Raw genomic sequence first — 441,765 nt, 5'->3', positions numbered from 1 at the left:
TATATAATGCTTGAATTGAAAACATATCAATAATATAACTACAATTTGTTCCATCGGGTGTTTGTAAGAATTCGCAATTATTATCTTTTTCACTATCACTAACTGGTGTTTGTGCATCAATTGCTTTGGTTTGTTCATTAATTAAATAAACTCGGTTAGTTTTAGGATTTAATTGTTTTAAATTATAAGTTGAATAAACTAATTCTTCGGTTGGTTTACCATCATTAGTTAAAACAGTCCCTTTAAATTTATCAGTTAATAAAGTAGTAAAACTAAAACTAGTAGCATTAGCACCAATCATAGCACCAATTTTATCATTTCCTTGTTCTCTAAATATTTCAAATGGTAAATAACCTTTACCAGCAGACTTATCACCTCAAAAGGCATCGTTATAAAAACTATAAACATTAGCACTCATAAAACCATTAAGTCATGGAAAATTAGGTCATTTATCATCTTGGGTAATTGTTAAATTTCCAATTCAGTCCCAAGGAATACCAAAAGAAACAAAGTTTAAAAACTTTCCAATAGCAGGTATAGTAAAAGGATTAAAGACTAATTTTTGCGTATAGTTTAAAGGTAATACGGTAATTTGGCGATTAATAAAATTATTCATATTTAAAATGTCTCAAACATTACACGAACCCATTTTATTATATTCAATTTGAACACTTCCAATAGTATTACCAAATTCATCTTTTCTTCTAAAATATGATGACGCTTGGGTACTAATAATATTATTAACAGTTCCACTATTTACTTTTACTTGATTTGGTGGAGTAATCATTCAACTTTTAGACCAATAAGGTTTAGAATTTGAATTTTCTTCCTTAATAGTTGTTCCAACAGTCGGATTGGTTGCTGTTGAACTTGCTTTATCTGTTATTACCATACCCTCATTATTTTTTTCAATTCAAAAATCAGACATTGATTGAATATGTTCTTTTCAATCTTTATATCCAGTAATAATAGTTGGTTGAATCCCTTGAATGTTATATCAACTTACTTCGGGTGATGCATAAGTATTTATTTTATCAGGTGGGGCAGGATACATGTTATACATTAATAAATCTCTTGAATTCATAACTTTTTTATTAAATTCACCTTTAATAATTGGTCGACCAATAACAGGCATATCAAAAAAGATAGGATTACCATAAAATTTAACTGCCATTGCTCTAACACCTGGGTCTTTTAATAAAACTTCATCTAATTCAACAATACCTTTATTTAGTTTTTCATCATAAGTTATTTTAGGAAAACAATAACCTTCACCTGGTGCTGATGTTTGAATAAATTGTCGTACTGCCAAACCACTATTACTAATTTTGTCATTAATACTTGAAAAGGTAATTTCTTGTCATAAAAAACTACCATCATAAGGTGAATAATAATTAATAACATTTGATGGATATAATCATTGTCTATCTTGGGGTGCAGAATTAATATCACCACCACCAATATTTAAACCACGGTCATTAAATACAGTATAAAAATTATAATAATCATTAATATTTAATTTATCTGCATCTTCATCTAAAATTAATAAAGTATATTTTCTTTCAGTTGATTGTTGTGTAAATACTTGTTCAAATTTGGCTTCACCAAATTGAATTGAACTTCTATCATCAATCATATAAGCATCTCAATATTTACCAACTTTAACTTCTTTTGTATAAAAGTTATCTGCTTTATTATCATTATTCATAAAATAACTTAATTTATATTGCTTTAAGTATTCTAGCATTCTATTAATATCATAAATGTTTTCACCATCAATTAATTTTCAATAAACATTATTATTTTCATCTTTTAATTTTATCGCAAAAGGTGTTTCATTATTTGCTCATATAGTTGAATTAATTGGTTGTTTATTAAAATCATCAATCGTTAATATATTAATTTCTTCACCTTTATATTTTTGCACTATTTTTAAACTATCTTGTCATTGTGCAATAGTACTTTCCATATTATCAAATATGCGTGAATAACTACCATAATCACTTGGTTTAGCATTATTAGGTTTTCAACCTGTTTCAGTATCAGGAATATATGAACTATAAACATTAAAAGGAAATACCATTCAATGGCGATTGTCTTTTATGTTTTCTCTAATATCTATTAAAGTATCATGGGCTTGTCTTCGTAATTCTTCGATAACCCCTGGGTTAATTCTACTCATTTTTTAATTCTCCTTAATTTCTGTTCTACCTTGTAAGGCATTTTGATTATTACCAGTTTCATCATATTCCATTAATTTATTATTATGTTCTATTTCTTTGGCTTGCATTTTATCTTGTCATGCTTCTATTTTTTCTAAATATTTTGCTGCTTCTAATTCATCAATATTTTCATATTCAGTAATTGCTCTTATTGGTTCCATTGTGCCATTATCTAATCTAGCAGTAATTAATTCATTTTGTCGCATTTGATCTACTAAACTAGCACTAACAAAATCAAAACCATAAGGTCTTTCACCAGTACCATCTCATAAACCGTAATATTTTAAAACGGTATCAAACACTTTTGTATAATATTGCTTACGATATGCTTGTAAATATGCTTGTTTTTCTAAATCTTTGGTTTTAGTTAATAAAGATTGTGTTTTATTTTGGTCATTATCTGATTTATCACCAAAAGGACTAGAAAAATGACATGCTAAATATACTTGTTCAATAATTGCTTTTTGGTCTTCCGTATATGTTTCTAAGGTTGGTGTTCCTTGTACTACTTGTAAAGATTGAGATAATTGACCATCTACGGCTGATTGACCTGATTGAATAAAAATATCATCAAAAGCATCTTGTAATACTTTTTTATTACCTTTGTTATAAGCAGTCATTAAATCATCATCTAATATTCCATATCAATGAGTACGATTTGCTCATCTTTCTTTTGATTTAATATTAAAACTATCTTCTAAATCAAATTGTAATTTATAACAATTTGCCATTGTAGGTAATGGGTTTAATGTAGTTGATGTTGATAAAAATAACGGATTAGGTTCATTAATCATTTCTCAAAAAGGAACTACGCCTAATTTATTTTTAAATTCTTGTACTAAAACAGGTTTAACATCATCTTTAATTTGTGTTTTACTTTGTCCAACAACTACTTCATTATTTTTAGGTCAACCTTTAATAACTATTTTATCTTTGGTACAAATTAAATTTAAAATAAAACCACTATCTGATTGATGATAATTTAATCAAATATCAGCACCTTGTTCAATTTCGTTTATTTTACTTACACGAGATGTAAAGTTAAAAGGATTAATTCATAAATCAATATTGCCATCTGATGTTTCTAATAAACCAAAAATAGTTTTGCCCATTAAACTTGCTGTTAATTCATTTTTATCTAATTTTTCTTTTATTTTATAAGTTTCATATCATCAATTTAATTTTTCTAAAATGTCTTTACGATGAGACTTAAATAAAATATCTTTACCATTAACTAATCGCATTTGATGACGAGCAATAATATTGGCTAAATTAATAGTTCAATCATAATTATAAAATTTTAAAACACTATTAATATCATTTAAGTTTGTTAAACTATGGAAAGTATTATTCATTGTTATTTTGCTCCTTTAATTTTAAAATAAGTGCATAATTAATAATATTTACTGTTAATAAACTAGGTTCATTTGCTAAAACTTGTACACATACTTTAACTTTTTGATATTTCTTAATATATTCGTTATATAAATTTAATTTACATATTGCGATATTATCTTTTTTTAATTCTTGACAAAGTCTTTTTTTAACTTGTCCACAAACAGACATATATGGTCTTTTTGCATTAATTACCCTTTCATCGTGTATTACATAAATATCTTTTTTCATTAAGTTATTCACTCCCTTTGTTGTCATAATTTATAATCTGCTGAACTATTATGTTTAACCATTGGTATTAATTCAAAGTGTAAAGCATAAAAATCACTATCAAATGTGTCATCATATAAATCTAACATTCGTTCTTCTCTTGCATCGGGCTTATCTTCTCATTGAATTAATTCATATTGGGTTTTACTTACAGGACATTTTTCTCATAATCATTTTAATTGATTAGTATTTATTAACATGGTAAATGCTTCAATACGATGTTTTATTTTAAACTTCTGCTTTTGTGCTGGTTTAAAATGCATATATTGACCAAAAGAATAATTATATTTTTCTCTATTTAAACTTTCTAATGTTGCATAAGCACTATCATCAACATTAATTGATATACCTTGCTGGATTAAATTAAAATATTGATTTAATTGATTGTTGTAAAAATCTAATATATCTTTTACTTGTTCTAATGGTCCCTTAAATTGTTGAGTAGCATTTGAGTGTGTATATTCAGCAACTTTATAGGCTTTTTTATCAAATGAATTATATATTCAAAAACTCGCTGCTGTTGTATGTCCTTTTGGACTAGTAGAGTTTGCTAAGTCAACACCACATAATAACTTAGTTGGTTGAATAATATCTGTTGCTTGCATAATATCAAGATATCTTGCAAAGATTGACCCACTAGTATTACCAGGCAATCCTCAACTTCATACTCTTGCTCTTTCAATATCTAATTGTTCTAATCTTAATTGTTCATTAACCTTATCTTGTGGTAATTCATAATTAAGTCTTCAACTAGAATAATGAATAATAATCTTCATATTTCATTTTTCAATATAGTTAATTTGTTCATATTTACTACGCATTATTTCTTCATTAAAAGGCATTAATTCATTACAATAACCAACAATATATCTTTTTAAACTTTCAGGGTTACATGTATTAATTGTTATTTTATTTTGATACCCACGAATAGCAAATTCTAAATCACTTAAATCTTTTTGTTGAAATTGGTCACATTCTTCTCTTCAATCAATTACTAATTTATATTTATTCAAATCAGCAAAAGCTTTTAATTTTTCTTTCCGGCTTGGTGAATGTAAACCTTTACAATATATTTTGCTACCATTTGATAAAGTAAAAGTAAAATTTGATAAGTTAATAGTATAAGGAATATGATTTTCATCTAACATATTTCAGATATTTTGAAATACACTATCTTTTAAATCCTTACTTCAATACATACTAGCAATGATACAAATTGGTTCTTTAATTAATAAACTAATTTTTAATAATTCACCAAACATTTTAATATTTGAAATAGTCTTACCACTATATCGTGTTCCAATTTGATTAATTTCATTAACTAATTCATATTTTTTAGCAAAGGGATATTTATTACCAATACTACTATTTTGTAATAATCAATAAGGAGTTTCTAACAAATAAGTAAAATGATTAAGCATTATTATCACTTTCTTTTTTAATATCTCTAATATCCGTTTGTAAATTAACAATTATTGGTTGTTGATTATTTAAGTTTAATTCTTGTTCTAACTGTTTTTCTTGCAGTGAATATTTATAATTAAATGCTCGTTGTCAATATAATTTAGCACCATCAGGTGATTTCATCATAAAGTTAATTATTTCACTTTCAATTCTATCAACTTGTTTTTCAAGTAAAGGAACTATCTTTTCGCTCTTGTAAGTTTCGTGCTTTCATCTGTTAGAAAGATTGAATTCATTGGTTAAATCATTCAAAGTATATGGTTTATTGGGTGATTTATTTTCTCAAAATTGCTCTATTTTACGATAAAAAGTTGCCAAACTTGCTTTATTTGGATTAAATTCTTTCATTTTTTACTCCTTTTTGCATATTAAAATTGCTATTATTTAATGAATATGATTAAATAAAAGAGTAAATAAAAACTATGAAAGAACCATCGCGGTTCTTTTTATTATTTATATTTTACATCAAAATAAAAAAAAGTAAATTACTTTACTTTTTATTTTAGTATACAAGCATATAGAGATAAATTGGAGCTTGTTACAATATAATTATATAATTAATAATATATTTGTCAATAATTTTAATTTAAAAAAATGTGAAAATTTATCTTTTTTATAAATTTAATGTATAACTATTTTTATAAAAGAATTGGAGGAAATATAGAGTAATGAAAGATTATACACATGTAAAATATGATGAACGAAGATTTTTTAAGGATTTATTTTTATCTGATAGTTGCAAAAAGAAAAATGGCACACTTAATTTATCTGAAATATCAAGACAAACAGGAAGAGATATTAATACTGTTAAAAGAGAAATTAATAGATTTACAAATATAGAAGATTATAATGCCCGTGAGGCACATGATGATTATTATAAAAAACGACAAAAGTGTATTAAAAAAATACCTACATTTACAGAAGAACAACAAGAATTTTTAAATTTACGATTTAATATTTTGGGTGATTCACCAGCAGAAATTATTCAGCGATTTTTAATAAAATTTGGTATCAAATTTCCTGCCTGTCTTAAAACATTTTATAAATGAATTTTTTTAGGTCTTTTGGGTTTGTTAAAGAAAAATTTATTAAATGGTGGTAGAAGAAATAGAACAAAGAAAAGACCTGATAATCGTGGGAAATTAGATGAAAGATTTAAATCAATATGAGATATTGAAAATAAAGAAAAAGATGTTGGTTGATTTGAAATGGATACCGTAGTTGGAAAAGAACATCAATCTAGTTGTTTAGTTTTGACAGAGAAATCAAGTAAAAAATACTTTGCTATGAAATTAGAAGAACATACTGCTAATGAAGTTTTAGAAAAACTTAAACATATAGTTAGAATTAATGGTTTAGTTGGAAAAATTAAAGGAATAATAACCGATAGAGGAAAAGAATTTAGTAAGTTTGAAGAAATGGAAAAGATTACTGGTTCTAATGTTTATTTTTGTGACCCTGCTTCGCCTAATCAAAAACCATTAATTGAAAGACTAAACCGTGAATTTAGAAAACGATATGGTAGGGGGACAGATTTTAATCTTGTTACGCAACAAGAAATAGATTTAGTAGTCGATATTATAAATGAAAAATTAAGGCCCGTTCTTAATTGAAGAACTTCAAAAGAAGTATTTTTAGAGAATTTTAGATAAGTTTATTTGAAGTAATTTAATAAATTATTTTTCAGTGTGTTTAAATATGCCAAAAATAGGGTAAATTTAAAAATAATTTATTTTTTTAAAAAAATAGTTGCACTTCTTTTAAAAAGTGTTATTATTAAAATAACAAGAGATAAATTTGGAGCTTAGATTTACATAATACGTCTCGTATAATGTACGATGAAGCTCCAAAAAACAACTCTTGTTAGGGTTGTTTTTTTATTTGAAATAAAAAATCCCTAAAAGGAGGTAATGATAATTAAACAACAAAAAATATGTGATGTTAATGATTGCTATAAAGCAGTATCATTCATTACCGAAGAATTTTTATCAAATAAAGTTTTATGAACTTGTGAAAAACATAAATATTTATTAAATAAAATAAAAGATAAAACACAAAAACAGTTTTATCAAAAACTAGAAAATTCAAAAATTATCTTTGATGATAAAACTGGTTCTTTTAAACTTTGATTTTATAAAACAACTTAATGCAGGGTGGAACAGTTATTTTAAATAACTAAGTGTTTTTTTCCACATAGGCGGTCTAGCCCAGCGGTAATCAGTCCGTAAATAATAGACGCTTTAACAAGCGATAGTCGTGATAAGTGCGGGGTCAACATCAAACGACAATAAATATTGAGATGGCCACTTTATAAATAAATTTGCGATAGATATTATCCCATTAGAGGATGACAGAGGTTTTAAAAACCACAAAGTCAGCATTAGGCTCTTCAAGGTGCAAGTGAATTTATTTTAAAAACTGAACGCTTTGACCTGAAATGGTGCGGATGAAGAGAGAGAATTCTCTGGCATTATCTTATAAAAACAACTGTCGATTATTAAACATTAAACAATAAAACATACCGCCACCGCTCACCCGCAGTGAAGCGGATGGCGTAGTAAATAAATAGATAAATACTTAATTATATAACTAACTCTCGCTTTGGCACTTTCACTTGGGAGTGAGTGCCAGCGAGTTAAAAATAGGAGGTAAATATGACAATCAAAAATCTAATATCAATATATATGTACAATGATTTTTGTATTAATATATTTGATAATAAAACAGGGCAAAAAGAAAATATTAATGATGATATTAATTTAATTAAAAATGAAGAAGCACATTTATTAAATCAAGAAATAACTTATTTTGATATTAAAGAACAAAAAGGAAGAAAATTAATAGAAATATTAATAGCAAAGAACGAGGTAAATTAGTATGTGAAAAGATGAAAATGGTTATGTTTATACTGAAGAAGATTTATTTAATATGGCATTAGAAGAATGTCATTCAGAAGAAAGTGCTTATGAATATATTGATAATTTAATTAATGAAATGGAATTAGAGGAAATTTAATTATGGCAGATTTAAAATTAAATAATGAAGTTAAAAATATTACGTATCCATTTTATTTAAAAGGAAATAATTTTAAAGAATTAAGTTTAAAAGCATTAACAATTAAAAAATGAATTGATGAAAATGGACAAGAATTAGCAGAATTTATATATCGACAACAAGCTTGATTAATAAATGGAGAATATAAATCACAATCACTAAAAGATTTAAAATTAGTAGTTTCAAAAATTGATTATATTTTTAGAGAACCATTAGAATTAATAAAATCTTTTAAAGATGAATTAAATTTTATTAGAAAAGATATTTTGAATTTAGAAAATAATATTAAGAATAATCATGATTCTTTAAAAAATAATGTTATTAATATTCAATTTCAAAAACAAAATGAAATTATTGAAACTCATAAAAAAGAACAATTTTTAGAAATTAAAAGTGTAGCAAAACAAGAGCAAGAATTAAAAATTATTACTAGTAATTTTCGGAAAGAAAAATTATTAATTAAAGATATTGAGGTTATTGGTATTAATGATGATTTTTTACAAAATGCTGATAAATTAGAACTTATTAATCTTATTAAAAATTATTTAGTTGTTGATGAACAAATTGTTAAAAATGAAATTAAAGATCAGTGAGATAGTAATAAAGATATTAATTTAATTGGGGTTAAAGGTATTAATTTTAAAATAAATAAAGGAGAAAAATAATATGGCAAATATTGTTGAATTTTTAAGAACAGATAAAGCAACAGAATGAATAAAAAGTAAATTTTCTAATGAAAATGAAATTGCAAGATTTAAAAGTAATATAGTTGCAATATCAAATAGTAATGAATTATTACAAAAAGCAGATCCAAAAACAATTATGACTGCTTGTTATCAAGGAGTTTTATTAAATTTACCAATGGAAAAACAATTTGGTTATGCTTATGTAGTTCCATATAATACTAAAATAACAAGAATTATTAACGGTCGCGAAATCCAAGAATGAATTAATCAAGCTCAATTTCAAATGGGTTATAAAGGTTATATTCAATTAGCACAAAGAAGTGGTCAATATTTAGATATGTCAGTATCAGATGTTAGAGAAAATGAATTAGTAAATTATGATCGTTTAAAAGGAACTAGTTTTAATTGAATTCAAAATGAAGATGAAAGAGAAAAATTACCAATTATTGGTTATGTAGCATATTTTAAAATGGTTAATGGTTTTGAAAAAACTTTATATATGACAAAAGAACAAATGGAAAATCATTTTATGAAATATTCTAAAACTTATGCTAAAAATAAATCATTTTATATTGCTAGTTTTGATGAAATGGCCCTTAAAACCGTATTAACATCATTATTAAGAAAATGAGGTATTATGTCAGTTGAATTACAACAAGCATATAAATCAGATCAAGCAGTTATTACAACTAATGATGAAAAGATTTATATTGATAATGATGCTACTTTCACCCAAAATAAGAGGCATATTAACGATGAAACTTTATCAAATAATATAAATTATAATACCCCACCTAATGATGAAATAGTGGAAATAAACGATAATGTAGTTAAAGAAGAAGATATTTCAAATTTAGTAAAAGCAGTTAATAATAATAACGATGAGGAATGAGCCACTTGATAAAAATAGGTATTGACCCATCAGGAACTGGTACTACTGCTATTGTTATATATGAAAATAATAAATTAATTAAACAAAATGAATTTACTAGTAAATATTGAAAAGAACATTATAAATTTATTGATGAATTTATAGATGAATATTTATATTCAGATTATTATGTAAAAAATAAAGGTGAACTTTTTCCAAAAGGATTAAATATTGAAGATTGTTTATATACATCTGCTAATGCTAGTAAAGATAGAGATGATTTATTAAGATTACTGGGTGCGATTGAAAATACTTGAGTTAGTTATAATTGGGTATCACCTAAACATACTAAATCAGTTGTTAAAAATATGGAAAATTTAAGTAAATATAATGATAGTTGTATATGAAAATTTGATAAAGATACTAATTTAACTTATCAATATGGTAAAGGTTGAAAATATAATAATGAAAAAATAAGTAATCATTTACGAGATGCCATTATTATTGCTAATTATGAAAGTTAATATTATGAAACATTCATATAATCAAAAAACTGGAAAATATTATTCTTGCAAAATTAGGAATGTTAATATTTACTTAAATAAAAACGAAGAAAAAGTTTGAAATGAATTAAATTTTAGTACTTATTCTCAAAAAATAGAATATCTTATTAACTTTTATATAACAAATGATAAAGGAAATAAAGAACATGAATAATTATATTTTATGTTATCGCTCTGAACAAGGTAATCGCCCTTGTAAAAACCCTCGTGGTGAATATATAATTGGGATTGATAAACAAGATGTAGATATTAATTCAACTGAATACTGAGAATATTATAAAAATAATTATGGAAAAAATAATTTAGTTATTTGTAAAGTTAAAAATTTAGACTTAATATTAGAAAATAAAAAATAACCAATTAAGGTTATTTTTTTAAATACTATTTGTTAGTTTTTTAATAGCATCTTTTTGTGCTTGTTTTTTGTCATTTACTTTAACTTGTTTTTTAACATTTTTAATTTGACCTGTTTTTAATGCTAATTCTGTTGCATAATCAGGTCCTCGTAAATGTTTTTCGTGAGCAATAACAGCAGTTCTTAATTCTCTAATTTCTGCTTTATATTTTTTAATTTTTTTAGCAGATAACCCTAGAATACCAAGACTACCCATTCCTCCTGCGCCAGCTAACACAAGTAAAGCAATTACTATTTCATTACTAATTTCCATTTTTATATTTCCTTTCTTATTCTTACTAAAACAGTGGCCATCCATTCTTTCAGAACAAAATAATTTATAAATTAAACTATATAACCACCCAAAAATATCAACCGCCCCTATATATAGTTTATTTTAAATTTAATTCTTTGTTATTTTCTTCTTGTTTTTTAGTATATTCATCTTGCATATTTTTAAATATTTCTTCTGTTATACCATCCAAATTATTTCATTGTTTTGCTATTCTTGGTTGAATAACACGCGGATTAATACGGCAGTTCAAACAATGTCTTAAATGGTCTTTTTTTCATTTTGATTTATCAATTCAAATAATAATTAAAGAAATTATTAAAGTAATTAAAGGTAAAATTGTAAATACTAATCCCATTTTAGATATTTTTAATCGTGGAATATCAATTTTCATATCTACTTTTGGTTTACTACTAGCAACAAATATACCTTGAATTCCATATGTAAATAAAGGTGTTAGTAAAATAGCAATTCCATTACCTCAATATTGTCCATAATTATATCAATTAATATTATCTTTTATTGCATTAATCATGCCATATTCTAATCAACAATTTAATGCTAAAAATATCAATGTATAAAAACTAACTACTCAACTACGAATTTTATATTTTCTTTCTCATTCTCTAATATCTTTATGATTTCAATTATAAGTTGGAATAGGGTCTTTTTTAAATCAATTTCAAGGTAAGGCACCCTTTAATCAAGTTGTTTTATCTTGTTTCATTAATTAAAAATCCTTTCTAAATTAATTTTCTTTTAATTGTTAAATCTTTAATAACAATATTATTTGTATCATTTGAAATTGAGCCATCTTGCTTAATTGTTATTCTTTTATAAGAATTATCTGCTAAAAATGAAAATATTGATTTTTGTGATATTGTTTCAAAATAATATGTTATAAATTTATTAGCAGATGCATAATCTGTTATTGAAATTGATATTTTATAAAAATATTTTGTTAAATCATAATCTGGAATTTTAAATGTTAATTTTTCGTTTGCTTCTGGATAATTAATTAATTCTCAATCATTACCAGTATTAATAGATATATCACCATTCCCCAATAATGAATTACCATTAATAGTTTTAATATTTGTACCACTTATTAATTTATCTTGTTTTAAATCTGAAACTTCAATCTCATCATTATCATTTTTAATGATAGTTTTATTATCAATTTTTATATCAGTACCACTACTTTGTTTTGCTTTTCAGACATTATTTTCATAATAAATCGTATTATTATCAAAGGGAACTATTAATTTAATATACTCATTATAATCAATTTTAGAAAAATCATTAATAGTAGGATAAGTAATATTTATTGAATTATCAGTTTGTAATCGTTCTTTTAATCAAAATAATAATGTTGGATAAAAAGTTTTTTTACTAATATGCTTATATTCTTCTTCTCATGGATGAGCATAATTATCTAAACTATAATTATAAGGTCTAGATACTGTTTTACTAGATATAATATCAATAATTTCACCTGCTAATTTTAAAGCATTTTTAACATCACGAGTAATATTTTCATTTGCTTCTGGGTCATTAGTTTGTGAATAAGCAACTCCACCTTGTGAAAATGAAGCACTACCAGTTAAATCATTAACTCCTTTTGGTAAATATCAATTTATAACTGCTAATAAACAAGCAGATTGAATATAACTTAATCATTTATCATATTCAATTAAACCAGTATTATCTTTTTTTACTCAAGGAAACAAATCTTTTTTATTAATTTTATCTGAAATTGTTCCACCTGATAATCTATCCATTCATAAACTAGTTTTTAAAATAGCATTATAAATTAAATTATCATTATAAGCAGATTGTTTACGATCATTAATAGGTTGTCAAAGTTTACTTGCTTTAACATCTTCAACTGTTATAAATAACAAATTACTTAAATTATTTTCCATATAAAACACCCCTTAATTGATTACGATATTTATTTTTTAAATTATTTGGTTTATAACTATTAACCTTTCTTTTGGTTTTATTAATTGCTTTAATAGATTTATTAACCTGATAAAATTTATTTTTAACTGGTGTTTTATATAAATTCTTAATATTTTTAACATCACTTCGGCGTTCTCGATATCATTTTTTATTATTAATTTCACCAGCAAAATTAAAATTAAAATGTCCAATCTTTAAATTATTAATAAACTTTTTAATTTGTTGTAATTTTTGAACTGTTGGTAATGTTAATTTAGTAGTTCCTTTGGGATATTTTTCTTTTAATGCTTGTGGTAATCGTTTTTTAATATAATTTCTTAAATGACTAGGTAATCATTTTCTTAATCAATAACGCCAAAATAAAGTCCCTGCATTAGAAACAGCATTACTTAATAATTTTCATATTTCAACTGGAACACTAGGATAAACATATGGACCATAAAATTTTGGATGTTTTGCTGTTTTTGTATATATTAAAATAGTTAAATTACCTGTTAAAGTTAACTTATTTGTAATATTAAACATACCACTATCAAGTCAACTACTATTTAAAGGCTGTCAATTAGTATTTAGATAATTTTCATTTTTAAATTGTTCTCTATTTTGAATATTATTATCTTTTTCTAATTGACTTAATATTTGTTGTATTTCTTTTTTATGACCTTTTTTAATTAAATCTAAATAAGTAAAAGGATTTAATCATTGATAAATATCTTCAACTTTACTTGTAATTTTATTATATTTATCAGTAATATAATTAATTGGTTTTAATATTTTATTTTGAACTTGATTAACTCTATTAATTAAATTTACAAATTTACTTATTAAAGGTTTATTTTCTAAATTAGATACTAATAAAGTTAAAACGCGTAATATTAGTAAATTCATTGTTTATTAAGAATTTTTAATTACAACATCAATGGGGTTTGTTTGACCAGTAGCATTGTTTTTACCTTCAATTTGAACTTCAACAGTTTTGTCATTTTTAATATTAATTGGTCAATCTTCACCCTTAGCTTCAATAAAGTAATCATAATCATTTTCTGTTAAAAAATTATTTACCGCTTTTACTGATTTTAAAACAACATCTTTAAATTGTGGTTTTAATTGTTCTGCTGTTGTTTGAGTTGGATCGTCAACATGAATAGTTGGTTTATCTAATTTATTAATCCCACTAATATCAATTTTATTTGATGATGGAATTACATAATCAACAGGAACTCTAAATGTTTTATTAAGATTACTTTTAGCAGTATTAATTTCATCTTGGGTTGGCGCTTTTTCTAAAATAATTTTACATGTTTTTGGATATAAAATTGTTGGTGTTGCATATTGTACTTTACCAATTCATTTAGGGTTAGCAGTATCATTATCTAAAACTTGTTGAATAGTATCCATATTAATTGGATAAGCTCATACTTGTTTATTAATAATTAAACCATTTACATTAGTAAAATTATAACCTTTATCACGGTTAACTTGTCCTTTTGTATATGTTTTTTCTAAATGAAAACTTTTAGATACAGGAATACCCATTGCGGTATTTTCATATAATTCACCATTAACCATTGCTTTTAATTGGGCTTGTGAACCAATCACTTTTAAATACGCAGGTGTTAATCCTAAATAGGCTCTACGACCTAAAACCATAAACATTTTATCAGTTGGCAATCCAAAATATAAATTACTAATTTGATTTGTTAATTCAATCAAAGTTTCATTTAATGTAAAGAATGCCTTATTTGCATCATCAGCATTTTCTGCTGTATAACTACGAAATGGAATTACTTCATATTGACCATCTGCTAAACAATAATCATAAATAGCCTGAATTAATTCACATTCTAAATTAACAAATTTATTTTGTACAACACTAGAAATAGCATCAGCAATAACACCATTTTTAATATTTTGTTCTATTAATGCTAAGTCAAAAGCCTCATTCATTAATTTTAAATTAAATCTCTTATCAATCGGAACTGGAATTCTTGTTAATCCCATTGTTTGAGTTGCCCCACCATTTGGTAATGAATAATCATCTTGTCATACCACACGATGAGTTAAATTATATAGTGCTTGTCCTGCATTAGGTAATCAAGCAACTTGTTCTGCGGTTGCAGTAGCATACTGCATAATACTTGCATATTCATTATATAAAGGTCCACGCAATAAAGCATTAACCATATCAACATAGGCTTTTTGACCTGTTGTGTTACCTTGTAATGTAAAAGGTACTTGTGGCAAATTAATTGTTGCCATAATTTCACTCCCTTATTATCTAAGGTTTTTAAGTGTATAATCAGTTAATTTTTTAATTTCTTCTGGAGTATATGCTCCTTTTTCTTTAATAGTTTCAATTTCATCATTTTTATTTTCAACCGATTTTTCAATCATATCTTTAATAAAATTAGTTGGTGAAACTGATGGTTGTTCTTCAACAAACAAATCAGGTTTTAATTCTTTTAAAGTTTGCATTTTTTCAGATAAAGAACTACCACTAACTTTTTCTAAATTAATTTTAATATCTTCAATTTTAGTCGATGGAACATCTTTAAAAGCTTTTAATTCATCTAATTCATTAGATAATTTAATAAAGTCTTCTTTGGATATAACATCTTCGCGTTTTTGCACACTTTCTCTAATTTGCTTTGCTTCATTATTAAACTGATTTAAGATATTTTCTGCAATCTCTTCACTTAAACCTTGTTCTATTAATTGTTCTTTTGTAAGTGCCATTTTATAAACTCCTCTTTTTTTATTCTTGTTCGATTAACAAGTCAGCATAAACTCTTTTTTATGGAAAAAGATTAAAACGTAATTTAATTATATACCAATAGTTTATAAATACAATATATTTTGTATATATAAATCTAAACTTAATATCTTTGTTTGCTAATTTAGACCTTAAAACGCGTAATAAGAGGTATTTAACAAGATAAAATTTTAAATAATTAGTTAATTTTGATTGCATATATATATATATATATATATACTGAAAGTAGATCTTGATAAAAAGTTTCAAGATTAAGAAAAGGAGAAATACAAGTAATGAAAAAATTACTAAGTTTATTAAGTGTATTAACAATTAGTGGAACTGCTGTACCAACAACAATTGCCGCTAGTCCTTATCAAAATCATGAACAAAAAAGTAATGACGTATTTGAAAAATGATATAAATTTTTAGAGCATGATGAATTAAAATTAAAATTATCATCAGATACTGCTTTTAAAATTATTTATCAATTTGAACCAGATAGCAAAGCAGATTTTTTAAGTCAAACTATGGTATTAATATCTAATTTACCAAAATCAGATCATAGCGGAGCTGGCGGTTCTATAAATAAAGAAGATATAAAAATAATGGCAAATTTCATTTGAGAACATTTTTCTCAATTTCATGAAATTTGAAAAAATTTAAAACAAGAACAATCAATTATTATTAAAACAAATACTATTGTATATTGAGATAGTGAAAGTCCAAATAATAGTATTTATCTTAATTAAAGAAAGAAGGTTATAAATATGAAAAAATTAATAAGTATTTTAGGAGCAGTTACAATCACAAGTAGTGCTATACCAACTGTAATTGCTGCTGCACCATATCAATCAGAAGAAAAAGTATTAAAACGTAATAAAAGATGAGGCGAAGTTCAATGAATTCAAATTGCACAACAATGACGTAATGCTGAACTAGCATATCAAAGAGCGGGTGAAGATTTTCAAAGAAATCAAAATCATACAGCCTTTAGTCAAGCTCAACAACGTTTCTTACAAGCTCAACAATCATTTAATAATTCAAAAAATGAATGACAACAGGGTTTAACACAATGAGTAAATCAACTGGCACAAGAACGTAATCAACAATGATGAAATAATATTAAATCAGAACAAGCAACTCAATCTGAAATACAGTGAGTTACTAATAAAACAATGGCCTTAGCATTAAAATTAGGTACAAGTAATGTAAATAAAAATAAAATAGGTGAAATTATTCGAAAAAAAAATAATTGTAATTCTGAAGTATCAAAAGCAGCTATAAATGGTGCTGTTGGTGGAGCAGTTGGAGGTGCGATTACATCATCTCCTTCAGCCGTAACTGTTGGAGCTTCTTCAGCAGTTGCAGGGGCTCTTGCAGGAAGTGTTATTCCAGGTATTGGTACTATAGCTGGTGCTATTTTTGGAGGTATAGTTGGATTTTTTGGAACTATTTTTGGTGGAGCTGCTTCTGGAGCAGCAGTAGGTGCAATTAGTGGAGCTGCCGGCGCTGCAGCTGCTGAATGTTCATAAAAATAAAAAATTAGATTTATAAAAATAAATAGAAATAAATTATTTATTTCTATTTTTAATTAAATTAACAAATTTTTCAAAAAATAGGAGAAATAAATATGAAAAAAATATTAAGTATAATAGGTACAATATCATTAATTGGAACAAGTACAACAAGTTTAGTTGCTTGTAATAAACCACAAGAATATACAAAAGAGCAATTAGAACAATTAAAAAAAGAAAACCAAATAAATACAACAAATGAAACTATTAAAAACAATTTAGAATGAATAGCACCACAAGAAAAACCATTTAATGAGGTTGATAATAAATGATATTATGTAGTATGGCGTGTTGATAAAAATGAAAAATGATATGTAAGTAAATTTAATAATAATACAAAATTAGAGGGTGGAAAAGAAAAAAATATTGATAAATTAAATAATTTTTTCTTATCTTTATATTTTTATATTGGTGCTAGTTTTCCAGTTTTAACAACATGTATTTCTTCAAAAGATATAAAAATTCCCTGAGGTAGTAAAAATAATTATATTAAATCAGTTTATCGTTGAAATGGTGAAGAACAAAATTTACCCAACTTAATTGCCGGTAATAACGGTAATGTAAAAATTAATGGAGAATAAAAAAACAAAGTGCATTGAGCACTTTTTCTATTTATCTTGGATTTATTGTAATTTTAACAGGACTATTACTATCATTTCTAATATCTAAAACATTTTGATTATTAATATTTATTGTAATATTTTTATTATTACCTGCATAACTTAAATTAATTTGAGCCAACAATCATAACTGAGCAAATAATACTTTTGAAAATCTAATTTTTAATTTAACATCATTAGTATAATATGCTTGTAAATATGTTTCTTTAATTTTATCATTATCATTATTAGATAATTTTGTTGTTTGAAGTAAAAAATTAATTGCTCCACTTTTTTCTGTATAATAAATGCTTTTATAATTTCCACTAGATAAACCATTAGTATAGGCAGTAGCGAATTTTTGAATAACATTTGCTTTTATATTATCAGTATATAAAGTTATTGTATTATCAAAATTAATATTATCAGTTTGTGATAATCCTTCTCTTTTTAAAGTTATATTAGACAATAAACCACTATTAAAATCGCAACCATAACGACCACCCAATAGATTAATATCTCTATTAGGAATAAAATTTTCTATATTTGGTGGAGAACATTCAACTTGTAAATTACTTAGATTACTTATTTCAATAGTTTTATAAACACTAATAAATTTATCTATACTTTGAATTGTTGGGTCAATTTGTTTTAAATCAATTTCAGTTTCATAATAACCCTCATTAAATTCATCAGAAAATAAATTAACAGGAATTCCATAATTTTGTGCTTTCTTACATTGTACTGGTGCTGTAATTTTGGTTTTTAATGGTAGTACTGCATCAGAAGGCATAATATCTTTTGTATAAGGTTTATAGTTATATGGTACTGGTGGAAGAACATATTCTGGATAATTAAATGTTGGTATTTCATAATCGTGTGGGAGTAAGAAGCTAGTTTTATAATTAGTTGTCATATCGCGTAAATAATTATTTAATGTACTTTTTGTTTTACCTCTAAAACTTCATACTGATAAGCGTAAATAATCTTCTTCATTATTTGTATATGGGTTGTCAGCATAAAAGATAATTTCAAAATTACCTTTATATAATGCTTGAATTGAAAACATATCAATAATATAACTACAATTTGTTCCATCGGGTGTTTGTAAGAATTCGCAATTATTATCTTTTTCACTATCACTAACTGGTGTTTGTGCATCAATTGCTTTGGTTTGTTCATTAATTAAATAAACTCGGTTAGTTTTAGGATTTAATTGTTTTAAATTATAAGTTGAATAAACTAATTCTTCGGTTGGTTTACCATCATTAGTTAAAACAGTCCCTTTAAATTTATCAGTTAATAAAGTAGTAAAACTAAAACTAGTAGCATTAGCACCAATCATAGCACCAATTTTATCATTTCCTTGTTCTCTAAATATTTCAAATGGTAAATAACCTTTACCAGCAGACTTATCACCTCAAAAGGCATCGTTATAAAAACTATAAACATTAGCACTCATAAAACCATTAAGTCATGGAAAATTAGGTCATTTATCATCTTGGGTAATTGTTAAATTTCCAATTCAGTCCCAAGGAATACCAAAAGAAACAAAGTTTAAAAACTTTCCAATAGCAGGTATAGTAAAAGGATTAAAGACTAATTTTTGCGTATAGTTTAAAGGTAATACGGTAATTTGGCGATTAATAAAATTATTCATATTTAAAATGTCTCAAACATTACACGAACCCATTTTATTATATTCAATTTGAACACTTCCAATAGTATTACCAAATTCATCTTTTCTTCTAAAATATGATGACGCTTGGGTACTAATAATATTATTAACAGTTCCACTATTTACTTTTACTTGATTTGGTGGAGTAATCATTCAACTTTTAGACCAATAAGGTTTAGAATTTGAATTTTCTTCCTTAATAGTTGTTCCAACAGTCGGATTGGTTGCTGTTGAACTTGCTTTATCTGTTATTACCATACCCTCATTATTTTTTTCAATTCAAAAATCAGACATTGATTGAATATGTTCTTTTCAATCTTTATATCCAGTAATAATAGTTGGTTGAATCCCTTGAATGTTATATCAACTTACTTCGGGTGATGCATAAGTATTTATTTTATCAGGTGGGGCAGGATACATGTTATACATTAATAAATCTCTTGAATTCATAACTTTTTTATTAAATTCACCTTTAATAATTGGTCGACCAATAACAGGCATATCAAAAAAGATAGGATTACCATAAAATTTAACTGCCATTGCTCTAACACCTGGGTCTTTTAATAAAACTTCATCTAATTCAACAATACCTTTATTTAGTTTTTCATCATAAGTTATTTTAGGAAAACAATAACCTTCACCTGGTGCTGATGTTTGAATAAATTGTCGTACTGCCAAACCACTATTACTAATTTTGTCATTAATACTTGAAAAGGTAATTTCTTGTCATAAAAAACTACCATCATAAGGTGAATAATAATTAATAACATTTGATGGATATAATCATTGTCTATCTTGGGGTGCAGAATTAATATCACCACCACCAATATTTAAACCACGGTCATTAAATACAGTATAAAAATTATAATAATCATTAATATTTAATTTATCTGCATCTTCATCTAAAATTAATAAAGTATATTTTCTTTCAGTTGATTGTTGTGTAAATACTTGTTCAAATTTGGCTTCACCAAATTGAATTGAACTTCTATCATCAATCATATAAGCATCTCAATATTTACCAACTTTAACTTCTTTTGTATAAAAGTTATCTGCTTTATTATCATTATTCATAAAATAACTTAATTTATATTGCTTTAAGTATTCTAGCATTCTATTAATATCATAAATGTTTTCACCATCAATTAATTTTCAATAAACATTATTATTTTCATCTTTTAATTTTATCGCAAAAGGTGTTTCATTATTTGCTCATATAGTTGAATTAATTGGTTGTTTATTAAAATCATCAATCGTTAATATATTAATTTCTTCACCTTTATATTTTTGCACTATTTTTAAACTATCTTGTCATTGTGCAATAGTACTTTCCATATTATCAAATATGCGTGAATAACTACCATAATCACTTGGTTTAGCATTATTAGGTTTTCAACAACCTGTTTTCAGTATCAGGAATATATGAACTATAAACATTAAAAGGAAATACCATTCAATGGCGATTGTCTTTTATGTTTTCTCTAATATCTATTAAAGTATCATGGGCTTGTCTTCGTAATTCTTCGATAACCCCTGGGTTAATTCTACTCATTTTTTAATTCTCCTTAATTTCTGTTCTACCTTGTAAGGCATTTTGATTATTACCAGTTTCATCATATTCCATTAATTTATTATTATGTTCTATTTCTTTGGCTTGCATTTTATCTTGTCATGCTTCTATTTTTTCTAAATATTTTGCTGCTTCTAATTCATCAATATTTTCATATTCAGTAATTGCTCTTATTGGTTCCATTGTGCCATTATCTAATCTAGCAGTAATTAATTCATTTTGTCGCATTTGATCTACTAAACTAGCACTAACAAAATCAAAACCATAAGGTCTTTCACCAGTACCATCTCATAAACCGTAATATTTTAAAACGGTATCAAACACTTTTGTATAATATTGCTTACGATATGCTTGTAAATATGCTTGTTTTTCTAAATCTTTGGTTTTAGTTAATAAAGATTGTGTTTTATTTTGGTCATTATCTGATTTATCACCAAAAGGACTAGAAAAATGACATGCTAAATATACTTGTTCAATAATTGCTTTTTGGTCTTCCGTATATGTTTCTAAGGTTGGTGTTCCTTGTACTACTTGTAAAGATTGAGATAATTGACCATCTACGGCTGATTGACCTGATTGAATAAAAATATCATCAAAAGCATCTTGTAATACTTTTTTATTACCTTTGTTATAAGCAGTCATTAAATCATCATCTAATATTCCATATCAATGAGTACGATTTGCTCATCTTTCTTTTGATTTAATATTAAAACTATCTTCTAAATCAAATTGTAATTTATAACAATTTGCCATTGTAGGTAATGGGTTTAATGTAGTTGATGTTGATAAAAATAACGGATTAGGTTCATTAATCATTTCTCAAAAAGGAACTACGCCTAATTTATTTTTAAATTCTTGTACTAAAACAGGTTTAACATCATCTTTAATTTGTGTTTTACTTTGTCCAACAACTACTTCATTATTTTTAGGTCAACCTTTAATAACTATTTTATCTTTGGTACAAATTAAATTTAAAATAAAACCACTATCTGATTGATGATAATTTAATCAAATATCAGCACCTTGTTCAATTTCGTTTATTTTACTTACACGAGATGTAAAGTTAAAAGGATTAATTCATAAATCAATATTGCCATCTGATGTTTCTAATAAACCAAAAATAGTTTTGCCCATTAAACTTGCTGTTAATTCATTTTTATCTAATTTTTCTTTTATTTTATAAGTTTCATATCATCAATTTAATTTTTCTAAAATGTCTTTACGATGAGACTTAAATAAAATATCTTTACCATTAACTAATCGCATTTGATGACGAGCAATAATATTGGCTAAATTAATAGTTCAATCATAATTATAAAATTTTAAAACACTATTAATATCATTTAAGTTTGTTAAACTAGGAAAAGTATTATTCATTGTTATTTTGCTCCTTTAATTTTAAAATAAGTGCATAATTAATAATATTTACTGTTAATAAACTAGGTTCATTTGCTAAAACTTGTACACATACTTTAACTTTTTGATATTTCTTAATATATTCGTTATATAAATTTAATTTACATATTGCGATATTATCTTTATTTAATTCTTGACAAAGTCTTTTTTTAACTTGTCCACAAACAGACATATATGGTCTTTTTGCATTAATTACTCTTTCATCGTGTATTACATAAATATCTTTTTTCATTAAGTTATTCACTCCCTTTGTTGTCATAATTTATAATCTGCTGAACTATTATGTTTAACCATTGGTACTAATTCAAAGTGTAAAGCATAAAAATCACTATCAAATGTGTCATCATATAAATCTAACATTCGTTCTTCTCTTGCATCGGGCTTATCTTCTCATTGAATTAATTCATATTGGGTTTTACTTACAGGACATTTTTCTCATAATCATTTTAATTGATTAGTATTTATTAACATTGTAAATGCCTCAATACGATGTTTTATTTTAAACTTCTGCTTTTGTGCTGGTTTAAAATTTATGTATTGACCAAAAGTATAATTATATTTCTCTCGGTTTAAACTTTCTAATGTTGCATAAGCACTGTCATCAACATTAATTGATATTCCTTGTTGTATTAAATTAAAGTATTGGTTTAATTGATTGTTGTAAAACTCTAAAATATCTTTAACTTGTTCTAATGGTCCTTTAAATTGTTGCGTAGCATTTGAGTGTGCATATTCTGCTACTTTATAGGCTTTTTTATCAAATGAATTATATATTCAAAAACTCGCTGCTGTTGTATGCCCTTTGGGGCTAGTAGAGTTTGCTAAGTCAACACCACCTAATAACTTAGTTGGTTGAATAATATCTGTTGCTTGCATAATATCAAGATATCTTGCAAAGATTGACCCACTAGTATTACCAGGCAATCCTCAACTCCATACTCTTGCTCTTTCAATATCTAATTGTTCTAATCTTAATTGTTCATTAACTTTATTTTGTGGTAATTCATAATTAAGTCTTCAACTAGAATAATGAATAATAATTTTCATATTTCATTTTTCGATATAATTAATTTGTTCATATTTACTACGCATTATTTCTTCATTAAAAGGCATTAATTCATTACAATAACCAACAATATATCTTTTTAAACTTTCAGGGTTACATGTATTAATTGTTATTTTATTTTGATACCCACGAATAGCAAATTCTAAATCACTTAAATCTTTTTGTTGAAATTGGTCACATTCTTCTCTTCAATCAATTACTAATTTATATTTATTCAAATCAGCAAAAGCTTTTAATTTTTCTTTCCGGCTTGGTGAATGTAAACCTTTACAATATATTTTGCTACCATTTGATAAAGTAAAAGTAAAATTTGATAAGTTAATAGTATAAGGAATATGATTTTCATCTAACATATTTCAGATATTTTGAAATACACTATCTTTTAAATCCTTACTTCAATACATACTAGCAATGATACAAATTGGTTCTTTAATTAATAAACTAATTTTTAATAATTCACCAAACATTTTAATATTTGAAATAGTCTTACCACTATATCGTGTTCCAATTTGATTAATTTCATTAACTAACTTATATTTTTTAGCAAAGGGATATTTATTACCAATACTACTATTTTGTAATAATCAATAAGGAGTTTCTAACAAATAAGTAAAATGATTAAGCATTATTATCACTTTCTTTTTTAATATCTCTAATATCAGTTTGTAAATTAACAATTATTGGTTGCTGATTATTTAAGTTTAATTCTTTTTCAAGTTCTTTTTCTTGCAGTGAATATTTATAATTAAATGCACGCTGTCAATATAATTTAGCACCATCAGGTGTTTTCATCATAAAATTAATTATTTCACTTTCAATTCTATCAACTTGTTTTTCAAGTAAAGGAACTATCTTTTCGCTCTTGTAATTTTCGTGCTTTCATCTGTTAGAAAGATTGAATTCATTGGTTAAATCATTCAAAGTATATGGTTTATTGGGTGATTTATTTTCTCAAAATTGCTCTATTTTACGATAAAAAGTTGCCAAACTTGCTTTATTTGGATTAAATTCTTTCATTTTTTACTCCTTTTTGCATACTAAAATTGCTATTATTTAATGAATATGATTAAATAAAAGAGTAAATAAAAACTATGAAAGAACCATCGCGGTTCTTTTTATTATTTATATTTTACATCAAAATAAAAAAAAGTAAATTACTTTACTTTTTATTTTAGTATACAAGCATATAGAGATAAATTGGAGCTTGTTACAATATAATTATATAATTAATAATATATTTGTCAATAATTTTAATTTAAAAAAATGTGAAAATTTATCTTTTTTATAAATTTAATGTATAACTATTTTTATAAAAGAATTGGAGGAAATATAGAGTAATGAAAGATTATACACATGTAAAATATGATGAACGAAGATTTTTTAAGGATTTATTTTTATCTGATAGTTGCAAAAAGAAAAATGGCACACTTAATTTATCTGAAATATCAAGACAAACAGGAAGAGATATTAATACTGTTAAAAGAGAAATTAATAGATTTACAAATATAGAAGATTATAATGCCCGTGAGGCACATGATGATTATTATAAAAAACGACAAAAGTGTATTAAAAAAATACCTACATTTACAGAAGAACAACAAGAATTTTTAAATTTACGATTTAATATTTTGGGTGATTCACCAGCAGAAATTATTCAGCGATTTTTAATAAAATTTGGTATCAAATTTCCTGCCTGTCTTAAAACATTTTATAAATGAATTTTTTTAGGTCTTTTGGGTTTGTTAAAGAAAAATTTATTAAATGGTGGTAGAAGAAATAGAACAAAGAAAAGACCTGATAATCGTGGGAAATTAGATGAAAGATTTAAATCAATATGAGATATTGAAAATAAAGAAAAAGATGTTGGTTGATTTGAAATGGATACCGTAGTTGGAAAAGAACATCAATCTAGTTGTTTAGTTTTGACAGAGAAATCAAGTAAAAAATACTTTGCTATGAAATTAGAAGAACATACTGCTAATGAAGTTTTAGAAAAACTTAAACATATAGTTAGAATTAATGGTTTAGTTGGAAAAATTAAAGGAATAATAACCGATAGAGGAAAAGAATTTAGTAAGTTTGAAGAAATGGAAAAGATTACTGGTTCTAATGTTTATTTTTGTGACCCTGCTTCGCCTAATCAAAAACCATTAATTGAAAGACTAAACCGTGAATTTAGAAAACGATATGGTAGGGGGACAGATTTTAATCTTGTTACGCAACAAGAAATAGATTTAGTAGTCGATATTATAAATGAAAAATTAAGGCCCGTTCTTAATTGAAGAACTTCAAAAGAAGTATTTTTAGAGAATTTTAGATAAGTTTATTTGAAAAATTTAATAAATTATTTTTCAGTGTGTTTAAATATGCCAAAAATAGGGTAAATTTAAAAATAATTTATTTTTTTAAAAAAATAGTTGCACTTCTTTTAAAAAGTGTTATTATTAAAATAACAAGAGATAAATTTGGAGCTTAGATTTACATAATACGAAGCGTATAATGTACGATGAAGCTCCAAAAAACAACTCTTGTTAGGGTTGTTTTTTTATTTGAAATAAAAAATCCCTAAAAGGAGGTAATGATAATTAAAAAACAAAAAATATGTGATGTTAATGATTGCTATAAAGCAGTATCATTCATTACCGAAGAATTTTTATCAAATAAAGTTTTATGAACTTGTGAAAAACATAAATATTTATTAAATAAAATAAAAGATAAAACACAAAAACAGTTTTATCAAAAACTAGAAAATTCAAAAATTATCTTTGATGATAAAACTGGTTCTTTTAAACTTTGATTTTATAAAACAACTTAATGCAGGGTGGAACAGTTATTTTAAATAACTAAGTGTTTTTTTCCACATAGGCGGTCTAGCCCAGCGGTAATCAGTCCGTAAATAATAGACGCTTTAACAAGCGATAGTCGTGATAAGTGCGGGGTCAACATCAAACGACAATAAATATTGAGATGGCCACTTTATAAATAAATTTGCGATAGATATTATCCCATTAGAGGATGACAGAGGTTTTAAAAACCACAAAGTCAGCATTAGGCTCTTCAAGGTGCAAGTGAATTTATTTTAAAAACTGAACGCTTTGACCTGAAATGGTGCGGATGAAGAGAGAGAATTCTCTGGCATTATCTTATAAAAACAACTGTCGATTATTAAACATTAAACAATAAAACATACCGCCACCGCTCACCCGCAGTGAAGCGGATGGCGTAGTAAATAAATAGATAAATACTTAATTATATAACTAACTCTCGCTTTGGCACTTTCACTTGGGAGTGAGTGCCAGCGAGTTAAAAATAGGAGGTAAATATGACAATCAAAAATCTAATATCAATATATATGTACAATGATTTTTGTATTAATATATTTGATAATAAAACAGGGCAAAAAGAAAATATTAATGATGATATTAATTTAATTAAAAATGAAGAAGCACATTTATTAAATCAAGAAATAACTTATTTTGATATTAAAGAACAAAAAGGAAGAAAATTAATAGAAATATTAATAGCAAAGAACGAGGTAAATTAGTATGTGAAAAGATGAAAATGGTTATGTTTATACTGAAGAAGATTTATTTAATATGGCATTAGAAGAATGTCATTCAGAAGAAAGTGCTTATGAATATATTGATAATTTAATTAATGAAATGGAATTAGAGGAAATTTAATTATGGCAGATTTAAAATTAAATAATGAAGTTAAAAATATTACGTATCCATTTTATTTAAAAGGAAATAATTTTAAAGAATTAAGTTTAAAAGCATTAACAATTAAAAAATGAATTGATGAAAATGGACAAGAATTAGCAGAATTTATATATCGACAACAAGCTTGATTAATAAATGGAGAATATAAATCACAATCACTAAAAGATTTAAAATTAGTAGTTTCAAAAATTGATTATATTTTTAGAGAACCATTAGAATTAATAAAATCTTTTAAAGATGAATTAAATTTTATTAGAAAAGATATTTTGAATTTAGAAAATAATATTAAGAATAATCATGATTCTTTAAAAAATAATGTTATTAATATTCAATTTCAAAAACAAAATGAAATTATTGAAACTCATAAAAAAGAACAATTTTTAGAAATTAAAAGTGTAGCAAAACAAGAGCAAGAATTAAAAATTATTACTAGTAATTTTCGGAAAGAAAAATTATTAATTAAAGATATTGAGGTTATTGGTATTAATGATGATTTTTTACAAAATGCTGATAAATTAGAACTTATTAATCTTATTAAAAATTATTTAGTTGTTGATGAACAAATTGTTAAAAATGAAATTAAAGATCAGTGAGATAGTAATAAAGATATTAATTTAATTGGGGTTAAAGGTATTAATTTTAAAATAAATAAAGGAGAAAAATAATATGGCAAATATTGTTGAATTTTTAAGAACAGATAAAGCAACAGAATGAATAAAAAGTAAATTTTCTAATGAAAATGAAATTGCAAGATTTAAAAGTAATATAGTTGCAATATCAAATAGTAATGAATTATTACAAAAAGCAGATCCAAAAACAATTATGACTGCTTGTTATCAAGGAGTTTTATTAAATTTACCAATGGAAAAACAATTTGGTTATGCTTATGTAGTTCCATATAATACTAAAATAACAAGAATTATTAACGGTCGCGAAATCCAAGAATGAATTAATCAAGCTCAATTTCAAATAGGTTATAAAGGTTATATTCAATTAGCACAAAGAAGTGGTCAATATTTAGATATGTCAGTATCAGATGTTAGAGAAAATGAATTAGTAAATTATGATCGTTTAAAAGGAACTAGTTTTAATTGAATTCAAAATGAAGATGAAAGAGAAAAATTACCAATTATTGGTTATGTAGCATACTTTAAAATGGTTAATGGTTTTGGAAAAACTTTATATATGACCAAAGAACAAATGGAAAATCATTTTATGAAATATTCTAAAACTTATGCTAAAAATAAATCATTTTATATTGCTAGTTTTGATGAAATGGCATTAAAAACAGTATTAACATCTTTATTAAGAAAATGAGGTATTATGTCTGTTGAATTACAACAAGCTTATAAATCAGATCAGGCAGTTATTACAACTAATGATGAAAAGATTTATATTGATAATGATAGCAATATAAGCATAAATAAGGGTCAAATTAGTAATGAAAATATATCAAGTGAAGAAGTGACAGATAATAATTTAGTTAAAGAAGAAGATATATCAAATGTAGTGCCAACAATTAATAATAACAACGATGAGGAATGAGCCACTTGATAAAAATAGGTATTGACCCATCAGGAACAGGTACTACTGCTATTGTTATTTATGAAGATAATAAATTAATTGAAAAATTAGAATTTACAAATAAAAATTGAAAAGAACAATATGAATTTATTAATGATAAATTGTTTGATTATGAAGAAAAAATTAATATTGAAGATTGTTTATATACATCTGCTAATGCTAGTAAAGATAGAGATGATTTATTAAGATTATTAGGAGCATTATCTGTTTATAAATATTTTATTAATTGAGTATCACCAAAAAATACTAAATCAGTTGTTAAAAATATGGAAAATTTAAGTAAATATAATGATAGTTGTATATGAAAATTTGATAAAGATACTAATTTAACTTATCAATATGGTAAAGGTTGATTTTATAATAATGAAAAAATAAGTAATCATTTACGAGATGCAATTATTATTGCTAATTATGAAAGTTAATATTATGAAACATTCATATAATCAAAAAACAGGAAAGTATTATTCTTGTCAAATTCGTAATGTTAATATTTACTTAAATAAAAATGAAGAAAAAGTTTGAAATGAATTTAATAACTTTACTTATTCGCAACGAATTGAATATCTTATTAACTTTTATATAACACATTATAAAGGAAATAAAGAATATGAATAATTATATTTTATGTTATCGATCTGAACAAGGTAATCGCCCTTGTAAAAACCCTCGTGGTGAATATATAATTGGGATTGATAAACAAGATGTAGATATTAATTCAACTGAATACTGAGAATATTATAAAAATAATTATGGAAAAAATAATTTAGTTATTTGTAAAGTTAAAAATTTAGACTTAATATTAGAAAATAAAAAATAACCAATTAAGGTTATTTTTTTTAAATACTATTTGTTAGTTTTTTAATAGCATCTTTTTGTGCTTGTTTTTTGTCATTTACTTTAACTTGTTTTTTAACATTTTTAATTTGACCTGTTTTTAATGCTAATTCTGTTGCATAATCAGGTCCTCGTAAATGTTTTTCGTGAGCAATAACAGCAGTTCTTAATTCTCTAATTTCTGCTTTATATTTTTTAATTTTTTTAGCAGATAACCCTAGAATACCAAGACTACCCATTCCTCCTGCGCCAGCTAACACAAGTAAAGCAATTACTATTTCATTACTAATTTCCATTTTTATATTTCCTTTCTTATTCTTACTAAAACAGTGGCCATCCATTCTTTCAGAACAAAATAATTTATAAATTAAACTATATAACCACCCAAAAATATCAACCGCCCCTATATATAGTTTATTTTAAATTTAATTCTTTGTTATTTTCTTCTTGTTTTTTAGTATATTCATCTTGCATATTTTTAAATATTTCTTCTGTTATACCATCCAAATTATTTCATTGTTTTGCTATTCTTGGTTGAATAACACGCGGATTAATACGGCAGTTCAAACAATGTCTTAAATGGTCTTTTTTTCATTTTGATTTATCAATTCAAATAATAATTAAAGAAATTATTAAAGTAATTAAAGGTAAAATTGTAAATACTAATCCCATTTTAGATATTTTTAATCGTGGAATATCAATTTTCATATCTACTTTTGGTTTACTACTAGCAACAAATATACCTTGAATTCCATATGTAAATAAAGGTGTTAGTAAAATAGCAATTCCATTACCTCAATATTGTCCATAATTATATCAATTAATATTATCTTTTATTGCATTAATCATGCCATATTCTAATCAACAATTTAATGCTAAAAATATCAATGTATAAAAACTAACTACTCAACTACGAATTTTATATTTTCTTTCTCATTCTCTAATATCTTTATGATTTCAATTATAAGTTGGAATAGGGTCTTTTTTAAATCAATTTCAAGGTAAGGCACCCTTTAATCAAGTTGTTTTATTTTGTTTCATTAATTAAAAATCCTTTCTAAATTAATTTTCTTTTAATTGTTAAATCTTTAATAACAATATTATTTGTATCATTTGAAATTGAGCCATCTTGCTTAATTGTTATTCTTTTATAAGAATTATCTGCTAAAAATGAAAATATTGATTTTTGTGATATTGTTTCAAAATAATATGTTACAAATTTATTAGCAGATGCATAATCTGTTATTGAAATTGATATTTTATAGTAATATTTTATTAAATCATAATCTGGAATTTTAAATGTTAATTTTTCGTTTGCTTCTGGATAATTAATTAATTCTCAATCATTACCAGTATTAATAGATATATCACCATTCCCCAATAATGAATTACCATTAATAGTTTTAATATTTGTACCACTTATTAATTTATCTTGTTTTAAATCTGAAACTTCAATCTCATCATTATCATTTTTAATGATAGTTTTATTATCAATTTTTATATCAGTACCACTACTTTGTTTTGCTTTTCAGACATTATTTTCATAATAAATCGTATTATTATCAAAGGGAACTATTAATTTAATACACTCATTATAATCAATTTTAGAAAAATCATTAATAGTAGGATAAGTAATATTTATTGAATTATCAGTTTGTAATCGTTCTTTTAATCAAAATAATAATGTTGGATAAAAAGTTTTTTTACTAATATGCTTATATTCTTCTTCTCATGGATGAGCATAATTATCTAAACTATAATTATAAGGTCTAGATACTGTTTTACTAGATATAATATCAATAATTTCACCCGCTAATTTTAAAGCATTTTTAACATCACGAGTAATATTTTCATTTGCTTCTGGGTCATTAGTTTGTGAATAAGCAACTCCACCTTGTGAAAATGAAGCACTACCAGTTAAATCATTAACTCCTTTTGGTAAATATCAATTTATAACTGCTAATAAACAAGCAGATTGAATATAACTTAATCATTTATCATATTCAATTAAACCAGTATTATCTTTTTTTACTCAAGGAAACAAATCTTTTTTATTAATTTTATCTGAAATTGTTCCACCTGATAATCTATCCATTCATAAACTAGTTTTTAAAATAGCATTATAAATTAAATTATCATTATAAGCAGATTGTTTACGATCATTAATAGGTTGTCAAAGTTTACTTGCTTTAACATCTTCAACTGTTATAAATAACAAATTACTTAAATTATTTTCCATATAAAACACCCCTTAATTGATTACGATATTTATTTTTTAAATTATTTGGTTTATAACTATTAACCTTTCTTTTGGTTTTATTAATTGCTTTAATAGATTTATTAACCTGATAAAATTTATTTTTAACTGGTGTTTTATATAAATTCTTAATATTTTTAACATCACTTCGGCGTTCTCGATATCATTTTTTATTATTAATTTCACCAGCAAAATTAAAATTAAAATGTCCAATCTTTAAATTATTAATAAACTTTTTAATTTGTTGTAATTTTTGAACTGTTGGTAATGTTAATTTAGTAGTTCCTTTGGGATATTTTTCTTTTAATGCTTGTGGTAATCGTTTTTTAATATAATTTCTTAAATGACTAGGTAATCATTTTCTTAATCAATAACGCCAAAATAAAGTCCCTGCATTAGAAACAGCATTACTTAATAATTTTCATATTTCAACTGGAACACTAGGATAAACATATGGACCATAAAATTTTGGATGTTTTGCTGTTTTTGTATATATTAAAATAGTTAAATTACCTGTTAAAGTTAACTTATTTGTAATATTAAACATACCACTATCAAGTCAACTACTATTTAAAGGCTGTCAATTAGTATTTAGATAATTTTCATTTTTAAATTGTTCTCTATTTTGAATATTATTATCTTTTTCTAATTGACTTAATATTTGTTGTATTTCTTTTTTATGACCTTTTTTAATTAAATCTAAATAAGTAAAAGGATTTAATCATTGATAAATATCTTCAACTTTACTTGTAATTTTATTATATTTATCAGTAATATAATTAATTGGTTTTAATATTTTATTTTGAACTTGATTAACTCTATTAATTAAATTTACAAATTTACTTATTAAAGGTTTATTTTCTAAATTAGATACTAATAAAGTTAAAACGCGTAATATTAGTAAATTCATTGTTTATTAAGAATTTTTAATTACAACATCAATGGGGTTTGTTTGACCAGTAGCATTGTTTTTACCTTCAATTTGAACTTCAACAGTTTTGTCATTTTTAATATTAATTGGTCAATCTTCACCCCTAGCTTCAATAAAGTAATCATAATCATTTTCTGTTAAAAAATTATTTACCGCTTTTACTGATTTTAAAACAACATCTTTAAATTGTGGTTTTAATTGTTCTGCTGTTGTTTGAGTTGGATCGTCAACATGAATAGTTGGTTTATCTAATTTATTAATCCCACTAATATCAATTTTATTTGATGATGGAATTACATAATCAACAGGAACTCTAAATGTTTTATTAAGATTACTTTTAGCAGTATTAATTTCATCTTGGGTTGGCGCTTTTTCTAAAATAATTTTACATGTTTTTGGATATAAAATTGTTGGTGTTGCATATTGTACTTTACCAATTCATTTAGGGTTAGCAGTATCATTATCTAAAACTTGTTGAATAGTATCCATATTAATTGGATAAGCTCATACTTGTTTATTAATAATTAAACCATTTACATTAGTAAAATTATAACCTTTATCACGGTTAACTTGTCCTTTTGTATATGTTTTTTCTAAATGAAAACTTTTAGATACAGGAATACCCATTGCGGTATTTTCATATAATTCACCATTAACCATTGCTTTTAATTGGGCTTGTGAACCAATCACTTTTAAATACGCAGGTGTTAATCCTAAATAGGCTCTACGACCTAAAACCATAAACATTTTATCAGTTGGCAATCCAAAATATAAATTACTAATTTGATTTGTTAATTCAATCAAAGTTTCATTTAATGTAAAGAATGCCTTATTTGCATCATCAGCATTTTCTGCTGTATAACTACGAAATGGAATTACTTCATATTGACCATCTGCTAAACAATAATCATAAATAGCCTGAATTAATTCACATTCTAAATTAACAAATTTATTTTGTACAACACTAGAAATAGCATCAGCAATAACACCATTTTTAATATTTTGTTCTATTAATGCTAAGTCAAAAGCCTCATTCATTAATTTTAAATTAAATCTCTTATCAATCGGAACTGGAATTCTTGTTAATCCCATTGTTTGAGTTGCCCCACCATTTGGTAATGAATAATCATCTTGTCATACCACACGATGAGTTAAATTATATAGTGCTTGTCCTGCATTAGGTAATCAAGCAACTTGTTCTGCGGTTGCAGTAGCATACTGCATAATACTTGCATATTCATTATATAAAGGTCCACGCAATAAAGCATTAACCATATCAACATAGGCTTTTTGACCTGTTGTGTTACCTTGTAATGTAAAAGGTACTTGTGGCAAATTAATTGTTGCCATAATTTCACTCCCTTATTATCTAAGGTTTTTAAGTGTATAATCAGTTAATTTTTTAATTTCTTCTGGAGTATATGCTCCTTTTTCTTTAATAGTTTCAATTTCATCATTTTTATTTTCAACCGATTTTTCAATCATTTCTTTAATTAAATTAGTTGGTGAAACTGATGGTTGTTCTTCAACAAACAAATCAGGTTTTAATTCTTTTAAAGTTTGCATTTTTTCAGATAAAGAACTACCACTAACTTTTTCTAAATTAATTTCTTTAATTTTGTCGAAAACTCTTGATATTTATAAAATATACCTAAAATTAGGTATATTTTTAATATATAGAGGTAAATAAATGATGAAAAAAATAATTACAGAATTAATAAATAGCTTAACAGATGATCAATTTTTAGAATTTTATGAAAAAATAAAACAACAAGCAGACTTAATTAAAAAACAAAAACGTTTAAATGAAATTGATCAAAAATTTAGAGATAAAGGCATTATATGTCCTAATTGCAAATCTTTTCATTGTGTTAAAAATGGTCATAATTCCGAAGGAAAACAAAAATATTTATGTAAAAAATGTCGTGCTAGTTTTGATGCATTTCGTCATCATTTTACTTATTGAAGTCATTTAAATTATGAACAGTGAAATTTATTAATTCAAATTTCATTGTTAGGACAATCTAGTAAAATAATTTCTCGTTTTATTAAAACAACCCCAAAAACCGCTTGATATAATCGACAAAAATTAATGCAATCAAAACAATTAGAAAATACACAGTTAAAATTTAAAAAATTAAATGTTCAAATCCAAATGGATGAAACATTTATTAAAGAAATTCATAAAGGCAATTTTAAAGATAAATTTGATAAACGAAAAACTCATCTCGATCCATTTTCAACTGATACCAAATGCTGTATTCAAATGGCAGTTGATAGCAATAATAATATTTTTGTTCAATCCACCAATACCAAAAGATTACAAAAACAATGGATTATTGAAAATATGAATAAGCAACTAATTAAAGAAAAATCAATAATTATTTCTGATATGCAACCACTATATTTATTAGTAGCAAAACAAACAAATTCTACTCTATATTCCACCAAAACTAGTACAAACCCTGATACTAGTTATCAAAAGTTAAATAAGATTAGTAAATTACAATCCAGTCTTAAAGAAGCCTTAATTCATTATCATGGTTTGGGTTTCACTAATATTCAAAATTATTTAAAGCTCTGAAAATGAAAATACCAACACAAAGGTTTAACACCAAACCAACAATCAACGGTATTATATTTTAACGTTTAAAAAATTTAAAGCAAAATCATAATCTTACACAAAATTAGTTTTCAAATTGTCATATTGATGATTTTTTTTATTTCATCAAGAGTTTTCGACAAAATTAAAGATTTGGATTAAATTCTTTCATTTTTTACTCCTTTTTGCATATTAAAATTGCTATTATTTAATGAATATGATTAAATAAAAGAGTAAATAAAAACTATGAAAGAACCATCGCGGTTCTTTTTATTATTTATATTTTACATCAAAATAAAAAAAAGTAAATTACTTTACTTTTTATTTTAGTATACAAGCATATAGAGATAAATTGGAGCTTGTTACAATATAATTATATAATTAATAATATATTTGTCAATAATTTTAATTTAAAAAAATGTGAAAATTTATCTTTTTTATAAATTTAATGTATAACTATTTTTATAAAAGAATTGGAGGAAATATAGAGTAATGAAAGATTATACACATGTAAAATATGATGAACGAAGATTTTTTAAGGATTTATTTTTATCTGATAGTTGCAAAAAGAAAAATGGCACACTTAATTTATCTGAAATATCAAGACAAACAGGAAGAGATATTAATACTGTTAAAAGAGAAATTAATAGATTTACAAATATAGAAGATTATAATGCCCGTGAGGCACATGATGATTATTATAAAAAACGACAAAAGTGTATTAAAAAAATACCTACATTTACAGAAGAACAACAAGAATTTTTAAATTTACGATTTAATATTTTGGGTGATTCACCAGCAGAAATTATTCAGCGATTTTTAATAAAATTTGGTATCAAATTTCCTGCCTGTCTTAAAACATTTTATAAATGAATTTTTTTAGGTCTTTTGGGTTTGTTAAAGAAAAATTTATTAAATGGTGGTAGAAGAAATAGAACAAAGAAAAGACCTGATAATCGTGGGAAATTAGATGAAAGATTTAAATCAATATGAGATATTGAAAATAAAGAAAAAGATGTTGGTTGATTTGAAATGGATACCGTAGTTGGAAAAGAACATCAATCTAGTTGTTTAGTTTTGACAGAGAAATCAAGTAAAAAATACTTTGCTATGAAATTAGAAGAACATACTGCTAATGAAGTTTTAGAAAAACTTAAACATATAGTTAGAATTAATGGTTTAGTTGGAAAAATTAAAGGAATAATAACCGATAGAGGAAAAGAATTTAGTAAGTTTGAAGAAATGGAAAAGATTACTGGTTCTAATGTTTATTTTTGTGACCCTGCTTCGCCTAATCAAAAACCATTAATTGAAAGACTAAACCGTGAATTTAGAAAACGATATGGTAGGGGGACAGATTTTAATCTTGTTACGCAACAAGAAATAGATTTAGTAGTCGATATTATAAATGAAAAATTAAGGCCCGTTCTTAATTGAAGAACTTCAAAAGAAGTATTTTTAGAGAATTTTAGATAAGTTTATTTGAAGTAATTTAATAAATTATTTTTCAGTGTGTTTAAATATGCCAAAAATAGGGTAAATTTAAAAATAATTTATTTTTTTAAAAAAATAGTTGCACTTCTTTTAAAAAGTGTTATTATTAAAATAACAAGAGATAAATTTGGAGCTTAGATTTACATAATACGTCTCGTATAATGTACGATGAAGCTCCAAAAAACAACTCTTGTTAGGGTTGTTTTTTTATTTGAAATAAAAAATCCCTAAAAGGAGGTAATGATAATTAAAAAACAAAAAATATGTGATGTTAATGATTGCTATAAAGCAGTATCATTCATTACCGAAGAATTTTTATCAAATAAAGTTTTATGAACTTGTGAAAAACATAAATATTTATTAAATAAAATAAAAGATAAAACACAAAAACAGTTTTATCAAAAACTAGAAAATTCAAAAATTATCTTTGATGATAAAACTGGTTCTTTTAAACTTTGATTTTATAAAACAACTTAATGCAGGGTGGAACAGTTATTTTAAATAACTAAGTGTTTTTTTCCACATAGGCGGTCTAGCCCAGCGGTAATCAGTCCGTAAATAATAGACGCTTTAACAAGCGATAGTCGTGATAAGTGCGGGGTCAACATCAAACGACAATAAATATTGAGATGGCCACTTTATAAATAAATTTGCGATAGATATTATCCCATTAGAGGATGACAGAGGTTTTAAAAACCACAAAGTCAGCATTAGGCTCTTCAAGGTGCAAGTGAATTTATTTTAAAAACTGAACGCTTTGACCTGAAATGGTGCGGATGAAGAGAGAGAATTCTCTGGCATTATCTTATAAAAACAACTGTCGATTATTAAACATTAAACAATAAAACATACCGCCACCGCTCACCCGCAGTGAAGCGGATGGCGTAGTAAATAAATAGATAAATACTTAATTATATAACTAACTCTCGCTTTGGCACTTTCACTTGGGAGTGAGTGCCAGCGAGTTAAAAATAGGAGGTAAATATGACAATCAAAAATCTAATATCAATATATATGTACAATGATTTTTGTATTAATATATTTGATAATAAAACAGGGCAAAAAGAAAATATTAATGATGATATTAATTTAATTAAAAATGAAGAAGCACATTTATTAAATCAAGAAATAACTTATTTTGATATTAAAGAACAAAAAGGAAGAAAATTAATAGAAATATTAATAGCAAAGAACGAGGTAAATTAGTATGTGAAAAGATGAAAATGGTTATGTTTATACTGAAGAAGATTTATTTAATATGGCATTAGAAGAATGTCATTCAGAAGAAAGTGCTTATGAATATATTGATAATTTAATTAATGAAATGGAATTAGAGGAAATTTAATTATGGCAGATTTAAAATTAAATAATGAAGTTAAAAATATTACGTATCCATTTTATTTAAAAGGAAATAATTTTAAAGAATTAAGTTTAAAAGCATTAACAATTAAAAAATGAATTGATGAAAATGGACAAGAATTAGCAGAATTTATATATCGACAACAAGCTTGATTAATAAATGGAGAATATAAATCACAATCACTAAAAGATTTAAAATTAGTAGTTTCAAAAATTGATTATATTTTTAGAGAACCATTAGAATTAATAAAATCTTTTAAAGATGAATTAAATTTTATTAGAAAAGATATTTTGAATTTAGAAAATAATATTAAGAATAATCATGATTCTTTAAAAAATAATGTTATTAATATTCAATTTCAAAAACAAAATGAAATTATTGAAACTCATAAAAAAGAACAATTTTTAGAAATTAAAAGTGTAGCAAAACAAGAGCAAGAATTAAAAATTATTACTAGTAATTTTCGGAAAGAAAAATTATTAATTAAAGATATTGAGGTTATTGGTATTAATGATGATTTTTTACAAAATGCTGATAAATTAGAACTTATTAATCTTATTAAAAATTATTTAGTTGTTGATGAACAAATTGTTAAAAATGAAATTAAAGATCAGTGAGATAGTAATAAAGATATTAATTTAATTGGGGTTAAAGGTATTAATTTTAAAATAAATAAAGGAGAAAAATAATATGGCAAATATTGTTGAATTTTTAAGAACAGATAAAGCAACAGAATGAATAAAAAGTAAATTTTCTAATGAAAATGAAATTGCAAGATTTAAAAGTAATATAGTTGCAATATCAAATAGTAATGAATTATTACAAAAAGCAGATCCAAAAACAATTATGACTGCTTGTTATCAAGGAGTTTTATTAAATTTACCAATGGAAAAACAATTTGGTTATGCTTATGTAGTTCCATATAATACTAAAATAACAAGAATTATTAACGGTCGCGAAATCCAAGAATGAATTAATCAAGCTCAATTTCAAATAGGTTATAAAGGTTATATTCAATTAGCACAAAGAAGTGGTCAATATTTAGATATGTCAGTATCAGATGTTAGAGAAAATGAATTAGTAAATTATGATCGTTTAAAAGGAACTAGTTTTAATTGAATTCAAAATGAAGATGAAAGAGAAAAATTACCAATTATTGGTTATGTAGCATACTTTAAAATGGTTAATGGTTTTGGAAAAACTTTATATATGACCAAAGAACAAATGGAAAATCATTTTATGAAATATTCTAAAACTTATGCTAAAAATAAATCATTTTATATTGCTAGTTTTGATGAAATGGCATTAAAAACAGTATTAACATCTTTATTAAGAAAATGAGGTATTATGTCTGTTGAATTACAACAAGCTTATAAATCAGATCAGGCAGTTATTACAACTAATGATGAAAAGATTTATATTGATAATGATAGCAATATAAGCATAAATAAGGGTCAAATTAGTAATGAAAATATATCAAGTGAAGAAGTGACAGATAATAATTTAGTTAAAGAAGAAGATATATCAAATGTAGTGCCAACAATTAATAATAACAACGATGAGGAATGAGCCACTTGATAAAAATAGGTATTGACCCATCAGGAACAGGTACTACTGCTATTGTTATTTATGAAGATAATAAATTAATTGAAAAATTAGAATTTACAAATAAAAATTGAAAAGAACAATATGAATTTATTAATGATAAATTGTTTGATTATGAAGAAAAAATTAATATTGAAGATTGTTTATATACATCTGCTAATGCTAGTAAAGATAGAGATGATTTATTAAGATTATTAGGAGCATTATCTGTTTATAAATATTTTATTAATTGAGTATCACCAAAAAATACTAAATCAGTTGTTAAAAATATGGAAAATTTAAGTAAATATAATGATAGTTGTATATGAAAATTTGATAAAGATACTAATTTAACTTATCAATATGGTAAAGGTTGATTTTATAATAATGAAAAAATAAGTAATCATTTACGAGATGCAATTATTATTGCTAATTATGAAAGTTAATATTATGAAACATTCATATAATCAAAAAACAGGAAAGTATTATTCTTGTCAAATTCGTAATGTTAATATTTACTTAAATAAAAATGAAGAAAAAGTTTGAAATGAATTTAATAACTTTACTTATTCGCAACGAATTGAATATCTTATTAACTTTTATATAACACATTATAAAGGAAATAAAGAATATGAATAATTATATTTTATGTTATCGATCTGAACAAGGTAATCGCCCTTGTAAAAACCCTCGTGGTGAATATATAATTGGGATTGATAAACAAGATGTAGATATTAATTCAACTGAATACTGAGAATATTATAAAAATAATTATGGAAAAAATAATTTAGTTATTTGTAAAGTTAAAAATTTAGACTTAATATTAGAAAATAAAAAATAACCAATTAAGGTTATTTTTTTTAAATACTATTTGTTAGTTTTTTAATAGCATCTTTTTGTGCTTGTTTTTTGTCATTTACTTTAACTTGTTTTTTAACATTTTTAATTTGACCTGTTTTTAATGCTAATTCTGTTGCATAATCAGGTCCTCGTAAATGTTTTTCGTGAGCAATAACAGCAGTTCTTAATTCTCTAATTTCTGCTTTATATTTTTTAATTTTTTTAGCAGATAATCCAAGAATACCAAGACTACCCATTCCACCAGCACCCGCTAATACAAGTAAAGCAATTACTATTTCATTACTAATTTCCATTTCTTTATTTCCTTTCTTATCCTTACTCAAACAGTGGCCACCCATTCTTTCAGAACAAAATAATTTATAAATTAAACTATATAACCACCCAAAAATATCAACCGCCCCTATATATAGTTTATTTTAAATTTAATTCTTTGTTATTTTCTTCTTGTTTTTTAGTATATTCATCTTGCATATTTTTAAATATTTCTTCTGTTATACCATCCAAATTATTTCATTGTTTTGATATTCTTGGTTGAATAACACGCGGATTAATACGGCAGTTCAAACAATGTCTTAAATGGTCTTTTTTTCATTTTGATTTATCAATTCAAATAATAATTAAAGAAATTATTAAAGTAATTAAAGGTAAAATTGTAAATACTAATCCCATTTTAGATATTTTTAATCGTGGAATATCAATTTTCATATCTACTTTTGGTTTACTACTAGCAACAAATATACCTTGAATTCCATATGTAAATAAAGGTGTTAGTAAAATAGCAATTCCATTACCTCAATATTGTCCATAATTATATCAATTAATATTATCTTTTATTGCATTAATCATGCCATATTCTAATCAACAATTTAATGCTAAAAATATCAATGTATAAAAACTAACTACTCAACTACGAATTTTATATTTTCTTTCTCATTCTCTAATATCTTTATGATTTCAATTATAAGTTGGAATAGGGTCTTTTTTAAATCAATTTCAAGGTAAGGCACCCTTTAATCAAGTTGTTTTATTTTGTTTCATTAATTAAAAATCCTTTCTAAATTAATTTTCTTTTAATTGTTAAATCTTTAATAACAATATTATTTGTATCATTTGAAATTGAGCCATCTTGCTTAATTGTTATTCTTTTATAAGAATTATCTGCTAAAAATGAAAATATTGATTTTTGTGATATTGTTTCAAAATAATATGTTACAAATTTATTAGCAGATGCATAATCTGTTATTGAAATTGATATTTTATAGTAATATTTTATTAAATCATAATCTGGAATTTTAAATGTTAATTTTTCGTTTGCTTCTGGATAATTAATTAATTCTCAATCATTACCAGTATTAATAGATATATCACCATTCCCCAATAATGAATTACCATTAATAGTTTTAATATTTGTACCACTTATTAATTTATCTTGTTTTAAATCTGAAACTTCAATCTCATCATTATCATTTTTAATGATAGTTTTATTATCAATTTTTATATCAGTACCACTACTTTGTTTTGCTTTTCAGACATTATTTTCATAATAAATCGTATTATTATCAAAGGGAACTATTAATTTAATACACTCATTATAATCAATTTTAGAAAAATCATTAATAGTAGGATAAGTAATATTTATTGAATTATCAGTTTGTAATCGTTCTTTTAATCAAAATAATAATGTTGGATAAAAAGTTTTTTTACTAATATGCTTATATTCTTCTTCTCATGGATGAGCATAATTATCTAAACTATAATTATAAGGTCTAGATACTGTTTTACTAGATATAATATCAATAATTTCACCCGCTAATTTTAAAGCATTTTTAACATCACGAGTAATATTTTCATTTGCTTCTGGGTCATTAGTTTGTGAATAAGCAACTCCACCTTGTGAAAATGAAGCACTACCAGTTAAATCATTAACTCCTTTTGGTAAATATCAATTTATAACTGCTAATAAACAAGCAGATTGAATATAACTTAATCATTTATCATATTCAATTAAACCAGTATTATCTTTTTTTACTCAAGGAAACAAATCTTTTTTATTAATTTTATCTGAAATTGTTCCACCTGATAATCTATCCATTCATAAACTAGTTTTTAAAATAGCATTATAAATTAAATTATCATTATAAGCAGATTGTTTACGATCATTAATAGGTTGTCAAAGTTTACTTGCTTTAACATCTTCAACTGTTATAAATAACAAATTACTTAAATTATTTTCCATATAAAACACCCCTTAATTGATTACGATATTTATTTTTTAAATTATTTGGTTTATAACTATTAACCTTTCTTTTGGTTTTATTAATTGCTTTAATAGATTTATTAACCTGATAAAATTTATTTTTAACTGGTGTTTTATATAAATTCTTAATATTTTTAACATCACTTCGGCGTTCTCGATATCATTTTTTATTATTAATTTCACCAGCAAAATTAAAATTAAAATGTCCAATCTTTAAATTATTAATAAACTTTTTAATTTGTTGTAATTTTTGAACTGTTGGTAATGTTAATTTAGTAGTTCCTTTGGGATATTTTTCTTTTAATGCTTGTGGTAATCGTTTTTTAATATAATTTCTTAAATGACTAGGTAATCATTTTCTTAATCAATAACGCCAAAATAAAGTCCCTGCATTAGAAACAGCATTACTTAATAATTTTCATATTTCAACTGGAACACTAGGATAAACATATGGACCATAAAATTTTGGATGTTTTGCTGTTTTTGTATATATTAAAATAGTTAAATTACCTGTTAAAGTTAACTTATTTGTAATATTAAACATACCACTATCAAGTCAACTACTATTTAAAGGCTGTCAATTAGTATTTAGATAATTTTCATTTTTAAATTGTTCTCTATTTTGAATATTATTATCTTTTTCTAATTGACTTAATATTTGTTGTATTTCTTTTTTATGACCTTTTTTAATTAAATCTAAATAAGTAAAAGGATTTAATCATTGATAAATATCTTCAACTTTACTTGTAATTTTATTATATTTATCAGTAATATAATTAATTGGTTTTAATATTTTATTTTGAACTTGATTAACTCTATTAATTAAATTTACAAATTTACTTATTAAAGGTTTATTTTCTAAATTAGATACTAATAAAGTTAAAACGCGTAATATTAGTAAATTCATTGTTTATTAAGAATTTTTAATTACAACATCAATGGGGTTTGTTTGACCAGTAGCATTGTTTTTACCTTCAATTTGAACTTCAACAGTTTTGTCATTTTTAATATTAATTGGTCAATCTTCACCCCTAGCTTCAATAAAGTAATCATAATCATTTTCTGTTAAAAAATTATTTACCGCTTTTACTGATTTTAAAACAACATCTTTAAATTGTGGTTTTAATTGTTCTGCTGTTGTTTGAGTTGGATCGTCAACATGAATAGTTGGTTTATCTAATTTATTAATCCCACTAATATCAATTTTATTTGATGATGGAATTACATAATCAACAGGAACTCTAAATGTTTTATTAAGATTACTTTTAGCAGTATTAATTTCATCTTGGGTTGGCGCTTTTTCTAAAATAATTTTACATGTTTTTGGATATAAAATTGTTGGTGTTGCATATTGTACTTTACCAATTCATTTAGGGTTAGCAGTATCATTATCTAAAACTTGTTGAATAGTATCCATATTAATTGGATAAGCTCATACTTGTTTATTAATAATTAAACCATTTACATTAGTAAAATTATAACCTTTATCACGGTTAACTTGTCCTTTTGTATATGTTTTTTCTAAATGAAAACTTTTAGATACAGGAATACCCATTGCGGTATTTTCATATAATTCACCATTAACCATTGCTTTTAATTGGGCTTGTGAACCAATCACTTTTAAATACGCAGGTGTTAATCCTAAATAGGCTCTACGACCTAAAACCATAAACATTTTATCAGTTGGCAATCCAAAATATAAATTACTAATTTGATTTGTTAATTCAATCAAAGTTTCATTTAATGTAAAGAATGCCTTATTTGCATCATCAGCATTTTCTGCTGTATAACTACGAAATGGAATTACTTCATATTGACCATCTGCTAAACAATAATCATAAATAGCCTGAATTAATTCACATTCTAAATTAACAAATTTATTTTGTACAACACTAGAAATAGCATCAGCAATAACACCATTTTTAATATTTTGTTCTATTAATGCTAAGTCAAAAGCCTCATTCATTAATTTTAAATTAAATCTCTTATCAATCGGAACTGGAATTCTTGTTAATCCCATTGTTTGAGTTGCCCCACCATTTGGTAATGAATAATCATCTTGTCATACCACACGATGAGTTAAATTATATAGTGCTTGTCCTGCATTAGGTAATCAAGCAACTTGTTCTGCGGTTGCAGTAGCATACTGCATAATACTTGCATATTCATTATATAAAGGTCCACGCAATAAAGCATTAACCATATCAACATAGGCTTTTTGACCTGTTGTGTTACCTTGTAATGTAAAAGGTACTTGTGGCAAATTAATTGTTGCCATAATTTCACTCCCTTATTATCTAAGGTTTTTAAGTGTATAATCAGTTAATTTTTTAATTTCTTCTGGAGTATATGCTCCTTTTTCTTTAATAGTTTCAATTTCATCATTTTTATTTTCAACCGATTTTTCAATCATTTCTTTAATTAAATTAGTTGGTGAAACTGATGGTTGTTCTTCAACAAACAAATCAGGTTTTAATTCTTTTAAAGTTTGCATTTTTTCAGATAAAGAACTACCACTAACTTTTTCTAAATTAATTTCTTTAATTTTGTCGAAAACTCTTGATATTTATAAAATATACCTAAAATTAGGTATATTTTTAATATATAGAGGTAAATAAATGATGAAAAAAATAATTACAGAATTAATAAATAGCTTAACAGATGATCAATTTTTAGAATTTTATGAAAAAATAAAACAACAAGCAGACTTAATTAAAAAACAAAAACGTTTAAATGAAATTGATCAAAAATTTAGAGATAAAGGCATTATATGTCCTAATTGCAAATCTTTTCATTGTGTTAAAAATGGTCATAATTCCGAAGGAAAACAAAAATATTTATGTAAAAAATGTCGTGCTAGTTTTGATGCATTTCGTCATCATTTTACTTATTGAAGTCATTTAAATTATGAACAGTGAAATTTATTAATTCAAATTTCATTGTTAGGACAATCTAGTAAAATAATTTCTCGTTTTATTAAAACAACCCCAAAAACCGCTTGATATAATCGACAAAAATTAATGCAATCAAAACAATTAGAAAATACACAGTTAAAATTTAAAAAATTAAATGTTCAAATCCAAATGGATGAAACATTTATTAAAGAAATTCATAAAGGCAATTTTAAAGATAAATTTGATAAACGAAAAACTCATCTCGATCCATTTTCAACTGATACCAAATGCTGTATTCAAATGGCAGTTGATAGCAATAATAATATTTTTGTTCAATCCACCAATACCAAAAGATTACAAAAACAATGGATTATTGAAAATATGAATAAGCAACTAATTAAAGAAAAATCAATAATTATTTCTGATATGCAACCACTATATTTATTAGTAGCAAAACAAACAAATTCTACTCTATATTCCACCAAAACTAGTACAAACCCTGATACTAGTTATCAAAAGTTAAATAAGATTAGTAAATTACAATCCAGTCTTAAAGAAGCCTTAATTCATTATCATGGTTTGGGTTTCACTAATATTCAAAATTATTTAAAGCTCTGAAAATGAAAATACCAACACAAAGGTTTAACACCAAACCAACAATCAACGGTATTATATTTTAACGTTTAAAAAATTTAAAGCAAAATCATAATCTTACACAAAATTAGTTTTCAAATTGTCATATTGATGATTTTTTTTATTTCATCAAGAGTTTTCGACAAAATTAAAGATTAATTTTAATATCTTCAATTTTAGTAGATGGAACATCTTTAAATGCTTTTAATTCATCTAATTCATTAGATAATTTAATAAAGTCTTCTTTTGATATAACATCTTCGCGTTTTTGCACACTTTCTCTAATTTGTTTTGCTTCATTATTAAACTGATTTAAGATATTTTCAGCAATCTCTTCACTTAAACCTTGTTCTATTAATTGTTCTTTTGTAAGTGCCATTTTATAAACTCCTCTTTTTTTATTCTTGTTCGATTAACAAGTCAGCATAAACTCTTTTTTGATACAAAAAGATTAAAACTTATATTAATTATATACTTATAGTTTATAAATACAATACTTTTTATAAACAAATACTAAACATAATTTATTATGTTGTTAATTTAACCCTTAAAACAATTAATAATAACTATTTTTCAAGATAAAATTTTAAAATAATTTCTAATTTTGCTTGCATATATATATATATATATATATACTGAAGGTAAATCTTGATAAAGAATTTCAATAAATAGTTTCAAGATAAGAAAAGGAGAAATACAGTAATGAAAAAATTACTTAGTTTATTAAGTGTATTAACTATTAGTGGAACTGCTGTACCAACAACAATTGCCGCTAGTCCTTATGAAAAAGAAAAACAATTAAATAGCGATATTAATTATTCAGAAACAAATAATTTAGAAAATTTAATTAGAGTTAAAAGACAATATGATAATATACAACGTATAGAACCAAATAACGGGACCCCATTATCATCTATTCAAGGTTTGGTCCTAAATTTAGGAAGAATAAGAATATATGACAATCGCGATGCTGTAGAAGGAGACCGGGCAATTTTAAATGCTTTTATTAACATTAATAGAAATATTTTATCTAGAGAAGTAAGAGATATTAACAATCTTTATGTTAGCGGAAGATCATATGGATCATACTCAGATACTTCAAGAGATTCTTGAGCACATATCTCATTGTTTGGTCAACAAGATACTCCAGTTTTGGTAACTTTTAATTTTCCCACAATAAGACATACCGAATCTAATATACAAATAATTCCGCCAAGACGCCAACAACAACCAATTAGTGAACCTGGATACAATTGAACTAGTAGATTAAACTTATCTACAACATATGTAAATAGAAATTTAGGTAATATTATTGATACAAACGAAAGAACTATTATAGAATCTTTTTTATTTAATAATCAAAATTTTCCCACTGAATTAATAAATATTTTAAGAGTTTCAAATGTATCAAGAAGTAGTGCAACAATTTATGTTCCAGAAGGAAATTTGAGATATGAAGGAAATTTAATTGTTTTTTTTAGTACAAATCAAAATTCTTATTATGGTCATTTTGGTGACTTATAATAATTTAATAAAGTTAAATGGAAATAAATTAATGTTTTATTTCCATTTTTAATTAATTTAATAGACCTTAAAAGAAAGGAATTAAAAAATGAAAAAAATATTAAGCCTTTTAGGAACAATCACTTTAATTGCAACAAGTACAACAAGTTTAGTTTCTTGTAACACATCACAATATACTTATTCTGAAAAAGAATTAGCAGAATTAAAAGAAGAAAAAAATATAAATATAAAAACAAGTAATGGTGAAGATGGTGTTTTAGAATGAATGGCACCACAAGAAAAACCATTTAATAAGGTTGATAATAAATGATATTATGTAGTATATCGTGCCAATAAAAATATTAATTGACAAATTAAAAAAGTAAAAAATACTGAGAAAGGAAAAAATGAAATATTATTTAAAGATAAAGTAGGTATTTTATATCCTGCTAAAATTTTATCAGTTGAAAATTATGATAGTAAATATATGAAAAAATATTTTAAATCAGTATATCGTTGAAATTTAGATATTAACGAACCTGACTTAATAGTTAATAATAATGGTAATGTAAAAGTTAAAGATGAATAAAAAAGTGCATTTAGCACTTTTTTATTTTTATCTTGGTTTAATTGTAATTTTAATAGGATTATCACTGTTATTTACCATATTTAAAACACCCAAAGCGTTAAGGTCTATTTTTATATCTTTATTATTACCTCAATATTTTCAAACCCCTCAGTGTTCCATTTTATAGTTAAGTTCTTCTATTAAATATGCTGTTATTATTTTTGTAAATCTAATTTTTAATTTTACATCATTTGTATAATATGCTTGTAAATAAGTTTCAACTATTTTTTTATTATTTGGTAATGACACATCATAATCAGATAATTTTGTTGTTTGAAGCAAAAAATAAATATTTTCTTCATCTTTTGATGGACTATATTTATTAAAATAATTATTACCGGGCAAACCATTAGTATAAGCAGTAGAAAATGTTTGAATATAATTATTTATATTGTCAGTATATAAAATTATTATATTTTCAAAATTAACATTATCAGTTTGTGAAATACCCTTTTTTTGTAAAGTTATATTATTTAATGAACCTAAATCATAATTACAAGTAGTTTCACCAGCAGATAAATTAACATTTCTATCACGAATAAAATGTTCTATATCGGGTTTTAGACAGTTAACTTGTAAATTAGCCAGATTACTTATTTCTATTGTTTTATAAGAACTAATAAATTTATCTATACTTTGAATAGTTGGATCAATTTGTCTTAAATCAATTTCTAATTCATAATAACCATAGTTATAATTATCATTAAAAAGATTAGCACCATAACCAGTGCTTCCATTTTTAAAAGTTCCTTTTTTACATTGTGCTGGTGCTATAATTTTAGTTATTAATGCTTGTCCTGTTTTACCATCTCAAATATCTTGTGTATAAGGTTGATAGTTATATGGAACTGGTGGCAGAACATATTGTGGGTAATTAAATGTTGGTATTTCAAAGTCGTGTGGTAGTAAGAAACTAGTTTTATAATTAGTTGTCATATCGCGTAAATAATTATTTAAAGTACTTTTTGTTTTACCTCTAAAACTTCATACTGATAAGCGTAAATAATCTTCTTCATTATTAGTATATGGGTTATCAGCATAAAAGATAATTTCAAAATTACCTTTATATAATGCTTGGATTGAAAACATATCAATTATATAACTACAATTTGTACCATCTGGTGTTTGTAAGAATTCGCAATCATTATCTTTTTCACTATCACTAACTGGTGTTTGTGCATCAATTGCTTTGGTTTGTTCATTAATTAAATAAACTCGGTTAGTTTTAGGATTTAATTGTTTTAAATTATAAGTTGAATAAACTAATTCTTCGGTTGGTTTACCATCATTAGTTAAAACAGTCCCTTTAAATTTATCAGTTAATAAAGTAGTAAAACTAAAACTAGTAGCATTAGCACCAATCATAGCACCAATTTTATCATTTCCTTGTTCTCTAAATATTTCAAATGGTAAATAACCTTTACCAGCAGACTTATCACCTCAAAAGGCATCGTTATAAAAACTATAAACATTAGCACTCATAAAACCATTAAGTCATGGAAAATTAGGTCATTTATCATCTTGGGTAATTGTTAAATTTCCAATTCAGTCCCAAGGAATACCAAAAGAAACAAAGTTTAAAAACTTTCCAATAGCAGGTATAGTAAAAGGATTAAAGACTAATTTTTGCGTATAGTTTAAAGGTAATACGGTAATTTGGCGATTAATAAAATTATTCATATTTAAAATGTCTCAAACATTACACGAACCCATTTTATTATATTCAATTTGAACACTTCCAATAGTATTACCAAATTCATCTTTTCTTCTAAAATATGATGACGCTTGGGTACTAATAATATTATTAACAGTTCCACTATTTACTTTTACTTGATTTGGTGGAGTAATCATTCAACTTTTAGACCAATAAGGTTTAGAATTTGAATTTTCTTCCTTAATAGTTGTTCCAACAGTCGGATTGGTTGCTGTTGAACTTGCTTTATCTGTTATTACCATACCCTCATTATTTTTTTCAATTCAAAAATCAGACATTGATTGAATATGTTCTTTTCAATCTTTATATCCAGTAATAATAGTTGGTTGAATCCCTTGAATGTTATATCAACTTACTTCGGGTGATGCATAAGTATTTATTTTATCAGGTGGGGCAGGATACATGTTATACATTAATAAATCTCTTGAATTCATAACTTTTTTATTAAATTCACCTTTAATAATTGGTCGACCAATAACAGGCATATCAAAAAAGATAGGATTACCATAAAATTTAACTGCCATTGCTCTAACACCTGGGTCTTTTAATAAAACTTCATCTAATTCAACAATACCTTTATTTAGTTTTTCATCATAAGTTATTTTAGGAAAACAATAACCTTCACCTGGTGCTGATGTTTGAATAAATTGTCGTACTGCCAAACCACTATTACTAATTTTGTCATTAATACTTGAAAAGGTAATTTCTTGTCATAAAAAACTACCATCATAAGGTGAATAATAATTAATAACATTTGATGGATATAATCATTGTCTATCTTGGGGTGCAGAATTAATATCACCACCACCAATATTTAAACCACGGTCATTAAATACAGTATAAAAATTATAATAATCATTAATATTTAATTTATCTGCATCTTCATCTAAAATTAATAAAGTATATTTTCTTTCAGTTGATTGTTGTGTAAATACTTGTTCAAATTTGGCTTCACCAAATTGAATTGAACTTCTATCATCAATCATATAAGCATCTCAATATTTACCAACTTTAACTTCTTTTGTATAAAAGTTATCTGCTTTATTATCATTATTCATAAAATAACTTAATTTATATTGCTTTAAGTATTCTAGCATTCTATTAATATCATAAATGTTTTCACCATCAATTAATTTTCAATAAACATTATTATTTTCATCTTTTAATTTTATCGCAAAAGGTGTTTCATTATTTGCTCATATAGTTGAATTAATTGGTTGTTTATTAAAATCATCAATCGTTAATATATTAATTTCTTCACCTTTATATTTTTGCACTATTTTTAAACTATCTTGTCATTGTGCAATAGTACTTTCCATATTATCAAATATGCGTGAATAACTACCATAATCACTTGGTTTAGCATTATTAGGTTTTCAACCTGTTTCAGTATCAGGAATATATGAACTATAAACATTAAAAGGAAATACCATTCAATGGCGATTGTCTTTTATGTTTTCTCTAATATCTATTAAAGTATCATGGGCTTGTCTTCGTAATTCTTCGATAACCCCTGGGTTAATTCTACTCATTTTTTAATTCTCCTTAATTTCTGTTCTACCTTGTAAGGCATTTTGATTATTACCAGTTTCATCATATTCCATTAATTTATTATTATGTTCTATTTCTTTGGCTTGCATTTTATCTTGTCATGCTTCTATTTTTTCTAAATATTTTGCTGCTTCTAATTCATCAATATTTTCATATTCAGTAATTGCTCTTATTGGTTCCATTGTGCCATTATCTAATCTAGCAGTAATTAATTCATTTTGTCGCATTTGATCTACTAAACTAGCACTAACAAAATCAAAACCATAAGGTCTTTCACCAGTACCATCTCATAAACCGTAATATTTTAAAACGGTATCAAACACTTTTGTATAATATTGCTTACGATATGCTTGTAAATATGCTTGTTTTTCTAAATCTTTGGTTTTAGTTAATAAAGATTGTGTTTTATTTTGGTCATTATCTGATTTATCACCAAAAGGACTAGAAAAATGACATGCTAAATATACTTGTTCAATAATTGCTTTTTGGTCTTCCGTATATGTTTCTAAGGTTGGTGTTCCTTGTACTACTTGTAAAGATTGAGATAATTGACCATCTACGGCTGATTGACCTGATTGAATAAAAATATCATCAAAAGCATCTTGTAATACTTTTTTATTACCTTTGTTATAAGCAGTCATTAAATCATCATCTAATATTCCATATCAATGAGTACGATTTGCTCATCTTTCTTTTGATTTAATATTAAAACTATCTTCTAAATCAAATTGTAATTTATAACAATTTGCCATTGTAGGTAATGGGTTTAATGTAGTTGATGTTGATAAAAATAACGGATTAGGTTCATTAATCATTTCTCAAAAAGGAACTACGCCTAATTTATTTTTAAATTCTTGTACTAAAACAGGTTTAACATCATCTTTAATTTGTGTTTTACTTTGTCCAACAACTACTTCATTATTTTTAGGTCAACCTTTAATAACTATTTTATCTTTGGTACAAATTAAATTTAAAATAAAACCACTATCTGATTGATGATAATTTAATCAAATATCAGCACCTTGTTCAATTTCGTTTATTTTACTTACACGAGATGTAAAGTTAAAAGGATTAATTCATAAATCAATATTGCCATCTGATGTTTCTAATAAACCAAAAATAGTTTTGCCCATTAAACTTGCTGTTAATTCATTTTTATCTAATTTTTCTTTTATTTTATAAGTTTCATATCATCAATTTAATTTTTCTAAAATGTCTTTACGATGAGACTTAAATAAAATATCTTTACCATTAACTAATCGCATTTGATGACGAGCAATAATATTGGCTAAATTAATAGTTCAATCATAATTATAAAATTTTAAAACACTATTAATATCATTTAAGTTTGTTAAACTATGGAAAGTATTATTCATTGTTATTTTGCTCCTTTAATTTTAAAATAAGTGCATAATTAATAATATTTACTGTTAATAAACTAGGTTCATTTGCTAAAACTTGTACACATACTTTAACTTTTTGATATTTCTTAATATATTCGTTATATAAATTTAATTTACATATTGCGATATTATCTTTTTTTAATTCTTGACAAAGTCTTTTTTTAACTTGTCCACAAACAGACATATATGGTCTTTTTGCATTAATTACCCTTTCATCGTGTATTACATAAATATCTTTTTTCATTAAGTTATTCACTCCCTTTGTTGTCATAATTTATAATCTGCTGAACTATTATGTTTAACCATTGGTATTAATTCAAAGTGTAAAGCATAAAAATCACTATCAAATGTATCATCATATAAGTCTAACATTCGTTCTTCTCTTACATCAGGTTTATCTTCTCATTGAATTAATTCATATTGGGTTTTACTTACAGGACATTTTTCTCATAATCATTTTAATTGATTAGTATTTATTAACATGGTAAATGCTTCAATACGATGTTTTATTTTAAACTTCTGCTTTTGTGCTGGTTTAAAATGCATATATTGACCAAAAGAATAATTATATTTTTCTCTATTTAAACTTTCTAATGTTGCATAAGCACTATCATCAACATTAATTGATATACCTTGCTGGATTAAATTAAAATATTGATTTAATTGATTGTTGTAAAAATCTAATATATCTTTTACTTGTTCTAATGGTCCCTTAAATTGTTGAGTAGCATTTGAGTGTGTATATTCAGCAACTTTATAGGCTTTTTTATCAAATGAATTATATATTCAAAAACTCGCTGCTGTTGTATGTCCTTTTGGACTAGTAGAGTTTGCTAAGTCAACACCACATAATAACTTAGTTGGTTGAATAATATCTGTTGCTTGCATAATATCAAGATATCTTGCAAAGATTGACCCACTAGTATTACCAGGCAATCCTCAACTTCATACTCTTGCTCTTTCAATATCTAATTGTTCTAATCTTAATTGTTCATTAACCTTATCTTGTGGTAATTCATAATTAAGTCTTCAACTAGAATAATGAATAATAATCTTCATATTTCATTTTTCAATATAGTTAATTTGTTCATATTTACTACGCATTATTTCTTCATTAAAAGGCATTAATTCATTACAATAACCAACAATATATCTTTTTAAACTTTCAGGGTTACATGTATTAATTGTTATTTTATTTTGATACCCACGAATAGCAAATTCTAAATCACTTAAATCTTTTTGTTGAAATTGGTCACATTCTTCTCTTCAATCAATTACTAATTTATATTTATTCAAATCAGCAAAAGCTTTTAATTTTTCTTTCCGGCTTGGTGAATGTAAACCTTTACAATATATTTTGCTACCATTTGATAAAGTAAAAGTAAAATTTGATAAGTTAATAGTATAAGGAATATGATTTTCATCTAACATATTTCAGATATTTTGAAATACACTATCTTTTAAATCCTTACTTCAATACATACTAGCAATGATACAAATTGGTTCTTTAATTAATAAACTAATTTTTAATAATTCACCAAACATTTTAATATTTGAAATAGTCTTACCACTATATCGTGTTCCAATTTGATTAATTTCATTAACTAACTTATATTTTTTAGCAAAGGGATATTTATTACCAATACTACTATTTTGTAATAATCAATAAGGAGTTTCTAACAAATAAGTAAAATGATTAAGCATTATTATCACTTTCTTTTTTAATATCTCTAATATCCGTTTGTAAATTAACAATTATTGGTTGTTGATTATTTAAGTTTAATTCTTGTTCTAACTGTTTTTCTTGCAGTGAATATTTATAATTAAATGCTCGTTGTCAATATAATTTAGCACCATCAGGTGATTTCATCATAAAGTTAATTATTTCACTTTCAATTCTATCAACTTGTTTTTCAAGTAAAGGAACTATCTTTTCGCTCTTGTAAGTTTCGTGCTTTCATCTGTTAGAAAGATTGAATTCATTGGTTAAATCATTCAAAGTATATGGTTTATTGGGTGATTTATTTTCTCAAAATTGCTCTATTTTACGATAAAAAGTTGCCAAACTTGCTTTATTTGGATCTTTAATTTTGTCGAAAACTCTTGATATTTATAAAATATACCTAAAATTAGGTATATTTTTAATATATGGAGGTAAATAAATGATGAAAAAAATAATTACAGAATTAATAAATAGCTTAACAGATGATCAATTTTTAGAATTTTATGAAAAAATAAAACAACAAGCAGACTTAATTAAAAAACAAAAACGTTTAAATGAAATTGATCAAAAATTTAGAGATAAAGGCATTATATGTCCTAATTGCAAATCTTTTCATTGTGTTAAAAATGGTCATAATTCCGAAGGAAAACAAAAATATTTATGTAAAAAATGTCGTGCTAGTTTTGATGCATTTCGTCATCATTTTACTTATTGAAGTCATTTAAATTATGAACAGTGAAATTTATTAATTCAAATTTCATTGTTAGGACAATCTAGTAAAATAATTTCTCGTTTTATTAAAACAACCCCAAAAACCGCTTGATATAATCGACAAAAATTAATGCAATCAAAACAATTAGAAAATACACAGTTAAAATTTAAAAAATTAAATGGTCAAATCCAAATGGATGAAACATTTATTAAAGAAATTCATAAAGGCAATTTTAAAGATAAATTTGATAAACGAAAAACTCATCTCGATCCATTTTCAACTGATACCAAATGCTGTATTCAAATGGCAGTTGATAGCAATAATAATATTTTTGTTCAATCCACCAATACCAAAAGATTACAAAAACAATGGATTATTGAAAATATGAATAAGCAACTAATTAAAGAAAAATCAATAATTATTTCTGATATGCAACCACTATATTTATTAGTAGCAAAACAAACAAATTCTACTCTATATTCCACCAAAACTAGTACAAACCCTGATACTAGTTATCAAAAGTTAAATAAGATTAGTAAATTACAATCCAGTCTTAAAGAAGCCTTAATTCATTATCATGGTTTGGGTTTCACTAATATTCAAAATTATTTAAAGCTCTGAAAATGAAAATACCAACACAAAGGTTTAACACCAAACCAACAATCAACGGTATTATATTTTAACGTTTAAAAAATTTAAAGCAAAATCATAATCTTACACAAAATTAGTTTTCAAATTGTCATATTGATGATTTTTTTTATTTCATCAAGAGTTTTCGACAAAATTAAAGATTTGGATTAAATTCTTTCATTTTTTACTCCTTTTTGCATATTAAAATTGCTATTATTTAATGAATATGATTAAATAAAAGAGTAAATAAAAACTATGAAAGAACCATCGCGGTTCTTTTTATTATTTATATTTTACATCAAAATAAAAAAAAGTAAATTACTTTACTTTTTATTTTAGTATACAAGCATATAGAGATAAATTGGAGCTTGTTACAATATAATTATATAATTAATAATATATTTGTCAATAATTTTAATTTAAAAAAATGTGAAAATTTATCTTTTTTATAAATTTAATGTATAACTATTTTTATAAAAGAATTGGAGGAAATATAGAGTAATGAAAGATTATACACATGTAAAATATGATGAACGAAGATTTTTTAAGGATTTATTTTTATCTGATAGTTGCAAAAAGAAAAATGGCACACTTAATTTATCTGAAATATCAAGACAAACAGGAAGAGATATTAATACTGTTAAAAGAGAAATTAATAGATTTACAAATATAGAAGATTATAATGCCCGTGAGGCACATGATGATTATTATAAAAAACGACAAAAGTGTATTAAAAAAATACCTACATTTACAGAAGAACAACAAGAATTTTTAAATTTACGATTTAATATTTTGGGTGATTCACCAGCAGAAATTATTCAGCGATTTTTAATAAAATTTGGTATCAAATTTCCTGCCTGTCTTAAAACATTTTATAAATGAATTTTTTTAGGTCTTTTGGGTTTGTTAAAGAAAAATTTATTAAATGGTGGTAGAAGAAATAGAACAAAGAAAAGACCTGATAATCGTGGGAAATTAGATGAAAGATTTAAATCAATATGAGATATTGAAAATAAAGAAAAAGATGTTGGTTGATTTGAAATGGATACCGTAGTTGGAAAAGAACATCAATCTAGTTGTTTAGTTTTGACAGAGAAATCAAGTAAAAAATACTTTGCTATGAAATTAGAAGAACATACTGCTAATGAAGTTTTAGAAAAACTTAAACATATAGTTAGAATTAATGGTTTAGTTGGAAAAATTAAAGGAATAATAACCGATAGAGGAAAAGAATTTAGTAAGTTTGAAGAAATGGAAAAGATTACTGGTTCTAATGTTTATTTTTGTGACCCTGCTTCGCCTAATCAAAAACCATTAATTGAAAGACTAAACCGTGAATTTAGAAAACGATATGGTAGGGGGACAGATTTTAATCTTGTTACGCAACAAGAAATAGATTTAGTAGTCGATATTATAAATGAAAAATTAAGGCCCGTTCTTAATTGAAGAACTTCAAAAGAAGTATTTTTAGAGAATTTTAGATAAGTTTATTTGAAGTAATTTAATAAATTATTTTTCAGTGTGTTTAAATATGCCAAAAATAGGGTAAATTTAAAAATAATTTATTTTTTTAAAAAAATAGTTGCACTTCTTTTAAAAAGTGTTATTATTAAAATAACAAGAGATAAATTTGGAGCTTAGATTTACATAATACGTCTAATAGAAATTGATTTAAAAATAGAAAAATTAAATAATTCAATAAATAATTTAAAGTAGTACTACAACAAAAGTTGCTAGTCAAATAACTAAATATATTCCTCATTTTGGGGAAATTTTAAGTGAAGTATTTGGAGTAATGTCTGTTTTGTGTCAAGTTTAAAAAGATTTAGTTTACTTAGGTTTATCGTTTACAATTTGTTATACAGAGTAATAAGTATAGTTTGATATTAAATAAAATAAATGTTTAGTATAAATGCATTTTTTAAAAAGACTGATTAGAACTCAGTCTTTTTAAATGATAAAAATAGTTTTAATTACGGGGTATTTTTTTCAAGTTAAAATTGTAGTATAATATATAAGTAAAAACATATGGGGGTTTTAATAATGGGGGATATGAAAAAAGTCATTGATTATTGAGATGATTATGATCCAAATGAATTTGATCCAGCAAAACGTCTAACTTCAATTGTTAAAACAAATGCTGATGAAATTCGTTTGGAACGAAACATTGTTAACAATGTTGAGACCACGGATGACTATGAAACATTTTCATATTATAATAATAAATTTAATGTTAATCAAAACCAGGATGATGAGGTTTTTAATGAAAGTGGTAGTTATGATGAATTAGCAACCGATGAGGAACTTGAAAGTTTATCAAATCGATCAGAAAAAATAGTTGAAATTGATCAATCAGAAGAACTAAATGATTTAGATGAATTAAATTTAAATAATGAAAACCGTTTTGTCCCTCTTAACGAAAACGATACCCTTGAACCAGTTTTAAATGTTAACCAAATTTATGATCGTTGACAAAAATCAAAAACTAATTTGGTTACACGAAAATTAGATGTTCTTCGTAATCGAGTACAAAAGCCGCGTGTTGAAGGCCGTCGAAAATATAGTTTTCTTGTTCCTGAGACATTAGAAGAATTACTTAATAAACCAGCAAAAGTTGTGTTGGATGCAACACCTCGTGCTGGTGGGGATGAAATTTATTCGGAAAAAAAATACTTTAATAATGCTGATTTATTGTTAAAAGTGCAAGGAGAAGATGCTGTTAAACCAAAAGGTAATGATTTAGGAACTAATCCAAATCATGAAAATTTAACTTTTACAGAAGAAAATATCACAACTATTCTTGATGAAAATGCAATAAATCATAATCCTGCGTTGAGTGATATCTTAAAGAATGCAAAGAAAAACATTGCAATTAGTAAAGAAGAAGCAATTTTTATTGATGAAAATGATGTTTTAGACCCTGACCATTTAAGTTATGAACAACGATTACGATTATTAAAATTAGCAGCTGATCCAAATAATGATGAACGAAAAAAACGGTTACAAATGAAGCTAAACAACGGTAGTTTAAGTTCATTATCAGAAATTGTTAAAAAGCGACTACAAAGAATTAATGCAGGTGAAATTGAATTAACCGAAGAAAAAAACCAAAAGTAAAGCTGATGGGCAAAATAACCCTTGATCGCCTAGACAAATCAGTTTTTATTTTATGAAAAAAACTAATTTTTATTAATAGACTCTATTAATGTTGTTATTTTCAAGTTATAATAGGATAAATGAGTACAAGCAAAGGATGATTGAAATGATGTTAGGAAATAGTGAAATTGCCTTTATTTTAATTGGATTTTTTGTTGCAATTAATATTATTGTGATAATTTTTTTAATTGTTTCTTATCGAAATATTTTAGTACCAATTCCAAATTTAAATAATACTCCTAGTCAAACAATGACATCTTTAGAAGTAATTGATCGTTATTTAACCAAAAAGAAAATTAGTGGGTTAAAAGTAGTACGAAAACCACATCAAGTGTTAATTACTAATTCTTATAAAAAGAAAACGTTTTATATTAATGATTTACAATTATTTAATCAGTCTTATTTTTTATCAGGGATGGGGTTAGATTATGTTTTAGGACGTACTTTTTTTGCTACACAGTTACACTTAAAAAATCGTCATATACGAACAATGAATTTTTTATTATATGTGGCACCGCCATTATTATTGTTTTTATTTTTAATATTATCAATTCTTATTATTATTTTTTATGTTTTAATAAAAGTGGATCCAAGTTTACTAGATTTTAATTTTTTTTATTTCATTGAACATTATGGCATTTTAAATTCAATCTTAATTTTTATTATTGCAGTTTATTTAATTTTATTAGGTTTTAATGGCCATTTTAAACAAAACTTAGAAAATTTGTATGAAACAGAAATGCGTCCATTTGTTAAGAAAGAATTTCCCGAATTATATGATGATTGAATTATTGCTCGTAGTTATGCTCGTGGAATTCAATTTACCTATTTATTTGGTTATAATTTTATTTTTAAACGGATTTATAAATATACTGGTCCATTTGGTTTATAAGAAGAGGGTAGGGGAGTTTTGTTATGAAAGTTATTTTTCATATTGATATGAATAGTTTTTTTTGCTAGTTGTCACCAAGCATTAGATCCCCAGCGGGAATTAAAACCATTAGTGGTATCTTCACCCTCACGAAGAGCGATTGTGACAACAGCAAATTATGCGGCACGAAAATTAGGAATTAATAGTCCAATGCCCCTTTATAAGGCAAAAGAAATTTATCCTAATTTAGAAGTTGTTAATCATGATTTTGGGTTATATGTTGAATTTGCCCAAAAATTATTTGATTTTATTAGTTCGCATTATACTAATCAAATTGAAGTTGCTTCAATTGATGAATGTTATATTGATGTAACAGATATTTATTTAAAGTATGGTTCAGCAATGCAATTAGCAGTTGACATGCAACAAAATGTTTTTCAACAGTTAAGGTTATCAAATAGTATTGGTATCTCATATAATAAATCTTTAGCAAAAATTGCTAGTGATTTAAAAAAACCAATGGGAATTACGTTAATTCGTCCAGAAGATGTTCCAAATCTTGTTCATCCGTTACCGGTTAATATAAACTATTTGGAATTGGTCAACAAACAACAAAACGGTTAAATGCGCTTGGAATTATGACAATTAAAGATTTAGCAGAGTTTCCTGATTTTGCCTTATTAGAGACAATCTTGGGTAAACCGGCAAGTAGGTTTGTAGAACGAGCAAAGGGTGGGGGAAGTGATGAATTATTATTGGAGCATAATCAGTTAAAACAAATTGGCAATGAAACAACGGTAGAATATTATTTGGTTAACTTTGAAGAAATTAAAAATAAAATTTATTTATTAGCAAAGCATGTAAGTCAACGTGCACAAAAAAGAACAATGGTTGGTATGTTGTTTATGTTACTTTAAAAAATAGTAATCGAAAACGTTTTACCAAGCAGCAAAGAATCCAAAACTATACTAATCTGCTAGATGAGATTTATTCAACCGCTATTTAGATTGTTTGACCAATTTTGAACAGGTGAACCAATTCGATTAATTGGGGTTGGGTTACGAGGAATTATTAGTAAATATGATATTAAAGAGCAAATTTCTCTTGATGCATTACCTAACTTGCAAGTTGAAAGTTCAACAGTTAAGTTAATTAAAGAAATTAATAAAAAATATCGCAAAGATATTTTATTAACTGGTCAAAAATTAGAGGAATTAAAGTATGTTTTACAGGCACAAACAAAATATATTCAAGCAGATCAACGAATTTTAGATGAAACACAAAGGTAAGGAACAAGGATAATTAGTAAGAAAGCTATGATAATTCCACCAACCAGTAAGAAAAACCCTAAAATTAGTGGTTTCTATTTAATTAAAAATTATATTACTAATCCAAATATTGAAATTGGTGATTATACTTATTATCATTGTGATCAAGAACAAGAAGCAATTGAATTTCAAAATAAAAACATTTTATATCATTTTCCATATTTAAATGATCAAATTATTATTGGGAAGTTTTGTTCAATTGCTAAAAATGTTAAATTTCTAATGAATGGTGCTAATCATAATTACCAGAATTTTTTAAGTTATCCATTAGCATTTTTAACTGATGATCAAAATTTAATTACAACGCTTCGGGAAAATACCCCACAAAAAGGAAATACAGTTATTGGTTATGATGTTTGAATTGGCTATAATGCCATTATTTTACCTGGTATTAAAGGCGATAATTTGGGCCAAATGAACCTTTGATTAATATTCGTAGTAGATTAAAAAATGTTTTATATATATTAAATACAACAATACGACCTTGTTTAGGGAATTTTACATCAAGACAACATTTTAAAAAAATATTTGTTCATTAATTAGTTAATGTATATAATAAAAATAATAAAATCTATTAATTATTTTTGTGTTTAACAAATTATTTTCAGCACTTTAATAATATAATTAGAGGTTTAGTAAAGGAGAAAAAAATATTATGTATGATAAAAATAACAAAATTATTGTAAAAATAACAAATATTACTCCCTATGGTGCTTTTTGTAGAGCAGGAAAGGCTGATGGTTTAATCCATATTAGTGAAGTTTCAGATTATTTTGTTAAAGATATTAAAGATTTTTTTGATATTGGTGATGAAATTGAAGTTGAGGTGCTTGATTTTAATACAGTTAGAAAACATCTTAAATTAAGTTATAAAAATTGTCACCCTGAATTATTAAAAAATGATGATAAAGAAATTCAGGAAATAAAAACAGCATTCCAAAACTTAAATAAAAAACAAGATAAAACAGACAGTTTACAATAATATAAAAGTTAATATATGTTTCAATAACTAACTTTTTTTGTTATTAATTTCTTCTCTATTAATAATTAAATAAGAATACTTCATGTCTTTTGTGAGATAAGGTGGTTCTTCATAAAATTTCATTTCAAACTTAATTAACATTGTCCCTTCTTTTAAGGGTTCTCTTCCATTAAATTCAACAAAAAAGATTTTTCCTTCTTGTAAATCGTCTTTAGTTGCAGTAGTTACTTTATCTGCTGTTAAAATTCTGCCAATGACTAAATTAGAATCAATGGCTCATTCAGGACTAATTGAACTTTTTAAAATATTAGCAATTCATTCTTCATTATTTAAATAATAATTTCATTTTTGTTTAATTAATTTTACATCTAATTTTTGATTTATGTCCTGTTTACTATAATAATGAAAGGTCATATTAAAATTACTTGTTTGATTAAGTGCTATTTCTATTTCAGAAACATCAAGTTGAATTTTTTGCAGTTTTTCAAGTTTAAATCCAACAGGAACGGTTCCTGTTAAACGACCAATACCATTAATTTTGGCAAAAAAAGTTCCTCCTGTATGGAAATCTTCTTTAGTTGCAATAGTTACTTTATCCGCTGTTAAAATTTTACTCATTTCAAAATCAGTAACATCATATCTTATTTCTCGACCAATCACATCGCTGATTATTCGTTTATAAGCATAATAGAAATTTTCTACATTAATTTAGTTACTAATGTATTACATAGTATTTTCATAATAATAAATACTCCTATTATTAACAGCAATGTATTGTCAGAAACCTTCATCAATTTCATCTTAAGCTAAAGAAATACCATTAAAATTTTTTACTGCCTTTTCTTCCTCATTTTTATTTTCTTCGTTATTTTTATCCTTCTTATCAATAACATTATCTTTACAAGCGGTAACACCGCTTGTCCCTACACCAGTTAAAGTTACTACACTTAAAATATTTAATAGTTTTTTCATATATGTTATTTTCCTTTCTAAATAATTTATATAGTACGTGTGAAATATTTTTCAATATAATGTATTTAAAACAAAAATTATAAAAAATCAATAATTAGATTGTTCTATAATCTATGTTTTTAATTCTAACAAAAAGAAAAATATATATAAAAAGAATTCAATAAATATGTTTTATCAAATAATTTGCAAATTATTTGATAAAACATACAAAAAATTATTTTTTTTAGAACAATATTTTAATTTAACCTTGAAAAACTTAATTTAGTTTAATCATCATTTAATTGTCTCAGCATCTTTAATTCTTTTTCCCATTATATTGTATTTTATCTTGCTTGCATTTACAATCTAGAAAAACAAAAAACAGGTTTAAGTTATAATAAACTTAAACCTGTTTTAATTATTAAGCATCTTCTTTATAATATTTATTTCATGAAGCAATATCATCACTATCTTCTTTTTTAGTTCCTTCTAATGCTGCTTCACTTTCGCGATCAAGATTTTTTTCTTCAACAGTTTCTTTAGTGCGGTCAACAATGAAATCATTTTCTGGTGCAGTTCGATTTTGTAATGATGAAATCTGCATTCTCATTCGTGACATTGTTAGATTATTATATTTAAATTCAATAATTCATTGAATTGGCAATGTTAATGGATCAATTTTTTCCGAATTACGAATCAACATTAATAACATATTAATGAACTTTCCAAAACCTTCTTCACCAACTCAATGATCCATTTCTAATGGATCATGTACTAATTGGTTTTTAACTAAATTATAATTTGAAGCATGTACTTCAGTAATTCTTTCAGCTCACTCTGATTCCGAAATTAAATAAAAGTTAGTTAATAAACTACAATTAAATAAATGTTGTTGATTTTTAAATAATGAAAAATTAAATTTATCAACAATAATGGCACTAATACTAATTGTTAGACCTGACAAATCAATTACATCATTCATTCAACGAAAAATTGCTTGAACATAACGAAGAATAAATTTTAATTTTCCCGATGAATAAAGAACTGTTTTTCAACTTTCATAATCAAATTGATATTCTGCATCATGACGGACCTTGCGAATGTTTTCATCAGGTTCTAAGTCCAAGAACTCTTCAGCTGATAAAATTATCATATCTTTTTTCATATGACTACTCCCCTATAAAGATAACCCATCTATTTAATTTAACTTACTAATGAATTATACCATAAACTTAGGAATAAAACCATCTGTTAACCGATAAAGTTTTAGATGGTTGGAATAAAGTAAGTGTTTGTTCAATAGACATAAATTTAATGCTTTTATACCAAAAAGCATTAACAAGACTTTGTCTTTTTAAGTTACTCTAATTAAACTATGAATATTTATAATCTGCAACAGCAAAAATGCAAATTATCAAAATTTGCTTTAAATTATTATCTAATTAGTTTTTTGAAGTAAGGATTTTTCGTATCAATTTTGTAATTCCTCTATCTTTTGATTTTAAGATTGGAACTGAACCTTGTTTTGGTTCATAATCATAATTTTCATTTGTGGGATGCAATCACATATTTTGACGATAATATTCTGTTGCTTCTTTAACTTCATCAATATGTTCTTTAATAATGAGTTGAATTGGATCCCATTGATTAACCTTTGCCATTCGCATCGATAACATATTACGAAAGACAATCTCACTATATGCTTTTGCCCCGTAGGATTTTAATGCTTTAACATTATGGGAAATTTGTGATTCAGTTTGACACCCAATATAATACTCATTCTTATAATTTCTAATACCATTAGTATTTGTAGTCACATATTGAATTAATTTTTTAACTTTGTCTTTTTTGTCTTTTAAAAATGGATATACTTCTTGCATTTCTTTTGTTAAAAATGGTTTTAAATAATCTAAGATATAATCAATTTCTCCTTTTCGAATAAAAGCAGATAAATCTTGATAAATTGCTTTTTTCTGTTTTTCTTCTATTGTTAGCACTTTTTTTGATTCATTACTTAATCGACGAAAATTAAAGCAACGACGAACTTTAGTCATTAAATGAAACTCATCTAAGATATAGTCTGATTTAAAATATTCTGCTATTTTTTTAATCCATTCAGCGCCACCACCCATTACTATTAATTGTTTATCTGTTAGGTCATAATTATTGTTAATAAATTCCTTTAATAATTGACGATATTCTTTCATTTTAAGATTTACATTTTTTGACATCACTGTTAATAATCGCTTATTTTGTAAAAAATGTCGTTTCTTACTAGATTTTTGTCAATCAATTCCAGTATGTAAATATGCCAAACGAACCATATTCTTATCAATCTTTTTATATTTTTTAAAAATTTTAGTAAAAGTATCATCTAATCCCAAATAAATGTATTTATTGTCGGACTTTATTTTATTATGAAGGACAGTATGTTTAAAGTTTTCATTAATTTCCGCCAAATCAACGCTCCGAAAAATATTTGAAACAGTCATCGGAGTAATTTTTGAATCTTTATATTTATCAATGATGTCTTGGTAACGTTTCCCAGAATCCAATTCCTTAAGAACTTTTATATACAAGTCAAAATGAATTCGCTGATATGGTTTTCGCCCCATTTCAGCGTCTAACAAAAAAACGAATCGATTACTACCATGTTTACCATCCTCGTTCAATTTATTTGGATCATAATGTTTAAATAATGTTCGTTGATAAGTAACGTGTCCTCATTCTGTAATTGTTGTTATTTTTCTTTTGCCATAAAGTTTATACTTGTTATATCCACCCGAATATTTATCCCGCAGTTTTTGATCTCATTCTTCATAGTAACATTTTATTTCATTGCACATTCGCTTACTAAAAGCATCTTTAATTTTAGCTAGATCGTCAATTTGCTTAGTTACCATATTAAAACTGCTATTTTCTGACAGTAAAAAATCATTAAAATTAATATCACTCATTTTGTATGCCTCATTCTGATTTTGATTAGTTTTTAATAATTGATACGATTCTTTACATATATTATACCATGAGAAAAGAAAAACTGGATTTCAGGTTCCAGTTCTAATCATAGATATGTAAGACTTCACTTCTTGTCATTAATGTAAATCATTTACTAACATAAAAATCTTTTCACTTTTTAGTTAGTTTTACTTCATCTAACCGAAGTTCTTTTTCAATATTAGACTTTAATTTGCCTTCATTATTAAAATAAAATGTAACATAATGTTTATCATTATCTACTATTTTAAATTCAATACTTGTAATAATTCCATTATCTTCATAAATCGTAAACGGAATAATTGCTGCATTTAATTCAGCCAACAGTTGGCATAAGATATCTTGATCAGGTGTTAACTTAAAATCTGATAAGTAATATTCACCAGATTTGACTTCTTTATCATTCTTATAAAAATTAACTGAATCATTAAAAAATTGTTGTATTCTAATTCATTCATCATAACAGAGCCGAAGCCGGAACCAGAACTACCACCAGAAAATAGTAGTTGAAAAATAGTTAATAATAAATATATTCCGAGAGATAACGGATGATATATTGTGATTTATCAACAATTTGATATATTACGAATAGATAAAATTGATAGTACAAAACAATGGGGTACTGAGGGAGCAATGGGAAAATCATTAGATATTCTTTATCATTGAACAAAAACAAATGAACCTGAAACACCAGAAATAAATTCTAAAACAGGTAAGTTTAAATGATATGATGAATATTAAGAAAATGTTCGTACTTTTTTGCTTAAATATATTGATGTTATTGTACAAGAAAATATCCGAATTCAGCAAGGTGGAAATCCAAACTATGATGATCCGAATTTGGGCAGTGAAAGAATAATTTTTGATTTTGAAATTATCAATAATTTAGATAAGTCTGATACCGGTACAATTTTAACTAAAAAATCAATTTATCGAATGATTTTAACAATTGATGAAAAGAAAAATATTATTGCTGGTAGTTTATAATTAACACATTTTAAACAATATTGGGATGGTAATAATGCAAATAGTTATCGGTATACTGATGATTTAGGTTTTTTGTTTACTTTTATGAAAGAAAAAGAAGATACTTTTAATTTTAGTGCTGAAACATATAATTATAATCAAGGTAATACTCCCAATACTGGTAAAATTGTTTTTGAACAGATGAAAGGTCAAATTGATATTAATAAATTTTTAAAAGCTTTTTTTGCGCATGCTTTGGTACCTGTATTTTAAAATCGCAGTAATTTTATTGAAAGTGGATATATTGATAATTTACAATACAACACTGTTTTAATTAATTTTTTTGGTTTAAAATTGATTAATTTTAGAGATGTTTTAATTGATGAAACTAATACTAATAAAAATCAATTTGAAAAACTATTAAATAGTATGTTCACGGTTTCGCAAAACTTTTATAAAGATTATTTACGCACCATTTTTGATTTAGAAAATAATACTTATGTGCAAGGATATAATAAAAAATATGGTTTATTAGCAAATAATGGTTTTAAAATTTACCCACGATATTTTTATTTTTCTGATAAATACAAGCAATTAGATATTAAATTGTATTCAGCATTTAAAAATCGGTTTTATAATACAAATTATGGTAATGTATTTAATTATGATTTTTCAGTTGCAAATAATTATAATATTAATCAAAATGAAGGTTATATTTTTGAAGGTGTTTTAAAAGATAAATATGGTTTAAAATATAAAAAAATTGAAGAACAAAAAATTGGTTATAATGTTTTTGAATTACAAGCCCAAAAAGAAAATGATATGTACCGTTATTATGATTTTAATTTTGGGATTTACAACTGACAAGAAATAAACAACGGTGGATTATTCCCTGATGGGCAATGATGACAAGCCCAATATGAAAGTTGTAGTTGATATAATTTAGCGTGTCATATAAAAAATGCCGCAATTTGAGTTGTAAATAATATTCCCGGTGTTAAACAAGTAAATGAATTAGCAAGCGGTGTTGGTAAAATATTTCAAACAATATATAGTTTTTTTAATCGAACATTTGAGGTATGAAAATTTAGTCCAGCATTATATAGTACAATAACAAATATATTTTTATTAATTATCTTTATGAAATTTGTTCGATTAATATAAAAAGGACTTATTAGTCCTTTTGTTCTTTTCAATCAGTAATTTTAACTGTTTTAGAATCTATTTCTGGTGTTTCAGGTTCATTTGTTTTTGTTCAATGATAAAGAATATCTAATGATTTTCCCATTGCTCCCTCAGTACCCCATTGTTTTGTACTATCAATTTTATCTATTTGTCATATATCAAATTGTTGATAAATCACAATATATCATCCGTTATCTCTCGGAATATATTTATTATTAATTTTTTCTCAATCTTGAAACTTTAAATTAACTTGTTGCAAATTATCAACACTTTTTTCTAATTTGTTTATAATTTCAACTGTATTAAAATACTTTGCAAAAGAATAAGAAAAATTAGTTAATTCTTTTAAAAATTGTTTTTTATCAACATCATAGAACTTATAAATATTATATTGTTTAGCATAAATATCTCAATTTTTATATAAATCCATAAACTCATCACTAGGCTTATCAAATGAAATTCCGGTAGAATAACTATCTTTTAAAAAATCTAAGTATCATTTATCATTATAAGTTAATGATTGTGAAGTTTTTAAATTTGGATTAATAAAGTAATTTGTTTCTGACCAATTTTCAAAAAAACTACTACGTAAAAACATTGTATTAATAAAGTCTGTTTCATTTATTCCTGTTGCTTGCTGTTCAATGTTATAAGTTTGTTGGTTCGAAGGTTTAAATGCCGTTAAAGTAATAAATGGAATAATTAAACCTAAAATACCTAAAATAGATATGGCAAATAAAGATAATGATTTTTTCATATTTATAATTCAACCCCTAACTATACAATGTTTTTGAAACAATAAACCCAACAATATATAAACTTGAAATTGTTAACATTAATGGGTGAGAAAATAAGATTGCCATTTTTCCAAACAACGAAAGTAACCAGGTATCTGAATTATATAAGTCCATAATAATATTTTTTGCTGATGTTAATTGATTTATAATAACTGTTATAAAACCAGTACCAAAAATAGCAATTGCAGCAACTAATAAAACTAATCTAATCATTATTTATTCACTATTCTATATCCTTGTTCTCTTGATTTTGCTTGTTTTGCTAAACTTGATAATTGTTGTTTATCACGATTAATTTTAAACTGTTTACGCTCTTTAATATGTTTTTGTATACCTTGCTTAGTATCTGATACTCCACGAGCTGTTGTTGAATATATTTGTGATGTACTATTTTGAACAGTTGAACCTAACTCATTATATTGTGTAGAAGTACCATGTATTGCATAAATTGATAATTTAATAACCATAAAAAAGATTATAAAATAAGCAATCGTTGTATTTGTCATTGGTAATTTAGTATTTCAAATCACATCAAAAATAAATAAAAATATATCAAAAATAAAACTAAAAATCTTATCTCAATTACTATTATTTTCAGTTAATAAATTAATCATCTTTACCACTTCCTTTTTCTTTTTTAGGTTTTAAATTCTTTTTCAAAATATCAATATCTAATAAATCTAAACGTTCTTTTATTGTTAAATCTTTAAGTTGAGTTCAATAGTATTCTTTAGTAACTGGAACATCATCATTTTTTAAATCACGAACAAATGATAATCATTTACTTTCATACTTTTGAGCGATTTCTAATGGAATAATTATTTTAAAAAACCGAATTCCTAATCCAACATCCGACTTATGTTTTGCTCGTTTACCTTCGGCTGTTAGTTCTACTGATTTTGTTTTTCAAATTTCATAATCAGTAATATCTTGGAAAATACCAATTCGCATAATAAAGAAACGATTAAAAAAATTTAATCCTTTTTAGCAGTAGGTTTTTTCAGTGAAATTGGAATAATAATACCACTTGCTAATTTCCGAATATTGTTTCAAAGCATACCTTCGCGTTGAGCTGTAAATAAAGCACGATTACCAAAATGTCTTGCTAATACAATTCACGGAATTTTACCACTATGAACTTTTTTCTCATCGTGGGGACTAGTTCCATCAATATATAAATAACTTTCATCAAATAAAATAACACTATCATCTGGGGGAACTGGTTTTGTTATATCTGTAAAATCTAAATTTTTAAACGTTAGAACTTTAACTTTGTCATCTTCTAATGGATAGTTACTATAAATTTTATCCGTTAATAATTTCATTGTTTCTGACAAATAAGTTAAAAGTAATGTTTTACCAGTTCCTAACTTACCAATAATTACCGATAACGGATTATCTCAAACAAAATTTACTAAACGAAAAGCATTTAACTGATAAAAAATATTTTTCCATAATCATCAAACAAAATAAACACACTGCAAAGCAAATAATAATCAGAATACTAAACCAGTATAATTTAATGAAATTATTCAAAGTAATAAATCAATTAAACTAAACAAAAGCATCGAGCCACTGATATAACAATAATTTTTTAAGAAAAATATAAACTTTTTCATTATTTAAAACAACAATCATAAGAGTTAAATATTCATTTTGAGTCAAATTCCAAGTTGTAATACTTTCAACGTTAGATTTGTCAATAAACAAAAATACATGAATAAAAAACTCTTTTAATTTTTCTCAATCATTTTGCATTTTTAAAAGCTTCACATTTTTTGAATGATTTTAAAAAACATACCAAAAAATAAAATGATAAATAACACAAACGATATAACATATAAAAATTCAGGTGCATTTGAGCCAATAATATAACTAACAAATTGAACTCAATAATTATATAAACTCATTATCTAATTCTTCTAAATCGCGAATTAATTGTTCTACTTTTTCATCATTTCAATTTATTAAATTATTATTGTTATTTGTTTTTACTTTTTTAGGTTCATTTTGAAATAATGTTTTATGCATACGCGTAAAATAGTTTTGTTTATATTGATTATACAAATTGATTAGTTCTGCTCCAGTTAAAAATTTTCAATCATGTTGTTTCAAATTTTCATCATATTTCAAAATAGGATAAGAATTATCATAAATCAAACTAATAGCTACTTGATCAGAATGTTTTTCACTAAAGTAAACAAACTTATTACTTAATCAAAAACCAATATGTTTATTGTGATTAGGCAAATTTATAAATGAAGCTTTATCAGTTTGAAAAAATATAAATTCTCTTCGAATAAAATAATTTTCTAAATTAATATTCTTCTTATAAAAACTCATAAAAACACCTTACTTTCACACATATAACTCATTTTTTCTAGTATCAATACTTGCAAATCATTTACTTTCAATTATTTTGCGAAAAGATTGAAAACCATTAAAATTTATAAATCACTCAATATTGATTACTTTAATAATATTAAACAGATTTGGACTTTTATTATAATTTGGTTTCTGATACATTACTCAAATCAACTCGCTTTCTATTACACTGCTAACTTAAAATATAAACTACCAATAAATTTTCTATTCAAAATAGAATGACAAATTTGACATTTACGCTTAATAAAAAATATTCAAATTCCTAACATAATTAATCACACCACTTATCCAAATCCAATAGTGTAATATGTTTACTATTATTTGAGAGAAATTTATCAATAAATTCTAATGCTTTATTTCGTTGTTCTACAGTATCAAAAATAAAGAAATTTGCTAAACGGTTTCCAATCATAAATATAATTGCTTTATTATTGTCAAATGTAGTGTGTTGTTTTATTATTGTTTTTTGTTGGGATTGGAATTGGTGGATGACAATTATATTTATATTTGCATCAAAGAACACAACCAGTTATTTTTAATTTAAATCAAATTACAAAAATTAACAGTCCAGCAATGATTAATACAAAAAATGTTTATCAAGTTGAAGAAAGTGAAATTAAAGATAGTTTAAAATATTTAATTCTTCAAGAAGTTATTAGTTATTCACGCGGAGCAACTTTTCTTGATTATGATTATCACCTTTTTTCTGATAATAAGGATGCTGTTTTTCAACCGGTTAATTTAGCAACAATTACAGTTAAAATTTGAGTAATGATTTCAGCAACACCTAATAATAAGTTTCTAGTAAATAATACAAATTATTTGGCAGTAACATTGCCAATGTTAGGTGAAAAAAAATTAAGTATTGCTGAAATTAAAACATTAGATGGTCCAGAATTATTGGCCGTGCCAAAGCCTAGTCGTGTAGTAGAAAGTGATATTAGAAATGTTTATGATTCTGTTATTCCACAAGCGGTTAAAAGAATTAATGACAAAGTACAGTTAAATGTTGATTATAGTTATTATATTTATCGTAATGAAAATGAGGAACGATATCAACCCGTTAATTTAACTAGCAATAGGGTTGATATTTGAATTGTTATTACAGCACAATCAACAAGTAAATTAATTACGGGATATAGTAATTTAATTCAAGTTACTTTACAAAATCATAAACAATTTATTAGTTTTGATAAGGGGGTGTATGCGTTTGCTTTTGGACCGGATGGTGTTGTCTATGTTGCTAGTGGTAATACAATTTATCAGGAGGATATGAAGGGTGGCGGTCGTACTATATTTACTTATTTGTCTCCGAGTTATACAATATTGGCATTCGTTGTTGACTCTTATGCTAATGTTATTCTTGTCCCATCACCCCCCGATACTCCACAAAAGGTTTGAATTATAGGTCTAGATATGAAGAGTAAGAAGACTTTATTCTCTAGGGGTCTATCAAATATTGCACTTGATCACAAGGTGCTTGCTACTGGGTTGGATGGTGCTATCTATGTTGTTAGTGGTAATACGGTTTATAAGTGGTTTATACACGGAGGATTTGGTCACGCTATGCTTGTTAGTTTTCCTAAGAAAATATCTGCATTGGTTGTTGGACCCGATGGTTTTTTATATGCCCTTACTAATAAAACTAATATTTGAAAAATAGCAATTTACAGAGTAAATAATGGATAAATCTAATTATTTTGATAATAAAAATAATAATTATCTTGACTAAATTATATAAAAAACATATAATTATCCTTGGAAAATGTTAAAGTAGCTAATGTTCACCCGTGCCCTTTAGTGTGGTTAATAGGTTTTACAAGATTAAATTAGATTTGTAACGATTAATTATTAATCGTTTAATAAATAATTCTTGTTAATTAAAGCGCTACTTTTGAGCGTTTTTTTTTAATTAATTACAATGGAGGGATTGGATGAGTCAACCTACTAAAAACAATAAGAATATTGATCAAGTGAATTATGATATTAGAGCACGAGAAGTTTTAATTATTATGGATGATGGTAATAAAATTGGACCATTAGGACGTAATGAAGCAATTTGTTTTGCGGAAGAAAAAGGCTTTGATTTATTACTAGTATCAACAGTTTCAGATCCACCAGTAGCAAAGCTAGTTGATTATGGAAAATATAAATATGAGCAAAAAAAGAAAGAAAAAGAAAATAAGAAAAATCAACATATAACTGAAAATAAAGAGATACGATTACGTACTGGAATTGGTGATCATGATTTAGAATTTAAAACAAAAAAAGTACGTGAATTTTTAAAGGATGGTAATCGTGTTAAGATTTCATTAAAGTTTCGTGGTCGTGAAGTTGCGCGCCCCGAATTTGGAAAAAAAACATTAGATAACTTCTTTAGTCGTATTGAAGAATTTGCAAAAGTGGAAAAAGAACCCCAATTAAATGGTTTGTTTTTAGATATGTATGTTGTGCCAAAAAAATAATTAATTAAAATAAGAATAGGAGGAAAATTTATGCCAAAAATGAAAACAAAGAAATCTTTAGCAAAACGAGTAAAAGTAACTGGAACCGGAAAATGAAAGATTGCCCATGCTTATACTTCACATTTAGCTCAAAATAAATCAACAAAACAAAAACGGCACTTACGTAAAGCTGGCGTAATGGATCATACTGATCAAAGTAGATTAAAACAATTATTACAAGATTAATTTAAACAAGAAGGGAGTATTAAAAAATGGCAAGAGTTAAAGGCGGACCAACAACAAGAAAACGTCGTAAAAAAATTATTAAACAAGCAAAAGGATATTTTGGGACAAAATCAACCCATTACAAAAAAGCAAAAGAACAAGTAATGAAATCATTGGCATATGCCTTTCGTGATCGTAAACAACGTAAAAGGGATTTTCGTTCATTATGAATTCAGAGAATTAATGCCGCTGTGCGTGAACATGATATGTCATATTCACAATTTATGAATGGATTAAATAAAGCTAATGTCGAAATTAATCGTAATATGTTATCGGAATTAGCAATTCATAATCCTACTGAATTTAAAATGTTAGTGGATGAATCAAAAAAAGCGTTAAAAAATTAACAAAACTATTTTTAAAAAGTAGTTTTTTTTTGACAATTTATTCTTAGTTGCTAATTATTACAATTAAGCATAAAATATTAATATATTTAAGGGGAAAACACAAAATATGGCAACAAAGTTATCATTAAAAGAACAAGTTGAAATTTTACCATCAAAACCAGGGTGTTATTTATTTTTTAATAGTTATAATCAAGTGTTATATGTTGGAAAAGCAAAAAATTTACTTAGCCGGGTTAGTTCATACTTTAATAAGGTTTATAATTACAAAACAACACGGTTGGTGCAAGAAATCACGCGGTTAGAAACAATTATTACTAAAACAGAAAAAGAAGCGTTAATTTTAGAACATAATTTAATTAAACAATATAAACCAAAATATAATATTTTATTAAATGATGATAAACATTATCCATACATTGTAATTACTAAGGAACAAGATTCCCAATATTTATATGTTCGTAATGTTCATAAAAAATATGCTCGTTGTTATGGTCCGTTTCCAGAAGGAAGTCATGCTCGGGAGATTATTAAAGTTTTAGAACGATTATATCCGTTGCGGCGTTGTAAAGGAAACCTTGGTAAACCCTGCTTATATTATCATATTAACCAATGTTCTGGCGCTTGTTTTAAAACCGTGTCAAAAGAATATTATACAGCAATGATCAAAAAGGTTCATGCTTTTTTTAAAGGAAATTTTAACGAGACAAAAGAGTTGTTAGAAAAACGAATGTTACAAGCAGCAAATAATTTACAATTTGAAGAGGCCCAAAAGCTAAAATTATTAATTCGTAATTTAGATTGGACTTTATCATCCCAAACAGTTGAAATGTTAAATCAAAATTATGATTTAGATGTAATTAGTTTATACCAAATTGAGCATAATTTAGTATTAACAACTTTGTTTTATCGGGCTGGAAAATTAAGTTATAAAGATTATGAATATTATCAAGTCACAATTGAAGATGATTTTCAAGAACTTTATCGGTTATATTTGCAAAATATTTATCAAAAGAATATTTTACCGACTAAAATTATTGTTAATAAAGCGATTGCTTTACCAGAATTAAATTTATTATTTGATAATCGTGTTTTTCATCCCCAAACCCGAGCAGAAGAAACAATTATGAAACTAGCAACTGACAATAGTTATGAATCTTATTTACAAACGCAATCAACAGCACAGCGTCAGCTAAATAATGTTGAAGTTTTACAAGAATTACAAAATCTTTTACATTTAAATGAATTACCTTATTTAATTGAAATGATTGATATTGCAAATATTAATGATGAATTTGTTACTGGTGGGGTAATCGTTTATAAAAATGGGCGACCATCACGAAATGATTATCGTAAATATAATCTGGCAATTGCGCAACAAGATGATGCCCATCGAATTGCGGCTGTTGTTGCTCGCCGTTATCAAAAAGCGCTTGAAACTGACCAGCCATTACCAAACTTAATTATGATGGATGGGGGAATTCAACAAGTTAACGCTTGTTTAAATGAATTAAAAAAATTAAATTTAATAATCCCTGTTATTGGGTTAGTTAAAAACAATCAACATAAAACTGACCACCTTCTTAACTTAGCAAAAGAAAAGGTCTATCTTGATAAAACCAGTCGCTTATTTTTATTTTTAACAAAAATGCAAGACGATGTTCATCATTTTGCAATTAGTAGTTTTCGCCGTCGGCAAACAAAGGCGTTAACAACAAGTATTTTAGAAGTAGTTCCGGGGTTAGGGGCACAACGGATTAAGGCTTTAAATCTTCATTTTGATAGTATTGGGGCAATGCAAAAGGCAAGTGGTGAAGAATTATATCAAGTTTTACGTAATTGAAAACTTGTTGAAAATTTGCGAAAGTTTCTGGAAAATTTTAGCGGATAAAGTTTTTTTAGTTATAATTATAATGGACAAAGTTAAATATATAAAAAGGAGTAAAGAATATTATGCATAGAGTCCAAAGAAAAGACTTATTATTAGAATATCTATGCCAAAAACCTTTCCACGAAATGAATCATGTTCTTGAGTATGTTGCAAAATTCGATATTTCTGCGACAACCGCACGTCGTGATTTAAAAGAACTTGAAAATGAAAGTATTATTACAATGTCTTATGGTGGGATTAATTTTTTAGGGGTTCACAATAAGTTGTGCAGTATTGATGTTCGTGCAAGTAGCATTAACTTTGATAAAAAAATGATTATTGCGAAAAAACTTTTAAATCTTTTAGAAAAAAATGATGTTATATTTGTTGGTGCTGGGTCAACTTGTGAAGTTTTTGTAACTTTAATTGATAAACCAGTTAAAATTGTTACTAATTCATTTCGAATTTTACAATTGGCAAAAGACAATTCTAATGTTCAATATAATGTTTTAATTGGTGGTAAATTACGAGAAAAATCACAAGCGTTTTATGGCTCACTTTGTGAAGAAAGTTTATCATTAATTCAATTTTCAAAGGTTATTTTTTCGGCAAATAAAATTGATCAAACGGGCGCAGTTTATAAAAGTAACTAAGAAGAGGCTCGGGTTGAATTAGCAGCCTTAGCACTAGTACAAACAAAAATTCTATTGGCAGATAGTACTAAATTTGATAAGCTGGGGTTTTTTAAATTTTATGAAACAAAAGATGTTTCGTATTTAGTAACCGATAAACCAGAAGTTGCTAAACAATATGATTTAAATTTTAGTATTATTTAAGACTTTGTCTTAGGACAAAGTTTTTTCTTTGCAAGGAAAAAGGTTTTGTGACTGGTAATTTTGTGCTTGAAAGGAGGTTAAAATGGAATTAAATAATGTCTAGTATGTATGTAACCAAATTGAAAAGTTTGAATTTGAAGAATTATTCACCGTTCTAGCAAAAATTGAAGCAGTTGTAAAGGACCGAACAGACGGCGTCGATTAGGAAAATATTTTCAATAAACTCTCAAATTTTTTTCATTCCAAGTTTATTATAATCACAATTGAAAGTTGAGGAATTAAAACATGGAATGATTGGGTGGGGAACATGCAATTGAGAACTAATATTCTTGAGAAGTTAGAAGAAATTATTAACCGTAATGATGATACTGTTAATGGTATCATTGCACAAACTATTTTAAATTTTGCTAAAGTACCAAACGAAACTTTTATTATTAATGATGTTGCAGAAACATCACATACAAGTGTCTCATCGGTAACGAAGTTTTGTAATATGCTAGGTTTTACTGGTTGAAAAGAATTTTATATTTTCTTTCGTTATGAATTAGATAATTTGAGAAAACTTAATCAATTACACCGTATTAACCCTTTAGAAAACACAATTAAGGATTTAGTAACAAATCACACTGTTATGATGACAAAACTATTAAATGAAAATTTAGAATCAATTTTAGAATTAAAAACAATGTTAAAAACAACCAATAAAATTTATTTAATTGGTGAACACACACATTTAGATTTATTAATTAATTTTTATCATCAATTATTAGGACTTGGGTTTGACACAAGTATGACAACCCATGATTTTATTGCCAAAAAGTTTTTAGAAAAACTAACCAAAGATGATCTTGTCCTTTGAATTATTATTGATACTAACCAAACGTATTTATTTAATGTTTTAAAACATAGTGATAAGACATTACCTTGTGATAATATTAAATTTATTTTAAAAGAAAATTCACCGATTTTAGAGACAAATTTAACAACAAGAGGGCCAATCATTATTAATGATCGCCGCAAAATGTATACCCACCAAATAATTTATAATCATTTATTTATTATCTTTAATGCAATTCTGACAATGCTTAATTAAAAAATACCCAGACAATTAATCTGAGTATTTTTTATTTTTCTTTATTATGATCAGTATCTCAATCTTCTAAAACCATATGTTTAATAAAACGTTGCATTCATAGTTTAGGATTTGGCCCTGTTTCTAAATTACCAATTTCACCAGTTTCAAAACCAACATAATTACCATTTTTAACATAAATATAAGTTGGTGTTCCATTTAATCCTAATGATTCAGCGGTAATGCTTTTATCAATTTCACCGTTAATTTTATGGGCATTACGTTCTTGCGTTACAATTCAATCCGCAATGTTTTTTGCTCATTTTTGTTGTCAAACGTTATTGTAATCTTTAACATCACTTGTAACAATTAAACGGGTTTTTTTAATTTTTGCTTGTTCTTCAGCACTAATATGGTAACTATTTAAAGCATATTGTGAACCACGTTTTCCTGTTAAGTAATCATCATATTTTTGATTGCCATGCCCATTAGTATATAAATCAGCAATTGTTGTGTCGTGGGTATTTTGACAGTGAATACAATTTTGTGCTGATACCATAAAAATAAAGTTTTCCTTGTTCTTAACCCCGTCCATAAATTGGGTGTAATATACCATATTTTTATCTGAACAAGCAATTACAGTCGTTGCGATTGTTGATACAATTGTTAGGGCTGCCATTGTGCTTAGCAGTTTTCTCATTTTTATTCCTCCTAAGAATTAGTTATAATGTTGTCTATTTATAACTATACATTATTTTTTTAATTTTTGACATAAAATAGTTAAATATTTTGTTCGATTGCGGGTAGAAAATTATGGTGAAAAGGATATAATATATATAATATATAAATACCATAAAAACTTATAAAGGGGTGTAAAACTGATGATGGATACGGCTACCGCGCTTGCTGTATTGCTTCCAATAATGATTATTTTGTTAATTTTTTCAAGTTTTTTTCTGCATCAGAAACAGCAATTAAGTCAATTAATGTGATCCGTTTGAAACAAATAGCGAAAAATAATGTTAGCAAGCGTAAAAACAAGACCACAAATAAAAATATTCGAAAAGCAAAACGTGTTTATAAATTAGTAAAAGATTATGATCGAACTTTAGCAACAATTTTGATTTCTAACACGTTAATTAATACTGCTTTAGCAACGATTGGAACCTTGTTTTTTGCAACTTTAATTAGCAATGCGGAAACAGCAACTTGAATTTCAACGATTGTAATTGGTTTTACGGTGTTAATTTTTGGTGAATTAGTGTCCAAAACAATTGCTAAGAGTTTTCCCGAAAAGTTTTCAATTTTTTCAGCTTACATTTTATGAATTTGAAAAATTTTATTTTATCCATTTATATGGATGTTAATTTTACGAAAACGAAAAGATGGTGTTTCAACAACAGAAAATGAATTATTAGAATTGATTTCAACGATTGAATCAGAAGGGGTTCTAGAAAAGAACGAAAAGGAGTTAATTGAATCAGCAATTACCTTTGATGATAAAACAATTGGTTCAATTATGCGACCAAAAGAAAAAGTTAAAGCAATTTATACTAATACAACATGACGCGAACTACAACGGATTTATAAAGAAGAACGTTTTACAAGAATGCCAGTTTTAGCCCCGGACACAGAAAAAGTAATTGGAATTTTAAACATTAAAGATGTTTTTATTGCTGTTATTGATCATCAAGAAGTTGAAATTAAAAAGTTAGTTTCAGAACCAATCTTTTTTTCCCGTTATTTAAAATTAGATGATGCCTTAGAACTGTTTCAACAAGAACAGTTACATATGGCAATTGTTAGTACTAATGCGGATAGTAATGGTTTTCTTGGCGTTGTTACAATGGAAGATATTTTAGAAGAACTTGTGGGAGAAATTTATGATGAAGATGATGAAACTGGGCAAGTGGAATTATGTAAAATGAAGTGCAACAAATCTTATTAGTCAAATAATACAATAAAAATCATAAAAAATCAATTATAAATTTTTAAAAATCAAAATATTTATAGTTTTTATTTTATTTTAAGGAAAATTAAGCACACTAAAAAATAATTTATTAAATTACTTCAAATAAACCTATTTAAAATTATCTGAAAATACCTCTTTTGCTGTTTTTCAATTAAGAACAGGCCTTAATTTATCATTTATAACATTAACTACTCAATTTATTTTTTGTTGACTAACATTATTAAAATCAGTTCCCTTAGGAAATCATTGTCTAAGTTCAGAATTCATATATTCAATTAATGGTTTTTGTTGTGGTTTACCGGGGTCACAAAAATAAACTTGTGTTTCAGCAAATATTTCTAATTCTCTTCATTTACTAAATTCTTTTCCTCTATCAGTTATTATTCCTTTAATTTTCCCAAATAAATTATTACTTATAACAATATCTTTAAACTTTTCCACAACTTCATTAGCAGTATGATTTTTTAATTTCATAACAAAATAACTTTTACTATTTTGTTCAACTAAAACCAAATTACTAGATTGATGCTCTTTTCCAACTATGGTATCCATTTCAAATCAACCAACAGCAGTCTCTTTATTCTCAATATCTCATATTGATTTAAAATTAATTAATTTACCACTATTATCAAATTTTCCTTTTGTTTTATATTTTTTACCACGATGACGTAAATTCTGTTTTAAAAAACCATAAAAACCCAAACGAATTCATTTATACAATGTTTTAACACAAACAGGAAATTTAATACCAAACTTTAGAAAATAACGATGAATAAGTTGTGATGGAGAATCACGATAAACATTAAATCTTATATTAATAAAATTTAATTGTTCTTCTGTAAACTTATATCTTTTATTATTCTTTTTTCTTTTCTCATAATACATTTTATCTGACTTATAAGCACTATATTCATCAATAGTTTTAAAACGCTTAATTTCTCGCAAAATAGTACTACGATTTCTGTTCAAACATTTAGCAATCTGTGCAATATTTATTTCACCATTCTTTTTTAAAAATAATTTTGATAATAATAATTTTTCCAATTTAACCTTATCAATAAAACTTAAATGACTATACATAACATTTATATACCTTTCATTAATTTATAAATTTAATATTAAAATTATTTAATACATTATTGATATATGATAAAATCAATTATGGCATTCAAGTAATTTTAATAAAGGAGAAGTAAAATATGAAAAAGTTACTAAGTATTTTAGGAGTAATCGGATTAACAGCAACAAGTACAACAACATTAATTAGTTGTGAAAAACCAAATAATAATGAAAACGGGGGGGGGTAATAAACCTACACCAGAACCACAACAACTACCAGAAAATAGCAAATGAACTAATATTCCTAGAACACAGGCGCCTAATAAAGAATTTTTAACTGCTACTAATAAATGATATTTTTATATAAATAAATATGAAAATAATTATATAACGACAAAATTTTATTTTGATAATAATTTTATTAATAATCAAAACACTTGATGACAACACTTAAAAAATGATTCAGATTTTATTTGAAACTATAATTTAGTATATCGTTGAAATAAAAACAATGAACCACAAATACCAGAAATTAATAAAGACACAGGACTAATAATTGATTGAAAAGAATAAAAGGACTAACAAGTCCTTTTTTAAATTAATCGAACAAACTTCATAAAGATAATTAATAGGAATATATTTGTTATTGTATTATATAATGCTGGACTAAATTTTCATACCTCAAATGTTTGACTAAAAAAACTATATATTGTTTGAAATATTTTACCAACACCGCTTGCTAATTCGTTTACTTGTTTAACACCGGGAATATTATTTACAATTCAAATTGCAGCATTTTTTATATGACACGCTAAATTATATCAACTACAACTTTCATATTGGGCTTGTCATCATTGTCCATCAGGAAACAACCCGCCATTATTTATTTCTTGTCAGTTGTAAATCCCAAAATTAAAATCATAATAACGGTACATATCATTTTCTTTTTGGGCTTGTAATTCAAAAACATTATAACCGATTTTTTGTTCTTCAATTTTTTTGTATTTTAAACCGTATTTATCTTTTAAAGCACCTTCAAAAACATAACCTTCATTTTGATTAATATTATAATTATTTGCAACTGAAAAATCATAATTAAATACATTACCATAATTTGTATTATAAAACCGATTTTTAAATGCTGAATACAATTTAATGTCTAATTGATTGTATTTATCAGAAAAATAAAAATAACGAGGATAAATTTTAAAACCATTATTTGCTAATAAACCATATTTTTTATTATATTCTTGTACATAAGTATCATTTTCTAAATCAAAAATGGTACGTAAATAATCTTTATAAAAATTTTGGGAAACCGTAAACATACTATTTAATAGTTTTTCAAATTGATTTTTATTAGTATTAGTTTCATCAATTAAAACATCTCTAAAATTAATCAATTTTAAACCAAAAAAATCTTTAATTTTGTCGAAAACTCTTGATGAAATAAAAAAAAATCATCAATATGACAATTTGAAAACTAATTTTGTGTAAGATTATGATTTTGCTTTAAATTTTTTAAACGTTAAAATATAATACCGTTGATTGTTGGTTTGGTGTTAAACCTTTGTGTTGGTATTTTCATTTTCAGAGCTTTAAATAATTTTGAATATTAGTGAAACCCAAACCATGATAATGAATTAAGGCTTCTTTAAGACTGGATTGTAATTTACTAATCTTATTTAACTTTTGATAACTAGTATCAGGGTTTGTACTAGTTTTGGTGGAATATAGAGTAGAATTTGTTTGTTTTGCTACTAATAAATATAGTGGTTGCATATCAGAAATAATTATTGATTTTTCTTTAATTAGTTGCTTATTCATATTTTCAATAATCCATTGTTTTTGTAATCTTTTGGTATTGGTGGATTGAACAAAAATATTATTATTGCTATCAACTGCCATTTGAATACAGCATTTGGTATCAGTTGAAAATGGATCGAGATGAGTTTTTCGTTTATCAAATTTATCTTTAAAATTGCCTTTATGAATTTCTTTAATAAATGTTTCATCCATTTGGATTTGACCATTTAATTTTTTAAATTTTAACTGTGTATTTTCTAATTGTTTTGATTGCATTAATTTTTGTCGATTATATCAAGCGGTTTTTGGGGTTGTTTTAATAAAACGAGAAATTATTTTACTAGATTGTCCTAACAATGAAATTTGAATTAATAAATTTCACTGTTCATAATTTAAATGACTTCAATAAGTAAAATGATGACGAAATGCATCAAAACTAGCACGACATTTTTTACATAAATATTTTTGTTTTCCTTCGGAATTATGACCATTTTTAACACAATGAAAAGATTTGCAATTAGGACATATAATGCCTTTATCTCTAAATTTTTGATCAATTTCATTTAAACGTTTTTGTTTTTTAATTAAGTCTGCTTGTTGTTTTATTTTTTCATAAAATTCTAAAAATTGATCATCTGTTAAGCTATTTATTAATTCTGTAATTATTTTTTTCATCATTTATTTACCTCTATATATTAAAAATATACCTAATTTTAGGTATATTTTATAAATATCAAGAGTTTTCGACAAAATTAAAGAAAAAAATTAATTAAAACAGTATCATACTGTAAATTATCAATATAACCACTTTCAATAAAATTACTGCGATTTTGAAATACAGGTACCAAAGCATGGTTAAAAAAGGCTTTTAAAAATTTATTAATATCAATTTGACCTTTCATCTGTTCAAAAATATCTTTACCAGTATTAGGAGTATTATCTTGATTATAATTATATGTTTCAACACTAAAATTAAAGATACTATCTTTTTCTTTCATAAAAGTAAACAAAAAACCTAAATCATCAGTATACCAATAACTATTTGCATTATTACCATCCCAATATTGTTTAAAATGTGTTAATTCTAAACTACCAGCAATAATATTTTTATTTTCATCAATTGTTAAAATCATCCGATAAATTGATTTTCTAGTTAAAATAACATCAGGTTTTAAATCTAATTTTTCCATATTATTAATAATTTCAAAATCAAAAATTATTCTTTCACTACCCAAATTTGGGTCATCATAGTTTGGATTACCACCTTGCTGAATTCGGATATTTTCTTGTACAATAACATCAATATATTTAAGCAAAAAAGAACGAACATTTTGATAATATTCAGTATATCATTTTAATTTGCCATCATTATCAACAACGGGTAATTCTGGTTCACCGTTTCCATCTCAACGATATACTAAATTATAGTTTCAAATAAAATCTGAATCATTTTTTAAGTGTTGTCATCAAGTGTTTTGATTTTTAATAAAATTATTATCAAAATAAAATTTTGTAAGCAAATATTGACCATTTCTTTTTTCTCCATAAAAATATCATTTATTATTAGCAGTTAAAAATTCTTTATTAGGTGCCTGTGTTCTAGGAATTTGTATTCAAAACTCATTAATCATTTTAACTAATTGTAAATTATCAATACCTCTTTCTAATTTATTAATAACTTCCACAGTATTAAAATACTTAGCAAAAGAATAAGAAAAATTAGTTAATTCTTTTAAAAATTGTTTTTTATCAACATCATAGAATTTATCAATATTATATTGTTAGCATAAGTATCTCAATTTTTATATAAATCCATAAACCCATCACCAGGCTTATCAAATGAAATTCCCGTTGAATAACTACCCTTTAAAAAGTCTAAATATCATTTATCATTATAAGTTAATGTTTGTGATGTTTTTAGAGTTGGATTAATAAAGTAATTTGTTTCAGACCAGTTTTCAAAAAAACTACTGCGTAAAAACATTGTATTAATAAAATCAGTTTCATTCATTCCCATTGTTTGTTAATTAACAGTATAATTCTGCTGATTTAAGGGTTTAAATGCTGTTAAAGTAATAAAAGTAATCACTAAACCTAAAATACCTAAAATAGATATGGCAAATAAAGATAATGATTTTTTCATATTTATAATTCAACCCCTAACTATATAATGTTTTTGAAACAATAAACCCAACAATATATAAACTTGATATTGTTAACATTAACGGATGACTAAACAAAATTGCCATCTTACCAAATAAAGAAAGTAAAAAAGTATCTGAGTTATATAAATCCATAATAATATTTTTTGCTGATGTTAATTGATTAATAATAACTGTAATAAAACCAGTACCAAATATAGCAATTGCCGCAACCAATAAAACTAGTCTAATCATTATTTATGCACTCTCCGATATCCTTGTTCTCTTGTTTTTGCTTGTTTTGCTAAACTTGATAATTGTTGTTTATTACGATTAATTTTAAACTGTTTACGCTCTGTAATATGTTTTTGCATACCTTGTTTAGTATCTGAAACTCCACGAGCAGTCGCAGAATAAATATTTGATACCCCCGTTTGTACTATTGAACCTAATTCGTTATATTGTGTTCTTGTGCCGTGAATTGCATAAATTGATAACTTAACAACCATAAAAAAAATAATAAAATAAGCAATTGTTGTATTTGTCATTGGTAATTTAGTATTTCAAATTACATCAAAAATAAACAAAAAAACATCAAAAATAAAACTAAAAATCTTATCTCAATTACTACTTTCTGACAACAAATTAATCATTTTTATCACTTCCTTTTTCTTTTTTAGGTTTTAAATTCTTTTTCAAAATATCAATATCAAACAATTCTAACCGCTCTTTAACACTCAATTTAGTAATTTCTGACCAATAGTATTCTTTGTTATTAATTATTTCATCATTTTTTAAATCACGAACAAACTTTAATCATTGACTATCATATTTCTGTGCAAATTCTAACGGAATAATTATTTTAAAAAACCGAATTCCTAAACCAACATCTGACTTATGTTTTACTCGTTTACCTTCTGCTGTTCGTTCTACTGATTTTGTTTTTCAAATTTCATAATCCGTAATATCTTGAAAAATACCAATTCGCATAATAAAGAAACGATTAAAAAAATTAAATCCTTTTTTAGCAATCGGTTTTTTAAGTGAAATTGGAATAATAATACCACTTGCTAATTGTCGGATATTATTTCAAATCATACCCTCACGCTGTGCTGTAAACAAAGCACGATTACCAAAATGTCTTGCTAAAACAATTCACGGAATTTTACCACTATGGACTTTTTTCTCATCGTGAGGACTAGTTCCATCAATATATAAATAACTTTCATCAAATAAAATAACACTATCATCAGGGGGAACTGGTTTTGTTCTATCTGTAAAATCTAAATTTTTAAATGTTAAAACTTTAACTTTCTCATCTTCTAACGGATAATTACTATAAATTTTATCTGTTAATAATTTCATAGTTTGTGATAAATAAGTTAAAAGTAAAGTTTTTCCGGTTCCTAATTTACCAATAATAACTGATAACGGATTATCTCAAACAAAACTTACTAACCGAAAAGCATTTAACTGATAAAATATGTTTTTTCAAACTCATCATACAAAATAAACACATTGCAAAGCAAATAATAATCAAAATACTAAACCAGTATAATTTAATGAAATTATTCAAAATAACAAATCAATTAAACTAAACAAAATCATTGAACTACTAATATAACAATAATTTTTTAAGAAAAATACAAACTTTTTCATTATTTAAAATACCCAACTATTTTAAAAATCATTCATAACAAAAACCAAGTTAAAAATAAAATAACAATTCAAACACCAACCATCAAAGTTAAATATTCATTCTGTGTCAAAGTCCAAGTTGTAATACTTTCAACATTTGTTTTATTTATAAACAAAAAGACATGAATAAAAAACTCTTTTAATTTTTCTCAATCATTTTGCATTTTTAAAAACTCCACATTTTTTGAATAAGTTTAAAAAACATCCCCAAAAATAAAACGATAAATAATACAAACGATATAACATATAAAAATTCAGGGGCATTTGAACCAAAAATATAACTAACAAATTGAACTCAATAGTCATATAAACTCATTTAATTTAAACTTTCTAAATCATTAATTAATTCTTGCTCTTTTTCAACACTTCAATTTGTTAAATTATTATTGTTATTATTTACTTTTACTTTTTTAGGTTCATTTGAAAATAATGCTTTGTGCATACGATTAAAATAATTTTGTTTATATTGATTATACAAATTAATTAATTCTGTTCCAGTTAAATACTTTCAAATATGACGTTTTAAATTTTCATCATATTTTACAATAGGATAAGAATTATCATAAATCAAACCAATTGCTACTTGTTCTGAATGTTTTTCACTCGGATAAATAAATTTATTACTCAACCAAAAACCAATATGACGATTATGATTAGGTAAATTTATAAAACTTGCTTTTTCTGTTTCAAAAACTATCAACTCTTTACGAATAAAATAATTTTCTATATTTTGATTTTTCTTAACAAAATTACTCAATTTCTTTAATTTTGTCGAAAACTCTTGATATTTATAAAATATACCTAAAATTAGGTATATTTTTAATATATAGAGGTAAATAAATGATGAAAAAAATAATTACAGAATTAATAAATAGCTTAACAGATGATCAATTTTTAGAATTTTATGAAAAAATAAAACAACAAGCAGACTTAATTAAAAAACAAAAACGTTTAAATGAAATTGATCAAAAATTTAGAGATAAAGGCATTATATGTCCTAATTGCAAATCTTTTCATTGTGTTAAAAATGGTCATAATTCCGAAGGAAAACAAAAATATTTATGTAAAAAATGTCGTGCTAGTTTTGATGCATTTCGTCATCATTTTACTTATTGAAGTCATTTAAATTATGAACAGTGAAATTTATTAATTCAAATTTCATTGTTAGGACAATCTAGTAAAATAATTTCTCGTTTTATTAAAACAACCCCAAAAACCGCTTGATATAATCGACAAAAATTAATGCAATCAAAACAATTAGAAAATACACAGTTAAAATTTAAAAAATTAAATGGTCAAATCCAAATGGATGAAACATTTATTAAAGAAATTCATAAAGGCAATTTTAAAGATAAATTTGATAAACGAAAAACTCATCTCGATCCATTTTCAACTGATACCAAATGCTGTATTCAAATGGCAGTTGATAGCAATAATAATATTTTTGTTCAATCCACCAATACCAAAAGATTACAAAAACAATGGATTATTGAAAATATGAATAAGCAACTAATTAAAGAAAAATCAATAATTATTTCTGATATGCAACCACTATATTTATTAGTAGCAAAACAAACAAATTCTACTCTATATTCCACCAAAACTAGTACAAACCCTGATACTAGTTATCAAAAGTTAAATAAGATTAGTAAATTACAATCCAGTCTTAAAGAAGCCTTAATTCATTATCATGGTTTGGGTTTCACTAATATTCAAAATTATTTAAAGCTCTGAAAATGAAAATACCAACACAAAGGTTTAACACCAAACCAACAATCAACGGTATTATATTTTAACGTTTAAAAAATTTAAAGCAAAATCATAATCTTACACAAAATTAGTTTTCAAATTGTCATATTGATGATTTTTTTTATTTCATCAAGAGTTTTCGACAAAATTAAAGATAATAGTTATTAAAATATAAAATTAATCATTTATAATTAAATTGATATTTTTGCACTACATACTGCCTACAAATTTTAAAAAGAAAGTAGATATATTTATAAAGAATATTATAAAAATTTATATTCCAAAACTACTATTAATATGACCCCTAATAAAAATATTCTTATTTTTATTAAATCCTACTTTAAAACAATTATTTCATTACTAATAATTTCAATAATAACTTATAGACAGTGTGTAATACAAAAATAAACAACAAAATTATTTAATCAACTCACATAAAAGCTAGTGTGCCATAGCTAAGATATATGATCAATAATAATAAATATTAAAATCCTTTAACCATAACACGGAAAAAGTTTAAAATCTTAATGATAACAAAAATACCAAATGGAATTAAAATAATTCACGCATCACCTAAAAAGGTCATTAATTGTGGTAATACAGCATAAATTGCTTCTTTAACTTTCATCATAGCTTGTCCTAAACCACTTCAAATAGAACCCATTCCATCTGAAATAGTAGGCTTATCACCAACTGCTAAAAAATTAATTGCTGTTGTTAAATACATACATAACACTATTTATTTTCCTCCTTATTTTTAATTTCTTTTTTATCTTTTTTCTTTCCTTGAATTTGACGAATTTTTTGATAAATTGATAAACCAATTCAAGCAAAAATACCTAATATAATAACAACACTAAAAATTGTCGTTAATCAAACTGGCATAACTTATTCCTCCTAAAAATCTAATTTTCGCGGCACGCTTCGCGTGTTCGCTACGCTCAAAATAAACTATATTGAATAAATTACCGCTAATAAATTACGCGGATAATTTATTCATCTTCTTTTTCATTATTAATTACAATATTATTTACCGTATTAATAACATTATCTTTTCCATACTTAGTTACTAAGGACCGTAAAATAAAATAATGTTTTCTTTCCATTAAAAAATCAACTCATTTCTGAGTTGATTTGTTGCACTTCACTTACACGATGCCAATTTTAAATGGAATTCGAACAGGACAATGATTAGAAGCTTTAATCTTGGCTTTTTCTGTTGCAGTTGGTTTGACTCCTGAGTTATTGCCAGTAATTGTTGCGGTAAATTTAACGCGGGGAAGTAAAAACTTAGCAAAAGAAAAAGTTGTTATTAAACAACTTGATGCTGTGCAAAACTTAGGGGCAATTGATATCTTGTGTACCGATAAGACAGGAACTTTAACCGAAGATAAAATTGAATTACAAAATTATTATAATATTAATAAAATTAATGACCCAAAGGTTTTATCATATGGTTATTTGAACAGTTATTTTCAATTAGGAATGAAAAACCAAATTGATGAAGCTATTATTGGATATCAAAAAGTTAACTATACAAAGAAATTAGCATCAAATTACCAGTTATTAGATGAATTACCATTTGATTTTATGCGTCGTCGTGTTTCGGTTTTATTAACGGAAAAACCAGAAACAGAACAAATAATTATTACGAAAGGTGCTGCGGGTGCTACGGAAGAAATGCTAGATCTTTGCTATCAATATGAAGTTGATCAAAAAGTTTTCCCGCTTGATAAAACAGCAAAATTAAAAATTATTGAAAACTTGTTGTTATTAAATCAACAAGGGGTTCGTTTAATTGCCATTGCTTATAAACCAATTAACAAAAATCAAATAAGTTTAGAAGATGAAAATAACTTAATTTTTCTTGGTTTTTTATCATTTACTGATGTTATCAAAAAAGATGTCCAATGTACTTTAAAATTAATTAATAAATATGGTGTCACAATGAAAATTTTAACAGGTGATGCACCGCAAACAACATTAACTGTTTGTAATAAAATTAATTTAAAATCACGCGGTGTTTTGGTTGGTGAAGAAGTTGAAAATATGACACCTGAACAATTAGCGGTTGCTGTTGAAAACCATGATATTTTTGCAAAATTAACGCCGTTACAAAAAGCGCGGATTATTGAAGCGTTACAAAGAAATAAACATAAAGTTGGTTATATGGGTGATGGGATTAATGGTGCCTTAGCATTACGAAAAAGTGATGTTGCAATTTCTGTTAATAATGCCACTGATATTGCCAAAGAGGCATCGGATATTATTTTATTAGAAAAGTCATTATTAGTCTTAGAACAAGGAATAATTGAAGGACGGAGCATTTTTGCTAATATTATTAAATATTTAAAAGTAACAGTTGCTGCTAATTTTGGATTAATGTTAAGTTTATTAATTGCTTCAGCCTGATTATCATTTGCCCCAATGGCGCCAATTCAGATTTTATTTCAAAACTTATTATTTGATTTTTCACAAGTTGCTGTTGTGTTTGATAATGTTAATCCTGAATATATTAAAAAACCACGGAGTTGAGATACAAAAGGAATTTTATCCTTTACCTTATGAAATGTCCCATCAGTTACCTTAATGAGTATTTTAAACTTTGTTGTAATGGGAATTATGTTAACATCGTTAGCTTTAACATGAAGTGTTGATACAAGTCAAGGCAATAATGCCCAATTAATTTCGCAGTTTCAAACAACAATGTTTACGGAGGGGGCCGTTATTACATATGCTAATGATTTTCTTTATGCGTACTGATAAATTAGCATTTTGAAAAGATCGTCCACCCTTACAGTTAGTTCTACCGATTTTATTTATTTTAATGCTAGTGTTTGCCTTGCCGTATATTCCTAATGTTCATATGTGATTGCAATTATCACCGCCACCACCAATTTGATATGCTTTTTTAGGGGGTGGAGTGCTATTGTTTGCCCTTTTAAGTGTTGTTTTAAAAGCTGGCTATCGTAAAGTTTATCATTGTTGATTATAATTTCAAACAGGAAAATCCCGCTTTTTTGGTTAAAAATAACTAGAAAAAGAGGTGTTTTTTATGTGGTATCCTTTTGTAAAACAAGAACAAAGTGATGATTGTGGTTATGCTTGTTTAACAATGTTAATTGAGTATTATCATCACCAAAAATTAACAATTAATGAAATAAAACATCATTTTCAAAATTATCAAGGAGCGTTAAGTGTTTATAGTTTAAGTCAAATTGCAAATGAATATAACTTAGTTTTAACCGCTTTTGAAATTAATAAACAAGAATTATTAACCTTAAATTTTGAACAACCCTTAATTGCTTATGTTTTAAATGAAACTGGTTATTATCATTATGTTGTTATTTATCATCGTCGGGGAAACCGCTTTTTTGTTGCTGATCCTAGTGCTGAGAAAGGACGATGAGTTTTAATTAATGATTTTATGATGAAATTTCAAGCAGTAATTATTTTCACGAAGAAAAGAAAAAAGTTTACTTATAAAACAAAAACCTTTTATTTAATTTTTCTTTTTTTAAAAGAACAAACGGGATTTTTATGCTGAACTGTGTTTTTTAGTGTTGTTGTAAATTTTTTAATATTATTTGGTAAAAGTTTTATTAAAGTTTATTTTGATCGGTTAACAACAACTTTTCATCAAGAAGTAGTGATTTTCTTTGTAATTTTTTTAATTATTTATTGTTTTCGAGTTCTTTTTAGCTATTTTTTTCAAAAAATTCTTGCACAGTTTCAACAAAAAATAACAAAACGAATATATTATTATTTTAGCAACTTTTTTAGGAACAACTTTTCCACAACTGCTTTTTAGTTTTCTAATGTTAATTATTGGGGTTATTTTTTTACTTAATTTAAATGCTTTAATTTTAGCAATTGTTTTATTAGAAAATGTTATTATTTTTCTTTAATTTTGTCGAAAACTCTTGATGAAATAAAAAAAATCATCAATATGACAATTTGAAAACTAATTTTGTGTAAGATTATGATTTTGCTTTAAATTTTTTAAACGTTAAAATATAATACCGTTGATTGTTGGTTTGGTGTTAAACCTTTGTGTTGGTATTTTCATTTTCAGAGCTTTAAATAATTTTGAATATTAGTGAAACCCAAACCATGATAATGAATTAAGGCTTCTTTAAGACTGGATTGTAATTTACTAATCTTATTTAACTTTTGATAACTAGTATCAGGGTTTGTACTAGTTTTGGTGGAATATAGAGTAGAATTTGTTTGTTTTGCTACTAATAAATATAGTGGTTGCATATCAGAAATAATTATTGATTTTTCTTTAATTAGTTGCTTATTCATATTTTCAATAATCCATTGTTTTTGTAATCTTTTGGTATTGGTGGATTGAACAAAAATATTATTATTGCTATCAACTGCCATTTGAATACAGCATTTGGTATCAGTTGAAAATGGATCGAGATGAGTTTTTCGTTTATCAAATTTATCTTTAAAATTGCCTTTATGAATTTCTTTAATAAATGTTTCATCCATTTGGATTTGACCATTTAATTTTTTAAATTTTAACTGTGTATTTTCTAATTGTTTTGATTGCATTAATTTTTGTCGATTATATCAAGCGGTTTTTGGGGTTGTTTTAATAAAACGAGAAATTATTTTACTAGATTGTCCTAACAATGAAATTTGAATTAATAAATTTCACTGTTCATAATTTAAATGACTTCAATAAGTAAAATGATGACGAAATGCATCAAAACTAGCACGACATTTTTTACATAAATATTTTTGTTTTCCTTCGGAATTATGACCATTTTTAACACAATGAAAAGATTTGCAATTAGGACATATAATGCCTTTATCTCTAAATTTTTGATCAATTTCATTTAAACGTTTTTGTTTTTTAATTAAGTCTGCTTGTTGTTTTATTTTTTCATAAAATTCTAAAAATTGATCATCTGTTAAGCTATTTATTAATTCTGTAATTATTTTTTTCATCATTTATTTACCTCTATATATTAAAAATATACCTAATTTTAGGTATATTTTATAAATATCAAGAGTTTTCGACAAAATTAAAGTTATTTTTTTCTATCATTTTTATTTTTACAAATTAATAAGTTTTGATACCACCGATGGTATCAACAGGGATTAAATTTTGAAAATGTTACTTTAGAGTTATATCAAAGTTTTAAATTTCAGAAGAGTCGTCATTTGGAAGGATATTTTAATTATCAATGAACAAAAAAACTTACAACTTTTTTAATAGAAACTTATGGTCTTCAAAAAAATAATATTATTCAAAGGTTGATTTTAGCCTTTATTTCACAGCTTGCTACCTTTTTAATTTTCTATTTAGCAGTTAGTTTTATTACAAAACAAGGTTTAACAATTGGTAATTTAATGTTTTATAGTGCCTTAACTAGTTTTATTAATGATTTTACAACGCAATTGTCTGGGTTAATTGTTGAAAAAGGAAAATTAGAAAAGGCTTTTCAACAAACAGTATGTTTATTATTTCCAGAACAAAAACAAAAACAAAAGCAGTTAACTTTACCAGCAATCAAATCTTTTACCATTACAGACTTAAATTATCTTCTTAATGATACTTTTATTTTAAAAAAAATAACATTAACTTTACAAAATCATTACTTCCCCACCTGAAACTGGTCGTAATTTTGCTAAGATTTCTAACAAAGTTGTCTTCCCAGAGCCACTACGTCCTTTAATAAAAAAATGCTTAATGGTCAGTTTGATTTAACGATGCTTAGTGAAGAAGCAATCCGAACAAAAATATTATTGTTTCATCAAAATGATTTTTTATTTACTGGTAGTGTTTATGATAACATTATTAATTTTCAGCAGAATTGTAACTATCAAGTTTTAGCATTGTTACAATCGTGTGATGTTTATCTTATTGATGAAGTTTTGAGCAATGTTGATTATGAAAGTAAAATGATTTTATTAAAATTATTATTTACTTTAAAATCTGAACAAATGATTATTTACGCTGGTCATGATCATCTTGTTGAACAATTTTTTGTAAATGTGATTGATTTAACTAAACTTAATTTAATAGGGGCTGATAATTAATAAAAAAGTTATTATTTTAATGTTAACTTGTTGTTGCTTTTTGATTTCTTTTTTTGTTTTACTTGCTTATTATCCCCTTCAACTGTATTATGATGGTTATTTAACAATTTTAAAAAGCAGTACGGAAGAATTAAATTATGTTTTTGTGCCAAAAGAAATATCACGAGTTGAAAAGGCAATTAAAGAAGTTAAATTAGAATATTTTGTTCAAAATTATTGGCAAGAAATGATTGTCCAAATTAAATGAGAGAATAACTACTATTTAATTTTAGACCAAACCGATTTTAATGTTGATTTTTGATATTTACCAGCGAAAATTTATTTGGGCCAACAAACAACATTAGATTATTTACTGAAGATAATCATTTAATTTGTTATAATAAAACAAGAAAGTGTTAGGGGTCAAGATATGGTAATGAAAGATGATTTTGCAATTTATAATGAAACAAAATTTGATATTAAACCATATCAAACTGATTTTATGGCAATTTTTCAGAAAATTAAAACAATATCAAATATTACTGATCCATTGGAATTATCATTGATTATTGTTGATGCAAAAGAACAATTAGCGTTAAATCAAAAATATCGCCAAAAAGATTATGTTGCAGATGTTATTACATTTGCTTTAGAGGAAGAAAATAGTGTTGATTTGTTGCAATTAACAGGATTACGTAGTTTGGGAGATGTTTTTATTTGTTATGAAAAAGCGTTAGAACAAGCACAAACATATAATCATTCAGCGCGCCGTGAATTTGCCTTTTTATTTACTCACGGAATGCTCCATATTTTAGGCTATGATCATCAAACACCAGCTGAAGAAGAAACAATGTTTAATTTACAACGAAAAGTTCTAAATGATTTACAAATTCACCGAATTCCAATAGAATAAGAAGAGGAACAGAAAGGGATAGAAACAATGGCAAAAGGATCACCAGCAAAGAAAAAGATATTTTTTAAACTACGTAACAAGTTTTCAAATGCTTTTCGTGGAATTTATACCGCAATTAAAGAAGAGTCAAGTTTAATCATTCATATTATTGTATCATTGGTTGTGATTGGGTTAGGAATTTGATTACAAAAAATGGTTCCGCATGAGTTTAGTTATGTACAATGAGCAATCTTATTATTAACAATTGGGATTGTAATTGGGTTTGAATTAATTAATACAATGGTTGAAAACTTTGTTGATTTATTATCATTTGAATATAATATTAAAGCTAAAAAAATTAAAGATATTTGTGCAGCAGCAACCTTAATTAATTCAATTTTAGCAATTGCAATTGGACTATTAATTATGTTACCACCACTGGTTGATGTTATTAAATTATATTTAAAAATTAGTTAAAAGGAGTTAGAAAAATGGCAAATTATTTTGAAAAATTAAAATCATTAAGTACAAAAGCGTATGCTCCATATTCCAACTTTCATGTTAGTGCAATTTGTGTTTTAAAAGATGGAACAGAAGTAAATGGTGTTAATATTGAAAATGCTGCTTATTCGGTGGTACTGTGTGCAGAACGAACATGTTTAGCACAAGTTTATACTTTAGGTTATCGAAAAGCAGACATTAAGAAACTCTTTTTATATACCGATAGTAACCAAAAAGGTTCACCATGTGGAATGTGTCGACAATTTTTATGAGAATTAATTGACCATGATGTTCCGCTAGAAATTTATAATAAAAAGGGAGGATCATATGTTGTAACAATTGGTGATTTATTACCATATGGCTTTACAAAAGAGGATTTGCAATAAGATTATGGCGAAAAAATATGATGAAGAATTAGATTTATATGATTTAGCCCGTGGTCGTGAATTAATTACGGACCATAGTTATCGCATCGTTGATGATGAACATTTAAAAGATTATATGAGTAATAATGCCCTTTATATTAAATTATTTTATGCTTTTCATGATAAACGAATTTTATTAACACATCAAACTTGATGAAAGAAAACTAATGATTTAGAAGCATATTGTAAAAAATATATTACTGATTTAACAAAACGATTACGAATTGAGGAAATGGCATTAACCCCAGCTGAATTAGAACAAAAATGAGATTTACAAGAATATGACATTCATGGTTATGAAGATGTTCTTTTAAAGGCGATTAGCATTCGGTCATGAGTAAAAAATGATAATAATAAAAAATGAGTGGTGGTCGTACATGGCCTTAATTCACATAAATTTCGGGCAATCTTTTTTGGTTTAATCTATTTACGCCCAGGTTATAATATTCTTGTTTTTGATCAACGAAATCATGGTGAATCAACAACAAAAATAACAACAATGGGATATTATGAAAAACATGATTTAGCAGCCGTTGTTAATTTCTTGCAAACAACGATTGACCCAAAATTAAAAGAACTTAACTTTCATGGCTGGTCAATGGGAACTTTTGTAATTATGGAATATTTAAAATTAGCATTTGTTAAAAACAAGTTAATTAAAAGTACAATTTTAGATTCAACAATTAGTAATTTAAATGCTTTATATCGTTATTATATGTTAAAGATTAAGGTTAATTACTATGAGCATTATTATGCTATTCGGCGTTATGCGATTGATACGCGGGGTTATGATCCTGAACAAATTAATCCTGGCGAAAATTTAGAACAGTTAGCAAAATTACCAGTTTTATATCTATTAAATAAAAAAGACCACGCAACCCCCTATGTAATGGGGCGCGAAGCTTATCAAAACAAACGAAGCTATGAACGCAAAAAAATTAGTAGTCGGGTTGTTTTCAATTGTGATCATGTGCGGGGCATTTATTATAATACGCCACACTATTTAGCAACCATAACAGAATTTATTACTAATGCAAAACGAAAATAGTGATAAATAACTAAAATGTTATTTATCACTATTTTGTTTCTTGTCTATGTTTTTTATTTGGCATTTTTGTTTAATATTTTGATAAATTCTTTCATATCATAAGGTTTGGCTTTGATATTTATTAAATACGCGGTACATCCCATTGTTGAAACTTTGCAAGGCAACATGGAAAGCGGTAAAGACCACTGTGAAAAGAAAAATAATAAAAAATGTAGCTTGCACTTTGGTTAATCAAGTAATAATTGGATTATCAATATCTAAAAAAGGATAGGGATAAGCTCAAATCGTATCCCCATCACGATTTCAAGCAGCAGCACGAATTAAAACATACATTAAATAAAAAATAGGGTAACTTAAACTAATTCATCAATCTTTTGTTAAAAATTCTTTTTTTCAACTAAGACGATGATCACCAAATGATAATGGGGTATAAACAAAAAATAAAATGGGCATAATAAAATGGGTTACAACGGTACAACTAATTTGTGCCTTAGTGTAGTCAGCAATAGTTACTTCACCATTCTTATAACCAATAACAATTCCAATTCAAAAAATAAAGAACATTAATAAGTTTCAATTTAAAATGCTTAACTTAAAGTTTGTTGAAAAGAACCAACTTTTTTGTTCACGATGATGGTTAAAAATAGCTAACAATAATCAAGCAATCGTAATAATATTAACCTGGACTGAATAAAAACTTAATAATATATCATAATTTTGTAAACTAGATCGATAAGCATTTTTATTGACATATCAAAATTCTTTGAAGATATCAGCATAAAAACCATAAGCTAAAAATGCAAAAGCTAAACTGGCAATTATTACTTTATAATATCAAAGATAATCCTTATATCAAATTCGATAAGATCAACGCTTCATAATTCCTCCTTGATAATCTTTTAAATATTATCATAAGAATACTTTGTTAAAAAGATAATTTTTATAATTTTATAACTTTTGTTAGAGCAAAATAAAAAAAAATTTCCAAATTATCGCTTTAATTTTGTCGAAAACTCTTGATATTTATAAAATATACCTAAAATTAGGTATATTTTTAATATATAGAGGTAAATAAATGATGAAAAAAATAATTACAGAATTAATAAATAGCTTAACAGATGATCAATTTTTAGAATTTTATGAAAAAATAAAACAACAAGCAGACTTAATTAAAAAACAAAAACGTTTAAATGAAATTGATCAAAAATTTAGAGATAAAGGCATTATATGTCCTAATTGCAAATCTTTTCATTGTGTTAAAAATGGTCATAATTCCGAAGGAAAACAAAAATATTTATGTAAAAAATGTCGTGCTAGTTTTGATGCATTTCGTCATCATTTTACTTATTGAAGTCATTTAAATTATGAACAGTGAAATTTATTAATTCAAATTTCATTGTTAGGACAATCTAGTAAAATAATTTCTCGTTTTATTAAAACAACCCCAAAAACCGCTTGATATAATCGACAAAAATTAATGCAATCAAAACAATTAGAAAATACACAGTTAAAATTTAAAAAATTAAATGGTCAAATCCAAATGGATGAAACATTTATTAAAGAAATTCATAAAGGCAATTTTAAAGATAAATTTGATAAACGAAAAACTCATCTCGATCCATTTTCAACTGATACCAAATGCTGTATTCAAATGGCGGTTGATAGCAATAATAATATTTTTGTTCAATCCACCAATACCAAAAGATTACAAAAACAATGGATTATTGAAAATATGAATAAGCAACTAATTAAAGAAAAATCAATAATTATTTCTGATATGCAACCACTATATTTATTAGTAGCAAAACAAACAAATTCTACTCTATATTCCACCAAAACTAGTACAAACCCTGATACTAGTTATCAAAAGTTAAATAAGATTAGTAAATTACAATCCAGTCTTAAAGAAGCCTTAATTCATTATCATGGTTTGGGTTTCACTAATATTCAAAATTATTTAAAGCTCTGAAAATGAAAATACCAACACAAAGGTTTAACACCAAACCAACAATCAACGGTATTATATTTTAACGTTTAAAAAATTTAAAGCAAAATCATAATCTTACACAAAATTAGTTTTCAAATTGTCATATTGATGATTTTTTTTATTTCATCAAGAGTTTTCGACAAAATTAAAGAATTATCGCTTTAATTTTGTCGAAAACTCTTGATATTTATAAAATATACCTAAAATTAGGTATATTTTTAATATATAGAGGTAAATAAATGATGAAAAAAATAATTACAGAATTAATAAATAGCTTAACAGATGATCAATTTTTAGAATTTTATGAAAAAATAAAACAACAAGCAGACTTAATTAAAAAACAAAAACGTTTAAATGAAATTGATCAAAAATTTAGAGATAAAGGCATTATATGTCCTAATTGCAAATCTTTTCATTGTGTTAAAAATGGTCATAATTCCGAAGGAAAACAAAAATATTTATGTAAAAAATGTCGTGCTAGTTTTGATGCATTTCGTCATCATTTTACTTATTGAAGTCATTTAAATTATGAACAGTGAAATTTATTAATTCAAATTTCATTGTTAGGACAATCTAGTAAAATAATTTCTCGTTTTATTAAAACAACCCCAAAAACCGCTTGATATAATCGACAAAAATTAATGCAATCAAAACAATTAGAAAATACACAGTTAAAATTTAAAAAATTAAATGGTCAAATCCAAATGGATGAAACATTTATTAAAGAAATTCATAAAGGCAATTTTAAAGATAAATTTGATAAACGAAAAACTCATCTCGATCCATTTTCAACTGATACCAAATGCTGTATTCAAATGGCGGTTGATAGCAATAATAATATTTTTGTTCAATCCACCAATACCAAAAGATTACAAAAACAATGGATTATTGAAAATATGAATAAGCAACTAATTAAAGAAAAATCAATAATTATTTCTGATATGCAACCACTATATTTATTAGTAGCAAAACAAACAAATTCTACTCTATATTCCACCAAAACTAGTACAAACCCTGATACTAGTTATCAAAAGTTAAATAAGATTAGTAAATTACAATCCAGTCTTAAAGAAGCCTTAATTCATTATCATGGTTTGGGTTTCACTAATATTCAAAATTATTTAAAGCTCTGAAAATGAAAATACCAACACAAAGGTTTAACACCAAACCAACAATCAACGGTATTATATTTTAACGTTTAAAAAATTTAAAGCAAAATCATAATCTTACACAAAATTAGTTTTCAAATTGTCATATTGATGATTTTTTTTATTTCATCAAGAGTTTTCGACAAAATTAAAGAATTATCGTGATGTTATTTTATTTTTTTAGTGTTATAATAAAAAGTGAGTTGCAATAACTCACTAATTTAAAAATATATATGTGAGAGCATACTCAAGATCGCTAAACCACAACTATGCTATGCTCTCATAAATAATTATAGCATTTTGCTATAAATTTACTTTAATTTTGTCGAAAACTCTTGATATTTATAAAATATACCTAAAATTAGGTATATTTTTAATATATAGAGGTAAATAAATGATGAAAAAAATAATTACAGAATTAATAAATAGCTTAACAGATGATCAATTTTTAGAATTTTATGAAAAAATAAAACAACAAGCAGACTTAATTAAAAAACAAAAACGTTTAAATGAAATTGATCAAAAATTTAGAGATAAAGGCATTATATGTCCTAATTGCAAATCTTTTCATTGTGTTAAAAATGGTCATAATTCCGAAGGAAAACAAAAATATTTATGTAAAAAATGTCGTGCTAGTTTTGATGCATTTCGTCATCATTTTACTTATTGAAGTCATTTAAATTATGAACAGTGAAATTTATTAATTCAAATTTCATTGTTAGGACAATCTAGTAAAATAATTTCTCGTTTTATTAAAACAACCCCAAAAACCGCTTGATATAATCGACAAAAATTAATGCAATCAAAACAATTAGAAAATACACAGTTAAAATTTAAAAAATTAAATGGTCAAATCCAAATGGATGAAACATTTATTAAAGAAATTCATAAAGGCAATTTTAAAGATAAATTTGATAAACGAAAAACTCATCTCGATCCATTTTCAACTGATACCAAATGCTGTATTCAAATGGCGGTTGATAGCAATAATAATATTTTTGTTCAATCCACCAATACCAAAAGATTACAAAAACAATGGATTATTGAAAATATGAATAAGCAACTAATTAAAGAAAAATCAATAATTATTTCTGATATGCAACCACTATATTTATTAGTAGCAAAACAAACAAATTCTACTCTATATTCCACCAAAACTAGTACAAACCCTGATACTAGTTATCAAAAGTTAAATAAGATTAGTAAATTACAATCCAGTCTTAAAGAAGCCTTAATTCATTATCATGGTTTGGGTTTCACTAATATTCAAAATTATTTAAAGCTCTGAAAATGAAAATACCAACACAAAGGTTTAACACCAAACCAACAATCAACGGTATTATATTTTAACGTTTAAAAAATTTAAAGCAAAATCATAATCTTACACAAAATTAGTTTTCAAATTGTCATATTGATGATTTTTTTTATTTCATCAAGAGTTTTCGACAAAATTAAAGTAAATTTATGAGAGTTTTAGTTTTAAAATTCTCATTTTTTTGTAAAAATTTTAAAATTATCCCTATTTTTATTGTTTTGAACTCCCTATACCTTGAGGACGCATCGCATATATATTTTATTTATAGCTGTAAAAAATGGAAAAATAATTTTTAAAAAATGTAATTTTACGTATAATGTACGATGAAGCTCCAAAAAACAACTCTTGTTAGGGTTGTTTTTTTATTTGAAATAAAAAATCCCTAAAAGGAGGTAATGATAATTAAACAACAAAAAATATGTGATGTTAATGATTGCTATAAAGCAGTATCATTCATTACCGAAGAATTTTTATCAAATAAAGTTTTATGAACTTGTGAAAAACATAAATATTTATTAAATAAAATAAAAGATAAAACACAAAAACAGTTTTATCAAAAACTAGAAAATTCAAAAATTATCTTTGATGATAAAACTGGTTCTTTTAAACTTTGATTTTATAAAACAACTTAATGCAGGGTGGAACAGTTATTTTAAATAACTAAGTGTTTTTTTCCACATAGGCGGTCTAGCCCAGCGGTAATCAGTCCGTAAATAATAGACGCTTTAACAAGCGATAGTCGTGATAAGTGCGGGGTCAACATCAAACGACAATAAATATTGAGATGGCCACTTTATAAATAAATTTGCGATAGATATTATCCCATTAGAGGATGACAGAGGTTTTAAAAACCACAAAGTCAGCATTAGGCTCTTCAAGGTGCAAGTGAATTTATTTTAAAAACTGAACGCTTTGACCTGAAATGGTGCGGATGAAGAGAGAGAATTCTCTGGCATTATCTTATAAAAACAACTGTCGATTATTAAACATTAAACAATAAAACATACCGCCACCGCTCACCCGCAGTGAAGCGGATGGCGTAGTAAATAAATAGATAAATACTTAATTATATAACTAACTCTCGCTTTGGCACTTTCACTTGGGAGTGAGTGCCAGCGAGTTAAAAATAGGAGGTAAATATGACAATCAAAAATCTAATATCAATATATATGTACAATGATTTTTGTATTAATATATTTGATAATAAAACAGGGCAAAAAGAAAATATTAATGATGATATTAATTTAATTAAAAATGAAGAAGCACATTTATTAAATCAAGAAATAACTTATTTTGATATTAAAGAACAAAAAGGAAGAAAATTAATAGAAATATTAATAGCAAAGAACGAGGTAAATTAGTATGTGAAAAGATGAAAATGGTTATGTTTATACTGAAGAAGATTTATTTAATATGGCATTAGAAGAATGTCATTCAGAAGAAAGTGCTTATGAATATATTGATAATTTAATTAATGAAATGGAATTAGAGGAAATTTAATTATGGCAGATTTAAAATTAAATAATGAAGTTAAAAATATTACGTATCCATTTTATTTAAAAGGAAATAATTTTAAAGAATTAAGTTTAAAAGCATTAACAATTAAAAAATGAATTGATGAAAATGGACAAGAATTAGCAGAATTTATATATCGACAACAAGCTTGATTAATAAATGGAGAATATAAATCACAATCACTAAAAGATTTAAAATTAGTAGTTTCAAAAATTGATTATATTTTTAGAGAACCATTAGAATTAATAAAATCTTTTAAAGATGAATTAAATTTTATTAGAAAAGATATTTTGAATTTAGAAAATAATATTAAGAATAATCATGATTCTTTAAAAAATAATGTTATTAATATTCAATTTCAAAAACAAAATGAAATTATTGAAACTCATAAAAAAGAACAATTTTTAGAAATTAAAAGTGTAGCAAAACAAGAGCAAGAATTAAAAATTATTACTAGTAATTTTCGGAAAGAAAAATTATTAATTAAAGATATTGAGGTTATTGGTATTAATGATGATTTTTTACAAAATGCTGATAAATTAGAACTTATTAATCTTATTAAAAATTATTTAGTTGTTGATGAACAAATTGTTAAAAATGAAATTAAAGATCAGTGAGATAGTAATAAAGATATTAATTTAATTGGGGTTAAAGGTATTAATTTTAAAATAAATAAAGGAGAAAAATAATATGGCAAATATTGTTGAATTTTTAAGAACAGATAAAGCAACAGAATGAATAAAAAGTAAATTTTCTAATGAAAATGAAATTGCAAGATTTAAAAGTAATATAGTTGCAATATCAAATAGTAATGAATTATTACAAAAAGCAGATCCAAAAACAATTATGACTGCTTGTTATCAAGGAGTTTTATTAAATTTACCAATGGAAAAACAATTTGGTTATGCTTATGTAGTTCCATATAATACTAAAATAACAAGAATTATTAACGGTCGCGAAATCCAAGAATGAATTAATCAAGCTCAATTTCAAATGGGTTATAAAGGTTATATTCAATTAGCACAAAGAAGTGGTCAATATTTAGATATGTCAGTATCAGATGTTAGAGAAAATGAATTAGTAAATTATGATCGTTTAAAAGGAACTAGTTTTAATTGAATTCAAAATGAAGATGAAAGAGAAAAATTACCAATTATTGGTTATGTAGCATATTTTAAAATGGTTAATGGTTTTGAAAAAACTTTATATATGACAAAAGAACAAATGGAAAATCATTTTATGAAATATTCTAAAACTTATGCTAAAAATAAATCATTTTATATTGCTAGTTTTGATGAAATGGCCCTTAAAACCGTATTAACATCATTATTAAGAAAATGAGGTATTATGTCAGTTGAATTACAACAAGCATATAAATCAGATCAAGCAGTTATTACAACTAATGATGAAAAGATTTATATTGATAATGATGCTACTTTCACCCAAAATAAGAGGCATATTAACGATGAAACTTTATCAAATAATATAAATTATAATACCCCACCTAATGATGAAATAGTGGAAATAAACGATAATGTAGTTAAAGAAGAAGATATTTCAAATTTAGTAAAAGCAGTTAATAATAATAACGATGAGGAATGAGCCACTTGATAAAAATAGGTATTGACCCATCAGGAACTGGTACTACTGCTATTGTTATATATGAAAATAATAAATTAATTAAACAAAATGAATTTACTAGTAAATATTGAAAAGAACATTATAAATTTATTGATGAATTTATAGATGAATATTTATATTCAGATTATTATGTAAAAAATAAAGGTGAACTTTTTCCAAAAGGATTAAATATTGAAGATTGTTTATATACATCTGCTAATGCTAGTAAAGATAGAGATGATTTATTAAGATTACTGGGTGCGATTGAAAATACTTGAGTTAGTTATAATTGGGTATCACCTAAACATACTAAATCAGTTGTTAAAAATATGGAAAATTTAAGTAAATATAATGATAGTTGTATATGAAAATTTGATAAAGATACTAATTTAACTTATCAATATGGTAAAGGTTGAAAATATAATAATGAAAAAATAAGTAATCATTTACGAGATGCCATTATTATTGCTAATTATGAAAGTTAATATTATGAAACATTCATATAATCAAAAAACTGGAAAATATTATTCTTGCAAAATTAGGAATGTTAATATTTACTTAAATAAAAACGAAGAAAAAGTTTGAAATGAATTAAATTTTAGTACTTATTCTCAAAAAATAGAATATCTTATTAACTTTTATATAACAAATGATAAAGGAAATAAAGAACATGAATAATTATATTTTATGTTATCGCTCTGAACAAGGTAATCGCCCTTGTAAAAACCCTCGTGGTGAATATATAATTGGGATTGATAAACAAGATGTAGATATTAATTCAACTGAATACTGAGAATATTATAAAAATAATTATGGAAAAAATAATTTAGTTATTTGTAAAGTTAAAAATTTAGACTTAATATTAGAAAATAAAAAATAACCAATTAAGGTTATTTTTTTAAATACTATTTGTTAGTTTTTTAATAGCATCTTTTTGTGCTTGTTTTTTGTCATTTACTTTAACTTGTTTTTTAACATTTTTAATTTGACCTGTTTTTAATGCTAATTCTGTTGCATAATCAGGTCCTCGTAAATGTTTTTCGTGAGCAATAACAGCAGTTCTTAATTCTCTAATTTCTGCTTTATATTTTTTAATTTTTTTAGCAGATAACCCTAGAATACCAAGACTACCCATTCCTCCTGCGCCAGCTAACACAAGTAAAGCAATTACTATTTCATTACTAATTTCCATTTTTATATTTCCTTTCTTATTCTTACTAAAACAGTGGCCATCCATTCTTTCAGAACAAAATAATTTATAAATTAAACTATATAACCACCCAAAAATATCAACCGCCCCTATATATAGTTTATTTTAAATTTAATTCTTTGTTATTTTCTTCTTGTTTTTTAGTATATTCATCTTGCATATTTTTAAATATTTCTTCTGTTATACCATCCAAATTATTTCATTGTTTTGCTATTCTTGGTTGAATAACACGCGGATTAATACGGCAGTTCAAACAATGTCTTAAATGGTCTTTTTTTCATTTTGATTTATCAATTCAAATAATAATTAAAGAAATTATTAAAGTAATTAAAGGTAAAATTGTAAATACTAATCCCATTTTAGATATTTTTAATCGTGGAATATCAATTTTCATATCTACTTTTGGTTTACTACTAGCAACAAATATACCTTGAATTCCATATGTAAATAAAGGTGTTAGTAAAATAGCAATTCCATTACCTCAATATTGTCCATAATTATATCAATTAATATTATCTTTTATTGCATTAATCATGCCATATTCTAATCAACAATTTAATGCTAAAAATATCAATGTATAAAAACTAACTACTCAACTACGAATTTTATATTTTCTTTCTCATTCTCTAATATCTTTATGATTTCAATTATAAGTTGGAATAGGGTCTTTTTTAAATCAATTTCAAGGTAAGGCACCCTTTAATCAAGTTGTTTTATCTTGTTTCATTAATTAAAAATCCTTTCTAAATTAATTTTCTTTTAATTGTTAAATCTTTAATAACAATATTATTTGTATCATTTGAAATTGAGCCATCTTGCTTAATTGTTATTCTTTTATAAGAATTATCTGCTAAAAATGAAAATATTGATTTTTGTGATATTGTTTCAAAATAATATGTTATAAATTTATTAGCAGATGCATAATCTGTTATTGAAATTGATATTTTATAAAAATATTTTGTTAAATCATAATCTGGAATTTTAAATGTTAATTTTTCGTTTGCTTCTGGATAATTAATTAATTCTCAATCATTACCAGTATTAATAGATATATCACCATTCCCCAATAATGAATTACCATTAATAGTTTTAATATTTGTACCACTTATTAATTTATCTTGTTTTAAATCTGAAACTTCAATCTCATCATTATCATTTTTAATGATAGTTTTATTATCAATTTTTATATCAGTACCACTACTTTGTTTTGCTTTTCAGACATTATTTTCATAATAAATCGTATTATTATCAAAGGGAACTATTAATTTAATATACTCATTATAATCAATTTTAGAAAAATCATTAATAGTAGGATAAGTAATATTTATTGAATTATCAGTTTGTAATCGTTCTTTTAATCAAAATAATAATGTTGGATAAAAAGTTTTTTTACTAATATGCTTATATTCTTCTTCTCATGGATGAGCATAATTATCTAAACTATAATTATAAGGTCTAGATACTGTTTTACTAGATATAATATCAATAATTTCACCTGCTAATTTTAAAGCATTTTTAACATCACGAGTAATATTTTCATTTGCTTCTGGGTCATTAGTTTGTGAATAAGCAACTCCACCTTGTGAAAATGAAGCACTACCAGTTAAATCATTAACTCCTTTTGGTAAATATCAATTTATAACTGCTAATAAACAAGCAGATTGAATATAACTTAATCATTTATCATATTCAATTAAACCAGTATTATCTTTTTTTACTCAAGGAAACAAATCTTTTTTATTAATTTTATCTGAAATTGTTCCACCTGATAATCTATCCATTCATAAACTAGTTTTTAAAATAGCATTATAAATTAAATTATCATTATAAGCAGATTGTTTACGATCATTAATAGGTTGTCAAAGTTTACTTGCTTTAACATCTTCAACTGTTATAAATAACAAATTACTTAAATTATTTTCCATATAAAACACCCCTTAATTGATTACGATATTTATTTTTTAAATTATTTGGTTTATAACTATTAACCTTTCTTTTGGTTTTATTAATTGCTTTAATAGATTTATTAACCTGATAAAATTTATTTTTAACTGGTGTTTTATATAAATTCTTAATATTTTTAACATCACTTCGGCGTTCTCGATATCATTTTTTATTATTAATTTCACCAGCAAAATTAAAATTAAAATGTCCAATCTTTAAATTATTAATAAACTTTTTAATTTGTTGTAATTTTTGAACTGTTGGTAATGTTAATTTAGTAGTTCCTTTGGGATATTTTTCTTTTAATGCTTGTGGTAATCGTTTTTTAATATAATTTCTTAAATGACTAGGTAATCATTTTCTTAATCAATAACGCCAAAATAAAGTCCCTGCATTAGAAACAGCATTACTTAATAATTTTCATATTTCAACTGGAACACTAGGATAAACATATGGACCATAAAATTTTGGATGTTTTGCTGTTTTTGTATATATTAAAATAGTTAAATTACCTGTTAAAGTTAACTTATTTGTAATATTAAACATACCACTATCAAGTCAACTACTATTTAAAGGCTGTCAATTAGTATTTAGATAATTTTCATTTTTAAATTGTTCTCTATTTTGAATATTATTATCTTTTTCTAATTGACTTAATATTTGTTGTATTTCTTTTTTATGACCTTTTTTAATTAAATCTAAATAAGTAAAAGGATTTAATCATTGATAAATATCTTCAACTTTACTTGTAATTTTATTATATTTATCAGTAATATAATTAATTGGTTTTAATATTTTATTTTGAACTTGATTAACTCTATTAATTAAATTTACAAATTTACTTATTAAAGGTTTATTTTCTAAATTAGATACTAATAAAGTTAAAACGCGTAATATTAGTAAATTCATTGTTTATTAAGAATTTTTAATTACAACATCAATGGGGTTTGTTTGACCAGTAGCATTGTTTTTACCTTCAATTTGAACTTCAACAGTTTTGTCATTTTTAATATTAATTGGTCAATCTTCACCCTTAGCTTCAATAAAGTAATCATAATCATTTTCTGTTAAAAAATTATTTACCGCTTTTACTGATTTTAAAACAACATCTTTAAATTGTGGTTTTAATTGTTCTGCTGTTGTTTGAGTTGGATCGTCAACATGAATAGTTGGTTTATCTAATTTATTAATCCCACTAATATCAATTTTATTTGATGATGGAATTACATAATCAACAGGAACTCTAAATGTTTTATTAAGATTACTTTTAGCAGTATTAATTTCATCTTGGGTTGGCGCTTTTTCTAAAATAATTTTACATGTTTTTGGATATAAAATTGTTGGTGTTGCATATTGTACTTTACCAATTCATTTAGGGTTAGCAGTATCATTATCTAAAACTTGTTGAATAGTATCCATATTAATTGGATAAGCTCATACTTGTTTATTAATAATTAAACCATTTACATTAGTAAAATTATAACCTTTATCACGGTTAACTTGTCCTTTTGTATATGTTTTTTCTAAATGAAAACTTTTAGATACAGGAATACCCATTGCGGTATTTTCATATAATTCACCATTAACCATTGCTTTTAATTGGGCTTGTGAACCAATCACTTTTAAATACGCAGGTGTTAATCCTAAATAGGCTCTACGACCTAAAACCATAAACATTTTATCAGTTGGCAATCCAAAATATAAATTACTAATTTGATTTGTTAATTCAATCAAAGTTTCATTTAATGTAAAGAATGCCTTATTTGCATCATCAGCATTTTCTGCTGTATAACTACGAAATGGAATTACTTCATATTGACCATCTGCTAAACAATAATCATAAATAGCCTGAATTAATTCACATTCTAAATTAACAAATTTATTTTGTACAACACTAGAAATAGCATCAGCAATAACACCATTTTTAATATTTTGTTCTATTAATGCTAAGTCAAAAGCCTCATTCATTAATTTTAAATTAAATCTCTTATCAATCGGAACTGGAATTCTTGTTAATCCCATTGTTTGAGTTGCCCCACCATTTGGTAATGAATAATCATCTTGTCATACCACACGATGAGTTAAATTATATAGTGCTTGTCCTGCATTAGGTAATCAAGCAACTTGTTCTGCGGTTGCAGTAGCATACTGCATAATACTTGCATATTCATTATATAAAGGTCCACGCAATAAAGCATTAACCATATCAACATAGGCTTTTTGACCTGTTGTGTTACCTTGTAATGTAAAAGGTACTTGTGGCAAATTAATTGTTGCCATAATTTCACTCCCTTATTATCTAAGGTTTTTAAGTGTATAATCAGTTAATTTTTTAATTTCTTCTGGAGTATATGCTCCTTTTTCTTTAATAGTTTCAATTTCATCATTTTTATTTTCAACCGATTTTTCAATCATATCTTTAATAAAATTAGTTGGTGAAACTGATGGTTGTTCTTCAACAAACAAATCAGGTTTTAATTCTTTTAAAGTTTGCATTTTTTCAGATAAAGAACTACCACTAACTTTTTCTAAATTAATTTTAATATCTTCAATTTTAGTCGATGGAACATCTTTAAAAGCTTTTAATTCATCTAATTCATTAGATAATTTAATAAAGTCTTCTTTGGATATAACATCTTCGCGTTTTTGCACACTTTCTCTAATTTGCTTTGCTTCATTATTAAACTGATTTAAGATATTTTCTGCAATCTCTTCACTTAAACCTTGTTCTATTAATTGTTCTTTTGTAAGTGCCATTTTATAAACTCCTCTTTTTTTATTCTTGTTCGATTAACAAGTCAGCATAAACTCTTTTTTATGGAAAAAGATTAAAACGTAATTTAATTATATACCAATAGTTTATAAATACAATATATTTTGTATATATAAATCTAAACTTAATATCTTTGTTTGCTAATTTAGACCTTAAAACGCGTAATAAGAGGTATTTAACAAGATAAAATTTTAAATAATTAGTTAATTTTGATTGCATATATATATATATATATATATACTGAAAGTAGATCTTGATAAAAAGTTTCAAGATTAAGAAAAGGAGAAATACAAGTAATGAAAAAATTACTAAGTTTATTAAGTGTATTAACAATTAGTGGAACTGCTGTACCAACAACAATTGCCGCTAGTCCTTATCAAAATCATGAACAAAAAAGTAATGACGTATTTGAAAAATGATATAAATTTTTAGAGCATGATGAATTAAAATTAAAATTATCATCAGATACTGCTTTTAAAATTATTTATCAATTTGAACCAGATAGCAAAGCAGATTTTTTAAGTCAAACTATGGTATTAATATCTAATTTACCAAAATCAGATCATAGCGGAGCTGGCGGTTCTATAAATAAAGAAGATATAAAAATAATGGCAAATTTCATTTGAGAACATTTTTCTCAATTTCATGAAATTTGAAAAAATTTAAAACAAGAACAATCAATTATTATTAAAACAAATACTATTGTATATTGAGATAGTGAAAGTCCAAATAATAGTATTTATCTTAATTAAAGAAAGAAGGTTATAAATATGAAAAAATTAATAAGTATTTTAGGAGCAGTTACAATCACAAGTAGTGCTATACCAACTGTAATTGCTGCTGCACCATATCAATCAGAAGAAAAAGTATTAAAACGTAATAAAAGATGAGGCGAAGTTCAATGAATTCAAATTGCACAACAATGACGTAATGCTGAACTAGCATATCAAAGAGCGGGTGAAGATTTTCAAAGAAATCAAAATCATACAGCCTTTAGTCAAGCTCAACAACGTTTCTTACAAGCTCAACAATCATTTAATAATTCAAAAAATGAATGACAACAGGGTTTAACACAATGAGTAAATCAACTGGCACAAGAACGTAATCAACAATGATGAAATAATATTAAATCAGAACAAGCAACTCAATCTGAAATACAGTGAGTTACTAATAAAACAATGGCCTTAGCATTAAAATTAGGTACAAGTAATGTAAATAAAAATAAAATAGGTGAAATTATTCGAAAAAAAAATAATTGTAATTCTGAAGTATCAAAAGCAGCTATAAATGGTGCTGTTGGTGGAGCAGTTGGAGGTGCGATTACATCATCTCCTTCAGCCGTAACTGTTGGAGCTTCTTCAGCAGTTGCAGGGGCTCTTGCAGGAAGTGTTATTCCAGGTATTGGTACTATAGCTGGTGCTATTTTTGGAGGTATAGTTGGATTTTTTGGAACTATTTTTGGTGGAGCTGCTTCTGGAGCAGCAGTAGGTGCAATTAGTGGAGCTGCCGGCGCTGCAGCTGCTGAATGTTCATAAAAATAAAAAATTAGATTTATAAAAATAAATAGAAATAAATTATTTATTTCTATTTTTAATTAAATTAACAAATTTTTCAAAAAATAGGAGAAATAAATATGAAAAAAATATTAAGTATAATAGGTACAATATCATTAATTGGAACAAGTACAACAAGTTTAGTTGCTTGTAATAAACCACAAGAATATACAAAAGAGCAATTAGAACAATTAAAAAAAGAAAACCAAATAAATACAACAAATGAAACTATTAAAAACAATTTAGAATGAATAGCACCACAAGAAAAACCATTTAATGAGGTTGATAATAAATGATATTATGTCGTATGGCGTGGTGACAAAAATGATAAATGAAAAATTGTTAAATTTAAGCATTCTGATTACTTACATAATACTAAATATATTGAAAATAATATAAGTTTAAAAATAGGAAAAAGGGGGGTAAGTGAAAGTATATCAATTTTTCCATATGATTTAGTTGTTTTTAAACCAGCTTTTTATTACTATTGATTAGAAGATAATGGCACTTATTTTAAATCAGTTTATCGTTGAAGTGGTGAAGAACATAAATTACCTAATTTAAATATTGATGAAGATGGTAATGTAAAAGTTAAAGAATAATATAAAAAGAGATTTTTAAAAATCTCTTTTTTATTTTTATCTTGGTTTAAATGTAATTTTAACAGCACTATTACTATTATTTCTAATACCCAATACATTTGGATTATTAATATCTAATGTAATATCTTTATCATTACCAAAATATTTTGGTTTTCTATAAGCATCCATATAATAAAACTGTAAAAGTGGCAATATTACTTTTGTAAATCTAATTTTTAATTTCATATTATTTGTATAATACGCCTGTAAATATGTTTCCCTGATTTTATTATTAACTCCATATTTAGGTAAAAATGTTGTTTGTAATAAAAATTTTACACTATTAATAGTTGATGTTTCATATATGGTGGAATACCCTTTAAAAGGTAACCCATTAGTATAAGCAGTAGTATATATTGTTTTGGTATCATTTATTTTTATATTATCAGTATATAAACTTATTGTATTATCAAAATTAATTTTATCAGTTTGTGATAAACCAATGTTTTTTAAAGTTATATTTTTTAATGAAAATAAATTATTGCTACAATCATCAGTTCCGCCAAATATATTAATATTTCTATTAGGAATAAAATTTTCTATATTTGGTAATCCACATTCAACTTGTAAATTACTTAGATTACTTATTTCAATAGTTTTATAAGCATCTTGGAATTTACTTATACTTTGAATTGTTGGGTCAATTTGTTTTAAATCAATTTCAGTTTCATAATAACCTGTATATTCTTCTGTATCATCAAATATATTAACCATAAACATAGTTGCTATTTGAGTATCAGTTATTTTACATTGTGGTTGCGCAGTAATTTTTGTTAATAATGGTAGTACTACATCGGAAGGCATAATATCTTTTGTATAAGTTTTATAGTTGTATGGAACTGGGGGTAATACATACTCAGGATAATTAAATGTCGGTATTTCATAGTCATGTGGTAATAAGAAACTAGTTTTATAATTAGTTGTCATATCACGTAAATAATTATTTAACACACTTTTTGTTTTACCACGAAAACTTCATACTGATAAGCGTAAATAATCTTCTTCATTATTAGTATATGGGTTATCAGCATAAAAGATAATTTCAAAATTACCTTTATATAATGCTTGAATTGAAAACATATCAATTATATAACTACAATTTGTACCATCTGGTGTTTGTAAGAATTCTAAATCATTATCTAACTCACTATTACTTACTGGTGTTTGGGCATCTACTGCTTTGGTTTGTTCATTAATTAAATAAACTCGGTTAGTTTTTTCATTTAATTGTTTTAAATTATATGTTGAATAAACTAATTCACTTGTTTTTTTACCATCTTTAGTTAAAACTGTACCTTTTAATTTGTCTGTTAATAAAGTAGTAAAACCCAAACTAGTAGCATTTGCTCCAAAAATAGCACCAACTTTATCATTTCCTTGTTCTCTAAATATTTCAAATGGTAAATAACCTTTACCTTTTGATTTTTCAGACCAAAAGGCATCATTATAAAAACTATAAATATATTAGCACTCATAAAACCATTAAGTCATTGAAAATTAGGTCAAGTTTTTTCATCTTGGTTAATTACTCACCCTCATGGAATACCAAATGAAATAAAGTTTAAGAATTTACCAACTCCACCCGGTATCGTAAAAGGGTTAAAAACTAATTTTTGCGTATAGTTTAAAGGTAATACTGTAATTTGGCGATTAATAAAATTATTCATATTTAAAATATCTCAAACATTACAAGAACCCATTTTATTATATTAAATTTGAACTTGACCAACAGTATTACCAAATTCATCTTTTCTTCTAAAATATGATGAGGCTTGGGTACTAATTATATTATTAACATCTTCATTATTTACTTTTATTTTATCTGGTGGAGTAATCATTCAATTTTTAGACCAATAAAATTTAGAGTCATTATTTTCTTTATGAATAGTTGTTCCAACACTAGGATTTGTTGCAGTTGAACTTGCTTTATCAGTTATTACAATTCCTTCACTATTTTTTTGATTTCAAAAGTCATATCTACTTTCCATATCTTTTTTTCAATCTTCATAACCAGTTATCATAGTTGGTTGAATCCCTTGAATGTTATATCAACTTACTTCAGGTGATGCATAAGTATTTATTTTATCAGGTGGTGCAGGATACATGTTATACATTAATAAGTCTCTTGAATTCATTACTTTTTTATTAAATTGACCTTTAATAATTGGTCGCCCAATTACTGGCATATCAAAAAAGATAGGATTACCATAAAATTTAACTGCCATTGCTCTAACCCCTGGGTCTTTTAATAAAACTTCATCTAATTCAATAGTGTATGTATTTGTTTTTTCATTATAAGTTATTTTAGGAAAACAATAACCCTCGCCCGGGGCGCTGGTCTGAATAAATTGTCTTACTGATAAACCACTATTACTAATTTTGTCATTAATACTTGAAAAGGTAATTTCTTGTCATAAAAAACTACCATCATAAGGTGAATAATAATTAATAACATTTGATGGATATAATCATTGTCTATCTTGTGGTGCAGAATTAATATCACCACCACCAATATTTAAACCACGATCATTAAATACAGTATAAAAATTATAATAATCATTAATATTTAATTTATTTACATCTTCATCTAAAATTAATAAAGTATATTGTCTTTCAGTTGATTGTTGAGTAAATACTTGTTCAAATTTAGCCTCACCAAATTGAATTGAACTTCTATCATCAATCATATAAGCATCTCAATATTTACCAACCTTAACTTCTTTTGTATAAAAATTATCGGCTTTATTATCATTATTAATAAAATAACTTAATTTATATTGATTTAAGTATGCCAGCATTCTATTAATATCATAAATATTTTCACCATCAATTAATTTTCAATAAATATTATTATTTTCATCTTTTAATTTTATAGCAAAAGGTGTTTCATTATTTGCTCATATTGTTGAATTAACTGGTTGTTTATTAAAATCATCAACTGTTAAAATATTAATTTCTTCACCTTTATATTTTTGGACTATTTTTAAACTATCTTGTCATTGTGCAATAGTACTTTCCATATTATCAAATATGCGTGAATAACTACCATAATCACTTGGTTTAGCATTATTAGGTTTTCAACCTGTTTCAGTATCAGGAATATATGAACTATAAACATTAAAAGGAAATACCATTCAATGGCGATTGTCTTTTATGTTTTCTCTAATATCTATTAAAGTATCATGGGCTTGTCTTCGTAATTCTTCGATAACCCCTGGGTTAATTCTACTCATTTTTTAATTCTCCTTAATTTCTGTTCTACCTTGTAAGGCATTTTGATTATTACCAGTTTCATCATATTCCATTAATTTATTATTATGTTCTATTTCTTTGGCTTGCATTTTATCTTGTCATGCTTCTATTTTTTCTAAATATTTTGCTGCTTCTAATTCATCAATATTTTCATATTCAGTAATTGCTCTTATTGGTTCCATTGTGCCATTATCTAATCTAGCAGTAATTAATTCATTTTGTCGCATTTGATCTACTAAACTAGCACTAACAAAATCAAAACCATAAGGTCTTTCACCAGTACCATCTCATAAACCGTAATATTTTAAAACGGTATCAAACACTTTTGTATAATATTGCTTACGATATGCTTGTAAATATGCTTGTTTTTCTAAATCTTTGGTTTTAGTTAATAAAGATTGTGTTTTATTTTGGTCATTATCTGATTTATCACCAAAAGGACTAGAAAAATGACATGCTAAATATACTTGTTCAATAATTGCTTTTTGGTCTTCCGTATATGTTTCTAAGGTTGGTGTTCCTTGTACTACTTGTAAAGATTGAGATAATTGACCATCTACGGCTGATTGACCTGATTGAATAAAAATATCATCAAAAGCATCTTGTAATACTTTTTTATTACCTTTGTTATAAGCAGTCATTAAATCATCATCTAATATTCCATATCAATGAGTACGATTTGCTCATCTTTCTTTTGATTTAATATTAAAACTATCTTCTAAATCAAATTGTAATTTATAACAATTTGCCATTGTAGGTCATAGGTTTAATGTAGTTGATGTAGATAAAAATAAGGGGTTAGGTTCATTAATCATTTCTCAAAAAGGAACTATGCCTAATTTATTTTTAAATTCTTGTACTAAAACAGGTTTAACATCATCTTTAATTTGTGTTTTACTTTGTCCAACAACTACTTCATTATTTTTAGGTCAACCTTTTATAACTATTTTATCTTTGGTACAAATTAAATTTAAAATAAAACCACTATCTGATTGATGATAATTTAATCAAATATCAGCACCTTGTTCAATTTCGTTTATTTTACTTACACGAGATGTAAAGTTAAAAGGGTTAATTCATAAATCAATATTGCCGTCATTAGTCTCTAATAAACCAAAGATAGTTTTACCCATTAAACTTGCTGTTAATTCATTTTTATCTAATTTTTCTTTTATTTTATAAGTTTCATATCATCAATTTAATTTTTCTAAAATGTCTTTACGATGAGACTTAAATAAAATATCTTTACCATTAACTAATCGCATTTGATGGCGAGCAATAATATTGGCTAAATTAATAGTTCAATCATAATTATAAAATTTTAAAACACTATTAATATCATTTAAGTTTGGTAAACTAGGAAAAGTATTATTCATTGTTATTTTGCTCCTTTAATTTTAAAATAAGTGCATAATTAATAATATTTACTGTTAATAAACTAGGTTCATTTGCTAAAACTTGTACACATACTTTAACTTTTTGATATTTCTTAATATATTCGTTATATAAATTTAATTTACATATTGCGATATTATCTTTATTTAATTCTTGACAAAGTCTTTTTTTAACTTGTCCACAAACAGACATATATGGTCTTTTTGCATTAATTACTCTTTCATCGTGTATTACATAAATATCTTTTTTCATTAAGTTATTCACTCCCTTTGTTGTCATAATTTATAATCTGCTGAACTATTATGTTTAACCATTGGTACTAATTCAAAGTGTAAAGCATAAAAATCACTATCAAATGTGTCATCATATAAATCTAACATTCGTTCTTCTCTTGCATCGGGCTTATCTTCTCATTGAATTAATTCATATTGGGTTTTACTTACAGGACATTTTTCTCATAATCATTTTAATTGATTAGTATTTATTAACATTGTAAATGCCTCAATACGATGTTTTATTTTAAACTTCTGCTTTTGTGCTGGTTTAAAATTTATGTATTGACCAAAAGTATAATTATATTTCTCTCGGTTTAAACTTTCTAATGTTGCATAAGCACTGTCATCAACATTAATTGATATTCCTTGTTGTATTAAATTAAAGTATTGGTTTAATTGATTGTTGTAAAACTCTAAAATATCTTTAACTTGTTCTAATGGTCCTTTAAATTGTTGCGTAGCATTTGAGTGTGCATATTCTGCTACTTTATAGGCTTTTTTATCAAATGAATTATATATTCAAAAACTCGCTGCTGTTGTATGCCCTTTGGGGCTAGTAGAGTTTGCTAAGTCAACACCACCTAATAATTTAGTTGGTTGAATAATATCTGTTGCTTGCATAATATCAATATATCTTGCAAAAATTGAACCACTAGTATTACCAGGCAATCCTCAACTCCATACTCTTGCTCTTTCAATATCTAATTGTTCTAATCTTAATTGTTCATTAACTTTATTTTGTGGTAATTCATAATTAAGTCTTCAACTAGAATAATGAATAATAATTTTCATATTTCATTTTTCGATATAATTAATTTGTTCATATTTACTACGCATTATTTCTTCATTAAAAGGCATTAATTCATTACAATAACCAACAATATATCTTTTTAAACTTTCAGGGTTACATGTATTAATTGTTATTTTATTTTGATACCCACGAATAGCAAATTCTAAATCACTTAAATCTTTTTGTTGAAATTGGTCACATTCTTCTCTTCAATCAATTACTAATTTATATTTATTCAAATCAGCAAAAGCTTTTAATTTTTCTTTCCGGCTTGGTGAATGTAAACCTTTACAATATATTTTGCTACCATTTGATAAAGTAAAAGTAAAATTTGATAAGTTAATAGTATAAGGAATATGATTTTCATCTAACATATTTCAGATATTTTGAAATACACTATCTTTTAAATCCTTACTTCAATACATACTAGCAATGATACAAATTGGTTCTTTAATTAATAAACTAATTTTTAATAATTCACCAAACATTTTAATATTTGAAATAGTCTTACCACTATATCGTGTTCCAATTTGATTAATTTCATTAACTAATTCATATTTTTTAGCAAAGGGATATTTATTACCAATACTACTATTTTGTAATAATCAATAAGGAGTTTCTAACAAATAAGTAAAATGATTAAGCATTATTATCACTTTCTTTTTTAATATCTCTAATATCCGTTTGTAAATTAACAATTATTGGTTGTTGATTATTTAAGTTTAATTCTTGTTCTAACTGTTTTTCTTGCAGTGAATATTTATAATTAAATGCTCGTTGTCAATATAATTTAGCACCATCAGGTGATTTCATCATAAAGTTAATTATTTCACTTTCAATTCTATCAACTTGTTTTTCAAGTAAAGGAACTATCTTTTCGCTCTTGTAAGTTTCGTGCTTTCATCTGTTAGAAAGATTGAATTCATTGGTTAAATCATTCAAAGTATATGGTTTATTGGGTGATTTATTTTCTCAAAATTGCTCTATTTTACGATAAAAAGTTGCCAAACTTGCTTTATTTGGATTAAATTCTTTCATTTTTTACTCCTTTTTGCATATTAAAATTGCTATTATTTAATGAATATGATTAAATAAAAGAGTAAATAAAAACTATGAAAGAACCATCGCGGTTCTTTTTATTATTTATATTTTACATCAAAATAAAAAAAAGTAAATTACTTCTTTAATTTTGTCGAAAACTCTTGATGAAATAAAAAAAATCATCAATATGACAATTTGAAAACTAATTTTGTGTAAGATTATGATTTTGCTTTAAATTTTTTAAACGTTAAAATATAATACCGTTGATTGTTGGTTTGGTGTTAAACCTTTGTGTTGGTATTTTCATTTTCAGAGCTTTAAATAATTTTGAATATTAGTGAAACCCAAACCATGATAATGAATTAAGGCTTCTTTAAGACTGGATTGTAATTTACTAATCTTATTTAACTTTTGATAACTAGTATCAGGGTTTGTACTAGTTTTGGTGGAATATAGAGTAGAATTTGTTTGTTTTGCTACTAATAAATATAGTGGTTGCATATCAGAAATAATTATTGATTTTTCTTTAATTAGTTGCTTATTCATATTTTCAATAATCCATTGTTTTTGTAATCTTTTGGTATTGGTGGATTGAACAAAAATATTATTATTGCTATCAACTGCCATTTGAATACAGCATTTGGTATCAGTTGAAAATGGATCGAGATGAGTTTTTCGTTTATCAAATTTATCTTTAAAATTGCCTTTATGAATTTCTTTAATAAATGTTTCATCCATTTGGATTTGACCATTTAATTTTTTAAATTTTAACTGTGTATTTTCTAATTGTTTTGATTGCATTAATTTTTGTCGATTATATCAAGCGGTTTTTGGGGTTGTTTTAATAAAACGAGAAATTATTTTACTAGATTGTCCTAACAATGAAATTTGAATTAATAAATTTCACTGTTCATAATTTAAATGACTTCAATAAGTAAAATGATGACGAAATGCATCAAAACTAGCACGACATTTTTTACATAAATATTTTTGTTTTCCTTCGGAATTATGACCATTTTTAACACAATGAAAAGATTTGCAATTAGGACATATAATGCCTTTATCTCTAAATTTTTGATCAATTTCATTTAAACGTTTTTGTTTTTTAATTAAGTCTGCTTGTTGTTTTATTTTTTCATAAAATTCTAAAAATTGATCATCTGTTAAGCTATTTATTAATTCTGTAATTATTTTTTTCATCATTTATTTACCTCTATATATTAAAAATATACCTAATTTTAGGTATATTTTATAAATATCAAGAGTTTTCGACAAAATTAAAGAATTACTTTACTTTTTATTTTAGTATACAAGCATATAGAGATAAATTGGAGCTTGTTACAATATAATTATATAATTAATAATATATTTGTCAATAATTTTAATTTAAAAAAATGTGAAAATTTATCTTTTTTATAAATTTAATGTATAACTATTTTTATAAAAGAATTGGAGGAAATATAGAGTAATGAAAGATTATACACATGTAAAATATGATGAACGAAGATTTTTTAAGGATTTATTTTTATCTGATAGTTGCAAAAAGAAAAATGGCACACTTAATTTATCTGAAATATCAAGACAAACAGGAAGAGATATTAATACTGTTAAAAGAGAAATTAATAGATTTACAAATATAGAAGATTATAATGCCCGTGAGGCACATGATGATTATTATAAAAAACGACAAAAGTGTATTAAAAAAATACCTACATTTACAGAAGAACAACAAGAATTTTTAAATTTACGATTTAATATTTTGGGTGATTCACCAGCAGAAATTATTCAGCGATTTTTAATAAAATTTGGTATCAAATTTCCTGCCTGTCTTAAAACATTTTATAAATGAATTTTTTTAGGTCTTTTGGGTTTGTTAAAGAAAAATTTATTAAATGGTGGTAGAAGAAATAGAACAAAGAAAAGACCTGATAATCGTGGGAAATTAGATGAAAGATTTAAATCAATATGAGATATTGAAAATAAAGAAACAGATGTTGGTTGATTTGAAATGGATACCGTAGTTGGAAAAGAACATCAATCTAGTTGTTTAGTTTTGACAGAGAAATCAAGTAAAAAATACTTTGCTATGAAATTAGAAGAACATACTGCTAATGAAGTTTTAGAAAAACTTAAACATATAGTTAGAATTAATGGTTTAGTTGGAAAAATTAAAGGAATAATAACCGATAGAGGAAAAGAATTTAGTAAGTTTGAAGAAATGGAAAAGATTACTGGTTCTAATGTTTATTTTTGTGACCCTGCTTCGCCTAATCAAAAACCATTAATTGAAAGACTAAACCGTGAATTTAGAAAACGATATGGTAGGGGGACAGATTTTAATCTTGTTACGCAACAAGAAATAGATTTAGTAGTCGATATTATAAATGAAAAATTAAGGCCTGTTCTTAATTGAAGAACTTCAAAAGAAGTATTTTTAGAGAATTTTAGATAAGTTTATTTGAAAAATTTAATAAATTATTTTTCAGTGTGTTTAAATATGCCAAAAATAGGGTAAATTTAAAAATAATTTATTTTTTTAAAAAAATAGTTGCACTTCTTTTAAAAAGTGTTATTATTAAAATAACAAGAGATAAATTTGGAGCTTAGATTTACATAATACGTTATTAAAAATTAAAGACTTAGAAATTATTAAAAAACAAAAAGAACACAATATTAAAATTTTAGTTTTTTACAAATAGGTTCAAACATTATGGCTGGTCCGAAAAATGACTACGAGTTTCGTTAGATGCTGCTTTAAAAAAATAAACATTGGGCAAAATTGAAAAATATATTAATTAAATACAGAATAGCTTAAAAGTATTCGCTTTATTAAAATGCTTTGTTATAATGTTAATAAAGTTAGAAATAAGGTGATATATATGGCAAATAAAATTAAAATTGAAAAAATGCAATCGTTGATTGCCCGTGATTTAACACTTATTATGCAACGAGAAATTCGTGATGAAATTTTAAATACTTTATCAATTAATGCTGTTAAATTATCAAATGATTTAGGTCATGCTAAAGTTTATTATTCTTCATTATTATCAAAACCAGAATTAGAACTTACTAATGTTGTGCAAGAATATAAAAATGAGATTCGTAGTAAATTAGCACATAAATTAGAAATTTATTGTTGTCCAGATTTAGAATTTATTTATGATCATTCATTAGATAATGCAAATAATATTGAAACAATTTTGCAAAAACTAAAATAAAAATATCCTCGTAATTATTGAATTAGTTTTCTTTTTTAAAGTAGAAAATTAAAATAAATAATTATGAGGATTTTTATATTATAAATTATTATTTTGATAATAAAGATATAAGATATTTTCTAATAGAGCAGCAATTGTCATCGGTCCAACACCGCCAGGAACAGGGGTTATCATTTTAACTTTTGGTAGAACATTTTCAAAATCAACATCACCACATAGTTTATTATCATGATCTCGATTAATTCCAACATCAATAATGATAGCGTTTTCTTTGATCATTTCAGAAGTTATTATTTTTGGTTGTCCAACCGCTGAAATTAAAATATCCGATTGTTTTGTAAAAAAACTTAAATTTTTTGTTTTTGAATGACAAACCGTAACGGTGGCTGAAGCGTTAATTAATAAGTTAGCAAGAGGTTTACCAACAATATTACTACGACCAATTATAACAACATGTTGTCCTGCTAAGTCAATTTGATAATGCTTTAATAGTAACATAATTCCTTTTGGTGTTCCGGGTAATAAATCATAATGGCCAAGCATTAGATTGCCCAATATTTCAGGGGTAAAACCATCAACATCTTTTTTTGTTATAATACGATGAATAATTTTTTCGCTATTAATATGAATGGGTAACGGTAGTTGAACAAGAATAGCATCAATGGTTGAATCATGGTTTAATTGATTAATAAGATTAAGAAGTTCTTCTTCAGTCATTGTTACAGGATATGTTAGGACATTACAAATAATTCCCACGTTTTCACAAGCAATCTTTTTATTTTTAATATAAGTACTGCTTGCTTTATTATCCCCAATTTGAATAATTGTTAAACTAGGAGCACGGTGATGCTTTTTTTGAATTTTAATAACTTCTGCTGCGACTTTTGTCTTAATTAATTCACTAACCATTTTTCCATCAATTATTTGGGTTTTATCCATTAATGTTTCACTCTTTTCTATGTTAAAATGTTTTTATATAAGTATTGTATCTGAAAGGACCATAAAATTAAATGCAAAATACCATCATTTTTAAAAGTGCAAAAGGAACTAATAATTCAATTTATACTGATGCTCTTATAATTAGAAAAGTTGTCTTTGTTGATGAACAACATGTCCCTTTAGCAGAAGAAGTTGATCAGTATGATCAAACTGCTAATCATCTTGTTGGATATTATGATAACAAACCAGTATGTTGTGCTCGTATTTTGCAACAAGATGAAAATTGGTTTTTAGGACGGATTGCTGTTCTTAAAAGTTATCGTCATCACCAAGTGGGAACGGTATTATTACAAACTTTATTAAATTATGTTCAAACTAACCATCAACCTACTGCTGTTCATTTATTTGCTCAAAGTCAAGTTGTTGGTTTTTATGAAAAATTAGGTTTTATTAAAAATGGGGAAAGTTTTATTGATGCAGATATTGTCCATTTTCCGATGGTTTATTATTATAATAGTTAAAAGGAGTTGATAAGAATGGAAAAAATCACAACAATTGGTACCAAAATTGGTTTAACAACAGATGATTTAATTAAATATGGTGATTATATTGCAAAAGTAAAAGCATTTAATTTTAGTCATTTACCAAAAAAAGCAAAGTTTATTTTAGTAACAGCAATTAATCCAACTAAAGCAGGAGAAGGAAAGACAACCTGTTCAATTGGTATTGCTGATATGTTAAATCATTTAGGTTATCAAACAACCTTAGCATTACGAGAACCATCATTGGGGCCAGTTTTTGGCTTAAAAGGATCAGCGACAGGTGGGGGCGAATGTGTCATGCAACCAGAAAATGAAATCAATTTACATTATACTGGTGATTTTCATGCAATTACAACGGCAAATAATATGGTTAGTGCCATTATTGATAATATTCTTTATTGAGGTAATGCCTTACAAATCGATCCGGCAAAAGTCGTTTGACAACGTTGTTTAGATGTTAATGATCGTGCTTTACGAAATGTTAAAATTAAAATCAATGATAAAATTCATCGAAATGAGCATTTTCAAATTACAGCGGCCAGTGAAATTATGGCTATTTTAGGACTAAGTAAAGATTTTAATGATTTACGGCGCCGTTTAGATCAAGCAATTGTGGCCTATAATTTTAAAAACGAACCAGTTTATTTACAACAACTACAAATTACAGGTTCATTATTGGCTTTGTTAAAAGATGCTGTATTACCAAATTTAGTTCAAACAAAATATGGAACCCCATTGTTCGTACATTGTGGTCCTTTTGCAAATATTTCACACGGTGCCAATTCGTTAATTGCCACTGATTTAGCGTTAAAATTAAGTGATTATGTTGTTATTGAAGTTGGTTTTGGTAGTGATTTAGGGTTCGAAAAGTTTAATGATATCATTAACTTAAAAAAAGAATACACTCTTGACTGTACAGTGTTAGTAGCAACCATTCGGGCTTTGAAATTACATGGTGGTGCTGATAAAACAAAATTAGCAACAGTTGATCTTGTTAGTTTAAAAAAGGGGTTAGTTCATTTAGAACATTATATTAAAATTATCCAAAATTATCGGTTAAACTTTGTTGTTTGTTTAAATCAATTCGCAACGGATGGTAGTGAAGAAATTACGTTAGTAACAAATTGATTAACAGAACAAAAAATCCCATTTGGAATTAATAACACTTATCATCTTGGAATTAAAGATAATCCATTATTAGCTAAAACAATTATTGAACAAACAACACGGCCACAACAATATCAATTATTGTTTAATCCAGGTACAACTTCATTAACAGATAAAATTAAAATTATTTGTGAAAAAATCTATCAAACAACAAAAGTTACTTTTAGTGCTGTCGCTCAAGAAAAAATTGCATTTTATCAGCAAGATGATAAATATAAAACTTGACCTGTTTGTATGGCAAAAAATCATCAAACAATTTTTGGTAATAAAGATCCTAATGATGATCACATTACCATTCGTGATCTTAAAATTAATTCAGGAGCAGAATATTTTATTGCATATTTAGCGGATATTATTACAATGCCTGGTTTAAATAAAAAACCTAATGCACTTGAGATTGAAGTTGTTAATGATCAGATTATAAATATTAAATAATTTTGTTATAATTATATTGGACTAAAAATAGGGGCGAATTTAATGCAAAAAAAAGCAAAATTTTTAGAATTAAATAGTATTGTTAGCAAACAACTTAATTTAGCGAGTAATGTTCGTAAAATAATGCATGAAATCTTCACTACTTATAAAAAAAGTTTTCAAAAAATTGGTTATCAAACAATTGCCATTGGTGAATATGGCTTTAAAACTTTAACCAAATACGATAAACTTGAATTGGAATTGGCAGTTGTTAAATATGCTCCTAAAAGTAGTAATGGGTTACGAGAACGAATGTTTCAAGCTGTTCTTGGTGAAATGCGTAAAAATGTTAAAAAATGAACAGTTATTAAAGATACTCAGAATGAAGGATATCTAGAATATCAAATAAATGATGAAATAAATCTGATTGTTCGTATTATTCCCTTTTGTTATAAAAAGAACGCCGAAGGAGAATTAACATATATTTTTTGACGAAATGGAATTGAAAAAAATGATAATGTAATTCAAGTAGTACGAGGTTTTAACAAAGCTAATAAAATTTCAAATAATTTATTACGAACACTAATGAAAATGGTTAAATATGTCCTTAAAACCGATTTTACTTATTATTATATTTTGTATACATTAACATTGCGGTGATTTTATGAGTATTTTGTCAAAAAATATGATCATTACTTGCAAAAAATTGATGCAAGTAAACGGATTGAAAAAGAGGACTTAATAAAATATCGGAATATTAATTTTCAAAAAATTTGATTTTTAAATAATATTGATGGTGAGGAATTAATTTTTTATATTTTAGAACGTTATTGAAAAACAGAAACTTATTATTTCCGTGAATTTGAATTTATTGAAGAAGAAATTTTTGAGTCAATTTCGCGGTATAGTTGATATACTAATAATTGTTTTTTGACACCATATGATTATTATGTTGATTTTAAAATTTATAACATTAAAGAATTTAATGATTTAAATTATGTTCAAGCAGAATTAAAGCACGCTGATTTTTCCCGAATTCAATATGATTATTGTCGCAATCATGATTTGGGAATTTATGTAACACCGGTTAAAATTAGTGGTGTGGTTGGATTCGTTGCTTATGCAATTAATTTTAAGAAAAAAGCGACAACATTGTTCAAAAAATTAGATCCAGCCAAACGAAAAGATGCGATGAGCGTTAATCAACGCGAAATTATGGAAGAGTTAAATTTAATTGCTCATAAGTGATTAACAACATATCGTAAAAAACTAACCTATATTAAAGTTTATTTTGATAAAAAATATCCAATTATTTCTTCATCAAACTATTATATGCGGTTACAAGCAATTATGACTTCGGTTGATAGTTTAAAAAATGATGATTATATTGCTGGAAATGATAATTAACCCGTGGTCTTTCTTTCTTAACTAATCAGTTTTATGGATATTTTTCTTTAATTTTGTCGAAAACTCTTGATATTTATAAAATATACCTAAAATTAGGTATATTTTTAATATATAGAGGTAAATAAATGATGAAAAAAATAATTACAGAATTAATAAATAGCTTAACAGATGATCAATTTTTAGAATTTTATGAAAAAATAAAACAACAAGCAGACTTAATTAAAAAACAAAAACGTTTAAATGAAATTGATCAAAAATTTAGAGATAAAGGCATTATATGTCCTAATTGCAAATCTTTTCATTGTGTTAAAAATGGTCATAATTCCGAAGGAAAACAAAAATATTTATGTAAAAAATGTCGTGCTAGTTTTGATGCATTTCGTCATCATTTTACTTATTGAAGTCATTTAAATTATGAACAGTGAAATTTATTAATTCAAATTTCATTGTTAGGACAATCTAGTAAAATAATTTCTCGTTTTATTAAAACAACCCCAAAAACCGCTTGATATAATCGACAAAAATTAATGCAATCAAAACAATTAGAAAATACACAGTTAAAATTTAAAAAATTAAATGGTCAAATCCAAATGGATGAAACATTTATTAAAGAAATTCATAAAGGCAATTTTAAAGATAAATTTGATAAACGAAAAACTCATCTCGATCCATTTTCAACTGATACCAAATGCTGTATTCAAATGGCGGTTGATAGCAATAATAATATTTTTGTTCAATCCACCAATACCAAAAGATTACAAAAACAATGGATTATTGAAAATATGAATAAGCAACTAATTAAAGAAAAATCAATAATTATTTCTGATATGCAACCACTATATTTATTAGTAGCAAAACAAACAAATTCTACTCTATATTCCACCAAAACTAGTACAAACCCTGATACTAGTTATCAAAAGTTAAATAAGATTAGTAAATTACAATCCAGTCTTAAAGAAGCCTTAATTCATTATCATGGTTTGGGTTTCACTAATATTCAAAATTATTTAAAGCTCTGAAAATGAAAATACCAACACAAAGGTTTAACACCAAACCAACAATCAACGGTATTATATTTTAACGTTTAAAAAATTTAAAGCAAAATCATAATCTTACACAAAATTAGTTTTCAAATTGTCATATTGATGATTTTTTTTATTTCATCAAGAGTTTTCGACAAAATTAAAGATATTTTTTTATCAAAAAGTATTAAATATAAGGTATAATATATAAGTATAATAATATACAACAGCCACTTAGAGAATGTTTCTTATAAGGATTAAAAAGTTATTTATACGGGGTGAAAAAAGTGTCAGTATCAGTGTTAGGAAGCAATAATTGCAGTCAGTTCTATGATAATGTAATCCGGGAGTTATCATTGATTGTAAATAATGAAAAAATTATTTCACATAATAATCCTGTTTTGGCATTAGAAATTAAACTATATTATATTATGAAAAGTGCAAAGTATAATGCGGCGCAAAAAGATCAAATATTAAAACAAATGATTCTTGAGCGAACAAAAACATTAGAATTTAAAGTTACTGAGTTAATTAAAGAATATGCTCAAGTTTATCAAAAAATTTATCAAAAACCATTAGATTTACAATATGCATATATTTCAATTTTGAAAAAAGCAAAATATTTTGTGCAAGAACGTTATGGTTAACGTTTATACATTATTCGTAATTTTTATTGTCGATATTTAGAACAAGGGCAATGACTTGAATTGGTTGATGCGAATTATTGCAGAGTCACAACGAAGAATGCAAGCTGCTTTTTTTACGAAAAAAGAGCAGTAAGATAGTAATAAGGAACATCGATATATTAATATTTTAATATATCGTTTTTTATTTGTATAATTAATAAGAAGATAAAGAGGCATCGTGTAAGTGAAGTGCAACAAATCAACTCAGAAAGGAGTTGATTTTTTAATGGAAAGAAAACATTATTTTATTTTACGGTCCTTAGTAACTAAGTATGGAAAAGATAATGTTATTAATACGGTAAATAATATTGTAATTAATAATGAAAAAGAAGATGAATAAATTATCCGCGTAATTTATTAGCGGTAATTTATTCAATATAGTTTATTTTGAGCGTAGCGAACACGCGAAGCGTGCCGCGAAAATTAGATTTTTAGGAGGAATAAGTTATGCCAGTTTGATTAACGACAATTTTTAGTGTTGTTATTATATTAGGTATTTTTGCTTGAATTGGTTTATCAATTTATCAAAAAATTCGTCAAATTCAAGGAAAGAAAAAAGATAAAAAAGAAATTAAAAATAAGGAGGAAAATAAATAGTGTTATGTATGTATTTAACAACAGCAATTAATTTTTTAGCAGTTGGTTATAAGCCTACTATTTCAGATGGAATGGGTTCTATTTGAAGTGGTTTAGGACAAGCTATGATGAAAGTTAAAGAAGCAATTTATGCTGTATTACCACAATTAATGACCTTTTTAGGTGATGCGTGAATTATTTTAATTCCATTTGGTATTTTTGTTATCATTAAGATTTTAAACTTTTTCCGTGTTATGGTTAAAGGATTTTAATATTTATTATTATTGATCATATATCTTAGCTATGGCACACTAGCTTTTATGTGAGTTGATTAAATAATTTTGTTGTTTATTTTTGTATTACACACTGTCTATAAGTTATTATTGAAATTATTAGTAATGAAATAATTGTTTTAAAGTAGGATTTAATAAAAATAAGAATATTTTTATTGGGGGTCATATTAATAGTAGTTTTGGAATATAAATTTTTATAATATTCTTTATAAATATATCTACTTTCTTTTTAAAATTTGTAGGCAGTATGTAGTGCAAAAATATCAATTTAATTATAAATGATTAATTTTATATTTTAATAACTATTATCTTTAATTTTGTCGAAAACTCTTGATGAAATAAAAAAAATCATCAATATGACAATTTGAAAACTAATTTTGTGTAAGATTATGATTTTGCTTTAAATTTTTTAAACGTTAAAATATAATACCGTTGATTGTTGGTTTGGTGTTAAACCTTTGTGTTGGTATTTTCATTTTCAGAGCTTTAAATAATTTTGAATATTAGTGAAACCCAAACCATGATAATGAATTAAGGCTTCTTTAAGACTGGATTGTAATTTACTAATCTTATTTAACTTTTGATAACTAGTATCAGGGTTTGTACTAGTTTTGGTGGAATATAGAGTAGAATTTGTTTGTTTTGCTACTAATAAATATAGTGGTTGCATATCAGAAATAATTATTGATTTTTCTTTAATTAGTTGCTTATTCATATTTTCAATAATCCATTGTTTTTGTAATCTTTTGGTATTGGTGGATTGAACAAAAATATTATTATTGCTATCAACTGCCATTTGAATACAGCATTTGGTATCAGTTGAAAATGGATCGAGATGAGTTTTTCGTTTATCAAATTTATCTTTAAAATTGCCTTTATGAATTTCTTTAATAAATGTTTCATCCATTTGGATTTGACCATTTAATTTTTTAAATTTTAACTGTGTATTTTCTAATTGTTTTGATTGCATTAATTTTTGTCGATTATATCAAGCGGTTTTTGGGGTTGTTTTAATAAAACGAGAAATTATTTTACTAGATTGTCCTAACAATGAAATTTGAATTAATAAATTTCACTGTTCATAATTTAAATGACTTCAATAAGTAAAATGATGACGAAATGCATCAAAACTAGCACGACATTTTTTACATAAATATTTTTGTTTTCCTTCGGAATTATGACCATTTTTAACACAATGAAAAGATTTGCAATTAGGACATATAATGCCTTTATCTCTAAATTTTTGATCAATTTCATTTAAACGTTTTTGTTTTTTAATTAAGTCTGCTTGTTGTTTTATTTTTTCATAAAATTCTAAAAATTGATCATCTGTTAAGCTATTTATTAATTCTGTAATTATTTTTTTCATCATTTATTTACCTCTATATATTAAAAATATACCTAATTTTAGGTATATTTTATAAATATCAAGAGTTTTCGACAAAATTAAAGACTATTATTAAAAATTAAATAGTATTTTTCAGTGTGTCAATTTTTATTATTTTATATATTTAACATTGTTAATAACATTGTTTATTAAACATTAAATAAACAATATATAGCATTATTTATAACATTGTTAATAATCAGTGTTTTTATCAATAAGTAAACAATATATAAACATTAAATATAACATTGTTTATTAAATAAATATTTAGTTAGGAGTTGATAAAATTGAGTAATTTTGTTAAGAAAAATCAAAATATAGAAAATTATTTTATTCGTAAAGAGTTGATAGTTTTTGAAACAGAAAAAGCAAGTTTTATAAATTTACCTAATCATAATCGTCATATTGGTTTTTGGTTGAGTAATAAATTTATTTATCCTGGTGAAAAACACTCAGATTTATTATGCGAATTGGTATTTTTCAAGATATTACAGATTATGAAATTTGAAAAACAAAATCAGTAGAAAGAACAGCCGAAGGTAAACGAGCAAAACATAAGTCGGATGTTGGGTTAGGAATTCGGTTTTTTAAAATAATTATTCCATTAGAATTTGCACAGAAATATGATAGTCAATGATTAAAGTTTGTTCGTGATTTAAAAAATGATGAAATAGTTAATTATAAAGAATATTATTGGTCAGAAATTACTAAATTAAGTGTTAAAGAACGTTTAGCATTGTTTGATATTGATATTTTGAAAAAGAATTTAAAACCTAAAAAAGAAAAAGGAAGTGGTAAAGATGATTAATTTATTATCAGAAAGCAGTAATTGAGATAAGATTTTTAGTTTTATTTTTGATGTATTTTTGTTTATTTTTGATGTAATTTGAAATACTAAATTACCGATGACAAATACAACAATTGCTTATTTTATTATCTTTTTTATGGTTGTTAAGTTGTCTATTTATGCAATTCACGGAACAAGAACGCAATATAACGAATTAGGTTCAACTGTTAAAAACAGTACATCAAAATTGTATGCTTCAACAGTACGTGGTGTTAAAAAAGCACATAAGGCTAATAAAAATGGTCGGTGAAAGGAAACAGATTAATGATTAGATTAGTTTTATTAGTTGCTGCAATTGCTATTTTTGGTACTAGTTTTATTACGGTGATTATAAATCAATTAACATCAGCAAAAAATATCATTATGGATTTATATAACTCAGATACTTTTTTACTTTCTTTGTTTGGTAAAATGGCAATTTTGTTTAGTCATCCATTAATGTTAACAATATCAAGTTTATATATTGTTGGGTTTATTGTTTCAAAAACATTGTATAGTTAGGGGTTGAATTATAAATATGAAAAAATCATTATCTTTATTTGCCATATCTATTTTAGGTATTTTAGGTTTAATTATTCCATTTATTACTTTAACAGCATTTAAACCCTTAAATCAGCAGAATTATACTGTTAATTAACAAACAATGGGAATGAATGAAACTGATTTTATTAATACAATGTTTTTACGCAGTAGTTTTTTTGAAAACTGGTCTGAAACAAATTACTTTATTAATCCAACTCTAAAAACATCACAAACATTAACTTATAATGATAAATGATATTTAGACTTTTTAAAGAATAGTTATTCAACGGGAATTTCATTTGATAAGCCTAGTGATGAGTTTATGGATTTATATAAAAATTGAGATACTTATGCTAAACAATATAATATTGATAAATTCTATGATGTTGATAAAAAACAATTTTTAAAAGAATTAACTAATTTTTCTTATTATTTTGCTAAGTATTTTAATACTGTGGAAGTTATTAATAAATTAGAAAGAGGTATTGATAATTTACAATTAGTTAAAATGATTAATGAGTTTTGAATACAAATTCCTAGAACACAGGCACCTAATAAAGAATTTTTAACTGCTACTAATAAATGATATTTTTATGGAGAAAAAAGAAATGGTCAATATTTGCTTACAAAATTTTATTTTGATAATAATTTTATTAAAAATCAAAACACTTGATGACAACACTTAAAAAATGATTCAGATTTTATTTGAAACTATAATTTAGTATATCGTTGAGATGGAAACGGTGAACCAGAATTACCCGTTGTTGATAATGATGGCAAATTAAAATGATATACTGAATATTATCAAAATGTTCGTTCTTTTTTGCTTAAATATATTGATGTTATTGTACAAGAAAATATCCGAATTCAGCAAGGTGGTAATCCAAACTATGATGACCCAAATTTGGGTAGTGAAAGAATAATTTTTGATTTTGAAATTATTAATAATATGGAAAAATTAGATTGAAAACCTGATGTTATTTTAACTAGAAAATCAATTTATCGGATGATTTTAACAATTGATGAAAATAAAAATATTGTTGCTGGTAGTTTAGAATTAACACATTTTAAACAATATTGGGATGGTAATAATGCAAATAGTTATCGGTATACTGATGATTTAGGTTTTTTATTTTCTTTCATAAAAGAAAAAGAAGATACTTTTAATTTTAGTGCTGAAACTTATAATTATTATCAAGGTAATTCTCCTAATATTGGTAAAATGGTTTTTGAACAGATGAAAGGTCAAATTGATATTAATAAATTTTTAAAAGCCTTTTTTACCCATTCTTTGGTACCTGTATTTCAAAATCGCAGTAATTTTATTGAAAGTGGTTATATTGATAATTTACAGTATGATACTGTTTTAATTAATTTTTTTGGTTTAAAATTGATTAATTTTAGAGATGTTTTAATTGATGAAACTAATACTAATAAAAATCAATTTGAAAAACTATTAAATAGTATGTTTACGGTTTCCCAAAATTTTTATAAAGATTATTTACGAACAATTTTTTATTTAGAAAATGATACTTATGTACAAGGATATAATAAAAAATATGGTTTATTAGCAAATAATGGTTTTAAAATTTATCCTCGTTATTTTTATTTTTCTGATAAATACAATCAATTAGACATTAAATTGTATTCAGCATTTAAAAATCGCGTTTTTATAACACAAATTATGGAGATGTATTTAATTATGATTTTTCTGTATCAAATGATTATAATATTAATCAAAATGAGGGTTATGTTTTTGAAGGTGCTTTAAAAGATAAATACGGTTTAAAATACAAAAAAAATTGAAGAACAAAAAATCTGTTATAATGTCTTTGAATTACAAGCACAAAAAGAAAATGATATGTATCGTTATTATGATTTTAATTTTGGGATTTATAACTGACAAGAAATTAATAATGGTGGATTATTTCCCGATAGTCAATGATGACAAGCACAATATGAAAGTTGTAGTTGATATAATTTAGCGTGTCATATAAAAAATGCTGCAATTTGAATTGTAAATAATATTCCCGGTGTTAAACAAGTAAACGAATTAGCAAGCGGTGTTGGTAAAATATTTCAAACAATATATAGTTTTTTTAGTCAAACATTTGAGGTATGAAAATTTAGTCCAGCATTATATAATACAATAACAAATATATTCCTATTAATTATCTTTATGAAGTTTGTTCGATTAATTTAAAAAAGGACTTGTTAGTCCTTTTATTATTTTCAATCAATTATTAGTCCTGTGTCTTTATTAATTTCTGGTATTTGTGGTTCATTGTTTTTATTTCAACGATATACTAAATTATAGTTTCAAATAAAATCTGAATCATTTTTTAAGTGTTGTCATCAAGTGTTTTGATTATTAATAAAATTATTATCAAAATAAAATTTTGTCGTTATATAATTATTTTCATATTTATTTATATAAAAATATCATTTATTAGTAGCAGTTAAAAACTCTTTATTAGGCGCCTGTGTTCTAGGAATATTAGTTCATTTGCTATTTTCTGGTAGTTGTTGTGGTTCTGGTGTAGGTTTATTACCCCCCCCCCGTTTTCATTATTATTTGGTTTTTCACAACTAATTAATGTTGTTGTACTTGTTGCTGTTAATCCGATTACTCCTAAAATACTTAGTAACTTTTTCATATTTTACTTCTCCTTTATTAAAATTACTTGAATGCTATAATTGATTTTATCATATATCAATAATGTATTAAATAATTTTAATATTAAATTTATAAATTAATGAAAGGTATATAAATGTTATGTATAGTCATTTAAGTTTTATTGATAGGGTTAAATTGGAAAAATTATTATTATCAAAATTATTTTTAAAAAAGAATGGTGAAATAAATATTGCACAGATTGCTAAATGTTTGAACAGAAATCGTAGTACTATTTTGCGAGAAATTAAGCGTTTTAAAACTATTGATGAATATAGTGCTTATAAGTCAGATAAAATGTATTATGAGAAAAGAAAAAAGAATAATAAAAGATATAAGTTTACAGAAGAACAATTAAATTTTATTAATATAAGATTTAATGTTTATCGTGATTCTCCATCACAACTTATTCATCGTTATTTTCTAAAGTTTGGTATTAAATTTCCTGTTTGTGTTAAAACATTGTATAAATGAATTCGTTTGGGTTTTTATGGTTTTTTAAAACAGAATTTACGTCATCGTGGTAAAAAATATAAAACAAAAGGAAAATTTGATAATCGTGGTAAATTAATTAATTTTAAATCAATATTAGATATTGATAATAAAGAGACTGGTGTTGGTTGATTTGAAATGGATACGGTAGTTGGAAAAGAGCATCAATCTAGTAATTTGGTTTTAGTTGAACAAAATAGTAAAAGTTATTTTGTTATGAAATTAAAAAATCATACTGCTAATGAAGTTGTGGAAAAGTTTAAAGATATTGTTATAAGTAATAATTTATTTGGGAAAATTAAAGGAATAATAACTGATGTAGGAAAAGAATTTAGTAAATGAAGAGAATTAGAAATATTTGCTGAAACACAAGTTTATTTTTGTGACCCCGGTAAACCACAACAAAAACCATTAATTGAATATATGAATTCTGAACTTAGACAATGATTTCCTAAGGGAACTGATTTTAATAATGTTAGTCAACAAAAAATAAATTGAGTAGTTAATGTTATAAATGATAAATTAAGGCCTGTTCTTAATTGAAGAACAGCAAAAGAGGTATTTTCAGATAATTTTAAATAGGTTTATTTGAAGTAATTTAATAAATTATTTTTTAGTGTGCTTAATTTTCCTTAAAATAAAATAAAAACTATAAATATTTTGATTTTTAAAAATTTATAATTGATTTTTTATGATTTTTATTGTATTATTTGACTAATAAGATTTGTTGCACTTCATTTTACATAATTCCAAATAAATTAAATGCTAGTATGATGGGATTAAAAAATAAAATTAATTTATTTAATAGTAATGAACAACTGCTAGAAGAAAATAAATTTAATTATTCAGTTAATAATTTTGTAAATAATAATTTACAAAAAAACTTATATTTTTATTAGTTTTATCTAAGAAATTAAATAACTTTAATAAAAATGTATTTTTGTCGTGGATAAATTTAAAAAAATAGAAAAATGTATTGACAATAAAATTAAAAGTAATACAATGTAAATAAGTAAGTGGTACATTATTCCACAATTTCTAAGATATTAATTTAAGACCCTTAAATAATTTATACGACCAATAATTGTTGCTCAAGCAATTGTAACAGCAATTAGTGAAATTATAGAAGAGAGAGATAAATAACAATGAAATTATTAGTAGATATTGGTAATACAGCAATTAAATTTGCAATTCTTAATTCATCCCAAGAAATTACATCTTTTTTAACGATTTCTAGTCGCGAATTAATCGCAGAAAAGAATTTTCGTCAAAAAATTATAACAGCCTTAGATAAAATAAAATTAACTTTAACAGATTTAACGTTACTATGTTTATCGTCAGTTCGTCCAATGTGAGATGATTTATTTTACCAATTAGCCCTTGATTTACAAATTCCGTTTTATCAAGTTAAAAAAAATTTAGCAATTGAACGATTAGCAATTGATATTCCTAATCCACGAAATCTTGGGGCTGATTTGATTGTTGGTTCATATGCAACATTGGATTTATATCCAAACCAAGATGTTATTTTAGTTAATATGGGAACAGCCACTACAATTTCATTACTAAAACAAGGGACCTTATTAGGAACAATTATTATGCCGGGGTTAGAAGCTGCTGCTGAAGCACTGTTTAATCGAGCACAGTTACTACAGACATTTGATTATTCTTATGAAGATGCAATTTTAGGAAAAAATACTAAACAAGCAATCAACATCGGATTAGTAAACGGTCATTTATTAACAATAACAGCTTTTGTTGAAAAACTTACAACTCAAGCAACCACACCAAAAGTAATGCTAACAGGTGGGAATGCAAGTTATATTACAACATTAGTGCCATATCAATATGATAAGAATCTTCTTTTTAAAGGATTTGTGGCCATTTTACAAGATAATAAATTAATATAAAAAAATAGGACAAATGTCCTATTTTTTTAATTTTTGAGATATTTTAATACTTTAAAGTCCATTTAGGTATTTATACATTTTTTTGTTCGTTCCTTTATTTTATTTAAAATAAAGATTACCTAGCATATCCAATTTTTTCTTTGATTTACTTATTTGTCTACTTAAGACAAATTAATAATAGCATGGATTTCAAAAATTACAACAATTCTTTAATTTTGTCGAAAACTCTTGATATTTATAAAATATACCTAAAATTAGGTATATTTTTAATATATAGAGGTAAATAAATGATGAAAAAAATAATTACAGAATTAATAAATAGCTTAACAGATGATCAATTTTTAGAATTTTATGAAAAAATAAAACAACAAGCAGACTTAATTAAAAAACAAAAACGTTTAAATGAAATTGATCAAAAATTTAGAGATAAAGGCATTATATGTCCTAATTGCAAATCTTTTCATTGTGTTAAAAATGGTCATAATTCCGAAGGAAAACAAAAATATTTATGTAAAAAATGTCGTGCTAGTTTTGATGCATTTCGTCATCATTTTACTTATTGAAGTCATTTAAATTATGAACAGTGAAATTTATTAATTCAAATTTCATTGTTAGGACAATCTAGTAAAATAATTTCTCGTTTTATTAAAACAACCCCAAAAACCGCTTGATATAATCGACAAAAATTAATGCAATCAAAACAATTAGAAAATACACAGTTAAAATTTAAAAAATTAAATGGTCAAATCCAAATGGATGAAACATTTATTAAAGAAATTCATAAAGGCAATTTTAAAGATAAATTTGATAAACGAAAAACTCATCTCGATCCATTTTCAACTGATACCAAATGCTGTATTCAAATGGCGGTTGATAGCAATAATAATATTTTTGTTCAATCCACCAATACCAAAAGATTACAAAAACAATGGATTATTGAAAATATGAATAAGCAACTAATTAAAGAAAAATCAATAATTATTTCTGATATGCAACCACTATATTTATTAGTAGCAAAACAAACAAATTCTACTCTATATTCCACCAAAACTAGTACAAACCCTGATACTAGTTATCAAAAGTTAAATAAGATTAGTAAATTACAATCCAGTCTTAAAGAAGCCTTAATTCATTATCATGGTTTGGGTTTCACTAATATTCAAAATTATTTAAAGCTCTGAAAATGAAAATACCAACACAAAGGTTTAACACCAAACCAACAATCAACGGTATTATATTTTAACGTTTAAAAAATTTAAAGCAAAATCATAATCTTACACAAAATTAGTTTTCAAATTGTCATATTGATGATTTTTTTTATTTCATCAAGAGTTTTCGACAAAATTAAAGCAACAATTTTAAATAAAATTTCTTGCTTTTTTGCGTACTTTTCTGCTATTTTTTCAAAAAAAAATTAATTGAAGAAAAATGAACAGCCTATAAGAAACTTCAATTAATTTTTGTAAATGTATGAAAAAAAACTTTTAAGATTATTTTATATTTAAATATTGCCACAAAATACAAATTTTAACACAAAAGGAAAGGCTATAATAATTTAAGAAAGATATAAATGTAACAATATTTATTTTTCATACATAAATATCTTAAACTATATTTATTTAATAATCAATTACTTTTGTCAAAAAATGTTCTAAAAAGGGTTAAAACTGATCTTAATCAATGTTGGGAATAATCTAAAAAATGATATAATGAATCAAGAAGTGGGTGATTTTAACATATGCATGATGGTATTTTTTTAATTAATAAACCGGCTGGGAAAACAAGTCATCAAATTATTCAAGATATTAAAAAAACCTTGATGATTAAAAAAGTTGGCCATGCTGGAACTTTAGACCCTTTAGCAACAGGTCTTTTAGTGGTATTAGTGAATAATGCTACGAAAATGAGTGAATATTTGTTAACAGCAGATAAAGCTTATGATGTCGAAATGAAATTATTTGTTGAAACAGATACTGGTGATATTACTGGTAATGTTATTAAGAAAGAAACTCCCTTTAAACTGCGCAAAAAACAATTGAAAAAAATTTTTAGTGAATTTAATGGGTTTATGTATGAGCAATATCCGCCTAAATATTCTGCTATTAAAGTTAATGGGAAGAAACTCTATGAATATGCTCGGCGCGATGAAGAAGTTGAAATTAAACCACGAACAGTTACGATTAAGGAAATTAAGTTGAAAAAATATAATCATCATGACCACACCATCACCTTTAGTGTATTATGTACCAAAGGAACATATATTCGTAGTTTAGTTATTGATCTTGCTGCAAAATTAAATACAATTGCAACGGTTAAGAGTTTATGTCGAACACAATCAGGAAATTTTTTGTTATCGAAAGCAATTGCTCCAGAAGAAGTAAATTTTAACCGTTTAATTTCAATGTATGATGCCTTGTTTACAAATAAACAACAGTTGTTACTTTATCATTATGATGAAGAAATTAGACAAGGAAAACCAATTGTTATTATTAATCATACTGATCCAATTATTTTTATCATTGATAAAAACAAAAATGTTTTAGCAATTTATAAACATATTGGTAAACATGTTTATGCTTGTCAACGGGGATTATGGGCAAATATTGATACAAATCAACAACAAAAAATAGATAAGGATGATCATTATTAATGAAAATTTTAACATGAAATAAATTAGCTAATAATGAAGCAAAAATTGTTTCCTTAGGGCTATTTGATGGTTTTCATTTAGGGCATTTAAAACTAATTAATCGTTTAATGGAAATTAAAGCAGAACAAAATTTAGCGGCATTATTTTTTACAATGTCACAAAGTGTTACTGATTTTTTACATCAAACTGATACAAAATTATTAGATAATAGGTCAAAACAGGAAACAGCAGCAAAATTAAATTTTGATTATTATTTAGAGGTTCCAGTGACAAGTGAATTTATGAATTTATCAGCGCAACAATTTTTAACAATATTAAAAGAACGGTTTAATGTTGTTAAAATTGTAATTGGATCTGATTTTCGGTTTGGGAAAAATCGCGAAGGGGATTTTAAACAAATTATTACTTTTTTTAGTCAAGAAAATGTTTATTTAATTAATCGGCAAGATGATGTTTTTTCTTCAACAACAATTCGTAATTTATTATTAAATTATGATTTACCAGCTGCAAATAAATTATTATATGAAGATTATCATTTGCGTGGGAAAGTAAAACCAGGGAAACAAATTGGGCGAACAATTAATTTTCCAACTGCCAACATGTATTTACCACAAAAAGTAATTTTACCTTATGGGGTTTATGTTACAGAAACGTGAGCACAAGGACATCTTTACCCATCAATGACTTCATATCGGTTATTTGAAGGAAAAGAAGTTGTTGAAACATATTTATTAGATGCTAATTTAAATTTATATGAACAAGAAATTATTGTTTATTTTAAAAAATATTTGCGTGAAAATATTAAAATAAATAACTTAACCGAATTAGTTAATCTTTTAGAACAAGATTTAGCTGATACTCTTGCATTTTTTGCAAATAAAGCATAATATTAATAGGGTTGTTGTTATTTCGTTGATTTAAGATAACCCTTTCTTAAATGCTTTGATTTAACGTTATGAGCCACAACAATGAAGGGAGAAATTTATAATGGTTTCAAAAGAAAGAAAAGCAGAATTAGTATCAAAATTTGGTCAAAATGCTAAAGATACTGGTTCAACAAAAGTACAAATTTCTATTTTAACAGAAGATATTAACAATTTAACTGCTCACTTGAAAATTCATCGTAAAGATATTGTTTCAAGAAGAAGTTTATTACAAAAAGTAGCACAAAGAAAGCATTTGCTTGCTTACTTAATTAAAACTGATTTTAATGAATATAAAGCAATCATTGAAGAATTAGGAATTAGAAAATAAGGTTTAAGGTTTTTAAACTTTTTTTAATTAGCTGATTAATTCATTTGACACTTAGTTATTGGTATTGTTTTTTTATTTAAAAAATGTTTTAATTAACTGAGAAAATAGAGTTATTTGAAATAACTTTATAGTATTAACGAGGGTATTATGGGCAATATTAACAATATATCAGCTGTTTGTAGTGGGTGCAAAGCAGGATTAGAGATATATCTTACAAAACTATTAGAAACATATGATATTAATATTGTTAAAATATTTTTATGGGAAAACCAAAATAATGTTAATATTGAAAAAATTTTAGAAAATTGAGACAATATTTGAAAATATACAAATGAAGCATAATGGTTTGAATCCAAATTATTCAGGAATTGCAAAGAAGCATCAACAATATATTCATATTGCTAATCCAGATACGGGGGCAGGTTATGCTTCAGCAACCAATTATCATATTACCTTTCAAAATGATACAAGTTCCGGCGCTGATTTATTTACTAGTACAAGTAATAATCAATGAGGGTTATGACATGAAATCGGGCATACTTATCAAACTCCACAATACCAATGAAATGGTCTTACTGAAGTAACAGTTAATATTAGTGCGCTTTATGTTCAACAAAAATTATTCAATGCGAATCGGTTAGACACCCCTAGCCATTTGTAATTGTCAAAACATCGCTAATTTAGTAAATAAATCACTAATATCATCAAAATTTCGTTGCTGATCTGATTGCGCAAAATGATATTTAATTTTAGTAATTTGATGGCTTTTGGTGATAATTTTTATTCAACTTTATCACAATATTATCGTCTTTTACCATTTTCTGATAATCCTGGAACAAATGTTGAAAAACAACAATTATTTATTGAAATGACTTCGAAAGTAAGTAACCGCAATTTAGCGCCTTTTTTTATAAAGTGAGGTCTAATACCAACCGAAGCAACTAATCAAAAAATTAAAACTTATCCAATGTTAACTAAAAACATTTGAGAAAATATTATTGATGGTACTCATCAATCAATCGTTGAAGACAATCTTGCAAAATATGAAATTACAACAATTGATGTTTCTTTAAAAGATAATGTTGAAATTAGTTTTGGAACAGATATTAATATGACAAATTATGGAAAATATTTTAATTATGATCAGAATTTATCTATCTGATAGGTAGGAATGCAAAATTATCAAATATATCAAAAGACTAGTGATAAGTATAAAGTGAATGTTTTTATTGGTTTTAAAACAACGGGAAAATTACCAAATAAATATGTTTTTGCAATATCAAGTAATTATAATAATACTATTAAGTTTTTAGGCCTTGCAAATAGTTATCATGGGATTTTAGGGTTGGATTCAAAATAATAAAAAAATTCGATTGTATGGTGATGCTGAAATTATTCATAGTTATTTTGGTGATAAAGATCCGCCATATTATCGAATTATTATTAGTAATCAGAATGGAATCATACTTCATGATCTTAAAATCATTGGTACAGATAATTTTCTTAATGTTATTCGAACTAATAATTTATGAAACGGAATTAGTTATGATGAAAAATATTTGATTACATTAGAATTACAAGAAGCAAGTCGTGTTTTAAAATTTAATTCCCTTTTAAATGACTGAACAGCAGTTTCGACAAATAATAAAGTTACAAAAAAATATCAAATTATTAATAATAAGTTAATAGAAGTTAATTAAAGTATTGTTATTTTTTTCTTAAAAGAAATTGAATTTTTTAAATAAAAAAGTAAATTCATTGTTAAATCTCTTGCTTTTTTTTATAATATGTAAATTGTAATATGAAGTGCAACAAATCAACTCAGAAAGGAGTTGATTTTTTAATGGAAAGAAAACATTATTTTATTTTACGGTCCTTAGTAACTAAGTATGGAAAAGATAATGTTATTAATACTGTTAATAAAATAGTAACTAATAATGTAAAAGAAAATGAATAAATTATCCGCGTAATTTATTAGCGGTAATTTATTCAATATAGTTTATTTTGAGCGTAGCGAACACGCGAAGCGTGCCGCGCAAGCTAAATTTCTAGGGGGAATTAAATTATGCCAGTATGGTTAACATAAATATTTAGTATTATTATCATTTTAGGAATTCTTGCTTGAATTGGTATATCGATTTATCAAAAAATTCGTCAAATTCAAGGAAAGAAAAAAGAAAAGAAAGAAATTAAAAATAAGGAGGAAAATAAATAGTGTTAGGTATGTATTTAACAACAGCAATTAATTTTTTAGCAGTTGGTGATAAGCCTACTATTTCAGATGGAATGGGTTCTATTTGAAGTGGTTTAGGACAAGCTATGATGAAAGTTAAAGATGCTGTTTATGCTGTGTTACCACAGTTAATGTCAGTTCTTGATGATGCTTGAATTATTTTAATTCCATTTGGAATTTTTGTTATTATTAAGATTTTAAATTTCTTTAGAATTATGATTAAAGTATTTTAATATTTATTATAATTAATCATATATCTTAGCTGTGGCACACTAGCTTTGTTATTTGATTTATTAATTTTATATTTTCTATTAACGTTGTTAATAGTATTTTTCATTGTGCCTTACTTATTTTTTATATATTTAACAATGTTATTAACAGTGTTTATTACAGTACATATACATTATTTAGACATTAGTATAACAGTGTTTATTACGGTAAAGGAGTGTTTATGAAAAAAATAAATGTTGGTAATGATGAAATATTTTCTCAAGAAGAGCGTAAAAATATTTTAGAGAAGGTAAAAAATTTTTATAAAAATATAATGCAAGATTTATTGGATGAAATTAAGATGAAAATTAAAACTATGCAAGCTACTTTAATTCAATTAAATGAGTATGATATTCATTATGAATCCGTTAATATTATTCGAAAAGAAATGAATTTTTATCAACATATTGCAGAACATTTAGAAAGTGAAATGAGAAAAAATGGCAAATTATAAAACATATGATGATTTATTTGAAAAAACAAAATTGTATTGTGTCATCTGTAAAAAATATATAGAACTGGAATAATATGGAACTCAATATTTAGAAACACAAGAATGTGGCGATTGTGTGGAAAAAATAAGAAAAACTAATCCAAATTATTAAAAAGGAGAATAGATAATGTGAATTAAATACAATGGAAAAAGAATTAATTTAAGTAATAAAGATATTCAATTAGAACATACTATATTGCAAAAATTTTTGTCATCTTCTTACGACGATTTTCTAACATTACAAATGTTTTTGTTAATCCTTGTACAATTTGATGTTGATTGTCCTTTAATTTATCAATTGTTTGAGTTAATTGTTGTTCGTTAAAAGTATTATTAGCAAATAATTCACCTCGTTGTTGTATACTATCAGGGGGTTTAACATCACGTGTAGAAACCACACACATTTTGTACTTTTGTGGTGTTTACATTTTTAGAAATAAATTTTATTAATATTTGTAAAGTAAAGATGCAAATAGGACAAAAAAATCGACCCTTATTGGGTTGATTTTTTTTATTTAAAAATTAACTCTAAAAATTAAATATATTGGTTCTACAATTATTTAATTTTACAATTACATATTTTTAGTGGGGGGTTCCCCAACTTGGCATTTTGTCAGTAAAGAAACCAATAGAACTGTTAACTTGTTTTTTTGCGATTTTGTAAATTAATAACTTTGATTAAGATAAACAGATAATGCTGTATTCATAATTTTTAATTGCAAGAATAAAAATAAAATCGTGTGCGTAGAAGAAAAATAACTTTTAAGAACTGGGCAAGGATTTCTTAATTAATCTACTAGTGGAGACTTGATGAGGAGGTACTTGGTATTACAGACAACTACAAAATGTAGAACATCGTAGTACTTTGTAGTTAAAAATCAAAGGAATAATTTAGGAGGTTTATATGAAAAGGTTAAATAAAAAACCTTGAAAGTTTTTAAGTAAAAAGCAATTATATAAGAAAAAAATTGAGCGTGCTAATGAAAAAGCAAGAATAGAAAATAGTAAGGAATTAAATAAAAATGAAAAAGTTAAATAAAATTTGTCTTAAACAAAAATATTGAGGTTATTGCTCAAAATGAAATCAAGAAAATAAATTACAAGAATTAATGCGTAAAAGTTATCCTGTTTCATTTGAAGATATGACGGATGAACATTGAGCATTAGGAAAAAAGAATTAGGGGGAATACATTATGAATAAGAAGATAACAATATTAAATGACAAGGATATGAATAATAATGATGAATTTAAAAGATTTATTAAATGAAATGTTTGATAATTACCCAGATTGTTATAAAGATTATGGTTTAGCAATTATGGATCGTTATGAAATTGAAGTTGAAAATAAAAAATTAACACCCGAAGAAATAGATAATTTAACACATTTATATTTTGACAAACCTAAATTATAAATTTCAACTAAATTAATTTTTTCCATAATTTCTTTAATTTTGTCGAAAACTCTTGATATTTATAAAATATACCTAAAATTAGGTATATTTTTAATATATAGAGGTAAATAAATGATGAAAAAAATAATTACAGAATTAATAAATAGCTTAACAGATGATCAATTTTTAGAATTTTATGAAAAAATAAAACAACAAGCAGACTTAATTAAAAAACAAAAACGTTTAAATGAAATTGATCAAAAATTTAGAGATAAAGGCATTATATGTCCTAATTGCAAATCTTTTCATTGTGTTAAAAATGGTCATAATTCCGAAGGAAAACAAAAATATTTATGTAAAAAATGTCGTGCTAGTTTTGATGCATTTCGTCATCATTTTACTTATTGAAGTCATTTAAATTATGAACAGTGAAATTTATTAATTCAAATTTCATTGTTAGGACAATCTAGTAAAATAATTTCTCGTTTTATTAAAACAACCCCAAAAACCGCTTGATATAATCGACAAAAATTAATGCAATCAAAACAATTAGAAAATACACAGTTAAAATTTAAAAAATTAAATGGTCAAATCCAAATGGATGAAACATTTATTAAAGAAATTCATAAAGGCAATTTTAAAGATAAATTTGATAAACGAAAAACTCATCTCGATCCATTTTCAACTGATACCAAATGCTGTATTCAAATGGCAGTTGATAGCAATAATAATATTTTTGTTCAATCCACCAATACCAAAAGATTACAAAAACAATGGATTATTGAAAATATGAATAAGCAACTAATTAAAGAAAAATCAATAATTATTTCTGATATGCAACCACTATATTTATTAGTAGCAAAACAAACAAATTCTACTCTATATTCCACCAAAACTAGTACAAACCCTGATACTAGTTATCAAAAGTTAAATAAGATTAGTAAATTACAATCCAGTCTTAAAGAAGCCTTAATTCATTATCATGGTTTGGGTTTCACTAATATTCAAAATTATTTAAAGCTCTGAAAATGAAAATACCAACACAAAGGTTTAACACCAAACCAACAATCAACGGTATTATATTTTAACGTTTAAAAAATTTAAAGCAAAATCATAATCTTACACAAAATTAGTTTTCAAATTGTCATATTGATGATTTTTTTTATTTCATCAAGAGTTTTCGACAAAATTAAAGCATAATTTTATCATAAAGTTTTAATAACCGTGTTCACTTAATCATATAATAAGAAACAACAACAATTAAACTAATTCCAATTAATAACATTAGAAGTGGTAAAAAAATTAAATAAATAGCAATACCTCTTATCAATCGGAACTGGAATTCTTGTTAATCCCATTGTTTGAGTTGTCCAACCATTTGGTAATGAATAATCATCTTGTCATACCACACGATGAGTTAAATTATATAGTGCTTGTCCTGCATTAGGTAATCAAGCAACTTGTTCAGCGGTTGCAGTAGCATACTGCATAATACTTGCATATTCATTATATAAAGGTCCACGCAATAAAGCATTAACCATATCAACATAGGCTTTTTGACCTGTTGTATTACCTTGTAATGTAAAAGGTACTTGTGGCAAATTAATTGTTGCCATAATATTTCACCTCCTTTATTATCTAAGGTTTTTAAGTGTGAAATCTGATATCTTTTTAATCTCTTCGGGAGTATATGCTCCTTTTTCTTTAATAGTTTCAATTTCATCATTTTTATTTTCAACCGATTTTTCAATCACATCTTTAATAAAATTAGTTGGCGAAACTGAGGGTTGTTCTTGTATAAACAAATCAGGTTTTAATTCTTTTAAAGTTTGCATTTTTTCAGATAAAGAACTACCACTAACTTTATTTAAATTAGTTTTAATATCTTCAATTTTAGTCGATGGAACATCTTTAAAAGCTTTTAATTCATCTAATTCATTAGATAATTTAATAAAGTCTTCTTTGGATATAACATCTTCGCGTTTTTGCACACTTTCTCTAATTTGCTTTGCTCCATTATTAAACTGATTTAAGATATTTTCTGCATTCTCTTCACTTAAACCTTGTTCTATTAATTGTTCTTTTGTAAGTGCCATTTTATAAACTCCTCTTTTTTTATTCTTGTCCGATTAACAAGTCAGCATAAACTCTTTTTTATGGAAAAAGATTAAACCTATAATTTAATTATATACTAATATTTTACTAATACAATACTAGTGGTTCAATTTTTGCAAGATATATTGATATTATGCAAGCAACAGATATTATTCAACCAACTAAATTATTAGGTGGTGTTGACTTAGCAAACTCTACTAGCCCCAAAGGGCATACAACAGCAGCGAGTTTTTGAATATATAATTCATTTGATAAAAAAGCCTATAAAGTAGCAGAATATGCACACTCAAATGCTACGCAACAATTTAAAGGACCATTAGAACAAGTTAAAGATATTTTAGAGTTTTACAACAATCAATTAAACCAATACTTTAATTTAATACAACAAGGAATATCAATTAATGTTGATGACAGTGCTTATGCAACATTAGAAAGTTTAAACCGAGAGAAATATAATTATACTTTTGGTCAATACATAAATTTTAAACCAGCACAAAAGCAGAAGTTTAAAATAAAACATCGTATTGAGGCATTTACAATGTTAATAAATACTAATCAATTAAAATGATTATGAGAAAAATGTCCTGTAAGTAAAACCCAATATGAATTAATTCAATGAGAAGATAAGCCCGATGCAAGAGAAGAACGAATGTTAGATTTATATGATGACACATTTGATGGTGATTTTTATGCTTTACACTTTGAATTAGTACCGATGGTTAAAAATAATAGTTAAGCAGATTATAAATTATGACAACAAAGGGAGTGAATAACTTAATGAAAAAAGATATTTATGTAATACATGATGAACGTGTAATAAATGCAAAAAGACCATATATTTCTGTTTGTGGACAAGTTAAAAAAAGACTTTGTCAAGAATTAAATAAAGATAATATCGCAATATGTAATTTAAATTTATATAACGAATATATTAATAAATATCAAAAAGTTAAAGTATGTGTACAAGTTTTAGCAAATGAACCAAATTTATTAACAGTAAATATTATTAATTATGCACTTATTTTAAAATTAAAGGAGCAAAATAACAATGAATAATACTTTCCATAGTTTACCAAACTTAAATGATATTAATAGTGTTTTAAAATTTTATAATTATGATTGAACTATTAATTTAGCCAATATTATTGCTCGTCATCAAATGAGATTAGTTAATGGTAAAGATATTTTATTTAAGTCTCATCGTAAAGAAATTTTAGAAAAATTAAATTGATGATATGAAACTTATAAAATAAAAGAAAAATTAGATAAAAATGAATTAACAGCAAGTTTAATGGGTAAAACTATCTTTGGTTTATTAGAGACTAATGACGGCAATATTGATTTATGAATTAATCCTTTTAACTTTACATCTCGTGTAAGTAAAATAAACGAAATTGAACAAGGTGCTGATATTTGATTAAATTATCATCAATCAGATAGTGGTTTTATTTTAAATTTAATTTGTACCAAAGATAAAATAGTTATTAAAGGTTGACCTAAAAATAATGAAGTAGTTGTTGGACAAAGTAAAACACAAATTAAAGATGATGTTAAACCTGTTTTAGTACAAGAATTTAAAAATAAATTAGGCATAGTTCCTTTTTGAGAAATGATTAATGAACCCAACCCTTTATTTTTATCTACATCAACTACATTAAACCCATGACCTACAATGGCAAATTGTTATAAATTACAATTTGATTTAGAAGATAGTTTTAATATTAAATCAAAAGAAAGATGAGCAAATCGTACTCATTGATATGGAATATTAGATGATGATTTAATGACTGCTTATAACAAAGGTAATAAAAAAGTATTACAAGATGCTTTTGATGATATTTTTATTCAATCAGGTCAATCAGCAGTAGATGGTCAATTATCCCAATCTTTACAAGTAGTACAAGGTACACCAACCTTAGAAACATATACTGAAGACCAAAAATCAATTATTGAACAAGTATACTTAGCATATCATTTTTCTAGTCCTTTTGGTGATAAATCAGATAATGACCAAAATAAAACACAGTCATTATTAACTAAAACAAAAGACTTAGAAAAACAAGCATATTTACAAGCATATCGTAAGCAATACTATACTAAAATGTTTGATACTGTTTTAAAATATTATGGTTTATGAGATGGTGTTGGTGAACGAGAATATGGTTTTGATTTTGTTAGTGCTAGTTTAGTTGACCAAATGCGACAAAATGAATTAATTACTGCTAGATTAGATAATGGCACAATGGAACCAATAAGAGCTATAACTGAATATGATAATATTGATGAATTAGAAGCAACTAAATATTTTGAAAAAATAGAAGCATGACAAGATAAAATGCAAGCCAAAGAAATTGAACATAATAATAAATTAATGGAATATGATGAAACTGGTAATAATCAAAATGCTTTACAAGGTAGAACAGAAATTAAGGAGAATTAACAAATGAGTAGAATTAACCCAGGGGTTATCGAAGAATTAAGAAGACAAGCCCATGATACTTTAATAGATATTAGAGAAAATATACGAGATAACAGACATTGAATGGTATTTCCTTTTAATGTTTATAGTTCATATATTCCTGATACTGAAACAGGTTGAAAATCAAATAATGCCAAACCAAGTGATTATGGTAGTTATTCACGCATATTTGATAATATGGAAAGTACTATTGCGCAATGACAAGATAGTTTAAAAATAGTACAAAAATATAAAGGTGAAGAAATTAATATTTTAACAATTGATGATTTTAATAAACAACCAGTTAATTCAACAATATGAGCAAATAATGAAACACCTTTTGCTATAAAATTAAAAGATGAAAATAATAATATTTATTGAAAATTAATTGATGGTGAAAATATTTATGATATTAATAGAATGCTGGCATACTTAAATCAATATAAATTAAGTTATTTTATGAATAATGATAATAAAGCCGATAATTTTTATACAAAAGAAGTTAAAGTTGGTAAATATTGAGATGCTTATATGATTGATGATAGAAGTTCAATTCAATTTGATGAGGCTAAATTTGAACAAGTATTTACTCAACAATCAACTGAAAGACAATATACTTTATTAATTTTAGATGAAGATGCTGAGAAATTAAATATTAATGATTATTATAATTTTTATACTGTATTTAATGACCGTGGTTTAAATATTGGTGGGGGTGGTATTAATTCTGCACCCCAAGATAGACAATGATTATATCCATCAAATGTTATTAATTATTATTCACCTTATGATGGTAGTTTTTTATGACAAGAAATTACCTTTTCAAGTATTAATGACAAAATTAGTCACAGTGGTTTATCAGTAAGACAATTTATTCAGACCAGTGCTCCAGGGGAAGGTTATTGTTTTCCTAAAATAACTTATGATGAAAAGTTAAATAAAGGTATTGTTGAATTAGATGAAGTTTTATTAAAAGACCCAGGGGTTAGAGCAATGGCAGTTAAATTTTATGGTAATTCTATCTTTTTTGATATGCCAGTAATTGGGCGACCAATTATTAAAGGTCAGTTTAATAAAAAAGTTATGAATTATCGTGATTTATTAATGTATAACATATATCCTTGCCCACCTGACAAAGTAAATACTTATGCTGCTCCAGAAGTAAGTTGATATAACGTTCAAGGTATTCAACCAACAATGATAACTGGTTTTAAAGATTGAAAGCAAGATATGGAAAGTAGATACGACTTTTGAAATCAAAAAAATAGTGAGGGAATTGTAATAACCGATAAAGCGAGTTCAACAGCAACTAATCCTACGGTTGGCACAACTATCCATAAAGAAGATAATAACTCTAAATTTTATTGGTCTAAAAATTGAATGATTACTCCACCTGATAAAGTAAAAGTAAATAATGAAGATGTTAATAATATTATTAGTACCCAAGCATCATCATATTTTAGAAGAAAAGATGAATTTGGTAATACTGTAGGACAAGTTCAAATTGAATATAATAAAATGGGTGTTTGTAATGTTTGAGATATTTTAAATATGAATAATTTTATTAATCGCCAAATTACAGTATTACCTTTAAACTATACGCAAAAATTAGTTTTTAACCCTTTTACGATACCGGGTGGAGTTGGTAAGTTCTTAAACTTTATTTCATTTGGTATTCCCTGAGGATGAGTAATTAACCAAGATGAAAAAACTTGACCTAATTTTCAATGACTTAATGGCTTTATGAGTGCAAATATTTATAGTTTCTATAATGATTCATTTTGGTCTGAAAAATCAAAAGGTAAAGGTTATTTACCATTTGAAATATTTAGAGAACAAGGAAATGATAAATTCGGTGCTATCTTTGGAGCAAATGCTACTAGTTTAGGTTTTACTACTTTATTAACTGATAAAATAAAAGGTAATGTTTTAGAAAAAGATGGTAAACCAACTGAACAAATAACTTATTCAACTTATAATTTAAAACAATTAAATCCTAAAACTAATCGTATATATTTAATTAATGAATTAGTAAGAGCAGTAGATGCACAAACACCAGTTAGTGCTAGTGAAAAAGATAATGATTGCGAATTTTTACAAACACCTGACGGTACAAATTGTAGTTATATTATTGATATGTTTTCAATCCAAGCATTATATAAAGGTAATTTTGAAATTATATTTTATGCTGATAATCCATATACAAATAATGAAGAAGATTATTTAAGATTATCAGTATGAAGTTTCAGAGGTAAAACAAAAAATACACTAAATAATTATTTACGCGATATGACAACTAATTATAAAACTAGTTTCTTACTACCCCATGATTATGAAATACCAACATTTAATTACCCACAATATGTATTACCACCAATACCATATAATTACAAACCTTATATGAAAGATATCTGAGATGCTAAGGCAGGACAAGCATTAAAAACTAAAATTACAGCACCAGCACAATGTAAAAAAACCGATTCAAGAGGTGAAATTAATTTATTTTCAAATCAAATTAATGAAAGTTATTATGAAACTGAAATTGATCTAAGACAAATTGACCCAACAATTCAAAGTATTGATAAATTTATTAGTTCTTATAAAACAATAGAAATAAGTAATCTTGATAATTTACAAGTTAATTGTTATAAACCTGAAATAGAGCGATTTATTTATGATAGAGATGTAAATATTTTAGCTGGTGCTAATTGCAATATTAATTTAGGTTCATTATCAAATATAACTTTAAAAACAGAAGGTTCCTCGCAAACTCGTAATGTTAATTTTGAAAATACAATAACTTTATATACAGATAATGTAAAAGTAAATGATAGTGAAACAATATATTCTACTGGTTATATTAATAATACATCGCCGTCTGTTCCCAACCGATATAATACTTATGATAAGAGAGGGATTTTTGATTTTTTAATACAATTTAATAAATGATTTGATTCAGATTCTAATGAAATTGGAAATTTAAACATAAAAATATATTATACTAATGATATGAAATTAAAAATTAGATTTACAAAGAATTTGATTGCACATATTGTGATAAATAGCACCATGCATTGAGCATATTTTGGTAATGATAAAGATATAACAATAGACCTTAATGCTTTGGGTGTTTTAAATATGGTAAATAACAGTAGTAATAATCCCATTCAAATTACATTTAAACCAAGGTAAAAATAAAAAGAGATTTAATATCTCTTTTTTATTCTCCTTTAACTTTTACATTACCTTTATTATCAACTATTAAGTCAGGTTCCTGAGTATCTAAATTTCAACGGTATACTGATTTAAAATAATTATTATCTTTATTTTTTCAAATAGATATATGCTTTTCGTTATATTCATTATCTGAATTTTTCCCTAAATTACGCACTATTTCCAATGTATAACTAGGTAAAAAACCAATCGTACTAATAGCAGAATAAATTAAAAAATAAGAAATTATTGGAGAAATTGAATATTTATCAATAATATCATTTTTATCTTTATTATTTTTTAAAAATTTAGTTAAATGTCAATTATCATTTTTATCTCCACACCATACAACATAATATCATTTATTATCTGTTTTATTAAATGGTTTTTCTTGTGGTGCTATTCATTCTAAATTGTTTCTTATTTCTTGGTTAGTAGTATTTATTTTATGTTTTTCTTTTTGTTCTTTTAATTCATCCTCGCTATATTGTTTATTACAAGCAACTAAACTGGTTGTACTTGTTCCAATTAAGGTTATTGTTGATAAAAGACTTAATATTTTTTTCATTTATTTTAAATCTTAACTATTTTTCAATATCTAAAAAAACAGTTGCTTCACCAGTATAAATTGTTGAGTCACTTGAAAATACTGTAATCCTTTTTTCATTATTATTGTATAAATCATCAATAATATTTTTAATTCCTATCTTAGTTATATCTAATTGAGGATTTTTATCTTTTAAAAAATCTTTAATTTGTTGTTCGGTTAGTAATCCTTTTTCATTATTAATTTTAACTGTTCCTAAAATAGGATTTGAAATAATTTTAGATAATTCATTTATTTTATTTAAATTGTTATTTTCTAAATCTATAATTTTTATTCTATAAACATGAATAGTGTTATTTAAATCTTTTCAATTAAACCTAACAAAATTATCAGTACTACTAAAATCAATAACTGATGCTGGTTTAAAGCTTAGTAATTTAATCGATATAGCATTATTATTATTATTATTTTTATTATTTACAAAGTAAATATTTTTATCATTTATATAATATTTATTATTTCTATTATCAAAACCTAAAAATCTAATATAACTTTCATTTTCATTAACTCCATATATTTTTTCAATAATTGATTTACGTTTACCATTTTCTATAATTTGATAGAAAACACTAACACCACTATCAGTTTCTGTATTATGTTCTTCTTTTTGATAAGGACTAGCGGCAATTGTTGTTGGTACAGAAGTTCCACTAATTGTTAATACACTTAATAAACTAAGTAATTTTTTCATACTTGTTTTTCTCCTTTTTTAATCTTGAAACTTTTTATCAAGATCTAATTGCATTATATATATATATATATATATATATATAAGCAAGCAAAATATTATGAATTATTTTAAAAATTTATCTTGAAAAATAGCTCTTATGACGCGTTTTAAGGGATAAATTAGCAATGAAATATATTAAGTTTAGTTATAATAATATATTATATATATAATATATAAAAAGTATCTTTAATTTTGTCGAAAACTCTTGATGAAATAAAAAAAATCATCAATATGACAATTTGAAAACTAATTTTGTGTAAGATTATGATTTTGCTTTAAATTTTTTAAACGTTAAAATATAATACCGTTGATTGTTGGTTTGGTGTTAAACCTTTGTGTTGGTATTTTCATTTTCAGAGCTTTAAATAATTTTGAATATTAGTGAAACCCAAACCATGATAATGAATTAAGGCTTCTTTAAGACTGGATTGTAATTTACTAATCTTATTTAACTTTTGATAACTAGTATCAGGGTTTGTACTAGTTTTGGTGGAATATAGAGTAGAATTTGTTTGTTTTGCTACTAATAAATATAGTGGTTGCATATCAGAAATAATTATTGATTTTTCTTTAATTAGTTGCTTATTCATATTTTCAATAATCCATTGTTTTTGTAATCTTTTGGTATTGGTGGATTGAACAAAAATATTATTATTGCTATCAACTGCCATTTGAATACAGCATTTGGTATCAGTTGAAAATGGATCGAGATGAGTTTTTCGTTTATCAAATTTATCTTTAAAATTGCCTTTATGAATTTCTTTAATAAATGTTTCATCCATTTGGATTTGACCATTTAATTTTTTAAATTTTAACTGTGTATTTTCTAATTGTTTTGATTGCATTAATTTTTGTCGATTATATCAAGCGGTTTTTGGGGTTGTTTTAATAAAACGAGAAATTATTTTACTAGATTGTCCTAACAATGAAATTTGAATTAATAAATTTCACTGTTCATAATTTAAATGACTTCAATAAGTAAAATGATGACGAAATGCATCAAAACTAGCACGACATTTTTTACATAAATATTTTTGTTTTCCTTCGGAATTATGACCATTTTTAACACAATGAAAAGATTTGCAATTAGGACATATAATGCCTTTATCTCTAAATTTTTGATCAATTTCATTTAAACGTTTTTGTTTTTTAATTAAGTCTGCTTGTTGTTTTATTTTTTCATAAAATTCTAAAAATTGATCATCTGTTAAGCTATTTATTAATTCTGTAATTATTTTTTTCATCATTTATTTACCTCTATATATTAAAAATATACCTAATTTTAGGTATATTTTATAAATATCAAGAGTTTTCGACAAAATTAAAGAAATATCCTATTCCTGTTGTTGAATATAATCTACCATTATTTAAATTATATATATTAATAAGTTGATTTATTCCATTTGTTCAATTTTGAGGTGATGTTCCTCCAAAAAAGTCAGTATTCATTCAACTAGATAAGCTACCTTGAAATTGTTCATGTGTTTGATCTAAATTTGGAAAATCAGGGTGAGTATAATATTGACTATGAACTGACCTTAATCCTAAATATCTTAATATTGCTTCGCCAATAGTTGGACCACATCAATATGGTTGCGTTTGTCTAATAGCTGGAACATTGGAAATATTAATATTATTTAAACTTCTTTTAACTCTATTTAATATTTCTTCTTTTTGATAAGGACTAGCGGCAATTGTTGTTGGTACAGCAGTTCCACTAATTGTTAATACACTTAATAAACTAAGTAATTTTTTCATTTTGTATAATTTCCTTTCTTTTATCTTGAAACTTTTTATCAAGATCTATTGACATTATATATATATATATATATATATATATGCAAGTCAAGCATTTTTAAATCTATTTTAGAAAGGAGATTATTTATAATGATTATTATTGTGATTATATTTTAGTTTTTAGTACTAATCTGGGCTCGCGGTGATTTTCATAAGTTTGTGAAAAATGCCTTAAAGTTTAAAAAAACTTTTGCCGCGCTTTTCAAAATACTTGGGAAAAATTCTAAGCGTTAAGCGAAGAATTTTATAAAGATTCCCAAATTTGTTTGAAAGAACCTCAAAATCTTTTTTAACTTGTAAGTCATTTTATCACAAAAATTTAAGAAAATCAACCGCTCGCCCAAAAACAAGATTAGTTATAATCCCATTTTAAAACGATATGGATAAGAACAATAAAACAAAGCGTCATATGGGTCATGGTACATTTTACTATCGGGTGTGTTTGTTTTGGTGTCACTAAATCTTAGTTCACTAATGCATTTATCTAAAAATGGAAAGTTATCTAATATGCCATATATTTTGCCTTGAACAAACATTTTTCTTATTCATGTTACACGATTAATTATACCTGCTTCTTTATTCAATGAAGTTTGATGTTTTTTAGCTTTAAACATTTTAATTTTATAACCCAAATAAGGATAAATATCTTCTTGTAATTTTTGCATAAAGTCATGGGCATTAATATCATAATGAAATGTTGCATATTCAAAACCATCAAATTTATCAAAAGTATTGATTATTCATTGTCCATAATGTTCAACTATTTCATTTAAATTCATCGCATTTTTTGGTGTAACAACATTTTCTTCAATTAAATATTTATCATATTCATTATTTTCATTAATTTTATAGCCACTAAATAAAAATACTGTATGGTCTTCACTACCATTAGCATAATCGACACCAATTGAATAACTATCAAATTGATATTGTTTTGTATTGGTATTATAAAAATCTTGTAGATTATACTCTTTAATATATTTACGATAATTTCGTAAAACATAAATGCTGGGGTCATTATCGTTATATTCAAAACCGTAATATTCAAGTTTAAATAAATCGGGTCGTTCTTCTTTATTTGCTAAAACAAGTTTTTTGGTAATATCAGGTATTTTATTTCAAACAGCACCCATAGTTAAACGCAAATTAAAAACACCCAAACCTTTAAATACTTGTTTATTTTCTGAATATATTTGATTGTGTTCTTTTAAAATGTTTTTAATTCTTTCATTTAAAGGTAAAAATGGCGTTACAAATTTTTCATAAAAGACATGGTATTTATCAAAAGGGTTAAAAGTAAATTGATTAGAATATGTTTTATGAAAATATGTTGTTACTGTTATGTATTGTTTTGCTATGTTGTCTCATTCTTGAAATGTCCAAGATAATTCTTTTACTGGAATAGGATTATCTAAATTATATTGTTCATTAACATCATCATCAGTATATTTTTCATAAGATACTTTTAAACTTTTTGAACGAAACATTGAAACTCTTAAATTATTATATCTTTTATCTAGTTCTTTATCAGTTAAGATTTCTTTTTCTTCAGCATGTATCATTTCATCTGTTCAGGCTGATATAATACCGCTTCCTTTACCAACTTTCCCCATAATTTTATTACCATTAGCATAACCCGCAAAAGCAATACGAACACCACTAGGAAAAACAATCTCTCCACCTTCTTTAACATTTTTAGGTCAAACAATACCATTTTCATTGTCGGGTCCTATATCAATCCCATATTTATATCATATAGATAATTACAGACATTAATTGTATCGCCAAATGTAGTATCTTCGTGGGTGTTGGCATATCTTCGTAAAATATTAGATGAAGCATCCGTAAAGTTACAAGCAAAAAATAATTTTTCGGCTAAATGATTTCATGTTTTATTAGTACCACGCCCTGCTGAAACAAACTTAAAAAAAGTTGGCGAAGTAAAATATCGGGCATAACTATCACCAACAAAGTCTTTAAATACTTCTCAATCAAAACCAAAATTATAGTCACTAAAATTCAAATCATATTTTTTATTTAAATGTTCATAACTAGTAATTCGTTTTTTGTTATTAATTTTGGTAAAATCTTGCATTTTTAATTAGCCTCCTTTTTTTGATAAAATTATTTGAAGTATTAAATATAATAATTTAAAAAATTGTTTAATTACGAAAGGAAATTATAAAATGGAATTAAAACAAAATTTATTAGGAAATTATAAAGAAAATAAAAAAATACAAACAAAAAATGAAATTAATAATTTCTTAATTGAAAGAGATAATGAGATATTTAAATTATATCAACAAGGAAAAATATTACAAGGATATAAGGTTGTATCAAAAATACCAAAAACATTTAAAACAGAATATGGGGATAACACTGTAAAAAGACGAAGATATGTTAAATATGATGAAGAAAATAAAAAATATATAAATCGTTATCCTTTAGATGAAGAATTAGGGTTAAAAAAATACGAAAGAATTGAAAAAAATTTAAAAGATAAATATATGTCTTTTATGGGCGATGGGAAAAGATATAAAGATATTTTGCATACAACAGAAAATGCTAACATTAGTGAAAGAACAATATCTAATATTTTTAAAAATGCCGATTTAGAAGAAACCGATTACATTAGTAATAAAAATAACAATAAAATTAAAATCCCAAATAATGTTTTATATATTCAAATTGATGGTGCTTTTGAACCTATGAGAGAAAATAAAAAAAGAGTTGAAAATAAAATATTTCTTGCTACTATGCATGTTGGTGTTGATGAAGAAAAGTCAACAAAAACCAGAATAAAAATGAAAAAGAAAAAAGGCGTTTTTCAAATGATGAATAAAAATCATAAGAATAAAAATGATAAATCTAATATTGATAATTTTATTGATAAAATTTTTAAATCAATGGATACTTATGATATTAATGAAGATACTAAAATATTAATATTAAGTGATGGTGAAAAACAAATTAAAAAAATTTACAAAGCAGTAAAATCAAAATATAAAAATAATACTGTATCATATAGTTTAGATAAATTTCATTTAGTAAAAAGATTTAAAGAATTATTCCCAAATCGTAAGAAAAACCGAATTCATAGATTAAAATATAAATTATCAAAAATATATTTTTTTACTGGAAATTATGAAGCATTATTAGATTTTTTAATGTGTCATTTACCCTATGTTATTGATAATAAAAAGAAATTTTTATTAGAAACTATTGAATTAATTAAAAATAATAAAGAAGGAATTGAAAATCAAGCATTAGAATATAATATTGGTTGTCACATGGAAGGTGATATATCACACTACATTAAGGCAGTTAAGGGACGTGGCGCTAAAATATATTGTAAAGAAACATTTATCAATATGTTAATTGCTTCAATGTTAAGACTTAATAGTAAAACAAATGAAGAAAAAATTAATAAAACTAATAAAAATAAAGAAAAAATTGAATTTAATATATTTAATTTAAATCAATCTAAAAAGCAATTTTTATCTTTATAAAAAATAAAAAACCTTTTAAAATTAGTAATAACTTTAAAAAGTATTTTTTAGTGTGTCAAAATTCATAAATTATTTATTCAAATAAAAATTATGTTTTTAAAAAGTTGAATTTTTTATAAATTTTGTTATCATTTAATTATAAGCGAAACTTAATTTGTTTCTAATTACTTAATTTTATTAAAAACCTCAAAATAATGTATACTACCGTTATCCTTCATGTGTGGTAACAACATTCAAGTACTACGGTGTTGTGTTGATTCAATTGGCATATAAAAACCATCTTGTTTTGGGGTTGTTGTTAATAACTTACTCATTTTTTTCGGCTCCTTCAATAATAAATATAACAATATTATATCAAAAATTATTCTTTTTAAAATAAGAGTTATTTTTTTTGTCCAATTCGTTGGAAACATTGTTTTAGATTATGATGTCATCAAAAATAAATGGCATCAGTCATCACAATTACTGTTACTGGAATCATTGCCATTGCTAAACAAGCGGGGACAAAATACCAGTTACTTTGAGTATAAACTTCTAAATCATTTAGATTTAAAACCTTGTTATTAATTCATGGAATAAATAACATTATAATGTTTAATAACACTGCGCCAATGGCTGCAAAGATTAATGGGCGATTAATAATTGGTTTAAATTGTGCTTTTATTTTTCAATCAGATAAGGTAACAGTATTGACAAACATACTTGGTGCACAAGTTAAAACTAGAAAAATTGATGTTCGCCCAAAATCAGACATTTGTAATTTCATTTCGACTGTAATCATTGGATCACTACTACGTAAAAAGTCAAAAACAGTTTGATAACCATATGCTTGATAATCCTCGGCAGGGACAAAACTCATTCCAAAGTAATATGCTCCAATACAAACAGCACTTGTTAAAATGGTAATGCGTAACATTGATCCTCAAATCTTCCGAAAGAGTGAATTTTCACCTTGTAACGGTTTTACTTGCATTAAAGTATCGTCATTATCCCCCATTCCAATACAAATTGCCAAAATTGATTCAATTACCAAGTTCATTCATAAGATATCAGTTGCTTCGACAGGTGAAATATGATTAATTAAAGATAAAATAAAAATTGATAAAACATTAGCTAAGTTAACACCAATGACAAAGGTAATTGCACGACGAATTTTTTGATAAACATTACGGCCTTCATTAACTCCTTTAATAATTGTTTCAAAATTATCATCAGTTAGAATAACATCTGCTGCTTGTTTGGCAACATCAGTTCCGGTAATTCCCATTGAAACACCAATATCAGCTTTAACTAAACTGGGAGCATCATTAACCCCATCACCAGTCATTGACACTAAATATTTTTTTTGTTTCAAAATATTGACAATGCGGACTTTATGTTCGGGATTAACTCGGGCAAAAACCTTAATTTTATCAATGATCCGAATTAACTGTTTATCGCTCATTTCATTTAATTGTTCTGAAGAAATCACTTCATATTCAGAATAAGCTAAATCTAATTCTTTCGCAATTGCTAAGGCTGTTGTTGCATGATCACCAGTAATTATGACAACTTCAATCCCAGCAGCATGTGCTTTCTTAACAGCCTCAACTGCTGAGCGCCGAACAGGGTCAATCATTCCAACTGCTCCTAAAAAAATTAAATTAGTTTCTAATGCTTCGGGGTCTTGTTCATCATCAAAATTAGTGTTATAAGCAAACGCTAACACTCGTAATGCTTGGGTTGATAAATCATCAGCTAATCTTAATAATTCTGCTTTATGTTCATCCATTAGTGTTAAAATTTTATTTTCAATCATAATGCGATCACAATATTGTAATAAACTATCTAATGCTCCTTTTGTAAAAGTCGTACTGACACCATCAATGACATTTAATGTTGACATTAGTTTTCGTTCTGAATCAAACGGAACTTCATTAATCCGTTCTCATTTGTCACGCGAATCTTGTTCATCATATGCAAATAATTCAGCATAATCAACTAATGCTAATTCGGTTGGATCACCAATTCGTTCTTTATCTTCAGTAACACTATCATTACATAGCACCAGTGCTTTTAAAAATAAATCTTGGTGTTGATCATGATTAACACCTTGGTATGTTTCAGCAGTAGTTATATTATTATTTATAATGACTTTTTTTACTGTCATTTTATTTTCTGTTAAAGTCCCAGTTTTATCGGTACAAATAACATTAACACTACCTAGTGTTTCCATACTAGCTAGTTTTTTGACAATAACATTTTGTTTTGCCATTCGTTTTGTGGAAAATGATAGGGTAATTGAAACAACAGCGGCCAATGATTCTGGAATAACCCCAATTGCTAAAGTAATGGCAACCATTAAATAGTTTGTTCAACCACCTTTATTGCCACTAAAATATAACGCAATGAAAATAATAATTGCAATAATAAAACTTAATCCTGCAATTCAATATGAAAATTTTGTTAGTTTTTTTTCTAAATTTGTTGGACTTTCTTCTGTTTCGTTAATAGTTGTCGCAATTTTTCCAATTTGGGTTTGTTGCCCAACTTTAATCACAACCCCAACCGCACGACCAGCCGTAATAAAAGTTGACATAAAAGCAATGTTTTTCATTTCTGCTAAAATTGTTGTTGATTCAATCGGTTTAGCTGTTTTATGAACTGGGACACTTTCACCAGTTAAAATTGCTTCATCAATAAAAACATCTGATTGTTCAATAATTCGTAATTCAGCTGGGACATATTTTCCAGCTTCTAAAATAACAATATCACCAACAGTTAACTCATGGGCGGGAATTTCTTGTTGTAGATCATTTCGAATTACAACGGCTTTTGGTTTAGAAAGCGATTTTAATGCGGCCATTGATTTACGGGCTTTTACTGTTTGCACCGTTTCTAAGATTGCATCAAGAATAACGATAGCTCCAATTACCGTAAAATCAACAAAATATGCTCCTTTTAATTTTCAATTATTCCCAACTAATGGAGCAATAACAGAAATAACTGCCGCCGCAATTAAAATTAATTGAATTGGCTCAATTAAAGCTTTTCCAAAAATAACATATCATGGCGTTACTTTTCCTTTTGGTAACTCATTTTTACCATATTGTTTTTGACGAACGATAACTTCGTCAGTTGTTAAACCAATTTCAAAATTAGTTTGTAAAGAAGATTCTAGGTTGTTATTGTCCTGGGATATATATTCTTCCATAGTATTTAACCTTTCTGTTCATTTGCTGTAATAATTATTATACCTGAAAAATATTGATTTGACATATTAAATTTGATATTAATTATTAATTGATAATCTGTAATTTAAAAATTATTAATAAAAAACATCACGGTTTTAAGGCATTAACCCAGTAAAAATAAAAAATAATTTTAATAACTTAAAATCATTTTATAAATTTTTAGGGGGTTTTGCAAAGATACGGGTTTTAGTTAAAAACAAGATTATATCTTGTTTTTTCTTTTATATATAGAAATTATTAATATTAAAGTTATTATTTTTTTAAAAATTTTAAGGGGTTGGAATTATGCAAACAAAGCAATATTTTATTTTACGGTCGTTAGTGAAAAAGTATGGTAAAGATAATGTTATTAATACGGTAAATAATATTGTAATTAATAATGAAAAAGAAGATGAATAAATTATCCGCGTAATTTATTCAATATAGTTTATTTTGATCGTAGCGAACACGCGAAGCGTGCCGCGAAAATTAGATTTTTAGGAGGAATAAGAAGTTGGTCGTATAAATTATTTTGGGGTCTTAAATTAATATCTTAGAAATTGTGGAATAATATACCACTTACTTATTTACATTTTATTACTTTTAATTTTATTGTCAATACATTTTTCTATTTTTTTAAATTTTTCCACGACAAAAATACATTTTTATTAAAATTATTTAATTTCTTAGATAAAACTAATAAAAATATAAATTTTTTTGTAAATAATAATTTACAAAATTATTAACTGAATAATTAAATTTATTTTCTTCTAATGATTTATTAATATTAAATAAATCAATTTTATTTTTTAACCCCATCATACCAGCATTTAATTTATTTCTAATAGTTTTTTCCTTTAATTTTGTCGAAAACTCTTGATGAAATAAAAAAAATCATCAATATGACAATTTGAAAACTAATTTTGTGTAAGATTATGATTTTGCTTTAAATTTTTTAAACGTTAAAATATAATACCGTTGATTGTTGGTTTGGTGTTAAACCTTTGTGTTGGTATTTTCATTTTCAGAGCTTTAAATAATTTTGAATATTAGTGAAACCCAAACCATGATAATGAATTAAGGCTTCTTTAAGACTGGATTGTAATTTACTAATCTTATTTAACTTTTGATAACTAGTATCAGGGTTTGTACTAGTTTTGGTGGAATATAGAGTAGAATTTGTTTGTTTTGCTACTAATAAATATAGTGGTTGCATATCAGAAATAATTATTGATTTTTCTTTAATTAGTTGCTTATTCATATTTTCAATAATCCATTGTTTTTGTAATCTTTTGGTATTGGTGGATTGAACAAAAATATTATTATTGCTATCAACTGCCATTTGAATACAGCATTTGGTATCAGTTGAAAATGGATCGAGATGAGTTTTTCGTTTATCAAATTTATCTTTAAAATTGCCTTTATGAATTTCTTTAATAAATGTTTCATCCATTTGGATTTGACCATTTAATTTTTTAAATTTTAACTGTGTATTTTCTAATTGTTTTGATTGCATTAATTTTTGTCGATTATATCAAGCGGTTTTTGGGGTTGTTTTAATAAAACGAGAAATTATTTTACTAGATTGTCCTAACAATGAAATTTGAATTAATAAATTTCACTGTTCATAATTTAAATGACTTCAATAAGTAAAATGATGACGAAATGCATCAAAACTAGCACGACATTTTTTACATAAATATTTTTGTTTTCCTTCGGAATTATGACCATTTTTAACACAATGAAAAGATTTGCAATTAGGACATATAATGCCTTTATCTCTAAATTTTTGATCAATTTCATTTAAACGTTTTTGTTTTTTAATTAAGTCTGCTTGTTGTTTTATTTTTTCATAAAATTCTAAAAATTGATCATCTGTTAAGCTATTTATTAATTCTGTAATTATTTTTTTCATCATTTATTTACCTCTATATATTAAAAATATACCTAATTTTAGGTATATTTTATAAATATCAAGAGTTTTCGACAAAATTAAAGGTTTTTTCACTATAAATGGCTTTTTTAATCATAGTAACTTTTCAATAATGAGAAATGTCACCTTCCATATGACAACCAACATTATTTCATAATGTTTGATTTTCAATTCCTTCTTTATTATTTTTAATTAATCTAATAGTTTTATTTAAAAAATCTAATTTAGCATCGCTTATAAAATATTTACTATCTTATAAACACTGTAATAATTCTTCATATTTAGCATTAAAAAAATAATCCACTGCTTTATGATATGTTTCTCTATTTTCCTTATTTTTATTTTGATATGGATATAATTTTTTAAATCTACTTGTAAGATGAAATTTATCTATTGTATAGTGAATTTTATTTTTAGGAAAATATTGATACATAAAATTTTTAGTATTTTTAATTCATAATGCACCATCACCTAAAATCATAATTTCAATATTAGGTATCATATTGAAATGAGTTTCAATTAAAGAAAATAATTTTATAAGAACTGGTTTTAAATCTGCTTCTTTTTTAAGATAATCTGGAATATTATCCATTTCAAAAACACCTAATTTATTTGCGATTACAGACAGGTCTTTTTACAGTATATTTTTCTTCATCATACCCAGTATGTACAGTACATGCTATCGTATGTTTTTTTATCTTTTTTCTTCCTTGCTTTGTTGAATCTAACATTTTAAAATAAGTACCATCCATTTGAATATATAAAGTGTGTGGAATATCTATTTTTTTATTACTTTTATTAAAGTAATATTCTTCGTCAGTTTTTGCATTTTTCATAATATTAGATACTGTCATTAAACTAATTTTTACATATTCCATAGTATCTAAAATATCTTTATATCTTTTGTTCTCAGTAATAAATAATAATATTTTTTCTTTAACAGAATTATCTATTCTTTGTCATTTTTCAATTCCTAAAATTTTATCCAAAGAAAAAATATATTCTTCTTTACCTGTTTCTGAATTAATTTTATAATATCTTCTTCTCTTAAAAGTTATTTTTCCATTTAAAATTACTAATGTTCTTTCAATTTTATCTTTTACTTTATAATTTTTAAATTCTTTTAAAGTTTCATCAATTTTATAATTTTTAAAAATTCATTTATCATAATCTTCTAAACTTTGTTGAATAATTTCAATACTCTGTATATATAATAAATTAATAAAATTCTTAAAAAAATTATTATCAACATTTATCATTTTCTTACCCTCTTTCTTAGTTTACGACTTTATCACAAAAATAATAAAAATGCAAAAAAAGGATAGTAATTTTTATTTAGTATGTTACAATTTGAATGTATTTAATAAATTAATTAACTGAAAGTAAAGTAATTTACTTTTTTTTATTTTGATGTAAAATATAGATAATAAAAAAAAGAACCGTGTCAAGTTCTTCTGTATATGTTTTTCTCTACTTATATTTAACCATATAAAAGGAGTAAAAATGAAAGAATTTAATCCAAAAACAGCAAGTTTGGCGACTTTTTATCGTAAAATAGAGCAATTTTGAGAAAATAAATCACCTAATAAACCATATACTTTGAATGATTTAACCAATGAATTCAACCTTTCTCGTCATTGAAGACAAGAAATTTATCGGAGCGAAAAGATAGTTCCTTTGCTTGAAAAACAAGTTGATAGAATTGAAAGTGAAATAATTAATTTTATGATGAAAACACCTGATGGTGCTAAATTATATTGACAACGAGCCTTTAATTATAAATATTCACTACAAGAAAAAGAACTTGAAAAAGAATTAAACTTAAATAATCAACAACCAATAATTGTTAATTTACAAACGGATATTAGAGATATTAAAAAAGAAAGTGATAATAATGCTTAATCATTTTACTTATTTGTTAGAAACTCCTTATTGATTATTACAAAATAGTAGTATTGGTAATAAATATCCCTTTGCTAAAAAATATGAGTTAGTTAATGAAATTAATCAAATTGGAACACGATATAGTGGTAAGACTATTTCAAATATTAAAATGTTTGGTGAATTATTAAAAATTAGTTTATTAATTAAAGAACCAATTTGTATCATTGCTAGTATGTATCGAAGTAAGGATTTAAAAGATAGTGTATTTCAAAATATCTGAAATATGTTAGATGAAAATCATATTCCTTATACTATTAACTTATCAAATTTTACTTTTACTTTATCAAATGGTAGCAAAATATATTGTAAAGGTTTACATTCACCAAGCCGGAAAGAAAAATTAAAAGCTTTTGCTGATTTGAATAAATATAAATTAGTAATTGATTGAAGAGAAGAATGTGACCAATTTCAACAAAAAGATTTAAGTGATTTAGAATTTGCTATTCGTGGTTATCAAAATAAAATAACAATTAATACATGTAACCCTGAAAGCTTAAAAAGATATATTGTTGGTTATTGTAATGAATTAATGCCTTTTAATGAAGAAATAATGCGTAGTAAATATGAACAAATTAATTATATCGAAAAATGAAATATGAAAATTATTATTCATTATTCTAGTTGAAGACTTAATTATGAATTACCACAAAATAAAGTTAATGAACAATTAAGATTAGAACAATTAGATATTGAAAGAGCAAGAGTATGGAGTTGAGGATTGCTTGGTAATACTAGTGGTTCAATTTTTGCAAGATATATTGATATTATGCAAGCAACAGATATTATTCAACCAACTAAATTATTAGGTGGTGTTGACTTAGCAAACTCTACTAGCCCCAAAGGACATACAACCGCTGCTAGTTTTTGAATATATAATTCATTTGATAAAAAAGCCTATAAAGTAGCAGAATATGCACACTCAAATGCTACGCAACAATTTAAAGGACCATTAGAACAAGTTAAAGATATTTTAGAGTTTTACAACAATCAATTAAACCAATACTTTAATTTAATACAACAAGGAATATCAATTAATGTTGATGATAGTGCTTATGCAACATTAGAAAGTTTAAATAGAGAAAAATATAATTATACTTTTGGTCAATACATGAATTTTAAACCAGCACAAAAGCAGAAGTTTAAAATAAAACATCGTATTGAGGCATTTACAATGTTAATAAATACTAATCAATTAAAATGATTATGAGAAAAATGTCCTGTAAGTAAAACCCAATATGAATTAATTCAATGAGAAGATAAGCCCGATGCAAGAGAAGAACGAATGTTAGATTTATATGATGACACATTTGATAGTGATTTTTATGCTTTACACTTTGAATTAGTTAATATGGTTAAACATAATAGTTCAGCAGATTATAAATTATGACAACAAAGGGAGTGAATAACTTAATGAAAAAAGATATTTATGTAATACATGATGAGCGTGTAATTAATGCAAAAAGACCATATATGTCTGTTTGTGGACAAGTTAAAAAAAGACTTTGTTAAGAATTAAAAAAAGATAATATCGCAATATGTAAATTAAATTTATATAACGAATATATTAAGAAATATCAAAAAGTTAAAGTATGTGTACAAGTTTTAGCAAATGAACCTAGTTTATTAACAGTAAATATTATTAATTATGCACTTATTTTAAAATTAAAGGAGCAAAATAACAATGAATAATACTTATCCAACTTTCCCAAACTTAAATGATATTAATAGTGTTTTAAAATTTTATAATTATGATTGAACTATTAATTTAGCCAATATTATTGCTCGCCATCAAATGCGATTAATAAATGGTAAAGATATTTTATTTAAGTCGCATCGTAAAGATATTTTAGAAAAATTAAATTGATGATATGAAACTTATAAAATAAAAGAAAAATTAGATAAAAATGAATTAACAGCAAGTTTAATGGGTAAAACTATCTTTGGTTTATTAGAGACTAATGACGGCAATATTGATTTATGAATTAACCCTTTTAACTTTACATCACGAGTAAGTAAAATAAATGAAATTGAACAAGGTGCTGATATTTGATTAAATTATCATCAATCAGATAGTGGTTTTATTTTAAATTTAATTTGTACCAAAGATAAAATAGTTATAAAAGGTTGACCTAAAAATAATGAAGTAGTTGTTGGACAAAGTAAAACACAAATTAAAGATGATGTTAAACCTGTTTTAGTACAAGAATTTAAAAACAAATTAGGTATTGTCCCTTTTTGAGAAATGATTAATGAACCTAATCCATTATTTTTATCAACTTCAACAACATTAAACCCATGGCCTACTATGGCAAATTGTTATAAATTACAATTTGATTTAGAAGATAGTTTTAATATTAAATCAAAAGAAAGATGAGCAAATCGTACTCATTGATATGGAATATTAGATGATGATTTAATGACTGCTTATAAAAAAGGTAATAAAAAAGTATTACAAGACGCTTTTGATGATATTTTTATTCAATCAGGTCAATCAGCAGTAGATGGTCAATTATCCCAATCTTTACAAGTAGTACAAGGTACACCAACCTTAGAAACATATACTGAAGACCAAAAATCAATTATTGAACAAGTATATTTAGCATGTCATTTTTCTAGTCCTTTTGGTGATAAATCAGATAATGACCAAAATAAAACACAATCTTTATTAACTAAAACCAAAGATTTAGAAAAACAAGCATATTTACAAGCATATCGTAAACAATATTATACTAAAATGTTTGATACTGTTTTAAAATATTATTGTTTATGAGATGGAAATGGTGAACGAGAATATGGTTTTGATTTTATTAGCGCAAGTTTGGTTGATCAAATTCGACAAAATGAATTAATTACTGCTAGATTAGATAATGGCACAATGGAACCAATAAGAGCTATAACTGAATATGATAATATTGATGAATTAGAAGCAACTAAATATTATGAAAAAATTGAAAAATACTGAGATAAAATGGAAGCCAAAGAAATTGAACATAATAATAAATTAATGGAATATGATGAAACTGGTAATAATCAAAATGCTTTACAAGGTAGAACAGAAATTAAGGAGAATTAACAAATGAGTAGAATTAACCCAGGGGTTAGAGCAATGGCAGTTAAATTTTATGGTAATCCGATATTTTTTGATATGCCAGTAATTGGGCGACCAATTATTAAAGGTCAGTTTAATAAAAAAGTTATGAATTCTCGTGATTTATTAATGTATAACATATATCCTTGCCCACCTGACAAAGTAAATACTTATGCTGCTCCAGAAGTAAGTTGATATAACGTTCAAGGTATTCAACCAACAATGATAACTGGTTTTAAAGATTGAAATCAAGATATGGAAAGTAGATACGACTTTTGAAATCAAAAAAATAGTGAGGGAATTGTAATAACCGATAAAGCGAGTTCAACAGCAACTAATCCTACGGTTGGCACAACTATTCATAAAGAAGATAATAACTCTAAATTTTATTGGTCTAAAAATTGAATGATTACTCAACCTGATAAAGTAAAAGTAAATAATGAAGATTTTAATAATATTATTAGTACCCAAGCATCATCATATTTTAGAAGAAAAGATGAATTTGGTAATACTGTCGGACAAGTTCAAATTGAATATAATAAAATGGGTGTTTGTAATGTTTGAGATATTTTAAATATGAATAATTTTATTAATCGCCAAATTACAGTATTACCTTTAAAATATACGCAAAAATTAGTTTTTAACCCTTTTACGATACCAGGTGTAGTTGGTAAGTTCTTAAACTTTATTTCATTTGGTATTCCCTGAGGATGAGTAATTAACCAAGATGAAAAAACTTGACCTAATTTTCAATGACTTAATGGGGCTTTATGAGTGCTAATATTTATAGTTTCTATAATGATGCATTTTGGTCTGAAAAATCAAAAGGTAAAGGTTATTTACCATTTGAAATATTTAGAGAACAAGGAAATGATAAAGTAGGTGCTATCTTTGGAGCAAATGCTACTAGTTTAGGTTTTACTACTTTATTAACTGATAAAATACAAGGTAATGTTTTAGAAAAAGATGGTAAACCAAATGAACAAATAACTTATTCAACTTATAATTTAAAACAATTAAATCCTAAAACTAATCGTATATATTTAATTAATGAATTAGTAAGAGCAGTAGATGCACAAACACCAGTTATTGATAGTGAAAAAGATAATGATTGCGAATTTTTACAAACACCTGACGGTACAAATTGTAGTTATATTATTGATATGTTTTCAATCCAAGCATTATATAAAGGTAATTTTGAAATTATATTTTATGCTGATAATCCATATACAAATAATGAAGAAGATTATTTAAGATTATCAGTATGAAGTTTCAGAGGTAAAACAAAAAATACACTAAATAATTATTTACGCGATATGACAACTAATTATAAAACTAGTTTCTTACTACCCCATGATTATGAAATACCAACATTTAATTACCCACAATATGTATTACCACCAATACCATATAATTACAAACCTTATATGAAATATATATGAGGTGCCAATACAGTTCAACCATGGCATCGTGTAAGTGAAGTGCAACAAATCAACTCAGAAAGGATTTGATTTTTTAATGGAAAGAAAACATTATTTTATTTTACGGTCCTTAGTAACTAAGTATGGAAAAGATAATGTTATTAATACGGTAAATAATATTGTAATTAATAATGAAAAAGAAGATGAATAAATTATCCGCGTAATTTATTAGCGGTAATTTATTCAATATAGTTTATTTTGAGCGTAGCGAACACGCGAAGCGTGCCGCGAAAATTAGATTTTTAGGAGGAATAAGTTATGCCAGTTTGATTAACGACAATTTTTAGTGTTGTTATTATATTAGGTATTTTTGCGTGAATTGGTTTATCAATTTATCAAAAAATTCGCCAAATTCGAGGAAAGAAAAAAGATAAAAAAGAAATTGAAAATAAGGAGGATAAAAAATAATGTTAGGTATGTATTTAACAACAGCAATTAATTTTTTAGCAGTTGGTGATAAACCTACTATTTCAGATGGAATGGGTTCTATTTGAAGTGGTTTAGGGCAAGCAATGATGAAAGTTAAAGAAGCAATTTATGCTGTATTACCACAATTAATGACCTTTTTAGGTGATGCGTGAATTATTTTAATTCCATTTGGTATTTTTGTTATCATTAAGATTTTAAACTTTTTCCGTGTTATGGTTAAAGTATTTTAATATTTATTATTACTGATCATATATCTTAGCTATGGCACACTAGCTTTGTTATTTGATTTATTAATTTTATATTTTAATAACTATTATTAAAAATTAAATAGTATTTTTCAGTGTGTCAATTTTTATTATTTTATATATTTAACATTGTTAATAACATTGTTTATTAAACATTAAATAAACAATATATTAGCATTATGTATAACATTGTTATTACCAATGTTTATTAACAATATTAATTTACATTTTTTATAACAGTGTTTTTTACAGTAAGGAGACAATAATTATGGAAAAAAATATAGATGTTGGCAATGATGAAATATGTTATCAACAAGAGCATGAAAATATTAAATTAATTATTGGTGGAGATAGCTTTAATTTTGTCGAAAACTCTTGATGAAATAAAAAAAATCATCAATATGACAATTTGAAAACTAATTTTGTGTAAGATTATGATTTTGCTTTAAATTTTTTAAACGTTAAAATATAATACCGTTGATTGTTGGTTTGGTGTTAAACCTTTGTGTTGGTATTTTCATTTTCAGAGCTTTAAATAATTTTGAATATTAGTGAAACCCAAACCATGATAATGAATTAAGGCTTCTTTAAGACTGGATTGTAATTTACTAATCTTATTTAACTTTTGATAACTAGTATCAGGGTTTGTACTAGTTTTGGTGGAATATAGAGTAGAATTTGTTTGTTTTGCTACTAATAAATATAGTGGTTGCATATCAGAAATAATTATTGATTTTTCTTTAATTAGTTGCTTATTCATATTTTCAATAATCCATTGTTTTTGTAATCTTTTGGTATTGGTGGATTGAACAAAAATATTATTATTGCTATCAACTGCCATTTGAATACAGCATTTGGTATCAGTTGAAAATGGATCGAGATGAGTTTTTCGTTTATCAAATTTATCTTTAAAATTGCCTTTATGAATTTCTTTAATAAATGTTTCATCCATTTGGATTTGACCATTTAATTTTTTAAATTTTAACTGTGTATTTTCTAATTGTTTTGATTGCATTAATTTTTGTCGATTATATCAAGCGGTTTTTGGGGTTGTTTTAATAAAACGAGAAATTATTTTACTAGATTGTCCTAACAATGAAATTTGAATTAATAAATTTCACTGTTCATAATTTAAATGACTTCAATAAGTAAAATGATGACGAAATGCATCAAAACTAGCACGACATTTTTTACATAAATATTTTTGTTTTCCTTCGGAATTATGACCATTTTTAACACAATGAAAAGATTTGCAATTAGGACATATAATGCCTTTATCTCTAAATTTTTGATCAATTTCATTTAAACGTTTTTGTTTTTTAATTAAGTCTGCTTGTTGTTTTATTTTTTCATAAAATTCTAAAAATTGATCATCTGTTAAGCTATTTATTAATTCTGTAATTATTTTTTTCATCATTTATTTACCTCTATATATTAAAAATATACCTAATTTTAGGTATATTTTATAAATATCAAGAGTTTTCGACAAAATTAAAGGGAGATAGTGCTAAATGAATTAAAAAAACTGCTAAAATTTTATATGGTATGTTTATATTTGATAGATTTCATGCAATAAGAGAATTAAAGAATAATATATATTGTGGTAATCGTAGTAAAGAATCCTTTAAAAATTATTTACACGCAAAAGAGTTATTTTTACAAGGAAAATACGACGAATTTATAACTTTTTTAAAATCATTACAGAATGAAAGAATTAAATTAAGGTATTTTATTAATTTAAAAAATGGTATTTTAAATCAAAATAAAGAGTGAAATATTGGCGTATCTGCTGAAAGCGATGTTTCAAGAGTTGTAAAATCTTGTTTAGGATATGGGAATAAAACATTTTCGTTTTCAACATTTAAAAAAATTTTAGATTTAAAAATTATGAAATTTAATTTTAGTTAATTTAAAATAATATAATCTTAGTTTTTAAAATATTTTTTAGTGTGTAAAAATATGAAATTATTATTTGTATTTTTATTTTTTTTGTGTTATTATTTTTTTATAAAAGAAAAAAGTTTCTTGTTTTTAAATAAATTAAATAATACCCGTTTATTTGTAACACTCCCCGAGAAAATAATACTAAACGTCATAAAAAATTGCTCTTTGTTGTAACAAACTATAATCTTAAATGCTAACTTTACTCAATGCTTTTTGGCGTAATTCTTCAATTTGGTTTTGATCTAAGATTGTTGCACGTCGAATCATTATTGTTTACTCCTTATTGATTATTTTTGTTTATCAGATTTTGTTCTTAATAATCATAACACAAAATTGCTTAATAACTAAATCATAAAAAAATAGTTCCTGCTTAGGAACTATTTTTTTTCTTTATGTAAAGTATGTTGGTTACATTTTGAACAATATTTTTTTACTTCTAACTTTTCTTGTTGTTTCTTTTTATCACGTTTTGCAATATAGTTTTCTTCTTTACATTGATCACAACGCAAAATTATTCCTTCACGCATTTATTTATTCCTCTTTTCTGTTCAAACATAATTATTTGCTAAATTTTGCAACAAGTATATCATAGCAAAATAATCTCCTTTTGCCAATTAATTTTACCTTCTTTTTCGCAATATTTTAATTATCTCACCGGAAAATCCGCATAATTAACCATGTTAAAAGCCCCGTTAAAATAATTGAACCCAGAATAATCCCTAAACTAATAATACTTAAGCCCGTAAAAGACAATAAGGCGTATTTATAATCACCACCAAATAAAGCTGGAATAAAAGCAGCGATAATAAATGCGCCCCCAACAAATAAAATACTAAAGATTCCTGTTACTAATGATTGGACAGTTCGTGAATTTATTAAAATAACAGCAATCATCATTAAACTAATTGCTAAAGCAGTAATAAAAATTGAAATAAAGAAAAAGATGAAAACAACAAAATTATAAACCGTTCCAAAATCAATTTTTAACGCAGCAGTAATAATAAAACTAGCGATTAACACTAATAAATCAGCAATTAATACCAAAGTAAAACAATAGGCATAAACAATGACAATAAACCCAAAGGGTTTAATTCCTAATAATCCAATTCGTTTATAAACAACAGACATTTTTAAATCAATTAAAAATCCCATCATCATATACATTGCAACACTAGCACCGGTTGCAATAAACGTAATCCCGATTGATAAGGCCATTACTTCCGGACCACGGCGATTAGCAAAAATCGCTTGACACAAAATTCCAATTGGAATAATAACAACCGCAAAAGCTAAGACTAATTTTTGACGACGTAAATAATTTAGAAAAAAACTATATAGTGCAAATAAATTAATTTTTTCACTAACTAAGCAATTATTTTTTGTTTTTATCGATGTATTTTGCTCAGTTTTTTGCTCATTTGTCATTTTCCATTGCTCCTGTTCTATAATATTGGTTATAAGCATCAATTTGATATTCTTTAAACTGATTTTTGACACATTTTTCAACGCTACCATATTCACTAATAACATCATGAACTTTTGATATTTTTGTAATTTCACCATGAACCATAAAAATTAAAGTGTCACAAAATTTTTCAATTTCTCCCATATTATGTGAAATTAATAATAATGCCTTATCCTTATTTGCTAAGAAGGTGCTTAATATTTCATATATTTTATCTTTAATTTCTAAATCTAATCCCGTTGCTAATTCATCAAGAATAATTAAATCAGGGTCAACAATTAAGGCTAATAAAATATTAATTTTTTGTTGTTGTCCTCCTGATAATTTGCTGATGTCTTTATTCATTATTTTTTCTATTTGTAAATCTAATAGCAATTGATAAATTTCGTTTGGTGAAATAAGTAAGTTATAAGCTTTTAAATATAAGTTTAGAATGTCATAACCAGTAACTCCTTTCGGATATTTTGATTCTTGTAATTGCATCCCAATCCGAACCCCAAATTTCTTTTCACTAGTTCCATCAGAAACACGACGAAGTTGGGCGAGAATCTCACATAAAGTTGTTTTCCCTGTTCCATTTGGACCAACAATTCCAATTCGATCGCCCTTTTTAACCGTTAAATTAACATTTTTTAAAACATGTTGTTTGCGATAAAATTTATTAATATTAACGCCTTTAACTAAAAAGTCTTCTGTTAAATTAGTCATTTCTAATCGCTCCCATTTCTATTTATTAGATTATTAAAATTATATAATAAAAATCAGTCAAATTTTAACTGATTTTTATTATTTTTTATCTTTATCAAGAAGATCATACATTGTTATTTTTAATTCTTTTGTTTCTTCAATTTCTAAATCTTTTTTAAATTTATTTTTATCAATTCGTTTCTTTTTTGGTTTTGTAAAATCAGCTTTTTGCATTGTTTGCTGTTGATTCTTCGTTTTCACATCTTTCAACCCAACAATGATTGTTCCTGGTGGTGCTTTTTCAATTGCTTTTAATCATGCTAAGCGCGGGTCTTCTTTTTTTTGTGGTTCTTCCTCTGCTGGGGTTGGTGATAATTTATTGAAGTTTTTATTTTCCGATGTCTTAATTTTTTTATCTTTAATTAAAGTCTCAACAGTTGTAACTACTTTACCAAGATTTGGTTTCGCTTTTTGTGTTACATTTTGCACTGGCTTGTTTTCTACTGGGTGATTGTTTTCTGCTTGTTCTTTTAATGCCCTTTGCACTTTTGCTAACTCTTTTTTCTCAAGTAAGATATCAACTGTTGTTTTAACCTTGCCAAAAGTTTTTAAAGAAAAAGATGATAATGGTTCTTCAACAATAATTGGTGTTGTTTTCTTAACGCTTTCTAATGGTGCTTCTGGCATTTGTTTTACTTTTTTCGTTTTTTCTTTTTTGCTTTTTGTGTTGTAATATGTTTTTGAATTGGTTCGGTTATTTTTAATTCAGCACTTGGTTTTTCTTGCTGTTTTTGGATCTCATTTGTTATTAAATCTACCTTGGTTTCAACAAGTTCAATTGGTGCTGATCCTACTTCTTTTGGTTCAATGATAGGTTCTATAGGTTCTAAAACTAGGTTTGCTTTAACAACGGGGTCAGTTTCATCATCGTTATTACTATCATTTAGAGAATTTGTTTTTTCTTTACTTTTTTGGTCCGGAGCTGACTTATTAACCGTAGAATTAACTGTTTTAGTTATATCATCTACTGGTTTAACATTATGATGTTGTTTTTTCTGGTCATGATGAAAAAGATGGCTTTTTGCTGGTTTTTCGCTATGATGTTCAACCATTTTTCTCGAATGAATTATTTTTAAATTATAATATTGTGGAATCAGAATATCAACAATGTTTTCAACACCTAATGGATCTGTTGAACGTTCTAATTTATGAACATTTAATTTATCAGTATTAAACAACATAATTTCATCTTGCTGATTTAACATGTGTAAGGTATCATGCTGTTTTGCCAGAAAAATTCATTTTACTACTTCAGTTACTTTTTTATTAACTTTAAACATTCTTGTTCCTTTAACTGGTCGTGTTGATGATGGTAGTTCTTTTATTGTAATTTTCTTTCCAGCATTAAGATTTGTAATAAAAACAAGTGTATCTTCTTTACAATATCCAGCACCAACAACAGTATCATCTCGTAAATTAATTGACTTAACCCCGGCTGTTCGTAATCCTAACGCTGGAATTTCTTTTGCTTTATATTTCACAATAAACCCATTCGCTGTTGTTACAACAACATATAAATGTTTATAAACTAATTGACTGGCAACAACTTCATCATCGCCTTTTAAATTAATCGCTTTAATTGCTTTACTAATTCTTGTTGCTTCAAAATCTTTTACTGCTGTTTTTTTAATCATCCCATTTTTTGTTGCTAACATAATATATTGTTCTGGTTTATTAAAATCATTTAGTAAAAAGGCACTAATAATCTTTTCTTCTCCTGGTAATTCGGAAATCGTGTTAACATGTTCACCAATATCTTTAATTCGAACGGATTTAATTTTATAAACAGGAATAATAACATAATTCCCTTTTGAAGTAATTAATAAAATTTTATCTAAGCTATTAGCTTGAAAATCAGCAATTCATAAATCACCTGGTTTACGTTTAAATTCTTCTGTTGCTAATTTTACCAGTTGGTTATTTTCTAAGGCTTTTAAATAACCATCCCGTGAAATTCAAATATTTAAATTTTTTTCAATAATTGTTTCGGTTTTTTCAATTTTAATTGCTTCGATTTCATCTTCAATAATGCTACGACGAGGACTATGAAATCTTTTTTTAATTAATTCTAATTGCCGAATAATAACATAGTTTAATTTATTAATATCACTTAAAATTGCTTTTAAATCAGCAATTGTCGCAATTAATTCTTTTTGTTCTGCTTCTAATTGTAAAATATCAGTTGAAGTTAAACGGTATAAACGTAATTGTACAATTGCTTCTGCTTGCAATTTACTAAAGACAAACTTAGCAACTAAGTTATTTATCGCATCAGTACGGTCTTTTGAATGGCGAATTGTGGCAATAACTGCATCTAAAATACTAATGGTTTTAATTAATCCCGCGACAATTTCTGATCGTTTTTCCGCACGAGCTAATTCAAATTGGGAACGATTAGTGACAACTTCGTGCTGATGTTCAACATAATAAGTTAAAATCTCTTTTAATCCTAATTGTAATGGTTGTTTTTTAGCAATTCCAACAACATTAAAATTATATGATACTTGTAAATTAGTATTTTTTAATAAAAATTTACGAACAATTTCAAAATTAGCTTGTTTACCTAGTTCAACCACAATTCGTAATCCTTCACGATCAGTTTCATCACGAACTTCTTTAATATTTAACCCCGGTTCATTATATTTAATATCATCAATTTTTTTAACTAAGTCTTGTTTAACAACTTCATATGGAATTTCAGTAATAACTAAGGCATTGTTTTCATTTTTAATTTTACTTCGAATAATAATTTTACCTTTTCCGGTTTGATAAGCTTCTAAAATCCCATTTTTACCTTGAATAATTCCTCCGGTTGGAAAATCTGGTCCTTTAACATATTTAATTAACTCAGTAATTTTACTTTTTGGTTTTTTAATAAAATGAATTGTTGCATCAATGATCTCATGTAAATTATGTGGTGGAATATTTGTCGCATATCCAGCGGCAATCCCCGTTGAACCATTAACTAATAAATTTGGGAATAATGCTGGTAATACAACTGGTTCTTGTTCAGAATCATCAAAATTGGGAGCAAAAGCAACTGTTTTTTTATCAAGATCTTGTAATAAAAATGATGAAATTTCACTTAATCGTGTTTCCGTATAACGCATTGCCGCCGCCGGGTCACCATCGATTGAACCGTTATTACCATGCATATCAATTAAGGGATAACGAACTTTTCAATTCTGTGATAAGCGGACCATAGCATCATAAACTGAAGTATCACCATGTGGATGATACTTCCCAATTACTTCCCCAACAATCCGTGCTGATTTTTTATAACTACTATTAAAAGTTAACCGTAATTCATTCATTGCAAATAAAATTCGCCGTTGCACCGGTTTTAAACCATCACGAACATCAGGCAAAGCACGATCCTGAATGATATATTTTGCATAACGGCCAAAACGTTCAGCCAAAATATCATTTAAGGTATAAATTAATTCATTTGTTTTTTCGCTATTGCTCATTTTTATATTCCTTTCTCTAACTTAAATTTCATCATATTGGGATTAATGACAAATTTTGGATAATCAATTTGATAAAATAATTTCTGCCCTAGGATTGTTAAGGTTCAACAATCTGATTGTTTATCATAAACAAATAGTTGTTGTTGATGTTTCAACAATAATAATGTTCGATAATATTCTAATGTTCGTTCATTAACCATATTCATTAACCTCGTTAAATCGAACAATTGGGATAGCATTTTTTCATTGTTTGTCATTACAAAGTTAGTTTGATCATAAATGGTAGCATTTGTTTTAATTAAATAATTACCCTTTTGTGCTGTCCAATCAACTTCACATTGATAAACAAGGCAACCCTCAATTAACATTAATTTATAACTTGTTGTTTTCATTATTATTAAATTCTTCTTAATTTCTGCAATAAAGTTTATTTGCCCATACTCTTTTCTTGGTTCTAAATTAGGAGCATCATTAATCTTTCGTAATGATATTAAGATTGTTAAAATATTATAATTATAGTAATTTAATTCCTCTTCAATCGTAGTATCTTTAAAAAAATTAACGCCTTTCTTTGTTAAGACATAGATGCCACTACTTTCCTCTAACACATAAAGTTTTTGTTGTTGTTCAGTAACTTTAGTTCAAAAGGCTTCTTTTGTTATTGTTTGTTGTTTTGTTAAATCTAAGCTTGCATAACATCAAGTTAACGTGTCGTGATCATCAGATGCGATGTCAATTGCATTAACAACTTGATAATCGCTATCACCACTATTATTTGATGTTAATAATTCTAATGTGATAATATCTTCTTTTTCTTTAAGGTTAATAATTAATAACTGAAAATTTTGATATTGGCTAAGTTTTACATTCGTTTAATTTAAATCAGTAATTAATGTTTTAATTGCCGGTAGTAACATCATAACCTTTATTGATTAATAATTGTTTGAAAATCATCTTCTAACGTAAACTTAACATTTTCATCAATTCAGTTTTTTCGTTTTCTAGCATCATCACCCATTAAAGTTACAATTCGTCGTTCTGCCATAAGAGCATCATCAATTGTTACTAAAATTAATTGGCGTGTTTCAGGGTCCATTGTTGTTTCTCACAATTGCTCAGCATTCATTTCCCCTAAGCCCTTGTAGCGTTGTAATTCAAACTTATCTTTTAAGGTGTTTAATTTTATTCTTAGTTCATTTTCATCTCAAGCATAATCAATTCTTTTATTCTTAGTATTTAAGATTTTAAATAGTGGTGGCAACGCAATATAAACCCGATGATTTTCAATTAATGGGCGCATATAGCGATAAAAGAATGTTAATAATAAGGTTTGAATATGCGCTCCATCAGTATCAGCATCAGTCATAATAATTACTTTTCCATAATTGGCATCTTCAATGTCAAAGGCATTTCCAACTCCAGCACCAATTGCATTAATCATTACATTAATTTCTTCATTATTCATTAAGTCTTGTAATTTTGCTTTTTCAGCATTAATTACTTTTCCACGTAATGGTAAAATTGCTTGAAAGCGACGGTCACGCCCTAATTTAGCACTTCCTCCCGCTGAGTCCCCTTCCACTAAAAAGATTTCATTATTTAATTTATTGCGGTTTTGGGCTGGTGTTAATTTTCCAGTTAATAATCGGTCACTATTTCCTCGTTTTTTATTATTTCGTGCCGCTTCCCTGGCTTTACGAGCTTCTTCACGAACATTCCGTGCTAATAACGCTTTTTCAATAATAGCATAAGCACTTGTTTTATTTTCTGTTAATCAAAACCCAAATTGTTTTGTGACAATTATTTCTACTGCTGCTCGAGCACCATAAGTCCCTAATTTCCCTTTTGTTTGTCCTTCATATTGAATTAAACTTTCTGGAACTTTTACCGAAATAATTGCTGTTAAACCTTCTCGCGTATCAGTTGAATCTAAGTTTTTATCATTTTCTTTTAATAATCCTTCTTTTCGCGCATAATCATTAATAACCTTTGTTAAACCACTACGGAACCCAACAACATGGCTTCCTCCTTCACTTGTTTTAACATTGTTAGCAAAACTAAGTAAATTTTCATTAAATTCAGTTGAATATTGTAAAGCAACTTCAACTTCAATTTCTTTTTCAAGGCCTTTCATCATTACAATTGGGGTAATGCTTTTTTTCCCCTCATTCATATAAGTAATAAATTCTTCTAACCCATTATTAAATAGATACTCAACTGTTTTATCAGCACGTTCATCTGTTAATGTAATTTTAACACCACTATTTAAAAATGCTGATTCACGAATTCGTTCTGAAATGGTTGTAAATGAAAAATCAATTACTTTAAAAATTTTTGAATCAGGTAAAAAAGTGATAGTTGTTCCTGTTTCATTTGTTGTTCCAATTTCTGTTAATGGTTGTTTTACTTGCCCACCATTACCAAATTTAATGTGTCAAATTTTTTTATCACGATAAATTTTAACATCAAAAACTGATGATAAGGCATTAACAACAGAAGAACCAACACCATGTAATCCTCCCGATGTTTTATACCCATCACCACCAAATTTTCCTCCAGCATGCAGAACTGAAAAAATAATTTCTGGGGTTGATTTTCCCGAAGTATGTTTTCCTGTTGGCACACCACGCCCATTATCATGAACGGTAACGGCATTATTTTTATGAATAGTAACATTAATTTCGGTACAATACCCTGCTAATGCTTCATCAATTGAGTTATCAACAATTTCTCAAACTAAATGATGTAACCCCCGCACATCAGTTGACCCAATATACATTCCCGGACGCTTACGAACTGCATCTAATCCTTCTAGAATTTGAATTGATGATTCATCATATTTTAAAGTTTTATTTTCTGTACTCATATTTTAATCATTCCTTTTAATTCTAATTTTTCACTATAACTATTATATATTATACTAGTTTTATTTACAATTATTTACAAAATTATTTCTAATATACTATATAATAGTAAAAGAGGGGTGACGAAATGACATTATACGGATATGTAGGAACAGTAATTGCTGCAATCATTGGGTACTTAATTGGGTCTTTTAGTTGATCCATTTTTATTAGTAAAACCCTTTATAAAATTGACGTTCGAGAATATCATTCAAAAAATGCTGGAGCCACAAATACTGGTCGTGTCTTAGGGAAAAAATGAAGTTTTGGTATTATGTTTTTGGACATGCTAAAAGTAACAATAACAATGTTTATTGCGTTTGGGATTAGTTGTATTAATATTAACGGTGTTAATTTTGGTTCAACTAGTTATTATTTTCCAGCTTTCTTTGTCTTAATTGGACATTCTTATCCAATTTATTATAAGTTTAAAGGGGGAAAAACAGTTTCTTCTTTTTTAGGACTATTATGGATGGCTAATCCCTACTATTTTTTAATTGCAACTATCGTCTGATGAACTACAATCTTTATTTGAAAATGTGTTTCTGTTTCTTCAATTTTAGCGGCTTTATTTACCGGTGCTTTATGTTGAATTCCTCAATTAAGCGGAATTAATGTTATTAATTTTAATGGTGATTTACTACAAAACTCACATGTTGTTTGAATGAATTACTTACATTATGTTAATTATAATAATTATTATGATAGTTTAGCATTAATTAATATTGTTATTACTTTAAGTGCGATTTTCTTAATTTTTAAACACCATCAAAATATTGTTCGTTTATTTAAAGGAACTGAAAAACCTTATGATTTTAAAGGAAAATCTGATTTAGCAACCGGAAATATTACAACCAATCCTAAAAATAATGCGGTTAAAAAAAATAATTAATAATTTATATTAATTATTTTTTTTGAATAGAAGTTCTTTAATTTTGTCGAAAACTCTTGATATTTATAAAATATACCTAAAATTAGGTATATTTTTAATATATAGAGGTAAATAAATGATGAAAAAAATAATTACAGAATTAATAAATAGCTTAACAGATGATCAATTTTTAGAATTTTATGAAAAAATAAAACAACAAGCAGACTTAATTAAAAAACAAAAACGTTTAAATGAAATTGATCAAAAATTTAGAGATAAAGGCATTATATGTCCTAATTGCAAATCTTTTCATTGTGTTAAAAATGGTCATAATTCCGAAGGAAAACAAAAATATTTATGTAAAAAATGTCGTGCTAGTTTTGATGCATTTCGTCATCATTTTACTTATTGAAGTCATTTAAATTATGAACAGTGAAATTTATTAATTCAAATTTCATTGTTAGGACAATCTAGTAAAATAATTTCTCGTTTTATTAAAACAACCCCAAAAACCGCTTGATATAATCGACAAAAATTAATGCAATCAAAACAATTAGAAAATACACAGTTAAAATTTAAAAAATTAAATGGTCAAATCCAAATGGATGAAACATTTATTAAAGAAATTCATAAAGGCAATTTTAAAGATAAATTTGATAAACGAAAAACTCATCTCGATCCATTTTCAACTGATACCAAATGCTGTATTCAAATGGCGGTTGATAGCAATAATAATATTTTTGTTCAATCCACCAATACCAAAAGATTACAAAAACAATGGATTATTGAAAATATGAATAAGCAACTAATTAAAGAAAAATCAATAATTATTTCTGATATGCAACCACTATATTTATTAGTAGCAAAACAAACAAATTCTACTCTATATTCCACCAAAACTAGTACAAACCCTGATACTAGTTATCAAAAGTTAAATAAGATTAGTAAATTACAATCCAGTCTTAAAGAAGCCTTAATTCATTATCATGGTTTGGGTTTCACTAATATTCAAAATTATTTAAAGCTCTGAAAATGAAAATACCAACACAAAGGTTTAACACCAAACCAACAATCAACGGTATTATATTTTAACGTTTAAAAAATTTAAAGCAAAATCATAATCTTACACAAAATTAGTTTTCAAATTGTCATATTGATGATTTTTTTTATTTCATCAAGAGTTTTCGACAAAATTAAAGTAGAAGTTTTATCCCCATAATGATAAAATGGTGTATAATGGAATCTTGCTTTACCAAAAATAAAAGTTCCATCATAGCCTCCTCCATTAGCATTAATTTTATCACTACCATTATAATCTCAATTGCTATTATATCATCCTGCTTCTTGTTTAAAAGAAAATAAACTAAAATCAGGGATTATTCTTGCATTATCCGCATTACTAAAAAGCGTAAATAAACTTTTTGGGACTTGAAAATTATTTAAACCGTTTCATTTGATCAAAAACACTACTTGGGATATGAATAATTTGATGATCAGAATATACTTCAATCTGATATGTTTCTTTAATTTTGTCGAAAACTCTTGATGAAATAAAAAAAATCATCAATATGACAATTTGAAAACTAATTTTGTGTAAGATTATGATTTTGCTTTAAATTTTTTAAACGTTAAAATATAATACCGTTGATTGTTGGTTTGGTGTTAAACCTTTGTGTTGGTATTTTCATTTTCAGAGCTTTAAATAATTTTGAATATTAGTGAAACCCAAACCATGATAATGAATTAAGGCTTCTTTAAGACTGGATTGTAATTTACTAATCTTATTTAACTTTTGATAACTAGTATCAGGGTTTGTACTAGTTTTGGTGGAATATAGAGTAGAATTTGTTTGTTTTGCTACTAATAAATATAGTGGTTGCATATCAGAAATAATTATTGATTTTTCTTTAATTAGTTGCTTATTCATATTTTCAATAATCCATTGTTTTTGTAATCTTTTGGTATTGGTGGATTGAACAAAAATATTATTATTGCTATCAACTGCCATTTGAATACAGCATTTGGTATCAGTTGAAAATGGATCGAGATGAGTTTTTCGTTTATCAAATTTATCTTTAAAATTGCCTTTATGAATTTCTTTAATAAATGTTTCATCCATTTGGATTTGACCATTTAATTTTTTAAATTTTAACTGTGTATTTTCTAATTGTTTTGATTGCATTAATTTTTGTCGATTATATCAAGCGGTTTTTGGGGTTGTTTTAATAAAACGAGAAATTATTTTACTAGATTGTCCTAACAATGAAATTTGAATTAATAAATTTCACTGTTCATAATTTAAATGACTTCAATAAGTAAAATGATGACGAAATGCATCAAAACTAGCACGACATTTTTTACATAAATATTTTTGTTTTCCTTCGGAATTATGACCATTTTTAACACAATGAAAAGATTTGCAATTAGGACATATAATGCCTTTATCTCTAAATTTTTGATCAATTTCATTTAAACGTTTTTGTTTTTTAATTAAGTCTGCTTGTTGTTTTATTTTTTCATAAAATTCTAAAAATTGATCATCTGTTAAGCTATTTATTAATTCTGTAATTATTTTTTTCATCATTTATTTACCTCCATATATTAAAAATATACCTAATTTTAGGTATATTTTATAAATATCAAGAGTTTTCGACAAAATTAAAGATATGTTTCAAAAAATTTCACAACAATTTGACTATAATTCATTAATTTTGTTTTTAAGCCTTCTTTTGAAATTGCAACAAGAACTTCCAGTGGTTTTCCAGCACCACCTTCAATTACACCATTTAACGTTAAACCAGCAACTGTTATTTTTGATAAATTAACAGTAAAACTAGCTAATTGTAAATCATTACCACTAATATTAAAGACATTTAATAATTTCATCAAAAATTGATAAAAGGTATCAGCGGTAACTTTACTTGCATTAAAAGGTCCCTCTCCCGCTCAAACATAAGCTGTGTTTTCTGGTCGGGAAGGAACAGCAACCCCACTTGTAACATCATTTAAAGCTCCCGTTTGTAATAACAATAATTCTTGGTCTGTATTTCATGTAACATATTTTTTAATATTTGCTAATTCAGGGTCATTATTAATTAAGGTTGTTAACTCTCTTTGCACAATATTGTCTAAATCATCATGACGTTTTGAATAATTAATATAAAAATTATCATATAAACTAGTAAATTCTGGGGTTTTATCTAAAATAATTTTTCCTTTTTCATTAAAAAAACGAACAATAACTTTTAATAATTTTGAGACAATTCCACTTTGTAATTTTTTTATTTTAGCAATATCATTGGAAATGGTATATTGAATAACATAATCAGACGTCATCACATATGTTTTAAACTGTACTTGAAAGCGAAACTTAAAGTCAATTCGGCCTGCTTTTAAACCATCTAAATCAGTTTCACCATTAATTTTTCCTAATGTTGCAAGGTCAATATAATTTAAAGTATAACTTGAATCATCTAATAATGTTAATGGTTTTGAATCAACATAATAGTTTAAGTAATCATTAATAATAGCATTATTAATGTTATTAAAAATAGCATTAAACTTTGTATCTAAAATATTTAAGACAGGTGTAACATCTGGGGTGTTTTTGTCTAAAATTTTTGCTGGTGAATCTTCACTAACTAATGGATATAATTTATCAAAATCAACTTCAGAGTAATCATTAGTATCAAGCATTGAACTGTTTTGTTAATATTCTAAAAAAGCATCATTTGCCCGTTTTGAAATTTGATCTAAAATTTCAATATCCTTAAAGCTCCCGTTATTGTCATCGGGTGGGATTTCATGATTAGCACAGCTAACAAGAGTTGCCCCAAAAGTCCCACTTAAATTAACAATTATTTCCTCCAAAAAGTAATATACTTTTTCTTTTTTATTATGTAAATTGTAAAAAAAGCAAGTGAAAACCTTATTTTGTTAAGATAAAATTTTAAATTCCTGATTTCGTAAAAAATTTCTAAACCTTACTGTTAGATTAAATCCAATTAAAATTGCCTGTAAATTATTTTACAGGCAATTTAGTTTTAGTTTAGAATATTTAATTTATAGTTAATTGTTTTTAAATTTATTACAGGTTAATAAATCCTGATACTCATGCATAGATAACAGCAATAGCTCCTATCTCCTATCGCTGCCAAAGCAGCTGGGACAGCTCGTGATTATGCTGTTACTGTTGTTTCTGATGCAATTAAAACTGGATACACAATTTCTTTGAAAGATGATGCAAGTGTTCGAATATTTCATACTCAACCCGCAGAAGAAAGTATTCCTGGATTTAAATTTGTTTTACTACGGTAAAATCCAATTCCAGCAGCAGCAACACCTAAACTAGCTGAAATAACAGTAGCAGCAATAGCTCAAGGAATGCTAATTCCGAACCATCATGCCGCAGCTCAAAAACCAGCGGCAGCAGCACCAGCAATTACAGCAAGCGTTGATAAAGTATTTTGTGAAATCATTAAATCTTTGTCAAATTGATCTAAAGCTTTTTTAGCATCATTTAGATTATTAATTTTCTGATTATTATTAGAATTACTATAAAAATAATTATTTCTATTTAATAAAGTGTTGTTAAATTATGATGTAACATTTATATTACTTGGAGTTTTATAATTATCTTTTTCACCAAAAGCTTGTGCTTTTTTATCAATTTCCTGAAGGAATTGATCAAATGTTAGGTTTTTACCTTTAATAATATCAATAAATTCAATTGACTTTTCTTGTGCTTTTTTAAGCATTTCTTCTGAGTTATTTGTTGAATTATTTTTTAGACTAAGTTGACTATATGAACTTGAATCTTTTGAAGTAAAATAATTTTTAACGCTATTTCAATCAACAGTTGAAAGATCAAGCTTTGTTTTTTGTACTTCATGGCTTTTATTTTCTGTGCCAGATTGTACAGTTGCTAATATTCCTGATGTCCCAATTGTTAAAGATGATAAAATAATTAATAGTGATTTCATATTTTTTGATACTTCCTTTTACTCCACCCACCCTTTTAATATCGAGAATATATAAGACCCCTAAGGAAGAAGTAAATTATTAAAACCATAGTTTAATTATATTAATAAAAAATATAATTCAAATATTTTTCCATAAAAAATTAAAAATTTTTCCATTTATAGGTTATTGTTAAGAATTATATATCTATGACATCTTTTCAGAAGGTCTTCTTTTGTTTGACATTTTTATCAAAAACAACTCTTTTTCTTACTATTGTTTAATCTTTTAAAAATTTCATAATTACATCACGAATTAACAGACTAGCATGGGGTAAATTTTTTTCAAATTGGCTATTTGCACTATCGCCATTTAATTCCAAATAATCACTAACAATTTTAATGCTAATCATTGGTAAATGATGCTTTGCTGCAACTTGAAAAAAAGCAACCCCTTCCATATCAACAACATCAATTTTGTCTTTAAATTTTGTTTTAATATGGTTAAAATATTCTGCTTTATCGATAAAAATATCACTGCTTCCCAAAACAGCTTGCTGAGGATCTAATATTTTTGTTTTAGCTAACGTTAATAACGTTTGATCACTTTGATAACTACTTACTTCACCAGGAATTTGACCAATTGCATATCCAAATGCTTGTGTATCAGCAAAAGTATAATATGCTTCGGAAATCAACAAAATCGTTAACAGTGGCATTGTTTTTTTTAAGCTCCCCACCGTACCAACATTATAAATTGTTTTAATAGCATAATCATTAATTAAGGTTGTTAAACTCATCGCCGCATTAACTAAGCCAATTTTACTAATTGCAAATAACCATGTTCCTTTTTGATACAATTTAATATTATCATATTTAATAATTTCAGTTGGCTGTAAGGCTGTTATTGTTGAAACTAATTCAGCTTCCATCGCACTAATAACTAAATTCATTAGATTATTTTCCTCGCTTTCATTCTTGATAAGTTAATTTAAGTTTTCTTCCTAAATGAGCAAGACCAGTTTGCATTACGGCACGGTCAAATTGCATTGTTAATAATGCTTGAAATGCTTTTGTTAAGTCTTGTTGTGCTAAAGCGCGATAACTTTCAACACCAGGATAATTTCGTTCCGCACTAATTTTATCCGCAATAAAAATTATCATTTCAAATAAAGTCATTTGAGGATGACCAACGGTATGTCATTTTATTGCGGACAAAATTTCTTTATCGGTAAAAAGAAGATCATATTTTAAATAACAATATCCTGTATACGAATGTCAAGTTGGAACTGGTTCTGTTAAAAAACTTGGTAAATATTTTTCTAAATAAGCTTCTTGTTTCTCTTTTGGTCACTGTTTTGTAATGTCATGATAAGTTCCGGCAATTAACGCTTTGTGAGGATCTAACCCATATCGTAATGCTAATTCTTGTGCTTTTTTACCAACATTTAAACAATGTTGATAACGTTCAGGATCCATCTTTTGTCCTAATCGTTCTGGCAAATATAATAAATTATTATTAATATAATTTGTAATTGCTGGTAACTGTAAAGCAACCTTTTCTCCTTCCCGTAACATTGTTGAAGATAAATGCAAATTATTAGTAAAAGGAATCAAAAGTGCTTGATATTGTTGTAAAATAGTTTGTTTAATTTGCTCATTTCGTTGAAAAATGATAAATGTTTGCATTTTTATTAATTCAGCAATATTATTCCATTTTCCTAACGTTTGTAATTGATCTGAACCAATCATAAAATAAAACTGATACGTTGGAAATTGCTGGTGTAACTTTAAAACAGTATTATAAGTTGTACTAGGTTTTGTATTTTCTAATTCAATTAAATTAATTTTAACATATGATAGTTTGCTAACTACTAATTTAATCACTGCTAATCGGTCGCTAACAGGAGATAATTTTCGTGTTTTAAAAGGATTTTGATTTGTTGGAATAATTCACACTTGATCAATGTCTGTTTTAGCTTTAACTAATTTAATCATAGCCAAATGATCGGTATGAAATGGATCAAAACTACCCCCAAATAACGCTATTTTCATTATCGTTGCCCCCATCACTTATTTTTTTGTTAACTTTACCCAAAATGAAAAAGAAAGAATAATTATTCATCTTTATTTTTAATTCCTAAATCAACCAAAACATCTTCAACAGTATCACGAACAATATGTTGAAATTGTTCAACGGATAATGTAATCGTAAAATCATTATTTTGCTTTACAACAGCATAATCTTCTTGGGCTAATTTTTGTTTAATTTTAGTAATTTCTTTTTTATTACCAGTAATTGCAATATTATCTTTTTTTGCTTGCTTTGATCTTGTTTTTTCTTTTGGTTCACCATTCTGATTTAATTCCAATTTATTATCATCTCGATGTGAAACTTTAATTCGATCCATAATATAAGCCATCCGGTCATTAAAATTACGTTCTTTAATTTGATTTAACATTTGTTGAAATTCACTTGGTTTTGATTGTGAACTATCACGAAGGTTTTTTAAACGTTCTAATCGTTCTAATAAGTTTTCATGTTCATTAACATTGTTTTCTTCTTTATATTTATTTATTTGACTACGTGCATTTTGAACAAGATTATGAATATTTTTAACATTTTTTTGATCAACATTTGGTTTGATGCTGGGTTCTAAATTATCTTCCATCACTACCGCGGTTGGTGTTGATGCAACAAAGCTTTCTCTAAAATCAATGCCGCTTGCTGCTTCAATGTCATCATCAAAACTACTAGCTGCAGCTAAATTAACGATTATATCCTGTTTTTTCTTTCTTTTAAATCACTTAAACATATCTCTTCCTCTAACTTCTACTATATATTATATAATAAATTCCAAAATTTCTTGCAGTTTTTTCTCACAATGTTATGATAATAATATAATTGACAGAGGTAGCTTATTATTTCTAATAAGTTTGAGAAATACTCTTAGAACCTGATCTAGTTAAAACTAGCGGAGGGAGTTCAAATTCATTATTTATTAATTTAATAAATTTAGTTTGATCCTCATTTTCACAGATGTTAATTATAAAGTTATTTGTGTAAGGAGATTTTTTTATATATGGAGCAAAAACCAATTTTTAAATGTACTGTAAAACAACAACGAATTGTTTTATGATACAATAAGTTAACAATTTTTATTCCAATTGGTTTATATTTAGGTTTTTTAATCACGCTCAGTGTTTTACCACTAACAACATTAAGCACAATTTTGCATTTAGAACATGATCAAAACTTTAAAAGTCTATGAGTTTTTTTTATTGCAATTTGTGTCTTTGGTTTAATGTTTAGTATTATATATACGATTAGTACTTGATTAACAACCTATGAGGAATATATTAATTATAAAATGCAATTTATTATTTTAAATTTTATTAGTCTTAATATTATTAATTTAATTAGTAATATTATTATTTATAGTTATGAAGTTAAGATTAGTGATGTTCTTTTTGCAAAAGCAAGCAAGAAAAAACGATTTTTAATTAATTTAGGAATTTGAAAATGAAAAACATTTGATTTTGTGATTATTGCAATGTTTGCTGCTGTAACCCTTGTCTTAGCGTTTTTAGAAACTATGCTTCCAAATTTACCACATGGTGGCAGTATTGCATTAAAATATATTCCCCTAACAATCATTGCTTTTATTCATTCAGCTTTAGCTGGATTTATTACGGGAGCAATTAGCGCATTAATGTCCTTGTTATTTATTCCATCAGGATTTATTGTTTCACCCTGATCATATTTACTAGATTATTTCATTCCAATGATTGTGCCAATGATTGCTGGATTTATGCGTTTTAAAGTTAATAATGATAAAAAATATATTACATATATCAATTATATTATTATTTGTTTTAGCATTATTAGTTTGATTTATGTCTCACAAGTTTTAGTGGGAGCTTTAATTTGAACAACGTTATTCCCTGATTCGGTTTGACCTGATTATACAAATTGATTATATTCAATTGTTTATAACTTTATTCATAGTTTTATTTTTACTTATCCAATTATGCAAATTGTCATTCCACTTGCATTACGGAGCTTAGCTCCCGTCTTTTGACAACGTTATTTAAAATATGAAGGTTAAAACCTTTAATAAAAACTAGGTGTTTTCTTCCCTGGTTTTTTTGTTATGATGCAGTTTTATTTTTTTAATAATAATTCTCATCATGTATCATGTACCCTAATTTTTGTTTGGTGGTGATAAATTGGTTTAAATAAATAAATTAGTAATAGTCCTAATCTAATGATTGGGATTCCTAAAATAAAACTAATTAAGAACTGTCATTGTCGTGCTAAATCTTTTAATCCTAATGCTCATGCAATATCACCAACAATATAATTTTCACCAAAATATTGGTTAAATAATTCAACAGTAACAATAACAATAATTCCGGTGATAAAACTAGTTTGAATTGCTTTTCGTGAAAACTGATAATTTGTTAATCCATATAAATAAACATACATAAAACCAAATAAAGTAAAAGTATGACCAAAATAAAAAACATAATAACTTCATTCTAACAATGTTGGTTGTTTACTTGGAAAAATTAATGTTAAAATTGGTCCCATAATTCCTAATGGAAAAAAAACAATCTAAAAAGATTTTATTTGGATAAAATAACATTATTAATGCTACTCAAGGAATTATGTAAAATGAAGTGCAAAAAATCTTATTAGTCAAATAATACAATAAAAATCATAAAAAATCAATTATAAATTTTTAAAAATCAAAATATTTATAGTTTTTATTTTATTTTAAGGAAAATTAAGCACACTAAAAAATAATTTATTAAATTACTTCAAATAAACCTATTTAAAATTATCTGAAAATACCTCTTTTGCTGTTTTTCAATTAAGAACAGGCCTTAATTTATCATTTATAACATTAACTACTCAATTTATTTTTTGTTGACTAACATTATTAAAATCAGTTCCCTTAGGAAATCATTGTCTAAGTTCAGAATTCATATATTCAATTAATGGTTTTTGTTGTGGTTTACCAGGGTCACAAAAATAAACTTGTGTTTCAGCAAATATTTCTAATTCTCTTCATTTACTAAATTCTTTTCCTCTATCAGTTATTATTCCTTTAATTTTCCCAAATAAATTATTACTTATAACAATATCTTTAAACTTTTCCACAACTTCATTAGCAGTATGATTTTTTAATTTCATAACAAAATAACTTTTACTATTTTGTTCAACTAAAACCAAATTACTAGATTGATGCTCTTTTCCAACTACGGTATCCATTTCAAATCAACCAACAGCAGTCTCTTTATTCTCAATATCTCAAATTTAGTATATCGTTGAGATGGAAACGGTGAACCAGAATTACCCGTTGTTGATAATGATGGCAAATTAAAATTATATACTGAATATTATCAAAATGTTCGTTCTTTTTTGCTTAAATATATTGATGTTATTGTACAAGAAAATATCCGAATTCAGCAAGGTGGTAATCCAAACTATGATGACCCAAATTTGGGTAGTGAAAGAATAATTTTTGATTTTGAAATTATTAATAATATGGAAAAATTAGATTGAAAACCTGATGTTATTTTAACTAGAAAATCAATTTATCGGATGATTTTAACAATTGATGAAAATAAAAATATTATTGCTGGTAGTTTAGAATTAACACATTTTAAACAATATTGGGATGGTAATAATGCAAATAGTTATTGGTATACTGATGATTTAGGTTTTTTATTTTCTTTCATAAAAGAAAAAGAAGATACTTTTAATTTTAGTGCTGAAACTTATAATTATTATCAAGGTAATTCTCCTAATATTGGTAAAATGGTTTTTGAACAGATGAAAGGTCAAATTGATATTAATAAATTTTTAAAAGCCTTTTTTACCCATGCTTTGGTACCTTTATTTCAAAATCGCAGTAATTTTATTGAAAGTGGTTATATTGATAATTTACAGTATGATACTGTTTTAATTAATTTTTTTGGTTTAAAATTGATTAATTTTAGAGATGTTTTAATTGATGAAACTAATACTAATAAAAATCAATTTGAAAAACTATTAAATAGTATGTTTACGGTTTCCCAAAATTTTTATAAAGATTATTTACGTACCATTTTTGATTTAGAAAATGATACTTATGTACAAGGATATAATAAAAAATATGGTTTATTAGCAAATAATGGTTTTAAAATTTATCCCCGTTATTTTTATTTTTCTGATAAATACAATCAATTAGACATTAAATTGTATTCAGCATTTAAAAATCGTTTTTATAATACTAATTATGGTAATGTATTTAATTATGATTTTTCAGTTGCAAATAATTATAATATTAATCAAAATGAAGGTTATATTTTTGAAGGTGCTTTAAAAGATAAATACGGTTTAAAATACAAAAAAATTGAAGAACAAAAAATCGGTTATAATGTTTTTGAATTACAAGCCCAAAAAGAAAATGATATGTACCGTTATTATGATTTTAATTTTGGAATTTATAACTGACAAGAAATAAATAATGGCGGGTTGTTTCCTGATGGACAATGATGACAAGCCCAATATGAAAGTTGTAGTTGATATAATTTAGCGTGTCATATAAAAAATGCTGCAATTTGAATTGTAAATAATATTCCCGGTGTTAAACAAGTAAACGAATTAGCAAGCGGTGTTGGTAAAATATTTCAAACAATATATAGTTTTTTTAGTCAAACATTTGAGGTATGAAAATTTAGTCCAGCATTATATAATACAATAACAAATATATTCCTATTAATTATCTTTATGAAGTTTGTTCGATTAATTTAAAAAAGGACTTGTTAGTCCTTTTATTCTTTTCAATCAATTATTAGTCATGTGTCTTTATTAATTTCTGGTATTTGTGGTTCATTGTTTTTATTTCAACGATATACTAAATTATAGTTTCAAATAAAATCTGAATCATTTTTTAAGTGTTGTCATCAAGTGTTTTGATTATTAATAAAATTATTATCAAAATAAAATTTTGTCGTTATATAATTATTTTCATATTTATTTATATAAAAATATCATTTATTAGTAGCAGTTAAAAATTCTTTATTAGGCGCCTGTGTTCTAGGAATATTAGTTCATTTGCTATTTTCTGGTAGTTGTTGTGGTTCTGGTGTAGGTTTATTACCCCCCCCCCGTTTTCATTATTATTTGGTTTTTCACAACTAATTAATGTTGTTGTACTTGTTGCTGTTAATCCGATTACTCCTAAAATACTTAGTAACTTTTTCATATTTTACTTCTCCTTTATTAAAATTACTTGAATGCTATAATTAATTTTATCATATATCAATAATGTATTAAATAATTTTAATATTAAATTTATAAATTAATGAAAGGTATATAAATGTTATGTATAGTCATTTAAGTTTTATTGATAAGGTTAAATTGGAAAAATTATTATTATCAAAATTATTTTTAAAAAAGAATGGTGAAATAAATATTGCACAGATTGCTAAATGTTTGAACAGAAATCGTAGTACTATTTTGCGAGAAATTAAGCGTTTTAAAACTATTGATGAATATAGTGCTTATAAGTCAGATAAAATGTATTGTGAGAAAAGAAAAAAGAATAATAAAAGATATAAGTTTACAGAAGAACAATTAAATTTTATTAATATAAGATTTAATGTTTATCGTGATTCTCCATCACAACTTATTAATCGTTATTTTCTAAAGTTTGGTATTAAATTTCCTGTTTGTGTTAAAACATTGTATAAATGAATTCGTTTGGGTTTTTATGGTTTTTTAAAACAGAATTTACGTCATCGTGGTAAAAAATATAAAACAAAAGGAAAATTTGATAATCGTGGTAAATTAATTAATTTTAAATCAATATGAGATATTGAGAATAAAGAGACTGCTGTTGGTTGATTTGAAATGGATACCATAGTTGGAAAAGAGCATCAATCTAGTAATTTGGTTTTAGTTGAACAAAATAGTAAAAGTTATTTTGTTATGAAATTAAAAAATCATACTGCTAATGAAGTTGTGGAAAAGTTTAAAGATATTGTTATAAGTAATAATTTATTTGGGAAAATTAAAGGAATAATAACTGATAGAGGAAAAGAATTTAGTAAATGAAGAGAATTAGAAATATTTGCTGAAACACAAGTTTATTTTTGTGACCCTGGTAAACCACAACAAAAACCATTAATTGAATATATGAATTCTGAACTTAGACAATGATTTCCTAAGGGAACTGATTTTAATAATGTTAGTCAACAAAAAATAAATTGAGTAGTTAATGTTATAAATGATAAATTAAGGCCTGTTCTTAATTGAAAAACAGCAAAAGAGGTATTTTCAGATAATTTTAAATAGGTTTATTTGAAGTAATTCTTTAATTTTGTCGAAAACTCTTGATATTTATAAAATATACCTAAAATTAGGTATATTTTTAATATATAGAGGTAAATAAATGATGAAAAAAATAATTACAGAATTAATAAATAGCTTAACAGATGATCAATTTTTAGAATTTTATGAAAAAATAAAACAACAAGCAGACTTAATTAAAAAACAAAAACGTTTAAATGAAATTGATCAAAAATTTAGAGATAAAGGCATTATATGTCCTAATTGCAAATCTTTTCATTGTGTTAAAAATGGTCATAATTCCGAAGGAAAACAAAAATATTTATGTAAAAAATGTCGTGCTAGTTTTGATGCATTTCGTCATCATTTTACTTATTGAAGTCATTTAAATTATGAACAGTGAAATTTATTAATTCAAATTTCATTGTTAGGACAATCTAGTAAAATAATTTCTCGTTTTATTAAAACAACCCCAAAAACCGCTTGATATAATCGACAAAAATTAATGCAATCAAAACAATTAGAAAATACACAGTTAAAATTTAAAAAATTAAATGGTCAAATCCAAATGGATGAAACATTTATTAAAGAAATTCATAAAGGCAATTTTAAAGATAAATTTGATAAACGAAAAACTCATCTCGATCCATTTTCAACTGATACCAAATGCTGTATTCAAATGGCGGTTGATAGCAATAATAATATTTTTGTTCAATCCACCAATACCAAAAGATTACAAAAACAATGGATTATTGAAAATATGAATAAGCAACTAATTAAAGAAAAATCAATAATTATTTCTGATATGCAACCACTATATTTATTAGTAGCAAAACAAACAAATTCTACTCTATATTCCACCAAAACTAGTACAAACCCTGATACTAGTTATCAAAAGTTAAATAAGATTAGTAAATTACAATCCAGTCTTAAAGAAGCCTTAATTCATTATCATGGTTTGGGTTTCACTAATATTCAAAATTATTTAAAGCTCTGAAAATGAAAATACCAACACAAAGGTTTAACACCAAACCAACAATCAACGGTATTATATTTTAACGTTTAAAAAATTTAAAGCAAAATCATAATCTTACACAAAATTAGTTTTCAAATTGTCATATTGATGATTTTTTTTATTTCATCAAGAGTTTTCGACAAAATTAAAGAAGTAATTTAATAAATTATTTTTTAGTGTGCTTAATTTTCCTTAAAATAAAATAAAAACTATAAATATTTTGATTTTTAAAAATTTATAATTGATTTTTTATGATTTTTATTGTATTATTTGACTAATAAGATTTGTTGCACTTCATTTTACATAATTCCAATTAAAATAATTTTCTATATTTTGATTTTTCTTAACAAAATTACTCAATTTTATCAACTCCTAACTAAATATTTATTTAATAAAAAATGTTATATTTAATGTTTATATATTGTTTACTTATTGATAAAAACACCGATTATTAACAATGTTATACATAATGCTATATATTGTTTATTTAATGTTTAATAAACAATGTTATTAACAATGTTAAATATATAAAATAATAAAAATTGACACACTGAAAAATACTATTTAATTTTTAATAATAGTCTTTAATTTTGTCGAAAACTCTTGATATTTATAAAATATACCTAAAATTAGGTATATTTTTAATATATAGAGGTAAATAAATGATGAAAAAAATAATTACAGAATTAATAAATAGCTTAACAGATGATCAATTTTTAGAATTTTATGAAAAAATAAAACAACAAGCAGACTTAATTAAAAAACAAAAACGTTTAAATGAAATTGATCAAAAATTTAGAGATAAAGGCATTATATGTCCTAATTGCAAATCTTTTCATTGTGTTAAAAATGGTCATAATTCCGAAGGAAAACAAAAATATTTATGTAAAAAATGTCGTGCTAGTTTTGATGCATTTCGTCATCATTTTACTTATTGAAGTCATTTAAATTATGAACAGTGAAATTTATTAATTCAAATTTCATTGTTAGGACAATCTAGTAAAATAATTTCTCGTTTTATTAAAACAACCCCAAAAACCGCTTGATATAATCGACAAAAATTAATGCAATCAAAACAATTAGAAAATACACAGTTAAAATTTAAAAAATTAAATGGTCAAATCCAAATGGATGAAACATTTATTAAAGAAATTCATAAAGGCAATTTTAAAGATAAATTTGATAAACGAAAAACTCATCTCGATCCATTTTCAACTGATACCAAATGCTGTATTCAAATGGCAGTTGATAGCAATAATAATATTTTTGTTCAATCCACCAATACCAAAAGATTACAAAAACAATGGATTATTGAAAATATGAATAAGCAACTAATTAAAGAAAAATCAATAATTATTTCTGATATGCAACCACTATATTTATTAGTAGCAAAACAAACAAATTCTACTCTATATTCCACCAAAACTAGTACAAACCCTGATACTAGTTATCAAAAGTTAAATAAGATTAGTAAATTACAATCCAGTCTTAAAGAAGCCTTAATTCATTATCATGGTTTGGGTTTCACTAATATTCAAAATTATTTAAAGCTCTGAAAATGAAAATACCAACACAAAGGTTTAACACCAAACCAACAATCAACGGTATTATATTTTAACGTTTAAAAAATTTAAAACAAAATCATAATCTTACACAAAATTAGTTTTCAAATTGTCATATTGATGATTTTTTTTATTTCATCAAGAGTTTTCGACAAAATTAAAGAGAGTTTTCGACAAAATTAAAGATAATAGTTATTAAAATATAAAATTAATCATTTATAATTAAATTGATATTTTTGCACTACATACTGCCTACAAATTTTAAAAAGAAAGTAGATATATTTATAAAGAATATTATAAAAATTTATATTCCAAAACTACTATTAATATGACCCTTAATAAAAATATTCTTATTTTTATTAAATCCTACTTTAAAACAATTATTTCATTACTAATAATTTCAATAATAACTTATAGACATTGTGTAATACAAAAATAAACAACAAAATTATTTAATCAACTCACATAAAAGCTAGTGTGCCATAGCTAAGATATATGATAAGTAATAATAAATATTAAAATCCTTTAACCATAACACGGAAAAAGTTTAAAATCTTAATGATAACAAAAATACCAAATGGAATTAAAATAATTCACGCATCACCTAAAAAGGTCATTAATTGTGGTAATACATCATAAATTGCTTCTTTAACTTCCATCATTGCTTGCCCTAAACCACTTCAAATAGAACCCATTCCATCTGAAATAGTAGGTTTATCACCAACTGCTAAAAAATTAATTGCTGTTGTTAAATACATACCTAACATTATTTCTTATCCTCCCTATTTTCAATTTCTTTTTTATCTTTTTTCTTTCCTCGAATTTGGCGAATTTTTTGATAAATTGATAAACCAATTCACGCAAAAATACCTAATATAATAACAACACTAAATATTGTCGTTAATCAAACTGGCATAACTTATTCCTCCTAAAAATCTAATTTTCGCGGCACGCTTCGCGTGTTCGCTACGCTCAAAATAAACTATATTGAATAAATTACCGCTAATAAATTACGCGGATAATTTATTCATCTTCTTTTTCATTATTAATTACAATATTATTTACCGTATTAATAACATTATCTTTTCCATACTTAGTTACTAAGGACCGTAAAATAAAATAATGTTTTCTTTCCATTAAAAAATCAACTCCTTTCTGAGTTGATTTGTTGCACTTCACTTACACGATGCCCAAGCAACAATTGTACAAGAATATAACGTAAAATAATTTGAAAAATGTTGTCATCCAACATGACTTAACATTTCTCACATTCGATCTGCTTCAACAATAACTAATCAAATTGCAATTCCAACGCGTAAATAACAATACTTCGTTGTTTTTGCATAAAAATTTGGAAAAATCCATAATGTTGTTCATAACAAAATAGATAAAATAATTGCTAAAACCCATGAAAAAATAACCATTTAATAAACTCCCCCTTTAGTTTTTTCGATGTCTTTAATATTTTATCTTATTATCAGCTTAATTGATATAAAACATGTTTTGATAACCAATTAGTTTTTGTTAGGTTTGGATGATTAAACTCTTTTGTTTTTGACATTCCAAGTTTCTTCATAACATTTTCTGACCGCTGATTAAAAATACTGGTAAAACTATAAACTGTTTGAAAATTTAAATTATTTTTAGCATAATTTAAACACCTCTGTGCGACTTCAGTTGCAAACCCTTGTCCCCAAGCTGATTGTTTTAACCTTCATCCAATTTCAATACAAGGAGTAAAATCAGCCTGAAAAGTAACATTATTAAAACCACAAAAACCAAGGAATTCATACGTTGCTTTTAGTTCAACAACATATAACCCATAACCATTAGTTTTAAAATTAGTTTGAATGTTAATATAAAAATCATTTGTTTCTGCGGCTGATAATACATTTGGAAAATATTCCATTACCGTTTGATCAGCATTTAGTGCTTGAAATGCTGCTAAATCAGTTTGCTTACACATTCGGATTATTAATCGTGCTGTTTCAAATAAAATCATTTGTTACTCCTATTTCTAATTCAATTATAAATAAAAAATGCAATTGCCATTATTTTGATAATTGCATTTTTTTACTAATTGTATTAACAATATTTTCAACATTAAAACCAAAATATTCTAATACATCATGGAATGGTCCTGATTGTCCAAAAGTGTCGATTCCAAAGTTTAATCCTGTATTTGAAGTATAACGTTCTCAACCAAAGGTTGTTCCTAATTCAATTGAAGCAATCAACGCTGTTGGCTCTAATAATTTTGTTTTATAAGTAATATCTTGTTTATCAAATAATTCCCACGATGGCATTGAGATTACTTTTACATTAATTTTCTTATCATGTTCTAATTTTTTCGCAACCACAATTGCCATACTTACTTCACTACCTGTTGCAACTAAAACAACATCATTATGATGTTCTGAACCATAAACTTGATATGCCCCTTTTTTAACCATTTCAACGCTAGAATGTTCTAGTTCTGGTAAATCTTGTCGCGTAATTAAAATAGCACTTGGGGTATGACGAGATTGCAAGGCAAGATGATAAGCTCCTAATGTTTCATTAAAATCAGCCGGGCGAAAGACATTTAAATTTGGTTGACTTCGTAACATTGCTAACTGTTCAATTGGTTGATGTGTTGGCCCATCTTCACCAACGGAAATTGAATCATGTGATAAGACATAAACAACTGGAATTTCCATTAATGAACTTAATCTAATTGCTGGTTTCATATAATCAGAAAAAACAAAAAAGCCACTAGCAAATGGTAATAAACCACGATGTAAACAAATTCCATTATTAATAGCGGTCATTGCGAACTCACGAACCCCATAAGCTAGATTACGTCCTATTCGATTTTCAGCGCCATAAACACCATCAGCACCTTTTGCTTTTGTACTACCACTTAAATCAGCACTACCACCAATTCAATTTGGAATAATACTTGAAATTCGGTCAATAATAGCACCGCTACTAATTCGTGTTGCTTGCGGTTTAGTTGGTTTTAAATCAAGAAATTGTTCTGGATTAAAAGTAAAGTTCCCATGAATTGCTTCATCTACTTCTTTCCCCAATGCTGGATTTTCCTGACAAAATGCTTCATACATTTTTAATCATTGTTCATACTTTTTAATTCCACGGTTTTTAACATTAACTTCAAAATCATCATAAACTTCACCAGGAATTTCAAATGGTTTTTCAGTTCATCCTAATAAATTACGAACAGTTTCAATATCTGTTCCCAATGGTGCGCCATGAACTGCTGGTGTGCCTTGTTTCGTTGCCCCGAATCCAATTACTGTTTTAACTTCAATTAACGTTGGTTTATCACTTTTTTTTGCTTTAATAATAGCTTCGTTAATTGCTTCAACATCATTCCCATCTTTAATAAAAAGATAATTTCAATTTGCTGCTTGAAAACGATCACCAATTTTCTCACTTTGCGCAACATTAACCACATTATCTAATTGAACATCATTTGAATCAAATAGGACAATTAATTTATTTAATTTTCAATGTCCAGCTAAAGAAATTGCTTCTTGAGTTACCCCTTCTTGTAAATCACCATCACCACATAAAACATAAGTATAATGATCAAAAAGTGAATATTTTTTTGTATTATACTTGGCTGCTAAATGAGACTCTGCTAATGCTAAGCCAACTGCTGTTGCAATTCCTTGTCCTAATGGGCCAGTAGTAACATCAACTCCGGGTGTCAAATATGACTCCGGATGACCAGGAGTAATTGAATCAACTTGGCGAAAATTACGTAAATCTTCAATGTTAAGGTCAAATCCTGATAAATGTAATAAAGAATATAATAAAGCACTTCCATGTCCTGCTGCTAAAACAAACCGATCACGGTTAGTTCATTTATCAACTTGCGGATTAACATTTAAATGTTTAGTAAATAAAGTGTAAGCCATTGGCGCCGCACCAAGAACAATACCTGGGTGTCCTGAATTAGCTTTATTAACTGCTTCAATTCCTAACATTCTAATTGCATTAATTGATTTTTTCATTCTGTATTCTCCTTTTTATACACTGTTTAATTAATATTCATATTAACATTGTACAACGAATTAAAAGAAAGATATTTATAATTTACAAAATAATTGCTTAAATCTTACTTTTTTTGATTATTAATTTATAATAAGAAAAAGTTTATATTTAAAAATAGAAAAAGAGTTATGGTAGTGGTCAAATATTTGTTCAAGAGTCGTGATGATGTCATTTAGCTTTGCCAAAAGAACACATTTTAAATATATAATAATGAATGGAGAACTTTTATATGCAAAAGATGTTAAATAATATTATATTTGGAACTATTCACTCTTCTTTTTGGTTGATAATCTCAAATTCTATTTTTGATGGTAAAAAATAAAAACATTTTGATGATGCAAAAAAGAGTTGAAAAACAACTTTATTATCAGTTAGTTCACAAATTAATTCTTAAAATTACTATTATTACTTCATATTTTAAATTTATTACTTTGTTCAATAATTATTTCTTAAATAATAGTAAAATTAATTTATATAAGATAACACCACAAACAAAACAAGAAAGCAAAGGATGTGATAACAAAAATGACAACTAAATTACGTAGTTGAAAAACAGTACTAATTATACAAGGAATTTTAATGGGAGCTTTATTTTCCTTTTTGCCTTTTGAAATTTATCAAAAATTTGGACTCACAAAAATTTGATTTTTTCTATTATTCCCAACTGCAATGTTCTTCTTTACTCCGTTATGAGCAAAAATAAAAAAGAAAAAAGATAACATCTTTATCTTACAAATTAATAGTTTTTTTCTTTTTGTTTTTGTTTCTTTACTAATGATGATTAATTTCTTTGATAATAATTTAATCATTTATTTTTATCCGCTTTTACTCTTCGCAACTGGCGTTTTTGTTGCGGGAATGGTTCCTTTTACAACGGAAATCATTCGGAGTTATGCCCGTCAACATCAATTAAAAACAAATCCAAGTCTTTATTTTACCTTGGGTAGTGTTGTTACCATTATTATTCCCTTTTTATTTCAATATTTCTTAAATGATTTAGGAACTAATATTGCTTTACAAACATATTTCACGTTGATTACTTTAATTAATTTTAGTTTAATCTTTTTTAATCATGATTTAAAAACAGAAGAAGTTACCTTTAAAATTAATCCAACGAGTTGGAAAACATTAAAAACAAATCGACAATTTTGAAGTTATTTATACTCATCAAGTTTTTTATATGGTATTAATGAAGTATTTGGTTACTTATTACCAGTTTTAATTTTTAAAGATACAACATTAATGATCATTGCGATTGGAGTTTTATATGTTATTCGAAAACTAAGTTACTTACTTGGATATTTGATTAAAACCAATACTATTAAACGCGATGTTTGTTATAATACTATTATTGCTATTATTGCTGTTGCTCTATTATTAGGATTAACAATCACTTATTTGATGCAACAAACACAATTAAACCACCTTTTATATCTAACGCTTGGGTTGGGGGGTAGTCAAATTTTACTTGGCCTTTGTTTAGGGCATTTAAGCCGCATTCAAAAAAATAACATTATTAGTTTAGTTGGAACTGAACATCTAACATTAGCTTTAATGTTTGAACATGTTTTTGGTCATGCTATTTTTAGTCTATTGTTAGCTATTATCATTATTCCAATTATTATTAATTTTCATACAATAATGTTAACTTATATCATTATTTACAGTGTTATTATTGCTATGATAATGTTAGGTTGTTGTTTTGTTTTGATAAAACCAAGCATTAAAACAAAACTAAAACCAAAACAATAAATAATAATTTAATTTTATCAACAAAATAAAAACATCTTTATTCAAATAAAGATGTTTTTTAATTTATTAAATTTAACCTTTTTTAAGATAAAAATTACCAAAATAAACAGCTGATCAAGGTGAATAAGCTATTAAACCATAGAAAGATTTATCCCCAAGCATAAAACTAAAACTATACCCTTTTCCTCTAGCATTAATTTGTAAAGTATCATCATCTTTTACCCTTCATGTTGGATACTTTTGTTTTAATCTACCAACTGCATCATCAATATTGAATAAATTAATTCCTGGTAATGTACTAATTTCAGGACGATTAATAAAATCTTTTACTAATGGTTTTAACAAGTTTATGTAGTTCCTTGCGGCTTTCATTTGATCAAAAACATTACTTGGTACAACTAATTGTTGATAACGAAGATATGATTCGACACGATATGTTTCAAAAAATTTCACAACAATTTGACTGTAATCCATCAACTTTGTTTTTAAACCCTCTTTTGAAATTGCAATAATAACTGCTAAAGCATTTCCAGTATTATTTTCAATTACACCATTTAATGTTAACCCAGCAACTGTTAATTTATCAAAATTAACAGTAAAACTAGCTAATTGTAAGTCACTCCCACTAATGTTAAAAACATTTAATAGTTTCATCAAAAATTGATAAAAGGTATCAGCAGTCATCTTACTAATATCAAAAGGTCCCTCTCCTGCTCAAACATAAGCTGTATTTTCTGGCCGGGAAGGAACAGCAACCCCACTTTGTAACATCATTTAAAGCTCCCATTTGTAATAACAACAATTCTTGGTCAGCGTTTCATGTTACATATTCTTTAATCTCTGCTAGTTCAGGATCACTATTAATTAAGGTTGTTAACTGTTGTTGAATAATATTATCCAAATCAATATGACGTTTTGAATAATTAATATAAAAATTATCATATAAAGTTCTAAATCCAGGTGTTTTATCTAAAATAATTTTTCCTTTCTCATTAAAAAAACGAACAACAACTTTTGATAATTTTGAGACAATTCCACTTTGTAATTTTTTTATTTTAGCAGTGTCATTTGAAATGGTATATTGAATGACATAATCAGAAGTCATCACATATGTTTTAAACTGAACTTGAAAGCGAAACTTAAAATCAATTCGCCCGGCTTTTAAATTACTTAAGTCTTTTTCACCATTAATTTTTCCTAATGTTACAAGGTCAATATAATGTAAAGTATACCTTGAACTATTTAATAATTTTAGTGGTTTTGAATCAACATAATAATTTGAATACTCATTTGTAATAACATTATTAATGTTATTAAAGGCAATATTAAATTTACTATCTAAAATATTTAAAACAGGAGTAACATCAGGATTGTTTTTATTTAAGATTGCAGTTGATAACTCTTTAGTAACCAACGCATATAATTTATCAAAATCAACATCAGAATTATCATTAGTATCAAGGGTTGAACTATTTTGTGAAAATTCTAAAAAAGCATCACTTGCTTGTTTTGAAATTTTGTCTAAGATTTCAATATCCTTAAAACTTCCCGTATCATCATCGACTATTGTTTCAGGGTTGACGGTACATCCAACAAGAGCTGTTCCAAATACCCCACTTAAATTAGCAATTCCTACTAAAGTTATAATTTTTTCATATTTTTTCTCCTAATATTTTTCTATCGGGTGTGAAAATAATTATATAAAAAAATACAAGAAGCAAATATGCTTAGTGTTAAAGATTATACTATGTCATTTTGTCAAACACATCGTGGTGGAGATATGCCTCTATTAAATATCATTAATATTCCACATTTTTTTGATTTATTTATTATAAAAAGTAGCGAAAATATTAAGAAACATAAATTGGTCTTTTTTTACTATGATATAATACTTTTATGAATATGTTAAATTTTAAGAGAAAACCAAAGAAAGAGTTTTATGCTAACGGTTCTGCATTTATTAATAAAAATAGTAAACACAAAATTATTTTTAAAATATTAAAAATTATTGCATTAACTGTTGTTATTACCCTTTTTATCGTAGGAAGTATTTGAGATAAACCAATTGCAAAAGCGATTGGTGATTTAAATGATAATGGCCCTGTCAGTTGGTTGAGTTTATTTTGAGATAAACTAGCTTATACAATGACAGTCCCATTTATGTTTGCAAGAGCTGGAATCTTGTTAGAAAGTTTAAATATAAAATATAAAGCAAAATTTAAATTTTTAAATATTATTATCATAATAGTTTATGCCCTATTTATAATTTTATTTACATTAATTATTAGTATAATGATCTATCAACAAGCAACCCTTGATGCTTTTGGTGGTAAGGGAAGAGACTATTGATTTGGTCTTGATGGAACAAATACGATCATAGTAATGACGATTCAACTTAGTATTGAAGTTATATTAATGTGTGGGACTGCTTGATTCTTAAGAGTTAAATTTTCAAAAAGAGATGATTTGTTAACTAATAATTATTGAATTGATGCCCTAAAAATATTTGTCGTATTCGGTCTTTTTGGTGTTACTTTTGACCCAATTTTAAAAACTTTTTTTGGAAGACCCTATTGAGTTCATGTTGATTATCAATATGTTATTGATAACTTACCAAGCAATTGAACAAACAAACCAACTAATATAGTTAATGCACAATATTTAGATTGATGACAAATTCAAGGATTTAAAGCTGAATACTGAGATTTCTTATTGGGTAAAAGTGGCGAAGGAAATCATTTTTGAAGTGACAAGGCATTTCCATCTGGCCATATGAATTCATCATCAATGCCCGTTTATGGATTCTTACTATATTTCATGAATGAAAAACGTAAACAAAATATTGTTTGATGAAAATGATTAATATTTGGCTTCTTTATTGCCGATGTTGCGATGATGGGATTTATGCAAATTATTTCAAGAACACATTATTTAACAGATTTAATGTTTAGTTTAATTGTTTTATTAATATGCTTTAAAGGGGTAGCTTATCTCGTTGATCATGTCATTTATAAAATTTTATCATTCATTTGAAACAAACAAAATAAAACATATAACATGTTTGAATGAAATAATGGTAAAAGAACAGTTTTATTTATTAATATTGATGGTGTTTTATGAATTGTAGCAAAAGTTAGAACTTCTAACATTAACAAATCTAAAAAATATAAATATTGACATAAAGATAATACTATTTATAAAGAATAGGAACTATCTATTATTTTCTAAATAAACTACAAAAAAATAAAAAAATAAGAAGAAAAAAACCCTTCTTATTTTTTCATAACTGATTTAACTGTTTCATCAACAGTTGACTTTAAGGTTAATTCATACATTATCGTATCATTAACGTTTCGTGGTACAACTAACATAATCTCATATTCAACACCATTATCAATCATTAGATCACCAACTTGATACACCGTTTGAAACTCAACCAGATTCTTCCCATTGTCAGTGGTATAATCATAATCATTTAAATTAAAACCAACTTTTTCACGAAAGGCTTTATCCTCAATAACTGTTGGGTCATTAAATTCTAATGGAAAAGCTTTAAAAGCTTCTTCATTTTCGGTTTGATTATCATCTAATTCTAAATCAGGTTCTGCTTCTAACTCTTCTTTAATTTTTTTTCGATCAAAAATTGAACTTAAAGAGAGTTTTTTCTCACTTTTTGTTTCTGTTAACATTTTTGTTGATAGAAATTGTTGCGTTGGAAAATCATTAACAAAATTTGTATCACGTTTTGGCATAATATATTCGGTTGGTTTAACCAAACTAATTGGTCGTTCAATCCCACTGTTTGTTCGTTCAAACTCATCACGATCAACTGTTTTTAACATCTCAACGTGTTGCTGCTGCTGTCCTAATTTTTCTTGAATTACATTTAAATTATGACCAAACCGTTCAATTTGTTCTTCGCTAACTTGGTTTGAAGAAACCTTTGCTTTTGGGGTAATTAATACCGTAAATTTTTTTAAAGCCTTTACATCATTATGTAATTTAATTAAATAATCTTGCACTTGGTTCATATTAGTTTTTAAATCATTTAATAATTGATTATCTTCGTTTTTAACTATTGGCGGTGTTGGTGGCAGTGATTTTGTTGCTTTTTGCCAAGTTAATAAGCATACTATAATTGTAATTAAAAAACTAAATCCACAGACAGGAACAAGGATTATTAAGAAAGAATAACCAACTTGGTATAAAGTTACAAAATTAGTTGTTAATATTTCCATATTATTTTGGTTAATAATTTTCATTGAGAAAATAAAATTAATACCATATTGGATTAACCAAAAAGCTGATGGAAAATCTGCAACAACAATAGTTGCTTTACCATAGGCATTAGTTCCTGATAAAACAAGGGTTTGGTTATTAACAAGTAATCGATGGATTTGATTTCCAGCAATGACAATTAAAATGATTGATAATAATAGAAACAAAAGCATGAAAATAAAAAAGATAAGAAAAGTAATTTGTGTTTTTGTCAGTTTCATTAAATTAAAATTAAATCACGCTTTGCTTCTGTTAAAAGTTCATAACCATTTTCTGTTACTAAAATATCATCTTCAATGCGAACACCACCGACATCAGGAATATAAATCCCGGGTTCAACAGTAATGATCATCCCCGGTTCTAAAGGAACATTACAAAATGGTGATACTCGTGGAAACTCATGAATTTCAATCCCAACCCCATGCCCAGTTGAATGGGTAAAGTATTGACCATAGCCTTTACTTGTAATATAGTCACGACAAATTTTATCAATTGTTGCAGTGCTAACACCTGGTTTGATTGCTTCAATCCCTTGTTTTTGTGCTTGATAAACAACATCAAAGATTTCTAACATTTGTGGTGAGGGTTTTCCTAACACAATCGTACGAGTAGTATCAGAACAATAACCATTATAAATACAACCAAAATCAATTGTAATTAATTCGTTATTTTCAATCACTTTATCTGTTGCACGACCATGTGGTAATGCTCCCCGTCAGCCCGAAGCAACGATTGTGTCAAAACTTGGTTTATCGGCTCCTTCCTCAATAAAACTATTAATAATAATTTGTTCAACTTGCCGTTCCGTCATTCCTGGTTTAATATTTTTAATTACATTATTAATAGCAATATCACCGATTGCGCAGGCTTGTTTTAACGCATTAATTTCCTGGTTTGATTTAATTGTTCGTAACTCAGAAAAATCAACTGGTTTTAATTCAATCGTTGCTAAACTTACTGCTAAAATTTGATAAGTTAAATATGTTAAATAATCACTTTCAAAAGCTAATACTTTGACTTTGTTTTTCGTTAAATCATTTTGTAACATTCCAAAAAAACCACCAGCATTATTTGTTGTCATTTCCTGAACATTAGTTACATTTTTTGCTTGTTTTTTTCCGGCCGTAATATATCTACCATCTAAATACAAAATTGATTCATTTTTTGTAAATAACAGATATCCTTCTGATGATTCAAACTCAGAAAATCAAAAACGATTAACTGTTGAATGAAACAAGATCCCATCAACTTGATGTTTTTTTAAGTATTGCTCTAGTTGTGCTTGTTTATTTAATTTGAATTTAACATATTCTTTCATATTCCCTCTCCTTTTTCATATATATAAATTTAACCCTTATTGTCCTAGAATACAAGGTTTTTTTATTTAGTTAATTAAATTTTGTAAAATTTCTTCCAGAAGATTACTGTTATTTTTACCTAAGCCGTTTTGATAACCATAAAATGAGTAATGGTTGTTTTATGCCGTGGTAAAAAATCAATAATTTTTGCATATAGTCCTGTCTGGTTAATAACTTCTTCAAAAACAATAATTTGTTGATAATTATCTGCACTAATTTGTCCTAACATTGTTTTATCGACGGGATTAATAAATCTTGCATTAACAAGGTTAATTTTATTAGTTGCTAATTTAGTAATAATGTTTTGTGCTTTTAAGACATTATTACCATAAGTTATTAATAAGATTGATGCATCGCTATTATTAATAACATATTCTCAATCACCAAGGTTAAATTCTTTTATTAAAGGTTGTGTAACAATCCCACTTTTTGGATAGCGAATAAAAAATGGGTTTTGTTTGTTTGCAAGAGCTAATTTAAACAAGTGATCAAATTCACCAGTTGTTGCTGGTTGACTAATAATTGGAATATCACCCATACTATTTAAAAAACCAACATCATAAATACCATGATGACTATCACCATCACCAGGGGATAAACCAGCACGATCAATTAAAAAAATAACAGGTAACCGGTTACGAACAACATCATATAAAATTTGATCATAAGTTCGCTGCAAAAAACTAGCATACATATTAACAACAACTTGGTGATTATCTAACGCAAAACCAGATGCTAATGTAATTGCATGTTCTTCTGCTAAACCAACATCAATACAATATGGTGCATTTTTTATCATAAACTCTTCTAAGTAAATCGAAGCTTGCATTGCTGCTGAAATAAAATAAAATTTCTCCGGAACAGTTTGAAAAACTTTTTCAACTGTTTGGGCAATATGATAACTTCATTCACTATTTTTGGTATCTTTTAAACTATATGAATGATACTTTTCTTGTTCTGCTTGGGTTAAACCATAACCATAACCTTTTTTCGTTTTGACATGAACAATAACACTACTTGAACTTTTTTTGCTTGGCGAAAACTTTTGCTTAGTTTCCGAAAGTGATGGCCATCAACAGTGCCAATATAATCTAAGTTAAATCCAGCAAATAATCCTGGGATTGCAAAACTACGAATAATTTTTTCCACTAATAAATGCGCTAACCATAGTAATGTTAATGGTGGAATGTAGCGTAATACTTTTGAAATCTTACTAGCACTACGATATAACCATCCTGTTCGAACTTTACTAACTGTTGTATGTAAAATATTAACATTTTTTGAAATACTCATTCCATTATCATTTAAAACAACAATAATTTTATTTGAAATTAATCCTAAATGAGTCAAAGCTTCTAACGTTAAACCATTTGTAAACGATGCATCACCAATTATACAAATAATATTATTATATTTTGGATTATAACTATAAGCAATTGCCGTTGATAAACCCGTTCCAGCATGGCCATTTGAAATATAATCATATTTACTTTCATTAACGTGTTGAAATGCTGCTAAACCATCAGGTAACCGAATTGTTGAAAAATGGGTTTTTCGATCAGTTAAAATTTTGTAAGCATAAGTTTGATGACCAGTATCAAAAATAATAATGTCATTGTTGTCAATATCAAATGTCTTTAATAAACTAATTGTTAATTCAACTGTTCCTAAATTACTAGCTAAATGACCCCCATTTTTAGTTACTGTTTCAATAATCAGCTGGCGAACATCATTAGCTAATTCAATTAATGCTTTTGTTTTCAAATCCTTTAGATCATAATGACTCTGATAATCTCTTAACTTCATCTTCTAACCTCACTTAATATTTTTGTAAAAAATAATTAATTTGCTGTACAAAATTGTTGAAATATAATGGCGTAATTTCACCAATTAAATAATGACAATTAGCTGTTACATCTAATTTAATTTTATAAATTTCAACATTCGCACTATCTTTAAATAGTTTTTTCATTACTGTTAAATTAATTAAAAAAACAAGATAATATCCATAATCAAAGTACAATTTAGCATTACGTTTTTTCATAAAAGGTTGATAAAAAATATTGGCAATAAAATTATATAGCAAATCAAAACGATAGTATTTTGCAATACTTTGATCATCAATTTTAACATTCGCAAAAATTTCTTTTTCATGATTAGTATCAATTTTATTAACTAAAATTTTTTGTTCCAATTCTTTAATAACTTTTAAAATCTGAATTTCTTCTCGTTTTACTCCCGGATGTCGAACATATTGCATATGATAATAAATTAAAACTAACTTAATTAAAATAATACTATCAAAATATTCTTGTTCATCAAAGTTATTTAATCGTAATAAATAAACAAAATTCTTAATTAAAATATCTTTTTCATCAAATGTTTTAAAGTCTTTTAAAACAACTGAACTTAATTTCAATTTAAATAATTTTTTTCTAATTTTATTATTATTTTTTTTAACTCAGCCACTTCGTTCAAAAATTTGTCCTGCCATAATAAATTATTCTTCATCAACTTTAAAATCAGTCGGATTATTATTTTTAACAATTTTAGTGACTTTATCTTTAATATCTTGTAATTTAGTTTCTGCTAATTTAGTTAATTTAATTCCTGTTTCAAAAGCATCAATCGCTTGATCTAATGGTAACTGATTATTTTCTAAATCATTAACAATTTGTTTTAATTGTTCTAAAACTTGTTCAAATGATTTATTATCTGCCATTTTCTTCACCATCCTTCTTAATTGTTTGTACAACTGACTGAATAATTCCATCTTGCACACGTGTCATAATTATATCATTATTCGTTACTTGTTGAATTGATGTTAACACATTTTTATTGTTATTATAAGTAATACTATATCCTCGCGTTAGTGTTTTTAACGGACTTAATAAATCTAATTTACTTAATAAATTATTTTTTTTATATTCAATTGCTACCATTTGTTGTTGCATTAATGTAATTAACCTTTGATAATAGGTTTGAATAACATTCTTGTTTGCTAAGAAAAAAGTTTCTTGACAAACATTAAACTGTTTTACTAATAATTGATAATAATGTTCTTGTTGTGCATACAATGCTTGCGGTTTTGTTAAAACATAACCATTCCTTAGTTCTGCTACTTTATCTGCTAATTTATCAACTTTTGTTTTAATCGTTGTTATTAGAATACGTTGTTGTTGTTTTAAAAAATTCATTAATTCTTTTTGATCTGGTGTTGCTAGTTCTGCCGCTGCGGTTGGTGTTGGTGCTCGTAAATCACTAACAAAATCTGCTAAGGTAAAGTCAATTTCATGACCAACCGCTGAAATAACAGGAATTGTTGCTTGAAAAATTGCTTCAACAACTTCCAATTCATTAAAAGCTCACAAATCTTCAATACTACCACCACCACGGCCAACAATCAAAGTATCAATTTTAGGTTTAAAAGCTAAAGCTGCTTTAATGTTTTTGCGAATATCGTGTTTTGCATCTTCTCCTTGCACTAAGCTTGGAAATAAATAAATGTTAGCTTGAGGGTAACGTCGATGAATCGTAGTAATAATATCACGAATGGCAGCTCCAGTTGGAGCGGTAATAACCCCAATATTAGTTGGAAACTGAGGAATTGGTTTTTTTAATGACTGATCAAATCATCCTTTTTTGCTTAATTCTTGTTTTAACGCTTCATATTTTAAGAACAAGTACCCTACCCCATGCAAAGATAAAGTAACAACTTGTAAACTATATGTTCCCTGCGGCTCATATACTTTAATTGAACCAGTCGCAACAATTTTTAACCCTTCTTTTAATTTAAACTGTAAATTTTTAGCATTAAATGCAAACATAATTGCTCGAATTTGTGCTTTATCATCTTTAATCGTAAAATAAATATGTCCTGATGAATGGTTTGTAATATTAGAAATTTCACCTTGTAAAGAAATATTAATAAAATTAGGATTTTGTTCAATTGATGTTTTTAAATAAGCATTAACTTCACTAACCGTATAAATATTTTTACTCATAAAACTCCTCCACAAGCCATTGTCTTCCAATTAAATAATATCATTGAAAAGAATAAAAATTAGTTTATTTTTAAACTAATTTTAATAAATATTATTAACTTCTTCTAACTGATAATGATTGATTCGAAACATTTTATTATTTTGTTCATCAATAAGATAACTACGAATATTATTTGTTGTTTCTTTTTCATTAATAATTTTTTTTAATAAAAAAGTTTGGTTTAAGTAATCGATTTGGTATAAATTCCCGAGTGTTTTCATAAGATATGTTACACCTTTTGCGGTAAATAATGAATTTGTTGTTAAATATTCTTCGCCAGGAATAAATCCTTGTTTTAAATTAAGAAAAATTGGCGTTGTTAAATCTAAAATTCAATCAGAACCATCATATTGTAACTGAAATAAAATTGGATCTAAATTTTCTGTTGCTGGATTAATAACAGCAGCATATAGTTTATTACGAATTTCAATGACTTGAATTAACGCAACGGTTAATAAATTTCATTGATCATGCCCTTGCACTTTAATTACTTTATATTATGGTGAGGTTAATTGACCATTATTAACATTTTGGATTGCCATATATAATTGCTTCTTATTTGGAAAATGTTGCACAACATTAATTCGCATTGTATTATTTGGAATTTTGTTAATGTTTTTTGGTCACATCATACGACCAAGTTGTAATAAATTTTGATGATTAAGTGTATCACAATCTCACTGTAATAATTCCTGATCCGTTGTTTGATAACCTGTTGTTGTTTTTTCAATTGCAACGGCCCCCTGACTACCAAGACCTAATACACTATTATTAGTAATTTGAAAAGCACTACTTGTGGTAAAAACTAAATTAGGTTTAATGATTTCATCAGGAGCTAAATATTTTAAAAATAATCAAAATGATTGCTTAGTTAAAAACTCAAAACTATTATTAATATCATATTTTACTTCAAAAATTATTCCAACTGAAAAATTATGATCATCAAGAATTTGTCCATCCCGATTTAAAACACTTGTAATTTTAATATTACTAGGTGTAACACCATAAATATTATTATCGCCACCCAATGCTTGATAAATAGTATTTACAGCATAAGTTTTACCTTCCGACAAGGTTACTTTGTTATTATCAGTTTCAATTTCTTGATATGTCTCAACTGTATTTGTAATCTTTTGAATCGCTAATGCTAAGGTATCTTTTTGAACCGGATATAAATTATCATTTGTTGCACAACTTATTAATGTTGAAGGTAATCCCAACATTAATGTTCCAACTGTTAAAATTGTTCATATTTTTTTCATTAATCCTATCTCCTATTCATCACTTAAGGTAACGATTGTTTGAATTGGTAACTGGTTAATTTTTCTTGTTGATAAAACAAAAGTTAAAGTAAAAATAAAACTAATTATTCCAAAAATAATAATAAATAATAGCCATGGCATTGGTAAACTTAATGGTAAATTAATCGCTTGTAAGTCGATTTTAACCGCAAAATAAACACTTGTTCAAACGAGGAAAAAACCTAATAATCACCCTAAAATTGCAAAAGGAATAAAAATTGCCAAGGTCATACTATTAATTTCTCCGCGCCGGTAACCAAAAACCCGCATTAAAGCAATAAACTTAGTATATCGTTCCATAAAAACATCTGTCACCAAGAAAATAATAATTGATACTAATGCTCCTGCTAATACAGTCGTAAAATAGCTTAATTGATTAACAACTTGCTTTTTATTATGCAAATAATCAACTTTCCCAACGGCTGAACTAAAAAAAGTTAAACCACCACTCAACGCGTTATCGGCACTAATAGAAGATAAGACATAACGTTGAAATTGATCAGCTGGTTGAATTGCTTTCGTATATTTACCATTAAATCATTGCGGACTGTCTTGATAACCAAGGACTTGATTTCCTCATTTTTGATCTAAAAAAATCCGTGCTTGATCATAAGAATGTTGAATTCCAACAACTTTAAATTGATAATCAGATAAAACATTAAAGTTAGATGTAGTTACTCGCAATAACCCTAATTTCAAGGCTTGACCATACCAATTTTTACCAAAGCCACCATTTACTAAATCAATTAATGATTTTAAATGATGGTCAAAGTTTAAATCATATGCCCCAATAATATAGTTATTTTGTTCAATTTTAGTAACTTTATTATTCAACAAATCAATTTTAGTGGGACCACTTCCTGGATTAATATCAATTTTGTCCTGACTTCAAACATAGGCATCAATCATATTAACTGGTAAATTTAATTTTAATCCACTAATTGAAGCATATGGTTGATTAACATTTGTTCCTCACTGGTCATTATTGGTTCCTGTTAATAAGGCGTTTGTTAAATGCGATAAATTCAAAGTTCAAGGGTCATTTGTAACATTACCATTTTGATAAGTTCACCACTATGGTTTAATATCATAATATTGTTGATCTTTGCCTAAATATTGTAATCGTTGTTGATTTGTATAAAAATTAATAATATCATTTGTTCTTAAATTATATTTTGTTGCTGCTGAATCATTAATTGCAATTGGAATTGTTTTGCCTTGATTTGAAGGAGGTTCTTGTAGTTTTGTCTTTAATTTATTTGTAAAAACAACTTGGTTATCATTAACATCAAGACCATATGATGAAATTTGATTTTTTGCACTATCACGAATAATCCCGTTAACAGCAGCAATTTTTGTATCAAAACCAGTGAATAAACTATCTGTTTTTTTATCATAAGCCATTGAGTTGAACCCAAAATTAAAACGTAACTGATATTTTTCATTTGCTGCTCATTTTTCCTTAATAACCGTTGGTAAAATTGTATTAGTTGCTTGTTCAATACAATATGATCATTTATGTCATGTTGTCCCGGCTGCTTCTGAATTTGAAAATGGTGATTGACCAAATAATTGTGGTAAAAAAGTACATGTTACTAATGATAATTGATTATCCAGTCGCGTCTTAATATTAATATCAGTTGGTAAATCATATAAATAACGTAATAACCAAACTGAAATATTGCTTCCTTTAAACACCATCATGTTTTGTACTAACATATTAACAACAAACGAAGGATAAGATGTACTGTAATTAGGATTAGTTGCTAATTCTTGTAAAGTAATTCATTTTGTTGTATTATCTGCCCCACGGGCATAAACATATGGGGCAATTGGCACATTTTCTAACTTTTGATAAATTGGGTCATTAACCCCGCGATAATCAGGAACATCTTCACTAGGACTATCATAAAGTTCATACCGACTTAATGGATTATTATAAATAACATTTTGATAGTTCAATTCATTGGCATAATTTAAATTTTGATAATATTGTTTACTTAAGGTTTTAATACTATTTGGAACCAAAGCTGCTAATGTAATCTTTCCAGTAGCAATAAAAGTTGTTATTAGGAACATAGTAACTGCTTTTCAACTTGCCCCTAATAACACTAACCGAAAGCGCGTTTTAAATGAACGATTAGTAAAATATAATGATAACCGACTAATTAATTTGTTTGGTTTAAAATCACGATTTGGATTTATTAGTGCTAATACCTCCTGTCCCAATATAATACTACATTCAATAACAACAAGAACAAAAATAATACTTCCTGCCAAAAGGAAAAATAATAATATTTGTCAATTAACAATAAAAGTACTTGGTAACACAAAATATTGTCCAAATAAGTTAATAATTGGCACCTGGAGTCCTAAACCAAGTAATCATCCAATTGGTGTTGCAATAGCTAAAGCAGTTAAGAAATACATCACATAGGACAATGCAATTTTAAAATTATTATAACCATTTGCTTTTAAGATACCAATTTGGCTACGTTGTTTTTCAATCATACTCTTTAATTGAATAAACAAAATAATCATAACAATAACAGCAAAAAAGATTACAATCCCAATTGTGACTAAATGATAAATTTTAATCGCATTATTTAACAATTGATAACGATTATTGACTAATTGGTTTGCATTAAACTTACTAAAACTAACATTATTAATAACATCAGTTTTATTTTGAAAGATTGCTTCAACTGTTTTTCCCAAACGATTAATATTATCAGCTAAATAAACCCGATAATAATTTAAATCAGGTTCCATATTATTTTGATTAGCACCATGATATGTTAGTTGAACGGTACTGACATCTTGATACTGTTGACTAGTAAATCCTTCGTTATTGTAACCAAATAAACGATTAAACATTTGCGGGTGGACATAAATAATTGATTCATTACTTGCATCAGGTAAAAAATCAGTATCATAAATTGTTGGATAAATATTTTGAGTATCACCCCCAACAGCTTCAATATAAAGCTTTAATTGATTAACTAAAATTGTATCATCAAAACGTAAGTGATTTGCTTTAAAATACTGTGGTAAAACAATTGCTGTATCAACCATTTCATTTAAACCACGATCAAATCATTTTGATTTCTGTAAGATTTTTAACTGCCCCGAATTATAGGGTTGTGTTCAGTCAATAAATTTATACTTTTTACCATCAGTTGTTCAAGCAATTGCCTGGTTTCGATTAATAACTTCAAAATTACTAACCATTCCCAACATATCTTGATAAGTTGTTAAAAAATCATTATTAATAAATTTATTATTATAATCATACTGGCCAAAAAAGTCATATGTACTTAAATTACGAACTTTATAACTACCGTTTAGTAAAAAGTTTTTAGTAACATTACTATGATCGTTTTTATCATTTAAAAGTTGGATAATATTATCATTTTTAGCATCAGTTAAAAAATAACGATAATTTTTGACACCAGTACAACCAGTACTATTTTGACAATCAAGTTCTTTTAACCCCAAAGTATTATTTGAATCATAAATTGGAAAACCTAATGTTCCCTGCATTCCCCAATATTTATCAGTTGCTGCTGTTGGTGTTAAAAAAATTCGATCGGCACGAGCAACATTTTTACCAGGATTATTAATTCCTAAATTCTTTGTTTGCCAATGTTCACCTAAGTTCACACCATTAATAAATTGATTTAGCAGATTAACATCTGTTGTGTTATTTTTTAAGGCATAAACTTCAATGTTTTTATATACCTGTATACTGTAAAACTAAATCATAAAAAGTTATAATTATATTAACATATTAATCATGAAATACAATAAAAAAGCTCTTTAATTTTGTCGAAAACTCTTGATATTTATAAAATATACCTAAAATTAGGTATATTTTTAATATATAGAGGTAAATAAATGATGAAAAAAATAATTACAGAATTAATAAATAGCTTAACAGATGATCAATTTTTAGAATTTTATGAAAAAATAAAACAACAAGCAGACTTAATTAAAAAACAAAAACGTTTAAATGAAATTGATCAAAAATTTAGAGATAAAGGCATTATATGTCCTAATTGCAAATCTTTTCATTGTGTTAAAAATGGTCATAATTCCGAAGGAAAACAAAAATATTTATGTAAAAAATGTCGTGCTAGTTTTGATGCATTTCGTCATCATTTTACTTATTGAAGTCATTTAAATTATGAACAGTGAAATTTATTAATTCAAATTTCATTGTTAGGACAATCTAGTAAAATAATTTCTCGTTTTATTAAAACAACCCCAAAAACCGCTTGATATAATCGACAAAAATTAATGCAATCAAAACAATTAGAAAATACACAGTTAAAATTTAAAAAATTAAATGGTCAAATCCAAATGGATGAAACATTTATTAAAGAAATTCATAAAGGCAATTTTAAAGATAAATTTGATAAACGAAAAACTCATCTCGATCCATTTTCAACTGATACCAAATGCTGTATTCAAATGGCGGTTGATAGCAATAATAATATTTTTGTTCAATCCACCAATACCAAAAGATTACAAAAACAATGGATTATTGAAAATATGAATAAGCAACTAATTAAAGAAAAATCAATAATTATTTCTGATATGCAACCACTATATTTATTAGTAGCAAAACAAACAAATTCTACTCTATATTCCACCAAAACTAGTACAAACCCTGATACTAGTTATCAAAAGTTAAATAAGATTAGTAAATTACAATCCAGTCTTAAAGAAGCCTTAATTCATTATCATGGTTTGGGTTTCACTAATATTCAAAATTATTTAAAGCTCTGAAAATGAAAATACCAACACAAAGGTTTAACACCAAACCAACAATCAACGGTATTATATTTTAACGTTTAAAAAATTTAAAGCAAAATCATAATCTTACACAAAATTAGTTTTCAAATTGTCATATTGATGATTTTTTTTATTTCATCAAGAGTTTTCGACAAAATTAAAGAATCTAATTATATTATTAAAATGCTGAAAAAAATTTGTTAAACACAAAAATAATTAATAGATTTTATTATTTTTATTATATACATTAACTAATTAATGAACAAATATTTTTTTAAAATATTGTTTTGATGTAAAATCCCCTAAACAAGGTCTTATTGTAGTATTTAATATATCTAAAACAGATTTTAATCTACTGCGAATATTAATTATAGGCTCATTTCGTAAAAACCAACGCCTTATATCTCTATTTATCATTTCAACTAATGCTTTTTGTTTTGGTTTTCCAGGGTCACAAAAATAAACTCTTATTTTTAAATATTTTTCTATTAGTTTTCATTTATAAAATTCTTTTCCCCTATCTGTTAAAATACAACTAAATTTATTAATACCAATTTGTCTAATCATTTTCATTAAAACCATTAACACAATACTTGCTTTTTTAGTAAATAAAATATCATAAAAAACTATTTTAGATTTCCGATTTACTAAAACTAACAAATGAAAATTACCACAATCAAGGGTATCCATTTCTCAAATTCCACTAAAACTTAAATCATCTCCATAATCATTTAAAAATTGCTTATAATCTCTAATATTAAGCAATACACCACGATTATCATTTTTTTCACCATTTTTAGTTTTTCGCTTTTTATTTTTAAAATACAAATTATTTTTTGATAAATTAAAATAACCTAATCTAATATATTTATACATTGTTTTAAAACATACACTAAATTTTACATTATATTGTAATTCATACGACATAATAATATTTTGTGGCGAACGACCAAAATTATTATATTCATTAGAAAAATGACTTAATTCTTGTGAATTTAACATTGAATATTTACGACATTGTTTTTTGTTTTTATCATGTATTTTTTGTGCTTTTGCAGCATTATAATCACCAATATTATCAAACATATTTAATTCTTGCCAAATAGTTCTATAATCTCTATTCATTTGCTTAGCAATTTTTCGAATATTAATTGTTCCATTTTTCTTTTTAAATAATTCATTGTTTTTTAATTTTTCCAAATTTACTCTTTCATTAATATCTAATCTTTCATATTTTTTCACACTTTACCTCCTAAAATATTAAAATATGTTATAATTTACTTAAAATAATTATAGCATTTTAAGTAAGGAGTTAAATATATGAAAAAACTTTAATTTTGTCGAAAACTCTTGATGAAATAAAAAAAATCATCAATATGACAATTTGAAAACTAATTTTGTGTAAGATTATGATTTTGCTTTAAATTTTTTAAACGTTAAAATATAATACCGTTGATTGTTGGTTTGGTGTTAAACCTTTGTGTTGGTATTTTCATTTTCAGAGCTTTAAATAATTTTGAATATTAGTGAAACCCAAACCATGATAATGAATTAAGGCTTCTTTAAGACTGGATTGTAATTTACTAATCTTATTTAACTTTTGATAACTAGTATCAGGGTTTGTACTAGTTTTGGTGGAATATAGAGTAGAATTTGTTTGTTTTGCTACTAATAAATATAGTGGTTGCATATCAGAAATAATTATTGATTTTTCTTTAATTAGTTGCTTATTCATATTTTCAATAATCCATTGTTTTTGTAATCTTTTGGTATTGGTGGATTGAACAAAAATATTATTATTGCTATCAACCGCCATTTGAATACAGCATTTGGTATCAGTTGAAAATGGATCGAGATGAGTTTTTCGTTTATCAAATTTATCTTTAAAATTGCCTTTATGAATTTCTTTAATAAATGTTTCATCCATTTGGATTTGACCATTTAATTTTTTAAATTTTAACTGTGTATTTTCTAATTGTTTTGATTGCATTAATTTTTGTCGATTATATCAAGCGGTTTTTGGGGTTGTTTTAATAAAACGAGAAATTATTTTACTAGATTGTCCTAACAATGAAATTTGAATTAATAAATTTCACTGTTCATAATTTAAATGACTTCAATAAGTAAAATGATGACGAAATGCATCAAAACTAGCACGACATTTTTTACATAAATATTTTTGTTTTCCTTCGGAATTATGACCATTTTTAACACAATGAAAAGATTTGCAATTAGGACATATAATGCCTTTATCTCTAAATTTTTGATCAATTTCATTTAAACGTTTTTGTTTTTTAATTAAGTCTGCTTGTTGTTTTATTTTTTCATAAAATTCTAAAAATTGATCATCTGTTAAGCTATTTATTAATTCTGTAATTATTTTTTTCATCATTTATTTACCTCTATATATTAAAAATATACCTAATTTTAGGTATATTTTATAAATATCAAGAGTTTTCGACAAAATTAAAGTGAAAAAATGACTTAGCATTTTAGGAACAATCAGATTAACAGCAACAAGTACAACAACATTAATTAGTTGTGAAAAACCAAATAACAATGAAAACGGAGGGGGTAATAAACCGAAACCTACACCTGAACCACAACAACCACAAGAACCACCAATTGGAAGTAATTGAAAATGATATTCAGGAGATGAATTGAACCATGGACCAACTAATAAATGATATATATTAATATCTAAATCAACTAATTCAACTGATGCAGTATATGCAATAGATTTAATTCATTTTACAACAAGTACAAGTATTAAAACAACATATCCACTTTTAAAGTCAATATACAGATGAGAAGAACTAAATAAACCAGCTCTACCAATAATTGATAATAAAACAGGTAAAATTACTGATTGAAAAGAATAAAAGGACCTATAAGTCCTTTTTTATATTAATCGAACAAATTTCATAAAAATAATTAATAGGAATATATTTGTTATTGTGTTATATAATGCTGGACTAAATTTTCATACTTCGAATGTTTGATTAAAAAAACTATATATTGTTTGAAATATTTTACCAACTCCGCTTGCTAATTCATTCACTTGCTTAACACCAGGAATATTATTTACAATTCAAATTGCCGCATTTCTAATATGACACGCTAAATTATATCAACTACAACTTTCATATTGTGCTTGTCATCATTGCCCATCAGGAAATAATCCACCATTATTTATTTCTTGTCAGTTATAAATACCAAAATTAAAATCATAATAACGATACATATCATTTTCTTTTTGTGCTTGTAATTCAAAAACATTATAACCAATTTTTTGTTCTTCAATCTTTTTATATTTTAAACCATATTTATCTTTTAAAGCACCTTCAAAAATATAACCTTCATTTTGATTAATATTATAATCATTTGCAACAGAAAAATCATAATTAAATACATTACCATAGTTAATGTTATAAAATCGTTTTTTAAATGCTGAATACAATTTAATATCTAGTTGCTTATATTTATCAGAAAAATAAAAATAACGAGGATAAATCTTAAAACCATTATTTGCTAATAAACCATATTTTTTATTATAACCTTGCACATAAGTATTGTTTTCTAAGTCAAAAATTGTTCGTAAATAATCTTTATAAAAGTTTTGCGAAACTGTAAACATACTATTTAACAATTTTTCAAATTGATTTTTATTCGTATTATTTTCATCAATTAAAACATCTCTAAAATTAACTAATTTCAAACCAAAAAAATTAATTAAAACAGTATTATATTCTAAATTATCAATATAACCACTTTCAATAAAATTACTACGATTTTGGAATACTGGAACTAAAGCATGAGCAAAAAATGCTTTTAAAAACTTATTAATATCAATTTGGCCTTTCATCTGTTCAAAAATATCTTTACCAGTATTAGGAGTATTATCTTGATTATAATTATATGTTTCAACACTAAAATTAAAGATACTATCTTTTTCTTTCATAAAAGTAAACAAAAAACCTAAATCATCAGTATATCGATAACTATTTGCATTATTACCATCCCAATATTGTTTAAGATGTGTTAATTCTAAACTACCAGCAACAATATTTTTATGTTCATCAATCGTTAAAATCATTCGATAAATTGATTTTCTAGTTAAAATAATACTAGGTTTTCAGTCCAATTTTTCCATATTATTAATAATTTCAAAATCAAAGATTATTCTTTGACTGCCTAAATTTGAATCATCATAATCAGGATTACCACCTTGCTGTATTCTAATATTTTCTTGAACAATTACATCAATATACTTTAATAAAAAAGAACGAACCTTTTGATAATCATTATCAGTATAAAAAAGAAGATTACCTTGATTATCTATTTCAGGAACTTGTTTATCAGTTGGAATACTTGTATTTTCTCATCTGTATATTGACTTTAAAAATGGATATGTTGTTTTAATACTTGTACTTGTTGTAAAATGAATTAAATCTATTGCATATACTGCATCAGTTGAATTAGTTGATTTAGATATTAATATATATCATTTATTAGTTGGTCCATGGTTCAATTCATCTCCTGAATATCATTTTCAATTCTGAAATTTTAAATTAACTTGTTGCAAATTGTCAATACTTTTTTCTAATTTATTAATTATTTCAACAGTATTAAAATACTTAGCAAAAGAATAAGAAAAATTTGTTAATTCTTTTAGAAATTGTTTTTTATCAACATCATAAAATTTATCAATGTTATATTGTTTAACATAACTATCTCAATTTTTGTATAAATCCATAAATTCATTACTGGGTTTATCAAATGAAATCCCCGTTGAATAACTATCCTTTAAAAAATCTAAATATCATTTATCATTATAAGTTAATGATTGCGATGTTTTTAAAGTTGGATTAATAAAATAATTGGTTTCAGACCAATTTTCAAAAAAACTACTGCGTAAAAACATTGTATTAATAAAATCAGTTTCATTCATTCCTGTTGTTTGTTGATTAACAGTATAATTTTGTTGATTTAACGGTTTAAATGCTGTTAAAGTAATAAAAGGAATAATTAAACCTAAAAGCCCTAAAAGTCCTATTGAAAATAAAGAAAATAATTTTTTCATAAATAACTCCTAACTATATAATGTTTTTGAAACAATAAACCCAACAATATATAAACTTGATATTGTTAACATTAACGGATGACTAAACAAAATTGCCATCTTACCAAATAAAGAAAGTAAAAAAGTATCTGAGTTATATAAATCCATAATAATATTTTTTGCTGATGTTAATTGATTAATAATAACTGTAATAAAACCAGTACCAAATATAGCAATTGCCGCAACCAATAAAACTAGTCTAATCATTATTTATGCACTCTCCGATATCCTTGTTCTCTTGTTTTTGCTTGTTTTGCTAAACTTGATAATTGTTGTTTATTACGATTAATTTTAAACTGTTTACGCTCTGTAATATGTTTTTGCATACCTTGTTTAGTATCTGAAACTCCACGAGCAGTCGCAGAATAAATATTTGATACCCCCCGTTTGTACTATTGAACCTAATTCGTTATATTGTGTTCTTGTGCCGTGAATTGCATAAATTGATAACTTAACAACCATAAAAAAAATAATAAAATAAGCAATTGTTGTATTTGTCATTGGTAATTTAGTATTTCAAATTACATCAAAAATAAACAAAAAAACATCAAAAATAAAACTAAAAATCTTATCTCAATTACTACTTTCTGACAACAAATTAATCATTTTTATCACTTCCTTTTTCTTTTTTAGGTTTTAAATTCTTTTTCAAAATATCAATATCAAACAATTCTAACCGCTCTTTAACACTCAATTTAGTAATTTCTGACCAATAGTATTCTTTGTTATTAATTATTTCATCATTTTTTAAATCACGAACAAACTTTAATCATTGACTATCATATTTCTGTGCAAATTCTAACGGAATAATTATTTTAAAAAACCGAATTCCTAAACCAACATCTGACTTATGTTTTACTCGTTTACCTTCTGCTGTTCGTTCTACTGATTTTGTTTTTCAAATTTCATAATCCGTAATATCTTGAAAAATACCAATTCGCATAATAAAGAAACGATTAAAAAAATTAAATCCTTTTTTAGCAATCGGTTTTTTAAGTGAAATTGGAATAATAATACCACTTGCTAATTGTCGGATATTATTTCAAATCATACCCTCACGCTGTGCTGTAAACAAAGCACGATTACCAAAATGTCTTGCTAAAACAATTCACGGAATTTTACCACTATGGACTTTTTTCTCATCGTGAGGACTAGTTCCATCAATATATAAATAACTTTCATCAAATAAAATAACACTATCATCAGGGGGAACTGGTTTTGTTCTATCTGTAAAATCTAAATTTTTAAATGTTAAAACTTTAACTTTCTCATCTTCTAACGGATAATTACTATAAATTTTATCTGTTAATAATTTCATAGTTTGTGATAAATAAGTTAAAAGTAAAGTTTTTCCGGTTCCTAATTTACCAATAATAACTGATAACGGATTATCTCAAACAAAACTTACTAACCGAAAATCATTTAACTGATAAAATATGTTTTTTCAAACTCATCATACAAAATAAACACATTGCAAAGCAAATAATAATCAAAATACTAAACCAGTATAATTTAATGAAATTATTCAAAATAACAAATCAATTAAACTAAACAAAATCATTGAACTACTAATATAACAATAATTTTTTAAGAAAAATACAAACTTTTTCATTATTTAAAATACCCAACTATTTTAAAAATCATTCATAACAAAAACCAAGTTAAAAATAAAATAACAATTCAAACACCAACCATCAAAGTTAAATATTCATTCTGTGTCAAAGTCCAAGTTGTAATACTTTCAACATTTGTTTTATTTATAAACAAAAAGACATGAATAAAAAACTCTTTTAATTTTTCTCAATCATTTTGCATTTTTAAAAACTCCACATTTTTTGAATAAGTTTAAAAAACATCCCAAAAAATAAAACGATAAATAATACAAACGATATAACATATAAAAATTCAGGGGCATTTGAACCAAAAATATAACTAACAAATTGAACTCAATAGTCATATAAACTCATTTAATTTAAACTTTCTAAATCATTAATTAATTCTTGCTCTTTTTCAACACTTCAATTTGTTAAATTATTATTGTTATTATTTACTTTTACTTTTTTAGGTTCATTTGAAAATAATGCTTTGTGCATACGATTAAAATAATTTTGTTTATATTGATTATACAAATTAATTAATTCTGTTCCAGTTAAATACTTTCAAATATGACGTTTTAAATTTTCATCATATTTTACAATAGGATAAGAATTATCATAAATCAAACCAATTGCTACTTGTTCTGAATGTTTTTCACTCGGATAAATAAATTTATTACTTAATCAAAAACCAATATGGCGATTATGATTAGGTAAATTTATAAATGAAGCTTTATCAGTCTGAAAAACTATGAATTCTTTACGAATAAAATAATTCTCTATATTTTGATTTTTCTTAACAAAATTACTCAATTTTATCAACTCCTTAATAAACATTTTTTTTAATTAACAATGTTATAAATAATGTTAAAATATTGTTTATCTATTGTTTAATAAACATTGTTAAATATAAAAATAATAAAAATTGGCACACTGAAAAATACTATTAAGTTTTAAAATAATAGTTATACAAAATAAATTAATAAAAAATAAATAAACTAGTGTGCCTTAGTTTCTTATTACTAAAATCCTTTGACCATAACACGGAAAAAGTTTAATATTTTAACAATAACAAAAATACCAAATGGAATTAAAATAATTCACGCATCACCTAAAAAAGTCATTAATTGTGGTAATACAGCATAAATTGCTTCTTTAACTTTCATCATCGCTTGCCCTAATCCACTTCAAATAGAACCCATTCCATCTGAAATAGTAGGTGGCGTATCTGCTGCTAAAAAATTAATTGCTGTTGTTAAATACATCCCTAACATTATTTTTTATCCTCCTTGTTTTCAATTTCTTTTTTATCTTTTTTCTTACCTCGAATTTGGCGAATTTTCTGATAAATTGATAAACCAATTCACGCAAAAATACCTAATATAATAACAACACTAAATATTGTCGTTAATCAAACTGGCATAATATATCTCCTTTCAATAAATTAAAAAATTGAAATTTGCAAACTCGCTCCGCTCGTTGTCGCTTTGCTCCACTTAAAAAACATTATTGAATAAATTATCCGCTAATAAATTACGCGGAATAATTTATTCTTTTACTTTTTAATTTCAATATCTTTTACAATCTTATTGACAGTATTAATAACAATATCTTTACCATACTTTTTCACTAATGACCGCAAAATTAAATATTGCTTTGTTTGCATAATTTCAACCTCCTATAATTAACTTAAAAAAGTTAACTAAATTAATAGTTAACTTTTTATGATTTGGCATTTACAATTTACAACCAAATAAGTTAACCGCGACTCTAAGATAAAATGGATATAACGTTTTACTAAATTAATTGCCTGTGTTTTAAGAGTTGGATCAACAGCATTATTAAAAATAAAACGATTATATAATTGCCCTAATAATGATTTTTGAAATGAATAGGCATTAAAATTAAACCGATATAACTGTGAAAATTCTCCTGTTAAAACATTATTATCAGTAATATTAATTGCATTATAATCTAATAAAACATTTTCAAATGGTACTCAACGCCCACTCTTGGCAATTTGTAAGCGGTTTCCTTCAATTTTAAACTGATATTTTTCTCCTTTTAAGCCAGTTCCTAAATCAAACGGTTTTAAAAAATCATTTGAACCACCAATGGTCAAGGTTCCATAATTCTTTTCAAAAAAACCAGTTCCAATTCCAGCATAATCAACATCAAAAGCAAACCATGGCGTAATTGTTTGTTGATTATTTGCTTCATAATTAGTTGAAATATAATTATAATTAATATTTAATGTTCCATACCCCATTGTTTTGTTTGCTTTTTGTAAGCGGTCAAAAGAAGTTCAACAAACAGTGGAAAAAAGTGCAGTTAAAACAATTAAAATCACAAAAATAAAAACTTGTGTCTTATTTTTAAAAGTATTTAAAATTCCTTGTTTTAACAATAATCACATTTTTCTGACCTCTTTCGTTAAAAATAATAATGCTTTTTAATTTTCCTTAGTAGTTAAATATTGATAAGTTTTAGAAAAACGAAAAATAATTGTAAAAAAAATTTTATTTCGATAAATTAAAACATGTTTGTTTACAATAATTTTTTTATTTTTAGTTTGATCAAAATAACTACCAAAAAAATAAAGACGGTCATTTTTTCAAAAGATTGTAAAGTAGATTGAACAACTACTTAAATAAACAATTCATAATATTGCTAAAATCAAAGTACTTATTCCAAAATAAGCGATATTTAATAATGTTGATTCATTAGAAATATCACTATTACCAAAAATAATTGGCTGAAAAATTGCTAAGAGGGATAAAATTACTAAAATCAATAATATTAATGTTGTTCCAACATTAACTCCAAAAAAGATTCATGAAATTACTCGCTCTTTACGAAGAAAACTTTGAAAATAACCATAAATTAAATATATCATTCCAATAAATCAAATTGCAACCGATAAATAAATAAAAATTTCAAGAATAACTAAATAAAACGGAACCATCTTAACCCCATAAATATGTCGTTACAACTTTATTAATAATGTTTTCAAATGTTTTAACAACCATTACTTCATCAATATTATTCCGTGTTAAAAAACGATACAAGAATGAATTTGAAATTTTAATATCACTTTCTGCTGTTAACCCATTGTAATTAAAATCAAACTTAGTACGACTCGTTGGTTTACTTAATTTAACATTACTATTAACATATGACATCATTGTTGTATAATTTAATAATAAGTTTAGTTTTTTTAAGTACATAATTTTATTATTCATATTAATTCCATAAGCAATTGCATCTAATCGTGTTGAGGGATTAAAAGCAGCTTTATTATTATTGTTTGGATCAGGATTAGCAATCGAAGGATAAGCAAACATTGTATCACCAGCAATATAAATTAAACCAGTATGTTCATCATAATCAGCTGATCAGTATGCTGTTTTTGTTCATCCATTTAAAAGATAACGCATATAATGTGGGGCATTTTCTTTTAATAAAGCTAATTGAATGTAAGAACTTACTCCTGGTTCAGAACGAATTAAATTAAAGGTATTATCAGCATCTAATGAATACTGGCCAGTAATATATCCTTTTTCATTACGTTGTTTTACTAAGTTCATAAACTTAATATTTTGTTCATTATAAATATCTAAAAAATAAATATGTAAAATATCAACTTCATATGTTGCTGGGTCTTTATAATCAATGTCACGTTCTCAATCACAAGCCGCTAACTTAATATATTTTCGGTTAGGATCATATTTTTGAATTAATGCTAAATATTTTCCAATTGCTGAACAAGGTAATTCATCAATATAAAGATATGGTGTAACAGTTTGCGTTCATTTCTGTTTACCTGTTTTAATATGGTTTAACAATTGTTGTAAAAACCATTCATTATTTCTAACCCCATCTTCAACATACATGTTCATACTAATTTGCATATAGTCTTGTTTATCTTCATCTCAAACATTATTAGTTTTATAAGTTTTATTTCAAGCTGCTTGTCATCCACTTAGAAGTGCTTTTGTATAACCTACTTCGGCCATTTTGTTCATATAATGATCTCATGCTTTTCAATCTTCATCGGCGATGTACAACCCCTTTTGCTGATTATAACGTCATAGCAAAAAGGTCTGAACTTTATTTCCATCTAATCAATTATTATGTCATTCGGTATTTTTTCGCTCATTTAGTGAAATTGAACTTTGAAAATAATCCATCCCCAACACATTATGTAAATATTTGTGCTCTGGTTCTCAATAATGTTCTCAATTATAATCAATGTATTCAATATTATCATATTTGTTTTTAATACTATTTGGAACTTGATAATTGTTATAGTAAGCAGCACTTCAACCAAAAAAGGAATAAATATTAAAATCAGATTTCTTTTGCTCTGCTGGTAATAGTAAATCATTAACTTTAACTTGAATTTCATTTTCACTTAAAATAACATTAGTTTGTTTTGTGCCGGGAACATCCCCCGTTAACTGAACCTTAACCGGATAATTTCCTGGATTAGCCACAATTTTATCTTTGAAACTCATAATTTTAATTCATAAAACATAGACTTTATTTTTATAAGCAGTTTTTTCAACTGAATTTGTAGTAATTGCATCAGGAACTAATAATTTTTCATTAATTCCGTATGGATTTGGGATTTTTTGATTTGTTAACGAATATGATGCATAAATAAAACGATTAAAACCAATCTGGACGGTCAGATTATTTTTTTCTAATGCACCAGCATTAGTAACGGTTGCTGTTAAATTAGTAATATCATAGTTATTTGTTTTTACAATTAATTGTGTATTAATAAAGTCTTGTTTTCATAATTGTAAATTAACATTCGGATTAATACAATTATTATAGTTTTCTAAATTACCATAAAATTGTGCATCTTTTAAATCGTTGCTTACCTCATTTGGTTGGTACAAAGCATAATTATCATGTTGGCTCCCAAAAAAGGTATGAGCATAAGGTGTTTTATCTTTGCTTTGGATTTGTGTTGTTGGTTCACAACCATCCAATCATACACTTCGCATAAAACTATCTTTTTTCGCAAATAAAACAATTGTCACTACAGCAGTAAAAATCGTTAAGACTAAAATTAATGACATTGAAATTTTTTTAAACATTTATAAAACCCTTTCATATTTTTGATCAATTAATATAAGAAATAAATTTGTTTTCAAGCTCCACTTTGCGTCGAACTGATTCCATTCGTAACTTCACCTGAACGAACATAACTATCAATTTTAGTAATAATTCACATTGGTTGTTCTAAATTACCAACATTAGTTCATTCAATATGATATTTATGACTAACTGGTTTTAAATTATCTGATAATCCTAACCCGCTATAGGCGATGTTTTCTTGTTTATTATCAATACTATAAAACTGTTTTGGATTGTAATGATCATCATAAAATTGATCATTAACATTAATTTGATTAGTACGACTTTCAGTATATAGCTTTGTTACTGAACTATCACCCACACCATTGTTTGTGGTGCTATTCATTCTAAATTGTTTCTTATTTCTTGGTTAGTAGTATTTATTTTATGTTTTTCTTTTTGTTCTTTTAATTCATCCTCGCTATATTGTTTATTACAAGCAACTAAACTGGTTGTACTTGTTCCAATTAAGGTTATTGTTGATAAAAGACTTAATATTTTTTTCATTTATTTTAAATCTTAACTATTTTTCAATATCTAAAAAAACAGTTGCTTCACCAGTATAAATTGTTGAGTCACTTGAAAATACTGTAATCCTTTTTTCATTATTATTGTATAAATCATCAATAATATTTTTAATTCCTATCTTAGTTATATCTAATTGAGGATTTTTATCTTTTAAAAAATCTTTAATTTGTTGTTCGGTTAGTAATCCTTTTTCATTATTAATTTTAACTGTTCCTAAAATAGGATTTGAAATAATTTTAGATAATTCATTTATTTTATTTAAATTGTTATTTTCTAAATCTATAATTTTTATTCTATAAACATGAATAGTGTTATTTAAATCTTTTCAATTAAACCTAACAAAATTATCAGTACTACTAAAATCAATAACTGATATTGGTTTAAAGCTTAGTAATTTGATCGATATAGCATTATTATTATTATTTACAAAGTAAATATTTTTATCATTTATATAATATTTATTATTTCTATTATCAAAACCCAAAAATCTAATATAACTTTCATTAACTCCATATATTTTTTCAATAATTGATTTACGTTTACCATTTTCTATAATTCAATAGAAAACACTAACACCACTATCAGTTTCTGTATTATGTTCTTGTTTTTGATAAGGACTAGCGGCAATTGTGGTTGGTATAGTAGTTCCACTAATTGTTAATACACTTAATAAACTAAGTAACTTTTTCATACTTGTTTTTCTCCTTTTCTTAATCTTGAAACTTTTCATCAAGATCTACCTGCATTATATATATATATATATATATATATAAGCAAAATTATTAATTATTCGTATTATGTAAATCTAAGCTCCAAATTTATCTCTTGTTATTTTAATAATAACAATTTTTAAAAGAAGTGCAACTATTTTTTTAAAAAAATAAATTATTTTTAAATTTACCCTATTTTTGGCATATTTAAACACACTGAAAAATAATTTATTAAATTACTTCAAATAAACTTATCTAAAATTCTCTAAAAATACTTCTTTTGAAGTTCTTCAATTAAGAACGGGCCTTAATTTTTCATTTATAATATCGACTACTAAATCTATTTCTTGTTGCGTAACAAGATTAAAATCTGTCCCCCTACCATATCGTTTTCTAAATTCACGGTTTAGTCTTTCAATTAATGTTTTTTGATTAGGCGAAGCAGGGTCACAAAAATAAACATTAGAACCAGTAATCTTTTCCATTTCTTCAAACTTACTAAATTCTTTTCCTCTATCAGTTATTATTCCTTTAATTTTTCCAACTAAACCATTAATTCTAACTATATGTTTAAGTTTTTCTAAAACTTCATTAGCAGTATGTTCTTCTAATTTCATAGCAAAGTATTTTTTACTTGATTTCTCTGTCAAAACTAAACAACTAGATTGATGTTCTTTTCCAACTACGGTATCCATTTCAAATCAACCAACATCTGTTTCTTTATTTTCAATATCTCATATTGATTTAAATCTTTCATCTAATTTCCCACGATTATCAGGTCTTTTCTTTGTTCTATTTCTTCTACCACCATTTAATAAATTTTTCTTTAACAAACCCAAAAGACCTAAAAAAATTCATTTATAAAATGTTTTAAGACAGGCAGGAAATTTGATACCAAATTTTATTAAAAATCGCTGAATAATTTCTGCTGGTGAATCACCCAAAATATTAAATCGTAAATTTAAAAATTCTTGTTGTTCTTCTGTAAATGTAGGTATTTTTTTAATACACTTTTGTCGTTTTTTATAATAATCATCATGTGCCTCACGGGCATTATAATCTTCTATATTTGTAAATCTATTAATTTCTCTTTTAACAGTATTAATATCTCTTCCTGTTTGTCTTGATATTTCAGATAAATTAAGTGTGCCATTTTTCTTTTTGCAACTATCAGATAAAAATAAATCCTTAAAAAATCTTCGTTCATCATATTTTACATGTGTATAATCTTTCATTACTCTATATTTCCTCCAATTCTTTTATAAAAATAGTTATACATTAAATTTATAAAAAAGATAAATTTTCACATTTTTTTAAATTAAAATTATTCTTTAATTTTGTCGAAAACTCTTGATATTTATAAAATATACCTAAAATTAGGTATATTTTTAATATATAGAGGTAAATAAATGATGAAAAAAATAATTACAGAATTAATAAATAGCTTAACAGATGATCAATTTTTAGAATTTTATGAAAAAATAAAACAACAAGCAGACTTAATTAAAAAACAAAAACGTTTAAATGAAATTGATCAAAAATTTAGAGATAAAGGCATTATATGTCCTAATTGCAAATCTTTTCATTGTGTTAAAAATGGTCATAATTCCGAAGGAAAACAAAAATATTTATGTAAAAAATGTCGTGCTAGTTTTGATGCATTTCGTCATCATTTTACTTATTGAAGTCATTTAAATTATGAACAGTGAAATTTATTAATTCAAATTTCATTGTTAGGACAATCTAGTAAAATAATTTCTCGTTTTATTAAAACAACCCCAAAAACCGCTTGATATAATCGACAAAAATTAATGCAATCAAAACAATTAGAAAATACACAGTTAAAATTTAAAAAATTAAATGGTCAAATCCAAATGGATGAAACATTTATTAAAGAAATTCATAAAGGCAATTTTAAAGATAAATTTGATAAACGAAAAACTCATCTCGATCCATTTTCAACTGATACCAAATGCTGTATTCAAATGGCAGTTGATAGCAATAATAATATTTTTGTTCAATCCACAAATACCAAAATATTACAAAAACAATGGATTATTGAAAATATGAATAAGCAACTAATTAAAGAAAAATCAATAATTATTTCTGATATGCAACCACTATATTTATTAGTAGCAAAACAAACAAATTCTACTCTATATTCCACCAAAACTAGTACAAACCCTGATACTAGTTATCAAAAGTTAAATAAGATTAGTAAATTACAATCCAGTCTTAAAGAAGCCTTAATTCATTATCATGGTTTGGGTTTCACTAATATTCAAAATTATTTAAAGCTCTGAAAATGAAAATACCAACACAAAGGTTTAACACCAAACCAACAATCAACGGTATTATATTTTAACGTTTAAAAAATTTAAAGCAAAATCATAATCTTACACAAAATTAGTTTTCAAATTGTCATATTGATGATTTTTTTTATTTCATCAAGAGTTTTCGACAAAATTAAAGAAGATTTTCTTTAATTTTGTCGAAAACTCTTGATATTTATAAAATATACCTAAAATTAGGTATATTTTTAATATATAGAGGTAAATAAATGATGAAAAAAATAATTACAGAATTAATAAATAGCTTAACAGATGATCAATTTTTAGAATTTTATGAAAAAATAAAACAACAAGCAGACTTAATTAAAAAACAAAAACGTTTAAATGAAATTGATCAAAAATTTAGAGATAAAGGCATTATATGTCCTAATTGCAAATCTTTTCATTGTGTTAAAAATGGTCATAATTCCGAAGGAAAACAAAAATATTTATGTAAAAAATGTCGTGCTAGTTTTGATGCATTTCGTCATCATTTTACTTATTGAAGTCATTTAAATTATGAACAGTGAAATTTATTAATTCAAATTTCATTGTTAGGACAATCTAGTAAAATAATTTCTCGTTTTATTAAAACAACCCCAAAAACCGCTTGATATAATCGACAAAAATTAATGCAATCAAAACAATTAGAAAATACACAGTTAAAATTTAAAAAATTAAATGGTCAAATCCAAATGGATGAAACATTTATTAAAGAAATTCATAAAGGCAATTTTAAAGATAAATTTGATAAACGAAAAACTCATCTCGATCCATTTTCAACTGATACCAAATGCTGTATTCAAATGGCAGTTGATAGCAATAATAATATTTTTGTTCAATCCACCAATACCAAAAGATTACAAAAACAATGGATTATTGAAAATATGAATAAGCAACTAATTAAAGAAAAATCAATAATTATTTCTGATATGCAACCACTATATTTATTAGTAGCAAAACAAACAAATTGGTAGTATTCATTATTCTTAGGTTTTTAATAAAATTAAGTAATTAGAAACAAATTAAGTTTCGCTTATAATTAAATGATAACAAAATTTATAAAAAATTCAACTTTTTTAAAAATATAATTTTTAGTTGAAAAAATAATTTATAAATTTTGACACACTAAAAAATACTTTTTAAAATTATTGCTAATTTTAAAAGGTTTTTATTTTTTTTTATAAAGATAAAAATTGATTTTGAAATTGATTTAAATTAAATATATTAAATTCAATTTTTTCTTTATCATTTTTATCAACTTTCTCATCATTAATTTGATTATTAAGTCTTAACATTGAACCAATTAACATATTGATAAATGTTTCTTTACAATATATTTTCGCACCCCGCCCTTTAACAGCCTTAATATAATGCGATACATCACCTTCAACATGACAACCAATATTATATTCTAATGTTTGGTTTTCAATACCTTCTTTATTATTTTTAATTAATCTAATAGCTTTATTCAAAAAATCTAATTTAGTATCACTTATAAACGATTTACTATCTTCTAAATACTGTAATAATTCTTCATATTTACCATTAAAAAAATAATCAACAGCTTTATGATATGCTTCTCTATTTTCCTTATTTTTATTTTGAAAGGGATATATTTTTTTAAATATACTTGTAAGATGAAATTTATCTAAGCTATATGATACCTTGTTATTTTTATATTTTGCTTTTACTGCTCTATAAATTTTTTTAATTTGTTTTTCACCATCACTTAATATTAATATTTTAGTATCTTCATTAATATCATAAGTATCTATTAATTTAAAAATTTTATCAATAAAATTATCAATATTAGATTTATTATTTTTATTATTATGATTTTTATTCATCATTTGGAAAACGCCTTTTTTCTTTTTCATTTTTATTTTGGTTTTTGTTGACTTTTCTTTATCAACACCAACATGCATAGTAGCAAGAAATATTTTATTTTCAATTCTTTTTTTATTTTCTCGCATTGGTTCAAAAGCTCCGTCAATTTGAATATATAAAACATTATTTGGAATTTTAATTTTATTGTTATTTTTGTTGCTTATATAGTCAACTTTTTTTAAATTGGCATTTTTAAAAATATTAGATATTGTTCTTTCGCTAATATTTACATTCTCTGTTGTATGCAAAATATCTTTATATCTTTTTCCATCGCCCATAAAAGACATATATTTATCTTTTAAATTTATTTCGATTCTTTCATATTTTTTTAAGCCTAATTCTTCATCTAAAGGATAACGATTTATATTTTCTTTTTTTTCTTCATCATATTTAACATATAATCTTCTTTTAATAGGAAAATCTCCATATTCTGTTTTAATTGTTTTTGGCAATTTTGATATCACCTTATATCCTTGTAATATTTGTTCTTGTTGATATAATTTAAATATCTCATTATCTCTATTAATAAATAAATTTTTAACCTCATTGTTTGTTTCTATTATTTTATTTTCCTTATAATTTCCTAATAAATTTTGTTTTAATTCCATTTTATAATTTCCTTTCTGAATTAAAAAAATATTTTAAATTATGATACTTAATTGATACTTAATACTTCATATAATCTTATCAAAAAAGGAGGCTAATTGAAAATGCAAGATTTTACAAAAATTAATAACAAAAAACGAATTACTAGTTATGAACATTTAAATAAAAAGTATGATTTAAATTTTAGTGACTATAATTTTGGTTTTGATTGAGAAGTATTTAAAGATTTTGTTGGTGATAGTTATGCCCGATATTTTACTTCGCCAACTTTTTTTAAGTTTGTTTCAGCGGGGCGTGGTACTAATAAAACATGAAATCATTTAGCCGAAAAATTATTTTTTGCTTGTAATTTTGCCGATGCTTCATCTAATATTTTACGAAGATATTCCAACACCCACGAAGATACTACTTTCGGCGATACAATTAATGTTTGTAATTATCTATACGATAAATATGGGATTGATATAGGACCTGACAATGAAAATGGCATTGTTTGACCTAAAAATGTTAAAGAAGGTGGTGAGATTGTTTTTCCTAGTGGTGTTCGTATTGCTTTTGCTGGCTATGCTAATGGTAATAAAATTATGGGTAAAGTTGGTAAAGGTAGTGGTATTATATCGGCGTGAACAGATGAAATGATACATGCCGAAGAAAAAGAAATTTTAACTGATAAAGAACTAGATAAAAGATATAATAATTTAAGAGTTTCAATGTTTCGTTCAAAAAGTTTAAAAGTATCTTATGAAAAATACACGGATGAAAATGATAATGAACAATATAATTTAGATAATCCTATTCCAGTAAAAGAATTATCTTGGATATTTCAAGAATGAGACAACATAGCAAAACAATACATAACAGTAACAACATATTTTCATAAAACATATTCTAATCAATTTACTTTTAATCCTTTTGATAAATACCATGTCTTTTATGAAAAATTTGTAACCCCATATTTACCCTTAAATGAAAGAATTAAAAATATTTTAAAAGAACACAATCAAGTATATTCAGAAAACAAACAAGCATTTAATGGTTTGGGTATTTTTAATTTACGATTAACAATGGGTGCTGTTTGAAATAAAATACCTAATATTACTAAAAAACTTGTTTTAACAAACAAACAAGAACGACCTGATTTATTTGAACTTGAATACTACGGTTTTGAATATAACGATAATGACCCCAGTATTTATGTTTTACGAAATTATCGTAAATATATTAAAGAATATAATTTACAAGATTTTTATAATTCCAATACAAAACAGTATCAATTTGATAGTTATTCAATTGGTGTTGATTATGCTAACGGTAGTGAAGACCATACGGTATTTTTATTTAGTGGATATAAAATTAATGAAAATAATGAATATGATAAATATTTAATTGAAGAAAATGTTGTTACACCAAAAAACGCAATGAATTTAAATGAAATAGTTGAACATTACGGACAATGAATAATTAATACATTTGATAAATTTGATGATTTTGAATATGCTACATTTCATTATGATATTAATGCCCACGACTTTATGCAAAAATTACAAGAAGATATTTATCCTTATTTGGGTTATAAAATTAAAATGTTTAAAGCCAAAAAACATCAGACATCCCTTAATAAAGAAGCAGGTATAATAAATCGTGTAACATGAATAAGAAAAATGTTTGTTCAAGGCAAAATATATGGCACATTAGATAACTTTTCATTTTTAGATAAATGCATTAGTGAACTAAGATTTAGTGACACCAAAACAAACACACCCGATAGTAAAATGTATCATGACCCATATGATGCTTTGTTTTATGGTTCTTATCCATATCGTTTTAAAATGGGAATATAAAAAAGGTTTTTAAAACCTTCTAACATTTATAAATTTTATTTACTTTTTATTTATTAAATAATTGATATTTAATGACTTTTCTAAACTAGGTGATTTTTCTTGTATTTCATTACCATCATCATTTTTCAATAGTTCAGGATGACAATTTTTATAACTTAATTTAAGATGTTTTCTAACTGTATTAAAATCTAACACCTCAACTTCAATTTCATCACCAATATCAAAAAAATCTTTAATATCTTTAACAAAGTAATCTGAAACTTCACTAATATGGATTAAACCATCAGCCTTTTCTGCTCTACAAAAAGCACCATAAGGTGTAACGTTTGTTATTTTAACATTAATTTTATTTCCTTTTTTATACATAAATTCTTTAATTTTGTCGAAAACTCTTGATGAAATAAAAAAAATCATCAATATGACAATTTGAAAACTAATTTTGTGTAAGATTATGATTTTGCTTTAAATTTTTTAAACGTTAAAATATAATACCGTTGATTGTTGGTTTGGTGTTAAACCTTTGTGTTGGTATTTTCATTTTCAGAGCTTTAAATAATTTTGAATATTAGTGAAACCCAAACCATGATAATGAATTAAGGCTTCTTTAAGACTGGATTGTAATTTACTAATCTTATTTAACTTTTGATAACTAGTATCAGGGTTTGTACTAGTTTTGGTGGAATATAGAGTAGAATTTGTTTGTTTTGCTACTAATAAATATAGTGGTTGCATATCAGAAATAATTATTGATTTTTCTTTAATTAGTTGCTTATTCATATTTTCAATAATCCATTGTTTTTGTAATCTTTTGGTATTGGTGGATTGAACAAAAATATTATTATTGCTATCAACCGCCATTTGAATACAGCATTTGGTATCAGTTGAAAATGGATCGAGATGAGTTTTTCGTTTATCAAATTTATCTTTAAAATTGCCTTTATGAATTTCTTTAATAAATGTTTCATCCATTTGGATTTGACCATTTAATTTTTTAAATTTTAACTGTGTATTTTCTAATTGTTTTGATTGCATTAATTTTTGTCGATTATATCAAGCGGTTTTTGGGGTTGTTTTAATAAAACGAGAAATTATTTTACTAGATTGTCCTAACAATGAAATTTGAATTAATAAATTTCACTGTTCATAATTTAAATGACTTCAATAAGTAAAATGATGACGAAATGCATCAAAACTAGCACGACATTTTTTACATAAATATTTTTGTTTTCCTTCGGAATTATGACCATTTTTAACACAATGAAAAGATTTGCAATTAGGACATATAATGCCTTTATCTCTAAATTTTTGATCAATTTCATTTAAACGTTTTTGTTTTTTAATTAAGTCTGCTTGTTGTTTTATTTTTTCATAAAATTCTAAAAATTGATCATCTGTTAAGCTATTTATTAATTCTGTAATTATTTTTTTCATCATTTATTTACCTCTATATATTAAAAATATACCTAATTTTAGGTATATTTTATAAATATCAAGAGTTTTCGACAAAATTAAAGACATAAATTAAATATATTTCCTTTCTTTAAATAATTTAATTATATCATTAAGACTATAAAAAATCATTTGCAGGAATTGGGCGAGCGGTTGATTTTCTTAAATTTTTGTGATAAAATGACTTACAAGTTAAAAAAGATTTTGAGGTTCTTTCAAACAAATTTGGGAACCTTTATAAAATTCTTCGCTTAACGCTTAGAATTTTTCCCAAGTATTTTGAAAAGCGCGGCAAAAGTTTTTTTAAACTTTAAGTAATTTTTCGCAAAACTTATGGAAATCACCGCGAGCCCAGATTGACCCTTTCCATATAATATAAATTAAATAATTTCCTTTTAAATTCTTAAATAGCCCTTGTATATATATATATATATATATATAATTGTGATTGTAAAAAGATTTAGCGAAAGGAATTATTATATAATGAAAAAGATATTAAGTCTTTTAGGAACAATCACTTTAATAGGAACAAGTACAACAAGTTTAGTTGCTTGTAATACATCACAATATACAGAACAACAATTAAAAGAACTAAAAGAAAAACATAAAATATATACTGAAAACAAAGAAATTAAAGACAATTTAGAATGAATAGCACCACAAGAAAAACCATTTAGTAAAGTAGATAATAAGTATTATTTTGTTGTGTGGCATATAAAGAATAATGATGATTGAAGAATTATTAAATTTAAAAATAACATAGCTATAGGTTATTATCAAAAGATAATTTTAGATAAATATAATACTTATGATCTTAAAATAACAGAAAAAAATTTACTTGCTGATGAAAATCGTTTTGCGCATCATTTTTGATGAGATAGTGATGATGGAAGTAATATTAAAGCGGTTTATCGTTGAAATAATGATAGCGAACCAAATACAGATGTTGAAGATAAATTAAAAAGTTATTTAGATTTATAAATCTAAATAACTTTTTATATTTCTAATGTAAGTAAGGATATTTTTTCATTATTCCTACTAAACAATTGTAAATTATTAATATTAATTTGTTCTTTTATGGTTGGATAAGCAAATATTATACTATTTGATTGTTTTAAAAAATCAACAACTGCTATATTTGAATATGATTTTTCATCTTCAATGCCATTTTTTCAAAGATATCAGGTATCAAATTCTATTAGTTGTAAATATGTATTCCTATCTTTTCCACTGACTTTAGTTCCAATTGGTGTATTTTCGATTAATTCTAATTTTATATCTTTTCCTTGAATAATTTTTTCATTTGTTTTTTCAATAAAAATATTTATATCATAGTTTTCATAACCTCATATTCCAGATATTTCAATTTGATTTAAAGCAAATAGTTTAACATCATAAGTTATTTTAATACTATCTTCAACTAAATTTTTAGTCATACTTGCCCAAACCGCCTTAGAATAAAGTAATCTATATCATTGTGAAAAATAGTTTAAATATTCTTCTATTTTGTCATTAGAAATAATTAAATTTGTTAAATATTTGCCATATTCTCCATCTGACAGTTTAATTTCTGCCGGAATAAGAGAAGATATATTATTTGTTTCTAATTCATTTGTTAATGATAATCAATTAAAAAAATTTGCTTCTAATTGATAAACAGGATTTTCTGAAATATCTTTGTTTTTAGCAGTTACTTTAATTTCATCATCATTGTTTATATTATTTTGTTGTTTTAAATTTCAATCTGTAATTTGTCCAGTTTTAGGAGAAATAAACGGTGTATTTGGTTCGCTATCATTATTTCAACGATAAACCGCTTTAATATTACTTCCATCATCACTATCTCATCAAAAATGATGCGCAAAACGATTTTCATCAGCAAGTAAATTTTTTTCTGTTATTTTAAGATCATAAGTATTATATTTATCTAAAATTATCTTTTGATAATAACCTATAGCTATGTTATTTTTAAATTTAATAATTCTTCAATCATCATTATTCTTTATATGCCACACAACAAAATAATACTTATTATCTACTTTACTAAATGGTTTATCATTTGCATAAACTTCCATTCAATAGTTTATTGGAGTTGGTGGATTATAACCGCCGGTAAAATTAAAATAAGATGAATTTAATTTAACTTTGCAATGTTCAAATTCTCAATATCCAGTTTCTACCTCTCTTGGATTAGAAATTAATTCAAAATAATATGGTGCAAATAATTTAACATCATCATTATAACCTTTATTAATTGCATATTTACTATATGTATAATTTGACAACATATATATAATTTGTTTAAATCTTTTTACATATGTTTTATGTAATTCACTTGGATTATCTAATTTTCAGTTTTCAAATAAACCATCAATAACATCTTCTGGTTTTTGTCCTTCGAATTTTTGGCGTAATTCTGCTGCTTTATTAATGGGATTTCCTTTTTCATCGTATTTTGCTCCTTGAAATTTACGGTCATAATTATAACGATATGTTAAATAATTTAATAAAACTTTTTCTAAACCATTATTTTTTATTAAACTTAAAATATTATCTGGTTGAACATATATTTTTGCAATAAATCAAGGTAAAAAACTTTCCGTAAATCAATATTGAAATACTCTTAAAGTAGGATTTGTTTCAATAGGCATTGATAACAAAGGGACTAAACTAGCATTTTCAATATTGGATGCTGGATAAGAATATACACCATTAATATCCCCTCAGCACTTAATATTACCAAATAACATTGATTTAGGGTATTTAATCTCAATACCAGTAAATACTGTATCTTCGGGTAATGATTTTTGTAATACTAAATGAATGCTATTTTGATTTTTTCATTTAAAGTCAGTTATTTTAACTAAATGCGTAGATTTAATAATATCAACACCATTTGGTGAATAAGGGCATTTATATTCTTCAATGATATAACATTCATTTTTATTGTCTTCACTAATTGGTTCATTAATAGATACTATTTTTAAGTCTAATGTTTCTAAAAATTCTTTATCTTGTTTTGCCATATCATTAATTAAAATATCTTTTTCATCAATCATTATATAACTTGTACTGTTGTCTTGAATTGTTGTATTTTGTTGAATTTGTAATTTAAAATTAAAGTCGCTAATTTCATAACCAGTAATTTTTATATATTCGTCTTTATCAATAAAACCTATTTTAACGCTATTTTGAGAATAATTTAAGGTAGGTTTTTCTTTTGTCTTAACAAGATTATTAATTTTATAAATATATAAGGTTCTGGCACGGTCTTCTGTAAATAATTGTTCTAAGTCGGGGTCGCTATATTGTGATTGATTAGCAAAATCTAACGGAATACTATCAATTGAATAATCAATTGGTTCATCATTTTGCGCTAATTGTTCTAACATTTTTTCAGATGGTTTTAACATTATTCTTGTTCTCCTTCTTCTTCATTAGGCATATTGATAATAGTTTCGTTATTTTTTAGTTGTCTATTTAAAGTAGCATTTACTGGTAAATGAACATCAATAATTAACTCATCAATATTTTTAATATTAAATGTTCTACTGTTTAAGATGGCGTTATCATATTTAATTAACTTAATAATGAATTCAGTTAATTTAATTTCTCTAATATATATCATTTGTTCGTATGATGCGTTTGTTTGAATATTTACACCAGCAACTTCAGCTTGTGTTTGTTGTGCTCCCTTAGCAATAGCGGGAATATGATGGCGATTTATTTTATAATAATTAGTTAATAATCAATCATATATTTTGGTTAATTGCTCACCTTTAAAATTACCAGCGATATAGTCTACTGGTTGAAAATTACTATCAGGGTCTCCTTCAACTAATAACAAGTCATTTTCAATAAATGAAGCTAACATTTTACTAATTTCTTGGTCAACCACACCAGTAACCCCATTAGTATTAATGGTAAATTTACCACTATTTAATAATGGGTCTAACATTATCTTTTCAGCAATAATATCTAAAATACTAGCAAATTGCTTACCATAACGAGCAGAAGGTTCAAAATTAGGATTATTAGGAATAATTTCAATTGGAATAAAATTAAGTGGTAATATTTCTTCTCTTTGTAATGTTGTATAGTTATTTCATTTAGTATCATCAATATATAAGTCGGTAATAGTACTGTATAATTGTGTTTTTAACTTTCTAATAACTTTTACTTGTTTAGTTACATAATCAATTTCTAATTTTTCAGTAATAAAAACACTCTGGTCATTTTTAATATAAGGATCATAATCAAAAGTACAAGATACTAAATTACCCAATTCATCATACTGGTCATTGTAAAAATCAATAGTAATAAAATTAAGTTTTGAATTATTAGCAAAAATAAAGTATGCACCTTTACCATTCTTATTAATTTTATATTCGTTATATCAATTCTTATTAGTAAAGTCTTGCATTTTTAAAAAGTTATTAATTAATTGAGAGTTTATTTGTTTATTAATAAGTGGATTATAAATGCTAATTTCTAAATCTCGTGGATTTAAAAAATTAGCATTATCTTCACAAATTCTTTTTTCTAAAATCTCATTATGTTTTTGAACAGTAACATTTTTACGATTAGTAATAGTTGATGCTAAATTAAGATAATAACTATCAATATCATAACTCTTTTTTAATTTCTTTTTGGCAGGTAACAATCCCATTTATAACACCTCTTTATTTTGTTTCATCTTTTTTAATAACATCTTCAATGCTATCTTGTTTTTTATCTTTTTTAAAAAATTCAAAAATTTTATCAATTAAATAGACCAAAACACCACTAATAAGTAATGATAAGCCAATATAAAAATATTCTGGTCATGAAATTTCAATTACTTTAAATGCTTTGCAAAAAAATAACACAATTGCACTTATTATTAAAATTGCTCCTAATCCTCAAATAAATATTTTGCGAATTAATAATAAAATTTCTGATTTATACTCTTTTAAATTCATTTATAACACTCCACTTTCTTTCTAAATTATTTTTTTCTTTTAATAAATTAGCATTCATTTGTAATTAATTCATTATTATTTTTAATTATAATATTTTTATTAACCATAATTATCCTCGTTAATTTATTGTAACTCTTCTAATTTTAGAATTGTTGGCGAATATTCATCACCTGTCATTGAAATTACTACTTTATGATTATTAAGAGAATTATCTGCACTTAAAAAACCAATTCTTGTTGCTCCATTCTTTCCCAATGCTAAACTAGTTGAAATAGTTTGCAAACCACCATGATTATCTTTACATTCAAAACAAGTTGTTATAACAAAATCTGCAGTTGGTCGTTCTCAAATAAAATGAACTTTATATTTTTTCCCTAAAATAAATTTATATTTAATTACTTTTTCATTTACTCTTTCTCCAACTTCTTTTCACTGCTCGATACTTTCTTTTAAAGCATAATGTTCATTAATATATTTAGTAGTTGGTAATGTGTCATCTGTTGCTTCTAGTCCAGGCGTTTTGTTTGTTTTAATAACACTAAAATCTGCAACTTGGTCATTATTTTGGAAGATTGGGTCTCATATTCTTAATTCACCAGTTTCAGCATTAAAATCAGCATTATTACGCTTACTAGCATTTGGCATTAAAGTAATTTTATTTTGTTTTAAATCTGAAACCGCAATTTCACCATCACTATTTTTAATAATACTTTTATTATCAAATGGAACACCTATTTCATTTTTGTTATTTTTAATAATACTTTTATTATCAATCTTAGTTTTTTCTTTTTCTAATAATGCATCAACTTCTAACTGAGTATAATATGCTTCTAAATCTATCATAGTTAAATCAATACCTTCTTCTTGAAAAGCTTTAATTTTGTCGAAAACTCTTGATATTTATAAAATATACCTAAAATTAGGTATATTTTTAATATATAGAGGTAAATAAATGATGAAAAAAATAATTACAGAATTAATAAATAGCTTAACAGATGATCAATTTTTAGAATTTTATGAAAAAATAAAACAACAAGCAGACTTAATTAAAAAACAAAAACGTTTAAATGAAATTGATCAAAAATTTAGAGATAAAGGCATTATATGTCCTAATTGCAAATCTTTTCATTGTGTTAAAAATGGTCATAATTCCGAAGGAAAACAAAAATATTTATGTAAAAAATGTCGTGCTAGTTTTGATGCATTTCGTCATCATTTTACTTATTGAAGTCATTTAAATTATGAACAGTGAAATTTATTAATTCAAATTTCATTGTTAGGACAATCTAGTAAAATAATTTCTCGTTTTATTAAAACAACCCCAAAAACCGCTTGATATAATCGACAAAAATTAATGCAATCAAAACAATTAGAAAATACACAGTTAAAATTTAAAAAATTAAATGGTCAAATCCAAATGGATGAAACATTTATTAAAGAAATTCATAAAGGCAATTTTAAAGATAAATTTGATAAACGAAAAACTCATCTCGATCCATTTTCAACTGATACCAAATGCTGTATTCAAATGGCAGTTGATAGCAATAATAATATTTTTGTTCAATCCACCAATACCAAAAGATTACAAAAACAATGGATTATTGAAAATATGAATAAGCAACTAATTAAAGAAAAATCAATAATTATTTCTGATATGCAACCACTATATTTATTAGTAGCAAAACAAACAAATTCTACTCTATATTCCACCAAAACTAGTACAAACCCTGATACTAGTTATCAAAAGTTAAATAAGATTAGTAAATTACAATCCAGTCTTAAAGAAGCCTTAATTCATTATCATGGTTTGGGTTTCACTAATATTCAAAATTATTTAAAGCTCTGAAAATGAAAATACCAACACAAAGGTTTAACACCAAACCAACAATCAACGGTATTATATTTTAACGTTTAAAAAATTTAAAGCAAAATCATAATCTTACACAAAATTAGTTTTCAAATTGTCATATTGATGATTTTTTTTATTTCATCAAGAGTTTTCGACAAAATTAAAGTTGAAAAGTACGAAACATTTTCTTTAAAGTTGTTAAATTAGCCAGTGATTTTGCATAACTAGGTAATAAACCTTGTCATGTTGCCATTGGGTCATTTTGAGATGAATAATTAATATCACCAACACTCATATTTGCCGAAGTAAAAAACTCAATCGGAATACGGTTAAATATTCAATGCTCAATAGTAATAAACACCATATTAATACAAATTTTCTTTAATAATGGGTCTTTAAATGTTTCAAACTTTAATTTTGAAAATGGATAATTCAAATAGGAATTAATCATATTTTGGGCTCTTAAAGCAAATGTTTTAAATCATAATTCTAAATCACCTTTAAAGAACTTATTATAACGAACTGGAACTTGTGTAATTTTACCTGTCATTGGAATAAAATTATTATAATTTTCCAAAGTAACATTTGGTCATAATTCATTTAACATTTAATCATCTCCTTATCATTTACTTTTTTTAGAATATATTTTCTTTAATATAAATTTTTTACTATTTAGTAATGTTTTTGTTTTAATTGTTTTGTTTAAATCTTGTTTTGTTCTGAGTTGTTTGTATGTTTGAAATGCTAATCCTTTACCCAATAAACTAGTAACCACACTATCTTCTAGCGTATTTAACAATTTATCTTTATTAAAGTTATTTTTAAATTGTTCTTTCATTTTTAATATCTTAGCAATTGTCCAATATATTTTAAAACTATCTTTTACTACTTGCTGATAAGCAAGTGGGGCAAAAGAAACTAAATTAAACAAACTTGTTTTTTTAAATCCTCAACCAATAAACCACTCACTGTTCATATAGAATTTAAAGGGTTCAGGAGCCAAAACAAACTGTTCTGCTTTGATTAAAGTTGTCATAACGACAATAGGGGCATATTTAGGATTTTTATAATATATTGTTAAAGCAACTTCACCTGCAACTGATAAAGGAACAATTTTTACTGCTAAAAAAACATCAGAACCATAAGCAAAAGGTAATAATTGGCCTTTTTTAATAACCTTAGTTTCAAATTTAGATAATATTTTTTTAGTTTTATCAGTAATTTTACTAATTACTTTTTGTTTAATAGTAATTATTTGTTTTTCAATTGGGGCTAATAATTTTTTAGTTACTTTTTGAATATAAAAATTTGGGTTTAAATGATTTAATAATTTATTTAATTTAATTGGTGTTTGATGTAAAAGATTTAATAATTTATTATTATATATTTTACTACCCCGCATTAAATTAGCATTTAATAGTAGGTTTTTACCAACACCTTTTTTATGAAGATTAGTCATAATGTTATATCAATCATTAGTATTAATTTTGCTTATTTTATCAATATTTAATCCATATTCAGACAATCATTTATTAGCATTTTTTTCATTTACGCGTGGTATTTTTTGAACTAATTTAGGACTTATTTTTTGAATATTTTTCTCAATTTTTAATAAATTATTAATTGTTTCTAAATTAGAAACTTTAAAACCTTTATAAAAATCATTTCGGGCTAATTTTCCAATTGTATATAATAAAGTTTCATTATTAGCCTGCTTTGTAAAATCAAATATTAATTTATCAGATAAAACCTTTTTACCCGTAACTTGTTTTACAAAATCTTCTAAATTATTAGCAGTTATTACACCTAATTTTTCAAGTAGTTTAGTTTCTTTTGCTAATTTTAAAATTCTAGTTGTGCGAGCAGCACGCGTTAATTTACCAATTCCACCAATTGCTGGTAATAAATTTAAGGCAGTACTTTTTACTGTCACTTCTGATGTTAATTTATCGTATATTTGATTTACAGCAAAATCGGTTGCTGTTTCTACTCCAAACGAAATAAATGCTGCGGCAAAATTAGATAATCCCGCACCAAGACCAACAGTAGATGCTACACCACCAGTTAAAACTGATAAACCAAGGGCTAAAACTTGAATTCCTAAAAATTCTAATAACTGTAAACCAAAACTTTTTTCTTGTTGTTGGATTGACAATCTAGTTGGATTTTTTTTAACAGCATAAATAAGGGCTGTTTTAGATTTTCCAATTGGCATATCTATCAAACGAAAAAGTACTATTTTTTAGTACTATTAAGAATTTTTAATTTTAACATCAATCGGATTTGTTTGACCAGTAGCGTTGTTTTTACCTTCAATTTGAACTTCAACAGTTTTTTCATTTGTAATATTAATTGGTCAATCTTCACCCTTACTTTCAATAAAGTAATCAAAATCACTTTCAGTTAAAGAACTATTTACGGCTTTAACTGCTTTTAAAACAACAGCTTTAAATTGTGGTTTTAACTGTTCTGGTGTTGCTTGTGTTGGATCTGTAACATGAATAGTTGGTTTATCTAATTTATTAATTTTACTAATATCAATTTTTGTAACAATATGTTTAATAATTCCTTTGGGTTCAACTACTGCTCCACCTAAATATAAAACTCTTTCCATAATCAAAGTATTACCCATTCCAGTACCTAACGCAGCAGCACCAACTCTTAACGGAGTATGATCTTTTTTGCGTAAAATAAGCGGGTCATATTTTTTGCTAAATTTAAAAGCAATTGCATTAACACCATCTGGTAATAGAGTAATTGTTCCTTCAGAACCATCTTTATTAATAATTGGTAATTTTTTAGGAACCATATAGTATGTTGTTCCTTCAACAGTTTTCATTGCTCCACTTGTTTCAATTACGCTATTTATTTGGTCGTTTGCTCCAAGTTGTAACTGTAATTTATTACGAATTCCACGAATAAAATCAGCCGAACCTAATACAACTGTTTCTGATGGGGTAAAGCCGTTTTCATATATTTTATCCATAATTTCATCGTGGATTTGTAAAGCATTTGTATCATCTGCTTTTTGTCCTTGAATAGTTGTAACTGTTCCTTTATTAATAATTTCTAAAATTTTATTGCGTTTATAAGCAACCTCAGTATCCATTGCTTGCTCAATATCAGCAGCCCAAAGATTAGGATTAAAATCACTTTCTACGGGGTCTAATTTACGAGCAAAAGTTAAAATTGTATCTAATTCAACAGTTCCATCTTCAAATTCCACTGTTGAATATTTTAGTAGGTTATCATCAGTATTAAATACTTGTCCTTCGTTTCCTAGACCTTCATTGTATTTAATATTTTTCTTTCTTTTATATGTTAAACCAAACTTATTTACTTCTTTTCATGCAAATAAAGCTTCTCAACTAAATTTTTGTTGATAAGTTTGTAAATATCATTGTTCAAATGTTTCTCGGTCTCGTTTTGTTGCTTGATTAGCAATATCTCCGAAAATTCTTTGTGGGTTTTGTGCCATAATTTACTTCCTTCTTTCTATTTATTAAATACATTGTCTGTATCTAAAATATTGTTTTCTTTGTTTTCTACTTTTGGTACGCCACCAGTATTAACTGTTTGTACCTTAATTAATTCATCATAAACACTCTGCAATTGTGTTTTAATGATTTCAATATCATCAGTAATATCATAAGACTTTAATAAAACATTTTTAAATTCTTCATTATCAGTTAAAGAATTAATAAAGTCAATTACTTCAATTTGTTTTAATTGAATTGTTTGTTGTTCAATTTGTGAAGTTAATTCAGTATTTTTTGTTTGTAGTTCGTTGATTTGCTGATTATTATTTTCTAAATTACTTGCATTAAATTCTTCAACTTCAGCAGTATTTTCTAAAATAATTTCAGCAGTTTTAATATCTAAACTACCATCTTCGCTTTTAATAGGTTCATTATTTTCATCAATAAGAACATATTTTACATTTTTTAATGCCATTGATTTTTCCTCCTATTTTTTAATATTTGTATTTGTTCTTTTTCTAATCGCTTTTTGTATAATTTCAAAACTATCTACTCTAAAAGATAAAAAATAGCGTTTAGTTTTTATATTTAACTGATTAAATACTGAGCCTTTAATTTTTATCTCATCATCTTTTTTTAATTTTAAAAACTCAGTTAAAATAGATGGGTTATATATTGATAATGTTGAATAATTTAATCCGTCTCATTGACATTTAGCCGAACAAGCATCAACTTCAACACCCCCAGCAACCAGTGCCTTAATTTTAGTTTTAATCGGATTTTCATGTAATCTAACAGTTAATTCTAACTTATTAATTTTTTTATTTTTTATTTTAGGTTTATTAGTTACTGATTTTTTAGGTAAATTACTTTTTGATTGTGCCATTTTTATCAACTCCTTTTGCTAAAAAATACTGTAAATGTTTTCAAGCATCGTGTTCGTGCTCTGACATTTTAATATTTCCTTTATAAATATAATTTTTCTTAATGACTGGTGATTGTAAAATATATTTTAAATTAAATAGATATTTGCATAAAACTTTTAAACCACCAATAAATTTAGGAGTAGATAATGGGTTTTTTATTTTTAAACCTTTATGAAGTTGATAATCTTCAATTATTACAATAACTTTATTTAAATAAGAACAAATTTTATTTTTAAATTCATTTAATATTAAATATATATTACTTATTGCTTCTTCTTCATTTTTGGAATTAAAAGTAATATTATTAATTATTTTCTTTTGCAAAACATTATAAATAATAATACCAGTTTGTCCAATTCCAGCAGGGTCAATTACAATAATATATTTTAATTTATTTGTTTTATTTTTTTGTCAATTTGTAATATTTTTCATCCATCTGATGCTAAATCTAAAATATCGTTAATTTTATAATATTGCATATAAGAAGCAATAACATCTCACTTGTCTTTAAATAAATTTAAGTACATTTTGGCTCATTCTAAACATTGCAAATCATAATGATTTTTATGATGTGAAATACGACAATTAACAGGCTGACAATTAGCTCATTCAAAAGATGTTGTTATTTCATTTCAAGTTTTATTAATATACAAACTTTTATATTCTGTCATTTATCTATATTCCTTAATTCTTTTTATTTGTTGCTCAAATTTCATCATTAATATCATTTACCGTTACTGGATAAGCTCGTATCATTAATTCTTGTAATTTATTTTTAATTTTTTTATTTCATTTTTTCATAAAATATTTTCCTTTCTGTAAAAAAACATAATATTCCTTTATTGGTTAATATTTTGATATTTAGTAAATAATTTATTTTAGTATTTAATTACTTCGCCGCCCGCTTCACTTTGAAGGTGAGCGGGGGCGGATAGGATATTTTGATAGAGTTTACCCCCATACGGAAATAAACAAAAAACAGTTTACCCAGTTATTAATTACGATTCATCCATCCCTAGACAACTTTATATAAAGAAAATAACCTTTTGGAGTTCCAACCCTCTTGTTTTTTTAGTGTCCGATATTGTTTTTTTAGGTTTAACAACACTCTTTTTATGAAAACAAGCCAAAAAACACGTGCTCTGACATTTCGCAAGGGATTAATCTTGCCGAGAATTAAAGAAATAAATAGGAGAGTAAATCCAATCGCTTTCACACTTTCTTTAAGGCTTCGTGCCATAGATGAGTTATCCATCTTTAAGCATCAAAATATTAAGTTTTAGTATTGCATTATTCATCAGGTAGTACCTTTATTAAAAATGATATTATTAGTTGTTAAACCGAAAAAATATAATAAATCACAGAAAGGAAATTATAAAAATTAACTAGTTTGTAGGGCAAAATAGGTTAATTTTTAATTTTAAAGATACTATCTGATGAATAATGCAAATAAAAAAATCGCTCTAATAAGCGATTAATTTAATTTGTATTTAATTACTTTATTTATATTTTTTATAAAACCTAAGTTTTTTTCCGACTACCAACAAATTCTACTCTATATTCCACCAAAACTAGTACAAACCCTGATACTAGTTATCAAAAGTTAAATAAGATTAGTAAATTACAATCCAGTCTTAAAGAAGCCTTAATTCATTATCATGGTTTGGGTTTCACTAATATTCAAAATTATTTAAAGCTCTGAAAATGAAAATACCAACACAAAGGTTTAACACCAAACCAACAATCAACGGTATTATATTTTAACGTTTAAAAAATTTAAAGCAAAATCATAATCTTACACAAAATTAGTTTTCAAATTGTCATATTGATGATTTTTTTTATTTCATCAAGAGTTTTCGACAAAATTAAAGAGGGCGTTTATATTCTTCAATGATATAACATTCATTTTTGTTGTCTTCACTAATTGGTTCATTAATAGATACTATTTTTAAGTCGTATGATTCTAAAAATACTTTGTCTTGTTTTGAAATATCATTAATTAAAATATCTTTTTCATCAATCATTACATAACTTGTACTATTATCTTGTACTGTGGTGTTTTGTTGAATTTGTAATTTAAAATTAAAGTCACTAATTTCATAACCAGTTATTTTAATATATTCATCTTTGTCAATAAAACCTATTTTAACGCTATTTTGAGAATAGTTTAAGGTTGGTTTTTGTTTTGTCTTAACAAGATTATTAATTTTATAAATATATAAGGTTCTAGCGCGGTCTTCTGTAAATAATTGTTCTAAATCGGGATCGCTATATTGTGATTGATTAGCAAAATCTAACGGAATACTATCAATTGAATAATCAATTGGTTCATCATTTTCCGCTAATTGTGCTAACATTTTTTCTGATGGTTTTAACATTATTCTTGTTCTCCTTCTTCATTAGTTATATTGATAATAGTTTCGTTATTTTTTAGTTGTCTGTTTAAAGTAGCATTTACTGGTAATCGAACATTAACAATTAACTCATCAATATTTTTAATATTAAATGTTCTACTGTTTAAAATCACATTATCATATTTAATTAACTTAATAATAAATTCAGTTAATTTAATTTCTCTAATGTATATCATTTGTTCATAAGAGGCGTTTGTTTGAATATTTACACCAGCAACTTCCGCTTGGGTTTGTTGAGCCCCCTTAGCAATCGCGGGAACATGATGGCGATTTATTTTATAATAATTAGTTAATAATCAATCATATATTTTGGTTAATTGTTCACCTTTAAAATTACCAGCGATATAGTCTACTGGTTGAAAATTACTATCAGGGTCTCCTTCAACTAATAACAAGTCATTTTCAACAAATGAAGCCAACATTTTACTAATTTCTTGGTCAACCACACCAGTAACCCCATTAGTATTAATAGTAAATTTACCACTATTTAATAATGGGTCTAACATTATTTTTTCAGCAATAATGTCTAAAATACTAGCAAATTGTTTACCATAACGAGCAGAAGGTTCAAAATTAGCGTTATTAGGAATAATTTCAATTGGTATAAAATCAATTGGTAATATTTCTTCTCTTTGCAAAGCTGTATAATTATTTCATTTAGCATCATCAATATATAAGTCGGTAATAGTACTGTATAATCGTGTTTTTAACTTTCTAATAACTTTTACTTGTTTAGTTACATAATCAATTTCTAATTTTTCAGTAATAAAAACACTCTGGTCATTTTTAATATAAGGGTCATAATCAAAAGTACAAGATACTAAATTACCCAATTCATCATATTGGTCATTGTAAAAATTAATAGTAATAAAATTAAGTTTTGAATTATTGGCAAAAATAAAATAGGCACATTTACCATATTTATTGATTTTATATTCGTTATATCAATTTTTATTAGTAAAGTCCTGCATTTTTAAAAAGTTATTAATTAATTTAGTATCTAATTGTTGATTAATAATTGGATTATAAATGCTAATTTCTAAATTTCGTGGATTTAAAAAATTAGCATTATCTTCACAAATTCTTTTTTCTAAAATCTCATTATGTTTTTGCACAGTAACATTTTTACGATTAGTAATCGTTGATGCTAAATTAAGATAATAACTATCAATATCATAGCTTTTCTTTAATTTCTTTTTGGCAGGTAACAACCCCATTTATAACACCTCTTTATTTTGTTTCTTCTTTTTTAATAACATCTTCAATGCTATCTTGTCTTTGTTGTTTGTTATGAGTTTTGATAAATCTAATAGTTTCAATAATTAAAATAACAACTCCAAAACCATTAAGCATTGCACCAATAATTACATATGCAGGTCAACCAATTCCTAATTTAGTTGGTCCTATAAAACAAATAATGATTCCTGCTATAAAAAACAATGATGAAACTCCAAAGATTTTCAAAAACATAATTAAATCTTTAATAGTTACTTTTGGCATAAAAACATCTCCTTTCTAATTTACCTTTTTTCTTTCAACATGTAATGACATTAATTTATTATTTTCAGAACTTATTGCGCCATTTTTATTAAGTTTTATACCATTAAGGCCAGCAAATAAAATAAATTCATAATGATTTTTATATGTTTCAAACATAATATTAATAGTATCTCCGTCATTTTCATAAGTACCAATTCATAATTTGTATTTATATTTTGTAGAATCATAATTTCTAATTTGATATTTTTTGTCAGAAAAAGATACAAAATCACTTATATCAACTAATTCTCAATCATTACCATTATTAATAGATATATCACCATTACCTAATAATGAATTACCATTAATAGTTTTAATATTTGTACCACTTATTAATTTATCTTGTTTATTTATTAAAAAATTATCAATGGCATTTACATCATAATAATTACTTAATAAATCTTTTGCTGTTTTAACAATATATTTCTTTAATTTTGTCGAAAACTCTTGATATTTATAAAATATACCTAAAATTAGGTATATTTTTAATATATGGAGGTAAATAAATGATGAAAAAAATAATTACAGAATTAATAAATAGCTTAACAGATGATCAATTTTTAGAATTTTATGAAAAAATAAAACAACAAGCAGACTTAATTAAAAAACAAAAACGTTTAAATGAAATTGATCAAAAATTTAGAGATAAAGGCATTATATGTCCTAATTGCAAATCTTTTCATTGTGTTAAAAATGGTCATAATTCCGAAGGAAAACAAAAATATTTATGTAAAAAATGTCGTGCTAGTTTTGATGCATTTCGTCATCATTTTACTTATTGAAGTCATTTAAATTATGAACAGTGAAATTTATTAATTCAAATTTCATTGTTAGGACAATCTAGTAAAATAATTTCTCGTTTTATTAAAACAACCCCAAAAACCGCTTGATATAATCGACAAAAATTAATGCAATCAAAACAATTAGAAAATACACAGTTAAAATTTAAAAAATTAAATGGTCAAATCCAAATGGATGAAACATTTATTAAAGAAATTCATAAAGGCAATTTTAAAGATAAATTTGATAAACGAAAAACTCATCTCGATCCATTTTCAACTGATACCAAATGCTGTATTCAAATGGCAGTTGATAGCAATAATAATATTTTTGTTCAATCCACCAATACCAAAAGATTACAAAAACAATGGATTATTGAAAATATGAATAAGCAACTAATTAAAGAAAAATCAATAATTATTTCTGATATGCAACCACTATATTTATTAGTAGCAAAACAAACAAATTCTACTCTATATTCCACCAAAACTAGTACAAACCCTGATACTAGTTATCAAAAGTTAAATAAGATTAGTAAATTACAATCCAGTCTTAAAGAAGCCTTAATTCATTATCATGGTTTGGGTTTCACTAATATTCAAAATTATTTAAAGCTCTGAAAATGAAAATACCAACACAAAGGTTTAACACCAAACCAACAATCAACGGTATTATATTTTAACGTTTAAAAAATTTAAAGCAAAATCATAATCTTACACAAAATTAGTTTTCAAATTGTCATATTGATGATTTTTTTTATTTCATCAAGAGTTTTCGACAAAATTAAAGATATATTTACCATTTTCTTTATCAATATAATCTTTATTTAAATCACTATCTTTAATAACATCAGTTGGGATATCGCCACCTTGTTTTGTTTTTCAAACATTATTTTCATAATAAATAGTATCATTATCAAATGGAACATTTATTTCATTATTGTTATTTTTTATAATACTTTTATTGTCAATCTTAGTTTTTTCTTTTTCTATTAAAGCATCAACTTCTAACTGCGTATAATATGCTTCTAAATCTATCATTGTTAAATCAATACCTTCTTCTTGAAAAGTTCGAAACATTTTCTTTAAAGTTGTTAGATTAGCCAGTGATTTTGCATAGGTAGGCAATAGACCTTGTCATGTTGCCATAGGGTCATTTTGTGAAGAATAATTAATATCACCAACACTCATATTTGCCGAAGTAAAAAACTCAATCGGAATACGGTTAAATGTTCAATGCTCAATAGTAATAAACACCATATTAATACAAATTTTCTTTAATAATGGGTCTTTAAATGTTTCAAATTTTAGTTTTGAAAATGGATAGTTTAAATATGAATTAATCATATTTTGGGCTCTTAAAGCAAATGTTTTAAATCATAATTCTACATCACCTTTAAAGAACTTATTATAACGAACTGGAACTTGTATAATTTTACCTGTCATTGGAATAAAATTATTATAATTTTCCAAAGTAACATTTTGTCATAATTCATTTAACATTTAATCATCTCCTTATCATTGTTTTCTTTTTGATTTAATCTTATTTAAGATAAACTTTTTACTACTTAATAGTGTTTTTGTTTTAATTGTTTTGTTTAAATCTTGTTTTGTTCTTAGTTGCTTGTATGTTTGAAATGCTACGCCACCGCCCAGTAAACTAGCAACAGCACTATCTTTTATCGTATTTAACAATTTATCTTTATTAAAGTTATTTTTAAATTGTTCTTGTAACTTTAATATCTTAGCAATTGTCCGATATATTTTAAAACTATCTTTTACTACTTGTTGATAAGCAACCGGTGCAAAAGAAACTAAATTAAACAAACTTGTTTTATTAAATCCCCAACCAATAAACCACTCACTGTTCATATAGAATTTAAACGGTTCAGGAGCTAAAACAAATTGTTTTGCTTTGATTAAAGTTGTCATAACGACAATAGGGGAATATTTAGGATTTTTATAATATATTGTTAAAGCAACTTCACCTGCAACTGATAAAGGAACAATTTTAACCGATAAAAAAACATCAGAACCATAAGCAAAAGGTAATAATTGGCCTTTTTTAATAGCCTTAGTTTCAAATTTAGATAATATTTTTTTAGTTTGCTCAGTAATTTTACTAATTACTTTTTGTTTAATAGTAATTATTTGTTTTTCAATTGGGGCTAATAATTTTTTAGTTACTTTTTGAATATAAAAATTTGGGTTTAAATGATTCAAAATTTTATTTAATTTAATTGGTGTTTGGTGCAAGATATTTAATAATTTATTATTGTATACTTTGCTACCACGCATTAAATTAGCATTTAATAGTAGGTTTTTACCAACACCTTTTTTATGAAGATTAGTCATAATGTTATATCACTCATTAGTATTAATTTTGCTTATTTTATCAATATTTAATCCATATTCAGACAATCATTTATTAGCATTTTTTTCATTTACGCGTGGTATTTTTTGAACTAATTTAGGACTTATTTTTTGAATATTTTTCTCAATTTTTAATAAATTATTAATTATTTCTAAATTAGAAACTTTAAAACCCTTATAAAAATCATTTCGGACTAATTTTCCAATTGTATATAATAAATTTTCATTATTAGCCTGTTTTGTAAAATCAAATATTAATTTATCAGATAAAATCTTTTTACCCGTAACTTGTTTTACAATATCTTCTAAGTTATTAGCAGTTATTACACCTAATTTTTCAAGTAATTTAGTTTCTTTTGCTAATTTTAAAATTTTAGTTGTGCGAGCAGCACGCGTTAATTTACCAATTCCACCAATTGCTGGTAACAAATTTAAGGCAGTACTTTTTACTGTCACTTCTGATGTTAATTTATCGTATATTTGATTTACGGCAAAATCGGTTGCTGTTTCTACTCCAAACGAGATAAATGCTGCGGCAAAATTAGATAATCCCGCACCAAGCCCAATAGCAGATGCAACACCACCAGTCAAAACTGATAAACCAAGGGCTAAAACTTGAATTCCTAAAAATTCCAATAACTGTAACCCAAAACTTTTTTCTTTTTGTTGAATTGACAATCTAGTTGGATTTTTTTTAACAGCATAAATAAGAGCTGTTTTCCCTGTTCCAATTGGCATTTTTAAAACGAAAAAGTACTATTTTTTAGTACTATTAATAATTTTTAATTTTAACATCAATCGAATTTGTTTGACCAATAGCGTTGTTTTTACCTTCAATTTGAACTTCAACAATTTTATCATTTGTAATATTAATTGGTCAATCCTCACCTTTACTTTCAACAAAGTAATCAAAATCACTTTCAGTTAAAGAACTATCTACAGCTTTAACTGCTTTTAAAACAACATTTTTAAATTGTGGTTTTAATTGTTCAGCTGTTGCTTGTGTTGGTTCTGCAACATGAATAGTTGGTACATCTAATTTATTAATTTTACTAATATCAATTTTTGAAACAATATGTTTAATAATTCCCTTAGGTTCAACTACTGCTCCACCTAAATATAAAACTCTTTCCATAATCAAAGTATTACCCATTCCAGTACCTAACGCAGCAGCACCCACCCTTAATGGAGTATGGTCTTTTTTGCGTAAAATAAGAGGGTCATATTTTTTGCTAAATTTAAAGGCAATTGCATTAACACCTTCTGGTAATAAACTAATTGTTCCTTCTGAACCATCTTTATTAATAATTGGTAATTTTTTTGGAACCATATAATATGTTGTTCCTTCAACAGTTTTCATTGCTCCACTTGTTTCAATTACGCTATTTATTTGGTCGTTTGCTCCAAGTTGTAACTGTAATTTATTACGAATTCCACGAATAAAATCAGCCGAACCCAATACAACTGTTTCTGATGGGGTAAAGCCGTTTTCATATATTTTATCCATTATTTCATCGTGGATTTGTAAAGCATTTGTATCATCTGCTTTTTGTCCTTGAATAGTTGTAACTATTCCTTTATTAATAATTTCTAAAATTTTATTGCGTTTATAAGCAACTTCAGTATCCATTGCTTGCTCAATATCAGCAGCCCAAAGATTAGGATTAAAATCACTTTCTACAGGGTCTAATTTACGGGCAAAAGTTAAAATTGTATCTAATTCAACTGTTCCATCTTCAAACTTTACTTCAGTGTAGTTTAAAAGACTATCATCAGTATTAAATACTTTTCCATCTTTTCCTAGACCTTCATTATATTTAATATTTTTCTTTCTTTTATATGTTAAACCAAATTTATTTGCTTCTTTTCACGCAAATAAAGCTTCTCAACTAAATTTTTGTTGATAAGTTTGCAAATATCATTGTTCAAATGTTTCTCGGTCTTGTTTTGTTGCTTGATTAGCAATATCTCCGAAAATTCTTTGTGGGTTTTGGGCCATAATTTACTTCCTTCTTTCTATTTATTAAATACATTATCTGTATCTAAAATATTGTTTTCTTTGTTTTCTACTTTTGGTACACCGCCGGTATTAACTGTTTGTACCTTAATTAATTCATCATAAACACTTTGTAAGTGTGTTTTAATGATTTCAATATCATCAGTAATATCATAAGACTTTAATAAAACATTCTTAAATTCTTCGTTATCAGTTAAAGAATTATTAAAATTATTAATTTCAATTTGTTTTAATTGAAGTGTTTGTTGTTCAACTTGTGAAGTTAATTCAGTATTTTTTGCTTGTAGTTCGTTGATTTGTTGATTACTATTTTCTAAATTACTTGCATTAAATTCTTCAACTTCAGCAGTATTTTCTAAAATAATTTCAGCAGTTTTAATATCTAAACTACCATCTTCACTTTTAATAGGTTCATTGTTTTCAGCAACAAGAACATATTTTACATTTTTTAATGCCATTTTTTCCTCCTATTTTTTAATATTTGTATTTATTCTTTTTCTAATAGCCTTTTTTATAATTTCAAAACTATCTACTCGAAAAGATAAAAAATATCGTTTAGTTTTTATATTTAACTGATTAAATACTGAGCCTTTAATTTTTATCTCATCATCTTTTTTTAATTTCAAAAAATCAGTTAAAATAGATTGGTTATATATTGATAATGTTGAGTAATTTAATCCGTCTCATTGACATTTAGCCGAACAAGCATCAACTTCAACACCACCAGCAACCAGTGCTTTAATTTTAGTTTTAATCGGGTTTTCATGTAGTCTAACAGTTAATTCTAACTTATTAATTTTTTTATTTTTTATTTTAGGTTTATTAGTTATTGATTTTTTAGTTAAATTACTTTTTGTTTGTATCATTTTTATCAACTCCTTTTGTTAAAAAATATTGTAAATGTTTCCAAGCATCATGTTCATGTTCTGTCATTTTAATATTTCCTTTATAAAGATATTTTTTCTTAACAATTGGAGATTGTAAAATATAATTTAAATTAAAGTGATATTTACATAAAACTTTTAAACAACCAATGAATTTAGGAGTAGATAATGGATTTGTTATTTTTAAACCTTTATGAAGTTGATAATCTTCAATTATTACAATAACTTTATTTAAATAAGAACAAATTTTATTTTTAAAATCATTTAATATTAGATATATGTTATTTATTGCTTCTTCTTCATAGTTAGAATTAAAAGTAATATTATTAATTATTTTCTTTTGCAAAACATTATAAATAATAATACCAGTTTGTCCAATTCCAGCAGGGTCAATTGCAATAATATATTTTAATTTATTTCTTTGATTTTTTGGTCAATTTGTAATATTTTTCATCCATCGGAAGCTAAATCCAAAATATCGTTAATTTTGTAATGTTGCATATAAGAAGCAATAACATCTCATTTATTTTCAAATAAGTTTAAATACATTTTTGTTCATTCTAAACATTGTAAATCATAATGATTTTTGTGATGCGAAATACGACAATTAACAGGTTGACAATTAACTCAATCAAACGAAGTTGTTATTTCACTTCAAGTTTTATTAATATATTTACTTTTATATTCTTGCATAATATTTTATTCCTTTCTTCTTATTTTGTTAAATAAACATAAAATACCTTTGTTGGTTAATATTTTGATATTTAGTAAGTATATTTATATTTTGATTTAATTATCTTAATTCGCCACCACTCACCCCCAAAGTGAGGTGGATGGCGATACTAAACTTTATATTTAGACAGAGTTTATCCCCCAACGGAAGTAAAACAAATTTACCCAGTTATTAATTACGCTTCATCCATCCCTAGACAACTTTATATAAAGAAAATAACCTTTTGGAGTTCCAACCCTCTTGTTTTTTTTAGTGTCCGATATTGTTTTTTTCGGTTTAACAGCACTCTTTTTATGAAAACAAGCAAAAAACACGCGCTCTGACATTTCGCAAGTGATTAATCTTGCCGAGAATTAAAGAAATAAATAGGAATAAATCCAATCGCTTTCACAATTTCTTTAAGGATTCGTGCCATAGATGAGTTATCCATCTTTAAGCATCAAAATATTAAGTTTTAGTATTGCATTATTCATCAGATAGTACCTTTATTAAAAATGATATTATTAGTTGTTAAACCGAAAAAATATAATAAATCACAGAAAGGAAATTGTAAAAATTAACTAATTTGTAGGGAAAAAATAGGTTAATTTTTAATTTTAAAGATACTATCTGATGAATAATGCAAATAAAAAAATCGCTCTAATAAGCGATTACTTTAATTTGTATTTAATTACTTTATTTATAATTTTTATAAAACCTCAACTTTTTTCCGACTACCATTATACTTTTGGTCAATACATGAATTTTAAACCAGCACAAAAGCAGAAGTTTAAAATAAAACATCGTATTGAGGCATTTACAATGTTAATAAATACTAATCAATTAAAATGATTATGAGAAAAATGTCCTGTAAGTAAAACCCAATATGAATTAATTCAATGAGAAGATAAGCCCGATGCAAGAGAAGAACGAATGTTAGATTTATATGATGACACATTTGATAGTGATTTTTATGCTTTACACTTTGAATTAGTACCAATGGTTAAACATAATAGTTCAGCAGATTATAAATTATGACAACAAAGGGAGTGAATAACTTAATGAAAAAAGATATTTATGTAATACATGATGAACGTGTAATAAATGCAAAAAGACCATATATGTCTGTTTGTGGACAAGTTAAAAAAAGACTTTGTCAAGAATTAAATAAAGATAATATCGCAATATGTAATTTAAATTTATATAACGAATATATTAATAAATATCAAAAAGTTAAAGTATGTGTACAAGTTTTAGCAAATGAACCAAATTTATTAACAGTAAATATTATTAATTATGCACTTATTTTAAAATTAAAGGAGCAAAATAACAATTAATAATACTTTCCATAGTTTACCAAACTTAAATGATATTAATAGTGTTTTAAAATTTTATAATTATGATTGAACTATTAATTTAGCCAATATTATTGCTAGTCATCAAATGAGATTAGTTAATGGTAAAGATATTTTATTTAAGTCTCATCGTAAAGACATTTTAGAAAAATTAAATTGATGATATGAAACTTATAAAATAAAAGAAAAATTAGATAAAAATGAATTAACAGCAAGTTTAATGGGTAAAACTATCTTTGGTTTATTAGAGACTAATGACGGCAATATTGATTTATGAATTAACCCTTTTAACTTTACATCTCGTGTAAGTAAAATAAACGAAATTGAACAAGGTGCTGATATTTGATTAAATTATCATCAATCAGATAGTGGTTTTATTTTAAATTTAATTTGTACCAAAGATAAAATAGTTATAAAAGGTTGACCTAAAAATAATGAAGTAGTTGTTGGACAAAGTAAAACACAAATTAAAGATGATGTTAAACCTATTTTAGTACAAGAATTTAAAAACAAATTAGGTATTGTCCCTTTTTGAGAAATGATTAATGAACCCAACCCTTTATTTTTATCTACATCAACTACATTAAACCCATGGCCTACAATGGCAAATTGTTATAAATTACAATTTGATTTATAAGATAGTTTTAATATTAAATCAAAAGAAAGATGAGCAAATCGTACTCATTGATATGGGGTATTAGATGATGATTTAATGACTGCTTATAACAAAGGCAATAAAAAAGTATTACAAGACGCTTTTGATGATATTTTTATTCAATCAGGTCAATCAGCAGTAGATGGTCAATTATCCCAATCTTTACAAGTAGTACAAGGTACACCAACCTTAGAAACATATACCGAAGACCAAAAAGCTATTATTGAACAAGTATACTTAGCATGTCATTTTTCTAGTCCTTTTGGTGATAAATCAGATAATGACCAAAATAAAACACAGTCATTATTAACTAAAACAAAAGACTTAGAAAAACAAGCATATTTACAAGCATATCGTAAGCAATACTATACTAAAATGTTTGATACTGTTTTAAAATATTATGGTTTATGAGATGGTGTTGGTGAACGAGAATATGGTTTTGATTTTATTAGTGCAAGTTTGGTTGATCAAATTCGACAAAATGAATTAATTACTGCTAGATTAGATAATGGCACAATGGAACCAATAAGAGCAATTACTGAATATGAAAATATTGATGAATTAGAAGCAACCAAATATTTTGAAAAAGTAGAAGCATGACAATATAAAATGCAAGCAAAAGAAATAGAACATAATAATAAATTACTAGAATATGATGAAACTGGTAATAATCAAAATGCCGTACAAGGTAGAACAGAAATTAAGGAGAATTAAAAAATGAGTAGAATTAACTCAGGGGTTATCGAAGAATTACGAAGACAAGCCCATGATACTTTAATAGATATCAGAGAAAACATAAAAGACAATCGTCATTGAATGGTCTTTCCGTTTAATGTTTATAGTTCATATATTCCTGATACAGAAACGGGATGAAAACCAAATAATGCTAAACCCAGTGATTATGGTAGTTATTCACGAATATTTGATAATATGGAAAGTACTATTGCGCAATGACAAGATAGTTTAAAAATAGTCCAAAAATATAAAGGTGAAGAAATTAATATTTTAACAATTGATGATTTTAATAAACAACCAGTTAATTCAACAATATGAGCAAATAATGAAACACCTTTTGCTATAAAATTAAAAGATGAAAATAATAATATTTATTGAAAATTAATTGATGGTGAAAATATTTATGATATTAATAGAATGCTGGCATACTTAAATCAATATAAATTAAGTTATTTTATTAATAATGATAATAAAGCCGATAATTTTTATACAAAAGAAGTTAAGGTTGGTAAATATTGAGATGCTTATATGATTGATGATAGAAGTTCAATTCAATTTGGTGAGGCTAAATTTGAACAAGTATTTACTCAACAATCAACCGAAAGACAATATACTTTATTAATTTTAGATGAAGATGTAAATAAATTAAATATTAATGATTATTATAATTTTTATACTGTATTTAATGATCGTGGTTTAAATATTGGTGGTGGTGATATTAATTCTGCACCACAAGATAGACAATGATTATATCCATCAAATGTTATTAATTATTATTCACCTTATGATGGTAGTTTTTTATGACAAGAAATTACCTTTTCAAGTATTAATGACAAAATTAGTAATAGTGGTTTATCAGTAAGACAATTTATTCAGACCAGCGGCCCCGGGCGAGGGTTATTGTTTTCCTAAAATAACTTATAATGAAAAAACAAATACATCCACTATTGAATTAGATGAAGTTTTATTAAAAGACCCAGGTGTTAGAGCAATGGCAGTTAAATTTTATGGTAATCCTATCTTTTTTAATATGCCTGTTATTGGCCGACCAATTATTAAATGTCAATTTAATAAAAAAGTAATGAATTCACGAGATCTATTAATGTATAATATGTATCCTGCTCCACCTGATAAAATAAATACTTATGCATCACCCGAAGTAAGTTGATATAACATTCAAGGTATTCAACCAACTATGATAACTGGTTATGAAGATTGAAAGCAAGATATGGAAAGTAGATACGACTTTTGAAATCAAAAAAATAGTGAGGGAATTGTTATAACTGATAAAGCAAGTTCAACAGCAACTAATCCTACGGTTGGCACAACTATTAAGGAAGAAGATAATAATTCTGAATTTTATTGGTCTAAAACTTGAATGATTACACCACCAGATAAAGTAAAAGTAAATAGTGGTAGTGTTGATAATATTATTAGTACACAAGCATCATCTTATTTTAGAAGAAAAGATGAATTTGGTAATACAGTTGGACAAGTTCAATTTGAATATAATAAAATGGGGTCTTGTAATGTTTGAGATATTTTAAATATGAATAATTTTATTAATCGCCAAATAACAGTACTACCTTTAAACTATACACAAAAATTAGTATTTAATCCTTTTACTATTCCAGGTGGAGTTGGTAAATTCTTAAACTTTATTTCGTTTGGTATTCCATGAGGATGAGTTATTAACCAAGATAAAAAAACTTGACCTAATTTTCAATTTCTTAATGGTTTTATGAGTTCTAATGTTTATAGTTTTTATAATGATGCTTTTTGGTCTGAAAACTCAAAAGGTAAAGGTTATTTACCCTTTGAAATATTTAGACAACAAGGTAATGATAAAGTTGGTGCTATTTTTGGTGCTAATGCTACTAGTTTAGGTTTTACAACTTTATTAACTGATAAATGCAAAGGTACTGTTTTAACTAAGGATGGTAAACCAACCGAAGAATTAATTTATTCAACTTATAATTTAAAACAATTAAATCCTAAAACTAAACGAGTTTATTTAATTAATGAACAAACCAAAGCAGTAGATGCGCAAATACCAGTTAGTGATAGTGAAAAAGATACTGATTGCGAATTCTTACAAACACCAGATGGAACAAATTGTAGTTATATTATTGATATGTTTTCAATTCAAGCATTATATAAAGGTAATTTTGAAATTATCTTTTATGCTGATAACCCATATACAAATAATGAAGAAGATTATTTACGCTTATCAGTATGGAGTTTTCGTGGTAAAACAAAAAGTACATTAAATAATTATTTACGCGATATGACAACTAATTATAAAACTAGTTTCTTACTCCCACATGATTATGAAATACCAACATTTAATTACCCACAATATGTTCTTCCACCAGTACCATATAAGGAATTATGTAAAATGAAGTGCAACAAATCTTATTAGTCAAATAATACAATAAAAATCATAAAAAATCAATTATAAATTTTTAAAAATCAAAATATTTATAGTTTTTATTTTATTTTAAGGAAAATTAAGCACACTAAAAAATAATTTATTAAATTACTTCAAATAAACCTATTTAAAATTATCTGAAAATACCTCTTTTGCTGTTTTTCAATTAAGAACAGGCCTTAATTTATCATTTATAACATTAACTACTCAATTTATTTTTTGTTGACTAACATTATTAAAATCAGTTCCCTTAGGAAATCATTGTCTAAGTTCAGAATTCATATATTCAATTAATGGTTTTTGTTGTGGTTTACCAGGGTCACAAAAATAAACTTGTGTTTCAGCAAATATTTCTAATTCTCTTCATTTACTAAATTCTTTTCCTCTATCAGTTATTATTCCTTTAATTTTCCCAAATAAATTATTACTTATAACAATATCTTTAAACTTTTCCACAACTTCATTAGCAGTATGATTTTTTAATTTCATAACAAAATAACTTTTACTATTTTGTTCAACTAAAACCAAATTACTAGATTGATGCTCTTTTCCAACTATGGTATCCATTTCAAATCAACCAACATCAGTCTCTTTATTCTCAATATCTCATATTGATTTAAAATTAATTAATTTACCACGATTATCAAATTTTCCTTTTGTTTTATATTTTTTACCACGATGACGTAAATTCTGTTTTAAAAAAACATAAAAACCCAAACGAATTCATTTATACAATGTTTTAACACAAACAGGAAATTTAATACCAAACTTTAGAAAATAACGATGAATAAGTTGTGATGGAGAATCACGATAAACATTAAATCTTATATTAATAAAATTTAATTGTTCTTATGTAAACTTATATCTTTTATTATTCTTTTTTCTTTTCTCATAATACATTTTATCTGACTTATAAGCACTATATTCATCAATAGTTTTAAAACGCTTAATTTCTCGCAAAATAGTACTACGATTTCTGTTCAAACATTTAGCAATTTGTGAAATATTTATTTCACCATTCTTTTTTAAAAATAATTTTGATAATAATAATTTTTCCAATTTAACCTTATCGATAAAACTTAAATGACTATACATAACATTTATATACCTTTCATTAATTTATAAATTTAATATTAAAATTATTTAATACATTATTGATATATGATAAAATCAATTATAGCATTCAAGTAATTTTAATAAAGGAGAAGTAAAATATGAAAAAGTTACTAAGTATTTTAGGAGTAATCGGATTAACAGCAACAAGTACAACAACATTAATTAGTTGTGAAAAACCAAATAATAATGAAAACGGGGGGGTAATAAACCTACACCATAACCACAACAACTACCAGAAAATAGCAAATGAACTAATATTCCTAGAACACAGGCGCCTAATAAAGAATTTTTAACTGCTACTAATAAATGATATTTTTATATAAATAAATATGAAAATAATTATATAACGACAAAATTTTATTTTGATAATAATTTTATTAATAATCAAAACACTTGATGACAACACTTAAAAAATGATTCAGATTTTATTTGAAACTATAATTTAGTATATCGTTGAAATAAAAACAATGAACCACAAATACCAGAAATTAATAAAGACACAGGACTAATAATTGATTGAAAAGAATAAAAGGACTAACAAGTCCTTTTTTAAATTAATCGAACAAACTTCATAAAGATAATTAATAGGAATATATTTGTTATTGTATTATATAATGCTGGACTAAATTTTCATACCTCAAATGTTTGACTAAAAAAACTATATATTGTTTGAAATATTTTACCAACACCGCTTGCTAATTCGTTTACTTGTTTAACACCGGGAATATTATTTACAATTCAAATTGCAGCATTTTTTATATGACACGCTAAATTATATCAACTACAACTTTCATATTGGGCTTGTCATCATTGTCCATCAGGAAACAACCCGCCATTATTTATTTCTTGTCAGTTATAAATTCCAAAATTAAAATCATAATAACGGTACATATCATTTTCTTTTTGGGCTTGTAATTCAAAAACATTATAACCGATTTTTTGTTCTTCAATTTTTTTGTATTTTAAACCGTATTTATCTTTTAAAGCACCTTCAAAAATATAACCTTCATTTTGATTAATATTATAATTATTTGCAACTGAAAAATCATAATTAAATACATTACCATAATTAGTATTATAAAAACGATTTTTAAATGCTGAATACAATTTAATGTCTAATTGATTGTATTTATCAGAAAAATAAAAATAACGAGGATAAATTTTAAAACCATTATTTGCTAATAAACCATATTTTTTATTATATCCTTGTACATAAGTATCATTTTCTAAATCAAAAATGGTACGTAAATAATCTTTATAAAAATTTTGGGAAACCGTAAACATACTATTTAATAGTTTTTCAAATTGATTTTTATTAGTATTAGTTTCATCAATTAAAACATCTCTAAAATTAATCAATTTTAAACCAAAAAAATTAATTAAAACAGTATCATACTGTAAATTATCAATATAACCACTTTCAATAAAATTACTGCGATTTTGAAATACAGGTACCAAAGCATGGGTAAAAAAGGCTTTTAAAAATTTATTAATATCAATTTGACCTTTCATCTGTTCAAAAACCATTTTACCAATATTAGGAGAATTACCTTGATAATAATTATAAGTTTCAGCACTAAAATTAAAAGTATCTTCTTTTTCTTTTATGAAAGAAAATAAAAAACCTAAATCATCAGTATACCAATAACTATTTGCATTATTACCATCCCAATATTGTTTAAAATGTGTTAATTCTAAACTACCAGCAATAATATTTTTATTTTCATCAATTGTTAAAATCATCCGATAAATTGATTTTCTAGTTAAAATAACATCAGGTTTTCAATCTAATTTTTCCATATTATTAATAATTTCAAAATCAAAAATTATTCTTTCACTACCCAAATTTGGGTCATCATAGTTTGGATTACCACCTTGCTGAATTCGGATATTTTCTTGTACAATAACATCAATATATTTAAGCAAAAAAGAACGAACATTTTGATAATATTCAGTATATAATTTTAATTTGCCATCATTATCAACAACTGGTAATTCTGGTTCACCGTTTCCATCTCAACGATATACTAAATTATAGTTTCAAATAAAATCTGAATCATTTTTTAAGTGTTGTCATCAAGTGTTTTGATTTTTAATAAAATTATTATCAAAATAAAATTTTGTAAGCAAATATTGACCATTTCTTTTTTCTCCATAAAAATATCATTTATTAGTAGCAGTTAAAAATTCTTTATTAGGTGCCTGTGTTCTAGGAATTTGTATTCAAAACTCATTAATCATTTTAACTAATTGTAAATTATCAATACCTCTTTCTAATTTATTAATAACTTCCACAGTATTAAAATACTTAGCAAAAGAATAAGAAAAATTAGTTAATTCTTTTCTTTAATTTTGTCGAAAACTCTTGATATTTATAAAATATACCTAAAATTAGGTATATTTTTAATATATAGAGGTAAATAAATGATGAAAAAAATAATTACAGAATTAATAAATAGCTTAACAGATGATCAATTTTTAGAATTTTATGAAAAAATAAAACAACAAGCAGACTTAATTAAAAAACAAAAACGTTTAAATGAAATTGATCAAAAATTTAGAGATAAAGGCATTATATGTCCTAATTGCAAATCTTTTCATTGTGTTAAAAATGGTCATAATTCCGAAGGAAAACAAAAATATTTATGTAAAAAATGTCGTGCTAGTTTTGATGCATTTCGTCATCATTTTACTTATTGAAGTCATTTAAATTATGAACAGTGAAATTTATTAATTCAAATTTCATTGTTAGGACAATCTAGTAAAATAATTTCTCGTTTTATTAAAACAACCCCAAAAACCGCTTGATATAATCGACAAAAATTAATGCAATCAAAACAATTAGAAAATACACAGTTAAAATTTAAAAAATTAAATGGTCAAATCCAAATGGATGAAACATTTATTAAAGAAATTCATAAAGGCAATTTTAAAGATAAATTTGATAAACGAAAAACTCATCTCGATCCATTTTCAACTGATACCAAATGCTGTATTCAAATGGCAGTTGATAGCAATAATAATATTTTTGTTCAATCCACCAATACCAAAAGATTACAAAAACAATGGATTATTGAAAATATGAATAAGCAACTAATTAAAGAAAAATCAATAATTATTTCTGATATGCAACCACTATATTTATTAGTAGCAAAACAAACAAATTCTACTCTATATTCCACCAAAACTAGTACAAACCCTGATACTAGTTATCAAAAGTTAAATAAGATTAGTAAATTACAATCCAGTCTTAAAGAAGCCTTAATTCATTATCATGGTTTGGGTTTCACTAATATTCAAAATTATTTAAAGCTCTGAAAATGAAAATACCAACACAAAGGTTTAACACCAAACCAACAATCAACGGTATTATATTTTAACGTTTAAAAAATTTAAAGCAAAATCATAATCTTACACAAAATTAGTTTTCAAATTGTCATATTGATGATTTTTTTTATTTCATCAAGAGTTTTCGACAAAATTAAAGATTCTTTTAAAAATTGTTTTTTATCAACATAATAGAATTTATCAATATTATATTGTTTAGCATAAGTATCTCAATTTTTATATAAATCCATAAACTCATCACTAGGCTTATCAAATGAAATTCCCGTTGAATAACTATCCTTTAAAAAGTCTAAATATCATTTATCATTATAAGTTAATGTTTGTGATGTTTTTAGAGTTGGATTAATAAAGTAATTTGTTTCAGACCAGTTTTCAAAAAAACTACTGCGTAAAAACATTGTATTAATAAAATCAGTTTCATTCATTCCCATTGTTTGTTAATTAACAGTATAATTCTGCTGATTTAAGTGTTTAAATGCTGTTAAAGTAATAAATGGAATAATTAAACCTAAAATACCTAAAATAGATATGGCAAATAAAGATAATGATTTTTTCATATTTATAATTCAACCCCCAACTATACAATGTTTTTGAAACAATAAACCCAACAATATATAAACTTGATATTGTTAACATTAATGGATGACTAAACAAAATTGCCATTTTACCAAACAAAGAAAGTAAAAAAGTATCTGAGTTATATAAATCCATAATGATATTTTTTGCTGATGTTAATTGATTTATAATCACCGTAATAAAACTAGTACCAAAAATAGCAATTGCAGCAACTAATAAAACTAATCTAATCATTAATCTGTTTCCTTTCACCGACCATTTTTATTAGCCTTATGTGCTTTTTTAACACCACGTACTGTTGAAGCATACAATTTTGATGTATTGTTTTTAACAGTTGAACCTAATTCATTATATTGTGTTCTTGTTCCGTGGATAGCATAAATTGATAACTTAACAACCATAAAAAAGATAATAAAATAAGCAATAGTTGTATTTGTCATTGGTAATTTAGTATTTCAAATTACATCAAAAATAAACAAAAATACATCAAAAATCAAACTAAAAATCTTATCTCAATTATTACTTTCTGATAATAAATTAATCATCTTTATCACTTCCTTTTTCTTTTTTAGGTTTTAAATTTTTTTTCAAAATATCAATATCAAACAATGCTAAACGCTCTTTAACACTTAATTTAGTAATTTCTGACCAATAATATTCTTTATAATTAACTATTTCATCATTTTTTAAATCACGAACAAACTTTAATCATTTACTATCATATTTCTGTGCAAATTCTAATGGAATAATTATTTTAAAAAACCGAATTCCTAACCCAACATCCGACTTATGTTTTGCTCGTTTACCTTCGGCTGTTCGTTCTACTGATTTTGTTTTTCAAATTTCATAATCTGTAATATCTTGAAAAATACCAATTCGCATAATAAAGAAAAGATTAAAAAAATTAAATCCTTTTTTAGCAATAGGTTTTTTCAATGAAATTGGAATAATAATACCACTTGCTAATTGTCGAATATTATTTCAAATCATACCCTCACGCTGAGCAGTAAATAAAGCACGATTACCAAAATGTCTTGCTAATACAATTCACGGAATTTTACCACTACGAACTTTTTTCTCATCGTGGGGACTAGTTCCATCAATATATAAATAACTTTCATCAAATAAAATAACACTATCATCTGGGGGAACTGGTTTTGTTCTATCTGTAAAATCTAAATTTTTAAATGTTAAAACTTTAACTTTCTCATCTTCTAACGGATAATTACTATAAATTTTATCTGTTAATAATTTCATAGTTTGTGATAAATAAGTTAAAAGTAAAGTTTTTCCGGTTCCTAATTTACCAATAATAACTGATAACGGATTATCTCAAACAAAACTTACTAACCGAAAAGCATTTAACTGATAAAATATGTTTTTTCAAACTCATCATACAAAATAAACACATTGCAAAGCAAATAATAATCAAAATACTAAACCAGTATAATTTAATGAAATTATTCAAAATAACAAATCAATTAAACTAAACAAAATCATTGAACTACTAATATAACAATAATTTTTTAAGAAAAATACAAACTTTTTCATTATTTAAAATACCCAACTATTTTAAAAATCATTCATAACAAAAACCAAGTTAAAAATAAAATAACAATTCAAACACCAACCATCAAAGTTAAATATTCATTCTGTGTCAAAGTCCAAGTTGTAATACTTTCAACATTTGTTTTATTTATAAACAAAAAGACATGAATAAAAAACTCTTTTAATTTTTCTCAATCATTTTGCATTTTTAAAAACTCCACATTTTTTGAATAAGTTTAAAAAACATCCCAAAAAATAAAACGATAAATAATACAAACGATATAACATATAAAAATTCAGGGGCATTTGAACCAAAAATATAACTAACAAATTGAACTCAATAGTCATATAAACTCATTTAATTTAAACTTTCTAAATCATTAATTAATTCTTGCTCTTTTTCAACACTTCAATTTGTTAAATTATTATTGTTATTATTTACTTTTACTTTTTTAGGTTCATTTGAAAATAATGCTTTGTGCATACGATTAAAATAATTTTGTTTATATTGATTATACAAATTAATTAATTCTGTTCCAGTTAAATACTTTCAAATATGACGTTTTAAATTTTCATCATATTTTACAATAGGATAAGAATTATCATAAATCAAACCAATTGCTACTTGTTCTGAATGTTTTTCACTCGGATAAATAAATTTATTACTTAATCAAAAACCAATATGGCGATTATGATTAGGTAAATTTATAAATGAAGCTTTATCAGTCTGAAAAACTATGAATTCTTTACGAATAAAATAATTCTCTATATTTTGATTTTTCTTAACAAAATTACTCAATTTTATCAACTCCTTAATAAACATTTTTTCTTTAATTTTGTCGAAAACTCTTGATGAAATAAAAAAAATCATCAATATGACAATTTGAAAACTAATTTTGTGTAAGATTATGATTTTGCTTTAAATTTTTTAAACGTTAAAATATAATACCGTTGATTGTTGGTTTGGTGTTAAACCTTTGTGTTGGTATTTTCATTTTCAGAGCTTTAAATAATTTTGAATATTAGTGAAACCCAAACCATGATAATGAATTAAGGCTTCTTTAAGACTGGATTGTAATTTACTAATCTTATTTAACTTTTGATAACTAGTATCAGGGTTTGTACTAGTTTTGGTGGAATATAGAGTAGAATTTGTTTGTTTTGCTACTAATAAATATAGTGGTTGCATATCAGAAATAATTATTGATTTTTCTTTAATTAGTTGCTTATTCATATTTTCAATAATCCATTGTTTTTGTAATCTTTTGGTATTGGTGGATTGAACAAAAATATTATTATTGCTATCAACTGCCATTTGAATACAGCATTTGGTATCAGTTGAAAATGGATCGAGATGAGTTTTTCGTTTATCAAATTTATCTTTAAAATTGCCTTTATGAATTTCTTTAATAAATGTTTCATCCATTTGGATTTGACCATTTAATTTTTTAAATTTTAACTGTGTATTTTCTAATTGTTTTGATTGCATTAATTTTTGTCGATTATATCAAGCGGTTTTTGGGGTTGTTTTAATAAAACGAGAAATTATTTTACTAGATTGTCCTAACAATGAAATTTGAATTAATAAATTTCACTGTTCATAATTTAAATGACTTCAATAAGTAAAATGATGACGAAATGCATCAAAACTAGCACGACATTTTTTACATAAATATTTTTGTTTTCCTTCGGAATTATGACCATTTTTAACACAATGAAAAGATTTGCAATTAGGACATATAATGCCTTTATCTCTAAATTTTTGATCAATTTCATTTAAACGTTTTTGTTTTTTAATTAAGTCTGCTTGTTGTTTTATTTTTTCATAAAATTCTAAAAATTGATCATCTGTTAAGCTATTTATTAATTCTGTAATTATTTTTTTCATCATTTATTTACCTCCATATATTAAAAATATACCTAATTTTAGGTATATTTTATAAATATCAAGAGTTTTCGACAAAATTAAAGCATTTTTTTTAATTAACAATGTTATAAATAATGTTAAAATATTGTTTATCTATTGTTTAATAAACATTGTTAAATATAAAAATAATAAAAATTGGCACACTGAAAAATACTATTAAGTTTTAAAATAATAGTTATACAAAATAAATTAATAAAAAATAAATAAACTAGTGTGCCTTAGTTTCTTATTACTAAAATCCTTTGACCATAACACGGAAAAAGTTTAATATTTTAACAATAACAAAAATACCAAATGGAATTAAAATAATTCACGCATCACCTAAAAAAGTCATTAATTGTGGTAATACAGCATAAATTGCTTCTTTAACTTTCATCATCGCTTGCCCTAATCCACTTCAAATAGAACCCATTCCATCTGAAATAGTAGGTGGCGTATCTGCTGCTAAAAAATTAATTGCTGTTGTTAAATACATCCCTAACATTATTTTTTATCCTCCTTGTTTTCAATTTCTTTTTTATCTTTTTTCTTACCTCGAATTTGGCGAATTTTCTGATAAATTGATAAACCAATTCACGCAAAAATACCTAATATAATAACAACACTAAATATTGTCGTTAATCAAACTGGCATAATATATCTCCTTTCAATAAATTAAAAAATTGAAATTTGCAAACTCGCTCCGCTCGTTGTCGCTTTGCTCCACTTAAAAAACATTATTGAATAAATTATCCGCTAATAAATTACGCGGAATAATTTATTCTTTTACTTTTTAATTTCAATATCTTTTACAATCTTATTGACAGTATTAATAACAATATCTTTACCATACTTTTTCACTAATGACCGCAAAATTAAATATTGCTTTGTTTGCATAATTTCAACCTCCTATAATTAACTTAAAAAAGTTAACTAAATTAATAGTTAACTTTTTATGATTTGGCATTTACAATTTACAACCAAATAAGTTAACCGCGACTCTAAGATAAAATGGATATAACGTTTTACTAAATTAATTGCCTGTGTTTTAAGAGTTGGATCAACAGCATTATTAAAAATAAAACGATTATATAATTGCCCTAATAATGATTTTTGAAATGAATAGGCATTAAAATTAAACCGATATAACTGTGAAAATTCTCCTGTTAAAACATTATTATCAGTAATATTAATTGCATTATAATCTAATAAAACATTTTCAAATGGTACTCAACGCCCACTCTTGGCAATTTGTAAGCGGTTTCCTTCAATTTTAAACTGATATTTTTCTCCTTTTAAGCCAGTTCCTAAATCAAACGGTTTTAAAAAATCATTTGAACCACCAATGGTCAAGGTTCCATAATTCTTTTCAAAAAAACCAGTTCCAATTCCAGCATAATCAACATCAAAAGCAAACCATGGCGTAATTGTTTGTTGATTATTTGCTTCATAATTAGTTGAAATATAATTATAATTAATATTTAATGTTCCATACCCCATTGTTTTGTTTGCTTTTTGTAAGCGGTCAAAAGAAGTTCAACAAACAGTGGAAAAAAGTGCAGTTAAAACAATTAAAATCACAAAAATAAAAACTTGTGTCTTATTTTTAAAAGTATTTAAAATTCCTTGTTTTAACAATAATCACATTTTTCTGACCTCTTTCGTTAAAAATAATAATGCTTTTTAATTTTCCTTAGTAGTTAAATATTGATAAGTTTTAGAAAAACGAAAAATAATTGTAAAAAAAATTTTATTCCGATAAATTAAAACATGTTTGTTTACAATAATTTTTTTATTTTTAGTTTGATCAAAATAACTACCAAAAAAATAAAGACGGTCATTTTTTCAAAAGATTGTAAAGTAGATTGAACAACTACTTAAATAAACAATTCATAATATTGCTAAAATCAAAGTACTTATTCCAAAATAAGCGATATTTAATAATGTTGATTCATTAGAAATATCACTATTACCAAAAATAATTGGCTGAAAAATTGCTAAGAGGGATAAAATTACTAAAATCAATAATATTAATGTTGTTCCAACATTAACTCCAAAAAAGATTCATGAAATTACTCGCTCTTTACGAAGAAAACTTTGAAAATAACCATAAATTAAATATATCATTCCAATAAATCAAATTGCAACCGATAAATAAATAAAAATTTCAAGAATAACTAAATAAAACGGAACCATCTTAACCCCATAAATATGTCGTTACAACTTTATTAATAATGTTTTCAAATGTTTTAACAACCATTACTTCATCAATATTATTCCGTGTTAAAAAACGATACAAGAATGAATTTGAAATTTTAATATCACTTTCTGCTGTTAACCCATTGTAATTAAAATCAAACTTAGTACGACTCGTTGGTTTACTTAATTTAACATTACTATTAACATATGACATCATTGTTGTATAATTTAATAATAAGTTTAGTTTTTTTAAGTACATAATTTTATTATTCATATTAATTCCATAAGCAATTGCATCTAATCGTGTTGAGGGATTAAAAGCAGCTTTATTATTATTGTTTGGATCAGGATTAGCAATCGAAGGATAAGCAAACATTGTATCACCAGCAATATAAATTAAACCAGTATGTTCATCATAATCAGCTGATCAGTATGCTGTTTTTGTTCATCCATTTAAAAGATAACGCATATAATGTGGGGCATTTTCTTTTAATAAAGCTAATTGAATGTAAGAACTTACTCCTGGTTCAGAACGAATTAAATTAAAGGTATTATCAGCATCTAATGAATACTGGCCAGTAATATATCCTTTTTCATTACGTTGTTTTACTAAGTTCATAAACTTAATATTTTGTTCATTATAAATATCTAAAAAATAAATATGTAAAATATCAACTTCATATGTTGCTGGGTCTTTATAATCAATGTCACGTTCTCAATCACAAGCCGCTAACTTAATATATTTTCGGTTAGGATCATATTTTTGAATTAATGCTAAATATTTTCCAATTGCTGAACAAGGTAATTCATCAATATAAAGATATGGTGTAACAGTTTGCGTTCATTTCTGTTTACCTGTTTTAATATGGTTTAACAATTGTTGTAAAAACCATTCATTATTTCTAACCCCATCTTCAACATACATGTTCATACTAATTTGCATATAGTCTTGTTTATCTTCATCTCAAACATTATTAGTTTTATAAGTTTTATTTCAAGCTGCTTGTCATCCACTTAGAAGTGCTTTTGTATAACCTACTTCGGCCATTTTGTTCATATAATGATCTCATGCTTTTCAATCTTCATCGGCGATGTACAACCCCTTTTGCTGATTATAACGTCATAGCAAAAAGGTCTGAACTTTATTTCCATCTAATCAATTATTATGTCATTCGGTATTTTTTCGCTCATTTAGTGAAATTGAACTTTGAAAATAATCCATCCCCAACACATTATGTAAATATTTGTGCTCTGGTTCTCAATAATGTTCTCAATTATAATCAATGTATTCAATATTATCATATTTGTTTTTAATACTATTTGGAACTTGATAATTGTTATAGTAAGCAGCACTTCAACCAAAAAAGGAATAAATATTAAAATCAGATTTCTTTTGCTCTGCTGGTAATAGTAAATCATTAACTTTAACTTGAATTTCATTTTCACTTAAAATAACATTAGTTTGTTTTGTGCCGGGAACATCCCCCGTTAACTGAACCTTAACCGGATAATTTCCTGGATTAGCCACAATTTTATCTTTGAAACTCATAATTTTAATTCATAAAACATAGACTTTATTTTTATAAGCAGTTTTTTCAACTGAATTTGTAGTAATTGCATCAGGAACTAATAATTTTTCATTAATTCCGTATGGATTTGGGATTTTTTGATTTGTTAACGAATATGATGCATAAATAAAACGATTAAAACCAATCTGGACGGTCAGATTATTTTTTTCTAATGCACCAGCATTAGTAACGGTTGCTGTTAAATTAGTAATATCATAGTTATTTGTTTTTACAATTAATTGTGTATTAATAAAGTCTTGTTTTCATAATTGTAAATTAACATTCGGATTAATACAATTATTATAGTTTTCTAAATTACCATAAAATTGTGCATCTTTTAAATCGTTGCTTACCTCATTTGGTTGGTACAAAGCATAATTATCATGTTGGCTCCCAAAAAAGGTATGAGCATAAGGTGTTTTATCTTTGCTTTGGATTTGTGTTGTTGGTTCACAACCATCCAATCATACACTTCGCATAAAACTATCTTTTTTCGCAAATAAAACAATTGTCACTACAGCAGTAAAAATCGTTAAGACTAAAATTAATGACATTGAAATTTTTTTAAACATTTATAAAACCCTTTCATATTTTTGATCAATTAATATAAGAAATAAATTTGTTTTCAAGCTCCACTTTGCGTCGAACTGATTCCATTCGTAACTTCACCTGAACGAACATAACTATCAATTTTAGTAATAATTCACATTGGTTGTTCTAAATTACCAACATTAGTTCATTCAATATGATATTTATGACTAACTGGTTTTAAATTATCTGATAATCCTAACCCGCTATAGGCGATGTTTTCTTGTTTATTATCAATACTATAAAACTGTTTTGGATTGTAATGATCATCATAAAATTGATCATTAACATTAATTTGATTAGTACGACTTTCAGTATATAGCTTTGTTACTGAACTATCACCCACACCATTGTTTGTGGTGCTATTCATTCTAAATTGTTTCTTATTTCTTGGTTAGTAGTATTTATTTTATGTTTTTCTTTTTGTTCTTTTAATTCATCCTCGCTATATTGTTTATTACAAGCAACTAAACTGGTTGTACTTGTTCCAATTAAGGTTATTGTTGATAAAAGACTTAATATTTTTTTCATTTATTTTAAATCTTAACTATTTTTCAATATCTAAAAAAACAGTTGCTTCACCAGTATAAATTGTTGAGTCACTTGAAAATACTGTAATCCTTTTTTCATTATTATTGTATAAATCATCAATAATATTTTTAATTCCTATCTTAGTTATATCTAATTGAGGATTTTTATCTTTTAAAAAATCTTTAATTTGTTGTTCGGTTAGTAATCCTTTTTCATTATTAATTTTAACTGTTCCTAAAATAGGATTTGAAATAATTTTAGATAATTCATTTATTTTATTTAAATTGTTATTTTCTAAATCTATAATTTTTATTCTATAAACATGAATAGTGTTATTTAAATCTTTTCAATTAAACCTAACAAAATTATCAGTACTACTAAAATCAATAACTGATATTGGTTTAAAGCTTAGTAATTTGATCGATATAGCATTATTATTATTATTATTTACAAAGTAAATATTTTTATCATTTATATAATATTTATTATTTCTATTATCAAAACCCAAAAATCTAATATAACTTTCATTAACTCCATATATTTTTTCAATAATTGATTTACGTTTACCATTTTCTATAATTCAATAGAAAACACTAACACCACTATCAGTTTCTGTATTATGTTCTTGTTTTTGATAAGGACTAGCGGCAATTGTGGTTGGTATAGTAGTTCCACTAATTGTTAATACACTTAATAAACTAAGTAACTTTTTCATACTTGTTTTTCTCCTTTTCTTAATCTTGAAACTTTTCATCAAGATCTACCTGCATTATATATATATATATATATATATATATATATATATATATATATAAGCAAAATTATTAATTATTCGTATTATGTAAATCTAAGCTCCAAATTTATCTCTTGTTATTTTAATAATAACAATTTTTAAAAGAAGTGCAACTATTTTTTTAAAAAAATAAATTATTTTTAAATTTACCCTATTTTTGGCATATTTAAACACACTGAAAAATAATTTATTAAATTACTTCAAATAAACTTATCTAAAATTCTCTAAAAATACTTCTTTTGAAGTTCTTCAATTAAGAACGGGCCTTAATTTTTCATTTATAATATCGACTACTAAATCTATTTCTTGTTGCGTAACAAGATTAAAATCTGTCCCCCTACCATATCGTTTTCTAAATTCACGGTTTAGTCTTTCAATTAATGTTTTTTGATTAGGCGAAGCAGGGTCACAAAAATAAACATTAGAACCAGTAATCTTTTCCATTTCTTCAAACTTACTAAATTCTTTTCCTCTATCAGTTATTATTCCTTTAATTTTTCCAACTAAACCATTAATTCTAACTATATGTTTAAGTTTTTCTAAAACTTCATTAGCAGTATGTTCTTCTAATTTCATAGCAAAGTATTTTTTACTTGATTTCTCTGTCAAAACTAAACAACTAGATTGATGTTCTTTTCCAACTACGGTATCCATTTCAAATCAACCAACATCTGTTTCTTTATTTTCAATATCTCATATTGATTTAAATCTTTCATCTAATTTCCCACGATTATCAGGTCTTTTCTTTGTTCTATTTCTTCTACCACCATTTAATAAATTTTTCTTTAACAAACCCAAAAGACCTAAAAAAATTCATTTATAAAATGTTTTAAGACAGGCAGGAAATTTGATACCAAATTTTATTAAAAATCGCTGAATAATTTCTGCTGGTGAATCACCCAAAATATTAAATCGTAAATTTAAAAATTCTTGTTGTTCTTCTGTAAATGTAGGTATTTTTTTAATACACTTTTGTCGTTTTTTATAATAATCATCATGTGCCTCACGGGCATTATAATCTTCTATATTTGTAAATCTATTAATTTCTCTTTTAACAGTATTAATATCTCTTCCTGTTTGTCTTGATATTTCAGATAAATTAAGTGTGCCATTTTTCTTTTTGCAACTATCAGATAAAAATAAATCCTTAAAAAATCTTCGTTCATCATATTTTACATGTGTATAATCTTTCATTACTCTATATTTCCTCCAATTCTTTTATAAAAATAGTTATACATTAAATTTATAAAAAAGATAAATTTTCACATTTTTTTAAATTAAAATTATTCTTTAATTTTGTCGAAAACTCTTGATATTTATAAAATATACCTAAAATTAGGTATATTTTTAATATATAGAGGTAAATAAATGATGAAAAAAATAATTACAGAATTAATAAATAGCTTAACAGATGATCAATTTTTAGAATTTTATGAAAAAATAAAACAACAAGCAGACTTAATTAAAAAACAAAAACGTTTAAATGAAATTGATCAAAAATTTAGAGATAAAGGCATTATATGTCCTAATTGCAAATCTTTTCATTGTGTTAAAAATGGTCATAATTCCGAAGGAAAACAAAAATATTTATGTAAAAAATGTCGTGCTAGTTTTGATGCATTTCGTCATCATTTTACTTATTGAAGTCATTTAAATTATGAACAGTGAAATTTATTAATTCAAATTTCATTGTTAGGACAATCTAGTAAAATAATTTCTCGTTTTATTAAAACAACCCCAAAAACCGCTTGATATAATCGACAAAAATTAATGCAATCAAAACAATTAGAAAATACACAGTTAAAATTTAAAAAATTAAATGGTCAAATCCAAATGGATGAAACATTTATTAAAGAAATTCATAAAGGCAATTTTAAAGATAAATTTGATAAACGAAAAACTCATCTCGATCCATTTTCAACTGATACCAAATGCTGTATTCAAATGGCGGTTGATAGCAATAATAATATTTTTGTTCAATCCACCAATACCAAAAGATTACAAAAACAATGGATTATTGAAAATATGAATAAGCAACTAATTAAAGAAAAATCAATAATTATTTCTGATATGCAACCACTATATTTATTAGTAGCAAAACAAACAAATTCTACTCTATATTCCACCAAAACTAGTACAAACCCTGATACTAGTTATCAAAAGTTAAATAAGATTAGTAAATTACAATCCAGTCTTAAAGAAGCCTTAATTCATTATCATGGTTTGGGTTTCACTAATATTCAAAATTATTTAAAGCTCTGAAAATGAAAATACCAACACAAAGGTTTAACACCAAACCAACAATCAACGGTATTATATTTTAACGTTTAAAAAATTTAAAGCAAAATCATAATCTTACACAAAATTAGTTTTCAAATTGTCATATTGATGATTTTTTTTATTTCATCAAGAGTTTTCGACAAAATTAAAGAAATTATTGACAAATATATTATTAATTATATAATTATATTGTAACAAGCTCCAATTTATCTCTATATGCTTGTATACTAAAATAAAAAGTAAAGTAATTTACTTTTTTTTATTTTGATGTAAAATATAAATAATAAAAAGAACCGCGATGGTTCTTTCATAGTTTTTATTTACTCTTTTATTTAATCATATTCATTAAATAATAGCAATTTTAATATGCAAAAAGGAGTAAAAAATGAAAGAATTTAATCCAAATAAAGCAAGTTTGGCAACTTTTTATCGTAAAATAGAGCAATTTTGAGAAAATAAATCACCCAATAAACCATATACTTTGAATGATTTAACCAATGAATTCAATCTTTCTAACAGATGAAAGCACGAAACTTACAAGAGCGAAAAGATAAGTTCCTTTACTTGAAAAACAAGTTGATAGAATTGAAAGTGAAATAATTAACTTTATGATGAAATCACATGATGGTGCTAAATTATATTGACAACGAGCATTTAATTATAAATATTCACTGCAAGAAAAACAGTTAGAACAAGAATTAAACTTAAATAATCAACAACCAATAATTGTTAATTTACAAACGGATATTAGAGATATTAAAAAAGAAAGTGATAATAATGCTTAATCATTTTACTTATTTGTTAGAAACTCCTTATTGATTATTACAAAATAGTAGTATTGGTAATAAATATCCCTTTGCTAAAAAATATGAATTAGTTAATGAAATTAATCAAATTGGAACACGATATAGTGGTAAGACTATTTCAAATATTAAAATGTTTTGTGAATTATTAAAAATTAGTTTATTAATTAAAGAACCAATTTGTATCATTGCTAGTATGTATTGAAGTAAGGATTTAAAAGATAGTGTATTTCAAAATATCTGAAATATGTTAGATGAAAATCATATTCCTTATACTATTAACTTATCAAATTTTACTTTTACTTTATCAAATGGTAGCAAAATATATTGTAAAGGTTTACATTCACCAAGCCGGAAAGAAAAATTAAAAGCTTTTGCTGATTTGAATAAATATAAATTAGTAATTGATTGAAGAGAAGAATGTGACCAATTTCAACAAAAAGATTTAAGTGATTTAGAATTTGCTATTCGTGGGTATCAAAATAAAATAACAATTAATACATGTAACCCTGAAAGTTTAAAAAGATATATTGTTGGTTATTGTAATGAATTAATGCCTTTTAATGAAGAAATAATGCGTAGTAAATATGAACAAATTAATTATATCGAAAAATGAAATATGAAAATTATTATTCATTATTCTAGTTGAAGACTTAATTATGAATTACCACAAAATAAAGTTAATGAACAATTAAGATTAGAACAATTAGATATTGAAAGAGCAAGAGTATGGAGTTGAGGATTGCCTGGTAATACTAGTGGTTCAATTTTTGCAAGATATATTGATATTATGCAAGCAACAGATATTATTCAACCAACTAAATTATTAGGTGGTGTTGACTTAGCAAACTCTACTAGCCCCAAAGGGCATACAACAGCAGCGAGTTTTTGAATATATAATTCATTTGATAAAAAAGCCTATAAAGTAGCAGAATATGCACACTCAAATGCTACGCAACAATTTAAAGGACCATTAGAACAAGTTAAAGATATTTTATAGTTTTACAACAATCAATTAAACCAATACTTTAATTTAATACAACAAGGAATATCAATTAATGTTGATGATAGTGCTTATGCAACATTAGAAAGTTTAAACCGAGAGAAATATAATTATACTGGTAGTATACATTATTTTGAGGTTTTTAATAAAATTAAGTAATTAGAAACAAATTAAGTTTCGCTTATAATTAAATGATAACAAAATTTATAAAAAATTCAACTTTTTAAAACTTTAATTTTGTCGAAAACTCTTGATATTTATAAAATATACCTAAAATTAGGTATATTTTTAATATATAGAGGTAAATAAATGATGAAAAAAATAATTACAGAATTAATAAATAGCTTAACAGATGATCAATTTTTAGAATTTTATGAAAAAATAAAACAACAAGCAGACTTAATTAAAAAACAAAAACGTTTAAATGAAATTGATCAAAAATTTAGAGATAAAGGCATTATATGTCCTAATTGCAAATCTTTTCATTGTGTTAAAAATGGTCATAATTCCGAAGGAAAACAAAAATATTTATGTAAAAAATGTCGTGCTAGTTTTGATGCATTTCGTCATCATTTTACTTATTGAAGTCATTTAAATTATGAACAGTGAAATTTATTAATTCAAATTTCATTGTTAGGACAATCTAGTAAAATAATTTCTCGTTTTATTAAAACAACCCCAAAAACCGCTTGATATAATCGACAAAAATTAATGCAATCAAAACAATTAGAAAATACACAGTTAAAATTTAAAAAATTAAATGGTCAAATCCAAATGGATGAAACATTTATTAAAGAAATTCATAAAGGCAATTTTAAAGATAAATTTGATAAACGAAAAACTCATCTCGATCCATTTTCAACTGATACCAAATGCTGTATTCAAATGGCAGTTGATAGCAATAATAATATTTTTGTTCAATCCACCAATACCAAAAGATTACAAAAACAATGGATTATTGAAAATATGAATAAGCAACTAATTAAAGAAAAATCAATAATTATTTCTGATATGCAACCACTATATTTATTAGTAGCAAAACAAACAAATTCTACTCTATATTCCACCAAAACTAGTACAAACCCTGATACTAGTTATCAAAAGTTAAATAAGATTAGTAAATTACAATCCAGTCTTAAAGAAGCCTTAATTCATTATCATGGTTTGGGTTTCACTAATATTCAAAATTATTTAAAGCTCTGAAAATGAAAATACCAACACAAAGGTTTAACACCAAACCAACAATCAACGGTATTATATTTTAACGTTTAAAAAATTTAAAGCAAAATCATAATCTTACACAAAATTAGTTTTCAAATTGTCATATTGATGATTTTTTTTATTTCATCAAGAGTTTTCGACAAAATTAAAGTTTTAAAAACATAATTTTTATTTGAATAAATAATTTATGAATTTTGACACACTAAAAAATACTTTTTAAAGTTATTACTAATTTTAAAAGGTTTTTTATTTTTTATAAAGATAAAAATTGCTTTTTAGATTGATTTAAATTAAATATATTAAATTCAATTTTTTCTTTATTTTTATTAGTTTTATTAATTTTTTCTTCATTTGTTTTACTATTAAGTCTTAACATTGAAGCAATTAACATATTGATAAATGTTTCTTTACAATATATTTTAGCGCCACGTCCCTTAACTGCCTTAATGTAGTGTGATATATCACCTTCCATGTGACAACCAATATTATATTCTAATGCTTGATTTTCAATTCCTTCTTTATTATTTTTAATTAATTCAATAGTTTCTAATAAAAATTTCTTTTTATTATCAATAACATAGGGTAAATGACACATTAAAAAATCTAATAATGCTTCATAATTTCCAGTAAAAAAATATATTTTTGATAATTTATATTTTAATCTATGAATTCGGTTTTTCTTACGATTTGGGAATAATTCTTTAAATCTTTTTACTAAATGAAATTTATCTAAACTATATGATACAGTATTATTTTTATATTTTGATTTTACTGCTTTGTAAATTTTTTTAATTTGTTTTTCACCATCACTTAATATTAATATTTTAGTATCTTCATTAATATCATAAGTATCCATTGATTTAAAAATTTTATCAATAAAATTATCAATATTAGATTTATCATTTTTATTCTTATCATTTTTATTCATCATTTGAAAAACGCCTTTTTTCTTTTTCATTTTTATTCTGGTTTTTGTTGACTTTTCTTCATCAACACCAACATGCATAGTAGCAAGAAATATTTTATTTTCAACTCTTTTTTTATTTTCTCTCATAGGTTCAAAAGCACCATCAATTTGAATATATAAAACATTATTTGGGATTTTAATTTTATTGTTATTTTTATTACTAATGTAATCGGTTTCTTCTAAATCGGCATTTTTAAAAATATTAGATATTGTTCTTTCACTAATGTTAGCATTTTCTGTTGTATGCAAAATATCTTTATATCTTTTCCCATCGCCCATAAAAGACATATATTTATCTTTTAAATTTTTTTCAATTCTTTCGTATTTTTTTAACCCTAATTCTTCATCTAAAGGATAACGATTTATATATTTTTTATTTTCTTCATCATATTTAACATATCTTCGTCTTTTTACAGTGTTATCCCCATATTCTGTTTTAAATGTTTTTGGTATTTTTGATACAACCTTATATCCTTGTAATATTTTTCCTTGTTGATATAATTTAAATATCTCATTATCTCTTTCAATTAAGAAATTATTAATTTCATTTTTTGTTTGTATTTTTTTATTTTCTTTATAATTTCCTAATAAATTTTGTTTTAATTCCATTTTATAATTTCCTTTCGTAATTAAACAATTTTTTAAATTATTATATTTAATACTTCAAATAATTTTATCAAAAAAAGGAGGCTAATTAAAAATGCAAGATTTTACCAAAATTAATAACAAAAAACGAATTACTAGTTATGAACATTTAAATAAAAAATATGATTTGAATTTTAGTGACTATAATTTTGGTTTTGATTGAGAAGTATTTAAAGACTTTGTTGGTGATAGTTATGCCCGATATTTTACTTCGCCAACTTTTTTTAAGTTTGTTTCAGCAGGGCGTGGTACTAATAAAACATGAAATCATTTAGCCGAAAAATTATTTTTTGCTTGTAACTTTACGGATGCTTCATCTAATATTTTACGAAGATATGCCAACACCCACGAAGATACTACATTTGGCGATACAATTAATGTCTGTAATTATCTATATGATAAATATGGGATTGATATAGGACCCGACAATGAAAATGGTATTGTTTGACCTAAAAATGTTAAAGAAGGTGGAGAGATTGTTTTTCCTAGTGGTGTTCGTATTGCTTTTGCGGGTTATGCTAATGGTAATAAAATTATGGGGAAAGTTGGTAAAGGAAGCGGTATTATATCAGCCTGAACAGATGAAATGATACATGCTGAAGAAAAAGAAATCTTAACTGATAAAGAACTAGATAAAAGATATAATAATTTAAGAGTTTCAATGTTTCGTTCAAAAAGTTTAAAAGTATCTTATGAAAAATATACTGATGATGATGTTAATGAACAATATAATTTAGATAATCCTATTCCAGTAAAAGAATTATCTTGGACATTTCAAGAATGAGACAACATAGCAAAACAATACATAACAGTAACAACATATTTTCATAAAACATATTCTAATCAATTTACTTTTAACCCTTTTGATAAATACCATGTCTTTTATGAAAAATTTGTAACGCCATTTTTACCTTTAAATGAAAGAATTAAAAACATTTTAAAAGAACACAATCAAATATATTCAGAAAATAAACAAGTATTTAAAGGTTTGGGTGTTTTTAATTTGCGTTTAACTATGGGTGCTGTTTGAAATAAAATACCTGATATTACCAAAAAACTTGTTTTAGCAAATAAAGAAGAACGACCCGATTTATTTAAACTTGAATATTACGGTTTTGAATATAACGATAATGACCCCAGCATTTATGTTTTACGAAATTATCGTAAATATATTAAAGAGTATAATCTACAAGATTTTTATAATACCAATACAAAACAATATCAATTTGATAGTTATTCAATTGGTGTCGATTATGCTAATGGTAGTGAAGACCATACAGTATTTTTATTTAGTGGCTATAAAATTAATGAAAATAATGAATATGATAAATATTTAATTGAAGAAAATGTTGTTACACCAAAAAATGCGATGAATTTAAATGAAATAGTTGAACATTATGGACAATGAATAATCAATACTTTTGATAAATTTGATGGTTTTGAATATGCAACATTTCATTATGATATTAATGCCCATGACTTTATGCAAAAATTACAAGAAGATATTTATCCTTATTTGGGTTATAAAATTAAAATGTTTAAAGCTAAAAAACATCAAACTTCATTGAATAAAGAAGCAGGTATAATTAATCGTGTAACATGAATAAGAAAAATGTTTGTTCAAGGCAAAATATATGGCATATTAGATAACTTTCCATTTTTAGATAAATGCATTAGTGAACTAAGATTTAGTGACACCAAAACAAACACACCCGATAGTAAAATGTACCATGACCCATATGACGCTTTGTTTTATTGTTCTTATCCATATCGTTTTAAAATGGGATTATAACTAATCTTGTTTTTGGGCGAGCGGTTGATTTTCTTAAATTTTTGTGATAAAATGACTTACAAGTTAAAAAAGATTTTGAGGTTCTTTCAAACAAATTTGGGAATCTTTATAAAATTCTTCGCTTAACGCTTAGAATTTTTCCCAAGTATTTTGAAAAGCGCGGCAAAAGTTTTTTTAAACTTTAAGGCATTTTTCACAAACTTATGAAAATCACCGCGAGCCCAGATTAGTACTAAAAACTAAAATATAATCACAATAATAATCATTATAAATAATCTCCTTTCTAAAATAGATTTAAAAATGCTTGACTTGCATATATATATATATATATATATATAATGTCAATAGATCTTGATAAAAAGTTTCAAGATAAAAGAAAGGAAATTATACAAAATGAAAAAATTACTTAGTTTATTAAGTGTATTAACAATTAGTGGAACTGCTGTACCAACAACAATTGCCGCTAGTCCTTATCAAAAAGAAGAAATATTAAATAGAGTTAAAAGAAGTTTAAATAATATTAATATTTCCAATGTTCCAGCTATTAGACAAACGCAACCATATTGATGTGGTCCAACTATTGGCGAAGCAATATTAAGATATTTAGGATTAAGGTCAGTTCATAGTCAATATTATACTCACCCTGATTTTCCAAATTTAGATCAAACACATGAACAATTTCAAGGTAGCTTATCTAGTTGAATGAATACTGACTTTTTTGGAGGAACATCACCTCAAAATTGAACAAATGGAATAAATCAACTTATTAATATATATAATTTAAATAATGGTAGATTATATTCAACAACAGGAATAGGATATTTTGATTATCATACTAGTAATGCGTTTTATAATATTGTTTCTTATAGTTTAGAAAATAATACTCCTGTTGCCTTTGCTTATCATGGCTCTAATAATATTAATGAATCTGATCACAGTCATTTTATTTTAATTACTGGTGTACGAAATGGACCTACTAATCCTATTTATACATATATGAATCCAGGAACAGGACAATATAGTGAATTTAATTCTAGTAATTTAGTAACATACTTAACTCCGGGATTTAGAACAATAAACCCTGATAATCAAACTACTCCGAGAGGATATTTAATATCTTATACAGGAGGAAATCAAAGTTGAAATTATGAACAAATGGATGTGGGGGCTGTAAAAAAAGATTTGCGTAATGTAATTAAAAATGCAGATTTAGGTTCATTAAATAATAATCAAGATAGTACTATTCTTAATGCTGTTAAAAGACTTAATGTAAGCTTAGATACAAGTGATATTAGTGTTAGTAGAATTACAGATACGTCAGCTGATATAAATGGTTTTACTAGCTATAGCGATAGTTATAATTCAAATAAATATAAAGATTATAAAAGGGTTTATTTTACAGTTAGACAACCAATAAGTAACGTTATTACAAATACACAATTAGGAAGTTTAGATGACAATAATTTACAAACTATTTTAAGTAGTGTTAAAAGACTTAATGTAAGCTTAGATACAAGTGATATTAGTGTTAGTAGAATTACAGATACGTCAGCTGATATAAATGGTTTTACTAGCTATAGCGATAGTTATAATTCAAATAAATATAAAGATTATAAAAGGGTTTATTTTACAGTAGAAGAACCATGTAGTTTTAAAAAATATGTTGCTAATCATATTACTTGAAAAAATTTAATTCCAGGATATGGATTTTATAATATGTTTAAATGTTAATAAATTTATAAATTAAATAAAAATGAAAAAAATATTATGCATTTTAAGTTCAATCACTTTAATAGAAACAAGTACAACAAGTTTAGTTGCTTGTAACACATCACAATATACTTATACTGAAAAAGAATTAGCAGATTTAAAAGAAAAAAATAATATAAATACAAAAGATGGTGTTTTAGAATGAATAGCAGCGCAAGAAAAACCATTTATTATTGTTGATAATAAATGGTCTATCATTTGCATAAACTTCCATTCAGTAATTAATTGGTTCTGGAGGAACAGGACCACTACTATTAAAATTAAAATATAATGAATTTAATCCAACTTTACAATTTTCAAATACTCAATATCCTGTTTCTTGTTCTCTTGGATTAGAAACTAATTCAAAATAATAGGGAGCAAATAACTTAACATCATCATTATAACCTTTATTAATACTGTATTTGCTATATGTATAATTTGATAACATATAGATAATTTGTTTAAATCTTTTGACAATATCATCATTAATAAGAATTGGATTATCTAATTTTCAGTTTTCAAATAAACCATCAATGACATCTTCGGGTTTTTGTCCTTCGAATTTTTGGCGTAATTCAGCAGATTTATTGCTAGGATTACCTTTTTCGTCATATTTTGCCCCTTGAAATTTTCTATCATAATTATAACGATATGTTAAATAATTTAATAAAACTTTTTCTAAACCATTTTTATTTACTAAATCTAAAATATCTTTTCCTTGATATTTTTTGGCAATACTTCAGGGTAAAAAACTTCCTGTAAATCAATATTGAAATACTCTTAAATTAGGTTCTGTTTCTATTGGCATTGATAGTAAAGGAACTAAACTAGCATTTTCAACGATTGATGCTGGATAAGAATAAACACCATTTATATTGCCTCAACACTTAATATTGCCAAATAACATAGATTTTGGATATTTAATTTCAATCCCAGTAAATATTGTATCTTCGGGTAATGATTTTTGTAATACTAAATGAATACTATTTTGATTTTTTCATTTAAAGTCAGTTATTTTAACTAAATGCGTAGATTTAATAATATTAACACCATCAGGTGAATAAGGGCGTTTATATTCTTCAATGATATAACATTCATTTTTGTTGTCTTCACTAATTGGTTCATTAATAGATACTATTTTTAAGTCGTATGATTCTAAAAATACTTTGTCTTGTTTTGAAATATCATTAATTAAAATATCTTTTTCATCAATCATTACATAACTTGTACTATTATCTTGTACTGTGGTGTTTTGTTGAATTTGTAATTTAAAGGTCGCATAAATAAAATAAGGGTTTTGGAAAAAAACTCGGAAATTGAATAAGAATAATAAACCATTTACTAAAATGGTTTTTTTATTTGTAAAACCAAAATTATTAATTGATTCAGAGAAAGGACAGTATCTTAAATATTTACAAAAAAACTATAACAACTTTTTGATACCCTCTTTAAGTTGTTTACACATTTATTAAATATCTTAGAAATCTTTACAAAAGTGTACCTGTTTTTCTTCTAATTTAAGGTGTTGTCCTTTCTCTGTTTCAGTTAATTAATTTGCTAATAAAAAAACTTAATAAAAAGGAAGGAGTAAGTAATGAAAATTAATAAGCAACAACAAATTTGCGATATTGATAACTGCTATAAAGCAATATCATTCATTACCGAAGAATTTGTATCAAATAAAGTTTTATGAACTTGTGAAAAACATAGAAATTTATTGAATAAAGTAAAAGATAAAACACAAAAACAGTTTTATCAAAAACTAGAAAATTCAAAAATTATCTTTGATTATGAAACTGGTTCTTTTAAACTTTGATTTTATAAAACAACTTAATGCAGTGTGGGACGGTTATTTTAAATAACTAAGTGTTTTTATTCCACAGGAGGCGGTCTAGCCCAGCGGTAATCAGTCCGGAAATAATAGACGCTTTAACAAGCGATAGTCGTGATAAGTGCGAGGTCAACATCAAACGACAATAAATATTGAGATGGCCACTTTATAAATAAATTTGCGATAGATATTACTTCTTAGAAGTGACAGCGATTTAAAAACCACAAAGTCAGCATTAGGCTCTTCAAGGTGCAAGTGAATTTATTTTAAAAACTGAACGCTTTGACCTGAAATGGTGCGGATGAAGAGAGAGAATTCTCTGGCATTATCTTATAAAAACAACTGTCGATTATTAAACATTAAACAATAAAACATACCGCCACCGCTCACCCGCAGTGAAGCGGATGGCGTAGTAAATAAATAGATAAATACTTAATTATATAACTAACTCTCGCTTTGGCACTTTCACTTGGGAGTGAGTGCCAGCGAGTTAAAAATAGGAGGTAAATATGACAATCAAAAATCTAATATCAATATATATGTACAATGATTTTTGTATTAATATATTTGATAATAAAACAGGGCAAAAAGAAAATATTAATGATGATATTAATTTAATTAAAAATGAAGAAGCACATTTATTAAATCAAGAAATAAGTTATTTTGATATTAAAGAACAAAAAGGAAGAAAATTAATAGAAATATTAATAGCAAAGAATGAGGTAAATTAATATGTGAAAAGATGAAAATGGTTATGTTTATACCGAAGAAGACTTATTTAATTTAGCATTAGAAGAATGTTATTCAGAAGAAAGTGCTTATGAGTATATTGATAATTTAATTGAAGAAATGGAATTAGAGGAATATAATAATGAATAAATTTATTGGAATTGGTAGAACAACAAAGAATATAGAAATTAAAAAAACACAAAGTGGAAAAGAATATGCCATATTTCAATTAGCAGTAACTCGCCCATATTCAACACAAAAAGAAACTGATTTTATACCTTGTCAAGTTTGAAATAAGCAAGCAATAGTTTTACAAAAATATTGCCAAAAAGGTAGTCAAATTGCAATTAATGGTATTTTACAATCTTTTAAAGATAAAAATAATAAAATACAATGAATAGTTCAAGTATCTAATTATGAATTTTTACATACAAATAATGATTTTAAAAAAGATATATTATTATCAGAAAAACCACAAGAAATAATTGCAGATGAACAAATAAATTATAGTTCAGAAGATATTAAAGAATTATTTGGTGATAATGATGCAATCAAATGAGATTAAACCACTATATATTTATAATGAAGATTTACATAAATATAGTATTTTAATACCAAGTGTAAGTCAAATTGTTAATATTTTAGTGCCAAAAGATTTTTCACAAATTGATGAGAATATTTTAAAATTAGCACAAACTCGTGGAATATGTTTACATAATATGATTGATTGTTGAATAAAAAATAATTTTGATGATGAATTAATTGAATTTATTGATTGTGATATAAAATCTCATCGTGAATTATTTAAAAATTTTACAAAATTATATCAAGAAACTTTTAAAAATATTAAATTTAAACATTATGAAACTGAAAAAACATATTATCATCCTTTATTATGTGGTACAACTGATTTTATTGGCATAACAATAGATAATGAATATATAATATGTGATTGAAAAATTACTAGTTCTAATGAAAAAACAGATATTAAACGCTATATTTGACAATTAAAACTTTATTATTTATTAGAAAAAGATTTTTGTATAGATAGTAAAAAAATATTAATAATAATTATTAATCCAAAATTAAAAATAGTAATTAAAGAAAAAGTTAATATTACTAAACAAGATTTAGAACAAATTAAAGAAGCCATTTTAATATGACAAGAAAGAGAGGAATGAGAAAATGCAACAAGAAACTAAAAAAACATTAATAGCAAGTATTGGTGAAATTCAATCTAATATAAATATTTTTGTTGGTAAAAATGCAAGGAATGATTTTAATAAATATAATTATTTTACTGAAAGTGATTTATATCAAACTTTAAAACCACAATTAAAAGAGCATCATATAACTTATACAATTCAAGCAGTTGGTGAACCAACATTTATTAATAATGATAAAATGGTAAATTATTATTCAAAAGGTTTATTAACACTTTATAAAAATGATGAAAAATTAGAATTAGAAATTATTTTATCAGCACAAAATTCAGATATTGCAAAAGCAGTTGGTAGTGCTTTAACATATGGTGCTCGTTATTGATTGTGTAAGACATTTGGTATAGCAACTGATGAATTAGACCCTGATAGTACTGAAATAAGTAAAGAAAATAGTAATCAAGTTATTAAAGAAACTAATAAGCAACAAATTAATAATTTAAATTCAAATTGAATGAGGGAAGAGCATTTTAATAATATTAAAAATTTTATTACAAATACAAAAATAGAACAAGATATTATTTCAAAAGGTAAAAATTGAATAAAAGAAGAATTAAATGTTGAAAAATTATCACCAGTTATAATTAGAAAACAAAGCGAAGATTTTTATTATCAATTTAAAGAAAGATTTTTAAGATAATGATAAAAATAGGTATTGACCCATCAGGAACAGGTACTACTGCTATTGTTGTTTATGAAGATAGTATTTTATTACATGAGAAAGAATTTATAAATAACGATTGAAAAGACCACTATAAATTTATTGACAATAATTTATCGTTTTACAATTCATTTCGTTTGGATAATAAACAACAATTAGAAGATTTTATTTTTAATATTGAAAATTGCTTATATACAAATGCAAATGGTTCAAAAGATAGAGATGATTTATTAAGATTATTAGGAGCAATTGATAAAGACCGTGATGAAATTATTAATTGTATATCACCTAAATATACTAAATCAGTTGTTAAAAATATGGAAAATTTAAGTAAATATAATGATAGTTCTGTATGAAAATATGAAAAAGATACTAATTTAACTTATGAATATGGTAAAGGTTGAAAATATAATAATGAAAAAATAAGTAATCATATCCGAGATGCCATTATTATTGCTAATTATGAGAGTTAATATTATGAAACATTCATATAATCAAAAAACTGGAAAATATTATTCTTGCAAAATTAGGAATGTTAATATTTACTTAAATAAAAACGAAGAAAAAGTTTGAAATGAATTAAATTTTAGTACTTATTCTCAAAAAATAGAATATCTTATTAACTTTTATATAACACATGATAAAGGAGATAAAGATAATGAATAAATATATTTTATGTTATAGTTCAGAACAAGGTAATCGCCCTTGTAAAACTCCCCTTGGCGAATATATAACTGGTACTGATGTTGAAGATGTAAATATTAATTCAACCTGAGACTGAGAATATTTAATTAAAACATATGGTGAAAAGAATTTAATTATCTTAAAAACAAATAAAAAATAACCAATTAAGGTTATTTTTTTAAATACTATTTGTTAGTTGTCTAATAGCATCTTTTTGTTGTTGTTTTTTATCGTTTACTTTAACTTGTTTTTTTACATTTTTAATTTGACCTGTTTTTAATGCTAATTCTGTTGCATAATCAGGTCCTCGTAAATGTTTTTCGTGAGCAATAACAGCAGTTCTTAATTCTCTAATTTCTGCTTTATATTTTTTAATTTTTTTAGCAGATAATCCAAGAATACCAAGACTACCCATTCCACCAGCACCCGCTAATACAAGTAAAGCAATTACTATTTCATTACTAATTTCCATTTCTTTATTTCCTTTCTTATCCTTACTCAAACAGTGGCCATCCATTCTTTCAGAACAAAATAATTTATAAATTAAACTATATAACCACCCAAAAATATCAACCGCCCCTATATATAGTTTATTTTAAATTTAATTCTTTGTTATTTTCTTCTTGTTTTTTAGTATATTCATCTTGCATATTTTTAAATATTTCTTCTGTTATACCATCTAAATTATTTCATTGTTTTGCTATTCGTGGTTGAATAACACGAGAATTAATCCGACAATCTAAACAATGTCTTAAATGGTCTTTTTTTCATTTTGATTTATCAATTCAAATAATAATTAAAGAAATTATTAAAGTAATTAAAGGTAAAATTGTAAATACTAATCCCATTTTAGATATTTTTAATCGTGGAATATCAATTTTCATATCTACTTTGGGTTTACTACTAGCAACAAATATACCCTGAATTCCGTGTGTAAATAAAGGTGTTAATAAAATAGCAATTCCATTACCTCAATATTGACCATAATTATATCAATTAATATTATCTTTTATTGCATTGATCATGCCATATTCTAATCAACAATTTAATGCTAAAAATATCAATGTATAAAAACTAACTACTCAACTACGAATTTTATATTTTCTTTCTCATTCTCTAATATCTTTATGGGTTCAATTATAAGTCGGAATAGGGTCTTTTTTAAATCAATTTCAAGGTAGGGCACCCTTTAATCAAGTTGTTTTATTTTGTTTCATTAATTAAAAATCCTTTCTAAATTAATTTTCTTTTAATTGTTAAATCTTTAATAGAAATATTATTTGTATCATTTGAAATTGAGCCATCTTGCTTAATTGTTATTCTTTTATAAGAATTATCTGCTAAAAATGAAAATATTGATTTTTGTGATATTGTTTCAAAATAATATGTTACAAATTTATTAGCAGATGCATAATCTGTTATTGAAATTGATATTTTATAGTAATATTTTGTTAAATTATAATCTGGAATTTTAAATGTTAATTTTTCGTTTGCTTCTGGATAATTAATTAATTCTCAACTATCACCACTAATAGAAATATTACCACTCCCTAATAATGAATTACCATTAATAGTTTTAATGTTTGTTCCACTTATTAATTTATCTTGTTTAGCATCTGATACCATTAATTGTTGTTGTTCATTTTTAATAATAGTTTTATTGTCAATTGGTGTTTCTACACTTGAACCTTGTTTTGCTTTTCAAACATTATTTTCATAATAAATAGTATCATTATCAAACGGAACTATTAATTTAATATACTCGTTATAATCAATTTTAGAAAAGTCATTAATAGTTGGATAAGTAATATTTATTGAATTATCTGTTTGTAATCGTTCTTTTAATCAAAATAATAATGTTGGATAAAAAGTTTTTTTACTAATATGTTTATATTCTTCTTCTCATGGATGAGCATAATTATCTAAACTATAATTATAAGGTCTAGATACTGTTTTACTAGATATAATATCAATTATTTCACCTGCTAATTTTAAAGCATTTTTAACATCACGAGTAATATTTTCATTTGCCTCAGGGTCATTAGTTTGTGAATAAGCAACTCCACCTTGTGAAAATGAAGCACTACCAGTTAAATCATTAACTCCTTTAGGTAAATATCAATTAATAACTGCTAATAAACAAGCAGATTGAATATAACTTAATCATTTATCATATTCAATTAAAACAGTATTATCTTTTTTTACTCATGGAAATAAATCTTTTTTATTTATTTTATCTGAAATTGTCCCACCTGATAATCTATCCATTCATAAACTAGTTTTTAAAATAGCATTATAAATTAAATTATCATTATAAGCAGATTGTTTTCTATCATTAATAGGTTGTCAAAGTTTACTTTCTTTAACATCTTCAACTGTTATAAATAATAAATTACTTAAATTATTTTCCATATAATACACCTCTTAATTGATTACGATATTTATTTTTTAAATTAGATGGTTTATAACTATTAACTCTTGTTTTTGTTTTCTTAATTGTTTTAATAGTTTGATTAGTTTTGTAAAACATATTTTTAACTGGTGTTTTATATAAATTCTTAATATTTTTAACATCACTTCGGCGTTCACGATACCATTTTTTATTATTAATTCCACCAGCAAAATTAAAATTAAAATGCCCAATCTTTAAATTATTAATAAACTTTTTAATTTGTTGTAATTTTTGAACTGTTGGTAATGTTAATTTAGTAGTTCCTTTGGGATATTTTTCTTTTAATGCTTGTGGTAATCGTTTTTTAATATAATTTCTTAAATGACTAGGTAATCATTTTCTTAATCAATAACGCCAAAATAAAGTCCCCGCATTAGATACAGCATTACTTAATAATTTTCAAATTTCAACTGGAACACTAGGATAAACATAAGGTCCATAAAATTTTGGATGTTTTGCTGTTTTTGTATATATTAAAATAGTTAAATTACCTGTTAAAGTTAATTTATTTGTAATATTAAACATACCACTATCAAGTCAACTACTATTTAATGGTTGTCAATTAGTATTTAAATAATTTTCATTTTTAAATTGTTCTCTATTTTTAATATTATTATCCTTTTCTAATTGACTTAATATTTGTTGTATTTCTTTTTTATGACCTTTTTTAATTAAATCTAAATAAGTAAATGGATTTAATCACTGATAAATATCTTCAACTTTACTTGTAATTTTATTATATTTATCAGTAATATAATTAATTGGCTTTAATATTTTATTTTGAACTTTATTAACTCTATTAATTAAATTTACAAATTTACTTATTAAAGGTTTATTTTCTAAATTAGATACTAATAAAGTTAAAACTCGTAATATTAGTAAATTCATTGTTTATTAAGAATTTTTAATTACAACATCAATTGTATTTGTTTGACCAGTAGCGTTGTTTTTACCTTCAATTTGAACTTCAACAGTTTTATCTTTTGTAATATTTATTGGTCAATCTTCACCTTTACTTTCAATAAAATAATCAAAATCATTTTCAGTTAAAGAACTATCTATTGCTTTTACTGCTTTTAAAACAACATTTTTAAATTGTGGTTTTAACTGTTCTTGTGTTGCTTGTGTTGGGTCTGCAACATGAATAGTTGGTTTATCTATTTTAATAATTCCACTGATATTAATTTTACTGGGAGTTGATGATGAGAATACATAATCAACTGGCACTCTAAAAGTTTTATTTAGATTACTTTTAGCAGTATTAATTTCTTCTTGTGTAGGTGCTTTTTCTAAAATAATTTTGCATGTTTTAGGATATAAAATTGTTGGTGTTGCATATTGAACTTTACCAATTCATTTAGGGTTAGCAGTATCATTATCTAAAACTTGTTGAATAGTATCCATATTAATTGGATATGCTCATACTTGTTTATTAATAAGTAAACCATTTACATTAGTAAAATTATAACCTTTATCACGGTTAACTTGTCCTTTTGTATATGTTTTTTCTAAATGAAAACTTTTAGATACTGGAATACCCATTGCGGTATTTTCATATAATTCACCATTAACCATTGCTTTTAATTGGGCTTGTGACCCAATTACTTTTAAATAAGCAGGTGTTAAACCTAAATAGGCTCTTCGACCTAAAACCATAAACATTTTATCAGTTGGCAATCCAAAATATAAATTACTAATTTGATTTGTTAATTCAATCAAAGTTTCATTTAATGTAAAGAATGCTTTATTTGCATCATCAGCATTTTCAGCTGTATAACTACGAAATGGAATTACTTCATATTGACCATCTGCTAAACAATAATCATAAATAGCCTGAATTAATTCACATTCTAAATTAACAAATTTATTTTGTACAACACTAGAAATAGCATCAGCAATAACACCATTTTTAATATTTTGTTCTATTAATGCTAAGTCAAAAGCCTCATTCATTAATTTTAAATTAAATCTCTTATCAATCGGAACTGGAATTCTTGTTAATCCCATTGTTTGAGTTGCCCCACCATTTGGTAATGAATAATCATCTTGTCATACCACACGATGAGTTAAATTATATAGTGCTTGTCCTGCATTAGGTAATCAAGCAACTTGTTCTGCGGTTGCAGTAGCATACTGCATAATACTTGCATATTCATTATATAAAGGTCCACGCAATAAAGCATTAACCATATCAACATAGGCTTTTTGACCTGTTGTGTTACCTTGTAATGTAAAAGGTACTTGTGGCAAGTTAATTGTTGCCATAATATTTCACTCCCTTATTATCTAAGGTTTTTAAGTGTATAATCAGTTAATTTTTTAATTTCATCAGGAGTATATGCTCCTTTTTCTTTAATAGTTTCAATTTCATCATTCTTATTTTCAGTTGATTTTTCAATCATATCTTTAATAAAATTAGTTGGTGAAATTGATTGTTGTTCTTCAACAAACAAATCAGGTTTTAATTCTTTTAAAGTTTGCATTTTTTCAGTTAAAGAATTACCACTAACTTTATCTAAATTAGTTTTAATATCTTCAATTTTAGTAGATGGAATATCTTTAAATGCTTTTAATTCATCTAATTCATTAGATAATTTAATAAAATCTTCTTTTGATATAACATCTTCGCGTTTTTGCACACTTTCTCTAATTTGCTTTGCTTCATTATTAAACTGATTTAAGATATTTTCTGCAATCTCTTCACTTAAACCTTGTTCGATTAATTGTTCTTTTGTAAGTGCCATTTTATAAACCTCTCTTTTTTTATTCTTGTCCGATTAACAAGTCAGCATAAACTCTTTTTTATGGAAAAAGATTAAACCTATAATTTAATTATATACTAATATTTTACTAATACAATACTTTTTATATATTATAACTAAACTTAATATATTTGATTACTAATTTAGTCATTAAAACGCGTAATAAGCATTATTTTTAAGAATAAAATTATTACATAATTCATAATTTTGCTTGTATACATATATATATATATATATAATGCAGTTAGATCTTGATAAAAAGTTTCAAGATAAGAAAAGGAGAAATACAAGTATGAAAAAATTACTTAGTTTATTAAGTGTATTAACTATTAGCGGAACTGCTGTCCCAACAACAATTGCCGCTAGTAATTATAATCAAAGATATCAAGCAGTAATTAAAACTAATGGTGCTGATTTGCCAACAGAACAACAAATTAAAGATAAATTAAAAGAACTAAATCCTAGCATAGATATAAATAAAATTAATATTACAAATATTAAAGAGTCAAGCGCAACATTAAATTCGAGTGATAAAACTTTTAATTATGGTGAACCACTACAAGTTTTATATTCAATTGATAAATCTGTTTTATCAGATAATTTAAATTCAGAAACTGATAACGGTGTTAATGTTTTCTATTCTATAGAAAAAAATGGTAAATATAAATCAATAATTGAAAAAATATATGGAATTAAAGAAAAATATATTAGATTTTTAGGCATTGATAGTAAAGACAATAAATATTTTGTAAATAATGAAAATGTTTACTTTGTAAAAAATAATACTAATAATGCTATATTAATTAATTGACTAAATTTTAGTCAATCAGCAATTATTGAATTTAGTAGTACTGATATTTTTGTTAGGTTTGGTTGAAAAGATTTAAATAACATTATTAACGTTCATAGAATAAAAATTATAGATTTAGAAAATAACAATTTAAATAAAATAAATGAATTATCTAAAATTATTTCAAATCCTATTTTAGGAACAGTTAAAATTAATAATGAAAAAGGATTACTAACCGAACAACAAATTAAAGATTTTTTAAAAGATAAAAATCCTCAATTAGATATAACTAAGATAGGAATTAAAAATATTATTGATGATTTATACAATAATAATGAAAAAAGGATTACAGTATTTTCAAGTGACTCAACAATTTATACTGGCGAAGCAACTGTTTTTTTAGATGTTGAAAAATAGTTAAGATTTAAAATAAATGAAAAAAATATTAAGTCTTTTAGGAACAATCACTTTAATAGGAACCAGTACAACCAGTTTAGTTGCTTGTAATACACCACAACATGAATATACACCCGAAGAATTAGCACAATTAAAAAAAGAAAACAAAATTAAAACAAATAACCAAGAAATTAAAGACAATTTAGAATGAACAGCACCACAAGAAAAACCATTTAATACTGTTGATAATAAATGATATTATGTAGTATGGCGTGGTGATAAAAATAATAATTGAAGAATTGCTAAATTTCAAAATACAGAAAAACAAAGATATAATAAGTTTGATGACCAAGATAAATACTATATTTTTATTGGACAACATAAAACAGAAACTAATTTTGATATTATAATTAGTGAACAACAATCTTCGTATAAAACTATAAAACCCTGGCAAATAGATAATGGAGTTTACTTTAAATCAGTATACCGTTGAAATTTAAATAGTAATATACCTGATTTAATTATTGATGATAAAGGTAATGTAAAAGTTAAAGGTGAATAAAAAAAAGAGATTTTACATCTCTTTTTCTTTTATCTTGGTTTAATTGTAATTTTAATAGGATTATCACTATTATTTACTATATTTAATACACCCAAAGCATTTAAGTCTATTGTTATATCTTTATCATTACCACAATAATCAAATCCAGTATTCAATAATAACTGAGCAAATAATACTTTTGAAAATCTAATTTTTAATTTCATATCATTTGTATAATATATTTGTAAATATGTTTCTTTAATTTTATCTTTATCAGTATCAGATAATTTTGTTATTCTAAGTATAAACATAATATTTCAATTATTTTGTTCAGTTAAATATAAATTTGGATAATATCCACTTGGTAAACCATTAGTATATGCAGTAGAGAATGTTTGAATTTGATTAGTTATATTATCAGTGTACAAAGTTATTGTATTATCAAAATTAACATTATCTTTTTGTTCTAATCCTGTTTTTTGTAAAGTTATATTAGATAATAAGCCACCATTTAAATTACAACCATTAGAACCACCTAAAAGATTAACATTTCTGTCTTTAATAAATCTTTCTATATCAGGTTTCAAACATCTAACTTGTAAATTATTAAGATTACTTATTTCAATAGTTTTATATGAACTAATAAATTTATCTATACTTTGAATTGTTGGGTCAATTTGTCTTAAATCAATTTCAGTTTCATAATAACCATAACTAAAATCATTAGGAAATAAAGTTGGTGAATATTCAATTTTGTTATTTTTACATTGTGCTGGTGCGGTAATTTTGGTTTTTAATGTTTGCCCTGTTTTACCATCTCAGATATCTTTTGTATAAGGTTTATAGTTATAAGGTACTGGTGGGAGAACATATTGTGGGTAATTAAATGTTGGTATTTCATAATCGTGTGGTAATAAGAAACTAGTTTTATAATTAGTTGTCATATCGCGTAAATAATTGTTTAATACGCTTTTTGTTTTACCTCTAAAACTTCATACTGATAATCTTAAATAATCTTCTTCATTATTAGTATATGGATTATCAGCATAAAAGATAATTTCAAAATTACCTTTATATAATGCTTGAATTGAAAACATATCAATTATATAACTACAATTTGTCCCATCTGGTGTTTGTAAGAATTCTAAATCATTATCTTTTTCACTATCACTAACTGGTGTTTGAGCATCAACTGCTTTGGTTTGTTCATTAATTAAATAAACTCGATTAGTTTTAGGATTTAATTGTTTTAGATTATAAGTTGAATAAATTAATTCTTCTGTTGGTTTACCATCGTTAGTTAAAACAGTACCTTTACATTTATCAGTTAATAAAGTTGTAAACCCTAAACTAGTAGCATTTGCTCCAAAGATAGCACCAACTTTATCATTACCTTGTTCTCTAAATATTTCAAATGGTAAATATCCATTACCTTGTGCACTATCACCTCAAAATGCATCATTATAAAAACTATAAATATTAGCACTCATAAAACCATTAAGAAATTGAAAATTAGGTCAAGTTTTTTCATCTTGATTAATTACTCACCCTCATGGAATACCAAACGAAATAAAGTTTAAGAATTTACCAACTCCGCCCGGTATCGTAAAAGGATTAAAAACTAATTTTTGTGTATAGTTTAAAGGCAATACGGTTGTTTGGCGATTAATAAAATTATTCATATTTAAAATATCTCAAACATTAGATGTACCCATTTTATTATATTCAAATTGAACTTGACCAACTGTATTACCAAATTCATCTTTTCTTCTAAAATATGATGAGGCTTGAGTACTAATTATATTATCAACATTACCACTATTTACTTTTACTTTATTTGGTGGTGTTATATTTCAGTTTTTAGACCAATAAAACTTAGAATTATCATCTTCTGTATGAATATTTCTACCAACACTAGAATTAGTTGCTGATGTAGTAGTTGGGTCAGTTATAACAATACCCTCACTATTTTTTTGATTTCAAAAATCATATCTTGCTTCCATACTATCTTTTCAATCTTTAAATCCTGTTATCATTGTTGGTTGTATACCTTGAATGTTATATCAACTTACATCTGGTGATGCATAAGTATTTATTTTATCAGGAGCAGCAGGATACATATTATACATTAGCAAGTCCCTTGAATTCATTACTTTTTTATTAAATTCACCTTTAATAATTGGTCGGCCAATAACTGGCATATCAAAAAAGATAGGATTACCATAAAATTTAACTGCCATTGCTCTAACACCTGGGTCTTTTAATAAAACTTCATCTAATTCAACAATACCTTTATTTAGTTTTTCATCATAAGTTATTTTAGGAAAACAATAACCTTCACCTGGTGCTGATGTTTGAATAAATTGTCGTACTGCCAAACCACTATTACTAATTTTGTCATTAATACTTGAAAAGGTAATTTCTTGTCATAAAAAACTACCATCATAAGGTGAATAATAATTAATAACATTTGATGGATATAATCATTGTCTATCTTGGGGTGCAGAATTAATATCACCACCACCAATATTTAAACCACGATCATTAAATACAGTATAAAAATTATAATAATCATTAATATTTAATTTCTCAGCATCTTCATCTAAAATTAATAAAGTATATTGTCGTTCTGTTGATTGTTGAGTAAATACTTGTTCAAATTTAGCATCGCCAAATTGAATTGAACTTCTATCATCAATCATATAAGAATCTCAATATTTACCAACTTTAACTTCTTTTGTATAAAAGTTATCTGCTTTATTATCATTATTCATAAAATAACTTAATTTATATTGCTTTAAGTATTCTAGCATTCTATTAATATCATAAATGTTTTCACCATCAATTAATTTTCAATAAACATTATTATTTTCATCTTTTAATTTTATCGCAAAAGGTGTTTCATTATTTGCTCATATAGTTGAATTAATTGGTTGTTTATTAAAATCATCAATCGTTAATATATTAATTTCTTCACCTTTATATTTTTGCACTATTTTTAAACTATCTTGTCATTGTGCAATAGTACTTTCCATATTATCAAATATGCGTGAATAACTACCATAATCACTTGGTTTAGCATTATTAGGTTTTCAACCTGTTTCAGTATCAGGAATATATGAACTATAAACATTAAAAGGAAATACCATTCAATGGCGATTGTCTTTTATGTTTTCTCTAATATCTATTAAAGTATCATGGGCTTGTCTTCGTAATTCTTCGATAACCCCTGGGTTAATTCTACTCATTTTTTAATTCTCCTTAATTTCTGTTCTACCTTGTAAGGCATTTTGATTATTACCAGTTTCATCATATTCCATTAATTTATTATTATGTTCTATTTCTTTGGCTTGCATTTTATCTTGTCATGCTTCTATTTTTTCTAAATATTTTGCTGCTTCTAATTCATCAATATTTTCATATTCAGTAATTGCTCTTATTGGTTCCATTGTGCCATTATCTAATCTAGCAGTAATTAATTCATTTTGTCGCATTTGATCTACTAAACTAGCACTAACAAAATCAAAACCATAAGGTCTTTCACCAGTACCATCTCATAAACCGTAATATTTTAAAACGGTATCAAACACTTTTGTATAATATTGCTTACGATATGCTTGTAAATATGCTTGTTTTTCTAAATCTTTGGTTTTAGTTAATAAAGATTGTGTTTTATTTTGGTCATTATCTGATTTATCACCAAAAGGACTAGAAAAATGACATGCTAAATATACTTGTTCAATAATTGCTTTTTGGTCTTCCGTATATGTTTCTAAGGTTGGTGTTCCTTGTACTACTTGTAAAGATTGAGATAATTGACCATCTACGGCTGATTGACCTGATTGAATAAAAATATCATCAAAAGCATCTTGTAATACTTTTTTATTACCTTTGTTATAAGCAGTCATTAAATCATCATCTAATATTCCATATCAATGAGTACGATTTGCTCATCTTTCTTTTGATTTAATATTAAAACTATCTTCTAAATCAAATTGTAATTTATAACAATTTGCCATTGTAGGTAATGGGTTTAATGTAGTTGATGTTGATAAAAATAACGGATTAGGTTCATTAATCATTTCTCAAAAAGGAACTACGCCTAATTTATTTTTAAATTCTTGTACTAAAACAGGTTTAACATCATCTTTAATTTGTGTTTTACTTTGTCCAACAACTACTTCATTATTTTTAGGTCAACCTTTAATAACTATTTTATCTTTGGTACAAATTAAATTTAAAATAAAACCACTATCTGATTGATGATAATTTAATCAAATATCAGCACCTTGTTCAATTTCGTTTATTTTACTTACACGAGATGTAAAGTTAAAAGGATTAATTCATAAATCAATATTGCCATCTGATGTTTCTAATAAACCAAAAATAGTTTTGCCCATTAAACTTGCTGTTAATTCATTTTTATCTAATTTTTCTTTTATTTTATAAGTTTCATATCATCAATTTAATTTTTCTAAAATGTCTTTACGATGAGACTTAAATAAAATATCTTTACCATTAACTAATCGCATTTGATGACGAGCAATAATATTGGCTAAATTAATAGTTCAATCATAATTATAAAATTTTAAAACACTATTAATATCATTTAAGTTTGGTAAACTAGGAAAAGTATTATTCATTGTTATTTTGCTCCTTTAATTTTAAAATAAGTGCATAATTAATAATATTTACTGTTAATAAACTAGGTTCATTTGCTAAAACTTGTACACATACTTTAACTTTTTGATATTTCTTAATATATTCGTTATATAAATTTAATTTACATATTGCGATATTATCTTTTTTTAATTCTTGACAAAGTCTTTTTTTAACTTGTCCACAAACAGACATATATGGTCTTTTTGCATTAATTACTCTTTCATCGTGTATTACATAAATATCTTTTTTCATTAAGTTATTCACTCCCTTTGTTGTCATAATTTATAATCTGCTGAACTATTATGTTTAACCATTGGTATTAATTCAAAGTGTAAAGCATAAAAATCACTATCAAATGTATCATCATATAAGTCTAACATTCGTTCTTCTCTTACATCAGGTTTATCTTCTCATTGAATTAATTCATATTGGGTTTTACTTACAGGACATTTTTCTCATAATCATTTTAATTGATTAGTATTTATTAACATGGTAAATGCTTCAATACGATGCTTTATTTTAAATTTCTGCTTTTGCGCTGGTTTAAAATGCATATATTGACCAAAAGAATAATTATATTTTTCTCTATTTAAACTTTCTAATGTTGCATAAGCACTGTCATCAACATTAATTGATATACCTTGTTGTATTAAATTAAAATATTGATTTAATTGATTGTTATAAAACTCTAAAATATCTTTAACTTGTTCTAATGTTCCTTTAAATTGTTGTGTAGCATTTGAATGTGTATATTCAGCAACTTTATATGCTTTTTTATTAAATGAATTATACAATCAAAAACTAGCAGCAGTAGTATGTCCCTTAGGACTAGTAGAGTTTGCTAAATCAACACCACCTAATAATTTAGTTGGTTGAATAATATCTGTTGCTTGCATAATATCAATATATCTTGCAAAGATTGAACCACTAGTATTACCAGGTAATCCTCAACTCCATACTCTTGCTCTTTCAGGATCTAATTTTTCTAATATAAGTTGCTTTCTTTTAACATCACTATCCAAATAACTATTAAGTCTTCAACTAGAATAATGAATAATAACTGTTTTAGTAAATTTCTCATTCTTTTCATAATAATTTATTTTAAATTTACCTATTTGGTCATAATTTAATCGCATTAATTCTTCATCAAATGGCATTATTTCATTACAATATCCAATAATATATCTTTTTAAACTTTCAGGATTTGATGAATTAATAATAAACTTTCTTTTTGCACCACGAACAGCATAATCTAACTCACTTATGTCTTCTCTTGTTAATTGGTCTGCTTCTTCTCTTCATTCAATCGCAAATTCATATTTTTCTAAATCAGCAAACGCTTTTAATTTTTCTCTTTTAGTAGTTGAATGTAATCCTTTACAAATAATATAAGTACCATTATCTAGAGTAAAAGAATGCTCAGATAAATTAACTTTATAATTAATATTCATAGCATTAAGAGTATTTTGTATATTTTCAAAAACACCTTTTCTAATATCTTTACCCATTTTTTGAACAGCAATAATAAATATTGGTTTATTTACTAATAAAGATATAGCACATGATTTACCAATCGGATTATCTTTAATCATCCATGTTTTAGCACTAAACCGTGATCCAATTTCATTATATTCATCAGCAGGATTATATATTTCTTTTCAAGGAGCATTAGGAACATTTTGCTGATAAAATCATCTTGGTATTTCATCTAAATGTAAAAAATGTTTAAGCATCTTTAATCACCTCATTTATTTTTGGTAATTCTTCTTTATCAAAAGTAATAACTATATTTGAATTATTTATATTTGTATCTTTAACATATTTCTCAACATATATCTTCTTACCCCCGCCATATTGGTCATTTAATAAAGCTAATTCCAATTCTATTTCTAATTGATTTATCGTATCCTTAATAAAATCAACGGTTTTTGTATCAACTTTATTTTTTCAATCATTAAATGGTAGTTTTAAATAATATAAATATGCTCTTTTATTGCTTAATTTGTCCGCTTTTTGCCGTAAAAACTCCTTAGTTTTACGCGAAATAGTCTTAAAAGTTACCATTTTTTACTCCTTTTTGCATATTAAAATTGCTATTATTTAATGAATATGATTAAATAAAAGAGTATATAAAAACTATGAAAGAACTCTCACAAGTTCTTTTTTATTATCTATATTTTACATCAAAATAAAAAAAAGTAAATTGCTTTACTTTTTTCAGTTAAATTAATTTGCTAATAATTAACACTTAAATTATAACACAATAAATAAAAAATAATATCTTTTTTTGCATTTTCATTATTTTTATGATATTGTCCTAAACTATAGAAAGAGGGTACAAAAATAATGAATATTGATAAAAACTTTTTTAATAATTTTATTAATTTGTTATATATACAAAGTATTGAAATTATTCAGCAAAATTTAGAAAATTCTGATGAATGAATTTTTAAAAATTATAAAACTGATGAAACTTTAAAAGAATTTAAAGATTATAAAGTAAAAGAAATAAAAGCAAGAACATTAAATATTTTAAATGGTAAGATAACTTTTAAAAGAAGAAAATATTATAAAATTAATCCAAAAACAGGTAAAGAAGAATATATTTTTCCTTTGGATAAACTTTTAGGAATTGAAAAATGACAAAGAATAGATAATTCTGTTAAAGAAAAAATATTATCATTTATTACTGAGAAAAAAAGATATAAAGATATTTTAGATACTATGGAACATGTAAAAATTAGTTTAATGACAATATCTAATATTATGAAAAATGCAAAAATTGATAAAGAATATTATATTAATAAAACTGATAAAAGAATTAAGGTACCACATACTTTATATATTCAAATTGATGGAACTTATTTAAAAATGTTAGATGCAACAAAACAAGGACGAAAAAAGATAAAAAAACACACAATAGTTTCTACTGTACATACTGGTTTTGATGAAGAAAAATATACTGTAAAAAGACCTGTAATTGCAAATAAATTAGGTATTTTTGAAATGGATAATATTCCAGATTATCTTAAAAAAGAAGCAAATTTAAAACCAGTTCTTATAAAATTATTTACTTTAATTGAAACTCATTACAACATGACACCCAATATTGAAATTATGATTTTAGGTGATGGTGCACCTTGAATTAAAAATACTAAAAATTTTATGCATCAATATTTTCCTAAAAATAAAATTCACTATACAATAGATAAATTTCATCTTACAAGTAGATTTAAAAAACTATATCCCTATCAAAATAAAAATAAGAAAAATAGAGAAACATATCATAAAGCCGTTGATTATTTTTTTAATGCTAAATATGAAGAATTATTACAATGCTTAGAAGATAGTAAATCTTTTATAAGCGATGCTAAATTAGATTTTTTAAATAAAACTATTACATTAATTAAAAATAATGAAGAAGGCGTTAGAAATCAAACATTATGAAATAATGTTGGTTGTCATATGGAAGGTGATATTTCTCATTATTGAAAAGGAACTATGATTAAAAAAGCAATTTATAGTGAAAAAACTATTAAAAATAAATTAAATGCTAGTATGATGGGATTAAAAAATAGAATTGATTTATTTAAAAATAATGAACAACTGCTAGAAGAAAATAGAATTAATTATTCAGTTAATAATTTACAAAGAAATTTATATTTTTATTAATTTTATCCTTTAATTTTGTCGAAAACTCTTGATATTTATAAAATATACCTAAAATTAGGTATATTTTTAATATATGGAGGTAAATAAATGATGAAAAAAATAATTACAGAATTAATAAATAGCTTAACAGATGATCAATTTTTAGAATTTTATGAAAAAATAAAACAACAAGCAGACTTAATTAAAAAACAAAAACGTTTAAATGAAATTGATCAAAAATTTAGAGATAAAGGCATTATATGTCCTAATTGCAAATCTTTTCATTGTGTTAAAAATGGTCATAATTCCGAAGGAAAACAAAAATATTTATGTAAAAAATGTCGTGCTAGTTTTGATGCATTTCGTCATCATTTTACTTATTGAAGTCATTTAAATTATGAACAGTGAAATTTATTAATTCAAATTTCATTGTTAGGACAATCTAGTAAAATAATTTCTCGTTTTATTAAAACAACCCCAAAAACCGCTTGATATAATCGACAAAAATTAATGCAATCAAAACAATTAGAAAATACACAGTTAAAATTTAAAAAATTAAATGGTCAAATCCAAATGGATGAAACATTTATTAAAGAAATTCATAAAGGCAATTTTAAAGATAAATTTGATAAACGAAAAACTCATCTCGATCCATTTTCAACTGATACCAAATGCTGTATTCAAATGGCAGTTGATAGCAATAATAATATTTTTGTTCAATCCACCAATACCAAAAGATTACAAAAACAATGGATTATTGAAAATATGAATAAGCAACTAATTAAAGAAAAATCAATAATTATTTCTGATATGCAACCACTATATTTATTAGTAGCAAAACAAACAAATTCTACTCTATATTCCACCAAAACTAGTACAAACCCTGATACTAGTTATCAAAAGTTAAATAAGATTAGTAAATTACAATCCAGTCTTAAAGAAGCCTTAATTCATTATCATGGTTTGGGTTTCACTAATATTCAAAATTATTTAAAGCTCTGAAAATGAAAATACCAACACAAAGGTTTAACACCAAACCAACAATCAACGGTATTATATTTTAACGTTTAAAAAATTTAAAGCAAAATCATAATCTTACACAAAATTAGTTTTCAAATTGTCATATTGATGATTTTTTTTATTTCATCAAGAGTTTTCGACAAAATTAAAGATTTTATCTAATAAATTAAATAACTTTAATAAACATGTATTTTTGTCGTGGAAAAATTTAAAAAAATAGAAAAAAGTGTTGACAATAAAATTAAAAGTAATACAATCTAAATAAGTAAGTGGTATATTATTCCACAATTTCTAAGATATTAATTTAAGACCCTTAAATAATTTATACGACCAATTTAAAATTAAAGTCACTAATTTCATAACCAGTTATTTTAATATATTCATCTTTGTCAATAAAACCTATTTTAACGCTATTTTGAGAATAGTTTAAGGTTGGTTTTTGTTTTGTCTTAACAAGATTATTAATTTTATAAATATATAAGGTTCTAGCGCGGTCTTCTGTAAATAATTGTTCTAAATCGGGATCGCTATATTGTGATTGATTAGCAAAATCTAACGGAATACTATCAATTGAATAATCAATTGGTTCATCATTTTCCGCTAATTGTGCTAACATTTTTTCTGATGGTTTTAACATTATTCTTGTTCTCCTTCTTCATTAGTTATATTGATAATAGTTTCGTTATTTTTTAGTTGTCTGTTTAAAGTAGCATTTACTGGTAATCGAACATTAACAATTAACTCATCAATATTTTTAATATTAAATGTTCTACTGTTTAAAATCACATTATCATATTTAATTAACTTAATAATAAATTCAGTTAATTTAATTTCTCTAATGTATATCATTTGTTCATAAGAGGCGTTTGTTTGAATATTTACACCAGCAACTTCCGCTTGGGTTTGTTGAGCCCCCTTAGCAATCGCGGGAACATGATGGCGATTTATTTTATAATAATTAGTTAATAATCAATCATATATTTTGGTTAATTGTTCACCTTTAAAATTACCAGCGATATAGTCTACTGGTTGAAAATTACTATCAGGGTCTCCTTCAACTAATAACAAGTCATTTTCAACAAATGAAGCCAACATTTTACTAATTTCTTGGTCAACCACACCAGTAACCCCATTAGTATTAATAGTAAATTTACCACTATTTAATAATGGGTCTAACATTATTTTTTCAGCAATAATGTCTAAAATACTAGCAAATTGTTTACCATAACGAGCAGAAGGTTCAAAATTAGCGTTATTAGGAATAATTTCAATTGGTATAAAATCAATTGGTAATATTTCTTCTCTTTGCAAAGCTGTATAATTATTTCATTTAGCATCATCAATATATAAGTCGGTAATAGTACTGTATAATCGTGTTTTTAACTTTCTAATAACTTTTACTTGTTTAGTTACATAATCAATTTCTAATTTTTCAGTAATAAAAACACTCTGGTCATTTTTAATATAAGGGTCATAATCAAAAGTACAAGATACTAAATTACCCAATTCATCATATTGGTCATTGTAAAAATTAATAGTAATAAAATTAAGTTTTGAATTATTGGCAAAAATAAAATAGGCACCTTTACCATATTTATTGATTTTATATTCGTTATATCAATTTTTATTAGTAAAGTCCTGCATTTTTAAAAAGTTATTAATTAATTTAGTATCTAATTGTTGATTAATAATTGGATTATAAATGCTAATTTCTAAATTTCGTGGATTTAAAAAATTAGCATTATCTTCACAAATTCTTTTTTCTAAAATCTCATTATGTTTTTGCACAGTAACATTTTTACGATTAGTAATCGTTGATGCTAAATTAAGATAATAACTATCAATATCATAGCTTTTCTTTAATTTCTTTTTGGCAGGTAACAACCCCATTTATAACACCTCTTTATTTTGTTTCTTCTTTTTTAATAACATCTTCAATGCTATCTTGTCTTTGTTGTTTGTTATGAGTTTTGATAAATCTAATAGTTTCAATAATTAAAATAACAACTCCAAAACCATTAAGCATTGCACCAATAATTACATATGCAGGTCAACCAATTCCTAATTTAGTTGGTCCTATAAAACAAATAATGATTCCTGCTATAAAAAACAATGATGAAACTCCAAAGATTTTCAAAAACATAATTAAATCTTTAATAGTTACTTTTGGCATAAAAACATCTCCTTTCTAATTTACCTTTTTTCTTTCAACATGTAATGACATTAATTTATTATTTTCAGAACTTATTGCGCCATTTTTATTAAGTTTTATACCATTAAGGCCAGCAAATAAAATAAATTCATAATGATTTTTATATGTTTCAAACATAATATTAATAGTATCTCCGTCATTTTCATAAGTACCAATTCATAATTTGTATTTATATTTTGTAGAATCATAATTTCTAATTTGATATTTTTTGTCAGAAAAAGATACAAAATCACTTATATCAACTAATTCTCAATCATTACCATTATTAATAGATATATCACCATTACCTAATAATGAATTACCATTAATAGTTTTAATATTTGTACCACTTATTAATTTATCTTGTTTATTTATTAAAAAATTATCAATGGCATTTACATCATAATAATTACTTAATAAATCTTTTGCTGTTTTAACAATATATTTCTTTAATTTTGTCGAAAACTCTTGATATTTATAAAATATACCTAAAATTAGGTATATTTTTAATATATGGAGGTAAATAAATGATGAAAAAAATAATTACAGAATTAATAAATAGCTTAACAGATGATCAATTTTTAGAATTTTATGAAAAAATAAAACAACAAGCAGACTTAATTAAAAAACAAAAACGTTTAAATGAAATTGATCAAAAATTTAGAGATAAAGGCATTATATGTCCTAATTGCAAATCTTTTCATTGTGTTAAAAATGGTCATAATTCCGAAGGAAAACAAAAATATTTATGTAAAAAATGTCGTGCTAGTTTTGATGAATTTCGTCATCATTTTACTTATTGAAGTCATTTAAATTATGAACAGTGAAATTTATTAATTCAAATTTCATTGTTAGGACAATCTAGTAAAATAATTTCTCGTTTTATTAAAACAACCCCAAAAACCGCTTGATATAATCGACAAAAATTAATGCAATCAAAACAATTAGAAAATACACAGTTAAAATTTAAAAAATTAAATGGTCAAATCCAAATGGATGAAACATTTATTAAAGAAATTCATAAAGGCAATTTTAAAGATAAATTTGATAAACGAAAAACTCATCTCGATCCATTTTCAACTGATACCAAATGCTGTATTCAAATGGCAGTTGATAGCAATAATAATATTTTTGTTCAATCCACCAATACCAAAAGATTACAAAAACAATGGATTATTGAAAATATGAATAAGCAACTAATTAAAGAAAAATCAATAATTATTTCTGATATGCAACCACTATATTTATTAGTAGCAAAACAAACAAATTCTACTCTATATTCCACCAAAACTAGTACAAACCCTGATACTAGTTATCAAAAGTTAAATAAGATTAGTAAATTACAATCCAGTCTTAAAGAAGCCTTAATTCATTATCATGGTTTGGGTTTCACTAATATTCAAAATTATTTAAAGCTCTGAAAATGAAAATACCAACACAAAGGTTTAACACCAAACCAACAATCAACGGTATTATATTTTAACGTTTAAAAAATTTAAAGCAAAATCATAATCTTACACAAAATTAGTTTTCAAATTGTCATATTGATGATTTTTTTTATTTCATCAAGAGTTTTCGACAAAATTAAAGATATATTTACCATTTTCTTTATCAATATAATCTTTATTTAAATCACTATCTTTAATAACATCAGTTGGGATATCGCCACCTTGTTTTGTTTTTCAAACATTATTTTCATAATAAATAGTATCATTATCAAATGGAACATTTATTTCATTATTGTTATTTTTTATAATACTTTTATTGTCAATCTTAGTTTTTTCTTTTTCTATTAAAGCATCAACTTCTAACTGCGTATAATATGCTTCTAAATCTATCATTGTTAAATCAATACCTTCTTCTTGAAAAGTTCGAAACATTTTCTTTAAAGTTGTTAGATTAGCCAGTGATTTTGCATAGGTAGGCAATAGACCTTGTCATGTTGCCATAGGGTCATTTTGTGAAGAATAATTAATATCACCAACACTCATATTTGCCGAAGTAAAAAACTCAATCGGAATACGGTTAAATGTTCAATGCTCAATAGTAATAAACACCATATTAATACAAATTTTCTTTAATAATGGGTCTTTAAATGTTTCAAATTTTAGTTTTGAAAATGGATAGTTTAAATATGAATTAATCATATTTTGGGCTCTTAAAGCAAATGTTTTAAATCATAATTCTACATCACCTTTAAAGAACTTATTATAACGAACTGGAACTTGTATAATTTTACCTGTCATTGGAATAAAATTATTATAATTTTCCAAAGTAACATTTTGTCATAATTCATTTAACATTTAATCATCTCCTTATCATTGTTTTCTTTTTGATTTAATCTTATTTAAGATAAACTTTTTACTACTTAATAGTGTTTTTGTTTTAATTGTTTTGTTTAAATCTTGTTTTGTTCTTAGTTGCTTGTATGTTTGAAATGCTACGCCACCGCCCAGTAAACTAGCAACAGCACTATCTTTTATCGTATTTAACAATTTATCTTTATTAAAGTTATTTTTAAATTGTTCTTGTAACTTTAATATCTTAGCAATTGTCCGATATATTTTAAAACTATCTTTTACTACTTGTTGATAAGCAACCGGTGCAAAAGAAACTAAATTAAACAAACTTGTTTTATTAAATCCCCAACCAATAAACCACTCACTGTTCATATAGAATTTAAACGGTTCAGGAGCTAAAACAAATTGTTTTGCTTTGATTAAAGTTGTCATAACGACAATAGGGGAATATTTAGGATTTTTATAATATATTGTTAAAGCAACTTCACCTGCAACTGATAAAGGAACAATTTTAACCGATAAAAAAACATCAGAACCATAAGCAAAAGGTAATAATTGGCCTTTTTTAATAGCCTTAGTTTCAAATTTAGATAATATTTTTTTAGTTTGCTCAGTAATTTTACTAATTACTTTTTGTTTAATAGTAATTATTTGTTTTTCAATTGGGGCTAATAATTTTTTAGTTACTTTTTGAATATAAAAATTTGGGTTTAAATGATTCAAAATTTTATTTAATTTAATTGGTGTTTGGTGCAAGATATTTAATAATTTATTATTGTATACTTTGCTACCACGCATTAAATTAGCATTTAATAGTAGGTTTTTACCAACACCTTTTTTATGAAGATTAGTCATAATGTTATATCACTCATTAGTATTAATTTTGCTTATTTTATCAATATTTAATCCATATTCAGACAATCATTTATTAGCATTTTTTTCATTTACGCGTGGTATTTTTTGAACTAATTTAGGACTTATTTTTTGAATATTTTTCTCAATTTTTAATAAATTATTAATTATTTCTAAATTAGAAACTTTAAAACCCTTATAAAAATCATTTCGGACTAATTTTCCAATTGTATATAATAAATTTTCATTATTAGCCTGTTTTGTAAAATCAAATATTAATTTATCAGATAAAATCTTTTTACCCGTAACTTGTTTTACAATATCTTCTAAGTTATTAGCAGTTATTACACCTAATTTTTCAAGTAATTTAGTTTCTTTTGCTAATTTTAAAATTTTAGTTGTGCGAGCAGCACGCGTTAATTTACCAATTCCACCAATTGCTGGTAACAAATTTAAGGCAGTACTTTTTACTGTCACTTCTGATGTTAATTTATCGTATATTTGATTTACGGCAAAATCGGTTGCTGTTTCTACTCCAAACGAGATAAATGCTGCGGCAAAATTAGATAATCCCGCACCAAGCCCAATAGCAGATGCAACACCACCAGTCAAAACTGATAAACCAAGGGCTAAAACTTGAATTCCTAAAAATTCCAATAACTGTAACCCAAAACTTTTTTCTTTTTGTTGAATTGACAATCTAGTTGGATTTTTTTTAACAGCATAAATAAGAGCTGTTTTCCCTGTTCCAATTGGCATTTTTAAAACGAAAAAGTACTATTTTTTAGTACTATTAATAATTTTTAATTTTAACATCAATCGAATTTGTTTGACCAATAGCGTTGTTTTTACCTTCAATTTGAACTTCAACAATTTTATCATTTGTAATATTAATTGGTCAATCCTCACCTTTACTTTCAACAAAGTAATCAAAATCACTTTCAGTTAAAGAACTATCTACAGCTTTAACTGCTTTTAAAACAACATTTTTAAATTGTGGTTTTAATTGTTCAGCTGTTGCTTGTGTTGGTTCTGCAACATGAATAGTTGGTACATCTAATTTATTAATTTTACTAATATCAATTTTTGAAACAATATGTTTAATAATTCCCTTAGGTTCAACTACTGCTCCACCTAAATATAAAACTCTTTCCATAATCAAAGTATTACCCATTCCAGTACCTAACGCAGCAGCACCCACCCTTAATGGAGTATGGTCTTTTTTGCGTAAAATAAGAGGGTCATATTTTTTGCTAAATTTAAAGGCAATTGCATTAACACCTTCTGGTAATAAACTAATTGTTCCTTCTGAACCATCTTTATTAATAATTGGTAATTTTTTTGGAACCATATAATATGTTGTTCCTTCAACAGTTTTCATTGCTCCACTTGTTTCAATTACGCTATTTATTTGGTCGTTTGCTCCAAGTTGTAACTGTAATTTATTACGAATTCCACGAATAAAATCAGCCGAACCCAATACAACTGTTTCTGATGGGGTAAAGCCGTTTTCATATATTTTATCCATTATTTCATCGTGGATTTGTAAAGCATTTGTATCATCTGCTTTTTGTCCTTGAATAGTTGTAACTATTCCTTTATTAATAATTTCTAAAATTTTATTGCGTTTATAAGCAACTTCAGTATCCATTGCTTGCTCAATATCAGCAGCCCAAAGATTAGGATTAAAATCACTTTCTACAGGGTCTAATTTACGGGCAAAAGTTAAAATTGTATCTAATTCAACTGTTCCATCTTCAAACTTTACTTCAGTGTAGTTTAAAAGACTATCATCAGTATTAAATACTTTTCCATCTTTTCCTAGACCTTCATTATATTTAATATTTTTCTTTCTTTTATATGTTAAACCAAATTTATTTGCTTCTTTTCACGCAAATAAAGCTTCTCAACTAAATTTTTGTTGATAAGTTTGCAAATATCATTGTTCAAATGTTTCTCGGTCTTGTTTTGTTGCTTGATTAGCAATATCTCCGAAAATTCTTTGTGGGTTTTGGGCCATAATTTACTTCCTTCTTTCTATTTATTAAATACATTATCTGTATCTAAAATATTGTTTTCTTTGTTTTCTACTTTTGGTACACCGCCGGTATTAACTGTTTGTACCTTAATTAATTCATCATAAACACTTTGTAAGTGTGTTTTAATGATTTCAATATCATCAGTAATATCATAAGACTTTAATAAAACATTCTTAAATTCTTCGTTATCAGTTAAAGAATTATTAAAATTATTAATTTCAATTTGTTTTAATTGAAGTGTTTGTTGTTCAACTTGTGAAGTTAATTCAGTATTTTTTGCTTGTAGTTCGTTGATTTGTTGATTACTATTTTCTAAATTACTTGCATTAAATTCTTCAACTTCAGCAGTATTTTCTAAAATAATTTCAGCAGTTTTAATATCTAAACTACCATCTTCACTTTTAATAGGTTCATTGTTTTCAGCAACAAGAACATATTTTACATTTTTTAATGCCATTTTTTCCTCCTATTTTTTAATATTTGTATTTATTCTTTTTCTAATAGCCTTTTTTATAATTTCAAAACTATCTACTCGAAAAGATAAAAAATATCGTTTAGTTTTTATATTTAACTGATTAAATACTGAGCCTTTAATTTTTATCTCATCATCTTTTTTTAATTTCAAAAAATCAGTTAAAATAGATTGGTTATATATTGATAATGTTGAGTAATTTAATCCGTCTCATTGACATTTAGCCGAACAAGCATCAACTTCAACACCACCAGCAACCAGTGCTTTAATTTTAGTTTTAATCGGGTTTTCATGTAGTCTAACAGTTAATTCTAACTTATTAATTTTTTTATTTTTTATTTTAGGTTTATTAGTTATTGATTTTTTAGTTAAATTACTTTTTGTTTGTATCATTTTTATCAACTCCTTTTGTTAAAAAATATTGTAAATGTTTCCAAGCATCATGTTCATGTTCTGTCATTTTAATATTTCCTTTATAAAGATATTTTTTCTTAACAATTGGAGATTGTAAAATATAATTTAAATTAAAGTGATATTTACATAAAACTTTTAAACAACCAATGAATTTAGGAGTAGATAATGGATTTGTTATTTTTAAACCTTTATGAAGTTGATAATCTTCAATTATTACAATAACTTTATTTAAATAAGAACAAATTTTATTTTTAAAATCATTTAATATTAGATATATGTTATTTATTGCTTCTTCTTCATAGTTAGAATTAAAAGTAATATTATTAATTATTTTCTTTTGCAAAACATTATAAATAATAATACCAGTTTGTCCAATTCCAGCAGGGTCAATTGCAATAATATATTTTAATTTATTTCTTTGATTTTTTGGTCAATTTGTAATATTTTTCATCCATCGGAAGCTAAATCCAAAATATCGTTAATTTTGTAATGTTGCATATAAGAAGCAATAACATCTCATTTATTTTCAAATAAGTTTAAATACATTTTTGTTCATTCTAAACATTGTAAATCATAATGATTTTTGTGATGCGAAATACGACAATTAACAGGTTGACAATTAACTCAATCAAACGAAGTTGTTATTTCACTTCAAGTTTTATTAATATATTTACTTTTATATTCTTGCATAATATTTTATTCCTTTCTTCTTATTTTGTTAAATAAACATAAAATACCTTTGTTGGTTAATATTTTGATATTTAGTAAGTATATTTATATTTTGATTTAATTATCTTAATTCGCCACCACTCACCCCCAAAGTGAGGTGGATGGCGATACTAAACTTTATATTTAGACAGAGTTTATCCCCCAACGGAAGTAAAACAAATTTACCCAGTTATTAATTACGCTTCATCCATCCCTAGACAACTTTATATAAAGAAAATAACCTTTTGGAGTTCCAACCCTCTTGTTTTTTTTAGTGTCCGATATTGTTTTTTTCGGTTTAACAGCACTCTTTTTATGAAAACAAGCAAAAAACACGCGCTCTGACATTTCGCAAGTGATTAATCTTGCCGAGAATTAAAGAAATAAATAGGAATAAATCCAATCGCTTTCACAATTTCTTTAAGGATTCGTGCCATAGATGAGTTATCCATCTTTAAGCATCAAAATATTAAGTTTTAGTATTGCATTATTCATCAGATAGTACCTTTATTAAAAATGATATTATTAGTTGTTAAACCGAAAAAATATAATAAATCACAGAAAGGAAATTGTAAAAATTAACTAATTTGTAGGGAAAAAATAGGTTAATTTTTAATTTTAAAGATACTATCTGATGAATAATGCAAATAAAAAAATCGCTCTAATAAGCGATTACTTTAATTTGTATTTAATTACTTTATTTATAATTTTTATAAAACCTCAACTTTTTTCCGACTACCATTATACTTTTGGTCAATACATGAATTTTAAACCAGCACAAAAGCAGAAGTTTAAAATAAAACATCGTATTGAGGCATTTACAATGTTAATAAATACTAATCAATTAAAATGATTATGAGAAAAATGTCCTGTAAGTAAAACCCAATATGAATTAATTCAATGAGAAGATAAGCCCGATGCAAGAGAAGAACGAATGTTAGATTTATATGATGACACATTTGATAGTGATTTTTATGCTTTACACTTTGAATTAGTACCAATGGTTAAACATAATAGTTCAGCAGATTATAAATTATGACAACAAAGGGAGTGAATAACTTAATGAAAAAAGATATTTATGTAATACATGATGAACGTGTAATAAATGCAAAAAGACCATATATGTCTGTTTGTGGACAAGTTAAAAAAAGACTTTGTCAAGAATTAAATAAAGATAATATCGCAATATGTAATTTAAATTTATATAACGAATATATTAATAAATATCAAAAAGTTAAAGTATGTGTACAAGTTTTAGCAAATGAACCAAATTTATTAACAGTAAATATTATTAATTATGCACTTATTTTAAAATTAAAGGAGCAAAATAACAATTAATAATACTTTCCATAGTTTACCAAACTTAAATGATATTAATAGTGTTTTAAAATTTTATAATTATGATTGAACTATTAATTTAGCCAATATTATTGCTAGTCATCAAATGAGATTAGTTAATGGTAAAGATATTTTATTTAAGTCTCATCGTAAAGACATTTTAGAAAAATTAAATTGATGATATGAAACTTATAAAATAAAAGAAAAATTAGATAAAAATGAATTAACAGCAAGTTTAATGGGTAAAACTATCTTTGGTTTATTAGAGACTAATGACGGCAATATTGATTTATGAATTAACCCTTTTAACTTTACATCTCGTGTAAGTAAAATAAACGAAATTGAACAAGGTGCTGATATTTGATTAAATTATCATCAATCAGATAGTGGTTTTATTTTAAATTTAATTTGTACCAAAGATAAAATAGTTATAAAAGGTTGACCTAAAAATAATGAAGTAGTTGTTGGACAAAGTAAAACACAAATTAAAGATGATGTTAAACCTATTTTAGTACAAGAATTTAAAAACAAATTAGGTATTGTCCCTTTTTGAGAAATGATTAATGAACCCAACCCTTTATTTTTATCTACATCAACTACATTAAACCCATGGCCTACAATGGCAAATTGTTATAAATTACAATTTGATTTATAAGATAGTTTTAATATTAAATCAAAAGAAAGATGAGCAAATCGTACTCATTGATATGGGGTATTAGATGATGATTTAATGACTGCTTATAACAAAGGCAATAAAAAAGTATTACAAGACGCTTTTGATGATATTTTTATTCAATCAGGTCAATCAGCAGTAGATGGTCAATTATCCCAATCTTTACAAGTAGTACAAGGTACACCAACCTTAGAAACATATACCGAAGACCAAAAAGCTATTATTGAACAAGTATACTTAGCATGTCATTTTTCTAGTCCTTTTGGTGATAAATCAGATAATGACCAAAATAAAACACAGTCATTATTAACTAAAACAAAAGACTTAGAAAAACAAGCATATTTACAAGCATATCGTAAGCAATACTATACTAAAATGTTTGATACTGTTTTAAAATATTATGGTTTATGAGATGGTGTTGGTGAACGAGAATATGGTTTTGATTTTATTAGTGCAAGTTTGGTTGATCAAATTCGACAAAATGAATTAATTACTGCTAGATTAGATAATGGCACAATGGAACCAATAAGAGCAATTACTGAATATGAAAATATTGATGAATTAGAAGCAACCAAATATTTTGAAAAAGTAGAAGCATGACAATATAAAATGCAAGCAAAAGAAATAGAACATAATAATAAATTACTAGAATATGATGAAACTGGTAATAATCAAAATGCCGTACAAGGTAGAACAGAAATTAAGGAGAATTAAAAAATGAGTAGAATTAACTCAGGGGTTATCGAAGAATTACGAAGACAAGCCCATGATACTTTAATAGATATCAGAGAAAACATAAAAGACAATCGTCATTGAATGGTCTTTCCGTTTAATGTTTATAGTTCATATATTCCTGATACAGAAACGGGATGAAAACCAAATAATGCTAAACCCAGTGATTATGGTAGTTATTCACGAATATTTGATAATATGGAAAGTACTATTGCGCAATGACAAGATAGTTTAAAAATAGTCCAAAAATATAAAGGTGAAGAAATTAATATTTTAACAATTGATGATTTTAATAAACAACCAGTTAATTCAACAATATGAGCAAATAATGAAACACCTTTTGCTATAAAATTAAAAGATGAAAATAATAATATTTATTGAAAATTAATTGATGGTGAAAATATTTATGATATTAATAGAATGCTGGCATACTTAAATCAATATAAATTAAGTTATTTTATTAATAATGATAATAAAGCCGATAATTTTTATACAAAAGAAGTTAAGGTTGGTAAATATTGAGATGCTTATATGATTGATGATAGAAGTTCAATTCAATTTGGTGAGGCTAAATTTGAACAAGTATTTACTCAACAATCAACTGAAAGACAATATACTTTATTAATTTTAGATGAAGATGTAAATAAATTAAATATTAATGATTATTATAATTTTTATACTGTATTTAATGATCGTGGTTTAAATATTGGTGGTGGTGATATTAATTCTGCACCACAAGATAGACAATGATTATATCCATCAAATGTTATTAATTATTATTCACCTTATGATGGTAGTTTTTTATGACAAGAAATTACCTTTTCAAGTATTAATGACAAAATTAGTAATAGTGGTTTATCAGTAAGACAATTTATTCAGACCAGCGGCCCCGGGCGAGGGTTATTGTTTTCCTAAAATAACTTATAATGAAAAAACAAATACATCCACTATTGAATTAGATGAAGTTTTATTAAAAGACCCAGGTGTTAGAGCAATGGCAGTTAAATTTTATGGTAATCCTATCTTTTTTAATATGCCTGTTATTGGCCGACCAATTATTAAATGTCAATTTAATAAAAAAGTAATGAATTCACGAGATCTATTAATGTATAATATGTATCCTGCTCCACCTGATAAAATAAATACTTATGCATCACCCGAAGTAAGTTGATATAACATTCAAGGTATTCAACCAACTATGATAACTGGTTATGAAGATTGAAAGCAAGATATGGAAAGTAGATACGACTTTTGAAATCAAAAAAATAGTGAGGGAATTGTTATAACTGATAAAGCAAGTTCAACAGCAACTAATCCTACGGTTGGCACAACTATTAAGGAAGAAGATAATAATTCTGAATTTTATTGGTCTAAAACTTGAATGATTACACCACCAGATAAAGTAAAAGTAAATAGTGGTAGTGTTGATAATATTATTAGTACACAAGCATCATCTTATTTTATAAGAAAAGATGAATTTGGTAATACAGTTGGACAAGTTCAATTTGAATATAATAAAATGGGGTCTTGTAATGTTTGAGATATTTTAAATATGAATAATTTTATTAATCGCCAAATAACAGTACTACCTTTAAACTATACACAAAAATTAGTATTTAATCCTTTTACTATTCCAGGTGGAGTTGGTAAATTCTTAAACTTTATTTCGTTTGGTATTCCATGAGGATGAGTTATTAACCAAGATAAAAAAACTTGACCTAATTTTCAATTTCTTAATGGTTTTATGAGTTCTAATGTTTATAGTTTTTATAATGATGCTTTTTGGTCTGAAAACTCAAAAGGTAAAGGTTATTTACCCTTTGAAATATTTAGACAACAAGGTAATGATAAAGTTGGTGCTATTTTTGGTGCTAATGCTACTAGTTTAGGTTTTACAACTTTATTAACTGATAAATGCAAAGGTACTGTTTTAACTAAGGATGGTAAACCAACCGAAGAATTAATTTATTCAACTTATAATTTAAAACAATTAAATCCTAAAACTAAACGAGTTTATTTAATTAATGAACAAACCAAAGCAGTAGATGCGCAAATACCAGTTAGTGATAGTGAAAAAGATACTGATTGCGAATTCTTACAAACACCAGATGGAACAAATTGTAGTTATATTATTGATATGTTTTCAATTCAAGCATTATATAAAGGTAATTTTGAAATTATCTTTTATGCTGATAACCCATATACAAATAATGAAGAAGATTATTTACGCTTATCAGTATGGAGTTTTCGTGGTAAAACAAAAAGTACATTAAATAATTATTTACGCGATATGACAACTAATTATAAAACTAGTTTATTACTCCCACATGATTATGAAATACCAACATTTAATTACCCACAATATGTTCTTCCACCAGTACCATATAAGGAATTATGTAAAATGAAGTGCAACAAATCTTATTAGTCAAATAATACAATAAAAATCATAAAAAATCAATTATAAATTTTTAAAAATCAAAATATTTATAGTTTTTATTTTATTTTAAGGAAAATTAAGCACACTAAAAAATAATTTATTAAATTACTTAAAATAAACCTATTTAAAATTATCTGAAAATACCTCTTTTGCTGTTTTTCAATTAAGAACAGGCCTTAATTTATCATTTATAACATTAACTACTCAATTTATTTTTTGTTGACTAACATTATTAAAATCAGTTCCCTTAGGAAATCATTGTCTAAGTTCAGAATTCATATATTCAATTAATGGTTTTTGTTGTGGTTTACCAGGGTCACAAAAATAAACTTGTGTTTCAGCAAATATTTCTAATTCTCTTCATTTACTAAATTCTTTTCCTCTATCAGTTATTATTCCTTTAATTTTCCCAAATAAATTATTACTTATAACAATATCTTTAAACTTTTCCACAACTTCATTAGCAGTATGATTTTTTAATTTCATAACAAAATAACTTTTACTATTTTGTTCAACTAAAACCAAATTACTAGATTGATGCTCTTTTCCAACTATGGTATCCATTTCAAATCAACCAACATCAGTCTCTTTATTCTCAATATCTCATATTGATTTAAAATTAATTAATTTACCACGATTATCAAATTTTCCTTTTGTTTTATATTTTTTACCACGATGACGTAAATTCTGTTTTAAAAAAACATAAAAACCCAAACGAATTCATTTATACAATGTTTTAACACAAACAGGAAATTTAATACCAAACTTTAGAAAATAACGATGAATAAGTTGTGATGGAGAATCACAATAAACATTAAATCTTATATTAATAAAATTTAATTGTTCTTATGTAAACTTATATCTTTTATTATTCTTTTTTCTTTTCTCATAATACATTTTATCTGACTTATAAGCACTATATTCATCAATAGTTTTAAAACGCTTAATTTCTCGCAAAATAGTACTACGATTTCTGTTCAAACATTTAGCAATTTGTGAAATATTTATTTCACCATTCTTTTTTAAAAATAATTTTGATAATAATAATTTTTCCAATTTAACCTTATCGATAAAACTTAAATGACTATACATAACATTTATATACCTTTCATTAATTTATAAATTTAATATTAAAATTATTTAATACATTATTGATATATGATAAAATCAATTATAGCATTCAAGTAATTTTAATAAAGGAGAAGTAAAATATGAAAAAGTTACTAAGTATTTTAGGAGTAATCGGATTAACAGCAACAAGTACAACAACATTAATTAGTTGTGAAAAACCAAATAATAATGAAAACGGGGGGGTAATAAACCTACACCATAACCACAACAACTACCAGAAAATAGCAAATGAACTAATATTCCTAGAACACAGGCGCCTAATAAAGAATTTTTAACTGCTACTAATAAATGATATTTTTATATAAATAAATATGAAAATAATTATATAACGACAAAATTTTATTTTGATAATAATTTTATTAATAATCAAAACACTTGATGACAACACTTAAAAAATGATTCAGATTTTATTTGAAACTATAATTTAGTATATCGTTGAAATAAAAACAATGAACCACAAATACCAGAAATTAATAAAGACACAGGACTAATAATTGATTGAAAAGAATAAAAGGACTAACAAGTCCTTTTTTAAATTAATCGAACAAACTTCATAAAGATAATTAATAGGAATATATTTGTTATTGTATTATATAATGCTGGACTAAATTTTCATACCTCAAATGTTTGACTAAAAAAACTATATATTGTTTGAAATATTTTACCAACACCGCTTGCTAATTCGTTTACTTGTTTAACACCGGGAATATTATTTACAATTCAAATTGCAGCATTTTTTATATGACACGCTAAATTATATCAACTACAACTTTCATATTGGGCTTGTCATCATTGTCCATCAGGAAACAACCCGCCATTATTTATTTCTTGTCAGTTATAAATTCCAAAATTAAAATCATAATAACGGTACATATCATTTTCTTTTTGGGCTTGTAATTCAAAAACATTATAACCGATTTTTTGTTCTTCAATTTTTTTGTATTTTAAACCGTATTTATCTTTTAAAGCACCTTCAAAAATATAACCTTCATTTTGATTAATATTATAATTATTTGCAACTGAAAAATCATAATTAAATACATTACCATAATTAGTATTATAAAAACGATTTTTAAATGCTGAATACAATTTAATGTCTAATTGATTGTATTTATCAGAAAAATAAAAATAACGAGGATAAATTTTAAAACCATTATTTGCTAATAAACCATATTTTTTATTATATCCTTGTACATAAGTATCATTTTCTAAATCAAAAATGGTACGTAAATAATCTTTATAAAAATTTTGGGAAACCGTAAACATACTATTTAATAGTTTTTCAAATTGATTTTTATTAGTATTAGTTTCATCAATTAAAACATCTCTAAAATTAATCAATTTTAAACCAAAAAAATTAATTAAAACAGTATCATACTGTAAATTATCAATATAACCACTTTCAATAAAATTACTGCGATTTTGAAATACAGGTACCAAAGCATGGGTAAAAAAGGCTTTTAAAAATTTATTAATATCAATTTGACCTTTCATCTGTTCAAAAACCATTTTACCAATATTAGGAGAATTACCTTGATAATAATTATAAGTTTCAGCACTAAAATTAAAAGTATCTTCTTTTTCTTTTATGAAAGAAAATAAAAAACCTAAATCATCAGTATACCAATAACTATTTGCATTATTACCATCCCAATATTGTTTAAAATGTGTTAATTCTAAACTACCAGCAATAATATTTTTATTTTCATCAATTGTTAAAATCATCCGATAAATTGATTTTCTAGTTAAAATAACATCAGGTTTTCAATCTAATTTTTCCATATTATTAATAATTTCAAAATCAAAAATTATTCTTTCACTACCCAAATTTGGGTCATCATAGTTTGGATTACCACCTTGCTGAATTCGGATATTTTCTTGTACAATAACATCAATATATTTAAGCAAAAAAGAACGAACATTTTGATAATATTCAGTATATAATTTTAATTTGCCATCATTATCAACAACTGGTAATTCTGGTTCACCGTTTCCATCTCAACGATATACTAAATTATAGTTTCAAATAAAATCTGAATCATTTTTTAAGTGTTGTCATCAAGTGTTTTGATTTTTAATAAAATTATTATCAAAATAAAATTTTGTAAGCAAATATTGACCATTTCTTTTTTCTCCATAAAAATATCATTTATTAGTAGCAGTTAAAAATTCTTTATTAGGTGCCTGTGTTCTAGGAATTTGTATTCAAAACTCATTAATCATTTTAACTAATTGTAAATTATCAATACCTCTTTCTAATTTATTAATAACTTCCACAGTATTAAAATACTTAGCAAAAGAATAAGAAAAATTAGTTAATTCTTTTAAAAATTGTTTTTTATCAACATAATAGAATTTATCAATATTATATTGTTTAGCATAAGTATCTCAATTTTTATATAAATCCATAAACTCATCACTAGGCTTATCAAATGAAATTCCCGTTGAATAACTATCCTTTAAAAAGTCTAAATATCATTTATCATTATAAGTTAATGTTTGTGATGTTTTTAGAGTTGGATTAATAAAGTAATTTGTTTCAGACCAGTTTTCAAAAAAACTACTGCGTAAAAACATTGTATTAATAAAATCAGTTTCATTCATTCCCATTGTTTGTTAATTAACAGTATAATTCTGCTGATTTAAGTGTTTAAATGCTGTTAAAGTAATAAATGGAATAATTAAACCTAAAATACCTAAAATAGATATGGCAAATAAAGATAATGATTTTTTCATATTTATAATTCAACCCCCAACTATACAATGTTTTTGAAACAATAAACCCAACAATATATAAACTTGATATTGTTAACATTAATGGATGACTAAACAAAATTGCCATTTTACCAAACAAAGAAAGTAAAAAAGTATCTGAGTTATATAAATCCATAATGATATTTTTTGCTGATGTTAATTGATTTATAATCACCGTAATAAAACTAGTACCAAAAATAGCAATTGCAGCAACTAATAAAACTAATCTAATCATTAATCTGTTTCCTTTCACCGACCATTTTTATTAGCCTTATGTGCTTTTTTAACACCACGTACTGTTGAAGCATACAATTTTGATGTATTGTTTTTAACAGTTGAACCTAATTCATTATATTGTGTTCTTGTTCCGTGGATAGCATAAATTGATAACTTAACAACCATAAAAAAGATAATAAAATAAGCAATAGTTGTATTTGTCATTGGTAATTTAGTATTTCAAATTACATCAAAAATAAACAAAAATACATCAAAAATCAAACTAAAAATCTTATCTCAATTATTACTTTCTGATAATAAATTAATCATCTTTATCACTTCCTTTTTCTTTTTTAGGTTTTAAATTTTTTTTCAAAATATCAATATCAAACAATGCTAAACGCTCTTTAACACTTAATTTAGTAATTTCTGACCAATAATATTCTTTATAATTAACTATTTCATCATTTTTTAAATCACGAACAAACTTTAATCATTTACTATCATATTTCTGTGCAAATTCTAATGGAATAATTATTTTAAAAAACCGAATTCCTAACCCAACATCCGACTTATGTTTTGCTCGTTTACCTTCGGCTGTTCGTTCTACTGATTTTGTTTTTCAAATTTCATAATCTGTAATATCTTGAAAAATACCAATTCGCATAATAAAGAAAAGATTAAAAAAATTAAATCCTTTTTTAGCAATAGGTTTTTTCAATGAAATTGGAATAATAATACCACTTGCTAATTGTCGAATATTATTTCAAATCATACCCTCACGCTGAGCAGTAAATAAAGCACGATTACCAAAATGTCTTGCTAATACAATTCACGGAATTTTACCACTACGAACTTTTTTCTCATCGTGGGGACTAGTTCCATCAATATATAAATAACTTTCATCAAATAAAATAACACTATCATCTGGGGGAACTGGTTTTGTTCTATCTGTAAAATCTAAATTTTTAAATGTTAAAACTTTAACTTTATCATCTTCTAACGGATAATTACTATAAATCTTATCTGTTAATAGTTTCATAGTTTGTGATAAATAAGTTAAAAGTAAAGTTTTTCCCGTCCCTAACTTACCAATAATTACTGATAACGGATTATCTCAAACAAAATTAACTAAACGAAAAGCACTCAACTGATAAAATATGTTTTTTCAAACTCATCAGACAAAATAAACACATTGCAAAGCAAACAATAATCAAAATACTAAACCGGTATAATTTAATGAAATTATTCAAAGTAATAAATCAATTAAACTAAACAAAATCATTGAACCACCAATATAACAATAATTTTTTAAGAAAAATATAAATTTTTTCATTACTTAAAATACCCAACTATTTTAAAAACCATTCACAATAAAAACCACGTTAAAAATAAAATCACAATTCAAATACCAATCATAAGAGTTAAATATTCATTTTGATTTAAATTTCAAGTTGTAATAATTTCAACATTCGTTTTATCTATAAACAAAAATACATAAATAAAAAACTCTTTTAATTTTTCTCAATCATTTTGCATATTTAAAAACTCCACATTTTCTGAATAAGTTTAAAAAACATCCCCAAAAATAAAACGATAAATAATACAAATGATATGACATATAAAAATTCATGAGCATTTGAACCAATAATATAACTAACAAATTGAACTCAATAATCATATAAACCCATTAATTTAAGTCCTTCAAGTCATTAATTAATTTATCTACTTTTTCATCACTTCAATTTGTTAAATTATTGTTAGTTGTTTTTACTTTTTGAGGTTCACCAGGAAATATTGCTTTTTTCATTTGTGTAAAATAATTTTATTTGTATTGATTATACAAATTGATTAGTTCTGCTCCAGTTAAATATTTTCACACATGACGTTTTAAATTTTCATCATATTTTACAATAGGATAAGAATTATCATAAATCAAACAGATTGCTACTTGTTCTGAGTGTTTTTCACTCAGATAAATAAATTTATTACTCAACCAAAAACCAATATGACGATTATGATTAGGTAAATTTATAAAAATTGCTTTTTCTGTTTCAAAAACTATCAACTCTTTACGAATAAAATAATTTTCTATATTTTGATTTTTCTTAACAAAATTACTCAATTTTATCAACTCCTAACTAAATATTTATTTAATAAACAATGTTATATTTAATGTTTATATATTGTTTACTTATTGATAAAAACACTGATTATTAACAATGTTATACATAATGCTATATATTGTTTATTTAATGTTTAATAAACAATGTTATTAACAATGTTAAATATATAAAATAATAAAAATTGACACACTGAAAAATACTATTTAATTTTTAATAATAGTCTTTAATTTTGTCGAAAACTCTTGATGAAATAAAAAAAATCATCAATATGACAATTTGAAAACTAATTTTGTGTAAGATTATGATTTTGCTTTAAATTTTTTAAACGTTAAAATATAATACCGTTGATTGTTGGTTTGGTGTTAAACCTTTGTGTTGGTATTTTCATTTTCAGAGCTTTAAATAATTTTGAATATTAGTGAAACCCAAACCATGATAATGAATTAAGGCTTCTTTAAGACTGGATTGTAATTTACTAATCTTATTTAACTTTTGATAACTAGTATCAGGGTTTGTACTAGTTTTGGTGGAATATAGAGTAGAATTTGTTTGTTTTGCTACTAATAAATATAGTGGTTGCATATCAGAAATAATTATTGATTTTTCTTTAATTAGTTGCTTATTCATATTTTCAATAATCCATTGTTTTTGTAATCTTTTGGTATTGGTGGATTGAACAAAAATATTATTATTGCTATCAACCGCCATTTGAATACAGCATTTGGTATCAGTTGAAAATGGATCGAGATGAGTTTTTCGTTTATCAAATTTATCTTTAAAATTGCCTTTATGAATTTCTTTAATAAATGTTTCATCCATTTGGATTTGACCATTTAATTTTTTAAATTTTAACTGTGTATTTTCTAATTGTTTTGATTGCATTAATTTTTGTCGATTATATCAAGCGGTTTTTGGGGTTGTTTTAATAAAACGAGAAATTATTTTACTAGATTGTCCTAACAATGAAATTTGAATTAATAAATTTCACTGTTCATAATTTAAATGACTTCAATAAGTAAAATGATGACGAAATGCATCAAAACTAGCACGACATTTTTTACATAAATATTTTTGTTTTCCTTCGGAATTATGACCATTTTTAACACAATGAAAAGATTTGCAATTAGGACATATAATGCCTTTATCTCTAAATTTTTGATCAATTTCATTTAAACGTTTTTGTTTTTTAATTAAGTCTGCTTGTTGTTTTATTTTTTCATAAAATTCTAAAAATTGATCATCTGTTAAGCTATTTATTAATTCTGTAATTATTTTTTTCATCATTTATTTACCTCTATATATTAAAAATATACCTAATTTTAGGTATATTTTATAAATATCAAGAGTTTTCGACAAAATTAAAGATAATAGTCTTTAATTTTGTCGAAAACTCTTGATGAAATAAAAAAAATCATCAATATGACAATTTGAAAACTAATTTTGTGTAAGATTATGATTTTGCTTTAAATTTTTTAAACGTTAAAATATAATACCGTTGATTGTTGGTTTGGTGTTAAACCTTTGTGTTGGTATTTTCATTTTCAGAGCTTTAAATAATTTTGAATATTAGTGAAACCCAAACCATGATAATGAATTAAGGCTTCTTTAAGACTGGATTGTAATTTACTAATCTTATTTAACTTTTGATAACTAGTATCAGGGTTTGTACTAGTTTTGGTGGAATATAGAGTAGAATTTGTTTGTTTTGCTACTAATAAATATAGTGGTTGCATATCAGAAATAATTATTGATTTTTCTTTAATTAGTTGCTTATTCATATTTTCAATAATCCATTGTTTTTGTAATCTTTTGGTATTGGTGGATTGAACAAAAATATTATTATTGCTATCAACTGCCATTTGAATACAGCATTTGGTATCAGTTGAAAATGGATCGAGATGAGTTTTTCGTTTATCAAATTTATCTTTAAAATTGCCTTTATGAATTTCTTTAATAAATGTTTCATCCATTTGGATTTGACCATTTAATTTTTTAAATTTTAACTGTGTATTTTCTAATTGTTTTGATTGCATTAATTTTTGTCGATTATATCAAGCGGTTTTTGGGGTTGTTTTAATAAAACGAGAAATTATTTTACTAGATTGTCCTAACAATGAAATTTGAATTAATAAATTTCACTGTTCATAATTTAAATGACTTCAATAAGTAAAATGATGACGAAATGCATCAAAACTAGCACGACATTTTTTACATAAATATTTTTGTTTTCCTTCGGAATTATGACCATTTTTAACACAATGAAAAGATTTGCAATTAGGACATATAATGCCTTTATCTCTAAATTTTTGATCAATTTCATTTAAACGTTTTTGTTTTTTAATTAAGTCTGCTTGTTGTTTTATTTTTTCATAAAATTCTAAAAATTGATCATCTGTTAAGCTATTTATTAATTCTGTAATTATTTTTTTCATCATTTATTTACCTCTATATATTAAAAATATACCTAATTTTAGGTATATTTTATAAATATCAAGAGTTTTCGACAAAATTAAAGATAATAGTTATTAAAATATAAAATTAATCATTTATAATTAAATTGATATTTTTGCACTACACACTGCCTACAAATTTTAAAAAGAAAGTAGATATATTTATAAAGAATATTATAAAAATTTATATTCCAAAACTACTATTAATATGACCCTTAATAAAAATATTCTTATTTTTATTAAATCCTACTTTAAAACAATTATTTCATTACTAATAATTTCAATAATAACTTATAGACAGTGTGTAATACAAAAATAAACAACAAAATTATTTAATCAACTCACATAAAAGCTAGTGTGCCATAGCTAAGATATATGATCAGTAATAATAAATATTAAAATACTTTAACCATAACACGGAAAAAGTTTAAAATCTTAATGATAACAAAAATACCAAATGGAATTAAAATAATTCACGCATCACCTAAAAAGGTCATTAATTGTGGTAATACAGCATAAATTGCTTCTTTAACTTTCATCATTGCTTGCCCTAAACCACTTCAAATAGAACCAATTCCATCTGAAATAGTAGGTTTATCACCAACTGCTAAAAAATTAATTGCTGTTGTTAAATACATACCTAACATTATTTTTTATCCTCCTTATTTTCAATTTCTTTTTTATCTTTTTTCTTTCCTCGAATTTGGCGAATTTTTTGATAAATTGATAAACCAATTCACGCAAAAATACCTAATATAATAACAACACTAAAAATTGTCGTTAATCAAACTGGCATAACTTATTCCTCCTAAAAATCTAATTTTCGCGGCACGCTTCGCGTGTTCGCTACGCTCAAAATAAACTATATTGAATAAATTACCGCTAATAAATTACGCGGATAATTTATTCATCTTCTTTTTCATTATTAATTACAATATTATTTACCGTATTAATAACATTATCTTTTCCATACTTAGTTACTAAGGACCGTAAAATAAAATAATGTTTTCTTTCCATTAAAAAATCAACTCCTTTCTGAGTTGATTTGTTGCACTTCACCTACACGATGCCTAACTATGAACCTTATACCAAAGATATCTGAGATGCTAATACAGCACAGCCATTAATAACTAAAATTACAGCACCAGCACAATGTAAGAATAAAAATAATGATACTATTAATTTATTTGATGATAAATTTAATTATGCTTATTATGAAATAGAAATTGATTTAAGACAAGTTGATCCAACAATTCAAAGTATTGATAAATTTATTAGTTCATATAAAACTATTGAAATAAGTAATCTTAATAATTTACAAGTTGAATGTGTACCACCAGAAATAGAAAAATTTATTTCAAAAAGATATTTTAATATAATATTTGGTGATAGAGATTGTAGGGGCGGGTACATTTCTTTAGCAAGAGATTTAAAATTACAACAAAAAGGTCTATTACAACAAGATAATGTTAATTTCCCAAATACTTTTACAATAGACACAAAAGAAATAACTAATGATATTAAAACGATTGCTACTTTTAAAACTAATGGTTTAATAAGCAGAGATTATTTTAGTCTTTATAATTATTTACAACAAAATTTTCTTAAATTATTAGTGCAAATAACAAAATTATCTGATAATGATAGCAATAAAATTACAGAATTATATTTACAGGTATATTATACTAATGAATTAAAATTAAAAATTAGATTTTCAAAAGTAGTATTAGGTAAATTTATTTTAGGTTTAGGAAATTACAAAATTTTTAATTATTTTGGTAATGATGAAGCTTTAGTAATAGATATTAACAATGAAAATGTATTTGGTATTAAAAATAATAGTAATAACCCTGTTAAAATAACAATTAAACCAAGATAAAATAAAAAGAGATTTAATATGATAATGTCAATTAAATTTCTTTTTCTATTCACCATTAACTTTTATATTACCTTTATTATCAATAATTAAATTAGGTTCTTGTGTAGTTAAATTTCAACGATAAACTGCTTTAAAATAATCATCATTTTTATTTCATTTTTGGCTTAAACCTATTTTTCCTTGTTTTTTGAATATATATAATTCTTTTTCTTTATTTATACAGATAATAAAATTATTATAATCTTCTATTAAACCTTTATTTTCTTTATGTTTAAATTTGACAATTTTTCAATCATCATTTTTATCACCACGTCATAATACATAATATCATTTATTATCAACCTCATTAAATGGTTTTTCTTGTGGTGCTATTCATTCTAAGTTGTTTTTAATAGTTTCATCTTTTGTATTTATTTTGTTTTTCTCTTTAAGTTCTTTTAATTCTTCGGGTGTATATTGATCATGTATTTTATTACAAGCAACTAAACTTGTTGTACTTGTTCCTATTAAAGTGATTGTTCCTATAAGACTTAATATTTTTTTCATTTGATTATTTCCTCTTTTATTATCAATTAAGTGATTCTACTGAAACAGTATAGTTAACATTTACATTATTAGTATAAACATTTTCATCAGCGGAAGTGATTTTTGCACTACTGTTAGTAATATTCTCAACGTTGATTTTTGTAATATCTAAGTCGGTATACATTTCTTTTAGTTTATTTTTAATTTGTTCTTTTGTTGGATTAGATAAATTTTCAGTTTTAAATTCACCTAAATTATTATTTTTAATAATTTTATTTAAATTAATATTAGATATAAATTTAACTATAACTTCACCACTTAAAATATCTTGTCTTTTATAACTTATTTTTGCATTTGTTGTTGTTATATCTCTAACTTCAAAATCATTTATATTATTTTCTAAATCTTTATTTAATTCTTTTATTTTATTTTTAATTTCTTGTTCTGTTGGTTTATCAACACCATTAATTCTAATTAATCCTAATTCAGTGTTTTTAAAAACTGATTTTACTGGCCGAGAATAATTAACATCTATTTCACCAGTATAAATGCTTGTATCGGTTGATTTAATTGTGGACCTATTTATAGAAAAACCTTTAAGATCAACTTTTGAAATATCTAATTGTGGATTAAAATGTTTTAATAAGTCTTTAACTATTTGTATTTCATTATAGCCATATTTTGTAAAATCTATTTCTCCCAAATTAGTATTTGTAATAACTTTGTTTAAAGGTATAGATTTATTAACTGTAAAATTAATTGTTTTTTTACCACTAAAACCAGTTATAGTGATTTCTGCACTATTTTCACTAATATTTATAACATTAATACTATTAATATTTACTTGGGGATTTAATTCATTTATTTTTTCTTTGATTTGTTGTTCTGTTGGCTTATCAGCTCCATTAGTTTTAAATATATGTTTAGTTTGATTATTTTGTGTATTTCTTTTATTTTTGGTCATATTTAAACCTGTTCAATTTAATTCAGATAAATCTTTAATATTATTATAATAAGGACAATCAGCAATTGTTGTTGATACAGCAGTTCCGCTAATTGTTAATACACTTAATAAACTTTGTAATGTTTTCATACTTGTATTTCTCCTTTTCTTAATCTTGAAGCCTTTTATCAAGATCTAATTGAATTATATATATATATATATATATAAGCAAGCAAAATATTATGAATTATTTTAAAAATTTATCTTGAAAAATAGCTCTTATGACGCGTTTTAAGGGATAAATTAGCAATGAAATATATTAAGTTTATTAAAAAAAAAATATATATATATTAATATTTATATTATATTAAATATTATTAAAATATAGATAAATGACTTTATAAATGATATAATTTATATGTAAGTCCTAAGTAATTACGGTTTCGAGTATCCGGATGACCTAATCGCATTGTAAATGCGGGTAACCTTAGGTATTTTTTTATTTTATTTGTTTAGTATTTTTATACATAAAGTATTGTATTTATAAACTATTGGTATATAATTAAATTACGTTTTAATCTTTTTCCATAAAAAAGAGTTTATGCTGACTTGTTAATCGAACAAGAATAAAAAAAGAGGAGTTTATAAAATGGCACTTACAAAAGAACAATTAATCGAACAAGGTTTAAGTGAAGAGATTGCTGAAAATATCTTAAATCAGTTTAATAATGAAGCAAAGCAAATCAGAGAAAGTGTGCAAAAACGCGAAGATGTTATATCAAAAAAAGACTTTATTAAATTATCTAATGAATTAGATGAATTAAAAGCATTTAAAAATGTTCCATCGACTAAAATTGAAGATATTAAAACTAATTTAAATAAAGTTAGTGGTAGTTCTTTAAGTGAAAAAATACAAACTTTAAAAGAATTAAAACCTGATTTGTTTGTTGAAGAACAACCATCAGTTTCACCAACTAATTTTATTAAAGAAATGATTGAAAATTCGGTTGAAAATAAAAATAATGAAATTGAAATTATTAAAGAAAAAGGAGCATATACTCCAGAAGAAATTAAAAAATTAACTGATTATACACTTAAAAACCTTAGATAATAGGGGGGTGAAATTATGGCAACAATTAATTTGCCACAAGTACCTTTTACATTACAAGGTAACACAACAGGTCAAAAAGCCTATGTTGATATGGTTAATGCTTTATTGCGTGGACCTTTATATAATGAATATGCAAGTATTATGCAGTATGCTACTGCAACCGCAGAACAAGTTGCTTGATTACCTAATGCAGGACAAGCACTATATAATTTAACTCATCGTGTGGTATGACAAGATGATTATTCATTACCAAATGGTGGAACAACTCAAACAATGGGATTAACAAGAATTCCAGTTCCGATTGATAAGAGATTTAATTTAAAATTAATGAGTGAGGCTTTTGACTTAGCATTAATAGAAAAAAATATTAAAAATGGTGTTATTGCTGATGCTATTTCTAGTGTTGTACAAAATAAATTTGTTAATTTAGAATGTGAATTAATTCAGGCTATTTATGATTATTGTTTAGCAGGTGGTCAATATGAAGTAATTCCATTTCGTAGTTATACAGCAGAAAATGCTGATGATGCAAATAAGGCATTCTTTACATTAAATGAAACTTTGATTGAATTAACTAATCAAATTAGTAATTTATATTTTGGATTACCAACAGATAAAATGTTTATGGTTTTAGGTCGTAGAGCCTATTTAGGATTAACACCTGCGTATTTAAAAGTAATTGGTTCACAAGCCCAATTAAAAGCAATGGTTAATGGTGAATTATATGAAAATACTGCAACGGGTATTCCTGTATCTAAAAGTTTTCATTTAGAAAAAACATATACAAAAGGACAAGTTAATCGTGATAAAGGTTATAATTTTACTAATGTAAATGGTTTAATTATTAATAAACAAGTATGAGCATATCCAATTAATATGGATGATGCTATTCAACAAGTTTTAGATAATGATACTGCTAACCATAAATGAATTGGTAAAGTACAATATGCAACACCAACTATTTTATATCCAAAAACATGTAAAATTATTTTAGAAAAAGCACCTACACAAGCAGAAATTAATACTGCTAAAAGTAATCTTAATAAAACATTTAGAGTTTCTGTTGATTATGTAATTCCATCATCAAATAAAATTGATATTAGTGGGATTAATAAATTAGATAAACCAACTATTCATGTTGACGATCCAACTCAAACAACAGCCGAACAATTAAAACCACAATTTAAAGCTGTCGTTTTAAAAGCAGTTAAAGCCATAGATAGTTCTTTAACTGAGAATGATTATGATTACTTTATTGAAGCTAAGGGTGAAGATTGACCAATTAATATTACAAATGATAAAACTGTTGAAGTTCAAATTGAGGGTAAAAACAATGCTACTGGTCAAACAAATCCAATTGAGGTAGTAATTAAAAATTCTTAATAAACAATGAACTTACTAATTTTACGAGTTTTAACTTTATTAGTATCTAATTTAGAAAATAAACCTTTAATAAGTAAATTTGTAAATTTAATTAATAGAGTTAATCAAGTTCAAAATAAAGTATTAAAACCAATTAATTATATTACTGATAAATATAATAAAATTACAAGTAAAGTTGAAGATATTTATCAGTGATTAAATCCATTTACTTATTTATATTTAATTAAAAAAGGTCATAAAAAAGAAATACAACAAATATTAAGTCAATTAGAAAAAGATAATAATATTAAAAATAGAGAACAATTTAAAAATGAAAATTATCTAAATACTAATTGACAACCTTTAAATAGTAGTTGACTTGATAGTGGTATGTTTAATATTACAAATAAGTTAACTTTAACAGGTAATTTAACTATTTTAATATATACAAAAAAAGCAAAACATCCGAAGTTTTATGGACCTCATGTTTATCCTAGTGTTCCAGTTGAAATATGAAAATTATTAAGTAATGCTGTATCTAATGCAGGGACTTTATTTTGGCGTTATTGATTAAGAAAATGATTACCTAGTCATTTAAGAAATTATATTAAAAAACAATTACCACAAGCATTAAAAGAAAAATATCCCAAAGGAACTACTAAATTAACATTACCAACAGTTCAAAAATTACAACAAATTAAAAAGTTTATTAATAATTTAAAGATTGGACATTTTAATTTTAATTTTGCTGGTGAAATTAATAATAAAAAATGATATCGTGAACGCCGAAGTGATGTTAAAAATATTAAGAATTTATATAAAACACCAGTTAAAAATATGTTTTACAAAGCTAATCAAACTATTAAAGCAATTAATAAAACCAAAAGAAAGGTTAATAGTTATAAACAAAATAATTTAAAAAATAAATATCGTAATCAATTAAGGGGTGTTTTATATGGAAAATAATTTAAGTAATTTGTTATTTATAACAGTTGAAGATGTTAAAGAAAGTAAACTTTGACAACCTATTAATGATCGTAAACAATCTGCTTATAATGATAATTTAATTTATAATGCTATTTTAAAAACTAGTTTATGAATGGATAGATTATCAGGTGGAACAATTTCAGATAAAATTAATAAAAAAGATTTGTTTCCTTGAGTAAAAAAAGATAATACTGGTTTAATTGAATATGATAAATGATTAAGTTATATTCAATCTGCTTGTTTATTAGCAGTTATAAATTGATATTTACCAAAAGGAGTTAATGATTTAACTGGTAGTGCTTCATTTTCACAAGGTGTTGTAGCATATTCACAAACTAATGACCCCGAAGCAAATGAAAATATTACTCGTGATGTAAAAAATGCTTTAAAATTAGCAGGTGAAATTATTGATATTATATCTAGTAAAACAGTATCTAGACCTTATAATTATAGTTTAGATAATTATGCTCATCCATGAGAAGAAGAATATAAGCATATTAGTAAAAAAACTTTTTATCCAACATTATTATTTTGATTAAAAGAACGATTACAAACTGATAATTAAATAAATATTATTTATTCTTCTACTATTAATGACTTTTCTAAAATTGATTATAACGAATATATTAAACTTATTGTTCCGTTTGATAATGAAACGATTTATTATGAAAATAATGTCTGAAAAGCAAAACAAGGTGGTGAAATTCCATCAGATGTTATTAAAGATAGTGATTTAGATAAAAATTATATTGATAAGCAAAATAATAAATATATTGTCAAAACTTCACAATATATTTATTCTTAAACAAGATAAATTAGCAAGTGTAATATCATATGGAAATAATCCAAGTGGTTGAATTACCATTCAATTATTTTCCAACGGTGAGTTTAAATTATCATCAATATCAAATAGTGTTAAAATTAAAGGATTGTATATTGAAAGAAAAAAAGTAATTTAGAAAGGATTTTTAATTAATGAAACAAGATAAAACAACTTGATTAAAGGGTGCCTTACCTTGAAATTGATTTAAAAAAGACCCTATTCCGAATTATAATTGAACTCATAAAGATATTAGAGAATGAGAAAGAAAATATAAAATTCGTAGTTGAGTAGTTAGTTTTTATACATTGATATTTTTAGCATTAAATTTTTGATTAGAATATGGCATGATCAATGCAATAAAAGATAATATTAATTGATATAATTATGGTCAATATTGAGGTAATGGCATTGCTATTTTATTAACACCTTTATTTACACACGGAATTCAGGGTATATTTGTTGCTAGTAGTAAACCCAAAGTAGATATGAAAATTGATATTCCACGATTAAAAGTTTCTAAACTGGGATTAGTATTTACAATATTACCTTTAATTACTTTAATAATTTCTTTAATTATCATTTGAATTGATAAATCAAAATGAAAAAAAGACCATTTAAGACATTGCTTAGATTGTCGAATTAATTCTCGTGTTGTTCAACCAAGAATAGCAAGACAATGAAATAATTTGGATGGTATAACAGAAGAAATATTTAAAAATATGCAAGATGAATATACTAAAAAACAAGAAGAAAATAACAAAGAATTAAATTTAAAATAAACTATATATAGGGGCGGTTGATATTTTTGGGTGGTTATATAGTTTAATTTATAAATTATTTTGTTCTGAAAGGATAGATGGCCACTGTTTGAGTAAGGATAGGAAAGGAAATAAAGAAATGGAAATTAGTAATGAAATAGTAATTGCTTTACTTGTGTTAGCGGGTGCTGGTGGAATGGGTAGTCTTGGTATTCTTGGATTATCTGCTAAAAAAATTAAAAAATATAAAGCAGAAATTAGAGAATTAAGAACTGCTGTTATTGCCCACGAAAAACATTTACGAGGACCTGATTATGCAACAGAATTAGCATTAAAAACAGGTCAAATTAAAAATGTTAAAAAACAAGTTAAAGTAAACAACAAAAAACAAGCACAAAAAGATGCTATTAGACAACTAACAAATAGTATTTAAAAAATAACCAATTAAGGTTATTTTTTATTTGTTTTTAAGATAATTAAATTCTTTTCATCATATTTATTGATTAAATATTCTCAGTCTCAGGTTGAATTGTGATATCTACATCTTGTTTATCAATCCCAATTATATATTCACCACGAGGGTTTTTACAATGGCGATTACCTTGTTCAGATCGATAACATAAAATATATTTATTCATGTTTCTCATTGCCTTTATTGTGTGTTATATAAAAGTTAATAAGATATTCAATTCGTTGCGAATAAGTAAAGTTATTAAATTCATTTCAAACTTTTTCTTCATTTTTATTTAAGTAAATATTAACATTCCTAATTTTGCAAGAATAATACTTTCCTGTTTTTTGATTATATGAATGTTTCATAATATTAACTTTCATAATTAGCAATAATAATTGCATCTCGTAAATGATTACTTATTTTATCATTATTATATTTTCAACCTTTACCATATTGATAAGTTAAATTAGTATCTTTATCAAATTTTCATATACAACTATCATTATATTTACTTAAATTTTCCATATTTTTAACAACTGATTTAGTATGTTTAGGTGATACCCAATTATAACTAACTCAAGTATTTTCAATCGCACCCAGTAATCTTATTATGTAAAAAATAAAGGTGAACTTTTTCCAAAAGGATTAAATATTGAAGATTGTTTATATACATCTGCTAATGCTAGTAAAGATAGAGATGATTTATTAAGCTGAATATAAATATTCATCTATAAATTCATCAATAAATTTATAATGTTCTTTTCAATATTTACTAGTAAATTCATTTTGTTTAATTAATTTATTATTTTCATATATAACAATAGCAGTAGTACCAGTTCCTGATGGGTCAATACCTATTTTTATCATTATCTTAAAAATCTTTCTTTAAATTGATAATAAAAATCTTCGCTTTGTTTTCTAATTATAACTGGTGATAATTTTTCAACATTTAATTCTTCTTTTATTCAATTTTTACCTTTTGAAATAATATCTTGTTCTATTTTTGTATTTGTAATAAAATCTTTAATATTATTAAAATGCTCTTCCCTCATTCAATTTAGATTTAAATTATTAATTTGTTGCTTATTAGTTTCTTTAATAACTTGATTACTATTTTCTTTACTTATTTCAGTACTATCAGGGTCTAATTCATCAGTTGCTATACCAAATGTCTTACACAATCAATAACGAGCACCATAAGTTAAAGCACTACCAACTGCTTTTGCAATATCTGAATTTTGTGCTGATAAAATAATTCCTAATTCTAATTTTTCATCATTTTTATAAAGTGTTAATAATCCTTTTGAATAATAATTTACCATTTTATCATTATTAATAAATGTTGGTTCACCAACTGCTTGAATTGTATAAGTTATATGATGCTCTTTTAATTGTGGTTTTAAAGTTTGATACAAATCACTGTCTTACTTTTTTTTCGTTCTTTTTTGATAAATAAATAAAAACCCTAAATTTGATCTAGAATTGAATTGATATAACTAAAATCAGTATCTTCACTATAAAGTTTTAAAATTTCTAAACTTTCATCAATCACAATTGCTTTTGCTAAACCTTGATAATGAATTGCATAAACGCCATACACTAAAACAGCTTTATGATAATTACTTAGTCGTTCAAACTTTCATCCTGGTTTTAAATACTGATTAATAAGAGCAATAATTGTTGGTAAATTTTTCAAAATATTATAAATTTGTTCTGATTCAACATTAGTTGTTACAACTTGTGAAAAATCATAAGCCTCTTGTTTTGTTGTTAAAACATCATGTTTCAAAATAAAATGACGATATAACAAATTGATAATATTAATCCGTTCTTGGCGTTTTGACACGTGACATACTCCTTCTTAAATATAGTGATATAAACAAAATAAACTTCGTTTTTGTAACCGCGAATTATGACGATGACTATGAACGCCAAATAAATGATGTAACATTAAAATTGTTTCATCAGCTAAAAGATCGTTTGTTAAATCATCATTCTTTTCAATATGTTTTATTATATCACTTCAATGATATTGTTGTTGATTAATTATTTGAATATTATCATAACTTGTAGCATCTGTTAGTGTAAATGGTTCTTTGCTATTAACAACAACTAAATTAATGGTTGCTGTTCGTAAGAACTGTTTTACATTAATCATTTTCATCATCCGATTAATCATAAATTGTTGTGTAACAATTGGAGAAGTAATCAAAGTATTGTTTTGTTCTCATACCGAAGCAGCCATTGTTGTCTTAACTGGAGCAATTAATGCTTGCATTTTTAAAAAATAAAGATTTTTACGAGTTAAAATTAAGCGAGGAAAATAATATGTTATTTTACTAACATCATCATAAAAAGCAACATTTTTAAAATATCACATATAACTAACAGTTTTAACATACCGTTCAATAATTTTATCAAAATACCGATACTGTTCCAATTTTAATTCTTGTTTTCAATTTAACGCTGGTAATCCTAATTCCTGACGAATTTTTGTTAAATATTGTTGCTTCTTATGACTTAACATTATTTCCCTCCTTTCTCTTAAATTAAGTAAAAAAGAAACCTATGGTTTCTTACGATGTCAAAAATGACTAGTTCGTTTTTGATGTTGATAACGATATTGGATTTCATCTTCAGCAATTAACTGCTCAATTAAATAATCATTGTCTTTGCGCGTTAATGCTTCTTGATAATCAAAAGTTTTTTCATGAACACGAACATGAATACCATTAAGTAATAGTGGTGCTTTAATTTCTGCTAATTTTAAAAATCTAATTTCCTTTGGATATAAATATAATAATTTCCCATGTAATTTAACATTTCGTAATAATATAAAATCATTTTTAGTTTGGGAATTTGCCACATTGTCTTCAGTATAAACATTATAGCTAATAAAATGATTATAATCTTGTTCATTACCAGCAAAAAACATTTGATTTTTATGCATTCGATCAATACAAATAATTTTTCCATTATGCAAAAAATATAAATGTCCGGTTTTAATATCTCTTATCATTTCTCGTTACCTCCTGTTTCCTATTCTATCTCTCTTTTATTGCTAATTTTGGTTGATAGTTAACGAGTTGATAATTAATACGTTATTTTTTATCGCGTGCTTCTTGCATCAATTGTGCTTGCACTCGTAGCGATTCAATTAAAGCTTGGCGATTTTCTTTTACTTCTTCACGAATTCGTAACAATCGTTGAAATTCTTTTTGGCGTTTAATAAACTCTTCAATATTTCCTTTTGTGTTTTTATATTTAAGGACTTGTTTATCTAACAACTTGATTTCAGCATATTGCTTCTGGTTTAATAACATCACATGTTTTCGTAACAATGCTATTGATTTATTACGATTTTGTAAAATTTCCTCATTTAATTTTTCATCTTTTGTTTTAATTGTTCGTGATAAATTTATTGCTCGGTTAAAGTCAGCTAATTCCTGGGAAATTTGACGATTATAACCTTGTTCATATTGTTGGCGAACTTCCAACAAATACTGTAGCATTTTTTGTTCATAAACTAAACGTTGATCAACATTAGGTCGTTTCTTTTCATCATATTGATGATTATAATTTGTTGTTTTATAACGATCCTCATTTTCCAATTCTGCTTGCTCATTCGCAAAGGCCATTGTTGCATCTTGCCCTTTTTTGTTCTTTGCTTTTTGTGCTGCAGTTTCTTTTTTATTATTTTTTTGTTTTGTTTTCAAAACAAAGGTTGCTTTTAAGTGTTCTAATTGTGTTTGTTCTTCCACATTTAATTTATAAAAACGAGCCTTGTTTTCTAACCGTAAAATTAATCGTTCTTCCATTGATAATGGATCTTCAGCAGTCCGAATAATTTTAACTGGTGTTGGTTTTGGTGGTACAATATCTCTTGCCGCAAATTCATTTAAGTTAATTTCAACTTGATTTTGTTTGATTAAACGAACAAGAATTTCTTCATCCCCTTTTTCAATTTCAATTTTATCATCAGAATCAACAACAAAGTCAACAACTGATAACCCATTTCGTTTAATTTGCGAAATTTGTTGGGCTAAAATCGGACGTAAATCACGACTAATTGTTGTTATTTCTTCTGTTTCGTTCCGACGGATAATTGTTCTAGTTTCATCTGGTTCTGATCCTGTTGACCCTAATTTTGTTTTAACACGATCAACATCTAAACTATTCCAATTTGAGAAAGTATTAAACTCATCATTAATTAATTCACTGTCTTTTAACGGTGGTTTAATTAAATTAGTTGTTTTCAGAGGGGCATTTTTAGCAGACTTTTTTGTTCCATTCATAGTTTTATTAGTTCTTGGTTGATTTAATAGTGTTGAGATTAGAATGTCTTCCTGAACTGGCGGTTTCACTTTTGCTGCTGATTTTTTACTAGCTGCTTGTTTTGCTTTGTGATTGTTTAATCTTGCAAAAACTGGAATTTCTTTGTCAACACGATAACTATAATCAATAAATTTACTTTTATTTTTTTGTTCTTCTCAAGCATTATCTTTATCTTTTAAACGAATAACACCTTTCTTTTTAGTCCCAACTACCTCGGTTAAATATTTTTGTTTTAATGCTTGATACTCTGGGCTATTTTCATCTAACTGTCTTAATAAAATTTTAATTGTTGCTGGAGTTAGTTTTTTATCCATTAGTTCTGTTGCATCTCGTTCTGAATCAATAATGCTACCATAATCAGCACGAGTAACGACAACAGTATCTGTGTCTTTTTCTTTTGCCATTTTTTCTAGTCCTCTTTATTTACTTTCTAATTATTTTAATACATACATATATTATATAAAATTTTTGCAGTTTTTTAAATAGTTTTCGTAAAAAACCTTGCTTTTTTTATAAAAATATTTATAATATTATTTTATTATTTTTTAGACCCTATCACCGTGATTTTGGCCCTTTTTTGTAAATTAAACGGTACTTTTTTGGTTTTTTCATAGCAACTACTTGCTTAATTGGTTTTTCAATTTGGACAGGATGATATATTTCATATTCATTAGCTAATGCTTGTCCAATTTCACGCATTAGGATTGTGCCATAATTATCCTCTTCATAAGAAGGTCCTATTTTGTTATCTTTCTTAAAAAAGGATTTTGGAAAAGAATGCTTTGTTTCAACATCACTATTAAGCATTTTTTTATTTACTTTTGGTAACTTAACTGGTTTTGCTAATGTTGCTAAATATTCTTCTCGTTTTCGTAGTTCAATTAACCGTGCTTGTTGTAAGTCACGCAAAATTAATTCTTGTTGGTGGTGCAACTGTTGGGTTTGAACGTTTTGATTAACTTTTAATACTTGTAATAATTGTTGTTGTATTTCAGCATCCGCTTCTTGCGCTCAAAGTTCTTTTTCTTGCGCTCATTGCAGCGCAACATCTGGTCGTTTTTTAGGATCAATCCCACTTGAAGTAACAACTTCATCAAAATATTTTCGAATTAAGTCTGCTGTTGATAATGTTGCTTTCATTGTTATTCCCCACTTGTTTATTTCTTTTGCTGTTCCTTACCAGTTTTGTTTTCTCCTGAGTCAACTAAAAAACCATTAATAACCTTTTTTCCTTCTGCCAGATATTTATTAATTAAAATATGTGGTATTGGTTTTGGTTTAACTTTTTCGCTGACGTAGTTTTTTTTGATACCGTGTTTCTTTGCGAATATTTTTTTGAATTAACTTTTCTTTTATTAATCGTTCATGATTGTGTTCTACTTGTCGTCGTTCAATTTCACGAATTTCTCGTGGATGATAACCGGCATAAGTATATTGGTTTTCTGCTAAATTTATTGTTAAATCAGGTGTTTTAGTTGGATCAGCATAATTAATTTAAGACCCCAAAATAATTTATTCGACCATTCTTTTTGAGTATATAATGTTAAATCAATCAAGCTTGCTTTTCAATTATCCCTTTTTTTATTTTAGCATTATCTAACGTTTCTTCTGGTTTTATTATTGTAACATCTAATTTTTTGATTCTTTTTTCTTCATAACTATTACCAAATTTTAGTTTTTTTAAATTAGGTCGTTTTTTATGGTCAACTGTTGAAACATATTTATATTCAACTGGTCCTGAAGAAACAGGTGTTATCTTACTTGCAGTACTTTCCTTTGCTACTCCATTCATTTGTGGTTCTGCTCAGTTTCGATTACTTGGCGCTGAAAATGAAGCAATCACCGAATTTGGCATTACTTTCGCAGCAGCAAATTTTGGTGAAACCTTTGGTTTTGGTTTAGCAATTGATTTAACAAACAATGGTCTAATTTGATTAGTAATTGCTGTATCTAAATAAAGATCTGTTTTAAAAATTGGTTTTCGTTTCGGATCTTCAGTAATGAAATTTCGAATATATTTACCACCAATTTGTTTCTTTGTTTTTCCTAAACTACGCGCTAAACTTTCTTGAACCATTTGATTTCGTTTTTTAATAACATTTTCTGGATCAATCATAACTTTTTCTTCATTCTCGTCATCTTTTGGCGAAGTAATTTCTTTCATATATTGTTTTCATTCTGACGGATGAGAATCACGACGAGATAATAATTCTAATTGATTTTTATTTAAATTCATTTGGTCCTTAATTTCATCAAGAGAGCGTGGTTTAAGGTCACTATTTACGCGCGAATAATCTTCTTCAGGATGATAGACACCACGTGCTCGATTCAAGTACGGATGCACATCGCGATTTGTAACATCACGGCGGGCTAATAATTCAATTTGATTTGAATTTAAACCTCAACTTTTTGCATGTTCTTTAACTTGGTTATTAAAAGTTTTTAAGGTTTCACTTGCATCTTCATCAGCATTTACCCTAATCATTTCCTCGCGCTTACTTTGAAAACGACCATATTGTTCATTCCGTTGGCGAATTAAACGTTGTTGATTTGGATTTAATTTGCTAATTAAATCTTCAACTTCCTTTGGTGATGATTCCTCTGGTTTCGTTTCAACCGTTAAATTGTCCGTATCTGTTTCAAAAGTAGTACTCATTGTTTCATTTGGTCCTACTTGTTTGTGTTTTTGATCAGTTGCTAATACATTAATATTATTATTTAAAAAACTTTCGCGTGGGGCAGCTAATTCTGATTCAATTTCTGCTTGTGATTCTTGATATCCTCTCACCACGCGTGCTGGAAACAAATCTTCGGAACGATATAATTTTCGTTTTGCTAGCAGATCTAATTGTCCGGGATTTATTCCCATTCCCATATTACTTTTTTTACTTGCTGTAGTTTTTGTTTTTGACTTTGATAATTTTTTAGTTATTGTTTTTTTAAAGTTAACATTTTCTCCAAGAACTGCTTTAATAAATTTTTCGTACTCTTTTTCATAACGTTCATCTCAATCAACTGTACCAGTTGCATTTAATGTTTGATATTCGGTCATTAATTTTAAATATGGTTCTGATTTTTTTCAAGCTTTTGTTAAAGCTTTAATAACAGTCGCTTCGTTAACATTCATTTTTAAATTGTTATTAACTTCTTGTAGTTGTTTTGTTTCATTTAATTTTTTCTTAGTCATCATCTTAACCTCAATTTTATTCATATCCCTAAGTAAAATGCTTTCCATAAAATTATATCATTTTTTTCCTTTAATTTTGTCGAAAACTCCTTTAATTTTGTCGAAAACTCTTGATGAAATAAAAAAAATCATCAATATGACAATTTGAAAACTAATTTTGTGTAAGATTATGATTTTGCTTTAAATTTTTTAAACGTTAAAATATAATACCGTTGATTGTTGGTTTGGTGTTAAACCTTTGTGTTGGTATTTTCATTTTCAGAGCTTTAAATAATTTTGAATATTAGTGAAACCCAAACCATGATAATGAATTAAGGCTTCTTTAAGACTGGATTGTAATTTACTAATCTTATTTAACTTTTGATAACTAGTATCAGGGTTTGTACTAGTTTTGGTGGAATATAGAGTAGAATTTGTTTGTTTTGCTACTAATAAATATAGTGGTTGCATATCAGAAATAATTATTGATTTTTCTTTAATTAGTTGCTTATTCATATTTTCAATAATCCATTGTTTTTGTAATCTTTTGGTATTGGTGGATTGAACAAAAATATTATTATTGCTATCAACTGCCATTTGAATACAGCATTTGGTATCAGTTGAAAATGGATCGAGATGAGTTTTTCGTTTATCAAATTTATCTTTAAAATTGCCTTTATGAATTTCTTTAATAAATGTTTCATCCATTTGGATTTGACCATTTAATTTTTTAAATTTTAACTGTGTATTTTCTAATTGTTTTGATTGCATTAATTTTTGTCGATTATATCAAGCGGTTTTTGGGGTTGTTTTAATAAAACGAGAAATTATTTTACTAGATTGTCCTAACAATGAAATTTGAATTAATAAATTTCACTGTTCATAATTTAAATGACTTCAATAAGTAAAATGATGACGAAATGCATCAAAACTAGCACGACATTTTTTACATAAATATTTTTGTTTTCCTTCGGAATTATGACCATTTTTAACACAATGAAAAGATTTGCAATTAGGACATATAATGCCTTTATCTCTAAATTTTTGATCAATTTCATTTAAACGTTTTTGTTTTTTAATTAAGTCTGCTTGTTGTTTTATTTTTTCATAAAATTTTAAAAATTGATCATCTGTTAAGCTATTTATTAATTCTGTAATTATTTTTTTCATCATTTATTTACCTCCATATATTAAAAATATACCTAATTTTAGGTATATTTTATAAATATCAAGAGTTTTCGACAAAATTAAAGGAAAACTCTCTTTAATTTTGTCGAAAACTCTTGATGAAATAAAAAAAATCATCAATATGACAATTTGAAAACTAATTTTGTGTAAGATTATGATTTTGCTTTAAATTTTTTAAACGTTAAAATATAATACCGTTGATTGTTGGTTTGGTGTTAAACCTTTGTGTTGGTATTTTCATTTTCAGAGCTTTAAATAATTTTGAATATTAGTGAAACCCAAACCATGATAATGAATTAAGGCTTCTTTAAGACTGGATTGTAATTTACTAATCTTATTTAACTTTTGATAACTAGTATCAGGGTTTGTACTAGTTTTGGTGGAATATAGAGTAGAATTTGTTTGTTTTGCTACTAATAAATATAGTGGTTGCATATCAGAAATAATTATTGATTTTTCTTTAATTAGTTGCTTATTCATATTTTCAATAATCCATTGTTTTTGTAATCTTTTGGTATTGGTGGATTGAACAAAAATATTATTATTGCTATCAACTGCCATTTGAATACAGCATTTGGTATCAGTTGAAAATGGATCGAGATGAGTTTTTCGTTTATCAAATTTATCTTTAAAATTGCCTTTATGAATTTCTTTAATAAATGTTTCATCCATTTGGATTTGACCATTTAATTTTTTAAATTTTAACTGTGTATTTTCTAATTGTTTTGATTGCATTAATTTTTGTCGATTATATCAAGCGGTTTTTGGGGTTGTTTTAATAAAACGAGAAATTATTTTACTAGATTGTCCTAACAATGAAATTTGAATTAATAAATTTCACTGTTCATAATTTAAATGACTTCAATAAGTAAAATGATGACGAAATGCATCAAAACTAGCACGACATTTTTTACATAAATATTTTTGTTTTCCTTCGGAATTATGACCATTTTTAACACAATAAAAAGATTTGCAATTAGGACATATAATGCCTTTATCTCTAAATTTTTGATCAATTTCATTTAAACGTTTTTGTTTTTTAATTAAGTCTGCTTGTTGTTTTATTTTTTCATAAAATTCTAAAAATTGATCATCTGTTAAGCTATTTATTAATTCTGTAATTATTTTTTTCATCATTTATTTACCTCCATATATTAAAAATATACCTAATTTTAGGTATATTTTATAAATATCAAGAGTTTTCGACAAAATTAAAGAAAACTCTTGATGAAATAAAAAAAATCATCAATATGACAATTTGAAAACTAATTTTGTGTAAGATTATGATTTTGCTTTAAATTTTTTAAACGTTAAAATATAATACCGTTGATTGTTGGTTTGGTGTTAAACCTTTGTGTTGGTATTTTCATTTTCAGAGCTTTAAATAATTTTGAATATTAGTGAAACCCAAACCATGATAATGAATTAAGGCTTCTTTAAGACTGGATTGTAATTTACTAATCTTATTTAACTTTTGATAACTAGTATCAGGGTTTGTACTAGTTTTGGTGGAATATAGAGTAGAATTTGTTTGTTTTGCTACTAATAAATATAGTGGTTGCATATCAGAAATAATTATTGATTTTTCTTTAATTAGTTGCTTATTCATATTTTCAATAATCCATTGTTTTTGTAATCTTTTGGTATTGGTGGATTGAACAAAAATATTATTATTGCTATCAACTGCCATTTGAATACAGCATTTGGTATCAGTTGAAAATGGATCGAGATGAGTTTTTCGTTTATCAAATTTATCTTTAAAATTGCCTTTATGAATTTCTTTAATAAATGTTTCATCCATTTGGATTTGACCATTTAATTTTTTAAATTTTAACTGTGTATTTTCTAATTGTTTTGATTGCATTAATTTTTGTCGATTATATCAAGCGGTTTTTGGGGTTGTTTTAATAAAACGAGAAATTATTTTACTAGATTGTCCTAACAATGAAATTTGAATTAATAAATTTCACTGTTCATAATTTAAATGACTTCAATAAGTAAAATGATGACGAAATGCATCAAAACTAGCACGACATTTTTTACATAAATATTTTTGTTTTCCTTCGGAATTATGACCATTTTTAACACAATGAAAAGATTTGCAATTAGGACATATAATGCCTTTATCTCTAAATTTTTGATCAATTTCATTTAAACGTTTTTGTTTTTTAATTAAGTCTGCTTGTTGTTTTATTTTTTCATAAAATTCTAAAAATTGATCATCTGTTAAGCTATTTATTAATTCTGTAATTATTTTTTTCATCATTTATTTACCTCTATATATTAAAAATATACCTAATTTTAGGTATATTTTATAAATATCAAGAGTTTTCGACAAAATTAAAGTTTTTTTCTTGCTTTTCCTATCGATACTTGTATAATAATTAATTAAAAAAAATAAAAGAGGGTTGCTCTTTTATTTTTGTTGAAGAAATGTTTCTAAAATTAATTGTGCTGCTAAACTATCTTTTTTACTTTTCCGTTTTTGTCGCGATAAATTAGCTTCTAACATAATTTGGTGTGCTTGTCTGGTTGTCAACCGTTCATCAACTAAGTGAATTACAATTACAGGACTTAGCATTGGTTTTAATAATGCAATAAAATCATCAACCATCATTGCCCGTGGTCCAATCGTATTATTCATATTTTTGGGATAACCAATAACAAGATCACTAACCTTTTCATTTGCAATTAATGTTGCTAAATATTGTGCTGCATTTAAAAAATTGTGATCAGGAAACTGATAAACCCCATAACTTGTCGCAATCATCCAGTGACTTGTCGCAAGCCCCAACGTTTTAGTTCCGAGATCAACTCCTAAATAATATTTAGCCATGTTTTTGTAAAAACGCAAGGGGGTCTGCTAGTAATTTTGTAATAATAGTTTTATTTTTAAATCCAGTTTGAGCAACACTATTGTTTCCGCCCCCTTTACCATCAAGTAAGGGGTTTAATTGTTGAATAATACGATTAGCTTGATAACGATTATGTAAAGCATCACTAACCCCAATAACTAATTTTTGTTGGGTTGAATCAGTCATATCAACAAAGAAAATTAAAATATTAGAATACCGTGTTTTATAATCATCAATTAATACTTTTAAAGCATTAACATCAACCTTTGTTGAAAATTGATAAGTTAAAACTTGAATCCCGTTGTTTTCTTGTACTGGTAAGGCATGATATTGTTTCACAAAATCCCGAATAATAGCATTATCATATTGTTTTTGTCAATGCTTAAAACACTCTTTAAATTGATTTACTAATTGTTTTAATAATTTTCAATTCTGTTTTGAAACAGTTAAATTACTAATTTGGTCTCAAATTTGTTCTAACTGTTGATCAGTTAAAACCAATTTCCCTTGATTATATTTCTCAAAGTAATTAACTGCTTCAGTTTTTTCTTTTAGAAACTGCTCATTTAAATAACTAGCAATTGTTTTATTTGATGTAATAGCATGAATCCGAAATGTTCCTGCTCCTTTTGATTCAATTCCCGTTACTAATAAATCTTCGACATCTTGTGAATTAGCAACATGGGTTCCCCCACAAAGTTCACATGAATAAGTTCCAAATTTAATAATTCGCACTTCTTCATCATACTTTTCAGTAAAAAAAGCTAGTGCTTGATGAACGTCTAGTGCTGTTTGCATATCAGTATAAATTACTTCACAAGGAATTGCTGCGCGAATCGCTTTTACAACTGATGCTTCAACAGCCATAATTTCGGCAGTAGTAATTGGCTGATTATGTGTAATATCAATTCGTAATCGTTCATCATCATTATAAGACCCCGTTTGCATAACATGCGTTCCTAAAACTTCTCGTAATGCTGCATGAATTAAATGTGTTCCGGAATGATTTTTACGAGTATAAAATCGACGGTCACTATCAATTGAAGCATTTACTAAATCCTCTTTTTTTAATGTTCCTTCCACTTTAACATAATGTAAGTGTTGTTTATTTGGTCCTTGTTGAACATCTAAAACATAAGCTGTATTATTATCCTTTAAGATTAAACCATGATCAGCAGCTTGCCCACCCTTTTCAGCATAAAAAGGTGTTTCTGCTAAAATAAGATATCCCGTTGTATTTGTTAATTCAGAAACTGTGTGATCATTTGCGAACATAAAAACAATTGCTGTATTATTAACTTGTTCATGTTCATAACCAACAAATTTGCTAACAACATCTAATTGCGTAAAAAGTTCACTTTGCAACTGAATTGCTTTAATATCTTTCCGATTAGTTCGTGAAATTTCTTTGGCATTTGCTAATAATTCTTCAAAACCAATTCGATCAACTTTTATTCCCGCTTCGCGTGCTTCTTCTTCAATTAATTCAATTGGAAAACCATAACTTTCAAATAAGCGAAAAGCATGTTCTTTGGAAATTAGGCCATACTTTGCTTTAACTTCATTAAATAATTTGTTTCCTTGTTCTAATGTTTTTAAAAATTTATTTTCTTCATCTAATACCGCTTGTTCAATAATTGATTGTTTTTCAATTAAATAAATATAATATTCACTCATAATCTGAATTACGGTTTGCACTAATTGGGATAAAAATGGTTGTTCTAACCCTAATTTTTTACCATATAAACTAGCGCGACGAATTAACCGACGAATAACATACCCACGATCCTTGTTTCCTGGAAACGCCCCATCTGCAATCGCAAATGTTACTGCTCGTAAATGATCAGCAATTACTTTAAAAGCAGTATTAATTTTAATTTGCTGTGCATCATTGGTAAACAATGCCGTTTGATCATAATGATATTTCCCCTGCACTAATTTTTCAACTGCTTTAATAATTGGCATAAATAAATCGGTTTCAAAATTAGTTGGTGTTTCTTGAATAATAGAAGTAATTCGTTCCAACCCAGCACCAGTATCAATGTTTTTACGTGGTAAATCGGTATAAGTTCCATCCCCATTATTATTGTATTGAGAAAAAACAATATTTCAAACCTCTAAATAGCGATCATTTTCTAAGTCGTCTTGTAATAACTTGATTCCCATATGTTCAGAATCATATTTTTCACCACGATCATAAAAGATTTCGGTATTTGGTCCACATGGTCCTTCCCCAATTTCTCAGAAGTTAGTATCTTTACCCCCCTTAATAATTCGTTCGGGACTTAACCCAATCACATTATGTCAAACATCATATGCCTCCTGGTCATCTTTATAAACAGTAACATATAATTTGGCGGGATCAAATCCAATTCATTTTTTATCAGTTAAAAATTCTCAAGCATAAACAATTGCTTCCTTTTTAAAATAATCACCAATTGAAAAATTACCTAACATTTCAAATAAAGTATGGTGACGAGCTGTATGTCCCACATTCTCAATATCGTTTGTGCGAATTGATTTTTGGGAATTTGTTAACCGTGGGGCTGGTGGTGTTTTGCGACCATCAAAATATGGTTTTAATGTTGCCACCCCCGAATTAATTCATAATAATGATGGATCATCAACGGGAATTAACGATACTGATGGCAATTCGTAATGATTTTTACTTCGAAAAAAATCTAACCACATTTTTCGAATTGCATTTGCTGTAAGTTTTGTCATCCTAACTTTCCCTTCTTTTTAATAATTAATCAATAGAATTATAGCATACCAAAACAAAAAAACTTCTTTATTTCAAAGAAGTTAAAAGCCAATTCCTATTTTCGATAACCACGAAGTAGTAAATAAAATGAACTTAATAAGATGTTAATAAAGAAGAGAATCATAATAACTGGTACGACCGCTGGATATTGGAAATATTGTTTAAATTCAGTTCACATAAAAATTTGTCAAATTAAACCAATTACTAATCATGTCAACATTTGCACAAACATTAATAAGTTATAAGAAAATTCTTGCAACCGCGCTAAACAAAAGAACATAAAATAAAGGGGAATAAAACTAACAATCATTAACACAGTCGCAATTGCTAAAATAACTCAATTGGCTGTTACATAGCGAGTTGTTGAAGTAAAGGCTGGGAAAATCATTACGATTAGAAAACCAATCATTAATAAAATCATCCCAATGTTGCTTCCTAACCGTTGGCGTAATTCGCGACGAGAAGAAATATTTATATATCCTAACCAAGTGCTAAAACTTGCACCAATGCCACCACGATGACCCGATGATGATGGTAACAATAATTCAATTGCAATTCGAATTCCTAATCCAACCGTTAAAATTGCAACCGCAATTGGGGCAATAAAGATAAGAAAAACTGCGCCAACTTGTAAAACTCCTGGTGCTTGGCCAAAAAAGTTATCTAAACCAGTTTGATTAATATTTATCCCTAACACGGAAAAAACATTTGGTTGGTACTGAACATTATTAGTTCATGTCACTAAACCACCGTTCGTTAAATTATATCAATATTTTTCTTGGCCATTAACAAAATTTGAACTGTCCATAATTGCAACTAAAAATAACCCCAAAAATAAGGCAAGATATAACAGAATACCGCCCCCTGTTGATAAAATCTTTCCAACTAATAAGCGAATATTTCATCTTCAATGCGCAGCGGTTGCGTTTGTTAGTAAAACAACAACAAAAATTGCTATCCCAACAGCAAACAAACTTAAAATAGGAACAAAAATATATAAATCAATTACTCAAAATTTAAAAAGACTAAAACCATTTAAACTAAAAATTGCTTGAAATGATCCATATGATAATAAAAAATTTAAAATATTATAAGCACTATCACCTTGTAAACTTTCTAACGGATTGGGTGTCAAACCATTAACACTTAATGATTTAATAATTTCTTCTTTTAACGCATCTACTTGTTGGTTTAAAGTTGGAACAACTGCTCCGGCCATAATAATTACAATTCCTGCTAAAAATCATATGCTACTAAATTTTAGTCAAGACTTTATTGTCATAGCTGCCTCCATTTTCTATTTTCTTAAGTACTTTTATTATACCAAGAAAACCAATAACAATATATATTAATTTATTTTCTAATCTTATTGTTACATCATAACTCGCTCAACAATTTTAATATCGGGAATTGCCAATAATGACGAGAGAATTTGTTGGAACCGATCAGCGTTACTAATTTTAATAATTGTTTTAATAGTAATATTCATTAAATCACTTGAAATATTAGCTGTCATCATTTGCACTGAAGCGTTTAAATGACTTAATACTTTTGTGACATCAACTAACAAAGCGGGACGGTCAATTGCTTCAATTCGAATTGCACAATCATACTGCTTATTTTTACAAACCGCTTCATTTCAACTAACTTCCACTTGACGTTCTTGTTTATCACTACTTTGTAAATTACGGCAAGTTTTCAAATGAACTTTAATTCCTTCTGCTTTTGAAACATATCCGGTAATTTCTTCATATGGTAATGGTAAACAACATTGTGAAATCACAACTTTAATACTTGAAATTCCTTGCACAATAATATCATCTTTTAATTGTGCTTTTTTATATTGTTTATCTTGTAATTTTTTCAGAATTTTTTCATTCTGACTTGTTTCGCGATCTAAGTAAATTAAATTAATTGCTTCTACTACGGTGTATTCATCATTAGCAACATCTAATAAAAAATCTTCAATATTATTATAGTTAATTGCATGTAATCGTTCTAGTTGTGTTTCTGAATCAACTAATTTTCATTTTAAATCTTTTTTTGCAATATACTCTTCAATTTGTCCTTTTGTTTGCTTGATTTTTTCCAGATTAATTGATTTTGTATCATTAGTTGCTTCTGCTAATTCTTTTTTTAAATATTTTTTAATTTTTTGTAATGCTGATGATGTTTTAGCAACCACTAACCACGAATGATTTGGTTTTTGCGTTGCTGCTGTTTTAATATCAATAACATCACCCGATTTTAAAACTGTTGAAATTGGTGAAAATAAACCATTGATTTTTGCCCCAATTGTTTTTTCGCCAATTTCAGAATGAATTTTATAGGCAAAATCAAGGACGGTTGAACCAAATGGCAAGGTTACTACTTTTCCGTTTGGCGTTAAAACATAAATTAACGACGAAAAAATATCATTTTGAATACTCTCTTCCATTAAATGATCAGGTTTATAAACTTCTTGTTGAATTTCATCTCGTTCTTGCACTGAAATATTTTCTAAGTCTAAAATTCGTTTAAAAATATCTAAGCGATCATCAATATCTTTTTGTTTTTTAGCAATATCATAATTTTCGCCTTCTTTATAGCGTCAGTGCGCTGCAACTCCTTGTTCTGCTAACTCATCCATTTCTTCAGTTCGAATTTGCACTTCAAAAATAACACCGTCATCAGCTGCAATTGTGGTATGTAATGATTGGTATAAATTATGTTTTGGTGTTGCAATATAATCTTTAAAACGATTATTGAGTGGCGTATAATGTTGGTGCACAAAGCCTAATACTTTATAACATTCATCAACACTATTTGTAATAATGCGGACTGCTAGAATATCATGAATATCATCAAAGTTTTTACCAAATTGATTCATTTTTCGATAAATTGAATAAATTGATTTACTACGGCCATATACTTTGACCGCCATTTCTTTTTCAATAATTAAGACTTGTTTTAATTCTTCAATTTTTTGATTAATTGCATTTTCGCGTTCTTTATTACTTGATTCTAACAACGAAACAATTTTATTATATTGAACAGGATTAATAATTTTAAAACTAATATCTTCAATTTCTTGTTTAACCGCCTTCATACCTAACCGATGAGCAATTGCCGAATAAATTTCTAAACTTTCTCGGGCAATAATTTGTTGGCGTTCTGGTTTTAAATAACCAATTGTTTTTAAATTATGTAACCGATCGGCTAATTTAATAATAATAACACGAATATCTTTCGCCATTGATAAATATAATTTCCGTAAATATTGTGCTTTAAGTTGAGTTCGATTTTCTTTCGCAAAATAACTAACTTTTGTTACACCTTCAACTAAATTAGCGATTTCAATCCCAAACCGTTCTTGTAATTCTTCAAACGTAGCGGGCGTATCTTCTAACACATCATGCAGTAAACCGGCAATTAATGTTTTAGGTCCCATTCGTCATTGGGCTAAAAAAAAGGTTGTTCATAATGGATGATTAATATAGGGAATTCCACTATTACGAACTTGGCCTTGATGTTTTTCTTCTGCATATTCATATGCTTTGTAAATTTCTTTTAACGTTGTCACATCTTTGATGTACAACTTAATTTGGGCTAAGACCTCTTCGTATTTAATATCCCGATCCATTATAAACAACCCCTTTTATTTGTACTATTTATTAATTATATACCGATTATGCCGAATATTCAATCAGGGTTTTAATTGGATATGCGGTTAAATCCTTTTTACCATTTAAATATGTTAAGTCCACCACGAATGCTAAACCAACAATCGTTGCTTGTTGTTTTTTAACAAGTTCACAAATTGCTTGTGCTGTTCCGCCCGTTGCTAAAACATCATCAACAATTAAAACACGATCATGTGGTTTTAAATCTTCGACATGCATTTCTAACTGATTAGTTGCATATTCATAACTATACTTTGCACTAATAACTTGCCGTGGTAATTTTCCTGGTTTTCGAACCGGAACAAAACGAAGGTTCGTCACATAACTAACTGCTGGTACAAATAAGAATCCTCGTGCTTCTGGGGCAATAATCACCTTTGCTTGTTGAGCAATTGCATACGCTGCTAACTGATCAACAACCATTTTAAAAGCAGATGAATTATTTAAAATTGGGGTAATATCGCGAAAAATAACTCCTGGTTCTGGATAATTAGGAATATCAACAATAAAGTTTTTTAGTTCCGTTTTTGCAAAATCCCTTTCTTGGCTAATGATTAATCATTAATACCAATTACGATTTGTTCATCAATTTCAACTCGTTGTGAATCTAAATAATTTTTAACACGGATTTTATTTAAAGCCCGATATTTTTCTAACACCACTCAAATTGGAATTCCAACAAATAGGGTTGCAAACATTCCAACAATTAACCCAATTAAAATCACAATATTAAAGCCAAACCATAATCCCGAAAAAGCAGCTAAGGTAATTAATAAAATTGTAAACATAATTCCCAATGTTAAACAATGTTGTAACATTTGTTTAATTGTAATATTAGCAACTTTTTGCAAAAAGTTATGTTCATAATTATAAACTCTAAAGTCTTTCCGAACTTCACGAATCACTTTATGATTTTTGCTTTTAATATCTTTTGCCACTAATTGTGTTCGTTTTAACTGGTCATGATATTGTTTTTTAATTTCTCGTAATTTTAGTTCCGGGTGTTTTATTGCTAATTTCTTTAATTCTTCTTGATAATAAACTTTATGTGCGCGACGTAAACGCTTAATTTGGAAACGATGCTCTGACATATATGTAAAGAATGTTTCATATTCACGAATATTAATCGCCTTTTTATTTTGTTTTACACGAACCATTACCATTGTTGTAAAGGCAATCGCAAAACCAAAAATTGCTAATAATGCGATTGACATTTCAAATGTAATTAATAATTGGGTAATAATTGCAATCGCAATAGTTGTAACTAGCGTAAATAAACTAGCTAAAACCATTCCCACAAATTGCGATCAATCTAACCGGAATAAAGTATAAACAAAGATACATACTAATCCAATTCCAATACTAATTGCCGCAATTTTTAAAATATATCCTTCCATAACAGGATCAGTTTTTTGCAATGCTAATGAAGGATCATTGGGGGTTGCATTATAAAATGATGCAATGGCTGTTAATAATTCTCGCTCAAAAGTTCCTTTTGTAATATTTGTACCAACAACTAAGATGCGGTTATTAGCACCACTTTCTTGTTGCTTAAGAACATAAATATTATAACTAAAGTTATAACGGGCTGTATTACGAATACTTTCTAATTGCGTTGATAACTTTGTAATTGCTGTTTCATCGTCATCAGTTCCTCATAAATCTTGATTAATCGTAAAATTAATCCCTGACTTAATTGAATTAGCAACATTTGCTTTTCCAGCAAAAGCAATTGCTAATGCAACGATTAACAAAATAATTCCAACGATTGGGGTTCATTTTGTAATATTATAAAATGTTCATTTTCCGATTTTATGTTGTTTTCCTTTTTTGGCTGGTGCAATCCCGCCATTATCACCGTCTGCCATCGCAGGTTCATTCTTTGTTATTGTTTGTAACTGAGCGCTAGCTGCTAATGCTTCTGATGCTGTTGTTGTTACAACTCTTTTTTTCGTAAATAGTTTTCCTATTGAAAAACGCGAAACATCTAATCAAGGGTGTTTTTCTTGTCAACGTAACTTAATAACAATTCAATACATTAAACGCGCAACAGCAAACACCATTACTACGGAAATAATTAATCCCACCAATAAAATTGTAGCAAATGATTTAATATTATTTGTTCCTTGTCAGAACAGTGATAATCCCAAAATAATTAAAACAACTAATGCGTCAATGAAGACTGCTATTGTTTGTTTATTGGCAATTTTCATTGCTGGTTCAAAGGGAATTTGATTTTCATACCGCTCACGTTTATATCGTGAAAAGAATAACAAGTTTCCTTCAAGTGCTAAACCAAAAGCAATCAATAATGCCGCAATACTTTCTGGCGAAATTTGTACTTTCAAGAGTGAAGAAAAATATAATGTTGCAATTATTGTAAATAATAATGTTAAAATTGCGATAAAACCAAATAAACGATAATAAACTAATAGAACAATGAAAATTGCTAATACTAATACTCCTAAAATGATTAACGAAATTTTAAAAACATTAGCTGAAACAACAGGCGGAATTTCGCGATAACCACGAATAACAAATTCTAAACCACTTAATCCCCCATTAATTAAATTACTAATTTGGCGAGCTTCTGTTTCCGTTGAAATTGTAATTTGATTTGAATTCTCAGCAGCACCTGTTCCCAGTTTAATTGAATTTCAATTAATAATATGTTCTTTGTATAAATCTGTTAACGCAGTATTATACTCAATAATTGTTTGTAAATATGGGCGTAACGGATCAATAAATTGATTTGTTGTTGCTGTTTTATCATTTGGATCAATTAATAATCTATCCGTTGGGACAGAGGTAAAACGAAAACGCAAATCTTCCATTCAAGTACGAACTTGTGAAATTGGGTAACTTAATGCTAAATCTAATAAATTACCAGTACGAAGTTGTGAGGTTCCGGCATCATAATATTCAACATTAAAAATTTGATAAATATTACTTCAATCACCCGCTGACACTTTACTACGAATTTCAGCATTAAAAACAGTTGCAATTGTTTGAATATTATCAGTATCATGTCGTAAATCATCAATAAATTGACCAATATCCGTTCAAATATAAAACGGTTCTGATTGACCCCCACCTTGTGATGGTTTTAAACCATTAATAATACTATCTCATTTTGTTTGATCTTTAATTTTTAATGTAATACTTGGACGACGATTTTGGTCAACCCCTGTTGTTGAACCTAAAATAACATCACTTAACGGTGTTCGCTCTTTTGTGCCATTATTATCACTAACTAGTAAGTCTTGTCCTTTACCATTTGTTAAGTAAATTGCTCCTAAACGTTGAATTGTTTTACTCAAGGCATTATAAGATTTAAACATATTTTTTCCAACAACAACTTCAACAGCATTACGACCTAATGTTTGTAAATACAAATTTTGATTTGATAATGGATCTAATTTATTACGTAATAAATCTAATCCTTTTTTACTATCCCCATTTGGAGTATCTTGTGAAAAATTAGGGTCACTTTTATCTAATACATTAACTTGAACTTGATATCCACCCGAATAAGCAATTCCAGTCTTATATGAATAACGAAAACTATCAGCTGAAAAATAAGCACCAATAATCATTGCGACAATTAAAACTAACAAAGTTCCAATTCGAATAATTAACTTACTAATTGCCTTTTTGTTTTTTGGTTCTTTAATTGTTTTCACTTGTTCGTTTTTCTTCACGTTTTACACCACTGTTCTATTTTAAAACTTTTCTCTATAAATTGTACACTATTCATTGTTTAATTTTATTATTTAATAAACATATCTTTAAAATCTTCTAAGGATAAATCAGTCGCAGTAATTTTTTGATTATTCATAAATTCAATCATCCGATTAATCTTGATATTAAAAATATAATAAGCTATTTCACTAACATCAACAATTGCCTTATCGACTAAAATTATTTTTATTAAATAATCGGCAACATCTTGTTCTGTAATATTTGGATTAGATAATTTTAAATCAACCGCTTTTAAACTAATCATTTTCCAGGCATAATTGATAATTTGTTCTTGTTCCTTTTTATGATTGTGGCTCATTTTTACACCTTACCTTAGTTCCAATTATTATTATAACCGACTTCTCAAAAAAATTAAGTAAATTATGTCTTTAATTTTGTCGAAAACTCTTGATGAAATAAAAAAAATCATCAATATGACAATTTGAAAACTAATTTTGTGTAAGATTATGATTTTGCTTTAAATTTTTTAAACGTTAAAATATAATACCGTTGATTGTTGGTTTGGTGTTAAACCTTTGTGTTGGTATTTTCATTTTCAGAGCTTTAAATAATTTTGAATATTAGTGAAACCCAAACCATGATAATGAATTAAGGCTTCTTTAAGACTGGATTGTAATTTACTAATCTTATTTAACTTTTGATAACTAGTATCAGGGTTTGTACTAGTTTTGGTGGAATATAGAGTAGAATTTGTTTGTTTTGCTACTAATAAATATAGTGGTTGCATATCAGAAATAATTATTGATTTTTCTTTAATTAGTTGCTTATTCATATTTTCAATAATCCATTGTTTTTGTAATCTTTTGGTATTGGTGGATTGAACAAAAATATTATTATTGCTATCAACTGCCATTTGAATACAGCATTTGGTATCAGTTGAAAATGGATCGAGATGAGTTTTTCGTTTATCAAATTTATCTTTAAAATTGCCTTTATGAATTTCTTTAATAAATGTTTCATCCATTTGGATTTGACCATTTAATTTTTTAAATTTTAACTGTGTATTTTCTAATTGTTTTGATTGCATTAATTTTTGTCGATTATATCAAGCGGTTTTTGGGGTTGTTTTAATAAAACGAGAAATTATTTTACTAGATTGTCCTAACAATGAAATTTGAATTAATAAATTTCACTGTTCATAATTTAAATGACTTCAATAAGTAAAATGATGACGAAATGCATCAAAACTAGCACGACATTTTTTACATAAATATTTTTGTTTTCCTTCGGAATTATGACCATTTTTAACACAATGAAAAGATTTGCAATTAGGACATATAATGCCTTTATCTCTAAATTTTTGATCAATTTCATTTAAACGTTTTTGTTTTTTAATTAAGTCTGCTTGTTGTTTTATTTTTTCATAAAATTCTAAAAATTGATCATCTGTTAAGCTATTTATTAATTATGTAATTATTTTTTTCATCATTTATTTACCTCCATATATTAAAAATATACCTAATTTTAGGTATATTTTATAAATATCAAGAGTTTTCGACAAAATTAAAGAATTATGTAATATTTTTTAAAAATTCTACTGCTTTATTTGTCAAAACTCGACCACGAGATGTTTTTAATAAGTAACCTTTTTTTAACAAAAATGGTTCAAAATTATTTGTGACTGTTAATAATGGTTCAGATAAAACTTGGCTTAAGGTATTTAACCAAACTGGTTGGGTTTGAAAGAGAAGATAAATTTGTTTTAAGTAATTTACCTCCCCTCATTCTAAACCATCTTGATAAATCTGCAAATTAGTTAAAATTTCTTGTAAAAAATTTAAACTTACTGGTTGTGGCGTAGCTAAGAAATAGTCATAAATTCGATGAAATAATTTTACCGCTGTGCGCGGATTATTACTACTATAGCTGGCTAAAAAAGTCTTTAATTTTGTCGAAAACTCTTGATGAAATAAAAAAAATCATCAATATGACAATTTGAAAACTAATTTTGTGTAAGATTATGATTTTGCTTTAAATTTTTTAAACGTTAAAATATAATACCGTTGATTGTTGGTTTGGTGTTAAACCTTTGTGTTGGTATTTTCATTTTCAGAGCTTTAAATAATTTTGAATATTAGTGAAACCCAAACCATGATAATGAATTAAGGCTTCTTTAAGACTGGATTGTAATTTACTAATCTTATTTAACTTTTGATAACTAGTATCAGGGTTTGTACTAGTTTTGGTGGAATATAGAGTAGAATTTGTTTGTTTTGCTACTAATAAATATAGTGGTTGCATATCAGAAATAATTATTGATTTTTCTTTAATTAGTTGCTTATTCATATTTTCAATAATCCATTGTTTTTGTAATCTTTTGGTATTGGTGGATTGAACAAAAATATTATTATTGCTATCAACCGCCATTTGAATACAGCATTTGGTATCAGTTGAAAATGGATCGAGATGAGTTTTTCGTTTATCAAATTTATCTTTAAAATTGCCTTTATGAATTTCTTTAATAAATGTTTCATCCATTTGGATTTGACCATTTAATTTTTTAAATTTTAACTGTGTATTTTCTAATTGTTTTGATTGCATTAATTTTTGTCGATTATATCAAGCGGTTTTTGGGGTTGTTTTAATAAAACGAGAAATTATTTTACTAGATTGTCCTAACAATGAAATTTGAATTAATAAATTTCACTGTTCATAATTTAAATGACTTCAATAAGTAAAATGATGACGAAATGCATCAAAACTAGCACGACATTTTTTACATAAATATTTTTGTTTTCCTTCGGAATTATGACCATTTTTAACACAATGAAAAGATTTGCAATTAGGACATATAATGCCTTTATCTCTAAATTTTTGATCAATTTCATTTAAACGTTTTTGTTTTTTAATTAAGTCTGCTTGTTGTTTTATTTTTTCATAAAATTCTAAAAATTGATCATCTGTTAAGCTATTTATTAATTCTGTAATTATTTTTTTCATCATTTATTTACCTCTATATATTAAAAATATACCTAATTTTAGGTATATTTTATAAATATCAAGAGTTTTCGACAAAATTAAAGAAAAAAGTTAATTCTTTTAATGATAATTTTATTTCTACTTTTAAGAACAAGTTATTTAAAATTTGTTGCATATCATCATTAGTGTATTAATTAAAATGAAAAACTGTTGAAAAACGATTTAATAATGGCTGTGGTACTTGATATAGTAATGTCGTTGCTGCTAACAAGGTAAAAGATGGCAACGGTAAAACAACATGTTTTGTATTATAGTTTTTTCCCAACAGTAAATTTAAACAATTATCATCTAAAACAGGATATAAAATTTCTCCAACTTCACGACTAATTGCATGAATTTCATCAATGAAAACTAAATTAAATGCTTTTACTTGCATTAGGCAACTAATTAAATCACTTGTTTTTTGTAAATTTGGGCCATGTAAAAGTAATAGTTTTTGCTGTAACAAAGTTTTAATTAAATGGGCTAAACTAGTTTTTCCAATTCCACTATTACCAACAAATAACATATGTTTTAATGGTTGTTGCTGCTTTTGACTAGCTGCTAACATGATTTTTAAATTCATTTTATATTTGCTTGACCAATATAACTTTCAAAATCAACCGGACGAAAATTAAACGGTGTCATTCTGACTAATTTTAAATAAAACTATTTTTAAATATTGATCAAGTTTAGTCGGAACTGGGTTAACACTATTAATTGCAGAATAAATAACCACCAACGAATAACCCAATTCTTTTAAACAACTAATTACTTTATTTTGAAGATTATTATAATTTTTTTTAAAATAAATCTTTTGTAAAGTTTGTAATAATAGCCGAACACTATGGGTTTTTAATCCTTGTAATTTCTCGATTTCAGCAATATTATTTTGTTGCACAAACATTAATAAATTTTCAACACTAATTTGTTGTAATACTTTAACTGCCGTTTTGACACCAATTGTTGGAATCGTTAATAAATCACCAAAAATTTTCTTCGTTGCTAAATCTAAAAACCCAAATCACTGAAAACAAGCATCATTATCATATTTTAAAAAAGTATACATTTTAATTTGAGCAGCCTTTTTAAAACTAATTCTTTTGTTTGTAACTAAATAAATTTCATATCCATAATTATTTTGTTCTAAGCAAAGGACATTATCATTAAATTGATAAATAGTGCCACAGATAAAATCATAAATATTATAATCTCCTATGTTAAATTAACTTTATTAATAAGAAAAATCCTTTCTTAAAATAAAAAAACTCATAATAAATGAGTTTTAATATTTTGTTAGTTATGATCATTTTACTGTTAAGTTAAAGATTGCTGTATTTTTATAATCCTTAGAACCATTACTTGTAACTATTAAATCAATATCTGTTGCTGGTCCACCCTTACTAACACTGCCATCAATTCGTAATAGCAAACGATTTGCTAAATCTTGAGCATCTTTTAATAATTTGTTCTGTGCTGCAGATAATTGTCCAGTAATGGTAGCATTTGCTAAAACGGCTCTTAAAATTTCTCGTGAATTATTACTATTAATTGCGATTTCTGTTCCTCTTAAATTTTTTGATAAACGATTAATATCAATTCGTTTTGATTTTGCTTGCACATCAATATTAGTAATTCCATAAAAGCCTGATGCTTTATCAGCATTAATAACAATTGTGGCTGCATAAGCTTCTCAGTCTTCTTGAAAACGATCAGAATTAAAACTTATTGTTGTGTTAGGATCTTTAATTGCTTCTAATAATTGCGGTTCTAACTTACCATCATTTTTTGAACCAACTTCTAATGTTAATAAAGCACTATACAAATCACCAGGACTATTGCGATCCTCAATTGTAATAACTTGGCGGATTAAATCCCCACCTAATAAGGTAATATTAACGCGATTACCAATATTACCATCACCAGTACTTGTTGCTCCGTTGCTGAAATGACGATATAGTTGTCAAGCCCCAATACCAAATCCTGTTAATGAAAGCACTAACACAATAATTAATGTTCAAATTTTTCATTGGAATTTTTGATTAATTACATGAACCATTTTTCGCATTGTCATCATTTGATTTTTTTGCATTTGTTTAACTAAAGCAACAGTTTCACCCCCTGCTGGTTCAGTTGCAACAATTAAATTATTACGATCTTTATTATCATTACCATTATCATCATTTGGTGTTTCAATTTCAGCTGAAAATGATTGTTCTGTTTCGTTGTACTCTAATCCATTATTTGGGATATTGTTCTGTTGTTCAAATGGAATAAATGATGAGGCAACCGGTGCTGGAGCATTAACTGGTTCTTCATTAGGAACTACAGGGTTCTCACTAGGAAGGCTTGTTGTTGAAGGGCGACTACGTAAAGGGATTTTATTAATTGTCTCTTGTGATAATTCAACGGTATGATCAATAATTGGAATCTTTGGGTTTCCTTTATGATCTAATAAATTAGTTTTTCAAAAAAAAGCATATTTATTATTAACACAATTAATTAAGGCAATTGGCATTACACCATGATCATCTTGGATTTCAGTATTTGGATTTACTTCGCAAAAAAATAGTGCTAAATTATTAACATCTTTTGTGCTATCATTTCGAATTGCTAAAATAATTTTTTTAAAAGTTACTTTACACTTATCGCACATTTCATCATATATATAACGAATATCGTTTTGCATATTTTTTATACCTTCTTTTTGCGGGTGAGTAACAAAGATACGGATTTACTGAAAAAGTAAATCTTTTTTATTTGTTAAATTGCAAGCTTGTTAATAACTAAATATTAATTTGTTGTGGTAATAAAAATGCAACAAATGTTTTTCATTGTGCAATTTTAATTAATAACAACAAGTTAATTAACTAGTTTATTAACACGTTAAGTAATAAGTTAAATAATTGGTTAAATAACTAGTTGTTTAACAGGTTTAGCACCTTGTTCAGGGCAAAACTGTTAGATTGGTGGTGTTAATATTTATAAAGAAAAATTGGTTTATGTATATTTAAACAAAAATTATATTAGATCAATTGAATTTTATACGTTAACTTGTAGAAATATAATTAGTCCAATTACACCAGGTGGTAGCATATTAATTCCTAAGCAACTTATTTATAATGCAAAATATTCAAATCAATTAAAATTGGGGTTATTTCCAAGTCAAAAGTATGAAGAATTTATTATGGAAAATGGTGCAAAAAGGATATTAGGATATATTGTTGGCATAGAATTGAAGAATGCAATAGAGGTTAGAGCAAAAAATAATATTAAAAGCTACAATAATCAAGCAGAAAATTTATCAGTTTTAAATAAAAAAGAAGTTATTGATAACAATAAAACTAGTTTTACCAATTCTGAAGAAGAAAATTTATTTGATACAGAAGAAGGAAAAATAATATGAGATTAAAGAATTATTTTTTTGCAATTTATGATTGAGATGATAATCACTTGGGAACTTTTGATACTTATGAAGAAATAATATGTTTTTTGTTTGGAATTGATTCATCAAATAAAAATTATCAATTTAAAAAAAGATATATAGCTAAGGTTATTGCTAAAACAAAGAAAAAAACCTCTAAGAATCAGAAACTAAAAATATATAAATTTATAGATGAGGATGATAAGTATGAATAGCAAAATTAAATGTAATTTTTGTAATAAAAATATTAATCATGGAAATACTTTAATTTTGTCGAAAACTCTTGATATTTATAAAATATACCTAAAATTAGGTATATTTTTAATATATAGAGGTAAATAAATGATGAAAAAAATAATTACAGAATTAATAAATAGCTTAACAGATGATCAATTTTTAGAATTTTATGAAAAAATAAAACAACAAGCAGACTTAATTAAAAAACAAAAACGTTTAAATGAAATTGATCAAAAATTTAGAGATAAAGGCATTATATGTCCTAATTGCAAATCTTTTCATTGTGTTAAAAATGGTCATAATTCCGAAGGAAAACAAAAATATTTATGTAAAAAATGTCGTGCTAGTTTTGATGCATTTCGTCATCATTTTACTTATTGAAGTCATTTAAATTATGAACAGTGAAATTTATTAATTCAAATTTCATTGTTAGGACAATCTAGTAAAATAATTTCTCGTTTTATTAAAACAACCCCAAAAACCGCTTGATATAATCGACAAAAATTAATGCAATCAAAACAATTAGAAAATACACAGTTAAAATTTAAAAAATTAAATGGTCAAATCCAAATGGATGAAACATTTATTAAAGAAATTCATAAAGGCAATTTTAAAGATAAATTTGATAAACGAAAAACTCATCTCGATCCATTTTCAACTGATACCAAATGCTGTATTCAAATGGCAGTTGATAGCAATAATAATATTTTTGTTCAATCCACCAATACCAAAAGATTACAAAAACAATGGATTATTGAAAATATGAATAAGCAACTAATTAAAGAAAAATCAATAATTATTTCTGATATGCAACCACTATATTTATTAGTAGCAAAACAAACAAATTCTACTCTATATTCCACCAAAACTAGCACAAACCCTGATACTAGTTATCAAAAGTTAAATAAGATTAGTAAATTACAATCCAGTCTTAAAGAAGCCTTAATTCATTATCATGGTTTGGGTTTCACTAATATTCAAAATTATTTAAAGCTCTGAAAATGAAAATACCAACACAAAGGTTTAACACCAAACCAACAATCAACGGTATTATATTTTAACGTTTAAAAAATTTAAAGCAAAATCATAATCTTACACAAAATTAGTTTTCAAATTGTCATATTGATGATTTTTTTTATTTCATCAAGAGTTTTCGACAAAATTAAAGTGGAAATATAGTAAATAAATATAGTATTACGCTACACTATAAATGTTTTAATTTTCTAAAAAAGTGAAAAGTAAGTTGTGCTTAAAATAATAGAATTATTTGCTGGAATTGGAGCCCCAAGAAAAGCACTAGAATTTGCAAATATTTCACATAAAACTATATGATTTAGTGAAATTGATAAATATGCAGAAAATAGTTATAGAGCAATTTTTAATGATTATGAAACCCCTAATTTAGGTGATATTACTAAAATAGATGTTAATAATTTACAAAAAGAAGAGGTTGATATAATAATTGGCGGTTGACCTTGCCAAGACATTTTGATAGCTGGAAAAAGAAAAGGAATGGATAAAGATAGTGATACTTGCCCCGCTCATGCCGCGGGAGTTTGATATTTTGTTCGTCAATCTGGAACATTCATGTTAATACTATTATCACCATTTATTGTTCCTCGTTGTAAATCTAAAATATCTTGCTTAGAATCATAATTAACGACTTCCATTATTTCTTTTGTTACATCATTCTTTTTAAACATCACATCTAAGAAACCTAGCATATCCTTATTAATTAAGACTGCATCTTGTGCATAATAAACATTAAACATATCATATGTTTCTTTAAAAGCGGGATTTTGGTCAATCGTAATTTCTGGATTTTGATTAATAAAATCAATTAAAACTTTTCCAATTTTATTCGTTAAATCAAGCATTAAAGTTTTAATTAAATTGGGATTATTTGTAGTAACATATTTAATATTAAATCTTGCTGGATTAGTTAATGTTTTGAATGAACCAGTATAACCAAAACTATAATTTACCACAACTGCTTTTAAATCCTTAATTGGTTCTGTAGTTAATTTTTGTAATGCTGCTACATCAACGTAATTTACTTTTAAATTTGAAGGACTCGTCTTAAAAGCAAACGGCATTGAATTAACATAATAGTTTGAGTATTTATTGGCAATTAATCGATTAACCTCATCAAAAACTGTTTTAAAATTATTCTCAAGTGCATAATTTAAAAATACTTCATGAGCTTCATTCATAATCTTTAATAACAAATCTAAATCTTTTCTAATATCATTATCATCATCACTAGGGTCAACATTCGGCTTAGATGCACAACTAACAACGGTTGTTACTCCTGCCGTTAACAATGAGCAGGTTCCTAATAAGGCTAATATTTTTTTCATTTTTTATGTCTCCTTATTAATATATTTATTTGTTGCTAAGTTTTTTATCATATTTTTCCTATATCACTAATTATAATTAAAAAAAGCAAGCACCCCTAAATTATTATAGGAATTATTGTCCTTAATTTTGTATTTTAAAATAAAAATGATTTGAAAGCATAGTTAACTATGCTTTCAAATCAGAATTTTTAATACTCTATTTTGAAGTATTTATATATGTAACAAAGATAAATTTAAAATACTTTTTCTTAATATCTTAATTCATCAAGTCCGATAATCATAAATCAAAATTGATATTTCCATTTGTTTCGTAAGCAATTTTATCATTATTTTTTGGAGTAACTTTAAATTTAACATTCATAAAACTAATTTTTATATCAGTTGCATTAAGAATTTGCGTTAAATCAGGTTGCTTATCACCTTCTTTAAAAGTTGCTTTAAAATCCTCTCACTGATTATTTTTATTTTTAAGTGATAACTTAACTGTTCCGGCAGTCATTGTAATGTTATTGTTATCTATTTCAGTATTGCTTAAACCTAAATTACGTAAAATCGTTGGTCCAGCAAAACTCATAATACTTGGCCCTAAATAAACATTAATTGCTGGAATATTGTGTTTTATCAGTGAATTAATTCCTTTTCACGTTTTTGGTTGTAAAATACTTTTCCCAACAGCATCAATCCCTTTTCCTTCATTTTGACTAAAAACATTTAAAATACTTGCAATTAATAAGGTTGGATTTAAGCTTAAATAAACAAATGTTTTTTCAAAAGAACCAGAATGACCTTTATCACCAACAAGACTTTGATCAAAAACATCATCAATTTCTATAGTAAATTCGAAAAATAACTTCAAAACTACTTTTCCAACAACTTTAAAAATATACTGATTATCAGCTTTCGTTGGTTCTCCTTTATACCCACTAAGTAAATGAAACATCAAACTATCAAAATTTGTTGCTGTATTTTCATAGAATCAGTTAGTTTCACCAAATTCAGTTTTAATATTTTCTTGAACATTTTTATTAACTGGTGACAATAAATATTGAATTAATGGTAAAACAGTATTATGAGTTGTTCCAATTCTTTCTTTGCCTTCTTTAAGGTATCATTGTAATAATGCAATAACATCTGGAGCAATATTATGCAATAAATCATTAACAGTTCCAGTTCCTTTTATGGTAATATCAGTTTTGTTCTCTTTAGTGGGTTTTACTACTTGAAAAGAAAACGGTAAGTCTTTTGTTAAGAAATCATCAAGACCAAGAACTGACAATATATCGCTAATCTTTTTTAAAACATCATTAAACTTAGTAACAAAATCGGGGGTATTTATTTGTGATAAATCAATACTATTGATTAATTCTGCTGGCAATTCAATTAAGCCAAGATAACTATATAAATCAGCAAGATTAATATCTAATCCCGGCATAATTGGTGGTAGTGGAAATTTAATACTTTGAGTTGTATCCCCCCCCACATCATTAATTTTATTAATGATGCTTGCTAAAAACAGTAATTCATTTGTTGATCACTTAATTTTAACACTAAATAGTTCAGTTGATTTTTTCTCCAAACTAACAATTGCATTTCCATTATTCACAACTAATTTTCCTTCTGCTGCGGTTAGTGCTAATTGTGTTTTAAACTCGTTAATGGTTGCTGCTGATAGAGCATTGCCATCAGAAATTTTTGGTTGCACAAATGTCGGATCAGCTTTAACGACTAACTTGTAACTTCCTAATGTTATTTTACTAGCTACTTCTGATGCTAATTTATCGTTTGTTATTTCTGATGAAGAAGCAAAAAATGGTGTATCAGTATATTGTTCTAATTGTTTTTTAATGTCATCAACTGACACATTCTGATCTTGAGGGTGACTACAAGCAACAACTGAAACGGCGCTTGTCCCCACCAACGATATTGCTCCTAAAAGAGCTAATATTCTCTTCATATTAGTCCTCCTATTTTTTAAAGTTTTTATCTAATTAATCCCATTAATATCTTTTAGTTTTATTTTTCAAAATTTATAATAACATTTTTTGTCATTATCAGTTAAAAATATTTTTTGTTATTAAAAAATAACAAACACCCTGTCTACCTCAATTAAGTTAAAAACCTCTTTTTTGGACAAAGGGAGTTAATAGCTAAGTTACTACAAACGGATCCAAGAGTTGTTAACAATTAATTTTAAATTACTTATGTTCCTTTGAGGTATTTTTATTTTACTCTTTTTATTTAACAAATTATTTGCTAAATTAAAATTATCTTGCAAATTATTTGCAAGATAATTTTAATCCCTAATGACTAATTCGTGATGTAATTCCATCACTTTTTCTGGTCCTAATACCCGATCAGCAATTGCCAACGCAAAATTCATTGTTGATCCAACCGAAGCCCCTGTAATAACGTGACCATCAGTAATTGCTGCCATTTCATCATTGTAAATTGCTTTTTCCATTCCTTTCGTACATCCTGGATAACTTGTTGCTTCTCTGTTGTCCAAGATTCCTAAATGCCCTAAAATTTGGGGAGCAGCACACACCGCGGCAATTGTTTTTTGATCACTATTTGCTTTTAATAATCAGTCTTTTAACATTTCACTTTTTGTAAGATTATCAACACCAACCCGACCGCCAGGCAAGACAAACCCATCATAATCTTCATATTTAACATCCTCAATTAATTTATCTGCTACAATTGTAACATTATGCGCTGAAACAACTTCTCGTTTTTTCATGATACTAACTAATTCCAAGTTAATCCCACCACGACGTAATACATCAGCGGTAATAATTGCTTCACCTTCTTCAAAACCAGTTGCTAAAAACAATGCAAATTTCATAATAACACCCCTTTCTCTTGGTAATTATAATATAATTTTATATAATTGTTAAGAAAAAAGAAAAAGGTGTAATTATGGGAATTTTTTCAAATTTAATTTATAAATTTCATCGTACGAAACATAAACGAAATAAAAAATATTATTTATTAAAAGATCGTAAAACATTGACAGTCAATAGTATTTCCCGAGATGTTGATGTTCATATTATTAAATCTTGACGCGATAAATTTACTAGTTTAATTCAACCAAAAGATATTACAATGAAAGATGGTTATTTACTACGAAACGTGCGCAGATTTAATAGTTTTGGGATTTTTTATCAACTTGATGTTATTTTTTGTAATAAAAACTTTGAAGTTATTTCAACAATTCAAAATTTTGGTTCACAAAAAATGAGTCATTATTTTTCAGAATGTTATTTTGTCTATTGTTTAGCACCGGGAATGATTAAATTCTTGAATATTAAAGCAAACGATATTTTACGAATTATTTAATTTATTAATAATATTATTAAAACTAAGTTATAATATATCTATTGATATGGTTAAGGAGGGAAAAAATTATGGCAAAATTAAAATATGCAACAATTAAGGTTAATGTTACTTTCCAAAAAGTAATGATTTGAATTTCTGGATTATGATTGTTTATTTTAGCAATTTTAAACTCATTTCCAAATGTTAAAGTTGACACAAGACTCTTTGTTCACAATAACACTGGAGATAATGGCGCAATTATTTTAATTACCGCTTTCTTGTTTATTTGTGTCGCAACCTTTGTTCGTCACAAAATTGGTAAATTAATTGCTGGAATTGTTTTTATCACAATTGCAATTATTGGTATGATCGGTGCAATTATCACTTCAACAAAAGAAATTTCAACTTGAGTAATTGTTGTTGGTGAATTAGTTGCTGTAATTGGGGCTTTAATTTGATTATTAGAAGGAATTGGTGCAATTCGGGTTAATAAAGCAAACGCCACAAATAATACAACTACTACTACTAAACAGTAATAAATAAAAAAAGGTTAACCAATGTTGGTTAACCTTTTTTTATTTTAGCTTAACTAAATTCCTCTTCTTGGTCCGCTTCAGCTTCAAGTGATGTTGCATAGACTTTTCCGAGGGCTTGATTTTTATTATGGCGGTCTTCTCTTTTGCCTTTAATTTTTCGTAACTGTTCTTCAATTTTATGTAAAGCTTGGTCAACTGCTTTATAAAAATCACTATTATGAACTTCTACTTTTAAGAAATTGTTTTTCCCTCTAATATCAATTGAAGTATTAATGACAACATTGTTCTCTTTGGTAAACTCAATATCAACATGAACAAGATCATTTTCATTAACTTGCTGATATTTTAATAATTTATTAAAAGTATCCATTAAATGCTGATGCATTGCATCAGTAATAATAATGTTTTTGCTACGAACTTTGTATTCCATTATATTCGCCTCGTTTCTATATTTTTATTATAACAAAACCACGAATAATTCACAGGTTAAAAAAAGAAAAACAAATAAAAATTAATAAAAAATTTTAACCTTCATTATCTAATAAGAAAAAATCAATATATTCATTTGTGACTTCCTCTAATCTTATTTTTTCAACTAAAACCTTACTTGCATTAATTTGCGCAAGATTTTCATTATATTGTTTAACTAATTTAACCAAAGGAGCATTAACTTCTTTTAATAACTCTTATAACTCTAACATTTCTTTTGTTGAATAACGTTGTGGCTCTTTAATTTTTAAATACAAATTTTTAGCATTTACTTCTGCTGGATTAACAACACTGACATATTTTTCTTTTGGATTATATTGTCGAACAATTGTGTCAATTCGAAATTCAAAACGCGTTAAAATTCCTGTAACATATTTTTCTAATAATGAATGTTGAATTAAATTTTCAAGCTCACTACGATTTTTAATCTTATTATGATTATTCTTTGTTTTTCATCATAAATGTTGAATTGACTGTTTCTTTTGATTTGCAAGATCATATAAATTAATTACTTCTTGATCAAGTTTAGTTTTTAACTTCTTTAAAATATCTAAATTTTCAAGTGTAAATTTTAATAAAAAATCGGTATTATCTACAATTAATTTATCGTCCATTTTATATTACTCCTTAAAATTATACACACTTTCACTATTATATATTATACTCTAAAAAGGTTCGTAAAACAAGAGGCAAAAGTTTACCATTTTTAATGTTAGTAATGGAATAAAAATATTTCATTATGTTTATGCTTTCATAATTTTTACTTTTTTGATTCGTTAATTAAAGAACTAAAAACAACTGGTGGTGCTTTTGGTAATTGCCGTTTATGTTCTGAACCTTGATGCAAATGTTGAATTCGGTTTGCTGCCGCGGCTGGAACTGGTTTTCCTTGTAAATAAGCATCTAACTGGTGATAACTAACACTTATTTCTTGTTCATCTGTTTGTGCTGTTCATAATCCCGCTGTTGGGGGACGCATAATAATTTCAGTTGGAACCTCCAATAAATGTGCTGCTTGTTGGACTTCACCTTTCAACAAGTGAATAAGTGGCACTAAATCAACTCCCCCATCACCATATTTGGTAAAATAACCAACATGTCATTCATCAGCATTATCCGTTCCTAACACCAAGTAGTTATGACTTTGTGCTAAAGCATATAAGGTTGTCATTCGTAATCGTGGTTTAATGTTACTTAATGCTAATTGGTGTGGTGGTAATGCTAAAGTTGTCACTAATTGATCATATGTTGATGATAAATCAACAATTTGATGGTTTAACTGGTGTTTATTAATTAGTAAATTTGCACATTCTTGGTCAAATTGATCAGAATGACAAGGCATAATAACCGTTAAATGTTGTTCAGGAAAAGCTTTTTGTCCTAATAACCCAACCACAGCAGAATCAATTCCACCAGATAGACCAATAACAACCCCATCACAATGTGCTTTTGTTACTTCTGATTTGATTCAATCAGTTAAATATGTTAAATATTGTTTTAAATCTTTCATCATTATCCATCCCATTCTAATTCGTAATCAAAAATTAGAACAACATCCCCTTGTTGTGCTCCTTTTGCTCGTAACATTTCAAAAACTTTTAAGTCTTGTAATTTTTTATTAAATAATAATAAATTATCATATGTTGTGATTGGTGTTTTTTGATATGCTTTTTGAACAGCAGGACCACTCACTTTTCAAACACCATTGCCAAGATTATCGACAACTACTTCTGTTTCAATTGGTGTCCTATAAGTATATACCTTATAATCTTCTTGTTCTGTGGGTAGTTCATCTAATTGTCATAAAGCTTTATTTTCATTAATTGTTGCTAAAGTAGCACCAATTTGATTTACTAACAATGTTAAATTTTGATTTTTTAAACCACTAATCTCAATAATCTCAGCACTTGGCATCTGCGCTTTAAACTTTACTAAATTTGCTGGAGAAATTTTAAGGTCCATTTTATTTGCCACAATAATTTCTTTGCGGAGTTCTAATTTATAATTATAATCTTTTAATTCACTTTTAATGTTTAAATAATTTTGATAAACATCTTCTGTTCCATAATTTCCGGACATATCTAAGACATGCACAATTAATTTACAACGCTCAATATGGCGTAAAAAGTCATGTCCTAACCCTTTTCCCTCCGCAGCGCCCGCAATTAATCCTGGTAAGTCGGCAACAACAAAACTATCATTATTTTGATCACGAACAACTCCTAGTTGCGGTGTTAAAGTTGTAAAGGGATAATCAGCAATTTGGGGTTTTGCTTTTGAAATTTTAGCTAATAATGTCGACTTACCAGCATTTGGTAATCCAACAAGTCCAACATCAGCTAAAACTTTTAATTCACAACGAATTTCTAATGTTTCCCCTAAATCACCTGCTTCAAAAATGGTTGGTGCTTTATTTTTTGCATTCGCAAAACGAGCATTACCACGACCACCTTGTCCCCCTTTCGCAAGAACAAGCTCTTGCTGATGAGCAACAATATCGCCAATAACTTCATTGGTTCCATTATTATAGATTAATGTTCCCAATGGTACTTTAATATATTTGTTAGTAGCATTTTTTCCGTGCATATTTTTAATTGTACCATTTTCGCCATCAAGAGCTTTAATTTCACGTTGATACTTTAAATCTAATAAGGTGTTGATTCCTTCATCCCCAACAAAGATAATGCTACCGCCATTACCACCATCACCACCCGATGGTCCTCCTTTGGGAACATACAATTCACGATGAAAAGAAACCGCTCCATCGCCGCCTTTCCCTGCAAATAATTTAATTGTTGCAACATCAATAAATTTCATCGTTCTTCCTTTTCTTAAATCCATTATTATCATTATACTAAAAGAAAACGAACAATTTGTTCGTTTTTTTGTTATTTTTGCTTTTTATGAACAAAGGATAGTAAAGAACTAACTTTAACCGAACGCCCCCCGTTCACCACCAGCATAGCCAGTATGGCCAACACGGTGAATTGTTACTTTTTGCTTTGGCTTTGATAAACTTGGTAAGTAAACAACAATTATTTTTTGTTCTTCATACCGACCAAAACCACCACAAGTCGAACAGAAATAATCAAAATCATTTTCAAGGTAATACCCTGTTCCATCACAAATTTTGCAATTTTCTTCGACTAATAAAGTAACATTAGCTTTCCCCGAACTAATAACATTAGCTGCTTTTAAAACAACTTTTCCAACTAGTAATGGTCCTTTTTTTTGGTTTTTTAAAGCGTTTTTTTAATCAAGCTTTATCATCAAAATCAAAAAAATAATGATGTTTTACATCATCAAAACTAGGAACAAATAAACTTTCATCATACTCTTGTTTTGTTTTATGATTTGATAAAATTTCATATGCTTCAGTAATTTCGCGAAACTTGTTTTCAGCATTTTTCTCTTTCGAAATATCTGGATGATATTTTTTTGCTAAACGACGAAAATTTTCTTTTATTTCTTCAGCAGAAGCAGTTGATGATATTTCTAATATCTTATAGTAATTCTTATTCATTATTTTCCCCTTATTAAAAATAGTCTATTAATAAAATTATTATTAAATATAATTTTTGTAAGTAAAAAATATTACTGTAGTCATATCTAGTTAAATATAAAATAGTTTTTAAGTTTTGACATTTTATATTATATCAAAAAATTCTAATAATTTAATAGTTATTTACTTTAATTTTGTCGAAAACTCTTGATATTTATAAAATATACTTAAAATTAGGTATATTTTTAATATATAGAGGTAAATAAATGATGAAAAAAATAATTACAGAATTAATAAATAGCTTAACAGATGATCAATTTTTAGAATTTTATGAAAAAATAAAACAACAAGCAGACTTAATTAAAAAACAAAAACGTTTAAATGAAATTGATCAAAAATTTAGAGATAAAGGCATTATATGTCCTAATTGCAAATCTTTTCATTGTGTTAAAAATGGTCATAATTCCGAAGGAAAACAAAAATATTTATGTAAAAAATGTCGTGCTAGTTTTGATGCATTTCGTCATCATTTTACTTATTGAAGTCATTTAAATTATGAACAGTGAAATTTATTAATTCAAATTTCATTGTTAGGACAATCTAGTAAAATAATTTCTCGTTTTATTAAAACAACCCCAAAAACCGCTTGATATAATCGACAAAAATTAATGCAATCAAAACAATTAGAAAATACACAGTTAAAATTTAAAAAATTAAATGGTCAAATCCAAATGGATGAAACATTTATTAAAGAAATTCATAAAGGCAATTTTAAAGATAAATTTGATAAACGAAAAACTCATCTCGATCCATTTTCAACTGATACCAAATGCTGTATTCAAATGGCAGTTGATAGCAATAATAATATTTTTGTTCAATCCACCAATACCAAAAGATTACAAAAACAATGGATTATTGAAAATATGAATAAGCAACTAATTAAAGAAAAATCAATAATTATTTCTGATATGCAACCACTATATTTATTAGTAGCAAAACAAACAAATTCTACTCTATATTCCACCAAAACTAGTACAAACCCTGATACTAGTTATCAAAAGTTAAATAAGATTAGTAAATTACAATCCAGTCTTAAAGAAGCCTTAATTCATTATCATGGTTTGGGTTTCACTAATATTCAAAATTATTTAAAGCTCTGAAAATGAAAATACCAACACAAAGGTTTAACACCAAACCAACAATCAACGGTATTATATTTTAACGTTTAAAAAATTTAAAGCAAAATCATAATCTTACACAAAATTAGTTTTCAAATTGTCATATTGATGATTTTTTTTATTTCATCAAGAGTTTTCGACAAAATTAAAGGGACGTTTTGGTTAAAAGAAATAAAATATATGATAAAATATAATTGTCCGCAAGGACAGTTTTCTACGTTTATTATAACGTTAAGGTGTGTTTGGGGTTATTAACCGCTATATAAATCAATAACTCTACACCCAAGCACTTAAAGCGGTTCAGAGTTATTTAAAAGCAAAAAGAAACTAACACTTGTTGTTAGTTTTTTCATTTGAAAAAGTAGATTATTCATTAAAAATTAGTTATATTTATAATGAGATTAGGGAGGTTTGACTGGTGAAAAAAAAGTTATTTTAATTGTTGGACCAACAGCAAGTGGTAAAACAGATTTATCAATTCAAGTTGCCCAACAATTTAAGGGAGAATGTGTTAATGCTGATGCAACGCAAATTTTCAATGGGTTGAATCTTGCAACAAATAAAATAACACCCGCTGAACAAGCAGGAATTCCCCATCATTTATTATCAACAATTGATTTAAATGATAATTATTCCATTAGTACTTACCAAGAACAAGGACGAGTTGTGTTAAAACAACTCTGAGCAAAAGACAAATTGCCAATTGTTGTTGGTGGTAGTGGCTTATATATTAATGCTTTATTAAAAAAATATAAATTTTCTAATCAAGGTCGTGATTTAACAAAAGCAAAAGAATATGAACAAGATTCAAATCAAGTCTTATGAGAAAAATTAGCAGCAATTGATCCACAAGAAAGTGCTAAAATTCATCCTAATAATCGGAAACGAGTTTGACGCGCATTAGAGTATTACTTTCAAAAAGGAACTTTAAAATCAAGCAATGATCAAGCACATAATGATTGGTATACTGAGCCATACATTATTGGGTTATTGCCCGATAAAGCAGAACTATATCAGCATCTTGCTGATCGTGTTTTAACCTTGACAGAACGAGGTTTATTTGCTGAGGTTAAAGCAGCATATGAATATTGTAATTATGATGTAACAAAACAAAGTATGAAAATTATTGGTTGTCCAGAAATTATCCAGTATTTAAAAGGAGAAATTTCTTATAAAGCAGCATTAGCAGCAATGGTACAAGCTAATAAAATTTATGCAAAGAAACAAATAACATGATTTAAACATCAATTAACAAATGTTCATTGATACCCATTCCATTATGAACAATTTAAGGATGTTTGTCACCAAATTATTCTTGATTTACAAAATAGTCATTATTTAAAATAGGAGGCCCCCCATATGAAAATTCCGTCAGATTTGCAATCATTTGCAGAAATGGTTCAAACAAAACGTCATCACATAAAAACTAATGAACAAATGCGAAAAGATTATTATGTTATCAAAAAAACAAAATTAATAGCAGCAAAAGAACAAGGGTGACGAAAAAAAAGAAAAAACCTTAAGAAAGAGTATCAACAAGAACTTCATCGCTATTATTTAAATGCAAATCATTTTTTTACTGAACAGATTCTAGAAGTAAAAACAATAATTAATTTAAATCTTATGACAATAACAAACTTAAAAAAGAGTAATACCAATGCTAATAAAAGTGAAGTTAAAACACAAATTAAAACATTACAAAAGAATAATAAAGTTAACTATCAAAAGTTAAATATTTTACAACCACATTTATTTTGAACAATTGTTTTAATGTTTATTAAGATTGCTTTTATTGGTTTTGGTGGCGGGAATGCGATGCTACCAATTATTTTTTCTGAAATTGTTGAAAAGAAAGGATGAATTAGTGCAGAATATTTTGATAAAATTGTTATTTTATCAAATGCTTTGCCAGGACCAGCAACAATTCAAGTTCCTGCTGTGATTGGTTATCAACTTTACGGGTGACAGGGGGCATTAGCAGCTTCTTTGTGAGCTAATTTTCCTCTAATGTTATTAGTTGGAGCTTTGACTGTTATTTTGCAAAATGCTATTCCTGAGTTATATTTGGCATACATATCATTAGCCATTATGCCCGTTATTTTAGCTTTAATTTTTGTTTTAATTATTAAAATGTTTCGTTCTTCGATGAAAGAAATTACATTATTTGTTTCTTTACCAATTATGATTTTTTAAATTATTTTTTTAGTGGCGGTTCCAGCTCCTTATAATATTCCATCAATTGTTGTTATTGTAATGTTGATAATTAGTTTAATTGTTTATAGTTATAAAAATAGACCACAAAGAGGACAAAAATAATGGTATTAAATATTATTCTTTATATTATTATTTGTTTTTTAGTCGGAATTACTACTTTTGGTGGTGGACAAGTTTTTTATGTTATTTTTAATTCGTTATTTACGCTAATTTTAACGCCAACAGTTGCAAATGAATTAGTTACTGTGCAAGACTGAAATTGAGGATTAATTTTTTCATCAGTAACTACAGGACCAGTATCTACTCATTTAACGGCTTATTTATCAATTTTAGTTTCAAAACAAAACGTTGGGCTATCACTATTAGTACTGATTATATCTTATGTTGTGATTACCTTGCCAGCAACAATTATTATGGTTAGCGTTGATAAACATGTTTCAATGGAAAGCAAACAATTTGGGTACATTGCAAAATTATTAAAACCAGCTATTATTGCAATTCTATTTTATTTAATTATTGATTTGATTTTTTCAGTTGCTAATTTTAATTTATATGGGGGAACTGCAAAAACAGGCCCCTATAGTTTTATTACAGGTAATTGGGTTGAAATTGTTAAAGTAAGTGTTTATTTTATTGTTGATTTTAGTTTAGCTGTTTTCATTTTTCTAAAGTATAAAAAAGTTAATCCGTTATGAGTAATTTTAGGATCGGGGGTTATTGGGTTCTGTATCTTTTATTTTATCCATTAATTTCAGGTATTTCTAGTAAATAACCTTTAATTTTGTCGAAAACTCTTGATGAAATAAAAAAAATCATCAATATGACAATTTGAAAACTAATTTTGTGTAAGATTATGATTTTGCTTTAAATTTTTTAAACGTTAAAATATAATACCGTTGATTGTTGGTTTGGTGTTAAACCTTTGTGTTGGTATTTTCATTTTCAGAGCTTTAAATAATTTTGAATATTAGTGAAACCCAAACCATGATAATGAATTAAGGCTTCTTTAAGACTGGATTGTAATTTACTAATCTTATTTAACTTTTGATAACTAGTATCAGGGTTTGTACTAGTTTTGGTGGAATATAGAGTAGAATTTGTTTGTTTTGCTACTAATAAATATAGTGGTTGCATATCAGAAATAATTATTGATTTTTCTTTAATTAGTTGCTTATTCATATTTTCAATAATCCATTGTTTTTGTAATCTTTTGGTATTGGTGGATTGAACAAAAATATTATTATTGCTATCAACTGCCATTTGAATACAGCATTTGGTATCAGTTGAAAATGGATCGAGATGAGTTTTTCGTTTATCAAATTTATCTTTAAAATTGCCTTTATGAATTTCTTTAATAAATGTTTCATCCATTTGGATTTGACCATTTAATTTTTTAAATTTTAACTGTGTATTTTCTAATTGTTTTGATTGCATTAATTTTTGTCGATTATATCAAGCGGTTTTTGGGGTTGTTTTAATAAAACGAGAAATTATTTTACTAGATTGTCCTAACAATGAAATTTGAATTAATAAATTTCACTGTTCATAATTTAAATGACTTCAATAAGTAAAATGATGACGAAATGCATCAAAACTAGCACGACATTTTTTACATAAATATTTTTGTTTTCCTTCGGAATTATGACCATTTTTAACACAATGAAAAGATTTGCAATTAGGACATATAATGCCTTTATCTCTAAATTTTTGATCAATTTCATTTAAACGTTTTTGTTTTTTAATTAAGTCTGCTTGTTGTTTTATTTTTTCATAAAATTCTAAAAATTGATCATCTGTTAAGCTATTTATTAATTCTGTAATTATTTTTTTCATCATTTATTTACCTCTATATATTAAAAATATACCTAATTTTAAGTATATTTTATAAATATCAAGAGTTTTCGACAAAATTAAAGAAACGTCCTGTAATGTAATCTTCTGTTTTTGTTTCGTGCGGATGTGAAAATAATAGTGCTGTTTTATTATATTCAATTAACTCTCCCATTCAAAAGAAAGCAGTATAATCCGAAATCCGAGCTGCTTGTTGTAATGAATGCGTTACAATAATAATCGTAAAATCCTTTTTTAAATCAGAAATTAACTCTTCAATCTTTGCAGTTGAAATTGGATCTAACGCACTTGTTGGTTCATCCATTAGTAAGATTTCTGGTTTTAAAGCAATTGCGCGGGCAATGCAAAGTCGTTGTTGTTGTCCCCCTGATAAAATCAATGCTGAGTCCCGCAAATTATCTTTAACTTCATCTCATAATGCTGCTTGTCGTAATGATCCTTCAACAGTTTGGTCAAGAATTCTTTTATCAAAAATTCCTAAACTTTTTAAACCAAAAGCAATATTTTCATAAATTGATTTTGGAAAAGGATTTGGTTTTTGAAACACCATCCCAATTTTAGTCCGTAATGAAATAATATTTTGGCGATATTGATAAATGTTTTTATCATTATACATAATTGCTCAACTCATCTTTGTCCCTTCAATTAAATCATTCATTCGATTAATTGCTTGTAATAAAGTTGATTTTCCACAACCTGAAGGGCCAATTAAAGCAGTAACTTTGTTTTTTAAAATGTTTAAATTAATATCAAATAACGCTTGTTTTGTCCCAAAATTATAATAAAAATTAAACTTTTCAATTCCTAAAATTACATTTTTTGGTAAAAAAGGTTGGCACTTTTAATAGGTCGTGTTGATGTTGATTTATTAAGCGCCGAAAAAGTTTTTTAAATCATTGTTTAATTTTATTCTGCGAAGTTTGTGTTGTTTTTTTCATCATAATTTATTCCATTTCCTCTTGTAAGTTTTGAATCTTATGTTCTAAAGCGGTAATTGACAATTGATAATTATCCCGGTTTTTGTTGATGATTAATACCTTCTGCTTGGCTCTTTAACTTTGTCAACTTTGTTTGATACAATTGTAATAATTGTTCATTGTAAGTTTTTACTTTTACAGTAATTTTTGCAGTTTTATTTGAATTATACCCAGATTTTTGCAGTTGTTTTTTTCAAGCATTTTTTCGTCCTAATAAAGAACCACAATAACATTTAACTAAAGTACTAATTGTTGTTCATCATTTTGGTTTCCGATTATTTTCAAACGATCCAATAATTTTAACAAAAATATTTAATGCCAACACAAATAAAATAATAATAAAGGACAAATGATGAATCATATGGTTTGTTAATTCAGTTAATGAAACTTGGAGTTGATTAGAAACAACTAGTAATAGCCCTGGTTCATTAACTAATTGAAAAACTTTTACCGTTAACGTTGTTCCAATATCATTAAAACTAGTTGGAATAAGGGGTGAAGAAGTTAAGATAATAAGCACTGGTGCCGTTTCTGTAATAATCTTACTAATTGCAAAAATTACTCCTGTCACAATGCCCCCCTTTGGCATTTGGTAAAGCAACTTTACAAACCATTCCAATCTTACTTGTTCCCAATGCTAAAGCAGCATCGCGATATTCTTGCGGCACATTCCGAAGGGCATCTTCAACCACACGAATAATAATCGGCAACGTCATTATAAAAAACATTAATCCGGCTGATCAGAAATTATGGCCTAATTGTAACCCCACAACAAGAACAACATAACCAAAAATAGCAAAAACAATTGATGGCGTTGCAACAAGAGCATCAGTTGAAAATTGAATTAAAGTTACTAAACAACTATTTTTACGCGCATATTCACTTAAGTAAATTGCCGTAATAATTCCAATTGGAATTGATAAAAATGTTCCTGTAAAAATTAACATAAGCGTTGAAATTATTAGTGGTGGCAATTCATAATAGCCAATAAAAGCACTTGCATTAAACTGCGATAAATAACCTATTGCAGCAAAGCCATTGCTAATAATATTTAAAATAATTCAAGAAGCAAAACTAATTGTTACTAAACAAGCTATTATCATTCAAAAAATCCGACAATAATTAATTGTTTTATTATAATAATTAGTTGATATTTTTTTATTAATTAAAGCTAAAAAACTTTCTTGCTATAAGGTTGATGAATGTTTTTCGTCTCTTAACATCTTAGTTAAAGGTTGGGGTTGTTTTTGTTTTCACCCACGGATTAAATGCTTTCCCCGTTCTTTTTGGCGTTGAATTTTATACGTCGCTAAAATAATAATATTCAAAATTGAAACCATCAATAATAAAATTAATCATAACGCAAATAAAGCCGAACGATGTAAACTAGCAACATGTTCGGGCAATTCGATCCCAATTTGTGTGGCTAAAGTTGCAATTGGACTAAATAAAAAACCTCAAAAACCTTCTTTTAAATTAGGAATTTGCGCCGCCATTCCCGTTAATAAAATCATTGCTGTCACTTCACCAATTACACGACACATTCCAAAAATTACAGCCCCAATTATTTTTGTCTTTGCCGCTTTTTTAACTACTTTAAAAGCGGTATATGTTCGTGATGCACCCATTGCCAAAGCAGCAAAACGATATGATTTAGGAACACTTAAAAAGGCATTTGCTGATAACGCAAAAATTGTTGGTAAAGCTAAGAAAGCTAAAATAACACCTGCTGTTAATAAATTGGTTGGACCAGTAGCTCCCATCCGTACAAACAACATTCCAATTGTTTCCCGACCAAACACCGCAAATAAAACTGGGGGAATTCCATCTAATAATTCCAATCATTATCCTCCAAATGATTCTGGTAATTTAATTAATATTACCTAATATTCAACGGTCAAAATGTAAACTTTAAAACTGTTTACAAGATAATTTTTATTTAAAACTAGTAAAAATGCAAGAAAATGAAATCTTTATCAAATTTATTTCCATCTTAAAATAACTTATCGCAAGAAATTTGCTTAAATTAAATACCATAACGCTAGGATTTTCTCCAGTATTACCTAACTATTTTTAAGATAAAAACATCAAATTTAATTATCAATGAAAAAAGAGACTAAGTCTCTTTTTTCATATTAAAACTAATTCTCACTATGTAAACCTAATAAACTAGAAATAACAAAGTTTCCAATAAGATAACTTGAAATACGTCCATAAATGTCAGCAACAACTAATTTAACACCAACTGTTTGCTCAATTGGTAAAATTGGTAAGTTTTCAAAAATATTGGCATTACTTTCAACGATTGGGTGTCCATCAACAAAGTATTTTGTTCACTTGTTTGGATCTCATGTTGTAAAAGCAAACGTAATCCCCGCAATATCTGGACTAATAATATTTTGACTATCATTTTCATTTCAAATTGCTCTTAATTTAACATTATATTCATTGTTAACTTCTGTTAAAAAAGTATTAAGTAAGATATGATAAAAAATCCCTTGATCAAATTTAGTATTTCCATTATAACGTGCACTCTTTGGATTTAATGATCACGTATGAGCATCTTTAAATCAATCATTTGGATTATTACTACGAACTTGGTCAACATATAATCAACGTTTTTTATCAATTAAATTTTTGTTTCAAGAACTACCACCAAAATAATTTACTAATTGATTTAAATCACTCACGGTTTGATTTTTACTTTTGGCGTCTAAATATCAATTATATTTTTCAACAACTTTTGGTCACGGTTGACTAATCATATCATACGAAGATAATAAACTTTTCTGCATATATTCTAAAGTATCTTTTTTGATTGCTACATTATTATTCAACTTTTGTTGCATTGCTAAATATTGCTGTGCTTGATTAAATAGATTATGTGAACTTAACTTTACCGTCATAATATTTTTAACTGGTTCAAAGTTAGGATTTGATCACTCATCAAGATTATAATCAAATAATGACTTAATTTTAGCATCTTTGTCATTACTTAAAACAGCATTATTAATTGCTTTCTTTGTATTTTCTGAAATTTTATTATTTGAAATATAAGGTAAGTCAAGAACTGGACTGCAACCAGCAACTCATGTTACTGAAATAGCTAAAATGCCAACTGCAGTAAAAACACTTAACAATTTTTTCATTCCCACTATCTCCTTTACCAAAAATATCATTTTCGGTATTTTATAATTAATATTATATTATTTTTTCCATAAATACAAGATTAATTTATCTTTTTTCTCAAATTGGGTGTGCTTCCGTAACTTTCATAATTGTTGCTTTAATAATTTTATCACTTTTAATATTAATTGGTTTTTGGAATTCCTTTTTGTTATCTGTTTTTGTAACCCCTTAGACCGCTGCTTTTCAATCATTTAATGACCAACGACGAACTTTAGCATTTTTTCAATGCATTGCAAAACAATTATTAACCTCTAATTTACCACCTTTTTCTAATGGCAATAATGGTTCAATAACTCACCCAAATTCTATTTCTTTGTTTAATTCACCAAGTTTAATAAATGCTCCGGCAATATCGCGGCGAAATAATAAATTATTACGCCCCCCACCACGAGCAGTGTTATCTCAAATTGCGCGAATTTCTGGCTCTGATAATTTCATCGAATGTTGTTTTCCCATAAGTAGTCCCCTTTTAATTTAGTAATTTTATTTTAATTTTTTATTTAAACCATGCGTAAAAAAATTAACAAATTTTTGTTTCTTACTAAGTGGTTCTTTTTTGATTTCTTCCATTTATTTTGATTTCTCCCTTTGTATTAAGTTCCAGATTATTTTTTCACAGAAAATATATTAGTATATTTATAAATTGAAATACATCTTAGAATTTAATATAACTTTTATTTTTTAAAATCATTTTTTAGTGTTAATTGTAATAACGCTTCAATTTTATGTTTTTTATTAATTTTACTGTCTAATATTTTTTGGATTAACAGTTTAATATTACTATTTGTTTGAAAGTCATTAAAAATAAAATTATTAAGGTTTAATCCTGCCATATTATCCTCAACCATATCTAAACTAAAATATATTCCAGCATTAACAGCTAAAAAGTCTTTATTATCACTAATAATTAAATAATCTAGGTATTGTTCTTTATTCTCATTAAATTTTAACATCGGAACAATTTCAATAATTGCTAAACTTAGAAAGGCCTCAATTGCTTTTTCTTTCAATAAGTTAATTAAATTCCCTTGTAAATTAGTAACTAAAATTGCTTTTTGAATTGCTGGTTGATTAACAATTGGTCATGTATAAACATAAGACAACAAAACAAGGGTAAATTCTAAGTAATTCCGTGGTAATAACTTTTTATTAATACAGCACTCAATATTTTCCAAATTATCATAACATAACTTAAATAAATTTTGATATTCAATTTTATGATTAATAAAATTTTGTTTAAAAACAATTGATGCATCATCAAACAAAAAATAATTTCATTGTTGTTTAAAGAACAATACGTGACTTAATAAATCAGAAAGCGCTAACTGTTTATCTGTTGAATAACCAATATTATTCATATTATCTAACATTTCGGACAAAACCTTTTTTACTTGTAATGTTTCTTCATCACCACTATTTTCTTCTGGTAAAATATCATATCGATTTAACATTAACATTCCTAAAAAAGATTTTTCAAATTGACTATTATTGAATGTTATTTCAAATGTTTCTTGTAATTCATTAATAATCTGCGTAGCAATTTGAAATGATCGCAAATCAAAATATGAATGGTTTTTAATAAAATTATCTTCAAGATTATAATCTTTTCGATCATTTTTAATTGATAACATTAAAAAATACAAAATTAAACTATATGTATTAAAATCTAAATCCATAATTAAAATTTGATCATAATATTTTGTTAAAATATAACAAATTTTATCATATGCATCTTCAGAATATTCTAGGTTTAATTTTGAAAACATACAGTTTAATATTAAATTTTTACTTTTATGATTATTATTGATGTAAACTGCTAAATTAACAATTAGTCTGCGAATTGTTAACAAATTACCATCTAAATAATAACCTTCCCCTTTATTGCGAATTACAATGTCAGTATGATGTTCCCTTAAAATATGATTCAATTTTGCTATATTTTTAAAAACACTACTAACACTAATTTCAAAAATTTTCCGTAATTCGCTAATTTTAGTGTATTTATTAATTACAAATAAAATCATAAAAACAATAAGTTGATTTTTTGCCGTAATAAAAACATTTGTTTCATTAACCATAACATTATAAATCTGTAGAAACTCATATTTTTGTAAATTATTAATATCTAACATTAGGTTTTTTGTTACCAAATAATTATTAATATGTTTTAAATGATAATAAAAATAACCTTTCAACATTTTATTATCATTTAAAAAATCTTTAACTTTTTTATATTGTGTATCAATTCAAAGTTTAATTAATTCTAATATTTCTAGGTCTTTATAATCAAGCATAATTTTTCCCCCTCCCAATTAGAGCATTAAGTAAAATTCACTTGCCAAGTGCAATAACCCTTGATGCGTGCCTTTGGATTTTGATCAGTTTTATTACCAGAAAATTTGATTGTCATTTGATCAAACGGTAAAAGATGGCCTGGTTCAATATCATTTACAGCAATTGTATAATCATTTTCCATATTTGTTTTCCCTTGTTTTGCATAGTATACCTTTTGTGAAATAAAAATACTTTGGGCAATGTGTTATTAAGAAACTGATAAATTAACTGACATTCTTCGTTTGTTAATGGTCTTGTTTTATCAATTCCACAAAAGCTAACCGCATCACCATAACCACTTAATGTTGCATCATTGCCATTATCAACACTATATAGAATAATTGTAATATGTTTACTATTAGTTGTTCGTCATATTAATGTTTTTAAATAAACTGATAAAAATGTATCTGTTAAATCACCAGGAACTAAACTTGGAATTGTAACAGAATAATCAATTCCCGCTTGTAAATAACTATCTTTTCATTCGCAAGCAATTATATTTTTTATTATTGATAATAATTCTTGATATTTTGCTGTTATTTCCTGATTTGTTACATGCGCTGTGTCATTAACTTTGAAATCATAATAATCAAGTAAAGCAACATTTTTTAAATTATATGTTGTTTGACACTACTTGTTCCCACATATCATTTGTCCATTTGGATTAACACTCATATGTGTAATTTGATCACTAATTGAACCAAGCGTTTTTAAATTACCTTGGATATTATGATCATTACTATAGTATAATTGCCCATTATCTTGTGATAAATATACATCACCACTTGGTAATACGTTTAGACTATCAATACCACTATTACCTAATTGTAAAATTTGAATACCCTCAAGCGCATTTTTATGCATTAATTTCGTACAAAAAACACTAACCAAAGTAATAATTAGTATAATAAAAAATAAAATAACAATTAATACTCATAATTGAATTTTACCAATTAATAAATTTCAATTTCATTTAACTGGATTTAATTTTGACCATCTCAAGGTATTTGTTTTAACGATTGGAAATGCCATTAATGGCATTTCATTTTTGCTAATAACAGAAAATGGATCATTATTTTCTATAATCTTTGGCTTTTGAAAAGAAGAATTAACTTTTGCTTGTTGTTTAACCTTTAAAGACTCTTGTGATTCTTTTACAAATAGTTGTGGTTGTAGGACTGGATCACGTAATAATAAATCATATGTTAATGGTTTTTGACTAAAATCTAATTTTAAATCAACTGGTGTGCAACTGCCAAACTTATGTTCAGTATTATTTTTAAGATTTTTTGAATATTTCTTATGAAAACTAAGAATAAAATTACCTGAGACATATAGAATGTTATTTTGATATTTATAATTTGGAATTTTAGTAATTAAATCACGATAAAATTGTCGTTTGCCAAAAACACCAAACATCAAATTATTACAATTAAAAATAATTAATGGCCGAATTGTATCATAACGTTCACCAATACTACTATCCATCTTAATTTTGATAAAAAGAACATCTTCTAAGACAAGATTAGTTTCTTTTTGAATCAATGGAATAAGTTGCTGTTTTAGTCTTTGTCGACATTTTAAACAAATTTCAGAAAATAAAAATTTCATAATTGTTACCACTTTTATGTTAAAATAGCCAAAATAAGAGTACTAAAAATTAGTTTTTGCTCCAAAACCATCTTTTTCTAGTTTACTTATCTCTGCCTCTACATTTAAATATTATCATTTAATAATTTATCATTTTTATAAATAAATATAATATTTGTACCAAAAAATAGTTTTATTTTTTACATTCTAAAATTAACCTTAATTTTGCAAAAAAAAAGCAATAATAATTGCTTTTTTTAATTTAATAACTAGCCACTTAAAAATTCTACTTTATTAATGTTTGTGTCAGCAGTATTATAAACAAATTGACTAAATGGACCAGCATTTCCTTTTGCAATTGAAATACAATACATTGTTAAAAATGTTTTTCCAGCAATAGTACTTATTCCTGTTGTAATACGTGATTCTGAAGTCGCACTTGTTGATGTATCTGAATAGTTATAATGACCAATAGTAGTATCAACTGTTTGTCCCATTTTAAATAAATCAGAGGTATTTAACACAATTGGAGTACTATTAAAGTTTCCTTGATTATGTGGCGATGGATAAATTGGATTTGAATAACCAATGAAGTTTTGGGTAATATTTCCAATGGTATTTGAAAGTTTAAGTTTTGGGAATAATGTTACAAAGTCATTGACACTTGTTGCATAATCATCAATATTAATTAAATCAACGGTTGCACTAGAATGACTATCGCTAGTATATCATCATTGGAAAGTAATTCCAGCATGTGCACTAATATTAATATCTTGTGCACTAGCTGATAAAATATTGTCTGAGTTTTCTTTTTGTGTTATTACTGTATGTTGATTGCTAATAATAGCAACTGGGGTATCAGACCACGAATCATAATATTATTTTTTGTTAATAAAACAAAAGCTTGATTAATTGCTGCTTTTGTCGCGGCGCCACGACCAGCTGGTTCACTTGTTGATGCACCAATTACTAATTTATCAGCATCAATTTGTAAAAAATTATTATACTGGCTTTGACCTGTTGTAATATATTTTATTAATAGATAATAAAATTCACCACGAAGTTCATTATTATCATTACTAATAACCATCCCCGGAGTTAGACCCAATTTTTTCGCATCTTGTGAATCAACAAAAACGCCATCAGCTCAACCATTATAAAATTGCGGATGAATTCAATTATAGAATCCTGCTAAGACGGTCAGAAATATCTCATAAGACATTGCTGATGTTTTACGTAGATTAGGAAATTCTGGGGCCATTGTAATATAAAATTCTTTCTTTTTTGTTGCTTGTCATTCTTGTTTAATTTCTTTTAAAGCAATAACTGTTGTTTGTTTTGATTCGTTATCTTGTAAACATTCTCCTTCTCAATCAATATCAACCCCATCAAATTCATATTCATTAACAACACTTTTAAATGCTTTTTTTAAATCATCTTTTTGGTTTTGACGAAAACGCATACTATTCCCAGTTTGACCACCCATTGAAATCAAAACTTTATGGCCTTTTTCATGTTGTACTTTAATCCCCTTCTTTAAATTAACTGGATTTTGAGCAACAAAAGTTGGCATTTGATATGGTTGATCAGTATAAAGAAAGGATACAATAATTACATTATACCTTGCATCAATTTCTCATAATTCTAGCTTTTGTTGATTTGTGCCACCTCATTCGTATCAATAACCAATTAGTAAATTATCATTTTGTTCTGTACCTTCGTTATTAATCCGAAAATTAACTTTAACTTCCCCTTGATACATTGTTGAGTTCTTAATAGCTTGAATAATAACCGATTTATTAGTCACCGACCCTAATTTGATTTCAATCTCTTCTAAAATAAGATTCGGATTTGCTTTTTTTAAACTAGCAAAAATTGTTGTGGAATTGCTATTTGCCAAAATTCCTAAATCTTGGTTTTTGATAATTTTATTAAGAAAAATTATTTCATTTTGATAATCACCAGTATTTTTACAACCATATAATGTAATAGTTGTTGTGCTGCTTAAAAAAATCGCACTTAAAATAGTTAATAGTTTTTTTATTTTTTATTATTCTCCCTAACGGTTCTTTTCAACAGATGTAGCATAATTCTATAATAATTTATTATTTTTTACAAATTAAAAATCAATCAACTATATATAAAAAAGAGGAGGATCCTCTTTGTTTTCATTAAAATTTAGTTAAATTTTGATTTGTTTTTTGAAAATTTTTTATTTTTTCTTTTGTTATTTTTTCCAAATTGTGGGGCATTACTCTTATTAAAGTTACCACGATCAGTTTTATAAGAATTATGATATTTACTATTATTATTTTTTTGTTTAGAATCTGCCTGTTTGTAATTCCCACCAAAATTTTTTGATTCTTTTGTTTTTTCTTTTAAATCATAGCCAGTAATATCAAATAGTTCAATTTTTTTCTTTTGATATTGTGCTAAATGTTTAATTTCATTTAAATCATTGCGATTAGAAACAATCGTTACTGCCACACCTGTCGCACCTGCGCGGGCTGTGCGACCAATGCGGTGAATATAACTTTCTCGTTCTGTTGGAATATCATAATTAAAAACATAATCAATTTGATCAATATCAATTCCCCGTGCAGCAACATCAGTTGCAACTAATACCGTTGCTTTTCCTTCTCGAAATGATCGCATTGCTTGCAATCGTTCACGTTGGCGCTTATCACCGTTAATAACGCAACTAGTAATTCCAATTGTTGCAAGCATTTTAGCAATTTTATCAGTAAAAGCTTTTGTATTAGAAAAAATAATGCTTCGTTTTGGTTGTAAATTCTTATATAAAGCAATTATCACATCTTCTTTACGATAAGAAATTGCATCAACATAATACTGGGTAATATTATTTTGTTCGGTAGCATTTTTTGTTACAACAATTTCAACAGGATTATTTTGATATTTATTAGCAATTTCTAGCACTTGTTTTGGCATTGTTGCTGAAAATAATAATGTTTGATATTTTTTAGGAGCATTCTCAAACACCTTATCAAGTTCGGTTTTAAAACCCATTTTTAGCATTTCATCTGCTTCATCTAAAACAATTGTTTTAATTGTGTTCAATCGTAATGTATTACGGTTAATATGATCAGCAATTCGTCCTGGTGTTCCAACAACAATGTTACTTTTTCGTAATGAATAAATTTGACGTTGTAAATGAGAACCACCACATAATAATGTTGCATTAACCCCTTCTAAATAAGTTGCAAATTTTCGAACCTGATCAATTACTTGCATTGCCAATTCTCTTGTTGGACATAAAATAATAGCTTGTGGCCGTTTTAATTGTGGGTCTAGTCTTTGCAAAATTGGTAAAAGAAAAGCTGCTGTTTTACCAGTTCCGGTATGACTCTTCCCAATAATATCTTGATTATTTAATGCAACTGGAATAGCTTTCTCTTGGATTTCCGTTAAATTGGTATATCCCATCTTAGTAATCATTCGTTCTAAAGCTGGGGATAAATTTAGTGTATTAAAATTCATTTAGTCTCCTTTAAATAGTTAGTATAAAATAGTTTAGTTGTTTTTTAACATTACGACTGTTGAATTCACATATTGGCATTATTTTGGATAACAGAATAAATTAAAGTTTAACAACCTAATAAGTATATCCTAAAATAACGAAAAAACCAAGCATTTTGGATTAGATGTTAGATTAAATCTTTAATTTTGTCGAAAACTCTTGATGAAATAAAAAAAATCATCAATATGACAATTTGAAAACTAATTTTGTGTAAGATTATGATTTTGCTTTAAATTTTTTAAACGTTAAAATATAATACCGTTGATTGTTGGTTTGGTGTTAAACCTTTGTGTTGGTATTTTCATTTTCAGAGCTTTAAATAATTTTGAATATTAGTGAAACCCAAACCATGATAATGAATTAAGGCTTCTTTAAGACTGGATTGTAATTTACTAATCTTATTTAACTTTTGATAACTAGTATCAGGGTTTGTACTAGTTTTGGTGGAATATAGAGTAGAATTTGTTTGTTTTGCTACTAATAAATATAGTGGTTGCATATCAGAAATAATTATTGATTTTTCTTTAATTAGTTGCTTATTCATATTTTCAATAATCCATTGTTTTTGTAATCTTTTGGTATTGGTGGATTGAACAAAAATATTATTATTGCTATCAACTGCCATTTGAATACAGCATTTGGTATCAGTTGAAAATGGATCGAGATGAGTTTTTCGTTTATCAAATTTATCTTTAAAATTGCCTTTATGAATTTCTTTAATAAATGTTTCATCCATTTGGATTTGACCATTTAATTTTTTAAATTTTAACTGTGTATTTTCTAATTGTTTTGATTGCATTAATTTTTGTCGATTATATCAAGCGGTTTTTGGGGTTGTTTTAATAAAACGAGAAATTATTTTACTAGATTGTCCTAACAATGAAATTTGAATTAATAAATTTCACTGTTCATAATTTAAATGACTTCAATAAGTAAAATGATGACGAAATGCATCAAAACTAGCACGACATTTTTTACATAAATATTTTTGTTTTCCTTCGGAATTATGACCATTTTTAACACAATGAAAAGATTTGCAATTAGGACATATAATGCCTTTATCTCTAAATTTTTGATCAATTTCATTTAAACGTTTTTGTTTTTTAATTAAGTCTGCTTGTTGTTTTATTTTTTCATAAAATTCTAAAAATTGATCATCTGTTAAGCTATTTATTAATTCTGTAATTATTTTTTTCATCATTTATTTACCTCTATATATTAAAAATATACCTAATTTTAGGTATATTTTATAAATATCAAGAGTTTTCGACAAAATTAAAGGATTAAATTGCTTTTTAAATTCTAACAAAAATTTAATGGATCTCTTATTTTGCAAATAAAAAACACTATTTTCTAATAGTGTTTCTGTTTGATTTAATTATTATTTTAGAGTAATTGTAAAATCAAATGTTCCTGAAATTTTGGTTGATCTTCCTGTTGCAGTAACAGTAATTTTAACAGCACCAGCTGCTTGATTAGCATCAGCAGTTTTATCACTTGTTAAAGTAAAATCTGTTGTTGCTTCTGTACTAAGAGTAGTTTTTGCTTGAATCCCATCAATAACTGCCGTAATTAAACCTTGTTCTTTTAACAAATCAGAATATTTCTGACTTGTATTAGCTGTTAATTGTGGATCAACCACTGTTGTCCCTGTAATATCCTTTTTATCTACTGTTCCTTCTTTTGGCAAAGTTATTTTAATATATCCTGATGAATTAACAACAACTTTTTTACCTTTTGCGGCAGTAATTTTAACATAAACATCTGCTGTTCCTGTTTTTAAATTAACATTACTATATGCAGTCCCTTTGTTATCTTTAAAAACATCATATGTAAAATCATCTGCTTTTGCTAATTTAGCAATTCCTTGTACTGCTAATAATACATTTGCTGCTAAAACTGTTTTAACTTAATCTTTTGTTACACTTTCTGGTTTAACCGCAGTTACTACTGATGGGGCAGTAATTGTTTTAACTTTTAATAAATCATTATCTGCAACATTTTTGTTATTATATGCAACTACTGATGTTGCACCAGTCGCCGTTAACCCGAAAGCTCCTAAGATTACTAATAATCGTTTCATTGTTTGTTTCCTTTCCTTGTTTTTTAAAAATATTAAATATTATTTTATATTTAATATTTTTTATTGTAAATTGTAAATGCAAGTGCAACAAATCTATTAATTAAATAATAACATAAAATAAAAAATATTTTTTGTAAAATTAACTTTAATTTTGTCGAAAACTCTTGATATTTATAAAATATACCTAAAATTAGGTATATTTTTAATATATGGAGGTAAATAAATGATGAAAAAAATAATTACAGAATTAATAAATAGCTTAACAGATGATCAATTTTTAGAATTTTATGAAAAAATAAAACAACAAGCAGACTTAATTAAAAAACAAAAACGTTTAAATGAAATTGATCAAAAATTTAGAGATAAAGGCATTATATGTCCTAATTGCAAATCTTTTTATTGTGTTAAAAATGGTCATAATTCCGAAGGAAAACAAAAATATTTATGTAAAAAATGTCGTGCTAGTTTTGATGCATTTCGTCATCATTTTACTTATTGAAGTCATTTAAATTATGAACAGTGAAATTTATTAATTCAAATTTCATTGTTAGGACAATCTAGTAAAATAATTTCTCGTTTTATTAAAACAACCCCAAAAACCGCTTGATATAATCGACAAAAATTAATGCAATCAAAACAATTAGAAAATACACAGTTAAAATTTAAAAAATTAAATGGTCAAATCCAAATGGATGAAACATTTATTAAAGAAATTCATAAAGGCAATTTTAAAGATAAATTTGATAAACGAAAAACTCATCTCGATCCATTTTCAACTGATACCAAATGCTGTATTCAAATGGCAGTTGATAGCAATAATAATATTTTTGTTCAATCCACCAATACCAAAAGATTACAAAAACAATGGATTATTGAAAATATGAATAAGCAACTAATTAAAGAAAAATCAATAATTATTTCTGATATGCAACCACTATATTTATTAGTAGCAAAACAAACAAATTCTACTCTATATTCCACCAAAACTAGTACAAACCCTGATACTAGTTATCAAAAGTTAAATAAGATTAGTAAATTACAATCCAGTCTTAAAGAAGCCTTAATTCATTATCATGGTTTGGGTTTCACTAATATTCAAAATTATTTAAAGCTCTGAAAATGAAAATACCAACACAAAGGTTTAACACCAAACCAACAATCAACGGTATTATATTTTAACGTTTAAAAAATTTAAAGCAAAATCATAATCTTACACAAAATTAGTTTTCAAATTGTCATATTGATGATTTTTTTTATTTCATCAAGAGTTTTCGACAAAATTAAAGCATTATTTTGGTTTACAAAATGGTATTCATTATAGTAATGGATATAGTATTAAAATATGATCGGCCGTAGCAAATAAAACAAGATTTGTAAAAAATGATAGCCAAGATAATTTTTATACTTGAAATACTTCTGAAGGAGAATGAACAGAAAAATTTATAATAATGAATAATAAAATATATGAATCAAGTGCCTTAATAGAAAAATTTCCTAATTTAATAAGTAGACCATTAGTTAGACGAACAAGCAATAATAATCAAAATAACTATGCACCAAATTTAGTGATAGATGAATGAGATGACAATCTTAGTCAATATTATGATTCTTTAATTAGTGTTGTAGATTATTTAAATAGAGAAAGAATAATAGAACAAATTGGCAGAATGAACGGCACTTACCGTTTAACTAACCAAAATGGATATTTTATTATAGGTATACAATTTCAAGGTTTATCTAATTTAAATAATACTGTTGAATTAGTTTTTGATAGATCAAATTTATATCTTCAAGGATTTATATTAAGAGAAGATAATGGCAGACAAACTAGTGCTCATGGAACATATTATTATTTTTCAGATAGTACTTATAGAACAAATTTAGGAATTAGGCATTTAACTAATGTTAATTTAAATTTTGGAGGAAGTTATACTAATCTAATCGCCGACGGAGATCTTAATATTTCTTCACAATCATTATTTAGTTCTTTTCGATTTTTAGCGTCTTTTAATAATAGCTATCAACAAAGAATAAATATATCATCAAATTTAATGCGTATAATTTTAGCTACTTCAGAATCACTTAGATTTAACAATATAATTAGTACGATTCAACGTAATAATAATCCTATTTCATGGAGAAATTATTTCTCAAATTTATTAACTAATTGAGGTTCACTGAGTCAAGAATTTATAAGACGAGTAAATAATATGAATAATGGTGTGCAATTTTACGATCGTGTTAATGATAATTCTAGTAGAATTTCTCCAGCTTTAATGGCTTTTCTTTTAAATATAAGAATATTAAATAATAAATAATTAAAATTTCTTATGATGGGAATAAATTCAATTTATTTCCATTTTTAATTAAATTAACAAACTATAAAAGAAGGAAATTAAATATGAAAAAAATATTAGCCATTTTAGGAACAATCACTTTAATTGCAACAAGTACAACAAGTTTAGTAGCTTGTGATAATATAGTAGAATATACACCAGAAAAATTAAAAGAACTAAAAGAAAAGAATAAAATAAATACTGCTAATCAAGAAATCAGAGACAACTTAGAATGAATAGCAAAACATGAAAAACCATTTAGTGAGGTAGTAGATAATAAATGGTACTACATAATATATAAAGATAATTCTAATAATATAAAATTATCAAAAAGATTAAATAATAATCGATATACTAATATTGCTTTACCTTGGTCTCCATTATGAATAAAAGTTTATCGTTGAAATTTAGATACACAAGAACCTGATTTAATTATTGATGATAAAGGTAATTTAAAAGTTAACGGTGAATAAAAAAAGAGATTTAATATCTCTTTTTTTATCTTGGTGTAATTGTAATTTTAACTGGGTTATCACTATTATTTATCATACCTAATACACCCAAAGCATTTAAGTCTATTGTTATATTTTTGTCATTACCAAAATAAGGTCAATATCCAGCACCACCTAAAAATCTTAATTCTGGTTTTAATTTTTTTGAAAATCTAATTTTTAATTTTACATCATTAGTATAATGTGATTGTAAATATGTTTCTTTAATTTTATTATCAACTTCATTTGACAGAGATGTTATTTGTAATAAAAATGTAATATATGATTCTTTATTATTAATTTTATAAATATTTTGATAGTTTTCGCTAGGTAAACCAGTAGTATAAGCAGTAGTGAGTGTTTGAATATCATTATTTATATTATCTGTATATAAAGTTATTGTATTTTCAAAATTAACATTATCAGTTTGTGAACGACCACTTTCTTGCAAAGTAATGTTGTTTAATGAACCAATATTATGGTCACATTTTTGACCCTCTAATAAATTAATATTTCTATTAGGAATAAAATTATCTATTTCAGGCGGTCCACATTCAATCTGTAAATTACCTAGATTACTTATTTCAATAGTTTTATAAGCATCTTGAAATTTACTAATACTTTGAATTGTTGGGTCAATTTGTCTTAAATCAAATTCAGTTTCATAATAACCTTCATTAAATTCATTAGAAAATAAAGTTGCTGGATATTCAATTATATTTTTACATTGTGCTGGTGCTATTATTTTAGTTTTTAATGGTGGTACTAAATCAGAAGGCATAATATCTTTTGTATAAGGTTTATAGTTATATGGAACTGGTGGCAGAACATATTTTGGGTAATTAAATGTTGGTATTTCAAAGTCGTGTGGTAGTAAGAAACTAGTTTTATAATTAGTTGTCATATCGCGTAAATAATTATTTAATGTACTTTTTGTTTTACCTCTAAAACTCCATACTGATAATCTTAAATAATCTTCTTCATTATTTGTATATGGATTATCAGCATAAAAGATAATTTCAAAATTACCTTTATATAATGCTTGGATTGAAAACATATCAATTATATAACTACAATTTGTTCCATCTGGTGTTTGTAAGAATTCGCAATCATTATCTTTTTCACTATCACTAACTGGTGTTTGTGCATCTACTGCTCTTACTAATTCATTAATTAAATATATACGTACGATTAGTTTTGGGGTTTAATTGTTTTAAATTATAAGTTGAATAAGTTATTCGTTCAGTTGGTTTGCCATCTTTTTCTAAAACATTGCCTTGTATTTTATCAGTTAATAAAGTAGTAAAACCTAAACTAGTAGCATTTGCTCCAAAGATAGCACCGACTTTATCATTCCCTTGTTCTCTAAATATTTCAAATGGTAAATAACCTTTACCTTTTGAGTTTTCAGACCAAAATGCATCATTATAAAAACTATAAATATTTGCACTCATAAAACCATTAAGTCATTGAAAATTAGGTCAAGTTTTTTCATTTTGATTAATTACTCATCCTCATGGAATACCAAATGAAATAAAGTTTAAGAATTTACCAACACCACCCGGTATCGTAAAAGGATTAAATACTAATTTTTGTGTATAGTTTAAAGGTAATACTGTAATTTGGCGATTAATAAAATTATTCATATTTAAAATATCTCAAACATTACATTTACCCATTTTATTATATTCAATTTGCACAGATCCTACTGTATTACCAAATTCATCTTTTCTTCTAAAATATGATGATGCTTGTGTACTAATAATATTATCAACATTTCCACTATTTACTTTTATTTTATTTGGTGGTTTTATTTTTCAATCTTTAGACCAATAAAATTTAGAGTCATTATCTTCTTTATGAATAGTTGTGCCAACCGTAGGATTAGTTGCTGTTGAACTCGCTTTATCGGTTATTACAATTCCCTCACTATTTTTCTGTTTTCAAAAATCATATCTACTTTCCATATCTTGCTTTCAATCTTTAAAACCAGTTATCATTGTTGGTTTAATACCTTGAACGTTATATCAACTTAATTCTGGAGCAGCATAAGTATTTACTTTGTCAGGTGGGCAAGGATACATGTTATACATTAATAAATCACGATAATTCATAACTTTTTTATTAAATTGACCTTTAATAATTGGTAGGCCAATAACAGGCATATCAAAAAAGATAGGATTACCATAAAATTTAACTGCCGTTGCTCTAACACCTGGGTCTTTTAATAAAACTTCATCTAATTCAACAATACCTTTATTTAGTTTTTCATCATAAGTTATTTTAGGGAAACAATAACCTTCCCCTGGAGCACTGGTCTGAATAAATTGTCGTACTGCCAAACCACTATTACTAATTTTGTCATTAATACTTGAAAAGGTAATTTCTTGTCATAAAAAACTACCATCATAAGGTGAATAATAATTAATAACATTTGATGGATATAATCATTGTCTATCTTGTGGTGCAGAATTAATATCACCACCACCAATATTTAATCCACGATCATTAAATACAGTATAAAAATTATAATAATCATTAATATTTAATTTATCGGCATCTTCATCTAAAATTAATAAAGTATATTGTCTTTCAGTTGATTGCTGAGTAAATACTTGTTCAAATTTAACCTCACCAAATTGAATTGAACTTCTATCATCAATCATATAAGCATCTCAATATTTACCAACTTTAACTTCTTTTGTATAAAAATTATCTGCTTTATTATCATTATTCATAAAATAACTTAATTTATATTGCTTTAAGTATTCTAACATTTTATTAACATCATAAATTTTTTCACCATCAATTAATTTTCAATAAACATTATTATTTTCATCTTTTAATTTTATCGCAAAAGGTGTTTCATTATTGGCTCATATAGTTGAGTTAATTGGTTGTTTATTAAAATCATCAATCATTAATATATTAATTTCTTCACCTTTATATTTTTGTACTATTTTTAAACTATCTTGTCATTGCGCAATAGTACTTTCCATATTATCAAATATTCTTGTATAACTACCATAATCACTTGGTTTGGCATTATTTGGTTTTCAACCTGTTTCAGTATCGGGTATATATGAAATATAAAGCTAATACAATTCACGGAATTTTACCACTATGAACTTTTTTCTCATCGCGGGGACTAGTTCCATCAATATATAAATAACTTTCATCAAATAAAATAACACTATCATCTGGGGGAACTGGTTTTGTTCTATCTGTAAAATCTAAATTTTTAAATGTTAAAACTTTAACTTTGTCATCTTCTAATGGATAGTTACTATAAATTTTATCCGTTAATAATTTCATTGTTTCTGACAAATAAGTTAAAAGTAATGTTTTTCCCGTCCCTAACTTACCAATAATTACCGATAACGGATTATCTCAAACAAAATTTACTAAACGAAAAGCATTTAACTGATAAAAAATATTTTTCCATAATCATCAAACAAAATAAACACACCGCAAAGCAAACAATAATCAGAATACTAAACCGGTATAATTTAATGAAATTATTCAAAATAATAAATCAACTAAACTAAACAAAAGCATCGAGCCACTGATATAACAATAATTTTTTAAGAAAAATATAAACTTTTTCATTATTTAAAACAACAATCATAAGAGTTAAATATTCATTTTGAGTTAAATTTCAAGTTGTAATAATTTCAACGTTAGATTTGTCAATAAACAAAAATACATGAATAAAAAACTCTTTTAATTTTTCTCAATCTTTTAGCATAATTTAAAAGCTTCACATTTTTTGAATGATTTTAAAAAACATACCAAAAAATAAAACAATAAATAATACAAACGAGAGAACATACAAAAATTCAGGAGCATTTGAACCAAAAATATAACTAACAAATTGAACTCAATAATCATATAAACTCATTTAATTTAAGTCTTTCAAATCATTAATTAATTTATCTACTTTTTCATCACTTCAATTTGTTAGATTATTATTAGTTGCTTTTACTTTTTGAGGTTCACCAGGAAATATTGCTTTTTTCATTTGCGTAAAATAATTTTGTTTGTATTGATTATACAAATTGATTAGTTCTGCTCCAGTTAAATATTTTCAATCATGTTGTTTTAAATTTTCATCATATTTTACAATAGGATAAGAATTATCATAAATCAAACTAATAGCTACTTGATCAGAATGTTTTTCACTAAAGTAAACAAACTTATTACTTAATCAAAAACCAATATGTTTATTGTGATTAGGCAAATTTATAAATGAAGCTTTATCAGTTTGAAAAACTATAAATTCTCTTCGAATAAAATAATTTTCTACATTAATATTCTTCTTATAAAAACTCATAAAAACACCTTACTTTCACACATATAACTCATTTTTTCTAGTATCAATACCAGCAAATCATTTACTTTCAATTATTTTGCGAAAAGATTGAAAACCATTAAAATTTATAAATCACTCAATATTGATTACTTTAATAATATTAAACAGATTTGGACTTTTATTATAATTTGGTTTCTGATACATTACTCAAATCAACTCGCTTTCTATTACACTGCTAACTTAAAATACAAACTACCAATAAATTTTCTATTCAAAATAGAATGACAAATTTGACATTTACGCTTAATAAAAAATATTCAAATTCCTAACATAATTAATCACACCACTTATCCAAATCCAATAATGTAAATGTAGTATGTTCTAATTGAATATCTTTATTACTTAAATTAATTCTTTTTCCATTGTATTTAATTCACATTATCTATTCTCCTTTTTAATAATTTGGATTAGTTTTTCTTATTTTTTCCACACAATCGCCACATTCTTGTGTTTCTAAATATTGAGTTCCATATTATTCCAGTTCTATATATTTTTTACGGATGACACAATACAATTTTGTTTTTTCAAATAAATCATCATATGTTTTATAATTTGCCATTTTTGCTCATTTCACTTTCTAAATGTTCTGCAATATGTTGATAAAAATTCATTTCTTTTCGAATAATATTAACGGATTCATGATGAATCTCATACTCATTTAATTGAATTAAAGTAGCTTGCATAGTTTTAATTTTCATCTTAATTTCATCCAATAAATCTTGCATTATATTTTTATAAAAATTTTTTACTTTCTCTAAAATATTTTTACGCTCTTCTTGAGAAAATATTTCATCATTACCAACATTTATTTTTTTTCATAAATACTCCTTTACCGTAATAAACACTGTTATACTAATGTCTAAATAATGTATATGTACTGTAATAAACACTGTTAATAACATTGTTAAATATATAAAAAATAAGTAAGGCACACTGAAAAATACTATTAACAACGTTAATAGAAAATATAAAATTAATAAATCAAATAACAAAGCTAGTGTGCCATAGCTAAGATATATGATCAGTAATAATAAATATTAAAATCCTTTAACCATAACACGGAAAAAGTTTAAAATCTTAATGATAACAAAAATACCAAATGGAATTAAAATAATTCACGCATCACCTAAAAAGGTCATTAATTGTGGTAATACAGCATAAATTGCTTCTTTAACTTTCATCATTGCTTGCCCTAAACCACTTCAAATAGAACCCATTCCATCTGAAATAGTAGGTTTATCACCAACTGCTAAAAAATTAATTGCTGTTGTTAAATACATACCTAACATTATTTTTTATCCTCCTTATTTTCAATTTCTTTTTTATCTTTTTTCTTTCCTCGAATTTGGCGAATTTTTTGATAAATTGATAAACCAATTCACGCAAAAATACCTAATATAATAACAACACTAAAAATTGTCGTTAATCAAACTGGCATAACTTATTCCTCCTAAAAATCTAATTTTCGCGGCACGCTTCGCGTGTTAGCTACGCTCAAAATAAACTATATTGAATAAATTACCGCTAATAAATTACGCGGATAATTTATTCATCTTCTTTTTCATTATTAATTACAATATTATTTGCCGTATTAATAACATTATCTTTTCCATACTTAGTTACTAAGGACCGTAAAATAAAATAATGTTTTCTTTCCATTAAAAAATCAACTCCTTTCTGAGTTGATTTGTTGCACTTAACTTACACGATACCTTTTTATTTTAAGACTTTGAAGTGATCAATTTTTATTATCATTATTTAATAAAACATAATGATTTTGGACTTGACATAAAAAATTATTTAATATTTTTTGCATAAAATAAACTCCTTATAATAACAAGATTCATTTCATTAATATTATCCTTAAAAAAAGTATATTCATACTTTTAACAAATTGTTATTATAATTTTAATTTTAATGCAAATAATTTGATATAAGAAAAACTTAATTATCATCTAAGTTTCACATTCATTTTCTTTAATTATAATGCGTTCTCAATTGCTGCTAATAAATATTGTTTTAATGTTGTTTGATTTTCATAAGTATTTTGAAGGGTACTAAAGAAAGCATTCATTCCAATTGGCGAATGATTATCAATTCCATCTTTATAAGCATGTTGTAATACTTTTACCATCTTATCAAACGGCGTATTTTTACTTTGATTATCAGATACATTGTGTAAAAAATTAACTAAGTTTGTTTTAACTCACTTTGTTGTTTCAATCCCCGTTCATGATGGATGATCAATTGAGGTTTGGTCGGTGTTAATTCAACATTTTTTTGTGCTGTTATTTTCATTTAAACTATTATTTTTTGCATCATAACCACATTCTGATGAATAAATGTTATTTAAAGCATCAAAAGTTGATGTTGAAATTTGTTTTAAGGCACTTGTTACAACAATATCTTCACCATAAATTTTTGATTGTTCAGTATCAACACCAACAATCTTTGCATTAACTTTATTAATTCTAATTTGATTAACAGTATCTTGTACTTGTGTTCCAGCAACAGGAAAAATAATTTTAGCACCACGAGATAATAATTCATCACTAATAATTTTTCCATCACCAGCTTGAAACGATTGTGAAAATCATGATTCATTTTTGTTTAAAACATTTTGCACTTTAGCAACTGGTTGCAAAGTACTGATGTTACTATTAATAACTTGAACTTGTTTTAGAATTTCATCTTTTAAATAATTCATTTTTTGTCCAGGTAATGAATTAATGATTGCATTAAAAACATCAGTCCCAACTAAAAACCCTCACATATAATTTGAAACAGCAATTGGATTATCCATTCCACCATAACTTCCAATTTTTAATTGATTATCATATTCTTGCTGATGTGCATTTAAATAAATGCTTGCCGCTAAACTTGCATAGAATCCTGATGCCTCTGCTTGATAATTAATACCAATAATATTTTTTGCTAATTGTCCACTTGGATTCATATTGATATGTATCCCTTGCCCACTGCCATCAATATAAATAATATTATCAACTAAACCTGATGCTCACCCAATTGTATTACCATGGTTAAAACCAGGTAGTACCAATGTTTTTGCGCCAGCAATAGATGAGGTAATATAAGCACTTTTAAAATCACCCGGTGTTTGACTAACTGGTTCAAAATAACTTGCTCTTAAGTTTGATTGCTTTCATTGTGATAATGGTAAGGTTGGGTTTGCTCTTGCCACAGCATACTTACTAGCCCCTTCTCATGTTAATTGGTTAAAAGCAAGATCACTTGTTGTTCCACCATCGGTAATAACTCAAATACTACTATCAAAAAGATATTTCTTTCCACAAGCAACAACACTAGCAGCAGAAGCGCCAACAACAGTAATTGTTGTAAAAATTTGTAAAAGACTTTTCATTTCTTTGCTCCTTTTTTAAATTTAATATTTCTAAAAATAAAAACATTAGCCCATTACTTTCAATTAAAATATGAAGGGTTAATGTCTGAAAAGCAAAATCATTAACCTATAGAGTCTTTTTCCTATGGTAAGACGTAGAAACACGCTAGACCATATTACTAGCATATACAGGTATATTATTTATTTTTATGTTTACATCATAACTCTTTTTTTATAAAAAGCAATTTAAAAAATTAAAATTAAAATAGAAATGAAAAAAACAATCCGGGTGAGATTGTTTTTTTGGGGTATCCATGAAGTATAAGATAAATATAATACAAAGTATGGTCATATTGATAGGGCTAAACTTGTGCTATTTATTATAATTAATAAATGTACAATTCTTATACTTCCCTAGACATTTATAATTATATAGTTCAAAAAATAAAATTCAACAATATTCAATTAACTTTTTATATTTTTTTTCGTATTTGGAACAATAATGGAATGTAATTGGAATTAAATTGGAACAATATAAAAACCCTTGATTTTACTGCGTTTTAGTGATATTTAAAATAGTTAATAAAAGCTTAATTTCCGTTAATATTTCAATTAGTTCCATTCAACATGTGATCATAAATAACCAAGAAAAAACAAAAATTAACTTTAATGTTGAATTTATCTGCTTTTAGTCGTATGATTATTGTGAAATTATCTAAAGGATAATCCAATAATTATAATTTATGTGAAACTAAAAAACCCTTGATTTTACTGGGTTTTTTCAACTCCCCTACCGGTATCCCCAACTCCCCTACCGCTCTTCTTTTACATAAAAAAAATTATTGCAAAGATAAGGAATGTTTGAACAATGAATAAACGAAATAACACAAGAAAAGTAATGGTTGGTGACATCCAAATTGGTGGTCAAAACAAAGTTGTTATTCAATCAATGACTAATACAAAAACTCACGATATTAAAGCTACTTTAGCCCAAATTAATCAATTATATCAGGAAGGATGTGAAATTGTCCGAGTAGCAGTATTAGGCAAAGATGATGCAGCAGCTTTGAAAACGATTGTTGAACATGCCCCCTGTCCTTTAGTGGCTGATATTCACTTTAACCATGAATTTGCTCTAATTGCCGCTGATGCTGGAATTAGTAAAATTCGAATTAATCCCGGCAATATTGGTAGTATTGAAAATACCAAAAAAGTTGTCGCAAAATGTCAAGAGAAAAAAATCTCAATTAGAATTGGGGTTAATTCAGGAAGTCTCCCTTTAGATCTAGTCAATAAATACGGTTGAACACCAAAAGCAATGATTGAAAGTTCTCGACGTCATATTGAAATATTAGAAAATCTAGGATTCTATGATATTATTTTATCGTTAAAAGCAACCGAAGCATTAATGGCCATTGAAGCTTATACCTTAGCTAGTCAAGAATGAAACTATCCCCTTCATTTGGGAATCACTGAAGCTGGTAGTCATCATACCGGAACAATCAAATCATGTAGTGGCTTAGCACCCCTTCTTTTCAATGGGATTGGTGACACCATCCGGATTAGTTTATCAACTGATCCAATTGCCGAAGTTGAAGTTGCAAAACGAATGTTAAATGCCCTTGGGCTTTATGATAATGTTGTTGATGTTATTGCTTGTCCAACTTGTGGTCGGCTTGAATATGATCTCTTCCCAGTAGTCAAAGAAATTGAGGAATATACCAAGGACATGAAATTTCCATTAAAAATTGCCATCTTAGGTTGTGTTGTTAATGGTCCTGGTGAAGCAAAACAAGCTGACCTCGGAATTGCTGGGGGAAAAAATGGCGGCATTATTTTTAAAAAAGGTAAAATTTATAAATCATGTAAACAAGAAGAACTTGTGCCTGAACTAAAATTACTGATTGATGAATATCATCGTGACTGACAAGAAAAAAATCGCGCTAATAAAACTACATTATAATTTATGATACAATTAAAAAGTGGTAAAGAAAATAGAGGTGGAGAGTAATGGATGTATGTTGTCCCGCAAAAAATCATGATTGTATGTCATGTCGCACCTGTAATAAACCAAAAGTAGGGTGTCGTTCTTGTTTAATTTGTATTTCTTGCACAGATTGTATTAACAAGAAGTGTGAATGTTGTAAAGGAAAACGTTAATAAAATAAAAATCTAAGTAATCATTACTTAGATTTTTATTTTATTAATTTGATATTAAATGTGTATAAGGAAATTCATTAATTAAAAAATCAAATCATCCTGGGTTTGGATTAATATACGGATAAATTCGTTCAAACTGTTCTAAAGCACTATCAAAATCATCATCATTAATATATCCTTTAGCAACTAAATACATAAAAACAATTGAAGCACTACGATTAACACCTCAAATACAATGAACATAAATTTTTTTAGTTTTAATATTATTTTCAATAACTTTTAATGCTAGAATGACAACATTAACATCTAACTCTTGTAAAGTTGGATAATCTTTAAAATTAAAATAAATATGTTGATCATCAGTTCAAATAAACTCTTGATTATCATTTTTAATGTTGTGCTTTTGAATTTGTTCACGATAAATTTCAGCCGTACAACTGATGACTAAGTTAGCATCGATTGGAATACTATGACGGTCACCAAGATATAAATTAGTGATAATTTTTTTTGCTGACATTTTTTATTCTCCTAGATCTATTTTTACTTTACCATTCTCTTGAAACGGGTCTGTAAATTGTTTTGATTTTATCATTGCAATTTCAGTTTTATATGGAGCAAAATCTTTTCCTTTTTCACCAACATATGGTGTTTCTAAAATTTTTATCATTCCATCTAACTTTGGATGATAAATAATTTTCAAAAGGGTCTCAAATCCCAAATAACCATAACCAATATTTTCATGACGGTCTTTATGTGCATTCAAAGGATTTTTACTATCATTAATATGTAAACATAACAAACGGTCTAAACCAATTAATTGATCAAATTCATTAATAATATCTTCTAAGTTTTCTTTAAATTGATAACCAGCATCATGCATATGACAAGTATCCCAACAAACCCCTACTTTGTCCTTCAACATTACATTATCAATAATATATTTTAATTGTGCAAAGTTAGTTCCTAATTCGCTGCCCTTTCCAGCCATTGTTTCCAAAGCAATTTTTGCCTTTTGTTCTGAAGTTAATACTAAGTTTAAACCTTCAACAATTCGATCTAACCCAACTTGCTCAGGAGCACCAACAGCACTGCCTGGGTGTAAAACAATTGTTTTAATTCCAATCTCATCAGCACGAATAATTTCTTTTCTTAGAAATTCAACAGCAATTTCAAATGTACTAGGATTTGTTGTATTAGCTAAATTAATAATATAAGGGGCATGAATAATAACATTGTCAATTGAAAAATGTTGGACAGGTAACTGTTGATAAAATTCTGAAATAAAAAAATGGTCAGTACTAACTCGAATTGTATTTTGTGGTGGCCCAGTATAAATCATCATTGCATTAGCATCATTATTTAAACTTTCTGTTAATGCTCCTAACAAATAATTTTGTTGTTTGTTCATACTAACATGACTTCCAATAATTAAATTATAATCTTTCATTTTTTAATTTCTCCCTTTCTTTCTCATTAATTTTATAATATCATATATAAAGACAAGAAAAAATAATTTATTAATAATGAAAGGATTATCGTGATTAACGAAGAAAATAGTAAACAAATTGAAATAGCGATTGATAATGTTTATCAAAAAGTAATTATAAAAAAGAAAGATAGAATTGTTGCTTGACAATGAATTAACTTATTTTTTTATCTTTTCATTATGGTTAGTTTATTCCTAACGATTTTTAGTTTTGTTGTTACATATGATCTTCATTTTCAACTAAATAAAACAATTTTTTTACCAGTGGGAATTGTGGCATTCCTTTGTTTTATAACAACTACCACTCTTATTATTTTTATTAAAAAGCACCAAAAGGATTTAACACAACAAATTAAAAATAATTTTGACATTACGTCATTAATTGATTTATATAATACTATTTTTGCTAACATAATGCCTGACGTAACGATTACCGACATTACAACCAAATGAACCATTACGCCAACTAATCATTACCCAATTAACGAATTTAAAATTAATGATAAAATTATCGTTGGAAAATATCAAAATATAGCTTTTAATATTGGTTCAATTAGCCAAGCAACAACAACTGTTGTTGATAATTTAGAACCAAATTTAATGCCAAAACCATACAACACACAATACTACTGTTATTTATTTTTAACAGTTACAACATCAAATTTTCAAAATAATGCTTTTGAAATTAATCGAAAAAATAAGTATCCTAAAAATAATTTAACCTTTGATAATTTTTTTTGATACGATCAAACTAATCCAAATATTACCCCAACACTCAAAACTCTTATCCTAGATAATGTGGTTACAACTACCTTAATCCCAAATATTAAAGTTACACCTAAAGCATTATCCCTCCAACTAGCAACAATTTCAACAAATAGTTGAATTGATAACTGCGACAGTCTTTTCAACTTTAATATTAGTTTAAATAAAAACGTCATGCTTGATAATATGATTGAAACTATTAAGAATGACTATCAAACTCTTCAAAAGAGTTTTGTCTGATTAAATTTAATTTTAAAACATAATTAATATTTATCAACCTTATAATTTGCAATAATCTTATCTAATTTATGGGATAAGATTTTAGCATCTGGATCAGAAACAACAATTGCGGCTTTAATACATTTATATTCTAAAAAGGATGTTGAAACAATAATTACTTCGTTATTAATATCATTTCCTTCATAATGATCACGAGCAGGAAGACGAACAATATCATTTGGATAATGAACATATTGTAGTCCTGAAACAACAGCATCGCCTTTTGAAGTAATAATCATTAAACTACGATATTTAAATTTTGGGAAAATAATATCAATTGTAATTGATTGAACTACCACAAATAAATATGATGCAAATAAGACGGGACCAAAGAAGTATTTCGCTTTATGACTTGCAAAATCAATTCCATTTAAACCGTTTTCATCAATATTAAAACCAAGTTTTTTAATTGCGTCAAGATGGTTTGCTCAATCTCTTCCAAAATAGACACTAGTAATTTCATTACGTGTTAATAATGCCGTATGAATTGCTAAGATTATAATAAGGCATCGTGTACGATGAAGCGGCAAAAAACAACTCTTGTTAGGGTTGTTTTTTTATTTGAAATAAAACAATCTTCCAAAGGAGGTAATAATAATTAAACAACAAAAAATATGTGATGTTAATGATTGTTATAAAACAATATCATTCATTACCGAAGAATTTTTATCAAATAAAGTTTTATGAACTTGTGAAAAACATAAATATTTATTGAATAAAGTAAAAGATAAAAAACAAAAGCAATTTTATCAAAAACTAGAAAATTCAAAAATTATTTTTGATGATAAAACTGGTTCTTTTAAACTTTGATTTTATAAAACAACTTAATGCAGGGTGGAACAGTTATTTTAAATAACTAAGTGTTTTTTTCCACATAGGCGGTCTAGCCCAGCGGTAATCAGTCCGTAAATAATAGACGCTTTAACAAGCGATAGTAGTGATAAGTGCGGGGTCAACATCAAACGACAATAAATATTGAGATGGCCACTTTATAAATAAATTTGCGATAGATATTACTTCTTAGAAGTGACGGCGGTTTAAAAACCACAAAGTCAGCATTGGGCTCTTCAAGGTGCAAGTGAATTTATTTTAAAAACTGAACGTTTTGACCTGAAATGGTGCGGATGAAGAGAGAGAATTCTCTGGCACTAACTTATAAAAACAACTGTCTATTATTAAACATTAAACAATAAAATATACGGCCACCGCTCACCCCGGTGAAGCGGATGGTGTAGTAAATAAATACTTAATTATATAACTAACTCTCGCTTTGACACTTTCACTTGGGAGTGAGTGCCAGCGAGTTAAAAATAGGAGGAATTAAATTATGAATAAAAAATATTTATTAGTAATAAAAAGTAAATATGGTGATTTAAAAACAGAATTCTTTTATACATTAAAAGAAGCAAAAATTACCGCTAATGTTGAAAATCAACAAGAATGATTAACAACTATTATTGATTTAGAAGATAACGGTATTACATAACAAGGAGATAAATAATATGTGAAAAGATGAATATGGTAAAGTTTATACTGAAGAAGATTTATTTAATTTAGCACTAGAAGAATGTCATTCAGAAGAAAGTGCTTATGAATATATTGATAATTTAATTAATGAAATGGAATTAGAGGAAATTTAAGTAATGGCAGATTTAATTAAAAATATTACTTATCCGTTTTATTTAAAAGGAAATGATTTTAAAGCATTAAGTTTAAAAGCATTACCAATTAAAAAATGAATTGATGAAAATGGACAAGAATTAGCAGAATTTATATATCGACAACAAGCTTGATTAATAAATGGAGGATATAAATCACAATCACTAAAAGATTTAAAATTATTAGTTTCAAAAATTGATTATATTTTTAGAGAACCATTAGAATTAATAAAATCTTTTAAAGATGAATTAAATTTTATTAGAAAAGATATTTTGAATTTAGAAAATAATATTAAGAATAATCATGATTCTTTAAAAAATAATGTTATTAATATTCAATTTCAAAAACAAAATGAAATTATTGAAACTCATAAAAAAGAACAATTTTTAGAAATTAAAAGTGTAGCAAAACAAGAGCAAGAATTAAAAATTATTACTAGTAATTTTCGGAAAGAAAAATTATTAATTAAAGATATTGAGGTTATTGGTATTAATGATGATTTTTTACAAAATGCTGATAAATTAGAACTTATTAATCTTATTAAAAATTATTTAGTTGTTGATGAACAAATTGTTAAAAATGAAATTAAAGATCAGTGAGATAGTAATAAAGATATTAATTTAATTGGGGTTAAAGGTATTAATTTTAAAATAAATAAAGGAGAAAAATAATATGGCAAATATTGTTGAATTTTTAAGAACAGATAAAGCAACAGAATGAATAAAAAGTAATTTTTCAGATTAAAATGAAATTAGAAGATTTAAAAGTAATATAGTTGCAATATCAAATAGTAATGAATTATTACAAAAAGCAGATCCAAAAACAATTATGACTGCTTGTTATCAAGGTGTTTTATTAAATTTACCAATGGAAAAACAATTCGGGTATGCTTATGTAGTGCCATATAACACAAAAATAACAAGAATTATTAATGGTCGTGAAGTGCAAGAGTGAATTAATCAAGCACAATTTCAAATGGGTTATAAAGGTTATATACAATTAGCACAGCGTAGTGGTCAATATTTAGATATGTCAGTATCGGATGTAAAAGAAAATGAATTAGTAAATTATGATCGTTTAAAAGGTACTACTTTTAATTGAATTCAAAATGAAGATGAAAGAGAAAAATTACCAATTATAGGTTATGTATCATATTTTAAAATGGTTAATGGTTTTGAAAAAACTTTATATATGACAAAAGAACAAATGGAAAATCATTTTATGAAATATTCTAAAACTTATGCTAAAAATAAATCATTTTATATTGCTACTTTTGATGAAATGGCATTAAAAACAGTATTAACATCTTTATTAAGAAAATGAGGTATTATGTCTGTTGAATTACAACAAGCTTATAAATCAGATCAGGCAGTTATTACAACTAATGATGAAAAGATTTATATTGATAATGATAGCAATATAAGCATAAATAAGGGTCAAATTAGTAATGAAAATATATCAAGTGAAGAAGTGACAGATAATAATTTAGTTAAAGAAGAAGATATATCAAATGTAGTGCCAACAATTAATAATAACAACGATGAGGAATGAGCCACTTGATAAAAATAGGTATTGACCCATCAGGAACAGGTACTACTGCTATTGTTATTTATGAAGATAATAAATTAATTGAAAAATTAGAATTTACAAATAAAAATTGAAAAGAACAATATGAATTTATTAATGATAAATTGTTTGATTATGAAGAAAAAATTAATATTAAAGATTGTTTATATACATCTGCTAATGCAAGTAAAGATAGAGATGATTTATTAAGATTATTAGGAGCATTATCTGTTTATAAATATTTTATTAATTGAGTATCACCAAAAAATACTAAATCAGTTGTTAAAAATATGGAAAATTTAAGTAAATATAATGATAGTTGTATATGAAAATTTGATAAAGATACTAATTTAACTTATCAATATGGTAAAGGTTGATTTTATAATAATGAAAAAATAAGTAATCATTTACGAGATGCAATTATTATTGCTAATTATGAAAGTTAATATTATGAAACATTCATATAATCAAAAAACAGGAAAGTATTATTCTTGTCAAATTCGTAATGTTAATATTTACTTAAATAAAAATGAAGAAAAAGTTTGAAATGAATTTAATAACTTTACTTATTCGCAACGAATTGAATATCTTATTAACTTTTATATAACACATTATAAAGGAAATAAAGAATATGAATAATTATATTTTATGTTATCGATCTGAACAAGGTAATCGCCCTTGTAAAAACCATCGTGGTGAATATATAATTGGGATTGATAAACAAGATGTAGATATTAATTCAACTGAATACTGAGAATATTATAAAAATAATTATGGAAAAAATAATTTAGTTATTTGTAAAGTTAAAAATTTAGACTTAATATTAGAAAATAAAAAATAACCAATTAAGGTTATTTTTTTTAAATACTATTTGTTAGTTTTTTAATAGCATCTTTTTGTGCTTGTTTTTTGTCATTTACTTTAACTTGTTTTTTAACATTTTTAATTTGACCTGTTTTTAATGCTAATTCTGTTGCATAATCAGGTCCTCGTAAATGTTTTTCGTGAGCAATAACAGCAGTTCTTAATTCTCTAATTTCTGCTTTATATTTTTTAATTTTTTTAGCAGATAATCCAAGAATACCAAGACTACCCATTCCACCAGCACCCGCTAACACAAGTAAAGCAATTACTATTTCATTACTAATTTCCATTTCTTTATTTCCTTTCTTATCCTTACTCAAACAGTGGCCATCCATTCTTTCAGAACAAAATAATTTATAAATTAAACTATATAACCACCCAAAAATATCAACCGCCCCTATATATAGTTTATTTTAAATTTAATTCTTTGTTATTTTCTTCTTGTTTTTTAGTATATTCATCTTGCATATTTTTAAATATTTCTTCTGTTATACCATCCAAATTATTTCATTGTTTTGCTATTCTTGGTTGAATAACACGAGAATTAATTCGACAATCTAAGCAATGTCTTAAATGGCCTTTTTTTCATTTTGATTTATCAATTCAAATAATAATTAAAGAAATTATTAAAGTAATTAAAGGTAAAATTGTAAATACTAATCCCATTTTAGATATTTTTAATCGTGGAATATCAATTTTCATATCTACTTTGGGTTTACTACTAGCAACAAATATACCCTGAATTCCGTGTGTAAATAAAGGTGTTAATAAAATAGCAATTCCATTACCTCAATATTGACCATAATTATATCAATTAATATTATCTTTTATTGCATTGATCATGCCATATTCTAATCAACAATTTAATGCTAAAAATATCAATATATAAAAACTAACTACTCAACTACGAATTTTATATTTTCTTTCTCATTCTCTAATATATTTATGAGTTCAATTATAAGTCGGAATAGGGTCTTTTTTAAATCAATTTCAAGGTAAGGCACCTTTTAATAAAGTTGTTTTATCTTGTTTCATTATTAACTCACCAATTTTCTTTTAATTTTTAAATTACCTATTTTTATATTTTCAAAAGAACTAATAAGACCATTTGTGTCAATATACCAACCTGAAACACCTTTACTAGATGATACAACAATTCCACAACCAATATCAAAATCTTCTTTAATTTTGTCGAAAACTCTTGATATTTATAAAATATACCTAAAATTAGGTATATTTTTAATATATAGAGGTAAATAAATGATGAAAAAAATAATTACAGAATTAATAAATAGCTTAACAGATGATCAATTTTTAGAATTTTATGAAAAAATAAAACAACAAGCAGACTTAATTAAAAAACAAAAACGTTTAAATGAAATTGATCAAAAATTTAGAGATAAAGGCATTATATGTCCTAATTGCAAATCTTTTCATTGTGTTAAAAATGGTCATAATTCCGAAGGAAAACAAAAATATTTATGTAAAAAATGTCGTGCTAGTTTTGATGCATTTCGTCATCATTTTACTTATTGAAGTCATTTAAATTATGAACAGTGAAATTTATTAATTCAAATTTCATTGTTAGGACAATCTAGTAAAATAATTTCTCGTTTTATTAAAACAACCCCAAAAACCGCTTGATATAATCGACAAAAATTAATGCAATCAAAACAATTAGAAAATACACAGTTAAAATTTAAAAAATTAAATGGTCAAATCCAAATGGATGAAACATTTATTAAAGAAATTCATAAAGGCAATTTTAAAGATAAATTTGATAAACGAAAAACTCATCTCGATCCATTTTCAACTGATACCAAATGCTGTATTCAAATGGCAGTTGATAGCAATAATAATATTTTTGTTCAATCCACCAATACCAAAAGATTACAAAAACAATGGATTATTGAAAATATGAATAAGCAACTAATTAAAGAAAAATCAATAATTATTTCTGATATGCAACCACTATATTTATTAGTAGCAAAACAAACAAATTCTACTCTATATTCCACCAAAACTAGTACAAACCCTGATACTAGTTATCAAAAGTTAAATAAGATTAGTAAATTACAATCCAGTCTTAAAGAAGCCTTAATTCATTATCATGGTTTGGGTTTCACTAATATTCAAAATTATTTAAAGCTCTGAAAATGAAAATACCAACACAAAGGTTTAACACCAAACCAACAATCAACGGTATTATATTTTAACGTTTAAAAAATTTAAAGCAAAATCATAATCTTACACAAAATTAGTTTTCAAATTGTCATATTGATGATTTTTTTTATTTCATCAAGAGTTTTCGACAAAATTAAAGAAAATCTTCTTTAATTTTGTCGAAAACTCTTGATATTTATAAAATATACCTAAAATTAGGTATATTTTTAATATATGGAGGTAAATAAATGATGAAAAAAATAATTACAGAATTAATAAATAGCTTAACAGATGATCAATTTTTAGAATTTTATGAAAAAATAAAACAACAAGCAGACTTAATTAAAAAACAAAAACGTTTAAATGAAATTGATCAAAAATTTAGAGATAAAGGCATTATATGTCCTAATTGCAAATCTTTTCATTGTGTTAAAAATGGTCATAATTCCGAAGGAAAACAAAAATATTTATGTAAAAAATGTCGTGCTAGTTTTGATGCATTTCGTCATCATTTTACTTATTGAAGTCATTTAAATTATGAACAGTGAAATTTATTAATTCAAATTTCATTGTTAGGACAATCTAGTAAAATAATTTCTCGTTTTATTAAAACAACCCCAAAAACCGCTTGATATAATCGACAAAAATTAATGCAATCAAAACAATTAGAAAATACACAGTTAAAATTTAAAAAATTAAATGGTCAAATCCAAATGGATGAAACATTTATTAAAGAAATTCATAAAGGCAATTTTAAAGATAAATTTGATAAACGAAAAACTCATCTCGATCCATTTTCAACTGATACCAAATGCTGTATTCAAATGGCAGTTGATAGCAATAATAATATTTTTGTTCAATCCACCAATACCAAAAGATTACAAAAACAATGGATTATTGAAAATATGAATAAGCAACTAATTAAAGAAAAATCAATAATTATTTCTGATATGCAACCACTATATTTATTAGTAGCAAAACAAACAAATTCTACTCTATATTCCACCAAAACTAGTACAAACCCTGATACTAGTTATCAAAAGTTAAATAAGATTAGTAAATTACAATCCAGTCTTAAAGAAGCCTTAATTCATTATCATGGTTTGGGTTTCACTAATATTCAAAATTATTTAAAGCTCTGAAAATGAAAATACCAACACAAAGGTTTAACACCAAACCAACAATCAACGGTATTATATTTTAACGTTTAAAAAATTTAAAGCAAAATCATAATCTTACACAAAATTAGTTTTCAAATTGTCATATTGATGATTTTTTTTATTTCATCAAGAGTTTTCGACAAAATTAAAGAAAATCTTTAAAAGTTTCTAAAAACATATATGGTAAAATTGAAAATTGACATCATATTTTATATTCAAATTTAGAACTATCAAAATTTTTAATTTGATATGTTAGACTACTATTTGGATTAAAATCACTAGTATCTACAAATTCTCAATTACTACTACTAATAAGTATATCACCATTACATAATAATGAATTACCATTAATAGTTTTAATATTTTCACCCGATATTAATTGATCTTGTTTTAAATCAGAAACAGTAATCTCATTTTTATCATTTTTAATAATATATTTATTATCAATTTTAATATCACTACCGCCACTTTGTTTTGCTTTTCATACATTATTTTCATAATAAATCGTGTCATTATCAAACGGAACAATAAGTTTAATATATTCGTTATAATCAATTTTAGAAAAGTCATTAATAGTAGAATAAATAATATTTATTGAATTATCAGTTTGTAATCGTTCTTTTAATCAAAATAATAATGTTGGATAAAAATTTTTTTTACTAATATGCTTATATTCTTCTTCTCATGGATGAGCATAATTATCTAAACTATAATTATAAGGTCTAGATACTGTTTTACTAGATATAATATCAATAATTTCACCTGCTAATTTTAAAGCATTTTTAACATCACGAGTAATATTTTCATTTGCTTCTGGGTCATTAGTTTGTGAATATGCTACACCACCTTGTGAAAATGAAGCACTACCAGTTAAATCATTAACTCCTTTTGGTAAATATCAATTTATAACTGCTAATAAACAAGCAGATTGAATATAACTTAATCATTTATCATATTCAATTAAACCAGTATTATCTTTTTTTACTCAAGGAAACAAATCTTTTTTATTAATTTTATCTGAAATTGTTCCACCTGATAATCTATCCATTCATAAACTAGTTTTTAAAATAGCATTATAAATTAAATTATCATTATAAGCAGATTGTTTACGATCATTAATAGGTTGTCAAAGTTTACTTTCTTTAACATCTTCAACTGTTATAAATAACAAATTACTTAAATTATTTTCCATATAAAACACCCCTTAATTGATTACGATATTTATTTTTTAAATTATTTGGTTTATAACTATTAACCTTTCTTTTGGTTTTATTAATTGCTTTAATAGATTTATTAACCTGATAAAATTTATTTTTAACTGGTGTTTTATATAAATTCTTAATATTTTTAACATCACTTTTTCGTTCTCGATATCATTTTTTATTATTAATTTCACCAGCAAAATTAAAATTAAAATGTCCAATCTTTAAATTATTAATAAACTTTTTAATTTGTTGTAATTTTTGAACTGTTGGTAATGTTAATTTAGTAGTTCCTTTGGAATATTTTTCTTTTAATGTTTGTGGTAATCTTTTTTTAATATAATTTCTTAAATGACTAGGTAATCATTTTCTTAATCAATAACGCCAAAATAAAGTTCCTGCATTAGATACAGCATTACTTAATAATTTTCAAATTTCAACTGGAACACTAGGATAAACATAAGGTCCATAAAACTTAGGATGTTTTGATGTTTTTGTATATATTAAAATAGTTAAATTACCTGTTAAAGTTAACTTATTTGTAATATTAAACATTCCACTATCAAGTCAACTACTATTTAAAGGTTGTCAATTAGTATTTAAATAATTTTCATTTTTAAATTGTTCTCTAATTGGAATTATGTAAAATGAAGTGCAACAAATCTTATTATTCAAATAATACAATAAAAATCATAAAAAATCAATTATAAATTTTTAAAAATCAAAATATTTATAGTTTTTATTTTATTTTAAGGAAAATTAAGCACACTAAAAAATAATTTATTAAATTACTTCAAATAAACCTATTTAAAATTATCTGAAAATACCTCTTTTGCTGTTTTTAAATTAAGAACAGGCCTTAATTTATCATTTATAACATTAACTACTCAATTTATTTTTTGTTGACTAACATTATTAAAATCAGTTCCCTTAGGATATCATTCTCTAAGTTCAGAATTCATATATTCAATTAATGGTTTTTGTTGTGGTTTACCAGGGTCACAAAAATAAACTTGTGTTTCAGCAAATATTTCTAATTCTCTTCATTTACTAAATTCTTTTCCTCTATCAGTTATTATTCCTTTAATTTTCCCAAATAAATTATTACTTATAACAATATCTTTAAACTTTTCCACAACTTCATTAGCAGTATGATTTTTTAATTTCATAACAAAATAACTTTTACTATTTTGTTCAACTAAAACCAAATTACTAGATTGATGCTCTTTTCCAACTATGGTATCCATTTCAAATCAACCAACATCAGTCTCTTTATTCTCAATATCTCATATTGATTTAAAATTAATTAATTTACCACGATTATCAAATTTTCCTTTTGTTTTATATTTTTTACCACGATGACGTAAATTCTGTTTTAAAAAACCATAAAAACCCAAACGAATTCATTTATACAATGTTTTAACACAAACAGGAAATTTAATACCAAACTTTAGAAAATAACGATGAATAAGTTGTGATGGAGAATCACGATAAACATTAAATCTTATATTAATAAAATTTAATTGTTCTTCTGTAAACTTATATCTTTTATTATTCTTTTTTCTTTTCTCATAATACATTTTATCTGACTTATAAGCACTATATTCATCAATAGTTTTAAAACGCTTAATTTCTCGCAAAATAGTACTACGATTTCTGTTCAAACATTTAGCAATTTGTGAAATATTTATTTCACCATTATTTTTTAAAAATAATTTTGATAATAATAATTTTTCCAATTTAACCTTATCGATAAAACTTAAATGACTATACATAACATTTATATACCTTTCATTAATTTATAAATTTAATATTAAAATTATTTAATACATTATTGATATATGATAAAATCAATTATAGCATTCAAGTAATTTTAATAAAGGAGAAGTAAAATATGAAAAAGTTACTAAGTATTTTAGGAGTAATCGGATTAACAGCAACAAGTACAACAACATTAATTAGTTGTGAAAAACCAAATAATAATGAAAACGGGGGGGGTAATAAACCTACACCATAACCACAACAACTACCAGAAAATAGCAAATGAACTAATATTCCTAGAACACAGGCGCCTAATAAAGAATTTTTAACTGCTACTAATAAATGATATTTTTATGGAGAAAAAAGAAATGGTCAATATTTGCTTACAAAATTTTATTTTGATAATAATTTTATTAATAATCAAAACACTTGATGACAACACTTAAAAAATGATTCAGATTTTATTTGAAACTATAATTTAGTATATCGTTGAAATAAAAACAATGAACCACAAATACCAGAAATTAATAAAGACACAGGACTAATAATTGATTGAAAAGAATAAAAGGACTAACAAGTCCTTTTTTAAATTAATCGAACAAACTTCATAAAGATAATTAATAGGAATATATTTGTTATTGTATTATATAATGCTGGACTAAATTTTCATACCTCAAATGTTTGACTAAAAAAACTATATATTGTTTGAAATATTTTACCAACACCGCTTGCTAATTCGTTTACTTGTTTAACACCGGGAATATTATTTACAATTCAAATTGCAGCATTTTTTATATGACACGCTAAATTATATCAACTACAACTTTCATATTGGGCTTGTCATCATTGTCCATCAGGAAACAACCCGCCATTATTTATTTCTTGTCAGTTATAAATTCCAAAATTAAAATCATAATAACGGTACATATCATTTTCTTTTTGGGCTTGTAATTCAAAAACATTATAACCGATTTTTTGTTCTTCAATTTTTTTGTATTTTAAACCGTATTTATCTTTTAAAGCACCTTCAAAAATATAACCTTCATTTTGATTAATATTATAATTATTTGCAACTGAAAAATCATAATTAAATACATTACCATAATTAGTATTATAAAAACGATTTTTAAATGCTGAATACAATTTAATGTCTAATTGATTGTATTTATCAGAAAAATAAAAATAACGAGGATAAATTTTAAAACCATTATTTGCTAATAAACCATATTTTTTATTATATCCTTGTACATAAGTATCATTTTCTAAATCAAAAATGGTACGTAAATAATCTTTATAAAAATTTTGGGAAACCGTAAACATACTATTTAATAGTTTTTCAAATTGATTTTTATTAGTATTAGTTTCATCAATTAAAACATCTCTAAAATTAATCAATTTTAAACCAAAAAAATTAATTAAAACAGTATCATACTGTAAATTATCAATATAACCACTTTCAATAAAATTACTGCGATTTTGAAATACAGGTACCAAAGCATGGGTAAAAAAGGCTTTTAAAAATTTATTAATATCAATTTGACCTTTCATCTGTTCAAAAACCATTTTACCAATATTAGGAGAATTACCTTGATAATAATTATAAGTTTCAGCACTAAAATTAAAAGTATCTTCTTTTTCTTTTATGAAAGAAAATAAAAAACCTAAATCATCAGTATACCAATAACTATTTGCATTATTACCATCCCAATATTGTTTAAAATGTGTTAATTCTAAACTACCAGCAATAATATTTTTATTTTCATCAATTGTTAAAATCATCCGATAAATTGATTTTCTAGTTAAAATAACATCAGGTTTTCAATCTAATTTTTCCATATTATTAATAATTTCAAAATCAAAAATTATTCTTTCACTACCCAAATTTGGGTCATCATAGTTTGGATTACCACCTTGCTGAATTCGGATATTTTCTTGTACAATAACATCAATATATTTAAGCAAAAAAGAACGAACATTTTGATAATATTCAGTATATAATTTTAATTTGCCATCATTATCAACAACGGGTAATTCTGGTTCACCGTTTCCATCTCAACGATATACTAAATTATAGTTTCAAATAAAATCTGAATCATTTTTTAAGTGTTGTCATAACAAATTTTGATTTTTAATAAAATTATTATCAAAATAAAATTTTGTAAGCAAATATTGACCATTTCTTTTTTCTCCATAAAAATATCATTTATTAGTAGCAGTTAAAAATTCTTTATTAGGCGCCTGTGTTCTAGGAATATTAGTTCATTTGCTATTTTCTGATAGTTGTAAAAAGAAAAATGGCACACTTAATTTATCTGAAATATCAAGGCAAACGGGTCGTGCAGTTAATACTGTTAAAAGAGAAATTAATAGATTTAAAAATATAGAAGATTATGATGCTCGTAAAGCACATGATGATTATTATAAAAAACGAAAAAAATCTATTAAAAAACTACCTGAATTTACAGAAGAACAAAAAGAATGATTAAATGTAAGATTTAATAAATATCATGATACACCATCACAAATTATTAGAAAATTTAAAAAAAGTTTGGTGTTAAATTTCCAGCATGTAAAAAAACTTTATATAAATGAATTAAGTTAAATTTATTAGGATTAAATAAACAAAATTTACGCCATCATGGTAAAAAATACAAAAGAAAAGGAAAAACTGAAAATCGTGGAAAATTAGATGATAAATTTAAGTCAATATGAGATATTGAAAATAAACAATCTAATGTTGGTTGATTTGAAATGGATACGGTAGTTGGAAAAGAGCATCAATCTGCTGTTTTAGTATTAGTTGAACAAAATAGTAAAAATTATTTTGCAATGAAATTAGAAAAAAATAATTCAAGTGAAGTTTTAGAAAAACTTGAACATATAGTTAGAATTAATGGTTTAGTTGGAAAAATTAAAGGAATAATAACAGATAGAGGAAAAGAATTTAGTAAGTTTGAAGAAATGGAAAAGATTACTGGTTCTAATATTTATTTTTGCGACCCCGGTAAACCACAACAAAAGCCATTAATTGAATATATGAATTCTGAACTTAGAGAATGATATCCTAAGGGAACTGATTTTAATAATGTCGCTCAACAAGAAATAGATTGAGTAGTCAATGATGTTATAAATGAAAAATTAAGGCCTGTTCTAAATTGAAAAACTTCCAAAGAAGTATTTTCAGAGAATTTTAAATAAGTTTATTTGAAAAATTTAATAAATTATTTTTCAGTGTGTTTAAATATGCTAAAAATAGGGCAAATTTACAAATATTTTATTTTTTTGAAAAAAATAGTTGCATTTCTTAAAAAGAGTGTTATTATCAATCTAACAAGAGACAGAATTTGCTGCTTGAATTTACACGATGCCTAAAATAATATAATTAACAATTCGATTATAATTAGCAATTGATGTTTTCTTTTTAACCGAATAATAAGCTAAAACAAAGTCAGTTCCAGCCGTCGAAGCACCACCCTTATAAACTAATCCATAAGCGATTCCGTTTAAAATTCCTGCTACCGCCCCGCCGCAAAGACAAATAATCAAATTTGATACATTCCACCATAATTACTAAAAACATTTAAACTATTATAGTTAGTAATAAAAAATAGTTCTTGGGGATTAATAAGTGGAATATAAGCAAAGGCAAAGTGGAAACCATTTTGTAATGCAATATAAACAATTGTCCGAACTGAAAACCGAATCCCAACTTTAATTACACAAAAAATAAATAGTGGTAAATTAAGAATAAAGAAAAAAACTCAATACATACTTGTTTGAAATGCCAGTTGATCTTGGTGTGGTCAAATTGCAACCGCAACTCCCCTTGCAATCGCTCCAATTCCACTCGGCATAATTCCGTAACTTGTTGTTGCGGCAATAAAGTAATCATAACTAACCATTGCTAGAAATGCCGCAAAAGTAATATACCCATAATCACGAAATAATCGTGATTTAAAATAACTCTTAAATCGTAAATTAAATTCTTTGCGAGAAATTCGTTCACAACTTCTTGTTTTCCGATGCCCTTCTTTATAAGCATCAATTGTTTTACTTTCAACATCCTCTGCGCAAACTCCCGAGGCATTATTATTTTGTGCTACGTGTGTTTCTTCATCATATGTCATACTTTAGATTTCCTTGCCCTTTCTTAAACCTTAATTACAAATAAGTATAACACTATCTTACAAAATAAAAACAACCCTTGGGTTGTTTTTATAATAAAATTAATAATTATTCACTTTTTAAACGAATTGTAACTTTGAATGATCCAACTTTAATTGGGTCATAATCGTTTCTTGTAATATCCACAACTGTATAATCTTTTTGTAATTTTTGGTTTAAGTTTCCAAATTTAACCCCTCTGTTTGCTCCTTTATTTGAAGGAATAAAAACTGGGATTTTACGATAGTCTAAAGCTGGGATTGTCATATAAACAACAATTTGTTGATATGGTGAGTCAACATCTTTTAATGCTTCATTTAAATACTTAATAAATTCATTGCTTACTAATTGTGCACCAAAGTTTTTATCTTCAACAAATTCATGTGATTGGTTGTGTGTGATGTAAAATGAAATTCTAGCATCAACATTTACTAATAAGTATTTTTCTGGTACTGTTGCACCATTATATGTGTATGATGATTTGTCTTGACATTTTTCAGCAATTGCTGCTGCAATTTCATTAGCAACTGTTTCAATTTTATATAATTTTTCATTATTTAAATCATATTTTGCTGATTTATTTCATAATAATTCATCATCATTAACACGAACTTGTTCTAAGAATAATAATTTACGTAATCATTTTTTAGGAGCATTTTTTCATTCATCTTCTCCTAAGATTACTTTACTTGGTCCCTCGTTTTCCTTTGTTTTTGATCTCATTACTTGAATGATATCTAAGGCAACAGGCGTTCTTTCTTGTTTATCAACTAACATTAATGAAGGTCCAAATCCTGATAATACTTTATGAGTATTTGGTTTAAATAATTTAACTCATTGGTCATGTTTGATTTCAAATAATTCATTGATTGAATCTAAATCATCTTGTGATGATTGTGATAAATCAATAATATAATTTGAACTTAATAAGTTAAATAATCTTCTTAATAAGTATTTTAAAGTATTTACTGTTTCATACATTTTAAATTTATGAATTGGATCATTATCTCATGGTGATAATGCATTATTGTAAATAATTTTTAAAGCAATATAATTAATGCTTGATTTTTTAGCAACTTGGGCAATTGCACCAGCTTCAGTATCAATAACATCAATTGTGTGACCATATTTGTCAACCATCTCTTTAAATTGTTTTGAGTTATAAATCAACATATCTGCTGTTCCAGTAACTCCTTCAGTCAATCCTAATTTAAAGTCTTTAACAACTTTCACAAATTCACCATCGAATTGGAATGACTCAGGTTCATTAACAATTTGTCCATATTTAATATCTTTGAAAACTGTTAAGTCTGCATCACGATAAATAAATTTTGTTGAAATTGTTGTATCTCCTGTGTCATGTTTGTCATTTGTTGACAAGGCTAAATCTATGTTCAAGATTGTTTGTAAACCAGGATATTTTTCTAATAAGTAAGTAATAGCCATTGCTGCATTTGCTTTACCATAACCTACTGTTGCAATAATGAAAGTTTTTCCATGGTACTTAACATGTTGGATAACACAGTTTTTTCATCAATATTTTTTTACTGTTTTGATATTGTGCTTATCTTTCATTGTAAAATATGCCGTTGAAATAACACCGATCATTTATTTTCCACCCCTATTTTCTTAATAATTAATTTCCAAAATTGATTATTTTTAGTGCATCTTACTATAACTAATATTTGATTATATGCAAAATACAACTAAAATTATTGTATCGTATTTTTAATAAATTATCAATGGATAATGTTAAAATGTTAAAAATTATTGAAATAATAAAAATTATTTTGTTTTTTATTTTTAAAATAAATAAAAATTATTTTCTATAATTATTATTAAAAACACAATTATTTTTATTTAATGTTTAACATTAAACATAGAGAATTGCATATTCTTGTGATGAATTTTCCCCTGTTGTTTGCTCATTTGGCTTTGTTATTTTGTTTTGATTTGTTTGTCTTGAATGATGCGCAATTTGATAACTATCTAAACTAATTTTAACAATATCAAAAAAACTAGTTAAAGCAAATGCACCAATAAATCAAGCCGCCCCACCCGTAATTTCCTTTTGTTCTTTTATTGTTAATAATTTCATTTTCAGTTAAACAAATAAAATTTGGGAATAATTAGCATGATTTAAATTACTATGTTTATCTGATCAAGTTAAATGTGCCCCATTTGTTGTTTTATAACCACCTTCGGTGCGATTCATTTGTTGCGTTGCGAAATAAGTTGAAAAACCAGTTGAAATTAAATTTGTTAATGAGTTACTACAAGCATTAATAATAGCAGCAATCCCAGTTAAAAAAGCCCCCGACATTTTTCCCCCAGATAGTTGCTTTGTTTGTTCTATTGTTAATTTTGTCACTTTATTTTTCCCCCTTGTTAATTATTTAACCTTTTCTTTTATAAATTCCTTGAAAAAAAAGTAATTATTTAATCACTTTCTATTATTTATTCAACACTTACAATTTTAACTTTATATGGAACTTGAATTCCTTTAATTTCAACTAAATCGCCCATTTTTTGGCCAATAATAGCTTTAGCAATTGGAGATTCATTTGAAATCGTATTTTCAAAGGGATTTGCTTCAACAGCCCCCACAATTTTAATTTCAAAATTTTTGTTAATTAATAAATTAGTAAAAGTAACTTTACTTCCTAATTTAATAATTCCCGTTTTTGATTTTACTTCTTTAATTTCTTTTGCTTTTGTTAACAACGATTCAATTTCTTTAATGCGACCTTCAACTTCCGCTTGGCGATTTCGTGCCGCATCATAATCCGCGTTTTCTGATAAGTCCCCTTGTGCACGGGCTTCTTTTAATTCTTCAATAACTTCTGGTCGAATGACGTTAATTAAATTATCTAATTCCTCTTGTAAATCCTTAATTCCCTCTTTGGTCAATAAAATTTCTTCATTCATTTAATATTCCCGTTCCTCTCCATTTTTAATTACAACAATGATTATTATACCTTAAAAAATAAGATAGTTAATATTTTTTTAACTTTTTTTAGTTTTTATCTTTAATTTTGTCGAAAACTCTTGATATTTATAAAATATACCTAAAATTAGGTATATTTTTAATATATAGAGGTAAATAAATGATGAAAAAAATAATTACAGAATTAATAAATAGCTTAACAGATGATCAATTTTTAGAATTTTATGAAAAAATAAAACAACAAGCAGACTTAATTAAAAAACAAAAACGTTTAAATGAAATTGATCAAAAATTTAGAGATAAAGGCATTATATGTCCTAATTGCAAATCTTTTCATTGTGTTAAAAATGGTCATAATTCCGAAGGAAAACAAAAATATTTATGTAAAAAATGTCGTGCTAGTTTTGATGCATTTCGTCATCATTTTACTTATTGAAGTCATTTAAATTATGAACAGTGAAATTTATTAATTCAAATTTCATTGTTAGGACAATCTAGTAAAATAATTTCTCGTTTTATTAAAACAACCCCAAAAACCGCTTGATATAATCGACAAAAATTAATGCAATCAAAACAATTAGAAAATACACAGTTAAAATTTAAAAAATTAAATGGTCAAATCCAAATGGATGAAACATTTATTAAAGAAATTCATAAAGGCAATTTTAAAGATAAATTTGATAAACGAAAAACTCATCTCGATCCATTTTCAACTGATACCAAATGCTGTATTCAAATGGCAGTTGATAGCAATAATAATATTTTTGTTCAATCCACCAATACCAAAAGATTACAAAAACAATGGATTATTGAAAATATGAATAAGCAACTAATTAAAGAAAAATCAATAATTATTTCTGATATGCAACCACTATATTTATTAGTAGCAAAACAAACAAATTCTACTCTATATTCCACCAAAACTAGTACAAACCCTGATACTAGTTATCAAAAGTTAAATAAGATTAGTAAATTACAATCCAGTCTTAAAGAAGCCTTAATTCATTATCATGGTTTGGGTTTCACTAATATTCAAAATTATTTAAAGCTCTGAAAATGAAAATACCAACACAAAGGTTTAACACCAAACCAACAATCAACGGTATTATATTTTAACGTTTAAAAAATTTAAAGCAAAATCATAATCTTACACAAAATTAGTTTTCAAATTGTCATATTGATGATTTTTTTTATTTCATCAAGAGTTTTCGACAAAATTAAAGTAAATAATTTATCTATAATTATAAAAATCTGAGGTGAAAAAGCAAGCACGAAAAAGAAAAAAACTAGACCTTTTAGGTTCCTGTGAAAAGATTGTTTTACCAATAAAAAAGAAAATCCAAAGATTTTCATAAATAATGCTATTATTTTGTTAATTTGTTATTTTTTTTATTCAGCATTCCATCATTAATTACTTTAGGTTAATGACGATAAGCAATACTAATATTTTTTAGTTTAATTTGTAATGAGTAACTTAGTTCCTTCGTGATTGCTTCATTAATTTCTTCTGTTAACTCAGTTAATTCTTCTTCACGTAAGATCTTTCCACTAATATAAATATGTAAAATTGAATTATCAATCATACGGCATTCAATTTTATCAATAAAATATTGGTGAGTGATATCACGAATTGCATATAAAATAATTTTTTTAATTGTTAATAAACTCACAATAATACTACCACGGTGATTACTATCGATTGTTAACTCAGTAAAATTATTAGCCATTTTCGATCACCCCTTACATTTATTTTATTTTTTATGCACGGCTATAATATTTACCATCACTTGTTGAGACCGTAATTAATTCCCCTTCTTTAATAAATAATGGTACTTGTACTTCTAACCCAGTTTCTAAAACTGCCTTTTTCATCGCGCCAGAACTAGTATCACCTTTAACAGCCGCTTCCGCTGTGGTAATTGTTAAATCAACTTTATCTGGTAAAATGATACCCAAAACTTCACCTTCATATTTTGTTACCGAAGCCATTACTCCTTCTTTAAAAAAGTTTTTTTCTCATGTTAATCTACTTGACGGAACTTCTAATTGTTCATAACTTTGGGTATCCATAAAAATAACATTCGCTCCATCATCATATAAATATTGCATTTCAACCTTATCAATCATTGCTTTTTCAACTTTATCACCGCCAGTAAAAGTAATTGATGTTGTCGCGTTGCTACGAAGATTTTTTACTTTTGCCTTAACGTGAGCTTGCCCCCGCCCCGACTTTGAGTGTTGTGCTTCAACTACAGCATAAATATTACCTTCATATTGAAATGTTAATCCCGGACGGAAATCATTTACACTAATCATTTTCTTCTTCCTTTTCTATCTTATCTTTTTTATGATTATAACCTAATTTTAATAATAAATAAAGACACAAAGAAAAATTGTTAAATTTTTTGCGCTTTTTTGCCTCTTAATGTTTTAAAAAAGAAAAAGGCGCTAATTCTTCTTTTGAACTACACCCCGGTTCTGTTAACTCCAAGTAATAA

The 441,765-nt window shown here is 25.4% G+C and carries 496 protein-coding genes, 25 pseudogenes and 2 riboswitches (1 of these 523 cut by a window edge); of the genes and pseudogenes, 216 read left to right on the top strand and 305 right to left on the bottom strand.

Translation table 4 applies throughout. From position 1 onward, the window contains the following. The 5 genes from AACK91_RS11525 to AACK91_RS11505 form a co-directional block, all read right to left on the bottom strand. Positions 1-2,182 (bottom strand): hypothetical protein (locus AACK91_RS11525; RefSeq protein ID WP_338966551.1); only part of this gene is annotated, 2,182 nt, incomplete at its 3' end. A 3-nt stretch (positions 2,183-2,185) separates the two neighbouring features. After that, positions 2,186-3,577 (bottom strand): hypothetical protein, encoded by a 1,392-nt coding sequence (locus AACK91_RS11520; protein ID WP_338963376.1) that lies wholly within the window; start codon positions 3,575-3,577, stop codon positions 2,186-2,188. Beyond that, the gene (locus tag AACK91_RS11515; protein ID WP_338963373.1) at positions 3,570-3,848 is read right to left on the bottom strand and encodes a hypothetical protein; all 279 of its coding nucleotides are present in this window, start codon (positions 3,846-3,848) and stop codon (positions 3,570-3,572) included. The genes AACK91_RS11520 and AACK91_RS11515 overlap by 8 nt, the downstream gene beginning before the upstream one ends. Beyond that, complete coding sequence (locus tag AACK91_RS11510) at positions 3,848-5,308, bottom strand: PBSX family phage terminase large subunit (RefSeq protein WP_338966549.1); 1,461 nt, start codon at positions 5,306-5,308, stop codon at positions 3,848-3,850. The genes AACK91_RS11515 and AACK91_RS11510 overlap by 1 nt, the downstream gene beginning before the upstream one ends. Further along, a complete protein-coding gene (locus AACK91_RS11505; RefSeq protein WP_338963249.1) occupies positions 5,301-5,699 on the bottom strand; it encodes a hypothetical protein in 399 nt (132 codons plus the stop codon). The genes AACK91_RS11510 and AACK91_RS11505 overlap by 8 nt, the downstream gene beginning before the upstream one ends. A gap of 320 nt (positions 5,700-6,019) precedes the next feature. Between AACK91_RS11505 and AACK91_RS11500 the strand changes: the two genes are divergently transcribed. The 8 genes from AACK91_RS11500 to AACK91_RS11465 all read left to right on the top strand — a co-directional run bounded on the left by AACK91_RS11500 (position 6,020) and on the right by AACK91_RS11465 (position 10,881). Next, positions 6,020-7,003, top strand: coding sequence for an IS30 family transposase (locus tag AACK91_RS11500; RefSeq protein ID WP_338963366.1), 984 nt, complete (start codon positions 6,020-6,022; stop codon positions 7,001-7,003). Positions 7,004-7,261: 258 nt separating this feature from the next. Beyond that, positions 7,262-7,498 (top strand): hypothetical protein, encoded by a 237-nt coding sequence (locus AACK91_RS11495; protein WP_338963243.1) that lies wholly within the window; start codon positions 7,262-7,264, stop codon positions 7,496-7,498. A 507-nt stretch (positions 7,499-8,005) separates the two neighbouring features. Continuing rightward, entirely contained in the window at positions 8,006-8,227 is a 222-nt protein-coding gene (locus tag AACK91_RS11490) for a hypothetical protein (protein ID WP_338963241.1), read from the top strand. Position 8,228: 1 nt separating this feature from the next. Next, a complete protein-coding gene (locus AACK91_RS11485; RefSeq protein ID WP_338963239.1) occupies positions 8,229-8,366 on the top strand; it encodes a hypothetical protein in 138 nt (45 codons plus the stop codon). A 2-nt stretch (positions 8,367-8,368) separates the two neighbouring features. After that, complete coding sequence (locus AACK91_RS11480) at positions 8,369-9,070, top strand: hypothetical protein (RefSeq protein WP_338963237.1); 702 nt, start codon at positions 8,369-8,371, stop codon at positions 9,068-9,070. Position 9,071: 1 nt separating this feature from the next. Then, complete coding sequence (locus AACK91_RS11475) at positions 9,072-9,995, top strand: recombinase RecT (protein ID WP_338963235.1); 924 nt, start codon at positions 9,072-9,074, stop codon at positions 9,993-9,995. Then, complete coding sequence (locus AACK91_RS11470) at positions 9,980-10,486, top strand: hypothetical protein (protein WP_338963233.1); 507 nt, start codon at positions 9,980-9,982, stop codon at positions 10,484-10,486. Before AACK91_RS11475 ends, AACK91_RS11470 begins: the two co-directional genes overlap by 16 nt. Positions 10,487-10,671: 185 nt before the next feature. Next, positions 10,672-10,881 carry a hypothetical protein gene (locus tag AACK91_RS11465; RefSeq protein WP_338963231.1) on the top strand — a complete coding sequence of 70 codons (210 nt, stop codon included), beginning with the start codon at positions 10,672-10,674 and terminating at the stop codon, positions 10,879-10,881. An 18-nt stretch (positions 10,882-10,899) separates the two neighbouring features. Here the strand turns inward: AACK91_RS11465 and AACK91_RS11460 are convergent, their stop codons facing one another. The 6 genes from AACK91_RS11460 to AACK91_RS11435 all read right to left on the bottom strand — a co-directional run bounded on the left by AACK91_RS11460 (position 10,900) and on the right by AACK91_RS11435 (position 15,912). Then, positions 10,900-11,238 carry a hypothetical protein gene (locus AACK91_RS11460; RefSeq protein WP_338963229.1) on the bottom strand — a complete coding sequence of 113 codons (339 nt, stop codon included), beginning with the start codon at positions 11,236-11,238 and terminating at the stop codon, positions 10,900-10,902. 73 nt (positions 11,239-11,311) lie between these two features. Continuing rightward, the gene (locus tag AACK91_RS11455) at positions 11,312-11,938 is read right to left on the bottom strand and encodes a hypothetical protein (RefSeq protein WP_338963227.1); all 627 of its coding nucleotides are present in this window, start codon (positions 11,936-11,938) and stop codon (positions 11,312-11,314) included. 16 nt (positions 11,939-11,954) lie between these two features. Beyond that, entirely contained in the window at positions 11,955-13,136 is a 1,182-nt protein-coding gene (locus AACK91_RS11450; protein ID WP_338963225.1) for a hypothetical protein, read from the bottom strand. Beyond that, positions 13,126-14,064: a hypothetical protein gene (locus tag AACK91_RS11445; protein ID WP_338963223.1), complete on the bottom strand. Its 939-nt coding sequence runs from the start codon at positions 14,062-14,064 to the stop codon at positions 13,126-13,128. The genes AACK91_RS11450 and AACK91_RS11445 overlap by 11 nt, the downstream gene beginning before the upstream one ends. A gap of 6 nt (positions 14,065-14,070) precedes the next feature. Continuing rightward, a complete protein-coding gene (locus AACK91_RS11440; RefSeq protein WP_338963221.1) occupies positions 14,071-15,435 on the bottom strand; it encodes a hypothetical protein in 1,365 nt (454 codons plus the stop codon). A gap of 15 nt (positions 15,436-15,450) precedes the next feature. Further along, complete coding sequence (locus AACK91_RS11435) at positions 15,451-15,912, bottom strand: hypothetical protein (RefSeq protein ID WP_338963219.1); 462 nt, start codon at positions 15,910-15,912, stop codon at positions 15,451-15,453. A 312-nt stretch (positions 15,913-16,224) separates the two neighbouring features. Between AACK91_RS11435 and AACK91_RS11430 the strand changes: the two genes are divergently transcribed. The 3 genes from AACK91_RS11430 to AACK91_RS11420 all read left to right on the top strand — a co-directional run bounded on the left by AACK91_RS11430 (position 16,225) and on the right by AACK91_RS11420 (position 18,086). After that, positions 16,225-16,680, top strand: coding sequence for a hypothetical protein (locus AACK91_RS11430; protein ID WP_338963217.1), 456 nt, complete (start codon positions 16,225-16,227; stop codon positions 16,678-16,680). Between the two features lie 18 nt (positions 16,681-16,698). Beyond that, positions 16,699-17,463 (top strand): lipoprotein, encoded by a 765-nt coding sequence (locus AACK91_RS11425; protein ID WP_338963215.1) that lies wholly within the window; start codon positions 16,699-16,701, stop codon positions 17,461-17,463. A gap of 98 nt (positions 17,464-17,561) precedes the next feature. Then, positions 17,562-18,086, top strand: a complete 525-nt coding sequence (locus AACK91_RS11420) for a lipoprotein (RefSeq protein WP_338966547.1) — start codon at positions 17,562-17,564, stop codon at positions 18,084-18,086. 31 nt (positions 18,087-18,117) lie between these two features. Here the strand turns inward: AACK91_RS11420 and AACK91_RS11415 are convergent, their stop codons facing one another. From AACK91_RS11415 to AACK91_RS11390, 6 genes are read right to left on the bottom strand one after another with little or no spacing between them, the layout of a single operon-like run. Further along, on the bottom strand, positions 18,118-21,117 hold the full coding sequence (locus AACK91_RS11415; protein WP_338966545.1) for a hypothetical protein: 3,000 nt from the start codon (positions 21,115-21,117) through the stop codon (positions 18,118-18,120). A 49-nt stretch (positions 21,118-21,166) separates the two neighbouring features. Next, a complete protein-coding gene (locus tag AACK91_RS11410; RefSeq protein WP_338966543.1) occupies positions 21,167-21,334 on the bottom strand; it encodes a hypothetical protein in 168 nt (55 codons plus the stop codon). Positions 21,335-21,337: 3 nt separating this feature from the next. Then, positions 21,338-22,729 (bottom strand): hypothetical protein, encoded by a 1,392-nt coding sequence (locus tag AACK91_RS11405; protein ID WP_338966541.1) that lies wholly within the window; start codon positions 22,727-22,729, stop codon positions 21,338-21,340. Then, positions 22,722-23,000: a hypothetical protein gene (locus tag AACK91_RS11400; RefSeq protein ID WP_338963203.1), complete on the bottom strand. Its 279-nt coding sequence runs from the start codon at positions 22,998-23,000 to the stop codon at positions 22,722-22,724. Before AACK91_RS11400 ends, AACK91_RS11405 begins: the two co-directional genes overlap by 8 nt. Further along, on the bottom strand, positions 23,000-24,460 hold the full coding sequence (locus AACK91_RS11395; protein WP_338966540.1) for a PBSX family phage terminase large subunit: 1,461 nt from the start codon (positions 24,458-24,460) through the stop codon (positions 23,000-23,002). The genes AACK91_RS11400 and AACK91_RS11395 overlap by 1 nt, the downstream gene beginning before the upstream one ends. Continuing rightward, positions 24,453-24,851, bottom strand: a complete 399-nt coding sequence (locus tag AACK91_RS11390) for a hypothetical protein (RefSeq protein WP_338966539.1) — start codon at positions 24,849-24,851, stop codon at positions 24,453-24,455. The genes AACK91_RS11395 and AACK91_RS11390 overlap by 8 nt, the downstream gene beginning before the upstream one ends. A gap of 320 nt (positions 24,852-25,171) precedes the next feature. On the opposite strand from AACK91_RS11390, the gene AACK91_RS11385 reads away from it, so the two are divergent. The 9 genes from AACK91_RS11385 to AACK91_RS11345 all read left to right on the top strand — a co-directional run bounded on the left by AACK91_RS11385 (position 25,172) and on the right by AACK91_RS11345 (position 29,957). After that, entirely contained in the window at positions 25,172-26,155 is a 984-nt protein-coding gene (locus AACK91_RS11385) for an IS30 family transposase (RefSeq protein WP_338963366.1), read from the top strand. Positions 26,156-26,412: 257 nt separating this feature from the next. Beyond that, positions 26,413-26,649 (top strand): hypothetical protein, encoded by a 237-nt coding sequence (locus AACK91_RS11380; protein WP_338963409.1) that lies wholly within the window; start codon positions 26,413-26,415, stop codon positions 26,647-26,649. Positions 26,650-27,156: 507 nt separating this feature from the next. After that, positions 27,157-27,378, top strand: a complete 222-nt coding sequence (locus tag AACK91_RS11375) for a hypothetical protein (protein WP_338963241.1) — start codon at positions 27,157-27,159, stop codon at positions 27,376-27,378. 1 nt (position 27,379) lies between these two features. Continuing rightward, positions 27,380-27,517: a hypothetical protein gene (locus AACK91_RS11370; protein WP_338963239.1), complete on the top strand. Its 138-nt coding sequence runs from the start codon at positions 27,380-27,382 to the stop codon at positions 27,515-27,517. A gap of 2 nt (positions 27,518-27,519) precedes the next feature. Next, positions 27,520-28,221 carry a hypothetical protein gene (locus tag AACK91_RS11365; protein ID WP_338963237.1) on the top strand — a complete coding sequence of 234 codons (702 nt, stop codon included), beginning with the start codon at positions 27,520-27,522 and terminating at the stop codon, positions 28,219-28,221. Position 28,222: 1 nt separating this feature from the next. After that, positions 28,223-29,113 (top strand): recombinase RecT, encoded by an 891-nt coding sequence (locus tag AACK91_RS11360; protein WP_338963407.1) that lies wholly within the window; start codon positions 28,223-28,225, stop codon positions 29,111-29,113. Continuing rightward, a complete protein-coding gene (locus AACK91_RS11355; protein WP_338963404.1) occupies positions 29,098-29,562 on the top strand; it encodes a hypothetical protein in 465 nt (154 codons plus the stop codon). Before AACK91_RS11360 ends, AACK91_RS11355 begins: the two co-directional genes overlap by 16 nt. 4 nt (positions 29,563-29,566) lie before the next feature. After that, a complete protein-coding gene (locus AACK91_RS11350; protein WP_338963402.1) occupies positions 29,567-29,755 on the top strand; it encodes a hypothetical protein in 189 nt (62 codons plus the stop codon). Next, the gene (locus AACK91_RS11345) at positions 29,748-29,957 is read left to right on the top strand and encodes a hypothetical protein (RefSeq protein WP_338963231.1); all 210 of its coding nucleotides are present in this window, start codon (positions 29,748-29,750) and stop codon (positions 29,955-29,957) included. The genes AACK91_RS11350 and AACK91_RS11345 overlap by 8 nt, the downstream gene beginning before the upstream one ends. 19 nt (positions 29,958-29,976) lie before the next feature. Here the strand turns inward: AACK91_RS11345 and AACK91_RS11340 are convergent, their stop codons facing one another. From AACK91_RS11340 to AACK91_RS11315, 6 genes are all read right to left on the bottom strand, one after another. Beyond that, on the bottom strand, positions 29,977-30,315 hold the full coding sequence (locus AACK91_RS11340; RefSeq protein WP_338963229.1) for a hypothetical protein: 339 nt from the start codon (positions 30,313-30,315) through the stop codon (positions 29,977-29,979). A gap of 73 nt (positions 30,316-30,388) precedes the next feature. Next, positions 30,389-31,015, bottom strand: coding sequence for a hypothetical protein (locus tag AACK91_RS11335; protein ID WP_338966537.1), 627 nt, complete (start codon positions 31,013-31,015; stop codon positions 30,389-30,391). Between the two features lie 16 nt (positions 31,016-31,031). Further along, positions 31,032-32,213, bottom strand: a complete 1,182-nt coding sequence (locus tag AACK91_RS11330) for a hypothetical protein (protein WP_338963396.1) — start codon at positions 32,211-32,213, stop codon at positions 31,032-31,034. Beyond that, a complete protein-coding gene (locus tag AACK91_RS11325; RefSeq protein WP_338963223.1) occupies positions 32,203-33,141 on the bottom strand; it encodes a hypothetical protein in 939 nt (312 codons plus the stop codon). The genes AACK91_RS11330 and AACK91_RS11325 overlap by 11 nt, the downstream gene beginning before the upstream one ends. Positions 33,142-33,147: 6 nt before the next feature. After that, the gene (locus AACK91_RS11320; RefSeq protein WP_338963393.1) at positions 33,148-34,512 is read right to left on the bottom strand and encodes a hypothetical protein; all 1,365 of its coding nucleotides are present in this window, start codon (positions 34,510-34,512) and stop codon (positions 33,148-33,150) included. Positions 34,513-34,527: 15 nt separating this feature from the next. Further along, positions 34,528-34,728, bottom strand: a complete 201-nt coding sequence (locus tag AACK91_RS11315) for a hypothetical protein (protein WP_338963390.1) — start codon at positions 34,726-34,728, stop codon at positions 34,528-34,530. A gap of 124 nt (positions 34,729-34,852) precedes the next feature. On the opposite strand from AACK91_RS11315, the gene AACK91_RS11310 reads away from it, so the two are divergent. From AACK91_RS11310 to AACK91_RS11265, 10 genes are all read left to right on the top strand, one after another. Next, a complete protein-coding gene (locus AACK91_RS11310) occupies positions 34,853-35,815 on the top strand; it encodes an IS1/IS1595 family N-terminal zinc-binding domain-containing protein (protein WP_338963388.1) in 963 nt (320 codons plus the stop codon). A gap of 441 nt (positions 35,816-36,256) precedes the next feature. Then, entirely contained in the window at positions 36,257-37,240 is a 984-nt protein-coding gene (locus AACK91_RS11305; RefSeq protein WP_338963366.1) for an IS30 family transposase, read from the top strand. 258 nt (positions 37,241-37,498) lie between these two features. After that, positions 37,499-37,735: a hypothetical protein gene (locus tag AACK91_RS11300; protein ID WP_338963409.1), complete on the top strand. Its 237-nt coding sequence runs from the start codon at positions 37,499-37,501 to the stop codon at positions 37,733-37,735. 507 nt (positions 37,736-38,242) lie between these two features. After that, complete coding sequence (locus AACK91_RS11295) at positions 38,243-38,464, top strand: hypothetical protein (RefSeq protein ID WP_338963241.1); 222 nt, start codon at positions 38,243-38,245, stop codon at positions 38,462-38,464. Between the two features lies 1 nt (position 38,465). After that, positions 38,466-38,603 (top strand): hypothetical protein, encoded by a 138-nt coding sequence (locus tag AACK91_RS11290; protein WP_338963239.1) that lies wholly within the window; start codon positions 38,466-38,468, stop codon positions 38,601-38,603. A gap of 2 nt (positions 38,604-38,605) precedes the next feature. Beyond that, positions 38,606-39,307, top strand: a complete 702-nt coding sequence (locus AACK91_RS11285) for a hypothetical protein (protein WP_338963237.1) — start codon at positions 38,606-38,608, stop codon at positions 39,305-39,307. 1 nt (position 39,308) lies between these two features. Next, a complete protein-coding gene (locus AACK91_RS11280) occupies positions 39,309-40,199 on the top strand; it encodes a recombinase RecT (protein WP_338963407.1) in 891 nt (296 codons plus the stop codon). After that, positions 40,184-40,648 (top strand): hypothetical protein, encoded by a 465-nt coding sequence (locus tag AACK91_RS11275; RefSeq protein ID WP_338963404.1) that lies wholly within the window; start codon positions 40,184-40,186, stop codon positions 40,646-40,648. The genes AACK91_RS11280 and AACK91_RS11275 overlap by 16 nt, the downstream gene beginning before the upstream one ends. Positions 40,649-40,652: 4 nt before the next feature. Further along, positions 40,653-40,841: a hypothetical protein gene (locus AACK91_RS11270; protein ID WP_338963402.1), complete on the top strand. Its 189-nt coding sequence runs from the start codon at positions 40,653-40,655 to the stop codon at positions 40,839-40,841. After that, positions 40,834-41,043 (top strand): hypothetical protein, encoded by a 210-nt coding sequence (locus AACK91_RS11265; RefSeq protein ID WP_338963231.1) that lies wholly within the window; start codon positions 40,834-40,836, stop codon positions 41,041-41,043. The genes AACK91_RS11270 and AACK91_RS11265 overlap by 8 nt, the downstream gene beginning before the upstream one ends. A gap of 19 nt (positions 41,044-41,062) precedes the next feature. Here the strand turns inward: AACK91_RS11265 and AACK91_RS11260 are convergent, their stop codons facing one another. From AACK91_RS11260 to AACK91_RS11235, 6 genes are all read right to left on the bottom strand, one after another. Next, positions 41,063-41,401 (bottom strand): hypothetical protein, encoded by a 339-nt coding sequence (locus tag AACK91_RS11260; RefSeq protein ID WP_338963400.1) that lies wholly within the window; start codon positions 41,399-41,401, stop codon positions 41,063-41,065. A gap of 73 nt (positions 41,402-41,474) precedes the next feature. Then, positions 41,475-42,101, bottom strand: coding sequence for a hypothetical protein (locus AACK91_RS11255; protein WP_338963398.1), 627 nt, complete (start codon positions 42,099-42,101; stop codon positions 41,475-41,477). A gap of 16 nt (positions 42,102-42,117) precedes the next feature. Continuing rightward, entirely contained in the window at positions 42,118-43,299 is a 1,182-nt protein-coding gene (locus AACK91_RS11250) for a hypothetical protein (protein ID WP_338963396.1), read from the bottom strand. Next, positions 43,289-44,227, bottom strand: coding sequence for a hypothetical protein (locus AACK91_RS11245; protein WP_338963223.1), 939 nt, complete (start codon positions 44,225-44,227; stop codon positions 43,289-43,291). Before AACK91_RS11245 ends, AACK91_RS11250 begins: the two co-directional genes overlap by 11 nt. A gap of 6 nt (positions 44,228-44,233) precedes the next feature. After that, positions 44,234-45,598: a hypothetical protein gene (locus AACK91_RS11240; RefSeq protein ID WP_338963393.1), complete on the bottom strand. Its 1,365-nt coding sequence runs from the start codon at positions 45,596-45,598 to the stop codon at positions 44,234-44,236. Between the two features lie 15 nt (positions 45,599-45,613). Further along, on the bottom strand, positions 45,614-45,814 hold the full coding sequence (locus tag AACK91_RS11235; RefSeq protein WP_338963390.1) for a hypothetical protein: 201 nt from the start codon (positions 45,812-45,814) through the stop codon (positions 45,614-45,616). Between the two features lie 124 nt (positions 45,815-45,938). On the opposite strand from AACK91_RS11235, the gene AACK91_RS11230 reads away from it, so the two are divergent. Continuing rightward, positions 45,939-46,901: an IS1/IS1595 family N-terminal zinc-binding domain-containing protein gene (locus AACK91_RS11230; RefSeq protein WP_338963388.1), complete on the top strand. Its 963-nt coding sequence runs from the start codon at positions 45,939-45,941 to the stop codon at positions 46,899-46,901. Between the two features lie 94 nt (positions 46,902-46,995). On the opposite strand, the gene AACK91_RS11225 is transcribed toward AACK91_RS11230, so the two are convergent. After that, on the bottom strand, positions 46,996-47,226 hold the full coding sequence (locus AACK91_RS11225; RefSeq protein WP_338963386.1) for a hypothetical protein: 231 nt from the start codon (positions 47,224-47,226) through the stop codon (positions 46,996-46,998). 323 nt (positions 47,227-47,549) lie between these two features. Here AACK91_RS11225 and AACK91_RS11220 point away from each other — a divergent pair, with 323 nt between their 5' ends. Together AACK91_RS11220 and AACK91_RS11215 are read left to right on the top strand one after the other, a co-directional pair. Next, positions 47,550-48,371, top strand: a complete 822-nt coding sequence (locus AACK91_RS11220) for a hypothetical protein (protein ID WP_338963384.1) — start codon at positions 47,550-47,552, stop codon at positions 48,369-48,371. An 88-nt stretch (positions 48,372-48,459) separates the two neighbouring features. Then, a complete protein-coding gene (locus AACK91_RS11215; protein ID WP_338963381.1) occupies positions 48,460-48,939 on the top strand; it encodes a lipoprotein in 480 nt (159 codons plus the stop codon). Between the two features lie 27 nt (positions 48,940-48,966). Here the strand turns inward: AACK91_RS11215 and AACK91_RS11210 are convergent, their stop codons facing one another. The 5 genes from AACK91_RS11210 to AACK91_RS11190 are packed head-to-tail and all read right to left on the bottom strand — an operon-like array spanning position 48,967 to position 55,711. Further along, positions 48,967-52,224 (bottom strand): hypothetical protein, encoded by a 3,258-nt coding sequence (locus tag AACK91_RS11210; RefSeq protein WP_338963379.1) that lies wholly within the window; start codon positions 52,222-52,224, stop codon positions 48,967-48,969. 3 nt (positions 52,225-52,227) lie between these two features. Then, a complete protein-coding gene (locus AACK91_RS11205; RefSeq protein WP_338963376.1) occupies positions 52,228-53,619 on the bottom strand; it encodes a hypothetical protein in 1,392 nt (463 codons plus the stop codon). Then, positions 53,612-53,890, bottom strand: a complete 279-nt coding sequence (locus AACK91_RS11200) for a hypothetical protein (RefSeq protein ID WP_338963373.1) — start codon at positions 53,888-53,890, stop codon at positions 53,612-53,614. Before AACK91_RS11200 ends, AACK91_RS11205 begins: the two co-directional genes overlap by 8 nt. Further along, positions 53,890-55,350 carry a PBSX family phage terminase large subunit gene (locus AACK91_RS11195; protein ID WP_338963370.1) on the bottom strand — a complete coding sequence of 487 codons (1,461 nt, stop codon included), beginning with the start codon at positions 55,348-55,350 and terminating at the stop codon, positions 53,890-53,892. The genes AACK91_RS11200 and AACK91_RS11195 overlap by 1 nt, the downstream gene beginning before the upstream one ends. Next, a complete protein-coding gene (locus AACK91_RS11190) occupies positions 55,343-55,711 on the bottom strand; it encodes a hypothetical protein (RefSeq protein ID WP_338963368.1) in 369 nt (122 codons plus the stop codon). Before AACK91_RS11190 ends, AACK91_RS11195 begins: the two co-directional genes overlap by 8 nt. Positions 55,712-55,808: 97 nt before the next feature. On the opposite strand from AACK91_RS11190, the gene AACK91_RS11185 reads away from it, so the two are divergent. The 9 genes from AACK91_RS11185 to AACK91_RS11145 all read left to right on the top strand — a co-directional run bounded on the left by AACK91_RS11185 (position 55,809) and on the right by AACK91_RS11145 (position 63,048). Next, positions 55,809-56,771, top strand: a complete 963-nt coding sequence (locus AACK91_RS11185) for an IS1/IS1595 family N-terminal zinc-binding domain-containing protein (RefSeq protein WP_338963247.1) — start codon at positions 55,809-55,811, stop codon at positions 56,769-56,771. A gap of 441 nt (positions 56,772-57,212) precedes the next feature. Next, on the top strand, positions 57,213-58,196 hold the full coding sequence (locus tag AACK91_RS11180) for an IS30 family transposase (protein WP_338963366.1): 984 nt from the start codon (positions 57,213-57,215) through the stop codon (positions 58,194-58,196). Positions 58,197-58,754: 558 nt separating this feature from the next. Then, complete coding sequence (locus AACK91_RS11175) at positions 58,755-59,828, top strand: hypothetical protein (protein ID WP_338963363.1); 1,074 nt, start codon at positions 58,755-58,757, stop codon at positions 59,826-59,828. 148 nt (positions 59,829-59,976) lie between these two features. Then, positions 59,977-60,759: a hypothetical protein gene (locus tag AACK91_RS11170; protein WP_338963361.1), complete on the top strand. Its 783-nt coding sequence runs from the start codon at positions 59,977-59,979 to the stop codon at positions 60,757-60,759. A gap of 42 nt (positions 60,760-60,801) precedes the next feature. Beyond that, positions 60,802-61,362, top strand: a complete 561-nt coding sequence (locus AACK91_RS11165) for a hypothetical protein (RefSeq protein WP_338963359.1) — start codon at positions 60,802-60,804, stop codon at positions 61,360-61,362. Positions 61,363-61,376: 14 nt separating this feature from the next. Then, positions 61,377-61,655 (top strand): hypothetical protein, encoded by a 279-nt coding sequence (locus tag AACK91_RS11160; protein ID WP_338963356.1) that lies wholly within the window; start codon positions 61,377-61,379, stop codon positions 61,653-61,655. A 90-nt stretch (positions 61,656-61,745) separates the two neighbouring features. Beyond that, complete coding sequence (locus AACK91_RS11155; protein WP_338963353.1) at positions 61,746-62,027, top strand: hypothetical protein; 282 nt, start codon at positions 61,746-61,748, stop codon at positions 62,025-62,027. A 27-nt stretch (positions 62,028-62,054) separates the two neighbouring features. Further along, positions 62,055-62,513 (top strand): hypothetical protein, encoded by a 459-nt coding sequence (locus AACK91_RS11150; RefSeq protein WP_338963351.1) that lies wholly within the window; start codon positions 62,055-62,057, stop codon positions 62,511-62,513. 208 nt (positions 62,514-62,721) lie between these two features. Beyond that, on the top strand, positions 62,722-63,048 hold the full coding sequence (locus tag AACK91_RS11145) for a S1 RNA-binding domain-containing protein (RefSeq protein WP_338963349.1): 327 nt from the start codon (positions 62,722-62,724) through the stop codon (positions 63,046-63,048). A gap of 27 nt (positions 63,049-63,075) precedes the next feature. On the opposite strand, the gene AACK91_RS11140 is transcribed toward AACK91_RS11145, so the two are convergent. The 5 genes from AACK91_RS11140 to AACK91_RS11120 form a co-directional block, all read right to left on the bottom strand. Continuing rightward, positions 63,076-63,708: a hypothetical protein gene (locus AACK91_RS11140; RefSeq protein ID WP_338963347.1), complete on the bottom strand. Its 633-nt coding sequence runs from the start codon at positions 63,706-63,708 to the stop codon at positions 63,076-63,078. A gap of 141 nt (positions 63,709-63,849) precedes the next feature. Continuing rightward, the gene (locus AACK91_RS11135; RefSeq protein WP_338963345.1) at positions 63,850-64,020 is read right to left on the bottom strand and encodes a lipoprotein; all 171 of its coding nucleotides are present in this window, start codon (positions 64,018-64,020) and stop codon (positions 63,850-63,852) included. A 400-nt stretch (positions 64,021-64,420) separates the two neighbouring features. Further along, positions 64,421-65,164, bottom strand: coding sequence for a hypothetical protein (locus AACK91_RS11130; protein ID WP_338963343.1), 744 nt, complete (start codon positions 65,162-65,164; stop codon positions 64,421-64,423). Positions 65,165-65,441: 277 nt separating this feature from the next. Further along, entirely contained in the window at positions 65,442-66,956 is a 1,515-nt protein-coding gene (locus tag AACK91_RS11125; RefSeq protein ID WP_338963342.1) for an Mbov_0401 family ICE element transposase-like protein, read from the bottom strand. 103 nt (positions 66,957-67,059) lie between these two features. Then, positions 67,060-67,320: a hypothetical protein gene (locus tag AACK91_RS11120; RefSeq protein WP_338963340.1), complete on the bottom strand. Its 261-nt coding sequence runs from the start codon at positions 67,318-67,320 to the stop codon at positions 67,060-67,062. Positions 67,321-67,674: 354 nt separating this feature from the next. On the opposite strand from AACK91_RS11120, the pseudogene AACK91_RS11110 reads away from it, so the two are divergent. After that, positions 67,675-69,126 (top strand): annotated as a pseudogene (locus AACK91_RS11110) (spiroplasma phage ORF1-like family protein); the annotation flags it as partial. A gap of 192 nt (positions 69,127-69,318) precedes the next feature. On the opposite strand, the pseudogene AACK91_RS11105 reads toward AACK91_RS11110, so the two are convergent. From AACK91_RS11105 to AACK91_RS11080, 6 genes and pseudogenes are all read right to left on the bottom strand, one after another. Further along, positions 69,319-69,904: pseudogene (locus AACK91_RS11105) on the bottom strand (spiroplasma phage ORF1-like family protein); the annotation flags it as partial. A 16-nt stretch (positions 69,905-69,920) separates the two neighbouring features. Beyond that, positions 69,921-70,157 carry a hypothetical protein gene (locus AACK91_RS11100; protein WP_004027876.1) on the bottom strand — a complete coding sequence of 79 codons (237 nt, stop codon included), beginning with the start codon at positions 70,155-70,157 and terminating at the stop codon, positions 69,921-69,923. Further along, positions 70,157-70,558, bottom strand: a complete 402-nt coding sequence (locus AACK91_RS11095) for a hypothetical protein (protein WP_338963334.1) — start codon at positions 70,556-70,558, stop codon at positions 70,157-70,159. Before AACK91_RS11095 ends, AACK91_RS11100 begins: the two co-directional genes overlap by 1 nt. After that, positions 70,551-71,563, bottom strand: a pseudogene (locus AACK91_RS11090) (hypothetical protein). Before AACK91_RS11090 ends, AACK91_RS11095 begins: the two are co-directional and overlap by 8 nt. Then, entirely contained in the window at positions 71,499-71,702 is a 204-nt protein-coding gene (locus AACK91_RS11085; RefSeq protein WP_338963332.1) for a DUF2649 family protein, read from the bottom strand. Before AACK91_RS11085 ends, AACK91_RS11090 begins: the two are co-directional and overlap by 65 nt. A 138-nt stretch (positions 71,703-71,840) precedes the next feature. Continuing rightward, positions 71,841-72,287, bottom strand: a complete 447-nt coding sequence (locus tag AACK91_RS11080; RefSeq protein WP_338963330.1) for a DUF3627 domain-containing protein — start codon at positions 72,285-72,287, stop codon at positions 71,841-71,843. A gap of 501 nt (positions 72,288-72,788) precedes the next feature. Between AACK91_RS11080 and AACK91_RS11075 the strand changes: the two genes are divergently transcribed. The 7 genes and pseudogenes from AACK91_RS11075 to AACK91_RS11045 all read left to right on the top strand — a co-directional run bounded on the left by AACK91_RS11075 (position 72,789) and on the right by AACK91_RS11045 (position 79,201). Further along, positions 72,789-74,018, top strand: coding sequence for a hypothetical protein (locus tag AACK91_RS11075; RefSeq protein WP_338963328.1), 1,230 nt, complete (start codon positions 72,789-72,791; stop codon positions 74,016-74,018). A gap of 245 nt (positions 74,019-74,263) precedes the next feature. Beyond that, positions 74,264-74,794, top strand: a complete 531-nt coding sequence (gene infC, locus AACK91_RS11070) for a translation initiation factor IF-3 (protein WP_338963326.1) — start codon at positions 74,264-74,266, stop codon at positions 74,792-74,794. A gap of 30 nt (positions 74,795-74,824) precedes the next feature. After that, entirely contained in the window at positions 74,825-75,019 is a 195-nt protein-coding gene (rpmI, locus tag AACK91_RS11065; protein ID WP_040093314.1) for a 50S ribosomal protein L35, read from the top strand. A 26-nt stretch (positions 75,020-75,045) separates the two neighbouring features. Continuing rightward, a complete protein-coding gene (rplT, locus tag AACK91_RS11060; RefSeq protein ID WP_040093315.1) occupies positions 75,046-75,405 on the top strand; it encodes a 50S ribosomal protein L20 in 360 nt (119 codons plus the stop codon). Positions 75,406-75,511: 106 nt separating this feature from the next. After that, positions 75,512-77,293 (top strand): excinuclease ABC subunit UvrC, encoded by a 1,782-nt coding sequence (gene uvrC / locus AACK91_RS11055; RefSeq protein ID WP_338963314.1) that lies wholly within the window; start codon positions 75,512-75,514, stop codon positions 77,291-77,293. A 62-nt stretch (positions 77,294-77,355) separates the two neighbouring features. Beyond that, a pseudogene (locus tag AACK91_RS11050) lies at positions 77,356-78,108 on the top strand (DeoR/GlpR family DNA-binding transcription regulator). A 307-nt stretch (positions 78,109-78,415) separates the two neighbouring features. After that, positions 78,416-79,201, top strand: coding sequence for a MurR/RpiR family transcriptional regulator (locus tag AACK91_RS11045; protein WP_338963311.1), 786 nt, complete (start codon positions 78,416-78,418; stop codon positions 79,199-79,201). 31 nt (positions 79,202-79,232) lie between these two features. Here the strand turns inward: AACK91_RS11045 and AACK91_RS11040 are convergent, their stop codons facing one another. Then, positions 79,233-79,880, bottom strand: coding sequence for a hypothetical protein (locus tag AACK91_RS11040; protein WP_338963309.1), 648 nt, complete (start codon positions 79,878-79,880; stop codon positions 79,233-79,235). A gap of 297 nt (positions 79,881-80,177) precedes the next feature. Here AACK91_RS11040 and AACK91_RS11035 point away from each other — a divergent pair, with 297 nt between their 5' ends. Beyond that, positions 80,178-81,128: a hemolysin family protein gene (locus tag AACK91_RS11035; RefSeq protein WP_338963307.1), complete on the top strand. Its 951-nt coding sequence runs from the start codon at positions 80,178-80,180 to the stop codon at positions 81,126-81,128. Between the two features lie 132 nt (positions 81,129-81,260). On the opposite strand, the gene AACK91_RS11030 is transcribed toward AACK91_RS11035, so the two are convergent. Next, positions 81,261-82,232, bottom strand: a complete 972-nt coding sequence (locus AACK91_RS11030; protein ID WP_338963305.1) for an IS30 family transposase — start codon at positions 82,230-82,232, stop codon at positions 81,261-81,263. A 119-nt stretch (positions 82,233-82,351) separates the two neighbouring features. On the opposite strand from AACK91_RS11030, the gene AACK91_RS11025 reads away from it, so the two are divergent. Together AACK91_RS11025 and AACK91_RS11020 are read left to right on the top strand one after the other, a co-directional pair. Continuing rightward, on the top strand, positions 82,352-82,459 hold the full coding sequence (locus AACK91_RS11025) for a lipoprotein (protein WP_338963303.1): 108 nt from the start codon (positions 82,352-82,354) through the stop codon (positions 82,457-82,459). Further along, the gene (locus AACK91_RS11020; protein ID WP_338963301.1) at positions 82,440-82,784 is read left to right on the top strand and encodes a hypothetical protein; all 345 of its coding nucleotides are present in this window, start codon (positions 82,440-82,442) and stop codon (positions 82,782-82,784) included. The genes AACK91_RS11025 and AACK91_RS11020 overlap by 20 nt, the downstream gene beginning before the upstream one ends. Before the next feature lie 20 nt (positions 82,785-82,804). Here the strand turns inward: AACK91_RS11020 and AACK91_RS11015 are convergent. From AACK91_RS11015 to AACK91_RS10980, 9 genes and pseudogenes are all read right to left on the bottom strand, one after another. Next, positions 82,805-83,632 (bottom strand): annotated as a pseudogene (locus tag AACK91_RS11015) (spiroplasma phage ORF1-like family protein); the annotation flags it as partial. Positions 83,633-83,732: 100 nt separating this feature from the next. Then, on the bottom strand, positions 83,733-84,695 hold the full coding sequence (locus AACK91_RS11010; protein WP_338963247.1) for an IS1/IS1595 family N-terminal zinc-binding domain-containing protein: 963 nt from the start codon (positions 84,693-84,695) through the stop codon (positions 83,733-83,735). Between the two features lie 80 nt (positions 84,696-84,775). Then, positions 84,776-85,435, bottom strand: a pseudogene (locus AACK91_RS11660) (spiroplasma phage ORF1-like family protein); the annotation flags it as partial. 215 nt (positions 85,436-85,650) lie between these two features. Next, positions 85,651-86,160: pseudogene (locus AACK91_RS11655) on the bottom strand (spiroplasma phage ORF1-like family protein); the annotation flags it as partial. A 16-nt stretch (positions 86,161-86,176) separates the two neighbouring features. Further along, complete coding sequence (locus tag AACK91_RS11000) at positions 86,177-86,413, bottom strand: hypothetical protein (protein WP_004027616.1); 237 nt, start codon at positions 86,411-86,413, stop codon at positions 86,177-86,179. After that, complete coding sequence (locus tag AACK91_RS10995; RefSeq protein ID WP_338963282.1) at positions 86,413-86,811, bottom strand: hypothetical protein; 399 nt, start codon at positions 86,809-86,811, stop codon at positions 86,413-86,415. Before AACK91_RS10995 ends, AACK91_RS11000 begins: the two co-directional genes overlap by 1 nt. Beyond that, positions 86,804-87,817 carry a hypothetical protein gene (locus AACK91_RS10990; protein WP_338963280.1) on the bottom strand — a complete coding sequence of 338 codons (1,014 nt, stop codon included), beginning with the start codon at positions 87,815-87,817 and terminating at the stop codon, positions 86,804-86,806. The genes AACK91_RS10995 and AACK91_RS10990 overlap by 8 nt, the downstream gene beginning before the upstream one ends. Beyond that, positions 87,817-88,020, bottom strand: coding sequence for a DUF2649 family protein (locus AACK91_RS10985; RefSeq protein ID WP_126821076.1), 204 nt, complete (start codon positions 88,018-88,020; stop codon positions 87,817-87,819). Before AACK91_RS10985 ends, AACK91_RS10990 begins: the two co-directional genes overlap by 1 nt. A gap of 152 nt (positions 88,021-88,172) precedes the next feature. Continuing rightward, entirely contained in the window at positions 88,173-88,613 is a 441-nt protein-coding gene (locus tag AACK91_RS10980; RefSeq protein WP_338963272.1) for a DUF3627 domain-containing protein, read from the bottom strand. An 83-nt stretch (positions 88,614-88,696) separates the two neighbouring features. On the opposite strand from AACK91_RS10980, the gene AACK91_RS10975 reads away from it, so the two are divergent. Then, positions 88,697-89,659 (top strand): IS1/IS1595 family N-terminal zinc-binding domain-containing protein, encoded by a 963-nt coding sequence (locus AACK91_RS10975; RefSeq protein ID WP_338963247.1) that lies wholly within the window; start codon positions 88,697-88,699, stop codon positions 89,657-89,659. 430 nt (positions 89,660-90,089) lie between these two features. Here AACK91_RS10975 and AACK91_RS10970 read toward each other — a convergent pair whose 3' ends face one another. The 3 genes from AACK91_RS10970 to AACK91_RS10960 form a co-directional block, all read right to left on the bottom strand. Further along, a complete protein-coding gene (locus AACK91_RS10970) occupies positions 90,090-90,341 on the bottom strand; it encodes a hypothetical protein (protein WP_338963270.1) in 252 nt (83 codons plus the stop codon). Continuing rightward, positions 90,341-90,490 (bottom strand): hypothetical protein, encoded by a 150-nt coding sequence (locus AACK91_RS10965; protein WP_338963269.1) that lies wholly within the window; start codon positions 90,488-90,490, stop codon positions 90,341-90,343. The genes AACK91_RS10970 and AACK91_RS10965 overlap by 1 nt, the downstream gene beginning before the upstream one ends. A 107-nt stretch (positions 90,491-90,597) precedes the next feature. After that, positions 90,598-90,753 (bottom strand): hypothetical protein, encoded by a 156-nt coding sequence (locus tag AACK91_RS10960; RefSeq protein WP_338966609.1) that lies wholly within the window; start codon positions 90,751-90,753, stop codon positions 90,598-90,600. 7 nt (positions 90,754-90,760) lie between these two features. Between AACK91_RS10960 and AACK91_RS10955 the strand changes: the two genes are divergently transcribed. From AACK91_RS10955 to AACK91_RS10945, 3 genes and pseudogenes are all read left to right on the top strand, one after another. Further along, positions 90,761-92,371 carry an HAD-IC family P-type ATPase gene (locus AACK91_RS10955; protein ID WP_338963267.1) on the top strand — a complete coding sequence of 537 codons (1,611 nt, stop codon included), beginning with the start codon at positions 90,761-90,763 and terminating at the stop codon, positions 92,369-92,371. Further along, on the top strand, positions 92,340-92,600 hold the full coding sequence (locus AACK91_RS10950; RefSeq protein WP_338963265.1) for a hypothetical protein: 261 nt from the start codon (positions 92,340-92,342) through the stop codon (positions 92,598-92,600). Before AACK91_RS10955 ends, AACK91_RS10950 begins: the two co-directional genes overlap by 32 nt. Before the next feature lie 60 nt (positions 92,601-92,660). Then, positions 92,661-93,507, top strand: a pseudogene (locus AACK91_RS10945) (cysteine peptidase family C39 domain-containing protein); the annotation flags it as partial. A gap of 100 nt (positions 93,508-93,607) precedes the next feature. On the opposite strand, the gene AACK91_RS10940 reads toward AACK91_RS10945, so the two are convergent. Continuing rightward, positions 93,608-94,570, bottom strand: a complete 963-nt coding sequence (locus tag AACK91_RS10940) for an IS1/IS1595 family N-terminal zinc-binding domain-containing protein (RefSeq protein WP_338963247.1) — start codon at positions 94,568-94,570, stop codon at positions 93,608-93,610. Positions 94,571-94,783: 213 nt separating this feature from the next. On the opposite strand from AACK91_RS10940, the gene AACK91_RS10935 reads away from it, so the two are divergent. The 7 genes from AACK91_RS10935 to AACK91_RS10905 are packed head-to-tail and all read left to right on the top strand — an operon-like array spanning position 94,784 to position 98,507. After that, positions 94,784-95,245 carry a hypothetical protein gene (locus tag AACK91_RS10935; RefSeq protein ID WP_338963262.1) on the top strand — a complete coding sequence of 154 codons (462 nt, stop codon included), beginning with the start codon at positions 94,784-94,786 and terminating at the stop codon, positions 95,243-95,245. Between the two features lie 60 nt (positions 95,246-95,305). Next, on the top strand, positions 95,306-95,662 hold the full coding sequence (locus AACK91_RS10930; RefSeq protein ID WP_338963260.1) for a hypothetical protein: 357 nt from the start codon (positions 95,306-95,308) through the stop codon (positions 95,660-95,662). Between the two features lie 40 nt (positions 95,663-95,702). Further along, positions 95,703-96,032 (top strand): hypothetical protein, encoded by a 330-nt coding sequence (locus AACK91_RS10925; protein WP_232332382.1) that lies wholly within the window; start codon positions 95,703-95,705, stop codon positions 96,030-96,032. Positions 96,033-96,077: 45 nt separating this feature from the next. Further along, complete coding sequence (gene ybeY, locus AACK91_RS10920) at positions 96,078-96,554, top strand: rRNA maturation RNase YbeY (RefSeq protein WP_040093790.1); 477 nt, start codon at positions 96,078-96,080, stop codon at positions 96,552-96,554. A gap of 27 nt (positions 96,555-96,581) precedes the next feature. Beyond that, positions 96,582-97,010 carry a diacylglycerol kinase family protein gene (locus AACK91_RS10915; RefSeq protein ID WP_338963256.1) on the top strand — a complete coding sequence of 143 codons (429 nt, stop codon included), beginning with the start codon at positions 96,582-96,584 and terminating at the stop codon, positions 97,008-97,010. 14 nt (positions 97,011-97,024) lie between these two features. After that, entirely contained in the window at positions 97,025-97,420 is a 396-nt protein-coding gene (gene cdd, locus AACK91_RS10910) for a cytidine deaminase (protein ID WP_338963254.1), read from the top strand. Positions 97,421-97,424: 4 nt separating this feature from the next. Next, positions 97,425-98,507, top strand: coding sequence for an alpha/beta hydrolase (locus AACK91_RS10905; protein WP_338963253.1), 1,083 nt, complete (start codon positions 97,425-97,427; stop codon positions 98,505-98,507). Positions 98,508-98,525: 18 nt separating this feature from the next. Here AACK91_RS10905 and AACK91_RS10900 read toward each other — a convergent pair whose 3' ends face one another. After that, positions 98,526-99,386 carry a hypothetical protein gene (locus tag AACK91_RS10900; protein WP_338963251.1) on the bottom strand — a complete coding sequence of 287 codons (861 nt, stop codon included), beginning with the start codon at positions 99,384-99,386 and terminating at the stop codon, positions 98,526-98,528. A 196-nt stretch (positions 99,387-99,582) separates the two neighbouring features. Between AACK91_RS10900 and AACK91_RS10895 the strand changes: the two genes are divergently transcribed. The 10 genes from AACK91_RS10895 (at position 99,583) to AACK91_RS10850 (ending at position 106,972) form a co-directional block, all read left to right on the top strand. After that, on the top strand, positions 99,583-100,545 hold the full coding sequence (locus AACK91_RS10895) for an IS1/IS1595 family N-terminal zinc-binding domain-containing protein (protein ID WP_338963247.1): 963 nt from the start codon (positions 99,583-99,585) through the stop codon (positions 100,543-100,545). A gap of 188 nt (positions 100,546-100,733) precedes the next feature. Continuing rightward, complete coding sequence (locus AACK91_RS10890; protein ID WP_338963247.1) at positions 100,734-101,696, top strand: IS1/IS1595 family N-terminal zinc-binding domain-containing protein; 963 nt, start codon at positions 100,734-100,736, stop codon at positions 101,694-101,696. Positions 101,697-102,036: 340 nt separating this feature from the next. Continuing rightward, positions 102,037-102,999, top strand: coding sequence for an IS1/IS1595 family N-terminal zinc-binding domain-containing protein (locus AACK91_RS10885; RefSeq protein ID WP_338963247.1), 963 nt, complete (start codon positions 102,037-102,039; stop codon positions 102,997-102,999). A 353-nt stretch (positions 103,000-103,352) separates the two neighbouring features. After that, positions 103,353-103,589, top strand: a complete 237-nt coding sequence (locus tag AACK91_RS10880; protein ID WP_338963243.1) for a hypothetical protein — start codon at positions 103,353-103,355, stop codon at positions 103,587-103,589. 507 nt (positions 103,590-104,096) lie between these two features. Beyond that, positions 104,097-104,318 (top strand): hypothetical protein, encoded by a 222-nt coding sequence (locus tag AACK91_RS10875; RefSeq protein WP_338963241.1) that lies wholly within the window; start codon positions 104,097-104,099, stop codon positions 104,316-104,318. A gap of 1 nt (position 104,319) precedes the next feature. Then, positions 104,320-104,457 carry a hypothetical protein gene (locus AACK91_RS10870; RefSeq protein WP_338963239.1) on the top strand — a complete coding sequence of 46 codons (138 nt, stop codon included), beginning with the start codon at positions 104,320-104,322 and terminating at the stop codon, positions 104,455-104,457. A 2-nt stretch (positions 104,458-104,459) separates the two neighbouring features. Further along, a complete protein-coding gene (locus AACK91_RS10865) occupies positions 104,460-105,161 on the top strand; it encodes a hypothetical protein (RefSeq protein ID WP_338963237.1) in 702 nt (233 codons plus the stop codon). A 1-nt stretch (position 105,162) separates the two neighbouring features. Continuing rightward, positions 105,163-106,086: a recombinase RecT gene (locus AACK91_RS10860; RefSeq protein WP_338963235.1), complete on the top strand. Its 924-nt coding sequence runs from the start codon at positions 105,163-105,165 to the stop codon at positions 106,084-106,086. After that, complete coding sequence (locus tag AACK91_RS10855) at positions 106,071-106,577, top strand: hypothetical protein (RefSeq protein WP_338963233.1); 507 nt, start codon at positions 106,071-106,073, stop codon at positions 106,575-106,577. Before AACK91_RS10860 ends, AACK91_RS10855 begins: the two co-directional genes overlap by 16 nt. A gap of 185 nt (positions 106,578-106,762) precedes the next feature. After that, positions 106,763-106,972, top strand: coding sequence for a hypothetical protein (locus tag AACK91_RS10850; RefSeq protein ID WP_338963231.1), 210 nt, complete (start codon positions 106,763-106,765; stop codon positions 106,970-106,972). An 18-nt stretch (positions 106,973-106,990) separates the two neighbouring features. Here the strand turns inward: AACK91_RS10850 and AACK91_RS10845 are convergent, their stop codons facing one another. The 6 genes from AACK91_RS10845 to AACK91_RS10820 all read right to left on the bottom strand — a co-directional run bounded on the left by AACK91_RS10845 (position 106,991) and on the right by AACK91_RS10820 (position 112,003). Further along, the gene (locus tag AACK91_RS10845) at positions 106,991-107,329 is read right to left on the bottom strand and encodes a hypothetical protein (protein WP_338963229.1); all 339 of its coding nucleotides are present in this window, start codon (positions 107,327-107,329) and stop codon (positions 106,991-106,993) included. Between the two features lie 73 nt (positions 107,330-107,402). Beyond that, positions 107,403-108,029, bottom strand: coding sequence for a hypothetical protein (locus AACK91_RS10840; protein WP_338963227.1), 627 nt, complete (start codon positions 108,027-108,029; stop codon positions 107,403-107,405). A gap of 16 nt (positions 108,030-108,045) precedes the next feature. Further along, the gene (locus AACK91_RS10835) at positions 108,046-109,227 is read right to left on the bottom strand and encodes a hypothetical protein (protein WP_338963225.1); all 1,182 of its coding nucleotides are present in this window, start codon (positions 109,225-109,227) and stop codon (positions 108,046-108,048) included. Then, positions 109,217-110,155 (bottom strand): hypothetical protein, encoded by a 939-nt coding sequence (locus AACK91_RS10830; RefSeq protein WP_338963223.1) that lies wholly within the window; start codon positions 110,153-110,155, stop codon positions 109,217-109,219. Before AACK91_RS10830 ends, AACK91_RS10835 begins: the two co-directional genes overlap by 11 nt. Positions 110,156-110,161: 6 nt before the next feature. Further along, positions 110,162-111,526 carry a hypothetical protein gene (locus AACK91_RS10825; RefSeq protein ID WP_338963221.1) on the bottom strand — a complete coding sequence of 455 codons (1,365 nt, stop codon included), beginning with the start codon at positions 111,524-111,526 and terminating at the stop codon, positions 110,162-110,164. Positions 111,527-111,541: 15 nt separating this feature from the next. Then, positions 111,542-112,003, bottom strand: a complete 462-nt coding sequence (locus AACK91_RS10820; RefSeq protein WP_338963219.1) for a hypothetical protein — start codon at positions 112,001-112,003, stop codon at positions 111,542-111,544. Between the two features lie 312 nt (positions 112,004-112,315). On the opposite strand from AACK91_RS10820, the gene AACK91_RS10815 reads away from it, so the two are divergent. The 3 genes from AACK91_RS10815 to AACK91_RS10805 all read left to right on the top strand — a co-directional run bounded on the left by AACK91_RS10815 (position 112,316) and on the right by AACK91_RS10805 (position 114,174). Beyond that, positions 112,316-112,771 (top strand): hypothetical protein, encoded by a 456-nt coding sequence (locus AACK91_RS10815; RefSeq protein WP_338963217.1) that lies wholly within the window; start codon positions 112,316-112,318, stop codon positions 112,769-112,771. Between the two features lie 18 nt (positions 112,772-112,789). Further along, a complete protein-coding gene (locus AACK91_RS10810) occupies positions 112,790-113,554 on the top strand; it encodes a lipoprotein (protein WP_338963215.1) in 765 nt (254 codons plus the stop codon). A gap of 98 nt (positions 113,555-113,652) precedes the next feature. Further along, positions 113,653-114,174, top strand: a complete 522-nt coding sequence (locus AACK91_RS10805) for a lipoprotein (RefSeq protein ID WP_338963213.1) — start codon at positions 113,653-113,655, stop codon at positions 114,172-114,174. Positions 114,175-114,210: 36 nt separating this feature from the next. On the opposite strand, the gene AACK91_RS10800 is transcribed toward AACK91_RS10805, so the two are convergent. The 8 genes from AACK91_RS10800 to AACK91_RS10765 all read right to left on the bottom strand — a co-directional run bounded on the left by AACK91_RS10800 (position 114,211) and on the right by AACK91_RS10765 (position 122,169). Next, the gene (locus AACK91_RS10800) at positions 114,211-115,545 is read right to left on the bottom strand and encodes a hypothetical protein (protein ID WP_338963211.1); all 1,335 of its coding nucleotides are present in this window, start codon (positions 115,543-115,545) and stop codon (positions 114,211-114,213) included. Next, complete coding sequence (locus tag AACK91_RS10795; RefSeq protein WP_338963209.1) at positions 115,524-115,913, bottom strand: hypothetical protein; 390 nt, start codon at positions 115,911-115,913, stop codon at positions 115,524-115,526. Before AACK91_RS10795 ends, AACK91_RS10800 begins: the two co-directional genes overlap by 22 nt. 9 nt (positions 115,914-115,922) lie before the next feature. Beyond that, positions 115,923-117,446 (bottom strand): hypothetical protein, encoded by a 1,524-nt coding sequence (locus AACK91_RS10790; protein ID WP_338963207.1) that lies wholly within the window; start codon positions 117,444-117,446, stop codon positions 115,923-115,925. A 3-nt stretch (positions 117,447-117,449) separates the two neighbouring features. Further along, on the bottom strand, positions 117,450-118,841 hold the full coding sequence (locus AACK91_RS10785; protein ID WP_338963205.1) for a hypothetical protein: 1,392 nt from the start codon (positions 118,839-118,841) through the stop codon (positions 117,450-117,452). Next, the gene (locus tag AACK91_RS10780; protein ID WP_338963203.1) at positions 118,834-119,112 is read right to left on the bottom strand and encodes a hypothetical protein; all 279 of its coding nucleotides are present in this window, start codon (positions 119,110-119,112) and stop codon (positions 118,834-118,836) included. Before AACK91_RS10780 ends, AACK91_RS10785 begins: the two co-directional genes overlap by 8 nt. Next, positions 119,112-120,572 carry a PBSX family phage terminase large subunit gene (locus AACK91_RS10775; RefSeq protein WP_338963201.1) on the bottom strand — a complete coding sequence of 487 codons (1,461 nt, stop codon included), beginning with the start codon at positions 120,570-120,572 and terminating at the stop codon, positions 119,112-119,114. The genes AACK91_RS10780 and AACK91_RS10775 overlap by 1 nt, the downstream gene beginning before the upstream one ends. Next, a complete protein-coding gene (locus AACK91_RS10770) occupies positions 120,565-120,963 on the bottom strand; it encodes a hypothetical protein (RefSeq protein ID WP_338963249.1) in 399 nt (132 codons plus the stop codon). Before AACK91_RS10770 ends, AACK91_RS10775 begins: the two co-directional genes overlap by 8 nt. 243 nt (positions 120,964-121,206) lie before the next feature. Then, positions 121,207-122,169 carry an IS1/IS1595 family N-terminal zinc-binding domain-containing protein gene (locus tag AACK91_RS10765; RefSeq protein WP_338963247.1) on the bottom strand — a complete coding sequence of 321 codons (963 nt, stop codon included), beginning with the start codon at positions 122,167-122,169 and terminating at the stop codon, positions 121,207-121,209. A gap of 265 nt (positions 122,170-122,434) precedes the next feature. On the opposite strand from AACK91_RS10765, the gene AACK91_RS10760 reads away from it, so the two are divergent. Further along, entirely contained in the window at positions 122,435-123,418 is a 984-nt protein-coding gene (locus AACK91_RS10760; RefSeq protein ID WP_338963245.1) for an IS30 family transposase, read from the top strand. Positions 123,419-123,845: 427 nt separating this feature from the next. Further along, on the top strand, positions 123,846-124,184 hold the full coding sequence (rbfA, locus tag AACK91_RS10755) for a 30S ribosome-binding factor RbfA (protein WP_338966534.1): 339 nt from the start codon (positions 123,846-123,848) through the stop codon (positions 124,182-124,184). Positions 124,185-124,262: 78 nt separating this feature from the next. Here rbfA and AACK91_RS10750 read toward each other — a convergent pair whose 3' ends face one another. Continuing rightward, a complete protein-coding gene (locus tag AACK91_RS10750) occupies positions 124,263-125,123 on the bottom strand; it encodes a bifunctional 5,10-methylenetetrahydrofolate dehydrogenase/5,10-methenyltetrahydrofolate cyclohydrolase (protein ID WP_338966533.1) in 861 nt (286 codons plus the stop codon). Positions 125,124-125,194: 71 nt separating this feature from the next. Between AACK91_RS10750 and AACK91_RS10745 the strand changes: the two genes are divergently transcribed. The 8 genes from AACK91_RS10745 to AACK91_RS10710 all read left to right on the top strand — a co-directional run bounded on the left by AACK91_RS10745 (position 125,195) and on the right by AACK91_RS10710 (position 131,209). Continuing rightward, the gene (locus tag AACK91_RS10745; protein WP_198049372.1) at positions 125,195-125,644 is read left to right on the top strand and encodes a GNAT family N-acetyltransferase; all 450 of its coding nucleotides are present in this window, start codon (positions 125,195-125,197) and stop codon (positions 125,642-125,644) included. 15 nt (positions 125,645-125,659) lie between these two features. Beyond that, positions 125,660-127,267: a formate--tetrahydrofolate ligase gene (locus tag AACK91_RS10740; protein WP_338966531.1), complete on the top strand. Its 1,608-nt coding sequence runs from the start codon at positions 125,660-125,662 to the stop codon at positions 127,265-127,267. A gap of 42 nt (positions 127,268-127,309) precedes the next feature. Continuing rightward, positions 127,310-128,653, top strand: a complete 1,344-nt coding sequence (locus AACK91_RS10735) for a hypothetical protein (protein ID WP_338966529.1) — start codon at positions 127,310-127,312, stop codon at positions 128,651-128,653. Positions 128,654-128,778: 125 nt separating this feature from the next. Further along, positions 128,779-129,741, top strand: a complete 963-nt coding sequence (locus AACK91_RS10730; protein WP_338963247.1) for an IS1/IS1595 family N-terminal zinc-binding domain-containing protein — start codon at positions 128,779-128,781, stop codon at positions 129,739-129,741. Between the two features lie 221 nt (positions 129,742-129,962). Next, the gene (locus AACK91_RS10725; protein WP_338966528.1) at positions 129,963-130,322 is read left to right on the top strand and encodes a hypothetical protein; all 360 of its coding nucleotides are present in this window, start codon (positions 129,963-129,965) and stop codon (positions 130,320-130,322) included. 223 nt (positions 130,323-130,545) lie between these two features. Further along, a complete protein-coding gene (locus AACK91_RS10720; RefSeq protein WP_338966611.1) occupies positions 130,546-130,701 on the top strand; it encodes a hypothetical protein in 156 nt (51 codons plus the stop codon). 107 nt (positions 130,702-130,808) lie between these two features. After that, a complete protein-coding gene (locus tag AACK91_RS10715) occupies positions 130,809-130,958 on the top strand; it encodes a hypothetical protein (protein ID WP_338963269.1) in 150 nt (49 codons plus the stop codon). After that, complete coding sequence (locus AACK91_RS10710) at positions 130,958-131,209, top strand: hypothetical protein (RefSeq protein WP_338966526.1); 252 nt, start codon at positions 130,958-130,960, stop codon at positions 131,207-131,209. The genes AACK91_RS10715 and AACK91_RS10710 overlap by 1 nt, the downstream gene beginning before the upstream one ends. A 430-nt stretch (positions 131,210-131,639) precedes the next feature. Here the strand turns inward: AACK91_RS10710 and AACK91_RS10705 are convergent, their stop codons facing one another. Continuing rightward, positions 131,640-132,602: an IS1/IS1595 family N-terminal zinc-binding domain-containing protein gene (locus tag AACK91_RS10705; protein WP_338963247.1), complete on the bottom strand. Its 963-nt coding sequence runs from the start codon at positions 132,600-132,602 to the stop codon at positions 131,640-131,642. A gap of 302 nt (positions 132,603-132,904) precedes the next feature. Here AACK91_RS10705 and AACK91_RS10700 point away from each other — a divergent pair. The 5 genes and pseudogenes from AACK91_RS10700 to AACK91_RS10680 form a co-directional block, all read left to right on the top strand. Next, positions 132,905-133,129 (top strand): annotated as a pseudogene (locus tag AACK91_RS10700) (hypothetical protein); the annotation flags it as partial. Next, positions 133,075-133,425 (top strand): annotated as a pseudogene (locus AACK91_RS10695) (hypothetical protein); the annotation flags it as partial. The pseudogenes AACK91_RS10700 and AACK91_RS10695, both read left to right, overlap by 55 nt. Beyond that, positions 133,418-133,678 (top strand): annotated as a pseudogene (locus AACK91_RS10690) (hypothetical protein); the annotation flags it as partial. The pseudogenes AACK91_RS10695 and AACK91_RS10690, both read left to right, overlap by 8 nt. Positions 133,679-133,728: 50 nt before the next feature. Further along, on the top strand, positions 133,729-133,965 hold the full coding sequence (locus tag AACK91_RS10685) for a hypothetical protein (protein WP_338963583.1): 237 nt from the start codon (positions 133,729-133,731) through the stop codon (positions 133,963-133,965). A 16-nt stretch (positions 133,966-133,981) separates the two neighbouring features. Then, a pseudogene (locus tag AACK91_RS10680) lies at positions 133,982-136,189 on the top strand (spiroplasma phage ORF1-like family protein). 256 nt (positions 136,190-136,445) lie between these two features. Here the strand turns inward: AACK91_RS10680 and AACK91_RS10675 are convergent. Next, on the bottom strand, positions 136,446-136,643 hold the full coding sequence (locus AACK91_RS10675) for a lipoprotein (RefSeq protein ID WP_338966524.1): 198 nt from the start codon (positions 136,641-136,643) through the stop codon (positions 136,446-136,448). 119 nt (positions 136,644-136,762) lie between these two features. On the opposite strand from AACK91_RS10675, the gene AACK91_RS10670 reads away from it, so the two are divergent. The 16 genes from AACK91_RS10670 (at position 136,763) to AACK91_RS10600 (ending at position 145,923) form a co-directional block, all read left to right on the top strand. Beyond that, entirely contained in the window at positions 136,763-137,734 is a 972-nt protein-coding gene (locus tag AACK91_RS10670) for an IS30 family transposase (protein ID WP_338966523.1), read from the top strand. A gap of 188 nt (positions 137,735-137,922) precedes the next feature. After that, positions 137,923-138,051 carry a hypothetical protein gene (locus AACK91_RS10665; RefSeq protein ID WP_338966522.1) on the top strand — a complete coding sequence of 43 codons (129 nt, stop codon included), beginning with the start codon at positions 137,923-137,925 and terminating at the stop codon, positions 138,049-138,051. Between the two features lie 246 nt (positions 138,052-138,297). Continuing rightward, positions 138,298-139,062, top strand: a complete 765-nt coding sequence (locus AACK91_RS10660) for a type III pantothenate kinase (RefSeq protein ID WP_338966520.1) — start codon at positions 138,298-138,300, stop codon at positions 139,060-139,062. 287 nt (positions 139,063-139,349) lie between these two features. Beyond that, positions 139,350-140,312, top strand: coding sequence for an IS1/IS1595 family N-terminal zinc-binding domain-containing protein (locus AACK91_RS10655; RefSeq protein ID WP_338963247.1), 963 nt, complete (start codon positions 139,350-139,352; stop codon positions 140,310-140,312). A gap of 488 nt (positions 140,313-140,800) precedes the next feature. Beyond that, positions 140,801-141,712, top strand: coding sequence for a tRNA pseudouridine(55) synthase TruB (gene truB / locus AACK91_RS10650; protein ID WP_338966519.1), 912 nt, complete (start codon positions 140,801-140,803; stop codon positions 141,710-141,712). Next, positions 141,712-142,599: a riboflavin kinase gene (locus tag AACK91_RS10645; RefSeq protein ID WP_338966517.1), complete on the top strand. Its 888-nt coding sequence runs from the start codon at positions 141,712-141,714 to the stop codon at positions 142,597-142,599. The genes truB and AACK91_RS10645 overlap by 1 nt, the downstream gene beginning before the upstream one ends. A gap of 100 nt (positions 142,600-142,699) precedes the next feature. Further along, the gene (rpsO, locus tag AACK91_RS10640; RefSeq protein ID WP_040093642.1) at positions 142,700-142,966 is read left to right on the top strand and encodes a 30S ribosomal protein S15; all 267 of its coding nucleotides are present in this window, start codon (positions 142,700-142,702) and stop codon (positions 142,964-142,966) included. Positions 142,967-143,113: 147 nt separating this feature from the next. Then, complete coding sequence (locus AACK91_RS10635) at positions 143,114-143,308, top strand: hypothetical protein (protein WP_338966515.1); 195 nt, start codon at positions 143,114-143,116, stop codon at positions 143,306-143,308. Further along, entirely contained in the window at positions 143,298-143,627 is a 330-nt protein-coding gene (locus tag AACK91_RS11650; protein WP_422397316.1) for a M60 family metallopeptidase, read from the top strand. Before AACK91_RS10635 ends, AACK91_RS11650 begins: the two co-directional genes overlap by 11 nt. A gap of 99 nt (positions 143,628-143,726) precedes the next feature. Further along, on the top strand, positions 143,727-144,131 hold the full coding sequence (locus AACK91_RS11645; RefSeq protein WP_422397314.1) for a M60 family metallopeptidase: 405 nt from the start codon (positions 143,727-143,729) through the stop codon (positions 144,129-144,131). Between the two features lie 51 nt (positions 144,132-144,182). Next, positions 144,183-144,326, top strand: a complete 144-nt coding sequence (locus AACK91_RS10625) for a hypothetical protein (RefSeq protein WP_338966513.1) — start codon at positions 144,183-144,185, stop codon at positions 144,324-144,326. A 13-nt stretch (positions 144,327-144,339) separates the two neighbouring features. Next, on the top strand, positions 144,340-144,666 hold the full coding sequence (locus tag AACK91_RS10620) for a hypothetical protein (RefSeq protein ID WP_338966511.1): 327 nt from the start codon (positions 144,340-144,342) through the stop codon (positions 144,664-144,666). 101 nt (positions 144,667-144,767) lie between these two features. Beyond that, positions 144,768-144,923, top strand: a complete 156-nt coding sequence (locus AACK91_RS10615; protein WP_338966618.1) for a hypothetical protein — start codon at positions 144,768-144,770, stop codon at positions 144,921-144,923. Between the two features lie 129 nt (positions 144,924-145,052). Beyond that, entirely contained in the window at positions 145,053-145,181 is a 129-nt protein-coding gene (locus AACK91_RS10610) for a hypothetical protein (RefSeq protein ID WP_338966607.1), read from the top strand. Beyond that, positions 145,181-145,432, top strand: coding sequence for a hypothetical protein (locus tag AACK91_RS10605; RefSeq protein ID WP_338966509.1), 252 nt, complete (start codon positions 145,181-145,183; stop codon positions 145,430-145,432). Before AACK91_RS10610 ends, AACK91_RS10605 begins: the two co-directional genes overlap by 1 nt. Positions 145,433-145,650: 218 nt before the next feature. After that, positions 145,651-145,923, top strand: a complete 273-nt coding sequence (locus AACK91_RS10600) for a hypothetical protein (protein WP_338966507.1) — start codon at positions 145,651-145,653, stop codon at positions 145,921-145,923. 230 nt (positions 145,924-146,153) lie between these two features. Here AACK91_RS10600 and AACK91_RS10595 read toward each other — a convergent pair whose 3' ends face one another. Continuing rightward, positions 146,154-146,360, bottom strand: a complete 207-nt coding sequence (locus AACK91_RS10595; protein WP_338966505.1) for a hypothetical protein — start codon at positions 146,358-146,360, stop codon at positions 146,154-146,156. Positions 146,361-146,866: 506 nt separating this feature from the next. On the opposite strand from AACK91_RS10595, the gene AACK91_RS10590 reads away from it, so the two are divergent. The 4 genes from AACK91_RS10590 (at position 146,867) to AACK91_RS10575 (ending at position 148,449) form a co-directional block, all read left to right on the top strand. Then, positions 146,867-147,001, top strand: coding sequence for a hypothetical protein (locus AACK91_RS10590; protein WP_338966503.1), 135 nt, complete (start codon positions 146,867-146,869; stop codon positions 146,999-147,001). Next, a complete protein-coding gene (locus AACK91_RS10585) occupies positions 146,985-147,143 on the top strand; it encodes a hypothetical protein (protein WP_338966501.1) in 159 nt (52 codons plus the stop codon). Before AACK91_RS10590 ends, AACK91_RS10585 begins: the two co-directional genes overlap by 17 nt. Before the next feature lie 58 nt (positions 147,144-147,201). Next, complete coding sequence (locus tag AACK91_RS10580; RefSeq protein WP_338966500.1) at positions 147,202-147,375, top strand: hypothetical protein; 174 nt, start codon at positions 147,202-147,204, stop codon at positions 147,373-147,375. A gap of 111 nt (positions 147,376-147,486) precedes the next feature. Next, entirely contained in the window at positions 147,487-148,449 is a 963-nt protein-coding gene (locus AACK91_RS10575; protein ID WP_338963247.1) for an IS1/IS1595 family N-terminal zinc-binding domain-containing protein, read from the top strand. A gap of 170 nt (positions 148,450-148,619) precedes the next feature. On the opposite strand, the gene AACK91_RS10570 is transcribed toward AACK91_RS10575, so the two are convergent. Further along, positions 148,620-148,970 carry a hypothetical protein gene (locus AACK91_RS10570; protein ID WP_338966498.1) on the bottom strand — a complete coding sequence of 117 codons (351 nt, stop codon included), beginning with the start codon at positions 148,968-148,970 and terminating at the stop codon, positions 148,620-148,622. Between the two features lie 18 nt (positions 148,971-148,988). After that, on the bottom strand, positions 148,989-149,450 hold the full coding sequence (locus AACK91_RS10565) for a hypothetical protein (protein ID WP_338966496.1): 462 nt from the start codon (positions 149,448-149,450) through the stop codon (positions 148,989-148,991). Positions 149,451-149,602: 152 nt separating this feature from the next. Here AACK91_RS10565 and AACK91_RS10560 point away from each other — a divergent pair, with 152 nt between their 5' ends. Genes AACK91_RS10560 through AACK91_RS10545 form a run of 4 tightly spaced genes read left to right on the top strand, consistent with a single transcriptional unit; the run spans position 149,603 to position 155,119 of the window. Continuing rightward, entirely contained in the window at positions 149,603-150,205 is a 603-nt protein-coding gene (locus AACK91_RS10560) for a PBSX family phage terminase large subunit (protein ID WP_338966494.1), read from the top strand. 41 nt (positions 150,206-150,246) lie between these two features. Beyond that, positions 150,247-150,525, top strand: coding sequence for a hypothetical protein (locus AACK91_RS10555; RefSeq protein ID WP_338966493.1), 279 nt, complete (start codon positions 150,247-150,249; stop codon positions 150,523-150,525). Continuing rightward, positions 150,518-151,909 (top strand): hypothetical protein, encoded by a 1,392-nt coding sequence (locus AACK91_RS10550; RefSeq protein ID WP_338966491.1) that lies wholly within the window; start codon positions 150,518-150,520, stop codon positions 151,907-151,909. The genes AACK91_RS10555 and AACK91_RS10550 overlap by 8 nt, the downstream gene beginning before the upstream one ends. Before the next feature lie 3 nt (positions 151,910-151,912). Next, positions 151,913-155,119, top strand: a complete 3,207-nt coding sequence (locus AACK91_RS10545) for a hypothetical protein (RefSeq protein WP_338966489.1) — start codon at positions 151,913-151,915, stop codon at positions 155,117-155,119. A gap of 28 nt (positions 155,120-155,147) precedes the next feature. Here AACK91_RS10545 and AACK91_RS10540 read toward each other — a convergent pair whose 3' ends face one another. The 6 genes from AACK91_RS10540 to AACK91_RS10515 form a co-directional block, all read right to left on the bottom strand. Further along, entirely contained in the window at positions 155,148-155,708 is a 561-nt protein-coding gene (locus tag AACK91_RS10540; RefSeq protein WP_338966487.1) for a lipoprotein, read from the bottom strand. A 16-nt stretch (positions 155,709-155,724) separates the two neighbouring features. Then, positions 155,725-156,438 carry a hypothetical protein gene (locus AACK91_RS10535; RefSeq protein WP_338966485.1) on the bottom strand — a complete coding sequence of 238 codons (714 nt, stop codon included), beginning with the start codon at positions 156,436-156,438 and terminating at the stop codon, positions 155,725-155,727. Between the two features lie 323 nt (positions 156,439-156,761). Next, positions 156,762-157,724, bottom strand: a complete 963-nt coding sequence (locus AACK91_RS10530) for an IS1/IS1595 family N-terminal zinc-binding domain-containing protein (RefSeq protein ID WP_338963247.1) — start codon at positions 157,722-157,724, stop codon at positions 156,762-156,764. A 46-nt stretch (positions 157,725-157,770) separates the two neighbouring features. Next, entirely contained in the window at positions 157,771-158,235 is a 465-nt protein-coding gene (locus tag AACK91_RS10525; RefSeq protein ID WP_338966483.1) for a hypothetical protein, read from the bottom strand. A 395-nt stretch (positions 158,236-158,630) separates the two neighbouring features. Further along, positions 158,631-159,887, bottom strand: coding sequence for a hypothetical protein (locus AACK91_RS10520; RefSeq protein WP_338966482.1), 1,257 nt, complete (start codon positions 159,885-159,887; stop codon positions 158,631-158,633). Between the two features lie 116 nt (positions 159,888-160,003). Further along, on the bottom strand, positions 160,004-160,369 hold the full coding sequence (locus AACK91_RS10515) for a hypothetical protein (protein ID WP_338966481.1): 366 nt from the start codon (positions 160,367-160,369) through the stop codon (positions 160,004-160,006). A gap of 91 nt (positions 160,370-160,460) precedes the next feature. Here AACK91_RS10515 and AACK91_RS10510 point away from each other — a divergent pair, with 91 nt between their 5' ends. Then, the gene (locus AACK91_RS10510) at positions 160,461-161,783 is read left to right on the top strand and encodes an Mbov_0401 family ICE element transposase-like protein (protein ID WP_338966480.1); all 1,323 of its coding nucleotides are present in this window, start codon (positions 160,461-160,463) and stop codon (positions 161,781-161,783) included. A 164-nt stretch (positions 161,784-161,947) separates the two neighbouring features. Here the strand turns inward: AACK91_RS10510 and AACK91_RS10505 are convergent, their stop codons facing one another. The 6 genes from AACK91_RS10505 to AACK91_RS10480 form a co-directional block, all read right to left on the bottom strand. Continuing rightward, positions 161,948-162,097, bottom strand: coding sequence for a hypothetical protein (locus AACK91_RS10505; protein WP_338966478.1), 150 nt, complete (start codon positions 162,095-162,097; stop codon positions 161,948-161,950). 68 nt (positions 162,098-162,165) lie between these two features. After that, complete coding sequence (locus AACK91_RS10500) at positions 162,166-164,976, bottom strand: cation-translocating P-type ATPase (protein WP_338966476.1); 2,811 nt, start codon at positions 164,974-164,976, stop codon at positions 162,166-162,168. Between the two features lie 715 nt (positions 164,977-165,691). Next, positions 165,692-165,814, bottom strand: coding sequence for a hypothetical protein (locus AACK91_RS10495; RefSeq protein ID WP_338966474.1), 123 nt, complete (start codon positions 165,812-165,814; stop codon positions 165,692-165,694). A 136-nt stretch (positions 165,815-165,950) separates the two neighbouring features. Continuing rightward, on the bottom strand, positions 165,951-166,913 hold the full coding sequence (locus AACK91_RS10490; protein ID WP_338963247.1) for an IS1/IS1595 family N-terminal zinc-binding domain-containing protein: 963 nt from the start codon (positions 166,911-166,913) through the stop codon (positions 165,951-165,953). 268 nt (positions 166,914-167,181) lie between these two features. Then, on the bottom strand, positions 167,182-167,520 hold the full coding sequence (locus AACK91_RS10485) for a UPF0236 family transposase-like protein (protein ID WP_338966473.1): 339 nt from the start codon (positions 167,518-167,520) through the stop codon (positions 167,182-167,184). A gap of 16 nt (positions 167,521-167,536) precedes the next feature. Beyond that, positions 167,537-168,187, bottom strand: coding sequence for a UPF0236 family transposase-like protein (locus tag AACK91_RS10480; RefSeq protein ID WP_338966471.1), 651 nt, complete (start codon positions 168,185-168,187; stop codon positions 167,537-167,539). A gap of 244 nt (positions 168,188-168,431) precedes the next feature. Here AACK91_RS10480 and AACK91_RS10475 point away from each other — a divergent pair, with 244 nt between their 5' ends. The 9 genes from AACK91_RS10475 (at position 168,432) to AACK91_RS10435 (ending at position 174,545) form a co-directional block, all read left to right on the top strand. Next, on the top strand, positions 168,432-168,830 hold the full coding sequence (locus AACK91_RS10475) for a hypothetical protein (RefSeq protein ID WP_338966469.1): 399 nt from the start codon (positions 168,432-168,434) through the stop codon (positions 168,828-168,830). Next, the gene (locus tag AACK91_RS10470; protein WP_338966467.1) at positions 168,823-170,283 is read left to right on the top strand and encodes a PBSX family phage terminase large subunit; all 1,461 of its coding nucleotides are present in this window, start codon (positions 168,823-168,825) and stop codon (positions 170,281-170,283) included. The genes AACK91_RS10475 and AACK91_RS10470 overlap by 8 nt, the downstream gene beginning before the upstream one ends. Continuing rightward, complete coding sequence (locus AACK91_RS10465) at positions 170,256-170,381, top strand: hypothetical protein (protein ID WP_338963540.1); 126 nt, start codon at positions 170,256-170,258, stop codon at positions 170,379-170,381. Before AACK91_RS10470 ends, AACK91_RS10465 begins: the two co-directional genes overlap by 28 nt. Before the next feature lie 172 nt (positions 170,382-170,553). Beyond that, on the top strand, positions 170,554-171,945 hold the full coding sequence (locus AACK91_RS10460; RefSeq protein ID WP_338966465.1) for a hypothetical protein: 1,392 nt from the start codon (positions 170,554-170,556) through the stop codon (positions 171,943-171,945). A gap of 3 nt (positions 171,946-171,948) precedes the next feature. Beyond that, positions 171,949-172,842: a hypothetical protein gene (locus AACK91_RS10455; RefSeq protein ID WP_338966463.1), complete on the top strand. Its 894-nt coding sequence runs from the start codon at positions 171,949-171,951 to the stop codon at positions 172,840-172,842. Beyond that, a complete protein-coding gene (locus AACK91_RS10450; RefSeq protein WP_338966461.1) occupies positions 172,731-173,522 on the top strand; it encodes a hypothetical protein in 792 nt (263 codons plus the stop codon). The genes AACK91_RS10455 and AACK91_RS10450 overlap by 112 nt, the downstream gene beginning before the upstream one ends. A 177-nt stretch (positions 173,523-173,699) precedes the next feature. Then, positions 173,700-173,849 carry a hypothetical protein gene (locus AACK91_RS10445; protein ID WP_004027793.1) on the top strand — a complete coding sequence of 50 codons (150 nt, stop codon included), beginning with the start codon at positions 173,700-173,702 and terminating at the stop codon, positions 173,847-173,849. Beyond that, positions 173,849-174,100 carry a hypothetical protein gene (locus tag AACK91_RS10440; RefSeq protein ID WP_338963620.1) on the top strand — a complete coding sequence of 84 codons (252 nt, stop codon included), beginning with the start codon at positions 173,849-173,851 and terminating at the stop codon, positions 174,098-174,100. Before AACK91_RS10445 ends, AACK91_RS10440 begins: the two co-directional genes overlap by 1 nt. Before the next feature lie 283 nt (positions 174,101-174,383). Beyond that, a complete protein-coding gene (locus AACK91_RS10435) occupies positions 174,384-174,545 on the top strand; it encodes a hypothetical protein (protein ID WP_338966459.1) in 162 nt (53 codons plus the stop codon). A gap of 24 nt (positions 174,546-174,569) precedes the next feature. On the opposite strand, the gene AACK91_RS10430 is transcribed toward AACK91_RS10435, so the two are convergent. Then, positions 174,570-175,532 carry an IS1/IS1595 family N-terminal zinc-binding domain-containing protein gene (locus AACK91_RS10430; protein ID WP_338963247.1) on the bottom strand — a complete coding sequence of 321 codons (963 nt, stop codon included), beginning with the start codon at positions 175,530-175,532 and terminating at the stop codon, positions 174,570-174,572. A gap of 128 nt (positions 175,533-175,660) precedes the next feature. On the opposite strand from AACK91_RS10430, the gene AACK91_RS10425 reads away from it, so the two are divergent. Then, positions 175,661-176,023, top strand: a complete 363-nt coding sequence (locus tag AACK91_RS10425; RefSeq protein WP_338966457.1) for a hypothetical protein — start codon at positions 175,661-175,663, stop codon at positions 176,021-176,023. 413 nt (positions 176,024-176,436) lie between these two features. On the opposite strand, the gene rpmG is transcribed toward AACK91_RS10425, so the two are convergent. The 7 genes from rpmG to parE all read right to left on the bottom strand — a co-directional run bounded on the left by rpmG (position 176,437) and on the right by parE (position 184,607). After that, positions 176,437-176,586, bottom strand: a complete 150-nt coding sequence (rpmG, locus tag AACK91_RS10420) for a 50S ribosomal protein L33 (protein ID WP_040093693.1) — start codon at positions 176,584-176,586, stop codon at positions 176,437-176,439. 115 nt (positions 176,587-176,701) lie between these two features. Next, positions 176,702-177,484 (bottom strand): hypothetical protein, encoded by a 783-nt coding sequence (locus tag AACK91_RS10415; protein ID WP_338966454.1) that lies wholly within the window; start codon positions 177,482-177,484, stop codon positions 176,702-176,704. Next, entirely contained in the window at positions 177,432-178,232 is an 801-nt protein-coding gene (locus AACK91_RS10410; protein ID WP_338966452.1) for an ABC transporter ATP-binding protein, read from the bottom strand. The genes AACK91_RS10415 and AACK91_RS10410 overlap by 53 nt, the downstream gene beginning before the upstream one ends. Before the next feature lie 78 nt (positions 178,233-178,310). Continuing rightward, a complete protein-coding gene (locus AACK91_RS10405; RefSeq protein WP_338966450.1) occupies positions 178,311-178,898 on the bottom strand; it encodes a hypothetical protein in 588 nt (195 codons plus the stop codon). A 5-nt stretch (positions 178,899-178,903) separates the two neighbouring features. Continuing rightward, positions 178,904-181,741, bottom strand: a complete 2,838-nt coding sequence (parC, locus tag AACK91_RS10400; protein WP_338966448.1) for a DNA topoisomerase IV subunit A — start codon at positions 181,739-181,741, stop codon at positions 178,904-178,906. 2 nt (positions 181,742-181,743) lie between these two features. Then, on the bottom strand, positions 181,744-182,349 hold the full coding sequence (locus AACK91_RS10395; RefSeq protein ID WP_338966446.1) for a hypothetical protein: 606 nt from the start codon (positions 182,347-182,349) through the stop codon (positions 181,744-181,746). 317 nt (positions 182,350-182,666) lie between these two features. Next, complete coding sequence (parE, locus tag AACK91_RS10390; protein ID WP_338966444.1) at positions 182,667-184,607, bottom strand: DNA topoisomerase IV subunit B; 1,941 nt, start codon at positions 184,605-184,607, stop codon at positions 182,667-182,669. Between the two features lie 125 nt (positions 184,608-184,732). Here parE and plsY point away from each other — a divergent pair, with 125 nt between their 5' ends. Together plsY and AACK91_RS10380 are read left to right on the top strand one after the other, a co-directional pair. Further along, positions 184,733-185,536 carry a glycerol-3-phosphate 1-O-acyltransferase PlsY gene (gene plsY, locus AACK91_RS10385; RefSeq protein WP_338966443.1) on the top strand — a complete coding sequence of 268 codons (804 nt, stop codon included), beginning with the start codon at positions 184,733-184,735 and terminating at the stop codon, positions 185,534-185,536. 115 nt (positions 185,537-185,651) lie between these two features. Continuing rightward, positions 185,652-186,614, top strand: a complete 963-nt coding sequence (locus tag AACK91_RS10380) for an IS1/IS1595 family N-terminal zinc-binding domain-containing protein (RefSeq protein WP_338963247.1) — start codon at positions 185,652-185,654, stop codon at positions 186,612-186,614. Between the two features lie 5 nt (positions 186,615-186,619). Here AACK91_RS10380 and AACK91_RS10375 read toward each other — a convergent pair whose 3' ends face one another. The 8 genes from AACK91_RS10375 to AACK91_RS10340 all read right to left on the bottom strand — a co-directional run bounded on the left by AACK91_RS10375 (position 186,620) and on the right by AACK91_RS10340 (position 193,289). Then, positions 186,620-186,982 carry a hypothetical protein gene (locus tag AACK91_RS10375; RefSeq protein WP_338966441.1) on the bottom strand — a complete coding sequence of 121 codons (363 nt, stop codon included), beginning with the start codon at positions 186,980-186,982 and terminating at the stop codon, positions 186,620-186,622. Positions 186,983-187,136: 154 nt separating this feature from the next. Beyond that, on the bottom strand, positions 187,137-188,099 hold the full coding sequence (locus AACK91_RS10370; protein ID WP_338963247.1) for an IS1/IS1595 family N-terminal zinc-binding domain-containing protein: 963 nt from the start codon (positions 188,097-188,099) through the stop codon (positions 187,137-187,139). A 74-nt stretch (positions 188,100-188,173) separates the two neighbouring features. Beyond that, a complete protein-coding gene (locus AACK91_RS10365) occupies positions 188,174-189,211 on the bottom strand; it encodes a hypothetical protein (RefSeq protein WP_338966439.1) in 1,038 nt (345 codons plus the stop codon). A gap of 482 nt (positions 189,212-189,693) precedes the next feature. After that, positions 189,694-189,993, bottom strand: coding sequence for a hypothetical protein (locus tag AACK91_RS10360; protein ID WP_338966438.1), 300 nt, complete (start codon positions 189,991-189,993; stop codon positions 189,694-189,696). Between the two features lie 117 nt (positions 189,994-190,110). After that, entirely contained in the window at positions 190,111-190,497 is a 387-nt protein-coding gene (locus AACK91_RS10355) for a hypothetical protein (RefSeq protein WP_338966437.1), read from the bottom strand. A 257-nt stretch (positions 190,498-190,754) separates the two neighbouring features. Further along, on the bottom strand, positions 190,755-191,426 hold the full coding sequence (gene mtnN / locus AACK91_RS10350) for a 5'-methylthioadenosine/S-adenosylhomocysteine nucleosidase (protein ID WP_338966435.1): 672 nt from the start codon (positions 191,424-191,426) through the stop codon (positions 190,755-190,757). Between the two features lie 4 nt (positions 191,427-191,430). Further along, positions 191,431-192,528: a nicotinate-nucleotide adenylyltransferase gene (locus tag AACK91_RS10345; protein WP_338966433.1), complete on the bottom strand. Its 1,098-nt coding sequence runs from the start codon at positions 192,526-192,528 to the stop codon at positions 191,431-191,433. Between the two features lie 62 nt (positions 192,529-192,590). Then, the gene (locus AACK91_RS10340; RefSeq protein WP_338966431.1) at positions 192,591-193,289 is read right to left on the bottom strand and encodes a hypothetical protein; all 699 of its coding nucleotides are present in this window, start codon (positions 193,287-193,289) and stop codon (positions 192,591-192,593) included. Between the two features lie 84 nt (positions 193,290-193,373). After that, a riboswitch (TPP riboswitch) is annotated at positions 193,374-193,474 on the top strand. A gap of 82 nt (positions 193,475-193,556) precedes the next feature. Between AACK91_RS10340 and AACK91_RS10335 the strand changes: the two genes are divergently transcribed. After that, complete coding sequence (locus tag AACK91_RS10335) at positions 193,557-194,582, top strand: energy-coupled thiamine transporter ThiT (protein WP_338966429.1); 1,026 nt, start codon at positions 193,557-193,559, stop codon at positions 194,580-194,582. A gap of 56 nt (positions 194,583-194,638) precedes the next feature. Here AACK91_RS10335 and AACK91_RS10330 read toward each other — a convergent pair whose 3' ends face one another. Beyond that, positions 194,639-195,067 carry a hypothetical protein gene (locus AACK91_RS10330; protein WP_338966427.1) on the bottom strand — a complete coding sequence of 143 codons (429 nt, stop codon included), beginning with the start codon at positions 195,065-195,067 and terminating at the stop codon, positions 194,639-194,641. Positions 195,068-195,307: 240 nt separating this feature from the next. Further along, positions 195,308-195,790, bottom strand: a pseudogene (locus tag AACK91_RS10325) (IS30 family transposase); the annotation flags it as partial. Positions 195,791-195,799: 9 nt separating this feature from the next. On the opposite strand from AACK91_RS10325, the pseudogene AACK91_RS10320 reads away from it, so the two are divergent. Then, a pseudogene (locus AACK91_RS10320) lies at positions 195,800-197,278 on the top strand (spiroplasma phage ORF1-like family protein); the annotation flags it as partial. A 256-nt stretch (positions 197,279-197,534) separates the two neighbouring features. On the opposite strand, the gene AACK91_RS10315 reads toward AACK91_RS10320, so the two are convergent. Continuing rightward, positions 197,535-197,732, bottom strand: a complete 198-nt coding sequence (locus AACK91_RS10315; protein WP_338964609.1) for a lipoprotein — start codon at positions 197,730-197,732, stop codon at positions 197,535-197,537. A 119-nt stretch (positions 197,733-197,851) separates the two neighbouring features. On the opposite strand from AACK91_RS10315, the gene AACK91_RS10310 reads away from it, so the two are divergent. The 3 genes from AACK91_RS10310 (at position 197,852) to AACK91_RS10300 (ending at position 201,457) form a co-directional block, all read left to right on the top strand. Further along, on the top strand, positions 197,852-198,823 hold the full coding sequence (locus AACK91_RS10310; RefSeq protein ID WP_338966425.1) for an IS30 family transposase: 972 nt from the start codon (positions 197,852-197,854) through the stop codon (positions 198,821-198,823). Between the two features lie 97 nt (positions 198,824-198,920). Then, entirely contained in the window at positions 198,921-199,883 is a 963-nt protein-coding gene (locus AACK91_RS10305; protein WP_338963247.1) for an IS1/IS1595 family N-terminal zinc-binding domain-containing protein, read from the top strand. A gap of 611 nt (positions 199,884-200,494) precedes the next feature. Continuing rightward, positions 200,495-201,457, top strand: a complete 963-nt coding sequence (locus tag AACK91_RS10300) for an IS1/IS1595 family N-terminal zinc-binding domain-containing protein (RefSeq protein WP_338963247.1) — start codon at positions 200,495-200,497, stop codon at positions 201,455-201,457. A 452-nt stretch (positions 201,458-201,909) separates the two neighbouring features. Here the strand turns inward: AACK91_RS10300 and AACK91_RS10295 are convergent, their stop codons facing one another. From AACK91_RS10295 to tkt, 5 genes are all read right to left on the bottom strand, one after another. Then, positions 201,910-202,161 (bottom strand): hypothetical protein, encoded by a 252-nt coding sequence (locus AACK91_RS10295; protein ID WP_338966424.1) that lies wholly within the window; start codon positions 202,159-202,161, stop codon positions 201,910-201,912. Next, complete coding sequence (locus AACK91_RS10290) at positions 202,161-202,310, bottom strand: hypothetical protein (protein ID WP_338966423.1); 150 nt, start codon at positions 202,308-202,310, stop codon at positions 202,161-202,163. Before AACK91_RS10290 ends, AACK91_RS10295 begins: the two co-directional genes overlap by 1 nt. Positions 202,311-202,530: 220 nt before the next feature. Next, a complete protein-coding gene (locus AACK91_RS10285) occupies positions 202,531-202,818 on the bottom strand; it encodes a hypothetical protein (RefSeq protein ID WP_338966421.1) in 288 nt (95 codons plus the stop codon). A 50-nt stretch (positions 202,819-202,868) separates the two neighbouring features. Then, positions 202,869-203,396, bottom strand: coding sequence for a GNAT family N-acetyltransferase (locus AACK91_RS10280; RefSeq protein WP_338966419.1), 528 nt, complete (start codon positions 203,394-203,396; stop codon positions 202,869-202,871). A 49-nt stretch (positions 203,397-203,445) separates the two neighbouring features. Next, positions 203,446-205,413, bottom strand: a complete 1,968-nt coding sequence (gene tkt, locus AACK91_RS10275) for a transketolase (protein ID WP_338966418.1) — start codon at positions 205,411-205,413, stop codon at positions 203,446-203,448. A gap of 372 nt (positions 205,414-205,785) precedes the next feature. Here tkt and AACK91_RS10270 point away from each other — a divergent pair, with 372 nt between their 5' ends. Then, positions 205,786-205,989 carry a hypothetical protein gene (locus AACK91_RS10270; protein WP_338966417.1) on the top strand — a complete coding sequence of 68 codons (204 nt, stop codon included), beginning with the start codon at positions 205,786-205,788 and terminating at the stop codon, positions 205,987-205,989. Then, the gene (locus AACK91_RS10265) at positions 205,979-207,205 is read left to right on the top strand and encodes a hypothetical protein (RefSeq protein WP_338966416.1); all 1,227 of its coding nucleotides are present in this window, start codon (positions 205,979-205,981) and stop codon (positions 207,203-207,205) included. The genes AACK91_RS10270 and AACK91_RS10265 overlap by 11 nt, the downstream gene beginning before the upstream one ends. Before the next feature lie 72 nt (positions 207,206-207,277). Here AACK91_RS10265 and AACK91_RS10260 read toward each other — a convergent pair whose 3' ends face one another. Beyond that, a complete protein-coding gene (locus tag AACK91_RS10260; protein WP_338966415.1) occupies positions 207,278-207,979 on the bottom strand; it encodes a hypothetical protein in 702 nt (233 codons plus the stop codon). Next, positions 207,894-208,619 (bottom strand): hypothetical protein, encoded by a 726-nt coding sequence (locus AACK91_RS10255; RefSeq protein WP_338966413.1) that lies wholly within the window; start codon positions 208,617-208,619, stop codon positions 207,894-207,896. Before AACK91_RS10255 ends, AACK91_RS10260 begins: the two co-directional genes overlap by 86 nt. 482 nt (positions 208,620-209,101) lie before the next feature. Between AACK91_RS10255 and AACK91_RS10250 the strand changes: the two genes are divergently transcribed. Then, positions 209,102-210,412 carry a phosphatase PAP2 family protein gene (locus tag AACK91_RS10250; protein ID WP_338966412.1) on the top strand — a complete coding sequence of 437 codons (1,311 nt, stop codon included), beginning with the start codon at positions 209,102-209,104 and terminating at the stop codon, positions 210,410-210,412. A gap of 65 nt (positions 210,413-210,477) precedes the next feature. On the opposite strand, the gene AACK91_RS10245 is transcribed toward AACK91_RS10250, so the two are convergent. The 11 genes from AACK91_RS10245 to AACK91_RS10195 all read right to left on the bottom strand — a co-directional run bounded on the left by AACK91_RS10245 (position 210,478) and on the right by AACK91_RS10195 (position 221,849). Next, entirely contained in the window at positions 210,478-211,656 is a 1,179-nt protein-coding gene (locus tag AACK91_RS10245; protein WP_338966411.1) for a hypothetical protein, read from the bottom strand. 47 nt (positions 211,657-211,703) lie between these two features. Then, positions 211,704-212,801, bottom strand: a complete 1,098-nt coding sequence (locus AACK91_RS10240) for an aminopeptidase P family protein (protein WP_338966410.1) — start codon at positions 212,799-212,801, stop codon at positions 211,704-211,706. 119 nt (positions 212,802-212,920) lie between these two features. Then, a complete protein-coding gene (locus tag AACK91_RS10235; protein ID WP_338966409.1) occupies positions 212,921-213,670 on the bottom strand; it encodes a transketolase C-terminal domain-containing protein in 750 nt (249 codons plus the stop codon). Positions 213,671-213,807: 137 nt separating this feature from the next. Continuing rightward, the gene (locus tag AACK91_RS10230) at positions 213,808-214,647 is read right to left on the bottom strand and encodes a 1-deoxy-D-xylulose-5-phosphate synthase N-terminal domain-containing protein (RefSeq protein WP_338966408.1); all 840 of its coding nucleotides are present in this window, start codon (positions 214,645-214,647) and stop codon (positions 213,808-213,810) included. 13 nt (positions 214,648-214,660) lie between these two features. Further along, complete coding sequence (locus AACK91_RS10225) at positions 214,661-215,335, bottom strand: hypothetical protein (protein WP_338966407.1); 675 nt, start codon at positions 215,333-215,335, stop codon at positions 214,661-214,663. Between the two features lie 6 nt (positions 215,336-215,341). Continuing rightward, positions 215,342-215,563 carry an exodeoxyribonuclease VII small subunit gene (gene xseB, locus AACK91_RS10220; protein WP_040093613.1) on the bottom strand — a complete coding sequence of 74 codons (222 nt, stop codon included), beginning with the start codon at positions 215,561-215,563 and terminating at the stop codon, positions 215,342-215,344. After that, positions 215,553-216,845, bottom strand: coding sequence for an exodeoxyribonuclease VII large subunit (gene xseA / locus AACK91_RS10215; RefSeq protein ID WP_338966405.1), 1,293 nt, complete (start codon positions 216,843-216,845; stop codon positions 215,553-215,555). Before xseA ends, xseB begins: the two co-directional genes overlap by 11 nt. 81 nt (positions 216,846-216,926) lie before the next feature. After that, the gene (locus AACK91_RS10210; RefSeq protein ID WP_338966403.1) at positions 216,927-217,367 is read right to left on the bottom strand and encodes a hypothetical protein; all 441 of its coding nucleotides are present in this window, start codon (positions 217,365-217,367) and stop codon (positions 216,927-216,929) included. 15 nt (positions 217,368-217,382) lie between these two features. Further along, positions 217,383-218,147, bottom strand: a complete 765-nt coding sequence (locus tag AACK91_RS10205) for a hypothetical protein (protein ID WP_338966401.1) — start codon at positions 218,145-218,147, stop codon at positions 217,383-217,385. Between the two features lie 12 nt (positions 218,148-218,159). Continuing rightward, positions 218,160-219,215 (bottom strand): FtsX-like permease family protein, encoded by a 1,056-nt coding sequence (locus AACK91_RS10200; protein WP_338966399.1) that lies wholly within the window; start codon positions 219,213-219,215, stop codon positions 218,160-218,162. Positions 219,216-219,260: 45 nt separating this feature from the next. Further along, positions 219,261-221,849: an ABC transporter permease gene (locus AACK91_RS10195; protein ID WP_338966397.1), complete on the bottom strand. Its 2,589-nt coding sequence runs from the start codon at positions 221,847-221,849 to the stop codon at positions 219,261-219,263. Between the two features lie 234 nt (positions 221,850-222,083). Here AACK91_RS10195 and AACK91_RS10190 point away from each other — a divergent pair, with 234 nt between their 5' ends. Continuing rightward, positions 222,084-223,046, top strand: a complete 963-nt coding sequence (locus AACK91_RS10190; RefSeq protein ID WP_338963247.1) for an IS1/IS1595 family N-terminal zinc-binding domain-containing protein — start codon at positions 222,084-222,086, stop codon at positions 223,044-223,046. Positions 223,047-223,238: 192 nt separating this feature from the next. Here the strand turns inward: AACK91_RS10190 and AACK91_RS10185 are convergent, their stop codons facing one another. Beyond that, entirely contained in the window at positions 223,239-224,225 is a 987-nt protein-coding gene (locus AACK91_RS10185) for an IS30 family transposase (protein WP_338966395.1), read from the bottom strand. A gap of 187 nt (positions 224,226-224,412) precedes the next feature. Continuing rightward, positions 224,413-225,375: an IS1/IS1595 family N-terminal zinc-binding domain-containing protein gene (locus AACK91_RS10180; protein WP_338963247.1), complete on the bottom strand. Its 963-nt coding sequence runs from the start codon at positions 225,373-225,375 to the stop codon at positions 224,413-224,415. 79 nt (positions 225,376-225,454) lie between these two features. Here AACK91_RS10180 and AACK91_RS10175 point away from each other — a divergent pair, with 79 nt between their 5' ends. Further along, positions 225,455-225,865, top strand: a complete 411-nt coding sequence (locus AACK91_RS10175; protein WP_338966393.1) for a lipoprotein — start codon at positions 225,455-225,457, stop codon at positions 225,863-225,865. A 20-nt stretch (positions 225,866-225,885) separates the two neighbouring features. Here the strand turns inward: AACK91_RS10175 and AACK91_RS10170 are convergent, their stop codons facing one another. From AACK91_RS10170 to AACK91_RS10100, 15 genes and pseudogenes are all read right to left on the bottom strand, one after another. Further along, on the bottom strand, positions 225,886-228,066 hold the full coding sequence (locus AACK91_RS10170; protein WP_338965368.1) for a spiroplasma phage ORF1-like family protein: 2,181 nt from the start codon (positions 228,064-228,066) through the stop codon (positions 225,886-225,888). A gap of 9 nt (positions 228,067-228,075) precedes the next feature. Then, entirely contained in the window at positions 228,076-228,312 is a 237-nt protein-coding gene (locus AACK91_RS10165) for a hypothetical protein (protein ID WP_004027616.1), read from the bottom strand. Next, positions 228,312-228,711: pseudogene (locus AACK91_RS10160) on the bottom strand (hypothetical protein). Before AACK91_RS10160 ends, AACK91_RS10165 begins: the two are co-directional and overlap by 1 nt. Beyond that, complete coding sequence (locus AACK91_RS10155; RefSeq protein WP_338966391.1) at positions 228,704-229,717, bottom strand: hypothetical protein; 1,014 nt, start codon at positions 229,715-229,717, stop codon at positions 228,704-228,706. The pseudogene AACK91_RS10160 and the gene AACK91_RS10155 overlap by 8 nt, the downstream one beginning before the upstream one ends. Then, on the bottom strand, positions 229,717-229,920 hold the full coding sequence (locus tag AACK91_RS10150) for a DUF2649 family protein (RefSeq protein ID WP_126821076.1): 204 nt from the start codon (positions 229,918-229,920) through the stop codon (positions 229,717-229,719). Before AACK91_RS10150 ends, AACK91_RS10155 begins: the two co-directional genes overlap by 1 nt. Before the next feature lie 152 nt (positions 229,921-230,072). Then, the gene (locus AACK91_RS10145; RefSeq protein WP_338963574.1) at positions 230,073-230,513 is read right to left on the bottom strand and encodes a DUF3627 domain-containing protein; all 441 of its coding nucleotides are present in this window, start codon (positions 230,511-230,513) and stop codon (positions 230,073-230,075) included. 209 nt (positions 230,514-230,722) lie between these two features. Continuing rightward, positions 230,723-230,974, bottom strand: a complete 252-nt coding sequence (locus AACK91_RS10140; protein ID WP_126821078.1) for a hypothetical protein — start codon at positions 230,972-230,974, stop codon at positions 230,723-230,725. Continuing rightward, entirely contained in the window at positions 230,974-231,123 is a 150-nt protein-coding gene (locus tag AACK91_RS10135) for a hypothetical protein (protein WP_004027793.1), read from the bottom strand. The genes AACK91_RS10140 and AACK91_RS10135 overlap by 1 nt, the downstream gene beginning before the upstream one ends. Positions 231,124-231,414: 291 nt before the next feature. Beyond that, positions 231,415-232,116 carry a hypothetical protein gene (locus tag AACK91_RS10130; RefSeq protein ID WP_338966338.1) on the bottom strand — a complete coding sequence of 234 codons (702 nt, stop codon included), beginning with the start codon at positions 232,114-232,116 and terminating at the stop codon, positions 231,415-231,417. Between the two features lie 36 nt (positions 232,117-232,152). After that, the gene (locus AACK91_RS10125) at positions 232,153-232,665 is read right to left on the bottom strand and encodes a hypothetical protein (protein WP_338966335.1); all 513 of its coding nucleotides are present in this window, start codon (positions 232,663-232,665) and stop codon (positions 232,153-232,155) included. A gap of 1 nt (position 232,666) precedes the next feature. Beyond that, entirely contained in the window at positions 232,667-234,808 is a 2,142-nt protein-coding gene (locus AACK91_RS10120; RefSeq protein ID WP_338966333.1) for a hypothetical protein, read from the bottom strand. A gap of 29 nt (positions 234,809-234,837) precedes the next feature. Next, complete coding sequence (locus tag AACK91_RS10115) at positions 234,838-235,194, bottom strand: hypothetical protein (protein ID WP_338966330.1); 357 nt, start codon at positions 235,192-235,194, stop codon at positions 234,838-234,840. Then, on the bottom strand, positions 235,152-235,355 hold the full coding sequence (locus AACK91_RS10110) for a lipoprotein (RefSeq protein ID WP_338966327.1): 204 nt from the start codon (positions 235,353-235,355) through the stop codon (positions 235,152-235,154). Before AACK91_RS10110 ends, AACK91_RS10115 begins: the two co-directional genes overlap by 43 nt. Positions 235,356-235,371: 16 nt before the next feature. Further along, the gene (locus AACK91_RS10105) at positions 235,372-236,067 is read right to left on the bottom strand and encodes a hypothetical protein (protein WP_338966389.1); all 696 of its coding nucleotides are present in this window, start codon (positions 236,065-236,067) and stop codon (positions 235,372-235,374) included. A 270-nt stretch (positions 236,068-236,337) separates the two neighbouring features. Next, positions 236,338-237,321, bottom strand: coding sequence for an IS30 family transposase (locus AACK91_RS10100; RefSeq protein ID WP_338966321.1), 984 nt, complete (start codon positions 237,319-237,321; stop codon positions 236,338-236,340). A 174-nt stretch (positions 237,322-237,495) separates the two neighbouring features. Between AACK91_RS10100 and AACK91_RS10095 the strand changes: the two genes are divergently transcribed. Both AACK91_RS10095 and AACK91_RS10090 read left to right on the top strand, forming a co-directional pair. Then, positions 237,496-238,458 carry an IS1/IS1595 family N-terminal zinc-binding domain-containing protein gene (locus AACK91_RS10095; RefSeq protein ID WP_338966387.1) on the top strand — a complete coding sequence of 321 codons (963 nt, stop codon included), beginning with the start codon at positions 237,496-237,498 and terminating at the stop codon, positions 238,456-238,458. 188 nt (positions 238,459-238,646) lie between these two features. Further along, positions 238,647-239,393: an IS1/IS1595 family N-terminal zinc-binding domain-containing protein gene (locus AACK91_RS10090; protein ID WP_338966385.1), complete on the top strand. Its 747-nt coding sequence runs from the start codon at positions 238,647-238,649 to the stop codon at positions 239,391-239,393. 204 nt (positions 239,394-239,597) lie between these two features. Here the strand turns inward: AACK91_RS10090 and AACK91_RS10085 are convergent, their stop codons facing one another. Then, a complete protein-coding gene (locus AACK91_RS10085; RefSeq protein WP_338966382.1) occupies positions 239,598-240,914 on the bottom strand; it encodes an Mbov_0401 family ICE element transposase-like protein in 1,317 nt (438 codons plus the stop codon). 102 nt (positions 240,915-241,016) lie between these two features. Here AACK91_RS10085 and AACK91_RS10080 point away from each other — a divergent pair, with 102 nt between their 5' ends. After that, the gene (locus AACK91_RS10080; RefSeq protein WP_338966379.1) at positions 241,017-242,753 is read left to right on the top strand and encodes a hypothetical protein; all 1,737 of its coding nucleotides are present in this window, start codon (positions 241,017-241,019) and stop codon (positions 242,751-242,753) included. 39 nt (positions 242,754-242,792) lie between these two features. Here AACK91_RS10080 and AACK91_RS10075 read toward each other — a convergent pair whose 3' ends face one another. Next, complete coding sequence (locus tag AACK91_RS10075) at positions 242,793-243,119, bottom strand: S1 RNA-binding domain-containing protein (RefSeq protein ID WP_127093498.1); 327 nt, start codon at positions 243,117-243,119, stop codon at positions 242,793-242,795. 105 nt (positions 243,120-243,224) lie between these two features. Then, positions 243,225-244,187 (bottom strand): IS1/IS1595 family N-terminal zinc-binding domain-containing protein, encoded by a 963-nt coding sequence (locus AACK91_RS10070; protein ID WP_338963247.1) that lies wholly within the window; start codon positions 244,185-244,187, stop codon positions 243,225-243,227. A 498-nt stretch (positions 244,188-244,685) separates the two neighbouring features. Between AACK91_RS10070 and AACK91_RS10065 the strand changes: the two genes are divergently transcribed. Next, positions 244,686-245,183, top strand: a complete 498-nt coding sequence (locus tag AACK91_RS10065; protein WP_338966376.1) for a lipoprotein — start codon at positions 244,686-244,688, stop codon at positions 245,181-245,183. Positions 245,184-245,197: 14 nt separating this feature from the next. On the opposite strand, the gene AACK91_RS10060 is transcribed toward AACK91_RS10065, so the two are convergent. The 4 genes from AACK91_RS10060 to AACK91_RS10045 all read right to left on the bottom strand — a co-directional run bounded on the left by AACK91_RS10060 (position 245,198) and on the right by AACK91_RS10045 (position 250,006). Next, on the bottom strand, positions 245,198-247,615 hold the full coding sequence (locus AACK91_RS10060) for a hypothetical protein (RefSeq protein ID WP_338966374.1): 2,418 nt from the start codon (positions 247,613-247,615) through the stop codon (positions 245,198-245,200). After that, on the bottom strand, positions 247,615-248,871 hold the full coding sequence (locus AACK91_RS10055) for a hypothetical protein (RefSeq protein WP_338966371.1): 1,257 nt from the start codon (positions 248,869-248,871) through the stop codon (positions 247,615-247,617). The genes AACK91_RS10060 and AACK91_RS10055 overlap by 1 nt, the downstream gene beginning before the upstream one ends. 13 nt (positions 248,872-248,884) lie before the next feature. After that, entirely contained in the window at positions 248,885-249,163 is a 279-nt protein-coding gene (locus AACK91_RS10050; RefSeq protein ID WP_338966369.1) for a hypothetical protein, read from the bottom strand. Between the two features lie 123 nt (positions 249,164-249,286). Further along, entirely contained in the window at positions 249,287-250,006 is a 720-nt protein-coding gene (locus AACK91_RS10045; RefSeq protein ID WP_338966366.1) for a hypothetical protein, read from the bottom strand. Positions 250,007-250,115: 109 nt separating this feature from the next. On the opposite strand from AACK91_RS10045, the gene AACK91_RS10040 reads away from it, so the two are divergent. Then, positions 250,116-251,078 (top strand): IS1/IS1595 family N-terminal zinc-binding domain-containing protein, encoded by a 963-nt coding sequence (locus tag AACK91_RS10040; RefSeq protein WP_338963247.1) that lies wholly within the window; start codon positions 250,116-250,118, stop codon positions 251,076-251,078. Positions 251,079-251,172: 94 nt separating this feature from the next. On the opposite strand, the gene AACK91_RS10035 is transcribed toward AACK91_RS10040, so the two are convergent. The 10 genes from AACK91_RS10035 to AACK91_RS09990 all read right to left on the bottom strand — a co-directional run bounded on the left by AACK91_RS10035 (position 251,173) and on the right by AACK91_RS09990 (position 259,331). Then, positions 251,173-251,619 (bottom strand): hypothetical protein, encoded by a 447-nt coding sequence (locus tag AACK91_RS10035; protein ID WP_338966364.1) that lies wholly within the window; start codon positions 251,617-251,619, stop codon positions 251,173-251,175. 12 nt (positions 251,620-251,631) lie between these two features. After that, the gene (locus tag AACK91_RS10030) at positions 251,632-253,227 is read right to left on the bottom strand and encodes a hypothetical protein (protein ID WP_338966362.1); all 1,596 of its coding nucleotides are present in this window, start codon (positions 253,225-253,227) and stop codon (positions 251,632-251,634) included. Between the two features lie 36 nt (positions 253,228-253,263). Then, the gene (locus tag AACK91_RS10025; RefSeq protein ID WP_338966359.1) at positions 253,264-254,490 is read right to left on the bottom strand and encodes a hypothetical protein; all 1,227 of its coding nucleotides are present in this window, start codon (positions 254,488-254,490) and stop codon (positions 253,264-253,266) included. 17 nt (positions 254,491-254,507) lie between these two features. Then, on the bottom strand, positions 254,508-254,966 hold the full coding sequence (locus tag AACK91_RS10020) for a hypothetical protein (RefSeq protein ID WP_338966357.1): 459 nt from the start codon (positions 254,964-254,966) through the stop codon (positions 254,508-254,510). A 12-nt stretch (positions 254,967-254,978) separates the two neighbouring features. Next, the gene (locus AACK91_RS10015; protein WP_338966354.1) at positions 254,979-255,377 is read right to left on the bottom strand and encodes a hypothetical protein; all 399 of its coding nucleotides are present in this window, start codon (positions 255,375-255,377) and stop codon (positions 254,979-254,981) included. Beyond that, on the bottom strand, positions 255,358-255,849 hold the full coding sequence (locus AACK91_RS10010; protein WP_338966353.1) for a hypothetical protein: 492 nt from the start codon (positions 255,847-255,849) through the stop codon (positions 255,358-255,360). Before AACK91_RS10010 ends, AACK91_RS10015 begins: the two co-directional genes overlap by 20 nt. Further along, positions 255,804-256,088, bottom strand: a complete 285-nt coding sequence (locus tag AACK91_RS10005; RefSeq protein ID WP_040092454.1) for a hypothetical protein — start codon at positions 256,086-256,088, stop codon at positions 255,804-255,806. The genes AACK91_RS10010 and AACK91_RS10005 overlap by 46 nt, the downstream gene beginning before the upstream one ends. A 1,194-nt stretch (positions 256,089-257,282) precedes the next feature. Continuing rightward, entirely contained in the window at positions 257,283-257,795 is a 513-nt protein-coding gene (locus tag AACK91_RS10000) for a hypothetical protein (RefSeq protein WP_338966350.1), read from the bottom strand. Continuing rightward, positions 257,795-259,048, bottom strand: a complete 1,254-nt coding sequence (locus AACK91_RS09995) for a hypothetical protein (protein WP_338966349.1) — start codon at positions 259,046-259,048, stop codon at positions 257,795-257,797. The genes AACK91_RS10000 and AACK91_RS09995 overlap by 1 nt, the downstream gene beginning before the upstream one ends. A gap of 13 nt (positions 259,049-259,061) precedes the next feature. After that, positions 259,062-259,331 (bottom strand): hypothetical protein, encoded by a 270-nt coding sequence (locus AACK91_RS09990; RefSeq protein WP_338966242.1) that lies wholly within the window; start codon positions 259,329-259,331, stop codon positions 259,062-259,064. A 545-nt stretch (positions 259,332-259,876) separates the two neighbouring features. Here AACK91_RS09990 and AACK91_RS09985 point away from each other — a divergent pair. After that, positions 259,877-260,839 (top strand): IS1/IS1595 family N-terminal zinc-binding domain-containing protein, encoded by a 963-nt coding sequence (locus AACK91_RS09985; protein ID WP_338963247.1) that lies wholly within the window; start codon positions 259,877-259,879, stop codon positions 260,837-260,839. Between the two features lie 24 nt (positions 260,840-260,863). On the opposite strand, the gene AACK91_RS09980 is transcribed toward AACK91_RS09985, so the two are convergent. The 7 genes from AACK91_RS09980 to AACK91_RS09950 are packed head-to-tail and all read right to left on the bottom strand — an operon-like array spanning position 260,864 to position 266,116. Beyond that, positions 260,864-261,652, bottom strand: a complete 789-nt coding sequence (locus AACK91_RS09980) for a hypothetical protein (protein WP_338966239.1) — start codon at positions 261,650-261,652, stop codon at positions 260,864-260,866. A 12-nt stretch (positions 261,653-261,664) separates the two neighbouring features. Beyond that, on the bottom strand, positions 261,665-263,260 hold the full coding sequence (locus AACK91_RS09975; protein ID WP_338966237.1) for a hypothetical protein: 1,596 nt from the start codon (positions 263,258-263,260) through the stop codon (positions 261,665-261,667). A gap of 34 nt (positions 263,261-263,294) precedes the next feature. After that, positions 263,295-264,521: a hypothetical protein gene (locus AACK91_RS09970; protein WP_338966235.1), complete on the bottom strand. Its 1,227-nt coding sequence runs from the start codon at positions 264,519-264,521 to the stop codon at positions 263,295-263,297. A gap of 17 nt (positions 264,522-264,538) precedes the next feature. Then, positions 264,539-264,997, bottom strand: coding sequence for a hypothetical protein (locus AACK91_RS09965; RefSeq protein ID WP_338966233.1), 459 nt, complete (start codon positions 264,995-264,997; stop codon positions 264,539-264,541). Positions 264,998-265,006: 9 nt separating this feature from the next. Continuing rightward, positions 265,007-265,405 carry a hypothetical protein gene (locus AACK91_RS09960; protein ID WP_338966232.1) on the bottom strand — a complete coding sequence of 133 codons (399 nt, stop codon included), beginning with the start codon at positions 265,403-265,405 and terminating at the stop codon, positions 265,007-265,009. Next, a complete protein-coding gene (locus AACK91_RS09955) occupies positions 265,386-265,877 on the bottom strand; it encodes a hypothetical protein (protein ID WP_338966231.1) in 492 nt (163 codons plus the stop codon). Before AACK91_RS09955 ends, AACK91_RS09960 begins: the two co-directional genes overlap by 20 nt. Next, on the bottom strand, positions 265,832-266,116 hold the full coding sequence (locus AACK91_RS09950) for a hypothetical protein (RefSeq protein WP_338966229.1): 285 nt from the start codon (positions 266,114-266,116) through the stop codon (positions 265,832-265,834). Before AACK91_RS09950 ends, AACK91_RS09955 begins: the two co-directional genes overlap by 46 nt. A gap of 778 nt (positions 266,117-266,894) precedes the next feature. Between AACK91_RS09950 and AACK91_RS09945 the strand changes: the two genes are divergently transcribed. The 6 genes from AACK91_RS09945 (at position 266,895) to AACK91_RS09920 (ending at position 271,302) form a co-directional block, all read left to right on the top strand. Next, positions 266,895-267,197 carry a hypothetical protein gene (locus AACK91_RS09945; RefSeq protein WP_338966226.1) on the top strand — a complete coding sequence of 101 codons (303 nt, stop codon included), beginning with the start codon at positions 266,895-266,897 and terminating at the stop codon, positions 267,195-267,197. Further along, on the top strand, positions 267,197-267,472 hold the full coding sequence (locus tag AACK91_RS09940; protein ID WP_338966223.1) for a hypothetical protein: 276 nt from the start codon (positions 267,197-267,199) through the stop codon (positions 267,470-267,472). Before AACK91_RS09945 ends, AACK91_RS09940 begins: the two co-directional genes overlap by 1 nt. 106 nt (positions 267,473-267,578) lie before the next feature. Next, on the top strand, positions 267,579-268,127 hold the full coding sequence (locus AACK91_RS09935; RefSeq protein WP_338966220.1) for a hypothetical protein: 549 nt from the start codon (positions 267,579-267,581) through the stop codon (positions 268,125-268,127). A gap of 75 nt (positions 268,128-268,202) precedes the next feature. Further along, positions 268,203-268,859 carry a hypothetical protein gene (locus AACK91_RS09930; protein ID WP_338966217.1) on the top strand — a complete coding sequence of 219 codons (657 nt, stop codon included), beginning with the start codon at positions 268,203-268,205 and terminating at the stop codon, positions 268,857-268,859. Between the two features lie 3 nt (positions 268,860-268,862). Continuing rightward, positions 268,863-269,792 (top strand): hypothetical protein, encoded by a 930-nt coding sequence (locus tag AACK91_RS09925; RefSeq protein WP_338966215.1) that lies wholly within the window; start codon positions 268,863-268,865, stop codon positions 269,790-269,792. A gap of 79 nt (positions 269,793-269,871) precedes the next feature. Next, positions 269,872-271,302: a hypothetical protein gene (locus tag AACK91_RS09920; RefSeq protein WP_338966346.1), complete on the top strand. Its 1,431-nt coding sequence runs from the start codon at positions 269,872-269,874 to the stop codon at positions 271,300-271,302. 132 nt (positions 271,303-271,434) lie between these two features. On the opposite strand, the pseudogene AACK91_RS09915 reads toward AACK91_RS09920, so the two are convergent. Next, positions 271,435-272,406, bottom strand: a pseudogene (locus AACK91_RS09915) (IS30 family transposase). Positions 272,407-272,525: 119 nt separating this feature from the next. Here AACK91_RS09915 and AACK91_RS09910 point away from each other — a divergent pair. Next, a complete protein-coding gene (locus AACK91_RS09910) occupies positions 272,526-272,720 on the top strand; it encodes a lipoprotein (RefSeq protein WP_338964334.1) in 195 nt (64 codons plus the stop codon). Positions 272,721-272,976: 256 nt separating this feature from the next. Here AACK91_RS09910 and AACK91_RS09905 read toward each other — a convergent pair whose 3' ends face one another. Beyond that, on the bottom strand, positions 272,977-274,722 hold the full coding sequence (locus AACK91_RS09905) for a spiroplasma phage ORF1-like family protein (protein WP_338966343.1): 1,746 nt from the start codon (positions 274,720-274,722) through the stop codon (positions 272,977-272,979). Positions 274,723-274,851: 129 nt separating this feature from the next. Between AACK91_RS09905 and AACK91_RS09900 the strand changes: the two genes are divergently transcribed. Then, on the top strand, positions 274,852-275,814 hold the full coding sequence (locus AACK91_RS09900; RefSeq protein ID WP_338963247.1) for an IS1/IS1595 family N-terminal zinc-binding domain-containing protein: 963 nt from the start codon (positions 274,852-274,854) through the stop codon (positions 275,812-275,814). Between the two features lie 56 nt (positions 275,815-275,870). Here the strand turns inward: AACK91_RS09900 and AACK91_RS09895 are convergent. The 16 genes and pseudogenes from AACK91_RS09895 to AACK91_RS09820 form a co-directional block, all read right to left on the bottom strand. Next, positions 275,871-276,332: pseudogene (locus AACK91_RS09895) on the bottom strand (spiroplasma phage ORF1-like family protein); the annotation flags it as partial. Beyond that, positions 276,247-276,585 carry a hypothetical protein gene (locus AACK91_RS09890; RefSeq protein ID WP_338964619.1) on the bottom strand — a complete coding sequence of 113 codons (339 nt, stop codon included), beginning with the start codon at positions 276,583-276,585 and terminating at the stop codon, positions 276,247-276,249. The pseudogene AACK91_RS09895 and the gene AACK91_RS09890, both read right to left, overlap by 86 nt. A 50-nt stretch (positions 276,586-276,635) precedes the next feature. Further along, positions 276,636-276,896: pseudogene (locus tag AACK91_RS09885) on the bottom strand (hypothetical protein); the annotation flags it as partial. Then, positions 276,889-277,902, bottom strand: a complete 1,014-nt coding sequence (locus AACK91_RS09880) for a hypothetical protein (RefSeq protein ID WP_338966340.1) — start codon at positions 277,900-277,902, stop codon at positions 276,889-276,891. The gene AACK91_RS09880 and the pseudogene AACK91_RS09885, both read right to left, overlap by 8 nt. Next, entirely contained in the window at positions 277,902-278,105 is a 204-nt protein-coding gene (locus AACK91_RS09875) for a DUF2649 family protein (protein WP_126821076.1), read from the bottom strand. Before AACK91_RS09875 ends, AACK91_RS09880 begins: the two co-directional genes overlap by 1 nt. Positions 278,106-278,257: 152 nt before the next feature. Beyond that, a complete protein-coding gene (locus AACK91_RS09870) occupies positions 278,258-278,698 on the bottom strand; it encodes a DUF3627 domain-containing protein (RefSeq protein ID WP_338963574.1) in 441 nt (146 codons plus the stop codon). Positions 278,699-278,827: 129 nt separating this feature from the next. Continuing rightward, entirely contained in the window at positions 278,828-279,790 is a 963-nt protein-coding gene (locus AACK91_RS09865) for an IS1/IS1595 family N-terminal zinc-binding domain-containing protein (protein ID WP_338963247.1), read from the bottom strand. A 268-nt stretch (positions 279,791-280,058) separates the two neighbouring features. Further along, positions 280,059-280,310: a hypothetical protein gene (locus AACK91_RS09860; protein ID WP_126821078.1), complete on the bottom strand. Its 252-nt coding sequence runs from the start codon at positions 280,308-280,310 to the stop codon at positions 280,059-280,061. Further along, complete coding sequence (locus AACK91_RS09855) at positions 280,310-280,459, bottom strand: hypothetical protein (protein WP_004027793.1); 150 nt, start codon at positions 280,457-280,459, stop codon at positions 280,310-280,312. The genes AACK91_RS09860 and AACK91_RS09855 overlap by 1 nt, the downstream gene beginning before the upstream one ends. Before the next feature lie 291 nt (positions 280,460-280,750). Next, on the bottom strand, positions 280,751-281,452 hold the full coding sequence (locus AACK91_RS09850; RefSeq protein ID WP_338966338.1) for a hypothetical protein: 702 nt from the start codon (positions 281,450-281,452) through the stop codon (positions 280,751-280,753). 36 nt (positions 281,453-281,488) lie between these two features. Next, positions 281,489-282,001: a hypothetical protein gene (locus AACK91_RS09845; protein ID WP_338966335.1), complete on the bottom strand. Its 513-nt coding sequence runs from the start codon at positions 281,999-282,001 to the stop codon at positions 281,489-281,491. 1 nt (position 282,002) lies between these two features. Beyond that, positions 282,003-284,144: a hypothetical protein gene (locus tag AACK91_RS09840; protein ID WP_338966333.1), complete on the bottom strand. Its 2,142-nt coding sequence runs from the start codon at positions 284,142-284,144 to the stop codon at positions 282,003-282,005. A gap of 29 nt (positions 284,145-284,173) precedes the next feature. Continuing rightward, positions 284,174-284,530, bottom strand: coding sequence for a hypothetical protein (locus AACK91_RS09835; RefSeq protein ID WP_338966330.1), 357 nt, complete (start codon positions 284,528-284,530; stop codon positions 284,174-284,176). Next, on the bottom strand, positions 284,488-284,691 hold the full coding sequence (locus AACK91_RS09830; protein WP_338966327.1) for a lipoprotein: 204 nt from the start codon (positions 284,689-284,691) through the stop codon (positions 284,488-284,490). The genes AACK91_RS09835 and AACK91_RS09830 overlap by 43 nt, the downstream gene beginning before the upstream one ends. A gap of 16 nt (positions 284,692-284,707) precedes the next feature. Continuing rightward, positions 284,708-285,406 carry a hypothetical protein gene (locus AACK91_RS09825; protein WP_338966324.1) on the bottom strand — a complete coding sequence of 233 codons (699 nt, stop codon included), beginning with the start codon at positions 285,404-285,406 and terminating at the stop codon, positions 284,708-284,710. A 288-nt stretch (positions 285,407-285,694) separates the two neighbouring features. Further along, positions 285,695-286,678 (bottom strand): IS30 family transposase, encoded by a 984-nt coding sequence (locus AACK91_RS09820; RefSeq protein ID WP_338966321.1) that lies wholly within the window; start codon positions 286,676-286,678, stop codon positions 285,695-285,697. Between the two features lie 174 nt (positions 286,679-286,852). On the opposite strand from AACK91_RS09820, the gene AACK91_RS09815 reads away from it, so the two are divergent. From AACK91_RS09815 to AACK91_RS09800, 4 genes are all read left to right on the top strand, one after another. Next, the gene (locus tag AACK91_RS09815) at positions 286,853-287,815 is read left to right on the top strand and encodes an IS1/IS1595 family N-terminal zinc-binding domain-containing protein (RefSeq protein WP_338963247.1); all 963 of its coding nucleotides are present in this window, start codon (positions 286,853-286,855) and stop codon (positions 287,813-287,815) included. A gap of 557 nt (positions 287,816-288,372) precedes the next feature. Further along, positions 288,373-288,549 carry a hypothetical protein gene (locus AACK91_RS09810; RefSeq protein ID WP_338966318.1) on the top strand — a complete coding sequence of 59 codons (177 nt, stop codon included), beginning with the start codon at positions 288,373-288,375 and terminating at the stop codon, positions 288,547-288,549. Beyond that, positions 288,542-289,567: a PBSX family phage terminase large subunit gene (locus tag AACK91_RS09805; RefSeq protein ID WP_338966316.1), complete on the top strand. Its 1,026-nt coding sequence runs from the start codon at positions 288,542-288,544 to the stop codon at positions 289,565-289,567. Before AACK91_RS09810 ends, AACK91_RS09805 begins: the two co-directional genes overlap by 8 nt. Positions 289,568-289,879: 312 nt before the next feature. Next, a complete protein-coding gene (locus AACK91_RS09800) occupies positions 289,880-290,842 on the top strand; it encodes an IS1/IS1595 family N-terminal zinc-binding domain-containing protein (protein ID WP_338963247.1) in 963 nt (320 codons plus the stop codon). Positions 290,843-291,044: 202 nt separating this feature from the next. On the opposite strand, the gene AACK91_RS09795 is transcribed toward AACK91_RS09800, so the two are convergent. Next, a complete protein-coding gene (locus tag AACK91_RS09795) occupies positions 291,045-292,367 on the bottom strand; it encodes an Mbov_0401 family ICE element transposase-like protein (RefSeq protein WP_338966314.1) in 1,323 nt (440 codons plus the stop codon). A 91-nt stretch (positions 292,368-292,458) separates the two neighbouring features. Here AACK91_RS09795 and AACK91_RS09790 point away from each other — a divergent pair, with 91 nt between their 5' ends. From AACK91_RS09790 to AACK91_RS11640, 3 genes and pseudogenes are all read left to right on the top strand, one after another. Continuing rightward, on the top strand, positions 292,459-294,195 hold the full coding sequence (locus AACK91_RS09790) for a hypothetical protein (protein WP_338966311.1): 1,737 nt from the start codon (positions 292,459-292,461) through the stop codon (positions 294,193-294,195). 393 nt (positions 294,196-294,588) lie between these two features. After that, positions 294,589-295,926, top strand: coding sequence for a hypothetical protein (locus tag AACK91_RS09785; protein WP_338966307.1), 1,338 nt, complete (start codon positions 294,589-294,591; stop codon positions 295,924-295,926). A 22-nt stretch (positions 295,927-295,948) separates the two neighbouring features. Then, positions 295,949-296,011: pseudogene (locus AACK91_RS11640) on the top strand (lipoprotein); the annotation flags it as partial. Between the two features lie 90 nt (positions 296,012-296,101). On the opposite strand, the gene AACK91_RS09780 reads toward AACK91_RS11640, so the two are convergent. Further along, on the bottom strand, positions 296,102-297,163 hold the full coding sequence (locus AACK91_RS09780) for a hypothetical protein (RefSeq protein ID WP_338966305.1): 1,062 nt from the start codon (positions 297,161-297,163) through the stop codon (positions 296,102-296,104). Positions 297,164-297,541: 378 nt separating this feature from the next. On the opposite strand from AACK91_RS09780, the gene AACK91_RS09775 reads away from it, so the two are divergent. The 9 genes from AACK91_RS09775 to AACK91_RS09735 all read left to right on the top strand — a co-directional run bounded on the left by AACK91_RS09775 (position 297,542) and on the right by AACK91_RS09735 (position 301,232). Beyond that, on the top strand, positions 297,542-297,781 hold the full coding sequence (locus tag AACK91_RS09775; protein ID WP_338966303.1) for a hypothetical protein: 240 nt from the start codon (positions 297,542-297,544) through the stop codon (positions 297,779-297,781). A 506-nt stretch (positions 297,782-298,287) separates the two neighbouring features. After that, on the top strand, positions 298,288-298,509 hold the full coding sequence (locus tag AACK91_RS09770) for a hypothetical protein (RefSeq protein ID WP_338966301.1): 222 nt from the start codon (positions 298,288-298,290) through the stop codon (positions 298,507-298,509). Between the two features lies 1 nt (position 298,510). Next, entirely contained in the window at positions 298,511-298,657 is a 147-nt protein-coding gene (locus tag AACK91_RS09765; RefSeq protein WP_338966300.1) for a hypothetical protein, read from the top strand. Further along, complete coding sequence (locus tag AACK91_RS09760) at positions 298,650-299,072, top strand: single-stranded DNA-binding protein (protein ID WP_338966298.1); 423 nt, start codon at positions 298,650-298,652, stop codon at positions 299,070-299,072. The genes AACK91_RS09765 and AACK91_RS09760 overlap by 8 nt, the downstream gene beginning before the upstream one ends. Beyond that, entirely contained in the window at positions 299,050-299,709 is a 660-nt protein-coding gene (locus AACK91_RS09755) for a hypothetical protein (RefSeq protein ID WP_338966296.1), read from the top strand. Before AACK91_RS09760 ends, AACK91_RS09755 begins: the two co-directional genes overlap by 23 nt. Next, entirely contained in the window at positions 299,693-300,367 is a 675-nt protein-coding gene (locus AACK91_RS09750; RefSeq protein ID WP_338966293.1) for an ERF family protein, read from the top strand. Before AACK91_RS09755 ends, AACK91_RS09750 begins: the two co-directional genes overlap by 17 nt. Next, positions 300,367-300,861: a hypothetical protein gene (locus tag AACK91_RS09745; protein WP_338966290.1), complete on the top strand. Its 495-nt coding sequence runs from the start codon at positions 300,367-300,369 to the stop codon at positions 300,859-300,861. The genes AACK91_RS09750 and AACK91_RS09745 overlap by 1 nt, the downstream gene beginning before the upstream one ends. Before the next feature lie 4 nt (positions 300,862-300,865). Further along, positions 300,866-301,054: a hypothetical protein gene (locus AACK91_RS09740; protein ID WP_338966287.1), complete on the top strand. Its 189-nt coding sequence runs from the start codon at positions 300,866-300,868 to the stop codon at positions 301,052-301,054. Next, positions 301,047-301,232: a hypothetical protein gene (locus AACK91_RS09735; RefSeq protein WP_338966284.1), complete on the top strand. Its 186-nt coding sequence runs from the start codon at positions 301,047-301,049 to the stop codon at positions 301,230-301,232. Before AACK91_RS09740 ends, AACK91_RS09735 begins: the two co-directional genes overlap by 8 nt. Positions 301,233-301,250: 18 nt before the next feature. On the opposite strand, the gene AACK91_RS09730 is transcribed toward AACK91_RS09735, so the two are convergent. The 6 genes from AACK91_RS09730 to AACK91_RS09705 all read right to left on the bottom strand — a co-directional run bounded on the left by AACK91_RS09730 (position 301,251) and on the right by AACK91_RS09705 (position 306,268). After that, positions 301,251-301,589 carry a hypothetical protein gene (locus AACK91_RS09730; protein ID WP_338966281.1) on the bottom strand — a complete coding sequence of 113 codons (339 nt, stop codon included), beginning with the start codon at positions 301,587-301,589 and terminating at the stop codon, positions 301,251-301,253. 73 nt (positions 301,590-301,662) lie between these two features. Next, a complete protein-coding gene (locus tag AACK91_RS09725) occupies positions 301,663-302,289 on the bottom strand; it encodes a hypothetical protein (RefSeq protein ID WP_338966279.1) in 627 nt (208 codons plus the stop codon). A 16-nt stretch (positions 302,290-302,305) separates the two neighbouring features. Beyond that, complete coding sequence (locus AACK91_RS09720; RefSeq protein WP_338966276.1) at positions 302,306-303,484, bottom strand: hypothetical protein; 1,179 nt, start codon at positions 303,482-303,484, stop codon at positions 302,306-302,308. Next, a complete protein-coding gene (locus tag AACK91_RS09715) occupies positions 303,474-304,412 on the bottom strand; it encodes a hypothetical protein (RefSeq protein ID WP_338966273.1) in 939 nt (312 codons plus the stop codon). The genes AACK91_RS09720 and AACK91_RS09715 overlap by 11 nt, the downstream gene beginning before the upstream one ends. 6 nt (positions 304,413-304,418) lie before the next feature. Beyond that, positions 304,419-305,789: a hypothetical protein gene (locus AACK91_RS09710; RefSeq protein ID WP_338966270.1), complete on the bottom strand. Its 1,371-nt coding sequence runs from the start codon at positions 305,787-305,789 to the stop codon at positions 304,419-304,421. Positions 305,790-305,806: 17 nt separating this feature from the next. Continuing rightward, positions 305,807-306,268, bottom strand: a complete 462-nt coding sequence (locus AACK91_RS09705; RefSeq protein WP_338966267.1) for a hypothetical protein — start codon at positions 306,266-306,268, stop codon at positions 305,807-305,809. 310 nt (positions 306,269-306,578) lie between these two features. Here AACK91_RS09705 and AACK91_RS09700 point away from each other — a divergent pair, with 310 nt between their 5' ends. Continuing rightward, positions 306,579-307,493, top strand: coding sequence for a hypothetical protein (locus tag AACK91_RS09700; RefSeq protein WP_338963611.1), 915 nt, complete (start codon positions 306,579-306,581; stop codon positions 307,491-307,493). Positions 307,494-307,509: 16 nt separating this feature from the next. Next, positions 307,510-308,034 (top strand): lipoprotein, encoded by a 525-nt coding sequence (locus AACK91_RS09695; protein ID WP_338966265.1) that lies wholly within the window; start codon positions 307,510-307,512, stop codon positions 308,032-308,034. Between the two features lie 29 nt (positions 308,035-308,063). Here AACK91_RS09695 and AACK91_RS09690 read toward each other — a convergent pair whose 3' ends face one another. The 5 genes from AACK91_RS09690 to AACK91_RS09670 are packed head-to-tail and all read right to left on the bottom strand — an operon-like array spanning position 308,064 to position 314,739. Next, complete coding sequence (locus AACK91_RS09690) at positions 308,064-311,261, bottom strand: hypothetical protein (RefSeq protein WP_338966263.1); 3,198 nt, start codon at positions 311,259-311,261, stop codon at positions 308,064-308,066. Positions 311,262-311,264: 3 nt separating this feature from the next. Further along, positions 311,265-312,656, bottom strand: a complete 1,392-nt coding sequence (locus AACK91_RS09685) for a hypothetical protein (RefSeq protein WP_338966260.1) — start codon at positions 312,654-312,656, stop codon at positions 311,265-311,267. Continuing rightward, entirely contained in the window at positions 312,649-312,927 is a 279-nt protein-coding gene (locus tag AACK91_RS09680; RefSeq protein ID WP_338963373.1) for a hypothetical protein, read from the bottom strand. The genes AACK91_RS09685 and AACK91_RS09680 overlap by 8 nt, the downstream gene beginning before the upstream one ends. Then, positions 312,927-314,408 carry a PBSX family phage terminase large subunit gene (locus AACK91_RS09675; RefSeq protein WP_338966257.1) on the bottom strand — a complete coding sequence of 494 codons (1,482 nt, stop codon included), beginning with the start codon at positions 314,406-314,408 and terminating at the stop codon, positions 312,927-312,929. Before AACK91_RS09675 ends, AACK91_RS09680 begins: the two co-directional genes overlap by 1 nt. Further along, complete coding sequence (locus AACK91_RS09670) at positions 314,401-314,739, bottom strand: hypothetical protein (RefSeq protein ID WP_338966254.1); 339 nt, start codon at positions 314,737-314,739, stop codon at positions 314,401-314,403. Before AACK91_RS09670 ends, AACK91_RS09675 begins: the two co-directional genes overlap by 8 nt. A 282-nt stretch (positions 314,740-315,021) precedes the next feature. Between AACK91_RS09670 and AACK91_RS09665 the strand changes: the two genes are divergently transcribed. Continuing rightward, entirely contained in the window at positions 315,022-316,347 is a 1,326-nt protein-coding gene (locus AACK91_RS09665; protein WP_338966251.1) for an Mbov_0401 family ICE element transposase-like protein, read from the top strand. An 87-nt stretch (positions 316,348-316,434) separates the two neighbouring features. Continuing rightward, the gene (locus tag AACK91_RS09660; protein WP_338963247.1) at positions 316,435-317,397 is read left to right on the top strand and encodes an IS1/IS1595 family N-terminal zinc-binding domain-containing protein; all 963 of its coding nucleotides are present in this window, start codon (positions 316,435-316,437) and stop codon (positions 317,395-317,397) included. Between the two features lie 271 nt (positions 317,398-317,668). Here AACK91_RS09660 and AACK91_RS09655 read toward each other — a convergent pair whose 3' ends face one another. From AACK91_RS09655 to AACK91_RS09645, 3 genes are read right to left on the bottom strand one after another with little or no spacing between them, the layout of a single operon-like run. Continuing rightward, positions 317,669-317,983 carry a hypothetical protein gene (locus AACK91_RS09655; RefSeq protein ID WP_338966247.1) on the bottom strand — a complete coding sequence of 105 codons (315 nt, stop codon included), beginning with the start codon at positions 317,981-317,983 and terminating at the stop codon, positions 317,669-317,671. After that, positions 317,983-319,236: a hypothetical protein gene (locus AACK91_RS09650; RefSeq protein ID WP_338966244.1), complete on the bottom strand. Its 1,254-nt coding sequence runs from the start codon at positions 319,234-319,236 to the stop codon at positions 317,983-317,985. Before AACK91_RS09650 ends, AACK91_RS09655 begins: the two co-directional genes overlap by 1 nt. A 13-nt stretch (positions 319,237-319,249) precedes the next feature. After that, the gene (locus AACK91_RS09645) at positions 319,250-319,519 is read right to left on the bottom strand and encodes a hypothetical protein (protein WP_338966242.1); all 270 of its coding nucleotides are present in this window, start codon (positions 319,517-319,519) and stop codon (positions 319,250-319,252) included. 545 nt (positions 319,520-320,064) lie between these two features. Here AACK91_RS09645 and AACK91_RS09640 point away from each other — a divergent pair. Then, positions 320,065-321,027 carry an IS1/IS1595 family N-terminal zinc-binding domain-containing protein gene (locus AACK91_RS09640; protein ID WP_338966240.1) on the top strand — a complete coding sequence of 321 codons (963 nt, stop codon included), beginning with the start codon at positions 320,065-320,067 and terminating at the stop codon, positions 321,025-321,027. 24 nt (positions 321,028-321,051) lie between these two features. Here the strand turns inward: AACK91_RS09640 and AACK91_RS09635 are convergent, their stop codons facing one another. From AACK91_RS09635 to AACK91_RS09605, 7 genes are read right to left on the bottom strand one after another with little or no spacing between them, the layout of a single operon-like run. Continuing rightward, the gene (locus tag AACK91_RS09635) at positions 321,052-321,840 is read right to left on the bottom strand and encodes a hypothetical protein (RefSeq protein WP_338966239.1); all 789 of its coding nucleotides are present in this window, start codon (positions 321,838-321,840) and stop codon (positions 321,052-321,054) included. 12 nt (positions 321,841-321,852) lie between these two features. After that, on the bottom strand, positions 321,853-323,448 hold the full coding sequence (locus tag AACK91_RS09630; RefSeq protein ID WP_338966237.1) for a hypothetical protein: 1,596 nt from the start codon (positions 323,446-323,448) through the stop codon (positions 321,853-321,855). 34 nt (positions 323,449-323,482) lie between these two features. Further along, positions 323,483-324,709: a hypothetical protein gene (locus tag AACK91_RS09625; protein WP_338966235.1), complete on the bottom strand. Its 1,227-nt coding sequence runs from the start codon at positions 324,707-324,709 to the stop codon at positions 323,483-323,485. A gap of 17 nt (positions 324,710-324,726) precedes the next feature. Then, positions 324,727-325,185, bottom strand: a complete 459-nt coding sequence (locus tag AACK91_RS09620; RefSeq protein ID WP_338966233.1) for a hypothetical protein — start codon at positions 325,183-325,185, stop codon at positions 324,727-324,729. A gap of 9 nt (positions 325,186-325,194) precedes the next feature. Next, positions 325,195-325,593, bottom strand: a complete 399-nt coding sequence (locus AACK91_RS09615) for a hypothetical protein (protein WP_338966232.1) — start codon at positions 325,591-325,593, stop codon at positions 325,195-325,197. Then, a complete protein-coding gene (locus AACK91_RS09610; protein WP_338966231.1) occupies positions 325,574-326,065 on the bottom strand; it encodes a hypothetical protein in 492 nt (163 codons plus the stop codon). The genes AACK91_RS09615 and AACK91_RS09610 overlap by 20 nt, the downstream gene beginning before the upstream one ends. After that, entirely contained in the window at positions 326,020-326,304 is a 285-nt protein-coding gene (locus AACK91_RS09605) for a hypothetical protein (protein WP_338966229.1), read from the bottom strand. The genes AACK91_RS09610 and AACK91_RS09605 overlap by 46 nt, the downstream gene beginning before the upstream one ends. Before the next feature lie 778 nt (positions 326,305-327,082). Here AACK91_RS09605 and AACK91_RS09600 point away from each other — a divergent pair. The 6 genes from AACK91_RS09600 (at position 327,083) to AACK91_RS09575 (ending at position 331,490) form a co-directional block, all read left to right on the top strand. After that, positions 327,083-327,385 carry a hypothetical protein gene (locus AACK91_RS09600; RefSeq protein WP_338966226.1) on the top strand — a complete coding sequence of 101 codons (303 nt, stop codon included), beginning with the start codon at positions 327,083-327,085 and terminating at the stop codon, positions 327,383-327,385. Further along, positions 327,385-327,660, top strand: a complete 276-nt coding sequence (locus tag AACK91_RS09595) for a hypothetical protein (protein WP_338966223.1) — start codon at positions 327,385-327,387, stop codon at positions 327,658-327,660. The genes AACK91_RS09600 and AACK91_RS09595 overlap by 1 nt, the downstream gene beginning before the upstream one ends. A gap of 106 nt (positions 327,661-327,766) precedes the next feature. Continuing rightward, the gene (locus AACK91_RS09590) at positions 327,767-328,315 is read left to right on the top strand and encodes a hypothetical protein (RefSeq protein ID WP_338966220.1); all 549 of its coding nucleotides are present in this window, start codon (positions 327,767-327,769) and stop codon (positions 328,313-328,315) included. Between the two features lie 75 nt (positions 328,316-328,390). Further along, entirely contained in the window at positions 328,391-329,047 is a 657-nt protein-coding gene (locus AACK91_RS09585) for a hypothetical protein (protein WP_338966217.1), read from the top strand. A 3-nt stretch (positions 329,048-329,050) separates the two neighbouring features. Further along, positions 329,051-329,980, top strand: a complete 930-nt coding sequence (locus tag AACK91_RS09580) for a hypothetical protein (protein WP_338966215.1) — start codon at positions 329,051-329,053, stop codon at positions 329,978-329,980. A 79-nt stretch (positions 329,981-330,059) separates the two neighbouring features. Further along, on the top strand, positions 330,060-331,490 hold the full coding sequence (locus AACK91_RS09575; protein WP_338966213.1) for a hypothetical protein: 1,431 nt from the start codon (positions 330,060-330,062) through the stop codon (positions 331,488-331,490). A 132-nt stretch (positions 331,491-331,622) separates the two neighbouring features. Here the strand turns inward: AACK91_RS09575 and AACK91_RS09570 are convergent. Next, positions 331,623-332,594, bottom strand: a pseudogene (locus AACK91_RS09570) (IS30 family transposase). 119 nt (positions 332,595-332,713) lie between these two features. Here AACK91_RS09570 and AACK91_RS09565 point away from each other — a divergent pair. Then, on the top strand, positions 332,714-332,908 hold the full coding sequence (locus tag AACK91_RS09565; protein WP_338964334.1) for a lipoprotein: 195 nt from the start codon (positions 332,714-332,716) through the stop codon (positions 332,906-332,908). Positions 332,909-333,164: 256 nt separating this feature from the next. Here the strand turns inward: AACK91_RS09565 and AACK91_RS09560 are convergent, their stop codons facing one another. The 10 genes and pseudogenes from AACK91_RS09560 to AACK91_RS09515 form a co-directional block, all read right to left on the bottom strand. Next, the gene (locus AACK91_RS09560) at positions 333,165-335,243 is read right to left on the bottom strand and encodes a spiroplasma phage ORF1-like family protein (protein WP_422397298.1); all 2,079 of its coding nucleotides are present in this window, start codon (positions 335,241-335,243) and stop codon (positions 333,165-333,167) included. A gap of 40 nt (positions 335,244-335,283) precedes the next feature. Further along, entirely contained in the window at positions 335,284-335,622 is a 339-nt protein-coding gene (locus tag AACK91_RS09555) for a hypothetical protein (protein WP_338964619.1), read from the bottom strand. 50 nt (positions 335,623-335,672) lie between these two features. After that, a pseudogene (locus tag AACK91_RS09550) lies at positions 335,673-335,933 on the bottom strand (hypothetical protein); the annotation flags it as partial. Then, positions 335,926-336,939 carry a hypothetical protein gene (locus AACK91_RS09545; protein ID WP_338966210.1) on the bottom strand — a complete coding sequence of 338 codons (1,014 nt, stop codon included), beginning with the start codon at positions 336,937-336,939 and terminating at the stop codon, positions 335,926-335,928. The gene AACK91_RS09545 and the pseudogene AACK91_RS09550, both read right to left, overlap by 8 nt. Then, entirely contained in the window at positions 336,939-337,142 is a 204-nt protein-coding gene (locus AACK91_RS09540; protein ID WP_338964616.1) for a DUF2649 family protein, read from the bottom strand. Before AACK91_RS09540 ends, AACK91_RS09545 begins: the two co-directional genes overlap by 1 nt. 151 nt (positions 337,143-337,293) lie before the next feature. Further along, a pseudogene (locus AACK91_RS09535) lies at positions 337,294-337,728 on the bottom strand (DUF3627 domain-containing protein). Positions 337,729-338,050: 322 nt separating this feature from the next. Then, positions 338,051-339,013 carry an IS1/IS1595 family N-terminal zinc-binding domain-containing protein gene (locus tag AACK91_RS09530; RefSeq protein WP_338963247.1) on the bottom strand — a complete coding sequence of 321 codons (963 nt, stop codon included), beginning with the start codon at positions 339,011-339,013 and terminating at the stop codon, positions 338,051-338,053. 188 nt (positions 339,014-339,201) lie between these two features. After that, positions 339,202-340,164: an IS1/IS1595 family N-terminal zinc-binding domain-containing protein gene (locus AACK91_RS09525; protein ID WP_338963247.1), complete on the bottom strand. Its 963-nt coding sequence runs from the start codon at positions 340,162-340,164 to the stop codon at positions 339,202-339,204. Between the two features lie 410 nt (positions 340,165-340,574). After that, positions 340,575-340,826 (bottom strand): hypothetical protein, encoded by a 252-nt coding sequence (locus AACK91_RS09520; protein WP_338966207.1) that lies wholly within the window; start codon positions 340,824-340,826, stop codon positions 340,575-340,577. Next, positions 340,826-340,975 carry a hypothetical protein gene (locus AACK91_RS09515; protein ID WP_004027793.1) on the bottom strand — a complete coding sequence of 50 codons (150 nt, stop codon included), beginning with the start codon at positions 340,973-340,975 and terminating at the stop codon, positions 340,826-340,828. The genes AACK91_RS09520 and AACK91_RS09515 overlap by 1 nt, the downstream gene beginning before the upstream one ends. A gap of 270 nt (positions 340,976-341,245) precedes the next feature. On the opposite strand from AACK91_RS09515, the gene AACK91_RS09510 reads away from it, so the two are divergent. Continuing rightward, positions 341,246-342,058: a hypothetical protein gene (locus tag AACK91_RS09510; protein ID WP_338966204.1), complete on the top strand. Its 813-nt coding sequence runs from the start codon at positions 341,246-341,248 to the stop codon at positions 342,056-342,058. A gap of 45 nt (positions 342,059-342,103) precedes the next feature. On the opposite strand, the gene AACK91_RS09505 is transcribed toward AACK91_RS09510, so the two are convergent. Then, positions 342,104-342,604, bottom strand: a complete 501-nt coding sequence (locus AACK91_RS09505; RefSeq protein WP_338966202.1) for a lipoprotein — start codon at positions 342,602-342,604, stop codon at positions 342,104-342,106. Positions 342,605-342,623: 19 nt separating this feature from the next. Continuing rightward, entirely contained in the window at positions 342,624-343,676 is a 1,053-nt protein-coding gene (locus AACK91_RS09500) for a hypothetical protein (protein ID WP_338966200.1), read from the bottom strand. A gap of 499 nt (positions 343,677-344,175) precedes the next feature. On the opposite strand from AACK91_RS09500, the gene AACK91_RS09495 reads away from it, so the two are divergent. From AACK91_RS09495 to AACK91_RS09470, 6 genes are all read left to right on the top strand, one after another. Next, positions 344,176-344,637, top strand: a complete 462-nt coding sequence (locus AACK91_RS09495) for a hypothetical protein (protein WP_338966197.1) — start codon at positions 344,176-344,178, stop codon at positions 344,635-344,637. Positions 344,638-344,652: 15 nt separating this feature from the next. Continuing rightward, positions 344,653-346,020, top strand: coding sequence for a hypothetical protein (locus AACK91_RS09490; RefSeq protein WP_338966195.1), 1,368 nt, complete (start codon positions 344,653-344,655; stop codon positions 346,018-346,020). A gap of 6 nt (positions 346,021-346,026) precedes the next feature. Then, complete coding sequence (locus AACK91_RS09485) at positions 346,027-346,965, top strand: hypothetical protein (RefSeq protein ID WP_338966192.1); 939 nt, start codon at positions 346,027-346,029, stop codon at positions 346,963-346,965. Then, entirely contained in the window at positions 346,955-347,551 is a 597-nt protein-coding gene (locus tag AACK91_RS09480; RefSeq protein WP_338966189.1) for a hypothetical protein, read from the top strand. Before AACK91_RS09485 ends, AACK91_RS09480 begins: the two co-directional genes overlap by 11 nt. Positions 347,552-347,961: 410 nt before the next feature. Continuing rightward, positions 347,962-348,588, top strand: coding sequence for a hypothetical protein (locus AACK91_RS09475; protein ID WP_338966186.1), 627 nt, complete (start codon positions 347,962-347,964; stop codon positions 348,586-348,588). Positions 348,589-348,676: 88 nt separating this feature from the next. Continuing rightward, on the top strand, positions 348,677-349,000 hold the full coding sequence (locus AACK91_RS09470; RefSeq protein ID WP_338966183.1) for a hypothetical protein: 324 nt from the start codon (positions 348,677-348,679) through the stop codon (positions 348,998-349,000). A gap of 70 nt (positions 349,001-349,070) precedes the next feature. Here the strand turns inward: AACK91_RS09470 and AACK91_RS09465 are convergent, their stop codons facing one another. The 27 genes and pseudogenes from AACK91_RS09465 to AACK91_RS09340 form a co-directional block, all read right to left on the bottom strand. Continuing rightward, on the bottom strand, positions 349,071-349,205 hold the full coding sequence (locus AACK91_RS09465; protein ID WP_338966180.1) for a hypothetical protein: 135 nt from the start codon (positions 349,203-349,205) through the stop codon (positions 349,071-349,073). Between the two features lie 185 nt (positions 349,206-349,390). Then, positions 349,391-349,546 (bottom strand): hypothetical protein, encoded by a 156-nt coding sequence (locus AACK91_RS09460; RefSeq protein WP_338966178.1) that lies wholly within the window; start codon positions 349,544-349,546, stop codon positions 349,391-349,393. A gap of 180 nt (positions 349,547-349,726) precedes the next feature. Next, the gene (locus tag AACK91_RS09455; protein ID WP_338966176.1) at positions 349,727-349,888 is read right to left on the bottom strand and encodes a hypothetical protein; all 162 of its coding nucleotides are present in this window, start codon (positions 349,886-349,888) and stop codon (positions 349,727-349,729) included. Next, positions 349,888-350,436, bottom strand: a complete 549-nt coding sequence (locus AACK91_RS09450) for an ERF family protein (protein WP_338966173.1) — start codon at positions 350,434-350,436, stop codon at positions 349,888-349,890. The genes AACK91_RS09455 and AACK91_RS09450 overlap by 1 nt, the downstream gene beginning before the upstream one ends. 50 nt (positions 350,437-350,486) lie before the next feature. After that, positions 350,487-350,867 carry a transcription antitermination factor NusB gene (locus AACK91_RS09445; RefSeq protein ID WP_338966171.1) on the bottom strand — a complete coding sequence of 127 codons (381 nt, stop codon included), beginning with the start codon at positions 350,865-350,867 and terminating at the stop codon, positions 350,487-350,489. 15 nt (positions 350,868-350,882) lie between these two features. Further along, positions 350,883-351,548, bottom strand: a complete 666-nt coding sequence (locus AACK91_RS09440) for a hypothetical protein (RefSeq protein WP_338966168.1) — start codon at positions 351,546-351,548, stop codon at positions 350,883-350,885. Positions 351,549-351,587: 39 nt separating this feature from the next. Continuing rightward, positions 351,588-352,040 carry a hypothetical protein gene (locus AACK91_RS09435; RefSeq protein ID WP_338966165.1) on the bottom strand — a complete coding sequence of 151 codons (453 nt, stop codon included), beginning with the start codon at positions 352,038-352,040 and terminating at the stop codon, positions 351,588-351,590. An 82-nt stretch (positions 352,041-352,122) separates the two neighbouring features. Further along, positions 352,123-353,760: a hypothetical protein gene (locus AACK91_RS09430; RefSeq protein ID WP_338966162.1), complete on the bottom strand. Its 1,638-nt coding sequence runs from the start codon at positions 353,758-353,760 to the stop codon at positions 352,123-352,125. A gap of 148 nt (positions 353,761-353,908) precedes the next feature. Beyond that, positions 353,909-354,496 carry a hypothetical protein gene (locus tag AACK91_RS09425; protein WP_338966159.1) on the bottom strand — a complete coding sequence of 196 codons (588 nt, stop codon included), beginning with the start codon at positions 354,494-354,496 and terminating at the stop codon, positions 353,909-353,911. Positions 354,497-354,899: 403 nt separating this feature from the next. Further along, complete coding sequence (locus AACK91_RS09420) at positions 354,900-356,567, bottom strand: hypothetical protein (RefSeq protein WP_338966156.1); 1,668 nt, start codon at positions 356,565-356,567, stop codon at positions 354,900-354,902. A 165-nt stretch (positions 356,568-356,732) separates the two neighbouring features. Beyond that, on the bottom strand, positions 356,733-357,695 hold the full coding sequence (locus AACK91_RS09415; RefSeq protein WP_338964514.1) for an IS1/IS1595 family N-terminal zinc-binding domain-containing protein: 963 nt from the start codon (positions 357,693-357,695) through the stop codon (positions 356,733-356,735). Between the two features lie 189 nt (positions 357,696-357,884). After that, positions 357,885-358,847, bottom strand: coding sequence for an IS1/IS1595 family N-terminal zinc-binding domain-containing protein (locus AACK91_RS09410; protein WP_338965530.1), 963 nt, complete (start codon positions 358,845-358,847; stop codon positions 357,885-357,887). A 166-nt stretch (positions 358,848-359,013) separates the two neighbouring features. Then, entirely contained in the window at positions 359,014-359,976 is a 963-nt protein-coding gene (locus AACK91_RS09405; RefSeq protein WP_338963247.1) for an IS1/IS1595 family N-terminal zinc-binding domain-containing protein, read from the bottom strand. Positions 359,977-360,126: 150 nt separating this feature from the next. Continuing rightward, positions 360,127-360,546: a Holliday junction resolvase RuvX gene (ruvX, locus tag AACK91_RS09400; RefSeq protein ID WP_338966153.1), complete on the bottom strand. Its 420-nt coding sequence runs from the start codon at positions 360,544-360,546 to the stop codon at positions 360,127-360,129. After that, the gene (gene alaS / locus AACK91_RS09395; RefSeq protein ID WP_338966150.1) at positions 360,539-363,289 is read right to left on the bottom strand and encodes an alanine--tRNA ligase; all 2,751 of its coding nucleotides are present in this window, start codon (positions 363,287-363,289) and stop codon (positions 360,539-360,541) included. The genes ruvX and alaS overlap by 8 nt, the downstream gene beginning before the upstream one ends. Before the next feature lie 95 nt (positions 363,290-363,384). Next, positions 363,385-364,611, bottom strand: a complete 1,227-nt coding sequence (gene scm1 / locus AACK91_RS09390) for a motility-associated protein Scm1 (RefSeq protein WP_338966148.1) — start codon at positions 364,609-364,611, stop codon at positions 363,385-363,387. 90 nt (positions 364,612-364,701) lie between these two features. Further along, on the bottom strand, positions 364,702-366,951 hold the full coding sequence (locus AACK91_RS09385; RefSeq protein WP_338966145.1) for a RelA/SpoT family protein: 2,250 nt from the start codon (positions 366,949-366,951) through the stop codon (positions 364,702-364,704). A 46-nt stretch (positions 366,952-366,997) separates the two neighbouring features. Next, the gene (locus tag AACK91_RS09380) at positions 366,998-367,543 is read right to left on the bottom strand and encodes an adenine phosphoribosyltransferase (protein WP_338966605.1); all 546 of its coding nucleotides are present in this window, start codon (positions 367,541-367,543) and stop codon (positions 366,998-367,000) included. A gap of 2 nt (positions 367,544-367,545) precedes the next feature. After that, complete coding sequence (locus AACK91_RS09375) at positions 367,546-370,692, bottom strand: protein translocase SecDF, variant type (protein ID WP_338966142.1); 3,147 nt, start codon at positions 370,690-370,692, stop codon at positions 367,546-367,548. Between the two features lie 68 nt (positions 370,693-370,760). Then, on the bottom strand, positions 370,761-371,051 hold the full coding sequence (locus AACK91_RS09370; RefSeq protein WP_338966139.1) for a hypothetical protein: 291 nt from the start codon (positions 371,049-371,051) through the stop codon (positions 370,761-370,763). Positions 371,052-371,219: 168 nt separating this feature from the next. Further along, positions 371,220-371,861, bottom strand: a complete 642-nt coding sequence (locus AACK91_RS09365; RefSeq protein ID WP_338963553.1) for a transposase — start codon at positions 371,859-371,861, stop codon at positions 371,220-371,222. A gap of 87 nt (positions 371,862-371,948) precedes the next feature. Beyond that, a pseudogene (locus AACK91_RS11635) lies at positions 371,949-372,032 on the bottom strand (transposase-like zinc-binding domain-containing protein); the annotation flags it as partial. A gap of 232 nt (positions 372,033-372,264) precedes the next feature. Beyond that, on the bottom strand, positions 372,265-372,687 hold the full coding sequence (locus AACK91_RS09360; protein ID WP_338966137.1) for a Holliday junction DNA helicase RuvB C-terminal domain-containing protein: 423 nt from the start codon (positions 372,685-372,687) through the stop codon (positions 372,265-372,267). A 46-nt stretch (positions 372,688-372,733) separates the two neighbouring features. Beyond that, on the bottom strand, positions 372,734-373,696 hold the full coding sequence (locus AACK91_RS09355) for an IS1/IS1595 family N-terminal zinc-binding domain-containing protein (RefSeq protein ID WP_338963247.1): 963 nt from the start codon (positions 373,694-373,696) through the stop codon (positions 372,734-372,736). Between the two features lie 166 nt (positions 373,697-373,862). Further along, positions 373,863-374,297 (bottom strand): AAA family ATPase, encoded by a 435-nt coding sequence (locus tag AACK91_RS09350; RefSeq protein ID WP_338966136.1) that lies wholly within the window; start codon positions 374,295-374,297, stop codon positions 373,863-373,865. Positions 374,298-374,345: 48 nt separating this feature from the next. After that, positions 374,346-374,780 (bottom strand): Holliday junction DNA helicase RuvA, encoded by a 435-nt coding sequence (locus AACK91_RS09345; protein WP_338966135.1) that lies wholly within the window; start codon positions 374,778-374,780, stop codon positions 374,346-374,348. A 231-nt stretch (positions 374,781-375,011) separates the two neighbouring features. Continuing rightward, positions 375,012-376,400: a hypothetical protein gene (locus tag AACK91_RS09340; protein ID WP_338966132.1), complete on the bottom strand. Its 1,389-nt coding sequence runs from the start codon at positions 376,398-376,400 to the stop codon at positions 375,012-375,014. Positions 376,401-376,898: 498 nt separating this feature from the next. Here AACK91_RS09340 and AACK91_RS09335 point away from each other — a divergent pair, with 498 nt between their 5' ends. The 4 genes from AACK91_RS09335 to AACK91_RS11630 all read left to right on the top strand — a co-directional run bounded on the left by AACK91_RS09335 (position 376,899) and on the right by AACK91_RS11630 (position 379,028). After that, the gene (locus tag AACK91_RS09335; RefSeq protein ID WP_338966130.1) at positions 376,899-377,123 is read left to right on the top strand and encodes a hypothetical protein; all 225 of its coding nucleotides are present in this window, start codon (positions 376,899-376,901) and stop codon (positions 377,121-377,123) included. Further along, the gene (locus AACK91_RS09330) at positions 377,114-377,350 is read left to right on the top strand and encodes a hypothetical protein (RefSeq protein ID WP_338966127.1); all 237 of its coding nucleotides are present in this window, start codon (positions 377,114-377,116) and stop codon (positions 377,348-377,350) included. Before AACK91_RS09335 ends, AACK91_RS09330 begins: the two co-directional genes overlap by 10 nt. Before the next feature lie 127 nt (positions 377,351-377,477). Next, positions 377,478-378,440 (top strand): IS1/IS1595 family N-terminal zinc-binding domain-containing protein, encoded by a 963-nt coding sequence (locus AACK91_RS09325; RefSeq protein ID WP_338963247.1) that lies wholly within the window; start codon positions 377,478-377,480, stop codon positions 378,438-378,440. 177 nt (positions 378,441-378,617) lie between these two features. Continuing rightward, positions 378,618-379,028: a DNA cytosine methyltransferase gene (locus AACK91_RS11630; RefSeq protein WP_419335181.1), complete on the top strand. Its 411-nt coding sequence runs from the start codon at positions 378,618-378,620 to the stop codon at positions 379,026-379,028. 960 nt (positions 379,029-379,988) lie between these two features. Here the strand turns inward: AACK91_RS11630 and AACK91_RS09315 are convergent. Further along, entirely contained in the window at positions 379,989-381,686 is a 1,698-nt protein-coding gene (locus AACK91_RS09315; protein ID WP_338966122.1) for a lipoprotein, read from the bottom strand. 339 nt (positions 381,687-382,025) lie between these two features. Then, positions 382,026-382,577, bottom strand: coding sequence for a DJ-1 family glyoxalase III (locus AACK91_RS09310; RefSeq protein WP_338966119.1), 552 nt, complete (start codon positions 382,575-382,577; stop codon positions 382,026-382,028). 74 nt (positions 382,578-382,651) lie between these two features. On the opposite strand from AACK91_RS09310, the gene AACK91_RS09305 reads away from it, so the two are divergent. Together AACK91_RS09305 and AACK91_RS09300 are read left to right on the top strand one after the other, a co-directional pair. After that, positions 382,652-383,071, top strand: a complete 420-nt coding sequence (locus AACK91_RS09305; protein WP_338966117.1) for a hypothetical protein — start codon at positions 382,652-382,654, stop codon at positions 383,069-383,071. A gap of 68 nt (positions 383,072-383,139) precedes the next feature. Further along, positions 383,140-383,586, top strand: a complete 447-nt coding sequence (locus AACK91_RS09300) for a hypothetical protein (RefSeq protein ID WP_127092665.1) — start codon at positions 383,140-383,142, stop codon at positions 383,584-383,586. Between the two features lie 49 nt (positions 383,587-383,635). Here AACK91_RS09300 and hpf read toward each other — a convergent pair whose 3' ends face one another. The 6 genes from hpf to AACK91_RS09270 all read right to left on the bottom strand — a co-directional run bounded on the left by hpf (position 383,636) and on the right by AACK91_RS09270 (position 387,598). Beyond that, positions 383,636-384,016, bottom strand: a complete 381-nt coding sequence (hpf, locus tag AACK91_RS09295; protein ID WP_338966112.1) for a ribosome hibernation-promoting factor, HPF/YfiA family — start codon at positions 384,014-384,016, stop codon at positions 383,636-383,638. A gap of 94 nt (positions 384,017-384,110) precedes the next feature. After that, positions 384,111-384,245: a hypothetical protein gene (locus AACK91_RS09290; protein WP_255516867.1), complete on the bottom strand. Its 135-nt coding sequence runs from the start codon at positions 384,243-384,245 to the stop codon at positions 384,111-384,113. 27 nt (positions 384,246-384,272) lie between these two features. Continuing rightward, positions 384,273-384,689 (bottom strand): hypothetical protein, encoded by a 417-nt coding sequence (locus AACK91_RS09285; protein WP_338966104.1) that lies wholly within the window; start codon positions 384,687-384,689, stop codon positions 384,273-384,275. 146 nt (positions 384,690-384,835) lie between these two features. Then, positions 384,836-385,588: an NAD(+) synthase gene (nadE, locus tag AACK91_RS09280; RefSeq protein WP_338966101.1), complete on the bottom strand. Its 753-nt coding sequence runs from the start codon at positions 385,586-385,588 to the stop codon at positions 384,836-384,838. Continuing rightward, positions 385,588-386,892 (bottom strand): GTPase ObgE, encoded by a 1,305-nt coding sequence (obgE, locus tag AACK91_RS09275; protein WP_338966098.1) that lies wholly within the window; start codon positions 386,890-386,892, stop codon positions 385,588-385,590. Before obgE ends, nadE begins: the two co-directional genes overlap by 1 nt. A 367-nt stretch (positions 386,893-387,259) precedes the next feature. Then, positions 387,260-387,598: a DnaJ domain-containing protein gene (locus AACK91_RS09270; RefSeq protein WP_338966096.1), complete on the bottom strand. Its 339-nt coding sequence runs from the start codon at positions 387,596-387,598 to the stop codon at positions 387,260-387,262. Positions 387,599-387,843: 245 nt separating this feature from the next. On the opposite strand from AACK91_RS09270, the gene AACK91_RS09265 reads away from it, so the two are divergent. The 4 genes from AACK91_RS09265 (at position 387,844) to AACK91_RS09250 (ending at position 391,718) form a co-directional block, all read left to right on the top strand. Beyond that, positions 387,844-388,806, top strand: coding sequence for an IS1/IS1595 family N-terminal zinc-binding domain-containing protein (locus AACK91_RS09265; RefSeq protein ID WP_338963247.1), 963 nt, complete (start codon positions 387,844-387,846; stop codon positions 388,804-388,806). Positions 388,807-389,166: 360 nt separating this feature from the next. Continuing rightward, the gene (gene miaA / locus AACK91_RS09260; protein ID WP_338966093.1) at positions 389,167-390,102 is read left to right on the top strand and encodes a tRNA (adenosine(37)-N6)-dimethylallyltransferase MiaA; all 936 of its coding nucleotides are present in this window, start codon (positions 389,167-389,169) and stop codon (positions 390,100-390,102) included. A gap of 12 nt (positions 390,103-390,114) precedes the next feature. Next, positions 390,115-390,948, top strand: coding sequence for a chromate transporter (locus AACK91_RS09255; protein WP_338966091.1), 834 nt, complete (start codon positions 390,115-390,117; stop codon positions 390,946-390,948). A 122-nt stretch (positions 390,949-391,070) separates the two neighbouring features. Next, positions 391,071-391,718, top strand: coding sequence for a chromate transporter (locus tag AACK91_RS09250; protein ID WP_338966089.1), 648 nt, complete (start codon positions 391,071-391,073; stop codon positions 391,716-391,718). Positions 391,719-391,842: 124 nt separating this feature from the next. Here AACK91_RS09250 and AACK91_RS09245 read toward each other — a convergent pair whose 3' ends face one another. The 17 genes from AACK91_RS09245 to AACK91_RS09165 form a co-directional block, all read right to left on the bottom strand. After that, positions 391,843-392,805, bottom strand: coding sequence for an IS1/IS1595 family N-terminal zinc-binding domain-containing protein (locus tag AACK91_RS09245; RefSeq protein ID WP_338963247.1), 963 nt, complete (start codon positions 392,803-392,805; stop codon positions 391,843-391,845). Between the two features lie 46 nt (positions 392,806-392,851). Next, a complete protein-coding gene (pstB, locus tag AACK91_RS09240; protein WP_338966603.1) occupies positions 392,852-393,646 on the bottom strand; it encodes a phosphate ABC transporter ATP-binding protein PstB in 795 nt (264 codons plus the stop codon). Beyond that, on the bottom strand, positions 393,609-393,761 hold the full coding sequence (locus AACK91_RS09235; protein WP_338966087.1) for a hypothetical protein: 153 nt from the start codon (positions 393,759-393,761) through the stop codon (positions 393,609-393,611). The genes pstB and AACK91_RS09235 overlap by 38 nt, the downstream gene beginning before the upstream one ends. Positions 393,762-393,828: 67 nt before the next feature. Further along, the gene (locus AACK91_RS09230; protein ID WP_338966086.1) at positions 393,829-394,368 is read right to left on the bottom strand and encodes a hypothetical protein; all 540 of its coding nucleotides are present in this window, start codon (positions 394,366-394,368) and stop codon (positions 393,829-393,831) included. Beyond that, entirely contained in the window at positions 394,343-394,900 is a 558-nt protein-coding gene (locus tag AACK91_RS09225; protein WP_338966084.1) for an ABC transporter permease subunit, read from the bottom strand. The genes AACK91_RS09230 and AACK91_RS09225 overlap by 26 nt, the downstream gene beginning before the upstream one ends. An 84-nt stretch (positions 394,901-394,984) precedes the next feature. Continuing rightward, entirely contained in the window at positions 394,985-395,638 is a 654-nt protein-coding gene (locus tag AACK91_RS09220; RefSeq protein ID WP_338966082.1) for an ABC transporter permease subunit, read from the bottom strand. Between the two features lie 300 nt (positions 395,639-395,938). Then, positions 395,939-396,946, bottom strand: a complete 1,008-nt coding sequence (locus tag AACK91_RS09215) for a hypothetical protein (RefSeq protein ID WP_338966079.1) — start codon at positions 396,944-396,946, stop codon at positions 395,939-395,941. Between the two features lie 208 nt (positions 396,947-397,154). Beyond that, on the bottom strand, positions 397,155-397,442 hold the full coding sequence (locus AACK91_RS09210; RefSeq protein WP_338966077.1) for a hypothetical protein: 288 nt from the start codon (positions 397,440-397,442) through the stop codon (positions 397,155-397,157). A gap of 218 nt (positions 397,443-397,660) precedes the next feature. Beyond that, a complete protein-coding gene (locus AACK91_RS09205; protein ID WP_338966074.1) occupies positions 397,661-399,280 on the bottom strand; it encodes a helix-turn-helix domain-containing protein in 1,620 nt (539 codons plus the stop codon). Positions 399,281-399,306: 26 nt separating this feature from the next. Continuing rightward, complete coding sequence (locus tag AACK91_RS09200) at positions 399,307-399,462, bottom strand: hypothetical protein (protein ID WP_338966072.1); 156 nt, start codon at positions 399,460-399,462, stop codon at positions 399,307-399,309. Between the two features lie 488 nt (positions 399,463-399,950). Further along, entirely contained in the window at positions 399,951-400,931 is a 981-nt protein-coding gene (locus AACK91_RS09195; RefSeq protein ID WP_338966070.1) for a hypothetical protein, read from the bottom strand. A 248-nt stretch (positions 400,932-401,179) separates the two neighbouring features. After that, the gene (locus tag AACK91_RS09190) at positions 401,180-401,407 is read right to left on the bottom strand and encodes a hypothetical protein (protein WP_338966068.1); all 228 of its coding nucleotides are present in this window, start codon (positions 401,405-401,407) and stop codon (positions 401,180-401,182) included. Between the two features lie 323 nt (positions 401,408-401,730). After that, positions 401,731-402,810 (bottom strand): glycosyl hydrolase family 18 protein, encoded by a 1,080-nt coding sequence (locus tag AACK91_RS09185; protein WP_338966066.1) that lies wholly within the window; start codon positions 402,808-402,810, stop codon positions 401,731-401,733. A 278-nt stretch (positions 402,811-403,088) separates the two neighbouring features. Continuing rightward, positions 403,089-404,408 carry a DEAD/DEAH box helicase gene (locus tag AACK91_RS09180; RefSeq protein ID WP_338966063.1) on the bottom strand — a complete coding sequence of 440 codons (1,320 nt, stop codon included), beginning with the start codon at positions 404,406-404,408 and terminating at the stop codon, positions 403,089-403,091. Between the two features lie 278 nt (positions 404,409-404,686). Next, complete coding sequence (locus AACK91_RS09175; RefSeq protein ID WP_338963247.1) at positions 404,687-405,649, bottom strand: IS1/IS1595 family N-terminal zinc-binding domain-containing protein; 963 nt, start codon at positions 405,647-405,649, stop codon at positions 404,687-404,689. Positions 405,650-405,829: 180 nt separating this feature from the next. Continuing rightward, positions 405,830-406,303, bottom strand: coding sequence for a spiralin lipoprotein (locus tag AACK91_RS09170; protein WP_338966601.1), 474 nt, complete (start codon positions 406,301-406,303; stop codon positions 405,830-405,832). A 54-nt stretch (positions 406,304-406,357) separates the two neighbouring features. Beyond that, complete coding sequence (locus AACK91_RS09165; RefSeq protein WP_338966060.1) at positions 406,358-406,531, bottom strand: lipoprotein; 174 nt, start codon at positions 406,529-406,531, stop codon at positions 406,358-406,360. A 223-nt stretch (positions 406,532-406,754) separates the two neighbouring features. Between AACK91_RS09165 and AACK91_RS09160 the strand changes: the two genes are divergently transcribed. The 3 genes from AACK91_RS09160 (at position 406,755) to AACK91_RS09150 (ending at position 409,340) form a co-directional block, all read left to right on the top strand. Continuing rightward, positions 406,755-407,717 carry an IS1/IS1595 family N-terminal zinc-binding domain-containing protein gene (locus AACK91_RS09160; RefSeq protein WP_338965530.1) on the top strand — a complete coding sequence of 321 codons (963 nt, stop codon included), beginning with the start codon at positions 406,755-406,757 and terminating at the stop codon, positions 407,715-407,717. Positions 407,718-407,979: 262 nt separating this feature from the next. Further along, a complete protein-coding gene (locus AACK91_RS09155; RefSeq protein WP_338966058.1) occupies positions 407,980-408,849 on the top strand; it encodes a ribosome-inactivating family protein in 870 nt (289 codons plus the stop codon). Positions 408,850-408,932: 83 nt separating this feature from the next. Then, positions 408,933-409,340, top strand: coding sequence for a lipoprotein (locus tag AACK91_RS09150; protein ID WP_338966057.1), 408 nt, complete (start codon positions 408,933-408,935; stop codon positions 409,338-409,340). Between the two features lie 25 nt (positions 409,341-409,365). On the opposite strand, the gene AACK91_RS09145 is transcribed toward AACK91_RS09150, so the two are convergent. The 9 genes and pseudogenes from AACK91_RS09145 to AACK91_RS09105 all read right to left on the bottom strand — a co-directional run bounded on the left by AACK91_RS09145 (position 409,366) and on the right by AACK91_RS09105 (position 417,112). Further along, positions 409,366-410,415, bottom strand: a complete 1,050-nt coding sequence (locus AACK91_RS09145) for a hypothetical protein (protein ID WP_338966054.1) — start codon at positions 410,413-410,415, stop codon at positions 409,366-409,368. A 112-nt stretch (positions 410,416-410,527) separates the two neighbouring features. Then, on the bottom strand, positions 410,528-412,357 hold the full coding sequence (locus tag AACK91_RS09140) for a hypothetical protein (RefSeq protein WP_338966052.1): 1,830 nt from the start codon (positions 412,355-412,357) through the stop codon (positions 410,528-410,530). Between the two features lie 85 nt (positions 412,358-412,442). Next, positions 412,443-412,967: pseudogene (locus AACK91_RS09135) on the bottom strand (hypothetical protein); the annotation flags it as partial. Next, the gene (locus AACK91_RS09130) at positions 412,903-413,106 is read right to left on the bottom strand and encodes a DUF2649 family protein (RefSeq protein WP_338966050.1); all 204 of its coding nucleotides are present in this window, start codon (positions 413,104-413,106) and stop codon (positions 412,903-412,905) included. The pseudogene AACK91_RS09135 and the gene AACK91_RS09130, both read right to left, overlap by 65 nt. A gap of 153 nt (positions 413,107-413,259) precedes the next feature. After that, complete coding sequence (locus AACK91_RS09125) at positions 413,260-413,691, bottom strand: DUF3627 domain-containing protein (RefSeq protein ID WP_338966047.1); 432 nt, start codon at positions 413,689-413,691, stop codon at positions 413,260-413,262. 584 nt (positions 413,692-414,275) lie between these two features. Further along, entirely contained in the window at positions 414,276-414,722 is a 447-nt protein-coding gene (locus AACK91_RS09120) for a hypothetical protein (protein WP_338966045.1), read from the bottom strand. Positions 414,723-414,767: 45 nt separating this feature from the next. Continuing rightward, positions 414,768-415,019, bottom strand: a complete 252-nt coding sequence (locus tag AACK91_RS09115; RefSeq protein WP_040092696.1) for a hypothetical protein — start codon at positions 415,017-415,019, stop codon at positions 414,768-414,770. After that, positions 415,019-415,168 (bottom strand): hypothetical protein, encoded by a 150-nt coding sequence (locus AACK91_RS09110; RefSeq protein ID WP_004027793.1) that lies wholly within the window; start codon positions 415,166-415,168, stop codon positions 415,019-415,021. The genes AACK91_RS09115 and AACK91_RS09110 overlap by 1 nt, the downstream gene beginning before the upstream one ends. Positions 415,169-415,711: 543 nt before the next feature. After that, entirely contained in the window at positions 415,712-417,112 is a 1,401-nt protein-coding gene (locus tag AACK91_RS09105) for a BMP family ABC transporter substrate-binding protein (RefSeq protein ID WP_338966042.1), read from the bottom strand. A gap of 89 nt (positions 417,113-417,201) precedes the next feature. Continuing rightward, positions 417,202-417,303, bottom strand: a riboswitch (purine riboswitch). A 656-nt stretch (positions 417,304-417,959) separates the two neighbouring features. Between AACK91_RS09105 and ispG the strand changes: the two genes are divergently transcribed. Next, on the top strand, positions 417,960-419,054 hold the full coding sequence (gene ispG / locus AACK91_RS09100; protein ID WP_338966039.1) for a flavodoxin-dependent (E)-4-hydroxy-3-methylbut-2-enyl-diphosphate synthase: 1,095 nt from the start codon (positions 417,960-417,962) through the stop codon (positions 419,052-419,054). A 240-nt stretch (positions 419,055-419,294) separates the two neighbouring features. On the opposite strand, the gene AACK91_RS09095 is transcribed toward ispG, so the two are convergent. Together AACK91_RS09095 and AACK91_RS09090 are read right to left on the bottom strand one after the other, a co-directional pair. Next, positions 419,295-419,768 carry a dual specificity protein phosphatase gene (locus tag AACK91_RS09095; protein ID WP_338966036.1) on the bottom strand — a complete coding sequence of 158 codons (474 nt, stop codon included), beginning with the start codon at positions 419,766-419,768 and terminating at the stop codon, positions 419,295-419,297. A gap of 3 nt (positions 419,769-419,771) precedes the next feature. After that, a complete protein-coding gene (locus AACK91_RS09090) occupies positions 419,772-420,698 on the bottom strand; it encodes a deoxyribonuclease IV (RefSeq protein WP_338966033.1) in 927 nt (308 codons plus the stop codon). A gap of 90 nt (positions 420,699-420,788) precedes the next feature. On the opposite strand from AACK91_RS09090, the gene AACK91_RS09085 reads away from it, so the two are divergent. After that, positions 420,789-421,769, top strand: a complete 981-nt coding sequence (locus tag AACK91_RS09085) for a hypothetical protein (protein WP_338966031.1) — start codon at positions 420,789-420,791, stop codon at positions 421,767-421,769. On the opposite strand, the gene AACK91_RS09080 is transcribed toward AACK91_RS09085, so the two are convergent. Further along, positions 421,766-422,311 (bottom strand): hypothetical protein, encoded by a 546-nt coding sequence (locus tag AACK91_RS09080; RefSeq protein WP_338966029.1) that lies wholly within the window; start codon positions 422,309-422,311, stop codon positions 421,766-421,768. The genes AACK91_RS09085 and AACK91_RS09080 overlap by 4 nt on opposite strands. Positions 422,312-423,108: 797 nt before the next feature. On the opposite strand from AACK91_RS09080, the gene AACK91_RS09075 reads away from it, so the two are divergent. From AACK91_RS09075 to AACK91_RS09045, 7 genes are all read left to right on the top strand, one after another. Then, positions 423,109-423,267: a hypothetical protein gene (locus AACK91_RS09075; RefSeq protein ID WP_338965591.1), complete on the top strand. Its 159-nt coding sequence runs from the start codon at positions 423,109-423,111 to the stop codon at positions 423,265-423,267. Positions 423,268-423,283: 16 nt separating this feature from the next. Then, positions 423,284-423,421 (top strand): hypothetical protein, encoded by a 138-nt coding sequence (locus AACK91_RS09070; protein ID WP_338965593.1) that lies wholly within the window; start codon positions 423,284-423,286, stop codon positions 423,419-423,421. Between the two features lie 3 nt (positions 423,422-423,424). Then, a complete protein-coding gene (locus AACK91_RS09065; protein WP_338966026.1) occupies positions 423,425-424,111 on the top strand; it encodes a hypothetical protein in 687 nt (228 codons plus the stop codon). Positions 424,112-424,190: 79 nt separating this feature from the next. Next, complete coding sequence (locus tag AACK91_RS09060; protein WP_338966599.1) at positions 424,191-425,003, top strand: recombinase RecT; 813 nt, start codon at positions 424,191-424,193, stop codon at positions 425,001-425,003. Further along, entirely contained in the window at positions 424,988-425,452 is a 465-nt protein-coding gene (locus AACK91_RS09055; protein ID WP_338966024.1) for a hypothetical protein, read from the top strand. Before AACK91_RS09060 ends, AACK91_RS09055 begins: the two co-directional genes overlap by 16 nt. A gap of 4 nt (positions 425,453-425,456) precedes the next feature. After that, positions 425,457-425,645: a hypothetical protein gene (locus AACK91_RS09050; protein ID WP_338963402.1), complete on the top strand. Its 189-nt coding sequence runs from the start codon at positions 425,457-425,459 to the stop codon at positions 425,643-425,645. Then, positions 425,638-425,847, top strand: a complete 210-nt coding sequence (locus AACK91_RS09045) for a hypothetical protein (protein ID WP_338966021.1) — start codon at positions 425,638-425,640, stop codon at positions 425,845-425,847. The genes AACK91_RS09050 and AACK91_RS09045 overlap by 8 nt, the downstream gene beginning before the upstream one ends. A gap of 19 nt (positions 425,848-425,866) precedes the next feature. Here the strand turns inward: AACK91_RS09045 and AACK91_RS09040 are convergent, their stop codons facing one another. Together AACK91_RS09040 and AACK91_RS09035 are read right to left on the bottom strand one after the other, a co-directional pair. After that, positions 425,867-426,205 (bottom strand): hypothetical protein, encoded by a 339-nt coding sequence (locus AACK91_RS09040; RefSeq protein ID WP_338963556.1) that lies wholly within the window; start codon positions 426,203-426,205, stop codon positions 425,867-425,869. A gap of 73 nt (positions 426,206-426,278) precedes the next feature. Then, a complete protein-coding gene (locus AACK91_RS09035) occupies positions 426,279-426,905 on the bottom strand; it encodes a hypothetical protein (protein WP_338966019.1) in 627 nt (208 codons plus the stop codon). A 225-nt stretch (positions 426,906-427,130) separates the two neighbouring features. Between AACK91_RS09035 and AACK91_RS09030 the strand changes: the two genes are divergently transcribed. Next, complete coding sequence (locus AACK91_RS09030) at positions 427,131-428,093, top strand: IS1/IS1595 family N-terminal zinc-binding domain-containing protein (protein ID WP_338963247.1); 963 nt, start codon at positions 427,131-427,133, stop codon at positions 428,091-428,093. A gap of 188 nt (positions 428,094-428,281) precedes the next feature. Continuing rightward, positions 428,282-429,244 (top strand): IS1/IS1595 family N-terminal zinc-binding domain-containing protein, encoded by a 963-nt coding sequence (locus AACK91_RS09025; RefSeq protein WP_338963247.1) that lies wholly within the window; start codon positions 428,282-428,284, stop codon positions 429,242-429,244. A 94-nt stretch (positions 429,245-429,338) separates the two neighbouring features. On the opposite strand, the gene AACK91_RS09020 is transcribed toward AACK91_RS09025, so the two are convergent. The 3 genes from AACK91_RS09020 to AACK91_RS09010 all read right to left on the bottom strand — a co-directional run bounded on the left by AACK91_RS09020 (position 429,339) and on the right by AACK91_RS09010 (position 432,170). Then, on the bottom strand, positions 429,339-430,385 hold the full coding sequence (locus tag AACK91_RS09020) for a hypothetical protein (protein WP_338966017.1): 1,047 nt from the start codon (positions 430,383-430,385) through the stop codon (positions 429,339-429,341). Next, positions 430,375-430,950 carry a hypothetical protein gene (locus AACK91_RS09015; protein WP_338966016.1) on the bottom strand — a complete coding sequence of 192 codons (576 nt, stop codon included), beginning with the start codon at positions 430,948-430,950 and terminating at the stop codon, positions 430,375-430,377. The genes AACK91_RS09020 and AACK91_RS09015 overlap by 11 nt, the downstream gene beginning before the upstream one ends. A 248-nt stretch (positions 430,951-431,198) precedes the next feature. Then, positions 431,199-432,170, bottom strand: a complete 972-nt coding sequence (locus tag AACK91_RS09010; protein WP_338966015.1) for an IS30 family transposase — start codon at positions 432,168-432,170, stop codon at positions 431,199-431,201. A gap of 119 nt (positions 432,171-432,289) precedes the next feature. Between AACK91_RS09010 and AACK91_RS09005 the strand changes: the two genes are divergently transcribed. Both AACK91_RS09005 and AACK91_RS09000 read left to right on the top strand, forming a co-directional pair. Beyond that, positions 432,290-432,412 carry a lipoprotein gene (locus tag AACK91_RS09005; protein ID WP_338964746.1) on the top strand — a complete coding sequence of 41 codons (123 nt, stop codon included), beginning with the start codon at positions 432,290-432,292 and terminating at the stop codon, positions 432,410-432,412. A gap of 123 nt (positions 432,413-432,535) precedes the next feature. Continuing rightward, positions 432,536-432,721, top strand: coding sequence for a hypothetical protein (locus AACK91_RS09000; protein WP_338965864.1), 186 nt, complete (start codon positions 432,536-432,538; stop codon positions 432,719-432,721). Positions 432,722-432,741: 20 nt separating this feature from the next. On the opposite strand, the gene AACK91_RS08995 is transcribed toward AACK91_RS09000, so the two are convergent. Further along, the gene (locus AACK91_RS08995) at positions 432,742-434,457 is read right to left on the bottom strand and encodes a spiroplasma phage ORF1-like family protein (RefSeq protein ID WP_338966014.1); all 1,716 of its coding nucleotides are present in this window, start codon (positions 434,455-434,457) and stop codon (positions 432,742-432,744) included. Between AACK91_RS08995 and AACK91_RS08990 the strand changes: the two are divergent. Continuing rightward, a pseudogene (locus AACK91_RS08990) lies at positions 434,384-435,354 on the top strand (IS30 family transposase). The gene AACK91_RS08995 and the pseudogene AACK91_RS08990 overlap by 74 nt on opposite strands. A 159-nt stretch (positions 435,355-435,513) precedes the next feature. Here AACK91_RS08990 and AACK91_RS08985 read toward each other — a convergent pair. The 6 genes from AACK91_RS08985 to greA form a co-directional block, all read right to left on the bottom strand. After that, positions 435,514-435,702 carry a YitT family protein gene (locus AACK91_RS08985; protein ID WP_338966012.1) on the bottom strand — a complete coding sequence of 63 codons (189 nt, stop codon included), beginning with the start codon at positions 435,700-435,702 and terminating at the stop codon, positions 435,514-435,516. After that, positions 435,672-436,283, bottom strand: coding sequence for a YitT family protein (locus tag AACK91_RS08980; RefSeq protein WP_338966010.1), 612 nt, complete (start codon positions 436,281-436,283; stop codon positions 435,672-435,674). The genes AACK91_RS08985 and AACK91_RS08980 overlap by 31 nt, the downstream gene beginning before the upstream one ends. A 106-nt stretch (positions 436,284-436,389) precedes the next feature. Continuing rightward, positions 436,390-437,928: a cytoskeletal motor fibril protein Fib gene (gene fib, locus AACK91_RS08975; RefSeq protein WP_338966008.1), complete on the bottom strand. Its 1,539-nt coding sequence runs from the start codon at positions 437,926-437,928 to the stop codon at positions 436,390-436,392. A gap of 265 nt (positions 437,929-438,193) precedes the next feature. After that, positions 438,194-438,418 carry a hypothetical protein gene (locus AACK91_RS08970; protein ID WP_338966006.1) on the bottom strand — a complete coding sequence of 75 codons (225 nt, stop codon included), beginning with the start codon at positions 438,416-438,418 and terminating at the stop codon, positions 438,194-438,196. A 6-nt stretch (positions 438,419-438,424) separates the two neighbouring features. Then, positions 438,425-438,691 carry a bacteriocin leader domain-containing protein gene (locus AACK91_RS08965; RefSeq protein ID WP_338966003.1) on the bottom strand — a complete coding sequence of 89 codons (267 nt, stop codon included), beginning with the start codon at positions 438,689-438,691 and terminating at the stop codon, positions 438,425-438,427. Positions 438,692-438,777: 86 nt separating this feature from the next. Beyond that, positions 438,778-439,248, bottom strand: coding sequence for a transcription elongation factor GreA (gene greA / locus AACK91_RS08960; protein WP_040093552.1), 471 nt, complete (start codon positions 439,246-439,248; stop codon positions 438,778-438,780). Between the two features lie 179 nt (positions 439,249-439,427). Here greA and AACK91_RS08955 point away from each other — a divergent pair, with 179 nt between their 5' ends. Next, on the top strand, positions 439,428-440,390 hold the full coding sequence (locus AACK91_RS08955) for an IS1/IS1595 family N-terminal zinc-binding domain-containing protein (protein WP_338963247.1): 963 nt from the start codon (positions 439,428-439,430) through the stop codon (positions 440,388-440,390). Positions 440,391-440,688: 298 nt separating this feature from the next. On the opposite strand, the gene AACK91_RS08950 is transcribed toward AACK91_RS08955, so the two are convergent. From AACK91_RS08950 to AACK91_RS08940, 3 genes are all read right to left on the bottom strand, one after another. Then, on the bottom strand, positions 440,689-440,994 hold the full coding sequence (locus AACK91_RS08950) for an MMB_0454 family protein (RefSeq protein WP_338965996.1): 306 nt from the start codon (positions 440,992-440,994) through the stop codon (positions 440,689-440,691). 31 nt (positions 440,995-441,025) lie between these two features. Then, positions 441,026-441,583 (bottom strand): elongation factor P, encoded by a 558-nt coding sequence (gene efp / locus AACK91_RS08945; RefSeq protein WP_338965995.1) that lies wholly within the window; start codon positions 441,581-441,583, stop codon positions 441,026-441,028. Between the two features lie 165 nt (positions 441,584-441,748). Then, positions 441,749-441,765: the 3' portion of a hypothetical protein gene (locus tag AACK91_RS08940; protein ID WP_338965959.1), read on the bottom strand. 634 nt of this gene lie beyond the right edge of the window; the window shows 17 of its 651 coding nt (coding positions 635-651); its start codon lies off the right edge, out of view; it ends in the stop codon at positions 441,749-441,751.

It is taken from the genome of Spiroplasma endosymbiont of Sarcophaga carnaria (assembly GCF_964019595.1).
Lineage (GTDB): Bacteria > Bacillota_I > Bacilli_A > Mycoplasmatales > Mycoplasmataceae > Spiroplasma > Spiroplasma poulsonii.
This window is presented reverse-complemented; position numbering and strand designations above follow the sequence as displayed.